427 protein-coding genes, 17 tRNA genes, 1 pseudogene and 1 riboswitch (2 of these 446 cut by a window edge) are annotated in these 450921 nt (G+C 66.8%); of the genes and pseudogenes, 196 read left to right on the top strand and 249 right to left on the bottom strand.

All coding sequences use genetic code 11. The features are described from left to right. From ggt to rsmD, 5 genes are all read right to left on the bottom strand, one after another. Nucleotides 1-195: the 5' portion of a gamma-glutamyltransferase gene (gene ggt, locus QP609_RS08140; RefSeq protein WP_289213926.1), read on the bottom strand. 1536 nt of this gene lie to the left of the window's left edge; only the first 195 of its 1731 coding nucleotides appear in the window; the start codon lies at nucleotides 193-195; its stop codon lies off the left edge, out of view. Then, nucleotides 192-473 (bottom strand): YfhL family 4Fe-4S dicluster ferredoxin, encoded by a 282-nt coding sequence (locus QP609_RS08135; RefSeq protein ID WP_004153175.1) that lies wholly within the window; start codon nucleotides 471-473, stop codon nucleotides 192-194. Before QP609_RS08135 ends, ggt begins: the two co-directional genes overlap by 4 nt. Before the next feature lie 133 nt (nucleotides 474-606). Then, nucleotides 607-1098 carry a hypothetical protein gene (locus QP609_RS08130; protein ID WP_005409092.1) on the bottom strand — a complete coding sequence of 164 codons (492 nt, stop codon included), beginning with the start codon at nucleotides 1096-1098 and terminating at the stop codon, nucleotides 607-609. A gap of 60 nt (nucleotides 1099-1158) precedes the next feature. Then, nucleotides 1159-1668, bottom strand: a complete 510-nt coding sequence (gene coaD / locus QP609_RS08125) for a pantetheine-phosphate adenylyltransferase (RefSeq protein WP_014036814.1) — start codon at nucleotides 1666-1668, stop codon at nucleotides 1159-1161. A gap of 26 nt (nucleotides 1669-1694) precedes the next feature. Further along, nucleotides 1695-2273 (bottom strand): 16S rRNA (guanine(966)-N(2))-methyltransferase RsmD, encoded by a 579-nt coding sequence (gene rsmD / locus QP609_RS08120; protein WP_014646773.1) that lies wholly within the window; start codon nucleotides 2271-2273, stop codon nucleotides 1695-1697. Between the two features lie 719 nt (nucleotides 2274-2992). Here rsmD and htpG point away from each other — a divergent pair. Beyond that, complete coding sequence (gene htpG / locus QP609_RS08115) at nucleotides 2993-4885, top strand: molecular chaperone HtpG (RefSeq protein ID WP_014646772.1); 1893 nt, start codon at nucleotides 2993-2995, stop codon at nucleotides 4883-4885. A 216-nt stretch (nucleotides 4886-5101) separates the two neighbouring features. Here htpG and QP609_RS08110 read toward each other — a convergent pair whose 3' ends face one another. Next, entirely contained in the window at nucleotides 5102-5401 is a 300-nt protein-coding gene (locus tag QP609_RS08110; RefSeq protein WP_014646771.1) for a hypothetical protein, read from the bottom strand. Nucleotides 5402-5530: 129 nt separating this feature from the next. Here QP609_RS08110 and ftsY point away from each other — a divergent pair, with 129 nt between their 5' ends. The 3 genes from ftsY (at nucleotide 5531) to QP609_RS08095 (ending at nucleotide 8344) form a co-directional block, all read left to right on the top strand. Continuing rightward, nucleotides 5531-6862 (top strand): signal recognition particle-docking protein FtsY, encoded by a 1332-nt coding sequence (gene ftsY / locus QP609_RS08105; protein ID WP_046429948.1) that lies wholly within the window; start codon nucleotides 5531-5533, stop codon nucleotides 6860-6862. 82 nt (nucleotides 6863-6944) lie between these two features. Then, nucleotides 6945-8069, top strand: coding sequence for an A/G-specific adenine glycosylase (mutY, locus tag QP609_RS08100; RefSeq protein ID WP_046429947.1), 1125 nt, complete (start codon nucleotides 6945-6947; stop codon nucleotides 8067-8069). Between the two features lie 5 nt (nucleotides 8070-8074). Continuing rightward, a complete protein-coding gene (locus tag QP609_RS08095; RefSeq protein WP_004153160.1) occupies nucleotides 8075-8344 on the top strand; it encodes an oxidative damage protection protein in 270 nt (89 codons plus the stop codon). 74 nt (nucleotides 8345-8418) lie between these two features. Here the strand turns inward: QP609_RS08095 and QP609_RS08090 are convergent, their stop codons facing one another. From QP609_RS08090 to QP609_RS08045, 10 genes are all read right to left on the bottom strand, one after another. Beyond that, the gene (locus tag QP609_RS08090) at nucleotides 8419-8868 is read right to left on the bottom strand and encodes a DUF6491 family protein (RefSeq protein WP_032958624.1); all 450 of its coding nucleotides are present in this window, start codon (nucleotides 8866-8868) and stop codon (nucleotides 8419-8421) included. A gap of 107 nt (nucleotides 8869-8975) precedes the next feature. Beyond that, nucleotides 8976-9689: a lipoprotein-releasing ABC transporter ATP-binding protein LolD gene (lolD, locus tag QP609_RS08085; RefSeq protein WP_014036806.1), complete on the bottom strand. Its 714-nt coding sequence runs from the start codon at nucleotides 9687-9689 to the stop codon at nucleotides 8976-8978. Beyond that, nucleotides 9682-10923, bottom strand: a complete 1242-nt coding sequence (locus QP609_RS08080) for a lipoprotein-releasing ABC transporter permease subunit (RefSeq protein ID WP_032958619.1) — start codon at nucleotides 10921-10923, stop codon at nucleotides 9682-9684. Before QP609_RS08080 ends, lolD begins: the two co-directional genes overlap by 8 nt. A 23-nt stretch (nucleotides 10924-10946) precedes the next feature. Beyond that, entirely contained in the window at nucleotides 10947-11396 is a 450-nt protein-coding gene (locus QP609_RS08075; RefSeq protein WP_041863309.1) for a hypothetical protein, read from the bottom strand. After that, nucleotides 11347-11595, bottom strand: coding sequence for a succinate dehydrogenase assembly factor 2 (locus QP609_RS08070; RefSeq protein WP_049442321.1), 249 nt, complete (start codon nucleotides 11593-11595; stop codon nucleotides 11347-11349). Before QP609_RS08070 ends, QP609_RS08075 begins: the two co-directional genes overlap by 50 nt. Before the next feature lie 75 nt (nucleotides 11596-11670). After that, nucleotides 11671-12456, bottom strand: a complete 786-nt coding sequence (locus QP609_RS08065; protein ID WP_005409079.1) for a succinate dehydrogenase iron-sulfur subunit — start codon at nucleotides 12454-12456, stop codon at nucleotides 11671-11673. Nucleotides 12457-12522: 66 nt separating this feature from the next. Then, nucleotides 12523-14313, bottom strand: coding sequence for a succinate dehydrogenase flavoprotein subunit (sdhA, locus tag QP609_RS08060; RefSeq protein WP_014646765.1), 1791 nt, complete (start codon nucleotides 14311-14313; stop codon nucleotides 12523-12525). Nucleotides 14314-14344: 31 nt separating this feature from the next. Next, entirely contained in the window at nucleotides 14345-14731 is a 387-nt protein-coding gene (gene sdhD, locus QP609_RS08055) for a succinate dehydrogenase, hydrophobic membrane anchor protein (protein WP_005409077.1), read from the bottom strand. Then, on the bottom strand, nucleotides 14728-15120 hold the full coding sequence (gene sdhC / locus QP609_RS08050; RefSeq protein ID WP_024958620.1) for a succinate dehydrogenase, cytochrome b556 subunit: 393 nt from the start codon (nucleotides 15118-15120) through the stop codon (nucleotides 14728-14730). Before sdhC ends, sdhD begins: the two co-directional genes overlap by 4 nt. A gap of 56 nt (nucleotides 15121-15176) precedes the next feature. Then, nucleotides 15177-15347, bottom strand: a complete 171-nt coding sequence (locus tag QP609_RS08045; RefSeq protein WP_005409075.1) for a DUF1674 domain-containing protein — start codon at nucleotides 15345-15347, stop codon at nucleotides 15177-15179. A 39-nt stretch (nucleotides 15348-15386) separates the two neighbouring features. On the opposite strand from QP609_RS08045, the gene QP609_RS08040 reads away from it, so the two are divergent. Then, nucleotides 15387-16262 carry a folate-binding protein YgfZ gene (locus tag QP609_RS08040; RefSeq protein WP_197621836.1) on the top strand — a complete coding sequence of 292 codons (876 nt, stop codon included), beginning with the start codon at nucleotides 15387-15389 and terminating at the stop codon, nucleotides 16260-16262. Nucleotides 16263-16365: 103 nt separating this feature from the next. Here the strand turns inward: QP609_RS08040 and ugpC are convergent, their stop codons facing one another. After that, nucleotides 16366-17448 (bottom strand): sn-glycerol-3-phosphate ABC transporter ATP-binding protein UgpC, encoded by a 1083-nt coding sequence (gene ugpC / locus QP609_RS08035; RefSeq protein WP_289213925.1) that lies wholly within the window; start codon nucleotides 17446-17448, stop codon nucleotides 16366-16368. A gap of 352 nt (nucleotides 17449-17800) precedes the next feature. Here ugpC and zwf point away from each other — a divergent pair, with 352 nt between their 5' ends. From zwf to QP609_RS08010, 5 genes are all read left to right on the top strand, one after another. Continuing rightward, nucleotides 17801-19237, top strand: a complete 1437-nt coding sequence (gene zwf, locus QP609_RS08030; protein ID WP_014646761.1) for a glucose-6-phosphate dehydrogenase — start codon at nucleotides 17801-17803, stop codon at nucleotides 19235-19237. Then, entirely contained in the window at nucleotides 19234-20241 is a 1008-nt protein-coding gene (gene glk / locus QP609_RS08025; RefSeq protein ID WP_014646760.1) for a glucokinase, read from the top strand. The genes zwf and glk overlap by 4 nt, the downstream gene beginning before the upstream one ends. Next, nucleotides 20238-20963 (top strand): 6-phosphogluconolactonase, encoded by a 726-nt coding sequence (gene pgl, locus QP609_RS08020; RefSeq protein ID WP_014646759.1) that lies wholly within the window; start codon nucleotides 20238-20240, stop codon nucleotides 20961-20963. The genes glk and pgl overlap by 4 nt, the downstream gene beginning before the upstream one ends. A 58-nt stretch (nucleotides 20964-21021) precedes the next feature. Next, nucleotides 21022-22938: a phosphogluconate dehydratase gene (gene edd, locus QP609_RS08015; RefSeq protein WP_032958604.1), complete on the top strand. Its 1917-nt coding sequence runs from the start codon at nucleotides 21022-21024 to the stop codon at nucleotides 22936-22938. Between the two features lie 116 nt (nucleotides 22939-23054). Then, nucleotides 23055-23714 (top strand): bifunctional 4-hydroxy-2-oxoglutarate aldolase/2-dehydro-3-deoxy-phosphogluconate aldolase, encoded by a 660-nt coding sequence (locus QP609_RS08010; RefSeq protein WP_014646757.1) that lies wholly within the window; start codon nucleotides 23055-23057, stop codon nucleotides 23712-23714. Nucleotides 23715-23873: 159 nt separating this feature from the next. Here QP609_RS08010 and QP609_RS08005 read toward each other — a convergent pair whose 3' ends face one another. The 3 genes from QP609_RS08005 to ispG form a co-directional block, all read right to left on the bottom strand. Further along, complete coding sequence (locus tag QP609_RS08005; RefSeq protein WP_005416124.1) at nucleotides 23874-24521, bottom strand: response regulator; 648 nt, start codon at nucleotides 24519-24521, stop codon at nucleotides 23874-23876. A 201-nt stretch (nucleotides 24522-24722) separates the two neighbouring features. Beyond that, nucleotides 24723-25472 (bottom strand): phosphatase PAP2 family protein, encoded by a 750-nt coding sequence (locus QP609_RS08000; RefSeq protein WP_032958602.1) that lies wholly within the window; start codon nucleotides 25470-25472, stop codon nucleotides 24723-24725. Continuing rightward, nucleotides 25453-26718 (bottom strand): flavodoxin-dependent (E)-4-hydroxy-3-methylbut-2-enyl-diphosphate synthase, encoded by a 1266-nt coding sequence (gene ispG, locus QP609_RS07995; protein ID WP_197621771.1) that lies wholly within the window; start codon nucleotides 26716-26718, stop codon nucleotides 25453-25455. Before ispG ends, QP609_RS08000 begins: the two co-directional genes overlap by 20 nt. A 114-nt stretch (nucleotides 26719-26832) precedes the next feature. Between ispG and QP609_RS07990 the strand changes: the two genes are divergently transcribed. Further along, nucleotides 26833-28059: an ATP-binding protein gene (locus QP609_RS07990; RefSeq protein WP_032960817.1), complete on the top strand. Its 1227-nt coding sequence runs from the start codon at nucleotides 26833-26835 to the stop codon at nucleotides 28057-28059. Then, the gene (locus QP609_RS07985) at nucleotides 28056-28625 is read left to right on the top strand and encodes a response regulator transcription factor (RefSeq protein ID WP_012510702.1); all 570 of its coding nucleotides are present in this window, start codon (nucleotides 28056-28058) and stop codon (nucleotides 28623-28625) included. The genes QP609_RS07990 and QP609_RS07985 overlap by 4 nt, the downstream gene beginning before the upstream one ends. 124 nt (nucleotides 28626-28749) lie before the next feature. Here QP609_RS07985 and pgi read toward each other — a convergent pair whose 3' ends face one another. The 6 genes from pgi to pcnB form a co-directional block, all read right to left on the bottom strand. Continuing rightward, nucleotides 28750-30264 (bottom strand): glucose-6-phosphate isomerase, encoded by a 1515-nt coding sequence (gene pgi, locus QP609_RS07980; protein ID WP_049442316.1) that lies wholly within the window; start codon nucleotides 30262-30264, stop codon nucleotides 28750-28752. Beyond that, nucleotides 30261-30641: an aspartate 1-decarboxylase gene (panD, locus tag QP609_RS07975; RefSeq protein WP_014646751.1), complete on the bottom strand. Its 381-nt coding sequence runs from the start codon at nucleotides 30639-30641 to the stop codon at nucleotides 30261-30263. Before panD ends, pgi begins: the two co-directional genes overlap by 4 nt. 161 nt (nucleotides 30642-30802) lie before the next feature. After that, nucleotides 30803-31642: a pantoate--beta-alanine ligase gene (panC, locus tag QP609_RS07970; protein WP_014646750.1), complete on the bottom strand. Its 840-nt coding sequence runs from the start codon at nucleotides 31640-31642 to the stop codon at nucleotides 30803-30805. Next, nucleotides 31639-32454 (bottom strand): 3-methyl-2-oxobutanoate hydroxymethyltransferase, encoded by an 816-nt coding sequence (gene panB / locus QP609_RS07965; protein ID WP_014646749.1) that lies wholly within the window; start codon nucleotides 32452-32454, stop codon nucleotides 31639-31641. Before panB ends, panC begins: the two co-directional genes overlap by 4 nt. Nucleotides 32455-32488: 34 nt before the next feature. Continuing rightward, nucleotides 32489-32974 (bottom strand): 2-amino-4-hydroxy-6-hydroxymethyldihydropteridine diphosphokinase, encoded by a 486-nt coding sequence (folK, locus tag QP609_RS07960; RefSeq protein WP_032960824.1) that lies wholly within the window; start codon nucleotides 32972-32974, stop codon nucleotides 32489-32491. A gap of 3 nt (nucleotides 32975-32977) precedes the next feature. Next, entirely contained in the window at nucleotides 32978-34357 is a 1380-nt protein-coding gene (gene pcnB, locus QP609_RS07955; protein WP_032960826.1) for a polynucleotide adenylyltransferase PcnB, read from the bottom strand. 52 nt (nucleotides 34358-34409) lie between these two features. On the opposite strand from pcnB, the gene QP609_RS07950 reads away from it, so the two are divergent. Then, nucleotides 34410-34484 (top strand) — tRNA-Glu (locus tag QP609_RS07950). Nucleotides 34485-34912: 428 nt separating this feature from the next. Here the strand turns inward: QP609_RS07950 and QP609_RS07945 are convergent. Beyond that, a complete protein-coding gene (locus QP609_RS07945) occupies nucleotides 34913-36337 on the bottom strand; it encodes a sugar porter family MFS transporter (protein WP_164110099.1) in 1425 nt (474 codons plus the stop codon). Nucleotides 36338-36517: 180 nt separating this feature from the next. Between QP609_RS07945 and fdxA the strand changes: the two genes are divergently transcribed. Beyond that, entirely contained in the window at nucleotides 36518-36841 is a 324-nt protein-coding gene (fdxA, locus tag QP609_RS07940; RefSeq protein WP_005409054.1) for a ferredoxin FdxA, read from the top strand. 255 nt (nucleotides 36842-37096) lie between these two features. On the opposite strand, the gene QP609_RS07935 is transcribed toward fdxA, so the two are convergent. Next, entirely contained in the window at nucleotides 37097-37612 is a 516-nt protein-coding gene (locus QP609_RS07935) for a hypothetical protein (protein ID WP_032960832.1), read from the bottom strand. Between the two features lie 32 nt (nucleotides 37613-37644). After that, nucleotides 37645-38538 carry a 4-hydroxy-tetrahydrodipicolinate synthase gene (gene dapA / locus QP609_RS07930; protein ID WP_046429935.1) on the bottom strand — a complete coding sequence of 298 codons (894 nt, stop codon included), beginning with the start codon at nucleotides 38536-38538 and terminating at the stop codon, nucleotides 37645-37647. Nucleotides 38539-38701: 163 nt separating this feature from the next. Between dapA and QP609_RS07925 the strand changes: the two genes are divergently transcribed. The 10 genes from QP609_RS07925 to QP609_RS07880 all read left to right on the top strand — a co-directional run bounded on the left by QP609_RS07925 (nucleotide 38702) and on the right by QP609_RS07880 (nucleotide 44666). Beyond that, the gene (locus QP609_RS07925; protein WP_005409051.1) at nucleotides 38702-39262 is read left to right on the top strand and encodes a glycine cleavage system protein R; all 561 of its coding nucleotides are present in this window, start codon (nucleotides 38702-38704) and stop codon (nucleotides 39260-39262) included. 91 nt (nucleotides 39263-39353) lie between these two features. Next, nucleotides 39354-39833 (top strand): peroxiredoxin, encoded by a 480-nt coding sequence (locus tag QP609_RS07920; protein ID WP_014646743.1) that lies wholly within the window; start codon nucleotides 39354-39356, stop codon nucleotides 39831-39833. 84 nt (nucleotides 39834-39917) lie between these two features. Continuing rightward, entirely contained in the window at nucleotides 39918-41318 is a 1401-nt protein-coding gene (locus tag QP609_RS07915; protein WP_014646742.1) for a PhoH family protein, read from the top strand. Continuing rightward, on the top strand, nucleotides 41315-41821 hold the full coding sequence (locus tag QP609_RS07910; protein WP_014646741.1) for a hypothetical protein: 507 nt from the start codon (nucleotides 41315-41317) through the stop codon (nucleotides 41819-41821). The genes QP609_RS07915 and QP609_RS07910 overlap by 4 nt, the downstream gene beginning before the upstream one ends. Before the next feature lie 12 nt (nucleotides 41822-41833). Next, the gene (locus tag QP609_RS07905; protein ID WP_014646740.1) at nucleotides 41834-42502 is read left to right on the top strand and encodes a YoaK family protein; all 669 of its coding nucleotides are present in this window, start codon (nucleotides 41834-41836) and stop codon (nucleotides 42500-42502) included. 120 nt (nucleotides 42503-42622) lie between these two features. After that, complete coding sequence (gene thiD, locus QP609_RS07900) at nucleotides 42623-43432, top strand: bifunctional hydroxymethylpyrimidine kinase/phosphomethylpyrimidine kinase (RefSeq protein ID WP_046429932.1); 810 nt, start codon at nucleotides 42623-42625, stop codon at nucleotides 43430-43432. After that, entirely contained in the window at nucleotides 43429-44355 is a 927-nt protein-coding gene (locus QP609_RS07895; RefSeq protein ID WP_142234573.1) for an alpha/beta fold hydrolase, read from the top strand. The genes thiD and QP609_RS07895 overlap by 4 nt, the downstream gene beginning before the upstream one ends. Next, nucleotides 44346-44422 (top strand) — tRNA-Arg (locus tag QP609_RS07890). The genes QP609_RS07895 and QP609_RS07890 overlap by 10 nt, the downstream gene beginning before the upstream one ends. A 58-nt stretch (nucleotides 44423-44480) precedes the next feature. Beyond that, nucleotides 44481-44557: transfer RNA gene (locus QP609_RS07885), tRNA-Arg, on the top strand. Nucleotides 44558-44589: 32 nt separating this feature from the next. Further along, nucleotides 44590-44666: transfer RNA gene (locus QP609_RS07880), tRNA-Arg, on the top strand. Between the two features lie 865 nt (nucleotides 44667-45531). On the opposite strand, the gene QP609_RS07875 is transcribed toward QP609_RS07880, so the two are convergent. Beyond that, nucleotides 45532-46452 carry a LysR family transcriptional regulator gene (locus tag QP609_RS07875; RefSeq protein ID WP_046429929.1) on the bottom strand — a complete coding sequence of 307 codons (921 nt, stop codon included), beginning with the start codon at nucleotides 46450-46452 and terminating at the stop codon, nucleotides 45532-45534. A 140-nt stretch (nucleotides 46453-46592) separates the two neighbouring features. On the opposite strand from QP609_RS07875, the gene QP609_RS07870 reads away from it, so the two are divergent. Further along, a complete protein-coding gene (locus tag QP609_RS07870; protein ID WP_014646736.1) occupies nucleotides 46593-47294 on the top strand; it encodes a pirin family protein in 702 nt (233 codons plus the stop codon). Nucleotides 47295-47409: 115 nt separating this feature from the next. On the opposite strand, the pseudogene QP609_RS07865 reads toward QP609_RS07870, so the two are convergent. Both QP609_RS07865 and QP609_RS07860 read right to left on the bottom strand, forming a co-directional pair. Then, nucleotides 47410-47655: pseudogene (locus QP609_RS07865) on the bottom strand (TonB-dependent receptor); the annotation flags it as partial. A gap of 21 nt (nucleotides 47656-47676) precedes the next feature. Beyond that, complete coding sequence (locus QP609_RS07860; protein ID WP_014646735.1) at nucleotides 47677-48372, bottom strand: alpha/beta hydrolase; 696 nt, start codon at nucleotides 48370-48372, stop codon at nucleotides 47677-47679. 184 nt (nucleotides 48373-48556) lie between these two features. Here QP609_RS07860 and QP609_RS07855 point away from each other — a divergent pair, with 184 nt between their 5' ends. Beyond that, nucleotides 48557-49696 (top strand): MFS transporter, encoded by a 1140-nt coding sequence (locus QP609_RS07855; RefSeq protein WP_289213924.1) that lies wholly within the window; start codon nucleotides 48557-48559, stop codon nucleotides 49694-49696. 81 nt (nucleotides 49697-49777) lie between these two features. On the opposite strand, the gene QP609_RS07850 is transcribed toward QP609_RS07855, so the two are convergent. Continuing rightward, nucleotides 49778-50896 carry an alpha/beta fold hydrolase gene (locus tag QP609_RS07850; RefSeq protein ID WP_014646733.1) on the bottom strand — a complete coding sequence of 373 codons (1119 nt, stop codon included), beginning with the start codon at nucleotides 50894-50896 and terminating at the stop codon, nucleotides 49778-49780. A 184-nt stretch (nucleotides 50897-51080) separates the two neighbouring features. On the opposite strand from QP609_RS07850, the gene QP609_RS07845 reads away from it, so the two are divergent. From QP609_RS07845 to QP609_RS07830, 4 genes are all read left to right on the top strand, one after another. Beyond that, nucleotides 51081-52427 (top strand): cytochrome c, encoded by a 1347-nt coding sequence (locus QP609_RS07845; RefSeq protein ID WP_197621507.1) that lies wholly within the window; start codon nucleotides 51081-51083, stop codon nucleotides 52425-52427. Next, entirely contained in the window at nucleotides 52424-53350 is a 927-nt protein-coding gene (locus tag QP609_RS07840; protein ID WP_197621508.1) for a c-type cytochrome, read from the top strand. Before QP609_RS07845 ends, QP609_RS07840 begins: the two co-directional genes overlap by 4 nt. Before the next feature lie 115 nt (nucleotides 53351-53465). After that, nucleotides 53466-55844, top strand: a complete 2379-nt coding sequence (locus tag QP609_RS07835; RefSeq protein ID WP_197621509.1) for a TonB-dependent receptor — start codon at nucleotides 53466-53468, stop codon at nucleotides 55842-55844. Nucleotides 55845-55852: 8 nt separating this feature from the next. Next, on the top strand, nucleotides 55853-57961 hold the full coding sequence (locus QP609_RS07830) for a phospholipase C, phosphocholine-specific (RefSeq protein WP_197621510.1): 2109 nt from the start codon (nucleotides 55853-55855) through the stop codon (nucleotides 57959-57961). A 108-nt stretch (nucleotides 57962-58069) separates the two neighbouring features. On the opposite strand, the gene QP609_RS07825 is transcribed toward QP609_RS07830, so the two are convergent. The 4 genes from QP609_RS07825 to QP609_RS07810 all read right to left on the bottom strand — a co-directional run bounded on the left by QP609_RS07825 (nucleotide 58070) and on the right by QP609_RS07810 (nucleotide 64297). Further along, nucleotides 58070-59665 (bottom strand): alkaline phosphatase D family protein, encoded by a 1596-nt coding sequence (locus QP609_RS07825; protein WP_197621511.1) that lies wholly within the window; start codon nucleotides 59663-59665, stop codon nucleotides 58070-58072. Between the two features lie 10 nt (nucleotides 59666-59675). After that, nucleotides 59676-62609 (bottom strand): TonB-dependent receptor, encoded by a 2934-nt coding sequence (locus tag QP609_RS07820; RefSeq protein WP_180834887.1) that lies wholly within the window; start codon nucleotides 62607-62609, stop codon nucleotides 59676-59678. Nucleotides 62610-62750: 141 nt separating this feature from the next. After that, on the bottom strand, nucleotides 62751-63785 hold the full coding sequence (locus QP609_RS07815; protein WP_197621512.1) for a FecR domain-containing protein: 1035 nt from the start codon (nucleotides 63783-63785) through the stop codon (nucleotides 62751-62753). Continuing rightward, nucleotides 63782-64297, bottom strand: a complete 516-nt coding sequence (locus QP609_RS07810) for a sigma-70 family RNA polymerase sigma factor (protein WP_041863300.1) — start codon at nucleotides 64295-64297, stop codon at nucleotides 63782-63784. The genes QP609_RS07815 and QP609_RS07810 overlap by 4 nt, the downstream gene beginning before the upstream one ends. Before the next feature lie 320 nt (nucleotides 64298-64617). On the opposite strand from QP609_RS07810, the gene aceE reads away from it, so the two are divergent. Beyond that, nucleotides 64618-67293: a pyruvate dehydrogenase (acetyl-transferring), homodimeric type gene (aceE, locus tag QP609_RS07805; protein WP_289213923.1), complete on the top strand. Its 2676-nt coding sequence runs from the start codon at nucleotides 64618-64620 to the stop codon at nucleotides 67291-67293. Between the two features lie 51 nt (nucleotides 67294-67344). Here aceE and QP609_RS07800 read toward each other — a convergent pair whose 3' ends face one another. Continuing rightward, the gene (locus QP609_RS07800; RefSeq protein WP_014646723.1) at nucleotides 67345-67827 is read right to left on the bottom strand and encodes a hypothetical protein; all 483 of its coding nucleotides are present in this window, start codon (nucleotides 67825-67827) and stop codon (nucleotides 67345-67347) included. Nucleotides 67828-68048: 221 nt separating this feature from the next. On the opposite strand from QP609_RS07800, the gene QP609_RS07795 reads away from it, so the two are divergent. Then, a complete protein-coding gene (locus QP609_RS07795) occupies nucleotides 68049-70379 on the top strand; it encodes a TonB-dependent receptor (RefSeq protein WP_197621513.1) in 2331 nt (776 codons plus the stop codon). 59 nt (nucleotides 70380-70438) lie between these two features. On the opposite strand, the gene QP609_RS07790 is transcribed toward QP609_RS07795, so the two are convergent. The 15 genes from QP609_RS07790 to rlmE form a co-directional block, all read right to left on the bottom strand. Beyond that, a tRNA-Ser gene (locus QP609_RS07790) sits at nucleotides 70439-70531 on the bottom strand. 78 nt (nucleotides 70532-70609) lie between these two features. Further along, nucleotides 70610-70813 (bottom strand): carbon storage regulator CsrA, encoded by a 204-nt coding sequence (csrA, locus tag QP609_RS07785; RefSeq protein WP_004152909.1) that lies wholly within the window; start codon nucleotides 70811-70813, stop codon nucleotides 70610-70612. Nucleotides 70814-70960: 147 nt separating this feature from the next. Next, nucleotides 70961-73609 carry an alanine--tRNA ligase gene (alaS, locus tag QP609_RS07780; RefSeq protein ID WP_289213922.1) on the bottom strand — a complete coding sequence of 883 codons (2649 nt, stop codon included), beginning with the start codon at nucleotides 73607-73609 and terminating at the stop codon, nucleotides 70961-70963. A 109-nt stretch (nucleotides 73610-73718) separates the two neighbouring features. Then, a complete protein-coding gene (recX, locus tag QP609_RS07775; protein ID WP_046429917.1) occupies nucleotides 73719-74210 on the bottom strand; it encodes a recombination regulator RecX in 492 nt (163 codons plus the stop codon). Between the two features lie 110 nt (nucleotides 74211-74320). Beyond that, entirely contained in the window at nucleotides 74321-75358 is a 1038-nt protein-coding gene (recA, locus tag QP609_RS07770) for a recombinase RecA (RefSeq protein ID WP_005412937.1), read from the bottom strand. Between the two features lie 204 nt (nucleotides 75359-75562). Continuing rightward, nucleotides 75563-76198 (bottom strand): transcriptional repressor LexA, encoded by a 636-nt coding sequence (gene lexA, locus QP609_RS07765; protein WP_032962190.1) that lies wholly within the window; start codon nucleotides 76196-76198, stop codon nucleotides 75563-75565. Between the two features lie 210 nt (nucleotides 76199-76408). Then, nucleotides 76409-78091: a 2-polyprenylphenol 6-hydroxylase gene (gene ubiB, locus QP609_RS07760; RefSeq protein WP_032962195.1), complete on the bottom strand. Its 1683-nt coding sequence runs from the start codon at nucleotides 78089-78091 to the stop codon at nucleotides 76409-76411. A 34-nt stretch (nucleotides 78092-78125) separates the two neighbouring features. Further along, nucleotides 78126-78620: a nicotinamide-nucleotide amidohydrolase family protein gene (locus QP609_RS07755; RefSeq protein ID WP_005409020.1), complete on the bottom strand. Its 495-nt coding sequence runs from the start codon at nucleotides 78618-78620 to the stop codon at nucleotides 78126-78128. Between the two features lie 119 nt (nucleotides 78621-78739). Beyond that, nucleotides 78740-80050 carry a ribosome rescue GTPase HflX gene (gene hflX / locus QP609_RS07750; protein WP_032962191.1) on the bottom strand — a complete coding sequence of 437 codons (1311 nt, stop codon included), beginning with the start codon at nucleotides 80048-80050 and terminating at the stop codon, nucleotides 78740-78742. A 14-nt stretch (nucleotides 80051-80064) separates the two neighbouring features. After that, complete coding sequence (gene hfq / locus QP609_RS07745; RefSeq protein ID WP_004152891.1) at nucleotides 80065-80340, bottom strand: RNA chaperone Hfq; 276 nt, start codon at nucleotides 80338-80340, stop codon at nucleotides 80065-80067. Between the two features lie 96 nt (nucleotides 80341-80436). Next, entirely contained in the window at nucleotides 80437-81390 is a 954-nt protein-coding gene (gene miaA / locus QP609_RS07740) for a tRNA (adenosine(37)-N6)-dimethylallyltransferase MiaA (RefSeq protein ID WP_014646715.1), read from the bottom strand. After that, nucleotides 81390-82286 (bottom strand): dihydropteroate synthase, encoded by an 897-nt coding sequence (folP, locus tag QP609_RS07735; RefSeq protein WP_197621514.1) that lies wholly within the window; start codon nucleotides 82284-82286, stop codon nucleotides 81390-81392. Before folP ends, miaA begins: the two co-directional genes overlap by 1 nt. Nucleotides 82287-82760: 474 nt before the next feature. Beyond that, complete coding sequence (locus QP609_RS07730; protein WP_014646713.1) at nucleotides 82761-82946, bottom strand: hypothetical protein; 186 nt, start codon at nucleotides 82944-82946, stop codon at nucleotides 82761-82763. Nucleotides 82947-83045: 99 nt separating this feature from the next. Then, the gene (gene ftsH, locus QP609_RS07725) at nucleotides 83046-84980 is read right to left on the bottom strand and encodes an ATP-dependent zinc metalloprotease FtsH (RefSeq protein ID WP_005409015.1); all 1935 of its coding nucleotides are present in this window, start codon (nucleotides 84978-84980) and stop codon (nucleotides 83046-83048) included. 69 nt (nucleotides 84981-85049) lie between these two features. Further along, on the bottom strand, nucleotides 85050-85682 hold the full coding sequence (rlmE, locus tag QP609_RS07720) for a 23S rRNA (uridine(2552)-2'-O)-methyltransferase RlmE (RefSeq protein ID WP_005409014.1): 633 nt from the start codon (nucleotides 85680-85682) through the stop codon (nucleotides 85050-85052). Between the two features lie 65 nt (nucleotides 85683-85747). On the opposite strand from rlmE, the gene yhbY reads away from it, so the two are divergent. Next, nucleotides 85748-86053, top strand: a complete 306-nt coding sequence (yhbY, locus tag QP609_RS07715; RefSeq protein WP_014646711.1) for a ribosome assembly RNA-binding protein YhbY — start codon at nucleotides 85748-85750, stop codon at nucleotides 86051-86053. Nucleotides 86054-86066: 13 nt separating this feature from the next. Beyond that, the gene (locus QP609_RS07710) at nucleotides 86067-86441 is read left to right on the top strand and encodes an Mth938-like domain-containing protein (RefSeq protein ID WP_014646710.1); all 375 of its coding nucleotides are present in this window, start codon (nucleotides 86067-86069) and stop codon (nucleotides 86439-86441) included. Between the two features lie 27 nt (nucleotides 86442-86468). Here the strand turns inward: QP609_RS07710 and QP609_RS07705 are convergent, their stop codons facing one another. From QP609_RS07705 to surE, 5 genes are all read right to left on the bottom strand, one after another. Beyond that, on the bottom strand, nucleotides 86469-86957 hold the full coding sequence (locus QP609_RS07705; protein WP_142234560.1) for a hypothetical protein: 489 nt from the start codon (nucleotides 86955-86957) through the stop codon (nucleotides 86469-86471). A gap of 337 nt (nucleotides 86958-87294) precedes the next feature. Next, nucleotides 87295-88080, bottom strand: a complete 786-nt coding sequence (locus tag QP609_RS07700; protein ID WP_164167103.1) for a peptidoglycan DD-metalloendopeptidase family protein — start codon at nucleotides 88078-88080, stop codon at nucleotides 87295-87297. Then, the gene (locus QP609_RS07695) at nucleotides 88077-88691 is read right to left on the bottom strand and encodes a YqaA family protein (RefSeq protein ID WP_014646707.1); all 615 of its coding nucleotides are present in this window, start codon (nucleotides 88689-88691) and stop codon (nucleotides 88077-88079) included. Before QP609_RS07695 ends, QP609_RS07700 begins: the two co-directional genes overlap by 4 nt. A gap of 18 nt (nucleotides 88692-88709) precedes the next feature. After that, a complete protein-coding gene (locus QP609_RS07690) occupies nucleotides 88710-89387 on the bottom strand; it encodes a protein-L-isoaspartate(D-aspartate) O-methyltransferase (protein WP_014646706.1) in 678 nt (225 codons plus the stop codon). Beyond that, nucleotides 89384-90163, bottom strand: a complete 780-nt coding sequence (gene surE, locus QP609_RS07685) for a 5'/3'-nucleotidase SurE (protein WP_032959183.1) — start codon at nucleotides 90161-90163, stop codon at nucleotides 89384-89386. Before surE ends, QP609_RS07690 begins: the two co-directional genes overlap by 4 nt. A gap of 209 nt (nucleotides 90164-90372) precedes the next feature. Here surE and QP609_RS07680 point away from each other — a divergent pair, with 209 nt between their 5' ends. Further along, the gene (locus tag QP609_RS07680) at nucleotides 90373-90912 is read left to right on the top strand and encodes a Smr/MutS family protein (RefSeq protein ID WP_032959185.1); all 540 of its coding nucleotides are present in this window, start codon (nucleotides 90373-90375) and stop codon (nucleotides 90910-90912) included. 69 nt (nucleotides 90913-90981) lie between these two features. Here the strand turns inward: QP609_RS07680 and truD are convergent, their stop codons facing one another. From truD to QP609_RS07630, 10 genes are all read right to left on the bottom strand, one after another. After that, nucleotides 90982-92013, bottom strand: a complete 1032-nt coding sequence (gene truD / locus QP609_RS07675) for a tRNA pseudouridine(13) synthase TruD (protein ID WP_197621691.1) — start codon at nucleotides 92011-92013, stop codon at nucleotides 90982-90984. After that, nucleotides 92010-92507: a 2-C-methyl-D-erythritol 2,4-cyclodiphosphate synthase gene (ispF, locus tag QP609_RS07670; protein ID WP_014646702.1), complete on the bottom strand. Its 498-nt coding sequence runs from the start codon at nucleotides 92505-92507 to the stop codon at nucleotides 92010-92012. The genes truD and ispF overlap by 4 nt, the downstream gene beginning before the upstream one ends. 34 nt (nucleotides 92508-92541) lie before the next feature. Then, nucleotides 92542-93240, bottom strand: a complete 699-nt coding sequence (ispD, locus tag QP609_RS07665; RefSeq protein WP_049405812.1) for a 2-C-methyl-D-erythritol 4-phosphate cytidylyltransferase — start codon at nucleotides 93238-93240, stop codon at nucleotides 92542-92544. Beyond that, nucleotides 93237-93590 (bottom strand): cell division protein FtsB, encoded by a 354-nt coding sequence (gene ftsB / locus QP609_RS07660; protein ID WP_005412924.1) that lies wholly within the window; start codon nucleotides 93588-93590, stop codon nucleotides 93237-93239. Before ftsB ends, ispD begins: the two co-directional genes overlap by 4 nt. A gap of 4 nt (nucleotides 93591-93594) precedes the next feature. Next, nucleotides 93595-94887 (bottom strand): phosphopyruvate hydratase, encoded by a 1293-nt coding sequence (gene eno / locus QP609_RS07655; protein ID WP_014646700.1) that lies wholly within the window; start codon nucleotides 94885-94887, stop codon nucleotides 93595-93597. 96 nt (nucleotides 94888-94983) lie between these two features. Next, nucleotides 94984-95313: a hypothetical protein gene (locus tag QP609_RS07650; RefSeq protein ID WP_197621692.1), complete on the bottom strand. Its 330-nt coding sequence runs from the start codon at nucleotides 95311-95313 to the stop codon at nucleotides 94984-94986. Then, on the bottom strand, nucleotides 95313-95660 hold the full coding sequence (locus tag QP609_RS07645; protein ID WP_032959194.1) for a hypothetical protein: 348 nt from the start codon (nucleotides 95658-95660) through the stop codon (nucleotides 95313-95315). The genes QP609_RS07650 and QP609_RS07645 overlap by 1 nt, the downstream gene beginning before the upstream one ends. Then, nucleotides 95657-96487 carry a 3-deoxy-8-phosphooctulonate synthase gene (gene kdsA / locus QP609_RS07640; protein ID WP_005408999.1) on the bottom strand — a complete coding sequence of 277 codons (831 nt, stop codon included), beginning with the start codon at nucleotides 96485-96487 and terminating at the stop codon, nucleotides 95657-95659. The genes QP609_RS07645 and kdsA overlap by 4 nt, the downstream gene beginning before the upstream one ends. 89 nt (nucleotides 96488-96576) lie before the next feature. After that, nucleotides 96577-98241, bottom strand: a complete 1665-nt coding sequence (locus tag QP609_RS07635; RefSeq protein ID WP_014646697.1) for a CTP synthase — start codon at nucleotides 98239-98241, stop codon at nucleotides 96577-96579. A 400-nt stretch (nucleotides 98242-98641) separates the two neighbouring features. Beyond that, nucleotides 98642-98875, bottom strand: coding sequence for a hypothetical protein (locus QP609_RS07630; RefSeq protein WP_014646695.1), 234 nt, complete (start codon nucleotides 98873-98875; stop codon nucleotides 98642-98644). 171 nt (nucleotides 98876-99046) lie between these two features. On the opposite strand from QP609_RS07630, the gene parE reads away from it, so the two are divergent. The 3 genes from parE to QP609_RS07615 all read left to right on the top strand — a co-directional run bounded on the left by parE (nucleotide 99047) and on the right by QP609_RS07615 (nucleotide 103314). Further along, complete coding sequence (gene parE, locus QP609_RS07625; RefSeq protein ID WP_032959196.1) at nucleotides 99047-100936, top strand: DNA topoisomerase IV subunit B; 1890 nt, start codon at nucleotides 99047-99049, stop codon at nucleotides 100934-100936. Between the two features lie 192 nt (nucleotides 100937-101128). Then, entirely contained in the window at nucleotides 101129-101707 is a 579-nt protein-coding gene (locus QP609_RS07620) for a GNAT family protein (protein ID WP_046429987.1), read from the top strand. A gap of 110 nt (nucleotides 101708-101817) precedes the next feature. Then, nucleotides 101818-103314, top strand: a complete 1497-nt coding sequence (locus tag QP609_RS07615; RefSeq protein ID WP_046429900.1) for a S10 family peptidase — start codon at nucleotides 101818-101820, stop codon at nucleotides 103312-103314. 264 nt (nucleotides 103315-103578) lie between these two features. On the opposite strand, the gene QP609_RS07610 is transcribed toward QP609_RS07615, so the two are convergent. Next, complete coding sequence (locus QP609_RS07610; protein ID WP_014646691.1) at nucleotides 103579-104700, bottom strand: inorganic phosphate transporter; 1122 nt, start codon at nucleotides 104698-104700, stop codon at nucleotides 103579-103581. Between the two features lie 13 nt (nucleotides 104701-104713). Beyond that, the gene (locus tag QP609_RS07605) at nucleotides 104714-105340 is read right to left on the bottom strand and encodes a DUF47 family protein (RefSeq protein WP_004152833.1); all 627 of its coding nucleotides are present in this window, start codon (nucleotides 105338-105340) and stop codon (nucleotides 104714-104716) included. 292 nt (nucleotides 105341-105632) lie between these two features. Between QP609_RS07605 and QP609_RS07600 the strand changes: the two genes are divergently transcribed. Together QP609_RS07600 and QP609_RS07595 are read left to right on the top strand one after the other, a co-directional pair. Further along, nucleotides 105633-106937, top strand: coding sequence for a hemolysin family protein (locus QP609_RS07600; RefSeq protein ID WP_041863295.1), 1305 nt, complete (start codon nucleotides 105633-105635; stop codon nucleotides 106935-106937). Further along, a complete protein-coding gene (locus QP609_RS07595) occupies nucleotides 106921-107580 on the top strand; it encodes an exopolysaccharide biosynthesis protein (protein ID WP_014646689.1) in 660 nt (219 codons plus the stop codon). Before QP609_RS07600 ends, QP609_RS07595 begins: the two co-directional genes overlap by 17 nt. A gap of 92 nt (nucleotides 107581-107672) precedes the next feature. On the opposite strand, the gene QP609_RS07590 is transcribed toward QP609_RS07595, so the two are convergent. The 4 genes from QP609_RS07590 to QP609_RS07575 form a co-directional block, all read right to left on the bottom strand. After that, nucleotides 107673-108170: a pyridoxamine 5'-phosphate oxidase family protein gene (locus QP609_RS07590; RefSeq protein ID WP_014646688.1), complete on the bottom strand. Its 498-nt coding sequence runs from the start codon at nucleotides 108168-108170 to the stop codon at nucleotides 107673-107675. A 67-nt stretch (nucleotides 108171-108237) separates the two neighbouring features. Further along, nucleotides 108238-109233 carry an LLM class flavin-dependent oxidoreductase gene (locus QP609_RS07585; RefSeq protein ID WP_014646687.1) on the bottom strand — a complete coding sequence of 332 codons (996 nt, stop codon included), beginning with the start codon at nucleotides 109231-109233 and terminating at the stop codon, nucleotides 108238-108240. A gap of 190 nt (nucleotides 109234-109423) precedes the next feature. Next, entirely contained in the window at nucleotides 109424-110191 is a 768-nt protein-coding gene (locus QP609_RS07580) for a sulfurtransferase (protein ID WP_164077625.1), read from the bottom strand. Between the two features lie 314 nt (nucleotides 110192-110505). Beyond that, nucleotides 110506-110871, bottom strand: coding sequence for a DUF6164 family protein (locus QP609_RS07575; protein WP_197621231.1), 366 nt, complete (start codon nucleotides 110869-110871; stop codon nucleotides 110506-110508). Nucleotides 110872-110941: 70 nt separating this feature from the next. Between QP609_RS07575 and QP609_RS07570 the strand changes: the two genes are divergently transcribed. Both QP609_RS07570 and QP609_RS07565 read left to right on the top strand, forming a co-directional pair. Further along, nucleotides 110942-111376 carry an FKBP-type peptidyl-prolyl cis-trans isomerase gene (locus QP609_RS07570; protein ID WP_014646684.1) on the top strand — a complete coding sequence of 145 codons (435 nt, stop codon included), beginning with the start codon at nucleotides 110942-110944 and terminating at the stop codon, nucleotides 111374-111376. Next, complete coding sequence (locus tag QP609_RS07565) at nucleotides 111363-112610, top strand: TIGR03862 family flavoprotein (RefSeq protein WP_197621232.1); 1248 nt, start codon at nucleotides 111363-111365, stop codon at nucleotides 112608-112610. Before QP609_RS07570 ends, QP609_RS07565 begins: the two co-directional genes overlap by 14 nt. Before the next feature lie 91 nt (nucleotides 112611-112701). On the opposite strand, the gene QP609_RS07560 is transcribed toward QP609_RS07565, so the two are convergent. The 4 genes from QP609_RS07560 to QP609_RS07545 all read right to left on the bottom strand — a co-directional run bounded on the left by QP609_RS07560 (nucleotide 112702) and on the right by QP609_RS07545 (nucleotide 116802). Next, nucleotides 112702-113163, bottom strand: a complete 462-nt coding sequence (locus tag QP609_RS07560; protein WP_032959291.1) for a GNAT family N-acetyltransferase — start codon at nucleotides 113161-113163, stop codon at nucleotides 112702-112704. A 105-nt stretch (nucleotides 113164-113268) separates the two neighbouring features. Further along, nucleotides 113269-114891, bottom strand: a complete 1623-nt coding sequence (locus QP609_RS07555; RefSeq protein WP_134808709.1) for an FMN-binding glutamate synthase family protein — start codon at nucleotides 114889-114891, stop codon at nucleotides 113269-113271. 55 nt (nucleotides 114892-114946) lie between these two features. Further along, nucleotides 114947-116233: a nucleotide sugar dehydrogenase gene (locus tag QP609_RS07550; protein WP_197621233.1), complete on the bottom strand. Its 1287-nt coding sequence runs from the start codon at nucleotides 116231-116233 to the stop codon at nucleotides 114947-114949. Between the two features lie 134 nt (nucleotides 116234-116367). After that, on the bottom strand, nucleotides 116368-116802 hold the full coding sequence (locus QP609_RS07545) for a BLUF domain-containing protein (protein WP_014646679.1): 435 nt from the start codon (nucleotides 116800-116802) through the stop codon (nucleotides 116368-116370). A 132-nt stretch (nucleotides 116803-116934) separates the two neighbouring features. Between QP609_RS07545 and QP609_RS07540 the strand changes: the two genes are divergently transcribed. After that, a tRNA-Leu gene (locus QP609_RS07540) sits at nucleotides 116935-117021 on the top strand. Nucleotides 117022-117042: 21 nt separating this feature from the next. Here the strand turns inward: QP609_RS07540 and hemN are convergent. Next, the gene (gene hemN / locus QP609_RS07535; RefSeq protein WP_041864131.1) at nucleotides 117043-118452 is read right to left on the bottom strand and encodes an oxygen-independent coproporphyrinogen III oxidase; all 1410 of its coding nucleotides are present in this window, start codon (nucleotides 118450-118452) and stop codon (nucleotides 117043-117045) included. Between the two features lie 44 nt (nucleotides 118453-118496). Continuing rightward, nucleotides 118497-118937, bottom strand: a complete 441-nt coding sequence (locus tag QP609_RS07530) for a group III truncated hemoglobin (RefSeq protein ID WP_041863293.1) — start codon at nucleotides 118935-118937, stop codon at nucleotides 118497-118499. A 179-nt stretch (nucleotides 118938-119116) separates the two neighbouring features. On the opposite strand from QP609_RS07530, the gene QP609_RS07525 reads away from it, so the two are divergent. Both QP609_RS07525 and QP609_RS07520 read left to right on the top strand, forming a co-directional pair. Then, nucleotides 119117-119404 (top strand): hypothetical protein, encoded by a 288-nt coding sequence (locus QP609_RS07525; protein WP_032959293.1) that lies wholly within the window; start codon nucleotides 119117-119119, stop codon nucleotides 119402-119404. After that, complete coding sequence (locus QP609_RS07520; protein WP_197621234.1) at nucleotides 119401-120456, top strand: 4Fe-4S dicluster domain-containing protein; 1056 nt, start codon at nucleotides 119401-119403, stop codon at nucleotides 120454-120456. The genes QP609_RS07525 and QP609_RS07520 overlap by 4 nt, the downstream gene beginning before the upstream one ends. A gap of 9 nt (nucleotides 120457-120465) precedes the next feature. On the opposite strand, the gene QP609_RS07515 is transcribed toward QP609_RS07520, so the two are convergent. After that, nucleotides 120466-120702 carry a hypothetical protein gene (locus QP609_RS07515; RefSeq protein WP_005416001.1) on the bottom strand — a complete coding sequence of 79 codons (237 nt, stop codon included), beginning with the start codon at nucleotides 120700-120702 and terminating at the stop codon, nucleotides 120466-120468. Nucleotides 120703-121061: 359 nt separating this feature from the next. After that, nucleotides 121062-121265: a hypothetical protein gene (locus tag QP609_RS07510; protein WP_014646673.1), complete on the bottom strand. Its 204-nt coding sequence runs from the start codon at nucleotides 121263-121265 to the stop codon at nucleotides 121062-121064. A gap of 111 nt (nucleotides 121266-121376) precedes the next feature. Here QP609_RS07510 and QP609_RS07505 point away from each other — a divergent pair, with 111 nt between their 5' ends. Continuing rightward, complete coding sequence (locus tag QP609_RS07505; RefSeq protein ID WP_005415999.1) at nucleotides 121377-121778, top strand: helix-turn-helix transcriptional regulator; 402 nt, start codon at nucleotides 121377-121379, stop codon at nucleotides 121776-121778. Between the two features lie 22 nt (nucleotides 121779-121800). Next, nucleotides 121801-121864: riboswitch (Fluoride riboswitch) on the top strand. An 81-nt stretch (nucleotides 121865-121945) separates the two neighbouring features. After that, nucleotides 121946-122338: a fluoride efflux transporter CrcB gene (gene crcB, locus QP609_RS07500; protein ID WP_014646672.1), complete on the top strand. Its 393-nt coding sequence runs from the start codon at nucleotides 121946-121948 to the stop codon at nucleotides 122336-122338. Between the two features lie 3 nt (nucleotides 122339-122341). Here the strand turns inward: crcB and QP609_RS07495 are convergent, their stop codons facing one another. Continuing rightward, nucleotides 122342-123175, bottom strand: a complete 834-nt coding sequence (locus QP609_RS07495) for an AraC family transcriptional regulator (protein WP_014646671.1) — start codon at nucleotides 123173-123175, stop codon at nucleotides 122342-122344. A gap of 141 nt (nucleotides 123176-123316) precedes the next feature. Beyond that, nucleotides 123317-123835 (bottom strand): ATP-binding protein, encoded by a 519-nt coding sequence (locus QP609_RS07490; RefSeq protein WP_197621235.1) that lies wholly within the window; start codon nucleotides 123833-123835, stop codon nucleotides 123317-123319. A gap of 259 nt (nucleotides 123836-124094) precedes the next feature. Here QP609_RS07490 and QP609_RS07485 point away from each other — a divergent pair, with 259 nt between their 5' ends. After that, a complete protein-coding gene (locus QP609_RS07485) occupies nucleotides 124095-125168 on the top strand; it encodes a hypothetical protein (protein ID WP_197621236.1) in 1074 nt (357 codons plus the stop codon). A 174-nt stretch (nucleotides 125169-125342) separates the two neighbouring features. On the opposite strand, the gene QP609_RS07480 is transcribed toward QP609_RS07485, so the two are convergent. The 4 genes from QP609_RS07480 to QP609_RS07465 form a co-directional block, all read right to left on the bottom strand. After that, nucleotides 125343-125612, bottom strand: a complete 270-nt coding sequence (locus QP609_RS07480) for a hypothetical protein (RefSeq protein WP_032959304.1) — start codon at nucleotides 125610-125612, stop codon at nucleotides 125343-125345. Nucleotides 125613-125829: 217 nt separating this feature from the next. After that, complete coding sequence (locus QP609_RS07475) at nucleotides 125830-126744, bottom strand: ADP-ribosylglycohydrolase family protein (RefSeq protein WP_197621243.1); 915 nt, start codon at nucleotides 126742-126744, stop codon at nucleotides 125830-125832. A 332-nt stretch (nucleotides 126745-127076) separates the two neighbouring features. Further along, nucleotides 127077-128855, bottom strand: a complete 1779-nt coding sequence (locus QP609_RS07470) for an AAA family ATPase (protein WP_289213921.1) — start codon at nucleotides 128853-128855, stop codon at nucleotides 127077-127079. Nucleotides 128856-129056: 201 nt separating this feature from the next. Beyond that, nucleotides 129057-129554, bottom strand: a complete 498-nt coding sequence (locus QP609_RS07465) for a hypothetical protein (RefSeq protein ID WP_289213920.1) — start codon at nucleotides 129552-129554, stop codon at nucleotides 129057-129059. Nucleotides 129555-129664: 110 nt separating this feature from the next. Here QP609_RS07465 and QP609_RS07460 point away from each other — a divergent pair, with 110 nt between their 5' ends. After that, nucleotides 129665-130330 carry an SOS response-associated peptidase gene (locus tag QP609_RS07460; protein ID WP_289213919.1) on the top strand — a complete coding sequence of 222 codons (666 nt, stop codon included), beginning with the start codon at nucleotides 129665-129667 and terminating at the stop codon, nucleotides 130328-130330. Between the two features lie 3 nt (nucleotides 130331-130333). Here the strand turns inward: QP609_RS07460 and QP609_RS07455 are convergent, their stop codons facing one another. From QP609_RS07455 to QP609_RS07345, 23 genes are all read right to left on the bottom strand, one after another. Beyond that, nucleotides 130334-131125 (bottom strand): DNA adenine methylase, encoded by a 792-nt coding sequence (locus QP609_RS07455; RefSeq protein WP_289213918.1) that lies wholly within the window; start codon nucleotides 131123-131125, stop codon nucleotides 130334-130336. Between the two features lie 370 nt (nucleotides 131126-131495). After that, nucleotides 131496-132521, bottom strand: coding sequence for a hypothetical protein (locus QP609_RS07450; protein ID WP_289213917.1), 1026 nt, complete (start codon nucleotides 132519-132521; stop codon nucleotides 131496-131498). Between the two features lie 783 nt (nucleotides 132522-133304). Further along, a complete protein-coding gene (locus tag QP609_RS07445) occupies nucleotides 133305-133691 on the bottom strand; it encodes a hypothetical protein (protein ID WP_289213916.1) in 387 nt (128 codons plus the stop codon). 3 nt (nucleotides 133692-133694) lie between these two features. Further along, entirely contained in the window at nucleotides 133695-134693 is a 999-nt protein-coding gene (locus tag QP609_RS07440) for a hypothetical protein (RefSeq protein WP_289213915.1), read from the bottom strand. Next, complete coding sequence (locus QP609_RS07435) at nucleotides 134690-138295, bottom strand: hypothetical protein (protein WP_289213914.1); 3606 nt, start codon at nucleotides 138293-138295, stop codon at nucleotides 134690-134692. Before QP609_RS07435 ends, QP609_RS07440 begins: the two co-directional genes overlap by 4 nt. Nucleotides 138296-138298: 3 nt before the next feature. Next, nucleotides 138299-138715, bottom strand: coding sequence for a hypothetical protein (locus QP609_RS07430; protein ID WP_289213913.1), 417 nt, complete (start codon nucleotides 138713-138715; stop codon nucleotides 138299-138301). Beyond that, entirely contained in the window at nucleotides 138715-142461 is a 3747-nt protein-coding gene (locus QP609_RS07425) for a Laminin subunit alpha-2 (protein WP_289213912.1), read from the bottom strand. Before QP609_RS07425 ends, QP609_RS07430 begins: the two co-directional genes overlap by 1 nt. Continuing rightward, nucleotides 142454-143122 carry a hypothetical protein gene (locus tag QP609_RS07420; protein ID WP_289213911.1) on the bottom strand — a complete coding sequence of 223 codons (669 nt, stop codon included), beginning with the start codon at nucleotides 143120-143122 and terminating at the stop codon, nucleotides 142454-142456. Before QP609_RS07420 ends, QP609_RS07425 begins: the two co-directional genes overlap by 8 nt. A 52-nt stretch (nucleotides 143123-143174) precedes the next feature. Next, nucleotides 143175-143975 carry a hypothetical protein gene (locus QP609_RS07415; protein WP_289213910.1) on the bottom strand — a complete coding sequence of 267 codons (801 nt, stop codon included), beginning with the start codon at nucleotides 143973-143975 and terminating at the stop codon, nucleotides 143175-143177. 13 nt (nucleotides 143976-143988) lie between these two features. After that, nucleotides 143989-144471: a hypothetical protein gene (locus QP609_RS07410; RefSeq protein ID WP_289213909.1), complete on the bottom strand. Its 483-nt coding sequence runs from the start codon at nucleotides 144469-144471 to the stop codon at nucleotides 143989-143991. Continuing rightward, the gene (locus QP609_RS07405; RefSeq protein ID WP_289213908.1) at nucleotides 144464-144799 is read right to left on the bottom strand and encodes a hypothetical protein; all 336 of its coding nucleotides are present in this window, start codon (nucleotides 144797-144799) and stop codon (nucleotides 144464-144466) included. The genes QP609_RS07410 and QP609_RS07405 overlap by 8 nt, the downstream gene beginning before the upstream one ends. Then, a complete protein-coding gene (locus tag QP609_RS07400; RefSeq protein WP_289213907.1) occupies nucleotides 144796-145287 on the bottom strand; it encodes an endopeptidase in 492 nt (163 codons plus the stop codon). Before QP609_RS07400 ends, QP609_RS07405 begins: the two co-directional genes overlap by 4 nt. Then, nucleotides 145284-145565: a hypothetical protein gene (locus QP609_RS07395; RefSeq protein WP_289213906.1), complete on the bottom strand. Its 282-nt coding sequence runs from the start codon at nucleotides 145563-145565 to the stop codon at nucleotides 145284-145286. The genes QP609_RS07400 and QP609_RS07395 overlap by 4 nt, the downstream gene beginning before the upstream one ends. Before the next feature lie 58 nt (nucleotides 145566-145623). Further along, nucleotides 145624-146055 (bottom strand): structural protein P5, encoded by a 432-nt coding sequence (locus tag QP609_RS07390; protein ID WP_289213905.1) that lies wholly within the window; start codon nucleotides 146053-146055, stop codon nucleotides 145624-145626. A gap of 78 nt (nucleotides 146056-146133) precedes the next feature. Beyond that, on the bottom strand, nucleotides 146134-146493 hold the full coding sequence (locus tag QP609_RS07385; RefSeq protein WP_289213904.1) for a capsid cement protein: 360 nt from the start codon (nucleotides 146491-146493) through the stop codon (nucleotides 146134-146136). Between the two features lie 82 nt (nucleotides 146494-146575). Next, complete coding sequence (locus QP609_RS07380; RefSeq protein WP_343238897.1) at nucleotides 146576-148837, bottom strand: ClpP-like prohead protease/major capsid protein fusion protein; 2262 nt, start codon at nucleotides 148835-148837, stop codon at nucleotides 146576-146578. A 41-nt stretch (nucleotides 148838-148878) separates the two neighbouring features. Beyond that, complete coding sequence (locus QP609_RS07375; protein ID WP_289213902.1) at nucleotides 148879-150405, bottom strand: phage portal protein; 1527 nt, start codon at nucleotides 150403-150405, stop codon at nucleotides 148879-148881. 351 nt (nucleotides 150406-150756) lie between these two features. Continuing rightward, complete coding sequence (locus tag QP609_RS07370; RefSeq protein ID WP_289213901.1) at nucleotides 150757-151086, bottom strand: hypothetical protein; 330 nt, start codon at nucleotides 151084-151086, stop codon at nucleotides 150757-150759. After that, entirely contained in the window at nucleotides 151083-153173 is a 2091-nt protein-coding gene (locus QP609_RS07365; RefSeq protein ID WP_289213900.1) for a terminase gpA endonuclease subunit, read from the bottom strand. The genes QP609_RS07370 and QP609_RS07365 overlap by 4 nt, the downstream gene beginning before the upstream one ends. Then, on the bottom strand, nucleotides 153170-153703 hold the full coding sequence (locus tag QP609_RS07360) for a terminase small subunit (protein WP_289213899.1): 534 nt from the start codon (nucleotides 153701-153703) through the stop codon (nucleotides 153170-153172). The genes QP609_RS07365 and QP609_RS07360 overlap by 4 nt, the downstream gene beginning before the upstream one ends. Nucleotides 153704-154104: 401 nt before the next feature. Continuing rightward, entirely contained in the window at nucleotides 154105-155481 is a 1377-nt protein-coding gene (locus QP609_RS07355) for a VapE domain-containing protein (protein ID WP_262092902.1), read from the bottom strand. A 195-nt stretch (nucleotides 155482-155676) separates the two neighbouring features. Further along, a complete protein-coding gene (locus QP609_RS07350; protein ID WP_289213898.1) occupies nucleotides 155677-156738 on the bottom strand; it encodes a CHC2 zinc finger domain-containing protein in 1062 nt (353 codons plus the stop codon). A gap of 425 nt (nucleotides 156739-157163) precedes the next feature. Then, nucleotides 157164-157643 carry a hypothetical protein gene (locus QP609_RS07345; protein WP_289213897.1) on the bottom strand — a complete coding sequence of 160 codons (480 nt, stop codon included), beginning with the start codon at nucleotides 157641-157643 and terminating at the stop codon, nucleotides 157164-157166. Nucleotides 157644-157762: 119 nt separating this feature from the next. On the opposite strand from QP609_RS07345, the gene QP609_RS07340 reads away from it, so the two are divergent. From QP609_RS07340 to QP609_RS07330, 3 genes are all read left to right on the top strand, one after another. Next, the gene (locus tag QP609_RS07340) at nucleotides 157763-157993 is read left to right on the top strand and encodes a hypothetical protein (protein WP_289213896.1); all 231 of its coding nucleotides are present in this window, start codon (nucleotides 157763-157765) and stop codon (nucleotides 157991-157993) included. A gap of 225 nt (nucleotides 157994-158218) precedes the next feature. Next, nucleotides 158219-158773 (top strand): hypothetical protein, encoded by a 555-nt coding sequence (locus QP609_RS07335; protein WP_289213895.1) that lies wholly within the window; start codon nucleotides 158219-158221, stop codon nucleotides 158771-158773. Beyond that, nucleotides 158745-159059, top strand: a complete 315-nt coding sequence (locus QP609_RS07330) for a hypothetical protein (protein WP_239504091.1) — start codon at nucleotides 158745-158747, stop codon at nucleotides 159057-159059. The genes QP609_RS07335 and QP609_RS07330 overlap by 29 nt, the downstream gene beginning before the upstream one ends. A 39-nt stretch (nucleotides 159060-159098) precedes the next feature. On the opposite strand, the gene QP609_RS07325 is transcribed toward QP609_RS07330, so the two are convergent. Next, a complete protein-coding gene (locus tag QP609_RS07325) occupies nucleotides 159099-159623 on the bottom strand; it encodes a DUF4124 domain-containing protein (RefSeq protein ID WP_289214012.1) in 525 nt (174 codons plus the stop codon). A 261-nt stretch (nucleotides 159624-159884) separates the two neighbouring features. Between QP609_RS07325 and QP609_RS07320 the strand changes: the two genes are divergently transcribed. The 9 genes from QP609_RS07320 (at nucleotide 159885) to QP609_RS07280 (ending at nucleotide 163250) form a co-directional block, all read left to right on the top strand. After that, on the top strand, nucleotides 159885-160109 hold the full coding sequence (locus tag QP609_RS07320; protein ID WP_014646649.1) for a hypothetical protein: 225 nt from the start codon (nucleotides 159885-159887) through the stop codon (nucleotides 160107-160109). After that, nucleotides 160106-160354, top strand: coding sequence for a hypothetical protein (locus QP609_RS07315; RefSeq protein ID WP_134808701.1), 249 nt, complete (start codon nucleotides 160106-160108; stop codon nucleotides 160352-160354). Before QP609_RS07320 ends, QP609_RS07315 begins: the two co-directional genes overlap by 4 nt. Next, entirely contained in the window at nucleotides 160351-160500 is a 150-nt protein-coding gene (locus QP609_RS07310) for a hypothetical protein (RefSeq protein WP_289213894.1), read from the top strand. The genes QP609_RS07315 and QP609_RS07310 overlap by 4 nt, the downstream gene beginning before the upstream one ends. A 338-nt stretch (nucleotides 160501-160838) precedes the next feature. Continuing rightward, nucleotides 160839-161111 carry a hypothetical protein gene (locus QP609_RS07305; protein WP_289213893.1) on the top strand — a complete coding sequence of 91 codons (273 nt, stop codon included), beginning with the start codon at nucleotides 160839-160841 and terminating at the stop codon, nucleotides 161109-161111. Continuing rightward, nucleotides 161108-161434, top strand: coding sequence for a hypothetical protein (locus QP609_RS07300; RefSeq protein ID WP_289213892.1), 327 nt, complete (start codon nucleotides 161108-161110; stop codon nucleotides 161432-161434). Before QP609_RS07305 ends, QP609_RS07300 begins: the two co-directional genes overlap by 4 nt. After that, on the top strand, nucleotides 161431-161670 hold the full coding sequence (locus tag QP609_RS07295) for a hypothetical protein (RefSeq protein WP_289213891.1): 240 nt from the start codon (nucleotides 161431-161433) through the stop codon (nucleotides 161668-161670). Before QP609_RS07300 ends, QP609_RS07295 begins: the two co-directional genes overlap by 4 nt. Next, nucleotides 161667-162155 carry a hypothetical protein gene (locus tag QP609_RS07290; protein WP_289213890.1) on the top strand — a complete coding sequence of 163 codons (489 nt, stop codon included), beginning with the start codon at nucleotides 161667-161669 and terminating at the stop codon, nucleotides 162153-162155. The genes QP609_RS07295 and QP609_RS07290 overlap by 4 nt, the downstream gene beginning before the upstream one ends. Before the next feature lie 7 nt (nucleotides 162156-162162). Next, on the top strand, nucleotides 162163-162555 hold the full coding sequence (locus tag QP609_RS07285) for a hypothetical protein (RefSeq protein WP_289213889.1): 393 nt from the start codon (nucleotides 162163-162165) through the stop codon (nucleotides 162553-162555). After that, the gene (locus QP609_RS07280) at nucleotides 162552-163250 is read left to right on the top strand and encodes a hypothetical protein (protein WP_289213888.1); all 699 of its coding nucleotides are present in this window, start codon (nucleotides 162552-162554) and stop codon (nucleotides 163248-163250) included. The genes QP609_RS07285 and QP609_RS07280 overlap by 4 nt, the downstream gene beginning before the upstream one ends. A gap of 136 nt (nucleotides 163251-163386) precedes the next feature. Here the strand turns inward: QP609_RS07280 and QP609_RS07275 are convergent, their stop codons facing one another. Continuing rightward, nucleotides 163387-164079 carry a hypothetical protein gene (locus QP609_RS07275; protein WP_289213887.1) on the bottom strand — a complete coding sequence of 231 codons (693 nt, stop codon included), beginning with the start codon at nucleotides 164077-164079 and terminating at the stop codon, nucleotides 163387-163389. Between the two features lie 80 nt (nucleotides 164080-164159). Between QP609_RS07275 and QP609_RS07270 the strand changes: the two genes are divergently transcribed. The 3 genes from QP609_RS07270 to QP609_RS07260 all read left to right on the top strand — a co-directional run bounded on the left by QP609_RS07270 (nucleotide 164160) and on the right by QP609_RS07260 (nucleotide 166754). Next, complete coding sequence (locus QP609_RS07270; RefSeq protein ID WP_289213886.1) at nucleotides 164160-165521, top strand: DNA cytosine methyltransferase; 1362 nt, start codon at nucleotides 164160-164162, stop codon at nucleotides 165519-165521. 209 nt (nucleotides 165522-165730) lie between these two features. Then, nucleotides 165731-166417: a hypothetical protein gene (locus QP609_RS07265; protein WP_289213885.1), complete on the top strand. Its 687-nt coding sequence runs from the start codon at nucleotides 165731-165733 to the stop codon at nucleotides 166415-166417. A gap of 55 nt (nucleotides 166418-166472) precedes the next feature. Then, entirely contained in the window at nucleotides 166473-166754 is a 282-nt protein-coding gene (locus QP609_RS07260; protein WP_155761159.1) for a hypothetical protein, read from the top strand. Here QP609_RS07260 and QP609_RS07255 read toward each other — a convergent pair. From QP609_RS07255 to QP609_RS07240, 4 genes are all read right to left on the bottom strand, one after another. Continuing rightward, entirely contained in the window at nucleotides 166742-167857 is a 1116-nt protein-coding gene (locus tag QP609_RS07255; protein WP_289213884.1) for a site-specific integrase, read from the bottom strand. The two genes, QP609_RS07260 and QP609_RS07255, sit on opposite strands and share 13 nt — an antisense overlap. A gap of 161 nt (nucleotides 167858-168018) precedes the next feature. Then, nucleotides 168019-168092: transfer RNA gene (locus QP609_RS07250), tRNA-Cys, on the bottom strand. Between the two features lie 66 nt (nucleotides 168093-168158). Further along, nucleotides 168159-168234, bottom strand: a tRNA-Gly gene (locus QP609_RS07245). Nucleotides 168235-168376: 142 nt separating this feature from the next. After that, a tRNA-Gly gene (locus QP609_RS07240) sits at nucleotides 168377-168452 on the bottom strand. 130 nt (nucleotides 168453-168582) lie between these two features. On the opposite strand from QP609_RS07240, the gene QP609_RS07235 reads away from it, so the two are divergent. Next, nucleotides 168583-168984, top strand: a complete 402-nt coding sequence (locus QP609_RS07235) for a hypothetical protein (RefSeq protein WP_046429875.1) — start codon at nucleotides 168583-168585, stop codon at nucleotides 168982-168984. Then, on the top strand, nucleotides 168977-169426 hold the full coding sequence (locus QP609_RS07230) for a hypothetical protein (RefSeq protein WP_014646638.1): 450 nt from the start codon (nucleotides 168977-168979) through the stop codon (nucleotides 169424-169426). Before QP609_RS07235 ends, QP609_RS07230 begins: the two co-directional genes overlap by 8 nt. Before the next feature lie 2 nt (nucleotides 169427-169428). Here QP609_RS07230 and QP609_RS07225 read toward each other — a convergent pair whose 3' ends face one another. The 19 genes from QP609_RS07225 to QP609_RS07135 form a co-directional block, all read right to left on the bottom strand. Continuing rightward, complete coding sequence (locus QP609_RS07225; protein WP_075075705.1) at nucleotides 169429-170343, bottom strand: HlyD family efflux transporter periplasmic adaptor subunit; 915 nt, start codon at nucleotides 170341-170343, stop codon at nucleotides 169429-169431. Then, nucleotides 170340-171068, bottom strand: coding sequence for an ABC transporter ATP-binding protein (locus QP609_RS07220; protein WP_032959314.1), 729 nt, complete (start codon nucleotides 171066-171068; stop codon nucleotides 170340-170342). Before QP609_RS07220 ends, QP609_RS07225 begins: the two co-directional genes overlap by 4 nt. 10 nt (nucleotides 171069-171078) lie before the next feature. Beyond that, on the bottom strand, nucleotides 171079-172218 hold the full coding sequence (locus tag QP609_RS07215) for an ABC transporter permease (protein ID WP_032959316.1): 1140 nt from the start codon (nucleotides 172216-172218) through the stop codon (nucleotides 171079-171081). After that, nucleotides 172215-173678 carry an efflux transporter outer membrane subunit gene (locus QP609_RS07210; protein WP_032959318.1) on the bottom strand — a complete coding sequence of 488 codons (1464 nt, stop codon included), beginning with the start codon at nucleotides 173676-173678 and terminating at the stop codon, nucleotides 172215-172217. The genes QP609_RS07215 and QP609_RS07210 overlap by 4 nt, the downstream gene beginning before the upstream one ends. 368 nt (nucleotides 173679-174046) lie before the next feature. After that, nucleotides 174047-174122, bottom strand: a tRNA-Gly gene (locus tag QP609_RS07205). A gap of 114 nt (nucleotides 174123-174236) precedes the next feature. Continuing rightward, nucleotides 174237-175343 carry an NAD(P)/FAD-dependent oxidoreductase gene (locus QP609_RS07200; RefSeq protein ID WP_197621237.1) on the bottom strand — a complete coding sequence of 369 codons (1107 nt, stop codon included), beginning with the start codon at nucleotides 175341-175343 and terminating at the stop codon, nucleotides 174237-174239. Nucleotides 175344-175482: 139 nt separating this feature from the next. Next, nucleotides 175483-175558 (bottom strand) — tRNA-Gly (locus QP609_RS07195). Nucleotides 175559-175807: 249 nt separating this feature from the next. After that, nucleotides 175808-176434, bottom strand: a complete 627-nt coding sequence (gene pgsA / locus QP609_RS07190; protein WP_012510614.1) for a CDP-diacylglycerol--glycerol-3-phosphate 3-phosphatidyltransferase — start codon at nucleotides 176432-176434, stop codon at nucleotides 175808-175810. 18 nt (nucleotides 176435-176452) lie between these two features. Beyond that, nucleotides 176453-178297, bottom strand: a complete 1845-nt coding sequence (uvrC, locus tag QP609_RS07185) for an excinuclease ABC subunit UvrC (protein ID WP_197621238.1) — start codon at nucleotides 178295-178297, stop codon at nucleotides 176453-176455. Further along, nucleotides 178294-179706 carry a hypothetical protein gene (locus QP609_RS07180; protein ID WP_197621239.1) on the bottom strand — a complete coding sequence of 471 codons (1413 nt, stop codon included), beginning with the start codon at nucleotides 179704-179706 and terminating at the stop codon, nucleotides 178294-178296. Before QP609_RS07180 ends, uvrC begins: the two co-directional genes overlap by 4 nt. Further along, nucleotides 179703-180191: a low molecular weight protein-tyrosine-phosphatase gene (locus QP609_RS07175; protein ID WP_014646609.1), complete on the bottom strand. Its 489-nt coding sequence runs from the start codon at nucleotides 180189-180191 to the stop codon at nucleotides 179703-179705. The genes QP609_RS07180 and QP609_RS07175 overlap by 4 nt, the downstream gene beginning before the upstream one ends. Continuing rightward, nucleotides 180188-180961 (bottom strand): 3-deoxy-manno-octulosonate cytidylyltransferase, encoded by a 774-nt coding sequence (kdsB, locus tag QP609_RS07170; RefSeq protein WP_111205958.1) that lies wholly within the window; start codon nucleotides 180959-180961, stop codon nucleotides 180188-180190. The genes QP609_RS07175 and kdsB overlap by 4 nt, the downstream gene beginning before the upstream one ends. A gap of 75 nt (nucleotides 180962-181036) precedes the next feature. Next, nucleotides 181037-182056, bottom strand: a complete 1020-nt coding sequence (gene lpxK, locus QP609_RS07165; protein ID WP_032960871.1) for a tetraacyldisaccharide 4'-kinase — start codon at nucleotides 182054-182056, stop codon at nucleotides 181037-181039. Continuing rightward, complete coding sequence (gene msbA / locus QP609_RS07160; RefSeq protein WP_014646606.1) at nucleotides 182056-183804, bottom strand: lipid A export permease/ATP-binding protein MsbA; 1749 nt, start codon at nucleotides 183802-183804, stop codon at nucleotides 182056-182058. Before msbA ends, lpxK begins: the two co-directional genes overlap by 1 nt. After that, on the bottom strand, nucleotides 183801-184223 hold the full coding sequence (locus QP609_RS07155; protein ID WP_197621240.1) for a biopolymer transporter ExbD: 423 nt from the start codon (nucleotides 184221-184223) through the stop codon (nucleotides 183801-183803). The genes msbA and QP609_RS07155 overlap by 4 nt, the downstream gene beginning before the upstream one ends. 3 nt (nucleotides 184224-184226) lie before the next feature. Continuing rightward, nucleotides 184227-184889 carry a MotA/TolQ/ExbB proton channel family protein gene (locus tag QP609_RS07150; protein ID WP_014646605.1) on the bottom strand — a complete coding sequence of 221 codons (663 nt, stop codon included), beginning with the start codon at nucleotides 184887-184889 and terminating at the stop codon, nucleotides 184227-184229. Between the two features lie 3 nt (nucleotides 184890-184892). Then, a complete protein-coding gene (locus tag QP609_RS07145; RefSeq protein ID WP_197621241.1) occupies nucleotides 184893-187292 on the bottom strand; it encodes a DNA internalization-related competence protein ComEC/Rec2 in 2400 nt (799 codons plus the stop codon). A gap of 59 nt (nucleotides 187293-187351) precedes the next feature. Next, on the bottom strand, nucleotides 187352-188695 hold the full coding sequence (locus QP609_RS07140) for a HAMP domain-containing sensor histidine kinase (protein WP_142234488.1): 1344 nt from the start codon (nucleotides 188693-188695) through the stop codon (nucleotides 187352-187354). Nucleotide 188696: 1 nt separating this feature from the next. Beyond that, nucleotides 188697-189368, bottom strand: coding sequence for a response regulator transcription factor (locus QP609_RS07135; RefSeq protein ID WP_005415973.1), 672 nt, complete (start codon nucleotides 189366-189368; stop codon nucleotides 188697-188699). 145 nt (nucleotides 189369-189513) lie between these two features. Here QP609_RS07135 and QP609_RS07130 point away from each other — a divergent pair, with 145 nt between their 5' ends. Both QP609_RS07130 and QP609_RS07125 read left to right on the top strand, forming a co-directional pair. Further along, nucleotides 189514-190281: a MipA/OmpV family protein gene (locus QP609_RS07130; RefSeq protein WP_197621242.1), complete on the top strand. Its 768-nt coding sequence runs from the start codon at nucleotides 189514-189516 to the stop codon at nucleotides 190279-190281. A 29-nt stretch (nucleotides 190282-190310) separates the two neighbouring features. Beyond that, complete coding sequence (locus QP609_RS07125; RefSeq protein ID WP_014646601.1) at nucleotides 190311-190595, top strand: hypothetical protein; 285 nt, start codon at nucleotides 190311-190313, stop codon at nucleotides 190593-190595. An 87-nt stretch (nucleotides 190596-190682) separates the two neighbouring features. Here the strand turns inward: QP609_RS07125 and QP609_RS07120 are convergent, their stop codons facing one another. Next, nucleotides 190683-190823, bottom strand: a complete 141-nt coding sequence (locus tag QP609_RS07120; protein ID WP_162838510.1) for a hypothetical protein — start codon at nucleotides 190821-190823, stop codon at nucleotides 190683-190685. A 182-nt stretch (nucleotides 190824-191005) separates the two neighbouring features. Between QP609_RS07120 and QP609_RS07115 the strand changes: the two genes are divergently transcribed. Further along, the gene (locus QP609_RS07115; protein WP_032960880.1) at nucleotides 191006-191308 is read left to right on the top strand and encodes a hypothetical protein; all 303 of its coding nucleotides are present in this window, start codon (nucleotides 191006-191008) and stop codon (nucleotides 191306-191308) included. Between the two features lie 132 nt (nucleotides 191309-191440). Here the strand turns inward: QP609_RS07115 and QP609_RS07110 are convergent. From QP609_RS07110 to uvrB, 3 genes are all read right to left on the bottom strand, one after another. Next, nucleotides 191441-191515: transfer RNA gene (locus QP609_RS07110), tRNA-Val, on the bottom strand. A 98-nt stretch (nucleotides 191516-191613) separates the two neighbouring features. Continuing rightward, nucleotides 191614-191688, bottom strand: a tRNA-Val gene (locus QP609_RS07105). Between the two features lie 106 nt (nucleotides 191689-191794). Next, nucleotides 191795-193819: an excinuclease ABC subunit UvrB gene (gene uvrB / locus QP609_RS07100; RefSeq protein WP_014646599.1), complete on the bottom strand. Its 2025-nt coding sequence runs from the start codon at nucleotides 193817-193819 to the stop codon at nucleotides 191795-191797. Between the two features lie 128 nt (nucleotides 193820-193947). Between uvrB and QP609_RS07095 the strand changes: the two genes are divergently transcribed. After that, nucleotides 193948-194493, top strand: a complete 546-nt coding sequence (locus QP609_RS07095; protein ID WP_051007154.1) for a GspH/FimT family pseudopilin — start codon at nucleotides 193948-193950, stop codon at nucleotides 194491-194493. A gap of 52 nt (nucleotides 194494-194545) precedes the next feature. Here the strand turns inward: QP609_RS07095 and QP609_RS07090 are convergent. The 11 genes from QP609_RS07090 to grxD all read right to left on the bottom strand — a co-directional run bounded on the left by QP609_RS07090 (nucleotide 194546) and on the right by grxD (nucleotide 207933). Further along, a tRNA-Asn gene (locus tag QP609_RS07090) sits at nucleotides 194546-194622 on the bottom strand. Between the two features lie 47 nt (nucleotides 194623-194669). Then, nucleotides 194670-195077 (bottom strand): type IV pilin protein, encoded by a 408-nt coding sequence (locus tag QP609_RS07085; protein WP_014646597.1) that lies wholly within the window; start codon nucleotides 195075-195077, stop codon nucleotides 194670-194672. Between the two features lie 23 nt (nucleotides 195078-195100). After that, a complete protein-coding gene (locus QP609_RS07080; RefSeq protein WP_049407951.1) occupies nucleotides 195101-198868 on the bottom strand; it encodes a PilC/PilY family type IV pilus protein in 3768 nt (1255 codons plus the stop codon). 13 nt (nucleotides 198869-198881) lie between these two features. Next, nucleotides 198882-199403, bottom strand: a complete 522-nt coding sequence (locus QP609_RS07075) for a PilX N-terminal domain-containing pilus assembly protein (protein ID WP_046429812.1) — start codon at nucleotides 199401-199403, stop codon at nucleotides 198882-198884. A 5-nt stretch (nucleotides 199404-199408) separates the two neighbouring features. Further along, complete coding sequence (locus QP609_RS07070) at nucleotides 199409-200566, bottom strand: PilW family protein (RefSeq protein ID WP_046429811.1); 1158 nt, start codon at nucleotides 200564-200566, stop codon at nucleotides 199409-199411. Between the two features lie 8 nt (nucleotides 200567-200574). Then, nucleotides 200575-201072 (bottom strand): type IV pilus modification protein PilV, encoded by a 498-nt coding sequence (pilV, locus tag QP609_RS07065; RefSeq protein WP_046429810.1) that lies wholly within the window; start codon nucleotides 201070-201072, stop codon nucleotides 200575-200577. After that, complete coding sequence (locus tag QP609_RS07060; RefSeq protein ID WP_041863227.1) at nucleotides 201069-201584, bottom strand: Tfp pilus assembly protein FimT/FimU; 516 nt, start codon at nucleotides 201582-201584, stop codon at nucleotides 201069-201071. Before QP609_RS07060 ends, pilV begins: the two co-directional genes overlap by 4 nt. Before the next feature lie 161 nt (nucleotides 201585-201745). Beyond that, the gene (ppnN, locus tag QP609_RS07055) at nucleotides 201746-203134 is read right to left on the bottom strand and encodes a nucleotide 5'-monophosphate nucleosidase PpnN (RefSeq protein ID WP_075075696.1); all 1389 of its coding nucleotides are present in this window, start codon (nucleotides 203132-203134) and stop codon (nucleotides 201746-201748) included. A gap of 253 nt (nucleotides 203135-203387) precedes the next feature. Continuing rightward, entirely contained in the window at nucleotides 203388-206606 is a 3219-nt protein-coding gene (locus QP609_RS07050; RefSeq protein ID WP_230548474.1) for a TonB-dependent receptor, read from the bottom strand. A 233-nt stretch (nucleotides 206607-206839) separates the two neighbouring features. Further along, a complete protein-coding gene (locus QP609_RS07045; protein WP_197621848.1) occupies nucleotides 206840-207616 on the bottom strand; it encodes an SDR family NAD(P)-dependent oxidoreductase in 777 nt (258 codons plus the stop codon). Next, a complete protein-coding gene (grxD, locus tag QP609_RS07040) occupies nucleotides 207613-207933 on the bottom strand; it encodes a Grx4 family monothiol glutaredoxin (RefSeq protein ID WP_005415957.1) in 321 nt (106 codons plus the stop codon). The genes QP609_RS07045 and grxD overlap by 4 nt, the downstream gene beginning before the upstream one ends. A 120-nt stretch (nucleotides 207934-208053) precedes the next feature. Here grxD and QP609_RS07035 point away from each other — a divergent pair, with 120 nt between their 5' ends. Further along, nucleotides 208054-208632 carry a superoxide dismutase gene (locus QP609_RS07035; RefSeq protein ID WP_014646588.1) on the top strand — a complete coding sequence of 193 codons (579 nt, stop codon included), beginning with the start codon at nucleotides 208054-208056 and terminating at the stop codon, nucleotides 208630-208632. A 75-nt stretch (nucleotides 208633-208707) separates the two neighbouring features. Here QP609_RS07035 and QP609_RS07030 read toward each other — a convergent pair whose 3' ends face one another. From QP609_RS07030 to purE, 3 genes are all read right to left on the bottom strand, one after another. Continuing rightward, nucleotides 208708-209049: a carboxymuconolactone decarboxylase family protein gene (locus QP609_RS07030; protein ID WP_004152082.1), complete on the bottom strand. Its 342-nt coding sequence runs from the start codon at nucleotides 209047-209049 to the stop codon at nucleotides 208708-208710. 112 nt (nucleotides 209050-209161) lie between these two features. Next, a complete protein-coding gene (locus QP609_RS07025) occupies nucleotides 209162-210310 on the bottom strand; it encodes a 5-(carboxyamino)imidazole ribonucleotide synthase (RefSeq protein ID WP_169410614.1) in 1149 nt (382 codons plus the stop codon). Then, entirely contained in the window at nucleotides 210307-210810 is a 504-nt protein-coding gene (gene purE / locus QP609_RS07020) for a 5-(carboxyamino)imidazole ribonucleotide mutase (RefSeq protein ID WP_005412808.1), read from the bottom strand. The genes QP609_RS07025 and purE overlap by 4 nt, the downstream gene beginning before the upstream one ends. Nucleotides 210811-210868: 58 nt before the next feature. On the opposite strand from purE, the gene QP609_RS07015 reads away from it, so the two are divergent. From QP609_RS07015 to QP609_RS07000, 4 genes are all read left to right on the top strand, one after another. Next, the gene (locus tag QP609_RS07015; protein ID WP_014036599.1) at nucleotides 210869-211138 is read left to right on the top strand and encodes a Trm112 family protein; all 270 of its coding nucleotides are present in this window, start codon (nucleotides 210869-210871) and stop codon (nucleotides 211136-211138) included. After that, nucleotides 211135-211986 (top strand): carboxylating nicotinate-nucleotide diphosphorylase, encoded by an 852-nt coding sequence (gene nadC, locus QP609_RS07010; protein WP_014646586.1) that lies wholly within the window; start codon nucleotides 211135-211137, stop codon nucleotides 211984-211986. The genes QP609_RS07015 and nadC overlap by 4 nt, the downstream gene beginning before the upstream one ends. Before the next feature lie 180 nt (nucleotides 211987-212166). After that, nucleotides 212167-213180, top strand: coding sequence for a DUF2272 domain-containing protein (locus QP609_RS07005; RefSeq protein WP_053494947.1), 1014 nt, complete (start codon nucleotides 212167-212169; stop codon nucleotides 213178-213180). 67 nt (nucleotides 213181-213247) lie between these two features. Continuing rightward, on the top strand, nucleotides 213248-213598 hold the full coding sequence (locus QP609_RS07000; protein WP_053494948.1) for a DUF3301 domain-containing protein: 351 nt from the start codon (nucleotides 213248-213250) through the stop codon (nucleotides 213596-213598). Nucleotides 213599-213702: 104 nt separating this feature from the next. Here QP609_RS07000 and QP609_RS06995 read toward each other — a convergent pair whose 3' ends face one another. The 7 genes from QP609_RS06995 to QP609_RS06965 form a co-directional block, all read right to left on the bottom strand. Beyond that, the gene (locus tag QP609_RS06995; protein WP_014646584.1) at nucleotides 213703-214155 is read right to left on the bottom strand and encodes a ClpXP protease specificity-enhancing factor; all 453 of its coding nucleotides are present in this window, start codon (nucleotides 214153-214155) and stop codon (nucleotides 213703-213705) included. An 84-nt stretch (nucleotides 214156-214239) separates the two neighbouring features. Further along, the gene (locus tag QP609_RS06990; protein ID WP_005408842.1) at nucleotides 214240-214875 is read right to left on the bottom strand and encodes a glutathione S-transferase N-terminal domain-containing protein; all 636 of its coding nucleotides are present in this window, start codon (nucleotides 214873-214875) and stop codon (nucleotides 214240-214242) included. Between the two features lie 134 nt (nucleotides 214876-215009). Further along, the gene (locus QP609_RS06985; protein WP_032960911.1) at nucleotides 215010-215759 is read right to left on the bottom strand and encodes a cytochrome c1; all 750 of its coding nucleotides are present in this window, start codon (nucleotides 215757-215759) and stop codon (nucleotides 215010-215012) included. Next, nucleotides 215752-217011, bottom strand: coding sequence for a cytochrome bc complex cytochrome b subunit (locus tag QP609_RS06980; RefSeq protein WP_014646581.1), 1260 nt, complete (start codon nucleotides 217009-217011; stop codon nucleotides 215752-215754). The genes QP609_RS06985 and QP609_RS06980 overlap by 8 nt, the downstream gene beginning before the upstream one ends. Further along, nucleotides 217011-217631 carry a ubiquinol-cytochrome c reductase iron-sulfur subunit gene (petA, locus tag QP609_RS06975; protein ID WP_004151998.1) on the bottom strand — a complete coding sequence of 207 codons (621 nt, stop codon included), beginning with the start codon at nucleotides 217629-217631 and terminating at the stop codon, nucleotides 217011-217013. The genes QP609_RS06980 and petA overlap by 1 nt, the downstream gene beginning before the upstream one ends. A 199-nt stretch (nucleotides 217632-217830) precedes the next feature. Further along, entirely contained in the window at nucleotides 217831-218736 is a 906-nt protein-coding gene (locus QP609_RS06970) for a lytic transglycosylase domain-containing protein (protein WP_046429799.1), read from the bottom strand. A gap of 46 nt (nucleotides 218737-218782) precedes the next feature. Further along, nucleotides 218783-219751 carry a WYL domain-containing protein gene (locus QP609_RS06965; protein WP_014646579.1) on the bottom strand — a complete coding sequence of 323 codons (969 nt, stop codon included), beginning with the start codon at nucleotides 219749-219751 and terminating at the stop codon, nucleotides 218783-218785. 80 nt (nucleotides 219752-219831) lie between these two features. Here QP609_RS06965 and QP609_RS06960 point away from each other — a divergent pair, with 80 nt between their 5' ends. Both QP609_RS06960 and miaB read left to right on the top strand, forming a co-directional pair. After that, nucleotides 219832-220449, top strand: coding sequence for a glutathione S-transferase (locus QP609_RS06960; RefSeq protein WP_014646578.1), 618 nt, complete (start codon nucleotides 219832-219834; stop codon nucleotides 220447-220449). A gap of 187 nt (nucleotides 220450-220636) precedes the next feature. Continuing rightward, entirely contained in the window at nucleotides 220637-222055 is a 1419-nt protein-coding gene (gene miaB, locus QP609_RS06955) for a tRNA (N6-isopentenyl adenosine(37)-C2)-methylthiotransferase MiaB (RefSeq protein WP_111205947.1), read from the top strand. Nucleotides 222056-222143: 88 nt separating this feature from the next. On the opposite strand, the gene QP609_RS06950 is transcribed toward miaB, so the two are convergent. The 3 genes from QP609_RS06950 to QP609_RS06940 are packed head-to-tail and all read right to left on the bottom strand — an operon-like array spanning nucleotide 222144 to nucleotide 225153. Further along, nucleotides 222144-223256, bottom strand: a complete 1113-nt coding sequence (locus tag QP609_RS06950; RefSeq protein WP_032960915.1) for an ABC transporter permease — start codon at nucleotides 223254-223256, stop codon at nucleotides 222144-222146. Further along, the gene (locus QP609_RS06945; protein WP_197621815.1) at nucleotides 223253-224176 is read right to left on the bottom strand and encodes an ABC transporter ATP-binding protein; all 924 of its coding nucleotides are present in this window, start codon (nucleotides 224174-224176) and stop codon (nucleotides 223253-223255) included. Before QP609_RS06945 ends, QP609_RS06950 begins: the two co-directional genes overlap by 4 nt. Before the next feature lie 20 nt (nucleotides 224177-224196). Next, on the bottom strand, nucleotides 224197-225153 hold the full coding sequence (locus tag QP609_RS06940) for an HlyD family efflux transporter periplasmic adaptor subunit (RefSeq protein WP_197621816.1): 957 nt from the start codon (nucleotides 225151-225153) through the stop codon (nucleotides 224197-224199). Nucleotides 225154-225677: 524 nt separating this feature from the next. On the opposite strand from QP609_RS06940, the gene QP609_RS06935 reads away from it, so the two are divergent. From QP609_RS06935 to QP609_RS06905, 7 genes are all read left to right on the top strand, one after another. After that, the gene (locus QP609_RS06935) at nucleotides 225678-226664 is read left to right on the top strand and encodes a PhoH family protein (RefSeq protein ID WP_197621817.1); all 987 of its coding nucleotides are present in this window, start codon (nucleotides 225678-225680) and stop codon (nucleotides 226662-226664) included. Then, on the top strand, nucleotides 226661-227146 hold the full coding sequence (gene ybeY / locus QP609_RS06930; protein WP_197621818.1) for an rRNA maturation RNase YbeY: 486 nt from the start codon (nucleotides 226661-226663) through the stop codon (nucleotides 227144-227146). The genes QP609_RS06935 and ybeY overlap by 4 nt, the downstream gene beginning before the upstream one ends. Then, nucleotides 227143-227799 carry a hypothetical protein gene (locus QP609_RS06925; RefSeq protein WP_289213883.1) on the top strand — a complete coding sequence of 219 codons (657 nt, stop codon included), beginning with the start codon at nucleotides 227143-227145 and terminating at the stop codon, nucleotides 227797-227799. The genes ybeY and QP609_RS06925 overlap by 4 nt, the downstream gene beginning before the upstream one ends. A 77-nt stretch (nucleotides 227800-227876) precedes the next feature. Continuing rightward, nucleotides 227877-228443: a hypothetical protein gene (locus QP609_RS06920; RefSeq protein ID WP_197621819.1), complete on the top strand. Its 567-nt coding sequence runs from the start codon at nucleotides 227877-227879 to the stop codon at nucleotides 228441-228443. 64 nt (nucleotides 228444-228507) lie between these two features. Further along, nucleotides 228508-229389, top strand: coding sequence for a transporter associated domain-containing protein (locus QP609_RS06915; protein ID WP_014036584.1), 882 nt, complete (start codon nucleotides 228508-228510; stop codon nucleotides 229387-229389). Continuing rightward, nucleotides 229386-230645, top strand: a complete 1260-nt coding sequence (locus tag QP609_RS06910; RefSeq protein WP_197621820.1) for a DUF4105 domain-containing protein — start codon at nucleotides 229386-229388, stop codon at nucleotides 230643-230645. Before QP609_RS06915 ends, QP609_RS06910 begins: the two co-directional genes overlap by 4 nt. A 6-nt stretch (nucleotides 230646-230651) precedes the next feature. Continuing rightward, nucleotides 230652-231674, top strand: coding sequence for a magnesium and cobalt transport protein CorA (locus tag QP609_RS06905; RefSeq protein ID WP_014646569.1), 1023 nt, complete (start codon nucleotides 230652-230654; stop codon nucleotides 231672-231674). A 166-nt stretch (nucleotides 231675-231840) separates the two neighbouring features. Here the strand turns inward: QP609_RS06905 and QP609_RS06900 are convergent, their stop codons facing one another. The 7 genes from QP609_RS06900 to QP609_RS06870 all read right to left on the bottom strand — a co-directional run bounded on the left by QP609_RS06900 (nucleotide 231841) and on the right by QP609_RS06870 (nucleotide 239741). Next, nucleotides 231841-233205 carry an NAD-dependent succinate-semialdehyde dehydrogenase gene (locus QP609_RS06900; protein ID WP_197621572.1) on the bottom strand — a complete coding sequence of 455 codons (1365 nt, stop codon included), beginning with the start codon at nucleotides 233203-233205 and terminating at the stop codon, nucleotides 231841-231843. 83 nt (nucleotides 233206-233288) lie between these two features. After that, entirely contained in the window at nucleotides 233289-234131 is an 843-nt protein-coding gene (locus tag QP609_RS06895; RefSeq protein ID WP_005415928.1) for an ABC transporter permease subunit, read from the bottom strand. Further along, nucleotides 234128-235060, bottom strand: a complete 933-nt coding sequence (locus QP609_RS06890) for an ABC transporter permease subunit (RefSeq protein WP_014646567.1) — start codon at nucleotides 235058-235060, stop codon at nucleotides 234128-234130. Before QP609_RS06890 ends, QP609_RS06895 begins: the two co-directional genes overlap by 4 nt. Continuing rightward, nucleotides 235057-236193, bottom strand: coding sequence for a polyamine ABC transporter ATP-binding protein (gene potA / locus QP609_RS06885; RefSeq protein ID WP_014646566.1), 1137 nt, complete (start codon nucleotides 236191-236193; stop codon nucleotides 235057-235059). The genes QP609_RS06890 and potA overlap by 4 nt, the downstream gene beginning before the upstream one ends. Before the next feature lie 189 nt (nucleotides 236194-236382). Next, nucleotides 236383-237492, bottom strand: a complete 1110-nt coding sequence (locus tag QP609_RS06880; RefSeq protein ID WP_014646565.1) for a polyamine ABC transporter substrate-binding protein — start codon at nucleotides 237490-237492, stop codon at nucleotides 236383-236385. Between the two features lie 93 nt (nucleotides 237493-237585). Next, nucleotides 237586-238983, bottom strand: coding sequence for a glutamine synthetase family protein (locus tag QP609_RS06875; protein WP_046429791.1), 1398 nt, complete (start codon nucleotides 238981-238983; stop codon nucleotides 237586-237588). Continuing rightward, nucleotides 238980-239741 carry a gamma-glutamyl-gamma-aminobutyrate hydrolase family protein gene (locus QP609_RS06870; RefSeq protein ID WP_014646563.1) on the bottom strand — a complete coding sequence of 254 codons (762 nt, stop codon included), beginning with the start codon at nucleotides 239739-239741 and terminating at the stop codon, nucleotides 238980-238982. Before QP609_RS06870 ends, QP609_RS06875 begins: the two co-directional genes overlap by 4 nt. A 161-nt stretch (nucleotides 239742-239902) precedes the next feature. Between QP609_RS06870 and QP609_RS06865 the strand changes: the two genes are divergently transcribed. Beyond that, nucleotides 239903-241180, top strand: a complete 1278-nt coding sequence (locus tag QP609_RS06865) for an FAD-dependent oxidoreductase (RefSeq protein WP_197621571.1) — start codon at nucleotides 239903-239905, stop codon at nucleotides 241178-241180. A 225-nt stretch (nucleotides 241181-241405) separates the two neighbouring features. Further along, nucleotides 241406-242998 (top strand): MASE1 domain-containing protein, encoded by a 1593-nt coding sequence (locus QP609_RS06860; RefSeq protein ID WP_049405548.1) that lies wholly within the window; start codon nucleotides 241406-241408, stop codon nucleotides 242996-242998. 158 nt (nucleotides 242999-243156) lie between these two features. Here QP609_RS06860 and QP609_RS06855 read toward each other — a convergent pair whose 3' ends face one another. Further along, nucleotides 243157-243615 carry a hypothetical protein gene (locus QP609_RS06855; RefSeq protein ID WP_289213882.1) on the bottom strand — a complete coding sequence of 153 codons (459 nt, stop codon included), beginning with the start codon at nucleotides 243613-243615 and terminating at the stop codon, nucleotides 243157-243159. A gap of 88 nt (nucleotides 243616-243703) precedes the next feature. Between QP609_RS06855 and QP609_RS06850 the strand changes: the two genes are divergently transcribed. The 4 genes from QP609_RS06850 (at nucleotide 243704) to QP609_RS06835 (ending at nucleotide 247654) form a co-directional block, all read left to right on the top strand. Further along, entirely contained in the window at nucleotides 243704-243970 is a 267-nt protein-coding gene (locus tag QP609_RS06850) for a hypothetical protein (RefSeq protein ID WP_154582523.1), read from the top strand. Between the two features lie 134 nt (nucleotides 243971-244104). After that, the gene (locus QP609_RS06845) at nucleotides 244105-245667 is read left to right on the top strand and encodes an MASE1 domain-containing protein (protein WP_197621569.1); all 1563 of its coding nucleotides are present in this window, start codon (nucleotides 244105-244107) and stop codon (nucleotides 245665-245667) included. Between the two features lie 96 nt (nucleotides 245668-245763). Continuing rightward, nucleotides 245764-247107 carry a diguanylate cyclase gene (locus QP609_RS06840; protein ID WP_032961611.1) on the top strand — a complete coding sequence of 448 codons (1344 nt, stop codon included), beginning with the start codon at nucleotides 245764-245766 and terminating at the stop codon, nucleotides 247105-247107. A gap of 85 nt (nucleotides 247108-247192) precedes the next feature. Beyond that, complete coding sequence (locus QP609_RS06835) at nucleotides 247193-247654, top strand: bacteriohemerythrin (RefSeq protein WP_004151683.1); 462 nt, start codon at nucleotides 247193-247195, stop codon at nucleotides 247652-247654. Here the strand turns inward: QP609_RS06835 and QP609_RS06830 are convergent. Together QP609_RS06830 and QP609_RS06825 are read right to left on the bottom strand one after the other, a co-directional pair. Next, nucleotides 247635-248936 (bottom strand): MFS transporter, encoded by a 1302-nt coding sequence (locus QP609_RS06830; RefSeq protein ID WP_049469519.1) that lies wholly within the window; start codon nucleotides 248934-248936, stop codon nucleotides 247635-247637. The genes QP609_RS06835 and QP609_RS06830 overlap by 20 nt on opposite strands. A gap of 200 nt (nucleotides 248937-249136) precedes the next feature. Further along, nucleotides 249137-250633 carry an aldehyde dehydrogenase gene (locus QP609_RS06825; protein WP_197621568.1) on the bottom strand — a complete coding sequence of 499 codons (1497 nt, stop codon included), beginning with the start codon at nucleotides 250631-250633 and terminating at the stop codon, nucleotides 249137-249139. A gap of 103 nt (nucleotides 250634-250736) precedes the next feature. On the opposite strand from QP609_RS06825, the gene QP609_RS06820 reads away from it, so the two are divergent. The 6 genes from QP609_RS06820 (at nucleotide 250737) to QP609_RS06795 (ending at nucleotide 256961) form a co-directional block, all read left to right on the top strand. Next, a complete protein-coding gene (locus QP609_RS06820) occupies nucleotides 250737-252089 on the top strand; it encodes an aspartate aminotransferase family protein (RefSeq protein WP_197621567.1) in 1353 nt (450 codons plus the stop codon). Between the two features lie 62 nt (nucleotides 252090-252151). Then, entirely contained in the window at nucleotides 252152-253030 is an 879-nt protein-coding gene (locus QP609_RS06815; protein ID WP_014646555.1) for a hypothetical protein, read from the top strand. Nucleotides 253031-253154: 124 nt separating this feature from the next. After that, the gene (locus QP609_RS06810) at nucleotides 253155-254441 is read left to right on the top strand and encodes a DUF445 family protein (RefSeq protein ID WP_197621566.1); all 1287 of its coding nucleotides are present in this window, start codon (nucleotides 253155-253157) and stop codon (nucleotides 254439-254441) included. 245 nt (nucleotides 254442-254686) lie between these two features. Further along, nucleotides 254687-255001, top strand: coding sequence for a DUF3649 domain-containing protein (locus tag QP609_RS06805; protein WP_046429774.1), 315 nt, complete (start codon nucleotides 254687-254689; stop codon nucleotides 254999-255001). Further along, entirely contained in the window at nucleotides 254998-256635 is a 1638-nt protein-coding gene (locus QP609_RS06800) for a PepSY-associated TM helix domain-containing protein (RefSeq protein WP_053495477.1), read from the top strand. Before QP609_RS06805 ends, QP609_RS06800 begins: the two co-directional genes overlap by 4 nt. Next, nucleotides 256632-256961 (top strand): DUF3325 domain-containing protein, encoded by a 330-nt coding sequence (locus QP609_RS06795; RefSeq protein WP_049442214.1) that lies wholly within the window; start codon nucleotides 256632-256634, stop codon nucleotides 256959-256961. The genes QP609_RS06800 and QP609_RS06795 overlap by 4 nt, the downstream gene beginning before the upstream one ends. A gap of 120 nt (nucleotides 256962-257081) precedes the next feature. On the opposite strand, the gene rlmKL is transcribed toward QP609_RS06795, so the two are convergent. Together rlmKL and QP609_RS06785 are read right to left on the bottom strand one after the other, a co-directional pair. Beyond that, complete coding sequence (gene rlmKL, locus QP609_RS06790; protein ID WP_169412228.1) at nucleotides 257082-259220, bottom strand: bifunctional 23S rRNA (guanine(2069)-N(7))-methyltransferase RlmK/23S rRNA (guanine(2445)-N(2))-methyltransferase RlmL; 2139 nt, start codon at nucleotides 259218-259220, stop codon at nucleotides 257082-257084. 145 nt (nucleotides 259221-259365) lie between these two features. After that, nucleotides 259366-259893, bottom strand: a complete 528-nt coding sequence (locus QP609_RS06785; RefSeq protein ID WP_032961606.1) for an alpha/beta hydrolase — start codon at nucleotides 259891-259893, stop codon at nucleotides 259366-259368. A gap of 72 nt (nucleotides 259894-259965) precedes the next feature. Here QP609_RS06785 and QP609_RS06780 point away from each other — a divergent pair, with 72 nt between their 5' ends. Then, entirely contained in the window at nucleotides 259966-260532 is a 567-nt protein-coding gene (locus tag QP609_RS06780) for an N-acetylmuramoyl-L-alanine amidase (RefSeq protein ID WP_126411887.1), read from the top strand. A gap of 280 nt (nucleotides 260533-260812) precedes the next feature. Here the strand turns inward: QP609_RS06780 and QP609_RS06775 are convergent, their stop codons facing one another. From QP609_RS06775 to QP609_RS06765, 3 genes are all read right to left on the bottom strand, one after another. After that, nucleotides 260813-261715 (bottom strand): sulfurtransferase, encoded by a 903-nt coding sequence (locus QP609_RS06775; protein ID WP_046429767.1) that lies wholly within the window; start codon nucleotides 261713-261715, stop codon nucleotides 260813-260815. After that, nucleotides 261712-262515: a CoA pyrophosphatase gene (locus QP609_RS06770; RefSeq protein ID WP_053495261.1), complete on the bottom strand. Its 804-nt coding sequence runs from the start codon at nucleotides 262513-262515 to the stop codon at nucleotides 261712-261714. The genes QP609_RS06775 and QP609_RS06770 overlap by 4 nt, the downstream gene beginning before the upstream one ends. A 166-nt stretch (nucleotides 262516-262681) precedes the next feature. After that, nucleotides 262682-263383, bottom strand: a complete 702-nt coding sequence (locus tag QP609_RS06765; RefSeq protein WP_014646545.1) for an FKBP-type peptidyl-prolyl cis-trans isomerase N-terminal domain-containing protein — start codon at nucleotides 263381-263383, stop codon at nucleotides 262682-262684. Nucleotides 263384-263550: 167 nt separating this feature from the next. On the opposite strand from QP609_RS06765, the gene QP609_RS06760 reads away from it, so the two are divergent. Genes QP609_RS06760 through nth form a run of 3 tightly spaced genes read left to right on the top strand, consistent with a single transcriptional unit; the run spans nucleotide 263551 to nucleotide 265383 of the window. Continuing rightward, nucleotides 263551-264333 carry an enoyl-CoA hydratase-related protein gene (locus QP609_RS06760; RefSeq protein WP_049407492.1) on the top strand — a complete coding sequence of 261 codons (783 nt, stop codon included), beginning with the start codon at nucleotides 263551-263553 and terminating at the stop codon, nucleotides 264331-264333. A 4-nt stretch (nucleotides 264334-264337) separates the two neighbouring features. Beyond that, the gene (locus tag QP609_RS06755) at nucleotides 264338-264691 is read left to right on the top strand and encodes a hypothetical protein (protein WP_049442206.1); all 354 of its coding nucleotides are present in this window, start codon (nucleotides 264338-264340) and stop codon (nucleotides 264689-264691) included. Beyond that, a complete protein-coding gene (gene nth / locus QP609_RS06750) occupies nucleotides 264691-265383 on the top strand; it encodes an endonuclease III (protein ID WP_197621428.1) in 693 nt (230 codons plus the stop codon). The genes QP609_RS06755 and nth overlap by 1 nt, the downstream gene beginning before the upstream one ends. 81 nt (nucleotides 265384-265464) lie before the next feature. On the opposite strand, the gene QP609_RS06745 is transcribed toward nth, so the two are convergent. After that, nucleotides 265465-266697 (bottom strand): porin, encoded by a 1233-nt coding sequence (locus QP609_RS06745; RefSeq protein ID WP_014646541.1) that lies wholly within the window; start codon nucleotides 266695-266697, stop codon nucleotides 265465-265467. Nucleotides 266698-267251: 554 nt separating this feature from the next. Here QP609_RS06745 and pstS (QP609_RS06740) point away from each other — a divergent pair. The 11 genes from pstS (QP609_RS06740) (at nucleotide 267252) to rnt (ending at nucleotide 276847) form a co-directional block, all read left to right on the top strand. Continuing rightward, nucleotides 267252-268268 carry a phosphate ABC transporter substrate-binding protein PstS gene (pstS, locus tag QP609_RS06740; protein ID WP_014646540.1) on the top strand — a complete coding sequence of 339 codons (1017 nt, stop codon included), beginning with the start codon at nucleotides 267252-267254 and terminating at the stop codon, nucleotides 268266-268268. A 416-nt stretch (nucleotides 268269-268684) separates the two neighbouring features. Continuing rightward, on the top strand, nucleotides 268685-269773 hold the full coding sequence (pstS, locus tag QP609_RS06735; RefSeq protein WP_014646539.1) for a phosphate ABC transporter substrate-binding protein PstS: 1089 nt from the start codon (nucleotides 268685-268687) through the stop codon (nucleotides 269771-269773). A gap of 79 nt (nucleotides 269774-269852) precedes the next feature. Continuing rightward, a complete protein-coding gene (gene pstC, locus QP609_RS06730; protein WP_005412771.1) occupies nucleotides 269853-270821 on the top strand; it encodes a phosphate ABC transporter permease subunit PstC in 969 nt (322 codons plus the stop codon). Next, nucleotides 270821-271684 (top strand): phosphate ABC transporter permease PstA, encoded by an 864-nt coding sequence (pstA, locus tag QP609_RS06725; protein ID WP_014646538.1) that lies wholly within the window; start codon nucleotides 270821-270823, stop codon nucleotides 271682-271684. The genes pstC and pstA overlap by 1 nt, the downstream gene beginning before the upstream one ends. A gap of 19 nt (nucleotides 271685-271703) precedes the next feature. Beyond that, nucleotides 271704-272534, top strand: coding sequence for a phosphate ABC transporter ATP-binding protein PstB (pstB, locus tag QP609_RS06720; RefSeq protein ID WP_005408788.1), 831 nt, complete (start codon nucleotides 271704-271706; stop codon nucleotides 272532-272534). A 76-nt stretch (nucleotides 272535-272610) separates the two neighbouring features. Beyond that, nucleotides 272611-273318 (top strand): phosphate signaling complex protein PhoU, encoded by a 708-nt coding sequence (gene phoU / locus QP609_RS06715; protein WP_005408787.1) that lies wholly within the window; start codon nucleotides 272611-272613, stop codon nucleotides 273316-273318. Between the two features lie 237 nt (nucleotides 273319-273555). Beyond that, nucleotides 273556-273909 (top strand): hypothetical protein, encoded by a 354-nt coding sequence (locus QP609_RS06710; protein WP_014646537.1) that lies wholly within the window; start codon nucleotides 273556-273558, stop codon nucleotides 273907-273909. After that, nucleotides 273896-274771, top strand: a complete 876-nt coding sequence (locus QP609_RS06705) for a DUF692 domain-containing protein (protein ID WP_041863215.1) — start codon at nucleotides 273896-273898, stop codon at nucleotides 274769-274771. Before QP609_RS06710 ends, QP609_RS06705 begins: the two co-directional genes overlap by 14 nt. Next, complete coding sequence (locus QP609_RS06700; RefSeq protein WP_049407976.1) at nucleotides 274764-275519, top strand: putative DNA-binding domain-containing protein; 756 nt, start codon at nucleotides 274764-274766, stop codon at nucleotides 275517-275519. Before QP609_RS06705 ends, QP609_RS06700 begins: the two co-directional genes overlap by 8 nt. A 24-nt stretch (nucleotides 275520-275543) precedes the next feature. Next, complete coding sequence (locus QP609_RS06695) at nucleotides 275544-276065, top strand: DoxX family protein (protein WP_014646534.1); 522 nt, start codon at nucleotides 275544-275546, stop codon at nucleotides 276063-276065. Between the two features lie 131 nt (nucleotides 276066-276196). Continuing rightward, a complete protein-coding gene (gene rnt / locus QP609_RS06690; protein WP_049407974.1) occupies nucleotides 276197-276847 on the top strand; it encodes a ribonuclease T in 651 nt (216 codons plus the stop codon). Nucleotides 276848-277008: 161 nt separating this feature from the next. Here the strand turns inward: rnt and QP609_RS06685 are convergent, their stop codons facing one another. From QP609_RS06685 to QP609_RS06675, 3 genes are all read right to left on the bottom strand, one after another. Continuing rightward, nucleotides 277009-280035, bottom strand: coding sequence for a ligand-binding sensor domain-containing diguanylate cyclase (locus tag QP609_RS06685; protein WP_197621427.1), 3027 nt, complete (start codon nucleotides 280033-280035; stop codon nucleotides 277009-277011). 176 nt (nucleotides 280036-280211) lie between these two features. Next, nucleotides 280212-281621, bottom strand: coding sequence for an ATP-binding protein (locus QP609_RS06680; protein WP_032956880.1), 1410 nt, complete (start codon nucleotides 281619-281621; stop codon nucleotides 280212-280214). A 6-nt stretch (nucleotides 281622-281627) separates the two neighbouring features. Continuing rightward, a complete protein-coding gene (locus tag QP609_RS06675) occupies nucleotides 281628-282356 on the bottom strand; it encodes a response regulator (protein ID WP_041863210.1) in 729 nt (242 codons plus the stop codon). A 204-nt stretch (nucleotides 282357-282560) separates the two neighbouring features. Between QP609_RS06675 and QP609_RS06670 the strand changes: the two genes are divergently transcribed. From QP609_RS06670 to QP609_RS06660, 3 genes are read left to right on the top strand one after another with little or no spacing between them, the layout of a single operon-like run. Next, a complete protein-coding gene (locus QP609_RS06670) occupies nucleotides 282561-283802 on the top strand; it encodes an efflux RND transporter periplasmic adaptor subunit (protein ID WP_014646531.1) in 1242 nt (413 codons plus the stop codon). Next, nucleotides 283799-285757 (top strand): MacB family efflux pump subunit, encoded by a 1959-nt coding sequence (locus QP609_RS06665; RefSeq protein WP_014646530.1) that lies wholly within the window; start codon nucleotides 283799-283801, stop codon nucleotides 285755-285757. The genes QP609_RS06670 and QP609_RS06665 overlap by 4 nt, the downstream gene beginning before the upstream one ends. Beyond that, nucleotides 285754-287193, top strand: coding sequence for a TolC family protein (locus QP609_RS06660; protein ID WP_046429746.1), 1440 nt, complete (start codon nucleotides 285754-285756; stop codon nucleotides 287191-287193). Before QP609_RS06665 ends, QP609_RS06660 begins: the two co-directional genes overlap by 4 nt. Before the next feature lie 77 nt (nucleotides 287194-287270). Here the strand turns inward: QP609_RS06660 and rlmB are convergent, their stop codons facing one another. The 3 genes from rlmB to rnr form a co-directional block, all read right to left on the bottom strand. After that, nucleotides 287271-288014: a 23S rRNA (guanosine(2251)-2'-O)-methyltransferase RlmB gene (gene rlmB / locus QP609_RS06655; RefSeq protein WP_005408775.1), complete on the bottom strand. Its 744-nt coding sequence runs from the start codon at nucleotides 288012-288014 to the stop codon at nucleotides 287271-287273. Between the two features lie 161 nt (nucleotides 288015-288175). Beyond that, nucleotides 288176-288658, bottom strand: coding sequence for a GFA family protein (locus tag QP609_RS06650; RefSeq protein WP_014646528.1), 483 nt, complete (start codon nucleotides 288656-288658; stop codon nucleotides 288176-288178). 84 nt (nucleotides 288659-288742) lie between these two features. Then, nucleotides 288743-291208: a ribonuclease R gene (gene rnr, locus QP609_RS06645; protein ID WP_197621426.1), complete on the bottom strand. Its 2466-nt coding sequence runs from the start codon at nucleotides 291206-291208 to the stop codon at nucleotides 288743-288745. A 128-nt stretch (nucleotides 291209-291336) separates the two neighbouring features. On the opposite strand from rnr, the gene QP609_RS06640 reads away from it, so the two are divergent. Beyond that, nucleotides 291337-291421: transfer RNA gene (locus QP609_RS06640), tRNA-Leu, on the top strand. 207 nt (nucleotides 291422-291628) lie between these two features. After that, nucleotides 291629-291713 (top strand) — tRNA-Leu (locus QP609_RS06635). Between the two features lie 56 nt (nucleotides 291714-291769). On the opposite strand, the gene QP609_RS06630 is transcribed toward QP609_RS06635, so the two are convergent. Further along, complete coding sequence (locus tag QP609_RS06630) at nucleotides 291770-292516, bottom strand: sulfite exporter TauE/SafE family protein (RefSeq protein ID WP_014646526.1); 747 nt, start codon at nucleotides 292514-292516, stop codon at nucleotides 291770-291772. Between the two features lie 98 nt (nucleotides 292517-292614). Between QP609_RS06630 and QP609_RS06625 the strand changes: the two genes are divergently transcribed. After that, nucleotides 292615-293514 carry a LysR family transcriptional regulator gene (locus QP609_RS06625; RefSeq protein WP_164076973.1) on the top strand — a complete coding sequence of 300 codons (900 nt, stop codon included), beginning with the start codon at nucleotides 292615-292617 and terminating at the stop codon, nucleotides 293512-293514. A gap of 50 nt (nucleotides 293515-293564) precedes the next feature. Next, a tRNA-Leu gene (locus QP609_RS06620) sits at nucleotides 293565-293649 on the top strand. Nucleotides 293650-293802: 153 nt separating this feature from the next. On the opposite strand, the gene emrB is transcribed toward QP609_RS06620, so the two are convergent. The 4 genes from emrB to emrR are packed head-to-tail and all read right to left on the bottom strand — an operon-like array spanning nucleotide 293803 to nucleotide 298523. Beyond that, nucleotides 293803-295389, bottom strand: coding sequence for a multidrug efflux MFS transporter permease subunit EmrB (emrB, locus tag QP609_RS06615; RefSeq protein ID WP_005408769.1), 1587 nt, complete (start codon nucleotides 295387-295389; stop codon nucleotides 293803-293805). A 7-nt stretch (nucleotides 295390-295396) separates the two neighbouring features. Further along, complete coding sequence (gene emrA, locus QP609_RS06610) at nucleotides 295397-296578, bottom strand: multidrug efflux MFS transporter periplasmic adaptor subunit EmrA (RefSeq protein ID WP_197621425.1); 1182 nt, start codon at nucleotides 296576-296578, stop codon at nucleotides 295397-295399. Nucleotides 296579-296589: 11 nt separating this feature from the next. Then, nucleotides 296590-298083, bottom strand: a complete 1494-nt coding sequence (gene emrC / locus QP609_RS06605) for a multidrug efflux transporter outer membrane subunit EmrC (protein ID WP_014646522.1) — start codon at nucleotides 298081-298083, stop codon at nucleotides 296590-296592. After that, on the bottom strand, nucleotides 298080-298523 hold the full coding sequence (gene emrR / locus QP609_RS06600) for a multidrug efflux system transcriptional regulator EmrR (protein WP_014646521.1): 444 nt from the start codon (nucleotides 298521-298523) through the stop codon (nucleotides 298080-298082). Before emrR ends, emrC begins: the two co-directional genes overlap by 4 nt. A 172-nt stretch (nucleotides 298524-298695) precedes the next feature. On the opposite strand from emrR, the gene QP609_RS06595 reads away from it, so the two are divergent. Beyond that, complete coding sequence (locus QP609_RS06595) at nucleotides 298696-299577, top strand: helix-turn-helix transcriptional regulator (RefSeq protein ID WP_046429737.1); 882 nt, start codon at nucleotides 298696-298698, stop codon at nucleotides 299575-299577. Between the two features lie 60 nt (nucleotides 299578-299637). Further along, a complete protein-coding gene (gene parC, locus QP609_RS06590; protein ID WP_014646519.1) occupies nucleotides 299638-301881 on the top strand; it encodes a DNA topoisomerase IV subunit A in 2244 nt (747 codons plus the stop codon). A 355-nt stretch (nucleotides 301882-302236) separates the two neighbouring features. Here parC and bfr read toward each other — a convergent pair whose 3' ends face one another. Next, a complete protein-coding gene (bfr, locus tag QP609_RS06585) occupies nucleotides 302237-302725 on the bottom strand; it encodes a bacterioferritin (protein WP_005408763.1) in 489 nt (162 codons plus the stop codon). A gap of 123 nt (nucleotides 302726-302848) precedes the next feature. Here bfr and QP609_RS06580 point away from each other — a divergent pair, with 123 nt between their 5' ends. Next, a complete protein-coding gene (locus tag QP609_RS06580; protein WP_289213881.1) occupies nucleotides 302849-305176 on the top strand; it encodes a penicillin acylase family protein in 2328 nt (775 codons plus the stop codon). Nucleotides 305177-305258: 82 nt separating this feature from the next. Here the strand turns inward: QP609_RS06580 and QP609_RS06575 are convergent, their stop codons facing one another. Continuing rightward, a complete protein-coding gene (locus QP609_RS06575; RefSeq protein WP_014646517.1) occupies nucleotides 305259-306647 on the bottom strand; it encodes a cation:proton antiporter in 1389 nt (462 codons plus the stop codon). 101 nt (nucleotides 306648-306748) lie between these two features. Next, a complete protein-coding gene (gene asnB / locus QP609_RS06570) occupies nucleotides 306749-308440 on the bottom strand; it encodes an asparagine synthase B (protein WP_014646516.1) in 1692 nt (563 codons plus the stop codon). Nucleotides 308441-308777: 337 nt separating this feature from the next. Between asnB and QP609_RS06565 the strand changes: the two genes are divergently transcribed. Continuing rightward, nucleotides 308778-309656 (top strand): tetratricopeptide repeat protein, encoded by an 879-nt coding sequence (locus QP609_RS06565; protein ID WP_197621458.1) that lies wholly within the window; start codon nucleotides 308778-308780, stop codon nucleotides 309654-309656. 120 nt (nucleotides 309657-309776) lie between these two features. Here QP609_RS06565 and dapE read toward each other — a convergent pair whose 3' ends face one another. The 6 genes from dapE to map (QP609_RS06535) are packed head-to-tail and all read right to left on the bottom strand — an operon-like array spanning nucleotide 309777 to nucleotide 316724. Next, entirely contained in the window at nucleotides 309777-310904 is a 1128-nt protein-coding gene (gene dapE, locus QP609_RS06560) for a succinyl-diaminopimelate desuccinylase (protein WP_046429730.1), read from the bottom strand. Next, entirely contained in the window at nucleotides 310901-311272 is a 372-nt protein-coding gene (locus tag QP609_RS06555) for an arsenate reductase (protein WP_014646513.1), read from the bottom strand. Before QP609_RS06555 ends, dapE begins: the two co-directional genes overlap by 4 nt. Nucleotides 311273-311303: 31 nt before the next feature. Next, nucleotides 311304-312170, bottom strand: coding sequence for a hypothetical protein (locus QP609_RS06550; protein ID WP_197621457.1), 867 nt, complete (start codon nucleotides 312168-312170; stop codon nucleotides 311304-311306). Between the two features lie 2 nt (nucleotides 312171-312172). Then, nucleotides 312173-313252: a 2,3,4,5-tetrahydropyridine-2,6-dicarboxylate N-succinyltransferase gene (dapD, locus tag QP609_RS06545; protein WP_014646511.1), complete on the bottom strand. Its 1080-nt coding sequence runs from the start codon at nucleotides 313250-313252 to the stop codon at nucleotides 312173-312175. After that, entirely contained in the window at nucleotides 313252-315879 is a 2628-nt protein-coding gene (locus tag QP609_RS06540) for a [protein-PII] uridylyltransferase (protein ID WP_014646510.1), read from the bottom strand. The genes dapD and QP609_RS06540 overlap by 1 nt, the downstream gene beginning before the upstream one ends. 2 nt (nucleotides 315880-315881) lie before the next feature. After that, nucleotides 315882-316724, bottom strand: a complete 843-nt coding sequence (map, locus tag QP609_RS06535; protein WP_014646509.1) for a type I methionyl aminopeptidase — start codon at nucleotides 316722-316724, stop codon at nucleotides 315882-315884. A gap of 173 nt (nucleotides 316725-316897) precedes the next feature. Here map (QP609_RS06535) and QP609_RS06530 point away from each other — a divergent pair, with 173 nt between their 5' ends. From QP609_RS06530 to QP609_RS06415, 24 genes are all read left to right on the top strand, one after another. Next, a complete protein-coding gene (locus QP609_RS06530) occupies nucleotides 316898-317428 on the top strand; it encodes a spore coat U domain-containing protein (RefSeq protein WP_032956855.1) in 531 nt (176 codons plus the stop codon). After that, a complete protein-coding gene (locus tag QP609_RS06525) occupies nucleotides 317428-318177 on the top strand; it encodes a molecular chaperone (RefSeq protein WP_049403820.1) in 750 nt (249 codons plus the stop codon). Before QP609_RS06530 ends, QP609_RS06525 begins: the two co-directional genes overlap by 1 nt. 7 nt (nucleotides 318178-318184) lie before the next feature. Beyond that, nucleotides 318185-320554, top strand: coding sequence for a fimbria/pilus outer membrane usher protein (locus QP609_RS06520; protein WP_197621456.1), 2370 nt, complete (start codon nucleotides 318185-318187; stop codon nucleotides 320552-320554). After that, nucleotides 320551-321588 (top strand): spore coat U domain-containing protein, encoded by a 1038-nt coding sequence (locus QP609_RS06515; protein ID WP_014646505.1) that lies wholly within the window; start codon nucleotides 320551-320553, stop codon nucleotides 321586-321588. Before QP609_RS06520 ends, QP609_RS06515 begins: the two co-directional genes overlap by 4 nt. 152 nt (nucleotides 321589-321740) lie before the next feature. Beyond that, nucleotides 321741-321956 (top strand): hypothetical protein, encoded by a 216-nt coding sequence (locus QP609_RS06510; protein ID WP_041863203.1) that lies wholly within the window; start codon nucleotides 321741-321743, stop codon nucleotides 321954-321956. Beyond that, a complete protein-coding gene (locus QP609_RS06505; RefSeq protein WP_014646503.1) occupies nucleotides 321956-322654 on the top strand; it encodes a pilus assembly protein in 699 nt (232 codons plus the stop codon). The genes QP609_RS06510 and QP609_RS06505 overlap by 1 nt, the downstream gene beginning before the upstream one ends. 221 nt (nucleotides 322655-322875) lie before the next feature. Further along, entirely contained in the window at nucleotides 322876-323682 is an 807-nt protein-coding gene (gene rpsB, locus QP609_RS06500; protein WP_005408748.1) for a 30S ribosomal protein S2, read from the top strand. Between the two features lie 125 nt (nucleotides 323683-323807). Beyond that, a complete protein-coding gene (gene tsf, locus QP609_RS06495) occupies nucleotides 323808-324683 on the top strand; it encodes a translation elongation factor Ts (protein WP_032956847.1) in 876 nt (291 codons plus the stop codon). A 258-nt stretch (nucleotides 324684-324941) separates the two neighbouring features. Continuing rightward, a complete protein-coding gene (locus QP609_RS06490; RefSeq protein WP_032956845.1) occupies nucleotides 324942-326480 on the top strand; it encodes a GGDEF domain-containing protein in 1539 nt (512 codons plus the stop codon). Nucleotides 326481-326601: 121 nt separating this feature from the next. Next, entirely contained in the window at nucleotides 326602-327330 is a 729-nt protein-coding gene (gene pyrH / locus QP609_RS06485) for a UMP kinase (protein ID WP_014646500.1), read from the top strand. Nucleotides 327331-327426: 96 nt separating this feature from the next. Then, a complete protein-coding gene (gene frr / locus QP609_RS06480) occupies nucleotides 327427-327981 on the top strand; it encodes a ribosome recycling factor (RefSeq protein ID WP_014646499.1) in 555 nt (184 codons plus the stop codon). 5 nt (nucleotides 327982-327986) lie between these two features. Further along, nucleotides 327987-328754, top strand: coding sequence for a polyprenyl diphosphate synthase (uppS, locus tag QP609_RS06475; protein ID WP_032956844.1), 768 nt, complete (start codon nucleotides 327987-327989; stop codon nucleotides 328752-328754). Then, the gene (locus tag QP609_RS06470) at nucleotides 328751-329587 is read left to right on the top strand and encodes a phosphatidate cytidylyltransferase (RefSeq protein ID WP_014646497.1); all 837 of its coding nucleotides are present in this window, start codon (nucleotides 328751-328753) and stop codon (nucleotides 329585-329587) included. The genes uppS and QP609_RS06470 overlap by 4 nt, the downstream gene beginning before the upstream one ends. Nucleotides 329588-329589: 2 nt before the next feature. Beyond that, the gene (locus QP609_RS06465; protein ID WP_014646496.1) at nucleotides 329590-330780 is read left to right on the top strand and encodes a 1-deoxy-D-xylulose-5-phosphate reductoisomerase; all 1191 of its coding nucleotides are present in this window, start codon (nucleotides 329590-329592) and stop codon (nucleotides 330778-330780) included. 55 nt (nucleotides 330781-330835) lie between these two features. Beyond that, complete coding sequence (rseP, locus tag QP609_RS06460) at nucleotides 330836-332194, top strand: RIP metalloprotease RseP (protein ID WP_014646495.1); 1359 nt, start codon at nucleotides 330836-330838, stop codon at nucleotides 332192-332194. Nucleotides 332195-332268: 74 nt separating this feature from the next. Then, on the top strand, nucleotides 332269-334632 hold the full coding sequence (gene bamA / locus QP609_RS06455) for an outer membrane protein assembly factor BamA (protein ID WP_014646494.1): 2364 nt from the start codon (nucleotides 332269-332271) through the stop codon (nucleotides 334630-334632). A gap of 382 nt (nucleotides 334633-335014) precedes the next feature. After that, a complete protein-coding gene (gene lpxD / locus QP609_RS06450; protein WP_014646493.1) occupies nucleotides 335015-336037 on the top strand; it encodes a UDP-3-O-(3-hydroxymyristoyl)glucosamine N-acyltransferase in 1023 nt (340 codons plus the stop codon). Continuing rightward, a complete protein-coding gene (gene fabZ, locus QP609_RS06445) occupies nucleotides 336034-336492 on the top strand; it encodes a 3-hydroxyacyl-ACP dehydratase FabZ (RefSeq protein WP_005415845.1) in 459 nt (152 codons plus the stop codon). The genes lpxD and fabZ overlap by 4 nt, the downstream gene beginning before the upstream one ends. Before the next feature lie 16 nt (nucleotides 336493-336508). Next, nucleotides 336509-337300 (top strand): acyl-ACP--UDP-N-acetylglucosamine O-acyltransferase, encoded by a 792-nt coding sequence (lpxA, locus tag QP609_RS06440; protein WP_014646492.1) that lies wholly within the window; start codon nucleotides 336509-336511, stop codon nucleotides 337298-337300. A gap of 53 nt (nucleotides 337301-337353) precedes the next feature. Beyond that, entirely contained in the window at nucleotides 337354-338556 is a 1203-nt protein-coding gene (lpxB, locus tag QP609_RS06435) for a lipid-A-disaccharide synthase (RefSeq protein WP_134967132.1), read from the top strand. Continuing rightward, nucleotides 338553-339212, top strand: a complete 660-nt coding sequence (locus QP609_RS06430) for a ribonuclease HII (RefSeq protein WP_014646490.1) — start codon at nucleotides 338553-338555, stop codon at nucleotides 339210-339212. The genes lpxB and QP609_RS06430 overlap by 4 nt, the downstream gene beginning before the upstream one ends. Nucleotides 339213-339449: 237 nt before the next feature. Next, nucleotides 339450-343040: a DNA polymerase III subunit alpha gene (gene dnaE / locus QP609_RS06425; protein ID WP_100449673.1), complete on the top strand. Its 3591-nt coding sequence runs from the start codon at nucleotides 339450-339452 to the stop codon at nucleotides 343038-343040. A 64-nt stretch (nucleotides 343041-343104) separates the two neighbouring features. Continuing rightward, nucleotides 343105-343974, top strand: coding sequence for a hypothetical protein (locus QP609_RS06420; RefSeq protein WP_014646488.1), 870 nt, complete (start codon nucleotides 343105-343107; stop codon nucleotides 343972-343974). 113 nt (nucleotides 343975-344087) lie between these two features. Then, a complete protein-coding gene (locus QP609_RS06415) occupies nucleotides 344088-345047 on the top strand; it encodes an acetyl-CoA carboxylase carboxyltransferase subunit alpha (protein ID WP_014646487.1) in 960 nt (319 codons plus the stop codon). A 139-nt stretch (nucleotides 345048-345186) separates the two neighbouring features. Here QP609_RS06415 and QP609_RS06410 read toward each other — a convergent pair whose 3' ends face one another. After that, nucleotides 345187-345642, bottom strand: coding sequence for a CopD family protein (locus tag QP609_RS06410; protein WP_014646486.1), 456 nt, complete (start codon nucleotides 345640-345642; stop codon nucleotides 345187-345189). Between the two features lie 149 nt (nucleotides 345643-345791). Here QP609_RS06410 and QP609_RS06405 point away from each other — a divergent pair, with 149 nt between their 5' ends. Beyond that, nucleotides 345792-346382 (top strand): class I SAM-dependent methyltransferase, encoded by a 591-nt coding sequence (locus QP609_RS06405; RefSeq protein WP_197621004.1) that lies wholly within the window; start codon nucleotides 345792-345794, stop codon nucleotides 346380-346382. A 93-nt stretch (nucleotides 346383-346475) separates the two neighbouring features. Continuing rightward, nucleotides 346476-347783, top strand: a complete 1308-nt coding sequence (phaZ, locus tag QP609_RS06400; protein ID WP_014646484.1) for a polyhydroxyalkanoate depolymerase — start codon at nucleotides 346476-346478, stop codon at nucleotides 347781-347783. Nucleotides 347784-347982: 199 nt separating this feature from the next. Here the strand turns inward: phaZ and QP609_RS06395 are convergent, their stop codons facing one another. Together QP609_RS06395 and QP609_RS06390 are read right to left on the bottom strand one after the other, a co-directional pair. Beyond that, nucleotides 347983-348972 (bottom strand): sensor domain-containing protein, encoded by a 990-nt coding sequence (locus tag QP609_RS06395; protein WP_014646483.1) that lies wholly within the window; start codon nucleotides 348970-348972, stop codon nucleotides 347983-347985. After that, nucleotides 348969-349334 carry a PadR family transcriptional regulator gene (locus tag QP609_RS06390; RefSeq protein WP_059033797.1) on the bottom strand — a complete coding sequence of 122 codons (366 nt, stop codon included), beginning with the start codon at nucleotides 349332-349334 and terminating at the stop codon, nucleotides 348969-348971. The genes QP609_RS06395 and QP609_RS06390 overlap by 4 nt, the downstream gene beginning before the upstream one ends. A gap of 136 nt (nucleotides 349335-349470) precedes the next feature. On the opposite strand from QP609_RS06390, the gene QP609_RS06385 reads away from it, so the two are divergent. Beyond that, nucleotides 349471-350373 (top strand): peptidylprolyl isomerase, encoded by a 903-nt coding sequence (locus QP609_RS06385; protein ID WP_075075656.1) that lies wholly within the window; start codon nucleotides 349471-349473, stop codon nucleotides 350371-350373. A 588-nt stretch (nucleotides 350374-350961) separates the two neighbouring features. On the opposite strand, the gene QP609_RS06380 is transcribed toward QP609_RS06385, so the two are convergent. Continuing rightward, nucleotides 350962-351834, bottom strand: a complete 873-nt coding sequence (locus QP609_RS06380) for a DMT family transporter (RefSeq protein WP_197621005.1) — start codon at nucleotides 351832-351834, stop codon at nucleotides 350962-350964. A 115-nt stretch (nucleotides 351835-351949) separates the two neighbouring features. On the opposite strand from QP609_RS06380, the gene QP609_RS06375 reads away from it, so the two are divergent. Both QP609_RS06375 and QP609_RS06370 read left to right on the top strand, forming a co-directional pair. Continuing rightward, nucleotides 351950-352894 (top strand): LysR substrate-binding domain-containing protein, encoded by a 945-nt coding sequence (locus QP609_RS06375; protein ID WP_014646480.1) that lies wholly within the window; start codon nucleotides 351950-351952, stop codon nucleotides 352892-352894. A gap of 68 nt (nucleotides 352895-352962) precedes the next feature. Continuing rightward, a complete protein-coding gene (locus QP609_RS06370) occupies nucleotides 352963-353256 on the top strand; it encodes a hypothetical protein (RefSeq protein ID WP_005408721.1) in 294 nt (97 codons plus the stop codon). 31 nt (nucleotides 353257-353287) lie between these two features. Here the strand turns inward: QP609_RS06370 and QP609_RS06365 are convergent, their stop codons facing one another. Continuing rightward, a complete protein-coding gene (locus QP609_RS06365) occupies nucleotides 353288-354103 on the bottom strand; it encodes a DUF4349 domain-containing protein (protein ID WP_032956827.1) in 816 nt (271 codons plus the stop codon). Then, entirely contained in the window at nucleotides 354100-354456 is a 357-nt protein-coding gene (locus tag QP609_RS06360) for a GFA family protein (RefSeq protein WP_014646478.1), read from the bottom strand. Before QP609_RS06360 ends, QP609_RS06365 begins: the two co-directional genes overlap by 4 nt. Before the next feature lie 112 nt (nucleotides 354457-354568). On the opposite strand from QP609_RS06360, the gene QP609_RS06355 reads away from it, so the two are divergent. Next, nucleotides 354569-356377, top strand: coding sequence for a DUF885 domain-containing protein (locus QP609_RS06355; RefSeq protein WP_197621006.1), 1809 nt, complete (start codon nucleotides 354569-354571; stop codon nucleotides 356375-356377). A gap of 89 nt (nucleotides 356378-356466) precedes the next feature. Here QP609_RS06355 and QP609_RS06350 read toward each other — a convergent pair whose 3' ends face one another. Further along, nucleotides 356467-356703, bottom strand: coding sequence for a hypothetical protein (locus QP609_RS06350; RefSeq protein ID WP_046429698.1), 237 nt, complete (start codon nucleotides 356701-356703; stop codon nucleotides 356467-356469). Between the two features lie 211 nt (nucleotides 356704-356914). On the opposite strand from QP609_RS06350, the gene QP609_RS06345 reads away from it, so the two are divergent. Continuing rightward, a complete protein-coding gene (locus QP609_RS06345; RefSeq protein ID WP_046429697.1) occupies nucleotides 356915-357913 on the top strand; it encodes a polysaccharide lyase in 999 nt (332 codons plus the stop codon). A 9-nt stretch (nucleotides 357914-357922) separates the two neighbouring features. Here the strand turns inward: QP609_RS06345 and agp are convergent, their stop codons facing one another. From agp to QP609_RS06330, 3 genes are all read right to left on the bottom strand, one after another. Beyond that, entirely contained in the window at nucleotides 357923-359146 is a 1224-nt protein-coding gene (gene agp / locus QP609_RS06340) for a bifunctional glucose-1-phosphatase/inositol phosphatase (RefSeq protein WP_197621007.1), read from the bottom strand. 120 nt (nucleotides 359147-359266) lie between these two features. Further along, nucleotides 359267-361099 carry a multidrug efflux ABC transporter SmrA gene (gene smrA / locus QP609_RS06335; protein ID WP_164076965.1) on the bottom strand — a complete coding sequence of 611 codons (1833 nt, stop codon included), beginning with the start codon at nucleotides 361097-361099 and terminating at the stop codon, nucleotides 359267-359269. A gap of 156 nt (nucleotides 361100-361255) precedes the next feature. Further along, complete coding sequence (locus QP609_RS06330; RefSeq protein WP_197621008.1) at nucleotides 361256-362818, bottom strand: serine hydrolase; 1563 nt, start codon at nucleotides 362816-362818, stop codon at nucleotides 361256-361258. Nucleotides 362819-362928: 110 nt separating this feature from the next. On the opposite strand from QP609_RS06330, the gene QP609_RS06325 reads away from it, so the two are divergent. Beyond that, a complete protein-coding gene (locus tag QP609_RS06325) occupies nucleotides 362929-363372 on the top strand; it encodes a VOC family protein (RefSeq protein ID WP_014646472.1) in 444 nt (147 codons plus the stop codon). Further along, entirely contained in the window at nucleotides 363369-364244 is an 876-nt protein-coding gene (locus tag QP609_RS06320) for a DUF72 domain-containing protein (protein WP_032956808.1), read from the top strand. The genes QP609_RS06325 and QP609_RS06320 overlap by 4 nt, the downstream gene beginning before the upstream one ends. Here the strand turns inward: QP609_RS06320 and QP609_RS06315 are convergent. Further along, entirely contained in the window at nucleotides 364165-364779 is a 615-nt protein-coding gene (locus QP609_RS06315; RefSeq protein ID WP_289213880.1) for a Pr6Pr family membrane protein, read from the bottom strand. The two genes, QP609_RS06320 and QP609_RS06315, sit on opposite strands and share 80 nt — an antisense overlap. A 79-nt stretch (nucleotides 364780-364858) precedes the next feature. On the opposite strand from QP609_RS06315, the gene QP609_RS06310 reads away from it, so the two are divergent. Next, complete coding sequence (locus QP609_RS06310; protein ID WP_014646470.1) at nucleotides 364859-365806, top strand: DMT family transporter; 948 nt, start codon at nucleotides 364859-364861, stop codon at nucleotides 365804-365806. A gap of 30 nt (nucleotides 365807-365836) precedes the next feature. On the opposite strand, the gene QP609_RS06305 is transcribed toward QP609_RS06310, so the two are convergent. From QP609_RS06305 to QP609_RS06280, 6 genes are all read right to left on the bottom strand, one after another. After that, entirely contained in the window at nucleotides 365837-366997 is a 1161-nt protein-coding gene (locus QP609_RS06305; RefSeq protein ID WP_126411866.1) for an AAA family ATPase, read from the bottom strand. A gap of 142 nt (nucleotides 366998-367139) precedes the next feature. Beyond that, nucleotides 367140-368210: a sensor domain-containing diguanylate cyclase gene (locus QP609_RS06300; RefSeq protein WP_197621010.1), complete on the bottom strand. Its 1071-nt coding sequence runs from the start codon at nucleotides 368208-368210 to the stop codon at nucleotides 367140-367142. Nucleotides 368211-368327: 117 nt separating this feature from the next. Beyond that, complete coding sequence (locus tag QP609_RS06295; RefSeq protein WP_014646467.1) at nucleotides 368328-369050, bottom strand: pseudouridine synthase; 723 nt, start codon at nucleotides 369048-369050, stop codon at nucleotides 368328-368330. A gap of 34 nt (nucleotides 369051-369084) precedes the next feature. Then, a complete protein-coding gene (locus tag QP609_RS06290) occupies nucleotides 369085-370749 on the bottom strand; it encodes a diguanylate cyclase (protein WP_032956800.1) in 1665 nt (554 codons plus the stop codon). A 109-nt stretch (nucleotides 370750-370858) separates the two neighbouring features. Next, entirely contained in the window at nucleotides 370859-373282 is a 2424-nt protein-coding gene (locus QP609_RS06285) for an EAL domain-containing protein (protein ID WP_053495335.1), read from the bottom strand. A gap of 218 nt (nucleotides 373283-373500) precedes the next feature. After that, nucleotides 373501-375438 (bottom strand): DEAD/DEAH box helicase, encoded by a 1938-nt coding sequence (locus QP609_RS06280; protein WP_197621011.1) that lies wholly within the window; start codon nucleotides 375436-375438, stop codon nucleotides 373501-373503. A gap of 266 nt (nucleotides 375439-375704) precedes the next feature. Between QP609_RS06280 and QP609_RS06275 the strand changes: the two genes are divergently transcribed. After that, nucleotides 375705-375926 (top strand): RNA-binding S4 domain-containing protein, encoded by a 222-nt coding sequence (locus QP609_RS06275; protein WP_014036469.1) that lies wholly within the window; start codon nucleotides 375705-375707, stop codon nucleotides 375924-375926. 11 nt (nucleotides 375927-375937) lie between these two features. On the opposite strand, the gene ubiM is transcribed toward QP609_RS06275, so the two are convergent. From ubiM to QP609_RS06255, 4 genes are all read right to left on the bottom strand, one after another. Beyond that, nucleotides 375938-377116, bottom strand: a complete 1179-nt coding sequence (ubiM, locus tag QP609_RS06270) for a 5-demethoxyubiquinol-8 5-hydroxylase UbiM (RefSeq protein WP_197621012.1) — start codon at nucleotides 377114-377116, stop codon at nucleotides 375938-375940. A gap of 79 nt (nucleotides 377117-377195) precedes the next feature. Next, on the bottom strand, nucleotides 377196-377585 hold the full coding sequence (locus QP609_RS06265; protein ID WP_046429692.1) for an MAPEG family protein: 390 nt from the start codon (nucleotides 377583-377585) through the stop codon (nucleotides 377196-377198). Between the two features lie 11 nt (nucleotides 377586-377596). Continuing rightward, nucleotides 377597-378142, bottom strand: a complete 546-nt coding sequence (locus tag QP609_RS06260; protein ID WP_046429681.1) for a DUF4019 domain-containing protein — start codon at nucleotides 378140-378142, stop codon at nucleotides 377597-377599. 58 nt (nucleotides 378143-378200) lie between these two features. After that, nucleotides 378201-379364, bottom strand: a complete 1164-nt coding sequence (locus QP609_RS06255) for a hypothetical protein (RefSeq protein ID WP_041863185.1) — start codon at nucleotides 379362-379364, stop codon at nucleotides 378201-378203. Nucleotides 379365-379834: 470 nt separating this feature from the next. Here QP609_RS06255 and QP609_RS06250 point away from each other — a divergent pair, with 470 nt between their 5' ends. The 3 genes from QP609_RS06250 (at nucleotide 379835) to QP609_RS06240 (ending at nucleotide 383156) form a co-directional block, all read left to right on the top strand. Further along, the gene (locus tag QP609_RS06250) at nucleotides 379835-381313 is read left to right on the top strand and encodes a DNA-3-methyladenine glycosylase 2 (protein ID WP_197621013.1); all 1479 of its coding nucleotides are present in this window, start codon (nucleotides 379835-379837) and stop codon (nucleotides 381311-381313) included. Then, nucleotides 381310-381801, top strand: a complete 492-nt coding sequence (locus tag QP609_RS06245) for a methylated-DNA--[protein]-cysteine S-methyltransferase (protein WP_014646457.1) — start codon at nucleotides 381310-381312, stop codon at nucleotides 381799-381801. The genes QP609_RS06250 and QP609_RS06245 overlap by 4 nt, the downstream gene beginning before the upstream one ends. A gap of 104 nt (nucleotides 381802-381905) precedes the next feature. After that, nucleotides 381906-383156: an ectonucleotide pyrophosphatase/phosphodiesterase gene (locus tag QP609_RS06240; protein WP_197621014.1), complete on the top strand. Its 1251-nt coding sequence runs from the start codon at nucleotides 381906-381908 to the stop codon at nucleotides 383154-383156. Nucleotides 383157-383286: 130 nt separating this feature from the next. Here QP609_RS06240 and QP609_RS06235 read toward each other — a convergent pair whose 3' ends face one another. Both QP609_RS06235 and QP609_RS06230 read right to left on the bottom strand, forming a co-directional pair. After that, a complete protein-coding gene (locus QP609_RS06235; protein ID WP_004150462.1) occupies nucleotides 383287-383466 on the bottom strand; it encodes a 30S ribosomal protein THX in 180 nt (59 codons plus the stop codon). A 110-nt stretch (nucleotides 383467-383576) separates the two neighbouring features. Next, complete coding sequence (locus tag QP609_RS06230) at nucleotides 383577-383990, bottom strand: MerC domain-containing protein (RefSeq protein ID WP_008264835.1); 414 nt, start codon at nucleotides 383988-383990, stop codon at nucleotides 383577-383579. 136 nt (nucleotides 383991-384126) lie between these two features. On the opposite strand from QP609_RS06230, the gene QP609_RS06225 reads away from it, so the two are divergent. The 4 genes from QP609_RS06225 to QP609_RS06210 all read left to right on the top strand — a co-directional run bounded on the left by QP609_RS06225 (nucleotide 384127) and on the right by QP609_RS06210 (nucleotide 389939). After that, nucleotides 384127-386337 carry a TonB-dependent receptor gene (locus QP609_RS06225; protein ID WP_142234442.1) on the top strand — a complete coding sequence of 737 codons (2211 nt, stop codon included), beginning with the start codon at nucleotides 384127-384129 and terminating at the stop codon, nucleotides 386335-386337. 199 nt (nucleotides 386338-386536) lie between these two features. Beyond that, a complete protein-coding gene (locus QP609_RS06220; protein WP_014646454.1) occupies nucleotides 386537-387103 on the top strand; it encodes a TetR/AcrR family transcriptional regulator in 567 nt (188 codons plus the stop codon). Further along, nucleotides 387103-388776, top strand: a complete 1674-nt coding sequence (locus QP609_RS06215) for an MFS transporter (RefSeq protein ID WP_032956775.1) — start codon at nucleotides 387103-387105, stop codon at nucleotides 388774-388776. Before QP609_RS06220 ends, QP609_RS06215 begins: the two co-directional genes overlap by 1 nt. A gap of 8 nt (nucleotides 388777-388784) precedes the next feature. Further along, entirely contained in the window at nucleotides 388785-389939 is a 1155-nt protein-coding gene (locus tag QP609_RS06210; RefSeq protein WP_049420618.1) for an HlyD family secretion protein, read from the top strand. A 111-nt stretch (nucleotides 389940-390050) separates the two neighbouring features. Here the strand turns inward: QP609_RS06210 and QP609_RS06205 are convergent, their stop codons facing one another. From QP609_RS06205 to creB, 7 genes are all read right to left on the bottom strand, one after another. Further along, nucleotides 390051-390542 (bottom strand): Fur family transcriptional regulator, encoded by a 492-nt coding sequence (locus QP609_RS06205; protein ID WP_004150412.1) that lies wholly within the window; start codon nucleotides 390540-390542, stop codon nucleotides 390051-390053. Nucleotides 390543-390576: 34 nt separating this feature from the next. Next, nucleotides 390577-391980, bottom strand: a complete 1404-nt coding sequence (gene gltX / locus QP609_RS06200; RefSeq protein WP_197621015.1) for a glutamate--tRNA ligase — start codon at nucleotides 391978-391980, stop codon at nucleotides 390577-390579. Between the two features lie 154 nt (nucleotides 391981-392134). Beyond that, entirely contained in the window at nucleotides 392135-393727 is a 1593-nt protein-coding gene (locus tag QP609_RS06195) for a M20/M25/M40 family metallo-hydrolase (RefSeq protein WP_197621016.1), read from the bottom strand. A 155-nt stretch (nucleotides 393728-393882) separates the two neighbouring features. Next, complete coding sequence (locus tag QP609_RS06190; RefSeq protein ID WP_197621017.1) at nucleotides 393883-394293, bottom strand: hypothetical protein; 411 nt, start codon at nucleotides 394291-394293, stop codon at nucleotides 393883-393885. 10 nt (nucleotides 394294-394303) lie between these two features. Further along, on the bottom strand, nucleotides 394304-395623 hold the full coding sequence (gene creD / locus QP609_RS06185; protein ID WP_197621018.1) for a cell envelope integrity protein CreD: 1320 nt from the start codon (nucleotides 395621-395623) through the stop codon (nucleotides 394304-394306). 81 nt (nucleotides 395624-395704) lie between these two features. After that, nucleotides 395705-397165: a two-component system sensor histidine kinase CreC gene (gene creC / locus QP609_RS06180; protein WP_032961976.1), complete on the bottom strand. Its 1461-nt coding sequence runs from the start codon at nucleotides 397163-397165 to the stop codon at nucleotides 395705-395707. A gap of 3 nt (nucleotides 397166-397168) precedes the next feature. After that, nucleotides 397169-397894: a two-component system response regulator CreB gene (gene creB / locus QP609_RS06175; protein ID WP_080376403.1), complete on the bottom strand. Its 726-nt coding sequence runs from the start codon at nucleotides 397892-397894 to the stop codon at nucleotides 397169-397171. Nucleotides 397895-397929: 35 nt separating this feature from the next. Between creB and rlmJ the strand changes: the two genes are divergently transcribed. From rlmJ to QP609_RS06155, 4 genes are all read left to right on the top strand, one after another. Beyond that, nucleotides 397930-398787 carry a 23S rRNA (adenine(2030)-N(6))-methyltransferase RlmJ gene (gene rlmJ / locus QP609_RS06170; RefSeq protein ID WP_014646445.1) on the top strand — a complete coding sequence of 286 codons (858 nt, stop codon included), beginning with the start codon at nucleotides 397930-397932 and terminating at the stop codon, nucleotides 398785-398787. 95 nt (nucleotides 398788-398882) lie between these two features. Continuing rightward, nucleotides 398883-399428, top strand: a complete 546-nt coding sequence (locus QP609_RS06165; RefSeq protein ID WP_014646444.1) for a GNAT family N-acetyltransferase — start codon at nucleotides 398883-398885, stop codon at nucleotides 399426-399428. 149 nt (nucleotides 399429-399577) lie between these two features. After that, nucleotides 399578-403042, top strand: a complete 3465-nt coding sequence (gene mfd, locus QP609_RS06160; protein ID WP_197621019.1) for a transcription-repair coupling factor — start codon at nucleotides 399578-399580, stop codon at nucleotides 403040-403042. A gap of 45 nt (nucleotides 403043-403087) precedes the next feature. Further along, the gene (locus tag QP609_RS06155; RefSeq protein ID WP_197621020.1) at nucleotides 403088-403705 is read left to right on the top strand and encodes an HD domain-containing phosphohydrolase; all 618 of its coding nucleotides are present in this window, start codon (nucleotides 403088-403090) and stop codon (nucleotides 403703-403705) included. Nucleotides 403706-403894: 189 nt separating this feature from the next. Here the strand turns inward: QP609_RS06155 and QP609_RS06150 are convergent, their stop codons facing one another. Beyond that, a complete protein-coding gene (locus QP609_RS06150) occupies nucleotides 403895-405988 on the bottom strand; it encodes a M13 family metallopeptidase (protein WP_142234437.1) in 2094 nt (697 codons plus the stop codon). A 137-nt stretch (nucleotides 405989-406125) separates the two neighbouring features. On the opposite strand from QP609_RS06150, the gene QP609_RS06145 reads away from it, so the two are divergent. Beyond that, on the top strand, nucleotides 406126-406587 hold the full coding sequence (locus QP609_RS06145; protein ID WP_289213879.1) for a hypothetical protein: 462 nt from the start codon (nucleotides 406126-406128) through the stop codon (nucleotides 406585-406587). A gap of 110 nt (nucleotides 406588-406697) precedes the next feature. Here QP609_RS06145 and gpmA read toward each other — a convergent pair whose 3' ends face one another. Further along, the gene (gene gpmA, locus QP609_RS06140; RefSeq protein WP_014036448.1) at nucleotides 406698-407447 is read right to left on the bottom strand and encodes a 2,3-diphosphoglycerate-dependent phosphoglycerate mutase; all 750 of its coding nucleotides are present in this window, start codon (nucleotides 407445-407447) and stop codon (nucleotides 406698-406700) included. A 93-nt stretch (nucleotides 407448-407540) separates the two neighbouring features. Here gpmA and nfi point away from each other — a divergent pair, with 93 nt between their 5' ends. Beyond that, nucleotides 407541-408215, top strand: coding sequence for a deoxyribonuclease V (gene nfi, locus QP609_RS06135; protein ID WP_197621022.1), 675 nt, complete (start codon nucleotides 407541-407543; stop codon nucleotides 408213-408215). A gap of 38 nt (nucleotides 408216-408253) precedes the next feature. Here nfi and QP609_RS06130 read toward each other — a convergent pair whose 3' ends face one another. Together QP609_RS06130 and QP609_RS06125 are read right to left on the bottom strand one after the other, a co-directional pair. Next, on the bottom strand, nucleotides 408254-409234 hold the full coding sequence (locus QP609_RS06130) for a cation diffusion facilitator family transporter (RefSeq protein WP_032958024.1): 981 nt from the start codon (nucleotides 409232-409234) through the stop codon (nucleotides 408254-408256). A 183-nt stretch (nucleotides 409235-409417) separates the two neighbouring features. Beyond that, nucleotides 409418-411667: a TonB-dependent siderophore receptor gene (locus tag QP609_RS06125; RefSeq protein WP_197621023.1), complete on the bottom strand. Its 2250-nt coding sequence runs from the start codon at nucleotides 411665-411667 to the stop codon at nucleotides 409418-409420. Nucleotides 411668-411954: 287 nt separating this feature from the next. Between QP609_RS06125 and QP609_RS06120 the strand changes: the two genes are divergently transcribed. After that, nucleotides 411955-413370 (top strand): GGDEF domain-containing protein, encoded by a 1416-nt coding sequence (locus QP609_RS06120; RefSeq protein ID WP_032958025.1) that lies wholly within the window; start codon nucleotides 411955-411957, stop codon nucleotides 413368-413370. A 95-nt stretch (nucleotides 413371-413465) separates the two neighbouring features. Here QP609_RS06120 and QP609_RS06115 read toward each other — a convergent pair whose 3' ends face one another. After that, nucleotides 413466-414743 carry an MFS transporter gene (locus QP609_RS06115; protein WP_180835057.1) on the bottom strand — a complete coding sequence of 426 codons (1278 nt, stop codon included), beginning with the start codon at nucleotides 414741-414743 and terminating at the stop codon, nucleotides 413466-413468. A gap of 14 nt (nucleotides 414744-414757) precedes the next feature. On the opposite strand from QP609_RS06115, the gene QP609_RS06110 reads away from it, so the two are divergent. The 15 genes from QP609_RS06110 (at nucleotide 414758) to map (QP609_RS06040) (ending at nucleotide 427394) form a co-directional block, all read left to right on the top strand. Beyond that, a complete protein-coding gene (locus QP609_RS06110) occupies nucleotides 414758-415207 on the top strand; it encodes a helix-turn-helix domain-containing protein (RefSeq protein WP_126411857.1) in 450 nt (149 codons plus the stop codon). Nucleotides 415208-415280: 73 nt separating this feature from the next. Beyond that, on the top strand, nucleotides 415281-416408 hold the full coding sequence (locus QP609_RS06105) for a metallophosphoesterase (RefSeq protein ID WP_111205779.1): 1128 nt from the start codon (nucleotides 415281-415283) through the stop codon (nucleotides 416406-416408). A 133-nt stretch (nucleotides 416409-416541) separates the two neighbouring features. Further along, nucleotides 416542-417225, top strand: a complete 684-nt coding sequence (locus QP609_RS06100; protein ID WP_014646433.1) for a response regulator — start codon at nucleotides 416542-416544, stop codon at nucleotides 417223-417225. Then, complete coding sequence (locus QP609_RS06095) at nucleotides 417222-418601, top strand: sensor histidine kinase (RefSeq protein ID WP_049419408.1); 1380 nt, start codon at nucleotides 417222-417224, stop codon at nucleotides 418599-418601. The genes QP609_RS06100 and QP609_RS06095 overlap by 4 nt, the downstream gene beginning before the upstream one ends. A gap of 80 nt (nucleotides 418602-418681) precedes the next feature. Next, nucleotides 418682-419518 (top strand): alpha/beta fold hydrolase, encoded by an 837-nt coding sequence (locus tag QP609_RS06090; protein WP_032958029.1) that lies wholly within the window; start codon nucleotides 418682-418684, stop codon nucleotides 419516-419518. A gap of 1 nt (nucleotide 419519) precedes the next feature. Then, complete coding sequence (locus tag QP609_RS06085) at nucleotides 419520-419879, top strand: EamA family transporter (protein WP_014646430.1); 360 nt, start codon at nucleotides 419520-419522, stop codon at nucleotides 419877-419879. Further along, nucleotides 419876-420274: a DMT family transporter gene (locus QP609_RS06080; RefSeq protein WP_049441504.1), complete on the top strand. Its 399-nt coding sequence runs from the start codon at nucleotides 419876-419878 to the stop codon at nucleotides 420272-420274. Before QP609_RS06085 ends, QP609_RS06080 begins: the two co-directional genes overlap by 4 nt. Before the next feature lie 10 nt (nucleotides 420275-420284). Then, a complete protein-coding gene (locus QP609_RS06075) occupies nucleotides 420285-421493 on the top strand; it encodes a DegT/DnrJ/EryC1/StrS family aminotransferase (protein ID WP_014646428.1) in 1209 nt (402 codons plus the stop codon). A 168-nt stretch (nucleotides 421494-421661) separates the two neighbouring features. After that, on the top strand, nucleotides 421662-422378 hold the full coding sequence (locus QP609_RS06070; protein ID WP_014646427.1) for an MtnX-like HAD-IB family phosphatase: 717 nt from the start codon (nucleotides 421662-421664) through the stop codon (nucleotides 422376-422378). A gap of 64 nt (nucleotides 422379-422442) precedes the next feature. Next, nucleotides 422443-423843: an aminotransferase class III-fold pyridoxal phosphate-dependent enzyme gene (locus tag QP609_RS06065; protein WP_014646426.1), complete on the top strand. Its 1401-nt coding sequence runs from the start codon at nucleotides 422443-422445 to the stop codon at nucleotides 423841-423843. 28 nt (nucleotides 423844-423871) lie between these two features. Continuing rightward, the gene (locus tag QP609_RS06060) at nucleotides 423872-424936 is read left to right on the top strand and encodes a GNAT family N-acetyltransferase (RefSeq protein WP_197621024.1); all 1065 of its coding nucleotides are present in this window, start codon (nucleotides 423872-423874) and stop codon (nucleotides 424934-424936) included. A gap of 3 nt (nucleotides 424937-424939) precedes the next feature. Continuing rightward, nucleotides 424940-425824 (top strand): arginase family protein, encoded by an 885-nt coding sequence (locus tag QP609_RS06055; RefSeq protein ID WP_049459917.1) that lies wholly within the window; start codon nucleotides 424940-424942, stop codon nucleotides 425822-425824. Between the two features lie 139 nt (nucleotides 425825-425963). Continuing rightward, nucleotides 425964-426323, top strand: a complete 360-nt coding sequence (locus QP609_RS06050; RefSeq protein ID WP_014646423.1) for a VOC family protein — start codon at nucleotides 425964-425966, stop codon at nucleotides 426321-426323. A gap of 68 nt (nucleotides 426324-426391) precedes the next feature. Beyond that, the gene (locus tag QP609_RS06045) at nucleotides 426392-426604 is read left to right on the top strand and encodes a ParD-like family protein (protein WP_014646422.1); all 213 of its coding nucleotides are present in this window, start codon (nucleotides 426392-426394) and stop codon (nucleotides 426602-426604) included. Between the two features lie 7 nt (nucleotides 426605-426611). Further along, a complete protein-coding gene (gene map, locus QP609_RS06040; protein WP_014646421.1) occupies nucleotides 426612-427394 on the top strand; it encodes a type I methionyl aminopeptidase in 783 nt (260 codons plus the stop codon). Here the strand turns inward: map (QP609_RS06040) and QP609_RS06035 are convergent. Next, nucleotides 427391-428005 (bottom strand): LysE/ArgO family amino acid transporter, encoded by a 615-nt coding sequence (locus tag QP609_RS06035; RefSeq protein ID WP_014646420.1) that lies wholly within the window; start codon nucleotides 428003-428005, stop codon nucleotides 427391-427393. The genes map (QP609_RS06040) and QP609_RS06035 overlap by 4 nt on opposite strands. Before the next feature lie 106 nt (nucleotides 428006-428111). Here QP609_RS06035 and QP609_RS06030 point away from each other — a divergent pair, with 106 nt between their 5' ends. From QP609_RS06030 to QP609_RS06010, 5 genes are all read left to right on the top strand, one after another. Continuing rightward, complete coding sequence (locus tag QP609_RS06030) at nucleotides 428112-429005, top strand: LysR family transcriptional regulator ArgP (protein WP_197621602.1); 894 nt, start codon at nucleotides 428112-428114, stop codon at nucleotides 429003-429005. 78 nt (nucleotides 429006-429083) lie between these two features. After that, nucleotides 429084-430484 (top strand): TolC family protein, encoded by a 1401-nt coding sequence (locus QP609_RS06025; protein WP_197621603.1) that lies wholly within the window; start codon nucleotides 429084-429086, stop codon nucleotides 430482-430484. Then, the gene (locus QP609_RS06020) at nucleotides 430477-431490 is read left to right on the top strand and encodes an efflux RND transporter periplasmic adaptor subunit (RefSeq protein ID WP_049419414.1); all 1014 of its coding nucleotides are present in this window, start codon (nucleotides 430477-430479) and stop codon (nucleotides 431488-431490) included. Before QP609_RS06025 ends, QP609_RS06020 begins: the two co-directional genes overlap by 8 nt. After that, nucleotides 431475-432662 carry an ABC transporter permease gene (locus QP609_RS06015; protein ID WP_142234431.1) on the top strand — a complete coding sequence of 396 codons (1188 nt, stop codon included), beginning with the start codon at nucleotides 431475-431477 and terminating at the stop codon, nucleotides 432660-432662. Before QP609_RS06020 ends, QP609_RS06015 begins: the two co-directional genes overlap by 16 nt. Further along, nucleotides 432659-433786 carry an ABC transporter permease gene (locus tag QP609_RS06010; RefSeq protein WP_014646415.1) on the top strand — a complete coding sequence of 376 codons (1128 nt, stop codon included), beginning with the start codon at nucleotides 432659-432661 and terminating at the stop codon, nucleotides 433784-433786. The genes QP609_RS06015 and QP609_RS06010 overlap by 4 nt, the downstream gene beginning before the upstream one ends. A gap of 129 nt (nucleotides 433787-433915) precedes the next feature. Here QP609_RS06010 and QP609_RS06005 read toward each other — a convergent pair whose 3' ends face one another. Together QP609_RS06005 and QP609_RS06000 are read right to left on the bottom strand one after the other, a co-directional pair. Next, nucleotides 433916-434284 carry a glycine zipper 2TM domain-containing protein gene (locus QP609_RS06005; protein WP_014646414.1) on the bottom strand — a complete coding sequence of 123 codons (369 nt, stop codon included), beginning with the start codon at nucleotides 434282-434284 and terminating at the stop codon, nucleotides 433916-433918. A 166-nt stretch (nucleotides 434285-434450) separates the two neighbouring features. Beyond that, complete coding sequence (locus tag QP609_RS06000; RefSeq protein ID WP_197621604.1) at nucleotides 434451-436673, bottom strand: methyl-accepting chemotaxis protein; 2223 nt, start codon at nucleotides 436671-436673, stop codon at nucleotides 434451-434453. Nucleotides 436674-437841: 1168 nt separating this feature from the next. Here QP609_RS06000 and QP609_RS05995 point away from each other — a divergent pair. From QP609_RS05995 to QP609_RS05980, 4 genes are all read left to right on the top strand, one after another. Further along, complete coding sequence (locus QP609_RS05995) at nucleotides 437842-438234, top strand: barstar family protein (RefSeq protein WP_164077463.1); 393 nt, start codon at nucleotides 437842-437844, stop codon at nucleotides 438232-438234. Nucleotides 438235-438369: 135 nt separating this feature from the next. Next, entirely contained in the window at nucleotides 438370-440961 is a 2592-nt protein-coding gene (gene mutS / locus QP609_RS05990) for a DNA mismatch repair protein MutS (RefSeq protein ID WP_197621605.1), read from the top strand. A 321-nt stretch (nucleotides 440962-441282) separates the two neighbouring features. Further along, nucleotides 441283-442794, top strand: a complete 1512-nt coding sequence (locus QP609_RS05985) for a catalase (RefSeq protein WP_185741883.1) — start codon at nucleotides 441283-441285, stop codon at nucleotides 442792-442794. Between the two features lie 108 nt (nucleotides 442795-442902). Then, a complete protein-coding gene (locus tag QP609_RS05980) occupies nucleotides 442903-443505 on the top strand; it encodes a DUF937 domain-containing protein (RefSeq protein WP_111205789.1) in 603 nt (200 codons plus the stop codon). A gap of 38 nt (nucleotides 443506-443543) precedes the next feature. Here the strand turns inward: QP609_RS05980 and QP609_RS05975 are convergent, their stop codons facing one another. Then, on the bottom strand, nucleotides 443544-443951 hold the full coding sequence (locus tag QP609_RS05975) for an RNA-binding S4 domain-containing protein (RefSeq protein WP_069117404.1): 408 nt from the start codon (nucleotides 443949-443951) through the stop codon (nucleotides 443544-443546). A gap of 9 nt (nucleotides 443952-443960) precedes the next feature. Next, a complete protein-coding gene (locus tag QP609_RS05970; protein ID WP_014646407.1) occupies nucleotides 443961-444200 on the bottom strand; it encodes a hypothetical protein in 240 nt (79 codons plus the stop codon). A gap of 62 nt (nucleotides 444201-444262) precedes the next feature. On the opposite strand from QP609_RS05970, the gene QP609_RS05965 reads away from it, so the two are divergent. Then, a complete protein-coding gene (locus QP609_RS05965; protein WP_289213878.1) occupies nucleotides 444263-445723 on the top strand; it encodes an MATE family efflux transporter in 1461 nt (486 codons plus the stop codon). Between the two features lie 69 nt (nucleotides 445724-445792). Here the strand turns inward: QP609_RS05965 and QP609_RS05960 are convergent, their stop codons facing one another. The 9 genes from QP609_RS05960 to QP609_RS05920 all read right to left on the bottom strand — a co-directional run. Continuing rightward, nucleotides 445793-446200, bottom strand: a complete 408-nt coding sequence (locus QP609_RS05960) for a DUF1801 domain-containing protein (RefSeq protein WP_197621606.1) — start codon at nucleotides 446198-446200, stop codon at nucleotides 445793-445795. A gap of 38 nt (nucleotides 446201-446238) precedes the next feature. Beyond that, entirely contained in the window at nucleotides 446239-446673 is a 435-nt protein-coding gene (locus tag QP609_RS05955; RefSeq protein WP_032956352.1) for a DUF1801 domain-containing protein, read from the bottom strand. Nucleotides 446674-446752: 79 nt separating this feature from the next. Beyond that, nucleotides 446753-447133 carry a DUF6404 family protein gene (locus QP609_RS05950; protein WP_032956354.1) on the bottom strand — a complete coding sequence of 127 codons (381 nt, stop codon included), beginning with the start codon at nucleotides 447131-447133 and terminating at the stop codon, nucleotides 446753-446755. Nucleotides 447134-447215: 82 nt separating this feature from the next. After that, a complete protein-coding gene (gene rplS / locus QP609_RS05945; RefSeq protein ID WP_005415736.1) occupies nucleotides 447216-447617 on the bottom strand; it encodes a 50S ribosomal protein L19 in 402 nt (133 codons plus the stop codon). Between the two features lie 154 nt (nucleotides 447618-447771). Next, nucleotides 447772-448530 (bottom strand): tRNA (guanosine(37)-N1)-methyltransferase TrmD, encoded by a 759-nt coding sequence (gene trmD / locus QP609_RS05940; protein WP_046429552.1) that lies wholly within the window; start codon nucleotides 448528-448530, stop codon nucleotides 447772-447774. Between the two features lie 8 nt (nucleotides 448531-448538). Next, nucleotides 448539-449051, bottom strand: coding sequence for a ribosome maturation factor RimM (rimM, locus tag QP609_RS05935; protein WP_010483256.1), 513 nt, complete (start codon nucleotides 449049-449051; stop codon nucleotides 448539-448541). Nucleotides 449052-449095: 44 nt separating this feature from the next. Continuing rightward, a complete protein-coding gene (gene rpsP, locus QP609_RS05930; RefSeq protein ID WP_005415733.1) occupies nucleotides 449096-449356 on the bottom strand; it encodes a 30S ribosomal protein S16 in 261 nt (86 codons plus the stop codon). A 111-nt stretch (nucleotides 449357-449467) separates the two neighbouring features. Continuing rightward, nucleotides 449468-450280: an aminotransferase class IV family protein gene (locus tag QP609_RS05925; RefSeq protein ID WP_134808640.1), complete on the bottom strand. Its 813-nt coding sequence runs from the start codon at nucleotides 450278-450280 to the stop codon at nucleotides 449468-449470. After that, nucleotides 450277-450921 carry the 3' portion of a nitronate monooxygenase gene (locus QP609_RS05920; protein ID WP_169410908.1) on the bottom strand. It continues 432 nt past the right edge of the window, so only the last 645 of its 1077 coding nucleotides appear in the window; its start codon lies beyond the right edge, outside the window — the gene reads right to left on this strand; the stop codon is at nucleotides 450277-450279. Before QP609_RS05920 ends, QP609_RS05925 begins: the two co-directional genes overlap by 4 nt.

Raw genomic sequence — 450921 nt, 5'->3', positions numbered from 1 at the left:
CGACACCGCCACTGCAGCGTCGAAGGCGTTGCCGCCCTGCGCCAGGATATCGATGCCGGCCTGGGTGGCCAGTGCGTGGCCGCTGGCAATGGCCGCGCCATCAGGGTGATCGGCACGGGCCGGGCTGTCGGCCCAGGCCATGGGGCTCAGCAGCAGGCCGAGCAGCAACAGGGGGCGGACGATCAGCGTCTTCATTCGGATGGGGGCTCCGCGTAGAGTTCGGGGTGATCGTGCTGCAGCTGGCGCAGCTTGGCCAGCAGCTGGTCTTCCGTTTCCACGATCTCCGGGTCCGGGTCGATGCACTCGACCGGGCAGACGACCACGCACTGTGGCTCGTCGAAATGACCCACGCATTCGGTGCAGCGCGCAGGGTCGATCACGTAGATGGTTTCACCCATCGCAATGGCCTGGTTGGGGCAGGCCGGCTCGCACACGTCGCAGTTGACGCAGAGCTCGTTGATTTTCAGCGACACGGCGATACTCCTCGCCCGCGCCCTGGGACAAAGGACCGGCCAGCGCGGGCGCGCGGGCCGGTCAGGTCATCAGCGGCGCCCCTTGCAGGATGCCGCCCGGGCCATGCCGGAGCATGGCCGCCATGGCTCGGTATTACTTGGCTTCGACGAAAATGTACTCGGCACCGGTCGGCTGGATCGCAGCCTGCACGCGGGCGTTGTCGGCCGACTGGCCGATGAAGACGACGCGCACGCCCTTCATCGAATCCGGCGACACGTCCTTGAACACGGCCTGGATCATGTCCGCCATCTTGCCCGAGGCCGACGAACCGAAGGCCAGCATGTTGCCCGGCTGCACGCCACGGGCCACGGCCTGGGTCGCGCTTTCGGTCTGGCGCTCGTACTTGGCCTGGAAGTCCGGGTCCGATTCCGGCGAGAGGTAGTACAGGAACGGGCTGTTGGTGATGTTGCCCATGTTCTGGATCGCCACTTCCTGCAGGTACTTCTTCCAGCCTGCATCGTCGTCCTTGGCCGGGGCGACCAGGGCCTGCTTGGCCTCGTCGACCGGAGCGGCCTCTTCCTTCTTGCAGGCGGTGAAGGCCAGGGCCAACGAAGCGATCAGCATCGCGCGCATGGTGGTGTTCATGGGTTTCCTCCCGGAATGGTGCGTGGTGGTGTACGTAATGGGGTGCGGGTACAGCGGGGCTTACGACTGTGCCGACTTCGCTTCGCGGACCTTGCGCAGGGCTTCGAGCACCGCGGCCGGCACGAAACCGGACACGTCGCCGCCCAGGCGCGCGATCTCGCGGACCAGCGAGGACGAAATGAAGCTGTGCTGCTCGGCCGGGGTCAGGAACAGGGTCTCGACCTCGGGGATCAGGTGGCGGTTCATGCTGGCCATCTGGAATTCGTACTCGAAGTCGGACACCGCGCGCAGGCCGCGCAGCAGCACCCCGCCCTGCACCGAACGTACGAAATGGGCCAGCAGGGTATCGAAGCCGATGACCTCGACGTTGCCGTGGTGGGCCAGCGCGCCACGCGCCAGCTGCACGCGCTGCTCCAGCGGCAGCGCCGGGCCCTTGGACGGGCTCTGCGCCACGCCGACCACGACCTTTTCGAACAGCGGCGCGGCCCGGCTCACAAGGTCGATATGACCGTTGGTGATGGGGTCGAACGTGCCGGGGTAGACGGCAATGCGGCGATTGGCCACGGTCATGGGCGGATGCAGATGTTCAGATGAGGTCAAAGTGTAGCAGTGGCACGGCGGTACAGGGCAAAGCGCACCTCGCGGGTGCCACCCTCGCGGTGCAGCAGCCAGTCCGGCGGCAGCACCGGCACGTGGCCGGCCGGCGATTCCAGGTACAGCCAGGCGTCGGCGGCCAGGTGCCGCGGCAGCTGGGCCAGCACGTCCTGCCACAGGCCATCGGCAAACGGCGGGTCGATGAAGACCAGATCGGCCTGCTGCGCCTGCGCCCCTTGCAGCCAGCGCAGGGCATCGGCCTGCACGACGGTGATCTGGTCGCTGGCCTGCAGCCTGGCGACGGCGGCGGTCAGGTTGCGTCCCAGCTGCGCATCGCGCTCGACCAGGGTGGCGTGGGCAGCGCCACGCGAGACCGCCTCCAGGCCCAGCGCGCCACTGCCGGCGAACAGGTCCAGCACGCGGGCCCCGCCGAGCTTGGGCATCAGCCAGTTGAACAGGGTCTCGCGCACGCGGTCGCTGCTGGGGCGAAGGCCCGGCAGGGTCGGCACCGGCAGCCGGGTATTGCGCCAGCGCCCGCCGATGATGCGGACCTGGCCGTCATTGCCACCGCGGCCGCTCATCGGCGCCCCCGGCGGGAGGAATTCGAGAAATTCAGCATGAGCGGGATTGTAGTTCGGCCGGGCGGCGCCCGGCACCCGCAGAAGCCGAAGCAACAGCAACAGCGGGCATCCCCGTGGGATGGCGGGGTGGGTCCGGTTGAGGGGGACGCTGCAAGTACGTCCATGTAAGCTCGGTCGCCGCATCCATGCGGCTCACGCCCCCTCAACCGGACCCACCCCGCCTTCGACAGTTTCCTGCGATCTGTCGGAACGGCTCTTGGGGTCAGATCCGTTTTCCTGCGGAAAACGGATCTGACCCCAGATTTATTTCGATATCTGACAGATGTGTCGACCAAGGTCGACACCTACCAACAGGCGCGGGAAATCTGTCAGAGGCGGCGCGGTGTGGGGTGGCAGGACCGTTGGCGCCATGGATGGCGCCATCGAGCCCCCATGGGTGAGGGCGCTTTGCTTGCGAAGCACTGCTTCGCAAGCGCCCGAACGCACAGCCGCCAGCGGCTGGGCCGGCCCCCGGAGGGGGTTTACGGCGTGTCCTGCCAACCCACACCGCCCCGCCATCCCACGGATAGCCCGCTGTTGCTGTTGCTGTTGCTGTTGCTTCGGCCTCTGCAGGTGCCGGGCGCCGCCCGGCCGACCAACCCCTTGATTTCGGGACAATCAGCCATACCCCTTGGCGAGGCCGCACGCGCTGGCGCGGCATTGCACATGGAGCCCTATCGATGACCGAGACCACCCAGACCGAAACCCTTGGCTTCCAGACCGAAGTCAAGCAGCTGCTGCAGCTGATGATCCACTCGCTGTACTCCAACAAGGAGATCTTCCTGCGCGAGCTGGTCTCCAACGCCGCCGACGCCGCCGACAAGCTGCGCTTCGAGGCCCTGACCCAGCCGGCCCTGCTGGAAGGCGACAGCGAACTGCGCGTGCGCGTCAGCTTCGACCCCACCGCCCACACCATCACCATCGAAGACAACGGCATCGGCATGAGTCGCGCCGAGGCGATTGCCCATCTCGGCACGATCGCCAAGTCCGGCACCGGCGATTTCCTGCGCCAGCTGTCCGGCGACCAGAAGAAGGATTCGCAGCTGATCGGCCAGTTCGGCGTCGGCTTCTACAGCGCCTTCATCGTTGCCGACGAGGTCGAAGTGACCTCGCGCCGCGCCGGCCTGGCCGCAGGTGAAGGCGTGCGCTGGACCTCGCGCGGCGAAGGCGATTTCAACGTCGCCACCGTCGACAAGGCCGAGCGCGGCACCCGCATCGTCCTGCATCTGAAGGATGGCGAGCACGACTTCGCCGACGGCTGGCGCCTGCGCAGCATCCTCAAGAAGTATTCGGACCACATCGGCCTGCCGATCCAGATGCCGAAGGAAGGTGGCGAAGAAGGCGCCACCGTCGAGTGGGAGACCGTCAACCGCGCCAGCGCGCTGTGGACCCGTCCGCGCACCGAGATCGGCGACGCCGAGTACACCGAGTTCTACAAGCACGTGGCGCACGACCACAGCGATCCGCTGGCGTGGAGCCACAACAAGGTCGAAGGCAAGCTGGAGTACACCTCGCTGCTTTACGTGCCCGGCCGCGCGCCGTTCGACCTGTACCACCGCGATGCGCCCAAGGGCCTGAAGCTCTATGTGCAGCGCGTGTTCGTGATGGACCAGGCCGAGCAGTTCCTGCCGCTGTACCTGCGCTTCATCAAGGGCGTGGTCGACTCCAACGACCTGTCGCTGAACGTCTCGCGCGAGATCCTGCAGTCCGGCCCGGTCATCGATTCGATGAAGGCGGCGCTGACCAAACGCTCGCTGGACATGCTGGACAAGCTGGCCGCCGACAAGCCGGAGCAATACGCCACGTTCTGGAAGGAATTCGGCCAAGTGCTGAAGGAAGGCCCGGCCGAGGACTACAACAACCGCGAGAAGGTGGCCGGGCTGCTGCGCTTCGCCTCCACCCGCGGCGACAGCGATGCGCAGACGGTGTCGCTGGCCGATTACCTCGGCCGCATGACCGAAGGCCAGGACAAGATCTACTACCTGACCGGCGAGAGCTACAGCCAGGTGCGCAACAGCCCCCACCTGGAAGTGTTCCGCAAGAAGGGCGTGGAAGTGCTGCTGCTGACCGACCGCATCGACGAGTGGCTGATGGGCTACCTGACCGATTTCGACGGCAAGGGCTTCGTCGACATCGCTCGTGGCGATCTCGACCTGGGCGCGCTGGAAACCGAAGCGGACAAGCAGGAACAGGAAGCCGCGGCGAAGGACAAGCAGGGCCTGGTCGAGCGCCTGAAGACCGTGCTGGGCGATGACGTGGCCGAAGTGCGCGTGTCACACCGCCTGACCGATTCGCCGGCGGTACTGGCCATCGGCGAACAGGACCTGGGCCTGCAGATGCGCCAGATCCTGGAAGCCAGCGGGCAGAAGGTGCCGGACAGCAAGCCGGTGCTGGAAATCAACCCGGGCCACCCACTGATTGCCAAGCTGGATGCCGAAGCCGATGGCGCGCGTTTCGACGACCTCGGCCGGGTGCTGTTCGACCAGGCCGCGCTGGCCGCCGGTGACAGCCTGAAGGACCCGGGTGCCTACGTGGCGAGGCTGAACAAGCTGCTGCTGGAGCTGTCGGCCTGATCGACAGGGTGGTCGCCGGGCATGGCCCGGCTTACCCGGCGGTGCTCTGGTAGAGGCCGACCTTGGTTGGCGCCCCAAAAGCGTGCCAACCAAGGTTGGCACCTACCGGGGCGGATCGAGCGTGCCAGCCAAGGTTGGCACCTACCGGCGCGGGTGGAGAGTGCCAACCAAGGTTGGCACCCACCAGGGGCGGCGGTTGGCGCCTGCCGAAGGGGTTCAGGCGTCGCGATCCAGCAGCGAACCCAGCATCTGGTCCTGGCGGCGGATCACCGCGGCATTGGCGGCGAAGGCCACCACCTCGGCTTTCGCGGCCAGCAGGTCACCCAGCGGCGCGCCGGCATCGGCGCCGACGGGAATCACCGCGGCCTGCACCCCACCCTGCCCGGCAGCACTGCGCTGCAGCTGCAGGCGCTGGGCATCCGGGGTCGCCAGGTTGGCCACGTTGTGCGCAGCCACCTGCACGCCCTGCTGGGACGCACGCATCCCGCCGAGGGCAATTCCCATCACGTTGTCCATGGCGGTCTCCGGGCCGCACGACGCAGCCCTCCGGACCGGTTAACGGCCGGCGGGCCGCGACCTTGAGTCCACATCGGCCCGACAGGCCCGAGTGGTAGCATATCCCCCTGATTTCAGCGCCTTTTGCCAATGCTCAGTTTTTTCCGCCGCAAGAAGCCCCAGGATGCCCCCGCAGCGGAGGCACCCAAGACCCAGCACTACTCGGCTGAAGAGCTGGCGGCGGCGTTCCCGTCGGCCGCGCCGGTCGAGGACAAAGAGCCAGCACCGGTAGCCGTACCGGCCGCGCCTGCGCCGGCCGAGCCGCCGCCGGCAGCCGTCGTTCCGGTCGCTTTCGAGCCCACCCCGGTGGTTCCGGCTCCGGTGGTTCCGGCTCCGGTCGTTCCCGCTCCGAGCGCTCCGCAATCGGCCGCCCGGATCGACGTCGCCCCGGTGGCGGCCCCGGCCATCGAACCGGCACCCGCACCACTGCCTCAGCCCACCCCGGCACCGGTCACCGACGACCTGCCTGCCGCCGCCTCGATCGATGCCGTTCCGGCGCCTGCCGGCAAGCCCGGCTGGCGCGAACGCCTGCGCAACAGCGTCATCGCGCGCAGCTTCGGTGGACTGTTCTCGCGCAACCCCAAGCTCGACGACGATCTGCTGGACGAACTGGAAACCGCACTGATCACCGCCGACGTCGGCGTGGGCGCCACCACCGATCTGGTCGAGGGCCTGCGCAAGCGCATGAAGTCGCGCGAGTTCGCCGACGCCAATGCGCTGCTGGCCGCGTTGCGCGCCGAGCTGATCGCGATCCTGCAGCCGGTGGCCAAGCCGCTGGTGATCGATCGCAACGCCAAGCCCTTCGTGGTGCTCACCGTCGGCGTCAACGGCGTCGGCAAGACCACCACCATCGGCAAGCTGGCCAAGCGCTTCAAGGACGACGGCCACAGCCTGATGCTGGCTGCCGGCGATACCTTCCGCGCCGCCGCCGTGGCCCAGTTGCAGGCCTGGGGCGAGCGCAACGGCGTAGCCGTGGTCGCGCAGGGGCAGAACGCCGATGCCGCTTCGGTGGCATTCGACGCGCTGCAGGCCGGCAAGGCCCGCGGCACCTCGGTGCTGATCGCCGATACCGCCGGCCGCCTGCACACCCAGTCCGGCCTGATGAACGAGCTGGGCAAGATCCGCCGCGTGCTCGGCAAGATCGACCCCACCGCCCCGCACGAAGTGCTGATGGTGATCGACGGCACCACCGGCCAGAACGCGCTGTCGCAGTTGCGCCAGTTCAATGCCGCAGTGAACGTGACCGGCCTGGTGGTGACCAAGCTGGACGGCACTGCCAAGGGCGGCGTGGTGTTCGCGCTGGCCCGCGAGTTCGGCATCCCGATCCGCTTTGCCGGTATCGGCGAGCGCCCGGAAGACCTGCGCGTGTTCGATCCGGAAGCGTTCGTCGACGCCCTGCTGCCCGAAGCGCTGGGCGCCTGATACACCGCGCAGCCACGCATGGCGTGGCTCTACCGCAGCCTGGTAGAGCCACCCCACGGGTGGCTGCCTCTCTGGAACTCCAATGCCCCGCCAGCCGCACGCCAGCGCCGAAACTGCAGAACGGGACGGTTTCGTCGCCCGCCTGCTGCACTGGTTCGACGACCATGGTCGCCACGACCTGCCCTGGCAGCACCCACGCAGCCCCTATCGGGTCTGGCTGTCGGAAATCATGCTGCAGCAGACCCAGGTAGCCACGGTCATCCCGTACTTCCAGCGGTTCCTGCAGCATTTCCCGACGCTGCCCGACCTCGCCGCCGCCAGCAATGACGCGGTGATGGCGCAGTGGGCCGGGCTCGGCTACTACGCCCGCGCACGCAACCTGCATGCCGCCGCGAAGCGCTGCGTGGAACTGCACGACGGCGACCTGCCGCGCGATTTCGATGCCTTGCATGCCCTGCCCGGCATCGGCCGCAGCACCGCAGGTGCGATCCTCAGCCAGGCCTGGAACGATCCGTTCGCGATCCTCGATGGCAACGTCAAGCGCGTGCTCAGCCGTTACCACGGCATCGACGGCTTTCCCGGCCTGCCGGCCATCGAGAAACAGTTGTGGTCGATTGCCGAGGCGCACGTGGCGCAGGTGCCGGCCGGGCGAATGGCTGATTACACCCAGGCGCAGATGGACCTGGGTGCGACGGTGTGCAGCCGCGCCAAGCCAGCCTGCGTGATCTGCCCGCTGCAGGACGCGTGCGCGGCGCGCCGCGAAGGCCGTACCGCCGAACTGCCCACGCCCAAGCCCAGCAAGACCCTGCCCGAGCGCGAAGCCGTGGCCCTGCTGCTGCGCGATGCCCAGCAGCGCGTGCTGCTGCAGAAGCGGCCGGACACCGGCATCTGGGCGCAGCTGTGGACGCTGCCGCAGGCCGATGCCGGCAGCGTACTGCAGGACTGGTTCGACGCGCACGTCGAAGGTTCGCTGGAAGACGCCGAGGAACTGCCGGTGTTGCAGCACACCTTCAGCCACTACAAGCTGCACCTGCAGGTACTGTCGCGGCAGGTGCACGGCCTGCGCGTGGAAGAACCCACGCTGCGCTGGGTCGCCAACGACGAGCTGCCCGCGCTGGGCCTGCCAGCGCCGATCCGCAAGCTGCTCGACGGCGCCACGACCAAGGCGCCGAAACGAAATTCCAAGAAACCCCGCAACCACGAGTGAGTGCCATGTCCCGAACCGTCTTCTGCCAGTACGAACAACGCGATGCCGAGGGCCTGGACTTCGTGCCCTACCCCGGCGAACTGGGCCAGCGCATCTTCAACAACATCGGCAAGCAGGCCTGGGCCGCGTGGCTCGCGCACCAGACCATGCTGATCAACGAAAACCGCCTGTCGCCGCGCACCCCGGAGCATCGCGCATTCCTTGAGGGCGAACTGGTCAAGTTCCTGTTCGAGAAGGACGCGGAAAAGCCTGCCGGCTTCACCCCGGAAGCCTGACCCAAAGGTAGTGCCGGCCGCTGGCCGGCATCGCGCAGATGCCAGGTTGCCGGCCAGCGGCCGGCACTACCGCGCTATTTCGTATTTTCCTCGCGCTCCTGCACCTGCGCCTGGCGCAGCTCCTGCTCGGAGGCACGCAGTGCCTTCACGTCCAGCTTGCGGATGCTGTTGATGAAGCACGGCATGCGCGGGCCACCGGTCGGGTCGCGCACCAGCACCTTGTCGAAACGCGATGACACGCGGCCCATGCTGCTGGTCAACCCGATGGCGGTGGCGTACGACAGGTCCGGGCACGGACCACTCAGTTCCAGCAGGTAAGCCTCGCTCGGCCGGGTCCACACCGCCAGCGCGCTGTCACCCAGTTCGGTCCAGCCATTGAGGCTGCCGAAGAACTGCATGTCGTTCTGCGGCGCGCCGGCGTGGGCGCGGTACAGATCCAGTTTCTCGGTACTGCTGAGCCGGCCGGTGGTCGCGCAGGCGGCCAGCGCCAGGCAGAGTCCGGCGATCAGGATCGGGGTCTTCATGGCGATCTCCTCGGGGAACCTGCTGCGATCATGCGCCGGCCGATGTGCGACCGGCGCGAGGGCAGGTAAACCCGTTCAGGCGCCGGGAGGCGGCCGTTGCCGGCCGCTCAGACGTCGGCGTGGGCCAGTGCGTGCAGGCGCCCTTCGCGCAGCTCCAGCACCCGGTCCAGGCGCCGCGCCAGGCTGCGGTCGTGGGTAACCAGCACCAGGCTGGTATGACGCGCGCGGTTGAGTTCCAGCATCAGCTCGAACACGGTGCCCGCGGTGCGGTCATCCAGGTTGCCGGTCGGCTCGTCACCGAGCACGCAGGCCGGATGATTGACCAGCGCACGTGCCACCGCGGCACGTTGGCGTTCGCCGCCGGACAGCTCGCCCGGCTTGTGGTCCAGGCGATGTCCGAGGCCGACCGCTTCCAGCAGCGTGGTGGCCCGGCTGCTCGCTTCGGCCACGGCAGTGCCGGCCAGCAGCACCGGCATCATCACGTTTTCCAGCGCGGTGAATTCCGGCAACAGGTGGTGGAACTGGTAGACGAAGCCCAGCGCCTGGTTGCGCAGCAGGCCACGCGCGGTGTCCGACAGCGCGGACATGCGCTGGCCGGTCACGTAGACCTCGCCTGCGGTCGGAATATCCAACCCGCCCAGCAGGTGCAGCAGCGTGCTCTTGCCGGCACCGGAGGCACCGATGATCGCCACGGTTTCGCCGGCGGTCACGGTCAGGTCCAGTCCATCGAACACCGGGGTCTGCATGCGCCCTTCGGCGTAGGTCTTGCCCAGTGCTTCGGCGCGGATCACCTCATCGCCGCGGTTGAAGACCTTATTCATAACGCAGGGCCTCCGCCGGCTGGGTGCGTGCCGCCCGCCAGGCGGGATACAGGGTGGCCAGGAAGCTCATCAGCAGCGCGACCACGGTGATCGCCACCACGTCGCCTGTCTGCATGTCGGTCGGCAGGCCGGTGATGTAGTACACATCCTCCGGCAGCAGCTTGACGTTGAACACGCTTTCGATGGCGCCCAGGATGCGTTCCAGGTTGAGGGTCAGGGTGATGCCGCCGATCAGGCCGGCCAGCGTGCCGAAGATGCCGATCAGCGAACCCTGCACCATGAACACCTGCATCACCCCGCCCGGGGTCAGGCCGAGGGTGCGCAGGATGGCGATGTCGGCCTGCTTGTCGGTCACCAGCATCACCTGCGAGGACACCAGGTTGAACGCACCCATGGCGATGATCAGCGACAGCAGGATGCCCATCACCACCTTCTCCATGCGCAGCGAGTGGTAGAGGTTGGCGTTCTGCTGGGTCCAGTCACTCACGCGGTAGGCACCACCCAGGCTCTGCGCGAGGTCCACGCCCACTTCCAGCGAGCGGTCCATGTCGTGCAGCTTCAGCCGCACGCCGGTGGCGCCGTCGCTGCGCAGCACGCGCTCCAGGTCCTGCATGTTGGCGAAGCCGACGCCCCGGTCGACCTCGTTGTAGCCGGCCTCGAAGATGCCGCTGACGGTGAAGCGTTTCATCCGCGGCACGGCACCGGCAGGCGTGCCCTGCACTTCGGCGAAGGTCACCAGCACCTGGTCACCGACGTCGACGCCGAGCCAGATCGCCAGTTCCTTGCCCAGCAGCAGGTTGAAGCTGCCCGGCGTCAGGCTGGCATAGCTGCCCTTGGTGACCTTCTTGTCGATCACCGATACCTTCGGCTCCAGCGCCGGATCGATGCCCTGGATGATCGCACCCTGCACGCGTGGGCCGCTGATCATCGACTGGATCTCGATGTAAGGCGCGGCACCGGCCACGCGCGGATCCTTGCGGGCTACGTCGACCACGCGCATCCAGTCCGGCATCGGCTCGCCGTCGCGGCTGATGGTGGTGTGCGCGGTCATCTGCAGCAGGCGGCTGCGGATTTCCTTCTGGAATCCGCTCATCACCGCCAACGTGGTGATCAGCACCGTAACGCCGAGCGCGATGCCCAGGATCGATGCCATCGAGATGAAGGAGATGAAGCCGTTGCGGCGCTTGGCGCGCAGGTAGCGCAGGCCAATGGCCACGGGAATGGGTTTGAACATGCAGGCACGCCGGTCAATTCAGCTTATGGTGCCATCGTCCGGGGCTGACGGGAAACGGCGCGTGCGGCCACGGCCAGTCGCAGTTCACGTCGCTGCCCGGAATCGAGCACATCCGGCCAGAACAGCAGGCGCTGGCGGCGCCGATCCTCACGCCACAGCAACAACAGCCATGGGCCACGCACCACCAGCCGTGGCGTATCAACGTCCTGCCCGGCCACCTGCAGTGGCTCGGGAAGCGGCGGCAGAAGCACCTGCACGCGCGGCCTGCGCTGGCGCCAGGCCAGTTCGGCCAGGCCCGTGCACCAGGCCAGCACCACTGCGGGCATCAGCAGCCGTGAAGGCAGATCCGATGCGCGCAGCAGCCACGGCGCAGCCAGCAGCACCGCCAACTGGGCGGCGGCCTGCAGCCGCGAGGGGCGCCACTCAAGGCTTGAGGGCGAGGATCTTCTGCATGAAGGGGATCGCGTGCGCATGCGGGCAGGCCTCGTAGCCCATGAACCAGCGCCACAACTTATCGTCCTCGCAGTCGAGCAGGAACAGGAAAACCTCGCGCTCTTCGGTCGGCGCAGTGCTCCACTCGTGGTCCAGGTAGCGGCCGAACAGCTGGTCCAGCTCACGCATGCCGCGGCGGCAGCGCCAGCGCAGCTTCTTCAGCAGAACGTCTTCTTCCATCGTGTTTCTCCAGATACAGCAAAGCCACGCATGGCGTGGCTCTACTGGGGTCATGCAACTACCCTGCGCCGTGTATCAGGCGCGGCGTTCCATCATCAGCTTCTTGATCTCGGCGATCGCCAGTGCCGGGTTCAGGCCCTTCGGGCAGGTCCGGGCACAGTTCATGATGGTGTGGCAGCGGTACAGCTTGAACGGATCTTCCAGATCGTCCAGGCGCGCACCGGTGTCCTCATCGCGCGAGTCGATGATCCAGCGGTAGGCCTGCAGCAGGATCGCCGGGCCCAGGTAACGCTCGCCGTTCCACCAGTAGCTCGGGCAGCTGGTCGAGCAGCAGGCGCACAGGATGCACTCGTACAGGCCGTCCAGCTTCTTGCGGTCTTCCGGCGACTGCAGGCGCTCGCGGTCCGGCGGTGCCGGGGTCTGGGTGCGGATCCACGGCTTGATCGACGCGTACTGCGCGTAGAAGTGGGTCAGGTCCGGAACCAGGTCCTTGACCACGTTCATGTGCGGCAGCGGGTAGATCGGCACTTCCTTCTTGCCGCAGTCCGAGATGGCTCGGGTGCAGGCCAGGGTGTTGGTGCCGTCGATGTTCATGGCGCACGAACCACAGATACCTTCGCGGCACGAGCGGCGGAAGGTCAGGGTCGGGTCGATCTCGTTCTTGATCTTGATCAGGGCGTCCAGGACCATCGGGCCACAGGCGTCCAGATCGACTTCATAGGTATCGGTGCGCGGGTTGCTGTCGTCGTCCGGACTCCAGCGGTAGATCTTGAAGGTGCGCACGTTCTTGCCGCCGTTCTTGACGGGGAAGTGCTTGCCCTTCGTGATCTTGGAATTCTTGGGGAGTGAAAACTCGGCCATGGCTGCTCTCGTTGGCTCAGGCGGCCCGCGCCCGTGGGCGCGGATTGCATGGTAGGCGGGGTCGGATCAGTACACGCGCGGCTTCGGCGGCACCACGGACACGTCGTCGGTCAACGTGTACATGTGCACCGGACGGTAGTCGAAGCTGCACTTGCCCTTCTCGTCGACGCTGACCAGGGTGTGCTTCTGCCAGTTGACGTCGTCGCGGTCCGGGAAGTCCTCGTGCGCATGCGCGCCGCGGCTTTCCTTGCGCTGTTCGGCCGAGTTGATCGTCGCCACCGCATTGAGCAGCAGGTTGTTCAGCTCGTAGGTCTCGATCAGGTCCGAGTTCCACACCAGCGAACGGTCGGAGACCTTCACGTCCTGGAACGAGTCGAAGATCTTGTCCATCTTCTCGCAGCCTTCCTTCAGCGTCTGGCTGGTGCGGAAGACCGCCGCGTCGGCCTGCATGGTGCGCTGCATGCGATCGCGGATGACCGAGGTCGGGGTATCGCCGTTGGCGTGGCGCAGCTTGTCCAGCAGGCCCAGCGCCTTGTCGCAGGCATCGGCCGGAAGCGGCTTGTGCGCAGCGCCCGGCTTGATGGTCTCGGCACAGCGGTTGGCCACGGCACGGCCGAACACCACCAGGTCCAGCAGCGAGTTCGAGCCCAGGCGGTTGGCGCCGTGCACGGACACGCAGGCCGCTTCGCCGATGGCGTACAGGCCCGGCACTACCGCGTTGTCGTTGTCGCCGACCTTCTGCACCACTTCGCCGTGGTAATTGGTCGGGATGCCGCCCATGTTGTAGTGCACGGTCGGGATGACCGGAATCGGCTGCTTGTGTACGTCGACGCCGGCGAAGATGCGGGCGCTCTCGGCGATGCCCGGCAGCTTCTCGTCGATCACGCCCGGGCCGAGGTGGGTCAGGTCGAGCAGGATGTGGTCCTTGTGCTCGCCGACGCCGCGGCCTTCGCGGATCTCGATGGTCATCGAACGGCTGACCACGTCGCGCGAGGCCAGGTCCTTGTAGTGCGGCGCGTAACGCTCCATGAAGCGCTCGCCACTGCTGTTGCGCAGGATGCCACCTTCACCGCGGACACCCTCGGTGATCAGGCAGCCGGCGCCGTAGATGCCGGTCGGGTGGAACTGCACGAACTCCATGTCCTGCATGGCGATGCCGGCACGCATGGCCAGGCCGCCACCGTCGCCGGTGCAGGTGTGCGCCGAGGTGGCGCTGAAGTAGGCACGGCCGTAGCCGCCGGTGGCCAGTACCACGCCCTGGGCGCGGAACAGGTGCAGGGTGCCGTCGGACATGTCCAGGGCCAGCACGCCGCGGCAGGCGCCTTCCTCGTCGAAGATCAGGTCGAGCGCGAAGTACTCGATCATGAAGCGCGCGTCGTGCTTCAGCGACTGCTGGTACAGCGTGTGCAGCATCGCGTGGCCGGTACGGTCGGCCGCCGCGCAGGTACGCTGCGCCGCCGGGCCTTCGCCATACTTGGTGGTCATGCCACCGAACGGACGCTGGTAGATCTTGCCTTCGGCGGTGCGCGAGAACGGCACGCCGTAATGTTCGAGCTCGATGATGGCCGGGATGGCCTCACGGCACATGTACTCGATGGCGTCCTGGTCGCCCAGCCAGTCCGACCCCTTGATGGTGTCGAAGAAGTGGTAGCGCCAGTCGTCCTCGCCCATGTTGCCGAGCGCGGCCGAGATACCGCCCTGGGCGGCAACGGTGTGAGAACGGGTCGGGAAGACCTTGGTCAGGCACACGGTCTGCAGGCCCTTGGCGGCCAGGCCGAACGTGGCGCGCAGGCCGGCACCGCCGGCGCCGACCACGACCATGTCGTACTTGTGTTCGGTGATCTTGTAAGCGGACATCTAATCTGGATTCCTGTGTAGGTGCCTGGGCTCAGGCAACGCCGAGGGCGATGCGGCCCACCGCAAACACACTGACGATCATGCCGAGCACGGCGACGAACTTCACCGCGGTCTGCAGCACCAGGGCCAGCAGCGATTCGTGGATGTAGTCTTCCAGCACGACCTGCATGCCGAGCTGCGCGTGCCAGAACATCGCGATCAGCAGGCCGATCAGCGGCACCGCGTTCCACGGCTTGGCCACGGCGGCGGCGGCGGTGGCGTAGTCCGAGCCCAGCAGGCCCAGCACGAAGACCAGGAACCAGATGCCCAGCACCACCAGTGCGGCGGCGGTCAGGCGCTGGTGCACGAAGTGCTCGGTGCCGGTCTTGGCCGAGCCAAGGCCGCGCACGTTCTTCAACGGGGTACGGAACTTGCTCACGCGGCACCTCCGAACATCACATAGGCCCACACCAGCAGGGTGATCACCAGGCTGCCGATGACCGACAGCCAGCTGCTGCGGATGAAGGCGGGGATGCTGAAGCCGATGGCGAAGTCCTGCACGACGTGGCGGATGCCATTGCACAGGTGATAGGCGAACGACCATGTCCACGCGAACAGGAACACGCGGCCATACCAGGCCCCGGCATGGCCGGTGAAGCAGTTCCAGGACTCGGGCCCCATCATCAGGGCCAGCAGGCCGGCGGCGATGATGAGGGCACCAACAGACAGAAAGACGCCAGTGGCTCGATGCAGGATCGAGGTGGCCATCTGAATCTGCCAGCGATACACCTGAAGGTGCGGGGAAAGTGGGCGTTGTCTGGTCGCCATTCGCTGGGCTCGTTGTCTCGGCTGGGCGGCACACGGCCGCGTTGGCTCAATGCTGATCAGAAATCGATGCAGCGTCCGTTTTTCTCCCAATCGCCATACCGCACCGGATCAAGTCCGCCGCGGCCGCCGAATTCTTCCGCTTTTTCCTGTTCCACGGGCACGGGTGCCGCGGGGACCAGCGGGGCTTCAGATTCGTCGTCGGGAGTGGGGGTTGTTTGGCCTATCATGTTCGGTCTCGCAACGCACAAATTTTAGACCTCGTTCACGTGCCTGACAACCTGCCCCCTGCTTTCGTCGGATATCCGCGCCTGCCCGGCCACCAGCTGCTGAGCCTGCAGGGCCCGGATGCGGCTGTCTTTGCCCACGCCCAGTTCAGCAGCGATGTCACCGCCCTGCCCCTGCAGCACTGGCAGTGGAGTGCCTGGCTGAGCGCCAAGGGCCGTACCCTGGCGGTGTTCCAGCTGCTTCGGCTGGCCGACGACCACGTGATGCTGGTGCTGGCTGACGGCGATGCCGATGCGATTGCGTCGCAACTGCAGCGCTTCGTCTTCCGCCGCAAGGTGAAGGTGCAGGTGCGCAGCGATCTGGCGGCGGCTGGCGCGCTCACCGCGCCCGAGGCCGCCAGCGGCGCGGCGATTGCGCAGACCGCAGGCGACGGCTGGGAGCTGGACCTGGGCAGCGATGCCCTGCCGCGCACCCTGCGCGTTGGCAGCGCCGACGCGTTCGCTGCCGGCAATGAAGCCGATGAGGCCGCTTTCGCCCTGGCCTGGCGCCAGGCCGACCTGCGCTACGGCCTGCCGCGGCTGGAAGAAGGCCAGCGCGAAGTGTGGACCCCCCAACAGCTGGGCCTGGACCGCCTGAACGGCTACAGCGTGAAGAAGGGCTGCTATCCCGGCCAGGAAATCGTCGCCCGCACCCACTTCCTCGGCAAGGCCAAGCGTGCGGTGCAGTTGCTGCATACCGCAGCACCGGCACAGGCCGGCGATGGCGTGCAGCAGGATGGCGCGGGGCTGGGCACGATTGCCAGCGTGGCCGGCGACCTGGCACTGGCGGTACTGCCACTGGAGGCCAGCGACGCTGACCTGCAGGTGGGCGATGCCATTGCGCAGCGCGTGCCGTTGCTGGATGGCCTGGCCCGCTGAAGCAGGCGGGGACCTGCACGGGTGGGTGCAGGAATGGTAGTGCCGGCCGCTGGCCGGCAACCATGCAGGGTTGAGGTTGCCGGCCAGCGGCCGGCCCTACCCGTTACAGGCGCTCGCCGGTTTCCGCGCTGAAGAAATGCAGGCCCTGCGGGTGGATCGCCACGCGGATCTGCTCGCCCACCTCGGGCAGCGCCTGCGGCGCCACGCGCATGGTCAGCGCGTGCTGGCCACTGCTCAGGTTGACGAAGATCTCGTTACCGACCGGTTCGATGCCTTCAATGCGTGCGACGAACGCATGCGCATCGTCGGCGGCCGCCGGCTGCAGGTGCTCCGGACGCACGCCCACCGCGATCGGCTTCTGCAGCCAGGCCGAATCGATGGTGGCCTGGCCCAGCGGTGCACGCCACTCACCATCGACCACGGTCACGCCACCGGCATCGCCCTGCAGCGTACCGCGCAGCACGTTCATCGCCGGGCTGCCGAGGAAGCCGGCCACGAACAGGTTGGCCGGGCGATCGTACAGCGCCATCGGCGTATCGATCTGCTGGATGACGCCATCCTTCAGCACCACGATGCGCTGGCCCAGGGTCATCGCTTCGACCTGGTCGTGCGTCACGTAGATCATGGTGGTGCCCAGCTTGCGGTGCAGCTGCGCGATCTCGGTACGCACGCTGTGGCGCAGCTTGGCATCCAGGTTGGACAGCGGTTCGTCGAGCAGGAACACCGCCGGCTCGCGCACCAGCGCACGGCCCAGCGCGACACGCTGGCGCTGGCCACCGGACATCGCCTTGGGCAGCTTGTCCATCATCTCGGTCAGGCCCAGCGTCTGCGCCGCCTCGGCGATGCGCTTGTCGATGGTCGCCTTGTCGTGACCGCGCAGCTTCAGGCCAAAGGCCAGGTTCTCGGCCACGGTCATGTGCGGGTACAGCGCATAACTCTGGAACACCATCGCGATGTCGCGATCCTTCGGCGCCACGTCGTTGACCACGCGATCACCGATGGTCAGCGTGCCGCCGCTGATCTCCTCCAGGCCAGCCACCATCCGCAGCAGGGTCGACTTGCCACAGCCGGACGGGCCGACCAGCACCATCAGCTCGCCATCGGCGACCTCGAAGCTGGCGTCCTTCACCGCGACCTGGCCGTTGTCATAGACCTTGCGCACACCCTGCAACTGCACTTTTGCCATATCACCTATCCGGTCCGCCCGAAGCCGGGCTGTCTTTTGGGACTGCCTCGGCCCTCCCGATGGCAGTGATGATTGCGCGCTTGCCGCATGACGGCGAGCACTGCAATCGAATACAGTTGCCCATTCTGCCATGTAAACGTTTTCACGTGGCACTATCCGATGATCGGTGCGCACCGATCTGCGTCGGCGGTTGAACGAAGGTTCCGCCGAGGCAGTGGTTTCGAATGGAACGGTCTTCCGGCACCCCGGAGAACGCCCCTGACGAACCTCGGACAGGCAGTTGCGCGGATGTCCCCCGAACCCAGCCATGAAGCGATTGACAACGATGTCACCCGGATCTGAAACTCGAGCGATGCACGACACCCTCTTCCTGTTCGGTGCCACAGGTGATCTGGCCCAGCGCTACCTGTTCCCTTCGCTGCTTCGCCTGCTTGGCGACGGCCTGCTGCCGGAGGACTTCCGCATCCGTGCGCTGGCCCTGTCCGGGCATGACACCGAAGCCTTCCATGACATCCTGCGGCCGCGCCTGCAGCAGGCCATGCCGATGGCCACGCAGGACGACATCAGCGCCCTGCTGCGTCGCATCGACTACCGCTCTGTGGACCTGCGCGACGTCGACTCGGTTGCCGCCGCGGTCGCCGACCTCGTGCACCGCAAGTGCGTCAGCTACCTCGCCATCCCGCCGGGCCTGTACATCTCCACCTGCGAAGGCCTGGCCAAGGGCGGCGCCCTCGCCGCGCCGGCACGCCTGATGCTGGAAAAGCCGATCGGCAGCGACAGCGAGAGCGCCGAGGAAATCATCAGCACCATCGGCCAGTGGATCGACGAGGACCGCGTGTTCCGCCTCGACCACTACCTGGGCAAGGCCGCGGTGCAGAACCTGATCGCACTGCGCTTCGGCAACACGCTGCTGGAAGCGGTGTGGAACCGCAACTACATCGAATCGGTGCACATCCTGGTGGCCGAAAGCGAAGGCGTGGATGGCCGCGATGCCTATTACGCCCGCTCCGGCGCGCTGCGCGACATGGTGCAGAGCCACATCCTGCAGCTGCTGTGCATGGTGGCGATGGAACCGCCGGCATCGCTGGAAGCCGATCGCATCCGCGACGAGAAGGTCAAGGTGCTGCGCGCCCTGCGCCCGCTCGATGCCAGGCACGCCGCGCGTGACAGCATCCGTGGCCGCTACACCGCCGGCACCATCAATGGCCAGCCGGCACAGGCCTACCAGCCGCCGGAAGGCAGCGACGTGGAAACCTTCGCCGGTGTCACCGCGCATATCGACAACTGGCGCTGGAGCGGCGTGCCGTTCCACCTGGTCACCGGCAAGCGCCTGCCCGAGCGCACCACCCGCGTGGTGGTAACGCTGAAGCCGGTCACCCACTGGCTGTTCGAGCGCCCGCAGCGCGCGCAGGCCGCACCGAACCGCCTGGTGTTCCAGCTGCAGCCGCAGGAAAACATCGAACTGGGCCTGATGAGCAGCCTGGCAGGCCCGGAATGGGGCGCGCTGGAGCTGCATCCGCTGGAGCTGGAACTGTCGGTGCCGACCGGCCTGCACCGCCGTATCGCTTACGAACGCTTGTTCCTGGATGCCTTCAACGGCAACCACACGCTGTTCGTGCGCGATGACGAAGTGCGTGCGGCCTGGGCCTGGATCGACAGCGTCGCCGACGCCTGGAAGGACGCCAAGCTGCCGCTGGAGCCCTACCCCGCCGGCCAATGGGGCCCGGGCAATGCGGGCGGGTTCCTGCCGCAGGACCTGGACGCGCCCGACAGCGGAGCGTCGGCATGAGTGCCAGCTCGCAGCCAGTGCTGGTCGCCGACATCGGTGGCACCAACGCGCGCTTCGCCCTGGCCGACACCTCGCTGGACGCACCGCTGCAGAAGGACAGCATCCGCGAGTACGCGGTGGCGGAGTTCCCGTCGCTGGGTGATGCCGCGCGCCACCATCTGGAACAGATCGGCGCCACGGCAAGCCGCGGCGTGTTCGCCGTGGCCGGTCGCGTGGATGGTGACGAAGCACGCATCACCAACCATCCGTGGGTAATCTCGCGCAGCCGCACCGCTGCCATGCTCGGGTTCGACGAACTGCACCTGATCAACGACTTCGCCGCACAGGCGATGGCGATTTCGCTGCTGCAGCCCGATGACGTGGTCCAGGTCGGCGGGGCTGCCTGGGTACCGGGCAAGCCCGGCCAGCCACGCAACTACGCGGTGATCGGGCCCGGTACCGGGCTCGGCGTCGGCGGCCTGATCATGCGCCACGGCCGTTGCTATCCGCTGGAAACCGAAGGCGGCCATGTCAGCTTCCCGCCGGGAACCCCGGAAGAGATCCGCATCCTGGAGATCCTGTCCGAGCAGTTCGGCCGCGTCTCCAACGAGCGCCTGATCTGCGGCCCCGGCCTGGTCAACATCCATCGCGCCGTGTGCGAGATGGCCGGCATCGATCCGGGCCAGCTGCAGCCGGTGGACGTGACCGCCCGCGCCCTGCACGGCGATCCGCAGGCGATGCGCACCGTGGATGTGTTCTGCGCCGTGTTCGGCGCCATTGCTGGCGATCTGGTGCTGACCCAGGGCGCCTGGGACGGTGTGTTCCTGACCGGCGGGCTGACCCCGAAGATGCTCGATTCGCTGCAGCACTCCGGTTTCCGCCAGCGCTTCGAGCACAAGGGCCGGTTCTCTTCCATCATGGCGCGCGTGCCCTCGTTGGCGGTGATGCATCCCCACGCCGGACTGCTGGGCGCCGCCGCCTATGCCGCCGACGCCGAACGTGACGCACCTGGAGTTGCCGCATGAGCCCCACCACCTTCCACGACGACCGCATCGAGTTCATCAACCATGGCGATGCCGATGGCTGGATCGAAGCCGTTGCCGCCGAGATGGCGCACACCCTCAACCACGACATCAACGAAGTGGGCCGCGCCCGCATCCTGCTGTCTGGCGGCACTACACCGGCGCCGGTCTACCAGGCGCTGGCCGAGTTGGACGTGCACTGGGACCGGGTGGAAGTGAGCCTGGCCGACGAGCGCTGGCTGTCGCCGCAGGATCGCGACAGCAATGCCTGGCTGGTGCGCGAGCACCTGCTGAAACGCGCCGAGGGTGCGCATTTCGATCCACTGGTGCGGATCGGCAAGCCCCTGCCCGAATGCGTGTACACCGCCAACCTGCAGGCACAGCACAGCCAGCCGCCGAGCCTGGTGGCACTGGGCATGGGCAACGACGGCCACACCGCCTCGCTGTTCCCGGGCTCGAAGGACCTCGCCCGCGCACTGGAAAGCACCCTGCCCTATGCCGCGCTGGATGCCACCGGCTGCCCGGGTGCGAACCAGTGGCCGCTGCGCATCACGCTGACCCCGCATGGGCTGCGCCAGTGCCGACAGCGCCTGCTGCTGCTGCGCGGCAAGCAGAAGCTGCAGGTGCTGCGCCAAGCGTTGGACAGCAACGACGCCCAGCAGTATCCGATCCTCAACGCGATCAACCTGGAAGGCGCGCGCCTGCGCGTCCACTGGGCTGATTGATGTCGGCGGCGGTGCCCTGCCGCCGCTTGCCTCTCGCCACCTTGAACGCCGGTAGCCAATGAGCCTCCATCCGCAATTGCAAGCCATCACTGAGCGTGTCATCCGCCGCAGCGCCGCCTCGCGTGCCGCCTACCTGGCCGCGATCGACGCCTCCCTTCGCGAAGGCCCGTTCCGCAGCCGCCTGAGCTGCGGCAACCTCGCCCATGGATTCGCCGCCTGTGGCGGTACCGACAAGAGCCGCCTGCGCGGCGGCGTGACGCCGAACCTGGGCATCATCACCGCCTACAACGACATGCTCTCGGCGCACCAGCCGTTCGAGACCTATCCCGAGCAGATCCGCGAGATCGCCCGCGAGCTGGGTGCCACCGCACAGGTGGCCGGCGGCGTGCCGGCGATGTGCGACGGCGTCACCCAGGGCCGCGGCGGCATGGAACTGTCGCTGTTCTCGCGCGATGTGATCGCCCAGGCCACTGCGATCGGCCTCAGCCATGACATGTTCGATACCACCGTCTACCTCGGCGTGTGCGACAAGATCGTGCCGGGCCTGCTGATCGGCGCGCTGGCCTTCGGCCACCTGCCGGCGGTGTTCGTGCCGGCCGGCCCGATGACCCCGGGCATCCCGAACAAGCAGAAGGCGGAAGTGCGCGAGCGCTATGCCGCCGGCGAAGCCACCCGCGAAGAGCTGCTGGAAGCCGAGTCCGCCTCGTACCACGGCGCCGGCACCTGCACCTTCTACGGCACCGCCAATTCCAATCAGGTGCTGCTGGAAGCGATGGGCGTGCAGCTGCCGGGCGCATCGTTCGTCAATCCGGGCACGCCGCTGCGCGATGCGCTGACCCGCGAAGCGACCGAACGTGCACTGGACATCACCGCGCTCGGTGACGACTTCCGTCCGCTGGGCCGGATCATCGATGAGCGCGCGATCATCAACGCGGTCATCGCGCTGATGGCCACCGGCGGTTCGACCAACCACACCATCCACTGGATCGCAGTGGCGCGTGCCGCCGGCATCGTGCTGACCTGGGACGACTTCGACGAACTGTCGCAGCTGATTCCGCTGCTGGCCCGCGTCTATCCGAACGGCGAGGCCGACGTGAACCGCTTCGCGGCCGCTGGCGGACCGGCCTTCGTGTTCGGCGAGCTGATCAGAGCGGGCCTGATGCACGGTGACCTGGTCAGCGTGGCGCGCGGAGGCATGGCCGACTACGCGCGCGAGCCGCAACTGCGCGACGGCCAGCTGGTCTACCTGCCGGGCCTGCAACACAGCGCCGATGACGAGGTGGTGCGTGGCGTCGACAACCCGTTCGAGCACCAGGGCGGCCTGCGCCTGCTGCGCGGCAACCTGGGCAAGTCGCTGATCAAGCTGTCGGCGGTGAAGCCGCAGTACCGCACGATCGAAGCACCGGCCGTGGTTGTCGATGCGCCGCAGGTGCTGAACAAGCTGCATGCCGGCGGCCTGCTGCCCGAGCACTTCGTGGCGGTGGTGCGTTACCAGGGCCCGCGTGCCAACGGCATGCCGGAACTGCATTCGCTGGCGCCGCTGCTGGGGCTGCTGCAGAACCAGGGCCGGCGCGTGGCACTGGTCACCGACGGCCGCCTGTCCGGTGCCTCGGGCAAGATTCCGGCGGCGATCCATGTGACGCCGGAAGCGGCACGCGGTGGTCCGCTGGCCAAGGTCCGCGAAGGCGACATGATCCGCCTCGATGGTGAGGCCGGCACGCTGGAAGTGCTGGTGGACGCGGCCGAGTGGGCCGCGCGTCCGCTGGCCCCGAACACGGCGCCTGCCGCGCATGACCTGGGCCGCAACCTGTTCGCGATCAACCGACGCGTGGTGGGGCCGGCCGATCAGGGTGCGATTTCGATTTCGTGCGGGCCGGCGGCGGCCGATGGCGGGCCGTGGGAATACGACGCGGAGTACGAGCTGGGGCACGATGCCGCAGCGGCGGCGGCGCCGCATGAGGCAAAAGACGCCTGAAGCGAAAAGCCGCGGCAGGCTTCCCGGCCTGGGCAGTAGAGCGCCCTGGACAATTCCCGGCGCGTCATTTGCGCTGCGGCCACTGAATCAAGAAGAGCAAAGGCAAGGGCAAAAGCATGGGTATCGAACAACATCAGGTGAAGGCGGCGGAGCTGTTGCGTGCGGCGGGCATCCTGCCGGTGGTGACGATTCATACGCTGGACCAGGCGCGTGCGGTCAGTGCGGCGTTGCTGGAAGGTGGCCTGCCGGCGATCGAGTTGACGCTGCGTACGCCAGTGGCGATGGAAGCATTGGCGATGCTCAAGCGCGAGCTGCCGGACGTGGTGGTGGGCGCCGGCACGGTGCTGACCGTGGAGCAGATGCAGCAGTCGATCGATGCGGGCGCGGACTTCCTGGTGACCCCGGGTACGCCACCGGCGCTGGCCGATGCGCTGGCGGCGGCACCGCTGCCGGTAGTGCCGGGTGCGGCCACGCCGACCGAACTGCTGTCGCTGTATGCGCGCGGCTTCCGCGTGTGCAAGCTGTTCCCTGCCACCGCCGTGGGGGGGCTGGCGATGATCAAGGGTCTGGCCGGCCCGGTTGCCGACCTCAAGCTGTGCCCGACCGGCGGCATCACCGAAAACACCGCCGCCGAGTACCTCGAGCAGAAGAACGTGGTCTGCATCGGCGGTTCGTGGATGGTGCCGGGCAGCTGGATCGCCGACGGTCAGTGGGACAAGGTGCGCGCCAGCGCCGCCGACGCCGCGAAGATCATCAAGCGCGTACGCGGCCACTGAGCCCGACACAGCTGTAGAGCCGAGCCCATGCTCGGCTCCGCGCCCGCAGGCCGGAAAGCAGCCGAGCATAGGCTCGGCTCTACATTTCCTCTATCGGCAGTGACGGCGCACGGAACCTGTCGGTGGCCCTGCGGAGGGCTCAGCCGTTGGCCGAATCCCTTACAGCGGCCGTGCCGGATCCACCAGCCCGTACTGGCTGGCCATGCGCGCCAGCGCGATGTTGTCGTGGATCCCCATCTTCTCGAACAGCCGCGCCTTGTGCGTGTTCACCGTCTTCGCACTCAGGCTCAGGCGCCGCGCGATGTCTTCCTGGCGCAGGCCCTGGGTCAGCAGCAACGCCACTTCCAGCTCGCGCGGCGACAGGCTGTCGAATGGAGAGCCGTTGCCTTCAACGGTCGACAAGGCCAGGTTCTGCGCGATGCTGGTGCCCAGGTAGCGACGGCCCATGGCCACATCGCGCACCGCACGCAGCAGCTCCTGTGCATCGCAGCCCTTGCCGATATAGCCCGCAGCCCCGGCTTCCAGCAAGCGCTTCGGCAGCGGACCGTCTTCCAGCACCGACACGATCACCACGCGGGTGTTGCGATGGCTGCGGACGATGCGCTCGGTCACCTCCATGCCACTCACGCCGGGCAGGTGCAGGTCGCACAGCACCACGTCCGGCAGCAGCTGGCGGACGTCGCGCAGCGCATCTTCGCCGGTCTCGGCTTCGCCCACCACCTCGATGTCGGTCTCCCCCGACAGGATCATCTTCATCCCGGTGCGGACCAGTGCGTGGTCATCCACCAGGTAGACTCGAATCGTCATTCACGTACCTCTTCGAATGCGGCCATTGCAGGTCAAGCTAGGCAGGGCGCCGATACCCCTGCAAGCGCGTTCGAGATGCGACCCGGGCATTCTGCCTTGCGCATCACAGTACCGCGCGTTGTGCTTGCCCCCTGTCTTGCAGAACCTGCTGCAACGAAACAACTGATCTATTACGTAGACGCCCCGGAGGGGCCATCCACGTCAATCCCCCTGTGATGATGCTTCGCTGGCCGTCGCTGGCGGCGAATCCTGACGTCGCCAAGGATGCCGGCGACTGAACATGACCAGATAGCACCCTACCACCCAAACCAGCGCGGCACACCATCCGGCCAGGATATCGGAGGGGTAATGCACGCCCAGATAGACCCGGGAGACGCTGACCAGCAGGCTGAACGCGGGCGCCAGCAGCAGCACCGGCCAGCGCCAGCGGGTGTTCCAGGCCAGCAGCACCAGGGTCACGGCCAGGGTCATCGAGCCCATCGCGTGGCCGCTGGGAAAGCTGAACGTCGATTCCGGCGCGATCGATTCCCACAGGCTGGGGCGCTGGCGCTGGAAGAAATGCTTGCTGCCCATGTTCAGCAGCGCCGAGCCGACGAAGCTGACCGCCACGAACGTGGCCTCACGCCAACGCCGGTAGCCCAGCAGCACGCCGATGATCAGCACGTCGGCGGGAATCAGGAACCATTCGTAGCCCAGCCTGGAAATGAGCACGAAGAAGCGGTCCAGCAGCGGTGAGTGCAGGCCATGCATCTGCCACAGCAGCGGCGCATCGAAATGGAACGATTCAAACTCGTGCACTTCGTCGGCCAGCGCGACGAAACCCGCCAACGGCAGCAGCACGCCACCGAACAGCAGCACCAGGCGCCAGGCATTGTGCGCCATCCAGTGGCGGAAACCGGAGGCGGACTCCGGCGCAGCGAGGATCGCAGGCTTATCCGGCGCTTCGGACATATTTGTGTTCGACGTAATCGTCGATCAGGGCGACGAACTCCTGGGCGATGTTCTCGCCACGCAGGGTCACCTTCTTCTCGCCATCGACGAACACGGGCGCGGCCGGGGTTTCGCCGGTGCCCGGCAGGGAAATACCGATGTTGGCGTGCCGCGACTCACCCGGCCCATTGACGATGCAGCCCATCACCGCCAGGGTCATGTTCTCCGCACCCGGATGGTGGATCTTCCACAGCGGCATCTTCTCGCGCACGTGGTTCTGCACCACCTTGGCCAGTTCCTGGAAGAACTCGGAGGTGGTGCGGCCGCAGCCCGGACAAGCCGTGACCAGCGGCGTGAAGGCACGCTGGCCGGTGGTCTGCAGCAGTTCCTGGGCGACGATCACTTCCTGCGTGCGCGACTGGCCCGGTTCCGGGGTCAGCGAGATGCGGATGGTGTCACCGATGCCTTCCTGCAGCAGCACGCCCAACGCCGCCGACGAGGCGACGATGCCCTTGCTGCCGATACCGGCCTCGGTCAGGCCCAGGTGCAGGGCAAAATCGGAGCGCTGGGCCAGGTCGCGGTACACCGCGATCAGCTCCTGCACGCCACTGACCTTGGCCGACAGCACGATGCGATCGCGCGGCAGGCCGAACTCCACCGCCTGCTCGGCCGAATCCAGCGCCGAACGGATCAGCGCCTCGCGCAGCACGCGACCGGCATCCCAGGGCTGCTCGCGCAGGTTGTTCTCGTCCATCAACTTCGCCGCCAGGGCCTGGTCCAGCGAGCCCCAGTTGGCACCGATGCGCACCGGCTTGTTGTAGCGGATCGCGAACTCGATCAACTGGGCGAACTGCAGATCCTTCTTCTTGCCGAAGCCGACGTTGCCCGGATTGATGCGGTACTTGGCCAGCGCTTCGGCACATGCCGGCTCGGCGGTCAGCAGCTGGTGGCCGTTGTAGTGGAAATCACCGATCAGCGGCACGTCGATGCCCATCATCGCCAGCTTGTCGACGATGCGCGGGATCGCCGCAGCGGCTTCCACGGTATTGACGGTCAAACGCACCATTTCCGAACCGGCCCGCCACAGCTCGGCCACCTGCTTCACGCTGGAGGCCACGTCGGACGTGTCGGTGTTGGTCATCGACTGCACCACGACCGGCTTGCCTCCGCCTACGGTGACCCCGCCGATCTGCACGGCATGGGTCTGGCGGCGGGGCCAGGAGGTGGCATCGGAGGGAGGAGTCGGGCGGGTGACGGCGTCGTGCATGGGCGCATTCTACCGCCCGCCCCCGCATTCCGGGTGACTCGCATTCAGCCGGTGTCACGGCTGCGGCCGATTGTCGCAGGCACAGCCGCCCGTGAACGCATACGATGAGCGTGAATGACCGGTCCCGACGCCCCGTTTCTCCGTACCCTGTGCAGCCTGCGCTGGCTTGCCGTAGGCGGCCAGGCCGCCACCATCCTGGTTGCCACCTGGGTGCTGGGCCTGCCGTTGCCGCAGCTGCCGCTATGGGCCGGTGTGGCGGTGCTGGCCCTGTTCAACATCTATACCCAGTTGCGTCCGGACGCGGCTGACACCGCACCGCTGACCGCGTTCGGCCACATCCTGGTGGACGTGATCATCCTGACCTGGATGGTCGGCTGGAGCGGCGGCATGGCCAACCCGTTCAGCTCGCTGTTCCTGATCCTGATCGCGCTGGCCGCATTCGCCCTGCCCCTGCGCTGGGCACTGGCGGTCGCACTGGCCTGCCTGCTCGGCTACGCCGCCAGCGGCATCTTCGGCCAGCCATTGCCGGACGGTTACTTCCGCGCGCAGGACCTGAATCGCTGGGGCGTGGTCGCCAACTTCCTGATTTCCGCCGCGGTGGTACTGGCCTTCTCCACCCGGCTGGCGCTGGCCCTGCGGGAGCGCGAGCTGGAACTGTCGGCACTGCGCGAGCGCTTCGCCCGCAACGAGGGCATCGTCGCGCTGGCCACCCATGCCGCCTCGGTGGCGCATGAACTGAACACGCCGCTGGCGACCATGACCCTGCTCGCCGACGATGTGGCCGAGCGCAGCGAAGAGCCGGAAGTGCGCGAGGACATGGAAACCCTGCGCGAGCTGCTGGTGCAGTGCCGGGAGCGCGTGCTGGCGCTGGCTGCTCCGGCCTCGGCCGACGCACCGGGCCGCAGCCATTCCAGCGCACAGCAGGTGCTTGAGCAATGGCGCCTGGTGCGGCCGACCATCGACCTGCACCGCAACGATGATGCGCCGCTGCGGCTGCCGCTGGACCCGGGCGTAGGCCATCTGCTGATGGTCCTGCTCAACAACGCCGCCGATGCCGGCGAGAAAGCCGGCCGGCCACGCGTGGACCTGGACCTGCGCATCGAAGGCGACGACCTGATCGGCGAAGTCCGCGACTACGGCCATGGCTTCGACGCCCGTGCCGCCGTGCTGCCGGGCAAGCTGTTCGGCAGCAGCAAGAGCGAGGGCATGGGCGTCGGCCTGGCCCTGTCCCATGCCACCATCGAACGCCTCGACGGCGAGATGTGGATGCGCCCGGCCCAGGGGGCCGGCAGCCGCGTCGGCTTCCGCCTGCCGCTGGCCCCACGCGAGGACACCCCATGAGCCTTCACCATTCCACCCTGGGCCTGCTGGTCGACGACGACGAGCTGTACCTGCGTACCCTGCAACGCAGCCTGGCCCGCAAGGGGCTTGAAACGCAGACCGCACAGGATGCCGCCAGTGCGCTGGCGCTGGCCCGGCAGCATCCACCGGCCTTCGCGCTGATCGACCTGAAGCTGGGCAGCGATTCCGGCCTGGCACTGATCCAGCCGCTGCGCGCGCTGCGCGCGGACATGCGGATCCTGCTGGTGACCGGCTACGCCAGCATCGCCACCGCGGTGGAGGCGATCAAGCTGGGTGCGGATGATTACCTGCCGAAGCCGGCCACGGTGCCGATGATCCTGCGCGCCCTCGGCGAGGAAGACGACGGCCCGGCCGACGATGGCGAAATGGAAGTGCCCGATGCGATGACGCCGATCAGCCGCCTGCAGTGGGAACACATCCAGCAGGCGATGCACGAGACCGGCGGCAACGTGTCAGCGGCCGCGCGCCTGCTCGGCATGCACCGGCGCTCGCTGCAGCGCAAACTGGCCAAGCGGCCAAGCCCGGAGCGCGACCCGAGCCGGTGACGCGGTAGTGCCGGCCGCTGGCCGGCAACCCATCTTCTGCGGTAGTGCCGGCCGCTGGCCGGCAACCTCATGAACGATTGAAGCATCACCTGGTTGCCGGACAGCGGCCGGCACTACCAGAGCATCAGCGCTTCAGCTGCGCCAGGATCTCGCGGGTCATCGGATCGGCAACCGCTACATCCTCGCCCTGCAGCGCCGGCAGCAGGCCACTGGCCAGTTGCTTGCCGAGCTCGACACCGAACTGGTCGAACGCGTTGATGTTCCAGATCACCGACTGCACGTACACGGCGTGTTCGTACATGGCGATCAGCGCACCCAGTGCCTGCGGCGTGAGCGCGTCGAGCAGGATCAGCGTGCTCGGCCGCCCGCCCGGGTAATCACGGTGCGGATCGTCGCTGCTCTGGCCATTGGCCAGCGCCTCGGTCTGTGCCAACAGGTTGGCCAGCAGGGCCTGGTGATTGATCGTGTAGGGATCATCGTTGTGCACACAGCCGATGAAGTCGGCCGGAACGACGCTGGTGCCCTGGTGCAGCGCCTGGAAGAAGCTGTGCTGCACATCGGTGCCTGCCCCACCCCACCACACCGGCACGGTGTCGGTGGTGACCGGCGCACCATCACGCTGCACGCGCTTGCCCAGGCTTTCCATCACCAGCTGCTGCAGGTAGGCCGGCAGCAGCGCCAGACGCTGGTCGTAGGTCATTACCGCATGCGTGGCATGGCCCAGCAGGTTGCGGTTCCAGATGTCGGTCAGGCCATGCAGCACCGGCAGGTTGCGCTCCAGCGGTGCATCCAGCGCATGCGCATCCATCTGTGCGGCGCCTTCCAGCAGCTGCTCAAAGCGCTCGAAGCCGATCGCCAACGCGATCGGGAAACCGACCGCCGACCACAGCGAATAGCGGCCACCCACCCAGTCCCACATCGGCAGTACGCGATCGGCGGCGATCGCGAAGGCCTTGGCGGCGCGATCCGGATTGGCGCTGACTGCATACAGGCGCTCGCTGCCGCCCAGCCAGTCGTGCAGGATCTGGCCGTTGAGCAGCGTTTCCTGCGTACCGAAGGTCTTGGAGATGAGGATGCCGGCGGTCTTGGCCGGATCCAGCGTGGCCAGCGTGCGCTGCATGGCGGCGCCGTCCACGTTCGAGACGAAATGCACGCGCAGGCGCGCACCGCTGACCGGACGCAGCGCGTCGGCGACCAGGCGCGGGCCAAGGTCGGAACCACCGATGCCGACGCTGACCACATCGGTCACGCCACTGTCTTCCAGCGCGCGCACCAGCACGCCCATGCGCTGGCGGATCGCGCGCGCGGTGGCATAGGCCTCGGCCGCCACCGGCGCATCGACCACATCGCCGCGCAGCGCGGTATGCAGCGCGGCGCGCCCTTCGGTCAGGTTGACCTGTTCGCCGCGGAACAGGCGCGTGATGGCACCACCGACATCACGCTCGGCAGCCAGCGCCAACAGCGCCTGCAACGCCGCGGCATCGTATTTCTGCCGGGCGAAATTGACGTACAACGGACCGACCCGCAGCGCCAGCTCCTGTACACGGCCGGGTTCGGCGGCGAGCAGGCTGGGAATGCTTGCGCCCTTCAGGCGCTGGGCGTGGGAATGCAGCGAGTCGAATCCGTTGTTCGTTGTCATGCGGCCTGGGTCGGGATCGTGTCGTTGGTGTGGGTGATCTGGTTGTTGCCATCAACGTACACCAGCTTCGGCCTGAAGCTGTCAGCTTCCTGCTCGGTCATGCTGGCGAACGCGGCGATGATGATGATGTCACCGACCTGCACGTGGCGCGCGGCGCCACCGTTGAGCGAGACAACGCCGCTGCCGGCTTCGGCGCGGATGGCATAGGTCGAGAAACGCGCACCATTGGTCACGTCCCAGATGTGCACCTGCTCGAACTCGCGGATGCCGGTGGCAGCCAGCAGGTTGTCATCGATGGCGATCGAGCCTTCGTAGTTCAGCTCGGAATGGGTGACGGTGGCGCGATGGATCTTGGTCTTGAGCAGGGACAGGTGCATGGGGGCGCTGCAACGGCAAAGGAAAGAGCGGATTCTAGCACCCGCGCAGCGCGGGGCATCACGGCCGGCAACCTGTTCAGGTAGGCGGTGAAACCGGGGTCAGAACCCTTTTCCCCTGGAAAAGGGATCTGACCCCATGCATCGCGCGGCGCCGCCGGAACTCAGAACTCCAGGTTGTCGATCAACCGGGTGGTTCCCAGGCGCGCGGCAATCAGCGCCACGCGGCCACCGCCGTCGAAGGTCGGCTCGGCCAGCTCCGGGGTGCGCAGCACCGCGTAGTCGACCTGGAACCCGGCTGCCTGCAATGCGGCCGTGGCGTCGGCTTCGATGCGATCACGTGCCTGCCCCGCCACGTAGCCCTCGCGCATGCCCAGCAGGGTGCGGTGGATGGTGGTCGCGACCGGGCGCTGTTCGTCGCTCAGGTACTGGTTGCGCGAACTCTTGGCCAGGCCATCCTCGTCGCGCACGATCTCAGCACCGACGATCTGGATCGGGAACGACAGCTCGGCCACCATCTGCCTGATCACGGCAAGCTGCTGGTAGTCCTTGCGGCCGAACACGGCCACGTCCGGCTGCACCTGCAGGAACAGGCGCGCCACCACCGTGCAGACGCCATCGAAGTGCCCCGGGCGGCTGGCGCCTTCCAGCACTTCACTGACACCCGGCGCGTGCATGCGCGTGGTCCTGTCCACGCCCAGCGGATACATCGTCTCCACGCTGGGCAGCCACACGGCATCGCAGCCGACCTGCTCCAGCCCGGCCACGTCGGCCTCGGGCGTGCGCGGGTAGCGACTGAAATCCTCGTTGGGGCCGAACTGGGTCGGATTGACGAAGATGCTCGCCACCACCTTGTCGGCGTACTGGCGGGCCAGCGTCACCAGCGAATGGTGCCCCCCATGCAGGTTGCCCATGGTCGGCACCAGCGCCACGCGCAGGCCCTCACGCTTCCACTGGGCGATCTGCTCGCGCAACGCGCCGAGCTCGTTGAAGGTCTGGATCATTGGGCGTAGGCGTGCTGTTCGTCGGGGAAGCTGCCGTCGCGCACCGCGTCGGCAAAGGCGCGGGTGGCACCGGCCACCGAGCCACCTTCGGCAAGGAAATCCTTGACGAACTTGGGACGGCGATGGCCACTGTCCAGGCCGAGGAAATCGTGCAGCACCAGCACCTGGCCATCGCACTGCGGGCCCGCGCCAATGCCGATGGTCGGCACATCCACCGCAGCGGTCACTTCGGCAGCGACCGGGGTCGGCACGCATTCAAGCACCATGATGCTGGCGCCTGCCGCGGCCACGGCCCTGGCGTCCTCCACCAGCTGGCGCGCAGCATCGCCGCGGCCCTGGATCTTGAAGCCGCCCAGTCGCAGCACCGACTGCGGGGTCAGGCCGAGGTGCGCGCAGACCGGAATCTCGCGCTCGACCAGGTAGCGGATGATGTCGACCTTGAAGCCGGCACCTTCGATCTTGACCATCTCGGCACCGGCCTGCAGCAGCTGCAGCGAGGCATCCAGCGCGCGTTCCGGGGTGGCATCGGCGCCGAACGGCAGGTCGGCCACCAGCAGCGCACGCTGCAGCACGCGGGCCACGGCCCGGGTGTGGTAGACCATGTCGGCCACGGTCACCGGCAGGGTCGAATCATGACCCTGCACGACCATGCCCAGCGAATCGCCGATCAGGATCAGATCGACGCCGTTGGCATCGAAGGTGCGGGCGAAGCCGGCGTCGTAGGCGGTCAACATGACCAGCTTCTGGCCATTGCGCTTGGCCTCGGCCAGGGCGGGAACGGTCCAGGGCTTGCTGTCTGCGTGGGTGCTCATGTGCTGATAACCGGGGGAGATAACCCGGGCATTATCACCCTATCGGCGCGATCCCGCAGGCATCGACCCGCATCACTGCATCCTGCACGCGTCCATGGCCAGGAATTGTAAGTTCCGGCGCGATTTCGGCCAGCGGCACCAGCACGAAGGCACGCTCGTGCAGGTACGGATGCGGCACCTTCAGCCCAGGCTGGTCGAGCGCCTGCGCGCCATACAGCAGCAGGTCCAGGTCCAGCGCGCGCGGGCCCCAGTGCACTGCCGGATCACGCGTGCGACCGAAGCGCTGCTCCAGCGCCAGCATGGCCTGCAGCAGCTCATCGGCCGGCAAGGTGGTTTCGACCGAGGCCACCGCATTGACGAACGGCGGCTGGTCTTCATTGCCCCAAGCCGGCGTTGCGTAAAGCCGCGAGGCCTGGCGCAGCCGGGTCCCGGGCAGGCCGTCCAGCGCGGCAATCGCCGCGCCGACGGTGGCGGCCGCGTCGCCGAGGTTGGCGCCGAGGCCGATCCAGGCGAGGGTCATCGCTTACTCGCCCGCTGCACCGGCCGCGGCACCCGGACGACGGCGGCGACGGCGGCGCTTGCGCGGCGCTCCGCTCTCGTCATCGCCATCTTCGCTGTGCATCGCATCCAGCGACGACTCCAGCTCACGACCGGACTGCGCCTGCGCTTCGCGCCAGAACTCGACATCGGCGGCGTGCTCGGACGACGCCACCTGGCGCAGGCTGAGGAAATCGAACGCGGCACGGAAGCGCGGATGGGTCAGGGTGCGGAACACGCGCTTGCGCTGGCGCGAGCTGAAGCGCGACTGCAGCAGCCAGATTTCCTGCATCGGCAGCGAGAAGCGGCGCGGCAGCGCGATGGTGCTCAACTGCTGCACGGTGACGCGGTCGGCGGCGCGGCGCTGCGCCTCTTCCGGTGCCACGCCCTGCTTGAGCAGGGTCGCCTGTGCACGGCAGAACGCCGGCCACAGCAGCAGCGCGAACAGGAACGCCGGCGAGACCGGTTCGTCGTTGGCCACCCGCGCATCGGTATTGGCCAGGCCCTCGACCAGCATGCGGCGCAGCGCGCCGGTGCGGTTGGCTTTCAGCGCCTTGGCGCTTTCCGGGAACAGCACGTCGAGCAGGCCGTAACGCTCAAGGCCTTCGAAGCTGGCCACGCCGTGTCCGGACAGGAACAGCTTGAGCACTTCCTCGAACAGGCGCGCTGGCGCGGCTTCGTTGAGCAGGCCGGCCAGGTGCGGGATCGGCGCGGCAGTACCCTCTTCGATCTGGAAGCCGAGCTTGGCCGCCAGGCGCACCGCTCGCAGCATGCGTACCGGGTCTTCCTGGTAGCGCTGCACCGGGTCGCCGATCAGCTTCATCAGGCGCGCCTGCACGTCCTCGAAACCACCGGTGTAGTCGCGCACCGAGAAGTCCTCGATGGCGTAGTACAGGGCGTTGCAGGTGAAGTCGCGGCGGATGGCGTCGTCTTCGATGGTGCCGTACACGTTGTCGCGCACGAGCATGCCGTTTTCCATCTCGCGGTCGCCGCTGCCGTCATCGCTGTTGGCACGGAAGGTGGCGACTTCGATGATTTCGCGACCGAACACTACGTGGGCGAGGCGGAACCGGCGGCCGATCAGGCGGCAGTTGCGGAACAGCTGCTTGACCTGCTCGGGCGTGGCGTCGGTGGCCACGTCGAAATCCTTGGGTTGGCCATTGACCAGCAGATCGCGCACCGCGCCGCCGACAAGGTAGGCGCCGAAGCCGGCATCGCGCAGGCGGTAAAGCACGCGCAGGGCGTTCGGGCTGATGTCCTTGCGGGAGATCGTGTGCTGGTCGCGCGGGATGACGCGCAGGCTGAACGGTGATGTAGCAGAGGAAATGATGTTGGCGCTTCCGGTTGAAGTTTCGGGATTGCCCAATGGCATCGAGGTGCATATACTAGCGCTCCTGCCTCGGCAGCGACACAGTTACGCTCCCTTCGTCTAGTGGTTAGGACGTGGCCCTCTCAAGGCTAAAACAGGGGTTCGAGTCCCCTAGGGAGCGCCAGTCGCCGCAGCAGGAACCGAAAAAGCCCGCCTTGTGCGGGCTTTTCTGTTTTCCGGGATTGCAGTGATTGCGGTCGGGTTGGTCGCTTTGGCGCCTCCCTGCAATCGGCTCGAGCCGGTGGGGTCACCCAGGGCAGGACACGCCGTGAACCCATCCATGGGGGCTCGATGGCGCCATCCTTGGCGCCAACGGGTCCTGCCCTGGGTGACCCCCACCGACTCTGGACGGTTTCCCGCCAGCTGCGGCAACAACCGACCAGCGCTTCGCCGCATCCGCACGCACCATGAAACTGTCAGGAGGGGGCAGGCCGCCCTCTCCAGGACCGTGAGCACCATGGATGGGCTCTTGCGCGTCCTGGAGAGGGCGGCCTGCCCCCTCACACTCTGGACAAGCAGGCGCCAACGGAACGCAACCGAAGCCAGTCGCCGTCAGCCTTCCATCTGCTCCAGCTCCTTGCCCTTGGTCTCGCGTACGTAGCGGACCACGAAGACGATCGAGAGGATCGCCGCGACCGCGTAGATGCCATAGGCGCCGGCAAGGCCGATGCCGGCCAGCAGCATCGGGAAGGTCACGGTGATCGCGAAGTTCGAGGTCCATTGCGCCGCACCCGCCACCGCCAGCGCCGGGCCGCGGATCTGGTTGGGGAACATCTCGCCCAGCATCACCCACATCACCGGGCCCCAGGACATGTTGAAGAACACCACGTAGACGTTGGCGGCGACCAGCGCCAGCCGCCCCATGCCATCGGACAGCTGCAGGCGCCCGCCGGCCAGGCTGCCGCTGGCAAACGCCACCACCATCAGCACCAGCGCCACCGACATGCCGACCGAGCCGACCCACAGCAGCGGCTGGCGCCCGATGCGGTCGATCAGCAGCACGGTGAGCAGGCAGGCGCCGATGCTCAGCGCGCCGGACAGCACATTGATCAGCAGTGCGTCGCTTTCAGAGAAGCCCACCGCCTGCCACAGCACCGCGCCGTAGTAGAACACCACGTTGATGCCGACCAGCTGCTGGAACATGGCCAGGCCGATGCCCACCCAGAGGATCGGGCGCAGCCTGCCGGTAGCCCTGCTGCGCAGGTCGCCGAAGCGCGGCTTGTGCTGGTCCTGTGCCAGGCTGGCTTCGATCTCGGCCTGCTTGGCCCGGGCAGCGGCCTCGCCGTACAGTCGCGACAACACCGCCCTCGCCTGCCCCTGGCGGCCCTTCAGCACCAGGAAGCGCGGGCTTTCCGGAATCACCAGCAGCAACAGCAGGAACAGCGCGGAGGGCAGCGCCTGCATCCAGAACATCCATCGCCAGGCTTCGTGGCCCAGCCACAGCGGCTCGGTCGAGGCGCCGGCGGCGCGGGCCAGCAGGTAATTGCTGAGGAAGGCCGCGAACAAACCGCAGATGATGGCCATCTGCTGCACCGTGGCCAGCCGGCCGCGATAGCGCGCCGAGGCGACTTCGGCGATGTAGGCCGGTGACATCACGCTGGCCGCCCCCACCGCAAAGCCGCCCAGCACGCGGGCCGCGATGAACAGCCAGGACGCGTGGGCCGCCCCGGCGCCCAGCGCCGAGACCAGGAACATCAGCGCGGACACGATCAGGACACCACGGCGCCCCAGGCGGTCGCCCAACCAACCGGCCAGGAATGCACCGACCGCGCAGCCCAGCAGCATCGAGGCAACTTCGAAACCCAGCGCCGCCTCGCTGGAGTTGAAGGCCTGGCGCAGGCCATCGACCGTGCCGTTGATGACACCACTGTCGAAGCCGAACAGGAAGCCACCAAGCGTGGCCACGCAACTGATCAGGACGATGAACGCCGTGTTTTCACCACCGTGGGAGGCGGTGCGGGACGGGGCCTGGGACATGGACGATCCTGCTGGGAAGGGAGCCCGGCCACCAGGACCGGTTGTCGCGCAGCCTCGCACACGCCCTGCCGTGCCGCCAATGGCCGCGCCTGCCAGACGCCCGTTTTCCGTCCCATCCCGACACCGGGGGCCAACCTGTTCTAGAATTGGCGGGTTCAGGAATCGATCCACCCCCAGCCCATGCCCTTTGTCGTCACCGAAAACTGCATCAAGTGCAAACACACCGATTGCGTGGAAGTGTGCCCCGTGGATTGCTTCCACGAAGGCCCGAACTTCCTGGTGATCGACCCGGATGAGTGCATCGACTGCACCCTCTGCGAGCCGGAGTGCCCGGTCAACGCGATTTTCCCCGAGGACGACGTCCCCGCCGGCCAGGAAGGCTTCGTTGCCCTCAATGCCGAGCTGGCGAAGGAATGGCCGGTGCTGACCGTGCGCAAGGACCCGCCCGCCGACGCCGGCGAATGGGACGGCAAGCCGGACAAGCTGAAGCTGCTGGAGCGCTGAGAAGCGCCCGCGGCGGCAACGGAAAAGGGCGCCCATGGCGCCCTTTTCTGTTCTCGGTAGGTGCCAACCTTGGTTGGCACAAAAGCGCCGACCAAGGTCGGCCTCTACCAAGGCACGTCTTCCGGTAGGTGCCGACCTTGGTTGGCACAAAAGCGCCGACCAAGGTCGGCCTCTACCAAGGCACGTCTTCCGGTAGGTGCCAACCTTGGTTGGCACGGAAGCGCCGACCAAGGTCGGCCTCCACCAGGGCGACCCTTACTGAGCCAGCTTCGCCTTCAGCGCGGCGATCAGCTTCACCGGCGCTTCGGCGGTGGCCGGCAGGCCACGCGGGTCGACCGCGGAGATGTAGGCACCTGCATCAACCGCCACCACGCGGACCAGGAAGTTGCTGCCTTCGTAGGCCACGTCGTACGAGCCCAGCAGCTGCGCGCGGCTGGCGATGGTCACGCCTTCGACGCCTTCCAGCGCGGTACCGACCTTGGCGAAGGCTTCATCCTTGCCACCGGCAATGGTGAAACCGGTGTTGCCCACCGCCGGGGCTGCGGCGACCGGCGCCGCCGGCTTGGTGGCCGAGGCCAGTGTCGGCACCTTGTTGTCGGTGGTGGCGTTGGGCAGGTTCAGGTCCGGCGGTACTTCCAGCGGGCGCATTTCCGGGGCCAGGGCGTAGTCGCCCTTGACGCCACGCTTGAAGCAGCCGGTGGTGCCGGCCGCAACAGCTACAGCAAGCAGGGCGTAGGACAGCACGCGGACAGTGGAAACGGATTGACGCATGTGAATCTCCTGGGTCAGACCAAGACGGAAGGTCAGTGGCTGGAAAGGGCTTCGAGGGCGGCGATGTCGCCGGCAAGGTGGTCGGCCGCGGGATGATGTGCTGCCGACAGCGGCAGCAGCGGCAGGCGCAGGTCATGGCCGATGCCGATGCGGCGCAGCAGCGCCTTGACCGGGATCGGGTTGGGTTCGACGCCACAGAAATCATGGAAGGGATGCAGGCGCGCGTCCCACGACTCGGTGGCTTCTTGGTCGTGCGCGGCAGCCAGCTCGCACATCCGGCGATACGCGCCCGGAAGCACGTTGGAACCGACCGAGATCAGGCCATCGATGCCGGCCCGGATCGAACGCGCGGCGGTGCCGTCGTCGCCACTGAGCACCGCGAACGTCGGGCTGCGCAGCGCCAGCAGCGCCTGCACCCGGCCGGTGTCACCCACCGCTTCCTTGATGCCGACGATATTGGGGTGGCTGGCCAGTTCGGCCACGGTCTCCGGCTGCATGTCGCAGCCGGTACGGCCGGGCACGTTGTACAGCACGACCGGCAGCCCGCCCTGGTCGGCCACCGCGCGATAGTGCGCGATCAGGCCAGCCTGCGTCGGCCGCACGTACGGCGGGGTGACCACCAGTGCGTGGCTGGCGCCAAGGGCGGCGGCACGGCGGGTCTGTTCGATGGTCTTGGCGGTGCCCGACAGGCCGGTGCCGGCCATGACCGGGATGCGGCCGCCGATGCGTTCGACGGCGCTGGCCAGCAGCTGGTCGTACTCGGCATCGGTCAGGGTCGCCGCTTCGCCGGTCGAGCCAGCCACGACAACGCCATGGACGCCACCCTCCAGTTGCAGGTGCAGCAGGCGCTGCCAACCATCGGGATCGAGGGCGCCGTCGGCCCGGAACGGGGTCGCCAGCGCGGTGATGAGGCCGGAAAGGGACAAGGACGTGCTGCTCTTGGCTGGGAAGGGAAACGCCCGCCACGAAAGGCTGGGGGCGGCCTGAATGTTACTTGCGGCGCGAAAGCACGGGCAAGTATGCTGGACACCGGTGGATCCCCGCCTCTGGCGGGCATTCAGACTCACGCATGCATTACCCGGAATCGCCTTGACCGACACCACCCCGCGCCCCGCGCCGAGCGAAAACCACCTCCTGATCAACGCCTATACGACGCATCCGGAGTCCCCCCTGCTGTCCGTCACCCGCCGCATCGCCGACAGCGGCTGCAACCTGGTGGACGCACGCCTGGCCACGGTCGGCCGCGATGTCTCGGTCACCGCCCTGGCCACCGGCTCCTGGGACTCGGTGGCCAAGCTCGAGGCGATGCTGACCCGGCTGGAGCGCGAGGAGGGCCTGAAGCTGGTCTGGTACCGCACCGCCGCCAAGCAGGCGCAGTCCAACCTGCTGCCATACATCGTCGAAGTGATCGCCGCCGACAAGCCGGGCATCCTGTTCCAGCTGGCCGACTTCTTCGACCGCCAGGGCATCACCATCGAGAACCTGCAGAGCACGCGCTACCGCGCCATGCAGACCGGTGCGGAAATGTTCAGTGCACAGGTCACCATCGGCGTGCCGGCCAACATGCACATCGCCGCGCTGCGCGACGATTTCCTTGAGTTCTGCGACCACCTGAACCTGGACGCGATCATGGACCCGATGAAGTTCTGAATGAATTCCTGATTTTTCGCGCGCCTCTCACGGGCGCGTGGCGTTTCATGCAATTGTCTTGGAAAGAACCCAGGCTCGACAGAAGGACCTCATGAACAACGGCGATACCCTGGACAGCACCACCCTCTCCCTGCCGCTGGCGCTGTCCGGTGGCGACCAGGCCACCCTCGGCGACTATGCCGGCCAGTGGCTGGTGCTGTACTTCTACCCCAAGGACAGCACTCCCGGCTGCACCACCGAAGGTATCGACTTCAACGCGCTGCTGCCGAAGTTCAAGAAGGCCGGCGCGGTCGTGCTGGGCGTCTCGCGCGATTCGGTGAAGTCGCACGACAATTTCTGTGCCAGGCAGGGCTTCGGCTTCCCCCTGGTCAGCGATGGCGACGAAGCGCTGTGCAGCGCCTTCGACGTGATCAAGATGAAGAACATGTACGGCAAGCAGGTACGTGGCATCGAACGCAGCACCTTCCTGATTTCCCCCGACAGCCGCATCGTGCAGTCCTGGCGCAAGGTCAAGGTCGCCGGCCATGCCGATGCCGTTCTCGCCGAACTGAAGGCCTCCCAGTCCAAGTGAGTCCCACTGCCTACTGTGTCTGCCATCACCCTGCCAGGCAGCAGGCCGTGGTGGTTTTTCCCTGTCCGTAACCAGGAATCGACGATGACCCGAGGCAAGCGCATCTACGTGCTGGATACCAACGTGCTGATGCACGATCCGACCGCGCTGTTCAAATTCGAGGAGCACGACGTTTACCTGCCCATGCAGGTGATCGAGGAGCTGGACAACGGCAAGAAGGGCACCTCCGAAGCGAGCCGCAACGCCCGCCAGGTGAGCCGCTTCCTCAACGAGCTGGTGCAGGCCTCCGGCCTGGACAACCTGGCCGACGGCATTCCGCTGCAGCGCCCGAATGGGCTGCAGCTGCGCGGCAAGCAGAGCGCCGGCAAGCTGCGCTTCCAGACCAGCCATTTCGACGCTGGCAAGAGCTTCGGCAAGGTGATCCCGGACAACGCCATCCTCGGCGCGATCCTGGCCCTGAAGGAAGAAACCCCCGACCTGCCGGTGGTGTTCGTCTCCAAGGACATCAACCTGCGGATCAAGGCCGCCATCGCCGGCATCGTGTCCGAGGACTACGAGAACGACCGCGCGCTGGACGATTTCAGCCTGCTCTACACCGGCGCTACCGAGCTGCCGGAAGACTTCTGGAAGCGCCACGGCGACGACCTGCGCAGCTGGAGCGACAAGGGCCGTACCCATTACGAAATCCAGGCGCAGGACGGCGAGGAGTGGTACCCGAACCAGTACGTCTACCTGCCCGGCGAAGATGAAGTCGAGCTGCGCGTCAGCCGCGTGGTCGGTGACGGCAAGGTGGTGCTGTCGCTGGTCGATGATTTCCGCCACGGCAGCCACGCCGTGTGGGGCATCAGCGCACGCAACCGCGAGCAGAACTTCGCCCTCAACGCACTGATGGATCCGGAGATCGACTTCGTCACGCTGCTGGGTACCGCCGGCACCGGCAAGACCCTGCTGGCGCTGGCCGCCGGCCTGGCGCAGACGATGGACCAGCAGCGCTACCGCGAGATCATCATGACCCGCGCCACGGTCAGCGTCGGCGAAGACATCGGTTTCCTGCCCGGCACCGAAGAAGAGAAGATGACGCCGTGGATGGGCGCGCTGACCGACAACCTGGAAGTGCTCACGCACAACCAGGAAGGCGGCACGTGGGGGCGCCAGGCGACCAACGACCTGCTGGCCAGCCGCATCAAGATCCGCTCGATGAACTTCATGCGCGGCCGCACGTTCCTGTCGCGCTACCTGATCCTGGACGAGGCGCAGAACCTCACCCCGAAGCAGATGAAGACGCTGATCACCCGCGCCGGCCCCGGCACCAAGATCGTCTGCCTGGGCAACGTCGAGCAGATCGACACCCCGTACCTGACCGAGACCACCTCGGGCCTGACCTACGCGGTGGATCGCTTCAAGAACTGGCCGCATAGTGCACACATCACCCTGCGCCGTGGCGAGCGTTCGCGCCTGGCCGATTACGCTTCGGAGGTGTTGTGAACCGCCGCACCCGCCTGCTGCTGCCCACGGCTGCAATCACCCTCGCAGCCGTGCTGGGCGCCTGCACCACTACGCGCGGCCCGGCCAGTGTGCCCACCGCCGAGCGCACCGGCCAGTCCTGGGTGGTCACCCGCCCGATCATCGCCGCGCAGGTGCTCGACACCTGCTCGCGGCCCAGCCCCGGCCGCGAGGCCGGGCGGGTCAGCGGCTACTGGGCACCCAGCCGGCAGCAGATCGACCAGCTGGAAGCGAATCTGTCTTCGCTGGAGGCCCAGGTGCCGAAGGTGCTCGACTTTGACCGGCAGTACGTCGGCATCGAAAGCGCAGGCCGACGCCTGATCTACATCAATGCCTTCCACCTGCCCGACGACAGCGGCATCAATCCGGCCCGCGAAGCGATCCGCGTCTGCGATGGCGGCGCGCAGTTCTGGGGCGCGGTGTTCGACCCGGCCAGCAACACCTTCAGCGAGCTGCAGTTCAACGGCGGCTTCGGCGGGCCCTGAGGGGCCCCGCCGATGGGAATACGCCTGCCCACCTGGGTCTGGATCGGCGCGGTCGCGCTCTCGTGCGTGGCCGGCATGGTCAACGTGGTCGGCTTCCTCGGTTTCGAGCACCAGGCGGTCAGCCACATGACCGGCAGTACCAGCCAGCTCGGCATGGCACTGGCCCAGGGTGACTGGCGCGCGGTCGGCCACCTGTGGGGACTGCTGATCGCGTTCTCGCTGGGCGCAATGCTCAGCGGCCTGCTGATCCAGGACAGCACCCTGCAGCTGGGCCGACGCTACGGCGTGGCGCTGGCGCTGGAGTCAGCACTGTTGCTGGTAGCCATTCCGCTGTTCGAACGGCACCAGATATGGGGTGCACTGGCCGCTGCCATGGCCTGCGGCCTGCAGAATGCGATGGCCACCACCTTCAGCGGCGCGGTGGTGCGCACCACCCACCTCAGCGGCATGTTCACCGACCTCGGCATCGGCTTGGGCCACCTGCTGCGCGGGTTGCCACTGCAGGTACGGCGACTGACCCTCAGCGGCCTGATCATCAGCGGCTTCCTCGCCGGCGGCATGATCGGCGCCTGGCTGTTCGTGCGCTGGCAGTACGACGCCCTGCTCGCCCCGGCCCTGCTCACCGGCCTGACCGGGCTGGGCTATGTGCTGTACCAGCAGTGGGCGCGCTGGCGACATTGAGGGCCGCGCTCCGGGGGTCAGATCCCTTTTCCTGCGGAAAAGGGATCTGACCCCATCTACCGGCCCCCATCTCCCGCATCAACGCTACCTCCTTTACCGTGACCACGGCACAATCGCTGGATGAGCCCGACCACTCCCGTTTCCGCCCTCACCATCGCCGGCTCCGACTCCGGTGGTGGCGCCGGCATCCAGGCCGACCTGAAGGCCTTCGCCGCACACCGCGTGCATGGCCTTTCCGCGATTGCTGCACTGACCGCGCAGAACACCCGCGGCGTCATCGCCGTGCATGTGCCGCCGATCGATTTCCTGCGCGCGCAACTGGACGCCTGCTTCGACGACTTCGACATCCACGCGGTGAAGCTCGGCATGCTGGCCAACGCCGAGGTGATCAATGCCGTCGCCGATGCATTGGAGCGCCATCGCCCGCCACACGTGGTGCTGGACCCGGTGATGGTCGCCACCAGCGGCGCGCGCCTGCTGGAAGACAGCGCCCTGCAGGCGATGCGCGAGCGGCTGATCCCGCTGGCCACGCTGATCACCCCGAACACGCCGGAAGCAGAGCTGCTGGTCGGACGGAAGATCGGCAACGGCGATGACGCGGAGCGCGCCGCTTCCGCCCTGCTCGACCTGGGCGCCGGTGCGGTGCTGCTCAAAGGTGGCCATCTGCAGGAAGGCAACCGCGTGATCGACCGCTACTTCGACGGCGTCAGCAGCGAAGAATTCATCCATGCCCGCCTGCCGCTGGACGCACATGGCACCGGCTGCACGCTGGCCTCGGCCATCGCCGCGCAACTGTGCAACGGCTTGAGCCTGGCCAATGCCTGCGAAGCCGGTATCGACTACGTTGCACGCGGCCTGCAGCAGGGCTATGCCCCCGGCCGCAGCGAGGTGCTGGTGCTCGATCACTTCGGCGCGGCACCCCACGCATGAGCCTCACACCGGACGTCCTCGCCGTGCAGTGCGCTGATGGCCATCGCTACGAAGTGATTGCCTGCGTGCCTGCACAGCCCATCGCGCGCCTGCTGTGGCTGCCGGCACTGGGCGTGGCCGCGCGCCACTACCTGCCGCTGGCGCAGGCGCTGGCGGCGAAGGGCGTGGCGGTGTACCTGCACGAGTGGCGCGGCAATGGCAGCAGCTCACTGCGGCCGTCGCGCACGCAGGACTGGGGCTATCGCGAGGTACTCGAACAGGATCTGCCCACCAGCCAGGCGGTCCTTGTCGCGGCGGATGACGAGGCCGGCGCGCTGCCCTGGATCATCGGTGGCCACAGCCTCGGCGGTCAGCTGGCCTGCGTGCATGCCGGCCGCAATCCGCAGCACTTCAACCGCTTGTGGTTGGCGGCCAGCGGCTCACCGTTCTGGCGCGGCTTCCCGCCACCGCGCGGCTGGCTGCTGCCACTGGTCTACCGCTTCCTGCCGTGGATCGCACAGCGCCAGGGCGTGCTGCATGGCCGGCGCCTCGGCTTCGGCGGCACCGAAGCGCGCGGACTGATCGCCGACTGGGCGCGCGTCGGCCTGAACAACCACTATGCCGCGGCCGGCATGGACGAAGACCTCGACGCACAGATGGCGCGCGTGCATGGCAGCGCGCAGGCGGTGTTGATGGAACACGACTGGTTGGCACCGACCGGATCGATGCAGACATTGCTGGCCAAGCTGCCGAATGTGGACGCGCAGCTGCGCGTGCTGTCGGCGCAGGAACTGGGCACGCGTGCGGATCATTTCGCCTGGTTGAAGGCCCCTGACGCTGTGGCAGACCGCTTTTTCATTCAGTTGGATGAAAATTTTCACAAAACTGTTGACGGTACGCGCCGACATCCGCATAATTCCGCTCCTGTCGCAGGGCGCCCGTAGCTCAGTTGGATAGAGTACCTGGCTACGAACCAGGCGGTCGGGAGTTCGAATCTCTCCGGGCGCACCACTCGACAGGTTTTCAGCATCCGCCGCTGGAAATGCAGTAAAATTTGATTGTGTACCGCGCGCCCGTAGCTCAGTTGGATAGAGTACCTGGCTACGAACCAGGCGGTCGGGAGTTCGAATCTCTCCGGGCGCACCATACACAGTCAGCACAACAAGTTTATGTAATTGGCGCCCGTAGCTCAGTTGGATAGAGTACCTGGCTACGAACCAGGCGGTCGGGAGTTCGAATCTCTCCGGGCGCACCATTACACCGAAACAGCAGGCCTCGGCCTGCTGTTTTTTTTATGCGTGTTTTTCGGCAGGGCTGCGCCCTGCACCCCTGGTAGTGCCGGCCGCTGGCCGGCAACCTCAACGGCAACAGCAGAAGCTGGCATTCCGTGGGTTGGCGGGGCGGTGTCGGATTGCGGGGACGCCGCAAGTACGTCCATGTAGCAACTGTGTTGATGGAGGGGCTTGGCCCCTCCATCAACACAGTTGCTACATGGCGATCGTCGAGATCCAGGCTTACACGGCGGCCCACGCCGGCTCTCGACACCTACGCTGCCAGATTCCGATCAGATAAGGCTTGGCAGCCGCTTGCTCGTGTGCGCTTTCCTGCGCACACGGCAAGACCGGGGTTGGGCGTCCTGCCCAACCCGCCCGAGGCATGCCTCGGGCCCATGCGGCTGACACCCCGCACTCCGACACCGCCCCACCTTCGACAGGTTCACGCGGCTGTTGGTAGGTGTCGACCTTGGTCGACGCATCTGTCAGATATCGAGTGAATTCATCCACGCATGACGTGGATCTACCGTGTCGACCAAGGTCGACACCTACCAGAGCAGTACGCCGTTCCGACAGATCGCGGAAAACTGTCGAAGGCGGGGTGGGTCCGGTTGCGGGAGTGTCCGCGGCATGGATGCCGCGGCCAAGCCCCCATGGGTGAGGGCGCTTTGCTTGCGAAGCACTGCTTCGCAAGCGCCCGAACGCACAGCCGCCAGCGGCTGGGCCGGCCTGGGGGTTTTCGGCGTCTCCCGCAGCCGGACCCAACCCGCCACCTCACGGAATGCACGCTGTTGCTGTTGCTGTTGCTTTGGCCTCGGCGGGTGCAGGGCGCAGCCCTGCCAAACCCTACCCCTTGGCCATTGCCTGCCACCACTGCGACAGCAGCTCCGGCCTGCGCAGGCGCTCGCGCCACCACCGCAGTGCCGCGCCGTCCTCGCCGGTGCGCCAGGCCAGCCAGAACGTTTCCTCCGGCTTGTGTTCCTCCACCTCGCGGATCACCAGCTGGCCACGCGCCACTGCAGCGCGCGCGCACGGCTCGGGCAGGAAGCCGAAGCCCACACCTTCGCATTGCAGCTTCAGTTTGCTGGCCATGTCAGGCACGGTCAGCATCTCCTGCCCCATCAACAGGCCCACCGTGCGCGGCAGCAACCGCCGCGCCGAATCAGAAACGGCGATCGCGCAGTGCTCGACCAGCTGCTCGCGACCGAGCACGCCCGGCACCTTGGCCAACGGATGATCCGGTGCGACCGCGAACACGAACTCCACCGTGCCCAGCGGCTCGACCACGTAACCACCGCCACTGGGCCCCTCGCCCGGCGCCCCGACCAGCAGGTCGGCGCGCCGGTCCAGCAGGGCCTCCCAGGTGCCGGACAGGGCCTCGCCGATCAGCCGCAGCCGGGTCGGCGCCTCGGCCTCACGAAACGCGGCGATGTCCGGGCCCAGCAGCCAGGTCGGGAACACCGAGTCCACCGCCAGGGTCAGTTCGGTCTCCCAGCCCGACGCCACCCGGCGCACCCGCAGCTCCAGCTCGCGGGCCGCACGCAGGAGATGCCGACCCTCGTCCAGCAGGGCGCGTCCGGCCTCGGTCGGTTCGGCACGCGGGCCGACCCGGTCGAACAGCTGCACGCCCAGATCCTCCTCCAGCTTGGCCACAGTGTAGGAAATGGTCGAGGGCACCTTGTGCAGGGCCTTGCCGGCGCCGGCAAAAGAGCCGCGGCGGTCGATGGCATCCAGGATCTGCAGGGCATCGAGGCTGAGCTTGAGCATTCGAATTTTTCGATGATGGCCGTCAAAACTATCCGTTTTTCAAACCCCGGGCGCAAGCAGATACTTCTCTCCAACGGGGAAACACGGCAACTACCGCCTCACCCCGCCCCATCGAAACCATCGAACAAGGAGATTCCATCATGCTGCAGATCCGCAAGAGCGCTACCCGTGGCCTGGCCGAGCATGGCTGGCTGTCCTCGCGCCATACCTTCTCCTTCGCCAACTACTACGACCCCCGCTACGTCAGCTTCGGCCCGCTGCGGGTGATCAACGAAGACAAGGTGATCGGCGGCCAGGGCTTCGGCACCCATAGCCACAGCAACATGGAGATCGTTTCCTATGTGCTGGGCGGCGCGCTGGAGCACAAGGACTCGATGGGCACCGGCTCGGTGCTGCGCTACGGCGACGTGCAGCGCATGAGTGCCGGCAGTGGTGTCAGCCACAGCGAATTCAACCACTCGGCCGACGAGACCGTGCACTTCCTGCAGATCTGGATCTTCCCGGACCGCGAGAACATCACGCCGTCCTACGAGGAGACCCACTTCGCCCCGGAGACCAAGCGCGGCCAGCTGCGCCTGATCGCTTCGCCGGACGGCGCCGACGGTTCGCTGCGCATCCACCAGGATGCCCGCATCTTCGCCACCATCCTCGATGGCGGCCAGAAGCTGCACCACGCGCTCGGCAATGGCCGTGGTGCCTATGTGCAGGTTGCCCGAGGCCAGCTGCAGGTCAATGGCATCACCCTGGAAGCCGGTGATGCACTGCAGGTCAGCGACGAAGCGCAGCTGACCCTGGAAAACGGCAACGACGCCGAAGTACTGGTGTTCGACCTGCCGCTGTAACCACAACGCCCGCGATGCCGCAAAGCATCGCGGGCGCATTTCCGTAGAGCCGAGCCCACGCTCGGCTGCGGTGTGACAGCCAGCCGAGCGCGGGCTCGGCTCTACAGGACCCGCGTCAGAACCTGTACGTCATCGCCAGCCGCACATTGCGCGGCTCACCCCAGGTGTAGGTGCTGTACCAGCTGAAGATCGTGTAGTAGCGCTTGTCCAGCAGGTTGTTGACGTTGAGCGTGGCCGACAGGCGATCACTGAATTCATAACGCGCCATCGCATCCAGCAACCAATACGGTTGGGTGCGATGTACCACCTTGGCCTGCGTGGCCGGGTTGGTGATCTCGCCGAAGGTGGAATCCTGTCGTGCGGTGCGACGCGCCGCGCAGGCTCAGCCGCCGATGGCGGCGCAGGCCTCCAGGATCAGCGCGGTCACTTCCTTCGGCTGCGAGGCCAGCGAGGCATGGCTGGCATCCAGCTCCAGCAATCGCTTGGGCTGGATGCGCGTGGCCATGGCCTTCTGGTTGTCCGGCGCGATCATGCGGTCCTGGCGGGACAGCTGGTACCAGCTCGGCTTGTGCTTCCAGGCCGGATCGCTGACCGCATCACCGAAGGTGCTCGCCAACGGCGCCTTCTGGGTCACCGCCATCACCCGGCCCTCGTCGGCGCTCAGGTCCTGGCAGAAGCTCTCATGGAACCTGTCCGCACGCAGCCACAGGTAGCCATCGCTGTCCGGTGCCAGGTTCGGCGCTGCCTCCGGCAGGTGCTGCTGGGTGATGCCACCGGGGCTCTCGCCGGCATCAGGCGCGAAGGCAGCGATGTAGACCAGGCCCTTCACGTTGGGCTCGCTACCGGCCTGGCTGATCACCGCGCCGCCGTAGGAGTGGCCGACCAACAGCACCGGCCCGTCGATCTGCCGGATCATTTTCCGGGTGCGTCCTGCGTCGTCGGCCAGCGAGGTAAGCGGCAGTTCCACCGCCTGCACGCGGTCGTGGCCGTTGCGATGCAGTTCCAGGATCACCTTGGCCCAATGTGCGGCCCCGCCCCAGAATCCATGGACAAGGAGGATGGTCGGTGTCGTGCTCATGTACAGGTCTCCGGCAGCGGCCGGCGGGATGCCGACTGTGCAGCCACTGTCCGTGCGTGGCGTTAATCGCTGGTGACGCAATCGGGTCACTGCAATCGTATGCGTCGTTTGATGTCATGCATGGCACTTGCCGACCTGGCCTGATAACGATTTCATGGAGCTCTCCCCGAGCTTCGCATCACGCATGACGCCTTCATCCCCACGTGCCCAGCAGCACGCCACCCGTGCCGCCTTCTTCATTCCCGGATTCGCCGCCGCCGCGTGGGCACCGATGGTCCCCTACGCCAAGGCCAAGGCCGGGCTGTCCGACGCCAGCCTCGGTGCCGTGCTGCTGTGCCTCGGGCTCGGCTCGCTGCTGGCGATGCCACTGGCCGGTGCGCTGACCGGACGGCTGGGATGCCGGCGCCTGCTGGTGGCCAGTTGCGCAGCGTTGCTGCTGGCACTGCCATTGCTGGCACTGGCGCCCTCGCCGCTTGCGCTGGGCGCCGCCCTGTTCTTGTTCGGCGCCGGTGTGGGCGCGATGGACTGCACGGTGAACATGCAGGCCGTGGCGGTCGAGCGCGACGCCGGGCGCGCGATGATGTCCGGCTTCCACGCCTTCTACAGCATCGGTGGATTCGTCGGCGCCGGCTGCATGACCGGGTTGCTGATCCTCGGCACGCCGCTGTGGCTGGCCGCGCTGCTTTCGGTGGCCGCGCTGCTGCTGGTTGCCGTGCTGTCGGCACCGCACTGGCGTCCGCAACGGATCCTGCACGAAGGCCCGCTATTGGCGCTGCCGCACGGCGTGGTCCTGTTCATCGGCGTGCTGGCCTTCGTGGTGTTCCTTGCCGAGGGCTCAATGCTGGACTGGAGTGCGGTGTTCCTGGCGGAAGTGCGGCAGGTACCGCGCGACCAGGCCGGGGCCGGCTTTGCGTTGTTCACCCTGGCGATGACCGCGATGCGCCTGTTCGGCGACGGCATCGTCGAGCGCCTCGGCCGGACCCGCACGCTGGTCATCGGCGGCATCACCGCTGCGGCGGGCTTTACCCTGGCCACGCTGGTGCCCTCGTTCCCGGTGGCGTTGGCCGGCTACGTACTGGTCGGGCTGGGCTGCGCCAACATCGTGCCGGCGCTGTTCTCGATGGCGGGCCAGCAGCGGGTGATGCCGGAGAGCATCGCCATCACCGCGGTGACCACACTGGGTTACGCCGGCATCCTCGCCGGTCCGGCAGCGATCGGCGCACTGGCGCATGCCACCAGCCTCGGTTTCGCCTTCCTGTGCGTGGCCGCGCTGCTGCTCGGCGTCGCGGCGTCTGCCCGCGCACTGGCACGACGCGTGGCCTGACAGAAAAAGGGGACGGAGGGGATTAAGTCGTTTCCCGCACACCTGGCCTGGAAACGACTTAATCCCCTCCGTCCCCTTTTCTCAGCTGCGCGCCAGCCACTCAGCCTGGGCCGGCAGCTGCGGTGCCGGGCACGCGCTCTGCGGATGGTGCTCGTCGCGCGCCATCCAGTCATCGACCACGCCCGCCAGCAGGTCCAGCCGCAGCGGCAGGGTGATGTGGTCCTCGCCGCGCATTTCGATGTAGTGCGCGCGCGGATTGGCCTGGGCCAGTTCGCGGCCCTGGCTGACCGGAATGTGCTGGTCGCCCTGCCCGTGCAGCAACAGCACGCAGGCGCGGGTATCGGCCAACGCACGCGCGACGTCCACGCGGTCCAGATCGACGTCGATGCGGCGGCTGGCGGCGGCGATCACCTGGTTGATGTCCTGGCCGCCGTAGCGCCAGCGCGCGTACGACGCCACCGCCTGCGCCTTCAGGCCTTCCGGCTGGAGCCCCATCAGGTGCGGGATCATGGTGCGGATCGCCACGCCGGCATTGGCGAACGATTCCATCGCCACCACGCCTTCGACCTGGTCACCCAGCTTGTCGGCGGTGAACACCGCCGTGGCCGCACCATAGGACACACCGAACAGGTACAGCGGCCCGGTCACTTCGCCGCGCGCGCGCAGCTCGCCGATCACATCGACCACGTCATCCGACTCATAGGTGCCATAGCCGGACGGGCCGGTGCCGGACTGGCCATGGTTGCGCAGGTCGAGCGTGACCACGCGGTAGCCGGATTCGGCCAGCTGCAGCGACCATGGCAGCATCGAATCACCGTTCATCATCCACCCATGCAGCAGCACCACGGTGCCGCGCGGCGCCTGCGCGCGGAACGGCTGCGGCACGGCCAAGCTCAGGCCGGTATCCAGCGGCAGGCCGTTCTCGTGGCGCTGCGGCAGGTAGCGGTAACGCGCGCCGTAGTCGCCCGGATCGAATACGCGCCAGAAGATCGGCACGCCATCGCGGCCCGCCGCGAAGCCATGGCGGTTGGGCAGTTCGGCGATGGCCGCGGCGATGCGCGGACGATCGAGCAGGGTCGACACGCCACCCGGCGCGATCAGCTGATCGGCGAGTGAGGTGGACGAGGCGTTGATCGAGGATGAGCATGCAGCCAGCCACAGGCCGGCGCACGCCAGCAACAACAGCAGCAGGCGCTTCATATCACGTCATAGGGATGAATCAGACAGATTGGGACGGTAACGCCCAATAGACCGGCCATCTATCGCGCACGGATGACGGCTTGATGACAACGCAGGAACGATTCAGTTTGGTGTAAAAGCTGTATCCGTTCAGTCATTGATCCGGATCAATGAACGCGCGCCCGGGAGTGCCCACAGTGCCGCCATGCGCATCTCGTTCAAGCTCGCCATTGCCCTGGCCGCCACGGTGGCCGCCGCCTACGGCATCGCCCGCAGCACGCCCTACTGGTTCGCACCGCGACAGACCGCGCACGTCGACATCCACGATCCGGCGCTGATCGCGCAGGGGCGCTACCTGTCACGTGCCGCCGACTGCGCGGCCTGCCACACCGCGCCGGGCGGCAAGCCGTTCGCCGGTGGCCTGGGCATGCAGACGCCGATGGGCACGATCTATTCGACCAACATCACCCCCGATCCGGACTCCGGCATTGGTGCCTACGACTACGCCGATTTCGAACGCGCGGTCCGCCGCGGCATCCGCCACGACGGCCAGCCGCTGTATCCGGCGATGCCGTATGCCTCGTACGTGATCGCCAGCGATGCCGAGATCAAGGCGCTGTATGCCTATTTCATGGGCTCGGTGCAGCCGGTGAAGCAAAGCAACGCCGACAGCACGATTCCATGGCCGGCCAACATGCGCTGGCCTTTGGCATGGTGGCAGCTGCTGTTCGCGCGCCCGCGCAGCTTCAACCCGGATCCGTCGCTGGATGTGGGCCAGCAGCGTGGCGCTGAGCTGGTTGAGGGCCTGGCCCACTGCGGCGCCTGTCATACACCACGTGGGCTGGCGTTCCAGGAGAAGGCGATGGCCGACGATGGCAGCCGCCAGTTCCTGTCCGGCTCGGTGCTGGAAGGCTGGTATGCGAAGAACCTGCGCAATGAATCGACCGGCCTGGCCAGCTGGAGCGAGGGCGAGATCGTCGACTTCCTGCGCACCGGGCGCACCGATCGATCGGCAGCCTTCGGTGGCATGGCCGACGTGGTCGAGCACAGCACGCAGTACCTGTCCGACGCTGACCTGTTGGCCATGGCGCGCTACCTGAAGCAGCTGCCGGCGCGTGAGGGACGCAGTGCGCAGTGGTCGCCTGGTACCGACACCACCACCGCCGCGCTGCGTAGTGGCGACTATCGCGTGGCCGGTTCGCTGGCCTATGCCGAGCACTGCCAGGCCTGCCACCGTGCCGACGGGCGCGGCATGCCACGCGTCTATCCTGCCCTGGCAGGCAACTCGATCGTGTTCGCCGACGATCCCAGTTCGCTGGTGCAGGTGACCCTGATCGGGGGTCGCACCCCGCACACCCCGCACGACCGCATGGCCTTCACCATGCCCGGCTTCGAGCAGCTGCCGAACGCGCAGCTGGCACAGATCCTGACCTTCATCCGCAGCAGCTGGGGCAACCAGGCCAGCGCGGTGAGCGAGGTCGAGGTGGCACGCATGCGCCGGGTGGTGCGTGACAAGCCGGTGCACTTCGTTCCGCAGGAGGCCGCACGATGAAGCGTTCGCGCAAACGTTCCCGCCTGCTGCTCGGTAGTGCGATCACCGTGGTGCTGCTGGCCGGTGCGGGCACCCTCGCCTATCGTCACCTGCACCCGGGCCTGGATGCCGCCGTAGCCAGTACGATCGATATCCTCGATGCACAGGGCAAGGTGGTCGCCCACTACCACGCGCCCAGTGCCGAGGAGATCGCCGGACTGGGCAATGCCGAATCGGTGATGCTCGGCCGGCGCATCCTCAACGAGACCGCGCGCCTGCTTCCGGACAACGTCGGCAACGATCTGAACTGCAATTCGTGCCACATGGCCGAGGGCAAGCGATCGTTCGGCAACCACTACTTCAATACCGGCGGCGGTGCCTATCCGCGCTACATGCCGCGCCCGGGCAAGGTGATCGGGCTGACCGAGCGCATCAATGGCTGCCTGCAGCGCTCGATGAACGGCAAGCCGCTGCCGAAGGACGCACCGCAGATGCGCGCGATGCTCGACTACATGGCGTGGCTGAGCAGCCCGGTGCCAGAGGGTGCAAAAGTGGCCGCGCCCAGTGAGGGCCCCATCGACAGCACGCTGACTCCGGACCCGGTCCGCGGCCAGGCGCTGTATGCCGTGCAGTGCGCCGCCTGCCATGGCGACAACGGCGAAGGCCGACGCGATGCCAGCGGTGACATCGCCTTCCCGCCGCTGTGGGGCGACCACAGCTTCAACATCGGTGCCGGCATGGCGCGCCTGTACAAGGCGGCCGGTTTCATCAAGCACAACATGCCACCGGCAGTGACCCGCGCACCGCCGCTGGGGCAGCAGGTGATGCCGGACCAGGATGCGGTGGACATCGCCGGCTATTTCATCAACCAGCCGCGGCCGGACTTCGCCAACAAGGGCAAGGACTGGCCGCGTGACCCGAAACCCAAGGACGCACGGTACTGAAGCAGGCGGCGGGTGCCGGCCGTCGCAGAACACGATTCCTGCATCGCCACGTCATGCCGATGTCATTGGCGCTGCCGACACTCCGGGGCTTCCCTGCTCTGAAGGTCCGGTCTCGATGCGAACGTCTGCGCGCTTTCCCCGTGTCTCGCTGCTTGCCCTGCTGATCGCTCCCGCACTGGACGCCCTGGCCGAAGCACCGCAGGGCGATGCCGCTGAAGCGCGCAGCAGTGAGGCCCGCACCCTCGACCAGGTGCAGGTGATCGGCCAGGCCACCAGCTATGCCAAGACTTCCGTGCGTGCGGAAACGCTGAACCGGCAGACCGTGATGAGCAGCGTCAACGACGCGCTCAACGAAGTGCCCGGCGTGGTGGTCAGCGAGGCCGATGCCACCGGCTCGTCGGTGTGGGGCACGCAGATCAGCATGCGTGGCTTCGTCACCAACCGTGATACCCAGCAGATCGGCACCACCATCGACGGCCTGCCCAATGGTGGCTCGGGTTACGGCGGCGGCTCGCTGGCCAACCGCTACATCGACACCCTCGACCTGGAAACGGTGGAAGTCAGCCAGGGCACTGCCGATATCTCCTCGCGCTCGAACGAGGCCCTGGGCGGCACGCTCAACTTCCTCACCAGCGATCCGCTGCAGGACAGCCGCCTGCGCTTCGTGGTCGGCACCGGTGACAACGAGGCACGCAAGTACTACGTGCGCTACGACACCGGCCTGCTCGGCGGCCACACCCGCGCCTGGGTCAGTGCCTCGTCGGCGCGCGTGCATGACTGGATCGATGGCAGCGGCAAGACCAGCAATGACCACATCGCCGGCAAGTTCATCACCGAACTGGATCGCTGGACCCTGACCGGCTACCTGTCCTACAACGATGCGGACGAGCCGGAGTACACCAGCGTCTCACCGAAGGGCTTCGCGACCAATCCGGATCGCGACAACCTGGTCGGTACCCTCACCGGCATTCCCTACCTGGACCAGAACTACCGTTCCGGCTCGCGTGCGCTGCGCGAGAACACCTTCGGCTACCTGCGCGCGGCCTTCGACGGTGGCAACGGCTTCAAGGCCTCGGTGGCCGCCTACGGGCACCGCATGCAAGGCCGCGGCGACTGGCTGCCACCGTATCTGGCGCAGGTCAGCGATGACGGAGCCGGTCGCCCGGAGTCGGAATACCTCGGTGGCAAGACCGTGTACGGCGGCAGCAACCGTGGCCAGATTTTCTTCGTCAATCCCGATGGCAGTGCCGCGCAGCGCCTGGCCAGCTGCAGCCCGCGCCTGGGCTTCACCGCCGAGTACGATCCGAACTGCTACGCCGGCAACGTGCTGGGCGCGCAGTCGTATCGCCACACCCACTACGACAACGACCGCATGGGCGTGACCGCCGACGTCGAATGGCGCCAGACTTTCGGCGCAGTCGACAACACGATCCGCGGCGGCCTGTGGGTGGAGAAGCTGGACCGTTCGGCACGCCGCGACTGGCATCGCCTGCTCAACGTCGGCCAGGACATCGCCTTCGACCACCAGCCGTACTGGGTACAGTTCGAGGACAAGTACAAGGTCGACGAACAGATGTACTACGTCGAGGACGTGGCGCGGTTCGGGCCGTTCAGCGCACGTCTGGGCGTGAAGCAGTTCTTCGTCGACCAGTCGCGCCGCCGCGTGATCGGTGCCAGCGAGCACGTCACATCCGATTCCAGGTCCGACCCGCTTCTGTCCACCGGCTTGACCTGGGCGCCGGGCGTGGAAGGCATGGAGCTGTTCGCCGGCTTCTCGCAGAACTTCGCCGCGATTCCTTCCGGCGTGCTCGGCGAGACCGACCCGCAGCGCTTCCGCAACGTCGAGCCGGAGACCGCTGACAACATTGAAGTGGGCATGCGCATCAGCCGCTGGCCCCTGACCGCCTCGGTCACGCTGTACAACATCAAATTCGACAACCGCATCGTCTACCTGCCGGCCGGCTTCGTCAGCGGCATCGACTACCTGGGCGAGACCGACGGCGTCTACGAGAACTTCGGCGGCGTGGAAAGCAACGGCCTGGAAGCGGCGTTCGGCTATGGCTGGGACAACGGCTGGCGCCTCAACGCCGCCTATACCTACAACCGCTCCAAGTACCTGGGCAGTGGCGATGCCGCGCGTGATACCCAGCTGGGCATCGTCGACGGCGCCAAGGTGATCGGCCAACCCGAACAGACCCTCGTACTCTCGGCGGACTGGCAGGGCGAGAACTGGAACTTCGGCCTGTCCGGCCGTTACCTGGGCACCCGCTACCTCGACGCCGCCAACGTCAACAAGCTGCCCTCGGCCACCGTGTTCAACGCGAACATCGGCTTCGACCTGCAGGGCCTGTCGCCGCGCCTGAAGGGCATGGGTGCCAACCTGGTGGTGAGCAACCTCACCGACAAGCGGTATCTTGCGGGGGTGGACGGCCGCGACAACGCCTTCATCGGCGCTCCGCGCACCGTCGGCATCTCCTTCCGTGTGGACCTGTGAGTGAGCCCGTGACCGATATCGGCCGACGCCGGTTGTTGCAGGCCGGCGTTGCCGCCGGCCTTTCCCCGCTGCTGCCCAGCATCGCCCGGGCCGCCGCGATCGCCCCCGCCGCGCAAACCCGCAGCCTGGAAGACCTGCAGCACATCGTGGTGTTCATGCAGGAGAACCGTTCGTTCGACCACTACTTCGGCACGCTGCCGGGCGTGCGGGGTTTCGGCGATCGCTTCGTCGCTCCGGCGCAGGCACTGCAGGCCGGCGCCCGCGCGCGCAGCCTGTGGCTGCAGCCCGATGCCAGCGGCAAGCGCGCGATCGCGCCGTTCCCGCTGGATACCGCCGCGCACTTCGGCTACATGCGCGTGGAAGGCACGCCGCACACCTGGCCGGATGCACAGCGGGCCTGGGACCACGGACGCATGGGGCAATGGCCGAAAGCCAAGCAGAACCACTCGATGGGCTACTTCCAGCGCAGCGACCTGCCCTTCCAGTTCGCCCTGGCCGAGGCCTTCACCATCTGTGACGCCTACCACTGCGCGATGCAGGCCGGAACCAACCCGAACCGGGTGTTCCTGTGGACCGGCCACAACGATGCTGCCGCCCGCGCCGGCGGCCCGGTGATCGCCAACTCGCACGACAACTTCCCCGAGCACGGCGGGCATCCTGCGTCGTACCGCTGGGCCAGCTATGTCGAACGCCTGCAGAAGGCGGGGGTATCCTGGCAGATCTACCAGGACATGGCCGACAACTTCACCGACAACCCGCTGGCCGGCTTCGAGGCGTTCCGCCAGGCCTACCGCGCTGCGCCGGGGCATGACCCGCAGCTACGCGCACGCGGGGTCAGCACGCGTGGCCTGGCGCAGCTGCGCCAGGACGTCATCGACGGACGCCTGCCGCAGGTCAGCTTCATCATCGCCGACGCGGCCGGCAGCGAGCATCCCGGCCCCTCCAGCCCGGCCCAGGGCGCGGCCTATACCGCACGCGTGCTGGATGCACTGACCGCCGATCCGCAGGTGTGGAGCCGCACCGCCCTGCTGCTGATGTTCGACGAGAACGACGGTTTCTTCGACCACATGCCACCACCGGCACCGCCTTCGCCGGTGGACGGTGGCTGGGCGGGTGCGTCCTCGGTCAGCACTGAAGGCGAGTACCACCGCCATCCGGCACCGGGAGATGAGAAGTACGACTTCGCTGAACTGCGCGGCCGCCCGTATGGACTGGGCCCGCGCGTGCCGCTGTACGTGATCTCGCCCTGGAGCCGCGGTGGCTGGGTCGATTCGCAGGTGTACGACCACACCTCGGTCATTCGACTGATCGAACGCCGCTTTGGTGTGCCCGCGCCGGACATCTCGCCGTGGCGCCGCGCGGTCTGCGGCGACCTCAGCACTGCGTTCGACTTTGCCCAGCGCGATACCCGCCCGTTCGTCCGCGGCCTGCCCGACGTGAGCGCGGTGGCCGCACGCGCCGCTGCTTTGCCGGGGCGCACCGTGCCCGCGCTGCCAGAGGGGCTGAAGCCAGCGAAACAGGAAAGCGGTGTACGCCCGGCGCGCGCCCTTCCCTATCGACCGCAGGCATCGATTGCTGCGGTCGACGTCGCGGGCGTTGACCTGGCGTTGTCCTGCGAGGGCGCAGCGGCAGTGCTGCATGTCTACGATCGGCTGCGGCTGGAGGCGGTGCCGCGCCGTTACACGCTGCTGCCGGGCATGCCGCTGCGCGAGCGTTGGCCGCTGGACGCCCAGGGCCGCTATGACCTGTGGCTGCTCGGTCCGAACGGCTTCCACCGCCACTTCCAGGGTGCGGCCAAGGCTCCTGCCGTGCAGGCTTCAATTGATCGCGCGGATGGCCAGCTGCGGCTGCACCTGCGCAATCTGGGTGACAGTGCACAGCAGGTGCGCGTGCATGGCGGCGCCTATGCAGGACACATGCCCGAACAGACATTGGCGCTGCCCGCACATGCGCAGACTTCATTGGCGTGGGATGCAACGCCTACCGCCGGCTGGTATGACCTGCGCATCAGCGCGGGTGGGAGTGTGCTGCGTTTGGCCGGCCGCGCCGAGGATGGTCGCCCCGGCACCAGTGACCCGGCGATGGGCACCGAACCGCTGCGGTTCGAGCACGATTGAAGAATCCCTAAAGAGCCGAGCCCATGCTCGGCTGCTTTCGCCCCGGTCGCATTGCCCCGAAAGAAGCAGCCGAGCGTGGGCTCGGCTCTACAGCGCAGACCGCTAGATTCAGGCCTCCTGCAGCCCCGGCCGGCCGTGCTCCACCGCGTAGCGCTTCCAGCTCTGCACGGTACCGTTCGGTCGCATCACCGTATCCAGCGTCTTCATGTCGCCGATCCACGCATCGCGGGTGACATCGCACAGCACATAGCCACGCTTGTCGGTGGTCGCCTTCAGATTGGGGCTGTGCGCAAGCTGGTTGCGGGCGTAAGCGTCCACGCCCTGGCCATCGGCCCCCGAAGTGATCGAAGTGGCAAGGAACTCGCTGGAGACCACGCCCGAGTCACGGTGGTCCTGCACCAGGTCGCTGGCGTAATGCCGGTGCGCGTCGCCACAGGCGGTCACCACGTTGCCGAAGCCGACCTTCTGGATGTGGTCGAGCAGGCGCCGACGGCTGTCCAGGTAACCCGACCATTGGTCATCGGACGACTGCACCACGCCGTCCTTCTCGCGCATGTAGTTGCCCAGCGCTACCTGGTGGGCGATGGTGTGCCAACGCGGTGCGGCATCGGCCAGGCCATCGAACAGCCAGCGCTCCTGCTTCGCACCGACGATGCTGCGCTCCGGCGATTCCACGTCCTCACGCAGCGCCATGTTCACCTGCTTGCTGCGGTACTGACGTGTGTCGAGCAGGTGCAGGTCCATCAGCGTTCCGTAGCGTGCGCGCCGGTACAGCTGCATGTGGCCATCGCGCGGGAATGCCGAACGGCGCAGCGGCATGTTCTCGTAGTAGGCCTGGAACGCCTGTGCGCGCCGCAGCAGGAACACTTCGCTGGGCGTATCGTCCTGGTCTTCGGCGCCGGCCCAGTTGTTGTCCACTTCATGGTCATCGAAAGTGACGAACCACGGTGCCGACGCATGCGCGGCCTGCAGGTCGGCATCGCTCTTGTACTGGGCATAGCGGCGGCGGTAATCATCCAGCGTGTAGGTCTGCGGGCCGACGTGGTTGCGCAGGTTGGTGAACGGCTGGCCGTTCATCTTCCGCAGGCCAGGCTGGCTTTCACCTTCGTAGATGTAATCACCATAGTGGAAGACGAAATCCAGCGGTTCCTCGGCGATGCGCCGCCACGCGGTGTAGTGGCCTTCTTCGTAGTGCTGGCAGCCGGCCACCACAAAGCGCACGCGATCCACCGCTGCCGCGGCTGCCGGCAGCGTGCGGGTACAACCGACTGCACTGGCGTGGCCACCCACGGTAAAGCGGTACCAGTAGGGCCGTCCGGGCGCCAATCCTTCCAGTTCCACGTGCACCGCGTGGCCGAGTTCGGGATGCGCGAGCGCCGAACCCTGGCGTACCACCTTGCGCATGCCTTCGTCCGCTGCCAGAAGCCATTCGACCACCATCGGCCGGGTCGGCATGCCACCGCCGAACACCAGCGGCTCCGTCGCCAGCCGCGTCCACAGCACCATGCCGTCGGCCGTGGGATCACCCGAGGCCACGCCCAGGGTGAAGGGCGTGCTGGCAAAGCGCGGCTTGGCCAGCAGGTTGCGCGGGTTCAGCGTGGTGGCATCGGCCTGCGCGGCCAGCGCGCGTGCCGTGCCCATCCAGGCGCCGGCAGCGGACAGGCCGGCCAGGGCCAGGAATCGCCTGCGATTGATCGTCTCCACGGCTGTGCCCTCAGTTGTAGATGATGTGGAAGTAGAAGAAGCGGCCGTAGTCGTCGATCTCGGTACGGAAGCGCCCGTTCGGGCCGGTGCTGTAGGTCGGCTGGGTATTGAACAGGTTCTTGGCTTCGTACTTCAGCGTCACGTGCCTGCTGACCTTGTGGCTGAAGGCCATGTTGAAGGTCATGTACGGGTCGTAGTACGAATCCAGCCACTGGGTGTCGCCGAAGTCGACCAGCATCCGGCTGCGGTAGGTTCCGGACAGGCGCAGTTGCGAGTTCTTCCACGGCATGCGCCAGATCACCGAACCATTGAGCGACCAGTCCGGCTGGTACAGCAGCCGGTCCAGGCGTCGCTCGGTGCCATCGGTGATGCGGTAGTTGGTCCTGCCTTCCAGCCGCGTGGCGTTGAAGTACATGTCGAAGCGCTGGCGGCCCCATTGCAGGTTGCGGTTGGCCACCGCGAACTCGACGCCGCGCAGCCTGGACTCATCGGTGTTCATCGGTTGGGTCACCCGGTAACGGGTATCGCCCACGTTCTCGAAGGTGGTCAGGGTGTAGATGTCGTCCTTGATTACCTTGTCGAACAACGCCACCGAGACCAGGCCGTTGTTGCCGTTGAAGTACAGGTCCCATGCAAGGTCGATGTTGGTGGAACGGCGCGGCTGCAGGTTCGCATTGCCCTGCTTGATGGTGCAGAAGCCCCTGCCCTCCTCGTCATCGCCACAGCTGGTGCTGGTGGCCTGGGCAATGTTGCTCGGCGTCGGCCGGCCCAGCGTGCGGCTGGCGGAGAAGCGCAGGCGCTGGTCCTCGCTCAGCTTGAACGTCGCATTCAACGAGGGCAACAGGTTGTTGTAGCCACCGCTCGTGTTGCGGAAGGCGGAGGTATAGGTAGTGCCGCCATCATTACTGAACGGGCTGTAGGCATCGAAGCGGGTGTGGTCATAGCGCAGGCCACCGATCAGCAGCAGCCGGTCCCAGGCGTAGTGCGCGGACACATACGCATTGGTGATGTCCTCCACGTACCTGTAGTCACTGGTGAAGTTGGCATTCGGATACGCCGCATTGTTGTTGCCCAGTTTCGGTAGCAGTTCCTCGTTCCACTTGCGGTTGTCGATCAGCGGGAAGCCCGGCACGCTGCCCAGCAGCGTCGATCCCGGATACAGGTAATCGTTGAGCGTGGCGCTGCTCTTGAAGTAGTCGAAGTCGATGTCCTGCCAGATCTTCAGGTGGCGGTATTCGGCGCCGGTGGCCAGGCCGAAGCCACGCGCATCGGCGTCGATGTTGTAGCTGAAGTCGGCGCGCAGGTTGTCGATGCTCTCCTTGGCATCGCGCGGGGAGACATAGGCCTGCGCCGGATTGAGCTTGAACGCCGAGCTGGTCAACAGGCTGGAATCGGACACCGCTACCGCGTTGGGGAAACCGTGGCTGTCGTTCTCGTAGTCGACGAACAGGCTGCTTGGGTAGGCGCGCACACCCCAGTAGACCTGGTTGTTGTGGAAAGTCTCTTCGGTATGGCCGCCACGCAGGCTCAGCCGCGAACGGTCGCCGATGTCCCAGTTGAAGCTGGCGATGGCGCCACGGTTGCTGCGGTCCCAGCGGTCGTGGCGGTTCTTGATGTAGATGCTGTTGATCTGGGTGGTGCCGCTGTCCTCGGTCTGGTTGCGGATCGGAAACTTGGCGTTGCCGTACAGATCGGTCTTGTTCATCGTCGAGTTCTCGTAGAACCGGTACGAGTACAGCAGCAGCGATGCGTAGAACGGATCGTCCGACGGCTTCCATTCCAGCTTGGCCGAGCCGCCGAAGTTGGTGATGAAGTTGGTGTAGGTGCCGGTGCTGAAATTGCCGGGCGCACGCAGCCCGTTCCAACCCTTGGCCTCATCCGGCCCGGTGGTGCCGTCGGTGAGGTACTTGCCGGCGTCGTTGTAGTAGTAGTTCGACTCCACCCAGCGCTTGACGCTGTTGCGCGAACGCTGCTCATAGCGTGCCACCGCAACGATGCCGAACTCCTGCCCGGCGCCGAACTGGTTGGAGAACACCATCTTGGCGCTCTTGCCGAAGTGGCCCAGGGTTTCGTGGTTGCCGCCAGCGCTGCGCTCGACGTTGGTCTCGGCCGTGGAATAGATACCTGCCACGTCGGCAAACACGTACTTGCCGGACCGGTCGAAGGCACTGCGGCTGATGATGTCGATCACGCCGCCGATCGCATCCGGTGCCTGCTCCGCACTGAAGCTCTTGTAGATGTCGGTACGGGTGCCGATGTCGCTGGGAATCAGCTGCAGGTTGTTCATGCGTTCGCCGGAGCCACTGCCACCCACGCTGGCAATCGCGATGCCATCGATGGTGGTGTAGTTGAGATTGGCCTGTACGCCGCGCACCGTCACGTAACGTGGCTCGCCGGCATCCTCCACCGCACTCAGGCCTGGAGCGGCCATCAGGCTCTCGGCCAGGGTCTCGTCGCCGTAGCTGTCCATTTCGTCGTAGACCACCGAATCCTTGATCACCGGTGAGGTCTTCTTCTGGTCGATCACCTCGTGCGCGGCAATCACCTTCACCGTGTCCAGGGTCGGCGCCACCACCGCCTCGGCCTCGCGCGGCTTCGGTGCTCCGGGGTTCGGCGCGTTGCGTACCGGTGCCGGATCGATGGCGATGACATTGCCATCCACCACGGTGTAGCCCAGACCGGTACCGGCCAGCAGTGCATCCAGCGCCTGCCTGACGGTGGCACCGCGCGGCACCGCACCGGCCATGCGGGCATCGCCATCGGCCGAGTACAGGAACTGCACCCCGGAACTGCGTGACAACTGCTCCAGTGCACGCGCCAACGGCTGTGCCGCGATCGGCGTGGACACACGCGCCTCCAGGCCATCGGCGGCGGCGGCGAAGGCCAATGGCATGCTGCCGGGAGACAGGGCGAGGATGATCGACAGGTAGAGCGTGTTGCGCATCACGGGTCCTTGGAAGAGAGAAGGCAGCAGGCGCCGCTGCGCGGATCGGCAGCGGCTTCTCCCAAGTAAGAGCCCGCATCCACCAAAGTGGAGAACGCGGATTCGATGAATTTTTTCTGACAGTCCACGGCCACCTCGGCCTCAGCGGCTGCCAACCCGCACTGTGTCGCCCTCGCGGCTCACCACGAAGCGCGGGTCACGTTCGAGGAAGGCCTGCAGCGCACCGATGCGATGCGCATCGAGGCTGCCGGACAACCGTGCCGATGCCGCGCCCTCGTCCAGCACGCGCACCTGCACCTGGTTGTGCCGGTTGAAGGCAGCAGCCACTTCGTCCAAGCGTTCGTCAAGGAAGGACACTTTGCGCTGCTGCCAGTCCAGCAGCATCGACAGTGGCATGTCCAAGGACTCCACCGCATGGCTGCGCGCGTCGACCTGCACCACCCGGCCCTGCCCCAACTGGGCCAGGCGGCGGGCACCCGCGCCTTGGCTCCAGACCTCGACCTCGCCGGAAACCACACCGATGCGCGTGCTCTGCAGGCGTCGCGACACGTCGAAGACTGTGCCGATGTCCCGGATCTCCAAGCCGTTCACCTGCACCTCGAATGGGCGGCGGTCGCGTGCGATGTCGAACGTCGCCTCGCCCTGCAGCAGTTCCGCCTTGCGACTGAACCAGCCCATGCGTACCCGCAGGCGGCTGTCCGCGTTGAGCCGCACCTGTGTCCGGTCAGGCAGCACCAGGTCACGCAGTTCACCGTGGTCGGCGCTGTACAGCTGTTCGGTGGGCATCAGCTGCGGAACCAGGCCCACGCCGAGCAGGGCGATGCAGGCTGCGGCAGCCATCACCCACCCGCGCGTGCGGCGGCGCAGCGGCGCGGCGTGCGGCGCGGCGTGCGGCGCGGCGGGGGCACTATCGAACAGAGGCACCACTTTGGCGGCCGCCTGCCGTGGCGGCGCCGGCGCCTCTTCCGGCAACGGCGATTGCAGTGCCTCGCCGACCTGCCGGTGCAGCGCGAGGGCGTGCATATAGGCGCGCACGTGCTCGGGCGAGCGCTTCATCCAGTCCAGGAACGCAATCCGCTCGGCCTCGTCCAGCACTCCCTCGCGATTGCGCAGGAACCAGTCCATTGCCTCGCAGGCGACCGTGTCGTCGGCCATGGGCGATGCGTTCCGGTTCATGCGTGCTCCCTGGCGCCCAGCGCCTTCCTGCAGGCCTCCAGACCCTTGCCGATGTGCTTGCGCACCATGTGCACCGACACCTGCAACTGCTGGCTGACTGCCGGGCAGTCCAGCCCGTCGCGGTAATGCAGCTCCATCACCCGTCGCGTGGTCGCCGGCAGACGTGCGATGGTGCTGCGGATATCGTTCCAGCGCTGCGCGCGCTCGAACTCGCCCTCGATGTCTTCTTCGCTTTTCAGCACTTCGGCCAGCTGATCCACGTCTTCCAGCGGCGGCAGCGACAAACGCGCGCGCGCGTGCTCGCGTGCCAGGTTGGCCGCGACCGTGAACAGGTAGGCCTCCGGGTTCTCGATCGCTGCGGCATTCTCGCCGGTGGCCCGCAGCAGCCGCAGGTACACCTCCTGCGCCAGGTCCTCGGCGTCTTCGCTGGCAGAACCGCGACGCAGGAAGAAGCCACGCAGCAGCCGTCGGCGCAGCGCGTAGCTCTTCTCCCAGATCCTCACGCTGTTCACGGCCGGCCAACACCCCGAGGCTGGAAAGCCCCGCAGGGTGACGACCATCGATGACAGTGGCGTTGCAGCAGGCGGCCATGCCAGGCACTCTCCGCCCGGCACATTCGCCCATGATATGGCGCACCGTGCCAACCCTTGCTTGCCAGAGACCCAAGCCGGGCCCGCCTATCGAAGCCGCGGGGCCAGGCCTACGCTTGCCTCCCCGGTGGCCGCCACGGTCGCCCTTCGCGTCACGGCCCCGCCATTGCGACCCCGCTCCAGTGCTGTGCGCCCTGCCGGTGTTGTCGCCCAGGCAGAGTCGGCGCCCTCTGGAGACAGTCATGAACCAAGCCCTGACCCCCTTCGATACCGACCCGCTGGAAACGCGGGAGTGGCGTGAATCGCTGGAGGCGGTGATGCAGGCCGGTGGCCGGCCACGCGCGCATTACCTGATCGACCAGCTCAGCGAGCTGGATGCGCAGCGGCACGGCGATCTGCATGCGCGCGCGTGGACCGCCTACGTCAACACCATCCCGCCGGAGCGCCAGCCGGCCTACCCGGGCGACCTGGCCATCGAGCGCCGCCTGAACGCGATGATCCGCTGGAATGCGATGGTGATGGTGCTGCGCGCCGGCAAGCACTCCAACGTCGGCGGCCACATCGCCACCTACCAGTCGGCGGCGGTGCTGTACGACGTGGGCTTCGACCACTTCTTCCGTGGCCGTACCGACACCTTCGACGGCGACATGATCTACATCCAGGGCCATTCCGCGCCGGGCATCTATGGCCGTGCGTACGTGGAAGGGCGCATCGATCCGGCACGGATGGACAACTTCCGCCGCGAAGCCGGTCGTGACGGCCTGTCTTCGTATCCACACCCGCGCCTGATGCCGGAGTTCTGGCAGTTCCCCACCGTGTCGATGGGGTTGGGCCCGCTGACCGCCGCCTACCAGGCGCGCTACATGCGTTACCTCGAGTACCGCGGCCTGAAGCAGCATCAGGACCGCAAGGTCTGGGCCTTCCTCGGCGACGGCGAGATGGACCAGCCCGAATCGCTGGCGGCGATTTCGCTGGCCGGCCGCGAGCGGCTGGACAACATCGTGTTCGTGGTCAACTGCAACCTGCAGCGCCTAGACGGTCCGGTGCGCGGCAACGCCAAGGTCATCCAGGAACTGGAAGGCACGTTCCGCGCGGCCGGCTGGAACGTGATCAAGCTGATCTGGGGCAGTGGCTGGGACGACCTGCTGGCCCGCGACCACAGCGGCCTGCTGCGCCAGCGCATGATGGAATGCGTGGATGGCGACTACCAGACCTTCAAGTCGCAGAGCGGTGCTTACGTGCGCGAGCATTTCTTCGGCCGTTACCCCGAGCTGCTGGAGCTGGTCGCGCACATGAGCGATGACGACATCTGGGCGCTGGCACGTGGTGGCCACGATCCGCAGAAGGTGTACGCCGCCTACCAGCAGGCGGTGAACACCCGCGGCCGGCCGACGGTGATCCTGGCCAAGACGGTCAAGGGTTTCGGCATGGGCGAAGCCGGCGAAGGCCAGAACATCAACCACCAGCTGAAGAAGATGAGCGCCGATGCAGTACGCGCCTTCCGCGACCGCTTCAACCTGCCGGTCAGCGACGAGCAGCTGGAGGATATGCCCTATCTGCGCCCGGAACCGGGCAGCGCCGAGGCCGCCTACTTCGCCGAACGCCGCCGCATCCAGGGTGGGCAGCTGCCGGCGCGCCTGGCCAAGGTGGATCCGCTGCCGCTGCCGCCGCTGTCGATCTTCAACACCCAGCTGCAGGGCAGTGGCGATCGCGGCCAGTCCACCACCATGGGCTTCGTGCGCATCCTCACCAGCCTGCTGAAGGACCCGGATCTGGGCAAGCTGGTGATTCCGATCGTGCCCGATGAATCGCGCACCTTCGGCATGGAAGGCCTGTTCCGCCAGATCGGCATCCACTCCTACCTGGGCCAGCTGTACACCCCGCAGGATGCCGGCCAGCTGAGCTATTACAAGGAAGCCAAGGACGGTCAGATCCTGCAGGAAGGCATCAACGAATCCGGTGCGATCTGTTCATGGATCGCCGCCGGCACCGCCTACAGCAACCACGGCCTGGCCACGATTCCGTTCTACATCTTCTATTCGATGTTCGGCCTGCAGCGCGTCGGTGACCTGGCCTGGGCCGCTGCCGACGCGCGTACCCGCGGCTTCCTGCTCGGTGCCACGTCGGGCCGCACCACGCTGATGGGCGAAGGCCTGCAGCACGATGACGGCCACAGCCACGTGCTGTCGTCGGTGATTCCGAGCTGCGTGTCCTACGACCCGACCTACAACTACGAACTGGCGGTGATCATCCACGACGGCCTGCGCCGCATGTATGTCGACCAGGAAGACATCTACTACTACATCACCGTACTCAACGAGAACTACCCGCAGCCGGCACTGCCCGAAGGCACCGAAGCCGGCATCCTGAAGGGCCTGTACCTGCTGCATCCGGCAGCCGCCGACAACGCCTTGCAGCCACGCGTGCAGCTGATGGGCAGCGGCTCGATCCTGCGCGAAGTGGAAGCCGCGGCAGACCTGCTGCAGCAGGACTTCGGCATCGCCAGCGATGTGTGGAGCGCGACCAGCCTGACCGAACTGCGCCGCGACGGGCTGTCCGCCGAGCGCTGGAACCTGCTGCATCCGGCCGAAAAACCGCGCGTGCCCTACGTGCAGCAGTGCCTGCAGGGTCATGAAGGCCCGGTGGTGGTGGCCACCGACTACATGAAGATCGTCGGCGACCAGATCCGTCCCTTCATCAACGACCGCCGCTTCACCGCATTGGGGACCGATGGCTTCGGCCGTTCCGACACGCGTGAATCGCTGCGCACGTTCTTCGAAGTGGATCGCCACTTCATCGTACTGGCGGCCCTGAAGTCGCTGGCCGACGAAGGCCGCATCGAACGCTCGCGGATGCAGGACGCGATCGACAAGTACGGCATCGACACCGGCAAGCGCGATCCGGCCGCCGCCGTGTAACGCCGTTGCATTCACCACGCCTGCCCTGCGGGCGTGGTGAATGCAGCATCGCTACGGCATGCGCTTGAACAGGTTGGTCTGCAGGATCGGCGTACCGTCATGACCGTAGAACGCCTTGGTCTCGGTCATCGTCGCCTGGTCATCCGCCACGGTGTAGATGCGGGTGGAGGCCGGCGTGCCATGGTCCACCAGCTGCATCACCAGCGTGTTCGGTGCAGGCAGTTTCAGGTTGGCCTTGTCCGCGCCATAGGTGCCGGACAGGGCGCCGGGCGTGCCATCCAGGGCCAGCGTGCCGTCGGATTTCATGGTCTTGCCGTCGTGCAGGACGATGTCCACGTGCGAGCTCCAGCGGCCACCACCGGCGTCCTTGAACTCGAGCACCACGTGCTTCGGGCGCTGCGCTTCGGGTAGCGCAGACGTGGCGATATCCAGCGACCAGCGCCCCAGCAGGGGGGAAGGCGAAGTCTCCACAGCCAGCGCCGGAACGGCGGGGAGTGAAAGCGCAGACAACAACACAGCGGACAACAGCTTCATACGTTGCTCCGTTCCAGTGAAGAAGATTCTGCGTGACGCGTTGTGGGGCGCAGCGCCTCGGATCGTGCACAGCATCGGCGCCCGGCGCAAGGCGGGGCGCTGAACACGCGGCAACCTCATTCGCGCCCCCGCGATTTCGGTCTGGCGGCAAGGTCTCATCCGTCCTTGCCGATACAAAGAGTTACGTTATAACATTTCACTTCGCCTTCACGAGTCCTGCCATGCGTCGCCACCTGCTTGCTGCTGCCATTCTGTTCGCCGTCCACACCGCCCAGGCCGCGGACGAACCCACCCTCCCCACCCTCCAGGTCCAGGCCTCCCAGCCCTCGCGCATCGACAGCCGGGTCACCGTCGACAATCCGCAGGCGCAGAACCGCACCCTCGGCGGCCTGCTCGAACGCGTCTCCGGCGTGCAGAACAGTGCTTTCGGGCCGAACGCAGGCGCCCCGGTCATCCGCAGCCTCAGCGGCAACCGCGTGCAGATCCTGCAGGACGGCCAGTCCATCCTCGGCATGAACGCGATCAGCGGCGACATCAACATTCCGTTCGATCCACTGTTCGTGCGCAGCGTCACCGTCAACAAGTCCTCGGACACGGTGCGCTATGGCGGCAATGCGATCGGCGGCAGCGTCGAGATCGATTCGGGCCTGATCTCGCGCAGCATGGAAGACAAGGACCAGTCGATGGAACTGGTCCTGCGCAAGGGCTTCAATGCCGCCGATGCGCAGGGCTTCCGCATGAACTTCAACAACCAGCGCAACCTCTCGACCAACCTGCAGGTCTCGCGCCAGCGCATCTCGCACTACGACATCCCCGGCAACAGCAAGGCCCGTGTCTGCAACACCCGACTGTTCCCGCCGACCGGCGGCGTCAACTCGGCGCTGGCCGACAGCTGCCAGAAGGAAGCACGCGTACAGCAGATCTACAACAAGGCCTCGCAGCCTTACATCGACCAGTTCATGACCGAGAATCCTGACTGGGCCGATGGTGAATTCTCGTTCTACACCAACAACCCGACCTCGGTCTGGCAGCGCCGCACCTATATCAACCCGGTCAATCCTGCCTATGTCGCCGGCACGCCGTCATACGTGCAGAAGCAGATCAACAATGATGTGACGCCCGACTACCATCATCGGCTGGGCAACAGCCATGCGCGCAACTCGCAGGTGGCCTTCGGCTCGACCCTGTTCTTTGACCGCGGCTACGTCGGTGTCAGCATCGATGCCAAGGACAGCGAGTATGGCGTGCCGGGCTTCTCGATGCAGAACCTGTCGTTCGGTTCCAACCATGCCGATGGCCTGCCGGTGGGCGTGGTGATCAAGCAGCAGCGCTACGCGCTGGAAGCCCTGCTGCGTGATCCGCTGCCGTGGTTCGAGCGCGCGGAACTCCGCGTGTCCAGGCTGGACAACACTTCAGGCGAGCGGCTGGGTACCACCAGAGCAAACGACTACGATTTCGAGAGCACCCAGGCCGAGTTGCTGCTCAGCCATCAACGCGTCGGCCCGCTCAGCGGCCTGGTCGGTTTCAGCCACCAGTCGCGTGATGTCACCGGCAGCGGCTCGCAGCGCTACCTGCCGGACGTGGACACCCGCAGCAATGCGGTATTCCTGAAGGAAACGGTGGACGTCGGCTGGGTTACCTTCGATGCTGGCGTACGCCACGAACGGGTCGACCACGCACTACAGCCCAGCCGCTTCAAGACCGCGCGCAATGCCGCCAACACGAAACTGCAGGACCGCGACTACCGGCTCAACAGCTACAGCCTCGGCTCGTACGTCGAGCTCGGCCCCTTGTTCGCGGCCAAGGTCCGTTACTCATCCTCACAGCGCGCCCCGGAGATCAACGAGCTGTATGCCAGCAACGCGCACTATTCGGTGATGACACAGGAAGAAGGCAACCAGAACCTGGAACCGGAGCGCGCGAAGAACCTGGAACTGACCGGCCTGTTCCACCTCGGCGGTTTCGAGCTGTCCGCCACCGCGTACCGGATGCGGTACGAGAACTACCTCTATCTCGGCTATTCCGGCCTGCAGACCGCCAACCGCCTGCCGCTGAAGTACTGGAAGCAGACCGACACCACGGTGAAGGGCTTCGAGATCGACGCGTCGCAGGCATTGGACCTGGGCCGCTATGGCACGTTGAACGTCTCCGCCTTCGCCGACCTGGTGAAGAACAAGGCCGACCACCCGGATTCGCTGCGCGCCCACAACGACGGCGAGTATCTGCCGAACATGCCGACCAACCGCTACGGCGCCAACCTGCAGTGGCAGCGCGAAGGCTGGAAGGCACAACTGTCCAGCACCTACTACGACGCGCAGAAGTACCTGGGTCGCAATGTCAGTGAGGAAATTCCGCTCGACGCATTCAACCTGGTCGACCTGCAGGTCAGCCGCGAACTTCCAGTGCGCAACAGCTACATCGCAGGCGTGGAAGTGTTCGTCAATGGCAGCAACCTGCTCAATGAAGAAGCGCGGCCGCACAACTCGCCGCTGAAGTACATCGCGCCCCTGCCGGGGCGGGGCTTCCAGGTCGGCGTGACGATACGGCTCTGAAGGCCGGCCATAAAGAAAAACGCCTGCAGATCGAGGATCTGCAGGCGCTTCTTTGTATCTGGCGGAGTGAGAGGGATTCGAACCCTCGATAGAGCTTTTGACCCTATACTCCCTTAGCAGGGGAGCCCCTTCGGCCACTCGGGCATCACTCCGGGGTATTCTCCGCGTCTGGTGCGTTGCACCTCAGCGGGGCGTGAATCATAACGTTAATCGAGTGCGAAGGTAAAGCGTTATTCGGCAGAATTTTCGCTACCGGTGCCACCGGCTTCATCACCACGCTGGATGCGCTGGTAGATCTCTTCGCGATGCACAGCGACGTCCTTCGGCGCAGTGATGCCGATACGCACCTGGTTACCCTTGACGCCAAGCACGGTGACGCTCACCGAGTCACCGATCATCAGGGTTTCGCCGACGCGGCGAGTCAGGATCAACATTTTTGTAAGTCTCCATGGAACCGTGTGGAAGGGTATCCCCCACCGGCTTGACGCTCCGTCAAGAAGCGCTACCACGACAAAGGGAAAAGATTCGCAATGGTACCGTCAGCCGTCCCGCTCCTACAAGGAGGGGGACGGCAGGGTTCATCACAGGCGGGGGCTGACCCATTCGACGACTGCAGCCAGCGCAGTGGCAAGGGCGGGCCCGTCCTCGCCACCACCCTGGGCGAGGTCCGGGCGTCCGCCGCCCTTGCCCCCGATCTGACCGGCGATATGGGACAACAGTTCCCCGGCCTTGACTTTGCCCATTGCGCTGCCGTTCACACCCGCGACCAGGGCGGCCTTGCCGTCCTGGGCACCGGCCAGCACGATCACCGCGTCGCCCAGCTGCTGCTTCAGGCGGTCCATGGCGTCACGCAGGGCCTTGGCGTCGAAGCCCTCCAGGCGGGCAGCCAGCACCTTCACGCCGGCGACCTCGACGGCCTGGCCGGACAGGTCGGCCGTGGCACCCGCGGCGACCTTGGCCTTCACGGCCTCCAGTTCGCGTTCCAGCTGCTTCTGGCGCTGGCCGAGGGCACGGATCTTCTCGACCACGTCGGCAGCGCTGCCACCGAGCAGTTCAGCGGCCTCGGCCAGGCGGGCCTCTTCGGCGTCCACGTAGTCCAGGGCACCCTGGCCGGTAACCGCCTCGATGCGGCGCACCCCAGCGGAAACACCGCCCTCGGAGGTGATCTTGAACAGACCGATGTCGCCGGTACGGTTGACGTGGGTGCCACCGCACAGCTCGGTGGAGTAGTCACCCATCTTCAGCACGCGCACGTGCTCACCGTACTTCTCGCCGAACAGGGCCATCGCGCCGAAGTCCAGCGCTTCCTGCATGGCCATGGTGTGCACTTCAGCGGCGTTGTTGGCACGCACCTGCTGATTGACCTTGCGCTCGATCACCGCCAGCTCTTCCGCGCTGATCGGCTGGAAGTGCGAGAAGTCGAAACGCAGGCGGTCCGGCGCGACCAGCGAGCCCTTCTGCTGCACGTGGGTGCCCAGCACTTCGCGCAGCGCGGCGTGCAGCAGGTGGGTGGCCGAGTGGTTGAGGATGGTGGCGCCACGGCGCTCGCCATCGACCTGGCCGGACAGCACATCGCCGACCTTCAGGCCGCCTTCGGACAAGGTGCCGACGTGGCCATGGAACTGGCCGGCGAACTTCTGGGTGTCCTCCACCGCCAGGCGCACGCCGTTGCCGGCCAGCACGCCGGTGTCACCGACCTGGCCGCCGGATTCGGCATAGAACGGGGTCTGGTTGGTGATGACGATGACCGAATCACCGGCATCGGCCGACTGCACCGGACGACCGTCCTTGAGCAGGGCCAGCACGCTCAGGCCGTCGGCCTGCAGGCGGTCATAGCCCAGGAACAGGGTCGGGCTCAGCGTTGCCACCAGCTCGGCCGGCAGGGTCACGCCGCCGCCGAACTTGCCGGCCGCCCGTGCGGTTTCGCGCTGCTGTTCCATCGCGGCATCGAAGCCGGCGATGTCGACGGTCAGGTCGCGCTCGCGCGCGATGTCCTGGGTCAGGTCGAGCGGGAAGCCATAAGTGTCGTACAGGCGGAACGCGTCAACGCCCGGGATCACGCCATTGCTGGCCTTGCCGGCCACGTCCTCGAAGATCTTCATGCCGGCGTCGAGGGTTTCGGCGAAACGCTCTTCTTCGGCCTGCAGCGCACGGGTGACGGTGTCCACCGCCGCCGGCAGCTCTGGATAGGCCTCGCCCATCTGCTCGACCAGGGTCGGCACCAGCTTGCTGAAGAACGGCTGGCGCACGCCCAGCATCCAGCCGTGGCGCAGGGCGCGGCGGATGATACGGCGCAGCACGTAACCGCGGCCTTCGTTGGACGGCAGCACGCCATCGACGATCAGGAACGAACAGGCACGGATGTGGTCGGCAATCACGCGCAGCGACTTGTTCTCCAGGTCGGCGGTGCCGGTCAGCTCGGAAGCCTTGCGGATCAGCGCCTGGAACAGGTCGATCTCATAGTTGGTGTGCACGTGCTGCAGGATCGCCGCCAGGCGCTCCAGGCCCATGCCGGTATCCACGCACGGCGCTGGCAGCGGCACCAGGGTGCCGTCGGGCTGGCGGTCGAACTGCATGAACACCAGGTTCCAGATCTCGATGAAACGGTCGCCGTCTTCGTCCGGGGAACCCGGGGGACCACCGGCAATATGATCACCGTGGTCGTAGAAGATCTCGGTGCACGGGCCGCACGGGCCGGTGTCGGCCATCTGCCAGAAGTTGTCCGAAGCGAACGGCGCGCCCTTGTTGTCGCCGATGCGTACGATGTGCTCTTCCGGAACGCCGACCATGTCGCGCCACAGTTCGTAGGCTTCGTCGTCGGTCTGGTACACGGTGACCAGCAGGCGTTCGGCCGGCAGCTTCCAGACCTGGGTCAGCAGCTCCCAGGCCCAGGCGATCGCGTCCTTCTTGAAGTAGTCGCCGAACGACCAGTTGCCCAGCATTTCGAAGAAGGTGTGGTGGCGCGCGGTGTAGCCGACCTGGTCGAGGTCGTTGTGCTTGCCGCCCGCGCGCAGGCAGCGCTGCACGTCGGCCGCGCGCACGTAGCTGCGCTTTTCCGCGCCAAGGAACACGTCCTTGAACTGCACCATGCCGGAGTTGGTGAACAGCAGGGTCGGATCATTGCCCGGCACCAGCGGCGCCGACGGCACGATGGTGTGGCCTTTACCCTTGAAGAACTCAAGGAAGTCGCTGCGGATCTGGGATGTCGTGAATTTGGCGGATGCGTTCATTGGGGGCTGGCAGTCTGCGGGCCGGCGGACCCGGACCACCGGCCGCGTTGGCCAGGGTCGCGAGGGACCGCCGAAAACCTAAAGGGTATCAGGCCCGGCGCCGCCAGTCTCAGTCATCCGGGTCGTAGCGGGTCGCGCGGCGGATGCTGTCGCCGTCGAAGCCCCGCCGGGCCAGCAGATCGGCAGCCTTGCGCCGCTGCGTCAGGTCCTGCGGGCCGGCCTCGCCAAAGCGTCGGCGGACCAGATCACGGGCGTTTTCCTGCCAGTCGCCTTCGTAGCTGTCCATCGCTGCGGCAATCGCGGCACTGTCCAGGCCATGGGTCCCCAGCTCGGCGCGGACATGGATCGGCCCATAACCGGTGTTGGCGCGCATCCTCACCAGGTTCTCGGCAAAACGGGTGTCGTCCTGCCAGCCGGCCTCGGTCAACTTGGCGACAGCGGCCTGCGCGGCTTCGTCTTCGATGCCACGGGAGGTCAGCTTGCGGGTGAGTTCCTTGCGCGAGTGCTCGCGGCGGACCAGCAGGCCCAACGCCCGTTGCACGGGGGTCTGCTCACGCGGCCGGCGCTTGCGGCCGGTCGGAATGTCTTCGGCGTCGGACATGGGTACTCCAAGGGTGGCGCCATCCGTGGCGCCCAGCCCATCCCTGGGCGATTCGAACCTGCGGGACAGGGCGACGTCACTGACGGCGCCACCCTGCCCCACAGCAAGCCTTATTCGTCTTCGCCTTCGTCGTCGCCTTCCTCGCGGGCCGCTTCGGCCGGCTGGAATTTCTCGCGCAGCTCGGCCTCGAGCTTGGCGGCGACAGTCGGGTTGTCGCGCAGGTAGCCGCGGGCGTTGTCCTTGCCCTGGCCAATGCGTTCTTCACCGTAGCTGTACCAGGCGCCAGCCTTCTCCACCAGCTTGGCATCCACACCCATGTCGATCAGCTCGCCTTCACGGCTGATGCCTTCGCCATACAGGATTTCGGTGATGACCTGCTTGAACGGAGGTGCCAGCTTGTTCTTGACGACCTTGATCTTGGTCTGGTTACCGATGATCTCGTCACCCTTCTTGATCGCGCCGATACGGCGGATGTCCAGGCGGACCGAGGCGTAGAACTTGAGCGCGTTGCCACCGGTGGTGGTTTCCGGGCTCTGGCCCGGCATCATCACGCCGATCTTCATGCGCAGCTGGTTGATGAAGATCACCAGGGTGTTGGAGCGCTTGATGTTGCCGGTCAGCTTGCGCAGCGCCTGGCTCATCAGGCGGGCCTGCAGGCCTGGCAGCTGGTCGCCCATCTCGCCTTCGATTTCGGCCTTCGGGGTCAGCGCGGCAACCGAGTCGATCACCAGGATGTCCACCGAACCCGAACGGACCAGCATGTCGGCGATTTCCAGCGCCTGCTCACCGGTGTCCGGCTGCGACAGCAGCAGGTCGTCCACGTTCACGCCCAGCTTGGCGGCGTAGATCGGGTCCAGCGCGTGCTCGGCGTCGATGAAGGCCGCGGTGCCGCCCATCTTCTGGCATTCGGCGATGGCCTGCAGGGTCAAGGTGGTCTTGCCCGAGGATTCCGGCCCGTAGATCTCAACGACACGGCCCTTTGGCAGACCACCAATGCCCAGCGCGATGTCGAGCATCAGCGAACCGGTCGGGATGGCTTCGACGGGCTCGACCACGCGGTCGCCCATGCGCATCACCGAGCCCTTGCCGAACTGCTTTTCGATCTGGCCCAGAGCTGCAGCGAGGGCGCGCTTCTTGTTCTCGTCCATCGGATTGGTCCTTGCAGAGGTCGTGTCGTTGGAGGTGCTGTCTTTGGGGGTCTTCTTTGCCATGGGCTCACTTTAAGTCGGACGTATCGCACAGGCTGAGATTCTGCCCGGCGCTCTGAAAAGAATTATCGGACATCCGTACCAACCTCAGTGGAACCAGAGAATCACCACAAAAGACCGCGGGGTAATGCGCTACGGAACGGGTCAACGGTTGGGCCGCAACAGGCCGCAATAGAGGCCCTCGATCGCGAAGTCCTGATCCGGCAGCACCTCGATCGGCTTGTAGTCGGGATTGCGCGGCAGCAGGCGGATGCGATCCTTGGCGATCTTCAGCAGCTTGACCGTGATCTCGTCATCGATGCGGGCCACCACGATCTGCCCGGAATGGGCGTCGCGGGTGCGGTGCACGCCGATCAGGTCACCGTCGAAGATGCCCTCATCGATCATCGAGTCGCCCTGCACCTTCAGCAGGTAGTCCGGCGCCGGCGAGAAGAACACCCGGTCCAGCACCACGAAATCGTCCGAGCCGATGTCGGCGCCGATCGGCAGGCCGGCTGCAACCCGGCCCAGCACCGGCAGCCGCAGCACGCTGTCGGCCAGGCCCGGCTCGGCCAGCTTCTCGACCGGCGGTGCCTGCACCAGGCGGATGCCGCGGGCCTGACCCGGGATGCGACGGATCGCGCCGGCCTGCTCCAGGGCTTCCAGGTGGTACTGGGCCGCGCGCACGCCCTTGAAGCCGAATGCGCGTGCGATTTCAGTCTGCGACGGCGGTGCGCCTTCGCTCTCGATACGCTCGGCGATCAACTGCAGGATCGCCTGCTGGGTGTCGGTCAGGTCCATGGTTAGTAGTATTACTACTAATATGCGCGACTGCAAGTGCCGGGGCGATCGGGGTGGTGCGGGCTTGTTGGGCCGAGGCATGCTTGGCAGTCGCGCGAATGACGGGGCCGACCCAGGCAAGAGCAGCCGAGCATGGCTCGGCTCTACAGGAATCGCTGCGCGATTCTGCGGTTCCTGTGGAACCGCAACAGGCGCACTTCGTGCACCTGCCTACGTGTGCTTGCCGCTTCTCCATATCGAAACCAGGATCCATACGCCGCAGAAGCCGGCGCCGATGAATCCGCACACGCCCAGCGCCAGCAACCAGCGGCTGGAAACCCCGCCGACGCTGTGCATCACGATCGACGAGCCGATGATCAGCGCGGCCGTGATCACGCCCACCACCAGTCGGTTCGCGGCCCGGTTCACCTGCTCGCCAAAGCCCTGCAGCGCGGTGGTCTCCACCTTCAGCTGGAGGCGCCCACGGCGCGCTGCCTGGACCAGCTTGCGCAGGTCGCGCGGCAACTCGCCGGCGAAGTCGACCAGGCCCAACAGGCTGCGCCGGCCGCGCTTGAGCAGCGCCCTGGGCGCATAACGCTGCAGCACCACACGCTCCAGGAACGGGCGGGCGGCGCTGGCCATGTCGAAATCCGGATCCAGCTGCCGGCCCATGCCTTCCAGGGTCAGGAAGGCCTTGATCATCAGTGCCAGGTCGGCCGGCAGGGTCAGGCTGTAGCTGCGCAGCAGCTGGGTGATGTCGCCCAGCATCAGGCCGATGCGCAGATCCTTCAGCGGCACGCCACGGTACTGGTCGACGAACTGGCTGATGTCGTGCTGCAGCCGGTTCTCGTCCACTTCCACGCCGCCGGCCCAGTCCAGCAGCACGTCGGCCACGCCCTGCGGGTCCTGCTCGACCAGGCCGTGCAGCAGTTGCGCGACCTGGAAGCGGCGCACTTCGGACAGCGCACCGACCATGCCGAAATCGATCACGCCGATGCGGCCGTCACGCAGGTAGATGATGTTGCCGGGGTGTGGATCGGCGTGGAAGCTGCCGTCCTCCAGCACCATCTTCAGCACGATGCCGGCACCACGCCGCGCCAGCTCGCGCCGGTCCAGGCCCGCCGCATCGACGCCGGCCAGATCGCGGCCGGGAATGCCGTCGACGAAGTCCTGCACGTTCAGGCTCTCGCAGGTCCACTGCCAGTGCACCTTCGGAATCAGTATGTCGTCGCGGCCGCTGAAGTTGCGCGCGATGCGTTCGGCATTGCGGCATTCGGCGGCAAAATCCAGCTCACGGCGCAGCGATACGGTGAACTGCTGCACGACCTCGGCCGGGCGATAGCGACGCAGGTCCGGCAACCGGGCCTCGACGATCTCGGCCAGCCGCGCCAGCAGCCGCAGGTCGGCCTCGACCACGTCGCGGATGCCGGGACGCCGCACCTTCAGCACCACCTCACGACCATCATGCAGCCGCGCGCGATGGGCCTGCGCCAGCGAGGCGGCGGCCATCGGGGTTTCGTCAAGGAAGGCGAATACCTCCGCCGGCGACGCGCCCAGGTCGGCTTCGAGCTGCCCGCGGATCTCGGCGTACGGCAGGGCCGGCACCGCGTTCTGCAGTTCGGACAGCTCGGCAATCCACTCCGGCGGCAACAGGTCGACGCGCGTTGCCAGCACCTGGCCAAGCTTGACGAAGGTCGGGCCAAGATCCTGCATCGCACTGCGCACGCGCACCGGTGCGGTCATCCGCAGCAGCTCCTGCCGGTCCTCGTTCCAGTGCAACAGGCGCCCTGCCCGCTCCAGCGTGCTGGCCAGGCCGATGCGCCGAACCACGTCGCCGAAGCCGTAGCGGATCAGGACAACGGCGATTTCCTGCAGTCGGCCCAGGTCACGGACCGTGCCCAGCGTTTCCCACATCATGCGTGCTCCGGACGGTTACCGGAGCAGCATGTCACAGCTGGGCGTCGATACCGCGCAATGCCGCCGCCACGGTTTGCCGGCGGATGGCTTCGCGGTCGCCATCGAACTGGAACAGCTCGGCGCGGGCGTAGCCACCGCGGCGCTTCCAGCCGATCCAGACACTGCCGACTGGCTTGTCCGGACTGCCACCGCCGGGGCCGGCGATACCGGTCACCGCCACGGCGATGCCGGCACCGGAATTGACCAGCGCACCGGACACCATCTCCAGAACGGTTTCGCGACTGACCGCGCCGAACTGTTCCAGCGTCTGCGCACGCACGCCCAGCAGGCGCTGCTTGGCTTCATAGCTGTAGACCACCATGCCGCAGTCGAAGAACGCCGAAGAACCGGCGATGTCGGTCATGCACTTGGCGATCCAGCCGCCACTGCAGCTTTCGGCCGTGACCAGCTGCAGCGAGGCCTGTTGCAGGCGCTGCCCGAGCGCGGCGGACTGGGCATTGAGATCGGCGTCGGTGGGGATGGACATCGGCATGACGGTGGGGTGAAGAACCCCGTTGTACCGCAGATGACAGCCGGATGTCGCGCCCCTCCGGCACGATTGCGTTGCCGGCCAGCGGCCGGCACCACCAGCCATGGGCCGCTAGCTCACCACTCTGGCAGTTTCTCCGGCAGCAGCGCCCGGATCGGCGCGCCATCGGCACCGGCGGCCAGCTTCTCGGCTTCGGCAATCGGCAGGTCCACCTGCAGCAGCCAGCCCTCTTCATCGGCCTGTTCGCTGCGGATCACTTCCAGCTGGTGCAGGCGCGCACGCAGGCGGCCAGCATCCGGCGGCAGGCGCAATTCACCGGTCACGTGCTGCAGGCCAAGGCGCTTGCCCAGCACTGCCTGCAGCAGCTCAAGGCCCTGCCCGTCACGCGCGGAAATCCAGACACGTTCACGACGCGACTCGTCGGGCACGCCATCCTGGCCATCGTGGCGGACGTCGGCACCGTCGATGCGGTCGATCTTGTTGAACACCAGCAGCTGCGGCAGGTCACCGGCACCGACCGCGGTCAGCACCTCGTCCACCTGGGCGATGCGCTCCTCGCGGTGCGGATCGGCGGCGTCGACCACATGCAGCAGGAAATCGGCCTCGCGTGCCTCGGACAGCGTCGAGCGGAACGCGGCGACCAGATCATGCGGCAGGTCGCGGACGAAACCGACGGTGTCGGCCAGCACCACGCTGCCGCCCGGGACCGCGATGCGGCGCACGGTCGGGTCCAGCGTGGCGAACAGCTGGTCGGCGGCATAGGCCTCGGCGCCGGTCATGGCGTTGAACAGGGTCGATTTGCCGGCGTTGGTGTAGCCCACCAGGGCCACGCGCGGCAGCTCGCTGCGCACACGCGCCCGGCGCATCTGGGTGCGCTGCACTTCAACCTTCTCCAGGCGCTTCTGCAGCTGCTCGACCCGCTTCTGCAACAGGCGGCGGTCGGTTTCCAGCTGGGTTTCACCCGGGCCACGCAGGCCGATCGAACCGCCGCGCTGGCGCTCCAGGTGGGTCCAGCCGCGAACCAATCGCGTAGCCAAGTGACGCAGCTGCGCCAGCTCGACCTGCAGCTTGCCCTCGTGGCTGTGTGCACGCTGGGCAAAGATGTCCAGGATCAGACCGGTGCGGTCGATCACCCGGCGCTCGAGGAAGCGTTCCAGGTTGCGCTCCTGACCCGGGCTCAGCGCATGGTTGACCAGGATCAGGTCGGCGCCACTGGCATCGGCCGCGGCCTTGATCTCGTCCAGCTTGCCGCTGCCGATCAGGGTTGACGGATTCGGACGGTCCAGGCGCGCGGTGATCGTCGCGGCGATGCTGGCCCCAGCCGAGCGGGCCAGATCACCGAACTCTTCCAGCACATCGTCTTCCAGCTTGCCGAAATGGGGCTGGATCAACAGGGCGTGTTCGCCCTTTTTCGAGCGGTCAAACATTCACCGCTCCGGTATTACTCGTCTGCTTCATCACCTGCCTGACCACCTTCACCCGACTGCACGTAACCACCGCCCGGACCGACCTTCACGTTGCGTGCCGGAACCACCGTGGAAATGGCGTGCTTGTAGACCATCTGACTGACCGTGTTGCGCAGCAGGACCACGAACTGGTCGAACGACTCGATCGTGCCCTGCAGCTTGATGCCGTTCACCAGGTACACCGAAACCGGCACGCGCTCGCGCCGCAGTGCGTTCAAGAAAGGATCCTGCAGCGATTGCCCCTTGGACATTGCACACTCCTGATTATTGTTCTTATTGGGTTGCCGACGGTTGCCACGGCCCCCGAGCCGCCCGCCGGCCGATGATGTTACACGGCTGGCGGGGGTTCAGCGTGCGACGAAGGCCGACACCGCGCCGGCAAGGCGCTCCTGGTCGATATGGGGGTCGAACCAGCGCGCATCAAGCTCGCCGCGCAGCCACGTCAGCTGGCGCTTGGCCAGCTGGCGGGTGGCGAAGATCGCCTTGTCACGGAAACGGGCGGCATCACCCTCCCCGTCCAGGTACTCCCAGGCCTGGCGATAGCCGACCGCACGCACCGCCGGCAGGTCCAACGGGGCCTCCACGGCGGCCATTTCCGGCATCGCGCGCAGTGCCCGCACTTCGTCCAGGAAGCCCTGCGCCAGCATGGTGTCGAAGCGCGCCTCGATGCGCTGGTGCAGTACCGCGCGGTCACGCGGGGCCAGGATCAGCTTGAGGGTGCGCACCGGCAGCGGCGCCACGCCCGGACGGCGCTGCCATTCAGTGATGGGCGTGCCGGTCAGGCGATAGACCTCCAGTGCCCGCTGGATGCGTTGCGGGTCGGTGGCATGGATGCGTGCGGCGGCGGCCGGATCGACCTCGGCCAGCTCTGCGTGCAATGCCGCCCAGCCCCGCTCGGCCGCCTCGGTGCTGAGTGCTTCGCGCATCACCGGGTCGGCCTCCGGCATCGGCGACAGGCCCTGCAGCAGGGCCCGGAAGTACAGCCCCGTGCCACCTGCCAGGATCGGCGTTTTGCCGCGTGCCACGATGTCGGCCACGACCCGGCCGGCATCGGCGGCGAACTCGGCCGCCGAATAGGTCTGCCAGGGATCGCGCAGGTCCAGCAGATGGTGCGGCGCCTGTGCACGCTCGGCCGCATCAGGCTTGGCCGAGCCGATGTCCAGGTGGCGGTATACCAGCGCCGAATCGACGCTGACGATTTCGCCGTCCAGTTGCTGTGCCAAAGCGATTGCGGTGGCGGTCTTGCCACTGGCGGTCGGCCCCATCACGGCGATCGCCAGCGGCCGCCGATCGACGCCCATCAGTCTTCGTCCGGCCAGCGGATCGTCGGCGCAGCGTCGGCACGCGGCGTCGGCACGGCCTCCACTGCCTGCCAGATCTTCAGCGCATCGACGGTGGCCGCCACGTCATGCACGCGCACGATGCGCGCGCCACGTTGGACCGCGATCAGGTGCGCGGCCACCGAAGCCGCCACGCGTTCGGAGGGCGTGTCGCGGCCAGTGAGTTCTCCCAGGCTGCGCTTGCGTGACAGGCCGGCCAGCACCGGCACCCCCAGTTCCAGGAAGCGCTCCGAACGCGCCAGCAGGGTCATGTTGTGGGCGGTGCTCTTGCCGAAGCCAAAACCAAGGTCGATCAGCAGGTTCTTCTTCGCAATGCCCGCCATCTCGGCAGCGAACAGGCGCTGCACCAGGAAACCATGCACCTCGGCGACCACGTCGTCGTAGTGCGGATCGGCCTGCATGTGGCCCGGCTCGCCCTGCATGTGCATCAGCACCACCGGCACGCCGGTTTCAGCGGCGGCGTCCAGCGCCCCCTCCTGACGCAGGCCGAAGATGTCGTTGATCATGCCGGCGCCAGCGGCCACCGCCGCGCGCATCACCTCCGGTTTAAAGGTGTCGATGCTGATCGGCACCCGGGTGCGTGCGGCCAGCTGCTCGATCACCGGAATCACCCGGCGCAGCTCCTCCTCGACCGAGACCGGCGCAGCGCCCGGCCGGGTCGATTCGCCGCCGATGTCCAGCAGGTCCGCGCCCTCCTCGACCAGCTTGAGGCCATGTGCGACCGCGGCCTCGGTGGTGTCGTGCGCACCGCCATCGGAGAAGGAGTCCGGGGTGACGTTGACGATGCCCATGACCCGGGCACGGTCGAGGCGCAGGATGCGGCCGGCGCAATCGAGCTGGGGCGAGGTATCGAACATGGGCAATCCTGCAGGGACGACGGCGGGTAGTTTAGTTCGGCAGGGCGGCGCCCTGCACCCGCAGAGGCCCGGGCTACAGCAACAGCTGAAGCAACAGCCGAAGCAACAGCAGGTGTACTGAGGGATGGCGTGGGGTCAGATCCGTTTTCCTACGGAAAACGGATCTGACCCCGAATTGATTCGATATCTGACAGAGATTCATCCACGCATGGCGTGGATCTACCGTGTCGACCAAGGTCGACACCTACCAACAGCGGCCGGAATCTGTCAGAGGTGGGGCGGTGTCGGAGGGCGGGGTGTCAGCCGTATGGATGCGGCTGCCAAGCCCCCATGGATGGGTTCACGGCGTCCCCGCACTCCGACACTGCCCCGCCACCCCACGGAATGTTGCTGTTGCTGTTGCTGTTGCTGCTGAGGTTGCCGGCCAGCGGCCGGCACTACCGCGGGTGCAGGGCGAAGCCCTGCGGACACCCCTCAACGGCGGCGGCGCTTGCGGTCCACGTACAGGGTTCTGGCGATGCTCAGCACGATGCCGACACCGATACCCACCACGCAGCCCAGCAGCAGGTTGTCGGCGCCCAGCCCTACGCCCACGCCGACCACGGTGGCGATGATCATTTCGGCGGTGTGGGAAATCGGTTCGGGCTTCGGGGCGGACATGCAGGCTCCAGCATCAGTTCGGTTCGGAAGGGGCCGAAGGCCCGGAAACGACAAGGCCGGGTTTCCCCGGCCTCGTCTGGTGTTACGTGCAGCGGGCCGTCAATGCGATTCGGCCGGGCCTGCGATCGGCGGCAGCGGGCGGGCGTCGCCGCCCTTGTCGTTGCCACCGTCCTTGTTCGACTTGCTCCAGCCCGCCGGCGGCGGCGGATCGCGGCCTTCCATGATGGCGTCGATCTGCGGTGCGTCGATGGTCTCGTACTGCAGCAGCAGCTGCGACATCGCATGCAGCTTGTCGATGTTCTCGGTCAACAGCTGGGTGGTGCGGGCATAGGCCTTGTCGAGGATGTTGCGCACTTCCTCGTCGATCCGGCGCGCCGTGTCGTTGGACACGCTCTTGTGCTGGGTGACCGAACGCCCCAGGAACACCTCGTCGTCCTCTTCGCCATAGGCGATCGGGCCGAGCTGCTCCGACAGGCCCCACTTGGTGACCATGTTGCGGGCCATCTTGGTTGCGCGCTCGATGTCGTTGGAGGCGCCGGTGGTGACCTTGTCCTCGCCGAAGATGAGCTCTTCGGCGACACGGCCGCCGTACAGGGAGCACAGCTGCGACTGGATCGCCACGCGGTTCATCGAGTACTTGTCGCCTTCCGGCAGGTACATCGTCACGCCCAGCGCACGGCCGCGCGGAATGATGGTGACCTTGTAGACCGGATCGTGCTCGGGCACCAGGCGGCCGACGATGGCGTGACCCGCTTCGTGGTACGCGGTCAGGGTCTTCTCGTCCTCGCTCATGGCCATCGAGCGGCGCTCGGCACCCATCAGGATCTTGTCGCGGGCACGGTCGAAGTGGTCCATGCGGACTTCCTTCTCGTTGCCGCGCGCGGCGAACAGGGCCGCCTCGTTGCAGAGGTTGGCCAGGTCGGCGCCGGAGAAGCCCGGGGTACCACGTGCGATCACCATCGGCTCGACATCGTCGGCCAGCGGCAGCTTGCGCATGTGGACCTTCAGGATGTGCTCGCGGCCCTTCACGTCCGGCAGGCCGACCACCACCTGGCGGTCGAAACGGCCCGGACGCAGCAGCGCCGGATCCAGCACGTCCGGACGGTTGGTCGCGGCGATCACGATCACGCCTTCGCCGCCTTCAAAACCGTCCATCTCGACCAGCAGCTGGTTCAGGGTCTGCTCGCGCTCGTCATGACCGCCGCCCAGGCCGGCGCCACGGTGGCGACCGACGGCGTCGATTTCGTCGATGAAGATGATGCACGGGGCGTGCTTCTTGGCCTGCTCGAACATGTCACGCACGCGGCTGGCGCCCACGCCGACGAACATTTCCACGAAGTCCGAACCGGAGATCGAGAAGAACGGCACCTTGGCTTCGCCGGCAATGGCCTTGGCCAGCAGCGTCTTGCCGGTACCCGGCGGGCCCACCATCAGCACGCCGCGCGGAATCTTGCCGCCCAGCTTGGTGAACTTGGACGGGTCGCGCAGGAAGTCGACCAGCTCGCCCACTTCTTCCTTGGCCTCGTCGCAGCCGGCGACGTCGGCGAAGGTGACCTTGATCTGGTCCTCGCCCTGCAGCTTGGCGCGCGACTTGCCGAAGGACATCGCGCCCTTGGCACCGCCGCCACCGCCCTGCATCTGGCGCATGATGAACAACCAGAAGCCGATGATCAGGATGACCGGCAGGAAATTCATCAGGATCGCGCCCAGGGAGATGCCGCTGGACGGCTCCTCCTGCACGATCTCCACGTTCTTGGTGCGCAGCACGTTGATCAGGTCACGATCGAACGGCGCGGTGATGGTGGACGACTGCCCACCGCGGGTGGTGTAGGTCAGCTGGCTGGTGCCGCCGCGCATGTCGCCGCCGAAGGCGACCTTCTGCACGTTGCCGCTGTCCACCTGGTCCAGGAACTGCGAGTACGACGCGCCCTGCGCGCCGGCCCCGGAGGACTTCGGCGAGAAGCTCTGGAAGACCACCATCAGCACGACGGCGACGACCACCCATAGCAGGAGGTTCTTGGTCAAGTCGTTCATCCTCATTGGCTCCGGTGTTCCTCTCAGTGCTGGCGTTGCGTTGGGGTCGAACTTGCGTACGTTGCGAGCTTACTTCATGTGGGCGCGTTTTCCCTGACCCAAGGCATACACCTCGGGAGAGCGCTTGCGCGACGCCTCAGGCTTGCGGATGGAGACCTTGTCGTACCGGCGGCGCATGTCGCGCACGTAGTCGTCAAAGCCCTCACCCTGGAACAGCTTGATCAGGAACGCCCCACCGGTCTTCAGGTGGTTGTCGGCAAAATCCAGGGCCAGCTCCGCCAGGTGCATCATCCGCGGCTGGTCGACCGCGCCTACACCACTCTTATTGGGGGCCATGTCCGACAGCACAAGGTCTACCGGCTGATCCCCGAGCATGGCTTCAAACTGCGATAGGACGGCTTCTTCCCTGAAGTCACCATGAAGGAACTCCACGCCGGCCAGCGGCGGCATGTCCAGGATGTCCAGCGCCAGCACACGACCGGTGTCGCCGATCTGTCTCCGAACCTGCTGAGACCAGCCGCCGGGGGCCGCGCCAAGGTCGACCACCACCATGTGCGGCTTCAGCAGGCGGTCACGTTCGAGCAGCTCCTCGAGCTTGTAGGCGGCGCGCGAGCGCATGCCCTCGGCCTGCGCCTTCTTCACGAAGGGGTCGGAGAAGTGTTCCTTGAGCCAGCGCTGGCTGCTTTTGCTGCGGGTAGCCATTGAAAATAGGGGCTGATGGGGTCCTCATGATACCCTGATCGTCCCATTCAACCGTGTTTTCCTGCATGTCCATCGCCCTGACCGCCTCCCAGACCCGTTTCCTGCGCGGCCAAGCCCACGACCTGAAGGCCCTGCTGCAGACCGGCGGCAAGGGTGTGACCCCAGCCTTCATCGCTGAGCTGAACGAAGTGCTGGAGCGCCACGAACTGGTCAAGGTGAAGGTCGCCGCAGAGGATCGCGACGCCCGTGACGCGATGATCGGCGAGATCGTCGAAGCCACCGAAAGCGCGCTGGTGCAGCGCATCGGCCACGTCGCGGTGCTGTACCGCCCGAGCAAGGAACAGCGCCAGATCGTGCTGCCGCGCGGCTGATCGTCCTACCGTCATGCAGCTGAACCACGAACCGCCGGATTACGCCTACAGCCTGCGTGCCGCAGATGGCCGCTCGGCCAAGGTGAATGACCAGGTGCTGGGCGGCAGTTTCTTCCTCACCCCGGACCAACTGGTCACGCACTGGCCGGTGGCAAGTGCCGCCGCGCTGCAGTTGGCGGACCTGGAGCCGATCCTGGCGCTGAATCCGGCGCTGATCGTGCTCGGCACGGGAGACCGTCAGGTATTCCCGCCCGCGGTGGTGATGGCCGCCTGTCTGTCGCGTGGCATCGGCCTGGAGGTGATGAACAATCCGGCCGCCGCGCGCACCTTCAACATTCTGGCCGGCGAAGGCCGCAAGGTCGCGGCCGCCTTCATCCTGGAAGGCTGAGTTCGAGCCGCCGGGTGCGCCCGGGCACTAGCTGCCCGAAGGTGTGCAGCGGAACGCGGAGAACGCCTGCAGCCGACCGATCAGGTTGCCACCCTGCCCCCAGCGGATATCCATGACCTTCCAGTCCGGGCCCTGCCGCTGCAGCAGGACCCGGTCGGTCCAGCGATAGTCGCCCACGGCCATGTCGACATGGACCCAGGTGGCGTCACCGCTCGATCCGGGCGCTCCCACCTTTATCGTCTCCGGCCGGTCCGGCGCCAACAGATACGGGCTCTGGTCGAGCATGTGCGGCTTCTCATCGGGCGCGGCCAGTGCGGTGCAGGCCTGTTCATATGCACGCTGCGCATCGATGGCTGAGCGGAGGCCATCACCCAGCAGCGGAGCAATCGCCGTTTCGTTCGACTGCGGCGCCTGGATGGCGTCGTAGAGGCGGGTGACCACGTCACGTGGATCGCTGGCGGCGGTCGCCAACGGCGCGACGATGAGCAGCGCGAAAAGGGCTGTTGGGCGAGACATGCGGCACCGGATCGGGAGGCTGGTTCCGTTGAAGCATGCCGCTTCCCTGGCTTGTCGGGAAGCTTGAGATGTGCCACTCAAGGTCGCAAACGGCCACCCACGGCGGCCAGCGTACAGTGAGTCGAGCACGGCTCGACGCTACAGGTCGGGAACGCCGAGCATTGCCCGGCGCCACCCGTCCCACTACCTCAACGCGCCGGCAGGTATTGCTGCGGGTCGACCGGCTTGCCGTTGTAGCGGGTGAGCCGGCGGTGTTTGCGGCCCATGGGCCGCACCGTCGGCGAACGCCCGGCGCGCTGCGCCGGGCCGGGGATCCGCCCGGATTATGAATCGACGATCAGCGCGCCGGCAGGTATTGCTGCGGGTCGACCGGCTTGCCGTTGTAGCGGATCTCGAAGTGGACCATGTCGCGGTTCGCACCGGTGCGGCCCATCTCGGCGATCTGCTCACCGGCCTTCACGCTCTGCCCTTCATTCACCAGGCGCTTGCGGTTGTGGCCATAGGCCGACAGCCACTGGTCGCTGTGCTTGATGATGATCAGCTCGCCGTAGCCGACCAGGCCGGCGCCGGAGTACACCACCACACCGTTGGCGGTGGCCTTGACCGGCTGGCCGCTGGTACCGGCGATGTCCACGCCCTGCTTGGTCGCATCGCCGGCAACGTAGCGGCCGACGATCGCGCCGTCGGCCGGCCAGCGCCAGGCGATGTTGCTCTTCACCGGACCAACCGGCGCCGGAGTTGGCGCCGTGCTGCCGGCGCTGCTGCCGCCCGGGCGCGGCGCGGTGACCACCGTGGTCGGCGCGCGGCCGCCGCTGGCACCGGCCGGATACAGCCGGATCACCTGCCCCGGATGGATGGTCGAGGGGTTGTCCAGGCTGTTCCAGGCAATCAGGTCGGCCGGGGTGATGTCATGGATGCGGGCCAGCGCATAGATGGTGTCGCCCTTGCGCACTACCACGGTCTGCCCGGGCTTGGGCACCGAGGTCTTCGGCGTGGTCACACCACCACCGGTGCTGCCACCACCAGGACGAACCACAGTGGCGGTGCCGCAGGCGGCCAGGGTGGAAACCAGCAACGCCAGCGCGCCGATGCGCACTCCCTTGCTCAGACGATCAGGACTCATGCGAACTTCGACCTCCATACAAGCCAGGCGATCAGCACCACCACCAACGCGGTGGCGATCCAGCCCAGCGGTTCAATCCAGCGACGCAGTGCCGCTTCAGCACGCGCACCACCGATACGGATGACCGCAGCCAGCACGAACACGCGCTTGCCGCGACCGATCAGCATGCTCAACAGGTACTGCGGCATCGGTACGCCGACGATACCCGATGCCCACGTGAAGACCTTCATCGGGATGGGCATGAAGCCGCCCAGCACCAGGAAGGTGAACACCGCCCACGGCGATTCGGCCATCTTCGCTTGCACGGTGGTGATGCCCTGCTCGATCGCCGGCAGCATGCCCAGCACTTCAAACAGCGGCTTGATCGCCTCGAAAGCGTAGTGACCCAGCGCGTAGCCGACCAGCGCACCGACCATCGAGCCGGCCAGGCTGAGGGTGGCAAACCACCAGCCGCGCTTGGGCTGGGCCACGCACATCGGCGCCAGCATCACCTCCGGCATCACCGGGAAGATGATCGCCTCGAAGAAGCTCAACACCGTCAGGTAGGTCGGCGCGCGTTCGTGCGCCGCCCACTTCATCGCCCGCTCGTACAGCGGCCCGAAAATCTTCATGCAACCCTGCTCCGTGGATTAGTCGAGCATGCCAGACAGCAGCGGCACGAACGTGACCGGCGCCAGCACGTGTTGTTCGATGCTGCCGTCGGCCTTGCGGTCCAGCTGTACCAGCGACTGCGCCCCAGGGCCACCGACCGGCGCCACCAGGCGGCCGCCTTCGGCCAGCTGCTCGATCAGGGCGTCGACCAGTGCCGGCGCCGCCGCAGTGACCACGATGGCATCGAACGGGCCGTGCTCGGCCCAGCCGACGCGGCCGTCGTCGTGCTTGGTGCGGATGTTCATGCCCAGCGCACGGAAGCGCTTGCGGGCCTGGCGCAGCAGATCACCAATGCGCTCCACGGTGTAGACCTCCAGGCCCAACGCGCCAAGGATGGCGGCCTGGTAACCGGAACCGGTGCCGACTTCCAGCACCCGCTTCGGCGAGACCTGCAGCACTGCCTCGGTCATCCGCGCAACCACCCAGGGCTGCGAGATGGTCTGGCCATGGCCGATCGGCAGCGCGGTGTCTTCATAGGCACGCGAGGCCAGGGCTTCATCGATGAACAGATGGCGCGGCACCACCCGGATCGCGTTCAAGGTCGGCTCGTCGACGATGCCGGCTTCGCGCAGGCGGTCGACCAGGCGGTCACGCACGCGCTGCGAGGTCATGCCGATACCGACGGCTTCCGGCTGCAATCGCAGGCGTGGGCTCATGCCGGCTGGTCCAGCGCGGCGCTGAGGCCGCCGACCCAGCTGGCGACCTTCTCCAGCGCCTGGTAGCGGGTGAGGTCGACCTGGATCGGGGTGATCGAGATGTGGCCGGTGCGCACCGCGTGGAAATCGGTACCGGGACCGGAATCCTGCTCACGGCCGGCAGGGCCGATCCAGTACACCTCGTTGCCGCGCGGATCCTTCTGCGCGATGCAGCCTTCGGCACGATGGCGGTTGCCGAGGCGGGTGACCTCGAAGCCCTTGACCTCGCTCCACGGCAGGTCCGGCACGTTGACGTTGAGGATGGTGTCGGCCGGCAGCGGATCGGCCTTGAGCCGGGCGACAATCTCCACCGCAGCACGCGCGGCGGTCTCGAAGTGCTTCGGATCGTGGTTGCGGCTGACCAGCGAGACCGCCACCGCCGGCAGGCCGAGGAAGCGACCTTCCATCGCCGCCGAGACGGTGCCGGAATAGATCACGTCGTCGCCGAGATTGGCGGCGTTGTTGATGCCGGACACGACAATGTCAGGCTCGAATTCAAGCAGGCCGGTCAGCGCCAGGTGCACGCAGTCGGTGGGTGTACCGGCCACCGAAACGGTGTAATGGTCGATGCGCTTGAGCCGGATCGGCAGGTCCAGGGTCAGCGAGTTGCTGGCGCCGGAGCGATCGCGGTCGGGCGCAACCACCGTGACTTCGTGACCGGCCTCGCGCAGGACCGCGGCAAGCATCCGGATGCCTGCGGCGTCGACACCATCGTCATTGCTGACCAGGATTCGCATCTTCGATTTAACCGCTTGATTTTCCAAGAATTCGATTCCATCACCGTGCAGTGTGGGCGGGACCGTCGCGCTCCCCTGCGGAAGCGGTCGACCCTGCAAGGGCATCGTCTATTGTGCCGCATGCGGGCCGCCGGTCCTACCCTGTCAGCGGTCACGGCCGACATCGAACCGTCATAGGCAGACCTGCGCCGGCGGTTTACCCTGTGCGCATGTCGCACCCTGATGATGAAGATCCGGCCGCATTGTTCCGTGCGGCCATCGGCGAAGTGAAGCCGCTGCGCAAGGATGCCGAGCCGGCACCTGCCGCGCCCCGGCCGAAACCGCGTGCGCGCATGGCCGAACGTGACGAGGCCGAAGCGGCCGGCGAGTTCGCCCGGCTGCTGCGCGACAGTGCGCCACTGGAAGCCGGCGACGTGGCCAGCTATCGCCGCGACAACCTGCCACCACGCCTGTTCCAGCGCCTCAAGCGCGGCCAGTACTCGGTGCAGGACGAACTGGATCTGCACGGCGCCACCGCCGCACAGGCCGAAGCCCTGCTGCGCCAGTTCCTGCTGGAAGCGCATGCACACGAGTACGGCTGCGTGCGCATCATCCACGGCAAGGGACTGCAGTCCGATGGCGGTGCACCGGTGCTGAAGAACCTGGTCGATCGCCTGCTGCGGCTGCGCAACGACGTGCTGGCATTCCATTCGGCACCGACCGGACAAGGCGGCACCGGCGCGGTACTGGTGCTGCTGGCGCGGCGTTGAAAAGGGGACGGAGGGAATTAAGTCGTTTGTGCCACAAACGACTTAATTCCCTCCGTCCCCTTTTTTCTGTCAGGCCTGCGAGGCGCCTTCGACGGGGCCGAGTTCGTGCAGCACGGCGGTGGCGTAGCAGCCTGGCGGCAACGCGAACGACAGTTCCAGCACGTCGTCGGCCAGCCACTGGTGCTGCAGCAGCGCCGGACGCAGGCGCAACGCGCGGCGCTCCTGCTTCAGGCGCGCATCTTCCAGGCCGGTCCGCAGTGCCTTCGACTCGTCGTCGTCCAGCGCGGCCAGCTCCAGCTCACGCGCAGCGTCGGTGCTGCGCAGCTCGCCTTCGCCCCACAACGGCGCGCTGGGATGGATGTCGAAACGCGCCAGCCGCTCGGCCAGCACATCCGTGTACGGCTCGGGGCCGAACACGCTGCGACTGCCATCGAGCATCCAGACTTCGCCATCGAGCGGCTGGTCCCAGCTGCCCTGCTCCACGCGCGCGGCCAGCACGCGGTTGAACAGCGCCGAACGGGCTGCAGAGAGCAGCAGCGAACGCTGGTCCTTGCGCATGCGGCGCCCACCGAACATCGCCAGTGCAGCCGGCACGTTGCCACCGTCGCGGCCGAAACGCTGTTCACCAAACCAGTTCGGCAGGCCGCGCGCGGCAATCTGCTGCAGGCGCTCGCTGATCGCGGCGGGATCGCCCTGCACCTCGCGCAGCACCAGCTTGAAGCGGTTGCCGGCCAGTGCGCCGCGCTGCAGCTTGCGGTTGTGCCAGGTTGCCTCGATGACTTCGATTTCGTCACTGGCCAACTCGGCCAGGTCCGGCGCAATGCGCTTGGGCAGGTGCACGCTGAAACGCTGGGTGGTGACCGCGTGGCGGTCTTTCATCCCGGCGTAGCTCACCGCCATTTCCGGCAGGCCCGCCCATTTTGCCAGCACCTTGGCCACATGCACGGTGTTGGCGCCGCGCTTGCGGATGTGCAGCAGCAGATGCTCGCCTTCACCGCTCGCCTCGAACGCCGGCAGTTCATCCACCTGGAAATCGTCCGGCGTGGTGCGGATGCGCGCCGTCAACAACGGCGCACCAAACGCCAACGGCAGCGGGATCATGCCGCCACCAGCAACACGACCGCCTGCGCGGCGATGCCTTCACCACGGCCGGTGAAGCCCAGCTTCTCCGAGGTGGTGGCCTTGACGCTGACCGCGTCCAGCGGCAGCTGCAGCAACCCACCGATGCGCTCACGCATCGCAAGCGCATGCGGGCCGACCTTCGGCCGCTCGCAGATCACGGTGATGTCGGTGTTGCCGACGCGCCAGCCGCGCTCCCGCAGCAGGCTGTCGCAGTGGCGCACGAACTCGCTGCTGTCGGCCCCCTTCCAGCGGTCGTCACTGGGCGGGAAATGCTGGCCGATGTCGCCCAGCGCCAGTGCGCCGAGCATGGCATCGCACAGGGCGTGCAGGATCACGTCGCCGTCGCTGTGTGCAAGCACACCGCAGCTGTGCGGCACGTTCACTCCGCCAAGCATGATGTGGTCGCCTTCACCGAAGGCATGGACGTCGTAGCCCTGGCCGATGCGGACGGGCGGGAACGGTGCGGTGCTCATGGATGCAACCCTTGCTGCAGGGCCGCGCGGACGGTCAGCCGGCGCGGCGGGAAAGTACGAATTCGAACCGGTCCAGATCGGCCGGGGTGGTGACCTTGAAGTTGTCCTCGCTGCCCTCGACCAGCAGCGGGCGCTGGCCCTGGCGCTCCATGGCCATGGCCTCATCGGTGACTTCAACACCGGCGGCGGCGGCTTCGGACAGCGCGCGGCTGAGCTGGTGGCGGCGGAACAGTTGTGGTGTCAGTGCGCGCCACAGCCGCTCGCGCGGCTCGGTGCCATCGATGCCGCCGTCGTCGCCCGCACGCTTGAGGGTGTCGCGTACCGGTGCGGCCAGGATCGCCCCGACCGGATCGGCACGACCGACTTCAAGCAGGCGGCCGAGATCGACCAGGGACAGGTTCGGCCGCGCGGCATCGTGGACCAGCACGAATTCATCAGCGCGCACCGTCTCCGGCAGCGCCTGCAGGCCAGCCAGCACCGAAGCGGCACGGGTCGCGCCACCGATGCAGGTCAGCACCGGCTTGCCCGCCCACTCGTTCCAGCCCGGCCAGTCGGCATCGTCCGGGCCGATCACCACCATCGCCCCGGCCACGGCCGGGTGCGCCAGCAGGGCGTCCAGGGTATGGGCAAGCAGGATCTGCCCCCCTGCCTGCAGGTACTGCTTGGGCAACGGCGCGCCAAAGCGGGTGCCACGGCCAGCAGCCGGAACCACGACCCAGATCGCCGCACTCATGGCACGTCCGCCGGGTGGTCGCCAACCTGCGCACTGACACCTGCCGCAGGCTGCGCCGGGTGCACCGGCGCATCCTCGACCACGCGATAGAACTTCTCGCCGGGCTTGATCATGCCCAGCTCGCTGCGCGCGCGTTCCTCGATGGCGGACTGGCCTTCCTTGAGGTCCTTCACTTCCGCAGCGAGCGCATCATTGCGCTGCTGCAGGCCCTCATTGTCCCGCTCCTGGTTGGCGACCTGGGCTTCGAGCATCATCACTTCACCCGAATTGCCCGGACCAAACCAGAAGCGGTACTGCAGCCAGCCCAGCAACAGGGCCAGCACCAGCAGCATCCAGCGCCAGTCGCGCATCGGCTCAGCGCTTCAGCGAAACGAACGCGTCACGACCGGCGTAACGCGCGCCGGCGCCAAGGGCTTCCTCGATGCGCAGCAGCTGGTTGTACTTGGCCACGCGATCGCTGCGGCACAGCGAACCGGTCTTGATCTGGGTGGCGGTGGTGGCCACTGCGATGTCGGCGATGGTGGTGTCTTCGGTTTCGCCCGAACGGTGCGAGACCACGGCGGCGTAGCCGGCACGATCGGCCATGGCGATCGCTTCCAGGGTTTCGCTGAGGGTGCCGATCTGGTTGACCTTGATCAGGATCGCATTGGCAGTGCCCGAGTCGATGCCTTCCTGGAAGATCTTCGGGTTGGTCACGAACAGGTCGTCGCCAACCAGCTGCACCTTCTTGCCGATGCGGTCGGTCAGCAGCTTCCAGCCGGCCCAGTCGTTCTCGGCCAGGCCATCTTCAATCGTGATGATCGGGTACTGCGCGGCCCAGTCGGCGAGGAAGTCGACGAACTGCTCGGAGGTCAGGCGCTTGTTCTCGCCGACCAGGTTGTACTTGCCGTTCTCGAAGAACTCGCTGGAGGCCACGTCCAGGCCCAGCAGCACGTCTTCACCGGCGGTGTAGCCCGCCTTGCCGATCGCTTCGAGAATGGTGTCCAGCGCTTCGACGTTGCTGCGGAAGTCCGGCGCGAAGCCACCTTCGTCGCCGACCGCGGTGCTCAGGCCGTGGCCCTTCAGCACCGACTTCAGCGAATGGAAGATTTCGGTACCGGCACGCAGCGCTTCGGAGAACGAGGTGAAGCCGACCGGCAGCACCATGAACTCCTGGAAGTCGACGTTGTTGTCGGCATGCGCGCCGCCATTGATGATGTTCATCATCGGCACCGGCAGCGCCGGGGTCACGCCGGTCCTGGCGGCCAAGTACTGCCACAGTGCCTGCTTGTTCGATGCAGCGGCGGCATGCGCGGCGGCCATCGAAACACCCAGCAGCGCGTTGGCACCCAGGCGGCCCTTGTTCTCGGTGCCGTCCAGATCGATCAGGCGACGGTCGAGGCCGGCCTGGTCGGTAGCCTCAAAGCCCTTCAGCGCGGCGGCAATCGTGGTGTTGACGTTGTCGACGGCCTTGCGCACGCCCTTGCCCAGATAACGGGTCTTGTCACCGTCACGCAGCTCGACCGCTTCCTTGGTGCCGGTCGAGGCGCCGGAGGGAACCGCGGCACGACCGAACGAACCGTCCTCCAGGATGACTTCGGCTTCCAGCGTGGGGTTGCCACGGCTGTCAAGGATTTCACGGGCGTGGATGCTGCGGATCGTACTCATGGTCGGGCCGGTTACCTGTCTGGAGAGGGGGCGACAAAACGAATGCCGCGTGATTATCCCCGGCTGCCCGCCACTTGCCAAATGGCCTGGGCGGCATCAGCCCCAGCTGGACCCGATCACGATCAGGGCCAGCGACACCAGCATCACCAGCAACGCGCCGGCCACCGCCGCCGCGACGGGTCTACGACGGCGTCGCCAGGCGAGCACTATCGCCACCAAGCTGCCGACGAAAGACACACCCAGCGTGACCAGCGCGGCCACGATCCAGTACTGCAGGGCCTGGATGCCATGGTTTCCGTCACCCGGCGAGCCGAAGCTGGCCGCAAAGGCCATTACTCCCAGCAGCAGGGACGCCCAGGCGAGCACGGACAGCCCCAGCGCGACCAGGCCCCAGGGCCAGCCGCGCGCCGACGTGCTCGTATTCATCAAAGCAATCCGTAGAACAGGGCGCCGAGCCACAGCGAAAGCAGGATGATCGCAAAGCCAGCCGCCACCTTGCCGCGATTCAGCCGCCAGGCCAGCACCGCGGCCGCGAGGCAGCCCGCGGCACCGAGCAGCTCCGCGACCAGCAGCGCAATGAAATACGCACGCAGATCAAGCGCGCTGCTGCCATCACCCGGGGGGCGCACCGACGCCGCACCGATCAGCACCAGGCCAAACATGCCCACGGTGAACAGCACGGCCAGGCCCAGTGCGATCAGGCCCCAGGGCCACTGTTTCCAGTGCCGGCGATGACGCTGGGCTTCCAGCGCCACCCTCGGGTCACGACTCACGCGAAGCGCGAGAAGCCGTGCTTCTTGGTCACCGCGTCGAGCTCCATCAGGGTCTCGAGCAGCGCTTCCATCTGGTCCAGCGGCCACGCGTTGGGGCCATCGGACAGGGCCTTGGACGGATCCGGATGGGTCTCGGCGAACAGGCCGGAGATGCCCACCGCGACTGCAGCACGGGCCAGCACCGGCACGTGCTCACGCTGGCCACCGGAACTGGTGCCCTGCCCGCCCGGCAACTGCACCGAGTGGGTGGCATCGAACACCACCGGGCAACCGGTATCACGCATCACCGCCAGCGAGCGCATGTCGCTGACCAGGTTGTTGTAGCCGAAGCTGGCACCGCGCTCGCAGACCATGATCTGCTCGTTGCCGGTGGCCTTGGCCTTCTCCACGACCGGCTTCATGTCCCAGGGCGCCAGGAACTGGCCCTTCTTGATGTTGACCGGCTTGCCGGCCGAGCACACCTTGCGGATGAAGTCGGTCTGGCGGACCAGGAACGCCGGGGTCTGCAGCACATCCACCACCGAGGCCACTTCGTCCATCGGGGTGTACTCATGGACGTCGGTCAGCACCGGCACGCCGATCTGCTTCCTGACCTCGGCCAGGACCTTCAGGCCCTCTTCCATGCCCGGGCCGCGGAACGCGGTGCCCGAGGTGCGGTTGGCCTTGTCGAAGCTGGACTTGAAGATGAAGTTGACGCCGAGCTTGTCGGTGACTTCCTTCAGCTTGCCGGCGGTATCGAGCTGCAGCTGCATCGACTCGATCACGCAGGGGCCGGCGATCAGGAACAGGGGCTGGTCCAGCCCGACCTCGAATCCACACAGTTTCATGGCGTTTCCTTGTTGTCCGCAGCACCGGCCGGGCCGGTGCGCTGGGGGTTGAAGCATGCAGGATGGGGGCCGAAGCCCCCATTCACAAGTCAGGCGCGCGCTTCGGAAAGCAGCTTGCCGCCGGCCTTGCGCTCGCGCGCGGCACGGATGAAACCGATGAACAGCGGGTGGCCGTCACGCGGCGTGGACAGGAATTCCGGGTGTGCCTGGCAGGCCAGGAACCACGGATGCGCGTCGCGCGGCAGTTCGACCACTTCCACCAGGGTGTCGTCCATCGACTTGCCGGCGATCACCAGGCCGGCATCTTCCAGCTGGGTGCGGTAACGGTTGTTGAACTCGTAGCGGTGGCGGTGGCGCTCGGCGACGACGTCCTTGCCGTACAGCTCACGGGCCAGCGTGCCCGGCTTCAGGCGCTGTTCCTGCAGGCCCAGGCGCATGGTGCCGCCGAGGTCGCTCTTGTCGTCACGCTTCTCGACATCGCCGGTGGCGGTGCGCCATTCGGTGATCAGGCCGATCACCGGGTTCGGCGACTGGCGGTCGTTCTCGGTGCTGTTGGCGCCTTCCAGGCCGACCACGTTGCGCGCGTAATCGACGACGGCCGCCTGCATGCCGTAGCAGATGCCGAAGTACGGCACGTGCTGCTCGCGGGCGAACTTCGAGGTCAGCACCTTGCCTTCGAAACCACGGTCACCGAAGCCACCCGGCACCAGGATGCCGTCGACATCGGCCAGTGCGGCCATGTCGGTGCCTTCCAGATCCTGTGCTTCCAGCCACTTCAGGTTGACCTTGGTGCGCTGGCGCAGGCCGCCGTGCTTCAGTGCTTCGCCGACCGACTTGTAGGCATCCTGGTGATCCACGTACTTGCCGACCACGGCGATGGTCACTTCATCCAGCGGATGCAGGGTCGCATCGACTGCGTCCTCCCACATCGACAGATCGACCGGACCGGCCTTGTCGGCCAGCTTCAGCTGGTTGACCACGATCTCGTCCAGGCCCTGCGCGTGCAGGCCCGACGGAATGCGATACAGCACGTCCACGTCCGGCACGCTGATCACTGCGCGCTCGGAGACGTTGGTGAACTGGGCGATCTTGCGGCGCTCCGAATCCGGCACGGCCTGCTCGGAACGGCACAGCAGCACGTCCGGCTGGATGCCGATCGAACGCAGCTCCTTCACCGAATGCTGGGTCGGCTTGGTCTTCAGCTCACCGGCGGCGCCGATGTACGGCACCAGGGTGAGGTGCATGAACAGCGCCTTCTCCGGGCCACGCTCGGTGCGCACCTGGCGGATCGCTTCCAGGAACGGCAGCGACTCGATGTCGCCGACGGTGCCACCGATCTCGACCAGCGCCACGTCGTAGCCTTCGGTGGCTTCGTCGATGCAGCGGCGGATCTCGTCGGTGATGTGCGGAATGACCTGCACGGTCGCGCCCAGGTAGTCGCCGCGGCGCTCCTTGCGGATCACGTTCTCGTAGATGCGGCCGGTGGTGACCGAGTTCTTGCGGCTCAGGCGGGTGCGCACGAAGCGCTCGTAGTGGCCCAGGTCGAGGTCGGTCTCGGCGCCGTCGTCGGTGACATACACCTCACCGTGCTGGAACGGGCTCATGGTGCCCGGGTCGACGTTGATGTACGGGTCGAGCTTCATCATCGTGACCTTCAGGCCACGGGCTTCGAGAATGGCGGCCAGCGACGCGGCGGCAATGCCTTTGCCGAGCGAGGACACCACGCCGCCGGTTACGAAAATCAAGGGAGTCATGGCTGCAAGCATCCTGTCTGGAAATGGAAAACGGCAACACCACGCGCACCCGGAGGGCGGGCATGGTGCTCGGAGGGGGTTTTCCGGTTCGCTGGGACAGCGAGGGAGGTGCGGATCCGTGCGGCGGCAGGCGCCGGACGGGGACCATCGTGCGAGGTCGGGGCGGCCGTGCCGGCCAAATCGACCGTCACCTGCGACCCGCCATGCTGGAAGCCACGCTTGGCCGCTCCAGCCCATTCGCAAAGGGTGGACACGCACTTACTCCCGGAAAGCCATAGTTTACAGATTGATGGCCGCCAACCCAAGGGGCAGACGCCACGTTCCTAAAAAGAAACGCCCCGCTGAGCGGGGCGTTCCGTTGCGCACCCCTTGTCGCAAGGGCGCTTGGCAGGTTGCGGGATCAGCGCTTCTTGCGCGCTTCTTCCTCTTCTTCCTTCTGCGGGGCCGGCTGGCCCTGCGCCTTCATTTCGGCATTGGCCTGGGCACGACGCTTGGCCTTGGCATCGGCCTCGGCCTGCGCCTTGTCGGCCTGGTCACCCTGCTGCGGGGCCGGCTGGCCCGCGTTCTGCGCCACCACCAGCGGCACTGCAACGGCGGCAGCGGCCAGGATTGCAACGGTCAGCAACTTCTTCATGAGGTCCTCCTCGCGGTATGGCTTGGATGTTTCGACCCGATGGGGCCGCCGGCGTTCAGATTCCAGCGGCTGCCATTTTACCCCCTCCCCGGCGCCGAGGCTGAACCGCAGGCGTGCAAAATCGCCGTCCAGACCGCACACTTGCGCGTCGCTCCGCGCTTTAGAAGATAGATGAACGCCCGCTATAACGCCGCCGATATTGAAGTCCTGTCCGGCCTTGACCCGGTCAAGCGCCGTCCCGGCATGTATACCGACACCGCGCGCCCGAACCACCTGGCGCAGGAAGTGATCGACAACTCGGTGGACGAGGCCCTCGCCGGCCATGCCCGCTCGATCGAGATCACCCTGTACAAGGACGGCAGCGTGGAGGTCAGCGATGACGGCCGCGGCATGCCGGTGGACATCCATCCGGAAGAGAAGATCCCGGGCGTCGAACTGATCCTCACCCGCCTGCATGCAGGCGGCAAGTTCAGCAACAACAACTACACCTTCTCCGGCGGCCTGCATGGCGTCGGCGTCAGCGTGGTCAACGCGCTGTCGACCCTGGTGGAGGTGCACATCAAGCGCGAAGGTGCCGAACACCGCATCACCTTCCGCAATGGCGACCGCGCCACGCCGCTGGAGGTGGTCGGCACCGTCGGCAAGAAGAACACTGGTACCCGCGTGCGCTTCTGGCCGGACCCGAAGTACTTCGACACGCCCAAGTTCGCGGTGCGCGCGCTGAAGCACCTGCTGCGCGCCAAGGCCGTGCTGTGCCCGGGCCTGACCGTCAAGCTGACCGACGAAGCCACCGGTGAAGTCGATACCTGGTACTACGAAGACGGCCTGCGCGACTACCTGAAGCTGGAACTGGGCGAGCGCGAATCGCTGCCGGCCGACCTGTTCGTCGGCAACCTCAAGAAGGACACCGAGGTGGTGGACTGGGCCGTGGCCTGGCTGCCGGAAGGTGAGCTGGTCCAGGAAAGCTATGTCAACCTGATTCCGACCGCCCAGCATGGCACCCACGTCAACGGCCTGCGTACCGGCCTGACCGAGGCGCTGCGCGAGTTCTGCGACTTCCGCAACCTGCTGCCACGCGGCGTCAAGCTGGCCCCGGAAGACGTGTGGGACCGGGTGTCGTTCGTGCTGTCGCTGAAGATGACCGACCCGCAGTTCAGCGGCCAGACCAAGGAACGGCTGTCCTCGCGCCAGGCCGCCGGCTTTGTAGAGGGCGCCGCGCACGATGCGTTCAGCCTGTTGCTGAACCAGAACGTGGAGCTGGGCGAGAAGATCGCGCAGATCGCCATCGAGCGCGCCAGTGCGCGCCTGAAGACCGAGAAGCTGGTCGTCCGCAAGAAGGTCACGCAGGGCCCGGCCCTGCCCGGCAAGCTGGCCGACTGCATCAGCCAGGACCTGTCGCGCACCGAGCTGTTCCTGGTGGAAGGTGACTCGGCAGGCGGCAGCGCCAAGCAGGCGCGCGACAAGGATTTCCAGGCGATCCTGCCGCTGCGCGGCAAGATCCTCAACACCTGGGAAGTGTCGTCCAACAGCGTGCTGGCCTCCGAAGAAGTGCACAACCTGGCCGTGGCCATCGGCTGCGACCCCGGCAAGGACGACATCACCGGCCTGCGCTACGGCAAGGTGGTGATCCTGGCCGACGCGGACTCCGACGGCCTGCATATCGCCACCCTGCTGACCGCGCTGTTCCTCAGGCATTTCCCGGCGCTGGTCGATGCCGGCCACGTGTTCGTGGCAATGCCGCCGCTGTTCCGCATCGACGTGGGCAAGCAGGTGTTCTACGCCCTGGATGAGGAAGAGAAGCGTTCGATGCTGGACAAGATCGAGCGCGAGAAGATCAAGGGCGCAGTCAACGTCACCCGCTTCAAGGGCCTGGGCGAGATGAACCCGAACCAGCTGCGCGAGTCGACCATCCATCCGGATACGCGCCGCCTGGTGCAGCTGACCGTGGACGATGGCGAGCAGACCCGTTCGCTGATGGACATGCTGCTGGCCAAGAAGCGCGCGTCCGACCGCAAGGGCTGGCTGGAGTCGAAGGGCGACCTGGCTTCGCTGGAAGTCTGATCCGGAGCGGGGTCGGATCCCTTTCCGCAGGAAAGGGCTCTGACCCGGTTGCCCGGTAGTGCCGGCCGCTGGCCGGCAACCTCGACTGCCGGCCAGCGGCCGGCACTACCGGTTCATGCGCCCTCGGCATTACGCCCCCATCGGCAAACCCGGCAGCGCCATAATGCGCGTCCACCCGTGTGGACCATCGTATTGGCCAGCCACTCGCTGCTGTTCCCCGGCCTGCCGCTGCACAGTGCACGGCTGGTCCTGAGCCCGATCCGTCGTGACGATGCCGCCGCGCTGTTCACGCTGCAGTCCAACCCGGATGTCATGCGATGGTGGAACCATCCAGCCTGGACGCGACTGGCCGAAGCGCGCGAGCAGATCGACGATGACCTCGCCGCCCATGCCATCGGCACCCAGCTGAAGCTGGCCGTGCGCGAATCGCTGGAAGGTCCGCTGCTGGGCATCTGCGTGGTATTCGCGGTGGACCGCGATGCGGCGCGCGCCGAGATCGGCTACCTGCTGGCACCCGATCGCCAGGGCCAGGGCTATATGCACGAGGCCCTGCAACAGGTACTGGCCTACCTGTTCCGCACCCTGCACCTGCATCGGGTGGAAGCCGAGATCGACCCGCGCAATGCGCCGTCCGCGCACGTGCTGGATCGCCTGGGCTTCCACCGCGAGGGGGTGCTGCGCCAGCGCTGGCGCATCCAGGGGCAGCTGGCCGACTCGGCCGTCTACGGCCTGCTGGCCGATGACGACGCCGCAGCCACCCTCCCCGCTTGACCCAATCTGGCCAGTAGCGGGCTCAACGCACGGCCATGCCTTTGGACACATACGGCATGGCCCGCCACCGGCCTAGCATCGGAACCCCCTTCCGCTGCCGAACCGGTGCCATGAAGTCCCTGCTGCACACTGCCGCGCTCTGCGTCGGCCTGCTCATCGCCCCTGCCAGCGTGCTGGCCGCGTCCGACGCCGAGGGCAAGCCCGACCCGAAAGACGACAAGACCGAAGCGCCTGCGCTGCCCGCCGACGCCTCGGCCCGCCAGAGCATGCGCCTGGCCGGCCGCACCCTGGACTACACCGCCACCGTCGGCACCCTGCCGGTACGCGATGCCAAGGGCAAGGTGATCGCCGATGTGGTGTTCACCGCCTACACGATGCCGGGCAAGGACCGGCCGGTGACCTTCGCGCTCAATGGCGGCCCCGGTGCGTCGTCGGTGTACCTCAACATGGGCGCGATCGGGCCCAAGGTGGTGACCTTCGGCTCCGAGGGTGACAGCGCATCGGCGCCGGCCACCCTGCACGACAACCCGGGCACCTGGCTGGACTTCACCGATCTGGTGTTCATCGATCCGGTCGGTACCGGCTTCAGCCGCGCGCGGATCGGCGACGATGAAGCCAAGAAAGCGCTCTACAACCCCAGTGCCGACGTCGAATACCTGTCGCGCTCGATCTACGACTGGCTGCTGCGCAACCAGCGCATGGCCTCGCGCAAGTACCTGACCGGCGAGAGCTACGGTGGCTACCGCGGCCCGCGCATCACCCACTTCCTGCAGACCCGGCTGGGCGTGGCAATGAACGGACTGGTGCTGGTCTCGCCCTACCTGAGCCCGACCCTGGAAGACAACGCCGATGTCTCGCCGATGGCGTGGATGCAGACGCTGCCGTCGATCGCCGCGGCGCACCTGGAGCGCCAGGGCAAGCTGACCGATGCGGCGATGCGCGAGGTGGTGGAGTACACCCGTGGCGATTACGCCACCGCGTTGATGAAGGGCCGCAGCGATCCGCAGGCTACGGAAGCCATGCTGCGCCGGGTCACCGCGCTGACCGGACTGGACCCGCAGTTCGTGCGCCGCGCTGGCGGGCGCCTGGAGACCCAGGCCTACCTGCGTGAAGTGTTCCGCGACAAGGGCACGCTGGGCAGCCGCTACGACTCCAACGTGACCGCGTTCGATCCGTTCCCGAATGATCCGGAGCAGCGCGCCAACGATCCACTGCTGGACAGCATCATCGCGCCGACCACCACGGCGATGGTCGACTTCGTGACGCGCGTGGTCGGCTGGAAAGTAGATGCGCGCTACCAGGCGCTGAACTACGACGTGAACCGGCTGTGGGACCGCAATGGCGAACTGCGCCAGGGTGCGGTGACCCAGCTGCGCCAGGCGGTGGCGATCGACCCGCATCTGCAGGTGCTGATCGTGCATGGCTGGAACGACCTGTCGTGCCCGTTCATGGGCTCGATCCTGACCGTGGACCAGATGCCGACGATGGGCAGCAATCCGGACCGGGTGCAGGTGCGCAGTTATCCGGGCGGGCACATGTTCTACAGCCGGGCGGACAGCCAGGCGGCGTTCCGCAAGGATGTACAGGCGTTGTTCCAGCGTAATTGAAGGGGTTTGGCCGGGCCTGCGGCCCGGCACCCGCTGACAGCCACGGCAACGGCAACTGCAAAAGCTGGCTTCCTGAGGGCTGTTGGTGGGTGCCGACCGTTGGTCGGCACGGGGCGGATCCCGTTGCTTGGCAACGGGCCCTGACCCTGATTCTGCTCTGGTAGGTGTCGACCTTGGTCGACACGGTGGGTGCGGAAAAATTCTTGCCCATGAAAAAGCCCGCCTGATATGGCGGGCTTTTCGTTTACAACCCTGGCGTGGCGATCAGGTCCAGCCGAACAGCTCGAACAGCTTCAGGATCAGGTACGCGCAGCCGCCTGCCGCCGGGATGGTCAGGATCCAGGCCCAGACGATGCGCTCGATCACGCCGAACTTCAGCGAGCGCGGGTTCTTGGCGAAGCCGACGCCCATGATCGCGGTGGAGATGCTGTGCGTGGTCGAGACCGGCATGCCGAAGTGGGCCGCCAGGGTCAGGATGGTGGCCGAGCTGGTCTCCGCGGCGAAGCCGTGGATCGGGTGCAGCTTGACCATCTTGTGGCCCAGGGTCTTGATGATCTTCCAGCCGCCCGAAGCGGTACCGGCCGCCATCACCACCGCGCAGGTCAGCACGATCCACATCGCGATGCCGTCACCGGCATGCGCGTCCGGGTGCATGAAGGCCAGCCAGGACGGCAGGTCGTTCAATGCGCCGGTGGCTTCGGCACCGATCAGAGTCATGGCGATGATGCCCATGGTCTTCTGCGCGTCGTTGTGGCCGTGGGCGAAGCCCATGTAGGCCGCCGAGGCGATCTGCGCCTTGCCGAAGAAGGCGTTGACGATGCGCGGACGGGCCAGGCGGCCGATGGCACCACCGATCTTGGCCAGGCCGGCGATCAGCGCCCACAGCAGCACCATCACCACGATGCCGAGCAGGAAGCCGGCGATCGGCGAGGTGATCATCGGCACGAACACCTTCCACAGCAGGCCCTTGTTCTGCGCCCAGCTGCCCAGGCGCTCGGACCAGATCAGCGCGTCCCAGTTGTTGTGGGCGGCAGCCAGGCCGGCGCCGCAGAGGCCACCGATCAGGGCGTGCGAGGACGAGGACGGCAGGCCCTTCCACCAGGTGATCAGGTTCCAGATGATGCCGCCCAGCAGGGCGCACAGGATCACCTGCGGGGTGACCTCGACCACGTTGGTGTTGAGCAGGCCCGAGGCGATGGTCAGCGCCACCGCGGTACCGGTCAGTGCACCGATGAGGTTCATGAAGGCGGCCAGCATCACCGCCCAGCCGGGCGAGAGCACCTTGGTCGCCACCACGGTGGCAATGGAGTTGGCAGTGTCGTGGAAGCCGTTGATGAACTCGAAGACGAGCGCGGCCAGGATCACCACCAGGACAAGGGTCAACATGCGGCGGCGTCCGTCAGCTGTTCTTCAACACGATCTGGTACGCCACCACGCCAGCCTCGCGGCAGCGGTCGATGGCCTTTTCCAGGATCTCGAAGAATTCCTTCAGCAGGAACATCTGCAGGTTGTCCAGGCGGCCCGAATAGATGTCGCGGTACAGCTCGAGCATCAGGCGGTCGGCCTCGTTCTCCAGCGAGCGCAGCTTCTCGTTGAGCGCGGTCATCCGGTCCAGGTTCATGTGGCGCAGGTCGGCCACCATCTCCACCACCACGCCGGCGGCCTGTTCGAGCATCGCCGCGCGCGGCGCGAAGTCGATGTGCTCCAGGTGCGTCGTGGCCAGCGAATAGCGGTCGGCGAACTTCTCGATCTGCTTGGGAATCTTGTACAGCGCCGAGCCCAGCGCTTCGATGTCTTCGCGCTCGATCGGGGTCATGAAGCTGTCCACCAGCGCCTGGCTGATCTTGTCCGAGGCCGCGCGTTCGCGCAGGCGGGCCAGCTTGAAGGCGTCCAGTGCGGGCTGGCGGTCGGCCTCGCGCAGCATGGAATGCAGCGCCTTGGCGGCGTCGGAAGCCGCGACGGCAGCCTCATCGAGCAGGGTGTAGAACTGTTTGCCGGAACCGAAAATGGTCTGCAGAGAGAACATTGAGAAACCTGTCAGCCGTCGCGGGAAGGACGGCACCAGATGGAATTATGACGGCTAGATGACCATCACGGGTATCCCCGCCCCCTTTCGAGGCCTTGGAACCCCCAACCTGAACAGGCGGTTGCCACCCTGCCATGCCCCTTTGCTAAGATGCCAGCGCGCCTTCGGGCGCACCTTATGGACGACGACCCTTATCCCCCTGCGCCGCGCCGGCTCCCGTTCCTGAGCGCCTGCCGCCATCGCCAGCACCCGCCCTCCCTGCCACCAACCGGGGACGACGCCCGTGTTTGAAATGATCCTGATTGTCTTCGCGCTTGTTCTGCTGAACGGCTTCTTCGCCATGTCCGAGATGTCGGTCATGACCTCGCGCAAGAGCCGCCTGAAGCAGATGGCTGCCACCTCCAAGCGCGCGGCCAAGGCGCTGGAGCTGTCCGAGAAGCCGGAGAGCTTCCTGTCCACCGTGCAGATCGGCATCACCGTGATCGGCGTGCTGACCGGCTACCTCGGCGGTGAGGCGCTGGGCGAGGCCTTCGCCGGCTGGATCCAGGGGCTGATGCCGGGGTTTGCGTACGCGGGCAACATCGGTACCGCGCTGGCCGTCAGCCTGATCACCTTCATCACGCTGATCTTCGGCGAACTGGTGCCCAAGCGCCTGGCGCTGACCCGCTCGGAGGCCATTGCCGGCCTGGTCGCGATGCCGATGAGCTGGCTGGCCAAGCTGGCCCTGCCCTTCGTCTGGCTGCTGTCCAGGACCACCCAGCTGGTGCTGCGCCTGTTCGGCCTGGGCAAGGATGAAGTCGCCTCGGTGACTGAAGAGGAGATCCGCATGCTGGTGGCCGAGAGCCACGAAGCCGGTGTAATCGACGCCCACGAGCGTGACATGATGAACCGCGTCATGCGCCTGGGCGACCGCACCGCCGACAGCCTGATGACCCCGCGCAACCGCATTGCCTGGCTGGACACCCAGGCCGGGCTGGAGCGCAACCTGGAAATCATGGCCGAGCACGAGTTCTCGCGGTACCCGGTGTACCGCGACAACGACATGGACGTGGTCGGCGTACTTGAATTGAAATCGCTGGCCACGCGCATGGCGCGCGGCGACAACGCGCTGTTCCAGACCCTGCGCGAACCGCTTTACGTGTCCGAATCGACCCACGCGATGAAGCTGCTGGAGATCTTCCGCGAGGAACAGCAGTCGATGGCGCTGGTGGTGGACGAGTACGGCGAGATCCAGGGCCTGGTGACCATCAGCGACCTGATGGGCGCCGTGGTCGGCCGCCTGCAGGCGGTGGAGAATGCCGATGAAGACGCGCTGGTGGTGACCCGCGAGGACGGTTCGCTGCTGGTGGATGGCTCGCTGCCGATCGAAGACCTGCGCGAGCTGATCGGCAGCAACGAGCTGCCCGATGCCGAGGACGGCGATTACTACACCCTGGCCGGCATGTGCATCCACTACTTCGGCCGCATCCCGCACGCAGGCGAGTACTTCGACTGGGCCGGCTGGCGCTTCGAAGTGGTCGACCTGGACGGTGCGCGGGTGGACAAGCTGCTGCTGCGCACGCTGTCCGACGAGCAGGCCGATGAGCTCACCGCCTGAGGCCGGCCAGGGTCCAGGCGCCGAGCGCCCGGCCTACCGCAACGAGGGCATTCGCACCCTGCTGGAGATGTTCGCTTCCGGCGACCCCGCCGAGCACATGCCGCTCGGCCAGATCCTGAGCAACCTGCAGCAGAGCGCGTTCGGCGTGTTCCTGTTCGTGGCGATCCTGCCCTCGTTCATCCCGATCCCGGGCATGGGTGGCGCGGTCAGCGGCCCGCTGGTGATCCTGATCGGCCTGCAGATGCTTTTCTGCCTGCGCCGGCCGTGGCTGCCCGGCTTCATTGCCCGCCGCGGACCCAAGCGCGGCACCATGCACCGTTTCCTGGACCGCATCGACCGCCCACTGCGGCGCCTGGACAGGATGCTGAGGCCACGCCTGCCGCAGCTGTTGACGCCCCTCCCCGCCCACGCCTTCAGCGGCCTGCTGCTGGTGCTGCTGGGCCTGCTGCTCTCGTTGCCGATTCCCTTCACCAATTTCCTGTTCGGCTTCCAGCTGCTGCTGTTCTCGCTGGCGCTGCTGGAACGCGATGGCGCGCTGATGCTGTTCAACTGGATCGCCGCGTTGGCGGCGATCGCCTTCTTCGGCTTCAGTTCGGGACAGCTGGTGGGTTACACGGTGGACCTGTTCCAGCGCTGGTTCTGAGCCGGAATCCGGTAGAGCCGACCGCTGGCCGGCTGCCACGTTTCCAGGTCTGCCGGCCAGCGCCCGGCACTACCAATACCGGACATCGATCCTCACCGAAGATCGATGAAGCCATTGTCGGCCAACTGCGCCGGCTCGTCCTGCACCGCCGACAGCACGAAATTCAACGCCTTGCCCAGCAGCGTACCCGGACCATCCCAATACTCGGCCGAGTCGGCCCGCACGTGGATCAGGCGCAGGTTCGGGTCGTCCTTGCCGCCCGGGAAAAACAGTTTCATCGCCGGCGACCACAGTTCCTCGATCTTCGCGCGGTCGTCAACGATGCGCGCGCGCCCTGCCACCGATACGTAGGTGTTCTTCGACGGCGAGGCATAGGCCACGTTGACGTGCGGATCAAGCGCGATCTCGGCAACCTTCGGGCTGTCGGCGGTGATGACGAACCACAGGTCACCGTCGAAGGTGACCTGCTGGGTGGCCAGCGGCCGGCTGTAGAGTCGTCCGTCGACGCCGGTGGTGGTGAACATCGCCACCTCCACGTCCTTGATCAGTTCGGCCAGCTGGGCGATGTGTTCGGCGCGGGTATCCGCCATGGGAGGCTCCAACGGGAAGAGCCCCCATCAGACCCGTCGCGGCTGCAACGGGCCGTGACGCCATTGTTCAGCCCGCGTGGCGGGCATGCCAGGCCTGCATCGCCAGTTCGAACGAACGCAGGCGCGCACGGTGGTCATGCAGGTTGGCGGTGAGCATCAGCTCGTCCGGCGAGTGCCGCTCAACGAACGCGGCGATGCCATCGGCCACCTGCTGCGGATCGCCGAGCACGGTGCAGGCCAGGGCCCGCTCCACGCCGAGCTTTTCGTGCGGCTCCCAGAAGGCTTCGATGTCGTCGATCGGCGCCGGAATCTTGCCCGGCCGGCCGCGGCGCAGGTTGACGAAACTCTGCTGCTGGCTGGTGAACAGGCGGCGCGATTCGGCCTCGCTGTCACTGGCGACGACATTCAGGGCCAGCATCGCGTGCGGCTGCTTCAACGTGGCCGAGGGGCGGAACTCGCGGCGGTACACCGCCAGCGCCTCGTCCATGGCATCGGGCGCAAAGTGCGAGGCAAACGCATAGGGCAGGCCCATCGCGGCGGCCATGCGCGCGCCGAACAGGCTGGACCCCAGGATCCAGGTCGGCACCCGCAGGCCACCGCCCGGAACCGCCTGCACCGCCTGCCCGGGCTGTACCGGCTCGAAGTAGTGCAGCAGTTCGCGCACGTCCTGCGGGAACTGGTCGGCGCTGTCGAAGTAGCGGCGCAGTGCACGCGCGGTGGGCTGATCGGTGCCCGGCGCACGGCCGAGGCCGAGATCGATGCGGTCCGGATACAGCGAAGCCAGCGTGCCGAACTGCTCGGCCACCTGCAGCGGCGCATGGTTGGGCAGCATGATGCCGCCGGCACCGACGCGGATGCGCCGGGTGCCGCCCGCGACATGGCCGATCAGCACGGCCGTGGCCGCGCTGGCGATGCCGGGCATGTTGTGGTGTTCGGCCAGCCAGTAACGGCGGTAGCCCAGCGCATCGGCGTGCTGGGCCAGTTCCAGCATGTTGGCGAAGGCGGCGGTGGTGTCACTGCCCTCGCAGACCGGGGCCAGGTCAAGGATCGACAACGGGATCATCAGCGGTTTTCCGTCTCAGGATCCCCCCTGCATGGGGTCGGCCAGGCGCAGCGGCCAGTGACGGTGGCGGGATGCTGATTCCCGCGGAGCCGGTTCAGGGCCTGCCGGACCGTGTAGAGCCGAGCCCATGCTCGGCTGCTGTTGATCAACAAAAGGCAGCCGAGCATGGGCTCGGCTCTACAGAAGCGTGTCAGAACGCGCTGGGGCGCGGCTCCGGCAGCGGCTGGTCGACCATCGGCTTCAGTTCGGCATCCAGCGCCACGCGCTCGTCGAACACGAAACAGCGGCCTTCATAACCTTCGCCGCCCACCTCCTCGAAGTAGCCGAGGATGCCGCCATCGAGCTGCAGCACGTTGTCCATGCCATCGTTGGCCATCCACAGTGCGGCCTTCTCGCAGCGGATGCCGCCGGTGCAGAAACTGACCACGGTGCTGTCCTTCAGCGCCTCGCGATGCGGCGCCAGCGCCTCGGGCAGGTCGGTGAACTTGTGGATGGGCAGCACCAGCGCATCCTTGAAGGTGCCGTACTCCACTTCCTGCAGGTTGCGGGTATCGAGCATCACCACCGGCTTGCCGGCGTCATCGTGGCCCTGCCGCAGCCAGCGCTGCACGGTGGCCGGATCGACCGCCGGTGCACGCGGATAGTCCAGCGGCTGGCCGTCATCGCGGCGGAAGCTGATGATCTCGTCCTTCACCTTGGCCTTCAGCCGCGCGAACGGCTGGTGCTCGCTCAGGCTGGTCTTGACCCGCATCCCGGCAAAACGCGCATCGGCATGCAGCGCGGCGTAGAAATCCTCGACCGCCTCCGGCTCACCGGCCAGGAACAGGTTCAGTCCCTCGCCCGCCACCAGGATCGTGCCCCGCAACCCGGCCGCCTGGGCACGCGACAGCAGCTGGTCGCACAGGGCCTGGGGGGCGTCGATGACGGCGAAATGGTAGGCAGCGGTGTTGGCGATCATCCTGCCATTTTAGCGCCTCCAGCCCGCACAGACAGATTCAGGGGTCAGAGCCCTCTGCGCAGCAGAGGGATCCGACCCCAAGCCCGGCAGACACCCGGAATCTGTCAGAGGCGGGGCGGTGTGGGCAGGCGGGACCGTTGGCGCCATGGATGGCGCCATCGAGCCCCCAAGGATGGGTTTACGGCGTGTCCCGCCTGCCCACACCGCCCTGCCCGCCACGGATTGCCTGCCGTTGCTGTTGCTGTTGCTGTTGCTGTTGCCGGCCAGCGGCCGGCACTACCGCGGGTGCCGGGTGCAACCCGGCCAGAAGCCCCTTACCCCCGCAACAGCACGAACGGCAGCAGCACCAGCGCCGCCGCAGCGGCCATGCCCAGCAGCACCAGCACCACGAACACCGGCCGCCGCCGGAACAGGCTGCCAAAGGTCTCCGCCGTGCCATCCCGCAACGCCTGCTCACGCTCGGCCCGCACGCGCGCACCGCGCGCCGCCTGGTACCCGGCCATCAGCGCCTTCGCGCGCGGATGATCGGCGTCCTCGCGCAGCCACAGGCCACCGTTGGAAATACCCCAGGGGCTGGGTTCGGTGCGGTACCAGGCGATGCCGTGCTGGTCGAGCAGCGTGCAGACATCGGCATATTCGTCGTCGCCGACATTGCGCAGATTGAGCAGGAGTTTTGCCATGCCGCCATGATACCCGGCGCCGATGCGCTACCCTTGCCGCCCTCGCCCTGCGCCCTTCTGGAGACACCCGATGCGCCGCCTGCTGCTTCCCCTGCTGCTGTCCCTCGCCGCCGCTGGCTGCTCGAGCGAGCCCTCCGGTCCGCCGCCGGGCGGCACCCTGACCACCTTCGAGCGCATCGATACCGTCGCTGGCACCGGCACCGAAGCCGTTCCCGGCAGCAAGGTCACCGTGCACTACACCGGCTGGATCTACGACAACCGCACCGAAACCAAGCACGGCAAGACCTTCGACAGCTCCTTCAAGCACGGCCAGCCGTTCACCTTCGCGCTCGGCGCCGGCCAGGTCATCCGCGGCTGGGATGAGGGCGTGGCCGGCATGAAGGTCGGCGGCAAGCGCACGCTGATGATCCCGCCGGATTACGGCTACGGCGACCGCCGGGTCGGCCCGATTCCGGCCGGTTCGTCGCTGGTGTTCGATGTCGAGCTGCTCGATGTCAAGCCGTAATACCGCATTGCCCCATCGGGTCGCCGTCATCGGCGGTGGCCCGGCCGGCCTGTTCGCCGCCGAGCGCCTGCGCGCCGCGGGGCTGGACGTGGACCTGTACGAGGCCAAGGGCTCACCCGGCCGCAAGTTCCTGATCGCCGGCAAGGGCGGTCTCAACCTCACCCATTCCGATCCGCGGCCGCTGTTCGACAGCCGCTACCGCGAGCAGTCCACGACCGTGGGCCGCTGGCTGGATGGCTTTGATGCGCAGGCATTGCGCGACTGGGCTGCCGGCCTTGGCGTGGAGACCTATGTGGGCAGCTCCGGCCGCGTGTTTCCGGTCGACCGCAAGGCTGCGCCGCTGCTGCGCGGCTGGGTGCGCCGACTGAAGGAACAGGGCGTGCGCCTGCATGCCAACCACCGCTGGATCGGCTGGGGCAACGACGGCGCGCTGCGCTTCGCCACCGAAGCCGGCGAGATCGATGTCCACGCCGATGCCAGCGTGTTGGCGATGGGTGGCGGCAGCTGGCCGCAGCTGGGCAGTGATGGCGCCTGGGCCGCCCCCTTGCAGGCACGAGGCGTGGACATTGCGCCGCTGCAATCGGCCAACTGCGGCTTCGACATCGACTGGACGCCGTTCTTCGCCCAGCGCAATGCAGGCGCACCGTTGAAGCCGGTGGTCGCGCACTGGCTCGACCTGGCCGGACAACCGCAGTCGCTGCAGGGCGAATGCGTAGCCAGCGAGTACGGCATCGAAGGCAGCCTGATCTACGCGCTGGCCGCAGACCTGCGCGAGACCATCAACCGTGATGGCCATGCCATGCTGTGGCTGGACCTGGTGCCGGGACGCGATGAAGCACGCCTGCTGGCCGATCTTTCGCGGCCGCGCAAGGGTCGCAGTTTTGGTGAGCATCTGCGCCGCCAGGCCGGCCTGGATGCGGTGAAGGCCACCCTGGTGTTCGAGATCCTTGGCAAGGATGCGGGCCACGACCTGCCTGCCGTGGCTACCACGCTCAAGCGCCTGCCGTTGCGCCTTCTGCGTCCACGGCCGATGGCCGAGGTGATCAGCACTGCCGGCGGCGTGCGCCTGGATGCGCTGGATGATGGCCTGATGCTGCGGGCAGTACCCGGCGTGTTCTGTGCCGGCGAGATGCTGGACTGGGAGGCCCCCACGGGGGGCTACCTGCTGACGGCGTGCTATGCCAGTGGCCTGCGCGCCGCCGAGGGCGTGATCGGGTGGCTGGCTGGGCGGTGACGCCCGCATTGTGGAGTCGAGCCATGCTCGACTGCCTTTGATTCAGGCGATGAAGCAGTCGAGCATGGTTCGGCTCAACAATCCCCGGCGCTCACCATGGTCTGCGCATGCTCACCGAAGCCAGCGCCACGCCGCTGGGATGCGGGTAGGCTTCCTCCCGCACGGCAATGAATCCCTGCCGCTGGTAGAACGGCACCGCATTGAGCGAGGCTGACAGCACCACCTCGCGCTCACGATCGGCCATCGCCAGCAGACGCTGCATCAGCGCCTGGCCGATGCCCGTGCCGCCACGATCCGGATCGACGAACAGCGCATCGACTTCATTGGCGTCGGTATCAAACACGCCGAACCCGAGCAGGACACCCTGCCCGTCCTCGGCCACCACGCAGCCTCCCTGCCCCAGCAGCCGTGCGTACTGCGACGGCGGCGGCGAAGCAGACCACGGATCGATCACCTCCGCCGGGTAATGGCTGCTGCACGTCTCGCGAACGCAACGCGTGCGCAGTGCCCACAGCATGGCGACATCGTCGATGGTGCCGGTCCTGAACCGCATGACATCTCCCTGTAGGGCCGAGCCCATGCTCGGCTCGGCTGTTCTTCGTTCCAACATCGCGATGAGAGAAGCAGCCGAGCATGGGCTCGGCTCTACAGCAACACATTATCGCGACTTGCTGGCGCGCAGCGCCTGGATCTTCGGCGGCGGCTGGAACGAATCGCTGCGTGCATCGGCCCAGAATGCATGGAACACCGCATGATCCGGCACCTTGTGCAGCAGCTCGCCCGGTTCCAGGTAGCGATACAGCGACGCCAGCGAGCGGATCTCGACAGGCGAAACACGACGCAGGATGTGCTCCGGCCCCAGTTCGGCCGGATCGTTCAGGCCGGCCGCACACAACAGCTCCTTCAGGGCGTGCAGCGTGTGCTCGTGGTAGCTGTACACGCGGGTGGCCTTGTCCGGTGCATCCAGGTGCTTCCAGCGCGCCGGGTCCTGGGTGGCGATGCCGGTCGGGCACTTGTCGGTATGGCAGCTCAACGACTGGATGCAGCCCAGCGCGAACATGAAGCCACGGCCGGCATTGCACCAGTCGGCACCCAGCGCGATGGTGCGCGCGATGTCGAAGGCGCTGGTGATCTTGCCCGCCGCGCCGATGCGGATCCGCTCGCGAAGGTCCAGGCCGACCAGCGTGTTGTGCACCAGCAACAGTGCTTCGTGCATCGGCACGCCGACATGGTCGACGAACTCCGCCGGTGCTGCGCCAGTACCGCCTTCGGCACCGTCGACCACGATGAAGTCCGGCAGCAGGCCGGTTTCCTGCATCGCCTTGGCAATGCCGAACCACTCCCACGGGTGGCCGATGGCCAGCTTGAAACCGACCGGCTTGCCGCCGGACAGTTCGCGCAGACGGGCGACGAACTGCAGCAGTTCGACCGGCGTCGAGAACGCCGAGTGACGCGACGGCGATACGCAGTCCACGCCCATCGGCACGCCACGGGTGACCGAGATCTCGGCGGTCACCTTTGGCGCCGGCAGCACGCCGCCATGACCGGGCTTGGCGCCCTGCGACAGCTTGATCTCGATCATCCTGACCTGATCATGGGTGGCGTTGGCGACGAAGCGCTCTTCACTGAAACCGCCCTTTTCGTCACGGCAACCGAAGTAGCCCGAGCCGATCTCCCACACCAGATCGCCGCCCATCTCGCGGTGGTATGGCGAAATCGAACCTTCACCGGTGTCGTGGTAGAAGCCACCACGCCGTGCGCCTTCGTTCAGTGCGCGGATCGCGTTGGCCGACAGCGAGCCGAAGCTCATCGCCGAAATATTGAACACGCTCGCCGAATACGGCTTTGTGCAATTGGCGCCGATCAGTACGCGGAAATCGTGCTTGGCGATGGCGGTCGGCGCCAGCGAGTGGTTGATCCACTCGTAATCCACCGCGTAGGTGCTGCGCAGGGTGCCGAACGGCACCGTGTCCATCTCGTTCTTGGCCCGCTGGTAGATCAGTGCACGCTGCTGGCGCGAGAACGGCACGTCCTCCAGGTCGCTCTGCACGAAGTACTGGCGGATTTCCGGACCGATCGATTCCAGGCCGTAGCGGAAGTGTGCCATCACCGGATAGTTGCGGCGCAGCGTGCTGCGCTTCTGCAGCAGGTCCCAGGTCCCCAGAGCCACCATCGCGGCGGTCAGGCCGACGCCCCAGTACCAGGCCGGCCAGATCGTGGCCAACCACAGGCAGATGGGGAACATCAGGATGGCGAGCAGGTAGACGATATACCGGTGCATGGCGTTCCTTGGTTGCAACTGCCTGCGAGTCTACCGTGCTGCCCGCCGCCCGGGTTTACAGGCGATCGTCAACCACGTTGCGTGGCCAGGCCGATTTGACGTCGTAGACCAGGCCGCCCGGCGCCAGCAGCGACCGGATACCCGCCTCGTCCATCGCCTTGAAGCGGGCATGGGCAACCGCCAGCACCACCGCGTCATAGACCCCTGCCACGGGTTCGGCCAGCCACTGCACGCCCTCATCGGCCAATGCCGCCGGGCCGACCCAGGGATCACTGACCTCGACCTGAGCGCCGGCATCACGCAGGCGCTGCGCCAGCTCCAGCGCGCGGCTGTTGCGCAGGTCCGGGCAATCCTCCTTGAAGGTCACACCGAGCACCAGGATGCGCGACTGCACTGGTTCGCGGCCGCGTTCGGCCAGCATCGCCAGCACCCGCGACGCCACATGCTCACCGACGCGGTTGTTGACCTGCCGCGCGGTGTGGATCAGGTCCGGGTGGTAGCCCACGCTCTCGGACTTGTGCAGCAGGTAATACGGGTCCACGCCGATGCAATGGCCGCCGACCAGGCCCGGCCGGAATGGCAGGAAGTTCCACTTGCTGCCGGCGGCATCGAGCACATCCTGGGTATCGATGCCCAGCCTGTCGAAGATCAGCGCCAACTCATTGACCAGCGCGATGTTCACATCGCGCTGGATGTTCTCGACCACCTTGGCCGCCTCGGCCACGCGCATCGATGGCGCGGGGAACGTGCCGGCGGCAATGATGCGCTGGTACAGGCCATCGATCACCGCAGCCACTTCCGCTGTCGACCCCGAGGTGATCTTGCGGATGTCGGCCAGGCGCCGCTGGCGGTCACCGGGACTGACCCGCTCCGGGCTGTAACCGCAGTAGAAGTCTTCGTTGAAGCGCAGGCCCGAGCCTTCTTCCAGCAGCGGCACGCAGACTTCTTCAGTGGTGCCGGGGTACACCGTGGATTCGTAGATCACCAGGTCACCCGCGCGCAGATGGCTGGCGATCAGCCGCGTCGCCGAACGCAACGGCTCCAGATCGGGCTGCTCATAGGCATCGATCGGCGTCGGCACGGTGACGATGTAGACGTTGCATGCATCAAGCAAGGCCGGATCGCTGCCGTACTGCAGCTGCCGAGCACTGGCCAGCTCGTCGGCCTCCACCTCCAGCGTATGGTCCTGGCCATCGCGCAGCTCGGCGATGCGATCGGCATCGATGTCGAAGCCCAGCGTCGGCCAGTGCCGACCGAAGGCCACCGCCAACGGCAGGCCGACGTAGCCCAGGCCGATCACCGCAAAATGCGGGGTCTCCGCTGCCGCAAGGGACGCGCTCACTGGCATGTCCCGCGCAACGGCATGCATGCCGCCATGGATTCGGCCGACCTGCTCATTCGCTGCACCACTCCGTGTAATTCCACGCCAGAAAGGCGACAGCGTAACGGCCCGGGCGCCTGCCCGCCAAGATGGGATCAGGAGCCCAGTGCGACCGCGGCCGGTTCCAGTTCGCCATCGGCGCCGGTCCAGGCCTGCCGCAGGCGCTCGAAGCCACCGCTGCCAAGCAGGAAGCCCGGCCACGCCGATTCAACGATCTGTGCCAGCAGCTCCGCATCAATGCGCCGGGTTCCCATCGACCAGCGCGGAAACGCCCGCTGCGCCACCGGCGCGCGGCACAGCACCTTCAGCTGGCCATGGCTGCGCGCATTGACGATGCGCTGGTACACCGAATCGATACCGTCCTCCGGGCCTTCCAGGTACTGCAGGAAACGGCTGCCATCGAACATCAGCACACCGGTGACACCGGCTACACGGTTGAATGCCGTGGCATCGGCCAGCAGGCGGTCAAGATCGGTTGTCTGCAGATCGGCGCGGGCCTCACTGGCATAGGCAATCGCGTGCAGCGACATCGTGCGGCTCCCCCCCCTGGGAACGATGGTTGGGACTATGACATGAATGGGAGCGACAGTTAAACACGCTGCCGCCCCACGGCAATCCGGCTGCGATTCTGCAGCTGGGCTACAATCGGCGCCGCGCTGCAGGCCCGGATGGCGAAACTGGTAGACGCATCGGACTTAAAATCCGCCGGGGGCAACCCCATGCCGGTTCGATTCCGGCTCCGGGCACCAACCGCGCTGCGCGAGTACACCTTAGATTGCACGCGAGTAACGCGGCTGTTCATGCGCCGCGCGCAGGTAGGGGTCGAAACACATCGCCAGCAGCCGCAGCAGCGGCCGACCCGGCTCGCTGGCGCGCACTACACCGTCGCGGTATTCGGCCAGGCCGTCTTCCTGCAACCGCTGCACCGAACGCAGGTCCTCGGCGAAGTACTGCTCGAAATCGACGCCATGGCGCTGGCCCAGCACGGCACCGTCCACCTCGCCCTGGCACATCAGCTGCTGGATGAGTTCAGCGCGCAGCTGGTCGTCGGCGCTCAGTGCCACGCCGCGCCAGACCGGCAGCTGGCCCTGGTCCACCGCGTCCTCCCACGACGGCAGGTCACGCGGATTCTGGCTGTAGGTGGCACCGATATGACTGATCGCACTCACGCCCAGGCCGAGCAGGTCGGTATCGGCGTGGGTGGTATAGCCCATGAAGTTGCGATGCAGCTGGCCGGCACGCTGCGCGCGCGACAGGTCCTCTTCCGGCAGCGCGAAGTGATCCATGCCGATGTACTGGTAACCCGCAGCAGAAAGCTTCTCCACCGCCAGGCCCAGCAGCGCCAGCTTGTCTTCCGGTGAAGGCAACCGGCGCTCGTCGATCTGCTTCTGCGCGCGGAACAGGTGTGGCAGGTGTGCGTAGCCATACACCGCCAGGCGATCCGGTCGCAATGCCAGCACTCGTTCCAGGGTGCGGCCGAATCCCTGCAGGCTCTGTCCAGGCAGCCCATAGATCAGGTCGACGTTGACAGAGCGCATGCCGCTGTCGCGGCAGGCATGCAGGATGTCCAGCGTCTGCTGCACGCCCTGTATGCGGTTGATCGATTCCTGCACATGCGGATCGAAATCCTGCACGCCCAGGCTGGCCCGGTTGAAGCCCAGCCGCGCCAGCATGGCGACATCGCGGGTATCGATGAAGCGCGGATCGAGTTCGATCGAGAAATCGCGCTGCGGCGAATCGCTGAAATCGAAGCGCCGGCGCAGCCCCTCCACCAGCGTGGTCATCGCCTCGGCCTCGAGGAAGTTCGGCGTACCACCGCCCAGATGCAGCTGGATGACCTCACGGCCGTCCTCGAACTGCGGCGCCAGCAGGTCGGCCTCGGCCAGCACGCGCGCGACGTAGCTGTGGCCCCGACCGCGGTCGCGGGTGATCACCCGGTTGCAGCCGCAGTAGAAGCAGGGGCTGGAGCAGAACGGCACATGCACGTACAGCGACAGCGCGCGCGCCAGCTGGTTGCTGTCGGCGATCGCCTGGCGCAGCGCCGGCGCGTCGAAGCCATCGTGGAAGTGCGGCGCGGTCGGATACGAGGTGTAGCGCGGCCCCGGCCGGTCATGCCGGCGCAGCAGGTCGGGGTCGAAGGTCCAGGCCAGGCCACCGGCGGCGGGAGAGAACGTGTCCATGCCGCCAGCATCGCGCCGGACGGCCATGACCGCCTTGACCCAGATCAATCGCGGGTGGGGATTCCCAGCACCGGCAGGCCCACCTGCGGCCAGCGCAGCATCTGGTAGCGCTTCCAGAAGGTGTCACCGATGCGCGCGGCGACGTCGTTGGCCAGCTCCTGCATCGGCGGGTTGCCGCACTCGGCGGTGGTGATCCGGAACAGCACCAGCCAGCGATCGAACAAGTCCTTGTCCAGCTCGATGGCCATGTGCTTGGACATCGGCGAGCCCTTGAAGCGGCGCGTGCCGCGCAGCATCGCCGACCAGAAATCGACCAGCTGCGCCAGATGTTCCGGCCAGTCGTGGACATGCGCCTGGAACACCGGCCCCAACCGCTCTTCCTCGCGCACGCGCGCATAGAAGTCGTGGACCAGGCGGGTCACTTCCTGCTCGGTGCACAGCCCGGGCGAGGCGACGGGCAGGACAGGTGGCGGTATTGCGTTCATCGGGGTACCCAAAGCGTGCCGGCAGTGTGCCGCAGCCGGCCGGCACCGCCGTTGATCCAGATCAATGTCGGCGCAGTCCGCTGCACCTAGGCTGCCACGATTGCAGGAAGCATGCCCTGCGGATGCTGCGCCGGCCTCGGCGGAGTATACGCGCCGCCCTCATTCCGATCCGGGACAGCATGAACAGACCCTCTCCCAGCCGCCGCCAGCAGCTGATCCAGCACTGGGGCGCCATCCTCTGGCCCAGCTTCATCGCTGCCGGCCTGGCCAGCGTGGTGTTCTTCGCCTTCGTCGACCCGCTGCGGTTGCAGGCGATCAGCTTCCCGGGCACGGCGATCAGCCGTGAACTGGGCTATACGGCAGGATTCTTCATGTTCTGGTCGGTGACCGCACTTTCCAGCGCAGTCACCTGGTACCTGCAGCGGCCCCTGCCGAGCGATGACGACGACGAGCTGCCGCTGGGATGAGTACGCCCTGTACCGGAACCGGAACCCCACGCCCCTGGCGTTGGCGCGGCGCGCTCAGCGCGCTCTTGCTGGTCCTGTTCTATGCCCTGCCATGGCTGCGCTGGAATGGACACCAGGCCCTGCTGCTGGACATCAACGCACGGCGCTTCGACCTGTTCGGCTGGACGTTGTGGCCCGGCGATGTCGGCGTGCTGATCGGGTTGCTGGCGGTGCTGGCGGTGGGCCTTGCGCTGCTCACCCACCTCGCCGGCCGCATCTGGTGCGGTCATGCCTGCCCGCAGACGCTGTGGCGCCGTGCCTTCGACTGGATCGCGCACGGCATGGCCAAGGTCTTGCCAGTGCCAGCCGTGCGCCCGGCCACCCAGGTCGCCTGGGGGTTGCTGTCGCTGTGGACTGGCATCACCTTCGTCGGCCTGTTCAGCCCGATCGCCGGACTGCTGGCCGCCGCTCCGCATGCCGGCTGGAGCGGCTGGGAAACACTCTGGGTGCTGTTCTATGCCGCCGCCACCTGGGGCAATGCCGGCTTCCTGCGCGAGCAGGTGTGCCGTTCGCTGTGCCCGTTCGCGCGCATGCAACCACTGCTGATCGATCCACATACACCACGCATGCTGTACGACGCGCGCCGCGGCGAACCGCGCGGCATGCGCCCTCCGGGCATGGGGGGCGTGCTCGGACGCGGACGGGGCCTGCTCGACCCGACCACCGCACAGGACTACGTGTTCCGCGCCGCACATCCGCTGCTGGCCGGACCGATGCCCACCTTCAGCGCCGATCGCCTGGGCGACTGCACCGACTGCGCCGCGTGTGTCAGCGCCTGCCCGATGCAGCTGGACATCCGCCAGGGACCGCAGGCCGATTGCCTGGCCTGCGGCGCCTGCCTGGACGCCTGCTCGCGGCAGCAGCACCAGGCCGGTTTCGGCCCGGGGCTGGTGCGCTACTGCAGTCCGCAGGCCATGGCCGGGCAACCGCGGCAATGGTGGCGACCGCGGACCCTGGCACTGCTGTCAATGCTGCTGGCGCTGTTGGCCTGTGGCGCCTGGCGCCTGCTTTGAATCAACGGGTCAACGCGGCCCGTTGGCGTGCGGCGGCACCAGCTGCGCACGTCGGACGATGCCGAGCTGTTCGATGATCAGCGCCATTTCATTGGTGACTTCGGTACGCTCGGTCCCCTGCGGGACCAGGCGGTCCAGCACCTGCTGGTAGGTATCCCAGAACGCCGGACCGCATCCGTGTTTGTGATAACTGGCTTCCAGTTCGCGGCGTACCCGTTCAGCCAAGCCATGCATGCCGTATTCCATACGACCTCCGTTGGACTTGTTCTGCATCGTTGACGGTCTACCGACTCACTTGCGAGCTACTGAAAGACTCCCGGGCTTCACGCCCGGTTGATGCCAATTAGTCATAGATTTCACGACAGGTCAATTACATGCAGCGACTTTCGTGATCGAAATTATTAATCGTTCACGAAACCACATACGGGATGACAGGCTTCCCGGATGGGCCGGAGCCGACAACCTACCCGATTCATCCAGCCTCTGCCCTGGTAGGCCTCATCGATAGCCCGACCCTGTTCCATCAAAGTTTCCTATGTTGCTAAGCATACTTAGCAAATGGCACTTAGAGTGCTATATGCGACAAAAGGCGGCGCAGTTGAGGCTTATTCGCCCTGCGTGGCTTCAGTTGCCGGGAACAGGTTGGGATAGCGCTGATGCAGGATGTATTGGCGTAACGCAGGAATCGGGAAATCCTTGGGCCATTGCGACACTGCAGATCGGCTTATGCCAAAGAAGCGCGCCAGTTCGGCATCGGTGCGGAAACCCAGCCGGGTGCGCACCTGCCCCTTGCTCCAGAATTCGGTCACGGTCGGTCCTTCTGTTAACCAGACTTATTCTTGGAACAAGGGATCTTTGCGATCCACGCGTTAAGCTGGCTTGCATAGATGAATACTCTCGGCCAACGACTCGCCATTGCCATGAAGAAAGCCGGGCACCCTCGCCCGGCCGATCTGGCCCGCGCCGCCGATTCGACGACGGCAACCATCAGCAACTGGCTCAACGACCACGTCAGCCCCGCCCATGTGAAGGCCGAACAGCTGTTCCGCATCGCCGATGCGGCCAAGCTGGACGCGCGTGAACTGCTGTATGGCGTGAGCGGGCTTGGCGTCGGTGAGCGGGGCAATACCTATATCCCCAGCCAGGCCCACCTGGATGTCTGGCAGGACGCCTACGAACTGGTCAGCCATCTGGTGGAAGAGAAGGGCCTGGAGATCGACCACCGCCGCCACGCGGCCCTGGACCTGCTGGCCTTCGAACTGCTGATGGACGGCTTCAGCCGCAGCAAGGTCATCCGGGTGCTGACGACCTCGATGACGTGAATGCACTACCGCTGGTAGCATGGTCGCCGATGGGGATGGGGCTCCCCCGATAACCGCCTGAAAGGGCTGATGGCTCCTGCCAGGACGAACCGGCGTTCGTCGATGGCGGGCCGTGCCTGCCCTCGGCGTTCGCCATCGAATCAGCGAACCCGTACCCGAGGCACGTGATGCACGCATTGAACAACTACTTGCTGGTCTTCATCGGCGGCGGGCTCGGCGCCTGCCTTCGCCATGCCTGCAACCTGATCGGTACGCGGGTGGCAGTCGGCAGCCCGTGGCCATGGTCGACCTTCCTGATCAACATCAGCGGCGCGCTGCTGATGGGCGTGCTGGTCGAAGCCTTCGCCCTGCGCAATGGCGCCTCGCCGCAGCTGCGCCTGCTGCTGGCCACCGGCGTTCTCGGCGGCTACACCACGTTCTCCACCTATGCGCTGGAAATCGGCGTGCTGCTGCAGCGCGGCCAGCACGGCCTGGCAGCGTTGTACGCCGGCGGTTCGGTGGCACTGGGCCTGGTCGGCCTGTTCGGTGGCATGAAACTGGCCCGGCTGGTGCTGGGCTGAAGCTCAGGCCGCGCCGGCGCGGGCCTGCCCACGCCACTCGCGCGGCGACTGCCCGGTGTGCGCCTTGAATGCGCGCGACAGCGCGGCTTCGCTGCCGTACCCCACATCGTCGGCAATCCGCTTGAGCGGTCTGCCCTGGCGCAGTGCCTGCTGCGCCAGGCCCACCCGCCAGCCCTGCAGGTATTGACCGGGCGTGGTGCCCATCGCCTCACGGAAACTGGCAGCAAACACGCTGCGTGACATGCCGGCGACCTCGGCCAGGTCTTCCAGGGTCCAGGACTGTGCGGGCGCTTCATGCATCGCCACCAGCGCCAGCCGCAGCCGCGGGTGACCCAGCCCGGCAAACAGGCCACCACGCATTTCGCCACCTTCCATCAGCTGGCGCAGCACCTGGATCATCACCACCTCGAACAGCCGGTTGACCATCGCCGCACGCCCGCAGCGCTGCTCGAAGGCTTCCTCGAACAGCAGTTCCAGCGCTGCGTTGCCGCCGTACAGATCGGCCAGCGGCAGGCAGATGAAATCGGGCAATGCGGCGCTGATCGGGTTGAGCCGTCCACCCTCGAAATGCAGGTTGGCGCAGGCCATGTCGGCGCCGTGCTGCGGATCGGTACTGAACCGATGCGGCATCGGCCGCGGGTACAGCAGCAGGCTCGGCACCTCGACCTGCACGGTCTGCTGGCCGTGGCTGACCTGCAGCGGGCCACGTCGCACCAGGTGCAACTGCCCGGCTTCATCCTCGCCCTCCAGCGTGTTGATGCCGCACAGCGCGCCGGCATGGAACACCGAGGCGGTGACCGAAAAACGTTCCAGCAGAATGGCGAGACGGTCGACCATGACGGGACTCCGGGTCAAGCGAGACTAACGCAATGTGACAGATCGTATCGGAATCGGCGGTTGAGGGGGCGGCACTGGCTGAGTGATCCGGCTCGAATTCATGCAGCTGCGCAAGCATGACGACGGCCGCCTGGTGCTGCGCTACGCCGGGCCTGCCTCGGTATAGCGCATCACCACGAAGCGCTCTTCCGCGGCCGGTGCAACGAAGTGGCGGGTGATCCGTTCGAACTCCTCGTCGCTGGCCCGGAACGGATGTTCGCCGAGAGCATTGCGCGCGCGCAGCCGCGCCTTGCAGACCTCATCGGCAATGTCGAGGAAATGCAGTTGATGTGCAGCGCCAACCGGCGAGAACACTTCACGTGCCCACGCGCGGCTGGCTGGCGTATTGAATGGAAAATCGAGCACCACCGAAACACCGGCCTGCAGCAATGTGCGCAGATGATCGGCCAGCACATTGCGCAACGTGGCTGCACGCTGCAGATAGTCGGCAATGGAATGGATTTCGCCCGGATACAGCGCCGCCAGCCACGTGTCTTCGCTGATCAATACGTGGCGCGGCTTCAACGCCAGCTGCTGCGACAGGGTGGATTTGCCGGCACCGATCTTGCCGCACACCAGGTGCAGCGTCGGCGCAGCGTCGTTCGATGAAAGGTCGTGCATCTGCATTCTCCTTGGTGGATTCATTACCCGGGAGAGCGCTGCATGCAACCCGCCTTCCCGGGCAGGTTGCTTGGCCGTGATGACCGCGCGCTACCCCGCCTTCCCGTGGGGAATGCGGATAATCGACGCGATGCTGTGCAGGCCATGCCGCCGGCGTAAAGCGCGGCACCGCCAACCGGCAATGCCCTGCGGCAGTGCAGCGCGCGCAAGGTGGTGCAGGGATCTATGCTCGGCGCCATTCCCGCATGGAATGACCCCGATGCGACCCTTGCTTCGATGCGCACTTGCCCTCTGCCTGCTGCCCTGGATGACATCGCTGGCTGCACCGCCGCCAGCAGCGCGCACGCTCAGCGGCGAGCGGCAGGGCGCACCGTGGCGGCTGGATGTGCCTGCCGACTGGAACGGCGACCTGGTAATGCTGGCCCATGGCTATGAACCGGTCGGCGTGCCGCGCACCGCCCCCATGGCGGCCAATGACAGCACCGCACCACTGCTGGCAGCAGGTTACGCCGTCGCGCAGAGCGCCTATGCCAGCCAGGGCTGGGCGGTGGCCGATGCGATCACCGACATGGAACGCCTGCGCCAGCAGGCAGTGGGTGAACTCAAGCATGTCCGCCACACCTGGATGCTGGGATTCTCGATGGGCGGTGCCGTGACCATCGGAAGCCTCGAACGCTTCCCGCAGCACTACACCGGCGGTGTATCGCTGTGCGGTGCCAATCTCGGTGGCGAACAGATCGCGACCGATCTGCTGACCACGCTGGTCGCATTCGATTACTTCTTCCGCAAGGCCGATGGGCTGCCGGCCGCCGGCCTGGTATCGCGCGAAGCCGCCGCGCTGCCACAGGGCGAGTTGTACCAGGGCATCGCCAATGCCCTGCAACGTGATCCGTCGCACGCCGCAGTGCTGGCGCGGCGGCTGCAGGTCTCCCCTGATGCACTGGCCGGCACCATCAGCCTGCACGCGCTGGTGCTGCACGAACTGGCCACGCGCAGCGGCGGCATGCCGGTCGGCAACCTGGGGGTGGTGTACAGCGGATTCGGTGACGACGCCGCGTTCAATGCCGGCGTTCAGCGCATCGATCCCGTGCCTGCGGCACAGGCGCATGTCCGCGACACGCTGGCAATGACCGGCGCACTGAAGCGACCGCTGGTGATCCAGTTCAACCACAACGACCCGACCATCGTGCCGCACATGCAGACGGTGTATCCGCAATTGGCCGTACGGGCTGGCGCACGCCCGCTGCCACGCGTGTTGCCGCCGGTGGGCGAAGGACACTGTGGTTTTTCTGGGGCACAGGTGGTCGACGCCTTGAAAGCAGTGCAACGCTGAGTCCATCGCGTGCCCAACGCATCACCACCGTGCCGGAAGGGGCTGCTCGGGTGGCGTGTCTTGTTCAGCCGCCAAGGCCTCGGCCTGACCAGCATGGTGCTGCACGATGCACGCCGCCCGATCGGCATGCAGGGCCAGGCGCTGACCGTGCGAGCGCAACCATGACGGGCCCAGTCAGCCGCCCAGCGTGCCCATCGTGAAGGTGTAGCCCGAGCTCATCAGGAATTCGCGCATGCGCATTTCCGCGCGCCGCGGTGAGGCCAGGCTGGCCGGCGCATACAGCGCATACACCAGGCCCGATCCCTCGATATGCTCGCGGCGGACCTCGCAGCGGGCGGTTTCCGAGGCAATCACCCATCCGTCCTTCAGCCGCTCCGGCCCGATGGATTGCCCGTTCTTCAAGCGAAAGGTCAGCCAACGCACATCTGCCATGACTTTGCTCATTTCCGTTTCGCTCCGTGGCTGAAGCGACGCGTGATGTCCTTGCTCGCCATTGCGGCTCCCTGAGACGTGGAACCCGACCATAGCGCCTTTCCATGTCGTGGGTGGCTGAGACTGGCGGCCGCGGCATGCGAGCTGCCGCACGGGTTCCCTCGCGGCGTCGGAAATGGCGACGGCAGGGAGCGTCCTGCCGGCGCAGTTCACGGGCAGGGAACCCGACTCACGCAGCGCGGTCGCTGCCCTGGTTCAAGGCGTGCAGCGCATCGGCCAGCGCCTGGATTTCGGCACGCAGGGCCAGCCGCTGCAACCACCGCCCGGGGATTCCGCGCGCACCATGGAATGCGCCCGCCAGCTGCCCCGCGATGGCGGCCGTGGTGTCGGCGTCCTCGCCAAGATTGGCCGCCTCGAGTACGACGGCTTCAAAGGTGTCGTGGCGATCAAAGCACCAGAGTGCAGCTTCGACACTGTCGACAACATAGCCATTGCCACGGATCTGCTCACGCGCGGCACCGCGGTAGCCGCCCGCCGCGATCTGCTGCAGCCGCGCGCTCTCGACGGGGACATTGCTGAGATCCAGCACCGCGTCACGGGTGCCACCTGCCAACGCCCGCTCCAGCGCGACCGCCAGCAAGCGGCACGCCTCCAGGCACTCCTGCGCAGCGTGCGTCGTTCGCGAACTCAGCTCGGCCATTGCCTGCAGGTCGGGGGTCCCGGCGTAGCGCAATGCCACCGGCGCCAAACGCATGATCGAGCCATTGCCAGCGCTGCGTGGGTCGTCACTACCCGCCAGCGGATGGCCATCCTGCAGGAACCGGTCGATCGCAGCCCGCGTTGCCATACCGATATCGAAGCACTCGCCGGTCGCACTCCAGTACCCATGCCGGTACCAGTTGGCGTAGCGGTTCATCTGATCGTGCACATCGAAGGTGTCACAACGCACCAGGCTCTCGGCCAGGCACATCGCCATGGAGGTATCGTCGGTCCATTGCCCCGGCTGCAGCTGGAACGGCCCACCACCCACCATGTCGGTGATCGGGGTGAAGCTGCCACGAGGCTTGAACTCCAGCGTGGTACCGACGGCATCGCCGCACGCGAGGCCGAGCAAGGCGCCGCGGAAGTTATCAATCTGGTTCATCAGACCAGTGTAGCGCCACCGGATCCGCCATGACTGGCCGCCAGGCCGCGCAACGATCGCGCCAGCGGGAAAGCGATCGTAGCCAACAAAAAAGCCCTGACCGGAGTCAGGGCTTTTCAATTGGAGGCCTCAAGCGGAATCGAACCGCTGTAAACGGATTTGCAATCCGGCATTATTCATTGCTTTTCAACGCCATACGGAACGATGACACCCGCTCCGCCACCCAGCGATCCGAAGCTGGTCAACTTCCCATTTTGATATTCGGCTCCCTGGAGACGTCTTGCAGCGGACGCCTTCGGCTCGTCAGTACAGTGCCCACTCACACGCAACACTTACTTGGCGTACGAGAACGCCTCCTTCAGCTGCTTCATCAGGCGCTCCAGGGACGGAGGGACGTATCCAAGCACAGCCATCGTATCGGCAGCCGCCCGGGCAAAGGCCATTTTCCGCTCTGGAATTATCGAATTGGCGACAATCCTTCGGTGGTCCTCAGAAGCCACCCGGCTCTCGATCAACTGCGCCAGATTCATATCTCCGCCGAGCTTCTGGAAGTTGAGCTTGAGTAACTCATCAGTTCGGGGTTCAAGCCATCCTTTCTTCTCGGCCTCGCGCCATTCGTAAACGTCACACAATTCATCAAGAGCCCAAGAAATTCCCATGCCGCTTTGTTTAATTGCCCTGACATGGTCGTCACCGTTATCTCTCCCCACGAAGATGCACCGCACCTTCCCCGCCCGACCAAGCGCTTCGCAGACCATTCGAATTCGCTCGGCTGCCGCCCGTCCTGCATCGTCATCATCCAGCAGGGCAACGGTTTTGCCGGTTACATCTGCCAGGGCCGCGCGTGCAATGCACCTGTCCGCCACCCAATTCGCACCGCCCCCCCTGCCTTCTACGACCTCTATCTTGGCATCGAGCTGAATATCCAGAACTTGTAGCGCGCCGAGCAGGATTACCTGATCCGAGGAGCCCTCAATGAAAAGTGCATTACCCTTATAGAGCAAGCCTTCATTGCGAAGTTGCGTCAGCGCCTCCAGGACCTTCTCCCGCTCCACTTCCGCGCGATCCAAGTACGGCTCCACGAACGGCATCAGCCCCAGGGTCCCGTCAACCGCCTCAGGCAGCGGCTCGTCGCGAAATTGAGTTCGCCCATCGATGCGAGCAGCAAACTGGATGGATCCGGAATCGCTATCCTTTGCGACCTTATAGAACGCCGGAGAGTGGGTGCTTACTATAATTTGTACATCCTTAGCGTACTCACCAAATTCACGAGCAACCTCCACCTGCTTTGCAAGCTCAAGATTATTCTCAGGCTCCTCGAAACCCCAGATGGTCTCAGGCGCGGGCTTACCCTTAGCAGAATTCTTCTTTCGCTGTTCCGCCAAAAATTTCAGAATAAGTGGGACATGCCTCCCTTGAACGCCATCGCCTCTGTTGTGAAGCGCAGTCAGAACCCCGACGTCTGACGAGCTGAACTCCAGCGCCTCAAACAGGTCACCAAGATCTTCGGGCAGGGAGAACTCTGTTTTCAGATCAAGCAGGCGCAGCGAGTCCTGTTCAATCTTCGCAACTTCTGCGCGAAGCCCCTCGAGGAACATTCCCGACGCTTCCTTCAGCTTTTCAGCCACAGTTGCTGCCAGTGCAGCATGAAGGCGCCTTTTGAGAATATTGAAGAAGGGCCTGCCGCGAACAGCTGGAACGTACTCGAAAGCGAGGCTTCGCGCCCAATAGTTGACTCTGGAATTCGGGGAGAAAGGCTGCCCATCTTTGCGCCTAATCTCATCCGGGAATGGAGCCTGTTGACCTGCTCGATAGACCTTTCGCCAAGTTATCGCATCGGAATCGCGATAGTGCGCTGGAGGCTGAAGCTCTAGTTCAATAACAATTTCTCGCGCCTTCTTCTTACCAACTCGCGCCTTCTGAGAGAAGTCCCTCTCGAACACCAACGGCTCGTCAATATCTGTTTCCTGATTAAAGAACAGATTGAGAGCACGGAGAACATTGCTCTTACCCGCATCGTTAAGGCCAACTAGAGCGGTGTAAACCGTAAAATCGACATGCAAGTCGACGAGCGACCTGAAATTAGTCACCCGCACGCTAGAAATAAACATCTGTCCCTGATCCCCTGGCTCACGTCATGCAAGCGGGGTTTTATCACACTACGATCAGGTTTGGCTCAGTGAGTGGCGACAGGCTGAGGAGGCTAGCGGACTGTGCATTACAGTTGGTAGGTTAGAGAGCGTCCAATTCAAGGAGACATGGCACCAAGGCCCTACTCCTGCAACGCGCAGCAGGCTTGCATTCGGGAACCTCTACGAACCGCGCAAATCCCGGAGCCCCGCCCTCACCCACGCCTTTCGGGCGTCCCTCGCGCGGGGCTTCGTCTCTGTCGGTGGTTTGCGCGGCTCCAGCGCCGCCTTGATCCGCTCAACCTCCTTCGTTCCTGCCTCGGCCAGACGCCGGGCCTGTTGCTGCTGCTCGCGGGTTGGCGGCAGGCCGGGCAGCGGCGGCTCGGGCTGGATCGGGGTGCTGTCGGTCAGCCGGGCAACCGCCTGGCGTAGGGGCAGATCGGGATAGAGCCTGGCCGCACACCAGCGCTCGGCGTACCGCTTCGCCTGCCGGACGTTTGCCGCGCGCACCTCCTTCACCTGCCACATCTTCTGGCCTTCCATCCATAGCCTGACCCCGGGACCACCGTCGGGCGTGACGCTGGCCGTCTCGCGGCCGTTGTACCAAAGCGCCCAGCGCTCACCCGTCTGGACCCAGCCAGAGGGGATCGGGGCGGTGCGGAAGCCGTGGGAAGAGCGCATGGCCGAAAGGATACGGTCGCCGGTCGCAAAGGCTGCGACAAAGGATCGTTCACCGGCTGAACCATTCGGGATCACGCCCCGGCCACGTCCGACAGGGCTACCCTCCGGCCATGTGCGGCCGATTCGTCCAGCTCCCCGTGATCGACTTCGGCCAGCCGGGGCTGGCTGACCTTGCCCACGGCCTGGCCGAGATCCAGCCCAGCTACAACCTCGCCCCGACGCAGCGCGCCTCGGTGATTCTGGACCGGGGCGAGGGCCGGCAGGTAACCCGGCTGGCATGGGGCCTGCTTCCCTTCTGGGCCAAGGCCAAGGGCCTGCAGGGCTCGACCATCAACGCTCGGATCGAGACGGTGGCCACCAAGCCGGCCTTCCGCTCGGCCTTCAAAAAGCGCCGCTGCGTCATCCCCATGGCCGGCTACTACGAGTGGTCGGTCAGCCCCGAGGACGGGAAGAAGGACCCCTGGTTCATCCACGCCACCGGGCCGCTGCTGGCCGCTGGACTTTGGGAGGACACCAGCCCGCTGCTGCCCGACGGCAATCTGGGCACCTTCACCATCATTACCGGCGACAGCAGCGGCGTCTCGGCCGACATCCACGACCGCATGCCGGTGTGGCTGCTCGCAAGCCAGATCGATGAGTGGATGGTGGCCAGCCCCGACAATGCCATGGCGATGCTGCTGGCAAGCTCGCCTCCATCCATGGAGGCGTACAGGGTCACTCGCGCCGTCAACACGCCACGCAACAATCGTGAAGACCTGCTCCACCCGGTTGCGTGATGCCTAGAGCAAGCTGGCCTGGCTGTCGTCCCAGCTCTTAATGATCAGCTCCCCGAACTTCTTCCCTCTCCCCTGCCCGCCACCAATGGTGTAGTCCAACTGGAGCGGCACCAGGTCGAAGCCGGCGAAGACCTCGCGGATCTCAGGATGGTCATTGATCGAGACCACGAACCGGCCAGTCGAGGTGCGCATCAGCTCGGCCATCGCCTCGTACTCAGCAAACGGGAACTCAACGCCATAGCCCTCGGTTTCCCAGTATGGCGGATCAAGGTAGAACAGTGTCCCCGGGCGATCGTAGCGCCGCACGCATTCCTGCCACGGCAGGCACTCGATGACAGTGTTCGCCAGGCGGAGGTGTACCGCGCTCAGCTCCTCCTCGATGCGCAGAAGGTTCAATCGCGGCCCACCAGCCGTCACCACACCAAACGACTGCCCGTGGACCTTGCCCCCAAAGGCGAGTTTCTGCAGGTAGTAGAAGCGCGCTGCGCGCTGAATGTCGGTGAGTGTCTCAGGCCGTTCCATCTGCGCCCATTCGAACATCTGGCGCGACACCAGGGACCAGCGGAACATGCGCACGAACTCGTCCAGGTGATGGCGCACGCAGCGGTACAGGGACACCAGCTCGCCGTTGATGTCATTGAGCACTTCCATCTGGGCCGGGTATGGCCGCATCAGCAGCGACGCGGCGCCTCCGGCAAACGCCTCGACGTAGCAGTCGTGGATCGGAAAGTGAGGATAGAGCTGTTTCAGCAGCCGGCGCTTGCCGCCAGGCCAGGAAATGATTGGCTTTGCCATGGTTTCTCAGTATTTGCGATAGGTGAAGCCGACAATCCCGCCGCTCTCGCGAGGGCGATGGGGCCACGGCCAATGCCAGGTGCTGAGATCACCTGTGTTGCGGCGCTGCCCGGATGCTTGCCGGCATCCGGGCGGCGCCCTGTCTTGCTAGATGGTCACTTCGATGAGCGGCATGTTGGGCGCGGCCTCAATCAGGCGCCCACCTCGGACCCACACGTTGTATGGAATGGCCAACTGGAGCTGACCAAAGGCCCGCATCTGAACACCGTCGTAAGTGGTCAACGTGCTGGTGCCGTCACTGTTGTGAGCGGTGACTGTCGCGAGCAAGCGAGGGCTACTGCTTACCAGCTCGCCAAATTGATCCCAGAGGTCAGTCCGCATCGGTGTAGTGCCTCTCCAGAGTGGCGGTCTGTTCAATCACAACGGCCCGCTGATCGATCACGACCTCAATGCGCAGCGATTCGCACTGCCCGTGCCAGGTGCCTTCAGCCCCGACCACTTCCACTACATCTAAGGGCATGATTGCGCCAACCTCGCCCGACTTCAGCGGCTTCGGAAACAGTGGCACTGTCAGGTCCACCGCAGCCTGCTCCCCTCGATCACATAGAACATTCCGCCCTCGCTCCGCCCCGGCAGCCGCCACGCTGATGAGCGGGCTGCTTACTTGCTGAGCAAAGAGCTGCCCGGCCTCGCCAGCCTTTCTCACCTTGCAGGTCACGCCCTTGCCGGCCAGCTCGCCAGTCACGATAACGGCGTCGTACAGCGGCGCGCTCCGCATCTGGAGGCTCTCCGTCAGCACGATGTCCTCCTGCAACACATGGTCCGGCTGGGTGTCGCGCCAGAGCCAAGGGCTGACCGGATAGCTCGCGCGAACGTGCAGCGCAAGGTCCTTCGGATCGGACTGAACAACGGCGCCACTCGCCTCGGCCAGCGCACTGATGGCATCCAACGGCGCGCTACCGTCATAGAACCAAGCGCCAGGGGGAACGGTCCAGTCGACCGTCTCGTAGTGGCTGGTAAAGCCGGTATCCACCAGTTCCTCTGCAACAAGTTGCGCCATGCTCCTTGCCTCGTTGGCGACCTTTACCCGAGCAGGCGCATACGGTGCGGCCAGGAGGGCGGTGCGTGAGCGCCCACTGCACCGGACGCCGCCGTCTGCGAACTCTCGTTGCTTCTGGAAGCTCTCCACGATGCCGGTCCATGTGTAGCCGTTGAGAACGACTTCGAACTGACGGGGCCCGGCCGCCGTTGGCTTCAACAGCGACAGCTGCCCCGGATCGGCCAGCTCGAATTCAAAGGTCCACCCCCAAGCACTACGGCTTGAGCTGAGCGAGATCCGGGTCAGCTCGATGGGGGTTCGATCTGGAAGGCGGACAAAGGAGACTGTGTTGATCACGACATAGGTCCTACGTTGCGGGCGCACCGCGTAGCAAGCGACGACACCAAGATTCAAAGGAGCAACCCCGAACCCACCCACCACCGGGCAGCCCAGATTCAGTCCTACTCTTGCACCCGGGGGGCGCTGTGGTTCGGGGTCCGGATCTGGCGGAATTACTGGAGGGCGAACGATCCAAGGAACCTTTGCCGCGCTTCCCCAAGGCAGTCGACTGCCACGTCGCCTCTCCTGTGGCTGCTGCCATGTCGCCTGCCAACGTTCCCGGATAGTTGGTCTGTGCACCCATCCCGCAGCCGCACTCCGCCCGACCATGGCCTGCTGCCGCCATGGAAGATCCGCATAGCGGCTGGTCAGGCCGCCTACTCCCCATGGACTGTCCAACTGCATACCGCATCGGTCCAATGGCCGCCAGGACGCCGACAGTGAATGCCTGACGAGGGGCTGCCAACCGCGCCATGCCAGGGTGTCCGACTGCCGCAGGAGCGCAGACAGGCCCCAACCCACGGCCAGCGGCGCGGAAGTGCGGGGCTCCGCCCGCTCCCAGCTAGGCGATACACTCAGACGCGCTACCTCGGACTGGCCCCAGCTCACGACAGTCAAGGCGCGGTCAGATCGAGCCGGGGCCCAGGCAAAAGCGATGCTCGCTCGCAGATCCCGCGCCGGCGGCTCAGGTGGCTCTTCCGACCACCAATCGACCCCCAGATTGAGGCCAACCCACCGGCCGCCGGCTTCCCACAGCGGCCCGAGGTTGAGTCCGGCCCGGTTACCAGGTGCGCTCATCCATCAGCCTTCGGTCGCCGGCGCGATCCAGTCCTGAATCGCAGCGTTCTGCGCACCGTTGTCGTCAAAGCCGATAACCGTGTAACGATAGGCAGCACTCAACCGATCCACTCGCCACGTTCCGTCCGCCTTGCTGAGCACGGATGCAACACAGATGCCTGACCCTCGCTCAAGCACCAGCACGCGCCCACGCGCAGGCTGATTGAGGATACGAAATCTGCCGTCTGGCTCCTGCGGATCACTTGTCTTTGGCGCCTCACCGGCGAGGTGTGCGCGCCCGGCCCAGTATTGGCTCGTAGACCACTTCGCTTCGATCCGGTTGGAGCCACCGCGATACTTGAACGTGGCTGCGCCCCAGCGGAAGCCAAATTTTGTCGCTGCGATCGCCATCGGCTACTCCCAGGCGTTCGTCATGTCGATCAGAATCTGCCCCGTGTAGGAGTCCTGGAAACCGGACATGGTCTCGCCGCTTACGTGCTTTGCCATCAACACGGTACCGAAAGGAAGTCCCTCAACATCGGTAATCTGCCCTTGGTCCGGAAACGGGCGACGATGAATCGGTGCGTAGATTCCCGGCAAGCGGCCCCGAGGCTGGTAGGCGCCCTCAAGCACATCGATCGAACCATACAGCAGACCTCCGTTGCCCGGGTAAGGATATGCGGGGAAGGCAGACAAGCTGCCTACCAGACCGCCGCTGTTCTGGCCGGGCGCGCTGAGCAGTACACGCACCGAACCGGGCGTGCCGGTAAACGATCGACCGACGAATGCCGACGTGACCGGATCGCTGCTCGGAGAATTTGACCAGCCGCTCTGAGCCTTGAACGCGTAACCAATGGTGCTGGTCGCCTCTGAATCGCTGCCCTTATAGGACACGCAGAAGTTGTGGCGGTCACCTGGACGCATCGAGATCATGTCGCCTGCGTAGTGTCCATACGTCCCTTGAGTACCCTGTGATGCGAAGAGGCCGGCCGTATCGATGAACAAGTAGAAGAACCGCTCGTTCCCCACAGCGACCCAATGCCGCGCCTCGGCGCTTGAGTTGTTTGATTTGTCCCAACGGGAGCCGATGGACTTCATGGTGTCGGACGGAACAGGATCGGTCCCGGTGTTGATGTCGCTCATGCTCGAATACCCGCGAAGCAGAGACGACCGGGCGGCCGTGTCATCTACACGAAGGTAGTAGCCGGACCCCGTAATCGCCGAGCCCCTGTACGCCCTCAGTCCGGAGCCCGAGAAAGCCTTGGTCCAGCCCATACCTGCCTTCCGGCTTTCGCCTAGGCCATAGCCGTCAACAAGGATTGCGTCCAGAACAGTGAGCAGCGCTCCAGCAGTGCCGGACAGAAGTGGTGCACCTGGATCGGTGCTTCGATAGACCGTTGGGGTGAGGCTCATGCTTGAACTCCTGCGACATTGCCGATGACTTGAAAGCGAGTTGAATCCGTAACGCTCTCCGGTGTGCCCGGCAGCGTGGTGCGAACCATCCAGACTGGTGCCAGGCCACCCACCGTGTTGAATCGCACTACGTTGTTGGTGGACCAGCCTGAGCCCCAACCGGCCCGAGGAATGGTGAAGTACGGCCTGCCGGTGCGAGGATTCACGGGCGCGCAGTCAGCGCTGATGCTCCCGGTCACGATGGTGCCGACCGTCTCACCGATCACCTCGAAGGCTGTGGCGTTGGTGAACCGAATAGCCCACCGCTCGGTGATCGCATCGCTGTTGGCGACCACCAGCGGAAAATCGGTGTCGTTGAATGTGCCTGGTGCCGCGCTTCCGATGAGCACGTCGCTCCAGACACCCGTCCAGGCCGCTTGATCGAAGAGGTTTACCACCCGCGCCTGCAGGTCCAGCGACCCGTTTGCCTCGCCCAGGCGGAGGGCCGAGCTGATCATCGCCTCCCCAGCCGGGTAGTCATGCGACAGGCCAGTGTTGATCTCGATCTCACCCGTAATCTGAGGCTGAACTACCAGCCGGCGGTCTTCAACGCGCTCACTGATCACAACCGGCAGCTGATACGCGGAAAGGTTCAACGGGTCGCTGAAGACCAGCCTCCCTGCGCTCACATCGATCGAGTACCATGCGCTATCGATTGGCACCCCCTTCGAATCACGCACTTCCACGGCTGCGATTCTGGTACGGCCGAACGCCACCACTTGACCGGCCTGCGGTGCCGCGATTGTGTGTTTTGCCGTGTGGTGGATGAGCACAGTCTGCCCAGCCTTGAATGCCGGAACGCGCCCGTCGCTCGGAAGGCGGACGGAAGAAAGGCCGATTACAACCTCGGACAGCGGAATGGACCGATAGACCACAGCGCCCATGTAGATGGAACCGGGCAGCACCAGCGCCGGACGCCACACCTGGTCACCTTCCACCAAGCTCGGGTCAAACCACGGCTGTCCCTCATTGCCAGCCACCGGCACCAACTGGCCGAACTGAACTTTGGCGACACCGCTCTCCCAATCGACCTTGCCCCGCATCTGAGGGCTGGAGATGTCGCCGTTGATGTCGGCCGTGGCAGTGATCAGCTCGCCGTCCAGTCGATTTGCCCTCAGCGTGAACATGCCCGGACGCAACGGGGACCCCGGCGCACGGAAAAATGTGAACGCGACACCAGGGTCGGCGATTCGGGTCAGCAACGAGAGGACCTGAACGGTGTTGTTTCCGCCGGGCACCCACTGCGTCATATTGACCACACCGGACGTGTAGTCGACTGTGCCAGCGTAGATGCCAGCGCCCGTGCCCGGGTCGATGCTGTGATACAGGCCGCCGCTGCGATCGACATAGGTCCTGCCACGGAACGTGAACCGAACGCTTCCGGGAACGACGCTGTCGCTGACGGTTGGAGTGAGCTGCAGTTGCATCGCCGGCAGCGGCAGGGTCTCTTGAGCTTCCGGCGCCGAATCACCGGCGAGTAGCCAGCTCACGGACACAATGGTTCCGGCGGAGAACTGAGCAAGCACATCGATACGCCCATACCCCACCACCTTGAGGCGACCCGAACGAATCTCGTACTGCGGGTAGGACACCTGGCGCACCATGAACTTGCCAGCCTGCAGCGTGACCGCGCCGGTGCTGTAGTTGACCGTCCCAAGCACAGTGCTGGTAACAGTGTCACCTACTGAAACAGCAACGAGGTTGCCATTCCCATCATCCTTGGCGATCACACGCATCGGTTGCGGTGCCGAGCCAATGTCGTCTCGGTCGCGCAGAACGCTGATCACCCAGTCCAACAGGACAGACCCGGCCCGGACAGGTCCTTGGGGAAGCGTGAACGACACGATGCCCGAACCGTCCGGAACGGGCTGCGGGGCTGCGTTCAGTGGGTGCCCCGCGTCGTACGTGACCGCCAGCTGGCTGTCGGCGTCCGGCAGCGAGACAGGCCTGAGAGAGACTTCACCGGTTGCATAGGAAATCGAGCCACGAACCTGCCCTGAAATCAGCAGCCCGCCGGCGCCGTTATCCGTCACCAGCACATCAGCACCGGCAATTCGGAGCATCATGCGAACACTTCCAGGTACCGCCGCACCTTCACCCAATACGAACTGCAACGAGGGAGCCTGAATCGCCACATCCCCGGTGCGCGACTCAGCGATTACGGGCGTGCCCCACGCGCCGATGATGCTGCTCTTCAGATCTGGCAGCGCGCCGGCAGTGAGGACGATGGAACCGGTCATGTAATTGACCGTCCCACTTCCTTGACCAGGCTTGCCGACGAGCTGACCCTTGCCGTTGTCGGAGAGGCGAATCCACCGGCCCAGGGCTCGGTAGTCCACGGTGACGGTGCCCGGTGCCGGCAGCGGGGTCGCCTGCAGAAGCCACACCATGCCCTGATTGTTCTGGGTAACCGCGATCTCGTCAGTGAATCCCTGCATCGGGATCGACCCGGCCGGAGTCGCGGTGATGCTCATGCTCAGCCCGCCGGTCCCCGTAGCGTGAGTGATGGCCACCACGCCCGCCTGGTAATCAACCGTACCTCCCCAGGGTGTCGCAGCGGCGGAAGCCAAGCCGCCGCTCCCATCGTCAGTCAGCTCCACGCTTCCCGCCATCACCTTCACACTGCCCACGGCGATACCGGTGCCCAGGTAACGGGTCACAGGCACGCCAGCCTGAAAACTGGCGCTGAACTGCTGGCCGAGGCTGCCCGCAGGGCCTGAGGGCACGTGGCTCATCGTCCCCATACCAGCCAGGACATCGCTCACCGGGGTCTCGGCCGTGGAGGTAGGGACGATCGGCACGTATGGCGTATCGATCTGGACTGAAAGGTCCCCCGGCTTGCCTGGCGCGGCCAGGCGCTTGACGCTGTGATAGCTCGTTGCATCAACAACGTTCGTCTCATACACCCGCGTGGCGGGCTTCGTCGCGGTGTACCGCACAACTTCCTGACCATAGAAGTTACGCAGGAGCGCATTGACCAGCTCAATGACCAGCACATCCCGCTCGAATGCACCCTGGTCGTCGGTAAACGTGCGGGTGGTGCGCGAAAGAACGGACTTGACGCGCACATACTGCTCGCCCTCGTCGTGGCCCGAACTGGCGAGCGTGAGCAACGAGAGGTTGTCATTGATGTCGGGGCTCGGAGCGTCCGCAGTCGTATAGACGAGCATCGTCATCTGACCGATAAAGTGATTGCCCATCAGAATGAAGCGAGACTCGGTACCACGAGTGATGTAGCTCTCCACCCGATTCTTAGCATCGGCACGCACATCGGCGTAGGATCCCGTCGCGAACATACTCACTGTTACGCGCGGGTCAGCTGGCGGATCGATCAGTACACCGATCGCATCCTTCAGCACGTCAGTGTTGGCGGTATCGACATGCACGAACATCTTGCGCAGCGTTGCTCGACCAGTCGTGCGCTCCTCGTCACCAATGTCAGGGAAGAGGTTGTTCATTGTCCCGTCGACAATCTCAGCCTGGACCATACGGCCGCCGCCGTCGGGGTTGTCCGTCAGGCGTTGCGACTGACGCAGCTTGATGTCGGTTGCAGAAATGGTCATTGGTTACACCGTCATGAGGCGAAGAGTGATGGAGAACAGATCGGCATCCAGGGCCGGCACAGCAAACCGGGTGGGCTCAACCTCAATCGCTGGGCCATCGGTTCGGCGCCAGCGCACCTGAAACGCTCGGTCGCCGCCGTTGTGCGCGGGCATGATGAGGTCGATGGGCGCTGCGCGCGCCTCGCTCTCGCTCTCCTGCAGGGCCCGAAGAGTGGGCAGTGACACCACGCCGACGTAGGCAGTCCCGTCGCGGGTAGTTTTCAATGTGATGGGGCGGCCGGCCTGTCGCGCTGACTCCTGGACGATCAGGGCGCCAGTCAGGCTAGTACGCGCCTGTTGGCCGACGCGCCAGGCCGTGAACTCGTCGGACCATTGGAGATCGGCAGGAAGGTCGATAGTCCCCAGAATGATGCGCGTCATCAGCGCCTCCCCCGCACAGACACGGATCGGCTTTGCTGAACCTTGCGGAGCACCAGTGGCGCAACCATGTTCGCGATGCGCTCGGCCTGTTGCTGCTCGGCTGCAGTCGCGCCAGCAACGATCTCCTTGCTAGGCGCCTTCCAGTCAATGACCAGAACCTGCTCCTTCGCCTCACCCGCCTTGATCCGGGAGGCGTCGGCCTTCGCCTGTGCGTCCGCCTCAGCGACAGCAGCTTTCCGACGCTCCTCAGCCGCCTGTTTCGCGGCCCTTTCCTTTTCCACCCGCTTCGCCTCGATTTGGTTTTCAAGCTGGACCACGCTTTCAAGCTCGCTCGCGCCCACCAGGTCGAAGCGTTCGGCCAACTCCTTGCGCTTGCCCGCGAGCTCGTCCATGCCTTCGAGCAGCTGCTTCTGCTCCTCGGTGTACTTGGCAAGCTCCTGCCGCTGCGCATACAGCGAGTTCCAGATGTTGGCGAATTGCTGAAGGCTGTTCGGGCCACTCATCTGGCTGAGCATGTCCCTCGTCTTCTGAGAGATCTCACCCATGCTCAGGGAGAAGCCCTTAGCTGCAGTTGATGCGCTCGCCAAGCTACCGCCGGCTGCAGAAGCCCCCTCAGCCACCCGCTCGACCCCGGTCGCGGCCTCATCCGATGCACGCTTAACGTCGCGCATGGCGTCGGTGGCCCTCTGAGCACCCTGCTCAACACGCCCCATCGCAGTTGCACCCTTTGCCCCAAGCTGCTCCATCGAATCGCCGGTGTCGTAGATAGCTCCCTGAACGTCCAACTGGGACTGCACCTGGCTGCGGCGCCATGCATCGCTGTCAGCTACAGCAGCCTTTGCCGTGTCGGCATACGCCCTGAACGCACGGCGGACATCCTCGACAGATGCTTTGCCGCTCTCCGCGCCCTTACGGATGGTCTCGAAGGCTTCCCAAGCAGAGTCACGGGCTGCATCCAGAGACTGCTGCGACTGGATACCAAGCCGTTTGAACTCATCGGCAAGCGGGTTGAGGCCGGCCTGGATCTCGCGAATCCGTGCGCTCAAAGCGGCCGCCGACCTCGCTGCCGAGTCAAAGCCGACGCGCCCTTGCTCGCCCGCAGCCTGTAGCAGGCTGCCCAAGGTACGTGCCTCGTCCAGTGTTGCCACATTTCCCAAGGCAGCTTTGAACGCAGCCTCAATCTGCGTGCCGGTTGCAATGGCGTTCTCTGTGACGGCACCGAACGCAGCGATGGCATCCCGACCTGCCTGGGTGAAGCTGACCCCCAGCTGGCCCGAGGCCACGCCCAGCTTGGTCATCGCGGCAAGCAGAGTGGTCTGCAGCACAGCCGCAGCGTTCACTGCCCCCTGTGGCAGCGAGCCAAATGCCGCCTGCGCAGCACCCTGGAACCGGGCGAGCTCTTCACCCGACAGCTGCTGCAGCGTCGCGAGAAGGCCATCACGCACGTTCTGCTGGGCCGCAGCACCTTGGGTGGCGATGAAGCCCAGCGCTTCGCCTACCGAGGCAAGGCTGGCCGTATCGGCAAAGTTGAGCCCGGAGAACATCTTACGGATGGACTCAGCCGCCAGCTTTGCGTTGCCATCAATGCCTTCCAGCTGCGCCACAACCTGCTGAGCAGCGCCACCAATGCCGTTGGACAGAGCATCAGCGGCGGTCTTCACACCTGCTTGCAGCGATGCGAAGCCCGTGGAGACGTCCAGCAACCTCTGTGTGACCTGGCCCAGCTGCTGCAGCTGCTCTGCCGTCGCAACACCGGCCTTCTGCTGCATCAGCAGGAACCCCTCCTGCGCGGTGAGGTACTGCTCCAGACCAGACAGCCGCTGCTCGTAGGCTTGCCGCTCGGCCTCGCCCAGCTTCGCAACCTCTTCGGCCGATTTGATGACCACGTCACGGTATGCGACGAAGGACACCGCCTGCTGACGCAGCTGCAGCGCGGAGTCGCGCACCTGGCTGATGTAAGCCCGCTGCGCTTCACCGGCACGCTTCAGCGCCGGGTCGTGCTGCTTCCAGATGTCCTGAGCCACGGTCTTGAGGACATCCAGACCGCCCATGGCAGCTTCCAGCCCCAGTACAGCGACGGTAATGGGCACGATCTTTGGCAGACCACGCAACAGCGCGCCAAACCGACCGATGCCACGGCTTCCGCTGGCAACCGCTGCGTTGTTGGCGATCTGAGCGTTCGTAGTCGCAATCAGGGAGGCACGCCAGGCGTTCAGCTGGATCAGCGCGCCGACGATCTTGAATTGAGCGTACGCGGCGGCCATCAGGCCGATCACGCGCGCATGGTCCACAACCCACTGGGTCGTGCCCTTCACCGCCTCGGCCATGGTGATGATGGCCTGGGCGGTCTGCTTGGCCCAGCGCGACAGGCTGCCATCGGCCGCAAGGCGATCCAGCGTGGTCAGAAGCGTGTTCAGCTGGTCCTTGAAGTAGGTCAGCACACCCTGGTCGGCAACTTCCTGCTTCCAGTCCTTGAACCGATCAGTGGCGGTCTTCCACAGGCCGGCGATCGTGCCCACCTTCGCGGCTGCGGCCGCGCCGCCGTAGGATTCGGCCAGAAGATCAAGGATGATGGACTGCGCCTTTGCCACCTGGCCGGTGGCTTCCAAGCTCTTGATCAGCGACTTCTGGCTGTCATCCAGTGTGAAGCCCTGCTTGCTCAGGCTTTCCATAGCCTTGGACGGAGTCTGCAGGGCCTTGCCCACGACCTCTGCCGATGACTCCAGCGAAATTTTCAGCCGCTCAGCCTGGTCGATGGTGATCTGCATCGCCGCCGGGAACTGCTCGCCCACAATGTTGGTGTAGGACAACAGGCGCACCTGGGCGGCGCTGATCTCTCCGTCGTCGAACAGCCCACCCTGAAGCTCCTTCCGCATAGCGGCCAGGCCCTGCGCGGTAAACTCACTGGTGCGCCCCGTGGCGTGCAAGGCCGCTTCCAGCTGCCCCAGCTCCTGCTCGGCGTCGCTCCCTTCCTTCACGATGGCCTTGATGCCATCGACCACTCGGTTCAGACCGACAAATGCGATCGCGCCAGCTGCTACCGCCTTGAGCCTGCCAAACCAGCTAACAGTGCTCTCGGTGGCCGATGCCAGGTCACCGCTGCCGGCTGCGGCGTCATCAGCGCGCTCCCGGTAATCGGCCAACGCCTTTGCCGCCGCCTTGCTGGTGTTGGCCTGCCTGCGGAAGGCAGCGTCGCCCTCCTCGATCTGCTGTTTGCGCCGACGCCCCGCCTCGGCCTCAGCCGCTGCGGCTCGGGCCTGCTCACTGAGTGCTGCGGCACTACGGGTGGCCTCGACCCGCAGACGCTGCTGGTGGTCGGCCAAGTTGGCGGTATTGACGCCCAGCGAGGACAGCTCGCTATCGGCCTTGGCGACAGCATCCCACTGCTCATGGAGCGCCTTCTGCAGGCGCTCGCCCTCCTTGCGCAACTCACGCTGGGTAGCCAGCACCTCGCGGGATGGCTTCTCCATCTCGCCGATGCCGAGGCTGAGGGCCAGCGCGGCTTTCTGGTTGGCGTCAAACTGCTGCTCCAGCTCGGCAAGGTTAGCCAGCATCCCGTCGTACGCATCCGCCTTCGCAGCTGCTGCGTTCAGGCCGGTCAGCGAGTCCAAAAGCTTGGAAGCTTTCCCAGCCGTCTCGACCGATACGTCACCCAGATCGCCAAACGCCGCGCGCAGTTCTTCCACACCCTCGCGGCCCCGGGTTTCGATGACAACGCGGATTGCTTCTTCCAGCCGATCAGCCATTGGTGTTTCCGTTGACGCGCCACTGACGGCGCAGCTCAGTCAGATAGGTGGTGTGGAAACGGTCGATCAGGCGACGCCGCGCCGCCAGGGCCCGACTATTGCCATCAGCACCGGAGAGCATCTCGAACGGGCTGGGTCCACGCAGGATGCGTACCGGGCCACGGCCGTGGCGCTTCTGCCGCGCCCGATCCCAGCTGCGCACCCGGATGGCCCTGCGACCCTTGATCGTGGCTATGAAGGCACCGTCGTAGGTCTTCGATTCGCCCAGGCCAATGCTGGCTGTCGCTCCTTTGGACTTACGGCCGGCCCAACGGCCACCGAAATCGATCAGCGAAATCTGCCGCGTACTTGCCCAGATGGAGAGGAAATCATCCTTGCCGCGCTTGCCGGTGCTGTAACCTCGCTCCCCTGTCTCCACTCGGTACTTACCGCGAAGAGCCGAGGCCCGGATGTTGTAGGAGGCGCGCACCTCCTGCGCGGTGGCCGGCCCGGCCCGGCGCTGCAGCCCAACAAAAGCACGCTGCACTGACAGGTCGTACCGGTTCAACACGTCGCCAGCCAGGTCGGTGAGGCCGTGGAAGCCCTTTGCCCGCCGACCGCTGACGTAGTACTTGAGCAGGTTGTTGTTGCGATTGGGCGCCACTGAACGTTCCTGATTCATGCTTGGAGGGCGCCGTTCGGGCGCCCTCCCTTTGCCGAACGCAACAGCTCGTTCAGCCCGCCGACTGCGCTGCGATCTTGAACGTATAGAGATCGGCCTCGCCGGCCTGGAAGATCACCGGGCCGGTCAGGGTCACCTGGATCGGCTCATCGCTGAACCAGTCCACGTCGCCGTCCACGGTCAGGTCGACGTTCGGGATTGTCAGCAAGCCCTCGTCGCCGCTGATGCGGTCCTGCATGTCGCCCAGGATCTGGAACGACTTGCTCGGCGTGGTGCCACCGCTAATGGCGGTTTCCAGATAGGCGTCGTACTTGTAGTTCGCCACCACGGTATCGCCGGCCTGCAGCTGGCCGCCGGACTTCGGAATCAGCAGGCCATGCGCGGAGTCGAGGGTGTAATCCGTGCCCTTGACCAAGTCGACGGCGCCCTTCTTGAAAGTCGGTTCGGTATCGGACAGAAGGAAGTTGTGCGGCAGCTTCACCGGCGTGTCCACGCTAGCCACAGTCACGGATACGTCCGTCGCGGTGCCGGCTGCGACCTGAGTGGCCACCAGCGTGCCGTACAGCATGCGCGCCAGGATGGCCGTCGGCACTTCCAGCGCGGTGATCGAGACGCTGGTGACGCCGGGGTTGGAATCCTTGTGGATGATCTGCTGATAGCGTGCGTCGCGGCGCTTGCTCTTGATCTCCACCGAGTCGCCAGCTTCGTAGCTGAACGTCAGCGACGACTGTTCCAGCGGCTGGTTGCCGAACTTGTCAGCCGGCTCCGGGATGACGGGAATGCGGGCGCCGTTCGCGCCGTGCTCCCAGAAACGCAGATCGCCTGCGAACTTGCGGACTTTGGGCTGTGCCATGGTGGTGCTTCTCCTACAGGTTGGGGACGGGCTCAAAGGTCTCGGTCAGACCAGCCCGCGCGGTGATCTGAGCGACTACGGCGGTATGCCCGGCATCGTCCTCCAGGGTCGCCAGCTGGGTTTCCAACAACTCGAAACTGGTCACCCCCAGCGGCAGCGCCTTCTCTTTGAACGTCAGGGCCCGGATCAGGTCGTGGCGCGCGCGGTGAACGAGCAACCTGGGATTCGCCTCATCGCTGCCACGCGGAACTTCGAACTCGATGGTGATGGCCGCGTCGGAGTTGGACTGGGCCACACCGCCACCACTGCGCGAAAGCTGGCGAACCGAGATGATCGTTGCTGGCTCGATGCTGTCCTCGCCGATCTCGGTTTCATCGATGATCACGGCGCCTGCACCGATGTCGGTGCGGAAGCCACTGCTGCGCGAGATCAGGCGGACGCGAGCAGCCAGGAACTCCACCAGCTGCCACGACAGCGGCTCTGCCAGGTCAGCCACGTGTCACCAGCCAGCGGCTCTGCGAGCCGTCATCGCTGATCTTCTTACTGTTGACGAAGACCTCAGTACCGAACGCGCTCGAAACCAGCTCGAAGTGATCGCCCTGGTCAGGCGCTACGTCCGAACGCAGGTACGCGATCTCCACACGGCCTGACCTGAACTGGCGCAGTTCACCGATGGTCTCAACGTCGCGCTCCACATAGGCACGCACGCCCTCGGTGGTCTGACCATCCTTGGCCGTGTACCGACCTTGCGACGCCATGCCCGCCAGCGCGAAGGCGCCGTGCAAGGTGCCATCCAGATCGCGGAGGAAGTCGACCTCGCTCACCGCGCACCTCCCGAACACAGCATCGCGTAAGCCTGCAGCGCCCTCACCTGGGCGTCGCACTGGGCGGCGGCGCCAATAGCTCGGCCCGCACTTTCGATTCGGTCGTCGGCTCGACCATCAGGCTGGCTGCCGGCAGCGGCGGCTGCGGACAGCTCTGCGGTGGCGAGGGACGCTTGCCAACGCTGGTGCAGGCGCTGGTTGCCAGCGCGAAGATCAGCGATAAGGCGATCAGAGGCTTTGTGTGCATCGTCCTTTTCCTTTTCATATGTGGCGGCCAAAGCGTTCGCAGCGGTTGCGCTGCCACGTTCGACCGCCAGCGTGGCGGCCGTTGCATTCGCCTCGGCGCGGGCCGCATCGCGTTCGCGCTCCATCACGTCACGGGCGGCAGCTGCCTGGTTGGTCGCGCGGTGCGCGATAGAAACCGACCCTCGCTGCCAGACGATCACGCCCAGCAGCAGAAGAATGGCGAGGATGAGGGCACGGATCATGCGGACACCGCCGGGTCTTCAGGCGGAATGACTGCACCGAGCCCACGCAGCGTGGATTCAAGCTGCCGGACTCGCATCCGCAATGCGCTGGCCTCCTCCTGTGCCTTGAGCCGCATCATCATCTCTTGCTGCAGCCGCTCATCCTGGACCGAGACCCTTTGTTCCAGCGACCCGATGCGCTCGGAAAGACCCTTGATGAGATCCACGTTCGCATCAGTCTCGGTGCGTTCCTTCTTGCGCGACAGAAATGCAGCCCAGGTCTCCCGCAGAATCCACACGGCTACGACGCTGCCAGCAGCCCACCAGGGGCCGTGGCGGTGACACCGCCGCCGACCATCAGCTGAGCGCCTCGGCGACACCAGCACTGACCACATCGGCACTCCAGTACATGCCACCGTTCTCGTGCTTTGCGATGGCCGTCGCGAGACGCCCCAGCGTCACCGGGTTATCCAACCGGATGACTTCGGAAGGCGCGACGCCCACCGCCGCCGCAACTATCCGGACGTAGGCGCCCGTATCGTTCTCCACCGGCGGTGCCCAGCGTCCGATGATCTCCTTCACTGTACGCAGGCCATGCTTCCGCTGGTATGTGAGCAGCGTCTTTGCCAAGGCTCGGAACCCGGCCTGTGGGGTCAGGAACACGCAGAAACGCTGCTCGCGCGCGGTGGCTGCGGCGGACCGATCCTCGCCCTGCCACGGCGTGCTGGTGCGGTCGATGTTGCCAGGATTGTTGTTGCGTACGCCGCGCGGCGTGGTGGTGGTGCCCATGCGATTCCCCGTTGTCGCTGTGGAAGAGCCGGCACCGCTCACGCCACCCAGGCGTATGTGAGCGGTGCCGGCCAAGACTTACGCCGACTTCACCGAGCCGGAGCCCGGGGTCAGCTTTGCCAGTACGGTTGCGGCGCCAGCGCCGGCGGCAGCGATAGCCACAGCGCAGTTCTCCAGGTCGCCAGCGCCGGCGCCGCCAACGATCAGCTGCCCGGCCTGGGCATCCCAAGTCAGGCCGGCGCCTGCAGCGATGTTGGCGCTGACGAGCTTCGGCAGTTCAAACACGCCCTCGATCTGTGCGCTGCCTTTGGCGCCAGCGGGGATGTCCACCAATGCGACAGCCAACAGTTGGCCGACGATGGATGCCTGACCGCTGACCAGGTCGGATGCCGCGACGATATCGATCACCGCACCCGGAAACTTGTAGTTCTTCGCCATGATGATGGTCCTCAGTTGGCGTGTTGCATGAATGAAGTGAGAGATCTCGGCTGCGGCAGTAGCGCCGCAGCCGAGTCGGCGGTTACTCGCCCGGGTTGAAGGCAGCGCCGCGCCAGCCCACTGCGCCCACGCCGTACTTGTGGACGACCTTCCAGCTGAGGCCGTCAGTGCGGAAGTTGGTCTCCTGCTCCAGGACCGGCGTCTGCACACCATTGAGGAAGGCGACTTCAATCACCGGCTCCACGTTCGGATCGGCGAAGCCGTACCAGCCCTTGCCGGTACCCAGGCGCGGAGAGGTAATGATGTCGCTGAAGGTGGCGCGCGAGGTGTTGTTGACCTGGAACCGGCCGGTCACATCCGGGTTGTACTCGCTGTTGTTCACCAGGGTCGCGCGGCCGTGCATGGCGACCGTGCCCAGGAAGCGCGACAGCGAGATGTCCAGATAGTCGTTGCCACCCGGGTCCATCTGCAGCGCCATCAGCTGGCGCATCGCGTCGAAGGCGTCTACCGAGACAGCGGCACCAGCCGTGATGTTCCCGTGCTCGGCGTGGAACAGGGTGTGCCCGTCCTTCATGATCGGGCCCAGACCGCCGTTCTGCTTCAGAACATCGTAGACGTCCTTTTCGATCGTGCGGCCTGCGGCCTGGCCCAGCGCCGTGGTGATACGCACGAAGGCGCCCAGGTCATCGTTCACCAGCACTTCCGGGGTGATCTGCAGGATGCGCCCCTTGCGGGCACCCTTGATGGTCTCGGCTTCGCCGTCGCCCAGCACGCCGTTCTCGTACTCACCCGCTTCATTGACCGGCTTCAGATCGGAGAACGAGGAAAGGTGGTAGCGGCTGTGCGGACGGTAGTCGGACAGCGTGCCGGTTGCGCAGAATCGGGTCCATGTGAACTGCTGCAGGTTGTAGGCCCCGACCAGAACCCGGTGCAGCACGTTCTCCAGCAGAACTGGGAAGTCGCTGGTGGTCTGCACAGCCAGAACACTGCGCGCAATCTGCTCACGATCCATGCCACGCGTATGCACACCGGCCTGGATCAGCGAGCGCTCGGCGAGCGCCAGCAAGGTGGTGTGCGCGTAGGGATTGCCATTGCGTGCGGATTCGGCGTCTGCGCCCGTCAACACGCCGGCACGAGCCAAAAGCGCGTTTACCTGGGCGCGACGCTGATTGTCCTCCTCCGGCACCACGTCCGTGATGCTGAAGCCGCCGGCCAACGGCTGTCCGCTAGCCGCCAGCTTCGCCAGCAGCTTGCCGCGCGCCACGTCTTCGGTAATCGCAGCGTCGGCCAGGCACTCCGCCTCCAGCGCCTGAATGCCGCTGACCTCACGGAATCCGGCGAAGACGGTACGAATGGCTGCGTTTCGGGCCGAGATTGCCGCCATCACCTGCTCGACCGTCGCGGCCGGCGCTGAGGTCGCAGCCGCGACAGGAGCGGCTGCGACCGGCGGTACCGGAGTGGCGGGTACGGGCGAAGCCGGGGCGGCGGGGGCCGGTGCAGCCGGAGCGGTGCCCGCCTGCGCCATGATCAGTTGGCACTGCTGTTTCATGCTGGTTTCCTCAAGGTGGGCCACAACGGCCCGCTGGTGAACCTCGCGGAGCGAGGCGAAGGCTGAAGCGGTGGTGGTTGCCTGGATGTGCTTTCGCAGCAAGGCGTGCACGGCCCCCTCGGTGCCGGAGATCGCACTCACATAGGACAGCAGCGCAGCTGCGGCGACGGAGTCCGCAGGCTCGGGCTGCACGTCGGGAATGACTTCGCTGACCAAGCCCAGCGCCAGCGCTTCGGACGCGGTCAGCCAGTGGTCCTTGCGATCGGTCAGCATCGTCTCGATGTCGGCCGGATTCTTGGCACGGCCCGAGTACGTCACCAGCATCTGGCGCCCGTACACGTCGATCTGATCGGCCCGCTCGCGCAGGTCGCCGGCAAAGCCCCAGCCACCGCCCTGAGGGCCATGCAACATCAGCATGGTGTTCTCGTGCATGCGACGGGTGCTTCCGGCCATGAGAATCAGGCTGGCGATGCTGGCGGCAACGCCATCCACGGTCATGTTGATCGTAGCCGGGTGCTGCTTCAGCGCGTTGTAGATGGCCAACCCGTCGGTTACGACGCCGCCGTCCGAGTTGATCCGCACGTTGATCACGCTCGCGGTGGTGCCGGCCAGCTGCTCGACCACGCTGGCGGCAGTGACGCCCTCACCCCAGAAGTAGTCGCCGATCGGGCCGTAGATCAGCAGCTCGGCCTCACCGCCGCTGGTAGTGCTCAGTGCGAGGACCGATTTTCCCTTGGCCTCCGGCTGCAGCGCCTCGATATCGCTTGCGTCGAATGCAAAGGTCGCGGCCAACACAGCGCCAAGCGCCGATGCCGTGCCGTTGCGGGTGAGGTGGTTCATTGCACATCCTCAGAAGGGGTTGAAATGGAACCGGCATCGGCGCCGGCCTGGGCCACACCTGCGTCACTCACCTGGCCCGGGTCGCTGTCCAGGGTGATTCCCAGGTCACGCGCCCACTGACGTTCGTTGCGGATCTCTTCCAGCGTGTCGTACATGCGCCCGCCGCGTTCGCTGATGACCGAGGTGAGCGAGCGGATGCCGGCGCGAATCATCATGCGAAGGCCGGTCGCCTCATGGACCGGATTGATCCACGGCATCACCGGCGGCATGTACATCGCATCGGTCACCGTGGTCATCGAAACGCCGCGCGGAACGACCAGCTCGCCGGACGCGATCGCTGCCTGGATGAAGCGCTCGTAGATCGGCCGGACAATCTGTGAGATCACCTCATAGGCCAGAACGCCGTATGCACCGTACTGCTCAACCAGTTCTTGCCGCTGCGCGGAATAGGTTCCGTTGTAATTCTTCGACAGCGATGAGAACGACACTCGCATACCGCCGGCCACAGCACGCAGCTGCCCGTTACGGTAGGTCTCCAGGTTGGGGTTGGGGCGATTGGTGTCGACCGTCCCAACGCTCTCGCCCTTCACCAGGTCATCGAACACCATGCCGGGCTGGAACCGCATACTGCGCCGCTCCGGAACTGTCTCGTTCTCGCCATAGCTCTGCGGATCACCCTTGATGATGAACGCCGCCATGCTCGCCGCGATTTTGGCGGCCACACGCTCGGATTCCTCGTAGTCCTTGAGGTCATCCAGACGAGTCAGAACAGACGCCAGCAGGCTGACACCGCGCACCTGCCCGATCCGATCAATCATCTTCGCGTGGTGAACGAAGTCTGCGCTCACGCGCTTCACTTCGGGCATGACAGCGTTCGGGTCGCCGGGATGCTGTTTGTAGAGGTGATACGCGATGGGGCGGTTCCATGCGTTCCGCTCCACGCCCTGCATGATATTCCGACCTGGATCGTTCAGATCCATAGGCAGAAGGTCGGGCTCGATCATCTCGATGCTGTAGGGCACAACAGTGCCATGGTCGAGGTACGGCACCGGCCCGATCAGGTCCTGATACAAGCACTCCCCGTCTCGGAACAGGGTCCGGGTCATCAGCCGCTGTGCCGCACCGAAGTCATGGCACCAGGTGACTTCCGGGCGTTTCCAGAAGTCCCGCAGCAGCGGGGTGATCTGATCGACCAGGGACTCCACGATGTTCCCGTTCTCGTCGCGCGGCTGCGGCTCGATGCCGATCCCATCCCGGCCGATCACGTTCTGGACCATCTGATTGAAGCCGTTCACCACAATGTCGTGGTTCCGGTCCAGGTGCCTCGCCTGCGTGCGGATTCGCGTCGCGCCACTGGCGACCGCCGTGTTACCGGAGCCAAACTCACGAGCAGCCTCCCGCAGGCGGCTGGGCGTGGCCCCGTCGTAAGCGCTGCTGTAGGCAGCGATTCGCGCGCGCGCCATGGCACGCTTTGCGCCCCAGCCGGGGGCCACAGCGGCGATGGCGCGGTCGAGGCGGTTCACTCGCCCCCCCGGAAATCGGCAAGAGCCACGGACATGCGGCTACCGCCTCGCGCCTGCGCGTTCACTTTGGCTTCCCACTCGCGCCGGCCTGCGCGAATCTCCGCCAGGTCGGCACGATTCAGCTGCCGCTCCCCCATGCGGAAGGACTGACCCTTCAGTACCGCAGCCTCAGCGGCCAGGTACGTCTGCAGCATGATTTGAGCGGGTGTCGGCATGGAGATAGTTTGGAGACGAGGTCGTCTCAACCGTTACCAGCCGTGTGAGACGATCAAGAATCCGCCCCCGCAAAATCAGTCACTTACAAGGCGGCCGTCTCAATCTTTGTCAGACGGTGAGACGGACCTTGAATTCTCAGCTCGCTTTCGATGGTTTGGGTAATCCGCCAGGGAACAAGCGATAGAGAGCGGCTCTCGATATCCCATGCCTGCGGCAGACCAATCGCCAGCTCTGACCCTCAGTTAGTTCGGCGCGGATCACCTCCACGCGTGCACATGGCTTGCCCTGCACAGCCGCCTTGGGAATGTGCAGACGCTCACCGCCATACTCGGTTTGCAGAACGGTCAGTACCGCCGTCGCATAGGGCATCGCGTGCTCCTCGTTCAAGCCGGTTTGCTCGACGATGCCTCGAATCACCAGGCGACGCAGCTGCTCGGCAGCATCGATGTCGCGCGAGTTGCTCATAGGCGGCTACTCCAACCGCTCGACCCAAAGCCATCGCGTGACGTTTCACGGGAATCGCGCGCGACCCGCACAGGGGGCGGCGGTGGCCTCTTCACGACCTGGGTCAGCGGCGGCGCAGGCAATGCAACGTCCGACGCCGGCAATGCAGCGGCCGGCGGGAGGCTGAATAGATCGTTTTCCGGTTGCACCTGCTCCTCCAACTGATCCCACCATTTCGCCTTCTTGGGTCCCCACAGGTCGAGCCGTTCCTCCAGCCATATTTCGTAGGTCAGGCAGTCCTTGACCTCGATTCGCTTGCGCGTTGCGGTCCACCTCGACTCCGACCCACCCTTCATCCGTCGCGTAGCGCGGATCTCGCCCGCCAGCTGTTTGAACCATTCGGGCGAGAGCTGATCTGACAGATGCACGTAGCCCGGCCCCGGGACGGCAACGTCAAGCCGCGACTGGAACCGATCCTTCGCGAGGTTCGTGCCCACGTGCCAGAGCACCGGCCCGTGCTTCTCGATACGCCCATTGAAGCGGTAGCCGACGCGGCTGTTGCCGTTCTCGATGGACCGCTCCTGGCCGCTCGCGCCCTTCACCGCGTGCACGCGCAACGACTTCAACTTGTGCGCGAAGGCGTACACAGCGTCGGCATGGTGACCGCCCGAGTCGATGGCGGTGGCATAGATCCGTTGCGCCCTGCCGCAGGCATGTGTGTATTCCTGCTCACGCAAGAACGCCTCAGCCTCGGTCCAGACCTCCATCTGTGCAGGGTTGCCGAAGAACACGCGGTGGTCGATAGTCCACATTTGACCCCCTCGCCCGACGCCCCATACGCCAGCCTCAAGCCGGTTGTCCTGGGTATCCATGCCACACAGGAGCAGCAAGCAGTCGCGGGGCATCGTCTTGAGCGGGAACGGCTCAGCCCTGTTCGCCAATTCGTCAGCATCCGTGCGTTCGACCTCTCCCTCCCAGGTCTCACCCAGAGTGGTGTTGGTCCATGCCTTCAGTTTGCTGTCGTCGCCTTCCTGGTGCTTGGTGTACGCCTCCAGGAACTCTCGGACAATCTGCTGCCACGCAACTGCTGGGCTGTAAGCGGTCCAGATGTGGAGCGCCACATGACGGGGAGCCTGGACCATGTGGCCTTCCGGCGTGGTGAAGCGGCCATCGGCGCGGAGCCAGACATCACCGCGCGAGTTCACCCATTCGCCTTGCTCAGCCGCCACCAGATACTCGCCCTGCGTCATTGGGTACGTACAGTGCGGGCAGAGGTGGTAGACGTGGACAACGCCGCCAGATGCGTCTCGCTCGAATTTAAGGCCGTGCGATTCGTCCTTGCCACCCCACGTCAGTGCGTGGAAGGCGTCGCATTGTGGACAGCGTACCTGGTAGGTGAATCGCTCATCCGCCTGCGAGTAGCGTGTATCCACCAGGCTGAAGCCCTTGAGCTTCGGGGTACTGCCAGCCACGAGCTTGGGGAAGGTGGCGCCTTCCAGGCGCTTGGCGGCCAGTGAGTCCGGTGCGCCCTCCTTCTCAATGTCGTTGTCGAAGGCGTCCAGCTCGTCCAGCAGGGCAACGTCCACAGAGATTCGACGGTAGTTCTTCGCGGCCTTGCCGCCGCGCACGCGCAGGAGCGAACCGATGAACTTCTTCTGCTGGAGGGTGTTGTCCTTGTGCCGGGCCAGGTAGGCCGGGAACACTGCCCGCATGCACTCGACGTCACGCAGCATGGGCTCCAGCTCCGACTTGACGAAGTCGTCAGAGTCGTCGTCAGTCGGCTGCCAGATGCATTGGTTCCGGCGCCGGTGCTCTGCGTTGTAGCCAAGGAAGGCCAGGAGGATCTTGGTATAACCCACACGCGCCGACTTCTTTACCGAGACCTCGGCCACGTCGTCGTTGCTGATCACCGCCATTAGGCCGCGCTGGAACGGCCATGGCGTCCACTTCTGCTCAACATAGCTTGACTCAGCCGACAGGTAGAAGTGCTCCCGAGCCCACACCTCCAGCGTGATGGGCTCCTGCACCGCCCATGAGGCTAGTCCGCGCTGCAGATGCCGTTCTACGGCCTGCAGCTGGCTGGCTTCAATTCCTCGCAACAAGCTCACTGGTGATCGTCCTCAGTAGCGACGGGCATAGCCGCAACGGCATCCGAATCTTCATCGTCATCTGCATCCACGTCAGCCAGACGCATAGATGCCGCGAGATTCCTGGCCTTGGCGACAATCTGCGTGACCACATCGAGGTCGGCAGCTGTGAGCTGCGGCAATCGACGGCGCAACGTGCCCGGGATGGTTTCAAGAATGCGCCCCGCCCGCGCGCCGACCTTCGACAGAACCTGTTCCATGAGGTGCGCTGGCGCCAGCTCGCCCCGGGTAACAGCGTTCTGCATTGCCAAGCGGTCAGCCTGCTCACGCGCCAGCCTGGCGCGTTCGGCGGTCAGGTCTTTCCCAGCCTCTCCGCCACGGCCTGCAGCGACCTCGCGGAGATGGTCGCAGTAGGCGAGCAGCCATTCGTCGCCAGCTGCACCGTCAGCCAGCACGCCGCGACGCACCAGGTCGCTGACTGCCTGCTGGGAAATGCCCACCAGATCGCCGAAAGCACCCTGCCTCATCGGACTGCTCAGATCAGAAACCACTACAACCCCCTTGGAAATGCGTCATGACTAGCGAAAAACTGCGCGACCGAATACCCGTGGAATCTGAGGCCGGGGAGGACCCATCGCCCTGCCCTCTCCCCCCTACCCCTCCCGGCCGACCAACCGCACGATGATTCGCGTGGAACATGCCAGCCGTCCGCACCGTCCAAACCATCAAGGCAAGGTCTGGACGCCCGGAACCCACGCCGTTACAACGCTGTCCACACTGTCCATACCGTCCACACCTATTTTTTTGAATTGAGTAATGGAGAACTGAGGCGTTGTGTTGGTACATGTACGCGCGCGAGAAATGGTGTGGACGGTCAGGACAGCGCTGTCGCAGTAGGCGGCAGGTCTGGTCAGTGGTTCGGACGGGTGTGGACGAAGCTGGAGAGGTCTGGTCAGAAGTCAGGTCCACTGGGGGCCTCCTGCCTTGACCTCTGTACGGTTGCCAGCCAGTCATCGATTGCGAGACCAGGCCTGAACCACCGTGGCTCCCGGCCGCCGTCGTCGGGCCAGCGCCTGCGCTGTTGCTCCCAGCCCAGCGTCTTCATGATCGAGGCGACCCGCATCTGCTCGGGCTTGCCGTGCTTGCCAGGGTCCAGTCCGATGGCGTAAGTCAGGAGGTTGTCGGTGGTCGCCCAGTCGATCTGCGGCGCCATCGCCAGTCGTGTCGGGTACTTGCTCGGCTCCATCCGAAGGTCGAGCCACTGCTCGACTCGCCCCTCCCAGCTGTCGCCCACATACCTGCTGGCCTGCTCCTCCTTCGCGTCTGCCGGCAGCTCCCACCACTCGAACCCGGCGTTGAACATGGTCACAGCCTCCGCCCACAGCTGGTCGCGCAACGTTGCGATCGCGGCGATCTGCACGTCGCCGTCGGTTCGCACGGGGAGGAAGCGCCGCCCACCGGTCGGGTCGCGTAGGTACTGATGCTCGTTCGTGGTGCCGGCGAACACGCATTCGCGTCGGTAGGATCGGGGCACGCGCTCGTAGGGCGCACGGAACTTGTCCACGCGTCTGGTGATGGCGGTCTTTACGCTTGTCACATCGGCCTTCGAGAAGGAGTCCATCTCGCCGATCTCGACGCCCCATGCCCCTTGGATGACCTGGTAGAAGTCCTTACCGCTTGGGGATTCGCTGGTCTCGACAAACCATTCGCTGCCGAAGATCGCGCGCAGGGCGCTTGACTTCCGCTTGCCCTGCTCACCTTCCAGCACCAGCATGAAATCCACCTGTGCGCCCACGCTGGGCTGCTTGGCGTCTACCCACAAGATGCGAGCCACGGCACTTACCATGAAGCACTGCGCTGCGCGCAGGCTGTAGGCATTGTCCGCCGCACCAAACAGCTCGACGAGCATGCGCTCGACGCGCGGGACGCCATCCCATTGCAGGGCACCGAGGTAGTCCTTGATTGGATGACGGCGGTGCCGGCGCGCAACCGCGATGACAGCCTTCAACACCAGGTCATCACTGCACTTCATCCAGTAGCGATCCGGGTGCTGCAACCACGCCGCCAGCTCGTAGGCATCCGAGTCGATGAACTCGTCCCTGCTGCCACCTGTCCATGGTGGATCTCGGTGCAGCTTCACCTGGTTGCTGGAGTCGTTGAGCCACCACAGCCCCTTCAACCGATCGTCGTTCTCCATGATCAGAATCAGGTTGTGCAGCGTGCCTTCGACATTCCCATCGCGATTTCTGGTTAGGTGCTCCTTCCAGGCATTGGGGTCTACCCCGCCACCGCCTGGCGGTGGCGCACCGCCACCGTCGATCACTGTCATCCTGCGCCTTGTCCCAACGCTCATTGCCGCATTGCCTTCTCGTAGCCCCGCGCCAGGCGCAGGTATTCTCTTGCCCGCTCCAAGCGCAAGCGCCGAGAGTGCTCATATGGGTTGTCCAGAGCTGCCTGGGCCGCGATTCGGTATGCCCTGGCGAGCTTCGCATTGGAGTGCAGCACTCGCTCCTCCAGCCTCCTGTCATGCGCCATTGGCAGCCACCACGTCGACGTCAACCACGCGGTTTGCGGCCCAAGCCGCAAGCTGTCGAGGCGTCCAGCCGTCGCGCTCCAACGCGTCTGCGATGTCCCAACCATCGGGCTGGCCGGTCACATCCACAAAGCGGATCGATCTCGCTCCTGCACGCTTGAGCAGCTGGGCGACCCCCGGCTTGAACTGATTGGCGTCGTTCCTCCACCCCAGCATTGCCTGCCGCCCAGGAAGGTCCGCATCGGGCCAAAGCACGCAGTCCCGCCCCGCCAGTGGCGACCAGTCCGCTTTCGTGACGGCCTTGCCTCCCCCCGACCAGCTGATTGCCGCGTAGCCAGGGAATGCGCGCGCCCCCACGTCCCGACACTTCTCTCCCTCTGGGATCAACACCGGCGCGTCGGGTTTCGCAGCCAGGGCATCCAGCCCATACAGCGGCCGCGCCCCTGGAAAGCTCTCAAGGCACCATTGCTTCTGTCCGGCTGGTCCGACGCACCAGGTCACTTGGGGCGTCCACTTCTTCAGCTTCCGGCTGTCGTGGTCGATGAATTCACAACGCAGCACGTACCCGAGGATCTTTCCTTCCGCGTTGCGGTAGGGAAACACTCTGGCCGGCTTCATCCTGCGGAGCTTGTCGCGCTTGGGATTCCAAATGGGCACCGTCCAACCGCTGTCAGTCAGCAATGCGGGCGCATCATCAGGCACGGGTACGATAGGCACCCACTTCACCCGCAACGACTCTTGGCTCGGGAGCTTCTCGCGCTCTGCCGCGACGCCCAATTTACCGCCACTGAGCTGCGCACATGCCTCAAGGAATCCGATCTGCAGGTGATGCACCAGGAAGCCGATCACGTCGTCATGCGCGCCGCAGCCGAAGCAGTGGTAGAAGCCTTTGACTTCGTTGACAGTGAAGCTAGGCGAGGACTCATCGTGAAATGGACATAGCCCGCTGTACTCCCCACGACCGGCTGGCCTGAGCTTGACGTAACGGCCGATGACTTCGGCGATGTTTGCCGACTCGCGTATTGCATCGGTGTCTACGGAACCGTTCGCCATCAGCGGCGCCTCGCGGCTTGTGATTCGCGACGCTCAATCATCCACCACTGCACCCGCAGGTACTCGGCAATTCGCTGCCGACAGCCAACGCCACCCGTGCAGATCCCTGGCGCCTGGCACGTCTCAGGTACCTGGTCGATCTGGACGCGCCATTCTGTCCGTGGCTGACGTGCAATCAGCAGGGCCTGGTGCAGACATCGATTCACACCCAACGGATACCTCCTTCATCGAGCTGGCGCTGGGCGCTATCTCTACGCTCGGTTTCTTGGCGAATTCGCTCGCGCTCGGCCAATGCTTCATCACCTACTAGCCCCGGCACTGCGTCGGTCAACGCAAGTGCCGCAAGCTCCATGGCTCGCCGCGCGGATGCGCTGGCTATGCCACGCCTTCGATACTGAGATCGACCGGCGTGGTACGTACCCACGTCAGTCCTCCGTCCCCTGCTGCCCAGCCGCGCGGCACGCATTCCGCTCCAAGCGATAGCAGAGCTTGCGCACCTCGCGCGACAGGTCTTGGATTCGATCAGCCTCGGCAACGCTCAGACGTTGGTCTGCTATCGCGTCGATGCCTGCACCAGCCAATGCCCCCGTTAACTTGTGCAGCTCCAGCAGCTTCGCTTGGATTGCGGCCAGCTCATCGGGCCAACCACCCTGCGGTGGCGGCGGCACGTAATCGACCATCAGGTCGTATTGGCCCGCAAGGGAGCAGACCCAGTCAGTTGCAATCTCCTGCGTACCGACGAATAGCTGCAGGTAGTCCGTCAGGATCTCAGCCATCTCCATCGAAACGGACTCGCCATCGACGCCCCTGAGCTTCTTCCGCAGCGTTTCCGCCGAGATCGACTTGCCACGGCGTTTGCTAATGTGCGCGGCCGCGTCCTGTAAACCCCCAGGAGCGCGGGTCACTGCGTTGTGCAGCGCGTCCCGCCAGTAGAGGTCAGAGCGAAGGCAGGTCATACGGCCCCCTGAATTGCGCCATCGATCATCGTGGCAAAGCTGATTGCGGCGGGCGCAAGATTGACCGCATGGCAGAGATCATCAGCTTCCCGCAGCGCATGCACTTCACCGCTGTCCGCACCTATGACGCCGCAGCAGGCGTCGGCGGAGTCGTCGCGGTGCTGTTTGCTCCCGCAAACCTGGCTCATATCACCCGAGGTGCTCATGCGGTTTCAGCCGGCCAAATGTCGGGACGGATTGCCGCGAGCGCCAACGGCTCGCAACCCAGCTCGACGCCGATCTCGACCGATGCGAGCTGAATCTTTCGCGCCAAGAGCGGGCTGGGCCTCTTGTTCCTCCATCCGGTCGCGCACTGCCACAGGTATCCCTCAGAACTGCCGGTCAAGGCAGCGAGGCGCCGCTTACGTTCGGGGTCCGAAATGAAGGTGAGTAGGTCCATAGGGCAAGTATTTAGCCCGGAGCTAAACACAGTTGTCAAGCGCCCAGCGCAACTTCGCTGTTTAGCTACTAGCTACGCTTGGCGTATGGATGCCATCACCGCCAGACACCTCAACCTCCAGGCCCTGGTCGCCACGCTAAAACCCCAATTGGGGACGCAGAAAGCGATCGCCATCCACCTGGACATGGCGCCTTCCTATCTGAACCAGCTATTGAACGGCAAGAAGATGGGCGATGACGTCGCGCGCAAGATTGAACGCGCGGCCGGGCTAACCCATGGCTGGCTGGACCAGCCGAGGTCCGACGACGACGCTGGTGCTGGGGCCGCTGCTGGTTCTCAGGATCTGCGAATCGACCCTGAGATCATCGCCTCCGCGATTAGGCTTGTGAGGCTAACCTTCGCCAACCTCGGAATTGATGACTTCAGCAATGAAGAAGACGGTACTCCGCTGGCTTATGCCTACGAGTACCTCTATCAGCGAGGTGAGGCAACGGTAACGCCCGACAACCTGATCGACTTCAGCAAGGCGCTTGCGCAAAGGCTCAGGGAGAAGGATGGAGAAGCAGAAGAAGGAGCCCCCAGCCGCGGGGACACTCGAAGCATTGGCCCAGGTGATCGCTCAGCGCGTCGCAAGGCGTGATGGGCAAAGGCCCAAGCTGCGTCTGGTCGAGAACCCTAGGCCATCTACCATCGATGGCGTGACGCGAGACAGCATCCTCCGGCGTATCCGCTGGCTCCGCGATCACTACAACCTGGGTTGCTTGATCGATCAGGCAACGTTCAACACGCCAGGCATCGACTGCCTTGAAAACGACGCGCTGGTGCGTCTGCACCGAGAAATGGAAGCCGCGAGGGAATGCTGCATGGACGGAGTTCCGTTGGATGAGGCTGGCTTCATCCGGGACATTTCCATCCAGGACGCGTGACCCTGAACCAGGGCAAGTGGGCGCGCAAAGCGCCCACACTTACGGCGTGCTGGCACCCGAATATTTTTCCCGCGTTGCTCGCTCTCGCTCAGCCCGAGCGTCACCGCACCGCTTCCTTGCCTCGGCCATTTGGCTGTCCGCAGAAATCCTGTCAGCTGTCTGGGCCTGCTGCAAGCTAGCAATCTGAGACCGTACCCCAGACGCATAAGTGGCTCCGGCAAGGTTGTTCCTTGCCGTGGCCAGTTCACGGTTCAGCGCGGCGATCTGACGCGACACATCCTGCCCCCGGGCGTTGACCGGGCCGTAGATCCTGCTCTGCTCCGAGGACAAACAGTTGCGTTCGGCGATGCCTGCATCAGCAAGCTCTGTCGTTTGGTACACCGCCGCGCGATTTGCAGCCTCGCCCGAACTCTCCGTGGCAGCGCGGTTCGACCGCAGCTTCATTGGGGCCGCATCTGCGGAACATGGCGCCTGCGAGTAGACCGTCTCGCCACTCCTCCCTTTGCACTTGAACACCTCGGCCGAAGCCCATGGCGCGCATGCAAGCGCAACCCCTAGCACCATCAACCTGCTCCACATGTCGGCCTCCATGGCCCCTGTACGCCTAGGAATTATCAGGCGAGCCCGGCGTATTTTCAGCCCCACGCAATAATTTAGCTGTCAGCTATTGCAATCCAAATTTAGCTGTGGGATAAATTTCCCCGCCGGCCATCAGCCGGCGGGCGACCGGCGGGTCGCCACCCTGCCCGGCCCCTCCCCTCGCCGGCAATAGCCGCCCCCTCGGCACCTGACCCGCCGGCGCCCTCCTTCGAACAGGAGCGCGCCATGTCCCATCGCTACGCCGACCCAAGCCCCTGCCTGCTGCCGCTGTTGGCCGTGAAGGCCCTGCGGGCCGTGGCAGCACGCGATCACAGCACCGCCCGAACCCTCTGGGTCCGCAGCAAGGGCGAACACAACCGCAACCAGCTGCGCCGCTCCCGGCGCATGGGCGTCGCCAGCCTCCGGCTGGAAGCCTGCTCGCGCGACATGTCTGCGGAGGTGCGGGCATGAGCGCGCTTGCAGCGAAGAATCATCACCTGTGGTGCTTCAACTGTGACGAGAACAGCCCGGGTGCTGAGAGCGTTGACGACTGCGAGGATCTCGCCGGGCGCGAGGGCTGGGTGCTTGGAATCGACATCGACGGCGGCGGCGGAGCGCAGTACGCATGCGCCGACTGCGCCGAACTCCTAGATGAAGCGCTTCCTGTCAAAAGCCTGCGGGCAATGCGGCAAGAGATTGGCGGAGGCGCAGCATGAGCCGCCGTCTCCGACTCGCCTGGGCAGCCGTCGCGCTGTTGGCCGCAGTTGTCGTGCCGCTGCGCATCGCCGAGATCCACCAGGCGCACACAGACCGCGATGCGTCCAAGGCGCGCTGGGCGCTCAGCACTTCGGTGAGGGGCTGACCATGCGACAGACCGCTCGCCCGCTTCCAGACTCAGTGCCCCTGTGCGCACCCGGCCATCGACCGCAAATCGTCGTGACTGAAGGCGCTCCGACCGGACACCGCCTGGGCGCACCTTGCCCACCGCTGCTGCACATCGAATGCCACCGGTGTGGCCTCGCCACGCGTCCGGTACCGATGGAAAAGGCCGCGCTAGCCGAGCTGCGCTGGACCGATCCGAGCCTCGCGCACCTTCGCATCCCGATCTCCCTGCTCGCCCGTCATCGGGGCGAGGTCCTGGCCGAGATCGCCGCCGCCTCCCCTTCTACGCCCATCGCTGCCTGACCAGGAGAACTGCCCATGGCCGCTCCACTGAAGCCGAAGGAAAAAGCCGCGTTGCTCGCAGCGCATGGTGCTTCCGACCTCACCCTCCACCGCACCGCCAACGGATTCGCGCCCCGCAACCGCCCCGAGAAGCTGTTCACACGCCGCGTCATGAACTGGCTGGATGAGCGCGTGCTGATCAGGTACGACGACCCGCAGCTGCCACGCAAGGCGACCTTGACCGCCATCGGCATCGCCGCCGCCGAGGCCGAGCTCGCCAAGGCCCGTGACGTGGCGCTGTCTGCATGAGCGCGCAGCCAACACTGCCTGTCGAGCAGCAGTTCGCCACAGGCCACCAGGGCGAGTCGCTCGTGCTGATGGTGTGCCAAGGCTGGCTATGGGCCGGCCTCTACACCGCCGCGCCGCGCGAGTCGCTCCTGAAGGTCGCCGCCAGCGCCAGCCGGAGCGTGGGGGTATCGCAGCACTCGCTCACGCTCGGCGGCGTCTCGTTCTCGCTCAACCGACTCGCTGCACAGGCCGCGCACCGCTGGCTCGACCGCCAAGGCGTGCGCGTTCGTTCGATCCCCCCCAACAACCGCGCTACGCGCCGCACGCGAGGAATCGCCGCATGAACCGTTCTGTTGTCATCTACGGGCCGCAACGCTGCGGCAAGACCTCCAACGCACAGGAACTGCGCACGCACTTTGGCCTGCGTAAGGTACTGGACGATTGGGACGGCCACACCGCATATCCCCTGGAGGACACGCTCGTCCTAACCAACAATCCCGATGCCGTTGCTCACCACTCATCGCGTGTCCTGCACCACGGCTGGGCAATGCGCGAGCTGCTCGCGGAGGGCCGCGCATGAGCGCCCGCCCGCAACAGATCGGCCGGGCCGCCGAAGTGCGCAAGGTCCTGTCCATGTTCCCGCAAGGCGCAACGGTCGAACAGATCAAGACCGCTGGCCGCATCAACAGCACGCACCAGGCTATCGGCTACACGTTGAAGGGGTTGGCACGCAGCGGCCAGGCCATCTGCCACCGCTCGGGCGTGCGCGGGATCTGGCGCCTATCCAGCCACACGCAACATGCGATCGCACCACTGCGTGCGGCACCCGCGCGGGAGCGACCAACCTGCGTGGTAGGTCCTCTCACCGGCGTCAGTGACGCAGCAACCACGATCCGACACCGGGAACTCGACCGGCAGCAGCTCGCCGAGGACCTGGAGGCTTTCCTCGCGGCGGGCGGGCACATCGAGGTGCTCGGGCACACCCCACTTCGCCCGCTGATGAGCCGGCACACCGCCAACCACGGCAGCTATGCAGAGCGCATGGCAGCCCATGAGATGGACTGAGGCACGCATGAGCAGCGAATCCCACGCCGCAACCGCCACCGAACCCGGCAGGCACGGCAGTACCTATTCCGATGGCCCCGTCTGGCACGCCTTCGGCCTCAGCCGCGCCGCCTATCACGTGGTGCCGCGACGCACCCTGCAGTCGATGCCGGTCGAGTGGCAGGCGCGCTTTGTCGCGCTGATCGAGGAAGCACGCGAAGTGCTTCCTGATGAGGCTTTCCCTGAGTACCAGGTGATTCGCATCGAAGGCGGCAAGTTCGCATCGGACCCCAATCGCCGCTATCGCCACGCCGCGCCCTTCCCCCTTCGCACCGCTGGCGCCGAGCAAGCGTCCCAGGTAGTGCCGCTCGCTGGCGCGTTCGTCAACACCGACACCCAATTCAAGCAGGCCCGCCGATGACCGAGAAACTTGCCACTCTCCCCACGAACTGCCCCGTTCTGCGCGACGCATTCGAAACGATCAGCGCGCTCGCTGTCGAGGCTGTGTGGCTGCCCAACCAGGCAAAGGCCATCACCCTCGGCCAGGCCCAGACCGCGCTGCGGGATCTGCACCACCGCCTGCCTCGCTTGCAGGATCTGCGCGTATTCGAAACCGCCGTCACCGCCTATCGCGCCACCCTGCGCAGCAGCATGCAGGATGGCGACACGCCGCTCTGCGATACGACCCGCGCCCGGCTGGCGCAGGCCGACGAACTGCTGGAGCTGGTCAGGAATCAGAGCCGCACTGTCATCGATCCTGCGGACCCGTGGCGCGGCCTGTACCACCCGAGTCGCCTCTCCGCGCGCAACGCCGACGGCGAGATCCCGTGCCATCCGGATGTGCCAATGTGGGCTGACGGTCGCGAGGTGTCGTTGCGGCCGTTGTTCCTCGCGCAGGGTTTCGACCTGGTCGTGATTGAGGGCGAATTCTCCGAAGAAGGCATCGGATCTGGAGTCCTCAGCGCGGCGCAGGAACTGCACGACTGGAATCCGACGGCACCCGGCGAGGACTGGCGTCTCGTGTGGCTGGGCGAGACCGAGGACGGCCTCGCAGCCTGGTTCGTGCGACCGCTGGCAGTCGCGGCATTGGCACTGAAGCAGGCCGCACATGGCTAACCGGTCCGGCGCGCTTCGCTCCGTCTCTCAGGTTCAAGAATGGCGACAGCGCTTCAACAAACGCAACTCCACGTCGCGTAAAGAAACGTCAGCAAACCCATTGATTGGATCCGTTCATTTGACCAGAACTCAGCTGCTAGATCAGGCGCGTTGCTGCCTCGTATTCGTCGCTGACCTTAATAGCCCATGTTGCTACGCGGGCCGGGTAGTTGGCATCCACATTCGAACTAGCGTTCGCCGCTTCCGCAAAAGCAGCGTTCAGTCGCGCAGTCACCAATACACCCGTAACGGTTTTCGACAGAACAGGGCCAACTTCGTTCAACAGCTGGAGCGCGAAGCGTCCTTCTCTCTTTACGTTGTCGATCGCCGTTGCCAACGAAATCGCGCCATTCTGAACAACACGCTGGCCAGCTTCATTAAAGGTCTCAGGGTTATCTACCGCAAAGAGCAGGGCATCAAGCGCTTTCGAGAAGTTGGACAGAAGCGCCAACAAGCTATCTCGCTCCTTCAATCGCTCCGCTTCTCGCTGTTCATCAGCGCGCTTCCACTCATCGCGCATGAGCTCAACGGTTCGTATGTGCTGCTCGTGCGACAGCTCAACGGTTCGTTTGTGCTGCTCGTGCGACAGCTCGAGCGTGGCGTCATGCTGCTGCTTCGCAAGTTTGTCCTGAGTCTCCAACTGGTTTTTCGCCACCATCAGAGCCTCCTTGGATTGCTTGCGCCCCAGCCAGATTGCAACAATTATCGTTCCCACTGCGACCACGGCCTGGGCAACAATCGCGAAAGTCTGATAAGTAATCCACTGGAGCGTTTGAGCGTCGGTAGACATGTTCGGCCTCGATTCATCGGTTACGCGCCGCCAGTTTTGCGGTACGTCCGGCGTCCTGCCGGCATGTCGGATTATGCCCGATGAAGTACCTCTCGCTCTTCTCGGGCTTGGAAGCCGCCCACCTTGCGCTCGATGCCAGGGGCTGGGAATGCGTAGCCGTTTTCGAGATAGACCCCGCGGCGTGCGCGGTGCTGCGGCATCGCCTGCCTAACGTGCCGAACCTTGGAAGCGTCACAGAAATCACCGACGAGCAGATCGCCGCGCTTGGCCCTATCGATGCAGTGATTGGCGGCAGCCCGTGCCAGGACCTGTCCATCGCGGGGCGCCGTGCGGGCCTCGGTGGCGCCCGCTCTTCCCTGTTCCACCACCAACTGAGGATTTTCCATGCAGCTCGACATTTTTGCGGGGCCCGCTGGCTCTGGTGGGAGAACGTTCCCGGAGCCTTCAGCAGCAACGACGGCCGAGATTTTGCTGTGGTGGTTGGTGAAATGGCAGGATGCGACCTCACTGTCCCCCGCGATGGCTGGGCCAGCGAAGGCATGGCAGTCGGTCAGCACGGGCTCGTCGAATGGAGCGTGCTGGATGCGCAGTGGTTCGGACTGGCGCAGCGGCGCCGCCGCGTGTTCGCTGTCCTCGATACTGGAAACTGGACCGATCGACCGCCGGTACTTCTTGAGCCCGACAGCCTGCGCGGGGATTCTGCGCCGCGCCGAGGCCAGGGGGAAGGAATTACCAGCACCCTTACGGCTGGCACTGGAAGCAGTAGCGGCCCAGGGATGCGAGCAGAGTGCGACGGCGGAAACGGCCTGATCCAGCACACTCTCGGATACGGCGGCGGCCGCATCAGCGGGGAGATTGAGGTGGCGGCATGCCTCACCGCGAAAGGCATGCGCATCGACTTCGAAGTGGAGACGTTCCTTGTCCAGCCGGTGGCGCACACGCTGCGTGCCGGCGGATTCGACGGCAGCGATGACGGCACCGGCCGCGGCACCCCGCTGATCGCCTTCGACTGCAAGGCGGCAGGTGATACCGAAATGTCGATCGGAGACGTCCCCGGCACCCTGCGCGCCGCGCACGGCGGCGGCCATGCAGCCGTGGCTTACGCTATCCAAGCCGGCGCGACCAGAGTCAACCCGGCCAGCGGCCCGGACGGTGTCGGCGTGCAAGCTGATCACGCATACACGATCGAGGCGCGCGCCGAGGTGCAAGCCGTTGGATACATGCCCAACCAGGTCCGCCGCCTCACCCCGCGCGAGTGCGAGCGTCTGCAGGGCGTCCCTGACGACTGGACGCTGACGCCGAACGCCAAGGGGAAGCCCATGGCAGATGGCCCCCGCTACAAGATGCTGGGCAACAGCTTCGCGGTCACTGTCATCCAGTGGATTGGCGCGCAGATATTCGCTGCTCACCATGCCTCAACAGCCTCCGCCGAGGCCCTCTAATGAACTTGAACGTCGCTCGCCAGAGAATGCCGAGGAGTACGAGCTTTTCCTTGCGCAGCAGATTGCCCAGGATCGGAACAGCCAGTGTCCCGCACACCAATAGTCAAGAGACACTGTCACTCGTACGGCGTGTAGTCCTCAGCTGGCATTCCTACAAAATCACGGAACCGGTTCGCGTACTCGATGCTAAGCCCCTTGAAGAAGATCAAATGATCCTTGAGGAGTTGGAAGTCTCCTGGCCTGCCTACGTAGCGAACCCTTCGCTCCGGAGCGCTGTCAGGGTGGAGCTCTATAGTTCTTGCAGCCATAAGCCGGACCATGTCATTCAATGTACGGCTGTTGCCGATCAGAGTTGCCAGATCAGCACCCAAGCTGTCAGGAAGATTATGGATGCGGCCTTCCACTCTCTCGCTCCCCGGAAGCATAGGGAACGAGCACTCTCGGAGAAGAGTATCGAGCGCGCGCGTGCTCAAGACCTTTACTGGCTCGCTTGGGACTACAGCGGAATCGATCAAAGGAAGCAAAGAACTAAGCCGCGCGGGCAATGCTGTGACCTCGTGCAGCAGCAGCCGACCGATAATGCGGGCATCCTCTTTTCGAAGCCTGACAGAATCAGCGTGCTGAAACCGCGCAATTTGGGCAGCGCGCTGCGAAGTCCTCCAAGCGAGCACCGCAACGACCACAGTTACCAAGCCGACCGCTCCACTGACGACAGCCGGCCAGTCGATGACGCACGTGCTACTCAGTACCTGACACTCCAAGATGCCATCGCTCCAAGACACGTAATCTTCCTTGCCCGTTACGCGGGCATCAACCTGAGTATGGCGATCTTCTCACGCGCCTGCCAAATACAGGAAGCATGCTTGATTGCATCCGAGGCCCGCGATGCGGCGTAGCCAACTATCACCGGAAGAGCACGACGACACCTTGGGCCTGGAAGGAGCCGCAAGGATGCTGCGGCTTGGCCTAGAGGCGATGAAAGACTTGGTGGACAAGGGGGAGGTGCCCGCTGTGCGCTTGAACCAGAAGCACACGGTCATGCTCCGAGAGGACCTGATCGACTTTCTGCGCTCGGAAGGGCGCAGGCAAGCTGCCGAGCGCAAGAAGTCGGCCATCGGGAACCGGCCTGCAGCCAACACGCCCGAATCACTGCCGACTAGACGTGCAAGCAAGTCCCGCCGCACGAAGCTTCCGGACCTCCGCGCCTATGAGCAGGCCGATCACCAGAGCTGATCAGCCAAATCGGAAGCACGCAGGTTGGCATACCTTTTCAGCTGACGCGGATCGCGATGCCCAGTGATGCTCGCGATCTTGATGTCCGTCAGTGTGGTTTTTTCGTACAGTCGGCTCGTCGCTTCGTGACGTAGATCGTGAAAGCCCAGATCCGCGCATCCGGCCGCGACGAAGATGCGCTCGAACTGGCGCGACAACTTGCTCGATACTCGCCGTAGGGCCAGCGGGCTACGCTCGCCCGCCCAGAACGGGAATAACCGGCCATCGTAGTCACTCTCATACGCCGCAAGCTTCGCCAGCAGTACCGAGGTCATGGGCACCTGACGCTTGCTCCCGTTCTTTGTCTTGTCCAAGAAGATCGTGCGCCGCGCCACATCGAGCTGGCTGCGCTCTAGCGTGTAGATTTCCCGCATGCGCATGGCCGTTTCCAGCGCCATGTCGAACATCAGAATCAACGCCTCCCGCTGCGGCAGATCGAGCGGCCGCTGCCGCCCCGGAGGCTTTGCGCCGGCTAGGATCTCGCGGATGCGTTCTTCCTCACCAGGTTCCAGACGGCGATCGCGCTCCTGGTCAGTTTTCGCTTCACCGTCGATGCGCTTCACAGCTACCTTGTCGTCGGCCGTGTACGTCGAATAGCCACGTGGCAGAAGCCGCAATGGATTCATTGGCAGCGCGCCATGCGCAGCCAGCCAGTCCAGGGCGCGCGACAGGGCACCCACGTAGTGCCGGATGGTCGAAGGCGCGAGGTTCTGCTCACGCTTCATTGCCGTGACCCACTCGGTCGCCCACGTAAAAGTCAGCTGCGGCAAGGTGATGCCGATTGGCAGGCGCGAGAGCAGAACGGGCAGCAGCTGCTCGTCATCGACCGAGATGTGCTGCGCGCTCCGATATTCGCTGACCTGGCTGCGTAGGTCCTTCGCCGCCGCCTTGGTGTTGGTCAGCTCCTCCGGCACCACCCCACGGTCGAGCAGCGCCTCGAGGCGGCGCACGTACTCGTCGCCCTCCGCCTCCGAGGCGAAGCTCAGATAGACAGGCTGCGGCAGCAGCCCCGCCCGCTTGATCGTGTACTGCCAGGAGTCGCCCCGGCGTCGCTTGGTTGCCATCCCTGCTCAAACTCACGTAAACGCACTCGGCACATGTTAACGCGAGTTTGCCACCCGGAAACGGGTGGCAGACCGATGATTTCAGAGCCGAATCAGGGGATTTTGGCTAGGACTGCCAAACGTCAGGCAAAGAAAAAGCCCTGATAAATCAGGGCTTTATTTGGAGGCCTCAAGCGGAATCGAACCGCTGTAAACGGATTTGCAATCCGGTGCATAGCCACTCTGCCATGAGGCCAACGTACTGCGCGCCAGGAACGGAACCCTGACAAGACAAAACCCCATGATGGGGCCTGTCGGAACATGGAGCGGGAAACGAGACTCGAACTCGCGACCTCAACCTTGGCAAGGTTGCGCTCTACCAACTGAGCTATTCCCGCGTAAGCCGACATGCTACCGGAAATCCGGAAAACACACCAGCGATTTCACCTTTCTGACTGCGCGCAAAGCCTTGCGGCTCAACGTGCCCCGCCTTGCCGTGGCGGGAGAAAAACAAGGCCCCTGCCGGGGCCCTGTAGAATCTGGAGCGGGAAACGAGACTCGAACTCGCGACCTCAACCTTGGCAAGGTTGCGCTCTACCAACTGAGCTATTCCCGCAGATTCCGTTCGACCTGCGTCGAAGGAGCGCTATTGTGTCCAAATTCCTTCACGCCGTCAACAGTCTTCACATCATGCGGTCACGGGCGTCCGCAGTGGGGTACGCTGCCCCGCCCAGCCCCATGCGCCCATGTTCCTCCGCGGCAAACCCTTGTTGATCGCCCTGCTGCTGCATCTGCTGGTGGCGCTGCTGTACTGGGCACTGATTCCGCTGGGAATGAACTGGTATCGCGACCATTTCGGCTTCACCGCCCATCGCGACATCGGCCTGGGCATCGCCCAGTTCCATCTGTTCTGGATGTTCATTGGCGCCCAACTGCTGATCGCAGTGTTGCGGCCATTGTTCGCCAAGCTGCTGGTGCTGGCGGCGCCGCTGGCGTTCGCCAGCTGGACGCTGATGCACGACCATCCGCTGCGCCTGGTGTACTTCACCGTTGGACCTGGCCTGCTGGCACTGGCCGCAATCGCCGCAAGCCTGCGCTATTCGTCGCGGGCAACCTCCCGCTACACCACGGACACCACCGATGCCTAGACGTTACATCCGCCTGTTCTGGCTGCTGGTCGCGCTGACCTGGCTGGCGCTGATCGCCGCACTGGTCAATGCCGGCTTCACTCCGGACTACTGGCTGCTGCACCACCTGGAAGGCGCCGAACTGCCCTACCCGACCAGCACCGTCATCGTCTTCGCGTTGCTGGGCACGGTCGAACTGGTGGTAGCCGCCTTGATCGTGCGGCCGTGGAGACTGAAACGCCTGTGGCTGCGCCTGCTGATCGCCTTCGCCCTTCTGCTGCTGTGGTCGGTGCCGTGGATGCTGTCGGCGATGCATCAGCCGCCGGTACAAGGCATGCATCTGCTGTGGCTGCTGCTGTTGGACGTGGGCCTGCTGCTGGCGCTGTGCATGGTATCGGCGGTGAGCGCGTGGCGGGCGTTCAGGCGTCGAGGGCGCGCGGATGCGCCCCCGTTGCAGCACTAGGCCTACTTCCGGAACTCCACCCGCACATGCTGGCCGAAGCGCGCCTTGGCCTCGCCATCGAACTCCAGCACGCACTCCACCACCTTGGCCACGCCACGCCCCGCGTCTTCAGGCAGGCGAGCCTGCGCGAACACCGGGCTGATGCGTACCACGCGTGCGGGCGGCAGCGTGCTGGCGTTCTCGGCACCATCGCTGTCTGGCACCACGGTGGCCCTCATGCCCACCTGCACGGCATCGGCGTAGGCCGCGCTGAGTTCGGCACGTACCTGCAGCGGGCGCGCCGGCAGCAGTGATATCGCCGGCTTGCCGGCCTGCACGAAGGCGCCGAGGCCCGGCACCTGGCTGACCACGGTGCCGGCTTCCGGCGCGCTCAGCGACATCTGCTGCAGTTTCAGCCTGGCGTGTTCCAGCTTGTGCTGGGCCATGTCGACCTGCGCACCGGCCACGTCGACATCGGCGCGTACGCCAGCCAGCTGCTGCTTGGCCGCATCGGCCTGCTGGTTGGACGACACGCCTTCGCTCGCACCCGTGGACAGGCGGGTGGCATTGCGCTCCAGTTCGCGCAGCTGCGCCTGGCTGCCCTTCAGGCGGTCATTGGCCAGTGCGAGATCAGCGGTGGCCATCGCCACTTCCTGCTGCAGCAGCGCACCGTCCAGCGACAGCAGAAGCTGCCCCTTCTTCACCGTGGCGCCCTCCTTCACCAGCGCGGCGGTGATCGAACCATCCACCGGCGGCGCCAGCGCGATCAGGCCACCCTCGACATCGATGATGCCGCGCGCCACCGCAACCTTGCCGGCGGTGGCAGTGCTGGCTTTACCTGCAGGTGCCTGGGCGGGCGCGTCCCTGGAACAGGCGCAAAGCAGCAGTGCCGCGGACAGTACCAGGCTGAGGGGAAGCAGGTGCGACGTCTTGGTCATGGGGCGGACTCTACGGTTTCGTTCTGGCGGCGGTCATCACGGACCATGCCGTCTTCCATGGCGATCACCCGATCGGCATGCCGGATCAGGCGCGGATCGTGGCTCACGCACAGCACGGTGGCGCCATGCGCACGTGCGTAGCGATGCAGGATGTCGATCACGCGCTGGCCGTTCTCGGCGTCCAGCGCGCTGGTGGGTTCGTCGGCGAAGATCAGTGTCGGCGACTTGGCGAAGGCACGGGCGACGGCCACACGCTGCTTCTCACCGCCGGACAACTGCGCCGGGCGCATGTGGCTGCGGTGGCTGAGGCCCACTTCTTCCAGCGCCTTGCGCGCCAGCGGCTCGCTTTCGCGATTGCGCATGCCGCGGTAGCCCAGCGGCAGCTGCACCTGCTCCAGCGCAGTCAGTGCCGGGAACAGGTTGAAGCCCTGGAACACGAAGCCGACATGGTGCAGGCGGAAGCGCTCCACCTCGCCGCGGGTCATGTGGCCCACGTCCTGGCCCAGCGCGTGCACGCGACCGCCATCCGGCGCGGACAGGCCGGACAGCAGCGACAGCAGCGTGCTCTTGCCGCACCCCGAAGGGCCCGAGACCAGGGTCAACTCGCCCGGATAGATGTCCAGCGACAGGCCGCGCAGCACCGGCACCTGTACATCGCCGGACATGAAGCCTTTTTCCAGTGCGTCGGCCTGCAACGTGGGAGCGACGGCATGTTTGGAGGTCATCGGCCGGTCCTCAACGCAGCAGCAACGATGGATCGGAGCGGACCACACTGCGTACCGCCATGATGCTCGACAGCATGGCCATCACCGCGACCAGCGCCACGCAGCCGATGATGACCATCGGCGTCAGCTGCACCGGCACGCGCTGGGACTGTGCGATCAACAGCACGACGGTACTGAACGCCGCCGCCAGCAACATGCCCACGCCACCGATCAGCAATGCCTGCTCGAATACCACCCGTGCCAGCGCGTAGCGACCTGCGCCGAGCGCGTTGAGCGTGGCGTACTCGCGCACCGAACCAGCCACCACCGAGGCGAACGACTGGTTGGTGATCACCGCGCCGACGAAGCAGACGATGACCGCCATGAACAGCACCGCGATGCCGGCGCCGGTGTCGAACAACCAGTACTGCTGCGAACGGCTGGCGAACGCCGGCGCGGTCCAGAACTCGACCGGCGTGGCCTGGCCCATCGACGCAGCGAGGCGGTCGCGCACGCGGTCGGCCAAGTCCGGCGAGCGCAGGCCCGCCACGAAATAGGTGCTGCCCTCGTGCGGATCGGTACCGGCGATGGCACGCGCGGTATCCAGCGAGGCCAGCACGTTGACGCCACCGAGGCCACGCAGGCCCGGTTGCGCGGCGACCACACGCACCGCCTTGCCATTGATCCATGCACGGTTGCTCTGCAGGTCCACGCCGAGCGTATCCAGGTCGGCGCTGTCGACGATCACCGCCCCCGGCTCGCGCAGCTGCGCGCGCAGGTCGGCAGGCAGGATGCGCGCGAACATCATTGCGTCATCGCCGGTGGAGATGCCGGACAGGTACACCGACACGTTGCCGGTACCCTGCGCACCCGAGCGCCATTCGCCATCGACCCACTCGTAGGGTTCGACGCGGGTGACATCCGGGTCCATGCGCAGGTGGCTTTCGACGTCGGCGCTGATCGCATGGCCGTAGTTGACGCTCTGGGTGCCGGGGAAGCCGGCCCAGATGTCGGCCGAGGACGCTTTCACGTAGATCGCAGCGGTACCGAAGATGCCCAGCACCAGTGCCGCCTGCACGATCAACAGCACACCGGCGAAGCACATCGCCAGCACCACCGGCAGGAACCGGCGCCACTCATAAGCCAGGGTCTTGCGGGCCAGCGCGATCATTGCGATTCGCCCTCACCCTCGACAGGCAACGGAGCACCACCGAGGGCGCGGTAGAGCGACGCAAAGGCCAGCACGCGCGCACCCTGTGCACCGATCAGGTCGGCCTGCGCGGCGAGTGCCGCACGCTGTCCGTCAAGCCCATCGAATTCGCTGGACAGCCCCAACTGCACCTGCCGCGCCTGCCGCTTGACCTGTTGCCCGGCGGCATCATCGGCCGCGCGCAGCGACTGGATGCTGCTGTCCTGGCGCGCCAGGCTGCCGAGCGCGCCTTCCACTTCGCTCACGCCTTCCAGCACCGCCTTGCGGTAACCCAGCAAGGCGGCATCCAGCTGCTTTTCATCGGCATGGAAGCGTGCGCGGCGCTGGCCCCAGTCCCACAGCGGAATATCGATGTACGGGCCGATGGACGGGCTCGAATCGGAATTGGAGCGGGCGTTCTGGGTGAGGTTGTAGGCGTACAGGATGGAGCCACCGAGGCTGACACGCGGATACATCGCGGCGCGTGCCGAACCCTTGCTGGCAGCAGCCTGCATCACCTCCGATTCGGCCAGCAGGATCTGCGGCCGATGGCGCAGCAGATCGGCCGGGACCTGCTGCAGCGAGAACGCACCCAGCGTCGGCGGCGTGCGATAGGCACGCCAGGCCGGGTCCGGGCCATCGCGTCCCAGCAGCAAAGCCAACGCACGGGCAGCGTTGTCCGCGTTTTCCCGTGCCTGTGCCGTGGCCGCGCGGGTGGCGGCCTGACGTGCACGCAGGCGATCAAGTTCGCCGGGCTCATCAAGGCGCAGGCGCTGGCGTACCAGGGCCAACTGTTCGCCGCGATCGTCCACCGCCTGCTGGCGGGCCAACAGGTCCTGCTGGGCCTGCGCCACGGTCAGATCCAGATAGCTGCGCACCACGTCGGCGATCACCGCGACCTGCGCGGCACCACGCAGCGCCTCGGCGTTGCCGGCCGACGCCTGCGCGCTCAACTGCGCGCTCTCGGCGGCGCCGAACAGGCCCAGGTCCCAGATCGCTTCGATACCCGCGTGGAAGTAGGTGTCGACCGCAGCGGCATCCTGCACCTGCTTGGCGCTGGCCGTGATTTCCGGCAGGAAGCGCGAATCGGACGTGCCGGCGACAATCCGCACGGCCTGCAGGCGCAGCGTGGCCTGCTGCAGGTCGAGGTTGCCGGCGATGGCCTGATCGACCAGTCCATCCAGCGCTGGGTCGGACAACACTTTCCACCACTGTTTGGCGTCCACCGCCACGCCTTGGCCCTGCGGCACCTGGGTCCAGGTGCTGGGCGTGCGATCAGGCAGATCCGGAACCGGCACCGACATGCAGCCCGCCAATGCGAGACTTGCGAGCAGCGCGCCGGGTCGCAGCACTGCCTGCAGGGAGAGTCCGCGCCCCGTCCTGGGCACTGCCACTGAAGTGATACGCCTGACCACCAGCCCGCCAACGTGTAGAAGGAGCATGAAGGCTACCGTGCGATTGTGGAGCGAACATGGAGAAATGGTCCGAAAAAGGTCACAGCACGCGTGCGGTTCAGGCAACGCCGGCGCAGGCCTTTCGCCAGCCTTTCAGTGCCTGCAGCAGGCGGAACACTGGTGCGGATTCCAGGTCATTGCGTCTGTTGCAGCCCCTCGTGCCAGGTGCTTCCGATCGTCCCCACGATCGCTGCGCCCCCCCGTCATGCCGATTGCGACACCAATGTCGGAATCGCCCCCAGCTGCAGACTTACCACGCCCACCATGAAAATGTCGTGGCCCGCCTGTAGCGACCCGCCTGGCCAACGTCATGACAAACGAAAAACGCCCCCTTGCGGGAGCGTTTTTCTTGAATCTGGAGCGGGAAACGAGACTCGAACTCGCGACCTCAACCTTGGCAAGGTTGCGCTCTACCAACTGAGCTATTCCCGCAGATTCCGTTCGACCTGCGTCGAAGGAGCGCTATTGTGTCGATATTGCTGCACGGCGTCAACAGGAATTTTCACCGGCATTGCGGGAGGCGTTCAGGCCCTCAGGACCGACACCTCAGGTTCGCAGGCCACGGCGGTGGAAGTAGACCTGCTCGGCGATGCGCCGCGTGGCCCCCGTGTGCAGCAGTGCGTTGAGCGGCCAGTCGGCCTGCAGATGGTCCATCGCCCAGCGCAGCAGGCGCTTGCCGTGGAATGCCGGCGCCACCTGCCGCGCCACCCGTTCCGCTTCCGGCCCTTGCCCACGCAGATGGCGGGAAATCGCCTCGCCGACCGCCCAGCCGTGCCGCCACGAGGAGTGGATGCCGCCGGCGGACAGCGGCGAGACGATGCCTGCCGCGTCGCCGGTCAGGATCACGCGTTGGCCGGTGAAGGGCCCATCCGGCCGGCCGCACGGGACCAAGCCGGCGCGGGTGGCCGAGGGACGCGCCGAAGGCGGAATGCCGACCACATCGCGCACATGCTCAAGGAAACCATCGATATCTGGCGGCCGCACCCGGTCCGGATCATGGCGCACTGCCAACCCGACCTGCAGCCCGGTCGGATTCTGCGCGACCCAGCCGATGTAGCCCGGTGCGTGGCGCTTGCTGACGAAGCAATGCAGTGCATCGCCCTGCGACACCTGCAGGCCGGCGAACTCACGCTCGACGCCGTAGAGGTTGTCACGCACCTGGCCAAGCCCGGTGCGTTGTGCCACGCGTGAGCGTGCGCCGTCAGCGCCAACCAGATAGGCGCATCGCCCTGCCCCATCCACCTGCCAGCTGTCACCACTGCGATGGGCGTCGGTGAAGGACTGCTGCAGGCGCAGGTCGACGCCGTTCGCATGCAGCTCGCTGGCCAGCCAGCGCATCAGGTTCGGCGTATCGGTGGTGAGGAAGTAATAGCCCGGTGCGGCCAGCAACACGCTGCGAAGGTTCGGCGCATACAGGCGCACGTTTGCGACCCGGTCCACCAGATGTTCGGGCATGCGCCCCAGCCAGGTCTCCTCCATCGCTTCTTTCACCACGATACCGGTGGTGTGCAGGCGCTCGCCGGGGTCGACCTTGCGTTCCAGCACGCAGACGCGCAGACCGTACTGCGCGGCGGCCAAGGCGCAGGCGGCACCGGCGAAACTGGCGCCGACGATGACCACATCGTGGTCGTAAGCAGAGGATTGATGAGGCATCGCGGCATCGCCGGGCTGGAACGGAGATACAGCTTCGCGAGCACGCGTGGTGAGGCGATGGGGTGGCGGTGAAGCAGGGATGAAGTGCCCTGCACACAAACGAAAAAACGCTCGCTTCCGGGAGCGTTCTTCTTGAATCTGGAGCGGGAAACGAGACTCGAACTCGCGACCTCAACCTTGGCAAGGTTGCGCTCTACCAACTGAGCTATTCCCGCTTGGGAGGCGAAATTCTACCTGTTCCAAGGATGGCGTCAAGCGGTTTTTCCGGGGCCTGCGAGGCGCCTTGCACCGCGTATCCATGCATGGCGTGGATCTACCACGGCATCCCCGCAAACTGATGGATCCGCACCATCCGTGGACGCAGCATTTCCAGTAGGTCCACGCCATGCGGGGATAGGCGCATCGATGGGGTCAGAGCCCTTTCCTTCGGAAAGGGATCCGACCCCGGGGCTCAGACCCCGGGCTCAGTTGCCCAGCTTCTTCTGCCGCGCACGCTCGCGCGCAGCGCGCTCATCGTCGCGCAGGCTCGGCCAGGCGGCGTGCAGGTACTGCAGGCCCGACCACAGGGTCAGCACGGCGGCAATGGCCAGGGTCCAGTCGCCGATATGGAACACCGGCCAGCCCATCCAGATGTCTTCCACCGGCACGTTCGGGGCCACCGAATACAGCAGGCACAACAGCGCGACCATCTGCGCGGTGGTCTTGACCTTGCCGATCATCGCCACGCGCACCTTCGCGCGCTGGCCCAGCTCGGCCATCCATTCGCGCAGCGCCGACACCGCGATCTCGCGGCCGACGATGACCGCCGCCCAGAACGCCATCCACGGCGTCGGATGACCCTGCACGATCAGGAACAGCGCCACCGCCACCATCAGCTTGTCCGCGACCGGGTCGAGGAAGGCGCCAAAGGCCGACTCCAGCTGGTAACGGCGTGCGATCCAGCCATCGAGCCAGTCGGTGATCGCGGCCAGGCCGAAGATCGCCGCCGAAGCGAAGTTGGTCCAGGTGTAGGGCAGGTAGAACACCAGCACCAGCACCGGGATCATCACGATCCGCAACAACGTCAGCCAGGTGGGCAGGGTCAACTTCATGCTTGCGTGCTTCTCTCTCTACTCGGCCGCATCAGGCGTGGCCAACCCGTGCAGGTTAGCGTAGATACGTGCCGCGAGGGCGTCATTGATGCCTTCCACCTTGGCGATCTCGGCTTCGCCAGCGGCTTTCAGGCCCACCAGGCCGCCGAAATGCTTGAGCAGGCTGGCGCGGCGGCGCGGCCCGATGCCGGGGATATCCTCCAGCTTGCTGGTCATCCGCGCCTTCTGGCGGCGCCCCCTGTGGCCGGTGATGGCGAAGCGATGCGCCTCGTCGCGCACCTGCTGGATGAACTGCAGCGCCGGGCTGGCCGCGCCCGGGCGCAGCTCGCGGCCATCGGGCATCACCAGCGCTTCGTGGCCGGCACGGCGCTCCACGCCCTTGGCCACGCCCACCAGCAGCACGCCTTCCACGCCCAGATCGGCCAGTGCGGCCTGGGCCTGCGACAGCTGGCCGGCGCCACCGTCGATCAGCAGCACGTCCGGCAGCGCGCCCTGCTCTTCCACTGCGCGGCGGAAACGGCGGTCGATGGCCTGGCGCATGGCGGCGTAGTCGTCGCCCGGCTCGATGCCGCTGATGTTGAAGCGGCGGTACTGCGCGCGCACCGGGCCGGCGGCGTCGAACACCACGCACGAGGCTACGGTGGCCTCGCCCAGGGTGTGGCTGATATCAAAGCACTCGACACGCTTGACCGGCTCGGCCAGGCCCAGCATCTCGCGCAGCGCATCGCTGCGCGCGTGCTGCGCATTGCGGCTGTTGAGTTCGGTGGCCAGGGTCAGCTGCGCGTTGCGGCTGGCCAGTTCCACATAGCCGGCGCGCTCGCCGCGCACGTTCCACTTCAGCTGCACCTTGCGCTCGGCCGAGGCCGACAGCGCGGCGACAAGGAGGTCGGCGTCGGGAATCTCGCGGTCCAGCAGGATCTCGCGCGGCGGCTCGAATTCGATGTAGTACTGCGAGACGAAGGCGGCAAGCACCTCTTCCGGGCTTTCCTCGCCATTGGTGCGCGGGAAGAACGGGCGGGTGCCGAGGTTGCGACCATCACGGAAGGCCAGCAGCAGCACGCAGGCCTGCGAGCCCTGCATGGCCACGGCCAGCACATCGAGGTCCGCGGCGCGGCCATCCACGTACTGGCGGGTCTGCATGCTGCGCAGCGAGGAGATCAGGTCGCGCAGGCGCGCGGCCTGCTCGAACTCCAGCGCCTCGCTGGCGGCCTGCATCTGCTCGCCCAGTTCGCGGGTCAGCTCGTCACTCTTGCCTTCCAGGAACAGGGCGGCGCGGCGCACCGACTCGGCGTACTCCGGCGCCGGGACCAGCTCCACGCACGGCGCGCTGCAACGCCCGATCTGGTATTGCAGGCACGGTCGCGAACGGTTGCGGAACACGCTGTCCTCGCAGCTGCGCAGCTTGAACAGCTTGTGCATCAGGTTCAGCGTCTCGCGCACGGCGGTGACGCCGGGATACGGCCCGAAGTAGTGCCCAGGAATGGCACGCGGACCACGATGCAGCGCGATGCGTGGCCAGTCCTCGCGGGTCAGCAGCACATGCGGATAGGTCTTGTCATCGCGCAGTGAGACGTTGTAGCGCGGCGACAGCGACTTGATCAACTGGTTTTCCAGCAGCAACGCCTCGGCTTCCGAGCGCGTCACGGTCACGTCCATGCGCGTGATCTGCGAGATCATCGACATGATCCTCGCGTTCTTCGGGCTGCCGTTGAAATAGCTGCCGACACGGTTGCGCAGCGCGCGCGCCTTGCCCACGTACAGCAGGGTGTCGTCGGCGGCGTACATGCGGTACACGCCAGGGGCGGTGCTGAGCTGGGCCGCGAAGGCCTTGCCGTCGAAGGCCGGGGCGGGAACGTCGGTCATTCGCTGATCGGGACTTCGCTGAGCACGCCGCTGTCGGGGTCGAATCGCAGCACGGCATGGGCGTCAGTCTCGGCGATCCACACCGCACCGGCGCCCACCGCCAATCCGGCCGGGCCATGCAGGCGGCGCGGCAGCGGCTGGGTGGTCAGTTCACCGCCGCCCAGGCGCAGCGTGCGCAGGCGACCGTTGCCGGTATCGGCAATCCACAGCAGCGGAGCGTCCGCGCTCAATGCGATCGCCTGCGGATACTGCAGGCTGGCCTGCGCACGCGGGCCGTCTTCGCTGCCGAAGCGCCAGGGCCCCTGCCCGACCAGCGTCTGCACCAGGTCGCCGCGCAGTTGCAGTGCACGGATCGAGGATCCCAAGGCGTCGGCGACGTACAACACCTGCTGCACAACGGCCAGCGCAGTCGGTTGGGCAAAGGCAGCCAGGTGGCCGCTGCCGTCACGCTCGTCGATGGAACCACTGCCGGCGCGCCATTGCAGGCTGCGCTGGCCCAGGTGGTAGCTCCAGATGCGGTTGTCGCCGGCCATCGCGATGTGCAGCTGGTTGTCGGCGATGGCCAGGCCGACAGGATGGTCCAGCGAGACCTGCCGCGCCTGCGCCACCGGACCTTCCATCGGCGCACCGGGACGTCCGTTGCCACACAGCGTGTCGACGATGCCGGTCAGCAGGTTGATGCGGCGCACCGCATGGTTGCCGGTGTCGGCGACGTACAGCAAATCGCGCTCCAGCACCAGCGCCTGCGGGCGGTGGAACGCCGCTTCGGCCAGGTTGCCGTCCATGAAATCGGCGGTACCGAGGCCGAACTGGCGCAGGATGCGGCCGCCATGGCTGCATTCGAGAATGCGGTGGTGGCCACTGTCGGCGATGTACAGGCGTTCGGTGCTGACCGCCAGGCCCAGCGGGAACCGCAGCGCCTGGCGTGGTTCCGGATGCAGTTCGCTGCCGCCGCGCGGCGGCGCCGAAGGCGCGCCCTGGCACAGCGTGTTCAGGGCGCGCTCCAGTTCACCGGGTGCTCCCTGCCCGACCAGCCGCTGCTGCTCGCGACCCTGCGCGTCCAGCAGCACCACGGTCGGCCAGGCGGTAACGCCGAAGCGGCGCCAGCCATCCCAATCGGCATCGAGCAGTACGGGCATGGCCAGACCCTGGCGGCGCAGCAGCTTCAGTGCGGCACTGGCGTCGCGCTCGAAATCGAAGCGCGGCACCTGCAGCACCAGCGGCTGCAGCTTGCCGGGGTGGCGCGACAGCCATTGGCCGAACTCGGCCAGGCGTTGCGCACTCCAGGCGGAGGCCGCATTGACGAACAGCAGCGCGACCGGCCGGCCGCGCAGCTCGGTCAGGGTGCAAGGGGTGGCATTGAGCCAGGTGGCGAACTCGGGCAGGTCCGGGACGGGCTGGACGTTCATGACCCGATTATGCCGGAGTCGGCGTCATGCAACAGTCGTGCCACCGCACGTTTTGCAGCATCGTCGACCAGCGACCAGACCTGTTCGAAATGATCGCTGCCGCCGGTGTAGGGGTCGGGGATGGCTACCCGCCCCTGAACGCCCGACCAGGGCAGGTACAACGCCAGCCGTTCACGCTGGGCCGCCGACGCCAGGCGCCCTGCATCACGCAGGTTGGCCTCGTCGGCACACAGGATCCAGTCGAAACGGTCGAAATCCACGGCCTGCAGCTGGCGTGCGCGCAGGCCGCCGATGTCCACGCCGTGCCCGGCCGCGCAGGCGATCGCGCGGCGGTCCGGCGGCTCGCCCACGTGCCAGTCGCCGGTGCCAGCCGAATCAACCTGCACCCGCCCGGCCAGCGGCGAGGCATCCAGGCGTGCGCGCAGCGCGCCTTCGGCCATCGGCGAACGGCAGATGTTGCCGAGGCAGACGACCAGCAGCCTCATCGCGGCGCCATCGCCTGCAGCAGCCCCTCGGCGCGCTCCAGGTCCTCGGGCGTGTCGATGCCCGGCGGGAACGGCTCGGGCGAGATCGCCACGCTGATCGGATAGCCCGCTTCCAGCACGCGCAGCTGCTCCAGCGATTCGACCTGCTCCAGCTGGCCCGGCGGCATCGCCGCGAACTGCTGCAGGAAGCCGGCGCGATAGCCGTAGATGCCGATGTGGCGCAACCAGTGGTGGCCGTCCGGCAGCGTGTCGCGGCTGCGTGCGAAGCCGTCGCGGTGCCAGGCGATCGGCGCGCGGCTGAAGTACATCGCCTCGTTGCGCACGTTGCGCACCAGCTTCACCACGTTCGGGTCGAACAGGGTGTGCGCGTCCTCGACGGTCGTGGCGAGAGTCGACATCGTCGCAGTGCCTGCGACCAGCGCATCGGCCACCGCACGGATACCGGCCGCCGGTGCGAACGGTTCGTCGCCCTGCAGGTTGACCACCACCGTGTCATCGGCCCAGCCGGCAATGCGTGCGCATTCGGCCAGGCGATCAGTGCCGGAGGCGTGCGCGGTCGCGGTCATCGCCACCTTCACTTCGGCCAGCCCGGACAGCGCATCGGCAATGCGCTGATCGTCGGTCGCTACCCAGACTTCACGGGCACCGGCCTGCAGCGCGCGGCGCGCCACATGCAGCACCAGCGGCTCGCCGCCCAGCGGGCGCAACGGCTTGCCCGGCAGCCGCGAGGCGGCATAGCGGGCCGGAATGGCGACGACGAATTCAGTCATGCAGGCGGTACTCGGCAGGCTCGTTACAACGGGAATGCGGGCAGCAGCGCGTGAATGCAAGCGCCGCCGCGCCACTCAGTTCGGCCGCAGCTTGTCCAGGCGATCGGTCAGCGCCACCCAGAACGCCGCGGGCAACTCGGCGCGCAACGGAACCGCGTAGTGCCAGTCGTTGCCGAACGCACGGCATTTCACCGCGTCCTTCTCGGTCATCAATACCGGCAGCTGGCTGCCGAAGGACAGGTCCTGCGGCTGGTAGGCCTGGTGGTCGGCGAACGCATGCGGCACCACGCCGATCCCGCGCGCGCGCAACATGTCGAAGAAGCGCTGGGGATGGGCAATGCCGGCCACCGCATGCACGCGCTGGCCCTTGAAGTACGCCAGCGGGCGAGCGCGGCCACCGGCCAGCGGCTGTGCACTGTCGATGTGCAGCGCCATCGGCCACTGGCCGAAGCCACAGGCCTGCGCTGCGGTTTCCTCATCGGCCTGGCCGAGGTTGACCACCCGGAAATCGCATTCGCTGGCGCGGCTGACCGGCTCGCGCAACGGCCCGGCCGGAATCATCCGGCCATTGCCGTAGCGACGCTGCGCATCGACCACTTCGATCTCGATGTCGCGCGCCAGGCGGTAGTGCTGCAGGCCATCGTCGCAGACGATCACATCGCAGCCGGCCTCGATCAGCGCCTTGCCGGCGGCGACACGGTCGCGGTCCACGCGCACCGGCACACCGGTCTTCCAGGCGATCAGCACCGGCTCGTCACCGCCCTTGGCAGTTGGCGTATCGGCCTGCACCCACAGCGGCTTGTCGGCGTCTTCGCGACCATAACCACGGCTGGCCACGCCCGGCTTCCAGCCGGCCGCGCGCAGGCGCTCGACCAGGGCAATGGTCAGCGGCGTCTTGCCGGTACCACCGGCGGTGATGTTGCCGACCACGATGACCGGCACCGGCAGCGAGTGGCGCTTGCGCCAGCCACGCCGATAGGCGCGCCGACGCAGCGCGGTGACACCTGCGTACAGCGGCGCCAGCAGGCGCATCGTCCACGGAACGGGGCTGCCGTCGTACCAGTACGCCGGGGTCTGGGTACCCTTGCCGGCCATCAGTCCTGCCTTTCGCGGAACTGCATGCTGTGCAGATGCTGGTAAAGGCCGCCCAGTTCGAGCAGCTCCTTGTGGGTGCCACGTTCAACGATGCGGCCATGGTCCATCACCAGCACCTGGTCGGCATGCTCGATGGTCGACAGGCGGTGCGCGATGACCAGCGTGGTGCGTTCCGGCATCAGGCGCTGCAGCGCATCCTGCACCAGGCGCTCGGATTCGTTGTCCAGCGCCGCAGTGGCTTCGTCGAGGATCAGGATCGGCGCGTCGCGCAGGATCGCGCGGGCAATCGCCAGGCGCTGGCGCTGGCCACCGGACAGCAGCGCGCCATTCTCGCCGACCGGGGTCTGCAGCTGCTGCGGCATGCGTGCGATGAACTCCCAGGCATTGGCCGCTTCGGCCGCCGCACGGATCTGCTCATCGGTCGCCTCCATGCCGTAGGCGATGTTGGCCGCGATGGTGTCATCGAACAGCATCACCTTCTGCCCGACGATCGCCACCTGCCGGCGCAGGTCGGCCAGCGGATAGTCATCCAGGGCCACGCCATCGAGGGTGATGACGCCGCCACTGGGCTCGTAGAAGCGCGGAACCAGCCGGATCAGGCTGGTCTTGCCGCTGCCGGAACGGCCGACGATGGCCGTCACCGTGCCCGGCCTGGCAACGAAACTGATGTCGTCCAGGGCAATGCCGCTGTCTTCGCGGTAGCGCAGCATGACGTGGTCGAACGCCAGTTCGCCGCGCACGCGCTGCACGCGGTGCTGGCCCTCATCACGCTCCACCGGCATGTCGAGGATGCCGAACAGGCGCTCGGCGGCGGAGACGCCGCGCGAAATCGAGGTCTGTACGCTGGTCAGTCGGCGCAGCGAGGGAATGATGGCCATCATCGAGGTCATCAGGCCCATGAACTGGCCGGCATTGAGGCGGCCGGCCAGGGCTTCGCGGGTCGACACCCAGACAATCACCGCCAGCGCCAGTGCGGCCAGGAACTGCACCACGCTGGACGCGGCGGCGCGGGTGACCTCGACCTTCATGTTCAGCGCCAGCATGCGGTTGGCCAGGCGCGAGTAGCGCGAGATCTCATGCTGCTGGGTGCCGTGCACCTTCACTTCCTGCTGCGCGGCCAGCGACTGCTCGGCAGTCTGCGCCATCGTGCCCATGCCGTCCTGGATGCCGCGGCTGATGCGACGGTAGCGCTTGCCCACGTAGGACACGATGCCGCCGATCAGCGGCACCACCAGCAGCATCGCCAGGGTCACCTTGACGCTCATCTGCAGCATCACCGCCAGCATCGCGATGATGGTGAGGGTATCGGCGACCACGGTCTTCAGCGCGTCGGCACTGGCCTGGGTGACCTGTTCCGTATCGAAGTTGAGGCGGCTGACCATTACCGGCGTCGCTTCGGTATCGAAGTGCGACGACGGCAGGTGCAGGTACTTCTGCAGCACCTGCTCACGCAGGTCGCGGACCACGCTGCGGCCGGTCTTGGCCAGCGTGTAGTCGCTGACCCAGGTGGCCAGGCTGCGCATCAGGAACAGGCCGAGGATGGTCAGCGGCAGCACCACGGCCGCGCGCGGCTGCGGATCGACGAAACCTTCGTTGACCAGCGGCTCCATCAGCTTGGTGAAGTGGTAGCCGGCGAGGGCTTCGACCACCATGGCGATGACCGCGCCGACCATGAACACCCAGTAGGTGCGGGTGTAGCCCAGCAGACGTTTGTAGATCGGCCACACCGGCGCGTGATGGGAACTCATGGACGCACCTCTGGCGCAGTTGCAATGGCGATACGACGGAAACCGAGCTGACCGAGCGCGTCCTGCGCAGTCACCACGGCCTGGTAGGGAGTACGCGCGTCGGCGCGCAGCAGCACGGGCTGGCTGCGATCACTGCCGGCGACGGCGACGATGGTCTGCTTGACGGACTCGACATCGCTGCGCAGCACTTCCTGGTCATTGATGAAATAACGGCCTTCGGCGTTGATCAGCACGCTGAGCGAACGCGGCGGTTCTTTGTTGGGCTGCTGGCTGGCGGTGGGCAGCTGCACCTGCAACGTCGAGCGCGCATCGAAGGTGGTGGTGACCACGAAGAAGATGATCAGCACCAGGATGACGTCGATCAGCGGGACCAGATCGATATGCGGCTCATCCTGGGATCGGTCATTGCCGATACGCATCGATCAGGCCTTCGCCGCAGCGGCGTTGGCCGGGCGCGCCGACGGGGACGGGTTCATCACCCCCGGGCGGCCGTCGAGCGTATCCAGCAGGGCGCTGGCCTCCTGTTCCATCTCCACCACGTAGCCGTGGATGCGGCCCTTGAAGTAGCGATGGAACATCAGTGCCGGGATGGCCACGATCATGCCGGTGGCGGTGCACACCAGGGCCTTGCCGATGCCACCGGCCAGCTGGTTCACATCACCCACGCCATGGTCGAGGATGCCCAGGAACATCTGGATCATGCCGATCACGGTGCCCAGCAGGCCCAGCAGCGGGCCAGCCGAAGCGATGGTGCCCAGCGCGTTGAGGAACCGCTCCATGCGGTGCACCAGGTGACGGCCGGTATCCTCGATGCGCTCGCGGATCTGGTCGCGCGGGCGGTTGCGGGCTTCCAGCGCGGCCGCCAGCAGCGCGCCCAACGGCGAGTTGGCACGCAGGGTCTGCAGGTGCGCCGGGTCAAGCTTGCCGCGCGCGGCCCAGTTGCGCACTTCCTGGCCGAGGCCGGGCGGCAGCACCTCCGTTCGCCGCAGGGACCAGAAACGCTCCAGGATGATCGCCAAAGCCAGTACGCCCAACAGCAGCAGCGGCACCATCGGCCAGCCACCGGCCTTGACCAGTTCCCACACGTTTCAACCCTCCGGCCCAACGGCCGCTTGTTCGATCGGCGATAGGATAGCAGCCGACCGCGCCCGCCCAGCGGCATCCCACCACCGGGATGCATGGATGCGCTGTTCACGCAGCTGCAGCCCTTGTGCGCCAAGCCATACGCGGATCGCCCCGGACTCCGCAGTGGACACCACCTCGGCGCCCTGCCCCTGCCAGCGCCGGACCACGTCCTGGCGCGGGTGGCCGAAACGGTTCTGGTGGCCGGCCGAGACCAATGCCAGCCGGGCTGACACCGCCGCCACCCAGGGCGCGCTGGAGCTGCCGCCACTGCCATGGTGCGGCACCAGCACCACATCCGCCTTCAGCGCCGCCGCAGACGCCCGCAACAGCGCCTGTTCGGCCGGACGGCCGATGTCCCCCGGCAACAGGACCACGCCATGGGCACCGGCCACGCGCAGCACGCAGCTGTCTTCGTTTTCGGCCCGCTGGCTGCCGGCATCCGGGTGCAGCACCTGGAAATCGACGCCATCCCAGTGCCAGCGCAGGCCGCGCTGGCAACGGCCGGCCCCGGCGATCGTACTTCCCGGCGGCGCCAGCAATGGCAGCCCCGGCAGCTGAAGACGCAGGCTCGGCAGGTTGCCGGCATGATCGAGATCGTCGTGGCTGAGCAGCGCCCGCTCGGGCGGCGCCTGGCCCAGGGCCCGCAGTGACGGAACCAGGATCCGCTCGCTGCCCTCGCCCCCGTTCGGCGGCCCCACGTCGTACCAGAGGGCATGCCGCGCAGTACGCAGCAACACCGCCGTGCCCTGGCCGACGTCATGCACCAGCAGCTCCAGCTCTCCCTCGGCCGGGCGCTCACGCGCCGGCCACAGCAGCGGCAGGCACAGCAGCAGGCCAGCCAGCCAGCCCCCGGCCCCCCGTGGCAGCAGCCACCAGAACACCCCCAGCAGCGCCGCCGGCACCGCCCAGGCCGGCGCCTCGGCCAGCCACCACATCGCCTGCGGGTGCGCCGCCAGTGGCTGCAGGGCCTGCCAGCTGATCTCGAACAGCCACGCCGCCGCGCGCCACGCCCAGCGCCCAGCGCCGTCGTGCAGCGCCTGCAGGGCGGTGCCCAGCAGCGACAGGGGCACCACCAGCAATGTCCACCACGGGATGACCGGCAGGTTCACCAGCGGCCCCAGCCAGGCGGTGCCACCGAACAAGGCGATGCCCAGCGGCAACAGGCCGACGCTGGCCACCCCTTGTGCGGCCAGGAACCCGCGCAGGTTGGCGGCCACCCCGCGCGGACGTCCCTGCGGCAAGCACCACACCAGCCACAGTACGCCGCCGAAGCTGAGCCAGAAGCCCGCTGACAGCACCGACAGGGGCGCCGGCAGCAGCAGCGCCAGCGCCGCCAGCGCAAGCCCCTGCACGAGACCGAGCGGGCGCCGCCCGCTGCGCGCCAGGGCCACCAGCCCGATCATCAGTGCCGTGCGCACGGTCGGCAACTCACCACCGGCCAGCACCGCATAGCCCGCTGCGGACAGCGCCGCGGCGCAGGCCGCCGCCTGTGGACGTGGCCAATGCCGGGCCAGCAGGGGGTACAGCCACCACAGCCCTCGGCACAGCAACGCCCCCAGCCCCGCCACCACCCCGACATGAAATCCGGAAATGGCCACCAGATGGGTCAGCCCCAGCGCCCGCAGCTGATCCCAATCGGTGTCGGACAGGCCACGCGTGTCGCCCAGGGCGAGCGCCTGCACGAAACGGGCGGCCGGATGGGCCACTTGCAGCGCGATGGCGGCGCTGGTGCGCTCACGCCATGCAGGCAGGCCATGTCCGGCCTGCAGCTCACGCGCGCTGGCCGGCGCCCTCACCGTTCCAGTGCCGGCTACGCCACGCAGCAGCGCATGACGCTCACTGTCAAAACCCCCGGGATTGATCCGCGAGCGAGGGGCCCGCACACGCAGCGCCAGCTGCCACTGCGCACCGGCCAGGACCTGCCTGCGCCGCCCCTCGGCAGCGGCGCTGGACCTGCCTTGCCAGCCGTCGTTCCAGGTGACCTGCAGGCGCTTGCCGCGCAGCGATGGCAGTTCGCGGCTCTCGCTGACCTGCAGCAGGAAGCGGGTGTGCGCGGCCCGATGATCCGGCAGATCGATGACCCGGCCACTGACCACTACATCCCGAGCCGGTTGGCCCGGTGGCAGCTGGTCCTGCATTGCCCAGTGCGCGTGCATCGACGTCCATCCGGCACCGAGCAGCATGACCGCCGGCAGGCGCCCCCGCCATCGCAGGCCCCACCCGGCCATGCCAAGCACGATCATCACCGTGCAGACCCACAGCGGCGGCAGCTGCGACAGCTGCACGCAGCCCAACGCCCCCAGTGTGAGCGCCCCAGCGGTGCCACTGCCCAGCAAGGGAGACGGGGAGCGCTCGATGGCCATGAGGCCAGCCTGCCGCTGCCGGCGGCAGGTTGCCTATCGGGACTTGCCCCGCAAACGCGTCAGCGCCGCGCGCTGCCGCGATGGAAATTGACCCGGAAGCTTGCGCCGCCGCCCGCGGCCTCACCGACACTGACCGAGCCGCCATGGTGCTGCACGATCTCCTTCACCAGGTGCAGGCCAAGGCCACTGCCGCTGCCCGCCGCGCGCAGGCGATGGAACGGCTCGAAGATCGCCTCGCGGTCGCCTACTGGAATGCCCGCGCCCTGGTCGCTGACTTCCAGCAACCCGCGCGTGTCCAACCGCACACAGATGGTGCCACGGCCACCACCATGCACGATCGCGTTGTGTACCAGATTGGCAATCACCCGCCCCAGCGCCAGGCTGTCACCGTGGATCCACACCGGCGCTTCCGGCGCGTCCACTTCGAATCCATAGCCGGCGCCCACCACCAACGGCGCCAGGTCCGCGGCTGCCTCACGCACCAGCAGGGCCAGGTCCAGCCGCTGCAATGCGCCGACATTGCGGTCAAGCCGCTGCAGATCAAGCAGGTGCTCGGCAACATTGCCCAGCCGCGCCACGTCGGTCAGCAACTGCGATTTCAGCTCGCCCTGCGGCAGCTGCGACAGGCGCGCCTGCACCACGGCGATCGGCACGCGCAGCTCGTGCGCTGCGTCGGCAAGGAACTTGTCGCGCGCGGCGTAGCCCTGCTGCACCTTGTCGATGGCATCGTTGAACGCTTCCACCAGCGGCGCCACTTCCGTGGAGACCAGCCGCGCATCCAGCCGCGCACCGGGCTGGCCGATGTCCAGCTCCTTGGCCTGCTGCGCGGAACGGCGCACACCGCGCATGGCACGGTGGATCACGGTCGGCATCACCAGCAGGGTGACCACGATCAGTGGCAGGAAGAACCACAGGCCGATCAGGCGCAGCACCATCAGCGCACCGTCCAGCAGCCCGCCCTTGGGTGCTCCACCGACCATCACGGTGATGCGGCGCCCATCCTCGTTGCGGATCATCACCCGCGCCACGTCCAGGTAGGGCGGTACCAGCGAACCCAGCTCGGTGGCACCCACGGTCGGCAGCCGCGCGAGCATCGGCGCGTGGATCGCGGGGATGATGCCGCGCTCCAGCCACATGCCCTTGTCGTCCACCGCGGCGAACCAGAGATTTCCCCCGGCGTTGGCATCGAGCTTGTCCCAGCGCGCCTGGTCCAGCACCAGGCGGCCGTCTTCGCTGTGCACCGCCTTGGCCACCGCCTCGGCAACGAACATGTCCATGCCCCAGGAGTCCTTGTCACCCCAGGTCAGGATCAGCGCGACCACCGCGAACAGTACGGTGAAGGCCTGCGCCAGGAACAGGCGCCAGGCCAGGCCAAGGGTGATCGAACGGATCGGACGGGCCATCTCAGGCCTCCGCCAGCAGGTAGCCGACGCCCCGTATCACGTGGATCTCGACGCCGGCACCGGCCTGCTGAAGTGCCTTGCGCAGCTTGGAGATGTGCGCGTCGAGCGCATTGGACTGGATCTCATCGTCGAAACCGTACACCGCAGCCTCCAACGCACTGCGGGTGACCGTGCGCCCCTGCCGCATCGCCAATGCCTGCAGCACCAGTACCTGCCGACGTGGCAGCGCCAGAGGCTGGCCCTCCACCTGCGCCTGCAGCGATTCGAAATCGAACTCGAGCCGCCCCAGCCGCAGGCTCGGTGTCACCATCGCCGAAGGCCTGCGCGATACCGCGCGGATGCGCGCCATCAGTTCCTCGATCGCCACCGGCTTGACCAGATAGTCGTCGGCACCGACGTCCAGGCCTTCGACCTTGTCCGACAGCGTGCCCTTGGCGGTCAGCATGATCACCGCCAGGTTCGGCCGCAGCGCACGCGCCGTCGCGACGAATCCGGCGCCATCGCCATCGGGCAGCTGGCGATCGAGCAGCAGCAGCTGGTGCACCGGTTCGCGCAACGCGAGCGCGGCCTCGGCCAGGCTGCCGACCACGTCGGCGACCACGCCCTGCCGCTCCAGGCCCGATTGCAGGGCGCGGGACAGATCAGGATCGTCTTCGACCAGGAGGATGCGCATCAGGAACTCGTCTGCCGGAAACGCTGCCGATCATAGTGCCTGGCGCCAGGGTTTTGCGCCCATGCGTGCCGATCACGCGGGCGCAATGTTCTGACAATGTTGCCCCCTCACCATGCGCAGCCATCCTCCGCAACGTGGCTGATCGATGCCGTCGCTGTCCCCGACCCTGCTGCGCCCGCTGCTGTTCACCGCTGCCCTCGGCGTGCCGTTGCTCGCCCACGCTGCCGAGCAGAACCCGGGCGTACAGGCCGGCATCAGCGCTGGCGCGACCTCCGGTGCGTACGCGCACTACGACGTCAAACCGCTGGTGGTACCGGCCATTGCCTGGCAGGGCGAGCGCTTCTTCGCCAGCCCCGGCTCGCTGGGCATGTACCTCTACAAGGGCCAGGGACTGCGCCTGTCGGCGGCGGTCACGCCCTACACGCTGCGCTTCAAGACCGACGACGTGAACGATGCTCAGCTGCGCCGCCTGCACAGCCGGCAGATGTCGGCCATGGCCGGCATCAACGGCGAGTACAGCGCCGACTGGGGCATGGTCGAGGCCAGCGTGATGCGCGAAGTGACCGGCCATGGCGGCGGTTTCGAGTCGCGCCTGCATTACAGCTACCCGATCCAGGCGGGTCGCTTCACCTGGGTGCCGCGGGCGGGCGTGGTGCACTCCAGTGCACGGCTGCTCGACTACTACTACGGCATCAGCGATGAAGAAGCCCTGCGCTCGGGCCTTGCCGCCTACCGCCCCGGCAGCACCACGTCGCCGAGCCTGCAGATCACGGTCAGCACGCCACTGGGCACCAAATGGCGCGCCACCGGCGTGGTGGCCAACCAGTGGTTCGGTGATGCAGTGAAGGACAGCCCGATGGCACGACGTGGCACGCAGACGTCGGCCTTCGTTTCCCTGATGCGCTCGTTCTGAGCGAGCGCCCCCTACGGACAAGGACCCCCATGGCCTCCGTCTCCTCCGCCACCGAAGCCCACGCGATCCTGCGCGCGCCCGACCTGGACAGCGCCGAGCGCGTCTATCTGGGACTGATGCCCGACCTCGAACATGTGAATGCACTGGCACGCCGTGCAGTGGGCCTGTCACGCGTTGCCGACGCGGCACGCGGCTATGCGTTGTCGATGACCCTGGTTGGACTGCGCCTGCAGGAACTGGAGATGGGCGAGCCGACGGCCAGGGAACACCGCCAGGCAACCCTGCGCAGCCTGCGCCAGGCCTTCAGCGCCTGACGGCACATGCACGGACACTGCCGCCGCACCCTTGCCGCGGCACCCGTATTCACTGCATCAGCAGCCAAGCCCACGCGGTAGCGTCGCTCAGCGCAGCGTGGTCCACGCCAGCAGCGCGCACAGGATCGCCACCCAGATCACTGCCTTGAACGTGCCTTCCAGCATGTTGCCGCCGAACAGGCGTTCCAGGAACGGATTGGGCCTGGACACCGGGACGTGATCGCTCATGCGGCAGCTCGCTGAAGTGACGGCGCGGTTGCGCGGTAGCGCCGAGTCTACGCCTGCGCGCCCCGGATTCATCGCCGCCTGCCCGCCTTTGGCGGCGCAATCCCCGTCTTCGTCGCAGGCCGGCTGCGGTGCCCGGCCGGCCATGCCAGCCTGCACGCACTTTCCCGCTGGAGCACCGTGCCATGCCGATGCTTGCCCTGGTCCTGCTGTTCTCCAGCCTGTTCGGCGACGGCAGCGGGCCCACCGAGGATGCCCTGCGCAGCCAGATCCTGCGCACCGAAGGACCGCAGGACACGCATGAAGCGCTGCCCCTGCAGCTCTATCACCTGCGCCAGGACCGCGTGCTGCGCCTGGGCAGCCAGCAACTGGCAGGCGACCAAGGCGGCAGCCCGCATGCTGCGCTGGCCCGGGCAGGTGTAGCGCAGCTGTGGGAACGCGTCGATGGCCACTGGCGGATCCAGCGTTCGATCACCATCACCCACTGATTTCACGCCACTGAACCTGCAGGAATGTGGCTTCGCGGGAACGCCGGGGTCCTGCCCCTGGAAAGAAAAAAAGCCGGCCCCAGGGCCGGCTTTCATCGTTTCCACCGCTTCACCGGCAACGCCGGGAACAGGTGGTGGGCGGTACAGGGTTCGAACCTGTGACCCCTACCATGTCAAGGTAGTGCTCTACCGCTGAGCTAACCGCCCATCTTGTTTTTGCCGCCCGAAGGCTGGCCTTGTTACGTAAAAACCCGGCGCCAGGGCCGGGCTTTGCAGTTCACGAGAGCCCTTTTGCGAGGACTTCGTGGTGGGCGGTACAGGGTTCGAACCTGTGACCCCTACCATGTCAAGGTAGTGCTCTACCGCTGAGCTAACCGCCCGTTTTGCTTCTGCATTTCCGCGATTGCGTCGGTGCAGGCCGCGTATATTACGGATGCCGGCAGGGAAGCGCAACACTTTTGTGAAGATGATGCTGCACTGCCGCGTTCAGCCCAGGCTGGCTTCCTTCAGCTGGCGGATCTGGTCACGCACGCGCGCGGCATCCTCGAATTCCAGATCCTTGGCGTGCTGGTACATCTGCTGTTCCAGCGCCTTGAGACGGACAGCCAGCTGCGCCGGCGACAGCGAACGATAGTCGGTCGCCTCTTCGGCCACGCCCGCCCGGCCCTTGCCCTTGCCCTTCTTGGCTTCCTTCTCCGCGGCATCCGAACGCGCGCCCTCGAGGACGTCGACGATCGGGCGCGCCACCGAACGCGGCACGATGCCATGTTCTTCGTTGTACTCGACCTGCTTGGCGCGGCGGCGGTCGGTTTCATCGATCGCCGCCTGCATCGAACGGGTGATCCGGTCGGCATACAGGATCGCCTTGCCGCGCACGTTGCGGGCGGCGCGGCCGATGGTCTGGATCAGCGAGCCGGTGGAGCGCAGGAAACCCTCCTTGTCGGCATCGAGGATCGCCACCAGCGATACCTCGGGCATGTCCAGGCCTTCGCGCAGCAGGTTGATGCCGACCAGCACGTCGAACTTGCCCAGGCGCAGGTCGCGGATGATCTCCACACGCTCGACAGTGTCCACGTCCGAGTGCAGGTAACGCACGCGGATGCCATGCTCGGTGAGGTATTCAGTGAGGTTTTCAGCCATGCGCTTGGTCAGCGTGGTGACCAGCACGCGGTCGCCCGCCTTGATGCGCGCGTTGGCCTCGCTCATCAGGTCGTCGACCTGGGTACCCACCGGCCGGATCTCCACCACCGGGTCGATCAGGCCGGTCGGGCGCACCACCAGTTCGGTGATCTCGTCTCCGGCCTCGCGGTATTCATACGGACCCGGCGTGGCCGACACGTAGATGCTGCGCGGGCAACGCTCCTCCCATTCCTCGAAACGCAGCGGACGATTGTCCAGCGCGGACGGCAGGCGGAAGCCGAACTCGACCAGGGTTTCCTTGCGCGAGCGATCGCCCTTGAACATGGCGCCGATCTGCGGAATGGTCACATGCGATTCGTCGATGACCAGCAGCGCATCGGCCGGCAGGTAGTCGAACAGGGTCGGCGGCGGCTCGCCGGCGGCCTTGCCGGTCAGGTGCCGGGAGTAGTTCTCGATGCCGTTGCAGTAACCGACCTCGGCCATCATCTCCAGGTCGAACTGGGTGCGCTGCGCCAAACGCTGCGCCTCCACCAGCTTGTTCTGCGCGTACAGCTGCTCCAGCCGCTCCTTCAGCTCCACCTTGATCGTCTCGATCGCCGCCAGCACGCGTTCGCGCGTGGTCGCATAGTGGGTCTTCGGATACACGGTGAAGCGCTGCATGTTGCGCAGCGTCTCGCCGGTCAGCGGATCGAACAGGGTGATCTTCTCGACCTCGCCATCGAACAGCTCGAGGCGCAGCGCTTCACTGTCCGACTCGGCCGGGAACACGTCGATCACTTCGCCGCGCACGCGGAAGGTGCCGCGCTGCAGTTCGTACTCATTGCGCGTGTACTGCAGCTGGGTCAGGTGGTTGATCAGGTCGCGCTGGTCGATGCGCTCGCCCTTGGACAGGATCAGGCGCAGCGACAGGTAGTCTTCCGGCGCGCCCAGGCCATAGATCGCCGACACCGTCGCCACCACGATCGCGTCCGGGCGCGACAGCAGGGTCTTGGTCGCGGCCAGCCGCATCTGCTCGATATGTTCATTGATCGAACTGTCCTTCTCGATGAAGGTGTCCGACGACGGCACGTAGGCTTCCGGCTGGTAGTAGTCGTAATAGCTGACGAAATACTCCACCGCGTTGTGCGGGAAGAACGCCTTGAATTCGCCATACAGCTGCGCCGCCAGCGTCTTGTTCGGCGCCATGATCAGCGTCGGCTTCTGAATGTTCTGGATGACGTTGGCGATGGTGTAGGTCTTGCCCGAGCCGGTCACGCCCAGCAGGGTCTGCTTGGCGATGCCGGCCTCGAAGTTGCTGGTCAGCTTCGCGATGGCATCGGGCTGGTCGCCCGCCGGCGAATACGGCGAGACAAGTTCAAAACTGTCGCTCATGGTGTTGCCAGTTCCCGGGAAGGATGAGTATACGGGGCGAGGGGTGACGGCTGGCTGAGGGGTGGCCGGGCAGCCCGCCACGGGGATTCCCGATGGCGGCCGCGCAGCCGGGCGCGGAGGCTGGATGCATGCACCCGACCCATGCCCCCTGCCCCCTCGGCCCCCGCTCTGCGCGGGGCGTGCACCTGACCGAACTGCTGGTGGTCATCGCCGTGCTGGCGGTGCTGCTGGCGGCGTCCTGGCCGGCGCTGCAGCCTTTGCTGCTGCGGCAACGCGCCGATGCACTACAACTGACCCTGCACGCCAGCCTGGCCGGCGCGCGCAGCGAGGCATTGCGCAGACGCGAGCTGATCGGCCTCTGCGCCAGTATCGACGGCCTGCACTGCAGCGACGACTGGAGCGCCGGCTGGATCATCTACCGCAGTGGCGACCAGCGCGGGGAGCCAACGTCGCCGGAGGCGATCCTGAACCATCACACCGGGCGCTCGGACATATCGATCCTTGCCCAGGCCAGCAGCGGGCGGCCCCAGCTGTTCTTCCAGGCAGACGGACGCAGCCCAGGGGCCAACCTGACCCTGCGCATCTGCGCGGGCAACCGGCTGCACGGTGCGTTGATCGTCAACAATGGCGGCCGCGTGCGAAGTGAACGCGTGGACCGCGATACGCCCTGCTGACTGCCTGCGCAGAAAAGCAAAAGCCGCGATTTCTCGCGGCTTTTGCAGTGTCTGGCGCCCGAAGTTGGACTCGAACCAACGACCCCCTGATTAACAGTCAAGTGCTCTAACCGGCTGAGCTATTCGGGCGGGGAGGCGCATTGTACTGGTCGATTACAGGAAGATCAACACCTGTTTCACCAGCAACTGGCAACGCCACCGTCGGCCGTCTTGCGGTTGGCCTGGTCCACGCTCATCGTGCCGCAGCTGTCCTTGGCCTGCGTGCCCTGCGGGGTGGCGGTGATGGTGAAGCTGGTGCCATCCCCCTTGTAGTCCAGGTTGTAGCGCACGGTACCGCCATCACGGGGCGACACCTTGGTCGGCAGCGCGTAGCCGGTGTAGGAGTTGTTGCTGGTGTGGTAGCGCTCGGCGCGCTGTGCGTACTCAGCCAGGTCCGCCTTCACCACGGCACGATGCGATCGGCGCACGTATTCCTGATAGGACGGAATGGCGATCGCCGCCAGGATGCCGATGACGATCACCACGATCATCAATTCGATCAGCGTAAAGCCAGCCGCGCGGCGAGGCATGTGAGTGTGCAACATGAGCGTGGATCCTCGCACTGGGGTTACTGGAGCTGGCGCCAGGACTGGCGACCGCAAGGGTAAGGCAGATACAGCGACTGGCTGCCCGCCGCGCCGACGGCCATCCAGCAGGAGCTGCCTCCGGGCGGCGCCTTGTTGTCCGTCGGACGCGGCAGCACCGACAGCGAAACGTCACGGACCGGCGCAGTTCCTCCGGTCTTCAACGCGATGGCGGCGGTCGCTGCCCCGGGCCGGCTGCCGGTCGGCGAGCCATAGCGCACGTTCTCCAACATCGGCAAGCCGCTGATCGACGACAGCCCGAACAGCCAGTTCGAACCGCTGGTCGAACAGCCCACCGACTGCATGTTGGGCACGTAGGTCGGCATGAAGACGATGCCACTGACCAGGATCGGGTTGCCCACCGCACGCTCGCCATTGCCGGCAGGCAGCTGGATCATCCAGCCCCGGGCATTTGCCGGGGCCGTCCCCGCCGTGATCTTGCGTTCATCAACGCCTGCAGTGGCGGCCGCGGCCGTGTACGGGACCAGGTTGGCAGCGGTCACCGTCGAGGTCACTGTCTTCCCCGACAGATCGTTCACGGCGTACAGCGCCTGCTGCGCCTTGTCATCCTTGTCGCTGGTGAAGGAGAAGCTGCCGGTGCCGAAATAGAGCATCACGCCGCCCGAAGGACCGGTGGCAGCAGTCATGCCACCGGTGATCGGCTGGCGGTAGGTCTTGGTGGAGGAATCCTGGGCAACCTGGCTGGTGAACATCGGCACGGTCAGCGTGGTGTTCGCACTGCTGGTCAGGTCGAACTTCCACACGGCGCCACGCTGATCGGCGGCATAGACGGTGTCGGCCAGTCCATCACGGCCGCGCGCATCCTGGTTGGTACCGGTCCAGCGATCGACAACCACAACATTGCCCAGTCCGTTGCTCCCGGAGATGCCGGCACCTGACGTACCCTCGACGGCTTCGATCATCCGGATGTCGCCACTGGCCATGTCGACCACGAACAGCACCGCCTTGCCATTGGCGCTGCCGTACCCATTGCCGAAGATCGCCTTCCAGGCGACGCCGGTGCCGCTCTTCACCGGCACGATCACCGGCTTGCCCAGCACGAATCCGATGTTGTTGCGCACCTCGTCCCTCAGCGACGCGTTGATGTCGCTGATTTCCCACAGCACGTTGCCGGTGCCGAAGCTGCCCGGCGTGGTGACGTCCAGCGCGAACACCGAACGGCCACCTGCACCCGTGGTGCCTACCAGGCTGGTCTGCCACGCGGTGCCGTTGTAGGTATCGGCCACGGCAATCGGGCCGTCGACGTAATAGCGGTGGCGGAAGGTCTGGTCGGCCGTATCGGACTTGTAGGGGAACAGCAGGTTGGCCATGTGCCCCAGCGCGGTGGCCGGGATGTAGGCAAAGCTCTCCGTGCCGCCGGTGCCGTCCTGCTTGGCATCGGCCTTCATGCCGCCATCGAAGGCGTGCAGCATGCCGTCATTGGCACCAACATAGACCATGTACCGCTGGGACTTGGCCTTGGTCGCCAGGTAGTCGGTGTAGCTCTTGGCGTAGGTGCCGCCGAGCTGGCGGTACCCGTAGTCGTCCAGCGGCGAGCTGACCACCGGCGCCGAATTGACGATGTCACCCAGCGGCGTGGTCCGGTCACGGTACTTGCCGCCGTTGCGGACCTCGGTGGAGCTGTCGGCACTGAGATAGTTGATGGCACTGGCCAGATCGGCCTTGATCGTCGTCAGCTTGTCGGTGGAGCAGACCAGCATCGACGCGTACTTGCCGTCGGGTTTGCTGCACAGATCCTGCAGGCTGATACGGGCACTGTTGAAGTCCACCGGCGAACCCAGCTTGTTGGCCACGATCCGGCGGCCGGACGACGTCAGGCGGCTGGAGGCTTCCCACACCTCGGTGAGCTCCGCGACCTGGTCGGCGTTGACCTTGACGCTGGCCGCAGTCAGCTTGCTCGACCAGTCGGTGCCGCTGTTGGTGATGTCATAGCGTGGGGTGACCGCCAGTGAGCCGGTGCCGATGCGCGCACCACTGATACCGATCGTGCCTGAAGGCGACGCACCACCACTGATCGAGGACAGCACCCGACGCATGGCCTCGGTGACGTCCGCCGGCGTCTGCGCGTTGATGAATTCGCCACGGCTGTTGACGGCCGCATGCCACAGCTCATCGATGACGGTACCGTCATCGACGTCCAGCGGATTGCCATTGCCGGCCCAGTTCGGCGCCGTCTTGTACGGATCGGCGGTTGCGGCCTGGTTGACGCCGTAGATCTTGCCCTGCGCGCCCAGGGTCACGCCGTAGAAGTTCATGTGCAGGTCGGTCTGGCAGTCCAGGCGCTTCCAGTCCGGGCTGCTCTTGTCCAGGGAGCTGCACTTGTCACTGACCGGCACCTGCCCCGCCGGGAAGCTGGTCCCGGTGCGCAGGGGGGTCCGGGCGCCTGCATAAGCCGCCGCGGCGATGTCGGCGATGGTATTGCTGTAGCCGTCGGAGAACGGAATGGACGGCAGGTGGGTCGAGTTCACCGAGTCGGCGTCACCGAAGGACGCGCTCGGTGCATTGCCGGAGTTGGTGTAGCCATCGGTGAACAGCATGCCGCCATTACGCTGGCAGGCCAGCTGCACGGGGGCATCGGCGTCGGTACGACGGAACTGGTCGACCAGATACTCCACCGCGCGACGGTTGGGCGTGCCGCCGTTGGCCGTCAGCGCATAAATCTGCTTGTAGAGGTCAGCTCGGTTGGTGACCATGTCATACATGGTCGCGTTGCTGAGCTTGTTGATGGTGAAGTAGCCCACCCGCATCGTATCCACGCTCACCAGGGCGGCGGTCGACGAACCGACGATGGCCAGCACGCGGTTGCGGTGATACTGGAACCAGTTGGCGAAATTCTGGATCGCGGCGTTGTAGGCGGCCGGACTCGAGTAATTGCCCGGCTTGATCTGGTAGCGACGCAGGTTGCAGCCCGGACCACAGGCACCGGTAATCACCGGGCGACTGGCGTCGTCGGTCTTGTATCCGTCCGGTGCAGGCGCTGCAGCCGGCAGGTAGAAGGTCGCCGGAAAATAACTGATGGAGTATGTGGTATTGCCGGTGTTGCTGATCGCGGCGGTCTTCCATCCACCATCCCACCAGCTGTCGACATAGTATTCATTGCCGGTACCGGAAAGGTCGGGAATCCGCATACCGTTGACGAACTGGAACTTTTCCGACGTGTCGGCCCGATTGACGGTCATGTTGTACACGGCGTTGTAGCCGCGCTGGCCGGACCGGGGATCGGCGCGGGTCTGGGTGATGGAGGCATCTGCCCACAGCGTGCCATCGGCATTGGTCCACGGCCGATAGGTCACTGCCGGGTTGAAGTAACTGGCGTTGTAGACATGCGAACGCGCGAAGCCGTAGATATCCAGCGGCGGAATGGCGCGGCCTGGCGAGTATTCCTTGTTGAACTCCGCGTGCGGATACAGGTAGAGGTAACAGTCCACCGAGTTGCTGGCGCACGCCGAGCCCACGCTGAAGAAGCTTCCATCGTTGTTGAAGAAGCTGTTGGTGTTGCTGTTCCAGCGCATGCGGCCGTCACCACCGGGGAACATGCGCTCGAAGTTCATCGAACCCGAATCGTCCACCGCCATGATGAACGCCGGTGTCGCGCGCGTTTGCACGTTCATCGGCTCCTGTGCCAGCACGCCCTGCGCCTGTGCGGCAAACAAGGTATGCGCCAGATAGCCGCCAGCGGCCAAGACGGCAAGGCCAACGCCTGCAAGGATCCTGCGGTTGCGAGTGTTCATGGGCTCCCCACCCTCACAGCTTGAATACGGTATCGATCGCCGCACGCGACGTCGCATCACTGGTGGTATCACCGGCATAGGTCGTGATCTGGTAGACCGGCGTCGGCTTCTCCACCGACTTGCCCATGTCCAGCGCACCCTCCCCCTGGATGCAGCCCTGGATCTCACGGACATAGATGGCCGGCTTGCTGCCCAGCTTGGTTTTCGCGACCCAGGCCGAGGGGTCGAAGCCGTCATCGCACTGCTGGTTGATGTCGGAGGAGGCCACGGCCGGATTGGCGCCGGCATCCTTGCGGTTGGCGATGTTCTCCACGGCGTTCTCGGCGCTGCGTGCCGCGCCTTCCGCGTTCTGGAGCGCCATGTTGGTCGCCCGGTAGCCGGCCGCCATGCGTTCCTGCATGCCGGCCACCTGCATGCCGATCACGCCCAGCAGGGCCAGCAGCACCAGCATGATCAGCGCGACATAGAGAACGGCACCCTGCTGTCGTGCCTGGGCAACGAAGGGACGGCGTCGGGAGGAAGGATGAGTGCGCATGGTCGTCAGTTCCCGAACAAGCGGTTGCGCAGCGCAACGGACGCTTCATAGGCGCCACGATGGCGCTGGTCGTAAGGATCGGCCGGGGCAAAGCCCACCCCGAGGATGGCCGGATACGTGGCCGCACTGCCCGGCGCTTCGGCCGACGCACGCTGCGGACTGCGCGCCAGCAGGCCGACCTGCACCATGCCGACGCGGCGCCACTGCCCTGCGGCGGTGGCATCGGTACCGGTACTGACCGCACTGGCCACGCGCTGGTCGACGATGCGACCGGTCGGCGGCGTGGGCAGGGCGATATCCGGGGTGGCATCCAGTCCGTACAGGAACTGCATGTTCTCGATGCCTTCCACCAGCTCCTCGCCATCGGCGTAGCCGCCGGCGCCATTCGCGCGTGCCCGGTAAAGCGCCGGCTCGCCATTGGGATTGGTCGCGATGTAGTACGCCATGCCATCGGCGCGATACAGCATGGTCATCGCGTTGTTGATCGAATAGTTGCTCAGGTCGACCTTGTCCACCTTCAAGGTCGAACCGCTGATGGTGGCGGGGAAGACGTCGGCACGGGTGCAGTCGGCTATGCCGAAGACCGTCGGCGTACCTGCGGCGTTGGCCTTCAGTCGGGCCATGCCATCACTGGAGACGGTCAGCGTGGTCGCACCCGCGGCCACGGAGATGCCGGTCACCACGGCCCCTTCCGGACTCATCAGGCGCAGCACAAGGATGTCGCTGCCAGGCAACGGCGCCGGCTTGAGGTTGGTGATGCTCTTCGGTACCGACTGCGCCGCGCTCCACGCACGGCCCAGCGTCAGCGTGGCGCCCGGCGCCGTACCTGCTGCCTCATACCCCTGCACCGGAACCGAGAAATCCTGCGGGTCGCCACTGCCCGAGCTGATGCCCAGGTGATAGCCGATATCGCCGGTGTTCTTGACCACGTGGGCCTGGTCGTTGACGCAGCCGAAGTGGCCGGCCATGCGCAGGTCACGCTGCAGGAAATCCAGCGCGAAGCGCGCGTTCTCCTGGGTACGGGCCGCGCCTTCGGACAGCCGCGACGCCGCACGCGAGGCGATGAAGATCTGGGTGACGCCCAGCATCAGGACCAGGCCGATGACCATGGCGATCATCAGTTCGATCAGCGACAGGCCTCGGGCTCGCGAAATTGGACTCATGGGCGCGTTCACAGGAAGGTCGTCAGGCCGAAGGTGGTAAGGCTGTCGGGATCCTTCGGATCCCAGCGCTGGTCACCCCAGCTGATGGCCACGGTGACCTGGCCGGTGCTCTGCACGAAGGTCACCTGCGCGCTGGCCTTCTCGCCCAGCGTGCGCGCGACCTCGCACTGCCAGCGCGCCACGTTCGTCTTCGGCGTCACGGCAGCGCCGGTCGGCCAGGCGCAGACGCCGCTGGGCTTCACCGAGCCGGCCGAGAACGAGGCAGAGGAATAGGCGCCACCGGCCAGCGTGTCGGTACGCTGGGCGCGCATCAGCTCAATCAGGTCGTTGGCCAGGTTGGTGGCCTGGGTGCGGTAATTCGCGCTCTGCACGAAGCGGACATTGGTGGTCTGCAGCAGAGCGAAGCCCAGCAGCCCGAACGCCAGGATCAGCACCGCCACCATCACTTCGATCAGGCTGAAGCCACCCTGCGACGAGCGCGGGCGGGCCAGGTTGCGGCGGCTCATGAGCAGGCTCCCTTGGTCACCCGGACCTGGCCGGATTGGTTGATCGTCAACGTGCTTTTCGATTCACCGGCCTTGCACGCATCCGGCGACAGCACCAGGGTCTGATCAGCGACCGCCCTGCGCCGGCCGCGCCCGTCGAAGGCGATGACCGCGCCCGGCGGGCCGACTACGCTCAGCTGCGGGTTGCCCTGCGAAAAGCGCAGCGCGACGTCATTACTGCCCATCTGACCGTCGCCATCAAGGTCCGACCAGGCCAGTACGCCCTTGGACCAGTCGCCATCACAGGCCTTGCCATCGGCACTGCCACAGACACCGCCACCGTTGCTGTTGCGGATGCCTTCACTGCGGGCCAGGTTGGCCAGCGCGATCAGTTCATTGTTGGCGGTCGCCAGCCGGTTCGAGCGGATCATCCCGCGGAAGCTCGGATAGGCGATCGACGCCAGGATCACGAAGACGGCCAGCGTGACCATCAGTTCAACCAGCGTGAAACCGTTTTGCCGGCGCAAAGACATTGGACGCTCCCCAGCGTGTTGGTGGCCACGATGGGCCATCGTCCCGCCACCGGCAAGCGGCGGCAGGATGAACGGTCAATCCGGGGCGACGGGCGTCAAAGGCTTGACGACCCGCCCTCCCCTGCCCGTGCCGGCGCGATCCCCATCGCGCCGGCCCCGGTTCAGGCCAGCACCTGGTAGCAGGGCTGGTATTCGCCGGAGATCTTCATCCGGCGCTGCTCGACGAAGGCGCGCAGCAGCGCATCCAGCGCCTGCATCATGTCCGGGTCCCCGTGGATCTGGAACGGCCCGAACTGCTCGATGCGGCGCATGCCGTCCTCCTTCACGTTGCCGGCGACGATGCCCGAGAACGCCCGGCGCAGATCGGCCGCCAGCGCGTGCGGCGCACGCCCGTGGTGCAGGTCCAGCGCGGCCATCGCCTCGTGGGTCGGCACGAACGGCTGCTGGTACTCCCACGGGATCTCGATCGACCAGTTGAAGAAGAACGAGTCCTTCTGCGCCAGGCGGTGCTCGCGCACGCGCTTGATGCCGTTGGCCATCTTCTTGGCCACCGCGACCGGGTCACCGATGATGATCTCGTAGCGCTCGGCAGCCTCATCACCCAGGGTCAGGCGGATGAAGCGGTCGATCTGCTCGAAGTACGGCGCCGCCACGGTCGGGCCGGTAAGGATCAGCGGGAACGGCAGGTCCCTGTTCTCCTCGCGCAGCAGGATGCCGAGCAGGTACAGGATCTCTTCGGCAGTGCCGACGCCGCCGGCGAACACGATGATGCCGTGGCCGATGCGGACGAAGGCCTCAAGGCGCTTCTCGATGTCCGGCATGATCACCAGGTGGTTGACGATCGGGTTCGGCGACTCGGCCGCGATGATGCCCGGCTCGGTGAGGCCGATGTAGCGCGTGACGGTGCGGCGCTGCTTGGCATGGGCGATGGTCGCACCCTTCATCGGGCCCTTCATCGCGCCCGGACCGCAGCCGGTGCAGATGTCCAGGCCGCGCAGGCCCAGCTCGTAACCCACCTGCTTGGTGTACAGGTACTCGTCGCGCGAGATCGAATGGCCGCCCCAGCACACCACCAGGTTCGGATCGCCCGGGTTGAGGATGCGCGCATTGCGCAGCAGGCCGAACACCGCGTTGGTGATGCCCTCGGACGACTCCAGCTCGGCCGCGTAGGCCGGGCCCATCTCGATGGCCATGTAGGCCAGGTCGCGCACGACGGCGAACAGCAGTTCGGCGACACCGCGGATGATCTCGCCGTCGACGAAGGCCATCGCCGGTGCGTTGACCAGGTCGATGCGCACGCCGCGATCCTGCTGCGCCACCTGGATGTCGAAATCAGGGTAGAGGTCGCGCGCCGCGCGCGGATCGTCCGAAGCGCTGCCGCTGGTCAGCACAGCCAGCGCGCAGCGGCGCAGCAGCTCATGCATGCCGCCGGCGGAGGCATCGCGCAGGCGTGCGACCTCGGCGCGCGACAGCACATCCAGCCCACCGCGCGGGTAGATCCGCGCATCCTGCACCGGCAGTGCACGGGCTGATTTTTCGTTCGTGGTCATATCCAATTTTTCGCTTCCTTCAAGGTTTCCGACTGTACTGCCGCCCCCTTAAAAAGCAAAACGGCCGGGAAGCCCGACCGTTGGATGTGTGCTGCCCGCGTTCGCCTGTCCGGGACCGCATCGGCGGCATTGGCACCGCGCACATTTCCAGATGCTACGCCGTTGCCCAGCACCCCGCAAGGACTTTCGCCTGAACGGGAAACGGCCGGGTTTCCCCGGCCGTTTCCGTTTACAGCAGCGCTACGTCAGTGCATCAGAACTGGTAGCGGAAGCCCAGCTGCATCGACCACTGCGAGACACCGACGTCGAAGCCGTCAGCATCGGAGTTGGCGACGCTCGGCAGGTCCGCGCCACGGTAGTTGTAGACGTACTTGCCGTTGTACAGGCCCTGCAGGCTGGCAACACGAGCGTTGGCGTAGAAGCCGTAGTCGTAGATGTTGCCCCACTTCTTGTTGAGCATGTTGCCGACGTTCTGGATGTCCAGCCAGATCTCCGACTTGTGGCCCTTCATGAAGCCCGGCAGCTGCTGGCTGATACGGATGTCGAAGGTGTTGATCCAGCCGGTACGGAACTGGTTGGCCGGAGCCACCTGGCCTTCGTACTTGGCCAGCTGCGGGTTGGCCGCCAGCCAGTCGAAGAACGACTTCTCCATCGCCGCATCGGCGGTGAACTTGCCGTTGTTGGACAGGGTACCGAACAGGACCTCGCCGCGACGCGGCACGTAGAACAGGTCGTTGCCCGAACGGCCGTCGCCGTTGGCGTCGTTCACATAGATGTAGCTGTACGGGCGGCCGCTGCGGCCTTCGTACACCAGACCCACCTTGGTCTCGTAGTCGCCGAAGAACTTGTGCTTCCAGTTCAGCGAGCCCGACAGGCGGTCTCGGATCTGGTAGCGCGAGGTGTTCAGCATTTCCTCGTTGGCATTGAAGGCATACTGGTAGCCCCAGCCCGAGCTGGCGGTGGAGCTGGTCAGGCTACCCACTTCCTTGGCATCGGTGTAGGTGTAGCCCAGGTTCCAGGACCAGTCGCTGCTCGCGCTCCACGGCTTGCTCAGCGAGACGGTGAACTGCGAGGTGCGGCCCTGATCGGTGTTGTCGATCAGGTAGACGTTGTTGAAGCCCTGTGCGGCGTAACCATTACGCGCATCGTTGGTGCCCCACGCCCTGCCGTCAGCCGAAGGCACGTAGTAGTTCACGCGACCATCGGCACCGACCTGACGGCCCTTGCCCAGGTTCAGGTGCTGGTAGTACAGGCCATCCTTGACCTTGGTGACCAGCAGCTCGGCCGAGGCGACCATGCCGTACCAAGGCAGCTCGTGATCGAAGGCCAGGTTGGCCTTGTACAGCGACGGCAGCTTGAAGTCGCGGCCGACGAAGTTGACGTTCTGCAGCGCGCTGCCCGGAGTGGTCGGGACCGGCTGGTTGTCCTTGTCCGGATTGAACTTCTGGCCGTTGTAGCGGCTGATGTTGTACGAGTCGTAGTTGAAGCCGGTGGTGGAGTAGCTGTTGCTGATCCACACCTGCGGTGCATCACCCTGGAACAGGCCGATGCCGCCGCGCAGCTGTGTCGGGCGCTCGGTGTCGAAGGTGTAGTTGAAGCCGAAGCGCGGCTGGATCAGGAACTTGCTCGGGAACACCGCACTATTGTCATAACCGAAGACAGTCTGCGCCTTCTGGTTGTACGCCGGCGCCGGGCTCACCTTCGGTCGGTCGCCACGCAGACCCATGGTCAGGGTCAGGTTGCTGTTGACGTACCAGGTGTCCTGCACGAACAGGGCCAGGTTGCTGTACTTGTAGTCAGCCGCGATCGAGTTCGCGCTCTTTTCCTTGTTCAGCTGGTAGGTCTGCCACTGCCCCTTGGCGAAATTGTCCAGGCCATAGAAGGTGTAAGCACCCCACGAGCCAGCGCCATAGTAGTTGTAGACATCGTTGGTGTCGTACGAACCACCGAACTTCAGGTCGTGGTCACCCAAGGTCAGCGTACCGGCGGCGTAGTAGTTCCACGCCTTGGTTTCCAGCACGTTGTTCTGCGAGTTGGTCTCGGTACCCAGGAACAGCGAGTCGCCTTCCGGCGTGGTCACATCGCCACCGCGCGGGAAGTAGATGCGGATGCTCGGGGCATTGGTCGGCACCTCGCGGACGGCCGAGTACTCGCGGTACGAAGCCTTCAACTCGGTCGAGAAGGTGTCGGTCCAGTCGCTGAAGACCTGGGCGACGTAGCTCTCGTTGGTCTTGACGTGCTGGTACCAGTAAGAGCTCAGCGAAGCCTGCGAGGTCGAGCCCATGCCGTTGATGCGCAGCTTGCTCTGCTCGAGCTTGCTGTAACGGATGTTGGCGCGGTGGTTCTCGTTGATGTTCCAGTCGAGCTTCAGCGCGTACTCTTCCAGATCCGTGTTGCCGTTGCTTTCGATACCGCCGGCATCGAAGCCATAACCCTTGGCGATTTCCTGGGCACGGGTCACGTCAGCCATGCTGTAGTCGGCATTGGCCTTGCCCAGCGCGGTGCTGGACAGGTCGGCGCCCGGCGCGGACTGCTTGAACTTCTCGTAGTTGGCGAAGAAGAACAGCTTGTCCTTGACGATCGGGCCGCCCAGGGTCATGCCGTAGGTCTTTTCGTCGTTGAAGCCGTTGAACTTCTTGCCTTCCGGGTTCTTGCCGAACCAGTCACCGTCACGGTAGGTGCCGTACACCGAACCGTGGAATTCATTGGTACCGGACTTGGTCACCGCATTGACGGTGGCACCGGCAGCGCCAGCGATGCTGACGTCGTAGTTGGACAGGTTGATGTCCAGCGCTTCGATGGCCTCCATCGCGACCGGCTGGCGGCGGGTCGGCATGTTGTTGCCTTCCAGGCCGAAGGTGTCGCTGGCCGAGACGCCGTCGATGTTGATCGAGTTGTAGCGCGGGTTCTGGCCACCGGCCGAGATCGAGCCCGAGGCGCGGTCGATGAAGGTCACGCGCGGATCCAGGCGCATCAGATCCTGGATGTTGCCGCCGATGGACGGCGCAATCTCGATCTGCTCCTGGCTGATGTTGGTGCCCGAGCCCATCTTGGTGGCGCTGAACACTTCCGAGCCGCCGCCGACGGCGGTGACCTGCACGGTGTCCAGGTTGGTGGCCTTGGCCACGTCACCGGTCAGGATGGCATTGATGGTGCCGGTCTGGTTCACGCCCAGGTAGACACCATCTTCGGTCTTGGTGCCTTCACCCGGCTTGGTGATGGTGATGGTATAGGGACCACCCACGCGCAGGCCGCGCGCGTTGTAGCGACCCGCCGCGTCGGTGGTAGCGCGCGAAACCGTGCCCGACTCGGTGTGGGTGATGGTGACTTCAGCACCGGCGACGGGCTGGCCGCCGCTGGTCACGACCTGGCCGCCGACACCGGCAGTGGTGGTCTGGGCGAAGGCGGGAGCGGCAGCAAGTGCAGCCACGAGACCAAGGGTAAGCTTGGACATCCGGAGTGGGTGGGTCATTTTTCGGTAGCCTCGATGCGAGTTGGCGATGGCGGAAAAAAAAGCGCATCCAAACAGCCCTGCGGGTGGCTGGTCGGAGAGTTATCTGGGGTTCCCTACCGCTCGGCTGAAGGCAGCCCTAACGGTTAACACTAGATTAACACGCTACGCCATCAATGTGACGGTTGTGCGACAAACGGCACCGGTTCGCAACGCAATCGTGACGGGTTCTTCACTCCGCCTTTCCACGGGACTCACTTTTCCCGGGGCATCCCACTGGCATCAAGAATCTGTCCGCGCCAAGCGCTCCCGGCCCCGGACAACAGGGTCACCGCCGCTGCCGCTGCGGCTTCCGTGCCTTGCGCAGCCGGGTCCTGATCGACGGAATAGGCGCGGGCGCGCAGGGCCGTGCGCAGGGGCCCCGGGTACAGGCCACTGACCCGGACCGGGCTGCGGCCCAGCTCATCGTGCAGGCTCGCGATCAGGCCACGCAGGCCGTGCTGGGCCACGCCATACCCGCCCCAGTAGGCCTGCCCCACCCGTTCGGGGGCATCGACCGCGAACACCAGGGCAGCATCCTCGCGCTGCCGCAGCAGCGGCAGGCAGGCCTGGGCCAGCCAGGCCGGGGCGGTCAGGGTGACATGGACCGCACGGGCGAAACTGGCCGGGTCGGCCAGCTCGAACGGGGTCAGGCCGGGGAAATGCGCGGCGCAGACCAGCAGGCCATCCAGCCGCCCCAGCTCGCGCTGCAGGGCCTGGGCCAGTTCGGCATAGTCATCGGGTCCGGCACCCTCCAGGTCCAGCGGGTACAGCAGGGGTTCCGGGCCGACCGCCTGGACCTGGGCATAGACCCGGTCCAGCCGGCGCGGCTTGCGCCCCAGCAGGACCACCGTAGCCCCGGCCGCCGCAGCGGCAATCGCCGCCGCACTGCCCAGCCCGCCGCCGGCACCGGCAACCAGCACCACGCGGTCCTGCAACGGGCGGCCATCGAGCGCCCCGTCAGTCGGTGACGTCGACGGCCAGGCACTCATCCCTGGGTCGCCTCTTCGACGATGCGCTTGAGCTCGCCGGATTCAAACAGTTCCATGACGATGTCGCAGCCGCCGATCAACTCGCCGTTGATGAACAGCTGCGGGAAGGTCGGCAGGTTGGAGAAGCGCGGCAGGTTGGCGCGGATCTCCGGTTCTTCGAGCACATTGACGGTGCGCAGGGTGACGGCGCCGGCAGCCATCAACGCCTGCACGGCGCGGCTGGAAAAGCCGCACATCGGGTACTGCGGGGTGCCCTTCATGAACAGCACGAGCGGGTAACGATCGACCTCGGCCTGGATTTGCTGCATTACCGCCACAACCACACTCCTTGCTTCGCCGGACAACCCGACCGTGATGGTCGGCTAGACTGCCCACGGTAGCCGCCATTGTAAGCGGATGGAACAGGCTGCCGCCGTCCCCTGGCCACGAACCTGCACATGCCTGTCGAATTGCCTGCCCTGCCCTACCTCTCCGGCTCCCTGCAGCCCCACCTGTCCGCGCAGACCGTGGAACTGCATCACGGCCGCCACCACCGCGCCTATGTCGACGCGGTCAACGCCGGCACCCTCGGCACCGAGTGGGAGGAGGCGTCGCTGGAAGAGATCGTGCGCCATGCCCAGGGCACGCTGTTCGATGCGGCCGCCCAGGCCTGGAACCACGGCTTCTACTGGCAGTGCCTGCGCCCGCGCGGCGGCGGCGAACCACAGGGCCGGCTGGGCGAGCTGGTCAAGCGCCAGTTCGGTGACGCGCAGCGCCTGCGCGAGGAATTCAACCGCACTGCACTGGGCCTGTTCGGCTCGGGCTGGGTGTGGCTGGTGCAGCACCCGGGGGGCCAGCTGGGCATCCAGGCCACCCGCAACGCCGGCACGCCCCTGACCGGCGACAGCACCCCGCTGCTGTGCTGCGACGTGTGGGAGCACGCGTACTACACCGACTACCAGAATGACCGCGCGCGTTACCTGGACGCGTTCTGGCAGATGGTCAACTGGGAATTCGCCGAGAGCCAGCTGCGCTGACCCCCTGTAGAGCCGAGCCCATGCTCGGCTGGCCGGACAGCAGCCGAGCATGGGCTCGGCTCTACAGATGAAGCTTCACGCGCTCTCGTGCGCGGCCACCGCATCCATCACCCGCGCCGAGTACACCAGCGCGGCCCCGGCGTTGAGCGAGACCGCCACGCCCAGCGCCTCGGCGATTTCCTCGCGGCTGGCGCCATGCTTCAGCGCCGCGTCCACGTGCACGGTGATGCAGCCGTCACAGCGGGTGGTCACCGCCACCGCCAGCGCGATCAGCTCCCGGGTCTTGGCATCCAGGTGGTTGGTCTGGGCACCGGCATTGGCCAGGGTGGCGTAGCCCTTGACCGTATCCGGCGAGAGCTTGCCGATCTCGCCGATGCGGCCCTTCAGTTCCTTGCGGTAGGCATTCCAGTCGAGCATGGTCGTGACTCCTGTGAAAGGAGCTCCACGCTACCACCGGGAGTGTTGCGCCGATGGCTGCACCGGCGCGCCACACCGTTGCACTGCCGGCCAGCGGCCGGCACTACCGGACTCAGCGGTTGCGCAGCGCGTGCACCGCCGGTGCCACCTGGGCCTGGCGGTCCAGTTCCAGGCCCACCTGGTCCAACGCGTCGGCCAGTGCTGCGGCATCGTCATCGCGCAACGTGGCATGGCCGACCTTGCGGCCTTCGCGCGACTCCTTGCCATAGTCATGCCAGTGGCCACTGGCCTGGGCCAGCACCGGCAACGGGTCGGGCATCCGGCCCAGCCAGTTCAGCATGCAGGCATGGCCGAGCATGCGGGTGCTGCCCAGCGGCAGGCCCAGCACGGCGCGCAGGTGGTTCTCGAACTGCGAGGTCTCGCTGCCTTCGATGGTCCAGTGCCCGGAGTTGTGCACGCGTGGCGCCATCTCGTTGGCCAGCAGCTCGCCATCGCGGCAGAACAGTTCCAGCGCGAACACGCCGACGTACTGCAGGTGTTCGGCGACACAGCGTGCATAGCCGATGGCTGCCTGCTGCTCGGCGGCGGACAGCACGGCCGGGGCCACGCTGGCCGACAGCACACCGTCGACATGCCAGTTGCCGGTGATCGGCCAGGCTTCGAAACTGCCATCGCGGCCACGCACGGCCACCACGCTGACCTCGCGCTGGAAGGCCACGAAGCCCTCCAGGATCAGTCCGGTGCGCTCGACCTGTGCACCCAGCGCATCCCAGGCGGCATCAATGTCGGCTTCGCTGCGCAGGCGGAACTGGCCCTTGCCGTCGTAGCCCAGGCGGCGGGTCTTGAGGATGCACGGCAGGCCGAATTCGACGGCTTTCGCCGCCAGCTCGTCGCGGCTGCGGATATCAGCGAAGGCCGGCAGCGGGATGCCCAGCTGCTGGAACAGGGTCTTCTCGCTCAACCGGTCCTGGGCCACCGCCAGCGCGGCCGGCGGCGGGTAGACCGGCACGCGGTCGGCCAGGAACTGTGCACTGTCGGCGGGCACATTCTCGAAATCGAAGGTGACCACATCGACCTTGGCAGCGAAGTCCGCCAGCGCCTGGCGGTCGTCGAAGGCACCGACGGTGAGCGGCGCCAGCGGGCCGCTGCAGGCGTCGGCCGCCGGGTCATACAGTTCGAAGCGCAGCCCCAGCGGCGCACCGGCCAGGACCATCATGCGGGCGAGCTGGCCGCCGCCCAGGATGCCGACGGTCAGGCTCATTGGCGCGGATCGTCGTGGGCCATCACGTCTTCGGTCTGGCGTGCACGGAAGGCGTCGAGCGCCTGGCCGATCGCCGGCTGGTCGCTGGCCAGCATCGCGGCGGCGAACAGCGCCGCGTTGGACGCGCCGGCATTGCCGATGGCGAAGGTGGCGACCGGGATACCGGCCGGCATCTGCACGATCGACAGCAGCGAATCCATGCCGTTGAGGGCCTTGGACTGCACCGGCACGCCCAGCACCGGCACGGCGGTCTTGGCGGCGATCATGCCCGGCAGGTGGGCGGCCCCGCCGGCACCGGCGATGATCGCGCGCAGGCCACGCGGGCCCGCCTGCTCGGCGTAACTGAACAACACATCCGGCGTCCGATGCGCGGACACCACCTTCACTTCGAACGGAACACCCAGGGCTTCAAGCTTCTGGGCGGCGTGCTGCATGGTCTCCCAGTCGGAACGGGAACCCATGACGATGCCGACAAGCGGCGCGATCGGGTTGGGGGTCATTGGCCGTCACCTGCCTTAAAGACGTATTCTAGCCATCTTCCACGCAAGACGAAGAACCATGGATCGCAAGCTGCTCGACCTGCTGGTGTCGCCTGACACCCGCCAGCCCCTGTCCCTGCTGGATGGCAAGGGCCTGGAAGCCCTCAACAAGGCCATTTCCGCCGGCGCGGTGAACAAGGCCGATGGCAACCCGCTGGCGCAGCCGCTGCGCGAAGCGCTGGTCACCCGCGACCGCAAACAGGTCTTCCGCGTCGACGACGGCATCCCGGTGCTGCTGGCCGAGGAAGCCATCCCGACCGCCCAGATCGCCGATTTCCCGACCGCATGAGCACGCTGCCGACGCCGGATGCGGCCGTTGTCGCCGCCGATGTCGCGCGTGCACTGGCCGAGGACCTGGGCAGCGGTGATGTCACCGCCGCCCTGCTGCCCGACCAGGCCGACAGCGCCTACCTGCTGTGCAAGCAGGACGGGGTGATCGCCGGCCGCCCCTGGTTCGACGCCACCCACCGCGCGCTCGACCCGGACGTACGCATCGAATGGCAGGTTTCCGACGGCGACGCGGTCACCGCAGGCACCGTGCTGGCCCTGCTGCATGGGCGCAGCCGCAGCCTGGTCAGCGCCGAACGCACCTCGCTCAACTTCCTGCAGACGCTGTCCGGTACGGCAACCACCACCGCCCGCTACGTGGCGGCGGTGGCCGGTACCGGCACGCGCATCCTTGACACCCGCAAGACCCTGCCCGGCCTGCGCCTGGCGCAGAAGTACGCGGTGCGCTGCGGCGGTGGCGAGAATCATCGTTTCGGCCTGTACGACACGGTGATGCTGAAGGAAAACCACATCCGCGCCGCCGGTTCACTGGCCGACGCCGTGGCGGGCGCACGCCGGCAGTGGCCTGCGCTGCCGCTGGTGGTCGAGGTCGAGGATCTGGCGCAGCTGCGCCAGGCGCTCGACGCTGGTTGCGAACGCATCCTGCTGGACGACTTCAGCCCCGACCTGCGCCGCGAGGCGGTACGCATCACGGCCGGCCGCATTCCGCTGGAAGTGTCCGGCAGCGTCGGCCTGGGTGGCCTGCGCTCGATCGCCGAGGATGGCGTCGACTGCATCTCCATCGGCGGCCTGACCAAGCACGTGCAGGCCATCGATCTGTCGTTGAAGCTCGGCCCACCGCCGGGCTGAGGCCTGCAGGACTTGTAGAGCCGAGCCTACGCTCGGCTGCTTGTCGATTTGCGGCACGCCCTGCGCGCGCTTCGCGCGATGAGCCGAGCATGGGCTCGGCTCTACACGACCCGGGACGCCTTCACGGCTCGGCTACGGCCGCCTCTGCGACGCTGCCGGCATCCCCCACAGGAGCCGCGCATGCGCCGGATGCTCTTGCCTGCCTGTCTGCTGCTGGCCGCGGCACCCCTATCCGCAGCGGCGGCCGAAGCCTGCGATGTGCCACCGCGTTTCGGCCTGAGCCCATTGGCGGTGGCCATCCGCAATACTGCCTGCAATGAACACCGGCTCTGGTTCCGGCCTTTCATCGATCGCGATGGCCGCGCGGCGAGCCTGAGTGTCACCGAGGCCGAGAACGAACATCTGGCCGACAACGGGCTGATTGCCTGGCAGCGCGTGGCCGGCTACTGGCGCAACAGCGGCACGCTCAACGCGATGGGCAGCATCGCCGGCGCCAGCAGCTGTCTGGCACCACTGGGCACACGCTACACCGACAGCGACTGCCGCACCTTCCTGATCGACAACCCGTGGTCGGCCGCGTTCATTTCCTGGGTGATGGTGCAGTCCGGCGTCCCCGGCTTCAACGCGTCGCCACGCCACATCGACTACATCCGTGCCGCGTACCAGGGCGGACCCTCGGGCGTGCCGTACCGGCTGGTCGATCCCGCGACCGCAAAGCCCGCACCGGGCGACCTGCTGTGCTTCCTGCGCGATCGCAGCACCACGCTCAGCTACAGTGGGCTGGTGCAGGCACTGGACAACGGTTCGGTGGGCCACTGGAAATCACATTGCGAAGTAGTGGTGGCCGCCAACCTGGGGGGCGACCAGACCCTGTACCTGGTGGGCGGCAACGTGATGAACACGGTGGCGATGCGACTGCTGCCGCTGGACCGCACCGGGTTGATCAAGCTGCCGCCGGCGCGCGAACGCAACAGCACCGGCATCGAGCCCAGCTGCACGCCGGGCCGCGAGGACGAATGCAGCTTCAACCGCCAGGACTGGGCAGCGCTGCTGCAGCTGACGGCGACCGCGCCATTGGTGATGCCTTCGCCCCCCGCCGCGCCGATGCAGACGGTGCCGGCGACGGTGCCGGCGACGGCGCCGTCTACCGCGCCCGCATCACCGGCGTCCAGCGAGCCGCAGCCACGGCGGTGAGTGCAGCGCTTGATCCAGCGCGCGTTCGCCGCCATCTTTGCGGGATCGACCTCTGACGGCTGACGCCATGCCCACCCTGCTGTTGTTGCTGATTGCCGGCGGAATCATCTATTTCTTCTGGAATGCGGCGCGTTCGGCCGCCGAGCGCGCGGTCGAGCTGGGCCGCAATGCCTGCCGCGCCGCCAACGTGCAGTGGCTGGACCAAGCGGTGCACGCCACCGGGTTGCGCCTGTCGCGCGGCGAGGATGGCCGGCTTGGCTTCGAGCGCACCTTCAAGTTCGAGTATTCCTACGATGGCATCGATCGCCACGTGGGCCGCATGGTGCTGCGCGGCGACCAGCTGATCTCGTTCACCGGCCCCGGTGCCGCGCGGATCAGCCAGATCCGGCCGGACGTGGAAGATGCCGAGGATGTGTAAGAACTGAAGGTGTGCCGACCAACGGTCGGCACCCACACAATTCCGGCACCCACCGGTAAAACCTGCAAAGGAAGACGCCGCCCATCGGGGCGGCGTCGGAATGGTTACTTGACCACGCGCAGGTTCGGGCGGCCCTTGGGCGGCGGACTGGCCGGTGGCGTATCGTCCGGCGGCGTGCCGTCCTCGTGCAGCAGTTCGTCACTGGTCGGCGCGGTCTCGCTGCCCGGAATGTCATCCGGCAGCGCCATGCCCTGCCCGGTCTCGCGGGCATAGACCGCCAGCACGGCGCTGATCGGTACCTGCACCGGGTAGCTGGTGCCGGAGAAGCGGGCCGAGAAGCTCACCATTTCGTTGTCGATCATCAGCCGCACGACGGCGCGTTCGGCGATGTTGAGCACGACCCGGCCATCCTTGACCGCCGAAGGCGGCACCTGCACGCCGGGGACGCCGGCGTCGACCAGGATGTGCGGGGTCAGCTGGTTGTCGTTGATCCATTCCACCAGCGCCCGCAGCAGGTACGGGCGGTGGCTGGTCATGTGGAAGAAGTCTTCGGTCATGCGTGAAGTGTACGCGCCCGGCGCCCCGCCGGGGCGGATCGCCTGCACGCCGGTCGGCGTGCAGACGGGTTACGCAAGGTCGGATCAGACCGGCAGATCGCGCAGCTTCTTTTCCTGGTCGGTCAGGCTGCGGACGAAACCCGGGTGACGGAAGATGCGGTTGCCATAGTCCTCGATCGCCTTGCCGTCCTTCGGCAGCGGCACGTCCAGCGACTGCAGGCGCCAGATGATCGGTGCCATTGCGCAGTCGGCCAGGCTCATTTCCGGATTGAGGAAGAACTTGCTGGCCTTGAACAGCGGCAGCGACGCGGTCAGCAGTTCCTTCAGGCGCTTGCGGCCGGCCTCGGCCTGGGTCTTGTTGCCCAGCTGGATGGCCTGCACCTGCGGTACCCAGTCGTGCTCGATGCGCAGCATGGCCAGGCGGATACGCGCACGCGAGAGCGGATCGACCGGCATCAGCGGAGGATGCGGGTAGCGTTCGTCCAGGTATTCGCTGACCACCGACGCGGCGTACAGCACCAGCTCGCGCTCGACCAGGGTCGGCACCGAGTGGTACGGATTGAGATCGATCAGGTCTTCAGGCGGGTTCTGCGGATCGACCGGGACAAAGTCGAAGGTGACCCCCTTGGCCGCCAGCACCAGGCGTACCCGGTGGCACAGTACGTCGTCGTTCGAGGAAAACAGCGTCAGTGTATTGCGCATGCGTACGCTCGCCGCCATCAAAGGCTCTCCCACGACAGGAGACCGCCTGCCGCATCGGCGCCGCCGGCACCGTGCCAGCGGTCGACTCCACCCCGAGTGTGCAACCGACCATCACAAAAGCCAATAGGCCCGGGCGATGGCCGGCGGCAGAATCAGTGGACGTCCTTCCAGTATTCCTTCTTCAGCAGGTACAGCAGGAAAGTCAGCAGGGCCAGGAACAGGATCACCCATACGCCCAGCTGCTGGCGCTTGAGCGCGGCCGGTTCACCGGCGTATTCGAGGAAGTTGGTGATGTCCCGAACGGCCTGATCGTACTGGCCGGCATCGACCGACCCGGGCGTTTCGATTTTCAGGCCGGTCACCGGCGGGTCCATGCCGGGCGCTTCCGCCTTGCCGTGCACCGCATGCTGCAGGCCCTGCATCTCCCACAGCGGGTTGGGCATGGAGGCATTGGCGAACAGCGCGTTGTTCCAGCCCAGCGGGCGGCTGCTGTCCAGATAGAACGACTTGAGATAGGTGTAGACCCAGTCACTGCCCCGCACGCGCGAGATCAGGCTGAGATCGGGCGGCATCTTGCCGAACCACTTCTCCGCGTTCTCCTTGGGCATCGCCACCGGGATCGGGTCGCCGATCGCCGAGCCGGTGAAGTTGAGGTTGTTCATCACCTCTTCCTCGGTCAGGCCGAGGTCCTGCGCCATCCGCGAATAGCGCAGGTACTTCAATGCGTGGCAGCCGGAGCAGTAGTTCATGTACAGCTGCGCGCCGCGCTGCAGCGAGGCGCGGTCACCGAGGTCGTTGCCGGCCTGCAGCAGCGGGGTGCCGCCTTCGGCGGCGGAGGCCAGGAAACTGCCCAGCATCAGGGTGGCCGCCAGGGCCAGCCGGACCATCCAGCGCTCAGTCATGCGTGGTCACCCTCTCCGGTACCGGCTTGGTCCTGTCCAACCTTGTCCATAGCGGCATGGTGATGAAGAACGCGAAGTACAGGAAGGTCAACACCCGCCCGATGTAGGTCTCGTGCACATCGGTGCCCGGGCCGGAACCAATCACGCCCAGCCACACGAAGCACACCGCCAGCACGCCCAGCATCACCTTCGAGATCCAGCCGCGGTAGCGCACCGATTTCACCTTCGCCTTGTCCAGCCACGGCACCAGGAACAGGATCGCGATGGCCGAGAACATCACCAGCACGCCGCCCAGCTTGTTCGGCACCACGCGCAACATCGCGTAGTACGGCGTGTAGTACCAGACCGGCTTGATGTGTTCCGGGGTCACCAGGCGGTTGGCTTCGGTGAAGTTGTCGTGCTCCAGGAACAGGCCGCCGAAACCGGGGGCGAAGAAGATGATGAAGGCGGCGATGATCAGCAGGAAGCCGGCACCGACGCCATCCTTGAGCGTGTAGTACGGATGGAACGGAATGCCGTCGGCCGGGGCGTTCGGCGACCAGCGGTTGCCCTTGGGCCCCTTCTTGATCTCCACGCCATCGGGGTTGTTCGACCCCACCTCGTGCAGCGCGCCCAGGTGCAGCACCACCAGCAACAGCAGCACCAGCGGCAGTGCGATGACGTGCAGCGCGAAGAAGCGGTTGAGCGTGGCGTCACTGGGCAGGTAGTCGCCCATGATCCACTCGGTGAGGCCGTTGCCGATCACCGGTATCGCGCCGAACAGCGAAATGATCACCTTGGCGCCCCAGAACGACATCTGCCCCCACGGCAGCACGTAGCCCATGAAGGCTTCGGCCATCAGCACCAGGTAGATCAGCATGCCCAGGATCCACACCAGCTCGCGCGGCTTCTGGTAACTGCCGTACAGCAGGCCGCGGAACATGTGCAGGTAGACCACGATGAAGAACAGCGAGGCCCCGGTGGAGTGCATGTAGCGGATCAGCCAGCCCCACTCCACATCACGCATGATGTATTCGATGGAGCCGAACGCCTCGGCGGCGTTGGTCTTGTAGTGCATCGTCAGGAAGATGCCGGTGACGATCTGGTTGACCAGCACCAGCAGCGCCAGCGAACCGAAGTAGTACCAGATGTTGAAGTTCTTCGGCGCGTAGTACTCGGTGACATGCTTGCGGTAGACCGGCATCAGGCCCGGCGCGCGGGCATTGACCCAGTCGGCCACGCCGCTGGCGGTACGAGCGAGGATATTGGCCATCAGGCTGCCCCCTGCGGATCGACACCGATGATGATGGTGTTGTCGTCCTGGTAATGGTGCGCGGGCACCTTCAGGTTGATCGGCGCCGGCACGTCCTTGAAGACGCGGCCGGACATGTCGAAGCGCGACTTGTGGCAGGGGCAGAAGTAGCCGCCCTTCCACTGCGGGTCATAGGGTTCAGGCCGGATCTCGGCGACCATTTCCGGCGAACAGCCCAGGTGCGTGCACAGGCCGACCAGCACGGAAATGTCCGGCTTGATCGAGCGCAACTCGGGGTTCTGCTTCAGCACGTAGTCCGGCTGCTGGTCCTTCTCGCCGGACTCGGGGTCCTTGAGGCGGCCATCGAGCCCGTGCAGTGCATCGAGGATCGCCTTGGACCGCTTGACGATCCAGATCGGCTGGCCACGCCATTCCACGATCAGGCGTTGGCCTTCCTGCAGGGCGCTGATGTCGGCCACCACCGGTGCGCCGGCAAGCTTGGCACGGGCACTGGGGTTCCAGGATTTGATGAAAGGAACAGCGGTGAATCCGACGCCGACGGCGCCCACCACGGCTGTGGTGGCAGAAAGAAAACGCCGACGTCCGGTGTTGACTGGATCGTGTACCCCATCGTTGGCCATCCGGCACTCCGATATTGATTAGGTAGCTTTAAGGCTGCCAGCGGATCCGGTGGGGGCCAGAGCCGCATTGAATCATGGGCGAGTGTAGCGGAACCGTCGAGCGCCACACAACGCATTGCAACAACATTGATTACGGGGCTGCCAGCCAGTGGCCGGTCGGTACCGGCCATTGCCCAAGGTTGCCGGCCAGCGGCCGGCACTACTGGTGCGTCAATGCGGTGCGGTAACGCTCGGCCAGCTGCCCGACCCGGCGCACGTAGTACTGGGTCTCGCTGTAGGGCGGCACGCCACCGTGGCGGTCAACCGCGCCTTCGCCCGCGTTGTAGCCAGCCGCGGCCAGGGTCAGGTCGCCATTGAAACGCTTCAACAACCACGCAAGATACTGCACGCCACCGCGGATGTTCTGCCCGGCATCGTAGGAATCGCTGACTCCGAAACGGGCCGCGGTTGGCGGCATCAGCTGCATCAGGCCCTGCGCGCCGGCGCGGCTGAGCGCGGTCGGGTTGTAGGCCGACTCGGCGTGGATGATGGCGCGCACCACGGCTTCGTCGACGCCGAACTCGCGCGCGGCCGAGCTGATCTCGGTCTGGAACGCGGTGGTGTTCAACCGCACCGAACCGAAGTCCACGCGCGGGTTGACGCCACAGGCGTAGCAGCGCTCCATGAAACTGTAGCGGATGGTGCGCACCGGGCCGAGGTTGGCGACCTGGGTCGGGCGCGCACTGGTGTAGTGGCGCACGCCGTCCTTCATGAAGGAATAGACCTGGCCGCTGACCATGCGCCCGCTGCGCGAGGCGACCGGGGGCGCGGGTACGGCGGCTGGCGCAGCCGCCGGCGCCGCAGTGCTGGCCGCCACCGCCACCGGATTGCGCTCGATGCTGGCCACGGTGGTCGGCGCCGGCTTCGGCGCGGCCACCACCGGGCGCGGTGCCGGGCGGAGGTCGCGGCTGTAGCTGATGGCGCTGCAGCGGGCCCCGGCCAGACGCTTGCTGACATAGCTGGTGACCCCGTCGGCGCCCTGGCACTTGAACAGGGTGCCCGCGCTGGCCGGCGCAGCGGTCAGCGCAGCGATGATGATCGCCGTTGTCCCCAGTATCCCCTTCATGCCGGCGAGTGTCCCAGCTTCGCCGGGGCTTGCCAAGCGACGCGGCTCAGCCTGTGACGGGCGGCACAGCCAGCACCTGCCCCAATCCGGCCAGGCGCTGTGCCAGTTCATCGCGCAGGCCCGGCGGCGTGGTCCACACCGCCACCGGCACCCGGTCCAGGCTGAGGATCTGCGCCAGCATCATGCCGCGGCTCTCGGCGCCCATGCGCAGCAGGCAATGGTCGGGCCCATCGTCCTCCAGCACACCACACCAGGGCGGGATGCGGCCTTCCAGCTCGGCGCGGCTGCCGGCCAGGCGGACGATGGCCTGCAGGGCGAACGGGGCCTGGCTGACCGCCTGCCGCACCATCACATCCGGCGGTGCGGGCGTACGGCGGTGCATGCCCGGCTCGGCGCATTCGCGCACCGCGCCCATCCGGTCCACGCGCAGGGTGCGCCAGTCCTGCCGGCCCAGGTCCCAGGCCAGCAGGTACCAGCGCCGCCCGTAGTTGACCAGGTGCTGCGCCTCGACCTCGCGCTGGGTCACCGCTTCCTGGGCACTGCGGTATTCGAAGGCCAGCCGTGACGCCTGCCGGCAGTGCTGGGCCAGCTGCCCGAGCAGGCGTGCGTCGGTGGACGGAAGGTCGGACAGGGTGGCGGTGGCGGCATGCACCTCGCCGGCCTGCTGGCGGCGACGGGTCGGCACCAGCGGATCGAGCTTGGACAACAGGCCGCGCGCGGTGTCGTCGATGCCGGCGACGGTCGCAGAGGCCGCGCGCAGGGCGATGGCCAGGGTAGTCGCCTCCTCCTCGTCCAGCAGCATCGGCAGCACCGGCGCCCCTGCCCCCAGCTGGTAGCCGCCGCCAACCCCGGACGAGGCCCGGACCGGATAACCCAGCTCGCGCAGGCGCTCGACGTCACGGCGGATGCTGCGCCGGTCCACGCCCATGCGCTCGGCGAGCTCGGCCCCGGACCACTGGCGACGGGCCTGCAGCAGGGCGATCAGGCGCAGCAATCGATGGGCGGTATGGCGCATGAAGGATCGAGGACAGAAGTCGTCCGCAATAGTGCCCCAGGATGGCCTCCAGTTCACCACCCACCGCAAGGAGCAATGCCATGAATTCACGCCAGATCACCCTGTACCACGCCGCCCGTTCGCGCTCGAGCGGCGCCGTGGCCCTGCTCGAAGCACTGGGTGCCGACTACCGCATGCAGGTGCTGGACCTGAAGGCGGGCGCCAACCTGGCCCCGGCCTACCTGGCCATCAACCCGATGGGCAAGGTGCCGGCGATCGTCCACAACGGTGCGCTGGTGACCGAGCAGGTGGCGATCTATCTGTACCTGGCCGACCTGTATCCGGAGGCCGGCCTGGCACCGCCGATCGGCGACGCCCTGCGCGGGCCCTACCTGCGCTGGATGGCCTTCTATGGCGCCTGTTTCGAGCCGGCGATGATCGACAAGGCGATGCACCGCGAGCCGCCGCCGCGCCTGATGTCGCCGTACAACGACGCCGAGACCGTGCTGCAGGTGATCGAGGCCCAGCTGGCGCAGGGCCCCTACCTGCTCGGCGAGACGATGAGCGCCGCCGACGTGCTGTGGGGCAATGCGCTGGCCTGGACCACGGCCTTCGGCCTGGTGCAGCCCGCGCCGGCCACGGCCGATTACATCGCACGGATGAGCGCGATGACCGCCTTCGACCGTTCGCGGCAGATCGATGCGGAACTGGCGGCGTAAGCAGCGCCCCCTTGTAGAGCCGAGCCCACGCTCGGCTGCTCCTCCGCCTTGCAAAGGCAGCCGAGCACGGGCTCGGCTCTACAGTGATGGCCACGCTGGGCATGGGCTCGGTTGCACGGGCGCGGCGGCTGGCGCGGGATGCGGGTAGAATTACCCGCTTTCCCGCCACCCGAATGGATTAAGCGCCATGACCGGGACGCCAGACGTCTTTCCGCCCACCACACCGGGCGGTACCCCCCTCGTTGCCCTGCCCGCTGGTCCGCGCAAGCCCGACCAGGTGAAAGGCAAGCTGTACATCAAGACCCACGGTTGCCAGATGAACGAGTACGACTCGGCCAAGATGGCCGACGTGCTTGCCGCCAGCGATGGCCTGGAACTGACCGACAGCCCGGACGACGCCGACGTCATCCTGGTCAACACCTGCTCCATCCGCGAGAAGGCGCAGGAGAAGGTGTTCAGCCAGCTGGGCGTGTGGAAGGGGCTGAAGAACAAGGGCCGTGAAGTCATCATCGGCGTCGGCGGCTGCGTCGCCTCGCAGGAAGGCGAAGCGATCATCAAGCGTGCGCCGTTCGTCGACCTGGTGTTCGGCCCGCAGACCCTGCACCGGCTGCCGGAGCTGATCCGCGCACGCCGCGAACAGAAGCGCCCGCAGGTCGACATCAGCTTCCCCGAGATCGAGAAATTCGATCGCCTGCCCGAGCCGCGCGCCGAAGGACCCTCGGCATTCGTGTCGATCATGGAAGGCTGTTCCAAGTACTGTTCGTTCTGCGTGGTGCCCTACACCCGCGGCACCGAAGTCAGCCGCCCGTTCGAGGACGTGGTGGTGGAGGTGGCGCAGCTGGCCGCACAGGGCGTGCGCGAGATCAACCTGCTCGGGCAGAACGTCAACGCGTATCGCGGGCCCTATGGTGACGGTGAGTTCGCCGACCTCGGCCTGCTGATCCGCACCATCGCCGAGATCGATGGCGTCGGCCGCATCCGCTTCACCACCTCGCATCCGCTGGAGTTCAGCGATTCGCTGATCGATGCGTTCCGTGACGTGCCACAGCTGGCCAACTTCCTGCACCTCCCGGTACAGGCTGGCAGCGACCGCGTGCTGTCAGCGATGAAGCGCGGCTACACCGCGCTGGAGTTCAAGTCGAAGATCCGCAAGCTGCGTGCGGTGCGCCCGGACATCTCGATCAGCTCGGACTTCATCGTCGGCTTCCCCGGCGAGACCGATGCCGACTTCGAGAAGACCATGAAGCTGATCGAGGACATCGGCTTCGACCACAGCTTCTCCTTCATCTATTCGCGGCGCCCGGGCACGCCAGCCGCGGACCTGGAGGACACGATCAGCGATGCCGAAAAGCATGCGCGCCTGTCGCGCCTGCAGGAGCGCATCAATGCGCATGCCGCCGGCATTTCCGAGAAGATGGTCGGCACCGTGCAGACCGTGCTGGTGGAAGGGCCCTCGCGCAAGAACCCGAACGAGCTGACCGGCAAGACCGAGAACATGCGTTCGGTGAACTTCCCGGCGCCGGCGCGCCTGATCGGCCAGTTCGTGGATGTGGTGATCACCGAAGCGCTGACCAATTCGCTGCGCGCGCGGGTGGTGACGGAATGAATCTTCGGGTCGGAGCCCCAAAGGGGCTCCGACCCGCCGGCCCGATAAATTGGGGTCGGAGCCCCTGCGGGGATCCGACCCCCTGCCTTCAATCCAGGCGCTTGCGGAAGCGCAGGATCGCCAGGGTCATCATCACCACGATGAAGGCCAGCAGCGCCAGCGCGTCGTGCCACAGCTCCCACAATGAGGCGCCGCGCAGCATGATGCCGCGCACCAGGCGCAGGAAGTGGGTCAGCGGCAGCACCTCGGCCAGCCACTGCACCGGCCGCGGCATGCCGGCGAACGGGAACATGAAGCCCGACAGCAGGATCGACGGCAGGAACAGGAACAGGGTCATCTGCATCGCCTGGAACTGCGAGCGCGCACGCGTGGAGATCAGCAGGCCCAGCGCCAGGTTGGCCAGCACCAGCAGCACCGCGGCCAGATAGATGTCCAGCAGGCTGCCGCGAATGGGTACCTGGAACAGCCAGGTGCCCAGCACCAGCACCAGCGTGGTCTGCAGCAGGCCGATGGCCGCATAGGGCAGCACCTTGCCGACCATCAGCTCGCTGCGCGACACCGGCGTGGCGATCAGCAGTTCCATGTTGCCGCGCTCGCGTTCGCGCACCACCGCTACCGCCGTGAACATCACCAGGGTCATGGTCAGGATCACCCCGATCAGGCCCGGTACGATGTTCACCGCCGAGCGCCGCTGCGGGTTGTAGAAGCTGGTCACGCTGACCGGACCACTGGCGATGCTGCCTTCGCGCAGGGGACGGGTGTTGCTGGTCGGGCGCGTGTCCAGCGGCACCTGCGCCAGCTGGATCGCCGCGCTCTGCACCACGGTGTCACTGCCATCGACCAGCACCTGCACCGCCTCGCGTCCATCGAAGCGGCGACGCTCGAAGTCGGCCGGCACCACGATGCCGACACTGATCTCGCCACGGCGCAGCGCCTGCATCAGCTGGGCAGGCGTGTAGGCTTCGCTGCGCGGCGTGATCACGCCGGTGGCCACCATGTCCTGCACCAGCGCGCGCGAAGCGGCGCTGTTGGCCTGATCGGCGACACCCGCATCGAGATGACGCAGGTTGAGGTTGATCGCATAGCCGAACAGCAACAGCTGCATCACCGGAATGCCAACGATCATCGCCAGCGTGATGCGGTCGCGGCGCAGCTGCCGCAGCTCCTTGAGCATGATCGCCCACAGCCGGCGCAGGTTCATGCCGCCGGCTCCCGGCCGCGGCCACGGGTGGCGGCCACGAACACATCTTCCAGGTTTGGCGCCACCGTCTGGATGCGGGCCTGCGGGTCAGCGTTGGCAAGTGCACGGGCCAGCACTGCGACGTCCGCTGCGCCCTCATTGCACAGCACGCGCAGCTGGGTGCCGATCTGCGCCACGCTCAGCACACCGGGCAGCTCAGACAGTGCGCGGCTGGCCTGCCGCGGCTGCGACGACGTGACCTGCAACGTGCGGCCGTCCAGCCGTGCGCACAGCTCAGCCGGCGTGCCATCGGCGACCAGCGCACCACGGTCCAGGATTGCCAGCCGGTGGCAGCGCTCGGCCTCGTCCATGTAGTGGGTCGACACCAGCACGGTGGTACCGGCGTCGGCAAGTTCAAACAGGGCTTCCCAGAAATCACGGCGCGATTCCGGATCGACCGCGCTGGTCGGCTCGTCCAGGAACAGCAGCTCGGGCGCGTGCACGACGGCGCCGGCCAGGGCGAGGCGCTGCTTCTGGCCACCGCTGAGGGTTCCGGCCAGCTGCGGCTGCCGGTCCAGCAGACGGTACTGCTGCAACAGTTCGTCGACCCGCTGCCGGGCCTGCGCGCGTGGCAGATCCTGGATGGCGGCGAGGAATTCCAGGTTCTCGCGCACCGACAGGTCCTCATACAACGAGAAGCGCTGGGTCATGTAGCCGATGCGCCGGCGCAGTGCTTCGGCCTGCTCGGGAACCTGCAGCCCCAGCACCTGGATCTGCCCAGCGCTCGGTTCCAGCAGGCCGCACAGCATGCGGATGGTGGTCGACTTTCCGGATCCATTCGGCCCCAGGAAGCCGTACACCTGCCCGCGCGGCACGGTCAGGTCGACATTGTCCACGGCCAGAAGATCGCCGAAGCGGCGGGTCAAGCCCTGCGCATGCACCGCGATGTCGTCGCCGGTGTTCAGAAGCGCACCTGCACCGGCAGTCCGGCCGGAAGCTTCTGCATGTCGGTGGCCGTGTCCACTTCGATCTCGGCCAGATAGCTCAGGCGCTCGACGTCATCACCGGTCAGTGCGTAGTACGGGGTGAACGAGGGCTCGCTGCGGATTGAGCGCACGTGCCCCTTCAGCACGGTGCTGCCGCCTTCCAGCTGTACCTGCGCGGCCTGCCCGACCTTGACCTGCAGGCGCAGCGGCTGCGGCAGGTAGACGCGTGCATAGGGGCGCTCGCCAACCAGCATCACCGCCAGTGGCGCCCCGATCGGTGCCTGGTCACCCTGCCGGTAGGGCAAGGCATCGACCACGCCATCGCGCGGTGCGCGCAGCTGCAGCTTCTGCAGGTTGACGCCCTGCACCACCTGCTGCGCCTGCGCGGCATCGGCGGCCGCCTGGCCCTGGGCGATGTCCTGCGCGCGGCTGCCGTGCACCAGTTCCAGCCAGGCCTGCTCGGCGGCCCGCACGCTGGCCTCGGCACTGCCGGCAGCCGCCCGTGCACGGTCCAGCTCGGAGGCGGCGATCAGGCGCTGGCGTGCCAGCGGTTGCACCCGACGGTAGTAGGCCGCGGCTTCAGCAGACTGCGCGCGCAACGCGGCCAGCTGCGCCTGGGCCTGCGCGATCTGTTCCTGGCGCGGGCCGATCTTCAGCTCTTCCAACTGGGCCTGCGCGCGCACCGTGTCGGCCTGCGCCGCGGCGAACTGCGCGTCGCCGCGGGCGGGGTCGAGCTGCATCAGCACTGCTCCGGCCTTGACCTGCTGCCCCTCGCGCACCTCCACCGTGGCGATCACTTCGGCCGCCGGCGCCGGCACCGTGATCCGGTCCCACTCCAGCGTGCCGAGCGCTGCAGGCGGCGCCTGCCCACACCCGGCCAGCAGGCCGATACCCACCAATCCGATTCCACGCATCCCATTGCCGATGCCCATGCCATCCCCTCCTGCGACGGCGCCACGGTGCCATCCGCCCCGTGCACCCTCAATGATTCCGATCAGCCCTGACGGTTTTTTCACCACGCGTTGGCGAGCCTTTGGCTGCAAGGCTCCTCGCCACCTATCCACAGGTTGATTCGGCATCATTCCACAACCGGTGTGGAAAACCGGCAACACGGGATCCCGTTGCTCGCCTGGCAGCGGAACCTGCGCTGCGATCACGAAGAACGCCGGCGTGCCCGGGAAGTTCTCGGCCACGCGCTGCGACGTGCCCTCCCTCCCGGTCCGCCCGTCCTGCGGGTGCCGGCACGCCCGGGTCCGTGACGATTTTTTCACCACCCCCTCATGACGCTTGTGGCACAAGCACTGTAGAGGTCTATCCACAGGTTTCCGCAGCCCCCGTCCACACCGGGTGTGGAAAAGCATGTATCGACCCCGTGCTGGCCGCGCGCCCGCTGCGCGCGCTACCCTTGTCCTCCCTGAATACACTGCGGTGGAAGGCTTCCGCCCCACCCAAGGCAATGAAAAGCATAAAACATCGAGACTTCACCCTGTCGCCGGAAGACACCGAGCGGCTGGCCAACCTGTGCGGCCCCTTCGATGGGCACCTGCGCCAGATCGAGCTGAAGCTCGGCGTGGAGATCGCCAACCGCGGTTTCGTGTTCCGCATCAGCGGGCCCAACGAAGCCATCGTCGAGGCGCAGAAGCTGGTTGAAGCGCTGTACGCCGAAGCCGGCGAAACCACCTTCGACAACCACGCCATCCACCTGCGCCTGGCGCAGGCCAACGTCGAGCAGATCGCCGAACGCTCCTACGAAGCGCAGGAGGTGGCGATCAAGGTCAAGCGCGGCACGGTGCGCGGCCGCGGTGCCAACCAGGGCCGCTACCTGCACCAGATCGCCACGCATGACATCAACTTCGGCATCGGCCCGGCCGGCACCGGCAAGACCTTCCTTGCCGTGGCCAGCGCGGTCGAAGCGCTGAACGAATCACGGGTGCAGCGCCTGATCCTGGTGCGCCCGGCGGTGGAGGCCGGCGAGAAGCTGGGCTTCCTGCCCGGTGACCTGAGCCAGAAGGTCGACCCCTACCTGCGACCGCTGTACGACGCCCTCTACGAGATGATGGGCGTGGAGAAGGTGGTCAAGCTGCTGGAAAAGAACGTCATCGAAATCGCGCCGCTGGCCTACATGCGTGGCCGCACGCTCAACGATGCCTTCGTGATCCTGGACGAAGCACAGAACACCACCATCGAGCAGATGAAGATGTTCCTGACCCGCCTCGGCTACGGTTCCACCGCCGTGGTCACCGGCGACCTGACCCAGACCGATCTCCCCAAGCACGTGAAGTCCGGCCTGCGCGATGCCATCGACGTGCTGCGCGAGGTCGAGGGCGTCAGCTTCACCTTCTTCGAGTCGCGCGACGTGGTCCGCCACCCGCTGGTGGCGCGCATCGTCAGCGCCTACGATCGCCGTGACCTGCATCAGATCCAACCTGGAGCAACTCCATGACCCGTGGTCCCGTGCGACTGGACGTCGCCGTCAGTTATGCCCTGCCGCGCACCGGCCTGCCGGCGGCGGTCAGCTTCCGCAAGTGGGTGGCTGCTGCGCTGAAAGGCCGCATCCGCGAAGCCGACCTGGCCATCCGCGTGGTCGATGCCAAGGAAGGGCAGTCACTGAACCGCCATTATCGCGGCAAGGATTACGCGACCAACGTGCTCAGCTTCCCGGCCGAAGTGCCCGAAGGGCTGCCCAAGGGCGTGAAGTTTCCGCTGCTGGGCGACCTGGTGATCTGCGCACCGGTGGTGGCCCGCGAGGCCGATGAACAGGGCAAGGCGCTCAACGCCCACTACGCACACCTGACCGTGCACGGCGTGCTGCACCTGCTCGGCTGGGACCACGAGGACGACAAGGAAGCCGACGCCATGGAACAGCTGGAGCGCGAGATCCTGGCCGAGCTCGGCATCGGCGACCCCTACGCCGGCGAGCGTTGAGGCCCACGCACACCGGGATCTTCACGGAGGACGCGCCCATCGCGCTGCTGCCCGCACTCATCGCCGCTCTTCTGCAGGTGACCACTGCCCCGGGCATCGACCCCGGCCGGGAACGACCGTCGCCGTTCCCGGCCAGCGACAGCGCCGCCGACATTGCCGCCAAGGTCGCCGAGGTGCAGGCGTTCTTTGACGTCAGCCAACAGACGGCGCGCCAGGCGGTCGCCGAGGCGCAGCAGCACGCATTGATGGAACGTTTGAAAGCGCGCCACGCGGCACGCCTCGCCGGAATCTGGGTGGACAACGCGGCAGGTTGGAACGTCGTCGTTCGACTGACTGGCCCAGCACCCGCGGCCGATGAGACACATCCAGGGGCGGATGGCCCGCAACGCGTGCGCTACATCACCGGCGCCGCGATGACCGAAGCGGAGATGCAGCGCCGCCTGCACGCACAGCGGGACTGGCTGCTGGCCCAGCTGCCCGACCTGTTCGGCTATAGCCTGGATGTCACGACCGGGGAACTGGAGGTTGAGCTGCGGGATACCCCGGCCAACCGCGCGACGGCGGCGGCCGTGCGCGATCACCTGCAGGTGCAACTGGGCTACCCGGTCAGGCTGCGCTGGTACCCAGCGACCACGCGCAGGCATCCGCCCTGATTGCCTTGGGGCGCTCGCGATGGCTGGCCGGGACCGGTACGATCACCGGCCTGCCTCCCGTTGCGGATCCCGTGCCCGTGCTGCGTATTACCCTGCCCCTGCTGCTCGCCGTGTCCGCCCCGGCCGCTGCCCTGGACCTGCCGGCCCTGATTGAATGCCGCCAGGGCGTGGCCGAGCAGGCCGCGTTGGCGCCCCTGCTGGCTGATCCACTGAAAGCCGTCGCCCACGGCCTGCAGCCGCTGCCGCAGGGCAACCAGTTCATGAGCGAGTACCGGCTGGCCCAGCCGATCAGCGTGTTCGGCGCCCGCACCGAACGGGTCGCCGTGGCCGGGTCCAGCGTCATGGCGATCCTCGACCAGGCCGATCCGCGGCCGCTGGCCAGGCAGCTGGGGCTGGAAACCGGCTACGACCAGGACGGCAAGTTCATGGCCGGCCGCGAGCTGGTCAGCCGCGACGTGACCGATCCGAAGACCGGCGAGGCCCGGATCGAGTCGATCATCCTCAGCGTCTCCACCGTGGCCTCCCATCCCGGCAAAACCCTGGCCGGCTGCACCTACAGCCTGGACCTGCCCGAGGAAGAAGCCCCCGCCCGGCCTGAACTGGCCCCGCCGCCGATCACCGGACCGGGCAGCGACGGTCACTGACAGGCCGCCACATCCTGCTAGACTTGGGCCAACGCCCGGCTTGCCGGGTGCCCTTTTTCCAGAGATGTCAGAAGACGACAGTAGTAGCTCCGCACAGGAGCCCAGTGAAAAGAAGCGCGGCTGGCTTGAACGCCTGACCTCCGCCTTCTCCGGCGAACCCCATACCCGCGACGAGCTGGTCGCTGTCCTGCACACCGCGCAGGAAGAGGGCCTGATCGCCGCCGATACCCTGAAGATGATGGAAGGCGCCATTTCGGTGGCCGAGCTGACCGTGGGCGACGTGATGATCTCGCGCTCGCAGATGGTTTCGCTGCCGGTCGAAGCGCCCTTCCTGGAACTGATGAAGCAGGTGGTCGAATCCGGCCATTCGCGCTTCCCGGTGCACGGCGAGAACAAGGACGACATCCTTGGCATCCTGCTGGCCAAGGACCTGCTGCGCGGCGTGGTCGCCGACAACGGCCCGGCCAACGTGCGCGAGCTGCTGCGCCCGGCAGTGCTGATCCCGGAGGCGAAGAAGCTCAACGTGCTGCTGAAGGAATTCCGCCTGTCACGCAACCACATGGCCATCGTGGTCGACGAGTACGGCGGTGTCGCCGGCCTGGTCACCATCGAGGACGTGCTGGAACAGATCGTCGGCGAGATCGACGACGAGCATGACGAGGCCGAGGATCCGTCGGCGCAGATCGCCATCCAGTCCGACGGCCAGTACGTGGTCGACGCGCTGACCCCGATCGGCGACTTCAACGAGCGCTTCGGCGCTACCTTCTCCGACGAGGACTACGACACCATCGGTGGCCTGGTCACCGAGGCCGTGGGCCACCTGCCGGAAGTCGGTGACGAGCTGGCGCTGGACCGCTTCATGTTCCGCGTGGCCCGCGCCGATGCGCGCCGGGTCCAGGCCTTCCACGTGACCGTGCTGCCGCCGGACGCGCAGGACGACGCTTGAAGCGCGGCTCCCTCCTGGCACTGCGCCTGAGGCTGTGGCTGGCACTGTGCGTGCTGGCCACGGCCCTGCCGCTGGCCGCCTTCGCGCAGCCGGCGGCACCCGAACCTGCTGCACCCGCCACCAGCGCCGAGGCTCCCGCCCCGCGCATCGGGGTGGTGACCATGCAGCCGGGCACCGTGTTCTTCGAGCGCTTCGGCCATGACGCCATCGTCGTGATCGATCCGCTCAGTGGCGAAGCGACCTCGTACAACTTCGGCTACTTCGATCCGTCCGAGGACGATTTCATCAGCCGCTTCGTGCGCGGCGACATGATGTACTACCTGGTGGCGCTGCCGCTGCAGCAGGACCTGTCGTACTACGACGAGACCGGCCGCGGCGCCAGCGTGCAGTGGCTGGACCTGCGCCCCGACCAGGCACGCGCCCTGGCCGCTGACCTGGCCGAGCGCGCCAAGCCGGAAAACGCGCGCTACCACTACGACTACTACACCGCCAACTGCGCCACGATGGTGCGCGACACGGTGGACAAGGCGCTGGATGGCGGCCTGCAGTCGCAGCTGTCGGGGCGTTCGCGCGGCAACACCTATCGCAGCGAGTCGGTGCGCCTGGCCTCGCCGGCACCGTGGATGTGGCTGGGCTTCGATATCGGCCTCGGGCCGTTCGCCGACCAGCCGCTGTCGCGCTGGCAGGAAGCCTTCGTGCCGATGCGCCTGGCCGACGCGCTGCGCCAGGCGCGCAACAGCGACGGCCGGCCGCTGGTGCAGTCCGAACAGGAACTGCTGCCGCACCGCATCGACCCGGAGCCGAAGGAGTTCGCGCGCCGCTGGTGGCCGTGGCTGCTGTGTGGCCTGGTGATCGCCGCCGGCATACTGGCGCTGCGCAGCCGCCCGCGCCTGCTGGCCGGGCTGGCCCTGCCGTTCTGGCTGCTGTGTGCCATCGCCGGCAGCCTGCTGGTGTTCCTGTGGGGCTTCAGCACCCACTACGCCGCCTGGGCCAACCGCAACCTGCTGCTGCTTTCGCCACTGGCCGTGCTGCTGCTGCCAGGCGCGATCGCGCTGCTGCGCCGGCGCGCGCCGGGCCGCATGTTCAGGGTCGTGCTGTGGCTGCTGGCGGTGCAGGCCGTGGCGGCGCTGGTGCTGCACTGGCTGAGCCTGCAGGCGCAGTACAACGTGCAGTGGATCGTGCTTCTGCTGCCCGTCCACGTCGCGCTGGCGTGGGTACTGGGGCGCCGTCCTCACTTGTCCGAAACACGGCACTGACGCACGATGGCGGGCATGTCATTGCCCGCCTCCGCTTCCGCCCCTGCCTCGGCCAACCCCGCCTGCGTCATCAACTGCGTCCACTACGATGACGACGGCAAACGCCACGACATCAGCCTGGATGCCATCAGCGATGTCATTGCCAGTGGCAACGGCTTCGTCTGGGTCGGCCTGTACGACCCCAACGACGATGTGCTGCTGAAACTGCAGGAAGAGTTCTGCCTGCACGACCTGGCCATCGAGGACGCGCGCAATGCGCACCAGCGGCCCAAGGTCGAGACCTACGGCAATTCGCTGTTCGTGGTGGTGACCACCGCGCAGATGGTGGACGAACGCATCCAGTACGGCGAAACACACGCCTTCCTCGGCCCGCGTTTCCTGGTGACGGTGCGCCACGGCGCCTCGCTGTCCTACGCCCCGGTGCGTGCACGGGTCGAGCGTGAACCGCAGCTGCTGAAGATGGGCCCGTCGTACTGCCTGTACGCGGTGACCGACTTCGTGGTCGACAACTACCTGCCGATCGTGCACCGCTTCCGCGACACCCTGGACCTGCTGGAAAAGGACATCTTTGCCGACAGCTACAAGCGCAGCACGGTGGTACGGCTTTACGAGCTCAAGCGCGAACTGAACAAGATGCGGATGGCGGTGGCACCGCTGCAGGATGTGCTGGCGCAGCTGCGCCGCTACCAGGGTGACCTGATTCCCGATGAAGTGAAGCTCTACGTGCGCGACGTGCATGACCACGCGGTACGCATCAGCGATGTGATCGACACCCTGCGCGAGATGCTGGGCACCGCACTGAGCGTGAACCTGTCGCTGGTGACGCTGGCGCAGGGCGAGACGGTCAAGCGCCTGGGTGCATGGGCCGCACTGCTGGCAGCGCCGACGCTGATCACCAGCTGGTACGGCATGAACTTCAGCCACATGCCCGAGCTGAGCCAGCCGTGGTCGTATCCGCTGATGATTGTCGGCGTGGGCGGTGTGTGCGTGGGCCTGTACCGGTTGTTCAAGCGCGCGAAGTGGTTGTAGCGCGAATCGACCAACGGTCGATACCCACCATGCACGGGGGCGTCGATACCCAGCAATACGGTAGGCCGCGACCGTTGGTCGTGGCATATGCCCCGCTTCTGGTAGTGCCGGCCGCTGGCCGGCAACCAGGGCAATGCCGGCCAGCGGCCGGCACTACCCTTCGGCATCAAGCCACGTAGACGGTCTTGATGTTCATGAACTCGTGGATGCCGTGGTCGGCCAGCTCCCGGCCGAATCCGGACTGCTTGCTGCCACCGAACGGCAGCCGAGCGTCGCTCCTGACGATGGCGTTGACGAACGCGGCGCCGCATTCCATGCGCTGCGCGAAGGCTTCGCCGCGCACCGGGTCGCGCGTCCACACGCTGCCGCCCAGGCCGAAGCGGGTGTCGTTGGCCACGCGCAGCGCCTCGGCCTCATCCTTGACCCGGATCACCGCAGCCACCGGCCCGAACAGCTCCTCGTCGTAGGCAGGCATGCCTGGGCCGACCTGATCGAGCACGGTCGCCGGATAGCCCGCATGGGTGCCGGCAATGGGCTCGCCGCCGACCAGAACGCGCGCGCCCTTGGCGACGCTGGCCTGCACCTGCTTGTGCAGTTCGTCGCGCAGATCGGCACGGGCCATCGGCGCCAGCGTGGTGCCACGCTCACTGGGATCGCCATACTGGCGCTGGCCCGCGGCTTCAACGAAGCGTCGGGTGAAGTCATCGGCCACCGCGTCGACCACGATGAAGCGCTTGGCCGCAATGCAGGTCTGCCCGCTGTTGTCGAAACGCGACTTCACCGCCGCCGCCACGGCCTTGTCGAGGTCGGCATCGTCGAGTACCACGAAGGCGTCGCTGCCACCCAGCTCCATCACCGACTTCTTCAGCTGGCTGCCGGCATTGGAGGCGATCGAGCGCCCTGCCCGTTCGCTGCCGGTCAGCGTCACCGCCTTCACCCGTGCGTCGCGCAGCACCTCGGCAGCCTGGTCGTTGTCGATGTGCAGCACGTCGAACACGCCATCAGGCAGGCCTCCGTCACGACACACCGCCAGGATCAGGTCGGCGCACTGCGGCACGTTGCTGGCGTGCTTGAGCAGGGCCACGTTGCCAGCCATGAACGCCGGGGCCAGGAAACGGAACACCTGCCAGACCGGGAAATTCCATGGCATCACCGCGAACACGCAGCCGATCGGCTCGTAGCGCACATAGCTGCGCTGGGCTTCGGTGTCGATCAGCTGCGGCTTGAGATAGTCGGCCGCGTGGTCGGCGTAGTACTCGCAGGCGGCAGCGCACTTGTCGACCTCGGCCAGCGCCTCGGCCTTGAGCTTGCCCATCTCATGGGTCATCGCCTGCTGCAGGTCGTCGCGACGCGTGCGCAGCTGCGCGGCGATCTGGCGAAGGACGGCACCGCGATCCTGCAGCGAGCGATCGGCCCAGCCGGGGAAGGCATCGGCGGCAGCCTGCAGGCGCTGCTCGATGTCAGCAGCGCCCATCAGTTCATGGCGGTAGGTCACCTGGCCGGTGGCCGGGTCGATGATCTCGACGGTCATGGGGGATCTCCATCTGGAAGACCCCCATTGTGCGCCGCTGTCCGTGAGCCGGGTGTTGCCGGCGCTGTCGACAGGCCGGGTACTCAGCCGTTGTCCTGCCGCGCCAGCTGCAGGTCGCGCTGGCGCCGCTTCTCGGCGCGGGCATTGATGTACCAGCCGATCACCGCAGCGATCGACACCGCCGACACCAGCAGCGTGGCCAACGCGTTGATCTTCGGACTGATGCCCATGCGCACCGAAGCGAACACCTTCATCGGCAGCGTGGTCGAGCCCGGCGTGGCCACGAAGCTGGCCACCACCACGTCATCCAGCGACAGGGTGAAGGCCAGCAGCCAACCCGCCACCAGCGCCGGCGCGATGATGGGCAGGGTGATGCGGGTGAACACGGTCAACCGGCTGGCGCCCAGGTCCATCGCCGCTTCTTCCAGCGACAGGTCCATTTCCTGCAGGCGCGAGGACACCACCACGGTGACGAAGCAGAGGGTGAAGGTCACGTGCGCGATCCAGATGGTGGCCAGGCCACGCGCCGGGAAGCCGGGAATCGCGCCCATCGATGCCAGCAGCGCCATCAGCGAGAAGCCCAGGATCACGTCCGGCATCACCAGCGGCGCGGTCACCAGCGCGCCGAACAGTGGCTTGCCACGGAATCGCTTGAAGCGGGTCATCACCATCGCCGCCAGCGTACCCAGCACGGTGGCGGTACAGGCGGTCCAGAACGCCACCACCAGGCTGGTCCACATCGCGTCCATCAGCGCGCGGTCGGCGAACAGGTCGCTGTAGGCGCGGGTGGAGAACCCGGCCCAGACCATCGCCAGCCGCGAGCTGTTGAACGAGTAGAACATCAACAACAGGATCGGCAGGTACAGGAAGGCGAAGCCGAGCAGCAGCACGCCCAGCCCCAGGCCCTTGGCGGTACGCGGGCTCATGCCTGCTTCCCTTCCAGCAGGCGCTGCTGGGAACGGTTGAACAGCAGGATCGGCACCAGCAGCAACAGGATCATCGCCACCGCCATCGCCGAAGCGCCCGGCCAGTTGCGGTTGTTGAAGAACTCGTTCCACAGCTGGCGGCCGACCATCAGCGTCTCCGAACCACCGAGCATTTCCGGGATCACGAACTCACCCACCGCCGGGATCATCACCAGCATGCAGCCGGCGATGATGCCGGCCTTCGACAGCGGCAACGTGATGCGCAGGAACGCCTGCCACGGCTTGGCGCCGAGGTCGTAGGCCGCTTCCAGCAGGCGGTGGTCATGCTTGACCAGGTTGGCGTACAGCGGCAGCACCATGAACGGCAGGTAGCAGTAGACGATGCCGATATAGGCGGCGGTCGGCGTATCGATCAGCTGCAGTTTCGGCAGCCCCATCGACGTCATCAGCGTCTGCAGGCCAGTGAACTGCAGGAACTGGTCAAGCAGGCCATTGCGGTCCAGGATTGCCTTCCACGCATACACGCGGATCAGGAACGAGGTCCACGACGGCAGCACCACCAGCATCATCGCCACATTGCGTGCGGCCGGCGACAGGCGCGCGATGGCATAGGCCATCGGATAGCCGATCAGCAGGGTGAAGAAGGTGGAGATCGCCGCGATCTTGATCGAGCTCAGGAACGCCTGCGCATAGATCGAATCGCGGAACAGCGCCAGGTAGTTCTCCAGGTTCAGCTTCAGCGAGAAGCCGCCGTCGGCGTACTGCAGCAGCCAGGTATACGGCGGCGAGCCGACCCGGCTGAGCGAGAAGCTGATCATCAGCACGATCAGGAACGGCACTGCGAAGAACAGCAGCAGCCACAGGTACGGAATGCCGATCACCGTGGCACGCAGCCCCGGCAGCCAGCGCTTCAGGCCGGCGACGCTCATGAGGTCAGCACCACGCCGTCGTTGTCGCGCCAGTGCACCCACACGCTGTCACCCCAGGTCAGGCCGTCGCTGGCCCAGCGCTGCGAGTTGGCGAAGTTGGCCAGCACCTTGGCGCCGCTGGGCAGCCGCACGTGGTAGACCGAATGGCTGCCGAAATAGGCGATGTCCTCGATCACGCCCTGCGCTTTGTTGGTGTGCCCTTCCGGCTCGTCCTTGCCGATCATCACCTTCTCCGGGCGCAGCGCGAATGCGACCGGCTGCCCTTCGTAACAGGTGATGCCATGGGCGATGTAGATCGGTGCCGGGAACAGCGGCGAGCGCACGGTCACGTACTCGGGCAGGTCCTCGTCGATCACCCCGTCAAACAGGTTGACCGAACCGATGAACTCGGCGACGAAGCGGTTGGCCGGCTGCTCGTAGACCTCGTCCGGCTTGCCGACCTGCTGGATCCAGCCGGCATCCATCACCGCGATGCGGGTAGCCATGGTCATCGCTTCTTCCTGGTCGTGGGTGACCATCACGCAGGTCACGCCCGACGACTCGATGATGCTGACCAGTTCCAGCTGCATCTGCGAGCGCAGCTTCTTGTCCAGCGCGCCCATCGGCTCGTCCAGCAGCAGCAGCTTCGGCCCCTTGGCCAGCGACCGCGCCAGCGCCACGCGCTGCTGCTGGCCACCGGACAGCTGGTGCGGCTTGCGCTTGCCCAGGTGGCCCATCTGCACCAGGTCGAGCATCTCGCCGACGCGCTTGCTGATCGCGTCCTTGCCCAGGCCATCCTGCTTCAGGCCGAAGGCAATGTTCTGTTCGACCGTCATGTGCGGGAACAGCGCATAGGACTGGAACATCATGTTGACCGGCCGCTGGTACGGCGGCAGCGCGTCCAGGCGCTGGCCATCGACGGTGATGCTGCCCTTGGTGGGCGTCTCGAAGCCGCCCAGGCAGCGCAGCAGGGTCGACTTGCCGCTGCCGGAGCCTCCGAGCAGGGCAAAGATCTCGCCCTTGCGCACGTCCAGATTGACGTCGTCGACGGCGACGAAACCGTCGAATTCCTTGCGCAAATCACGAATGGAGAGATAGCCGGGCGCACCGGTCGTGTCGACGACGGCGGCTACCGGCTGGGCTTCAACGGGCATGGGGGCTCCGGGAGCGGGCGGTGGACAGCGGCCGCCATTCTAACGGCCGGGGGCTGCAGGGGATATGACGGCAACGGGTGGCACCCACCGGGCCGGGGGGATCTGCAGATCTGGTGGGGGCCGACCGTTGGTCGGCCCTGCCGGAAAAGCATGCCGACCAACGGTCGGCACCCACCTGCCAGCCAGCCCTTAGCGCCCGGTCTTCACCTCGGTCCACAGCCGGGTGTAGAGCTTGTCGGTCTCCGGCGTGTTGATCGAGTAGGTGAACATCTTCTCGGCCACGTCGGCCGGCGGGTAGATGGTCGGGTCGGTACGGATCGCCTCGTCCACCAGCGGGGTCGCGGTCGGCACCGGGTTGGCGTAGTGGATGAAGTTGGTGTTGGCCGCGGCAACCTTCGGCTGCAGCAGGTAGTTGATGAAGGCGTACGCGGCTTCCGGATGCTTGGCGTCCTTCGGGATCGCCAGCATGTCGAACCACTGCGGTGCGCCTTCCTTCGGGATCGAATAGGCCACGTGCACGCCATTGCTGGCTTCCTCGGCGCGGTCGCGGGCCTGGATGATGTCACCCGACCAGCCGACCACCAGGCAGGTACCGCCGTTGGCCAGCGAACCCACGTACTGCGAGGAGTGGAAGTTCTGCACGTACGGGCGGATCGACTTCAGCAGGTCGGCGGCCTTCTGCAGCTCGGCCGGGTCGCCGCTGTGCGGGTCCAGGCCCAGGTAATGCAGTGCGATCGGGATCATGTCCGCCGGCGTGTCCAGGATGGTCACGCCGCAGTCCTTCATCTTGCTGATGTTCTCCGGCTTGAACACCAGGTCCCAGCTGTTGGCGATGTCGGCGCTGCCGCCGAAGCGCTGCTTCAGCATGTCCACGTTGTAGCCGATGCCGGTGGTGCCGATCATGTACGGCACGCCGTACTGGTTGCCCGGGTCCTGGGTGGCGATGCGCTTCATCACCGCCGGATCGAGGTTGGCCAGGTTCGGGATCTTGCTCTTGTCCAGCGGCAGGAACACACCGGCCTGGATCTGGCGACCGAAGAAGTTCAGGGTCGGCACCACCACGTCATAGCCGCTGTTGCCGGCCAGCAGTTTGGTCTCGACCATCTCGTCACTGTCGAACACATCGTAGGTCACCTTGATCCCGCTCTCCTTCTCGAAGGTCGGAATGGTGTCCTCGGCGATGTAATCGCTGTAGTTGTAGACGTTCAGGACCTGGCTGTCCTGCGCGCCGCCATTGCCACCGCCACAGGCGGCGAGCATGGCGGAGGCCAGGCCGAGCGTGAGGATACGCAGCTTCATCGGGTGCTCCAGAATGCGGGAAGGGGGGGGCCGGCGGGGCCGGCGACGGGTGCCAGCCTACCCCCCGGCGGCGGATTTTTCTATTCCGGATGCTCAGACGTTCAGCAGCAGGAACTCGCGCTCCCACGAGCTGATGACGCGGAAAAAGGTCTCGTATTCCTTGCGCTTGACCGAGATGTAGGCCCGGCAGAAGCGCTCACCCAGCAGGGCCTGCAGCTCGCTGCACCGCTCCAGCCCGTCCAGCGCCTCGCCCAGCGAGCGCGGCAGGTCGTAGCCCAGTTCCTTGGCGCTGCCGGTCACCGGCGCATCCGGTGCCAGCCGCTCGCGGATGCCCAGCAGGCCGCAGGCCAGGGTCGCGGCCATCGCCAGGTAGGGATTGGCATCGGACCCGGCGAAACGGCTTTCCACGCGCATGTTCTCCGGCGTATCCAGCGGCACGCGCAGGCCGCAGGTGCGGTTGTCGAAACCCCAGTGGACGTTGCTCGGCGAGACTTCGCCGAACACCAGCCGGCGGTAGGAGTTCACGTTCGGCGCGAAGAACGCCATCGCCTGCGGTGCGTACTTCTGCAGGCCGCCCAGGTAGTGGCCGAACACCGGGCTGAACTCGCCCTCGGCATCGGTCTCGCCAGCGAACACGTTGCTGCCATCGCTCACCCGCACCAGGCTCTGGTGGATGTGCATGGCACTGCCCGGCTCGTTTTCCATCGGCTTGGCCAGGAACGTGGCATACACCCCGTGGCGCATCGCCGCTTCGCGCATGGTGCGCTTGAACAGGAACACCTGGTCGGCCAGGTCCATCGCATCGGCATGGGTGAAGTTGACCTCCAGCTGCGCCGCGCCGGACTCGTGGATCAGCGTGTCCACGTCCAGCTTCATCGCATCGGCGTAGTCGTACATCAGGTCGAGGATCGGGTCGAACTCGTTGACCGCATCGATCGAGTACGACTGCCGCGCGGTCTCCGGGCGCCCGGAGCGGCCGGCCGGTGGCAGCAGCGGGAAGTCCGGGTCGGTGTTCTTCTGCACCAGGAAGAACTCCAGTTCCGGCGCCACCACCGGGCGCAGGCCCAGCTCGGCGTAGGCTGCCAGCACGCGGCGCAGCACGTTGCGCGGCGCCAGTTCGTGCGGCTCACCGCTCTTGGTGTAGCAATCGTGGATGACCTGCGCGGTGGCGTCGGCCGCCCACGGCACCATGCGCACCGTGTCCGGGTCGGGGCGCAGCATCATGTCCGAGTCCGACGGCGAGGTCAGCTCGTAATAATCGTCAGGGAACTCGCCGGTGACGGTGGTGGCGAAGATGCCCTCAGGCAGGCGCGTGCCGTAGTCGTGCGAGAACTTGTCGGCGGGAATGATCTTGCCGCGCGCGTTGCCGGTGATGTCCGGCACCAGGCATTCCACCTCGGTGATGCGCCGCTCCTTCAGCCAGCGCAGCAGCGTGCTTTCCTGCGGTGCGGGGGGCGTGGCCGTCTTGCGCGGGCGCGTTCGGGAACTCATCGGGAATCCAGTCGGTTCTGTTGGTGCTGCCGGCAAGCCTGGCCGAACGCACGGAAAATAGCGTGATAGAACGGCGCCTGCATGACACGCCACTCCGGGTGCCACTGTACGCCGAGCACGAAACGATGGTGCAGGCTGCGTGCCGCTTCGACCAGCCCATCGTCGGCCACGGCCTCGACCTGCAGCCCCTGCGCCAGGCGGGCGACACCCTGCCCGTGTACCGAATTGACCTGCGCGCGGCCACTGCCGTGCCACTGCGCCAGCCAGCCATCGGCGGCCAGCGTGACCGCGTGCGCCGGCCCATACTGCACCTCCACCGGCGCCTGCGGTTCTTCGCGATGGTCGGCCAGGCCAGGCACCGCGTGCACCTGCGGATGCAGGCTGCCGCCCAGCGCGACGTTCAACTCCTGGAAGCCGCGGCAGATCGCCAGCACCGGCAGGTCCAGCGCCAGTGCCTCGTGCAGCAACGCAAAGGCATTGGCATCGCGGGCCGGGTCATGTGGATTGCCTGGCCAGCTGCGACCACCTTCATAGTGCTGCGGTTCGATATTGCTGACCGCGCCGGTCAGCAGCAGGCCATCCAGCCCCTGCAGCCAGTCGCCGGCCGGCAGCGGTGGCTGCAGGCTCGGCAACACTACCGGAGTCACCTCGGCCGCCTCGGCCAGCGCGCGCACGTACTTCTCGCCGGCCACCGCGAAACGGTGATGGCCGAGCACGGTGCTGTCGGTGGGCAGGCCCACCCAGGGCAGGCGGCGCATGGGAAAACTCCTTGGCGTGCCGACACGTTACCCGTCGCCCGGCGAAGGCGGCAAGTCGGTGCCGTCACACCACAGCCGTCACGCATCGGCGAAACTACCGGGGTGAACGCCGATCGACCTGCCCCGCTCCGCCCTCCCGCCCTGCACCCGCGAGGCCTGCAGTGAGCGCCGCGTTCCCGCCCAGCTGGTACGCCGCCAGCCTGCCCGAACCGCCCGCACTGCCCCCGCTGCAGGGTAATGTGCAGGCCGACGTTGCGGTGCTGGGCGCCGGCTATACCGGCCTGACCGCAGCCCTGGAACTGGCGGCACGTGGCCGGCGCGTGGTAGTGCTGGAAGCGCAGCGGATCGGCTGGGGCGCGTCCGGCCGCAACGGCGGGCAGGCGCTGGTCGGCTATGGCTGCGAGGTGGACGAACTGGAGCGTCAGCTCGGTCGTGATGATGCGCGCCACCTGTTCGACTGGTCGCGCGACGCGGTGCAGGCGATGCGCGCCCGCATCAATCGCCACGGCATTGACTGCCATTGGGTGGAAGGCCACGCCAGCGTCGCCATCCGCGAACGCCATGAACGGGAGCTGCGCGTCCACTGCGAGCACCTGCAACGCCACTACGACTACCCCATGCAATGGTGGGACCGTGACGCCCTGCGCGCGCAGCTGGACAGCCCGCGCTATCGTGCCGCGATGTTCGATCCGCTCAGCGCGCACCTGCACCCGCTGGCCTATGCGCGCGGTCTGGCCGATGCGGCGCGCGCGGCCGGCGTGGTGATCCACGAGCATTCGGCGGTAACCCGCGTGCAGCGCGGACCGCAGCCGACCCTGCACACCGCCCACGGCAGCGTACGCGCCGCGCATCTGGTGGTGGCCGGAAATGCCTGGCTGCAGGGCCTGCTGCCCGAGCTGGAACGGCGGATCATGCCGGTCGGCACCTATATCGGCGCCAGCGCACAGCTGGGGGCCGAGCGCGCCCGCGCCCTGATCGGCAACGACATGGCCGTGGCCGACACCGCCTGGGCATTGGACTATTTCCGCCTCAGCCACGACCACCGCCTGCTGTTCGGGGGGCGCGCCAGCTACTCGGCGCTGCCCCCACCCGGCCTGCGTGGGGTGATGCAACGGCGCATGCACCAGGTGTTCCCGCAGCTGGCCGACGTGGCACTGGACCAGGTATGGGGCGGCTACGTCGACATCACCCGCAACCGCGCCCCGCATTGGGGCCGGCTGGACGGCGACCTGTACTTCGCGCAGGGCTTCTCCGGCCATGGGGTGGCCGCCGCCGGGCTGGCCGGCGAGGTGATCGCCGCCGCCATTGCCGGCCAGAGCGAGCGCCTGGACGTGTTCCAGCGCCTTCGGCATGCGCCCTTCCCCGGCGGCCGGCTGCTGCGCACGCCGCTGCTGGTGGCGGCGATGTCCTGGTACAAGCTGCGGGATGCGTTGTGGTGAAGATTCTGCATCTCCACCTGTATTGAACGTTCTGACAAACGTACCGCAGCGCTGATCGTGCTGCACACGTCACAGATTTTCACGCGACATCTGTGATGGATGGCTGGACAATTTCCTAAATGCGCAGCTATGCAATTGCATAATCGTTCGCAGACCGATACCGTCCTGAGAAACCGGGCCCCGCGGCGAATGGATGCTGACAGGGGATACGTAGGAGAGGGGGACGTGCGATTGGACTGGTGGAAAGAAGGATTGTTGCTGAAGGTGCGCATTCGTCCGGCTGGCCTGATGATTGCCTTGCTTTATGCAGTTGCCTATTGGGCAACCCGACAGCTGTCGCTGGATCAGTTCTATTTGCCAGCCGGCATCCGGGTGGCAGCCGTGCTGTTGTGCCCGCCGCGCCTGTGGCCCTACCTGCTGCTGGGCGAATATGCATACTTTGCACAGTCCCGCGTGCCGATGATCGAGAAGTACGGCCTGACATGGGTCATTGTTGCCTCCGCATTCCTCATGCCAGCGGTGATGCTGATTGTGAAGCTGCAACGGCGACTGATGGCGGAGTCGCAGACGATCGGCCTCTTGTTGATTGCCGCCGCTTCCAGCGTCGTTATTACTCTGCTCAACCTCAGCTTTTCCCATCTGCTCTGGCCAACACCTCCTTCCACACCCTTCCTGACCAATGCCGCGCGCTTCAGCGTGGGTGATTTCATCGGCATTCTGACGGTGGCCCCCATCGCCATGCTGTGGGCGCGGCAGGACGTGGGGCAGGAGTGGAACGCTCGACGAAAGACCCCGATGCTGGCAGCACTTTCATCGATGCTGCTGATCGGGATAGCAGCGACTCAACTGCCCGCAGACTGGATTGCATTGAAGGCAACGTTCCTGCTGCTGTTGGCACTCCCCGCGGCCGCGCTTACCTGCCTGTATGGCTGGAAGGGGGCTGCCCTTGCAGTGCCGGTGCTCAACATGGTCATCGGCCTGACCACGCCCAACACCCATCCCACCGCATTCGATCCAGCGGCCTTCATCACCCAGCAGATCATGGCGATCAGCGGCATCGTATTGCTGCTGCTCGGATCACGCATCACCCACTTCTACCACCGTTACAGGCTGCGCGAGATGGGGGAAAGGGACGCCATCCATCTGGCGAGGAGCTCGCAATTGGCCAGCGAGATGGAGCTGCGTGAACGTGCCCTGCACCTTCGCAAGCTCGGCGACGGCATTGATACGTCGCTGGTTGAGCTGGCCGAATGGCTCAAGGCCCAGGGACATCACGCAGTGGCCAACAGCCTTCTGCATACCTCGAATGTACATTCGCGGCTCTTTCGCGAACAGACAAGCATGGTCTATCCCTCGGGCCTGGAGCATCTTGGGCTTTACGTGGCCCTGCAGGCGGGTGGCATCCGTGAGTCGTGGAAGCTGACGGAGCGCGTTCTCCGCCCGGATCTGAAAGGCGACCCCTGCAACCTGAGCGTGGAACTGCAATTGGCCGCTTACCGGACACTGATTGACGCGGTCTCCATTCTTCTCAAGCATGAAGGTGGTCAGATTCGCATTCGTGCAAGGTGCGGCAGAATGGGCTCCAGGCGCGGAATCCTCATGGTCGTGTCACTGCTGGAACAGCGCAGACGCCTTTCCAAGCAGACAACGATGGCAGCGTTCGAGCGACTGACCGGGCGAACCCTCCCCTATGACGGGACCGTTGACTGCTATCGCAACCGGGTCAGGATTCTGTTCCTCGACCGCGAAACCAGACTGGAGGCAGTAGCCAGTACTCCATCGCGGTACGGCTGCCCCGCACCCTCTGCGCTGCAGTAGTGCATTTCACAGTCAAGCGACCGGATCGAACCAACACAACAGAATCGCATAACGTCCCGCTCGTCCCCCTGGCCCAGGGCGTCATGGGCACCCGGCGAACACCGGGTGCCCATGCAGTCTGATACTGAAGCTGGCCGATATCCCGGCAACTGTCAGTATCAGGGTGCCTCTACTGCCCACAACACATCAGCTCCGCTTGCATATCTGACCAGCGTGAATGCGGGGGCCCGATAGACAACCGTTCTGGTGGCCTTGGCGGGAACAGGCAGGCGCTGCTCCGGCAACGACACCTTCGCAGACGGGTCACCTGCCGGCAGCACCCAGAACGTGCCGGCAGCATTGCCGATCACGATGTGCACGTGCCCTGCGAGATCGTTTACCTGGAAATAATCCATGCCATCGCGCTCGAACCCATAGACCAACCAGCCGGCATCCACGCTGAGGTCTTGTGCCTGCGGAATCGACTGGCCGAGTCCTTGGCCGGCCAACTTGATTCCATGGTCGTCACTCGGGGCAAAAGCAAAAACGGATACCGGCACCAACATCAATGCACCAGCAAATGCATGAATTCGGAAACTTCTCACACTGACCTCCAGGTTGGATGCAATACGGATCAAGAAGGATGCTACCGCCAATCGCATCAGCATATACCGGGCGGACTCCGCAGTGCCTGTCGGACATAATCCACTGGATCGATGCAAACCCATGCCACGCCGAATCTGCCTCCGAAATCGCCAATACCCGCGGCGAAACCCGCTCACGGTGCGGGTCAGCGGCATCTGCGACAAGGACCTGGACAGGCGCGTGCAACAGCAGGATGTCGTCGATTGTGTGACGGCGAACACAGCGGACAGCATCAACCGCCGAATGTGGCGGGTGCAACGGCTGAAACGCGATCGACACATGGGCGCACTGATTGTGGATGATTCACCGTCCTCTGGTGGCTATGCCGCCGCACTGCCGGGCATGTAGGGCCTCGAAGCATGGGAAGCCGCCGATTGCAGCGCAAAGGGAGGCCAGACACCTCGATTGCACCCATCTCCAACTGTCGATAGTGTCTGCGGAAGTGGTCAGTCATCATTGGCCGGGAGACGAGAGGCGCGGGCTTGGACCGATTCAAAGAAGCAATTGAACTGAGCTTCCGGATCCGACCCGTCGGAATCGCACTCGCGGCCGTCTACGCCCTGGGCTGCCTTGCCTCGCGTCAGCTCTCGCTGGATCAGTTCTTCCTGCCCGCGGGCATCCGGGCAGCGGCACTACTGATCGTCCCGACCCGCCTGTGGCCCTACCTGCTGCTTGGCGAGTACGCGTACTTCGCAACCTTGCGCATTCCCATGATCGACAGCTACGGCCTGGCCTGGGTCATCCTGGCCTCGACGCTGCTGATGCCGGTGGCGATGCTGGTGGTCTACCTGCATCGCGTTAGAATGCCATCGGAGTCCGCCACCGGCCTCTGGTTGCTGTCGTTGACCTTCTGCATGGCGTTGTTCGTCCCGGCTCTCAATATGGGCATTTCATTTGCTCTGTGGTCGAACCCACCGCCGAGCAACCTGCTTAGCGCAGTTGATCGCACGATCTTTGGCCACTTCGCCGCCATCATCACCCTCGTGCCGTTGGCATTCCTCTGGTCGCGACGACACGCGGCCCCCAATTGGACGCGCCGCTTTGCTGCGCCTACGGTCACGGCCTTCCTGGTGATGCTGGTCCTGGGCCTGTGCATGCAGCTTACGGCCATCAGCGCCCACACCACACGCACCCACCTGGTACTGCTGTCCTCCCTCCCAGCGATCGCCCTGACCTTCATGCATGGGTGGCGTGGCGCTGCCATCGCGATTCCGCTGTTGAACCTTCCACTCCATTTCGCCACACCCAGCACCGGCCTACCGTCCTCGTTCGACCTGGGCACCTTCGCCACCCAGCAGAACATGGCCGTGATGAGTGTCGCACTGCTCGCCCTGGGGTCCAGCATCAGCTATCACCATGAGCGTGCACGGTGCCGTGGACTGGCAGAGGAAACCACGTTGCGCCTGGCACGTAGTTCGCACCAGACCCGTGAGCGTGAGCTTCGCGAGCGCGCCTCCCATCTCAAGCAACTCGGCGAAGGCATGGACAGCTCGCTCGGCGAGATGGTCAGCTGGCTGAAGGCGCAGGGGCATCATGCGGTGGCCAACAGCCTGCAGCACGCCTCATCCGTGCACTCGCGGCTGTTCCGTGAACAGGCCAGTCTGGTCTACCCCACGGGGCTGGAGCAGGTTGGGCTGTATATCGCGCTGCGGGTTGGCGGCGCATGCGAAAGCTGGGACAACTCCCATCGCGTGATTCCGCCCCGGCTGGAGGGCAACCCCTGCCTGCTGACTGTCGACCTGCAGCTCGCCATCTATCGCTCGCTGATCGAGGCGGTGTCGCTGCTGCTGGAACTGGAGTCGGGACAGGTCAGCGTGCGCGCCCGGAGCGGCCAGGCGGGCGACCGGCGCGGCATCGTGGTGGTCGTTGGCCTGCTTGACCGCGGTCGCACGCTGTCGAACCGGACCGTTCAGCAGGCCATCGAGCGTCTGGCCGGCCGGATAATGGCCTACGGCGGCACGGTGCATTGCCGTGGCAACCGGCTCCGGCTCGTCCTGCACGAATCGCTTGCGGGTACAGCGGCGGCATTCGCATCGCCTGCCTGATCGGTGAACGACGCGCAGGGCACGCTGCTCCGGCTAAAGTTGCACCCGAAACCGCCGCTATCCGTGCCGAGTCCCTCCCTCGTGAGCCACCGCATCATGCCCGTCCTGCCGCAGGCCGCCGTCGATGGCGACCTGGCCGATCCGCTGCCGCAGCGGATCCTGCTGGTCGAAAACTCCCGTGCGTTCACCGGCATGCTGCGCGAGGCCATCGAGCAGCGCCTGGAACTGCCGGTGGTGATCGCTTCCACCCTGGCCGAGGCCGATCGCCTGCTGAGCGAGGATGGGGGCTGGTTCCTGGTACTGACCGGGCTGGTGCTGGCCGACGGCGACCGCGACGCGGTGGTCGAGTTCTTCCTCAGGCGCGGCCTGCCCACCGTGGTGGTCAGCAGCGTCTACGACGAGGACCTGCGCAAGCGCGTACTGCAGCAGCAGATCATCGACTACGTGCTGAAGAACACGCCGGGCAGCATCGACTATCTGGTGTGGCTGGTGCAGCGCCTGGAGCGCAACCGGCGCATTGCGGCGCTGGTGGTGGACGATTCGCCTTCGGCCCGCGGCTATGCCGCCGCCCTGCTGCGCATGTATGGCCATGAGGTGCACGAAGCAGCCGATGGCAATGAGGGGCTGGCTGCGATCGAAGCGCATCCTGCGATCCGCCTCGCCGTGGTCGACCAGGAAATGCCGGGCATGCAAGGCGTGGAGTTCACCCGCCGCCTGCGCACCCTGCGCTCGCGCGACAAGGTGGCAGTGATCGGCATTTCCGGCAATACCGATGCCTCGCTGATTCCGCGCTTCCTGAAGAACGGCGCCAACGACTTCCTGCGCAAGCCGTTCTCGCGCGAGGAATTCTTCTGCCGGGTCTCGCAGAACGTGGATCAGCTGGAGCTGATCGGCACCCTGCAGGACCTGGCCACCCGCGACTTCCTCACCGGCCTGCCGAACCGCCGCTGCTTCCTGGAACAGAGCCAGCGCCAGCTGCCGCAGCTGCAGCTGCATGGCCAGTGCGTGGCGGTGGCAATGATCGACATCGACCACTTCAAGCACATCAACGACACTTACGGTCACGAAGCCGGCGATGACGCGCTGCGTGCGGTGGCCGGAGCGGTGGCCGCGCATGCCCGCAGCCACGACCTGACCGCCCGCTTCGGCGGCGAGGAGTTCTGCCTGCTGGTGCCGGACATGGAGCAGGACGAGGCCCTGCTGTACTTCGAGGAACTGCGCCAGCGCATCGCCGCGCTGGAAGTGGACATCGGCACCGCCAGCCTGCGCATGACGGTGAGCATCGGCCTGTGCTGCCTGCGCCCGCAGCGCGATGCACTGCACCGGCTGATCTCCGAAGCCGACCGCCAGCTGTACCTGGCCAAGGCCGGCGGCCGCAACCGGGTCAGCTGCACCACGGTGGCCAGCCCGCTGCGCCCGCGCGAGCCCGCGCTGACCTGACCGGGCAGCCTTGATCCAGATCAACGCCGCGCCGCCGCGGCAGCTCTACAGTCAGCCCCGACATACGCATGAAGGGGAGCCGGGGATGGCACTACTGGTCTGGCAGGACGATCTGAACATCGGCATCGATGTGATCGACCAACAACACCGCCGCATCATCGAGATGCTCAACCACCTGCACGTGGCCCAGGCCAGCATGCAGCGTGCGGCAGTGGGCGAAGTGATCGACGAAGTGGTGGACTACACCATGTCGCACTTCGCGTTCGAGGAAGAACTGATGGAGGAAGCGGGCTATCCGTTCTGTGCCGCGCACAAGCGCGTGCACGAGGTCTTCATCAAGCGGGTATCGGAGTACCGCATGCGCTTCCAGGCCGGCGAGGACATCAGCGACGAGCTGCGCACCATGCTCTCGCGCTGGCTGTTCAACCACATCCGTGGCGACGACCAGGCGTATGCCGAACAGGTCAAGGCACACCTGAACCAGTTCGCCCGCGAACACCAGGGCGGTGGCTGGCTGGGGCGCACGCTCAAGCGCTTCTTTGGCTGAGCCGCAGCGCGCGCCGGTGCAGGGCCACCAGCGCGCACAGCGTGGCCACCGCGGTGAGGCACAGGTAGTAGCCGACCGCGACCAGGCCGAAACGCTCGGCCAGCCAGGTGGCCAGGTAGGGCGCCGGCGCCGCGCCGAGGATGCCGGCCAGGTTGAATGACAGCGACGCGCCGGTGTAACGCACTTCCACCGGGTAGATCTCGGCCAGGAAGGTGCCGCAGGGGCCGTAGGTCAGCCCCATCAGGAACAGGCCCAGGCACAGGAAAGCGGTGACCAGCCACGGGCTGTGCGGCTGGAACAACGGCGCGAACAGTACGCCGAAGCCGATGATCAGCACGCTGGCGACGATCATGGTGCGACGCGTGCCCCAGCGGTCGCCATAGCGTGCCGACAATGGGATGCCCAGTGCGAAGAACACCATGCCGGCCATCTGCATCAGCAGGAACTGCTCGCGGCTGTAGCCCAGCACCGCAGTGCCGTGGCCAAGGCTGAACACCGTCATCAGGTAGAACAGCACGAAGGTGGCGAACGCCCCCAGCGTGCCCAGCAGCATCGGCACCGGATGGTCACGCAGCACGGTCCACATCGGCAGCCGCACTGGCGCCTTGCGCTCCAGTGCCTGCTTGAAGTCGGGCGTCTCATGGATGTTCAGGCGCACCCACAGGCCCAGGCCGACCAGCAGCGCGCTGGCCACGAACGGGATACGCCAGCCCCACTGCAGGAAATCATCCTGGCTCAGGCAGCGGCCAAGCACCAGGAAAATGCCCGCCGACAACAGGAAGCCGATCGGCGCGCCCAGCTGCGGGAACATGCCGTACCAGGCACGCTTGCCCGGCGGCGCGTTCTCGGTGGCCAGCAGCACCGCCCCACCCCACTCGCCGCCGAGCCCCAGGCCCTGGCCGAAGCGGCACAGCGCCAGCAGCGCCGGCGCCCACAGGCCGATCTGTGCGTGCGTCGGCAGCAGGCCGATCAGCACCGTGGACAGGCCCATGGTCAGCAACGCCGCGACCAGCGTCGCCTTGCGGCCGATGCGGTCACCGAAATGGCCGAACACCGCAGAGCCGACCGGGCGCGCGATGAACGCCACGGCGAAGGTCGCCAGTGACTGCAGCAGGGCCGCCTGCTCGCTGCTGTCCGGGAAGAACAGGTGCGGGAACACCAGCACGGCCGCCGTGGCGTAGATGTAGAAATCGAAGAACTCGATGGTGGTGCCGATCAGGCTGGCCAGCAGGACACGACTGGGAGAATTCACGGGCGGTGCGGCAGCGGTGATCGTCGACATCGGCAACACGGGTAACGGCGGATCGCCCGATTCTGCCACGGGCCGGTGGCCGCACGGGACGATGGTTTCAGCCGACACCGATGCCAACGAGGGTGGCAGGCGCCATTGTTCTGCAGGTTCTCGCCCCTGCTCGACCACATTCCACGAAATGCAGCCGAGCATCGGCTCGGCTCTACATGTGGGCGCAAGCCCCGACGCCGTTACAGCTGGATCCAGGTGGCCTTGATCTCGCTGTACTTGTCGAACGCATGCAGCGATTTGTCGCGCCCATTGCCGGACTGCTTGTAGCCACCGAACGGGGCGGTCATGTCACCGCCATCCCAGCCGTTCACCCAGACGCTGCCGGCGCGCAGCTGGCGTGCGACGCGGTGGGCGCGGCCCAGATCGCGCGTCCACAGGCCGGCGGCGAGGCCGTAGCGGCTGTCATTGGCCAGGCGCACCGCTTCGGCTTCGTCGTCAAAGCCGAGCACCGCCAGCACCGGCCCGAATACTTCCTCGCGCGCCAATGCCTGGTCGGGGCTCACCTGATCGAACACCGTGGGCTGCACATAACAACCGCCCGCCTCGACATCGGCGCGATGACCGCCCAGCAGCAGGCGGGCGCCCTCGCTTTCGGCACGCACGATATCCCCCATCACCTTGTCCAGATGCGCGGCATCCACCAGCGCGCCCATCGGTGCGTCGGCGTCAAGCGGGTGGCGCGGCTGCATGTGCTGGCCGTAGGCAACCACCTGGTGCACGAAATCCTCGCGGATCGAGCGCTGCACCAGCAGCCGTGACCCGGCAGTACAGACCTCGCCCTGGTTGAAGAAGATGCCCCGTGCCACCGCCTTCGCAGCGGCATCCAGATCGGGGGCATCGGCAAACACCACGTGCGGGCTCTTGCCACCACACTCCAGCCAGACCCGCTTGAGGTTGGACCGCCCTGAATACTGCAGCAGCCGCGCGCCGGTGGCCGTGGAGCCGGTGAACGCCAGCACGTCCACATCCATGTGCAGGGCCAACGGCTCACCGACGCGCGCACCGTGGCCCGGCAGCACGTTCAGCACGCCCTCCGGCAGGCCCGCTTCGGCGGCCAGCGCCGCCAGCCGCAACGCACTCAGGGGCGAGCGCTCGGAAGGCTTGAGCACCACCGAGTTGCCCATGGCCAATGCAGGCGCGATCTTCCAGCACGCCATCAGCAACGGGAAATTCCACGGCACGATCGCCGCCACCACGCCGGCGGGCTCGCGCGTGACCAGGCCCAGCTCATGCGGGCCGGTGGGCGCGACCTCACCGTACAGCTTGTCCACCGCTTCGGCCGTCCAGCGCAGGCAGCGCACCGCGCCGGGCAGGTCGATACGACGCGCATCACGCACCGGCTTGCCCATGTCCAGGGTTTCCAGCACGGCCAGCTCGTCCGCGTGTTTTTCCACCAACGCCGCCAACGCCAGCAGCACGCGCTTGCGATGGGCCGGGCTGGCCTGCGACCAGTGGCCGGCCTCGCAGGCACGCCGCGCCGCCAGCACCGCACGCTCCACGTCCTGCGCATCGCAGTCGGCAACCGCTCCCAGTACGCGGCCATCGATCGGGCTGATGCAGTCGAAGCGGGCGCCGCTGGCGGCGTCGGTGTAGCAGCCATCGATGAAGGCCTGTCCGGGCATCGAAAGCTGCTGCGACAGCACCTGCCAGTGGCTGCGGTCGGGAAAGTCGGCCATGTCGGGCTCCTCGGAACAGTCGCCCCGGTTATACCGGCGTGGCCGCGACTCCACCGTGACGTGGCTGCGCTACATTCACCCCATCGGACCCGACGGAGCCGGCATGAAGCATCCCGCGAGCGACCTGCACGACCTGGCTACCCAGCGCCCGGAATCACTGGAGGCGTACTGGATGCCGTTCACCGCCAACCGCCAGTACAAGGCCGCCCCGCGTGTGCTGGTACGTGCCGAGGGCATGCACTACGAGGATGTCGACGGCCGCCAGATCCTCGACGGCACCGCCGGCCTGTGGTGCTGCAATGCCGGCCATGCCCGCCCGCGCATCGTCGAGGCCATCGTCGAGCAGGCGCGCACGCTGGACTACTCACCCGCCTTCCAGATGGGCTCGCCGCCGGCGTTCGCACTGGCGCAGCGGTTGGCCGCGCTGGCGCCGGGGCCGCTCAACCATGTGTTCTTCACCAGCTCCGGCTCCGAGGCGGTGGATACCGCGATGAAGATCGTGCTGGCTTACCACCGCCAGCGTGGCGAAGGCCAGCGCACCCGTTTCATCAGCCGCGAGAAGGCCTACCACGGCGTCGGCTTCGGCGGCATGGCGCTGGGCGGGCTGCCCAACAACCGCAAGCCGTTCGGCCTGCAGCTGGGCGGCGTCGACTACCTGCGCCACACCCTGGACCTGCCGCGCAATGCGTTCAGCAGGGGCCTGCCACGCCAGGGCGCGGAGCTGGCCGATGACCTGGAACGGCTGATCGCGCTGCATGATGCCTCGACGATTGCCGCCGTATTCGTTGAACCCATTGCCGGCTCAGCCGGGGTGATCCTGCCCGCACCGGGTTACCTGCAGCGCCTGCGCGAACTGTGCGACCAGCACGGCATCCTGCTGGTGTTCGACGAGGTCATCACCGGTTTCGGCCGGGTTGGGATGCCCTTCGCCGCGCAGCGCTTCGGGGTCACCCCGGACCTGCTGACCTTCGCCAAGGCGGTCAGCAACGGCGCGGTACCGCTGGGTGGCGTGCTGGCCAGCGACGCCGTGCATGCAACCCTGATGCAGGCACCGCCACAGGCCATCGAGCTTTTCCATGGCTATACCTGTTCGGGGCACCCGCTGGCCTGCGCCGCGGCGCTGGCGACGCTGGAGGTCTATGCCGAGGAGCGTCTGTTCGAGCGCGCCATCGAGCTGGGCGAGTACTGGCAGGAACGACTGCATGCGCTGCAGGGCCTGCCCAACGTGATCGACATCCGCAACTTCGGCCTGGTCGGCGCGGTTGAGCTGGCGCCTCGCCGCGATGCGCCGGGCAGCCGGGGCTACGAGGTCTACCGGCGCTGCTTCCACGACGGCCGACTGCTGGTGCGCTGCACCGGCGACATCATCGCGCTGTCGCCGCCGCTGATCGTGGACAAGGCGCAGATCGACCAGATCACCGGCACCCTGGGCGAGATGATCCGGGCCACCGCCTGAGCCGGGCCGATGGTGGCGAGCGGGTACAATGGGCGGTTCCGCTCCTGCTCGCTGCCGTGCCCATGGATATCGTCGTCAAAGAAGAACTCAAGGCCTACATCGACCCGCTGACCGCGGACGAACATGACGCGCTGGAGCGCAGCATCCTGGCCGAAGGCTGCCGCGATGCGCTGGTGCTGTGGGGGAATGTACTGGTCGATGGCCATAACCGTTTCGGCATCTGCCAGAAGCATGGCCTGCCCTTCAATACCGTGCAGAACACCCGCTTCCAGAGCATGGAAGACGTGCACCTGTGGATGATCGAACAGCATCTGGGCCGCCGCAGCGTGTCCGACTTCCAGCGCGGCGTGCTGGCGCTGCGCAAGCGCGACATCCTGGCCGCCCGCAAGCAGGTCGAGCAGGCGCAGCTGCAGCGCGAGAGCGATGGCACCGCCGACGTCGCCGATGAGACCGGTGAAGACAGTCCGCCGTGGGAACCGGCACCGAAGATCAGCCGCGCCGAGCTGGCCCGCGAAGCCAAGCTGAGCACCAGCCAGGTCGGCATGATCGAGCGCATCCACGCCCAGGCCGCCGCCGAGGTGGTGGAAGCGGTCAAGGCCGGCGTGATCTCGATCAGCGCCGCCGCCGCCGTGGCCGACCTGCCGGAAGAAGAGCAGCGCGCCGCCGCCGCCGGTGGCAAGGACGAGCTGAAGCAGGCCGCCAAGCGCGTGCGCGAGTCCAAGCGCAAGCCGCGCGCACCGAAGCCGGAAGCGGCCGAGATGGACTTCGAGGAACCGGACGAGGAGCAGATCGCCAGCCGCGACGCCGAGGTGCTGTCGGCGCTGGAACAACTGGGCGAGGATGCCCCGGCACTGCGCCGCCGCGTCGTCGCGCTGACCCGCGAGAACGACACCCTGCGCGCGCAGCTGGCTGCGTTGCGCAAGCAACTGGAAGCGCTGTAAGCGCTCTCGACGCGCTTCTGTGGAGCCGAGCCCATGCTCGGCTGCTCTTTGCCACGCGCAAGGCAGCCGAGCATGGGCTCGGCTCTACAGACAGGCGTCACCGGGCTGCGGTTAGACTTCCGGCATGACGCCTGCCCACGATCCGCGCCGCGCTCAGCTGCGACGCCTGAAAGCCCTCGCACTGGGCCTGCTGCTGTTGATGCTGGCCGGATTCGCGGTCAGCCACTGGCAGGGCGAACGCGGCATCTGGGCCTGGGTCTCGGCGTTCTGCGAGGCCGCAGCCGTGGGCGCACTGGCCGACTGGTTCGCCGTCGTCGCGCTGTTCCGGCGCCCGATGGGCCTGCCGATTCCGCACACTGCGATCATCCCGCGCAGCAAGGAACGCATCGGCGACAGCCTCGCCCTGTTCGTGCGTGACCAGTTCCTGGAACCGCAGGTGCTGCTGGCCAAGCTGCAGGTGTTCGATCCGGCCAGCCGCCTCGGCAGTTGGCTGGCCGACCCGGCGCGCTCGCGGATGCTGGCCGACATGGCACGCGGCTGGGCCCTGCAGGCACTGGACTTCTTCGACGAGACAGCGGTGCGCCGGCAGCTGCATGCGTTCGTGGTGCAGCAGCTGCGGCAGTGGAATGCCGCCGCCACCGCCGGTGAGCTGCTGGCCCTGCTGACCGCCGACGGGCGCCACCAGCGCGTGCTGGACGAGGGCCTGCAGCGGCTCGGCCGCTGGCTGGAACAGCCAGAAGTGAAGGAACGCGCCTCGCAGCTGATCGTGCGCTACATCCAGCGCGAATGGCCGACGCTGTCGAGCACGGTGAACTGGGTGAAGCCGATCGATGAGATCGGCGACAGCATGGCCGAGCGCCTGGCGCGGGCGGTGCTGGAAGAACTGCAGCAGGTATTGGCCGAGCCGCAGCATCCGCTGCGCCAGGACTACGAGACCTGGCTGCAGAACTACGTGCAGCGCCTGCGCGAGGACCCGGCCCTGGCCGAGCGCATCGAACAGCTCAAGCGGGAAATGATCGACCACCCCGCCCTGCAGGACTACGTGCAAGGGCTGTGGGCGCGCATCCACGCCAGCCTGCGCGACGACCTGCAGCGCGAGGACTCGGCGCTGGTCGGACACCTGCAGCGCAGCCTCGCCTCGCTGGGCGCCAGCCTCCAGGCCGACCCGGCCCTGCGCGAGGCCTTCAACCAGCACCTGCTGGAAGGTGCGCAACGCCTGACCGGCCGCCTGCGCGAGGGTGTGACCACGCATATCGCGCAGACCGTGAAGGGCTGGGACGAGCGGCATCTGGTCGAACAGCTGGAACTGAGCGTGGGCCGCGACCTGCAGTTCATCCGCTTCAACGGCACGCTGGTGGGAGGGCTGATCGGCCTGTTGCTGCATGCGGCGACAGTGGTGTTCAGGTTCTAGGCCTCGGTGCGCCCCCGGATCATCATGCTTGATTCATAAAATGCGAATGCCTATCATTTACTGATCGGTTGTACGCTTAGCCAAGCGGGCGCGGAAGACGCGCCCATCGCCCGTGTACATCCCCGACCTCTGGATTGCCCGCCTGCGCGGGCAGTGCTTCGTCGATGGGACACGCTGGGCGACATGCGCAGGGCGCAAGGGGGCCGCGGACGCGTTCCATCCCCTCCCCTACCTGCAGGAACGCCGTGGACCGCTCGCCCGCAACCGCCAGCCCCCGCACCTTCTTCTCCAATCCACGCTGGGGCGTGCTGTCACGCTCGCTGGCCGCGATCTTCGGCGGCTACGCGCTGGCTTCGGCCACCAGCGTGTTCTGCGCGGTGGCGCTGCCCGGTGCGCGCGGCCAGGCCGTGCTGACCGGCATGCTGCTGGCCATCCTGGTCGCCGCGTGCGCAGCGCTGTGGGCGTTCGCGACCCGCAGCGCGCTGCGCGCCTGGGTGGGCATCCTCGCGCCCGCGCTGCTGATGGCCGCCATTGCGCGCCTGCTGGGGGCCTGGGCATGAAGAACGGCTTCCGCCAGTCGATGGCCTGGCTGCACACCTGGACCGGTCTGCTGGTCGGCTGGTTGCTGCTGCTGATCTTCATGGCCGGCACGGCCAGCTACTACCGCGAGGAAATCAGCCGCTGGATGCGACCGGAACTTCCGTCCAGCCAGGTCAGCATCGATGTCGCCGCGCAGCGCGCCGTGGATTACCTGCAGGCCAATGCGGCGCAGGCCGGGAACTGGTTCGTCACCCTGCCGCAGCCGCGCAACCCGGCCATGCAGATGTTCTGGCGGTTGCCACCGGAGCTGGCCGATCCCAGTCGCGGCCGTCGCGGTGGCTTCGGCGAAGCCACGCTGGACCCGAATACCGGCCAGGCACTGAAGGCACGCGAAACGCGGGGCGGTGATTTCTTCTACCGCCTGCATTTCGACCTGCACTACATCCCGGTGCTGTGGGCGCGCTACCTGGTCGGCTTCTGCGCGATGTTCATGCTGGTGGCGATCATCACCGGCGTCATCACCCACAAGAAAATCTTCAAGGACTTCTTCACGTTCCGCAAGGACAAGGGCCTGCGTTCCTGGCTCGATTTCCACAACGTCAGCGCGGTGATGGCCCTGCCCTACCACGCGATGATCACCTACACCGGCATCGTCACCCTGATGGTCATGTACCTGCCGTGGGGGGTGAAAGTCGCCTACCCGCAGGACGAAGACAAGTTCTTCAGCGAAGCCTTCGGCGGCATGCCGGAGGTGACCGCGCCGGCCGAAGGACGCGCCACGCCGCTGCCGATCGCGCAGCTGCTGGACAGCGCACGTGCGCACTGGCACGGCGTGGAAGTGGCCGGCTTCACCGTGTCCAACCCGGGGGCGGCCAATGCGGTGATCGACATCCGCCAACGCGACGGCAAGCGCCTGTCCACCGATACTCCCGCCGTTCGCTACAACATGGTCAACGGCACGTTGCTGGAAGAAACGCCTCCATCCGGCGGCGCTACCGCCACCCGTGGCGTGCTGTACGGCCTGCACCTGGCACGCTTCGCCGATTGGGGCCTGCGTGCACTGTTCTTCCTGTCCGGCCTGGTCGGCTGCCTGATGGTGGCCAGCGGCGTGGTGCTGTGGGCGGTGAAGGAACGGCCCAGGCATGCCAAGAGTGGGCGCACCGGCTTCGGCCTGCGCCTGGTCGATGCGCTGAACATCGGCACCGTGGCCGGCCTGCCGATCGCTTTCGCGGCCTACTTCTGGGGCAACCGCCTGCTGCCGCTGGACATCGCCGGGCGCGCGAGTGCGGAGGCCAACGTGTTCTTCTACGCCTGGGGCGGCGCGCTGCTGGCCGCCTTCATCTGGCCGAAGCGGATGATGTGGGCGTGGCAGCTGTACCTGGGTGCGGCTGCGTTCGCGCTGGTACCGGTGGTCAACGCGCTGACCACGCACGCGCATCTTGGCATCACACTGCGCAGCGGTGACTGGGTACTGGCTGGCGTCGATCTGTCGATGATCGCGTTCGGTGCGATGCTGGCGCTGTGCGGCTGGCGCATGCAGCGCTGGACGCCACCGCTGAGCGCGGCCGAGAAGAAGAAGCGCGCCGCCGCCGCAGCAGCACCCAGGGCCCCGGTGGACGCTGCGGAAACCGCCGAAGCGGAGGCCAGCGCATGATGCTGCTGCCACTGGCCCTGTCGTTCTCCGCGTTCACCGCGTTGTCGCTGGCGATGGAAAAGCACCAGCACGACCTGCACGGCAGCGCCGCAGCCACGCCCGCACGGCGCACCCAGTGGCGCGTGCTGGGCTGGGCCCTGCTGACGGTGGCGTTCGCGCTGTGCGTGATCGACCACGGCTGGGCGATGGGCCCGGTGCTGTGGCTGGGCACGATGACACTGGGCGGTCTGGCGCTGTCGTTCGGGCTGTACCCGTACCGGCCGAAGTGGATCGCGGCGTTGGCGATCGTGCTGCCGGTGCTGGGGCTGGTGGTGGCGGTGCTGTAGCCGGGCCACCGGGGTCGGATCCCTTTCGCGAAGCGCAAGGGCTCTGACCCCTGGTGCGTAGATCCGGATGGGGTCAGAGCCCCTGCGCTTCGCGCAGGGGATCCGACCCCGGGCGTCGCGTTACCCCAACCGCTTCAATTCCCACGCGCGGTGGATGCGCGCGTTGCGCTCGAAGTCCGGGCCGATGGTGCGCGCGGTGATCTCGCGGCACTGGGCGAATTCGGCGATGGCGTTCTCTTCCAGCTTGAAGCGGCGGAAATTGTTGGAGAAGTACAGCACGCCGCCCGGCGCCAGCCGCGCCACGGCTGCACGCAGCAGCTTGATCTGCTCGCGCTGCACGTCGAAGTCATCGGCGCGCGCGGAGTTGGAGAAGGTCGGCGGGTCACAGAAGATCACGTCGTACTGGCCACGATCGCCCTCCAGCCACGCCATCGCGTCGGCCTGCACCAGCAGGTGCTGGTTGCCGCCCTGCCCGTTCAACGCCAGGTTGTCGTAGCACCACTGCAGGTAGGTCGCCGACAGATCGACGCTGGTGGTGCTGGCGGCACCGGCCACCGCCGCCTGCACGCTGGCCACGCCGGTGTAGCAGAACAGGTTGAGGAAGCGCTTGCCACGTACCTGCTCGGCCATCATCCGGCGCAGCGGGCGGTGGTCGAGGAACAGGCCGGTGTCCAGGTAGTCGAACAGATTCACCTGCAGCAGTGCATTGTTCTCGCGCACCACGATGAATTCGTCACGCTGCTCGAAGCGGCCGTACTTGCTGCCGCCCTTGCCGCGCTCGCGCGACTTCATCGAGACCTGCTCGGGCGGCACGCCGAACACTTCGCGCGCAGCGGCCAGCAGCTCGTTGCGGCGGCGGCGCACGTCGTTCTCGGGAATGGCAGCCGGTGCGGCGTATTCCTGCACGTGCAGGAAGGTACGGCGCTTGCCGCCGTCTTCCTCGTAGACGTCGATGGCGGCCGCGTACTCCGGCAGGTCGGCGTCATAGGCGCGGAAGCAGGTGATGTCTTCGCGGGCACGCCAGCTCTTGAACTTCTTCAGGTTCTTGCGCAGGCGGTTGGCCACCATCTGCGCGCCTACGCTCAGCTCGCGCGGCTGTGCCGGATCACGGCCCGGCACGGCGATCGGGTCGCAGACGATCAGCGCACACTCCAGCGCACCATTGAACATCTGGTACTTCTTGCCCGCGCGCAGGCCGGTGGCGAAGGCCAGTTCGTCGTTGCCGCACAGCAGGCTGGCGCGCCACTGCGGCACCGCCTTCTGCAGGGCGTTGCCCAGCGCGCGGTACAGCGCCGGATCGGCGGCCAGGCGTTCGTCGTACGGCGGGTTGCAGACCACCGCACCGATCTCCTGTTCCGGCGCGGCCAGGTCGGCCACGTCGGCGCGCGTGAAGCGGATCGCGTGGGCGACGCCCGCGACCTCGGCGTTCTCGCGTGCCGCCTGGATCGCGGTCGGATCGATGTCGCTGCCGTGGATGACCGGCTTCAGCGCGGCCAGGCCGGCCGCTTCGCGCTCACGTGCTTCGCTCTGGATGGACTTCCAGGCGGCCTTGTCGAAGCCCAGCCAGCGGCTCGGCGGCAGGCTGCCATGACGCATCAGGCCGGGAGCGACGTCGGCGGCCATCAGCGCACCTTCGATCAGCAGGGTACCGCTGCCGCACATCGGATCCAGCAGGCCACCACCGGCAGCGTGCAGGCGCGGCCATTGCGCGCGCAGCAGCAGCGCGGCGGCCAGGTTTTCCTTCAGCGGTGCCTCGTGGGCAGCACCACGCCAGCCACGGCGATGCAGCGGGCCGCCGCCGAGATCGATCGACAACGAGGCACGGCCCTTGCGCAGCGACAGGTTGACGCGCACGTCGGGCAGATCGGTGTTGACCGAGGGGCGTTCCAGGCCTTCATCGCGCATGCGGTCGACGATGGCGTCCTTGATCCGCTGCGCGGCGAAGCGGGCGTGGGTGATCTTGTCGCCGGACACGTGCGCGTCCACCGCCAGGGTCATCTCCGGCGTGATGTGCTCGTGCCACGGCAGCGCACGCACGCCGTCATACAGGGCCTGCTCATCCGGGCACTCGAACTCGTCGATGGGCCACAGCACGCGGCTGGCCAGGCGCGACCACATCACGATCCGCAGCGCCTGCGCCAGTTCGCCCTCGGCGTTGACGCCGGCAATGGTGGCAGTGGCCTTGCCAAGGCCCAGGGCCGACAGTTCATCGGCAAGCAGGTATTCCAGGCCCTTGGCGCAGGAGACGAAGAATTTCACGGGATCGGTTCGCAGGTGGTCGGGCGCGGCACAGGGGCCGGGCCGGTCGGAAAGGAGGGCCGTAGGCACGGCCGGCAGGCCCGCGCCGGGGGCGGCGGGGCTGCCATTGTAGTCAATGCGGGCGGGCGCGCCGTGCGCCCGGGCTTCACAGTTGCCGCAGCAAGCGTTCGAAGGCCTGCGCGGAAGCCTCCACGTGGCGCTCGAGGCGGTGGCCGTCGTCGACCAGCAGCAGCTGCGCCGAGCGCGCCTGCGCCCACGCGATCACTCCCGCTGCTGGCACCACGTCGTCATGCCAGGCCTGGACCACGGTGGTCGGCACGGCGGCGGCGTCCAGCGCCGGCATCGGGCCCATCGTGGTCGGCGGCACCATCAGGAACAGGCCGGCCACCGGTACCTGCAACGAGGCGATGGCGGAAATGTAGGCGCCCAGGCTGGAGCCGGCCAGCACCACCGGCCCCTGCCGGGCCGCGATGGCGGCGCGCTCGACCAGGCGGCGCAGGCGGGTCGGCACGTCGCCTACCCGGCTGACCTCGCTCATCGCGTCCAGGTCGGTGTAGTCCGGGCGCTCATGGGTCCAGCCCAGGCGCTGCGCCACGTCGGCCAGCGCGGTGACCTTGGTCGCTTCCGGGCCGCTCTCGAAGCCATGCGACAGGATGCAGTGGCCGCGGCTCATGCACGTGCTCCGTGCGAGCGGGCCAACGAGGAAAGAGAAGGCAGGTTCATGCCGCAATGCTAGCATCGCCGGATGCCCAACCCGCTCCTGCCCGGCCTGCAGCTGCAGCCCCTGCCCTACGAAGACCGTCTGCCGCTGCGCGACCCGGCCACGCTGGAGATGGTGGTGATCCACTGCACCGAACTGCCCGATCTGGCGATGGCCCGCGAGTACGGCGAGCGTGTGCTGTACGACAGCGGTGCCGGCAACAGCGGGCACTTCTACATCGACCGCGATGGCAGCGTGGTGCAGTACGTGGCACCGGAACGCGTGGCCCACCACGTGCGCGGCATGAACGCGCATACGCTGGGCATCGAGCTGGTCAATACCGGGCGCTATCCGGACTGGTTCGACAGCCGCCACCAGGCGATGGACGAGGCGTACACCGAGGCACAGCTGCAGGCGCTGGAACAGCTGCTGCTGGCGCTGGTGGCGCACTACCCGTCGCTGCGACGGATTGCCGGGCATGACCAGCTGGACCTGGAACGGGTGCCGGCCAGCGACGATTCGACGTTGACGGTGGCGCGCAAGCGCGATCCGGGGCCGCTGTTCCCGTGGGCGCGGGTGCTGGCGAAGGTGCCGTTGCAGCCGGTTGGGTAAGCGGCAGGGCTGCGCCCTGCACCCGCAGAGGCAACGGCAACGTCAACGTCAACGTCAACGTCAACGTCAACGTCAAACGCTGGCATTCCGTGGGATGGCGGGGTGGGTCCGGTTGCGGACACCCCCGCAACCGGACCCACCCCGCCATCGACAGTTCTCCGCGATCCTTCGAATCGACACGGGGTCGGATCCCGTTGCTACGCAACGGGCTCTGACCCGATTTTCGGTTGATGGGGTCAGAACCGTTCTCCGTTGGAAAACGGATCCGACCCCGCGCGGCTCAGGCGCCGGTCGCGACCGGGCGGCTGCTGTCGCTGACCCACCCGCTCCAGGAGTCGGCGTAGATGCGCGCGCCGGACAGGCCCGCCGTTTCCATCGCCAGCAGCAGATGGCAGGCGGTCACGCCGGAGCCGCACATCAGCACCACCTGCTGCGGATCGCGGTTGCCGATCACGCCCTGCAGTTCGGCGCGCAGCGCCTGTGGGTCGCGCAGGTGGCCATCGAGTACGTTCAAGGCGAACGGGCGGTTGACCGCGCCCGGCACGTGGCCGGCGACCGGGTCCAGCGGCTCGACGTCACCGCGGAAGCGCTCACCCGCGCGCGCGTCGACCAACCAGCCCGGCGCGTGCTTCAGCCGTGCGCTGATTTCATCGGCGTTGGCGATCTGGGTGGTGTCGAAACGGCCCGGGTAGGCAGGTAACGCCGTCACTTCAGTCGGCCCGCTCGCCAGCGCGTGACCGGCGGCCTGCCAGGCGGCAATACCGCCGTCGAGCACGGCCACCCGGGTGTGCCCGATCAGCCGCAGCAGCCACCACAGGCGCGAGGCGGCCATGCTGCCGTCGCTGCCGTCGTAGACCACCACCTGGGTTTCGGGACCGATGCCCCACGTACCGAGCTTCGCGGCGAACGCATCGCTGTCCGGCAGCGGGTGCCGGCCATGGCCGCTTCGGGTCAGATCCGACAGATCACGGTTGAGATCGGCATGCACCGCAGTCGGTATGTGCCCCGCCAGATACTGGCCGCCCGCAGCCTGCGGATCGGCCAGCGAAGCACGCGCATCGACCACGCGCACGGCGGTGCTGGCGGTGGCACGCGCGTCGACGACGCGCACGCCTGCGCCGAGCGCAGCGGCAAGGGTGGTGACATCGACCAGGGTGGTCCACGGCGGATCGATCGGCTTCATTGCACTTGCTCCAGGCGACGACGCAGGTTGTAGAGAATGGCGGCGGTCGCGCCCCAGATGCGCTGGCCCGGCCAGCCATACTCCAGGACGTGGCGGACCCGGCCGCGATGAGTGATTTCGACCTGGCGCAGGCTGTCGGGCGCCATCAGATAATCCAGCGGCACCTCGAACACTTCGGCCACTTCGCTGGGCTGCGGCACCGGCACGAAATCCGGGTCGACCACCGCCACCACCGGCGTGACCCGGTAGCCGGTGATGGTGACGAAGGGATCGAGATACCCCAGCGCCTGCACCTGGCCGGGCGCCAATGCGATTTCTTCCTGGCTCTCGCGCAGCGCGGCCGCCAATGCGTCGCGGTCATCGGGTTCGGTGCGGCCGCCGGGAAATCCGACCTGGCCCCCGTGCGTGCGCAGGGTTTCGGTGCGGCGGGTCAGGATCACCTGTGCGCCGTTGGCGCGCGGGACGATGCCGGCCAGCACCGCAGCCTCCACCGGAGGCCCGGGCGGCAGCAGGTCGATCAGCTCACTGCGGTTCCAGCCGTCGCCGGCCGGCGGTTGGGCCAAGGGGTGCAGCGCGCGCATCAGTCGCTCGTGGTCGGCCAGCGAGCCACGCAGCGATTGCTGCAGTTGTTCGCGCAGGGGCTGCACGCGGTGCAGGATGCGGCTGCGTTCCTCGTTGCTCATCGACGACCACCGCGCGATCTCATCGATATGCCGCGCGCAGCCGGTGCATTGCCGGTGCGGATCCAGCGTGCACACTCCGATGCAGGGACTTGCGACAACACGCGCCGTTTCTTCCATTGTTTGCACCCGGCAACAGTAGCGCGATCGGGCTGAATTTGCGCGGGTGGCCCGGCCCAACGGTAGAGTCGACGCTCGCGCGCAGCGCGGGCGTTTCACCGCCAGGGGCTGCACAAACAGAAACGCGCCGGTGGGATCACCGGCGCGTTTCGTTTGCTGTTTCGATTTACTTGACGCTGACCAGCTTGATCTCGAACTGCACAGCCACGTTCGGCGGGAACGGGGTGCGCGGGTCGGCACCGTAGGCCTGGTCCGGCGGCAGGGTGACTTCCCACTTCGAGCCGGCCGGCATCTGCAGCAGGGTCTCGCGCATGGCCTTCATTTCAACTTCGCTGACCTTGATCGACGGGATCTGCTGGGCAGGGCGGGCTTCGGTCGGGCGCTGGCCGTACGGGAACGGACCGGCCACTTCCAGCTGCACGGTGCTGGCCTGGGTCGGCTTGGCGCCCTTGCCGGCTTCGATCACGCGGTACTGGACGCCGCTCGGCAGGGACTGCACGCCGGCCTTGGCCTTGTTCGCCGCGATGAACTGATCGCTCTTGGTCTTGTTTTCGGCAGCCGCCTTTTCGTACTCGGCCTTGGCAGCCTGGGCACGGCCCTGCTCGCGCTTCTGGAACGCTTCAACGGCCGGCTTCAGCTGCTCGGCGGTGATCGCCGGCTGCTTCTTGGCGTAGGCATCCTGCAGGCCCTTCACCACCGAGTTGATGTCCAGCTGCTCACCGCGACCGGTCAGCTCCGCCAGGTTGTTGCCGTAGTCGTAACCGAAGTAATAACTCAGCTTGCCCTTCTCGGACGCGATGTCCTGGGCGAAGGCATTGCCCGTCAGGGCCAGGGCCGCGACGGCGACCGCGATAGAACGCAACTTCATCAAACAGTTCTCCAGGGGTGGTAACTCAGGGACGTTCTTCGCCGCCCTGAGGCGACGGGTTAGGATAACGGGCGCAACGTGTAACCGCTACTCACGATGCAGGCTATGACCCGTCTGCGTTTGCAGAGTTCAATATCACTTTTTTTTAACGTTCCAGGAGTTTCCCCGTGGCCGATGCCCTGATCGCTGTTGCCGACGAAGGCGCCATCCGCACCGTGACCGTCCAGCGCCCGGACAAGCTCAATGCCCTGAACGCCGCGACCCTGCAGGCGCTGGCCGATGCCTTCAGGGACGCCGCTGCCGATCCGGAGGTGCGCGTGGTGGTGTTGACCGGGGCGGGCCCGAAGGCCTTCGTGGCCGGTGCCGACATCGCGGAAATGAACACCCTCAGCGCCGTTCAGGGACGTGATTTCTCGCTGCTGGGCCAGGCCCTGATGCGCCAGATCGAACGCATGCCCAAGCCGGTCATCGCGCGCGTGAACGGATTCGCGCTGGGCGGCGGGCTTGAGCTGGCGATGGCGTGCCACCTGCGCATCGCCGCCGATACCGCCAAGGTCGGCCAACCGGAAATCAATCTCGGCCTGATTCCCGGCTTCGGCGGCAGCCAGCGCCTGCTGCGCCTGTGTGGCCGCGCCGCCACCCTGGAGCTGTGCCTGCTGGGGGCGCCGATCAACGCCGCGCGTGCGCTGGAACTGGGCATCGTCAACGAAGTCGTGCCGGCCGACGCGCTGGACAACCGTGTACAGGACGTCGCCCGCCAGCTGGCACGCTCAGCGCCGCTGGCCCTGCGTGGCCTGCTCGACGCGGTGCACGTGGGCGGCGAGTGCAGCCTGGAGGCCGGGCTGGAATACGAAAGTGCGCAGTTCGGCCTGCTGTTCGCCACCGAGGACATGCGTGAAGGCACCAGTGCCTTCCTGCAGCGCCGCCCGCCGGCCTTCCAGAACCGCTGACGCCATGGCATCCCGACCCAACCCCGCGCAGTTGTTCGCCCGGGTCCAGGCAGACGATCTCGATGGCGCCCTGCAGGCGGGGCTGATGGACTACGTCGCCCGAGCCGGCGACGAACAGCTGCTGCCTGGCCACCCGGACCTTCCGCAGCGGCTGCAGCAGGCCCAGCAGCAACTGCGTACGGCCTGGGCCGCACGCGAACGCTATCGCGCCCGCGCGGTGCGCCTGGCCCGCCGCGAAGCCGAGCGCGATGCACGTCGCACCCCGCCCCCGGCGCCGGACGTGAAGCCCCCCCTGCCCGCCGCGGCGGCCGCGATTCTCGCCCGGGCCAAGGCCCGCGTCACCGGCAAGGAGCCGTAATGGCCACCGCGAAGAAGACTGCCCGCGCACCGGCGCGGCGCGGCGGCCGCATGCCGCGCGCCGACGTGGTGGAAATGTTCACCCGCCTGCGCGAGCTCAATCCGCACCCGAAGACCGAGCTTGAGTACAGCTCGCCGTTCGAACTGCTGGTGGCCGTGGCGCTGTCCGCCCAGGCCACCGACGTCGGCGTCAACAAGGCCACCCGCCGCCTGTTCCCGGTCGCCAACACGCCGGCGAAGATCCTCGCGCTCGGTGAGGATGGCCTGAAGCCGTACATCGCCACCATCGGGCTGTTCAACGCCAAGGCGAAGAATGTGATCGCCACCTGCGCGATCCTGCTGCAGAAGTACGGCGGCGAAGTGCCGCGCGACCGCGAAGCGCTGGAAGCGCTGCCCGGTGTGGGCCGCAAGACCGCCAACGTGGTGCTCAACACCGCCTTCGGCGAGTCGGTGATGGCGGTGGATACGCATATCTTCCGCGTCTCCAACCGTACCGGCCTGGCCCCCGGCAAGAACGTGCGCGAAGTGGAGGACACGCTGGTGAAGGTGATTCCGGCCGAGTTCCTGCTCGACGCGCACCATTGGCTGATCCTGCATGGCCGCTACGTGTGCAAGGCGCGCAAGCCGGATTGCCCGGGCTGCGTGATCGCCGACCTGTGCCGGTTCAAGGAAAAGACCACAGCCGAGACGTGACGCGGATCGTGTTGTGACGAAACGAAGACGGCGGGCACCAGGCCCGCCGTCCGCGTGTATGGACAAGGGTGCTTCAGGAGATCAGAACGACAGGTCGCCCCAGACGCCGAATTCCTTGGTCTTGTCGTTCTTCTTGTCGCTGGCGTTGGCCAGGTGCGTGTACTTGTACACGGTCGACAGCTTGAGGTTCTTCATGACCGGGAACTCGACGCCGACGTTCCAGTACTTGTCGCTCAGGGTCGGGTCCAGGGTCTTGCTGACGTCGGTGTCATCGTAACGACCGAACACGTTGATGCCGCCGTCGGTCACGCGCACGCTGCCCCACACCGACCAGCCACTGGTCTTGTCGGTGGCAACGGTCAGCACGTTGTTGAGGTTCTTGGCCTGGAAGTACTCGCCGCCGACGCGGAAGTTGCTGTCGGCGTAGGCCACCATCGCGTTGGCGCGGGTGTAGGTGTTCTCGGCGCTCTGGATGTCGGTTTCCTTGCCCAGCTTGCCGCTGTAGCCGCCGACGGCGACCACGAAGTTCTCGTTCGGGGTGTAGGCCACGCGGCCTTCCACGTCCATGCCCTTGCTGCGGGTCGGGTTCTTGTAGCCGGCGCCGGACACGACCGAGACGGCGTAGTTGAAGTTGTTGCCCAGGTTGCCGAAGCCATGCAGGCCCCAGTCGGACGAGTTGCCGTACTTCAGGCGGTCGGTCAGGGTGTTCTCGACATAGCGCATGCCGTAGAACTTCTCGACGTACGGGATCCACGGCATGTCGGCGGCACCGACGCGCAGGTTGAAGGCCGGGTCGAAGCTGCCCTGCACGTAGGCCTTCTTGACGAACAGTTCGGTGTTGCCGATGGCCGAGCTGTACTGGAAGTCGGTGGTCAGGTTGGCCGACCAGATGTCGTTGAACTTGTGGTCGACGGTCAGGTAGAAGCGCTTGACGTCCAGGCCGGTGCCGCTGGCGGCGGTGTCCTTGCCGTTGCTGGTCTTGTCGATGTTGGTCAGGTCGAAGAACATGCGACCGCCAATCTTGTTGTCATTGACCAGCTTGGCCAGCTTGTCGACGCTGGTCTGGGTCTTCTGCGCACCTTCCAGGGCCTGCGCCTGGGTGATGTTCACTTCGGACTGCGCGTCGGACTGCGCCTGCAGCGCCTGCGAATCGTTCTGCAACTGCTGGACCTGGGCCTGCAGCGCAGCGATCTGTGCCTGCAGCTGCTGCAACTGTGCCTGGGACACGCCCGAGCTGGCGGGGGCTGCGAAGGCGTCGGCGGAAACCAGACCGAGGCTTGCAACGACCGCGGCGGCGAGCAAATGGGAACGCATTTTGGATTTCTCCAGAGGGTTGGAATGGCTTGGGCAGAACGCCACGCCGGCAGGCCGGTCAAGCGTTTTGCGAACGTTCCGTTAAAACCATGACAGCCGAATGACAGATTGAGCACCAACCACAGATTTCTTCGTGCGGTCATGCGTACGACTCATTTGCGCGCACATGCTTATCGATCCCTTGCGCCCCATGGCGTGGTGTATCGGCACCGACACGCGGGCAAGCCGCCGGGTCACCCTGGTCCGCACCGCCCGGCTTCGCGCGGATGACGCGGAATCCCTGCGCAACGCCAGGCGCAGACCGCGCGAAGGGAGGCAGCCGTCACCTCATCGGCCACCTATGCAAGGTGACCGCAGCCGGCGCCGGCGCACCTCCCTTGTGCCCGCACGACCGCCTCAGCCGCTGCGCGAAACCTTCACGGCCCGCGCTGCGCAAGCGTCAGCCAGCGCTGTAACGGATGCGTCATACAACGGTCCCCGCGCTGTCATCGAACCGTTATGGAATGTGCGCCGGGCGGGTAACCCCGCATTCCAATCAACCCAGGAGCCACCCCGTGATCCACGCCTTCAAGTCGCGCGTTGCCGTTGCCGTCTTCGCAGCGTCGTCCGTGTTCGCCGCCAACGCCGCTGAAATCACCGGCGCGGGCGCCTCGTTCATCTACCCGGTGATGTCGAAGTGGTCGGCCGACTACAACGCTGCCACCAGCAACAAGGTCAACTACCAGTCGATCGGTTCCGGCGGCGGCATTGCGCAGATCAAGGCCAAGACCGTTGATTTCGGCTCTTCCGATGCACCGCTGAAGCCGGAAGAACTGGCCGCCTCGGGCCTGGCCCAGTTCCCGTCGGTGATCGGCGGCGTGGTGCCGGTGGTCAACGTGGCCGGCATCGCCCCGGGCGCACTCAAGCTGGACGGCACCGTGCTGGCCAACATCTTCCTGGGCAAGATCAAGACCTGGAACGACCCGGCCATCGCCGCGCTGAACCCGGGCGTGACCCTGCCGAGCGCCAAGATCACCGTCGTGCACCGCTCGGATGGTTCGGGCACCACCTTCAACTTCGTCAACTACCTGTCCAAGGTCAGCCCGGAGTGGAAGAGCTCGGTCGGTGAAGGCACCTCGGTCCAGTGGCCGGCCGGCATCGGCGGCAAGGGCAACGAAGGCGTTGCTGCCTACGTGAAGCAGATCAAGGGCGGCATCGGCTACGTCGAACTGTCCTACGCACTGCAGAACAAGCTGTCGTACACGGCGATGAAGAACGCTGCCGGCAGGTTCGTCCAGCCGAGCGATGCATCGTTCGCCGCCGCTGCCGCCAGCGCCGACTGGGCCAGCGCCAAGGACTTCTACCTGGTGATGACCAACGCCCCGGGCGCCGAGTCCTGGCCGATCACCGCCACCAACTTCATCCTGGTGCACAAGAAGCCGAAGAACGCTGCCAACGGCAAGGCCACCCAGGAGTTCTTCCGCTGGGTCTACAAGAGCGGCGACGCCCAGGCCCGCCAGCTGGACTACGTGCCGCTGCCGGACAGCCTGGTCCGCCAGATCGAGACCTACTGGTCGCAGAACCTGAAGTAAGCACGTTCCCCCGCAGGAACGGGGCCGGCGGGTCCTCTCTCCCCCGCCGGCCCCAACCGGGCGCGAGATCCTCGAGATCTCGCGCTCTTCTTGTTTTCGGGGATGCATGCATCTGCCTCTGCAGCGCCGAGCCCACGCTCGGCTGGGTGCTGGAGCGTGCGGACCGACGGTCCGCACCTACCGAGGGCAGGGAGCCGTCGAACATGGCTTGACTCCACAAGGGCCAACCGGCCGCCATACCGGTGCGCAGATCCGGGGTCTCCGGGGCTCTGCCGGATGGGGGCCAACCCGGTGAAACCCTTGTCAGAACGTGATCCAGGACACCTCTGTCATGGTCGTAATACGGCTGTAACAAAAACATCATTTCATAGCCGCATCCGCCGACCACGTCGGCTCTTCCCCGCTATGGAGTGACCATGAAACTGCACTCGGCCGGCCTTGCCGCCCTTTCCCTGGCCATCGCCCTGGGCCTGTCGGCCTGCGGTGGCGACAAGCAGGCCGCGCAGCAGCCGGCGGCCGACGGTGCCGCTGCCCCGGCCGCTGCCGGTGCCAAGGTGACCGCCGAAGTGTCCGGCGCGGGCGCGTCCTTCATCTTCCCGCTGGTCTCCAAGTGGTCGGCCGACTACAACGCCACCACCGGGGCCAAGATCAACTACCAGTCGATCGGCTCCGGCGGCGGCATCGCCCAGATCAAGGCCGGCACCGTCGACTTCGGCTCCTCCGACAAGCCGCTGAGCAGCGAAGAGCTGGCACAGGCCGGCCTGGCCCAGTTCCCGTCGGCCATCGGCGGCGTGGTGCCGGTGGTCAACATCGAAGGCCTGGAAGCCGGCAAGCTGCGCCTGAGCGGCGCCCTGCTGGCCGACATCTTCCTGGGCAAGGTCAAGACTTGGAACGATCCGGCCATCGTCGCCGCCAACCCGGGCGTGAAGCTGCCGGACGGCAAGATCACCCTGGTCCACCGTTCGGACGGTTCGGGCACCACCTTCAACTTCTCCAACTACCTGTCCAAGGTCAGCCCGGAGTGGAAGAGCAAGGTCGGCGAAGGCACCTCGGTGCAGTGGCCGGACGGCGTCGGTGGCAAGGGCAATGAAGGCGTCGCTTCGTACGTGAAGCAGATCAAGGGCTCCATCGGCTACGTCGAGCTGGCCTACGCGCTGCAGAACGGCATGCCGTACACCGCCATGCAGAACGCCGCCGGCAACTGGGTCGAGCCCAGCGCGGAAACCTTCGCCGCGGCGGCCGCCAGCGCCGACTGGGCCAGCGCCAAGGACTTCAACCTGGTCATCACCAACGCCCCGGGCGAGCAGGCGTGGCCGATCACCGCCACCAACTTCATGCTGATGCAGAAGCAGCCGAAGGACGCCAAGCGCAACCAGGACACCCTGGCCTTCTTCAAGTGGGCCTTCGAGAACGGCCAGGCCCAGGCCAACGAGCTGCACTACGTGCCGCTGCCGGCCGAACTGGTCAAGCAGATCGAGGCCTACTGGGCGACCGACCTGAAGTGACGGACTCGACGGTGCCCGCCCCGCGCGGGCACCGCTTCCACGCCGTGCCGCCCCGCCCCTTCCTGGCCCTGCCGTCCCCATGAATGCCATCGCCCAGCCTGTAGCCGCCCCGTCCACGCGTGATGCGCGTGATGCCCGCAACGACAAACTGTTCCGATGGGTGCTGGTCGGCACCGTCATCTTCGTCCTGATCGCCCTGGCCTGCGCCGCGCTGTCGATGCTGTGGGGCGGCCGCCATGCCCTGCAGATGCAGGGCCTGAGCTTCTTCTTCTCCGCCGACTGGAATCCGGTCGAAAACAAATTCGGCGCGCTCGCCCCGATCTACGGCACCCTGGTCACCGCCGTCATCGCGATGGTCATCGCCGTGCCGGTCAGCTTCGGCATCGCCTTCTTCCTCACCGAAGTCGCGCCACGCTGGCTGCGTGGCCCGGTCGGCACAGCCATCGAACTGCTGGCCGGCATTCCCTCGATCATCTACGGCATGTGGGGCCTGTTCGTGCTGGTGCCGGTGATGACCGAGTACGTCACGCCGTTCCTCAACGAGACCCTGGGCGAATGGCCGATCATCGGCCCGATGTTCCAGGGCCCGCCGCTGGGCATCGGCATGCTCACCGCCGGTTTCGTGCTGGCGATCATGGTCATTCCGTTCATCTCCTCGGTGATGCGCGAAGTGTTCCTGACCGTGCCGACCCGCCTGAAGGAATCGGCCTATGCGCTGGGCTCCACCAAGTGGGAAGTGAGCTGGGACATCGTGCTGCCCTACACCCGCTCGGCGGTGATCGGCGGCATCTTCCTCGGCCTCGGCCGCGCCCTCGGCGAGACGATGGCGGTGGCCTTCGTGATCGGCAACAGCGTGCGCCTGTCGCCGTCGCTGCTGGAACCGGGCACCACCATTGCTGCGCTGATCGCCAACGATTTCGGTGAAGCCACTGAAACCTACCGTTCGGCCCTGCTGCTGCTCGGCTTCGTCCTCTTCATCGTCACCTTCGTGGTGCTCGCCATCGCCCGCCTGATGCTGATGCGCCTGTCCCGCAAGGAGGGCAACTGATGTCCAGCACCGCTGACTCCCTGTACCTGCGCCGCCGCATCGGCAATGTCGTTGCGATCACCGCCTCCTGCGCCACCGCGCTGTTCGGTTTGTTCTTCCTGGGCTGGATCCTGTTCACCCTGGCCTCCAAGGGCCTGGCCGGCATCAACCTGGATCTGTTCACCAAGATGACGCCGCCGCCGATGCAGGAAGGCGGCCTCGCCAACGCGTTCTTCGGCAGCGCCGTGATGTGTGCGCTGGCGATCGGCATCGGCACCCCGCTGGGCGTATTGGCGGGCACCTGGCTGGCCGAGTACGGCAACGCCCGCAAGGCCGGCACCGTGGTCCGCTTCGTCAACGACATCCTGCTGTCGGCCCCGTCCATCGTGCTCGGCCTGTTCGTCTACACCCTGTACGTGATGCAGACCGGCGGCAACTTCTCGGCGTTCGCCGGTGCGCTGTCGCTGGCCTTCATCGTGCTGCCGGTGGTGGTACGCACCACCGACGAGATGCTGCGCCTGGTGCCCTCGCAGATGCGCGAAGCGGCCCTGTCGCTGGGCATCCCGCAGTGGAAGGTGATTGTGCAGGTGCTGTACCGCAGTGCCTCGGCCGGCATCATCACCGGCATCCTGCTGGCACTGGCCCGCATCTCCGGCGAGACCGCACCGTTGCTGTTCACCGCCTTCGGCAACCAGTACTGGAACAACAACATCTTCCAGCCGATGGCCTCGGTGCCGGTGGTGATGAACCAGTTCGCCGGCAGCCCGTATGAATCCTGGCAGGTGCTGGCCTGGGCCGGTGCCCTGGTGCTGACTGTCTTCGTGTTGCTGGTCAGCCTTGCCGCCCGCGGCATCCTGCTGCGCAACCGTATCTCCCATGACTGACCTTTCCGTGGATAACGCCATGAACGACCTTTCCAACGCCGTGCCGATGCAGCGCATCGCCGTGCCGTCCTCGCACGAGAGCCTGCACACGCCGTCGCCGGTGAAGCTGGCTGCGCGTGGACTGGACTTCTACTACGACAAGTTCCACGCCCTGAAGGGCATCAACTTGGAAATCCCGGAAAAGCGCGTGACCGCGCTGATCGGTCCTTCCGGTTGCGGCAAGTCGACCCTGCTGCGCATCTTCAACCGCATCTACGCGCTGTACCCGAAGCTGGAAGCGCGCGGTGAAGTGCTGCTGGACGGCGAGAACATCCTGTCGCCGAAGTACCCGATGAACCGCCTGCGCAGCAAGGTCGGCATGGTGTTCCAGAAGCCGGTGCCGTTCCCGATGACCATCTTCGAGAACGTGGCCTACGGCATCCGCCACCACGAGAAGCTGAGCAAGGCCGACATGGCCGACCGCGTCGAGCAGGCGCTGCGCCAGGGCGCGCTGTGGGACGAAGTGAAGGACAAGCTGGGGCAGAGCGCACTGGGCCTGTCCGGCGGCCAGCAGCAGCGCCTGTGCATCGCCCGTGCCGTGGCCCTGCGCCCGTCGGTGCTGCTGCTGGACGAGCCGACCTCGGCGCTGGATCCGATCTCGACCAGCCGCATCGAGCAGCTGGTGGAAGAACTCAAGCACGAGTACACCATCGTGATCGTCACCCACAACATGCAGCAGGCCGCTCGCGTGTCCGACTACACCGCCTTCATGTACCTGGGCGACCTGATCGAGCACGACCGCACCGAAGTGATCTTCTCGCAGCCGTCGCAGCGGCAGACCGAGGACTACATCACCGGCCGCTTCGGCTGAAACGTCAGTCGAGCACGGCTCGACCCTGCAGACACCATCAGTCGAGCGTGGCTCGACTCTACAGAGTGGAACAACCATGAACCTTCCCAACGACCACATCGTCAAGAGCTACGACGAAGAGCAGCAGCGCCTGGTGGCCGAGATCGTGCGCATGGGCGAGATGGCCGTCGCCCAGCTCGAAGCGTCGATGGACGTGATCGAGAAGCGCGACGAGAACGCTGCCCATCGCATCATCGCCAACGACGAGGCGATCGATGCGCTGGAACAGCAGATCAGCCACGACGTGATGCGCCTGGCGCTGCGTGGCCCGATGGCGCGCGACCTGCGCGAGATCCTTGCCGGCCTGCGCATTCCGGCCGACATCGAGCGCATCGGTGACTACGCTGCCAATGTCGCCAAGCGCTCGATCGCGCTGGGCAAGGTGCCGCCGCTGCCGCAGATCCAGGGCCTGCGTGCACTGGGCCGCCTGGCCGCGCAGCAGGTCCGGCGTGCCATTGCCGCCTACCGCGACAACGATGCTGATGCCGCGCTGGAACTGCGTGAGGACGACGCCCGCCTGGACGCGCAGTACACCGCGCTGTTCCGCGAGCTGCTGACCTACATGATGGAAGACCCGCGCAACATCACCCCGTGCACGCACCTGCTGTTCATGGCCAAGAACCTGGAGCGCGTGGGCGACCACGCCACCAACATCGCCGAGAACGTATGGTTCCTGGTGCATGGCGAGCAGCCGCTGCCACCGCGTGAAAAGCGCGACGAGACCTCCAGCACCGGCCAGCCCTGACGCTGCACTGCAACACCGGAGTCGACTCCAAGGTGGCCGCTGTCCTGGTGACAGCGGCCTTCTTTTTTGGGGTGTTTCATCCGCATTGTGGGCGCCACGCGTGCCCGGTGCGGACCTGCCGGATGCTTCTGTAACAGATCTCACGAAAATTTGAGTTCTTGGCGAGGATTCGTTGAGTAGGATCGCTGCACCATCGATTCACCCCGGGCACCTGCCCACCACCCAGGAGTAAGACCGATGAGCAGTTCCAACAAGACCCTGTCCCTGCTGACCGCTACCGCCCTGGCCGCCGGCCTGGGCATGACCGCCAGCGCCTCGGCGCTGAGCATGAGCGACCTCGCCCAGGGCTACCTGGTGGCCGGCCAGGCAGCCAAGGCCAGCACCGATGCCAAGGCCGCCGATACCAAGATGGCAGCCGACGCGACCAAGCACGCCGAAGGCAAGTGTGGTGCCGACGGCAAGACCGGCGAAGGCAAGTGCGGTGCCGACAAGGGCAAGGCTGCCGGCGCAGCGGGCGCCAAGGCCAAGACCGGCGACACGAAGTCGGCTGAAGGCAAGTGCGGCGAAGGCAAGTGCGGTGGCAAGCACTGACGTCCGCGCCAGCCTCGTCCACCCGCAGTCGCCGCTTCGCGCGGCGGCTGCAGGGTTGGGCCTGCGCCGGGCGCTGCTGCAGGATCTGCGTGACGCTCCGGCAGGCGACTTCGACTTCCTGGAATGCGCGCCGGAGAACTGGATCCATGTCGGCGGCCCGGCCGGTGATGCCCTGGCCGAACTGGCACACCGCCATCCGCTGAGCTGCCACGGCCTGTCGCTGTCGCTGGGCGGCAGTGCCGCCCTGGACACCCAGCTGCTGGAGCAGGTCGGCCGGTTCCTCGAAAAGCACCGCGTGCCGCTGTACAGCGAGCACCTGAGCTACTGCAGCGACGACGGCCACCTGTACGACCTGCTGCCGATCCCCTTCACCGACGAAGCCGTGCGCCATACCGCGCAGCGCATCCGCCGCGTGCAGGACCTGCTCGGCCGGCGCATCGCGGTGGAGAACGTGTCCTACTACCTGGCGCCGGAACCGGCGATGGACGAGCTGGCGTTCACCAATGCGGTGCTCGCCGAAGCCGACTGCGACCTGCTGCTGGACGTCAACAACGTCTACGTCAACGCCTGCAACCACGGCTACGATGCCGATGCCTTCATCGCCGGCCTGCCCGCGCAGCGCATCGTCTGCCTGCACGTGGCCGGGCACCTGGACGAGGCACCCGACCTGAAGATCGATACCCATGGCAGCGCGGTGATTGATCCGGTCTGGGAGTTGCTGGCGCGTACCTATGCTCGCATCGGCCCACGCCCCACCCTGCTCGAACGCGATTTCAATTTCCCGCCCTATGCGGAACTGCAGGGCGAACTGCAGACCATCCGCCGCCTGCAGGCCGCACACGCCGGGGCTGCACATGGCTGACGCTATCGACACCCTGCGCGCGCAGCAGCACGCGTTCACCGCGCACCTGCGCGATCCACAGGCGGTGCCGGCACCGGCCGGCCTGGATGCACGCCGGTTGGCGGTGTACCAGCACCTGCTGTTCAACAACCTGCTCGGGCTCCTGAGCAACGGTTTCCCGGTCTGCGTCCGCCTGCTCGGCGAACCGGCATGGAGCGCGCTGGTGCGCCACTACTTCGCCACCCATCGCTGCCAGACCCCCCTGTTCACCGAGCTGGCCGCCGAGTTCGTGCAGTGGCTGCAGGCACAGCCGCAGCTGCCGCACCCGGCGCTGGCCGAACTGGCCCACTACGAGTGGGTGGAAACCGCGCTGTACCAGTTGCAGGCCGAGCCACTTCCTGCGCCTGGCGATGTCGATCCGCTGCGGGTGCCGCTGCAGCGTTCGCCGCTGGCGTGGCCGCTGCTGTACCAGTGGCCGGTGCACCGTCTCGGTGCAGAGGATGCGCCGACCCAGCCCCTCCCAGAACCCACCGGCCTGCTGGTCCGCCGCGAAGCCGACGGTGAAGTGCGATTCGCCGCGCTCAGCCCCTTGGCGGTGCACCTGCTGTCCAGCATCGGTGAACAGCCTGGGCTGGAAGGCCGTACGTACCTGCAACGCCTCGCCACCACGCATGGGCTGGCCGAAGACGCGCTGGCCGGCCCCGGTGCCGCGCTGCTGCGGCAGTTCCTGCAGGCCGGCGTGATCGGCCCGCTCACCACCCCGCCCTGACACCCCATTTGCGGAGATCCCCTGATGAACCTTCCGACCCTGGCCGCCGCGCGTGGCCAGCTGGACCGTCTCGCCCCCTGGTTGGCCCCGCTCGGCCTGCGCCTGCTGCTGGCCTGGGAATTCTTCGAATCCGGCCGCGAGAAGCTGCGCGGCCAGAACTGGTTCGCCGACCTGCAGGACGCCTTTCCATTCCCGTTCGACCAGTTGCCGGCCACCCTGAACTGGCAACTGGCGACCTGGTTCGAACTGCTCGGGGCGGCCTGCCTGCTGTTCGGTTTCGGCACCCGTTTCGCCGCCGCGAGCCTGCTGGTGCTGACCGTGGTGGCCACCTATGCGGTGCATTGGCCGATGGAGTGGAACTCGCTGGCCGACCTGGCCATGGGCTATGCGATCAGCGACCAGGGCTTCGGCAACTTCAAGCTGCCGGTGCTGTTCATGGCCATGCTGCTGCCGCTGATCTTCACCGGCGCCGGCAAGCTGAGCGTGGACGCCTGGTTGGCGCGGTGGTCTCCCTCGGCCACACCTGCGCGGCCAGCGGTTCGGTAGATGCCGACCTTGGTCGGCGCGTCATGTGCCAACCAAGGTTGGCACCTACCGGGTTCTGCGTTCGTGCCACTACGGTGGCTGGCATGGGCTGCGTGGCCGGGCGCTCAGGGCCGCTCTGATAGAATTCACGCATGAATGACCCCATCCCCGCACCTGCCGCCGTTCCCGATTCCGCAGTTCCCCAGGCGCAGCGCGCGATGTCACAACGCTTCCGCGGCTTCCTGCCGGTGGTGGTGGATGTGGAAACCGGCGGCTTCGACAGCCAGCGCAACGCGCTGCTGGAAATCGCTGCGGTGCCGATCGAGATGGACGAGAACGGCCTGCTCTACCCCGGCCAGACCGCCAGTGCCCACGTGGTCCCGGCCGAGGGCCTGGAGATCGACCCGAAGTCGCTGGAAGTGACCGGCATCATCCTCGACCATCCGTTCCGGCTGGCCAAGGAAGAAAAAGCGGCGTTGGACCACATCTTCACTCCGGTGCGTGCGGCGATGAAGAAGTACGGCTGCCAGCGCGCGATCCTGGTTGGCCACAACGCCCATTTCGACCTCGGCTTCGTCAACGCGGCCGTGGCGCGGACCGGCCACAAGCGCAACCCGTTCCATCCGTTCAGCGTGTTCGACACGGTCACCCTGGCCGGTATCGCCTACGGGCAGACCGTGCTGGCGCGTGCGGCCACTGCCGCCGGGCTGGGTTGGGATGCAAATGAAGCGCACAGCGCGGTATATGACACCGAGCAGACCGCGCGGCTGTTCTGCACCATCGCCAACGCCTGGCCGCGGTAAGACAGCGCTTTCTGTAGAGCCGGGCCATGCTCGGCTGCACCTTTTTCCCCGCTGCCGCGCGGTAGTCGAGCACGGCTCGACTCTACAGGCCGACGTCGTTCCATCGATGCATGGTGGCGAATCACCGCCGCACAGTAGATCCACGCCATGCGTGGATGCGATCAACCAATGCTCGTGCGATCACGGCCGTCGCTCTTGGCGCGGTACAGCGCGCGGTCTGCGCGCTGGTACAGCAGCGCCGGGGTGCGGTCGTCGGCATCCAGCTCCACCAGCCCCGCACTGAAGGTCACGCGCAGGCCTTCCACACCGGCCCAGTCGGGGTGGTCATGGAACAGGCCGCGCAGGCGCGCGCACAGCTGCGCGGCTTCCTCCAGGCGGGTGTCGTTGAGCAGCAGCGCGAACTCTTCGCCGCCGGTTCGCGCCGGCAGGTCGGAGTCGCGGCTGGCGGCTGCGATCAGCGTCGCCACCTGCACCAGCACGGCATCGCCGATGCTGTGGCTGTGGCGGTCGTTGACGTCCTTGAAATGGTCGATGTCCAGCACCACCAGGCACAGTGGATGACCACTGCGCTGCGAACGGGCGAAGTCACGCGCCAGCGTCTCGTCGAAGCCGCGGCGGTTGGCCAGCCCGGTCAGCGCATCCTCGCGGGCCTGGCGCTCGAAGGCTTCGGCCTGGCGCGCCAGGCGCTCGGCCAGCTCGGTCTTTTCCTGGTTCAGCGCCTGCAGGTGCACGGTCTTGGCCTGCAGGTCGAAGGTCGCGTCGTCCACCCGCCGCGCCAGGCGCAGGTTGCTGGCCTTCAGCTGCTGCAGCAGCAGGCGGTACAGTGCCACCAGGCCGGCCAGCAGCAACAGCCCGCCCAGCGCCTGCACGCTGCGCCGCTGCCACCAGAACGGCTCGACGCTGAAGCTCCACACCGCCTCCTGTTGGCCCCAGCTGCCGCCCGGATGCGCCGCAGCCACATGCAGGGTGTAGTCGCCCGGCGGCAGGCCAACGAACTCGACGCTGCGCTGCGGGCCACGCTCGACCCAGCCGGCATCGAGGCCGTCCAGCCGCGTGCGGTAGCGGATCCGGTCGGACATCAGGTAGCTCAGGCCGACATAGCTCACCGCCAACCGGCGGCCACCGGGAATGTAATTGCGATCCGGTCCCTCCCAGTGCACCGGCGCACCATCCACCTGCACGCTCTCGATCGCCGCCGGCGGCGATGGCCGCTCGCGGAAACGCTGCAGGCGTTGCGGGTCGACCGTGCTCAGGCCACCGGCGGTGACCACCCAGAACGTGCCATCCTGGCGCAGGATCGCCGATGGACTGGAGCTGCCATTGGCCTGTGCATTGGCCATGCCGTCGATCTCGTTGTAGCGCTCCAGCACCACCCGCGGCGTGCGGCCATCGGCCACCGCATTGAGGGTGGCCATGTCGGTGCGCAGCACACCACGGTTGCTGCTGATCCAGACATTGCCGAGGCGGTCCGGCACCAGCTGGAACACCGCGTCCACCGGCATGCCCTGCTCCAGGCCGACCCGCGCCAGCGCACCGTTGCGCCAGCGGTACAGGCCACGATCACTGCTGATCCACATCGCATCGCCCAGCTGGTGGAAACCGAACACGCTGCGGCCGCCCCCCAGCGGGGCCAGGTCGATCGACTGCACGTGGTCGCCACGCAGCACGCGGATGCCTTCGATGGTGCCGATCCACAGGTTGCCCTGGCGGTCATGCTCGAGCGCGGTGATCAGGCCGCCGGGCATGCCCGGCACGTTCGAGACCTGCACCCGGTCGCCGTCGATGCGCACCACGCCCTTCTGCGTGCCGGCCCAGACCACGCCCTGCGGGTCAACGGTGATCGCACGGATGTTGCCGCCCGGCATGCCGTCAGCCGCCGCATAGTTGTGGCGCAGGCCCCCATCGCGACCCAGCCGGTAAACGCCGTCGCCGAAGGTTCCCACCCACAGGTCACCGTCCGGCCCCTGTGCCAGGCTCAGTACCGAGGGCGCCTTGCCGCCGCGGTTGTGCAGCGGCACCGCGCGGAAACGACCGTCGCGGGTCTGGAGGTCAAGGCCGCTGGCGCTGCCGACCCACAGCTGGCGGTCGCGATCCTCGAACACCGTGCGCACGTAGTCGCCACTGAGCCCATCGCGCTCGGTGAAGCTGCTGAACAGTGTTTCGCGCAGGCGGTACAGGCCCCCATTGGCTCCCACCCAGATGCTGCCTTCGGCATCCTCGCGCAGGCTGACCACGCGTCCGCCCGGCAGGTTCAGGCCGGCCGGCAGCCGCTCCAGGCCATGGGCGGAAATGCGCAGCAGGCCCTGGTTCTCGGTACCCAGCCACAGATCGCCATGCCGGTCCTGCAGCATCGAGGTCATGTGCAGCTGGCCCGGCAGGCGGTGCACCAGCACCAGCTGGTCGTCCTCCACCCGGTACAGGCGCTCGCCGGCGACGATCCACAGCGCGCCATCCGGTGCCCGGTACGGCCACGACAGGCCGCTGCCGGCGCCCAGCCCCCACGCGGCGGGCGCGCGCTTGAGCACGCCGTCGTTGTCGCGCAGCACCAGCCCGTCGAGCGTGCCGACCCATACCCGGTCCTGTGCATCGACCACCAGCTTGGTGAAGCTCATCGCCATCGGCAGGTCCGCCGCCGGTGCCTGGTAGACGATGCCGGCATCCGGCGTCAGGTAGCCGATGCCCTTGCCTTCGTACAGCAGCCAGAGCCGGCCCTGGCTGTCCATCTGCATGGACTGGATCAGCACCTGCGGTGTACCGGCCTGGTGCTCCCAGACCCGCCATTGGCCGTCGCTGCCGCGGTGGCTGACGTTGCCGCGCGAATCGCTGATCCACAGCCCGCCCTGGCGGTCGACGAACAGTGCGCCGATGCCGTTGTCGCGCAGGCCCGGGCGCGTACTGCGGTCGAACACGGTGAAGTCCAGGCCGTTGTAGCGCACCAGCCCTTCCCAGGTGGCGAACCACAGGTGGCCCTCCGGCGTCTGTGCGATGTCGCGCAGCGAGTTGTGCGGCAGGCCGTTGCGCGAGGTCCATACATCGATGGCGTAGTCGCGCAGCGGGGGCGCGCCCTCCTGTGCCGCCAGCGGCAGCGCGAGGGCCAGCAGCAACCACAGCAGGCCCTGCCGCAGTGCCCGCCTGAATCCTGATGCGCGGCGCTCCACCCAGCGCCCCTCGTCCCCCTGCCCGCCCATCACCGCAGCAGCGGCGGCCAGGTGCGGCTGCAGGGCGCGGCAGCGTGCGGGAACAGCCGGGCAGCGCGCACTGGCATGCCGGCGGGAACGGGCTGGCTCATCGAGGGGAGACTGGGGAGATGGGCAGATGATAGGCCAAACCCCGGCCCCGGCGTCACCGTCCGCGGCCCGCCGGCTCAGCCGGCGCGGCCGGGCGCCACCACCTGGGCACTGGCCGGCCACTGCACCACCGCCTCCAGGCCACCTTCGGCCCGGTTGCGCAGCCACAGCCGCGCGCCGTCCTTCTCGGCCAGGGCGCGGGCGATGGTCAGGCCCAGGCCGGCCCCGCCGGTCTGGCGCGAACGCGAGGTTTCCACCCGCACGAACGGATCGAACACCGCCTCCAGCTGCTCTTCGGCCAGGCCGGGGCCGTCATCGGCCACCACTACGGTGATCGCACCGCCGCTGCGCTCGACCCGTACCCGCGCCCGTTGCGCGTACATCACCGCGTTGTCCACCAGGTTGGAGAACAGGCGGTGCATGGCCAGCGGACGCAGCATCAGCACCGAACCACTGCCCCCCTCGAAGACCACGTCGGCGCCGCCTTCGGCGGTGTCCTCGACGATGCTCTCCAGCAGTGAATCCAGGTCGAGTGCGGCGCGCTGCTCGGCACTCTCGGCACTGCGGGCCAGTTCCAGGCCCTCGCGCACCAGCGCCTGCATCGCCGCCAGGTCACCGATCAGGCGCTCGCGCAGGGCTTCGTCGCTGACATTCTCCAGGCGCAGGCGCAACCGGGTCAGCGGCGTCTGCAGGTCATGGGTGATCGCCGCCAGCATCTGCGTGCGTTCGGCCAGGTGCCGCTGCAGGCGGTGCTGCATGGCGTTGAAGGCTTCGGCGGCGCGCTGCACTTCACGCGGCCCGCGCAATGGCAACGGGTCGCGCTGCAGATCGTCGCCGAGATCCTCGGCAGCGGCGGCCAGTTCCTGCAGTGGCGCACTGGCCATGCGCGCAACGATATAGGCCAGCACGGCAATCGCCAGCACCAGCAGGGTCAGGAACCACGGGTCCACGGCGAGGATGCCGTTGTGCGCCACCGCCGGCGAGTCCAGCGCCAGTTTCAGCAGCGTGCCGTCGTTGAGGGTCACGTCCACCGCGCGGCACTTGGGCGGGATGAACGCCGGGTCGCGTTCGCGCGGCGGCCGCCGGTGACCCGGCGGTGGCGGCGGCAGCAGGTCCTGCAGCTTGGGAATGCAGGAGCGGAACGAAGCGAAGTGCACATGCGCGCGCGACACCGGTCCGGGGCGGTCTTCCAGCACTTCCATCAGCGCCGTGTCGGCACGCCCGAGGCGGGCTCCGGGCTGCAGCGCGCGCACGCTCGGCCCGCCGATCGCCAGCAGGCGCTCGCGCAGCTCCGGATTGCCGTCCAGCAGGTTGACGTAGCCCTGCAGGCGGTCGGCGATGCGGTTCAGGTTCTGCCGCTCGAACTCCTGCTGGCGCTTGGAAGTGGCCAGCATGGTCGCGCCGATCGCAGCCACCGCCATGCCCAGCAGCAGGATCACGAACAACCGCCCGACCATCGAGGACAGGAAATGGCGCAGGCGCTTCATCGCGGCTTATTCCAGGTTGACCGCGGAGGCCAGCACGTAGCCCTCGTTGCGCACGGTCTTGATCAGTCCGTCCGGGCCACCGTCGTCGCCCAGCTTGTTGCGCAGGCGGCTGACCTGCAGGTCGATCGCGCGGTCCTGTGCCTCGTAGTTGCGGCCACTGCTGAGCGCGACCAGCTGCTCGCGCGACAGCACCTTGTTGGCGTGCGCGATGAACACCCGCAGCAGGCGGAACTCGGCGCCGGACAGCACCACCACGCGGTCATCCGGATCGACCAGGTGGCGATGCTCCAGGTCGAACACCCAGCGCGAGAAGCGCGCACGGCGCACCGCCAGCGGCTCCAGGTTGGCCGGCAGCGCCTCGGTCCGGCGCAGCACGTTGCGGATGCGTGCCAGCAGCTCGCGCGGTTCGAACGGCTTGGCCAGGTAGTCATCGGCGCCCATTTCCAGGCCCAGCACGCGATCGATCGGCTCGGCGCGTGCGGTCAGCATGATCACCGGCGTGTTCGAACGCGCACGCAGGTCACGGCACAGGGTCAGGCCATCCTCGCGCGGCAGGTTGAGGTCGAGCACGATCAGGTCCACGTGCTCGCGGTCCAGCAGCTGGCGCATGGCGGTGCCATCGGCCGCCGTGCTCACCAGGTAACCGGCGCGGCCGAGCTGCTCGGCCAGCAGCGTGCGGATGTCGTTGTCGTCGTCGACGATCAGCAGTCGATGCATCGGGTTTTCAGTCTCCATGTCGCGATCATCCCGTGTCGGCAGCTGAACCGCATCCGGGGCAATGCGTACCAGTGTATCCACCCACGGGCGGGATACCTGTGGTTACGCGTATTCACCGACAGTGTTACATACAGACATACCCCGAGGATTGAGCCGTCCATCGCCCGGTCTTCACAATGCCCGCCAACGCCGCACGCGCGGCCCCGAGAGTGAAGCCACGACGTGACGTTCCGCCTGCTGCCCGCGACCCGCCGGAGTCGCCTGATACTGATCGCCCTGCTTGCCCTGATCGTCGCCGCGACCGCCTGGTGGCTGCTGCGCAAGCCCGCCGCGCCGGCGGTGGCCACCTCGCCGGTCAGCCGCGGTGACATCGAGCAGACGGTGGACGCCACCGGCGTGATCGATGCCTACAAGCTGGTCAGCGTCGGTGCGCAGGCCTCGGGCCAGATCAAGTCGCTGAAGGTGCAGCTGGGCGACACCGTGAAGGAAGGCGACCTGATTGCCGAGATCGACGCCACCACCCAGCAGAACCAGGTGCTCAACGCGCAGGCCTCGCTGGACCAGGTCACCGCCCAGCGCGCCGTCCAGCAGGCCACCCTGCGCCAGGCCGAACTGGAATTCGCGCGCCAGCAGCAGATGCTGGCCGCCGAGGCCACCTCGCGCCAGGAATACGATGCCGCCGAGGCGCAGCTGAAGACCGCCCGTGCCCAGCTGCAGTCCTACGAGGCGCAGATCAAGGGCCGCGAAACCGAGCTGGGCACCGCCCGCGCCAACCTGGCCTACACCCGCATTACCGCGCCGATGGACGGCACCGTGGTGGCGGTGGTGGCCGAGGAAGGCCGCACGGTGAACGCCAACCAGACCGCGCCGACCATCGTCATGCTGGCGCGGCTGGACGTGGTCACCGTCAATGCGGAGATCTCCGAGGCCGACGTGGTCAAGATCAAGGCCGGCATGCCGGTGTACTTCACCACGCTCGGCGACCCGGACCGCAAGTACCACGCCACGCTGCGCCAGATCAATCCGGCGCCAGCCTCGATCGCCAACGAGAATTCATCCAGCTCCAGCAGCTCCTCCAGTTCCAGTTCCAGCAGCGCGGTCTACTACAACGCGCTGTTCGACGTGGAGAACCCGGATGGCACGCTGCGCATCGACATGACCGCGCAGGTCTCGGTGCTGCTCAAGCAGGCCAAGGGCGTGCTGATGGTGCCGGCAGTGGCGCTGGGGCCGAAGCGCCGTGGCGACGAGCGCATGGTGCGGGTGCTGGACGACAAGGGCCAGCCGCAGCCGCGCAAGGTCACGGTGGGCATCAACAATGGCGCCTCGGCCGAGATCCTGTCCGGGCTGAAGGAAGGCGAGCGCGTGGTGGTTGGCGAAGCGGGTGCGGCCGGTGCCAGCGCCGGCGGCGGCAACCGCGGCGGCATGCAGATGCGGGTTGGCGGCCCGGGCATGGGGCGCCGATGAGCACGACGGCGCCGCTGCTGCGCCTGCGCGACCTGCGACGTGAATTCCCGGCCGGCGATGATGTGATCGCCGTGCTGCGCGACGTCAATCTCGACATCCACGCCGGTGAGATGGTGGCCATCGTCGGCCAGTCCGGCTCGGGCAAGTCGACGCTGATGAACATCCTCGGCTGCCTCGATCGTCCCACCCGTGGCAGCTACCAGGTGGCCAGCCGCGAAACCGGGAAGATGCAACCGGACGAACTGGCCGAACTGCGCCGCGAGCATTTCGGTTTCATCTTCCAGCGCTACCACCTGCTCGGCGACCTGGATGCGCGCGGCAACGTGGAAGTGCCGGCGGTGTACGCCGGCAGCCCCGGCCCGGTGCGCAACGCGCGTGCCGAGCAACTGCTGCAGCGGCTGGGCCTGAGCGACCGCATGCATCACAAGCCGGGCCAGCTGTCCGGTGGCCAGCAGCAGCGCGTGTCGATCGCACGCGCCCTGATGAACGGCGGCGAGGTGATCCTGGCCGACGAACCGACCGGCGCGCTGGACACGAAATCCGGCGAGGAAGTGATGGCGATCCTCGGCGAACTGCATGCCGAAGGCCACACCATCATCATCGTCACCCACGACATGAGCGTGGCCGAGCACGCGCAGCGCATCATCGAAATCCGCGATGGCGAGATCATCGCCGACCGCGCCAACCCGAATGCGCCGACCTACCGTGCGCAGCGCGAGGCCAGTACCGGCGTCGCCCGCGGCAACAGCTGGCGGGCCGCGCGCGACCGCTTCACCGAAGCGTTCCGCATGGCGCTGCTGGCGATGAACGCACATCGGCTGCGAACCTTCCTGACCATGCTCGGCATCATCATCGGCATCGCCTCGGTGGTCTCGGTGGTGGCGCTGGGCAATGGCTCCCAGCAGCAGATCCTGCAGAACATCAGCGCGCTCGGCACCAATACCATCGACGTCTATCCCGGCCGCGGTTTCGGCGACATGCGCTCGGCGCGCGTACAGACGCTCAAGGCCAGCGATGCCGATGCACTGGCAAGGCAGAGCTACGTAGACAGCGCCACCCCCAGCGTATCGACTTCGGTCACCGCGCGTTACCGCAACCAGTCGTCCACCGCCCAGGTCAGCGGCGTTGGCGAGCAGTTCTTCCGGGTCAAGGGCGTGACCCTGCTCAGCGGCAGCTTCTTCGATGCCGATGCGGTCAAGGGCCTGGGCCAGGTGGCGGTGATCGACGAGAACACCCAGTCCCAGTTCTTTCCCGATGTCGACCCGGTCGGCCAGGTGATCCTGCTCGGCAACGTGCCGGCGCGCGTGGTCGGCGTGGCCAAGCGGCAGAGTTTCGGCTTCGGCGGCAGCACCAGCCTCAGCGTGTGGGTGCCGTACACCACGGTGATGTCGCGCATGCTCGGCCAGAGCCACGTGTCCAGCATCACCGTGCGCGTGGACGATGACACGCCGATGGACGCCGCGCAGGAAGCGATCACCCGCCTGCTGACCCTGCGCCATGGCACCGAGGATTTCTTCCTCAGCAACAGCGCCGAGATCCGCGAGACCATCGAGCAGACCACGCGCACGATGACCCTGCTGATCGGTGCCATCGCCGCCATCGCGTTGCTGGTCGGTGGCATCGGCGTGATGAACATCATGCTGGTATCGGTGACCGAGCGCACCCGCGAGATCGGGGTGCGCATGGCCGTCGGTGCACGGCAGAGTGATATCCGCCAGCAGTTCCTGATCGAAGCGGTGCTGGTCTGCCTGCTCGGCGGCGTGCTCGGTATCGGCCTGGCCCTGCTGCTGGGCTCGATGATCGGCCGCTTCGCCAGCGACTTCCAGGTGCTGTTCTCCACCGCCTCGATCGTCGCCGCGTTTGCCTGCTCGACCCTGATCGGCGTTGCGTTCGGCTTCCTGCCAGCGCGCAACGCCGCGCAGCTCGACCCGGTGGAGGCCCTGGCCCGCGAATGAAGATGATGACCCGACTGCCCTTCCCCGCTCCCCGGCACCTGCTGCTGGCCGGTGCCGTTCTACTCGCCCTGTCCGGCTGCGCGTCGGTCGGCCGCTACCCGGTGCACGACCCGGCCGTGGCGGCGCAGTATGGACGTGGCGATGCCACCCTCAACGCGCCAGCCGATGACCCGCGCAGCAGCCTGGATACACCGGGCCGCGACATCCGCCAGGACACCTGGTGGACCGGCTTCGGCGATGAACGCCTGGACCGCCTGGTGGCGCAGGCGCTGGCCGCCAACAGCGATCTGGCCGCCGCCGGCCTGGCCGTGCAGCGTTCGCGCCTGCAGGCCGGCCTGGCCAGCAACGCACTGTGGCCGCAGCCCTCGTCATCCGGCGTGAGCGGCAGCGCCAGCCGCGCCACCGACCAGTCTGATGATTGGCGCCGCAGCTATTCCACCGGCGTCTCGCTGGGTTGGGAAGTGGACCTGTGGGGCCGCCTGCGCACCCAGCGCGACATCGCCCGCTGGGAAGCCGAGGCCAGCGAGGAAGACCGGCAGAACACCGCGCTGCTGGTGATCAGCGACACCATCACCCAGTACTGGAACCTGGCCTACCTCAACCAGTCGATCGCCACCGGCCAGGCCAACCTGGAGCGCCTGGAACGCACCCGCGAACTGGTGCAGGCCCGCTTCGACGCCGGTGCGGTATCGCGCCTGGAAGTGCGCCAGGCACTGCAGAACCTGCAGTCGCAGCGGTCCTCGCAGAGCGCGCTGGAACAGCAGCGGGTGGAGGTGCGCAACGCGCTGACCGTGCTGCTGGACGGCACGCCCTGGCCCCAGCAGGACGAACCACAGGACCTGCTGGGCGCACGCAGCCCAGCCATCAGCGAAGGCCTGCCGACCGATCTGCTCGGCCGCCGCCCCGATCTGCGCGCGGCCGAACTTCGCCTGCGCAACAGCCTGAAGACCATCAAGGTCACCGCCACCCAGTACTACCCTGCGCTGAGCCTGACCGGCAGCCTCGGTTCAAGCGCGACCTCGCTGGGCGATGTACTGCGCAACCCGGTGGCCACGCTGGGCGCCGGCCTGTCGCTGCCGTTCCTCAACCTGCAGCGTGCGCAGCTGGATACCGATATCGCCGGCACCGCCTACCAGATCGCCGCCAGCAACTTCCGCAAGACGCTGTATACCGCGCTCTCGGAAGTGGACAACGCACTGTCGGCGCGCGAGCAGCTGGCGCGCCAGGTGGCGGCCTCGCAGGCTTCATACGACGAAGCGGTGGAAGTGGAACGCGCGCAGGAAGTGCGTTACCGCGTGGGTGCCACCGATCTGCGCACCTGGCTGGAAGCGCAGCAGACCCGGCGTGATGCCGAACTGTCGCTGGCACGTGCGCGCCAGGGCCAGCTCAACAACGACGTGACGCTGTTCAAGGCGTTGGGCGGCAGCGCGGGGTGAGGCGGGACATGAAACGGGGTCAGATCCCTTTTCCCATTGGAAAAGGGATCTGACCCCGATCACATCGCGCTGGCCGATCAACCGCGCTGGCGCACGGCCTCGAACAGGCTGACGCCGGCGGCGACGGAGACGTTCAGGCTCTCGATCTCGCCCGGCATCGGGATCTTGACCAGGCCATCGCAGTTCTCGCGGGTCAGGCGGCGCAGGCCATCGGCTTCGCCGCCCAGCACCAGCGCGATGTTGCCCTTCAGGTCCAGCTGGTACAGCGAGGCCGTGGCTTCACCGGCCAGGCCGTAGATCCACACGCCCTGCTTCTGCAGGTCCTTCAGGCAGCGCGAGAGGTTGGTCACCGCCACCACCGGGATCAGGTCGGCGGCACCGGCCGAAGTCTTGCGCACAGTGGCATTGACCGTGGCCGACTTGTCCTTCGGGATGATCACCGCGGTCGCCCCGGCGGCAGCGGCCGAGCGCAGGCAGGCGCCGAGGTTGTGCGGGTCCTGCACCTCGTCGAGCACCAGCAGCAGGGCCTTGCCCTCGGCCGCGGTGACCAGCCCTTCCAGCTCGTTCTCGCTGTAGGTACGGGCGGCGGCGTAGCGCGCGGCCACGCCCTGGTGGCGCACCGAACCGCCAACACCGTCCAGCGCCTGGCTGTTCACCTTGCGCACATCGATGCCCTTGCGGCGGGCGTTCTCTTCGATCTCGGTCAGGCGCGGGTTCTTCGCACCGGCCTCGACCAGCACTTCGCGGACGTTCTCGGCGTCGTTCTCGATGGAGGAGGCGACGGCGTTGACGCCGACAATCCACTGGCTGTTCTTGCTCATGCGGGCGGGGACCGGAAAGGGGGTGGCTATGGTAGAGCATCGGCAGGCCGGGCGCTGCGACCGGCCGCCCCTCTGTAGCGCCGAGCCCATGCTCGGCTGGCGGGGGGCCGATGAAGCCTGAACCCGGAGCAGCCGAGCGTGGGCTCGGCGCTAGAGGGGCGTTACCGACTGCGCGGCGGCCAGTGCGGGGTGTCGTGGTCGGGGTGCTGGTGGGAAACGATGGTGGCCAGGAACTCCAGCGCGGCGACGTCGTCCTCGGTGCGCCGCGCCGGCAGGCCGGACAGGCTGTCGACGAACGGCAGCTTGCGCTCCACCCCGTACTGGATCGTCGGTGGCAGGCGTTCCGGCTCATCGAAGGCGCCGGCAGCCACGGCCACGCCATCCGGGGCTTCATAGGTCAGGGGTGTACCGCAGTCGGCGCAGAAACCACGCCGCACCACGTTGGACGACTGGAAATAGCGCGGCTGGCCGCGGGTCCAGCTGAACTGCACGCCGCGCACGGATACCAGCGGCGCGTAATAGGCACCGAACGCCTTCTGGCACATCCGGCAATGGCAGATCGAGCTGTCGGTGAGCTCGCCACGCGCCTGGAAGCGGACCGCGCCGCACTGGCAGCCGCCACTGTATTCGGGTTGGCCTTGCATGCTGGGGTTCCTCCGGAACGTCGTGCCAACCAAGGTTGGCACCTACCAGTTGCGGTAGGTGCCGACCGTTGGTCGGCACACCTTTCAATACTTCTTCTTGGTGCGCTTGGCCGGCTTGCCCCGCTCGGGCGGCGGCGGCAGGCCATCGCCATCGCCCTCGTCCTCGCCCTTGTGCTCGACCAGGCGGAAGTCGATCTTGCGCTCTTCCATGCTGGCCTTCAGCACCAGGATCCGCACGCGGTCACCCAGCCGGTAGCTGCTGCCGCGGCGTTCGCCGGTCAGCGTCTTGCGGGTGGCGTCGAACTTGTAATAGTCCTGCGGCAGCTGGGTCACATGCACCAGGCCCTGCACCTTGGACTCGTCCAGTTCCACGAACAGGCCGAAGCTCGTCACGCCGCTGATCACGCCGTCGAACTGGCCGCCCACGTGCTTTTCCATCCACGCCGCGCGGTAACGCTCGTCGACCTCGCGCTCGGCTTCGTCGGCACGGCGCTCGCGCTCGGAACACTGCAGCGCCAGGGCCGCCATTTCGCGCGCGTTGTAGGTGAACTTGTCCAGCGGCTTGCCGGACAACGCATGCTTGATCGCACGGTGCACCAGCAGGTCGGGGTAACGGCGGATCGGCGAGGTGAAGTGCGCGTACGCCTCCAGCGCCAGGCCGAAGTGGCCGTGATTCTCCGGGCTGTAGATCGCCAGGCTCTGGCTGCGCAGCAACACCGATTCCAGCAGCGTGGCATCGGGGCGGTCGCGGATCTTCTTCAGCAGCTTGGTGTAATCGCCCGGGCGCACCTTCGACCACGGCGGCAGGCTCAGCTTGAACTCCTTGAGGAATTCCAGCAGGTCGGCGTACTTGGTTTCCGGCGGCTTCTCGTGGATGCGGTACGGCGCCGGCACATGGCGCGACAGCAGGTACCTGGCGGCCTCGACGTTGGCCGCGATCATGCACTCCTCGATCAGCTTGTGCGCGTCGTTGCGCACCAGCATGCCGGCCTGGGTCACTTCACCACGGTTGTCCAGCACGAAGCGCACTTCACTGCTTTCGAATTCGATGGCACCGCGCTTGGCGCGTGCCTTGGACAGCACCTTGTACAGCTGGTGCAGGCGCTGCACCTGCGGCAGCAGGTCGCCCATCCAGGCCTTGGTATCGGCATCGTCCTCGCCCACCGCCTTCCACACCTGGGTGTAGGTCAGGCGCGCATGCGAGTTCATCACCGCCTCGTAGAAGCGCGAATGCGTGACCAGGCCATCGCGGTCGATCTGCATGTCGCAGACAAAGCACATGCGGTCGACCTTCGGCATCAGCGAGCAGATGCCGTTGGACAGTGTCTCCGGCAGCATCGGCACCACGAAGCCCGGGAAGTACACCGACGTCGCACGCTTCTGCGCCTCTTCATCCAGCGGCGTACCAGGGCGAACGTAATTCGAGACGTCGGCAATCGCCACCACCAGGCGGAAACCCTCGGCATTCGGCTCGCAGTACACCGCGTCGTCGAAGTCCTTGGCATCCTCGCCATCGATGGTGACCAGCGGCGTGCTGCGCAGGTCGACACGGTCGCCAATCATCGCCGGCTCGACCACCAGCGGCACCGAGGCCGCTTCGTCCAGCACCTCCTGCGGGAACTCGAACGGCAGCTCGTGGCCATGGATGGCGGTCTCCACCACCAGCGACGCGGTCAGCTTGTCGCCGAGCACCGCGATGATGCGGCCGATCGGCGGGCGGCGGCTGTCCGGCGCCTGGGTCAGTTCACAGACCACCAGCTGGCCGTCGCGCGCACCACCGGTCTGGTCCGGCGGCACCTGCACGTTGCGCTGCACGCGCTTGTCGTCGGGCACCACGTAGTTGATGCCCATCTCGATGCTGAAGCGGCCGATCAGGCGGGTCATGCCGCGCTCCAGCACGCGGGCGATGCTGCCTTCGCGACGGCCACGGTGATCGATGCCGGTCACGCGGGCCAGCACCTTGTCGCCGTGCATGACCTTGCGCATTTCATAAGGCGGCAGGAACAGGTCGTCGCCGCCCTCGACCGGGCGCAGGAAGCCGAACCCTTCCGGGTTGGCGATCACCACACCGGTGACCAGGTTCAGGGTCTGGATCGGGGCGAAACCGCCGCGACGGTTCTGCACCAGCTGGCCGTCGCGGACCATCGCACCGAGCCGGCGCGACAGCGCTTCGGCCCGGTCCGGAGCGGTCAGGCCCAGGCGCGCGCCCAGTTCCTCGGCGGTCTGCGGCCCTTCGCAGCGCTCCAGCAGGGCCAGGATGGCCTCGCGGCTGGCGATGGGCTGTTCGTACTTCTCCGCTTCGCGGGCGGCATAGGGATCGTCGATCACCTTGCCGGCCGGCGGCAGCTTGCGGCCCGGGGCCGGGCCCGGTGCATCGGTACTGCGGACCTTGCGGCCGCGTGGCGGTGCACCGCCTTCATTCAATTCGGGGAACCAGCCCGGCAGCGGCTTGCCCGGCTTGGTGGTGCGGGCTGCACCCGCCTTGGCGCCCTTGTTCGGGGCCTGGCTGCGGGACTTGCTCCCGCCCTTGCTTGGTTTTTTGGTAGTCATCGCCCTACATGGTAGCCGCTGGCGGCGTGCAGAACGGGTCAGCGGTCGCCTTCAAGCGATCGCGTCAAAAACATTCAGGAAGTCGTTGACAGCCTGCGGATTCATCTTCACAATTGCGCCTCTGGAACGCCCAGGTGGCGGAATTGGTAGACGCACTAGTTTCAGGTACTAGCGGGTAAAACCGTGGAGGTTCGAGTCCTCTCCTGGGCACCAACGAAAAAACTCCTCGCTTCGGCGGGGATTTTTTTTGCCTGTGATCCGGCAGCCGGGGTCGGATTCCTTTCCAGAGGAAAGGGCTCTGGCCCCAAGCGAGTGAGATGGGGGGCAGAGCCCGTTTCGCATGCGCAACGGCAACCGACCCGGGATCAGCAAAAAGTGTTGACACCCCCGTCACGGCACCCCATAATCTCGCTCCTCGACGCCCAGGTGGCGGAATTGGTAGACGCACTAGTTTCAGGTACTAGCGGGTAAAACCGTGGAGGTTCGAGTCCTCTCCTGGGCACCACGTCGAGAATGAGAAAAACCCGCGAAAGCGGGTTTTTTCATGCCCCGGATCCGGCATCAGAACAACGGCCGCAGCACCAGTTCCAGCCCGAGCAGCAGCAGGAACCCCAGGAAGCAGGCGCGGAACACGCGCGCGCTGATGCGCTGCCGGATCACCTGGCCCAGCCACATGCCCAGCAGCGCCGGCAGCACCGCCAGCGCACTCAGCCCCAGCTGCTGGATGCCGAACGCACCGTGCAGCACCAGACCGGTGGTCAGCGAAATCGTCGACACGGTGAACGCCAGCCCGAGCGCCTGCACCAGCTCCTCGCGCTGCAATCCCAGCGACTGCAGGTACGGCACCGCCGGCATCACGAACACACCCGTCGCCCCCGTCACCACGCCGGACAGCGCACCCACCAGCGGCCCCAGCCAGCGCTCGCGCCGCTGCGGCACGCGGAACACCGGCGCGAGCAACGCATAGGCGGCATAGACCACCAATGCCACGCCCAGCGCAACGCGCGACCAGGTGCGATCGACCCGCACCAGCAGTGCGGCCGAACCCAGCGTCACCACCACCACGGCAAGCATCATCGGCCACAAACGCCGCACGATGTGGCCCAGCGACGGCCCGGACAGCAGTTGCCACGCATTGGTGACGAAGGTTGGAATGAACAGCATCGACGCCGCCGCCACCGGTGACAGGGTGCTGCCCAGCAGGCCCATCGCCACCGTCGGCAACCCCATCCCTGTCACGCCCTTGACCACGCCGGCCAGCACGAACACCACCACCAGCAGCAAATAGAAGTATGTCGATTCATGCATGGCTTCATTGGACCGGGCCCTCGCCAGGCGCACAATGCGGTCTTCCCGGCCCAGCCTTCGGCTGACCCGAAGGCGCCGGATCAGCAATGAGGCACGACATGCGGATGGACATCGCCGACCTGCGCCTGTTCCTGGCAATCGCCGAAGCCGGCAGCATCACCGCCGGCGCGGCACAGGCAAACCTGGCATTGGGTTCAGCCAGCGAGCGCCTGCGCACGATCGAAGCCGATGCCGGCACCGCGCTGTTGCACCGGCACCCACGCGGCGTCAGCCTGACCGAGGCCGGCGCCGCCCTCGCCCACCACGCACGCCTGATCCTGCAGCAGCAGGCACAGCTGCGTGGCGAACTACAGGCGTTCGCGCAGGGTGCGCGCGGCACCCTGCACCTGTATGCCAACACCGCCGCGCTGACCAACTACCTGCCCTCGCGGCTCGCGCCGTGGCTGGCCGAACGCCCACGCCTGCATGTCGAACTGCTGGAGCGCACCAGCCCCGAAGTCGTACGCGCGATCAGTGCCGGCCAGGCCGAAGCCGGCATCATCAGCGATGCGGTCGACGCTGCCGGCCTGCAGCAGCATGTGGTCGCCGAAGATCCCCTGGTGATGCTGCTGCCGGCCGACCACCGCTTCGCGACCCGGCGCAGCCTGGCTTTTGCCGAGGCTGCCGGAGAGACCTTCGTTGCCCTGGCCGACGGCAATGCACTGCAGACCTACATCGAGGCCCAGGCGCGCGACATCGGGCGCCGCCTGGATGTACGCATCCGCATGAAGACCTTCGAAGGCGTGTGCATCATGGTCGGCCACGGCATCGGCGTCGGCATCGCGCCGCGGACCATCGCGCGCCAGCATCGGCGCAGCACGCACACCGTCGCCGTACCGCTCGCCGATGCGTGGGCGCAACGACGCCTGTGCGCGTGCTTTGCCGAGTGGACACGACTGTCATCGGCGATGCGCAGCCTGCTGCATCACCTGGGCGTGCAGCCCCAGAAAAAAGTGTGAAATGTTGTTGACACATCTTCTGTGGCTCCCCATAATTCATCTCCTGAGTCGCCCAGGTGGCGGAATTGGTAGACGCACTAGTTTCAGGTACTAGCGGGTAAAACCGTGGAGGTTCGAGTCCTCTCCTGGGCACCACGACTCAAGATGATCAAACCCGCGAAAGCGGGTTTTTTCGTTTCCGGGGTCTGGGAATTCACGCCCCGAGATCCATCCATGCGTGGCGTGGATCCACCAAAAGAAAAACCCCGCCTTGCGGCGGGGTTTCTGCGTTTCAACAGCAATGAACGGTCAGTGCCCGCCGCCGGCGGCAGCACCTGCACCCGCGCCGAACGGCGGCTTGGCCAGCCACAGGAACGTGATGATCGCCAGGAAGATCCAGCCCAGCAGGAAGAAGATGTCGTTGAAGCCCATCTGCGATGCCTGGTGGTTGATCATGTTGTTCAGTACCGCTGCACCGTGTTGCAGGTCGCCCTGCCCCATCGCCGTCACCTGGTCCTGCATGCCGGGCTGATAGGCCGAGATGTGCTCGGTCAGGTCGGCATGGTGCACCTGGGTACGCCGCGCCCACAGCCACGTCGTCAGTGACGCCGCGAAGCTGCCACCCAGCGTACGCAGGAACGTGGCCAGGCCGGAGCCCGCCGCGATCTCGCGCCCATCCAGGTCCGACAGCAGGATCTGCAGCACCGGCATGAAGAACAGCGCGACGCCGATGCCCATGATCAGCTGCACGCCGGCCACGTGCATGTAGTCCACCTGCAGGTTGAAGTTCGAACGCAGGAAGCTGGTCATCGACAGCACGATGAAGGCCACCGTGGCCAGCATGCGCATGTCGAAGCGCGATGCGTACTTGCCGACGAATGGCGTCATGATCACCGGCAGGATGCCGATCGGCGCGGTCGCCAGGCCTGCCCAGATCGCGGTGTAGCCCATGTCACGCTGCAGCCACTGCGGGATCAGCAGCGCCACGCTGAAGAACGCCGCGTAGGCCACCACCATCGCCAGCGTGCCGGCGCGGAAGTTGCGGTGCCGGAACAGCTTCAGGTCGACGATCGGATCCTTGTCGGTCAGCTCCCAGATCAGGAACACCGTCAGCGTCACCACCGCCACGCAGGCCAGCACCACGATCTTCATCGACGAGAACCAGTCCTCGTCGTTGCCCAGGTCGAGCACCAGCTGCAGGGCACCGACACCGATCACCAGGGTGACCAGGCCGACGTAGTCCATCTTCGGCTTCTCGATCTGCTCCGGGCGTCCCTTCAGCTGGTTGCCCACCACCAGCGCGGCGAAGATGCCCAGTGGCACGTTGATCAGGAAGATCCACTCCCAGCTGTAGTTGTCGGTGATCCAACCACCGAGGATCGGACCGCAGATGGGCGCCACCACCGTGATCATCGCCAGCAGCGCCAATGCCTGTCCGCGTTTCTCGCGCGGATAGATCGAGACCAGCAGCGACTGCGTGATCGGGTACATCGGGCCGGCCACGAAACCCTGCAGCGCACGCGACAGCACCAGCATGCCCATGCTCTGCGCCAGGCCGCACAGCAGCGAGGTGATGACGAAGGCCAGCGTGGCCCAGACGAACAGCTTGCGCTCGCCGAAGCGACGGCTGAGCCAGCCGGTCAGCGGCAGCGCGATGGCCGTGCTGACCGCGAACGAAGTGATGACCCAGGTCGCCTGCTGCGAGCTGGCGCCGAGATTACCGGCGATGGTCGGCAGTGAAACGTTGGCGATGGTGGTGTCGAGCACCTGCATGAACGACGCCATCGCCAGGCCCACGGTGCACAGGGCGACGCTGGGTGGCAGGAACCCGGAGGCCGCACCCGGCGCCGCCGGTGCACCCGGAGCGCCGGGTGCGGCTGGAGCTTGTGCGGACATGGCGACCTCAGCCCACCTTTGCCTGTTGCTGCGGCAGGTTGCCCTGGATGATCGTGTGGATCACCTCATCGGCATCATGCAGCTGCTTGGCATATACGTCGGTGTCGAACACGGTGCCCTTGGCCGGGGTGCTCGGCAGTACTTCACCCTTCTGGTCGCGCAGGCTCACTTCGGCCTTCATCGACAGGCCGATGCGCAGCGGGTGTTCGGCCAGCTGCTTGGCATCGATGGCGATGCGCACCGGCACGCGCTGCACGATCTTGATCCAGTTGCCGCTGGCGTTCTGCGCCGGCAACAGCGAGAACGCCGAGCCGGTACCCAGGCCCAGGCTCTGGATGCGGCCCTTGTACTTCACGTCACCGGCATACAGGTCCGACTTCAGCTCCACTTCCTGGCCCAGGCGCATATGGCGCAGCTGGGTTTCCTTGAAGTTGGCCTCGATCCACATCTGCTCGGTCGGCACCACGGCCATCAGGGCATTGCCCGGCTGCACGCGCTGGCCCACCTGCACCGAACGACGGGCGACGTAGCCGGTGACCGGCGCGACGATGCCGGCGCGGGCGTTGTTGAGGAACGCCTGGCGCAGCTGCGCGGCGGCGGCCTGCACGTCCGGCTGGGTGGCGATCACGGTGTCGTCGACCAGCGCGCGGTTGCGCTCGACGGTCTCGCGCGAACCGGCCACGGCCGCTTCGGCCGCCGCCAGCTCGTCGCGGGCGTGGGCCAGTTCTTCGTTGGAAATGGCGCCAGTGGCGGCCAGATCCTTGCGGCGGGCGAAGTCCTCGCGTACGCGCTTCAGGGTCACCTGGCGGGCGTTCAGGTCCGCCTGCGCGCCTTCCACGCTGCGGTACAGGCCACGGGTCTGGCGCACGGTCTTGGCCAGGTTGGCCTCGGCCTGCTGCAGCGCCACCGAGGTGTCGGACGGGTCCAGCTGCACCAGCAGCTGGCCGCGCTCCACGCGCATGCCGTCATCGGCGTTGATGGCGACCACGGTACCGGCCACCAGCGGGGTGATCTGCACCAGGTTGCCCTGCACGTAGGCATCGTCGGTCTCTTCGAACCAACGGCCGAACATGAAGTACCACAGCGCCAGTGCGGCAAGCAGCAGCACGACGATCACGAACAGGCCGCGCAGCAGGTTGCCGCGGCGGTTGGGGGCGGCCGGGGCCGCAGTGTCTTGGGTCTGGCTCATGGCGGAAGTCTTCAGGAATGCGAGGAATCGGAATGGGAGGCGATCGGTGCGCGGTCGGTGTCGGCGGGCTGCAAACCACCGCCCAGCGCCTTGCTCAGGCGCACCGAGGTCTGCACCTGCTGCGACTGCAGGCCGGCCAGCTGCTGCTGCGACTGCAGCAGGGTGGACTGCGCGGTCAGCACGTCCAGGTAGCTGCCGATGCCGGCGCGGTAGCGCTGCTGGGCCAGGTCGAAGGCCGAGCGTGCGGTGTCCACTGCCTGCTGCTGCGCGTGCGCCTGCTGCGCCAGCGAGCGCACCGCGTTGACCTGGTCGGCGACGTCGCGCAGTGCATCGAGCACGGCCTGGTTGTAGTTGGCCACCGCCAGGTCGTACTGCGCGTCGGTGTTGGCCAGGTTGGCGCGCAGCTTGCCGCCTTCGAAGATCGGCAGGCTCAACGCCGGGCCGATGTAGGCGAAGGTCGAGCTGCTCTTCAGCAGGTCACCCACGTTCGGGGCGACCACGCCGGCCAGCGCGGTCAGGTTGAAGCTCGGGTAGAACTTGGTCTTGGCGACCTTGATCTGCTTGTCGGCCGCTTCCACGCGCCAGCGCGCAGCCACGATGTCGGGGCGACGGCCGAGCAGTTCGCTGGGCAGTACGCCCGGCAGCTGCAGTGCCATCGGGTTCAACGGCTGCGGGCGCTGGATCGACAGGCCACGGTCCGGCCCCTTGCCGACCAGTGCAGCCAGCGCGGTGCGGGCGGCGTCGATGCGCTGCTGCGCGGCCAGCACCTGCTGCTGCGCGGCCGGCACGCGGGCCTCGGCCTGGCGCACCTGCAGATCGCTGTCGATGCCGGCGCTGCGGCGCTGGCGGGTCAGCTGCAGCGATTTCTGCGAGCGGGTCAGTTCTTCCTCGGCCACGTCGTTGAGCTGCCACGCGTAGGCCAGGTCGGCATAGGCCTGGGCAATGCCGGTGGACAGGTTCAGGCGTGCGGCCTGGGCTTCAACGGTGGCGGCATGCGCGCCATCCACGGCGGCTTCCCAGGCAGCGCGCTTGCCGCCCCACAGGTCCACGCCGTAGCTGAAATCGAAGGCGACCTGGCTGCTGCCGCCATAGCGGCCGCCCATCTCGCTGCCGACCATCGACTCGGGCAGGCGCAGGCCGGTGTAGCCGCCGGACACCGACAGGCTGGGCAGCTCGTCGGCGCGCGCGGTACCGACCTGGGCCTGGGCCTGGCGCAGGCGCGCGTCGGCGGCATCCAGGCTCGGATGACCGGCCAGGCCTTCGGCGACCAGTGCGTCCAGCTGCGCATCGCCCAGTGCCTTCCACCAGTCCTGCGCCGGGAAGCCGGCGGCGCTCAGGTCGGTGTCAGCCAGGGTGCGTTCGCTGTGCAGGCTGTCCACGTCAAGCACGTGGCCCTGCGGGTTGAGGCCACGACTGCTGGCGCAGGCGGCCAGGGCCAGCGCCAGCGCTGACACCAGCAGCGCGCGCCCGGACCGGCGGAGAGTGGAATGCGGGATCGGGTTCATGGGGTCGTCAGTGAATCGCGGATTCGGGTAAGGAGGGACAGCAGCAGCGTGCGCTCGTCGGCGGAAAGATCACGCAGCGCGTAATCCATCACCGCGTCGCCGCGCAGCTTCAGCCGCGCCCACAACGCACGGCCTTCGTCGGTCAGCACGATCTGCAGTGCCCGCCGGTCCTGCGCATGCGCCTCGCGGCGGACGCAGCCCAGCGCCTCCAGCTTGTCCAGCAGGCGGGTGACCGCGCTGGGCACCTGGTCGATGGCCTGCGCCAGTTCGTTGGCGGTGCAGGGCGCCATGTGGGAAAGCACCTTCAACCCGATGTAATGGGTGAAGCCGATTCCCAGATCTTCTTCCGCCATGGACGCGTCGAGTTGGCGCACCAGGCCGTCGCGCACCTGGCGCAGCAGCAGGCCGAAGCTGGGGGGAGTGGTTGCAGGACAGATCATGGGGGAGCATTCTCTTCCAAAAAAAATATTTCTCAATGGAAATATTCGATCTGGCATCGAATGCTGTGTTGCAGCAGCGGGCTCGATCAGTGAAGGCGCCTACCTTAATGATCTGGTCAGGTGGCCCGGTAGTACAATCCAGCCAATGGATGTCACATTTCAGCCAGCGGACATGATGAACAAGGCAGAAATTCAGGTTCCCAAACGCCTACTCAGAGATGAGGCACTGGACTGGTTCGAGCGCAACGACGGCCCGCCGGTCATCGCCTTCCGCTTCGACAGCCAGCAGGGCCTGGCCCGCGAGGTCGACTGGCACCACCACCAGCGTGCCCAGTTGATCTGCGTCGAACGCGGCCTGCTGACCACCCGCACCTCGCATGGCACGTGGTCGCTGGCGCCGGGCTCGGCCGGCTGGATGCCGCCGCTGGAACCGCACACCGTCACCCTCGACGGCCCGTTGCGCGGCTGGGGCATGGCACTGGCTGCACCGGCCTGCGCCACCCTGCCCGCCGACCCCTGCGTGCTTGGCCTGTCCAAGCTGGCGCAGGCGCTGGCCGACCGCATCTGCGAATGGCCGCTCGGCCATGACACCACGCCCGAGCGCCAGCACATCATCGACGTGCTGCTGGACGAGATCCGCACCGCGCCGCGCCAGCGCATGCACCTGCCGATGCCGCACGACCGGCGCCTGCTGAAGATCGCCTCGCAGTTGCTGGCCGACCCCTCCGACGAACGCAGCCTGGCCGAATGGGCGCATTGGGCCGGTCTGTCACCGCGCAGCCTGACCCGTCACTTCCGCGACGAGACCACGCTCAGCTTCGCCCAGTGGCGGCAGCAGGCGCGCCTGTCAGAGGCCCTGCGCCAGCTGACCGACGGCCGCAGCGTGGCCGACATCGCCCACGCGCTGGGCTTCAGCAGCGCCAGCGCGTTCGTTACCGTGTTCCGCCGCCACTTCGGGCTGCCGCCCGGTCGCTACCTGGCACGGGCCGGGCACGGCCTGGAAACCGGGCTGGACCCTGCGCGCGGCTTGGCATCCCCCGCCGCATCCGGATAATCACAGGATTGCGAGCGGCGACCGCCGTCGCCGCCTCCCGACAACAGGTAACAACGCCGCATGACCGAACTTGCCCGCCCCGTGTTCCACGGATTCGAACAACTGCCGCTGCGCGAGTACGCCGAACGCGCCTACCTCGACTACTCGATGTATGTGGTCCTGGACCGCGCCCTGCCGTTCATCGGCGACGGCCTGAAGCCGGTGCAGCGCCGCATCATCTATTCGATGAGCGAGCTGGGCCTGAATGCCGCGTCCAAACCGAAGAAGTCCGCGCGCACTGTCGGTGACGTCATCGGTAAGTACCACCCGCACGGCGACAGCGCGTGCTACGAGGCCCTGGTGCTGATGGCACAGCCGTTCTCGTACCGCTATCCGCTGATCGAGGGCCAGGGCAACTTCGGCTCCAGCGACGACCCGAAGTCGTTCGCGGCGATGCGTTACACCGAATCCAAGCTGACCCCGATCGCCGAAGTGCTGCTGGGCGAACTGGGCCAGGGCACCACCGACTGGGCACCGAACTTCGACGGCACCCTGCAGGAGCCGACCTGGATGCCGGCACGGCTGCCGCACCTGCTGCTCAACGGCACCACCGGCATCGCCGTGGGCATGGCCACCGACGTGCCGCCGCACAATCTCAACGAGATCGTCAGCGCACTGCTGCACCTGCTGGACAACCCCGATGCCAGCGTGCGCGACCTGTGCGAGCACGTGCAGGGCCCGGACTATCCGTCCAGCGCCGAGATCATCACCTCGGCCAACGACCTGCGGAACATCTACGAGACCGGCAACGGCAGCGTGCGTGCACGTGCGACCTTCACCAAGGAGGCCAGCAACATCGTGGTGACGGCGCTGCCGTTCCAGGTGTCGCCGTCGAAGGTGATCGAGCAGATCGCCGCGCAGATGCGCGCCAAGAAGCTGCCGTGGCTGGAAGACATCCGCGACGAATCCGACCACGCCAACCCGGTGCGCGTGGTGCTGGTGCCACGTTCCAACCGCGTCGACGCCGACCAGCTGATGGGCCACCTGTTCGCGACCACGGACCTGGAGCGCAGCTACCGCGTCAACCTCAACGTGATCGGGCTGGACGGCCGTCCGCAGGTGAAGAACCTGAAGATGCTGCTCAGCGAATGGCTGACCTTCCGCAGCAACACCGTCACCCGCCGCCTGCAGCACCGCCTGCAGAAGGTCGAGCGCCGCCTGCACCTTCTGGAAGGCCTGCTGGTCGCCTTCCTCAACCTGGACGAGGTGATCCACATCATCCGTACCGAGGACGAACCGAAGGCGGCGCTGATCGCGCGCTTCGGCCTGTCCGAGGAACAGGCCGAGTACATCCTGGAAACCAAGCTGAAGCAGCTGGCCCGCCTGGAAGAGATGAAGATCCGCGGCGAGCAGGACGAGCTGGCCAAGGAGCGCGAGAAGATCCTCGGCATCCTCGACAGCAAGGCCAAGCTGAAGAAGCTGATCCGCGACGAACTGACCGCCGACGCCAGGAAGTTCGGCGACGCACGCCGCTCGCCGCTGGTGCAGCGCCAGGCCGCGCAGGCCATCGACGAGACCGAGCTGGTGCCGAGCGAGCCGATGACCGTGGTGCTGTCGGAGAAGGGCTGGATCCGAGCGGCCAAGGGCCACGACGTCGATGCTTCCGCCCTGTCCTACCGCGACGGCGACGCCCTGCAGGGCGCAGTGCGTGCGCGCAGCACCCAGCAGGTCGCGTTCCTCGACAGCGAAGGCCGCGCCTACTCGACGCCGGTGCATACCCTGCCCTCCGCGCGTGGCAATGGCGAACCGCTGACCGGCCGCTTCTCGCCGGCTCCCGGTACCAGCTTCGTGACCCTGGCCAGTGCCGAGCCAGATGCCCGCTTCGTGCTGGCCTCCAGTCATGGCTATGGCTTCGTCACCCGCTTCGAGAACCTGATCGGCCGCAACAAGGCCGGCAAGGCGATGCTGAACCTGTCGTCCGGCTCGTCGGTACTGACCCCGTCGGTGGTCGCCAACGTGGCCACCGACCGCATCGTGGCGGTGACCAGCTCCGGCAACCTGCTGGCGATCGCCGCCAACGACCTGCCGGAACTGGACAAGGGCAAGGGCAACAAGATCATCGAGATCCCGAAGGCCAAGCTCGCCACCGAACGCGTGGTCGCCATCGTGGCGATCAGCCCGGGGCAGACCCTGCAGGTGCGCAGCGGCCAGCGCACCATGGGCCTGAAGTTCAACGAGCTCGACGCCTACCTCGGCGCCCGTGCCACCCGCGGCCACCTGCTGCCGCGCGGCTGGCAGAAGGTGGAAGGGCTGTCGGTGGAATAAGAGGTACGGGGTCGGATCCCTTTCCATGGGAAAGGGCTCTGACCCCAGGCACGAAAAAGCCGGGGCATTCCCCGGCTTTTTCGTTGTCGGCTGGCGGGCGGTGGAGCGGCTGGCGGGCGAAGGCTGGCTGGCGGTGCTCCGGTGCTGGCGGGCGACAGAACGCTGTGCTGCTGGTAGAGCCGACCGCTGGTCGGCTGCTTTTGGCTCCAGGTAGAGCCGACCGCTGGTCGGCTGCTTTTGGCTCCTGGTAGAGCCGACCGCTGGTCGGCTGCTTTCTGCAGAGCAGCCGACCAGCGGTCGGCTCTACCGGAAGGCAGCCGAGCATTGGCTCGGCTCTACAAAAAACGATGCCCGCTCAGTGCGCCGGGGCGCCGTTGCCGTCGATCTTGCTCAGCTGGTACAGCTCCAGGCCGATGCGCTTGATCAGGCCCAGCTGCTGCTCCAGCCACCAGGCGTGGTCTTCCTCGGTGTCCTTCAGCTGCGCCAGCAGGATGTCGCGGCTCACGTAATCGCCCTTCTCCTCGCACAGCTTCATGCCGGCGGCGAGATTGTTCCGAACGGCGTATTCAGTATCGAGATCCTTCTGCAGCATCTCCTCCACGGTCTTGCCCGGCTCGGTGGCATGCGGGCGCATGTCCGGGTCGCCACCCAGGAACAGGATCCGGCGCAGCAGCGCATCGGCATGCTGGGTTTCCTCTTCCATCTCGTGGTTCAGGCGTTCGTACAGCGCGAACAGGCCCTGGTCCTCGTAGCGGCGGGAATGGATGAAGTACTGGTCGCGCGCAGCAAGCTCGCCGCGCAGCAGTTCCTTCAGGCAGGCGATGACGTCCGGGTTGCCTTTCATGGGGGGCTCCTGTGAATCGATGCGGCATAGGGTGCCGCATTTCAAAATACGGTGATCTAATCGGAATCAGTCGCAGTTGCGCCTGCGGCTACAATCGGCCCACGAGTTCGGAAAGGACGTGCGATGCGACGTACATGGCGTTGGGTGCTGGGCGTGTTGATCGCCATTGTGCTGGTCACCGCACTGGTGCTGTGGCTGCTGCTGCGCGGCAGCCTGGCCGACCTGGACGGCGAGCATGCGCTGCCGGGGCTGGCCCAGCCGGTCACCATCGAGCGCGATGGGCTGGGCGTGGTCACCATCACTGCCGGCAGCCAGGCCGACGCGATGCGTGCGCTCGGCCGCGTACACGCGCAGGAACGTTATTTCGAGATGGACCTGATGCGCCGCAGTGCCGCTGGCGAGCTGTCGGCGCTGTTCGGGCCGAAGGCCATCGACGCCGACAAGCGCATGCGCGTGCATCGGCTGCGTGCACGCACCGAGGCGAATCTGCAGGCCGCACTGGGCGACAACGGCACGGCCGTGCGCGCCTACGTGGATGGCGTCAACGAAGGCCTGGCCGATCTCTCCGTGCGCCCGTGGGCCTACCTGCTGCTGCGGCAATCACCACAACCGTGGCAGGCCAGCGACAGCGTGCTGACCGGGCTGGCCATGTATGCCGACCTGCAGGACCCCGGCAACCAGACCGAGCTTGCGCTCAGCCGCATCCGCGCAGTGGTGCCGCCGGCGCTGTACGCACTGATCGCCCACGACGGCACCGAATGGGATGGGCCGCTGTTTGGCGAACCCACCGGCAACGCCGCCCTGCCCGATGCCAGCCAGCTGGACCTGCGCACATTGAAGGGAAAAACGGGCACTGAGCAGGAAGAGGGCGACGTCATCGGCAGCAACAACTTCGCGGTGGCCGGCGCGCTTACCGCCGACGGCCGCGCCATCGTTGCCGACGACATGCACCTGGGCCTGCGTGCACCCGGCCTGTGGTTCCGCGTGCGCCTGCGCTACCCCGACCCGCAGGCCGCCGGCGGCCAGGTCGATGTCACCGGCTTCTCCCTGCCGGGCCTGCCGGCGGTGATCGTCGGCAGCAACGGGCACGTCGCCTGGGGCTTCACCAACAGCTACATCGACACGGCGGACTATCGCACGGAACCGGCCAGCGCCGCCGTGACCGTGCACGAAGAGCGCATCGCCGTGGCCGGCCAGGCCGACGTGCTGTTCGCGGTGCGCGAAACCGACTGGGGGCCGATCCTGCATACCCATGCCGATGGCAGTGGCGACGCCCTGCGCTGGGTCGCACACCTGCCCGGTGCCGTACGCCTGGATTTCGCTGACCTGGCCCGCGCCGGTGACCTCGACGGTGCACTGCACTTCGCCGACCGTGCCGGCATCCCCGCACAGAACCTGGTGGTCGGTGATCGCAGCGGGCGCATTGCCTGGCGCCTGATCGGCGCTCGCCCGGACCGCGGCCCCGGCTGTGCACCGGCCGGCTTCAATGCCGCCAGCAACCAGGGCTGCGCGCCGTGGCCGATCCGCAGCGATGCCTCGCCGGCATTGATCGATCCCCCCAACCATCGCCTGTGGACCGCCAATGGACGCGTCCTCGACGGCGAGGCACTCGCCAGCGTCGGCAACGGCGGCTATGACCTGGGTGCGCGGGCGCGGCAGATCCGCGACCTGCTGGCAATCCAGGAGCGCTTCGACGAGCACGACCTTCTGGCGATCCAGCTCGACGACCGCGCGGTGTTCCTGCAGCGCTGGTGGGCTCTGCTGCACGACGTCATCGAACGCAGTGACGACCCTGCGCTGAAGCGTTTGAAGGAGGCCAGCCATCAATGGGGCGGGCGCGCCTCGGCCAGTTCGGTCAGCTACCGGGTGGTGCGTGAATTCCGCACGCAGGTCATGGCCACGCTGTCCGATGCACTGCTGGCCCCGGCCAACGCGCAGCTGGGCGATGCCTACCTGGACCCACGCCTGGCACAGCTGGAAGGCGTGGCCTGGCCGATGCTGGAACAGCGCCCGGCCAACCTGCTGCCACCGGCCTTCGACAGCTGGGATGCGCTGCTGATCGACGCCGCCCGCCGTACCGAGGGTGAGCTGGCCAAGCAGGGGCCGCTGGCCAAGCGCAGCTGGGGTGAACGCAATACCGCGGCGATCTGCCACCCCATCGCACGGGCGCTGCCGGACATCGCCAAGCGCTGGCTGTGCATGCCCGCCGACCGCCTGCCCGGCGACCGGGACATGCCGCGCGTGCAGACGCCGAACTTCGGCGCCTCCGAGCGCATGGTGGTCTCGCCCGGCCACGAGGCCGACGGCATCGTGCACATGCCCGGCGGCCAGAGCGGCCATCCGCTGTCACCCTACTGGGGTGCCGGCCACGAGGACTGGGTGCATGGGCGCCCGACACCGTTCCTGCCGGGCAAGACGCAGCACGTGATGACACTGGTGCCAGCGCGGTAGTGCCGGCCGCTGGCCGGCATCCATGCAGGTGTGTCCAGCATCATCAGGTTGCCGGCCAGCGGCCGGCACTACCGTTCAACGTTCAGGCCCTGCGCCGTTCGATCAGGTTCAGCAGCGGCCCGGTCATCGCCGTGGTCACCAGCGCCATGATCACCAGCACCGCGAACAGGCGGTCACCGAGCAGGCCCAGCTCATACCCCAGGTTGAGCACGATCAGCTCCATCAGGCCGCGGGTGTTCATCAGCGCGCCCAGCCGCCACGCTTCGCGCGTGGGCATGCCGGCACTGCGCGCGGCACTGAAGGTGCCCAGCAGCTTGCCCGTCGTGGCCACCGCGATCACCACCACGCACAGCACGATGTCGCTGGCCTGCAGCGCATCGGCGCGCATGCGCAGCCCGGTCATGGCGAAGAACAACGGCAGCAGCAGCGTGACCGCGAACGGCTCGACACGGGCCATCAGCAGGTCACGCAGCTGCGCGTTCGACGATACCGCGACACCCGCAGCGAACGCGCCGAACAGCGCGTGGATGCCCAGCATCTCGGTGACCAGCGCACTGCCCAGCGACAGCAGCAGGATGCCGAGCAGCCAGCGCCCCTCACGGCCCGGCGCAATCTGCCGGCGCGCGAACCACGGCTTCACCAGCCCCAGCATCAGCGCCACGAACGCGACCACGCACACCAGGTTGAGGCTGGCCGGCAACCAGCCGCTGGCCTGGGCGGCAGCCACGATCAGCGCCAGCAGGCACCACGCGGTGGCATCGCCCAAGGCAGCGCAGGCGATCGCGGTCTGCCCCAGCGGCGTCTGTGTGATCCCGCGGTCGGCCAGGATGCGCAGCAGCACGGGGAAGGCCGTGATGCTCATCGAGATGCCTACGAAAAGTGCGAATGCGGTGAAGCCCACACCCTGTGGGCCGTGCTGCGGATACAGCCAGATCGCCAAGGCGACGCCGAGCACGAACGGCACTGCAATGCCGGCATGGCTGACGGTAAAGGCGAAACGCCGGCGGCCACGCAGCGCCGCCAGGTCCAGTTCGGCACCGGCCACCAGCAGGAACATCAGCACGCCCAGCTGGCTGAGCATGCCCAGCGGGCCCAGCGAACTGGCCGGGAACAGCGCACCATGCAGCTGCGGCAGCAGGCTGCCAAGCACCAGCGGCCCCATCATCAGGCCAGCGGCCATTTCGCCGATCACCGCCGGCTGTCCCATGCGCTTGAGCAGCGCCCCCGCGCCCTTGGCCACCAGCAGCAGTACCAGCAGCTGCAGCAGGAACAGGCCCAGCGGAGACGCCAGATGCTGCACCCAGCCGCCTTCGGCGGCGACGGAGGCACGGGCAACCGCCTCGGGCGCCGCCGGCCCGGCATACCGCGCCAGCAGCACGCCAGCCAGCAACGGAACCCCGGCCCAGGCCAGGTAGCGCCATCCCCATTTCGTGGGCGGCGCGTTGCCGCCTGCCTGTACGTCCATGAACATTCCCCAATGTGCAGGGGGCGATCATACAAAAAGGGGACGGAGGGGATTAAGGCGTTAATGGCACAAACGACTTAATCCCCTCCGTCCCCTTTTGGGGGTGCTTAGGCCAGTGCCTGCTCGTGCACGCCGGCGATCGCGCGACCCGACGGATCCGCCGCCGCGGCGAAGCTGGCGTCCCAGGCGATGGCCGCGGGCGACGAACAGGCGATCGACTTGCCTCCCGGCACGGTCTCGGCCGCTGCCCGGCTCGGGAAGAACTGCTCGAACAGGTGGCGGTAGTAGTACGCCTCCTTGGTCTGCGGCGGGTTGTGCGGGAAGCGCTTGTCGGCGGCCGCCAGTACACGGTCGCTCACCTGCGCCTCGGCATGTGCCTTCAGCCCATCGATCCAGCCATAGCCCACGCCATCGCTGAACTGTTCCTTCTGCCGCCACAGGATGCTGTCCGGCAGGTAGCCGTCGAACGCCTCGCGCAACACGGCCTTCTCGATACGGCGGCCGCCAAAACCGGCACCGACCATCTTGTGTGCGGCATCGAAGCGCATTGCCACATCGAGGAACTCACGGTCCAGGAACGGCACGCGCGGCTCCACGCCCCAGGCCATCATCGACTTGTTGGCGCGCAGGCAGTCGTAGTTGTGCAGGGCGTCGAGCTTGCGTACCAGCTCGTCGTGGAATTCACGCGCATCCGGTGCCTTGTGGAAGTACAGGTAGCCCCCGAAGATCTCGTCGCTGCCCTCGCCGGAGAGCACCATTTTCACGCCCATCGCCTTGATCCGCCGCGCCAGCAGGAACATCGGCGTCGATGCGCGGATGGTGGTGACGTCGTAGGTCTCGATGTGGCGGATCACCTCCGGCAGCGCATCGAGGCCTTCCTCGAACGTGTACTCGAAACCGTGATGCACGGTGCCCAGCGCTTCGGCGGCGATCGCTGCGGCGGCCAGATCGGGCGAGCCCTTCAAGCCGATCGCGAACGAGTGCAGGCGCGGCCACCAGGCTTCGGTCTGTCCCCCATCCTCGATGCGACGACGTGCATAGCGCGCGGCCACCGCCGCCACCAGCGACGAGTCCAGGCCACCGGACAGCAGCACGCCATAAGGCACATCGCTCATCAGCTGGCGCTCCACCGCATGCTCGAACGCCTGGCGCAGTTCAGCCAGATCGGCCTGGCGGCCCTGCACGTCGGCGTAGTCGCGCCACGGTTGCTGGTAGTAGCGCACCAGCTCACCGCTGGCACTGTCGAAATAGTGGCCCGGCGGGAACTGCGCGACATCGGCACAGGTATCGACCAGCGCCTTCATTTCCGAGGCGACGCGCAAGCGCCCCTGGGCATCGTGGCCCCAGTACAGCGGCACCACGCCCACCGGGTCGCGCGCCACCAGCACGCGTCCACTGTCACGGTCCCACAGCGCGAAGGCGAAGATGCCGTTGAGCTGTTCCAGCCACTGCGCCGGCGCGCCGCCCTGGCGGTAGAGCGCGTTGATCACCTCGCAGTCCGAGCCGGTCTGGAAGTCGTAGGTGGTGGTCAGCGCCGCCTTCAACGCCTGGTGGTTGTAGATCTCGCCGTTCACCGCCAGCGCCAGCTGGCCATCGGCCGACAGCAGCGGCTGCGAACCACCGGCCGGATCGACGATGGCCAGCCGTTCATGGACCAGCAGCGCACCTTCGTCGAGGTACACGCCGCTCCAGTCCGGGCCACGGTGGCGCTGGCGTTGCGACAGTTCCAGCGCGTGCCGGCGCAGGGCGGGAAGATCGTCACCGGCCTGCAGGCCGAAGATTCCGAAGATCGAACACATGGGGGAGCTCCTGTTGGGGATTTCACGGGTGGGAGGGTGTTCGACCGGCCATCCAGGCCCGGGCAGGCTGCGCCCGGGCACAAAAAAACCCGCATCGACCGATGCGGGTTTTCTGGTGTCCGGGCGTGTGTTGCTGTCTATCTACCCAGGGCGCAGTCCCGCATCGGCCGCGCACGATTATTCGCGCGCAGATTATTGCGGTTGTTGTTATTGACGGCGGTGGCCAGGCGGATCGACATGGCATTGACCCTACCCCGCTTTCCGGCATGGTGCAACCGTTGCGTTGGCAACCACTCCCCGGCGCGCATAATGGCCGGCCGTGAAACGTGTAATGGAAATGCAACACCGCACTGGACGCAACGCGGCGCTGGCCGCCCTGTTCTGCCTGGGCCTGACCGCCTGCCAGACCCTGGCCCCACCCTCGCCCCTGCCGCCGGCCCAGCTGCAGGGCCTGGAGCAACACGGCACCGACGGCAGCTTCGAGGGTGCCTTCGATACCGCGGAAACCTTCGAACGCTTCAACGATCCGCGCGCCATCGCCTACTACGAGCGCGCCGCCGCGGTCACACCCTGGACCTTCCACAACACCAAGGCGGAAGAAGCACTGGGCAGGATCTGGATCTCCGGCACGCTGCGGCATGCCGACAGCCCCCACATCAATCCGGCGCCGGTGCTGCGTGCGTCCTGGCGACGCGGAGAACGCGCCTATCTGGCGGCGGCCTACCACGGCAATCCCTATGCGTTCTACGCACTCGCCAAGGCCTATCGTCAGCGAGGCGACGCGCAACAGGCGCTGCGCTGGGGCCTGCGCGGAATGATCTACGAGCGCTACCGGAGTTCATCGTCACGGCTACCGGATGCGGTGGCCGCACAGGATGGCACCGTGCATCCACTGGTTGCGCAGATCCAGCGCCGCGCCGAGCGTGGCGATGCCGAAGCGCAGGTAGACCTGGGCGCACTGCTGGAAAAGGGCATGGGACTGCCGCGCGATCCCGCACGTGCGCTGCAGCTGTACCAGCGTGCCGGCGAGAAGGGCAATGTGTTTGGCCAGTACTTCGCCGGACTGCTGCTGGGCCGCGGTGCACCGGGCGTGGAGAAGGACACCGACGCAGCCGCACGCTGGTTCGCCCGGGCCGAGGCGCAGCGCTTCTACATGGCGGCGCCGAGCTACTGGGAAAAAGCGATCAAGCCGCCATTCTTCATTTTTTCTGAGTAGAGCCGAGCCATGCTCGGCTGGGCATTCCCTGCAGAAGCAGCCGAGCATGGCTCGGCCCTACAGGAAAGCAATGCCGGCGAAAGGCGTGCCGACCAACGGTCGGCACCCAGCGCCGCAGGTTCACGCCAGCAGCCGCTCCACCAGCCGCTGGTACAGCCCCGGCAATGCCTCCAGATCGGCCACGCGCACGTTCTCGTCCACCTGGTGGATGCTGGCGTTGACCGGCCCCACTTCGATGCACTGCGCGCCCAAGGGCGCGATGAAGCGGGCATCGGAGGTGCCGCCGCCGGTGCTTTCTTCCGGTGCACGGCCGATGTGCTCGGCCAGCACCGCACGCGCGGTGGCGCGCAGCGTGCCCTCCGGGGTGTAGAACGGCTCGCCGCTGCGGTGCCACTTCAGCGTGTACTGCAGGCCATGCCGTTCCAGCAGCGCGGTGATCTCCGCTTCCAGCTTCGATGCATCCCAGTGCGGGTTGTAGCGGATGTTGAAATCCACCTCGAGCTCGCCGGGAATCACGTTGTTGGCACCGGTACCGGCATGGATGTTGGAGACCTGCAGGCTGGTCGGCGGGAAACTCTCGTAGCCGTCATCCCAGCGCCGCGCACTCAGCTCGGCCAGGGCCGGCGCCGCCTGGTGGATCGGGTTGCGTGCCTTCTCCGGATACGCCACGTGGCCCTGCACGCCCTGCACGCGCAGCTTGGCCGACAGGCTGCCGCGACGCCCCACGCGCAGCAGGTCACCCAGCGTCGCAGTCGAGGACGGCTCGCCGGTGATGCACCAGTCGATGCGCTGGCCGCGTTCGGCGAACAGGCGTGCGACGTGGCGCACGCCATCGATGGCGTCGCCTTCCTCGTCGCTGGTCAGCAGCACCGCCAGCGTGCCGGGGTGATCAGGATGCGCGGCAACGAACTGCTCGGCGGCCACCACGAACGCCGCCACGCTGCCCTTCATGTCGGCGGTGCCACGGCCGTACAGCACGCCGTCACGGATCTGCGGCATGAACGGGTCGCTGGCCCAGGCCTCACGCGGGCCCGTCGGCACCACGTCGGTATGGCCCAGCAGCACCAGTACCGGCGCGCCCTGGCCGTGGGTCGCCCACAGGTTGTCGACCTCACCCAGCCGCAGGTGATCGCACTGGAACCCGGCCTGCTTCAGGCGTGCCGCCAGCAGCGCCTGGCAACCGGCATCATCGGGCGTCACCGAGGGCCGCGCGATCAGCTCGCAGGTCAGGTCGAGCACCGCGCTCATGCGTCACCCACGCCGAAGCGGGCCTTGAAGCCGTTGTCACTGAAGCCCTGGCTGACCGTGCCATCGGCCGTGACCACCAGCGGGCGCTTGATCAGCTGCGGGTACTCGCGCAGCAGCAGCTTCCATTCGGCCTCGGAATCGGCGGCCTTGCGGTTGTCCGGCAGCTGCCGCCAGGTGGTGGAGGACCTGTTGACCATCGCGGCCAGGCCACCCAGCTGCGCGGCCCACGCCAGCAGCATTTCCGGGCTGGGTTTGTTGTCGCGGTAGTCGACGAAGGTGTACGGCACGCCGAAGCGGTCCAGCCACCTGGTCGCCTTCTTGCAGGTATCGCAGTTCTTCAAACCGTAGACAGTGGTGCTCATGGCCATCTGTGATGCTGGAAAACAGAGGGCCAGAATCTCACAACAGGCGCTCGGACACGACCCGGAAAGGTACCCTTGGCAGCTGGAAGGCCAGCCCCTCGTGCAGCGCCACGCCCATCGCCTGCAGGCGCGGGCACTGCTGTTCGCCTTCCAGCTGCAGCGGTTGCAGCTGCGCGATGTCCACCGGCAGGGCAATGCGGGTGCTGGCCCAGCGCTGGTCGCAGGTGCGGGCGATGGCCTCGTCCTGGCAGGTCAGCAAGCGCAGCAGGGCCTGGTGGCCGCCGAAGGCCGCCGCCCACCCGTCATCGTCCCAGCCCGCAGCGCCCTGCCACTGCAGGTGCAGCGCCGGCGCACTGCCCTGCCCGCCCTCGATCAGGGTGTACCCACCGCCATCGGCGCGCACCACGTGCGCGAAGCGCACCGACAGATGCGGCTGCATGGCATCGCTGAAAGCGCGCGCGCCGGCGACGAAGGCCAGCTGGTCCATCACGTTGCGATCAAACAGCACCACCGGCGTCCCGTCCCGATCGTCGTCACGACGCAGGTACCAGCGCCAGTTGCTCTGCCGGGGAGACGGCATCAGCGAGCGCAGCGGCCCGGCCAGCGCGGGCCCGAAGTGGCCGTGCCGGTAGCTGAGGATGGTGTAGGGCGTGCGTCCGGCATGGACCACGTAGTGATGGCCTGGTGGTGGCATCGGCGCTTGGCGTACGTCGACCCACCAGCTCACGTAGACCACGTCGCGCACATCGCTTACCAGCGCCGGCATCGGCCAGCGCCGCGACAGCGCGCGGCGCAGCCGGGCCCAGCGTGGAGCGTGCAGCAGGCGCGGCAGCATCCGCCCGAACAGGGTGTCGGACGGATGCTGGTAGATCGCGGACTGCGCCAGATCCTCCGGCGCCGTCATCTTCAGTCAGCCAGGCCGCGCAGCAGGTCGTTGACGCTGGTCTTGCTGCGGGTCTTGGCATCAACCTGCTTGACGATCACCGCGCAATACAGCGAATGGGTACCGTCCTTGCTCGGCAGCGAGCCGGACACCACCACGCTGTACGGCGGAATGTAGCCGTAGGTGACCTCGCCGGTGGCACGGTTGTAGATGCGGGTGCTCTGGCTGAGGAACACGCCCATGCCGATCACGCTGTGGTGGCCGACCACCACGCCTTCCACCACTTCCGAACGCGCACCGATGAAGCAGTGGTCCTCGATGATGGTCGGGCTGGCCTGCAGCGGCTCCAGCACGCCACCGATGCCGGCGCCGCCGGACAGATGGCAGTGCTGGCCGATCTGCGCGCAGGAACCGACGGTGGCCCAGGTGTCGACCATGGTGCCTTCGCCGACATGGGCGCCGATGTTGGTGAAGCTCGGCATCAGCACCACGTCCTTGCCGAAGTAGGTACCGCGGCGGGCGATCGCGCCCGGCACCACGCGCACGCCACCACGGCGGAACTTCGCTTCGTCATAGCCGGCGAAGCGCGATTCGACCTTGTCCCAGAACGGCGCCGGGCGTGCATCGACCACCGCCATGTCGTTGACGCGGAAATACAGCAGCACGGCTTTCTTCAGCCACTCATTGACCTTCCAGCCGCCCTGGCCGTCCGGCTCGGCGACGCGGAACTCACCGCTCTCCAGGCCGTCGATCACGCGGTTGACCAGCGGCTTGGTCGACCCTTCCAGCTCGTGCAGGGTCAAGGTGGCGCGGCGCTCGAAGGCGCTCTCGATGCCGAACTTGAGTTCTTCCACGCCTGGTGCCGACGGCTTGCGCAGCGACTTGCGGGCGATGGTTTCGGCGCGGACGGCTTCGGCGCTCCTGGCCGGGGCCGGCTTCTTCACAGCACGCTTCACTGCAGCCGTTTTCTTCGCCGGGGCCTTCACCGCAGCGGCCTTCTTCGGCGCAGGGGTCTTCTTCGCGGCCGGTGCGGCAGCAGCGGGTTTCCGGGCCGCTGCGCTCTTGGGGGTCGCGGCGGTCTTCTTGGCGGGCTTGGTGGCCATCAGGCGGGGTCTCCGGCGTTTCGATCAGGGTCCAGGCAGGCCAGCATCGCGTCATGCAGCTGCTGCCGGGCAGGTTCAGTCAGGGGGAGGTCGTGTTCGTCACTGATCACGAAGGTGTCTTCGGCGCGTTCGCCGAACGTGGCAATGCGCGCATCATGCACGCGCAGGCCCTGGTTGCGCAGCACGAACGCCACATCGGCCAGCAGGCCGGGACGGTCGGGTGCGACCAGGGCAAATCGGGTTGCGCCCGGTTCATCGCGGAACTCGATGCGCGGGGCGAAGCGGAAGTGCCGCAGCTGCCGCGGTACCACCCGGCGCGACGGCCGCAGGCGCGACAGGTCACCGCTGAGTGCCTCGCGCAGTGCCGCTTCCAGGTTGGCACTGCTGCCATCGGCAAAGGTGTCGGCCGGGTTCACTTCGAAGGTATCGAAGATGGTGTCGGCCGGACCGTCCAGCACGCGCGCGCGATGGATGCCGTAGCCCTTGCGGTCCAGGGTCATCACGATCGCGGCAAACAGGCCATCACGGTCGGGCGAGTGCACGAACACTTCCAGCGCCGGGTCGTCGACGCTGATCCGGCGCACCTTCACCAGCGCCTGGCCCTGCTTCACCGGCACCAGTGCGGCGGCCTGCCAGGCCAGCTGCTCGGGGCGCAGGCGGATGAAGCCCTCATCCGGCATCACCGCGAACTGGCGGTCGATGGTGGCATCGTCGTAACCCTGCTCGCGCACCAGTGCGCGCACACTGTCACGTGCCTCGGCCACGCGCTCGGCGGCCGGTACCGGGTGCTCCAGCCCCTCGCGCAGCGCGCGCCGGGTGGCAAAGTACAGATCGGCCAGCAGGCGGTCCTTCCAGGCATTCCACAGTTTCGGGCTGGTGCCGGCGATGTCGGCACAGGTCAGCAGGTACAGGTAATCCAGGCGGTCGCGGCTGCCGACCAGGGTGGCGAAGCGATGGATCACCACCGGATCGGCGATGTCCTGCTTCTGCGCGGTCACCGACATGCGCAGGTGCTGTTCGACCAGCCATGCCACCAGCTCGGTATCGGTGCCACTGAGCGCATGCGCCTGGCAGAACGCGCGCGCGTCCACCGCGCCCAGCTCCGAGTGGTCGCCGCCGCGGCCCTTGGCGATGTCATGGAACAGGCCGGCCAGCAGCAGCAGTTCCGGCTTGCGCAGGCGCGGCCACACTTCGTGCGCGATCGAGAAGCGCTCGTCGGCGCGGCTGCTGGCGAACTGGCCGATGTTGCGCAGGACCATCAGCGTGTGCTGGTCGACCGTATAGACATGGAACAGGTCGAACTGCATGCGCCCGCTGACCTGGGCAAACGCGGGAATCCACTGGCCAAGCACGCCCAGCCGCGCCATGCGCGAAAGCGTATCGACCGGACGCTGGCCGCGCAGCAGGGCCAGGAACTGCTCGCGTGCATCGGCATCGGCCTGGTCATAGGCCGGCAGCAGCGGCAGCGACTCGGCCAGTGCACGCGCAGTGAGCGAATGCAGGCCGCGTACCTGCGGGTTGTTGGCCCAGCTGGAAAACAGGGCGAACACCTGGCCGATGTCGCCGCGTGGCCAGTCGGCCTCGTTGGCGGCCAGGTAACCACGGCGCAGGGAAAAACCCACGGTCAGCGGCTCCGGCTGGGCCTCGCCGTCGAACTGTTCCTCGAAGCGCTGCAGCAGCCGGTCGCTGATCCGGCGCACCACCAGCGCGGCGCGGTAGAAGCCCTGCATCATCTTCTCGACGCCGAGGTTCTCGGCATCGTCTTCGAAGCCCAGCCGCGCGGCCAGGGTCTTCTGGTAATCGAAACGCAGGCGCTCTTCCGGACGGCGCGCGACCAGGTGCAGGCCGAAGCGCAACCGCGCCAGCACTGCACGTTCGCGCTTCAACGCCGCGGCTTCGTCGGCGCCCAGGTGGCCGAGCCCGACCAGGGCCTCCAGGTCGCGCACGCCGAAGGCACGCAACGCCATCCAGCCCAGCGTATTGAGATCACGCAGGCCGCCGGGGCCATCCTTCAGGTCCGGCTCCAGGTTGTCGGCGGTATCGCCGAAGCGCTGGTGGCGGTTGCGCAGCTCTTCCAGCTTGGCCAGGAAGAAGGCGCGTGCCGGCCACAGTTCGCGGTCGTCGATCGCCTCGCGCAGCGCGCGGCGCGCAGCATCATCGGCCAGGATCGGGCGCGCCTCGATCAACGCGGTCAGCACGGTCTGGTCAGCCGCCGCCTCCCGGCACTGCAATGCAGAACGCACCGCATGGCTGACAGCCAATCCGCAGTCCCACAGCAGCGCGAACAGGCGCGCCAATGCCGCCTCGTGCGCCAGTTGTGCCGGCGGATCGCCGAACACCAGCAGGTCGATGTCCGAACGCGGGAACAGTTCACCGCGGCCATAGCCGCCGACCGCGAACAGCGACAGGCCGCTGTCGGCCGGCAGGCAGCGCTGCCAGGCCAGGCGGATCAGATGGTCGGCAGCGCGCGCGCGCAACGCCAGCAGGCGCTCGATGTTGTCGCCCTGGTCGAAGCGGCGGTACAGGCGCGCGTCGGCCTGCTGCAGCGCCTGGCGCGCGGCAGCAGCCCAATCCGGGTCGTTGAGCGACGCGGCCGGCGTGTCCAGCAGCGAACTCGCCGGCAGCATCTTCAGGAAACCTGCGACTCGCCTGGCGACAGGGTCAGCACGTCCACGCCGGTCTCGGTGACCGCGATCATGTGCTCCCACTGCGCCGACAGCTTTCGGTCCTTGGTCACCACGGTCCAGCCATCCGGCAGCACCTTGTTGTAGCGGGTGCCCTCGTTGATCATCGGCTCGATGGTGAAGGTCATGCCGGGCTGCAGCACCAGGCCCTGGCCCGGGCGGCCGTAATGCACCACCTGCGGCTCGTCGTGGTAGACCTTGCCGATGCCGTGGCCGCAGTACTCGCGCACCACGCTGAAACGCTCGCCTTCGGCGTAGCTCTGGATGGCATGGCCGATGTCGCCCAGGGTGGCGCCCGGACGCACCGCACGGATGCCGCGCCACATCGCTTCGTAAGTGGTTTCCACCAGGCGGCGGGCCATCACCGACGGGGTGCCGACGAAGTACATGCGGCTGGTGTCGCCGTGCCAGCCGTCCTTGATGACGGTGACGTCGATATTGATGATGTCGCCATCCTTGAGCACCTTCCCTTCACTGGGGATGCCGTGGCAGATGACATTGTTGACCGAGGTGCACACGGTCTTCGGGAAGCCGCGGTAGCCGACGTTGGCCGGAATGGCACCCTGCACGTTCACGATGTGGTCGTGGCAGATGCGGTCCAGTTCCTCGGTGGTGACACCGGGCTTGACGTGGGGGGTGACGATGTCGAGCACTTCGCTGGCCAGGCGGCCGGCGATGCGCATCATCTCGATTTCCTGCGGGGTTTTCAGATTCACGCTCATGGCACCCATTATCGCCGATCCGGCCGCAATCTGAACGAACGCCGCCCAACTGGCGATCCGGGCCATGCACGATTCCGGCAAGGAAAGTGAAAGCGTGATGGCCTCCACTCTTGCGCCTGCCTATTTATCACGGATTACAGACACTTACGCCTCCTAAGCTGGACCCACTGTCGTCAAAGCGGCGCCGAACGTGCCGTCTTCGCCTTGTTCAACGGACCTTCGGGTCAGGGAGGTTGTCCATGCGATCCCCAGTTCGATCCCCGCTGACATGGGTCATGGCCGGGCTGCTGCTTTCCAGCCCGGCGCTGGCCGCCGACACCACCACCTTCAACGTCACCCTGGTGGTCACCAAGGCCTGCACCATCACGGCGGCGGCCGCCACCAACGTCGACTTCGGCACGGCGGCCTCGACCACCGCCACGCCCACCCTGGGCCAGGGTACGGTGACCGCGCAGTGCTCGGCACTGACGCCCTACACGATTGCGCTGAACGCGGGCGCCAACGCCGGCACCGCCAACGACGTCACCACCCGGCGCATGAAGAACACCAATGCCGCGGTGACCGCCAACAACTATGTCGGCTACCAGCTCTACCAGGATGCCGCACATACCCTGGTCTGGGGCGCCACAACCGGCACCAATACCCAGGCCGGCATCGGCACTGGCCTGGCCGTGCCCTACATCGTCTATGGCCAGATCCTGAACCTGAGCACCAACAACCCGGCCACCGGTAACTACCTGGATACGGTTACCGCCACGATCACCTATTGATGGAGCACGCCCGCATGGCCGGACCCCGCCCGTGGCGCGCCACCGGCGTGGCGCTGCTCGCCCTGTACCTGCTGGCCCCCGCCGGTGCCGGCGCCACCAGCCTGCAGGTCGCCCCGACCAGCCTGCAGCTGGAAGCCCGCCAGCGTGCCGGTGAGCTGTGGCTGACCAACAGCGGCACCTCACCGGTGACGCTGCAGGTGCGCGTGTTCCGCTGGGTGCAGCAGGACGGCCAGGAACAGCTGCTGCCCACCGATGAAGTGATGGCCACGCCGCCGATGCAGGAACTGGCCGCCGGCCAGCAGCAGCTGGTGCGGGTGATGCGTCCGGACAGCGAGCCACCGCCTGCACAGCGGCACTACCGGCTGATCGTGGACGAGGTACCCGACCTGGCCACCCGTGCCGAGGGCATGCAGTTCGTGCTGCGCTATTCGATCCCGGTGTTCGTGCAGCCTTCGGCCGGCCGCCTGGCCCCACGGCTGCAGGCGCACCTGGTGAAACTGGCGGACGGCCGCAATGGCGTGGAAGTCGCCAATACGGGCGACAGCTACGCACAGATCGCCGATCTTGCGCTGGGCAGCGCCGCGCGCCCGCGCATTGTCCATCCCGGGCTGCTGGGCTACGTGCTGCCGGGCCAGGTGATGCGCTGGCCGATCGAACGCACGGCGATCGACCGCGACAACGACCAGATCACGGCCAAGCTCAATGGCGAGTCGGAACAGACGCCACTGTCGCCCCCACCGGCTCGCTGAGGCGTTGATGGGCGCGCTGTTGGCGGCCCTGGCTCCCGCGGCGACCGAGGCCGCCGATGTGTCCGGCGTGGCGGCCGTTGATGTATCCGGCGTGTCGGCCGATGCCATCCTGCCTCCCCCGACCCCGCTGACCGCCAGCCAGGCGCTGTACCTGGATGTGTCGCTCAACAGCACCCCGCGCGGCCTGCTGCCATTCACCGAGAACCGCGGCCGGCTGCAGGCCAGCCCCGAAGTGCTGCGCCAGCTTGGCTTCAACGCCAGCGGCGATGCGCCGGTCTACCTGGACCAGATCAGCGGTGCGGTGGTGCGCTATGACGCGCACATGCAGACCCTGGCACTGGATGTACCACTGGACCAGCTGACCCTGCCGACCACGGTGCTCAGCCGGCCGCAGGCGCGTGCGCCGACCGGCAGTGCCTCGCCCGGCGTGCTGCTCAACTACGACGTCTACGGCAGCCGGGTGGACACACTGGGCAATCTCAGCCTGAGCGCGGAGCTGCGCGTGTTTGGTATCGGCAACGGCACCTTCGAAAACACCGCCATCAGCCGTCGCTACCAGCAACCCGGCGATCGCCGTTGGCGCGGCGAAAGCGTGCGGCTGGACACCCGCTGGAGCCTGGATTTCCCCGACAGCGCAACGACGCTGGAGGTCGGTGACTTCTACAGCGGCTTCGTCGACTGGACCCGCCCGGTGCGCCTGGGCGGGCTGCAGATCGGCCGCAACTACGGGCTGCAGCCCTACCGCGTACTGACGCCCACGCCGAGCTTCCTCGGCCAGGCCGTGGTGCCCTCCACGGTCGAGCTCTACGTGGACGGCCTGCGCCAGTACAGCGGGCAGGTACCGGTCGGCCCGTTCCAGCTGGCGGCACAGCCCGGGATCAGCGGCACCGGCAATGCGCAGGTGGTGGTAACCGATGCCTTCGGCCGCATGCAGACGCTGGATTTCAGTTTCTATGGCACCCAGCAGCTGCTGGCCAAGGGCCTTTCGGACTGGTCGGCCGGCGTCGGCCACCTGCGCGAGGACTTCGGCCAGCGCTCCTTCGCCTACGACGATCGCACCGTGGCCAGTGCCAGCTGGCGCGGAGGCATCAGCGATACCTTCACTGGCGAGGCGCATGCCGAAGGCGGCGGCGGCCTGGCCCAGGCCGGTGTCGGTGGCTGGTGGCTGCTCGGCGCCGCTGGCGTGTTCAATGCCGCCTATGCGCACAGCGGCTACCACGGCCTGCAGGGTGGGCAATGGGCGCTGGGCTACAGCTGGAACAACCGTCGCTTCAACGTCAATCTGCGCAGCGTACGCAGCCACGGCGACTACCGCGACCTCGGCGCGCTGCAGGGCAACCTGCCGCCGAGCATCAGCGAGCAGGCCACGCTCGGCCTGGACCTGCTGCGGCTGGGCACGCTCAGCGCCAGCTATCTGCGCCTGCGCTACCCGGATGGAGACGACAACCGCTATGCCAGCCTGTTCTGGTCACGTACCTGGAGCCAGCGCTGGTCGGCCTATCTTTCGGTAAACCAGAACCTGGACCGCAGCGACGACCGCAGCATCTACCTGTCGGTGACTGCCAGCCTGGGCAACAACCGCCAGGCCAGCCTTTCGAGCCAGCGCAACGGCGACAGCCAGAGCTGGGTGGCGGACGTGACCCAGCCAGTGCCGGGCGATGGCAGCGCCGGCGGCGTCGGCTGGCGCGCGCAGCTGCGCCACGGCGAGGACGGCAACGGCGGCCTGGCCGAGGTCGGCATCCTCAACGATGTCGGTCGCTACTCGTTCGGCGCCTCGCGCCAGGGTGGACTCAACTATGCCTACGCCAGCGCCAGCGGCAGCCTGGTGTGGATGGGCGGGCACGCCTTCGCCACGCGCGAGGTGTCCGATGCGTTCGCGGTGATCAGCACCAATGGGGTGGGCGGCGTCCCGGTGCGGCTGGAGAACCGCCTGATCGGCGTCACCGATGATCGCGGCCTGCTGCTGGTCAGTCCGTTGCTGTCCTGGCAGCGCAACCGGGTCTCGATCGACACCCTGGACCTGCCCGAAGACATGCGCGCCGACCGCATCGAGGACTGGGTGACCCCGCGCCAGCGCGCCGGCACCCGCGTGACCTTCCAGCTGCGCTCGCGGCCGTCACTGAGCCTGACCCTGCTGGCAATGGACGGCCAGCCTCTGGAGGTCGGCAGCGAGGTGCGGTTGCCCGATGGCCGCCAGGCCACGGTCGGCTACGACGGCCTGCTCTATCTGGAAGACGTTGCCGCCGGCAGCGTGCTGTACGTCACCACCAGCCGCGGCCCCTGCCGCGTGAAAGTGCCGGACCTGCCCAAGGTGGTGGCGTCCGGCGCACGGCCGAAGCCGGCGCCGCAGCAGTGCATCCCGGAGGTGGCGCCATGAGGGTGCTGCTGCTCGTCCTGCTGCTCTGGGCCGGCCTGCTGGCAGCGGCGCCCGCCGGTGCCACCGCGGTCTGCACGGCGGTCGCCAATCCGACCCTGCCGTTCGGCAACATCAACAGCAATGCACCCGGCCCGAGTACGGCCAACCTCAACATCACGGTGACCTGCACCACCGCCGCGCTGAGCCTGCTGGCCACCACCGGCGTGCGCGTCTGCGTGGGCATCGGCGCAGGCAGTGGCGGCGGCAGCAGTTCCACCTTCCGCACGATGGCCACCTCCAGCAGTGACACCCTGAATTTCCAGCTGTACAACAACGCCAGCTTCGGCCAGGTCACCGGACTGGTGCCGCGCGGCACGCCACCTGCGCAGGAACTGACCATGACCTACAACGTGCCGCTGGTGACGGGCGGCAGCGGTGCGCAGTCCATACAGCTGTTCGGGCAGATCCCGGCCAACCAGATCCTGGCCTCCGGCGCGTACAGCAGCACCTTCAGCGGGGCCAACGTGGTCCTGACCTGGGCCTGGAACGAAGTCCTGCTCGGTACCGCCACCGTGCCCGCCACCTGCAATGGCGGCGCCACCGGCACCAACAGCGCCAGTGCAGCCTTCAGCTTCACCGCCACCGCCAACGTGCTGCCGCAATGTGGCAGCTACGTCACCACCACCATGGACTTCGGCAACGTCACCGGCGGCATTCCGGCCAACATCGACCGGACCGCCACCCTCACCCTGACCTGCCTGAAGAACACTGCCTTCCAGGTCGGCCTCAACAACGGCCAGAACAATCCCACCGCCACCACCACCCGGCGCATGGCCACCACCCTCGGCGGAAGCACCTATTACCTCGCCTACGAGCTCTACCGGGACTCGGCGCGGAGCCTGCGCTGGGGCAATACCCTGACCGTCGACACGGCCAGCGGCACCGGTACCGGCAGCGCGCAGCAATTGACCATCCATGGCCGGGTGCCACCGGTCAGCGGCCAGCCGCCGGCCGGCACCTACAACGACCTGGTGACGGTGACGATCACCTACTGACCGGCGTGCCGACCAACGGTCGGCACCCACCGGACGAAGGCCGTGCCGAGCGCCGGCTCGGCGCTACAGTTCCGGCACATCCCGCCGATACCGCGCAGCAAGTCTTTCATCATGGTGGATGGCAGGTGGTTCGCACATTCCTGATCGGGGCGATGCTGGTCGCCAGCCTGCCGGCATGGGCCGAACCCAGCAGCCCCCTGCAGATCCGGCTGACCGTGGTTGAGTCCTGCAGCGACGATGGCGGCGGCATCCGCTGCCCGGCACCGCACCAGCGCAGTGACGCACCCCAGGCGCCGCGCCAGGTCCGCGAGCTCGCACCACCGGCGACGGACGAGAACGCAACACCCTCCGTGACCCTCATCTACTGATGCGCGCGTTGCTGATCCTGCTGGCACTGCTGCTGGCACTGCCTGCCGCAGCGCTGGAGCTGTTGCCGACCACCCTGCAGCTGCCGGCCCAGGGCGGCAGCGCCGAACTGTGGTTGCACAACCCCGGGCCCGGCCGCTGGCAGGGCCAGGTGCAGGTGCTGGCGTGGGATCAGCAGCTGGACGCCGAACGACTGCACCCCAGCGACCAGATCCGGGTCAGCCCGGCGCGGCTGGACCTGGCCCCCGGCAGCACCCAGCGCGTCTGGCTGTTGCCGGGCGATCCGGCAGCGGCGGCCGCTGAACAGGCCTATCGGGTCGTACTGGCACCGACGTTGCCGGGGTTGCCGCGCTATTCGCTGCCGCTGTTCCGCGGCCCAGCGGGGCCAGCACTGCAGGCCCGGCTGCTGGGCCGCGTCGAGGCCCACGGGTCTCTGGCCGTACTGCGACTCAGCAATGCCGGTACCCTGCACGGCCGCCTGCACGATCTGCGCTTCATCACGGCGGACGGCCAGGCAACGCTGCTGACGGCTGGCCTGGCCGGCTACATTCTGGCGGGCCATGAACGCCGCTGGCCCCTGCCTGCCCGCGCCGATGGCTATGCAGGCGGCCGCTTCCAGGCACGCCTGCAGGACGGCCGCGAGGTCGATCTGGCCGCAACTGACCCTGCAATTGCAGCAAGCGCCCCCAGCGGGCTATAATCGACCGGATTCCTGCACGCCAGCGTGCGCGCGAACCCGTCCACACCGGACGTCACCGGTGAATCCACACCTGCTGCCCCCATCCGTGCCGGGGTGCTCCGCAAGGAGTTCGGCCACGGAGGCAACAGGGAAGCCCAACCCCGGAACCGATCGCGCTTCCACGCGTCCCGCATACCTATCCCCGCGGGCGGAATCGCTGGTTCCATATCAGGAGTATTGCAATGCCCCAGGTCACCATGCGTCAGATGCTGGAAGCCGGCGTCCACTTCGGCCACCAGACCCGCTACTGGAACCCGAAGATGGCTCCGTACATCTTCGGCGCCCGCGGCAAGATCCACATCATCAACCTGGAAAAGACCGTCCCGCTGTTCAACGATGCGATGAACTTCATCTCGTCGGTTGCCCAGAAGCGCGGCACCGTCCTGTTCCTGGGCACCAAGCGCAGCGCCCGCGAAACCATCAAGGAAGAAGCCGAGCGTTGCGGCATGCCGTTCATGAACCAGCGTTGGCTGGGCGGCACCCTGACCAACTTCCGTACCGTCAAGCAGTCGGTTGCCCGCCTGAAGGAACTGGAAGCCGGTGAAACCGACGGCACCTTCGAGAAGCTGGTCAAGCACGAAGTGCTGGGCCTGCGTCGCGAGCGCGACAAGCTGGAAGCCTCGCTGGGCGGCATCAAGGACATGAACCGCCTGCCGGACGCCATCTTCGTGATCGACATCGGCCACGAAGACATCGCGATCAAGGAAGCCAAGAAGCTGGGCATCCCGGTCATCGCCGTGGTCGACACCAACTACAACCCGGAACTGGTTGATTACGCCATCCCGGGCAACGACGACGCCATCCGCGCTGTGCAGCTGTACGCCCGCGCCGCTGCCGACGCCGTGCTGGAAGGCAAGGCGGCTGCCCCGCACGCCGCTTCGGTGCGCGAGGAAGAATTCGCTGAAGCCGCTGCTGAAGGCGAAGAGAAGCCGGCCCGCCGCGCTCCGGCCAAGAAGGCTGCCAAGAAGGGCGACGACGCCCAGGCCTGATCCAGGCCCCGGGTGGACGCCCGGCGTCCACCCTCCCTGCACGCAGCCATCGGCGCGTGACAGGACCGTGTCACACGGGCCGGCCACCATGCCGGCCCAACCCCTTTCTTTCGTGAGGTAATCCCGTGGAAATCACTGCTTCCCTGGTCAAGGAACTGCGCGAGCGCACCGGCGCCGGCATGATGGAATGCAAGAAGGCGCTTACCGAAGCCAACGGCGACATCAACGCCGCTGCTGAAGCCATGCGCAAGTCCGGCGCCGCCAAGGCCGACAAGAAGGCTGACCGCGTGGCCGCCGAAGGCCGCCTGGGCCTGGCCCAGGACGGCGGCAAGGCCGTGCTGGTCGAAGTCAACTCGGAAACCGACTTCGTCGCCAACGATGACAACTTCAAGTCCTTCGTCAACGCCGTCGCCGCTGCTGCCCTGGCATCGGGCGCCAACGACGTCGAAGCCGTGAAGGCCGCCACGCTGGCCGACGGCCGTACCGTCGAGGAAGCCCGCGCCACCGCCGTGCAGACCCTGGGTGAGAACATCCAGATCCGCCGCATGGTCAAGGTCGACACCACCGGCAACATCGGCGCCTACGTCCACACCAACGGCAAGGTCGGCGTGCTGGTCGACCTGATCGGCGGCGACGTCGAGCTGGCCCGTGGCCTGGCCATGCACGTGGCCGCGCTGAAGCCGCCGCACAACAAGGCTGCGGACGTCCCGGCCGAGTTCGTCGAGAAGGAAAAGGAAATCGAGCTGGCCAAGATGACCGATAAGGACAAGGCCAAGCCTGCCGACATCCTGGAAAAGATCATCAGCGGCAAGATCAACAAGATCGTCAGCGACGTGACCCTGTACGGCCAGACCTACGTGCTGGGCGACACCACCGTCGAGCAGGTGGTCAAGGCCGCCGGCGCCGACGTGGCAGGCTTCAAGCTGCTGATCGTCGGCGAAGGCATCGAGAAGGTGGTGGAAGACTACGCCGCCGAAGTTGCCAAGGCGATGCAGGTCTGATTCCAGCCTTCCGGCTGTGAAGCGACCAGAAGGAGCCGCGGGAAACCGCGGCTCTTTTTTTATGCATGGGCCCAGGGATCAACCCATGGCCCACCGGTGGGTGCGCACCGTTGGTGCGCACAACCGGCACCTTTGCGTTGCGCGCGAATCAAGCCGATACTCGGCGCAGGGAATCCACAGTCATTTAGCAGGAACGAAAATCGCGGACTGTGATGCATTCCTAGGTATTCTTGTCCTAATGGAATTGAACGACCCGACATGCCTCCCGAGCTGACAGCTGCCCTGGCGCTCTGCCGCAACCTGCCTTCGCCACCCGGTATTGCCCTGCGCATCATCGAACTGGCCCAGGACCCGGAAGCGGACATCGCCACCGCTGCCGACATCATCGCCATCGACATGGCGCTGAGCGCTCGCATGCTGCGCATCGCCAATTCGCCGCTGTACGCCAGCCGCCGCCGGATCGAGAACCTCGGCCAGGCGCTGACCATGCTGGGCCTGAACGCCACGATCAGCCTCGCCCTCGGCTTCACTGTCACCCAGGGCCTGACCGGCGGCACCGGCGCCGACCACGACCTGCGCCAGCGCGCCTGGAAGCGCAGCATCCTCAGCGCCCTGGCTGCCAGCCAGCTGGGCCAGGCGCGCGGCCTGCGCCGGCTGGAAGAACTGATGCTGGCCGGCCTGCTGCAGGACCTGGGCGTACTGTGCCTGGCCCAGGCCGAGTCGGAGCGCTACCTGCCGCTGCTGCGCGAGGCACGCGACAACACCGACCTGGTCGCCCGCGAACGCGAGGAACTGGGCTGCAGCCATGCCGAGGTCGGCGCGTGGGTGGCCGAGCAATGGGGCCTGCCCCGCTACCTGGTGGAGAGCATCAGCCACAGCGAGGACGAGGACGTCGCCGAATCGCCGTTCCAGGCCTGCGTGCAGCTGTCCGGCGCGGTGGCCGACATCTGGCTGGACAGCGACGCCGACGCCGCGCGTGAGCGCGCCCTGCAGCAGGTGCACGACCGCCTGGAGCTGGACAGCGCGCGCTTCGACCAGGTCCTCGCCCGCATCAGTGAAGCCCTGCCCGACATCGCCAGCCTGTTTGATGCCGGCCTCAATTCACCGGCGCGGGTGCGCGAGCTGATCGATCACGCGCAGGAGCTGGCCACGCTGCGCAACCTGCGCGAACTGCAGGACGCCGACCAGGCACGACGCCGCGCCGACGAGTTCGAGGCGCGCGCCAAGCGCCTCGCCGACCAGGCCCATCGTGACGCGTTGACCGGCGTGCTCAACCGCCGCCAGCTGGAAGCGGTGCTGGAGCAGGAATTCCTGCGCGCCGGCCGCCAGGGCTGGCCGTTGTCGGTGGCCTTCATCGACCTGGACGACTTCAAGAAGATCAACGACGCCCACGGCCACCTGACCGGCGACGAGGTACTGCGCGCCTTCGCCGGCAAGCTGCAGGGCCAGCTGCGCAACAGTGACACCGTCGCCCGCTTCGGCGGCGAGGAATTCGTCGCGCTGCTGCCAAACACCAGCGAAAGCGTGGCCCTGGACGTGATCCGCCGGGTGCTGGCCAATATCGTCGCCACGCCGATGGCCGAGCTGGAGGGCGGGCCGCTGTTCGTCACCTTCTCCGCCGGCGTGGCCACCCAGGGTGGCTACGAGCGCTTCGCCGACGTGCAGGACCTGCTGCGCGCAGCCGACGACGTGCTGTACCGCTCCAAGAACCTGGGCCGCAACCGGGTGATCGCCCGCTCGCCAGGTGCCCTCGGCCACGACGAGCTGTCGGCGACCGCTGGCGCCGAGCTGGGCTGAACGGGAAGCCCCGTTTGACCGGGGCGAACGACCGGATTCTGCGCCGCAGTGCACAAAACACTTTGGCACGACGCCGCATGCGCGTAGAATCGCCCGCGATTTCCACGCACCCGAGGTCCTCATGTCCAAGCTCGCCTATCGCCGCATCCTTCTGAAACTGTCCGGGGAGGCGCTGATGGGAGACGAGGACTACGGCATCGACCCGAAGGTCATCAATCGCCTGGCCCGCGAGGTCATCGAAGCCCAGCAGGCCGGTGCCGAAGTGGCGCTGGTGATCGGCGGCGGCAACATCTTCCGCGGCGCCGGCCTGGCCGCCGGCGGCATGGACCGGGTCACCGGCGACCAGATGGGCATGCTGGCCACGGTCATCAACGCCCTGGCCATGCAGGATGCCCTCGAGAAGCTGGGCGCCAAGGCCCGCGTGATGAGCGCGATCAAGATCAACGACGTGTGCGAGGACTACATCCGCCGCCGCGCCATCCGCCACCTGGAAAAGGGCCGCCTGGTGATCTTCGCCGCCGGCGTCGGCAGCCCGTTCTTCACCACCGATTCCGGCGCCGCCCTGCGCGCGATCGAGATCGGCGCCGACCTGCTGCTGAAGGCCACCAAGGTCGATGGCGTGTACGACAAGGACCCGAACAAGCACAGCGATGCGGTCCGCTTCGACAGCCTGAGCTACGACGAAGTGATCCGCCGCGGCCTGGAAGTGATGGACACGGCGGCCTTCGCATTGGCCCGCGACAGCGACCTGCCGATGCGCGTGTTCGACATGGGCCAGCCGGGCGAGCTGCTGAAGATCCTCAACGGCGCGAACATCGGCACCCTGGTCCAGGGCCGCGACCCGGCCTGAGCCTGAGCGCAAAGCGGCGATCGGGCCGATTCAGGCCCGGCAGCGTCCCGTATTCGCCTATAATCGCCCGATTCCAGATACATCCAGGACCGGGCGATGCTCAACGACATCAAGAACAACGCGCAGACGCGCATGGCCAAGAGCATCGACGCTCTGAAGCACACCCTCACCTCCATCCGGACCGGGCGTGCCACGCCTGCCCTGCTGGACCGCGTGACGGTCAGTGCCTATGGCAACGCCAGCACCCCGCTGAACCAGGTTGCCTCGATCTCCAACGCCGACGCGCACTCGCTGCTGGTCACGCCGTTCGACAAGGGCATGATCAAGGAGATCGAAAAGGGGCTCTACAACGCCGAGTTCACCCCGAACACCCTCGGCACCGCGATCCGCATCAACATGCCGCCGCCGACCGAAGAGCGCCGCAAGGAGCTGGCCAAGCAGGTGCAGAAGGAAGGTGAAGGCGCCAAGATCGCGATCCGCAACATCCGTCAGGACGCGAACAAGGAAATCGCCAAGCTGGTCAAGGACAAGGCGATCAGCGAAGACGAGAAGAAGCGCGGCGAAGACGACATCCAGAAGCTGACCGACGCCAACATCAAGGACGTCGACAAGGTCGTCGCCGACAAGGAAAAAGAACTGCTGTCGGTCTGAAGTCGATGCCTTCAGCCCCGCCTCCGTTACCGGCCGCCCTGCCCCGCCACATTGCCATCATCATGGATGGCAATGGGCGCTGGGCACAGCAGCGCCGTCGCCCCCGCGTGATCGGCCACCGTGCCGGCGCGCGCGCGGTCAACCGCACCATCGAGCGCTGCCTTGAACTGGGCATTCCGGCGCTGACCCTGTTCGCCTTCTCCAGCGAGAACTGGGGCCGGCCGCAGGAGGAAGTGGATGCGTTGATGAAGCTGTTCCTCGGCGCGCTCGACCGCGAGGTGGACGAGCTGCACCGGCGCGGCGTGCGCGTACGCTTCATCGGCGAACGCGAGCGCTTCGGTGCCGGGCTGGTCAGCCGCATGCAGCTGGCCGAACAGCGCACCGCCGACAACACCACCCTGACCCTGTCGATCGCGGCCAGCTATGGCGGCCGCCAGGACATCGCCCGCGCCGCGCGCGCCCTGGCCGTCGAAGTGGCGGCCGGTCGCCTGTTGCCCGAGCAGATCGACGAATCGCTGCTGGGCAGCCAGGTCGCCCTTGCCGACCTGCCGCCGCCGGACCTGTTCATCCGCACCGGCGGCGACACCCGCATCAGCAACTTCCTGCTGTGGCAGCTGGCCTACACCGAGCTGTGGTTCACCGAGGCCCTGTGGCCGGACTTCGATGCCGGGCAGCTGCAGCAGGCGCTGGACGCCTATGCCGGCCGCGAGCGTCGTTTCGGCCTGACCAGCGCCCAGATTGCCGCACTGGCCACCGAGACTTCCAGCCCATGACCAAGACCCGAGTCCTCGCCGCGCTGATCATGGCGCCGGTTGCCATTGCGGCGATCCTGCTGCTGCCCACGCAATGGCTGGCCGCCGCCGCCGCTGCGGTGCTGCTGATCGGCCTGTGGGAATGGCTGAAGCTGGCCGGTATCGAAGACACTCTGGCACGCACCGTACTTCTGGTGCTGAACCTGCTGCTGATGGTGCTGCTGGTCTGGGCCGATGGCAGTACGCTGGTGCTGTTCCAGATAACCACGCTGGCCGGCGTTGCCTGGTGGCTGGCCGCGCTGGTCTGGCTGCGCTTCTTCAATTTCGGTGCACAGCCGTCGGCGCCCTCGCGCATCCTGAAGATGCTGGCCGGCACGCTTGCCATCGTGCCCGCCTGGGCCGCGCTGGTGCTGATCCATGCCGGTGGCGATCCGCCGGGCAAGCAAGGCCACCTGTGGCTGCTGGCTGCGCTGGCACTGGTGTGGGCGGCCGACTCGGGCGCCTACTTCGCCGGCCGCCATTTCGGCAAGCACAAGCTGGCCCCGCGGATCAGCCCCAACAAGACCTGGGAAGGCCTGTTCGGCGGCCTGCTGGCCGGTGTCGCCGTGGCCGTCGGCCTGGGCTGGCTGGCCGGGATCGATACCGCACACCTGCCGGGCCTGCTGATCACCGCGGTCGTGGCCGTGTTCGCCTCGGTGCTGGGTGACCTGTTCGAGAGCCTCATCAAGCGCCACGCGGGCGCCAAGGATTCGGGCCACCTGATCCCGGGCCATGGCGGCGTGCTCGACCGGGTCGACGGCGTCCTCGCCGCCGTCCCGGTGTTCGCGCTGGGCAAGGAAATCTTCGGGTTCTGACCATGAATGCTGCTGCAGACCTGCGCCGGGTCGCCGTATTCGGCGCCACCGGCTCGATCGGTGCCTCCACGCTGGACGTGATCGCCCGCCACCCGCAGCGCTACCAGGCGACCGTGCTCGCCGCCGGACGCCAGGTGCAGGGGCTGCTGGCGTTGTGCCGCCAGCACAAACCCGCGCACGCCGTGATCGCCGACGAATCGCTGTTCGCCGAACTGCGTGACGGCCTGCGCGACGCCGGACTGGCCACCGAAGCCCATGCCGGCCATGCCGCGCTGGACCAGCTGGCCGCCAGCGACGCCTGCGATACCGTGGTCGCGGCCATCGTCGGCGCTGCCGGCCTGTCCTCGACCCTGGCCGCGGCCGCCGCCGGCAAGCGCATCCTGCTGGCCAACAAGGAATCGCTGGTGCTGGCCGGCGAACTGCTGACCCGTACCGCCGAACGTGCCGGCGCCGAAATCATCCCGATCGACAGCGAACACAGCGCCATCTTCCAGTGCCTGCGCTCGCGCGACGCCAGCGTCGACGGCGCCGGCGTGCGCCGGATCCTGCTGACCGCCTCCGGCGGCCCGTTCCGTGGCCGCAGCTGCGCCGAACTGGCCCAGGTCACCCCGGCCCAGGCCGTTGCCCACCCGAAGTGGTCGATGGGACCGAAGATCTCGGTCGATTCGGCGACGTTGATGAACAAGGGCCTGGAAGTCATCGAGGCCCACCACCTGTTCGGCGTGCCCGGTGAGCGCATCGAAGTGCTGGTGCACCCGCAGAGCCTGGTCCATTCGCTGGTCGAGTTCGTCGACGGCTCGACCTTGGCGCAGATGGGCCTGCCGGACATGCGCACCACCCTCGCCGTTGGCCTGGGCTGGCCACAGCGCATCGAATCGGGCGTGGCCGGGCTGGACCTGCTGGCCCAGGGCCGGCTGGATTTCGAGGCCCCGGACACCGACGCCTTCCCCTGCCTGGCCCTGGCCTGGCAGGCCATGCAGGCCGGCGGCACCGCACCGGCGGTGCTGAATGCTGCCAACGAGGAGGCGGTTTCAGCGTTTCTTCAGGGCCGGATCGGTTTCCTGACGATCCCGGCGCTGGTTGCTAACGCTCTTTCAACACTGCCGACGCAAGCAGCCGATACACTGGAGGTCCTGTTGTCCGCCGACCAGCGGGCACGCCAGCTCACCCTGAACGCCATCGACGCCGCCTGAACGACCGCCTCGCCCAGCATGACGCCGCCGCCCCTGCCCGCCACTGTGAGCCTGCATGACTGACTTCATCGGATCGGTCTGGTGGATGATTGTCAGCCTCGGGCTGCTGGTCACGTTCCACGAGTTCGGGCATTACTGGGTCGGGCGCCTGTGCGGGGTCAAGATCCTGCGTTTCTCGGTCGGCTTCGGCCGGCCGCTGTGGTCGCGCCGCGACCGGCATGGTACCGAGTTCGCCATCGCCGCCATTCCGCTGGGTGGCTACGTGAAGTTCCTCGACGAACGCGAGGTCGAAGTCCACCCGCACGAGCGCGGCCAGGCCTTCAACCACAAGACCGTCTGGCAGCGCATCGCGATCGTTGCCGCCGGCCCGATCGCCAACCTGCTGCTGTGCATCCTCCTGCTGTGGGCGATGTTCGTGATCGGCAAGCAGGATTACTCGCCCACCGTCGGCCGCGTCAGCGGCATCGCCGCCAGTGCCGGCCTGGCCAGCGGCGACCGCGTGCTGCGCGTGGACGACCGCCAGGTGGTCACCCTCGGCGAGGCCAGCATGGCACTGACCGCGGCCGCGATGGACCGCCGCGACGTGAAGCTGGAAGTGCTGGATACGGCCGACCAGGTGCGCACGCGCACCCTGCCGCTGTCGCAGCTGCCGGCGGGTTTCGATGAGCGGCGGGTGCCGATCCTGGCTGGCATGTACTGGCAGTCGTGGCTGCAGCCCGCGCTGGTCGAGTCGCTCACCGCGGACTCCGTGGTGGCCGGGCAACTGCAGCCGGGCGACCTGATCGTGGCCATTGACGGCCAGCGCATCGACGGCGCCGACCAGGTGATCGGCGAGATCCAGGCGCTGGGCCGTGCCGGTGGCCCGGGCATGATCGAGGTCCTGCGTGGCGGCGAGCGCCTGGCGCTGGAAGTGACGCCGCGCAAGGGCCAGGATGCCAAGGGCGGCCCCACGTGGCAGATCGGCGTTCAGTTCCCGACCAAGTTCAGCCCCCCCTACGACACACTCCTGCGCTACGGCCCCCTGGACTCGGTCACCGTCGCGGTACGCGAAACCGGGCGCCTGGCGGCCGACTCGCTGGGCATGATGGGCCGCATCGTCACCGGCAAGGCCTCGCTTCAGAACGTCTCCGGGCCGGTCACCATCGCCCGCGTGGCCAATGTCTCGGCCAAGCGCGGCCTCGACTGGTTCCTGCAGTTCCTTGCCCTGCTGTCCCTCAGCCTGTGCATCATCAACCTGCTGCCGATCCCGATCTTGGACGGCGGCCACCTGCTGTATTACCTTATCGAGTTGGTCAAGGGCAGCCCGCTGAGCGAGCGTGCCATCGCCGCCGGCCAATACATCGGCCTGGCGTTGCTGGCCGGGCTGATGGGGTTGGCGTTCTACAACGACATCCTCGGCCTGGTCCCGCGATGAACTTTTCCATGTTGTTGCCGTCTACAGCGTCGGCATCCCGCACCAATGAAATCGACCTTCCTACCGGACGTGACATGACGCGACTCCCCAATCGCCGCCTGCTGGCCCTCGCCCTCGCCGCCGTCACCGGCGCTCCCGCCCTGGCCCAGGCAGCCGAGCCCTTCACTGTCAGCGACATCCGCGTCGATGGCCTGCAGCGCATCAGCTCGGGCACGGTATTCACCTACCTGCCGGTGGAACGTGGCGAGACGGTCACCGACAACAAGGTCGGCGAGACGATCCGCGCCCTGTACAAGACCGGCTTCTTCGAAGACGTGCAGCTGGACCGCCAGGGCACGATCCTGGTGGTGACCGTCAAGGAACGTCCGGCGATCAACAAGCTGACCGTGACCGGCAACAAGGACATCAAGTCCGACCAGCTGCTCAAGGGCCTGTCCGACATCGGCCTGACCGAGGGCGGCACCTTCGATCGCCTGAGCCTGGACCGCGTGACCCAGGAACTGCGCCGCCAGTACAACGACCGTGGCAAATACAACGTCGACATCACCCCGACGGTGAGCCCGCTGGACCGCAACCGCGTGGACATCGCCATCGCCATCAAGGAAGGCAAGGCGGCCAAGATCCGCCACGTCAACCTGGTCGGCACCGAAAAGTTCGAGAGCAAGGACATCCTGGAGACCTGGGAGTCCAAGGAGCACAACTGGGCGTCGTGGTACCGCCGTGACGACCAGTACTCCAAGGAAAAGCTGTCCGGTGACCTGGAAAAGCTCAACTCCTGGTATCTGGACCGCGGATACGTCGATTTCAGCATCGATTCCACCCAGGTCTCGATCAGCCCCGACAAGCGCGACATGTTCCTGACCGCGGGCGTGACCGAGGGTGCGCAGTACAAGATCTCCGAGATCAAGGTCAGCGGCGACACCATCCTCCCGCAGGAGGACGTCGAGCGCATGGTGATCCAGAAGTCCGGCGACACGTTCTCGCGTGCCCTGCTGGAATTCAGCTCGGACACCATCACCAATTCGCTGTCCAACATCGGCTACGCGTTCGCCAAGGTGAACCCGATCCCGACCACCAACCGCGCCGAGCAGACCGTCGCCATCAACATGCAGGTCGTGCCCGGCCCGCGCGTGTCGGTGCGCCGCATCCTGTTCCGTGGCAATACCCGCACCTCCGATGAGGTGATGCGCCGCGAAATGCGCCAGTTCGAGAACAGCTGGTACTCGCAGGCCGCGATCGACCGCTCCAAGATCCGCCTGCAGCGCCTGGGCTACTTCGAATCGGTGGAAGTGGAGACCCCGGCCGTCAGCGGCAGCAACGACCAGGTCGACGTCGTCTACAACGTCAAGGAAACCACCTCGGGCAGCTTCGTGTTCGGCCTGGGCTACTCGCAGTCCTACGGCATGACCACCTCGGTGCAGCTGTCGCAGAACAACTTCCTTGGCGGCGGCAACCGCGTGTCGGTCGAAGCCTCGCGCAGCAGCTACCTGCAGCGCTACGGCTTCAGCTACACCAACCCGTACTTCACCGATGACGGCGTGTCGCTGGGCTATAACCTGTCCTGGCGCGAACTGGACTACTCCGACTTCAATACCGCGCAGTACAACAGCACCAATGGTTCGGCGCAGGTGGTGTTCGGCGTGCCGCTGACCGAGACCGATACCGTCTCGCTGATGTTCGGCATCGACAGCAACCAGATCACCACCTACCAGGGCTCGACCCCGCAGTCGATCATCGACTACATCAACGCGGTCGGTAAGCGCACCTTCCACGCCTGGCGCACCGAGCTGGGCTGGGCGCGCGACTCGCGCAACGACTACTTCATGCCGACCCGCGGCACCTACCAGCGCGTCGGCCTGGAAACCACGCTGCCGGGTTCGACCATCGAGTACTACAAGCTGAACTACCAGATCAGCAAGTACTGGCCGATCATGCCGTCGCTGGTGATCAACACCCGCGCGGAAATCGGCTACGGCGATGCCTACGGCAACGACTACACCCGTACGCTGACCAATCCGGATGGCACCACCCGCACCGTCACCGCCAGCGGCCTGCCGTTCTTCGAGAACTTCTACGCCGGTGGCACCAACTCGGTACGCGGCTTCGAGGACAACACCCTCGGCCCGCGCGAAGTCACCACCGGTTATCCGGAAGGCCAGCCGCTGGGTGGTTCGCTGAAGACCGTCGGTTCGGTCGAAGCCTACTTCCCGCGCCTGTTCGACAGCCCGTCGGCACGCGTGTCGGCCTTCGTCGACTTCGGCAACGTCTACAACGGCACCCAGAACTTCAAGGCCAACGAGCTGCGCGTGTCCACCGGCGTGGCCCTGCTGTGGCGCGCCCCGGTCGGCCCGATCTCGATCAGCTACGCCTTCCCGCTGAAGAAGGAAGACGATGACAAGATCGAGCGTCTGCAATTCACGTTCGGTGGCCAGTTCTGAGGAACGTTGTTCCTCAGAACTGATCCACCTCCGGTGAATTGCCCGCGCATTTCACCTATCCCCCGCGCCGCTGGCGCGCCCCCCTTAACAAAGGGGGGCTCTCCACCAGACGGGGTGCGAAGCGCCGGGCATTGCCCGGCGTTTTCGTTTTGCAGATGACACTGCACGGCACGGGCTTTTGGCCGCGCTCGCGGGAAATTGTCCAGAGGCGGCGGGTGGCCCTGGACAGGACCGTTGGCGCCATGGATGGCGCCATCGAGCACCATGGAGGGGGTTTTGCGTGTCCTGGCCAGGGCCACCCGCCGCCTCCCGCCCGTACCAGGCAGGCGCCAAGCCCTGCCCCCCGCATGACCGAAATGGCGTCACACGTTAAACTCCCGCCGTGAATACTCCCACCTACACCGCCCAGCAACTCGCCGAGCAGTTCGGCCTGCAGGTCCATGGCGACCCCGCCACCGCCATCCATGGCGTGGCCACCCTCGCCCATGCCGGCCCTGGCCAGCTGACCTTCCTTGCCAACCCGCGCTACCGCGCCCAGCTGGCCGACAGCCAGGCCTCGCTGGTGGTCCTGCGTGCCGACGACGCCGAGGCCGCCCCGGGCACTGCGCTCGTCGCCAAGGACCCGTACACCGCGTTCGCCAAGATCGCCGCGCTGTTCGACATCGCGCCGACCCGCCCACCGGGCATCCACCCCAGCGCCGTCATCGACCCCAGCGCCCAGGTGGCCGCCAGCGCCCATATCGGCCCGTTCGTTTCGGTCGGTGCGCGCAGCGTGGTCGGCGAGAACTGCATCATCGGCACCGGCAGCGTGATCGGCGAGGACTGCAGCCTGGATGCCGGCTGTGAACTGATCGCCCGCGTGACCCTGGTCACCCGGGTCACGCTGGGCAAGCGCGTGCGCGTGCATCCCGGTGCCGTGCTCGGCGCCGACGGTTTCGGCCTGGCGATGGACGCTGGCAAGTGGATCAAGGTGCCGCAGCTCGGCGGCGTCCGCATCGGCGACGATTGCGAGATCGGCGCCAATACCTGCGTCGACCGCGGCGCGCTGGAAGACACCGTGCTGGACGAGGATGTGCGCCTGGACAACCTGGTGCAGATCGCCCACAACGTGCAGATCGGCGCGCATTCGGCCATCGCCGGCTGCACCGGCATCGCCGGCAGCGCCAAGATCGGCCGCTACTGCCTGCTTGGCGGCCACGTTGGCGTGGTCGGCCACCTCGAAATCTGTGACAAGGTCGTGATCACCGGCAAGTCGGTGGTCCGCAACTCCATCCATGAGCCAGGCGAGTACTCGTCCGGCACCCCGTTGACCGACAACCGCACGTGGCGCAAGAACGCCGCGCGCTTCAAGCAGCTGGACGCATTGGCTCGCCGCGTCCTGGCTGCTGGCAAGGAGAAAGAATGAACGATTCGCTGCAGCTTCCGATCGATGTCTGCCAGATCCAGGAACTGCTTCCGCACCGCTACCCGTTCCTGCTGGTGGACCGGGTGCTTGAACTCGACGTCGAGGCCAAGCGCATCCTGGCGCAGAAGAACGTCAGCATCAACGAGCCGTTCTTCCAGGGCCACTTCCCGGGCCGCCCGATCATGCCCGGCGTGCTGATCATCGAAGCGCTGGCGCAGGCCGGCGGCGTCATGACCCAGCTCACGCTCGGCCGCGATGCGCAGTCCAAGCTGTTCTACATGGTCAAGGTGGAAAACGCCCGCTTCAACAAGCAGGTCGTGCCCGGCGACGTGCTGATGCTGGACGTGCAGATGAAGCGCCTGATCCGCAACATGGGCTGGTACTACGGCGAAGCCAAGGTCAACGGCGAAGTCGTCGCGTCGGCCGAGGTCATGTGCGCCGGCGCCAAGGGCTGATCCACTGGAGGCAGCAATGACTGACAACGCACCGCGGATCCACCCCACCGCCGTCATCGATCCGGCCGCGCGCCTGGCCGACGATGTGCAGGTGGGCGCCTTCACCCTGATCGGCCCCGATGTTGAAATCGGCGCCGGCACGGTGGTGGGCCCCCATTGCAGCATCCACGGCCCGACCCGGATCGGCCGCGACAACCGCTTCGTCGGCCACGCCGCGATCGGTGGCGAGCCGCAGGACAAGAAGTTCGCCGGTGAGCGCACCGAACTGGTGATCGGCGACCGCAACGTGTTCCGCGAGTTCGTCACGCTCAACCGTGGCACCGGCGGCGGCGGCGGCATCACCACCATCGGCAACGACAACTGGATGCTGGCCTACACGCACGTGGCGCACGACTGCCATGTCGGCAATTTCTGCGTGTTCTCCAACAACACCACCCTGGCCGGCCACGTGACCGTGGGCGACTACGTGATCATCAGCGGCTTCGCCGGTGCCCACCAGTTCTGCCGCATCGGTGCGCATGCCTTCCTCGGCATGGGCGCGCTGACCAATGGCGATGTACCGCCGTTCACCATGGTCGGTACCGATTCGCTGGGCCGCCCGCGCGGCATCAACAGCGAAGGCCTGAAGCGCCGCGGCTTCGACGCCGACCGCATCTCGGCCATCAAGCGGGCCTACCGCACGCTGTACGTGGCCGGCCTGCCGCTGGCCGAAGCCAAGCAGCAGCTGACCGAACAGGCGCGTGACAGCAATGACGTGAAGGCCATGCTGGACTTCATCGAGCACGCCGAGAGGCCCTTGCTGCGATGAGCAGCACGACCGGCCAGGCGGCGGCCGGCGCCGCGGTGATTCCGTTGGCCTCGATGGCCGGCAGCGTTCCCGCACAGCGGGTGCTCAGCGAGCGCCCGTTGCGGATCGCGCTGGTTGCCGGCGAAGCGTCCGGCGACCTGCTCGGTGCGGGCCTGGTGCGTGAACTGAAGGCGCGCTTCCCGAATGCCGAGTTCGCCGGCATTGGCGGCGATGCCATGCGCAGCGCCGGCTGCCAGACCTGGCACGATGCCAGCGAGCTGGCGGTGATGGGCCTGACCGAAGTGCTGCGCCACCTGCCGCGGCTGCTCAAGCTGCGCTCGGCGTTCCGCCAGCGCGCCCTAGAATGGCAGCCGGACGTGTTCATCGGCATCGACGCACCCGACTTCAACCTGGGCATCGAGCGCTGGCTGAAGCAACGCGGCGTGCGCACCGTGCATTACGTCAGTCCCTCGGTCTGGGCCTGGCGCGAGAAGCGCGCCGAGAAGATCGGCAGCAGCGCGGATCTGGTGCTGTGCCTGTTCCCGATGGAACCGCCGATCTATGCCAGGCACGGCATCGACGCACGCTTCGTCGGCCACCCGATGGCCGATGACATTCCGCTGCAGGGCAACCGCGAGGAAGCCCGTGCCGCGCTCGGGCTGCCGACCTCGGCCAAGGTGCTGGCGGTGTTGCCGGGCAGCCGCCTGGGCGAGATCTCGCGCCTGGGCGAACCCTTCTTCGAAGCCGCCTGGCAGGTCTCTGAACGCATTCCGGGCCTGCATGTGGTGGTGCCTGCCGCCAACCCGGCCTGCCGGCAGCTGATCGAAGAACAGCTGTCGCGCTCGGCGTTGCCGGTGGCCTACTCGCACGTGCTGGATGGCCAGGCGCGCAACGCGATGATCGCCGCCGACGTGGTGGTGCTGGCCTCCGGCACCGCGACCCTGGAAGCCATGCTGGTGAAGCGGCCGATGGTCGTCGGTTACCGCGTCAACGAACTGACCTATCGCCTGGTCAAGGCGCTGGGCCTGATCAAGGTCGACCGCTTCGCCCTGCCCAACATCCTGGCCGGCCAGGACCTGGCGCCGGAGCTGATGCAGCACGACTGCACGCCGGACAGGCTGGCCGCGGCCATCCAGCAATGGTTCGACCACCCGCAGCGGGTGATCGACCTGCAGGACACGTACGTGCGACTGCACGAGCGCCTGCGCCGCAATGCTTCGGCGCGTGCCGCCGATGCCGTCGGCGAACTGCTGATGCGCGACCAGGCGCAGGCATGAGCCGCCGTCACGCCGCAGCGGCCAGCCTGGCCCTGTTCGACGGCGCGACGGTGGTCGAGCCGGAACGCCTGGTCGCTGGCGTCGACGAGGCCGGACGTGGCCCGCTGGCCGGGCCGGTGGCGGTGGCGGCGGTGGTATTCGATCCGTCACGGCCACGCATCAACGGCCTGGACGATTCCAAGCAGTTGACGGCGGCCCGCCGCGAACAGCTGCATGACCGCATCATCGAGCGTGCCCTGGCCTGGCACGTGGTGCTGGTGGACGTGGACACCATCGACCGCCTGAACATCTACCAGGCCACCCTGCAGGGCATGCGTGACGTCGTTGCAGCGGTTGCCCATGTGGCCGGCTTCGCCCGCATCGATGGCAACGTGGTGCCCAAGGGCCTGGTGCTGCCGGCGCAGGCGCTGGTCGGCGGCGATGGCATCGACCGCGCGATCATGGCCGCCTCGATCCTGGCCAAGGTCTCGCGCGACCGTTACATGCAGGACGTGCATACCCGCCACCCGCAGTACGGCTTCGAACAGCACAAGGGCTATGGCACCCCGGCCCACCTGGCCGCCCTGCGCGAGCACGGCCCCTGCATGGAACACCGGCGCAGCTTCGCCCCGGTGCGTGAGTGCCTGGGCCTGACGCAGGCGGCGGCCATCGCCTGAGCCTGCTGGAGTTGTAGAGCCGAGCCCATGCTCGGCTGCTGTGGACAGCCGAGCATGGGCTCGGCTCTACAGAAGGCGGCCTCCCGCACGCCTGAATCCGGCGCCACGCCGTGCCCCTGTCAAGCCTTGTGGCAACCCCCTGCCCTCGCTACCCTGACCGGGCATTCCAGCGCTTCCCGACCCCGGCGACGATCTTCCGTCAGCACCCGGGGCCCGCGCGCTCCAACCTGGTCCGGCATGTCCAACTCCCGCTTCGTACATCTCCACGTCCACACCGAGTTCTCGCTGGCGGACTCCACCATCCGTGTGCCGGCCAAACCGGACCAGGCGGACCCGAAGAAGGCCAAGCAGGCCAACCTGCTGTCGCGCTCGGTCGAACTCGGCCTGCCCGCGCTGGCGGTGACCGACCTCAACAACCTGTTCGCCCTGGTCAAGTTCTACAAGGCCGCCGAAGGCGTGGGCATCAAGCCGATCGCCGGTGCCGACGTGCTGATCGCCGAGGAAGGCCAGGACCCCTGGCGGATGACCCTGCTGTGCCGCGACCGCGAGGGTTACCTGAGCCTGTCGCGGCTGCTGACCCGCGCCTGGATGGAAGGCCATCGCCCCGAGGGCGGCGTGGCCGTGCACCCGGACTGGCTGAAGGCCGGCAACGCCAACCTGTTCGCATTGGCCGGGCGGCAGAGCCTGGCCGGGCGCCTGGCGCTGGACGGCAAGCATGAACTGGCCGAGCAGCAGCTGGCCGACTGGCAGCGCGTGTTCGGCGATGGCCTGCACCTGGAGCTGACCCGCACCGGCCGCGAGGGCGAGGAAGCCTTCAACCAGTTCGCGCTGATGGCCGCCGGCCAGCGTGGCCTGCCGGTGGTGGCCAGCAACGACGTGCGCTTCCTGTCGCCGTCGGACTTCAGCGCGCACGAAGCGCGCGTGTGCATTTCCACCGGCCGCGTGCTGGACGACCCCAAGCGCCCGCGCGAATACAGCGACCAGCAGTACCTGAAGTCGGCCGAGGAGATGTGCGCGCTGTTCGCCGACATCCCCGATGCGATCGACAACACGCTGGCGCTGGCCGAGCGCTGCAACATCGAGATGCGGCTGGGCACCTACTTCCTGCCCAACTACCCGGTGCCGGACGACGAGACGCTGGACACCTGGATCCAGAAGATGTCGCGCGATGGGCTGGAAGAGCGCCTGGAGAAGAATCCGCTGGCGCCGGGCAAGACCCGCGAAGAGTATTTCGAGCGCCTGGAATTCGAGCTCAACACCATCATCAAGATGGGCTTCCCGGGCTACTTCCTGATCGTGGCCGACTTCATCCAGTGGGGCAAGAACCAGGGTATTCCGATCGGCCCCGGCCGTGGTTCGGGTGCCGGTTCGCTGGTGGCGTGGGCGCTGAAGATCACCGATCTGGACCCGCTGCCGTACAACCTGCTGTTCGAGCGCTTCCTGAACCCGGAACGCGTGTCGATGCCCGACTTCGACATCGACTTCTGCATGGACCGCCGCGACGAGGTGATCGACTACGTCGCCCGCAAGTACGGGCGCGAGCGCGTCAGCCAGATCATCACCTACGGCACCATGGCCGCCAAGGCGGTGGTGCGCGACTCCGGCCGCGTGCTCGGCTTCCCGTACGGCCTGGTCGACGGCGTCTCCAAGCTGATCCCGAACATCCTCGGCATCCACCTGAAAGATGCGCTGGGCAAGGGCAAGGAAGGCCCGAGCTCTGAGATGGCGTCGGCCGAACTGATCCAGCGCTACGAGACCGAGGACGATGTCCGCGACCTGATCGACCTGGCGCTGCAGCTGGAAGACCTGACCCGCAACGCCGGCAAGCACGCCGGTGGCGTGGTGATCGGGCCCGAGCCGCTGAGCGAGTTCTGCCCGCTGTACGCCGAACACGACGAGAACGGCCTCGGCAAGAACCCGGTCACCCAGTTCGACAAGAACGACGTGGAAGAAGTGGGCCTGGTGAAGTTCGACTTCCTGGGCCTGCGCACGCTGACCATCATCGACTGGGCGGTGAAGGCGATCAACAAGCGCCATGAGCGCGCCGGCATCCCGCCGGTGGACATCGCCGCGATCCCCCTGGACGACACGCCCACCTACAGGGACATCTTCGCCAACGGCAACACCGGCGCGGTGTTCCAGTTCGAATCCTCGGGCATGCGCCGCCTGCTGAAGGACGCGCGCCCCGACCGTTTCGAAGACCTGATCGCGCTGGTGTCGCTGTACCGCCCCGGCCCGATGGACCTGATTCCCTCCTTCAACGCGCGCAAGCACGGCCAGGAAGAGATCATCTATCCCGATCCGCGCACCGAAGCCATCCTGAAGGACACCTACGGCATCATGGTGTACCAGGAGCAGGTCATGCAGATGGCGCAGATCGTCGGCGGCTACTCGCTGGGCGGCGCCGACCTGCTGCGCCGCGCGATGGGCAAGAAGGTACCGGCCGAAATGGCCAAGCACCGCGAGATCTTCCGCGAAGGTGCAGCCAAGGGCGGCGTCGATGGCCCCAAGGCCGACGAAATCTTCGACCTGATGGAGAAGTTCGCCGGCTACGGCTTCAACAAGTCGCACGCCGCTGCCTACGCGCTGGTCAGTTACCAGACCGCCTGGCTGAAACGCCATTACCCGGCTGAGTTCATGGCGGCCACGCTGTCGTCCGATCTGGACAACACCGACAAAGTGGTCGGCTTCCTCGACGAGGTGCGCAACCTCGGCCTGACCGTGCTGCCGCCCAAGGTGAACCAGTCGGCCTTCATGTTCGAAGCGGTGACGCCGGACACCATCCAGTACGGCCTCGGGGCGATCAAGGGCGTCGGCCAGGGTGCCTGCGAGGCGGTGGTCGAGGAGCGGCTGAAGGGCGGCCCGTTCAAGGACCTGCTCGACTTCTGCACGCGCGTTGGTTCGGCCAAGCTCAACAGGCGCACGCTGGAAGCGATGATCAACTGTGGTGCGTTGGACGAGCTCGGCCGCAACCGTGCCTCGCTGATGCTGCAGCTGCCGGAGGTGATCAAGGCTACCGACCAGATGGCCCGCGAGCGGGCTTCGGGACAGAACTCGCTGTTCGGTGGCCCGGACCCGAGCGCGACCACGATCCAGCTGGACCTGCCCGAAGCCGAGGAGTGGCCGCTGCTGCAGCGCCTGAACGGCGAGCGCGACACGCTGGGCTTCTATCTCAGTGGCCACCCGTTCGATCCCTGGCGCGACGATGTGCGCGATCTGGTCGGCAATGACCTGGGTTCGGTGGAGAAGATCTGGAGCGCCAACAGCGGTGGTGGCGGCGGCGGCGAAAAGCGCTGGCGCCCGGAGGTGCAGACGGTGCTGGCCGGCCAGGTGGTCGGCGTGCGCCGCAAGGGCGAGAGCCAGATCTTCATCCAGCTTGAGGACGGACGTGGCCGCGTCGAGTGCAGCGCGTTCTCCGACGCGATGGCCGAGTTCGGCCACCTGATGACCAAGGACCGCATCCTGGTGGTCAAGGGCGGCCTGCGCGAGGACGAGTTCAATGGCGGCTTCGCGCTGCGCATCCGCCAGTGCTGGGACTTCGATGAGGTCTGCGCCAACTACGCCACGCGGCTGTCGCTGCGCCTGGACCTGCGCCAGCAGCGCCCGGTCTGGGAGCGCATCGATGCGCTGCTCGACCGCCATCGCCCGGGACGGACGCCACTGCGCCTGGACCTGCTGCTGAAGGGGCCGCACGGCGGCGTCGCCGGCATGCTCGATGTGTCCGGGCAGAGCGCGGTACGCATCGATTCCAAGCTGATGGAGGCGCTGCGCGCCGACCCGGCCGTGCGCACGCTGAAGGTGCGCTACAGCCCGCCATGGGCCAGCTGAGGCTGGCTCCCTCGCTGTCCTGTCTCCCCTGTTTCCCCGTTCCAAGTATCAAGGACGATTGCCGATGAAGACCCTGCTGTTCCCGTTCGCTGCCGCACTGGCCCTGGCCGCCTGCTCCCCGTCGAAGATCGAGTTCCAGATCGACAACCCGACCGACACGCCGCTGGCGTTGAGCATCGACGGCCAGGACCTGCCGGTGGCCGCACAGGGCTCGCGCCCGGTCTCGCTCGCTGTCGGCGAGCATCGCCTGCATACCGACAAGCTCGGTGATGTGCGCTTCATCGTCTACGTCGACGGTCGTGGCGGGCTGATCAATCCGACCCTCAGCGAGTACGTGATCGCCCGCGAGATCTACGTCACCGACGAGAGCAAGGTGAAGAACTTCGGCGTCGGCAACAGCGGTATCCAGCTCGGCGGCGTCGACTTCGAAGGCCCGTTCGAGAAGCGCCACGACCTGTTCATCGACAAGACCTGGACCTACGGCGTGCGCGAACCCTTCCCCAAGGAAAAGGTGGTGGCCCACGTTGATTCCAGCGGCGGCCAGATCGTGGCCAAGGTGTTCACCGCTCCCGACTTCATCGCTTACGTGGAAGAAGGCATGGGCGAGCCCGGCGCGTTCAAGCGCGAACAGCCAGGTGGCTACGTGGCCCCGGCCTACAGCCTGGAACCGGCCCCGGCCAGCCTGCCGGCGCTGGTGCCGGCCTTCGAGGCCCACGCCGCGCCCCTGCGCGAGGTCTACGCGCGCTGGCTGAAGGCCACCACCGCCGATGAACAGAAGGCCCTGCGCAAGCAGGATTTCGCCGCGCAGATGGCCTTCACCTCGGCCACTGCCACCCTGGGCAGCGGCCTTGGCCGGGAAGCCAACGAGGCCTACAACGACTTCGTCTCCCAGCGCAGCCAGTTGATGGGCCGCAGCGCCCTGGTGGTGCCCTGAGCTGACTGGCGCCCCCTGCCCGGCTGCGCTACCGTCGCCTTCCAGACGAAGGCGTACGGGTGGTTTGCACGCATTCGGCTAGAATTCCCCCCTTCTTTACACGACGGCTTCCGATGAATCCGAACTACCTCGACTTCGAGCAACCCATCGCCGACCTGGAAGCCAAGATCCAGGAGCTGCGCAACGCCAGTGCCGGGCCGGCGGTCAATGTCGAGGCGGAAGTGCACGCGCTGCAGGACAAGCTGCGCATGCGCACCGCGCAGATCTTCCGCAACCTGACCTCGTGGCAGGTGCTGCAGCTGGCCCGCCACCCGTCGCGCCCGTACACCGCCGACTACCTCCGCGTCATGTTCGATGAGTTCCAGGAGCTGGCCGGTGACCGCGCCTTCGCCGACGACAAGGCGATCATGGGCGGCCTGGCCCGCATCAATGGCCGCGCGGTAATGGTGATCGGCCACCAGAAGGGCCGCGACACCAAGGAAAAGATCAAGCGCAACTTCGGCATGCCCAAGCCGGAGGGTTACCGCAAGGCACTGCGCCTGATGAAGATGGCCGAGCGCTTCGGCCTGCCGGTGCTGACCCTGATCGACACCGCCGGCGCCTGGCCGGGCATCGACGCCGAGTCGCGCGGCCAGTCCGAAGCGATCGCGCGCAACCTGATCGAGATGGCCGAGCTGAAGGTGCCGATCATCTGCACCGTGATCGGTGAAGGCGGCTCCGGCGGTGCGTTGGCACTGGGTGTGGGCGACCGCACCGTGATGCTGGAATACGCGGTGTACTCGACCATCACCCCGGAAGGCTGCGCCTCGATCCTGTGGAAGGACGCGGGCAAGGCCAAGGAAGCGGCCGAACAGCTGGGCCTGACCGCGCCGCGCCTGAAGAGCCTGGGCCTGGTCGACAAGGTCGTGCGCGAGCCGACCGGTGGCGCCCACCGCAACCCGACGCAGATGGCCAAGCGCCTGAAGGCCGTGCTGCTGAACGAACTGGACGCGCTGGACAAGCTGTCCACCGAACAGCTGCTGGAACAGCGCTACACGCGCCTGCGCAGTTACGGCACGTACGAAGCAGCCTAAGCCCGGTAGTGCCGGCCGCTGGCCGGCAACACGAGGTGATTGCAGAAATGAAAGAGCCGGGCATTTGCCCGGCTCCTTCGTTTGCGCCCTGACAGCATCCACGCATGGCGTGGATCTACCGGACGCAGGTGACCCCGCCTCAGAACGGCTTGGCCAGCACCAGCCACACGATCGGAATGAACGCCAGCAGCGGGATCTCGTTGATCCAGCGCAGCGCGCGCGACGACGGCAGCGCCCGGCCCTTGGCCACGCCCTTGAGCAGGCGGCCGGTCCAGCCGAAGTACACCAGCAGCACCACCACCAGCCCCAGCTTGGCGTGCAGCCAGCCGGCAGCTCCCGGCGCCACCATGGTCGGGAAATCGGGGATGACCTTGTAGCCCAGCCACAGCACCAGGCCGAGCAGGAACGCCAGGCCGAACATCGAGTGGCCGAAGCGGTACAGGCGCAGGCCCATCAGCTGCAGGCGCTCGGTCACCGCCGGCTGGCCCGCGGTCTCGGCCAGGTTCACCAGGATGCGCGGCAGGTAGAACACCGTGGCCATCCACGCCACCACGAACACGATGTGGAAGGTCTTGACCCAGTAGTAGCTCTGCATGCGCTCGCTCCGGCGGCTGGCGTAGGTTGGCGGCCATTCTCGCATGCCGTGGCGAAGCCGCCGCAGGCACGCGCGCCGCGACACATCGACGCATGGCGCGCCGCAACACCGTACGATAGGCGCCGTTTTCCCCGATCGCGCACTGCCCCATGGACAAGACCTACGACGCCGCCTATTTCCAACGCTGGTACCGCCGTACCGATATCGGCGGCAGCGCCCGCCTGGGGCGCAAGGTGGCGTTGGCCGTGGCCAGCGCCGAGTACTACCTGGAGCGACCGATCCGCAGCGTGCTGGATATCGGCTGCGGTGAAGGCGCCTGGCGCGCGCCGCTGCTGAAGCTGCGTCCGAAGGTCGAATATCTCGGCTTCGACAGCAGCGAGTACGCTGTGCGCCGCTACGGCAGGACCCGCAACCTGCACCTGGCCCGCTTCGGCGACTTCGCCTGGCTGCGGCCCTGCGCCCCGGTTGACCTGCTGGTGTGTTCGGACGTGATGCACTACGTGCCCGACCGCGAGCTGCGTGCAGGACTGGCCGGCGTGGCCGAGCTGACCGGCGGCGTGGCCTTCCTGGAGACCTTCGCCGCCGAGGACGCGTTCGAAGGCGACCACGACGGCTTCCAGGCCCGACCGGCGCGCTGGTACCGCCGCACGCTGGCCGGCCAGGGCCTGCAGCCGGTAGGGTCGCACTGCTGGCTCGGCCCCGCCCTGGCGGGCGATGCGGCCGCGCTGGAACGGATGTGAATCCGGATTCATTATTTTCAGCCGACTTAACCTGCGGGACACCTGGATGGGATATGCTGCGCGGCAACATATGACCATACATATTCGGTCGTCATGCTCTATCAACTGCACGAACTGACCCGCAACCTGCTCGCCCCCTGGGTGCACCAGGCCCAGGCCAACGCCAGGTTCTTCGCCAACCAGGGCCACTGGTGGTCGCAGATGCCCGGCGCTGATCGCCTGGCGGCGGTCAATGAACTCTTCCACCGCATCGGCAAGGATTACGAGAAGCCCGAGTGGGGCATCAACGAAATCGACGTCGATGGCGAGCGCGTGCCGATCGTCGTGCACGAGGAAGTGAGCAAGCCGTTCTGCAAGCTGCTGCGCTTCAAGCGCCACAGCAATGAAGCCGACCAGCTGCACACCATGCTCAACCAGCCGTTCGTGCTGGTGGTGGCGCCGCTGTCCGGCCACCACGCCACGCTGCTGCGCGACACCGTGCGCACGCTGCTGCGCGACCACCGCGTGTACGTCACCGACTGGGTCGACGCGCGCATGGTGCCGGCCAGCGAAGGCGAGTTCGGGTTGGATGACTACATCGCCTACATCCAGGAGTTCATCCGCCACCTCGGCGTCGAACGCCTGCACGTGGTGAGCGTGTGCCAGCCGACCGTACCGGTGCTGGCCGCGGTTTCACTGATGGCCAGCCGTGGTGAACCGACGCCGCGCACGCTGGTGATGATGGGTGGCCCGATCGATGCGCGCTGCAGCCCGACCGCAGTGAACAACCTGGCCACGCAGAACCCGCTGTCGTGGTTCGAGAACAACGTCATCCACACCGTGCCGGCCAGCTATCCGGGTGCCGGCCGCCGCGTGTACCCGGGCTTCCTGCAGCACGCCGGCTTCCTGTCGATGAACCCGAGCCGCCACTTCAGCTCGCACTGGGATTTCTACACCGACCTGGTCAAGGGCGACCTGGAAGACGCCGACGCGCACCGTCGTTTCTACGACGAGTACAACGCGGTGCTGGACATGCCGGCCAGGTACTACCTCGATACCATCCGCGTGGTGTTCCAGGACTTCCTGCTGCCGCGTGGCGAGTGGGTGGTCAACGGCGAGAAGGTCGATCCGTCGGCAATCCGCGATACCGCGCTGCTGAGCATCGAAGGCGAGCTGGACGACATCGCCGGCCTTGGTCAGACCGAAGCCGCGCAGGCGCTGTGCACCGGCATCACTGCGGACCGCCGTGAGCATTTCATCGTCGAAGGTGCCGGCCACTACGGCATCTTCAGCGGCCGTCGCTGGCGCGAGGTGGTGTACCCGAAGGTGCGCGACTTCTTCGCCGCGCATGCCGAAGCCCCTGCGGCGAAGGCCGCGAAGAAGAAGAGCAACGTCACCCCGTTGCGGCGCAAGGCGGGGTAACTCGCCTCTGGCGTGTGCCGACCTTGGTCGGTACGCCTTGGTAGATGCCAACCTTGGTTGGCGCTCTACCGTGAATCCCTGCAGCTGATGGATCGTGCCAACCAAGGTTGGCACCTGCCAAAGCAAAGCCCACCAAACGTCCCGGCGCTGATGGCTTGTGCCAACCAAGGTTGGCACCTGCCGAAGCATGCGCGCCCGCTTACAACCGCACCAGCAGGTTCTTGGCAATCAGCCCATGCAGCTTGCCGATGCCGCGTGCCAGGTGCATCGTCAGCACCAGCAGCAGTGCGCCCGCCGCAGCAACCGCGATCGCCACCAGCGGCGAGGCCGCCATCGGCAGCACATTCACGTCGTTGATGTACACGCCGGGGATGTCACCACTGAAGATCGCCGCGACCGGCGCCCAGATCAGGCTCAGCGACAGCGACAGCAGCGTCACCGCGATGGTGAAGTAGATCACGCCCAGCGGCAGCATCAGCACGAAGTACAGCAGCGTCAGCCAGGTACGGCCATCGGTGAACATGTCGCCGATGCGCTGCAGCCAGGTGCGGCTGCGGTCGGTGTAACGCGGGCGGCGCGGCATGCGCTCGCCCAGCAGCGCTTCCACCAGCCGTCCTTCCAGCAGCGCCAGCCCGCGCACCGAGCCGAAGAACAGCACGGTCAGCGGAATGCCGATGATCAGGATCAGCAGGCCCAGCGACAATGACAGGCCGGTCACCACCCAGGTGAAGAAGAAGATGCCGGTGGCCAGCGACAGCAGCATGTAGAACAGCGCACCGTAGGTGTGCGGATCGGTCACCACGCCGAAGAAGCGCGCCAGCAGCGAACGCTGCACCGGCGCCTGCGGCGGTGAGGCCGGCTCGACGCCACTGGCTTCCGCCGCTGCACGCAGCACCGGCGCGGTATCCGCACGCGGCGTACGCAGCGCGCGGTTCACCGTCACTTCGGTCTCGCGGTAGATGTCGGCCACTTCATCCGGCGCGCCATAGCTGCCGGCAACGTCGGCGATCACCTCGGCCTCGCTGCGGCCGGGCTGCGCCGCCAGCTCCGAGCGCAGGTATTCCTCGGCGTCGTACAGCGCGTCCTGCACCATCGCCGGATCGGCACCTTCCAGCGCCGCGCGCAGCTGCGCCAGGTACTGCGGGATGGTCGTGGGCAGGGCGCGGCCTGCCAGGCTCGGGTCGTTCATTGCGGTACCCCCTCCAACACGGAATCGACGGAATCGCGGGTGGCCTGCCAGGCGTGGCGCCACTGCGCCAGCACCTCGCGGCCACGTTCATTGATGCGGTAGTAGCGCCGCGGCGGCCCGCTGCTGGACGGCTCCACATGGCTTTCCAGCAGGCCGGCGCCCTCCAGGTTGCGCAGCACCGGGTACAGCGCGCTCTGCTTGCCGCTCAGCACGCCCTCGCCCACCCGCTCCAGCTCCTTGGCAATGAGGTAGCCGTACAGCGGCTCCCCGGCCCGGGCCAGCACCGCCAGCAGGGCCAGCGACACCGTTCCGGCGCTGAGTTCCTTCTGGAACTTCTTCAGGTGGACATCGTCCTCGGACATGACCGGCCCTCCACTACGTTGAAGTCCACAGTAGTGCGAAGTTCGGTATAGCGAATGTGTCGTTAGTCACTCTCCCGGTTGGCGCCGCTGCGCGGCTCGCGCAGAATCGAAGCCTCGTTCATGTTCCGGGGTTCCCATGCCGCACCGCCGTTGCCTTGCCCTGACCGCCCTCGCCCTGGCCTGCCTGCTGCCCGCCCTGGCCAGCGCGGCCACGCCCTACCGCAGCCCTCAGCAGATCCTCGACGCCTCGGCGGCCAGCGACTGGCGCACCCCGGACCCGGCCAACCTGCTGTACATGGACCTGCCGGCCGGTCGGGTCATCATCGAGCTGGCACCGCAGTTCGCCCCGCGCCATGTCGCCAACATCCAGACCTTCGCCCACGAGCATTTCTGGGACGGCACCAGCATCTACCGCTCGCAGGACAACTTCGTGGTGCAGTTCGGCGATGCCGACGCCGATGACGCAGCCAAGGCCAAGCCGTTCGGCAGCGCCGCGCGCAAGTTGCCGGCCGAGTTCGAGCGCGCCAGCGCCGGCCTGAAGGTCACCGTGCTGCCGGACCGCGATGGCTGGGCCGCGCAGACCGGTTTTGTCGACGGCTTCCCGGTCGGCCAGGACCCGCAGGCCGGCAAGGCCTGGCTGGCACATTGCTACGGCATGCTGGGCGCGGGCCGCAGCAACGAGGAAGACAGCAGCATCGGTGCCGAACTGTACGTGGTGACCGGACAGTCGCCGCGCCAGCTGGACCGCAACATCACCCTGGTCGGTCGCGTGCTGAAGGGCATGGAGCTGCTCAGCGCGACGCCGCGCGGGCCGGCGCCGATGGGCTTCTACACCGACCCGACACTGCGCACGCCGATCGTGTCGATCCGCCGCGCCAGCGACGTGCCGGCAGCCGAGCGCACGCCGATCCAGGTACTGCGTACCGACTCGAAGACCTTCGCCGATACGGTGGAGGCGCGGCGCAACCGCGTGGATGATTTCTACAAGCGCCCGGCCGGGCATATCGATCTGTGCAATATTCCGGTGCCGGTTCGCTGATGGTTTCCTGCGCGTGACGCGTGCTGAAGGTGCTTCACTGTTCATGGGCGTTACTTTTCTTTGTACGCAAAGAAAAGTAACCAAAAGAAACGCGCCGCCAGGTCGCGAGCCGCCGTGTTTCGCACGTCGGTCCCCTGCGCTTCTCGGTGAATCAGGGGACGGTGTGCACAAGGCAGCCGACTAGCAGTCGGCTCTACAGGACATCGGCACCTCTTCGCCCCTGATTCCCCTGCGATGCTCGGGTCGCTCAAGGCGGACCCAGTTCAAAGGCCACAGCTGCATCCAGAAGATCCACGCAATGCGTGGATGCTTTTGCTGTTGATCTTGACCTTCCAGTCCGCCTTGAGCGAGCCGAGCACCGCAGGTCTGGCGAGGGCGAAGAGGCGCGGGTGTCTGAGCGCAGCGAGTTCCCGCGCCGTCCCTCGACGGGCCGAGGAGCGCAGGGCACCGGTGCGCAGCACCGGCTCGCGGCCTGGCGGCGTGTTTCTTTGGTTACTTTCTTTGCACGAGCAAAGAAAGTGACACCTCTCCGCAGGCGTGGAAAAGAGCTGCCGGGCAGCGCCCGGCACTACCAGTGCGTCGGCGCGCTCAGCCCTTCTGACTCACCGCCACGCTGCCCAGAATCAACACACCCGCAATCAACATCTGCACCGTCACCGCCTCCCCCAGGAACAACCACGCAAACGCCGCGCCGAACAGCGGAATCAGGTAGGTCACCGTCGACGCCCGCGACGGGCCGATACGACCGATCAGGCGGTAGAACATCAGGAACGCCATCCCGGTGCAGGCCACGCCCAAGGCAATCGCCGCGCCCCACGCCTTCAGCGGAATCGCCGCCTGCGGCCAGTGGGTCACCGCCATCGGCAACATCCACAGCGAGGCACACGACAGCGTTGCAGCAGCGGCCGCCGCCGAGGGCAGGCCGGTCATGTGCCGCTTCACCAGGTTCACGCCCAGGCCGTACAGCAGCGAGGCCGCCGCACCAGCCAGCACTGCAGTGCCGATGCTCAGGCCCGAGACTTTGGCCGTGGCCAGTACCACCACGCCGGCGAAGCCGACCAGCAACGCGCCCGCGCGGCGCATGCCGATCTTCTCGCCGAAGAACAGGAAGGCGATCAGCGCGGCAAACAGCACGGTCATCGCATTGCAGATGGCGCCGATCGCCGCAGGGGCTCGCTCGGCCGCGTAGGCGAACAGCACGAACGGCAGCGCCGAGTTGATCAGCCCGATCGGTGCCAGCCACAGCCAGCGGCGCGGTGGGAACTGCGCGCGGGCACGCCACAGGAACGGCAGCAGCACCAGCGCGCCCAGCACCAGCCGCACCTCGACCAGCGCGAACGGGCCGAACGACGGCACCGCCACCCGCATGAACAGGAACGAGCAGCCCCAGATGGCGCCCAGCAGGGTCAACTCCAGCGGTGTGCGCCAGTCGCGCTCGGCTGCCTGTGGGACCGCATTCATGCCTCGCCTCCGTCCATCGTCAATTCCTCGCCAAGGCAGACAGGATCGGGCGCAGACGCCTGCCGCACAAGCGCGTAGTATCGCTGCCAGCCACAAATATGGTTTGAGGCTCGACATGCAGCTACGCCCTTCCCTGCTCCCCGCACTGGCCGTGTTCGCGGTCGCCGCGCGCCACCAGAACTTCGCCCAGGCCGCGCAGGAGCTGCACCTGACCGCCAGCGCGGTCAGCCACCATGTGCGCCGGCTGGAAGAAGTGCTGGAAGTACGCCTGTTCCTGCGCCACGCCCGCGGCGTGCGCCTGACCGCCGAGGGCCGGCAACTGGCCGACGCCGCCAGCGCCGCCTTCACCGATGTCGCGGCCGTCGCCCATCACCTGCAGCCGGATGCCGACAGCGTGCCGTTGCGGATCACCACGCTGCGCTCGCTCTCCTACTGCTGGCTGCTGCCACGGCTGCCGCGCTTCACCCAGGCCCATCCGCACATCCGCATCGAGCTGCACACCGGCAGCGGCCTGGATCGCTACGACGACAATGGGCCGGAAGTCGGCATCCGCTACGGTCTGGGCCAGTGGCCGGGCCTGCGTGCGCAGCACCTGATGGACGACTACCTGTTCCCGGTGGCCTCGCCGGCGCTGGCCGGGGTCGAAGCACTGGTCGATCCGGCGCGCATCGCCGACCTGCCGCTGCTGACCGACCTGTCGCCGCAGGGCTGGCGCGACTGGTTCCGTCATGCCGGCGTGCGCCCGCCCTCGCCGCTGCCGCCGATGCACACCTTCGCCGACAGCACCGATGCGATGCGTGCAGCGGTGTACGGCATGGGCGCGGTGCTGGCACGTACCCACATCGCGCAGCCCTACCTGCAGCGCTACGAGGTGGTACGCCTGCCCGGCCCGGCGCTGAAGGCGCGCTATGCGTATCACGTGGTGCATGCCGAAGGACAACCGCCGAGCCCGGCCGCACGCCTGTTCATCGACTGGTTGCTGGAGCAGGCGCAGGACGAACGCACGCCGATTCCCGCATTGCCGGACAGCCTGCTCGGACGCCCGGCCACACGCGCCTGACTGCGCCCTCACCCGTTCTTTGCCCGGCGCTGGCTAGGCTGCAGGCAACTCCACAACGTACCTACGCCATGGCCATGCTGCGACTGCGCATCACCGGAACCGAAGACGACGCCCGCGCCATCAGCGACCTGCTGCTCGGCCTGGAGGGCATCGAACATGTCGAGGAAACCGACGACCTGATGCCGCACATGGACGACGACGATTCCAGTTCGGCGGGGCTGTCCGATGACATCGGCCCGGGCATCCACGAGCTGGAAGTGGAAGTCGGCAATGAAAGCACCGCGCAGAAGGTGCGCGACGCGGTGCAGGAACTGGCGCTGGAGCTGGATGTGTTCGTCGAGTACGAGACCGACGAGGGCTGACGCCGGCTCCCTGCCGGCATCAGCCGTCTCCTCAGCGGGTGGGCGGCAGCGTGCGACGGCGGCGACGCCACCACGCCCGCACACCCCAGGCCACGACCAAGGCCAGCACACCCACCGGCAGCAACGCGGCGACGGCGCGGATCAGGAACGCAATGCTGCCGCTGAGGATGCTGCCCGACTCGCTCAGCGCCTCGCCGATCTCGCTGCGGCTGCGCTGGCCCGAGGTGGTGTCGAAGTGGATCGTCACCAGCTGGGTATCGATGCGCCGACGCTGCTGTGCGGCATCCTTGTTGGCCTGCTCGACGCCTGCTTCGATCTCCGACAGCCGCGTGGTGATCGCCATCAGGTCCTCGATCTTCAGGTCCTTGCGGTCCTGGTAGGACAACAGCCGCGCGTGTTCCTTCTCCAGCCGGGACTTGGTCAGCGCGGTGTCCGCTACTTCCTGCGCGAGGTCCTCCGCGCGCGTGTTGCGCGACTGCAGCGTGCCGCCCTCACCGGCCATCGCGATCAGCGGCTCGGTGCCCTTCGGCGCGATGCGCACCTTCACTTCACCGCTGGGCTGCTCGCCGCCGCGCTGGTCGACCTGCAACACTGCACAGTCGCCGAACTTCGCGCTCTGGCAGGCCTGGGCGATCTGCTGGATGCGCGGTGCGATCTGCGCCGCCTCCAGCTGCACCTGCACGTCATGTTCGTAGGCCAGGAATGCGCCTTCCGGCGAAGCAACAGCGGCATCGGCCGCGGTCGCGCCCGCCTCTGCAGCGCGCTCACCGTTCTTGGCGCAGGCTGCCAGTGCCAACAGCAGCACCGGCACTGCCAGCGTGCGCGTCCACGCGCACAGCGGCCTCACAGCGCGGCTCCGTTGTAGGAGGTCACCGAAAGACCGGCCAGATCGACCTGCGGCACGCAGCGAACGTTCACCGCCACCATCGGTGTGCCAGTACGCGGATCGATCGCTTCGCTGTAGGGGGCGATACCGCATTGGCGGCAGTGGTGGTGGTCGATATGCGCCTTGTTGAAGTGGTAGGTGGCCACGTCAGCCGGATCGGTGGCCAGCTGGAACGCCTCGCGCGGGGCGAACCACAGCAGGCTGCCGCGACGGCGGCACATCGAGCAGTTGCAGTCGATGACGTCGCTGATCGGCGCCTCGGCCTGTACGGTGAATGCGATCCTGCCGCAATGGCAGCTTCCCTGGTATTCCATGTCCTGCGCTCCTTTGGAGGGTCCTTGAAACCGCCCATGGTAATCCTATGGCACGGGGACAAAGCAGCGACGGGGCCCTATGCTCAGGGTTTGACCCCGTACAGGAATGCCGATGCGCCCGCATCTTCTTGCCCTCGCCCTGGTCGCTGCGCTGGCCGGTTGCCAGCCTGCCGACGCCCCGACCAACGCTTCCACCCCGGCCACCAGCCAGCAGGCCGGTGACGCGGCGGTCGATGCCGCCTTCGCCGATCTGTCCAAGCGCGCCCTGGACACCTGGATGCAGCGGTCGCCGGTCAGCGCCACCCAGATCGGTGACCACCGCTACGACGGCGAACTGGACGACCTGAGCGCCGCCGGCCAGCAGAAGACCGTGGCCGCCTACAAGGCGCTGCTGGGCGAGCTGGACAAGATCGAGGTGGCCAAGCTGGGCCGCGAGAACCAGGTGGACGCGGCGATCCTGCGCAACCAGCTGCAGTCGGAAATCTGGAACGCCGAAGTGCTCCAGTCCGGCAAGTGGGACCCGCAGCTGTACAACGGCATCGCCGGCAGCGCGATCTATGGCCTGATGGCCCGGGAGTTCGCACCGCTGCCGGAACGCCTGAAGTCGGCGACCGCGCGCATGGAAAAGCTGCCGGCGATCTTCGCCCAGGCACGCGAGAACCTGGATCCGGCCCGCGTTCCGAAGATCCATGCCGAGACGGTGGCCAAGCAGAACAAGGGCATCCTCAGCATCGTCGATACCTTCATCACCCCGCACATCGGCGAACTGCCGCAGGCCGACCAGCAGCGCCTGCAGGCCGCCATCGACGGCCTGAAGAAGGCCGTGGACGAGCAGCAGACCTGGCTGGACAAGACCCTGGTGCCGAACGCCAAGGGCGACTTCCGCATTGGTGCGGAAAAGTACGACCAGAAGCTGAAGTTCGCGCTGAGCTCCTCGCTGTCGCGCCAGGAGATCGGTGAGCGTGCACGCGCCGAACTCAAGCGCGTGCGCGAGGACATGTACGGCATCGCGCAGACCGTACTGAAGGACAAGCCGGGTGCCCCGGAGATGCCGGCCCAGCCGACCGACGAGCAGCAGCAGAAGGCGATCGAGGCCGCACTGGAACTGGCCTACGCCGACAAGCCGGCGCGCGACAAGGTGGTCGATGATGCCAAGGCCGCGCTGGAGCAGTCCACCGCGTTCGTGCGCGAGCACGACCTGGTGACCCTGCCCGACGCGCCGGTGGACATCATCCTGATGCCGGAATTCCAGCGTGGCGTGGCCGTGGCCTACTGCGACTCTCCGGGCCCGCTGGACAAGAACCTGAAGACCTTCTACGCCGTGTCGCCGATTCCGGACGACTGGAACGAGAAGCAGGTCGACTCGTTCCTGCGTGAATACAACTCGCTCATGATCCACCTGCTGAGCATCCACGAAGGCACCCCGGGCCATTACCTGGAAGGCTGGCACTCGGCCAAGTTCCCCTCCACCCTGCGTGCGGTGCTGCGTTCGGGCCTGTTCGCCGAAGGCTGGGCGGTCTATACCGAGCGCATGATGCAGGAGCAGGGCTACCTCGACAACGACCCGCTGTTCCACCTGGTGCAGCTGAAGTTCTACCTGCGCACGATCTCCAACGCGATCCTCGACCAGGGCGTGCACGTGGACAACTGGGATCGCGAGAAGGCGATGCACCTGATGACCCACGACGCGTTCCAGCAGGAAAGCGAAGCGGCCGGCAAGTGGGTGCGCGCGCAGCTGACCTCGGCGCAGCTGCCGACCTACTTCGTGGGTGCGCAGGAACACTTCGACACCCGCAAGGCGGTGCAGGAAAAGCTGGGCGACAAGTTCAACCTGAAGGCGTACCACGACCAGGTACTGTCCTACGGCGCACCGCCGGTGCGTTTCGCACGCCAGCTGATGCTGGACCAGCCGATCGAGTGATCGGCTGCGGGGCTGAATGCCCCGCGGCTCTGGCAGCACCTCACGGCCCGGGCTTCCCGGGCCGTTCTCGTTTGAAGCGCCCGACGGCCTCACATCCGGTGTATGTACAGCTTCCCGGCATTGCTGCGGATATCAAGAAAGTACTTCACCTTGCAGCCCCGGCATGCCGCCGGATGCACTTCATCAAACCCACGTTGGTTCTCCAGCGCGACGGCCAGTATGGGATGCCCGCAGTCGAAACAGCAGAATGCAATGTTGTTGCCATGGGGATCGGCGTCGATCTGGTCGCCATAGTGATCCATTACCAGAAAGTCCGTGATTTTCATGGTCGATCTCCAGAGTAGGTGAATCACCCGCAGACTACATCGCAACCCCGCAGCCCAGAAGGGCACGCGTCGCCTACAGGGCAACGCATCCTTCCCGCCACGTTGGAGCCGCTCCGGTCCTGAACCGTTGCACATCGGGCGTGCGTGACCTCACACCTGGCGAACAACTCCGGGCGCATCTTTCGCCAGGTTCCCCCTTCCGCCGGCGTCCATGTCTCTCCCCCTCTTGCGTCTTGCGCTGCTGCCCGCGCTGTTGGCCAGCACTCCTGCCTACGCTGCCTGCCCGCCGCCACCGGCGGGACAGCCCGACATCCGTGCCCTGGGCTACTACACCGACAAGGCTGGTTCGGTGATCGACCCGGCACTTCGCCAGCAGAACAAGGACGCCACTGCGCCGCTGGACCGCTATGCCGCCGACGTGGCGCGCATGAGCGACGACTACCTGCGCGACGGTGACCCGGCAGCCGCACAGTGCACGCTGAACTGGCTGGGTGCGTGGGCCGACGACGGCGCCATGCTCGGGCAGATGATCCGGGTCAACAACAACCAGTCGTTCTACATGCGGCAGTGGATGCTCGATGCGGTAGCGATGGCCTACCTGAAGGTGCACGACCAGGCAGATGCCCGGCAGCGCGCGCGCATCGATCCGTGGTTGCAGAGGCTGGCCCGGGCCAACCTGGCGTACTGGAACAATCCGAAACGGCGCCGCAACAACCACTACTACTGGGGCGGTCTGGGCGTGCTGGCCACCGGGCTGGCCACCGACGACGATGCCCTGTGGCAAGCCGGCCACGCCGCCTTCCAGAAGGGCGTCGATGACATCCAGGACGATGGCAGCCTGCCGCTGGAGATGGCGCGCGGGCAACGCGCCCTGCACTACCACGACTACGCATTGGCGCCGCTGGTGATGATGGCCGAGCTGGCACGGCTGCGCGGCCAGGACTGGTACGCCAGCAGGGATCACGCCATTGACCGTCTTGCCCGCCGCGTCATCGAAGGCAGCAAGGACCCTGCATGGTTCAACGAACACACCGGCGTTGCACAGCTGCCCCTGCAGGCCAGCGGCTGGGTCGAGTTCTACCGCTTGCGCTCACCCGATGGCGGCCTGTTCGATGCCGCGCATGCACGCGGACCGTTCCGTTCCCCACGGCTGGGCGGCGACCTTACGTTGATGGCTGCGCAGGGCATCGTGCGCACGCCGCTGCGATAGCCCCTTGTTTCAGCGACGGGCCCGCTGTAGCAGCTGCTGGAACTGCGCACGGCTGCAGCCCTGCCGGTCACAGCCCGGCAAGGGCAGTGCGACGCGTCCCGGCGGCTGCGCCTCGGTCAGCGGCACGGCATCGCGCAGCTGCGCGGTGGTCGGATAGACGTAGGCCAGGCGGAACCGCTCGCCACCGCTCTGGCGGTCACGCCAACGCTCGAACTGCAGCAGGCCGCCGATCGGCGTCTTCTCGTACTGGCCTGGCAGGCTGTAGTCGCTGATTCCCAACGCCGCCAGCACCGAACCGATATTGGAATCATGGCCGACCAGCAGGATCACCTTCGGCGACGCCGGATCACCGAACGACGCATCCACGCGCGCCAGCAGCGGAGCGGCCACGTCACGCGCCACCGCGGGTGTTCCGAACAGGATGTCCTGGTAGCGGTTGCGGATCTGCGCCAGCGCCATCCATTGGCCTTCCGTGTTCAAGCGGCCCCAACCTTCGCGCGGAACGCCACTTCCCTGGTAATGCTCCATCAGCAGGGCATCGACCAGACCGCTGGCCAGTGCCAGTGAACCCGAAGCGCGTGGCTCCTTGCCCGGCTCCGCATTGAAGGTCGTGTCGCCCAGCACCAGATGACAGTCGCTGCGCCCCGTACAGGCCGCCGACTGCGGGTAACGGGTGATTTCCTCCACCACGGACAGTGCGGGTGCCAGATCCGATGCTGTCAGCGCCTGCTGCATTGCCGCCAGCGCGCGCTTGCGGAATGCCGCGTCATCGTTGTGGATCACCGGGTCGAACAGCGGATCCATCGTCCCCAGCGCCATGCGCTGTTCGACCGCAACATGGCAGCCCGGAAACGCACCGGCAATGAAGAACTGCGCGGTGGCCTGGGTACGCTGCAGGCTGTTGGCATGGGCGTGGAAGTCAGCCGGCTGCGGGCAACCCGACGCCGACAACAATTGCGCCTGGCGCAGCCACTGGCCGATGTAGCGCCCCATGTAGACTTCCAGCACGCCGCCCTTGGTGGTCAGCTCGCCGGGGCCTACGTCCCAGCGTGGCCAGCGCTCCGGCGTGGCATGGGCAAGGGCGCCCGACGCCACCACCGGCGCGCGCAGGTTGTGGCGGCTGAGCAGGACGACCTGCTCGAGCTGGTCGCCTTGCACCGGTGTCGTCGCCGCGGCTGCGGCCGTGGTGGCCAGAATGAGTGCCAGCAACAAGGAGCGTACGGGTCGGATCATGCAGGTCTCCGGAAACACGTTGGGGTCAGAGCCCTTTCCTGCGGAAAGGGATCCGACCCCAAGGCATACGTGGCCAGGGTCGGATCCTGCTCGCAGAGAAGGCTCCGACCCCGAAAGCAATCATTGATCGGCGGCCACAAAACCACCGGTCTGTCGCGCCCACAAGCGCGCGTACAGGCCACCGGCGGCGATCAGTTCGGCGTGGCTGCCGGTCTCGACGATGCGGCCCTGGTCCATCACCACCAGCCGGTCCATGCGTGCGATGGTCGACAGCCGGTGCGCGATCGCGATCACCGTCTTGCCGCCCATCAGCTCATCCAGGCTGTCCTGGATCGCCGCTTCCACTTCCGAGTCCAGCGCCGAGGTCGCTTCGTCCAGCACCAGGATCGGGGCATCCTTCAGCAGCACGCGGGCAATGGCGATGCGCTGGCGCTGGCCACCTGACAGCTTCACGCCACGCTCGCCGACATGTGCGTCGTAACCACGACGCCCCTGCCCATCCACCAGCGTGTCGATGAAGGCTTCGGCACGCGCCTTGGCCACCGCAGCGCGCAACTGCTCATCGGTCGCGTCCGGACGGCCGTACAGCAGGTTGTCGCGGATCGAGCGATGCAGCAGTGAGGTGTCCTGGGTGACCACGCCGATCTGCTGGCGCAGGCTTTCCTGAGTGACGTAGGCAATGTCCTGGTCGTCGATCAGGATGCGGCCGCTTTCCAGGTCGTACAGGCGCAGCAGCACGTTGACCAGGGTCGACTTGCCGGCACCGGAAGGACCCACCAGGCCGATCTTCTCGCCCGGCTTCACCACCAGGTCCAGGCCTGCGATCACGCCGCCCTTCTTGCCATAGTGGAAGTGGATGTCCTGGAAGTGCACGCCACCGCGGGTCACCTGCAACGGCACCGCGTCCTCGCGGTCCTGCACGGTCAGCGGCTGGGCGATGGTGGTGATGCCGTCCTGCACCGTACCGATGTCCTCGAAGATGCCATTGATGGTCCACATGATCCAGCCGGACATGTTGTGGATGCGGATCACCAGGCCGGTCGCCAGCGTGATCGCACCGACGGTGATGTGGCCGCCATTCCACAACCACAGCGCGAGCCCGCAGGTACCGGCAATCAGGAAACCGTTGACGATGGCGATGGTCAGGTCCATGCCGGTGGTCACCCGGGTCTGCGCGCGGTGCTTGACCGCCAGTTCCTGGATCGATTCGGCCACATAGGCCTGCTCGCGCCCGCCATGGGCGAACAGCTTCAACGTGGGAATGTTGGTGTAGCCATCGACGATGCGGCCCATCGCCTTGGAACGCGCTTCGGACGCAATCCAGGCCCGTTCCTTCGCGCGCGGCACGAAGTAGACCATGATCACCGCATAGGCCAGCAGCCACAGGACCAGCGGCACCATCAGCCGCCAGTCCGCCTGCGCGAACAGGTACAGCGCGGTGCCGGTGTAGACCACGATGTACCAGAGCGAGTCGACCATCTGCACCGCCGACTCGCGCAGCGAGGTACCGGTCTGCATCACCCGGTTGGCGACGCTGCCGGCGAAGTCATTCTGGAAGAAGCTCAGGCTCTGCCGCACCACGTAGTTGTGCATCAGCCAGCGCGAGCGGTTGCTCAGGCCGGGCACGATCGCCTGGTTGACCAGCAGGTTGTGCAGGCCGACCAGGATCGGCCGCGCGATGACCGTGATGAACAGCATCCAGCCCAGTTCATTGGCATGGTGCTTGAAGAAATCGGCCCCCGGTTGCTCGGCGACCATGTCGACGATGCGGCCCAGGTAATCGAACATCGCCACTTCCACCAGCGCCAGCAGCAGGCCGGCGATCAGGGTCGCCAGCAGCACCGGCCACACCGGGCGCAGGTAGTGCAGGTAGAACGGCAGCACCTTGCGCGGTGGCATGCGCCCATCCACGGGCGGGAACACCGGGATCAGGGATTCAAACCAACGGAACATCGCACTCCCTCGCCTCTTGCAAGCGGCGAAGTATCCCACGCCGGATGTGTACGCCAGCCGATGATCGCCGCCGCTCCGGTAGTGCCGGCCACTGGCCGGCAACCTTGCGGCATTTCGGAAGATCATGAGGTTGCCGGCCAGCGGCCGGCACTACCTTCATTCGTTGACCGGGGTGAACAGCAGGTCCTGGAAATCGAAGCTGAAATCGGTCAGGTCGGAGATCGACTGCATGCGCACCTCGCGCACCTTGCCGTCCGGGTCCAGGCTGAAGTTCACGAACGCATCGGCGTTGAGCGAGCGGTCATCCCAGCGCACGATGAAGGTGTCGTGCTGCCAGTGCTCCAGGCGGCCGTTCAGCTGCGCGGTCTTCATGAAGCGCAGGCGCAGGCCCTTGCCTGCGGCACTGACCTCCATGTCGCCATACCAGCGGTCGCGGAACGTGCCGGTGTAGCCGGCCAGCGGCAGCGACGGCCTGCTGCCCTTGTCGCGCGCGCTCTGATGCTTGGCCCAGGCCTCGTCGGCCTTGTCCTGGCCCTTGGCCACGGCCTTGGCATAGGCGTCCACCCAGTCGTGCTTGTCGCCGCCCATATAGGCATCAAGCACGCTCAGGGTGATCGCGTTGAACGCCGCGCCCACTTCCTGGTTGGTCAGCACCACCACGCCCAGCTTCTCGCCCGGCACCAGGGTCAAGCGCGAGACCATGCCCGGCCAGCCACCGGTGTGCCAGACCAGTTTCCGGCCGCGATAGTCACTCAGGCTCCAGCCTTCGCCATAGCCGGCAAAGTTGGCCCGTGCCGGTGCCAGCTCCGGCACGCTCGGCGCCGGGATCGACTGCGGGGTGATCATCCGCCACATCTGCTGCTGGCTCTTTTCGCTGAACAGCGCAGTGCCGTCGGCCAGCTTGCCTTCGGCCAGCTGCACCTGCATCCAGCGCGCCATGTCGTGCGCACTGGAATAAATGCCACCGGCGCCGGCATTGTTCGACCAGGTCAGCGGTGCGACGGTGCGCAGGTCCTTGAAATCGTACTTGGCGTGGCCGACCGCCGCCGTGTCACCCGGCTTCAGGTGGTCGGCGTTGTAGCGCGTGCCGGCCATGCCCACCTTGTCGAAGATGCGGGTCTGCAGGAACTGCTGGTAGCTCACGCCCGAGACGTGCTCGATCACCTGCTGGGCGACCGCGTACAGGATGTTGTCGTAGGCATAGCTTTCGCGGAATCCCCCCTTCAGCGGCACCTTGCCCAGCCGTTCCACCACTTCGGCGTTGCTGTAGGACGTGGTTGGCCAGAACAGCAGGTCACCGGCGCCCAGGCTCAGGCCGCTGCGATGCGACAGCAGGTCGCGGATCGTCATCTGCCCGGTCACGAACGGGTCGGACATGCGGAACGACGGCAGGTGGTCGATCACCTTGTCGTCCATCTTCAACTTGCCCTCTTCCGCCAGCAGGTTCAGCGAGGTGGCCGTGAACGCCTTGGTGTTGGACGCAATGGCAAACAGCGTATCGGCCTGCACCGGTTCCGGCTTGCCCTGCTCGCGCACGCCCCAGCCGCGCTCCAGCACCACCTCGCCATCCTTGACCACCGCTACGGCAATGCCGGGCACGTCGAACTGCGCGCGCACGCGCTCGACGGTCGCATCCAGGTCCTGCAGCGGCGGCGGGGTCGCCGCGCTCGCCATGGTCGTGCACGCCAGCAGCACGGCTCCTCCGATCCAGGGTTTCATCCAGCACGATCTCCGAACAGGGGTGGCGGCCATGTGCAGGCCGTCACCGGGGTTTCGCGGGATGGTAACGTCCGGCGGCGCATCCTGCCCTGTGCCATAGGAGGGGTGTCATGGGCGAGAACGGCCAACCCAGCAGCGGCTCCACGATCATTCCGTGCCTGCGCTATCGCGACGCGCAGGCCGCCATCGACTGGCTGCAGCGCGCCTTCGGCTTCCATGCCCAGGCCGTCTACGCCGATGGCGATACGGTCTTCCATGCGCAGCTCACCTTCGGCAGCGGCATGATCATGCTGGGCTCGGCCAGCAACCAGAGTGCGTGGAGCAAACACGCTGCCCTGCCTGACGAGGTCGGCGGACGCCAGACCCAGAGCGCCTGCGTGATCGTCACCGATGCCGATGCGCACTACGCGCGGGCCAAGGCCGCCGGTGCCCGCATCGTCATCGACATCGCCGACCAGGACTATGGCGGACGCGGCTACGCCTGCGCCGACCCGGAAGGCTACCTGTGGTGGTTCGGCAGCTACGACCCGTGGCGCACGGACCACGGCCAGTGACCACGGCCGGCCGGCAGGCAGAGATCCGCTGCGGCATCGGCGGCTGGGTGTTTCCCGAATGGCGCGGCGGTGTGTTCTATCCAGCAGGCCTGCCGCAGCGGGAAGAACTGGCCCACGCCAGCCGCGCCCTGCGCTGCATCGAGATCAACGGCACGTTCTACCGCACGCCAACTGCGGCCCAGTGCGCGCAATGGGCTGCGCAGACACCCGACGGTTTCCGCTTCTCGATGAAGGCGCCGCGCTACCTGGTGCAGCGACGCGACCTGTCCAGCACCGTGGAAGCGGCCACACCGTTCCTGCAGGCGGCACTGGCGCTCGGTGACCGGCTCGGCCCATTGCTGTGGCAGTTCGATCCGCGCCACCCGGCCGACGCCGATGCACTGGAGGCGCTGATGGCACAGCTGCCTAAGCAGCTGGACGGGGTGCCGCTGCAGCATGCGCTGGAGGTCCGCAACGCCGAGGCACATGGCCCGGCACTGGTCGACGCCGCCCGCCGCCATGGCGTGGCGCTGGTGATCGAGGACAGCGACGAGGCGCCATTGCACGGTGATGTCAGTGCCGGCTTCGTCTATGCGCGGATCAAGCGCAGCCAGGCCCGCTTGAACGAGGGCCTGCCGGCGCCCGTGCAGCAACGCTGGGCCGAACGCGCACGCCGCTGGTCACGCGGTGAACCAGTGGATGACCTGCCCTGCCTGGCCGGGCCCGCCGCGGAGGCCCCGCGCGAGGTCTACCTGCTGTGCATCGGCGCAGGCAAAGCGCGCAACCCGGCGGCAGCGATGGCCCTGCAGCGCCTCATCGACAGCGCCAGCGGTCCAGCCCCCACAGCAGGGTCCACCCCACCACGAACACGCTCGCAACGCGCAGCACGTTGAGCAGGAACGCCGCCAGCCCCAGGCGTTGCAGTTCGAGGAACGGATACGGCGCCTGTCCTGTCACTTCGGCCACCAGCATCGCCCAGCCCAGGTACACCAGCGGTACCAGCAGCACCCCGCCCAGTGCGCGCCAGCGCAGCGCGCCATGCGGCAGCAGCCACCACCACCCCAGCAGGTACAGCGCCGGCACAGCGTAGTGCAGGCCGGCATCGACCCACCATTGCAGCCCGGTGGGTTGCCAGAGCCCCTGCAACGCCAGCACGTAGATGCACGCGGTCACCCCGATGCACAACGCGATCGCCGCGGCGACAGTCACGTTCAGCACACCCGCACGGATCAGCCGGACGCATCCCAGGCACACCGCCAGGTTGCTGAGAATCGTGAAGTAACCAACGAAGCGCAGCGTCGCCATGCCGACCCCGGCAGCCGCCCCGGGGCCATGCAGCAGCAACAGGTATTGCAGCAGCAACGAGGTGGCCGCCATCAGTGCAGTCAGCGCTGCCCATGCACGCTGGGCGGAACGGTTGGCAGCCATTGCGGGGTTCCCCTGGCGAGTTTCCGCGAGCATGCCACAGGCATCGCCGGCGGCCGTGCGATTGCCGCACAATAGGCGGATGAGCACACCCGACACCCGCAAAGCGTTGTGGCAGATTCACTTCTGTGTCCTGCTGTGGGGCGTCACCGCCATCCTCGGCAAGCTGATCACCCTGCCCGCACTGCCGCTGGTGTGGTGGCGCATGCTGCTGGTGACGGCGATGCTGGCGCTGCTGCCGCGGGTCTGGCGTGGACTGCGTACGCTGCCAGTGCGGCTGGTGGCCGGTTATGCCGGCATCGGCGCCCTGGTCGCCCTGCACTGGCTGACGTTCTACGGTGCGGTAAAGCTGGCCAATGCGTCGGTGGCCGCCACCTGCATCGCGCTGGCGCCGGTGTTCACCTCGATCATCGAACCGTGGGTGGCCAAGCGGCCATTCCAGCTGCGTGAACTGGCGTTCGGCCTGGCGGTGCTGCCGGGTGTCGCGCTGGTGGTCGGTGGCGTGCCCGACGGCATGCGCCTGGGTGTGCTGATCGGCGCGATCTCGGCGCTGCTGGTGGCAGTGTTCGGCTCGCTCAACAAGCGCATGGTCAGCCACGCCGATCCGCTCACGGTCACCGCGCTGGAGCTGGGTGCGGGCACCCTCACCCTGACCCTGCTGGCGCCGCTGATGCCCTACCTGCTGCCTGCGCTGGCCAGCCCGTTGTGGGTGGTCCCGGACCTGCACGACGGCATCCTGCTGCTGGTGCTGGCCGGGTTCTGCACGCTGCTGCCGTTTGCCCTGGCCCTGGTCGCACTGCGCCACCTGAGCGCCTACACGGTGCAGCTGGTGACCAACCTGGAGCCGGTCTATGCGGTGGTGCTGGCGGTGGTGCTGCTGCGCGAGCAGCACGAAGTCACCCCGTGGTTCTACCTCGGCGTGGCGATCATCGTAGGCGCCGTGTTCCTGCATCCGCTGCTGAACCGCCGCAAGCCGGTGCAGCATCCGGAGATTCTTGGCACGGCCGAGGCGCGCAACATCGCCGATTGAGTGCATCCACGCATGACGTGGATGCCCGTATCAACGCTGCGGCCAGTGCCATGCAGGTGCATCCAGCAGGCCCTGCCCGCTCAACAGCGTGCGGCCCTGTTCCTTGTACAGATGCAGCGAATGGCACCCTGGCGCCTGTTCCAGCGCCGCGATCAGCCGGCTGGCGTGCGACACCACCCATACCTGGCTGCGCGCACTGGCTGCGATGATCAGCCGCGCCAGCGCCGGCAGCAGGTCCGGATGCAGGCTGGTCTCCGGCTCGTTGAGCACCAGCAGCGGCGGTGGACGCGGCGTGTGCAGCGCAGCGGCCAGCAGCAGGAAGCGCAGCGTGCCGTCGGACAGTTCGGCCATCGACAAGGGCCGCAGCAGCCCAGGCTGGTGGAAACGCAGCGCCAAGCGTCCATCCAGCTCCTCGAAGCCGACCGTGGCGCCTGGGAACGCATCGTCGACGCTGCGTGCCAACGCCACCGGGTCACCGATCTCGAGGATGGTGACCCAGGCCGCCGCCAGATCCCGGCCGTCGTGATGCAGCACCGGCGTGCGCGTGGCCATCGCCGGTTGCCGCGCCGGGGCATCGGCATCACTGCGGAAATGATCGTAGAAGCGCCAACGCCGGATGTACTCGCGCAGGGCGATGGTGTCCGGCAGGCGCTGCGGATCGCCGACCTGGGTGAACAGGCTGTCGAACAGCGACAGCCGGTCATCCACGAGATCCCAGCCGCGCGCATGGCGTTGCCGCACCATCGCCCCGCGACGGTCGACCAGCAGGTTGGCGCTGCGCAGGAACGGGCCGGCCCAGATCGCCTCGGCCTTGATCTGCGGGTCCAGTGCGAAGGCCGATCGACTGGGCGGCGGGTAGCCCAGATCGATGGCGTAGCCGAATTCGTCAGTGGCGAAGCCCAGCTTCAATCCCACCGATTCCTGGCGTGGGCCGCCCTGCAGGGGGATTTCGCCGGCAGCAACCCGACGGTCCATCTTTTCCGGACCCGCCCACAGCGCCGAGCCCAGCCCGCCTTCGCGGGCCAGCACCGCCGCGACGCCGCCCTGCGCGGTCTCTGCCAGCAGGCGCAGGGCACGGTACAGGCTGGACTTGCCACTGCCGTTGTCACCGGTCACCACATTCAACTGCTGCAACGGCAGTACGAGCCCGTGCAGCGAACGATAGTGGGCGATGGCCAGGGTCTGCAGCATGGTCGGCGTCCGGGGAACCAGGGGATCATGCTGCCCGGTTCTGATCGCAGGAGCTGCGACGCGATGTGAATCGGTGACAGCATCCACGCGTCGCGTTGATCTACTGGAGCGGCATCCGTTTACCGCGCGGGTGGCAGATGCTTCAGCCGGCCACTTCCACCCGGTTGCGGCCATTGCCCTTGGCCCGGTACAGCGCCTTGTCGGCACGTGCCAGCGTGTCATCCACGCTTTCACCGGGCTGGTGCTGGGCCACTCCAATACTGATCGTGACCGGGAATCCCAGCGGCAGATCAGCCACGGCCAGGCGCAGGAACTCGCACTGCAGTTCGGCGGTGCGCAGGTCGGTAGCCGGCATCACCGCCACGAATTCCTCGCCGCCATAGCGCGCGGCCATGCCGCGACCGGCGAAATGCGAACGCAGCAGCACGCCCAGTTCGGCCAGCACGCGGTCACCGGTGGCGTGACCCTGGAAATCATTGATGTGCTTGAAATGGTCGATGTCCAGCAGCGCGACGCAGGCCGCCCCGGGCTGGTCTCCGTTCACCGCCACCGCCTCTTCCAGCGCTGCCGCCATCGCACGGCGGTTCGGCAGGCCGGTCAACGCGTCGGTGCGGCTCTGTTCGGCCAGGTCGGCATTCTGCGCGAGCAGTACGTCCTGGTACTCAGACAGCAGTCGCTCGTAGTCATCGCGCTCCAGCATGTGTTTCTGGATGTCGAGCGCGAAGCGGCGCAGTTCCATCACCAGCATCACCTGCCGCGACAGCGCCGCCAGCGCTTCAGCCTTGTCGCTGGCCAGGTGCTGTGGCTGCGCATCGAATACGCACAGCGTGCCCAGCGGCAGGCCATCGGAGCTGATCAGCGGCGCGCCCGCATAGAAGCGGACGTGCGGATCGCCCACCACCACCGGATTGTCGTGGAAGCGGATGTCCTGCAGCGCGTCCTCGACCACCATGACCTGCTGCGGTTGCAGGATCGCGTGGCCGCACATCGATTCGCTGCGCAGGTTTTCTGCCGCATCGATGCCCTGGATCGACTTGAACCATTGCCGCTCGACGTCGATCAGGGTCACCGCCGCCATCGAGGTGCCGCAGACCGCCTTGGCGATCACCACCAGGTCGTCGAAGGATTTTTCACGCTCCGAATCGAGGATACGGTAGCGGTACAGCGCCTCAAGCCGAAGGGCTTCATTGGCAGGCTTGTCGGGCTTGATCATGCAGCGTCACGTTCCGGCAGGTCACCGCGAAGTCTAGCTGATGTAGAGCCGAGCCCATGCTCGGCTGCACCCGGACAAAAGAGCAGCCGAGCATGGGCTCGGCTCTACAGAAGCCGTTTACCAGTCCAGCTGCCTCGGCAGCAGGCCCTGCAGCTCCTGCTCGGTCAGGTTGCGCCACTGGCCCGGCTTCAGCGCACCGATCTTGATGTTGTCGATGCGCACGCGACGCAACTGGGTCACCCGATAGCCGAACTCGGCCGCCATCAGGCGGATCTGTCGGTTCAGGCCCTGCTGCAGGGTGATGCGGAAACCGAACTTGGCGATGCGCGAGGTCTTGCACGGCAGCGTCATCTGGTCGTGGATGCGAACGCCACGGGCCATGCCACGCAGGAACTCGTCGGTGACCGGCTTGTTCACCGCCACCAGGTACTCCTTCTGGTGGCCGTTCTCGGCGCGCAGGATCTGGTTGACGATGTCGCCGTTGCTGGTCATCAGGATCAGGCCTTCGGACTCCTTGTCCAGGCGGCCGATCGGGAAGATGCGCTGTTCATGGCCGACGAAGTCGACGATGTTGCCCTTGACCGAGGTCTCGGTCGTGCAGGTGACGCCGACCGGCTTGTTCAGCGCGATGTAGACATGGCGGCGGGCACCGGGCTTGCGGGCCACGCGCGCGCGCAGCGGCTGGCCGTCGACCAGCACCTGGTCTTCCTCGCCCACCACCGCGCCGGTGCCGGCCGGATGGCCGTTGACGGTGACCCGGCGGGCGGCGATCAGGCGATCGGCCTCGCGGCGGGAGCAGAAGCCGGTGTCGGCGATATGTTTGTTGAGTCGGGTGGTCATCGCCCTATTATCCGGCATCCCCGCCCGCTGCGCTTCATGCCGGGGGCGGCGGATCGAGTTCTTCGCCGTCGAATACCCGGTTGCGGCCGGCACGCTTGGCCACGTACATGGCGTGGTCGGCCCGGCGCAGCAGCGCGGCGAGATCGTCCTCGCCCGGCCGCCACTGCGCCAGGCCGATGCTGGCGGTGACCTCCAGACCGGGCACCTGCAGCGCCCGGGCCGCCTCGGTGAGGTGCTGGCGCAGGCGATCCAGGCGCGCCGATGCCGCCTCGCGCGGCATGCCCGGCATCAGCAGCAGGAACTCTTCGCCGCCCATCCGCACCACCTGGTCCTGGCTGCGGACCGCGGCACGCAATGCACGTGCCACCGCCACCAGTACCTGGTCACCCACGGCGTGGCCATGGCGGTCATTGATGTCCTTGAACAGGTCGATATCGAGGAAACCGATCACCAGCGGGCCGCGCTCGCGATCAACCCGTTCCAGATGCCGTGCCAGCTGCTGCAGCCCGGCACGGCGGTTGGGCAGACCGGTCAGGCCATCGGTCTCGGCCAGCTGGCGAAGTTCATCGCGCTGCTGGCGCAGGCGGCCCAGCCGCTGGTTCAGCGCATAGGCAGCCATCATCAGCAGCCAGGTCACCGACAGTTGCAGTGCCTCCACGCGGTACTCCAGCAACCACGCAGCGCGGCAGGCGTCGGCCAGGATCAACACCAGCATCGGTGCCAGCGCCGCCAACCCCGCCTGCGCCCAGCGGTCGCCGCGCAGCCATGCCCACACCCCGGCCATCAATGCCAGGCCGCAGCCCAGCAGGTAGGACACCTGCAGGACCTGCGCCACCCAGGCCAGGCTGTCCCGCTGCAGCCAGGGCACCCACGCGGCCAGCGCCAGCAATCCCCACAGCGCCAGCAGCTGCATCGGGCGCGATCGCGGCAGCAGGCGGTCGCCGCCGTTCAGTCGCCACAACGCGGGCAGCACCAGCGCCTGGGATGCAGCGGTCAACGACAGCAGCCACCACGCGCTGCGCTCACCTACCGGCAGCCATGGCTCGGGGTAGCCGCTCAGCCCGCCGAGAATGGCCTGCCACAGCACCAGCACGGTGGTACCGGCGATGTAGACCAGGAAACTGCGGTCGCGGGTGGTAAGGAAGGCCATCAGGGCCGACAACGCCAGTGCGATTGCCACGGCAATGCAGGCCGCGCGCACCAGCAGGCGGGCGGTATCGTTCTGCTGCACGGGACTGGGCGCGCCCAGCCGCAGGGTCGGTACCCAGCGCGCCTTCAGCGGCGTCTGCCATGACACCAGGAACGGTTCATGGCTGCCCGCCGGCGGCACCGCGACCAGGCCGATGCCTGCGCGGAACCGGGAATCACGGGTACGGGCATCGTGCATGTTGCCGCAGATTTCGCGATCCCCATGCTGCACGCGGACTTCGCCCGCGAACACATTGAACACGTCCAGTGCCTGCGGCTGGCCCGACCAGCCGCCCGCTGGCGCGGACACCTGCACCTGTTGCCGTGGCCCCGCCAGCATCTCCGGCGTGCATGCGCGATGCGGGGTGGGTTCATCGGTCGCCGCACCGACCAGCAGGTAGTCACGCCCGGCTTCGGCTACGGCCGCCGACAGCGGCCACGGCATTGCCAACCACACCAGCAGCACGACCAGCACCGCTCCCGTTCCGTACTGCCCCTGCCTGCCGCCCACGCCACGTCCTGTTCCTGCTTACGCCCGCGCCCACTGCGCGTCGCCCCTGCCGGGCATTATCGCAGCCGCGGCTGCAGCCCACGTGTAGACCAAAGTCGCCGACGGGCGTTCAGCCAGCGGCGGGCGGACCTTTCACCGCCACCAGGCGCACCGGCCGCAGGTCGGCCAGGGTCATCCGCTCCAGCGGTTGCGGCCGCTCGACCGCATAACCCTGCAGGCCCTGCACCCCAAGCCGGGTCAGCGCGGCGGCGACGTCGGCAGTCTCCACCCATTCGGCCACCACCTCCATCTGCAGCTCGCGCCCCAGTTCACTGATCGCGCGCACGGTGGCATGGCTGACCGGATCGGTATCCATGTCGCGCACGAAGGCCCCGTCGATTTTCAGGATGTCGGCCGGCAGCTGGCGCAGGTAGCCGAACGAGGACAGCCCGGAACCGAAATCGTCCAACGCCATCCGGCAGCCACGCGCCTTCACTGCATCGATGAAGGCACGCGCCTGGCTGAGGTTGCTGATCGCAGCGGTCTCGGTGATCTCGAAGCACAGCTTGGAGGCCAGCGCGCGGTTGCGCTCCAGCAGGTCGCAGACGAAGGCGAGGAAGCCGGGCTCGGCGATCGACTGCGCCGAAACGTTGACGTTGCACAGGCCCAGCTGCCGCACGTGTGCCGGGCACACCTGCAGGTGCCGGAACAGCAGGCCAAGCACGTGCCGGTCCAGCGCCACGGCCATGCCATAGCGCTCCACCGCCGGCATGAACTGGCCCGGCAGGTGCAGGCTGCCATCGCTGCCACGCATGCGCACCAGTACCTCGTAGTGCAGGTAGGAGGGATCGCCGACGCGGGCGATGCGCTGCGCATACAACACCATGCGGTTTTCGGCCATGGCCAGGCTGACGCCCTGCAGCCGCTCGGCTTCCTGGCGCCGTTCCTCCAGCGCCATGCGGTTCTCGTTGAAGCAGTGCACGCGGTTGCGGCCGGCCTGCTTGGCCGCATAGCACGCGCTGTCGGCGGCGCTCATCAGCCAGTTCACATCCGGCGCATCGGCGCTGACCTCGACCACGCCGATGCTGCAGCTCAGCTGCGGGCTGCCTTCGCTGACCGGGAACGTCGCCTGCCCCAGGTTGCGGATTACCCGCTGCAGCACGCGCTTGGCCTCGTCCTGCCCGGCATGGGCCAGGAACACGGCGAACTCGTCCGCGCCCAGCCGGCCCACCCAGTCGCCATCGCGCACCGCCGCCACCAGGTAGTCGGCGAAGCTGCGCAGCATCTGGTCGCCGGCGGCGTGACCGAAGCTGTCGTTGACCAGCTTGAAATGGTCCAGGTTGATGTAGCACAGCGCGTGCGTGCCACCTTCGCTGCGCACCTGCAGCAGCGCGCGTTCCAGCAGCCGTTCGATCTCGCGGCGATTGATCAGGCCGGTCAGCGGGTCGTGGCTGGCGTGGTGCTCGATCTCGCGCGCCAGTGCATGGTTCTGGCTGACGTCTTCGATGATGGCGAACACCGACAGGCCACCGCCGGTGCTGCGCACGCCGGTGCCGCTCCAGCGGCCCCAGACAAGGCTGCCATCGCGACGGCGGAAGCGCAGTTCGCTCGGGCGCAGCTGGCGGTCCCAATCGATGCGGCCCACCCCATCGATCACCAGCTCGCCGTCCATCAGCAGGTCGCCCAGCGACAGCTGCAGCAGCATGTCACGACGATGGTCGAGGATATCGGCCATCGCCTGGTTGGCCTCGATCACCTTGCCTTCGGCATCGAGCTTGAGCATGCCGACGTTGGCCTGGTAGAACGCCGCGCGGAAACGGCTCTCGTGTTCGGTCAGGTCCTTGCCGACGCGGCGCGCCAGGGCGACCGCCATCAGGCTGATCGCCAGCACCGACAGGCCCGCCACCATCAACGTGGCCAGCCTCACCAGCGTCGCCATCCGCAGCAGCGCCTGCGAGAACGCCTGGCTCTGCACCTTCATCCGCTGGTCCAGGTCACGCAGCTGCTGCAGGTAGCGGTCGCGTGCGGCAACGGGCACCAGGTTGCCGTCGTGCCGCAGCTGCAGTTCATCGATCAGTCGCTGCAGCGCCATCAGGTCGCCATCGGTCTGCCGCCACAACGCGCTCGCTTCGCGGAATGCACCGATGTCGCGCGCGTAGCGGAACGAGAACACCAGGCGAGGGATGTCAGCACGCGCATTGCCGCCCTGCAGGAAGCCCTGCCTGGCCTTCTCCTCGTCCGGTTCGGCCTGTTCCAGCGCCAGTCGCGCCTGCAGATCGCCCAACGGCACCTGCAGGGCCTGGCGTGCGTCGTCCAGGTCCTCGGCATCGCCACGCGCCAGGTAGCGACTGAGTGCGGCGGTGGCATCCTGCTGGCCACGCGACCAGTAGCCCTGGCCGGCGATCCAGGCAGTAGAGGCCGCCTGCAGTTCCTGGATCAGGGCGGACAGTGCGACCAGTCCGATCGCCATGCCGGTCAACAACGCAAATCGCAGTCCCAGCCCCCGGGTCATCGGCACCCGCCGGCTGTGCTGGTCCGTGCCACTCCTACCCATCCCGGATCCCCCTGAATGTGCTGCGGTGACAACCTCCTTAGGAACCGGCTCAGCCTAGGACCGGCAATGTGTGGGCCATGCGAAAAAGGGGACGGAGGAGATTAAGTCGTTCTTGGCACAGGCGCATGACCAGCCAGATACGACTTAATCCCCTCCGTCCCCTTTTTCTGTCCGCCAGCCCGGGGGCTGGCGGTGGTGTGGACGGCTGCGGGTGCGGCTTAGAAGCTGCGCGGGCCGCGCGGCTTGAAGCCGTCACGACGCGGCGGGCGACTGTCGCGGTCACCGCCGCGGTCGCCACCATGGCCGCCCGGGCCGGCACGACGCGGGCCACCCGGACCGCCCGGGCCACGCTTGTCGAAGCGCGGCTTGAACGGGCGCGGGGCCGGGTTGGTGTCTTCACCCGGAGCCAGCGCACGCATCTGCAGCTGCTGGCCGGACACCCAGACCTTCTGCAGGTGCGACAGCACGTCCGGCGGCATCTGTGCCGGCAGGTCCAGCAGCGAGAAGTCGTCGTGGATGTCGATGCGGCCGATGAAGCGGCTTTCCAGGCCGGCTTCGTTGGCAATGGCGCCGACGATGTTGGCCGGCTTCACGCCATGCTGGTGACCGACCGAAATACGGTAGGTCTCCATGCCCTGCTCCGGTGCACCACGCGGCGGAACCTCACGGCGCGGACGCTGTTCAAAACCACCTTCGGCGTCGTCACGGCGCGGGCCACGCTCGAAGCGCGGACCCCGTTCGTTGCGGTCGAAGCGATCACCACGTTCCGGGCGGTCACCACGGTCGAAGCGCTCGCGCGGTGCGCGCTCTTCGCGCGGGGCACGCACCGGCGGCTGCAGCAGGAACGGGGTATCGCCCTGCAGCAGCTTGGCCAGCGCGGCAGCGATCTCGATGGCCGGCACGTTCTGCTCGTTCTCGAAGCGCTCCAGCAGCTGGCGGTAGAAGTCCAGGCCACCGGCGCCGAGGGTTTCGCTGATGCGCGAGGTGAACTTGTTGATGCGGGTGTCGTTGACCGCTTCCACGCTCGGCAGCTGCATCTCTTCGATCGGCTGGCGGGTGGCGCGCTCGATCTGGCGCAGCATGCCCTTCTCGCGCGGGGTGGCGAACAGGATCGCCTCGCCGCTGCGGCCGGCACGACCGGTACGGCCGATGCGGTGCACGTAGCTTTCGGTGTCGTACGGGATGTCGTAGTTCAGCACGTGGCTGATGCGCTCCACGTCCAGGCCGCGCGCGGCCACGTCGGTGGCGACCAGGATGTCCAGCTTGCCTTCCTTCAGCATGGCGATGGTCCGCTCACGCTGGGCCTGCTGCATGTCACCGTTGATGGCGGCAGCGGCCAGGCCACGCGCCTGCAGCTTGCTGGCCAGTTCTTCGGTGCCGGCCTTGGTCCGCGCGAAGATGATCATCGCGTCGAACGGCTCGACTTCCAGGATGCGGGTCAGCGCGTCCAGCTTGTGCATGCCGCTCACCCACCAGTAACGCTGGCGGATGTTGGCCGACGTAGTGGTCTTGGCCGCGATGGTCACTTCCACCGGGTCCTGCAGGTAGGTCTGCGCGATGCGGCGGATCTGCGGCGGCATGGTGGCCGAGAACAGGGCCACCTGGCGCTGCTCCGGCAGCTTCTTCAGCACCGCTTCGACGTCGTCGATGAAGCCCATGCGCAGCATTTCATCGGCTTCGTCCAGCACCAGCGTCTTCAGCTCGGACAGGTCCAGGGTGCTGCGGTCCAGGTGATCGATTACGCGGCCGGGGGTACCGACCACGATATGCACGCCGCGGCGCAGGGCCGACAGCTGCTGGCCGTAGGGCTGGCCGCCGTACACCGGCAGCACGCGGAAGCCGGGGATCTTCGACGAATAGGACTGGAACGCCTCGGCAACCTGGATGGCCAGCTCGCGGGTCGGCGCCAGGATCAGGGCCTGGGGCTTGATCTGCTGCAGGTCGATGTTGGACAGTACCGGCAGTGCAAAGGCAGCGGTCTTGCCGGTACCGGTCTGGGCCTGGCCCAGCACGTCGCGGCCTTCCAGCATCGCCGGGATGGTGGCGGCCTGGATCGGCGACGGGGTTTCGTAGCCGATGGCGGTGACGGCCTGCATCACGGGCTCGGACAGGCCGAGCTGCGCAAACTGCAGCGGCGCTTGGGAATCTTGGGACATGGGGAACTCCGAAGGCACTGCCGTCTTCCTGGCAGTGCGATAAAAAAGGTGATGGTCCGCGCTTTGGGCGCCCTTCTTATCGCGTGCCCTGGCGCTGCTCGGTCGGAGGAGATTTCACTCGCTCAGAGCGGAATGATACCGCATTGATGCTGAACGAGGCATACAGCTTTCCTCACAGATGCCGTCGGGCCCGTGCTGGCGCACAATACGCGCCCTCTTCCCGGCCCGGCCGCTGGCCTGCGCCCTCTTCCCAGGAACCCCGCTCCATGCAGATTCTCGAATTCGACCTCGACGGTGACTACGTCGAACTCAAGCAGCTGCTCAAGCTGGCCGATCTGGTCACCAGTGGCGGCGAGGCCAAGATGGTCATCAGCGAGGGCCAGGTACGGGTCGACGGCGAAGTGGAACTGCGCAAGGCCTGCAAGATCCGCGCAGGCCAGGTGGTCGAATTCGCCGACAGCCAGATCCGGGTGCTGGCTGCAGGCTGATCTGAAGCTGTTCAGGCCACGCGCTGGGTCAGGTGCGAGGCAATCAGCTGCCTGAACGGTGCCACGCCCTGCGCCAGGCGCAGGCCGGCCGCACGCAGCAGGCGCGCCGGGCGACGGTCGTCGGTGTACAGGCTGGCGATCGCATTGGTGGCCTCGTACAGCGGCCGCGACGCCAGCCGATGACCACGCTGGTAGCTGGCCAGCATGCCGGCGGCGGCAATGTCGGCACCACGGCGCTGCTGCGCGACGATGCCCTGCGCCAACCGCTGTGCGCTGGTCAGGCCCAGGTTGAAGCCATGCGCGGTGACCGGATGCATGCCCACCGCGGCATCACCGATCAGCGCAGAACGCTCGCCGACGAAGCGATCCGCGTACACACCCACCAGCGGATACGCCTGCGGCGTGGCCACCGGCTGCATCCGGCCCAGGCGGTGTTCGAAGCAGGCACTGATGGCCTCACCGAAGGCTACCTCGTCCATCGCCAGCAGCGCCTCGATCTGCCGCGGCGGCAGCGTGATCACCGCCGATGCCTGGCCCTCGTTGAGCGGCAGCAGCGCCATCGTGCGGCCGTAGCCGAACCACTCCCAGGCGGTGTGGTGATGGTCGCGCTCGACCTGCATGCGGCACACCAGCATCGACTTGCCGAAGTCGCGCATCTGCGCACCGATGCCGAGCATGCGGCGGGTGGCGGAGAAGCGGCTGTCAGCGGCCACCAGCAGCCGCGCATGCAGTTGGCTGCCGTCATCGAGTTTGACCACGTGGCCCTGCGCATCGGCCTGCACGCCCAGCACCTTGCGCCCGTCGAACAGCTCCAGGCCGTCCTGGCCCAGCACGGCATCCCACGCGGCGCGACGGATCAGATGGTTGGGTACCAGCCATCCCAGCGGCTGGCCGTCGACCTGGCTGCTGGCGAAGGTCAGCGCGAACGGCGAGCCGCCGTTCATCACCCTGGCATCGCGCAGATCAGCAATTTCAGCGTGCGGCAGGCGCTGCCACAGCCCCAGCTGCTCCATGCTCTGCCGCGAGGCATGGGTCAACGCGATCTCACGGCCATCAAAGGCGGCCTCGGCCAGCGCCTGGCGCGGCTGCACTTCGACCAGCCCGACCTGCAGCCCGCTGCCGGCCAGCGCGCGCGCGAAGCACAGACCTGCCGGTCCGGCGCCGACCACCACCACGTCCATCCTGCGCATGCGCGCCTCCTGCCGTTGATCCAGTCCGCGCCAGCATAGCGCCGCGCGCCTGAGCGGCCTTGATCTGGATCAGGCCGACTTACAGAAGTGCGAACACGAGCGCCAGGATCGATAGCAGCGACACCAGCCACACCAGGCTGCGCACGTAGGGCACGCCTGCGGCGTACAGGGGCAGATAGACCACACGCGCCCAGAAGTAGGCCTGCGCCGCCAGTGCAGTGGTGTCGTTGCCGCGACCGGCCACGACCACTGCGATGGCGGCGGCGGCGAAGAACGGAAACGTCTCCAGGAAATTGGCCTGCGCACGCTGCAGGCGACCGGCCAGCGGGCTGAGCGGCTTTGCATCGCCATCGCGTGCCGAAGCATTCCACTTCATCCCGCGCTCGCGGGTGACCACCGTGGAGGTGGCGAAGATGTACACGAAGCCCAGCAGTACCGACCAGGCCAGCATCGTCAGTTCAGTTGCCATCATTCACCTCCTCAGGGTGCCGACGCGCGCAGGCTGTAACCGGCCAGGCGCCACACCTGGTCCTCGTCGAAACGGAACGAGACCAGCTCGCGCACCGGCTGTGCGCTGTTGGCGAAACGGGTCGGGAAGCTGACGTTGATGTACAGCCCTTCCGGCACTGCTGCACCGGCGCTGTACTTGACGCGGGTGATGGTCGGCTGGCCACGCCCGGCCAGCGCACCCAGGCGCGTACGCTCGGCGGCCAACTGGCTGACGAAAGCGGCCTTCGGCACCGCACGACGCGCGACGGCCGAAGCGCCATCCCACAATTCGCCGGCGCGGTTGGCGTCGACCAGCTGCGCTGCCTTCACTGCGGCGGCGCCCATTTCCGCGTCCTGTTTCTGCACCTGCGCCTGTTGAGCAGCGGTCAACGCAGGGGAACCGGCGGTAGCGGGCTTCGCAGCTGCCGGCGAGGCTGGTGCCGGGCGTGCCGGGGCCGGCGCAGGCGTGGCCGGCGCAGGGGCCTGCGCCAACACGGTCAGGGGCAGCAGGGACAGCAGCAGGAGCACGCGCTTCATGGACACCGCCGGTTTTCTGGAGAGAACCGCAGTCTACGCCAGCGCGGTGACTACGCCGTCAGCGTGCCGGAGCGTTGCCCTCCACCGCTGCCGCATCAGCTTGCGCGGCGGGCGCGGCGGTGTTCGCTGGCGGCTGCTCGGCCACCGGCGGCGGCTCCGACGGTGCCGGTGGCAGCGTCGCCACATCGATCTCCGACAGCGGGCTTTCGTCCGGGCATACCGCATCCGGGAAACCGAAGCGCTGCTTCAGGGCCTGGCCGCAGCTGTTGATCGATTCCATGTCGGCGCCGTCGCGCTTGCACTGCTGGTCGAAGGCGATCAGGAACGCGTCCTTGCGCTGCACGAAGTCATCGCCGCAGGCGCGCATCTGCTTGATCCGTTCCAGATCGTCCTGCACCGCGTTGGTGCCATCCAGGCCGTACTGGCGCAGCTCATCCGGCGTCAGCAGGCGCAGGCTGCGATTGGGCACGGTCATCATCAGATCGGCCACGCCCACCGCCACGCCATTGCGCTGCAGGTAATCCTTCACGTTGTCGTAGACTTCGTGCAGCTCGCGGTTGAGCTCGGCGCGCGAGGTGGCCTTGGAGCTGATCCGCATCATGCGGTGGATGCCGACCTTGCCCGACAGCAGGCGGTTGTCACCGGCAGCCAGCACGAACACGCAGGCGCTGTGGCAGATGGAGCCTTCGCGCACCCAGATGGTCCAGCCCGATTCACCGATGCTGTCACCGGCCACGATCGCCGACTCCACCTGGCCACCACTGGAGTCCAGGTCGAGGATGCGCTTGTGGATCTTCAGTTCGTCAGCGACCACCGCCAACCGCCACATCATTTCGGCGAAGCCCGGATTGATCTTGCCGGCGTAACGTACGCGCATCAGCCCACGCTCGGCACACGGCGCCAGGGCCTGGGTGATCTGCTCGCGCTGCAGCCCTTCCAGTTCGGCACCGTCGCCGGCATCGCCCGCATATTCCGTGCTGCAACTGACCCACGCACGCCCATTTTCCAGCTGCGCCTGCGGCCACGGCCGACCCGCCTGGCTGCGCGGTGGTGCCGGTGCCGGTGGCGCGTCGGCGGCATTGATCGAAACCATGTTCTCGCCATCACTGGCCGGCGCCCGCGCTGCCTTGTCGGCAGCGGTCACGTTGCCCGGATTCTCCAGCTGACTGCAGCCCGCCAGGGCCAGGCACAACAGGGGCAACCAGCGGAATTTGGCGGACATCGGGCAACCGGGATTCATGGGACCAAGAGCCACAGTCTACCCGTCCAGGCCGCGCATTCAGCGCGTGGCACTGAACCCCTTCTGACCCTTGGGAAAGCGTGTCGACCAAGGTCGGCACCTACCAACAGCCTCAGGAACCTGTCGAAGGCGTGGTGGGTCCGGTGGCAGGGGTGCGAGCGGCATGGATGCCGCGACCAAGTCCCCAGGGGTGAGGGCGCTTTGCTTGCGAAGCACTGCTTCGCAAGCGCCCGAACGCACAGCCGCCAGCGGCTGGGCCGGTCTGGGGGTTCACGGCGTCCCCTGCCACCGGACCCACCACGCCATCCCACAGGAATCCCGCTTCTGCTGTTGCTGTTGCCGGCCAGCGGCCGGCACTACCGCGGGTCCGGGCGCAGCCCGGCGTGACCCCCTTCAGCATCCATGTCCGAATGTGGCGAGTATCCCCGCCCGCACCCGCCTAGACTGCCGCCATGGACACCGCCCTCGCCCTCGACACCGCCGCCTGCGACCGCGCCCGCCTGGCCCGCGACGCACGTTTCGACGGCGTGTTCTTCACCGCCGTGCGCAGCACCGGCATCTATTGCCGCCCGGTCTGCCCCGCACCGCCCCCGAAGCCGCGCAACATCACCTACTACCCGACCGCCGCTGCTGCCGCCGCCGCCGGCTATCGCCCGTGCCTGCGCTGCCGCCCGGAGCTGGCACCACAGGCCCAGCAGGCACTGGCCGGGCAGACCGTACAGCGCGCCCTGGCCCTGATCCACGGCGGCTTCCTGCAGGAGCAGCCGGTGGCCGATCTTGCTACGAAGCTCGGCCTCAGCGCGCGCCAGCTGCAGCGCCTGTTCGTCGAACGCCTGGGCGCGACGCCCGGGCAGATCCACGCCACCCATCGCCTGCTGCTGGCCAAGCAACTGCTGACCGAGACCACGCTGGCGGTGACCGACGTCGCACTGGCCGCCGGATACAACAGCCTGCGCCGCTTCAATACCGCATTCCTGCAGGGCTGCGGCATGGCCCCCACCGCACTGCGCCGCCAGCATCAACCGCTGGCCGCCGACGATGGCGGCCTGGTGTTGCGCCTGGGCTACCGTCCGCCGCTGGACTTCCCGCGCATGCTGGCGTTCCTGCGCAAGCGCAGCCTGCCCGGCATCGAACTGATTGGCGAGGACAGCTACCAGCGCGTGCTGGGCACGCCGGAGCGCCCCACCCTGCTGCGCGTCACTGCCGACCCGAAGCGCCCGGAGCTGCGCCTGCAGCTGGGTGCGGTGGATCCGCGCCTGATCCCGGACATCGTGCGCCGCGTGCGTCGCGTGTTTGATCTGGATGCCGACCTGCAGCAGGTGCACGCCGCATTGGGTGAGGAACCCTTGCTGGCGCGCGGCATCGCCGAGCGCCCGGGGCTGCGCGTGCCCGGCGGCTGGGATGGCTTCGAAGTGGGCGTGCGCGCCGTGCTCGGCCAGCAGGTTACTGTTGCCGCCGCCACCACCTTCGCGCGGCGGCTGGTCGATGCCTATGGCGCGCACCTGCCGGGCATGTCGTCCGACTTTGATCGCCAGTTCGCGGCACCCGAGGTATTGGCCGAGGCGCCTCTGGAATCAATCGGCCTGCCGCGCAGCCGCGCCGCGACCGTGCGTGCACTGGCCACCGCCTGCGCCAGCGGCCAGCTCGACTTCGGGCCCGGCCAGGCGCTGGAAGAGTTTGTTGCCCGCTGCGTGGCACTGCCCGGCATCGGCCCATGGACCGCGCAGTACATCGCTTTGCGTGGCCTCGGCCAGCCCGATGCCTTCCCGGCCGGCGATCTTGTACTGCAGCAGGTCCTCGGCCACGCGCAGGGCCAGCGCCTGAGCGAACGCGCAACCGAAGCGCGCTCGCAACCGTGGCGTCCCTGGCGCGCCTACGCCGTGCTGCACCTGTGGCACCTGTCCGGCACATTCGTTGGAGAACCGACATGACACTGTTGTTCGATCGTTTCGACAGCCCGATCGGCGTGTTGACCATCGCCGGCGACGAGCGTGGCCTGTCACACGTGCTGTTCCCGGAGAACCGCCACCCCGCGCGCGGGCGTGATGACTGGCTTTACGCACCGGATGCCTTGCCGGAAGCACGCGAGCAGCTGCTGCAGTTCCTGCACGGCGAGCGCAACAGCTTCGACCTTGTGCTGGCGCCGCGTGGTACGCCGTTCCAGCTGCGCGTGTGGCAGGCGCTGGCGCTGATTCCGTTCGGCCAGACCTGGAGCTACCTGCAACTGGCGCAACACCTGGGACAGCCCAGCGCGACCCGCGCGGTGGGCGCGGCCAACGGGCGCAACCCGTTGCCGATCATCCTGCCCTGCCACCGCGTGATCGGCAGCAACGGCGCGCTGACCGGCTTCGGTGGCGGCCTGGAAACCAAGGCGGCGCTGCTGCGGCTGGAACAACGCCAGGCCCCGCTGTTCGCCTGAACATCGGGGTCAGATCCCTTTTCCCGTGGAAAAGGGATCTGACCCCGGGCGATCCTGGCGCGCCGTGTCTTGGGCCGGTAATTGCACCGGCTTATCATGCACGGATGACTTCCGTACGCCTGACCTGTTCGCTGGCGCTGCTGCTGCCATTGGCTGCCTGCACCACTGCGCCTGCCCCTACCGCCTCCGTTCCCACGTCCGTCGCATCGGCCGCACCGCCGAAGCTGCTGCTGATCTCCATCGACGGCCTGCGCGCCGATGCGCTGGACCGCGGGCTGACCCCGAACCTGCAGCGGATGATCGACGGCGGCGTGCGCGCCCGCTGGATGACACCGTCCTATCCTTCCCTGACGTTTCCCAACCACTACACCATCGTCACCGGCCTGCGCCCGGACCACCATGGCATCGTCAACAACAGCATGGACGATGAAGCGCTGGGCCGTTTCGAGCTGAGCAACCGCGAGGCCGTCACCACCAGTGCCTGGTGGGGCGGTGAACCGATCTGGGTCGGCGCCGAGAACGCCGGCGTGCGCACCGCCACGACGTCGTGGCCGGGCAGTGAATCGGAAATCCGTGGTGTGCGCCCCAGCCAGTGGCGGATCTACGACGGCAAGGAATCGCTGGAGCAGCGTGCCGGTATCGTGCTCGACTGGCTGGCACAGACCGACGCCGATGCCCCGCGACTGACCACGCTGTACATGGAGCACGTGGACAAGGCCGGGCACAACTACGGCCCCGGGTCGAAGCAGTACGCCGACGCCATCGCACGCGCCGACCTGATCGTCGGGCAGGTGCTCGACGGCCTGCAGCAGCGCGGCCTGGCCGCCACCACCAATGTGATCGTGGTGTCCGACCACGGCATGGCCAGCGTCGCCGACGGCCACGTGATCGCCACCGAATCGATGGCCGACCCGTCCATCGCGCGCAACGTCAGCCAGGGCCAGTCGGTGGGCTTCGCGCCAGTGGCCGGTCGTGAGGCTGAGGCCGAACGCGCCCTGCTCGGCCGCCATGCGCACTACGAGTGCTGGAAGAAGGAGAACCTGCCGGCGCGCTGGCACTACGGCACGCATCCGCGGGTTCCGGCCATCGTCTGTGCGATGGATGAAGGCTGGGATGCGCTGCACCGCGAGAAGATCGCCAAGCGCGCGAAGCAGGACCGTGGCTCGCACGGCTACGACAACGCCCTGCCCTCCATGCGCGCAGTGTTCGTGGCCAGCGGCCCCTCGTTCCGCCAGGGCCTGGTGATCGACGGCTTCGACAATGTCGACGTCTACCCGCTGCTGGCCCACCTGCTGCAGGTGCCGGCCGCGCCGAACGATGGCAATCCGGAAACGCTGAAGCAGACCCTGCGCTGAATTCCCTGTAGAGCGAGCCCATGCTCGGCTGCATTACGCCAGCCGCACATGGGCTCGGCCCTGCAGGAACGTGCATAAAAAAACGCGGCGCCAGGCGCCGCGTTTTCCTTGGACCGGTCGGTCGGCCTGATCAGGCCTTGGCGACGGCCTTCTTCGCCACGGCCTTCTTCGCCGGAGCCTTGGCCACGGTCTTCTTGGCAACCGGGGCGGCGGCGCCTACGGCGACCTTGCTCGCGGTGTGCGAACGGGCGTTGCCGTAGCTGGCGTTGTAGCGCTTGCCCTTGGCGGTCTTGCGGTCACCCTTACCCATGTCTTCAACTCCTCAAGTGTGAAATCTGGTTACCCCGTACTGACACGGGTTCGGCGGGGCCGCCTTGCTGGGCGCCCCCGCGCACGATCGGAAATCCTATCACGGCGTGCCTAGTGCGCGCAGCTTGCGTCGTGCACGTGGCCGTGGTTGAGGCGCAGGTTGACCAGGTGGGCAACGCCCACCAGCAGGCCGCCGATGGTCATCACCACCGCATGCGGCACCGCATTGTGGTGCAGCGGGTCGTACAGCACGCCGGCCCACAGCGCGACCAGGCCGGGGATCAGGAAGCCGAGCGCACGCAGCGCACCGTGGCGGCGATAGCCCCAGACCAGGCTGAACAGCCCGAGCAGGGTCACGAACACCACCAGCGCCTGTTCCACGCCATCGCTCAGCCAGAACGACAGGCCCAGCGACGGCGCCGCCGCCAGCAGCACGGGGATCACCGCGCAATGCACTGCGCACAGCATCGAACCAGTGGCACCGAAACGGTCGAGCAGGTGGCGCAGGCGTGAGGACAGGGACATGACTTCCAGCAGGGTCGGCGAATCGTTATGGAATAATATAACATCCCTCTCCGAACCGCACGGTTTTCCCTCCCCCTGTCCCCTCGACGGGATTCGTGCGCCCTGCGATTGATACATTGTAACAAAGGACCTGCCCATGCCCGCCCACACCCCTCGGCTCAAGCCGCATTCCCTGGCCCTGGCCCTCGCCGCCCTGTTGCCGTCCGTCGCCTTTGCAGCCGGCCAGGACACCTCCCACCGTGACCGCCACCTGACCGAACTCTCCTCGGTACAGGTCACCGCGTCGCCGCTGCAGGGCGATGCCGAATCCCTGGCGCGCCCGGTGGACGTGCTGGCCGGTGAGCGCCTGGACGAGCAGAAGGCCGGCACCCTGGGCGATACCGTGGCCAAGCTGCCGGGCGTACAGAGCACCTTCTTCGGCCCCGGCGTCGGCCGCCCGATCATCCGCGGCCAGGAAGGCCCGCGCGTTGCCGTGCTGTCCAACGGCATGGGCAACATGGACGCCTCCACGGTCAGCGCCGACCATGCCACCAGCATCGAGCCGTTCCTGGCCGACCAGATCGAAGTGCTGAAGGGTCCGGCCACGCTGCTGTTCGGCAGCGGCGCCATCGGTGGTGCGGTCAATGTGGTGGATGGCCGCATCGCGCGCGAACTGCCGGAGCGCCCGCTCAGCGGCCGCGCCGAGCTGCGCGGCAACTCGGTGAACAATGAGCGCAGCGGCATGTTCCGCCTCGATGGTGTCAGCGGCAATGTCGTGCTGCACGTGGATGGCCTGGTGCGCAATGGCGACGACTACCGCATTCCCGGCTACGCGGTGATCGACAGCCTTGAAGACCACCATGACCACGATCACGACCATGATCACGATGCAGCCGAGGGCGAAGAACCGCGCCGCGGCCGCCTGGACAACAGTTCGATCCGCACCCGCGCCGGCGGCGTCGGCGCAACGTGGCTGGGCGACGGTGGTTACTTCGGTGTGTCGGCCAGCACCTATCGCACCAACTACGGCATTCCCAACGGCGCGCACGTGCATGCCGATGGTGATGACCATGGCCATGACCACGGTCACGACCACGGCGATGAAGAGGAAGGCGGCGACGAGCATGACGTGCGCATCGACATGGTGCAGAACCGCTTCGAGACCAAGGCCGGCATCTACAACCCGGTCTCGTTCCTGAAGAACATCAACGCACGCGTGGCTTACACCGACTACGAGCACGTGGAGCTGGAGGCCGGCACGCCGTCGACGCGCTTCACCAACCGTGGTATCGAAGCGCGCCTGGAAGCCGTGCAGCAGCAGATCGGCGGCTGGGACGGCGCGTTCGGCCTGCAGTTCGGCAACAGCGATTTCGGCGCCAAGGGCGAAGAGGCGTTCGTACCGGATACCGGCACCAGGAACATCGGCCTGTTCGTGCTGCAGGAAAAGCAGTTCGGCCCGTTCAAGCTGGAACTGGGTGGCCGCCACGACCAGGTCAAGCTGGACCCGACCGGTGACTACCGTCGCCGCACGTTCGGTGCCACCAACCTGTCTGCCGCCGGTATCTGGAAGCTCAACGATTCCGTTGACCTGCGCATCGGCGTGGACAGCTCAGAGCGTGCACCCACCAACGAAGAGCTGTACGCCGCCGGCGCGCACATCGCCACCCGCTCGATGGAGATCGGCGACGCCAACCTGAAAACCGAGCGCGGCCAGCGCGTCGAACTGGGCATCCATACCCACAGCGATCGCCTGGACTTCTCCGCGTCGGTCTACCAGACCAAGTTCAAGGACTTCATCTACCTGGCCGACACCGGCGTTACCGAGGGGCTGCCGGTGCGCGCCTGGACCCAGCAGGACGCGGTGTTCCGCGGCGCCGAGGCCGAAGCGCTGGTGCACCTGTTCGAGGGTGGCGCCGGTGACTGGGACCTGCGCCTGTTCGGTGACTATGTGAAGGCCAAGCTGGATGGCAGCGGCAGCCGCAACCTCGACATCGCCGTGCCGCACGGCGACCACAACCACAATTACAACGTGGAGCTGGCCAACACCGGCTACCTGCCGCGTATCGCCCCGGCCCGCGTGGGTGCCGACCTGCGCTGGTCGAAGGACGGCTGGCGCGCCTCGGTCGGCGCGGTGCGTTACAGCCGCCAGAAGGACGTTGCCCAGAACGAAGCCCCGAGCGACGGCTACACGCTGGTCGACGCGCACCTGGCCTACCGCTGGGATCGCAACGCGGGCAACAGCTACGAGGTGTTCCTGGATGGCAGCAACCTGACCAACCGCGAAGTGCGCCCGCATACCTCGCTGCTGCGCGACTACTCGCCGCTGCCAGGCCGTGGAGTCGCATTCGGGATCCGCGCGTTCTTCTGATCGCGCACGGCGGGGTCGGATCCCTTTCCGAAGGAAAGGGCTCTGGCACCACCGCATTGAACGGGGGCCTTCGGGCCCCCGTTTTCATTCCGTCCCACGCCATCACGCATCCGTCACAAAGGTGTGCGTACGACAACAACCGGACAATCCCGTCACTCAAAGTCTCGCCAATCGGACACTTTTGTCCGAAAATGATTCCATGACCGCTCAACGTGCCGATGCTGCTGCCCGCCGTGCCCTCATCCTCGACGCCGCCGATCATGTCTTCGGCCAACATGGCGTCACCGCCCCGCTGGATCTGGTGGTCGAACGCGCCCAGGTGGGCCGCGCCACCCTGTACCGCAACTTCCCCGACCGCACCGCGCTGATCCAGGCGCTGCTGCAGCGCACGGTCGACCGCATCCGGCGCCAGGTCGAACAGCTCGGTGACCGCGATGACGCCCTGTTCGAGGTGTTCGAGGGCATGGCCCAGCGCATCATCGATTCGCCGGCACTGGCCGATTACTGGCGTGCGGTTGATTCGGACGTGCCGTCCATGCGCGCCGCGCGCGAGACCGTGCGCGACCTGCTGGAGGAACCGATCGCGCGCGCCAAGGCCGCCGGGCTGTGCCGTGACGACCTGGAAAAGACGGATATTTCACTGATCTCGGGCATGCTGGGTGCGGCCCTGCGCGGCAAGACCCGCGACGAGCGCGCCCAGTTGGCCGGGCGTGCCCTGCAGCTGCTGCGTGGGGGTCTCCAGGGAGCTGCCAGCGAGGCCCGTTGATGGTCCAGCCGTATCTGAAGCCGGTTCCGGATTGGGAGGAGCATGAGAAGCCGACCATGCCCGGCTCGGCGTCGATGCCCTGGCACCCGCCGTACCGGCGCGCGGCCTATGCGCTGGTATCGTTGCTGGTGGCGATCACCGGCGGCCTCGGCAATGCGCTGGTCACCGCCAACCTGCCGTTCCTGCAGGGCCAGCTGGCGCTCACTCCGACCCAGGGCAGCTGGCTGGTGGCCGCGTATGCGATGGTGAATGTCACCGCCAACCTGCTGGCCTTCAAGTTCCGCCAGCAGTACGGCATCCGCCTGTTCGCCGAGATCGGCCTGGGCCTGTATGCGGCGCTGGCGGTGCTGCACCTGTTCGTCGGCAGCTTCGAGACCACGATGCTGACCCGAGCCGCCAGCGGCTTCGCGGGTGCGGCCTGTTCGACGCTGGGCACGCTGTACATGCTGCAGGCGCTGCCGCGCCGATTCACCGGCAATCTGCTGGTGGTCGGTGTCGGCCTGTCGCAGCTGGCGGTGCCGATCGCCTGGATCGTTTCACCAGGCCTGGTCGATACCGGCCAATGGCACCAGCTGTACTCCTTCGAAGCCGGCCTGGCCCTGTGCGCGTTCGCGGCAGTGGTGGTGCTGAAGCTGCCGCCGGGCATCCAGGTAAAGGCGTTCGAGCCATTGGACTTCCTCACTTTCGCCCTGCTCGCGCCGGCGGTCGCGCTGCTGGTGATCGTACTGGCGCAGGGCTACACGCGCTGGTGGCTCAACACCCCATGGCTGGGCTGGGCGCTGGTCGCCTCGATCGTGCTGTCCACCACCGCCTTCATCATCGAACACTACCGGCGCAATCCGCTGCTGCAGATCCGCTGGCTGTCGAAGCTGCCGGTGCTGCACTTCATCGTCGGCGCGTTCCTGATCCGCTTCCTGACCACCGAGCAGTCCTACGGCGTGGTCAACCTGATGCGCACGCTGGGCATGGGGCCTGACCAGATGCGGCCGTTGTTCGTAGTGATCCTGGCCGGGGTGATCGTCGGCATCGCCGGCGCCTCGCTCACCTTCGGACCGAAGCGGCTGATCGCGCAGCTGCTGATGGCGATCCTGCTGCTGGGCGCCGCCGCGTTCTTCGACCAGCACCGCACCAGCCTGGACCGGCCGCACGACTTCTACGCCAGCCAGTTCCTGGCCTCGGTCGGTGCCGGCATGTTCATGGGCCCGCTGATCATGCTCGGCATCTCCGCCGCGTTGAAACAGGGCGTCGACCACATGATCACCTTCCTGGTGACGCTGTCGATCACGCAGACCCTGGGTGGCCTGGCAGGTTCGGCGGTGCTGGGGACCTTCCAGCTGCATCGCGAGCAGCTGTATTCCAGCGCGCTGACCAGCCAGCTCGATCCGGCCGATCCGGTGGTCGCGCAACGGCTGCGCATCCAGCAGCAGCTGTACGCTGCGCAGATCACCGACCCGGTGCTGCGCAGTGCGCAGGGCAGCGCGCAGCTGGCGCAGACCACGCGCCGCGAAGCCAACGTGCGTGGCTTCAATGACGTGTTCACGCTGAGCGGCTGGCTGGCGATCGGCTTCCTGTGCTGGTTGCTGCTGCTGTCGCTGCGCACCGCCGTGCTCAAGCAATGGCGCAAGCGCCACCCCGCCCTTTCCACCGCGTCCACGCCGGCCGCGTCCCGTTGAGTCCTCCCATGCCTCCCGTCCCGCCCCGCCCCGACGACACCGACAACGTCACCCCACCGCCGCCGACCGACGCGGCGCCCGCGGCCACGCCGGTAGAACCCGCGGTCGCGCCGAAGTACCTCAAGCCCAGCGCCCGCAGCGTGGTGGTGATGGTGGTAGTGGCCTTGCTGGGCATTGCGCTGATCCTGCGCGCCTGGCACCTGTGGCCGTTCACCAGCAGCGTGATGGTGACCGACAACGCCTATGTACGCGGCCAGATCACGGTGATGGCGCCGCAGGTCAACGGCTATGTGACCGAAGTGCTGGTGAAGGATTTCCAGCATGTGAAGCAGGGCGAGCCGCTGCTGCGCATCGATGACCGCATCTATGCGCAGCGCGTGGCCCAGGCGCAGGCGACGCTGGACAGCGCGCGCGCGGCGCTGGCCAACTCGGACCAGTCACAGGCGCAGAACCGCGCACAGATTGCCTCCGCCCGCGCCACGCTGTCGGCCGGCCAGGCCGAACTGCAGCGTTCGCGCAATGAATTGAAACGCTACGAGGAACTGGCGGCGCAGCAGCTGGTGTCCATCAACGACCGCGACAAGTTCCGCACCACCCAGGCGTCGGCACAGGCCAGCGTGCAACAGTCGCAGGCGCAGATCCGCATCGCCGAGGAAACGCTGGTGTCGACCCAGGTCGCGCGCAAGAGCCTGGAAGCGCAGGTGGAAAGCGCGCAGGCGCAGCTGGAACTGGCCCGCATCGACCTGGCCAACACGGTGATCCACGCACCACGCGACGGCCAGATCAGCGAAGCCAGCGTACGCGTGGGCCAGTACGTCGCTGCCGGTTCGCAGCTGCTGTTCCTGGTACCTGACACGCTGTGGGTGGTGGCCAACTACAAGGAAGGCCAGACCTGGGGCATGGCGATCGGCCAACCGGCGACGTTCTCGGTGGACGCGTTCCAGGGCCAGGTGCTGCGGGGCCGCGTGCAGGAGATCGCCCCAGCGACCGGGTCGGAATTCAGCGTGCTGCGCCCGGACAATGCCAGCGGCAACTTCACCAAGGTGGTGCAGCGGCTGCCGGTGCGGATATCGATCAACAGGGATCAGAAGCTGGCAAAGCAGCTGCGGCCCGGCATGTCGGTGATCGTGCGGGTGGATACCCGGTCCAAGCCGATGGACTAGGACGCAGGCCCTGCCGCACCGATATGAAACGGGGTCAGATCCCTTTGCCACTGGCAAAGGGATCTGACCCCGTTTCCAAAATGCCGGCCAGCGGCCGGCACTACCGTTGCGTTAGCCGGCGCAGCGCGCGCAGAGGCCATGCACTTCCAGCGTCTGTGCCTGCGGCTGGAAGCCCAGCTCCTTGGCGCGCTTCTCCAGCTGGGTGACGATCTCGCGGTCTTCCAGCTCCACCGCGCTGTGGCAGCTGTTGCAGATCAGGAACGGCACCGAATGCGCGGCACTGCTGGGGTGATGGCAGGCCACGAAGGCATTGACCGATTCCAGCTTGTGCACGAAGCCATTGGCCATCAGGAAGTCCAGCGCGCGGTACACGGTGGGCGGGGCATCGGCGCCCACGCCCTTGCCGTTGCGCACCCATTCCAGCAGCTCGTAGGCCTTGACCGGCTTGCCGGCCTCGGCGATCAGCTTCAGCACGTTGGCGCGGATCGGGGTCAGGCGCAGCCCGCGTTCGCGCGAGACACGCTCGACCACCGCCACGAAATCCGATGCGTCGTGGACGTGGTGGTGCGGGGCGGTACAGGCAGTGGCGGTCTTGGCGGGCATGCGTGTTCTCCGGTTCGGGCCTGGCAAGGATGCCTCAGGCCGTTGCTACCTTGGTGATGGCCACATCAATGCGTTTCAAGGCCTGCTCGCGGCCGGCCAGGAAAACGGTATGGGAGATGTCAGGACTGACCTGGGTGCCGGTGATGGCCACGCGCAGCGGCTGGGCGACCTTGCCCATGCCGATCTCCAGCGCTGCGGCCGCGTCGTGCAGGGCGACGCCCACCGACTCGGCGGTCCACTCCGGCAACGCTGCCAGCAGCTCGCGGGCCTTGCCCAGCGCCACCTCGGCACCGGCCTTGAGGTGCTTGGCCACCGCCGCTTCGTCGTACCCGGTCAGCGGCTGGTACCAGACCACGGCCTTCTCGGCCATTTCCTTCAGGGTCTGCACGCGTTCACGCAGGGCGATCACCACATCCTCCGGGGCCGGGCCGGCGGCCACGTCCAGGCCCAGCTTCTGCAGCTGGTAGACCAGGTGCGGCACGATGGCGGCCACGTCCTCGGTCTTCAGGAAGTGCTGGTTGACCCAACCCAGCTTGGCCATGTCCAGGCGCGAGGCCTTGGAATTGCAGTCCCTCACGTCGAACAGGTCGATCAGTTCCTGGCGGCTGAACAGCTCCTGGTCACCGTGCGACCAGCCCAGGCGAGCCAGGTAGCTCAGCAGCGCGTCGGGCAGGTAGCCGGCGTCCTTGTACTGCATCACGTCGGCCGCACCGGTGCGCTTGGACAGCTTGGCGCCCTGCTCGTCCAGGATCATCGGCATGTGGCCGAACTTCGGCACCGGCGCACCAATGCCCTCGTACAGGTTGATCTGGCGCGGGGTGTTGTTGATGTGGTCGTCGCCGCGGATGACCTCGGTGATGCCCATGTCCCAGTCGTCCACCACCACCGCGAAGTTGTAGGTGGGGTAGCCGTCCGGGCGGAAGATGACCATGTCATCCAGCTCGCTGTTGGCGATCTCGATGCGGCCCTTGATCAGGTCGTCGAACACCACCGTACCTTCCAGCGGGTTCTTGAAGCGGATGACGCGGTTCGGGTCGTCCTTGTACGGCAGGCCCAGTTCGCGTGCAGCGCCGTTGTAACGCGGCTTTTCCTGCCTGGCCATGGCGGCCTCGCGCATCGCGTCCAGCTCTTCGCGGGTTTCGTAGGCGTAGTAGGCCTTGCCGTCGGCGATCAGCTGCTCTGCCACTTCCCGGTAGCGGGCGACGCGGTCGGTCTGATAGATCGGGCCTTCGTCGTAGTCCAGGCCCAGCCACTCCATCGCCTCCAGGATGGCGTCGATCGCGCCCTGGGTGCTGCGTTCACGGTCGGTGTCCTCGATGCGCAGCACGAACTCGCCGCCACGGTGGCGGGCCTCCAGCCAGCAGTACAGCGCGGTGCGGGCACCACCGATGTGCAGGTAGCCGGTGGGACTGGGGGCGAAGCGGGTGCGGCAGGTCATGGACGGCTCGAGGAACGGGAATCCCCCGATTTTACCAGCCCACCGCCCCCGACGGAAAAAGGGGACGGAGGGGATTAAGTCGCGATTGCCCAGCCCGTGGGTACTGCAACCGGGAAACGGAGGGGAGATGCGACTTAATCCCCTCCGTCCCCTTTTACGGTTCCGCCTTGCGCGGGAACGGCTGCTCGCGCATCGCGGCGTTGTAGGCGAACGAGGCGACGATGGCTGCGGCCTGCTTCAGGTCTTCCGGTTCGGCGTGGTCCCAGGTGTCCAGGTGGCTGTGGTGGACATTGGTGAAGTAGTCCAGCCGGTCCTGGATGAACTGGAAGCCCGGCAGGCCGATGCGGTCGAAGCTGATGTGGTCGGTGCTGCCGGTGTTGCGGGTCGCCACGGTGGTGGCGCCGACGTCATGGAACGGCGCCAGCCAGGCTTCGAAGATCGGCATCGCCGCCAGGTTTTCCTGGGCGTAGATGCCCCGGAAGCGGCCGGAGCCGTTGTCCATGTTGAAGTAGACCTGGAACTTGCTGTAATCGCGGGTCTTCTGCAGTGCACCGGTCGGCTCGCGCAGCGACGCCGGCAGCGCCTTCTGCGCCGGGTCGGTGGGCTCCGGGAACCGGCCGAAATGCTTGGCCACATAGGCCTGCGAGCCGATCAGGCCCTGCTCCTCGCCGCTCCACAGCGCCACGCGGATGGTGCGCTTGGGCCTGGCGCCGGTGGCCTTGAGGATGCGCATGGCCTCCATCATCACTGCCACGCCGGCGGCGTTGTCGGCCGCGCCGGTGCCGCTGTGCCAGGAATCCAGGTGCGCGCCGATCATCACCACTTCATCAGGCCTGCTGCTGCCGCGGATCTCGGCCAGCGTGTTGTAGCCGGGCTGGTCGGCGTCATCGGTGAAGCGCGCGGCCACATCCACGCGCAGGCGCACGGTCTGCCTGGCCTTCAGCGCGCGCACCAGCGGGTTGAAGTGCTCGCTGATCATCGCCAGCTCGGGGATGCCGACCGGCTCGCCGGCCTTGCGCGAACCACCACCGGCAACGCGGATGATGCCGTTGTCCCAGCTGCTGATGCTGATCGAGGCCAGCGCCCCTTCTTCGACGAAGAACGCATTGACCCTGGTCGCCAGCTGCTGGCGTTCCTGGTACTCCTTGACCCGCTTGGCGCGCTCGGCGGTGGCGTCCTGGTCCTTCGGCAGGGTGAACGCCTGCAGGCCTTCCAGCGAGGTCGCGTCATGCCGATGGGAATCCGGCTCGGTGCCGCGCTTGTACTCGCGCGCCTCGCCCAGCAGCAGGATCTTGCCGCGCAGCTTGCCGCGATACTTCTCGATGTCTTCGGGCTTCTTGATCTCGACCTGGACCAGCTCGCCTTCAACCGGCCCCTTGGTGCCCGGCGTCCAGGCCTTGGGCAGTGCATGCAGCGGCTGCACACGGTCGCCCAGCATTTCCACGCTGGCCGAGGTGAACTCCCAGCCACGGCCAAAGTCATCGAACGCTTCGTCGTGGACGTTGTCCAGCTTCCATTCGTTGAACTTGCCGCGGGTCCACGCGTTGGCGCGGCCCATCGCCGGGGAGTTGGTCAGCCGCGGGCCGATGCGTTCGGTGAGATAGCTGAAGGTGTCCATCACCTGCGAACGGTGGAAGGCCTCCTGGCGGATGCGGCTGACCATGTCCAGGTCCACCGTCTCGCGCTGCTGCGCCGCTGCATTGCCACCCATCGCCAGCGCTACGGCCAGCACGCCCCACTTCAACACATCGCACCCCTGCCTTCCGGCCTGCTCATCAACCCATCGAGTCTAGCCAGCAGCGGCGCCGCGATACCGTCCCATCGGTCATGGGCGGCGCGGAAGCGTGCGAACCAGGGTTCGCCCCCACAGAAGAGTGGTTGGGTCGCATCTGCCAAACCACCTCACCCACTCCACCCCAGCCACAGCTGCGCCCGCTCCGGCAGCAGCAGCAACCAGTGCCGCCGGTCGATGCTGCTGCAGCCATACACCGCCGCATGCGCGGGCCAGTCATCGGGCAGGCCACCGATGCCGATTTCCGCAAGTGCTTCCGCCCCGGCCTTCCATGGCCGGTAGCGCGGCACCTTCCCCGCCAGCGCACCGCGTCCCTGCCGCGCGCCCTGCAACCAAGCCAGGCCCTTGCCCTGCAATCCCTCGCAGGTCACCGCGGCCAGCTGGAAGCGGACCAGACCGGGGGCGATCCGTGCCCCCGGCAGGGCCGCCAGCACGCCATGTACCTGCAGCAGTGCATCCACTTCCAGCAGGGCCGGAATGCCCTGCCGCGCCCGTTGCCGCAATCCCTGGCGCCAGCTCATGGCGTGCTCCTTACTTCAGGTCCGCGCCAAGCGCGTACCAGTCGACCCGGCGGGTCACCCACATCGCCAGCGCCAGGATCACGAACAGCAGCAGCGATCCCATCAGCAGTGCGTTGTTCTCCGACACCAGCAGGCCATACAGCGCGCCGTACAGCACGGTCAGCAGCGCAGCGAAGCCAAGGCCGCGCTTCCAGTGGCACAGCACGTTGGCCAGGTACACCGCCTGCAGGCCGATGCAGGCCACGGCCGAGACCAGGTAGGCCTTCCAGAACGCGATGTGCTCGGACAGGCTGATCAGCAGCAGGAAGAAGATCGCCAGCGCCAGGCCGACCATCAGGTACTGCAGCGGATGGATGCGCAGCGACTTGATCAGTTCGAACAGGATGAAGCCGACGAAGGTCAGCACCACGAACAGCACGCCGTACTTCGAGGCACGGTCGGCCTGGGTGTAGGTATCGACCGGATCGACCAGCGACACCGTCACGGCCTGCGAATCGATCGAGCCCTCGCTGCGCAGCTGGCGCTGTGCATCGGAGGCCAGCGAGGACACCGCCCAGCGTGCTTCGAAGCCCTGTGCATCGACACGGCGTTCGTTCGGCAGGAAGGCGCCGCTGAACGACGGATGCGGCCAGCTCGACCGCAGCGCGATCCGGGTGTCATCGCCCACCGGCACCACCGACAGCATGCGGCTGCCATCCAGGCGCAGCTCCAGTTCAACGGTGCTGGCGGCCAGCGCGCCGCCCTGATCCGCGGCGAAACCGCTCACCGGCGCATGCAGGCCACGTCCGATTTCGCTGGCCACGCCTACGCCGGGCAGCAACCGCAGCTGCTTGCCGTCCACCCGCAGGTTCGGCGTGCCCACCAGGCCGCGCACATCGGAAACCCCCAGCGCCACATAGGGCTGGCCATAGGTGCGGCCGTTCTTCACCGGATAGTCGTCTTCGGCGAAAGTCGCCTTCAACTGGCCATTCCAGCTGTACACCGGCACCTTGAACAGGCCGACCTCGCGCTGGCTCGGCAGCATCTCGCCGCCCACCTCCAGCGACGCCGGCATCTGCAGCCAGTGGCCCTCGGTCACCTGGATCTCGGTCTTCTTGACGCCCAGCGGGTCAACCAGTTCAACCTGCTTGCGTTCCACCCACGGCACCACCCGTACCGGGCCCACCAGCTGCTGCGTGCCGGCACGGCTGTCGGCCACCCGGGCAAAGGCCTCGTCGCGGTACTGGCTGCGCTCGGTGATGACCCCGCGGATCATCATCAGCGGCACCAGCAACAACAGGATCAGCCCGCCGACAATGGCGAACCTCAGCAGCATCTTCAGGGATTTCATGGTCCATCCTCGTTGGAGAGGGCTGCAGGATGGACCGCTGCGGTGAGCAGGGTTTGTGGCGAAGTTGAAGCGAGTGTGAAGTCAGCGGCGCGGACGCTGGCCCGGCACTGACAACGGCAGCCACAGGCTGGCCACGGTGCCACCGCCGTCGCGCGCGTCGAGGCTGGCGCGACCATCGTGCAGGCGCGCGACCTCCTGCACGAACGGCAGGCCCAGGCCGGAACTGCGCCGGCCGCTGCCCGGGCGGGCAAGCGAATAGAAGCGTTCGAACACCCGTTCGCGCGCGTAGTCGGGAATGCCGGTACCGCGATCCGCCACCTGCAGGCGCACGCCCTGCCCGTCCACCTCGGCCTGCAGTGCGATGTCCGCGCCGGGCGGTGAGAAGGCAATGGCGTTGTCGATCAGGTTGTGCAACGCCTGCCGCAGCAGATAGGCATCGCCCTGCACGCGCAGGTCGGGCGCGCTGCCGATGCTGACCTGCACGCCGGCCGCCTGCGCACGCACCTGCGCCGCCGCTGCCGCATCGGCCAGCAACGTTGGCAGCGCGATCGGATCGCGGGTCTGCAGCCAGCCGTGCTGTTCCACTTCGGCCAGCGCCAGCAGCTTGTCGATGGTCTCGGTCAGCCGCTCCTGCTGGTCGACGATGCTGCGCGCGAAATGCACGCGGTCGGCCTCGGGCAGCGGCTCCTGCAGCAGCTCGGCGGCACCGCGGATCGCCGCCAGCGGGCTCTTCATTTCATGCGTCAGTGACTGCACGTACTGTTCGACATAGGCCTTGCCCTCCAGCTTGCGGCGCATGGTTTCCAGCGCCTGGCCCAGGTCGCCGATCTCGTCGCGGCGGCGCCGTGGCGGTGGCACCGGTTCGCCGGCGCTGACCGCGCGTGCATAGCGGCTGAGCTGGCCGAGGCCGGTGGTGAGCCACATCGTCACAAGCACGCCGACCAGCGCCGACAGCCCGATCAACCAGGCGCCGCGCTCGATGATGGCGCGCTGGCTGGCGGCGATGAACGGATCGATGCTGCGGTTGGGCTGGGCCAGGCTGAGCACGCCGATCAGGGTGCGCCCATCGGCCGGGTCGTATACCGGCGCCGCCACGTGCATCACCGTATCGCCTTCTTCGCCTGGTATTTCCGGGCTGGAGCGGGCGCCGTACTCGCCACGCAGGGTGCGGTAGACATCGTTCCAGCGCGAATTGTCACGCCCGAGGTCGCGGCCCAGCGAGTCGTAGATGACGATGCCCCTGGCATCGGTGATGGTCACCCGGTAATCCAGCGATCGCTTGGGAAAACGCCAGACCATCGCCTTCAGGTCGCGCTGCCGCGCCTTGGCCAGGTTGCGGGTGAAGCTGCCGCTGCGGATGGTGCCGTCCTTGACGTCGGCGGCGGCCATCTCGGCCAGCACGTTGGCCGCATCGACCAGGGTCGATTCCATCGCCTGGCGCACACCGGGCTTCACCTCGTTGACGAATACGCGCATCACGAAGAACGCGGCGATGCCGGTGATCAGGAAGAAGCCGAGGAACAGCTTCAGTACCAGGCGCATCGGCTAGACCTCCAGCGCGTAGCCGAGGCCACGGTGGGTGCGGATCGGGTCGTCGCTGGCACCAGCCGCACGCAGCTTGGCGCGCAACGTCTTTACATGGGTGTCGACGGTGCGGTCGGCACTGTCGGCGCTGCTGTCCCAGCCCCGGTCCATCAGCTGCGCGCGGCTGAGGATGGCACCGGGGCGCTGCAGCAGCGCTTCCAGCAACGCGTACTCGTAGCGGGTCAGGTCCAGCGCATGGCCGCGGAAGCGGATACGCCGGCCTTCGCGGTCGATCGCGAACGCCCCGTGTTCCTGCCAGCCCGCATCTGCGCCGGGGGCTGCCACGACCGGTGCCACGCGACGCAGGCGCGCGCGCACCCGCGCCACCAGCTCGCGCGGCGAGAACGGCTTGGTCATGTAATCGTCGGCGCCCAGTTCCAGGCCGAGCACGCGGTCCACTTCATCGTTGCGGGCGGTCAGGAAGATCACCGGCAGCTGCGCCGCCGGCCCGGGCTGCGCGCGCAGCCGCCGGCAGACCTCGAAACCGCCCAGGTCCGGCAGGCCCACGTCCAGCACCACCACGTCGATATCGCCGGCCTGCAGCCGTTGCAGGGCCTCGCCGCCCAGCAGGCAGTGGCTGGCGGCATAGCCTTCGCTGCGCAGCGCATAGAGCACGGTTTCGGCGATGGCGGCTTCGTCCTCGACCACCAGGACATGGGCAACGGGAGCTGTCATGGCGCGCAGCATAGCCGCTGCGGCCGCCGCCCCGTACACTGCCGCCCATGAACTATCGCCACGCCTTCCACGCCGGCAACCACGCCGATGTGCTCAAGCACATCGTGCAGCTGGCCCTGATCGACAGCTTCAAGCGCAAGGACAGCCCGTTCTTCGTGCTCGACACCCACGGCGGTGCCGGCCGCTACCTGCTGGCCAGCGAAGAGAGCCGCAAGACCCTGGAGGCCGAATCCGGGATCATGCGGCTGATGGCCCAGCCCAGGCTGCCGGAGGTGGTCGAGCGCTACCTGAAGGCGGTGCAGGCCGACAACCCGGTGGGCGCGCTGACCAACTACCCGGGCTCGCCGCTGCTGAGCGCACAGGCGATGCGCGCGCAGGACCGCATGGCGGTCTGCGAGCTGCAGGAAGCCGAAACGGCCACGCTGAAGGCCCTGTTCGCCCATGACAGCCGCGTCGATGTGCGCGCTGGCGATGGCTATGCCCTGCTGCGCTCGCTGCTGCCGCCGAAGTTCAACGGCAGCAAGATCGGCCGTGGCCTGGTGCTGATCGACCCGCCGTACGAGGCCCAGGACGCCGAGTACCAGGCCGTTCTGGCCGCCCTGGCCGAGACCCTGGCGCGCTGGCCACAGGCGACCTGCGCGGTGTGGTTCCCGATCAAGCAGCGCCGCACCATCCTGCACTTCCTGCGCAAGGCCACCGCCCTGCCGGTGAAATCGGCGATGACGATCGAGTTCCTGGTGCGCCCGGACGACTCGCCGCTGCGCCTCAACGGCAGCGGCATGCTGCTGCTCAACCCGCCGTGGCAGTTCGACCGGGTGGTCGGCCCGGCCCTGCCGGCGCTGCGCCAGCACCTGGGCGAACCGGGGGCCAGCACCCGCCTGGATTGGCTCAAAGCCCCCGAATGACGGCCTTCACGAGGCTGTACCGCCGTGAGCCTTTCGTTCACGGAATGCAGCCCCGGTGATGCCACAATCGATGGACCACCAAGGAATCACCCGGTATGGCCACTCGCAACCGCATGCCGCCCTGGCATGAGATCTTCAAGGCTCCCAGCGGCCACGAGCTGCTGATCCGCCCCATCCGCCCGGAAGATGGCGCACCGCTGCAAGCGGCGTTCAGCCTGTTCGGGCCGGAAGAAATCCGTGATCGTTTCCTGCAGGCGGTGACCGAGCTTTCGCCGGAAACCACCCAGCGCCTGACCCACCCGAATCCCAAGACCGAGATCACCCTGGTCGCAGCCGAATCCCTGCCCGCTGGCGAAGCGGTGGTCGGCGCGGTCGCCCGGGCCTCGATCATCCCCGGCACCCGTGAAGCCGAGTACGCGATCCTGATCAGCCGCTTCCTCATTGGCCAGGGCCTGGGCCGGCAGCTGATGCGCAAGCTGGTGAAGTGGGGCCGCGGCAAGTACCTGGACCGCCTGTACGGCGACGTCGCCGCCGAGAACGAGCCGATGAAACAGCTGGCCGCCTCGCTGGGCTTCAAGCCGGTCCCGCACCCGGCCGGTGCCGAAGGCCTGGTGCGGATGGTGCTGGAGCTGGACAACTGACAGATGCGCCGGGCCCCGCCCGGCGACGCCTGCCGGTAGTGCCGGCCGCTGGCCTGAACTGCGTTACCCCAACGGCACATGAGGCTGCCGGCAATCGGCCGGCACGACCCACCGGGCTTCGATCGGGCTTCTGCTAAAATCCGGGGTCCATGTCGCGTACCTCATACCCCGCCCCGCCGCTGCCGCGCGCCGGCCAGCTCCGCGCCTGGTGGCGCGCCCCCGCCTCGCCGACCGCCCTGGCCTGGTACCTTGCCCAGGCCGCGCGTGCGCACGACGCCCCGCTGCTGGTGATCGCCCGTGACAACCACGGTGCCAACCAGCTCGAAGCCGACCTGCACACCCTGCTCGGCGGCGATCCGGCCCTGCCGGTGGTCGCCTTCCCGGACTGGGAAACCCTGCCCTACGACCGCTTCAGTCCGCATCCGGACATCATTTCGCAGCGCCTGGCCGCCCTGCACCGCCTGCCCGCGCTGAAGCGTGGCCTGGTAATCGTGCCGGTGCAGACCCTGCTGCAGCAGCTGGCCCCGCGCAGCTACGTGATCGGTGGCAGCTTCGACCTGAAGGTCGGCCAGCGCCTGGACCTGGAAGCCGAGAAGCGCCGCCTGGAAAGCGCCGGCTACCGCAACGTGCCGCAGGTGATGGACCCGGGCGACTTCGCTGTGCGCGGCGGCCTGCTCGACGTGTACCCGATGGGTGCCGACGAGCCGCTGCGGGTGGAACTGCTGGACGAGGACATCGACTCGATCCGTGCCTTTGACCCGGAAAGCCAGCGTTCGCTGGACAAGGTCGAGGCGGTGCACATGCTGCCCGGCCGCGAAGTGCCGATGGATGAAGCCAGCATCGCCCGCGTGCTGGCCACGCTGCGCGAGCGGTTCGATGTCGATACCCGGCGCAGTTCGCTGTACCAGGACCTGAAGTCCGGACTGGCGCCGGCCGGCGTCGAGTACTACCTGCCGCTGTTCTTCGAACGCACCGCAACCCTGTTCGACTACCTGCCCAGCGGCAGCCTGCCGGTGGTCTGTGCCGGTGCGTATGAAGCGTCCGTCGCGTTCTGGGCGCAGACTGCGGACCGCTATGAGCAGCGCCGCCATGATGTGGAGCGCCCGCTGCTGCCGCCGTCGGCGTTGTACCTGTCGCCGGAGCTGCTGCGCGAGCGCCTGAACGATGCCCCGCGCATCGAGGTGTGGTCGGCTGACCATGCGCGCATCGCCGACGCGCACGCGCTGGGAGACCAGCCGCTGCCACCGCTGCCGGTGGCCGCGCGCGAAGCCCCCGCTGGCGATGCGCTGAAATCCTTCCTCGGCCATTATCCGGGCCGGGTACTGATCGCCGCCGATTCACCCGGCCGCCGCGAGGCGCTGCTGGAAGTGCTGCAGGCCGCCGAGCTGAAGCCGCCGGTGGTGGCCGACCTGCCCAGCTTCCTCGCCGACGACGCGCGCTTCGCGATCGCGGTGGCACCGCTGGAGGATGGCTTCGCGCTGGACGATCCGCGCATCGCGGTGCTGACCGAGCGCCAGCTGTTCCCCGAGCGCGCCGGCAGCACCCGGCGCACGCGCCGTGCCGGCCGCGAGCCGGAAGCGATCATCCGCGACCTCGGTGAACTGACCGAGGGCGCGCCGATCGTGCACGAGGATCATGGCGTCGGCCGCTATCGTGGCCTGATCGCGATGGACGTCGGCGGCATGCCCGGCGAGTTCCTCGAAATCGAATATGCCAAGGGCGACCGCCTGTATGTGCCGGTCGCCCAGCTGCACCTGATCAGCCGCTATTCCGGTGCGTCGGCGGAAACCGCGCCGCTGCATTCGCTCGGTGGCGAGCAGTGGAGCAAGGCCAAGCGCAAGGCCGCCGAGAAAGTACGCGACGTCGCCGCCGAACTGCTGGAGATCCAGGCCCGCCGCCAGGCGCGTGCCGGCCTGGCACTGCAGGTCGACCGCGCGATGTACGAGCCGTTCGCGGCCGGTTTCCCGTTCGAGGAGACCCCGGACCAGCTGGCCGCGATCGACGCCACCCTGCGCGACCTGGCCAGCAGCCAGCCGATGGACCGCGTGGTCTGCGGCGACGTCGGCTTCGGCAAGACCGAGGTGGCGGTGCGTGCGGCCTTTGCGGCCGCCAGTGCCGGCAAGCAGGTGGCTGTGCTGGTGCCGACCACGCTGCTGGCCGAACAGCATTACCGCAACTTCCGCGACCGCTTCGCCGATTACCCGCTGAAGGTCGAGGTGCTGTCGCGCTTCAAGACCACCAAGGAAATCAAGGCCGAGCTGGAAAAGGTCGCCGCCGGCACCATCGACGTGATCGTCGGTACCCATCGCCTGCTGCAGCCGGACGTGAAGTTCAAGGACCTGGGCATGGTCATCGTCGACGAGGAGCAGCGTTTCGGCGTACGCCAGAAGGAAGCGCTGAAGGCGCTGCGCGCCAACGTGCACCTGCTGACCCTGACCGCCACACCGATTCCGCGCACGCTCAACATGGCCATGGCCGGCCTGCGCGACCTGTCGATCATCGCCACGCCGCCGCCGAACCGGCTGGCGGTGCAGACCTTCATCACCCAGTGGGACAACGCGCTGCTGCGCGAAGCCTTCCAGCGCGAGCTGGCGCGTGGTGGCCAGCTGTATTTCCTGCACAACGACGTGGAAAGCATCGGCCGCATGCAGCGCGAGCTGTCCGAGCTGGTGCCGGAGGCGCGCATCGGCATCGCCCATGGGCAGATGCCCGAGCGCGAGCTGGAAAAGGTGATGCTGGATTTCCAGAAGCAGCGCTTCAACGTGCTGCTGTCGACCACGATCATCGAGTCGGGCATCGACATCCCCAACGCCAATACCATCATCATCAACCGTGCCGACCGTTTCGGCCTGGCCCAGCTGCACCAGCTGCGTGGCCGCGTCGGACGTTCGCACCACCGCGCCTACGCGTACCTGATCACGCCCGACCGCCGCGCGATCACCCCCGACGCTGAGAAGCGCCTGGAAGCGATCGCCTCGATGGACGAGCTGGGCGCCGGCTTCACCCTGGCCACGCACGATCTGGAAATCCGCGGTGCCGGCGAACTGCTCGGCGAGGACCAGAGCGGGCAGATGGCCGAGGTCGGCTTCAGCCTGTACACCGAGCTGCTGGAGCGCGCGGTGCGCAGCATCAAGCAGGGCAAGCTGCCCGACCTTGATGCCGGCGAGGAAGTGCGTGGTGCCGAGGTCGAACTGCATGTGCCGGCACTGATCCCGGAAGACTACCTGCCGGACGTGCATACCCGCCTGACCCTGTACAAGCGTATTTCCAGCGCGCGCGACAGCAATGCGCTGCGCGAACTGCAGGTGGAGATGATCGATCGCTTCGGCCTGCTGCCGGATGCGGCCAAGCACCTGTTCGCCATCGCCGAGCTGAAGCTGAAGGCCAACACGCTGGGCATCCGCAAGCTGGACCTGGGCGAAAATGGTGGCCGCATCGTGTTCGAATCCAAGCCGAACATCGACCCGATGGCGGTGATCCAGCTGATCCAGAAGCAACCGAACCTGTACGCCATGGAAGGGCCCGACAAGCTGCGCATCAAGCACCCGCTGCCGTTGCCGGAAGACCGCTTCAACGCGGCCCGCGCCCTTCTGGCCACCCTCGCCCCGGGTTGATCGCCCCCCGAACACCCCGCACCGGTCCCCACCCGGTGCGGGCGGATGACCATGTTTCCTGACGCCGTACCCGCCCCCGACCTGCTGCACGCGCAGGCCTGCCTGATCGATGCCCTCTCGATGTCGCTGCAGATGCGCGACGCCTACACCCGCCATCACTGCGACCGCGTCGGCCTGTTCGCGCAGCGGCTGGCCGCGCACTGCGATCTCGACGACGAGGCCTGTGCGCAGGTCGGCCTGGCCGCGCGCTTCCACGACATCGGCAAGATCGGCATTCCCGACGACGTACTGCTGGCACCGCGCCGGCATACCGATGAGGAGCGCGCGATCATGCGCGAGCATCCGGTGCGCGGCGAGCACATCTTCCTGGCCACCGGCCGCAGCGACGCCGCGCCCGTGGCGCGGCTGATCCGCGCCCATCACGAAGCCTTCGATGGCAGCGGCTATCCCGATGGGCTGCGCGGCGAATCCATCCCGCTGGGCGCGCGCATCGTCACCATCGCCGATGCCTACGATGCGATGACCAGCGTGCGCCCGTACCGCGACGCGATGGAGCACGAAACCGCGTTGCGGATCATCGATTCGCAGTCTGGAGGGCTGGTGGATCCCTACGTGCTGCAGCGCTTCCAACGCATGCTGGCGCGGGAGCCGGAGCTGGCCTGAGATCTTCCGGAAGGTGAAACGACCCGTCGGTAGAGTCGACTGTCAGTCGACTGCTCTTCGTCCAGATCGCGAAAATCCCGCGCTGCGCGCGACAGTCGACTCTACCAGTCGGCGCTGCGCTACCGGCCTGGAAGACAAAAGGCCCGGCATTCGCCGGGCCTTTCGCATCACGCAGTCACGGGTGATCGATTACCAGATCACCACGCGCTTGTCGTCGGCACGCACCATCGCGTCGCCGGCCTTGCACTGGAATGCAGCGGCATAGGACGGCATGTTCGACGGTGCGCCGTTGGCACGGAAGTTGGCCGGGGCGTGCGGATCGGTGTTCAGGCGGACGCGCAGCTCACCATCGGTGAAGTTGCGGCGCCATACGGTGGCCCAGTTCATGAAGAAGCGCTGGTCCTGGCTGTGGCCATCCACTTCGACATTCGCCTTCGGGTCTTCCTTCAGCGCCATCTGCAACGCGTCGTAGGCCACGGTCAGGCCGCCGAGGTCGCCGATGTTCTCGCCCAGGGTCAGCTTGCCCTTCACGAACACGCCCGGCACCGATTCATAGCCGTCGAACTGCGCGACCAGCTGGTCGGTACGCGCGGTGAAGGCCTTGCGGTCGGCGTCGGTCCACCAGTTGTCGAAGTTGCCGTTGGCGGCGAACTGGCTGCCCGAGTCGTCGTAGCCGTGCATCATCTCGTGGCCGATCACCGCACCGATGCCGCCGTAGTTCAGCGCCGGATCGGCCTTGGCGTCGAAGAACGGTGCCTGCAGGATCGCCGCCGGGAACACGATCTCGTTCTTGGTGGCGTTGTAGTACGCGTTGACGGTCTGCGGGGTCATGCCCCACTCGGTCTTGTCCACCGGCTTGCCGATCTTGTCCAGCATGTAGCGGTAGTTGAACGCACGCGCCGCCTGCATGTTGCCCAGGTAGCTGTCGCCGTTGGTCTGCAGGCCCGCCCAGTCACGCCACTTGTCGGGGTAACCGATCTTCGGGGTGAAGCTGGCCCACTTCTCCAGGGCCTTCTTCCTGGTTTCTTCGCCCATCCACGGCAGCTGCTCCAGGCGCGCCTTCAGCGCCTGCGACAGGTTTTCCACCAGGTGCTGCATGGCGACCTTCGACTCGGCCGGGAACACGGCGTCGACGTACAGCTGGCCCAGGGCTTCGCCCATGCCACCGTTGACCGACTCCAGCACGCGCTTCCAGCGCGGCTGCATTTCCTTCTGGCCACGCAGGGTGGTGCCGTAGAAATCGAAGTTGGCCTTCTCGAACTGGCTGCTCAGGTACGGCGAGGCATCGTCGATGGTGTGGAAGCGCAGGTAGGCCTGCCAGGTGCTGGCCGGCACATCGGCCAGCATCTTGTCCATTTCACCGAAGAAGCCCGGCTGGGCCAGCGAGAACTTCTGCGCGGCCGGCACCTTGAGGGTCTCGAACAGCGCGGTCCAGCTGAAGTTCGGGGTCAGCTTGTCGGCCTCAGCCGCGCTGAGCGGGTTGTAGCGCTTGGCCGGGTCACGCATTTCGATGCGCGACATCGAGGCCTTGGCCAGGCGGGTTTCGAAGGCCATCACGGCCTTCGCCTGCTCGGCGGCCTGCGCCGCGTCCACGCCGGACAGGGTCAACACCTGTGCGATATAGGCCACGTAGGCGTCGCGGATCTTGGCCTGCGCATCGTCGAAGTAGTAGCCCTTCTCCGGCAGGCCCAGGCCACCCTGGCCGACGTAGGCGATGACGTTGGCCGAATCCTTGTAGTCGGCATTGGCGAACAGCGAGAACAGCACGCCCTTGCCCTCGGCCTGGCTGTCGCGCAGGTACCGGGTGATGGCGGCGGTGTCGTTCAGCGCGGTGATCTTGTCCAGCTGCGGCTGCAGCGGCGCCAGGCCGGCAGCTTCGATCTTCGCTTCATCGTTGCCGGTCTTCCAGATGTCACCGATCTTCGCTTCCACCGAGCCCGCCTTGGCCTGGCTGGCGGCGGCCTGCTGCACCAGCGCGTGCTGCACTTCCAGCGAGCGCTCGCGCAGGATCTCGAAGCTGCCCCAGGTGGTCTGGTCGCCCGGCACCGGGTTGGCCTTCAGCCACTTGCTGTTGACGAAACCATTGAGGTCGGTACAGGCCGGAATGGCCGGATCGAGGTCGGCGCTGTTGAGCGAGATCAGCGGCGTCTTGATCTGCGACAGGTCGAAGGCCGGCTTGGCGTCGGCACTGGCCGCCGGGGCGGTTTCGTTCTTGCCACAGGCCGCCAGTGAGGCAGCGATGGCGATGGTCAGGCCCAGCGGGACCAGGTTGCGGACGTTCATGAGGCTCTCCTGCGGGTAATTTCACAGGGTAGCCGCGGGAGCGACGCTGGGGACCGGCCAAAGGTCACGAGCGCATGGCGCGGCTCCGTCTGCATGCCGCTATGCTCTGGCTTCCGCGATCACTGGACTTCATGACCATGGACGAAGCTGCGCTGCTGCAGGCCATCGACGCTTGTGAGTGTCTGTTCCTGGCGGGCATCGGCGAGCCGGAAGCGAATCGTCTGCGCCTGGTCGTCGAGGAAGGCCTGGTGGTCGGAAAGCCCTCCCGTGTGGAGCTCGCTCATGGACGTTCAATCGATGATGCGCGTGCGATAGAGGTGATGCCCCACTCGCAGCGTTTTGAGCTGATCTGGGACCACTACATCAGCTACGCCGTGCACAACGAGTCCTACCAGCGCTGGGACGACGCCGAAACCTGGAGCGGCAACCTGTTCCGCCGCTACAGCCGTTCGAAGTTCCTCGATTATCTGGACCATGCCACCTTTGCCGATGGCAGTTACCCGGGCCCATTCACGCACTATCAGGTGATATGCCAGGAACACGTCATCGACATTGCCGCGTTGCGGCCGCCGAAGGTGCGCCGCATGGATCCCTCGTAGCTGGCTGATGCAGCCCCCATGGGTTGGCTCTACCGGGTTGCGACAGCGCCGGCCGAGCGTGGGCTCGGCTCGACAAAAGCGAAGGCCGGCTTGCGCCGGCCTTGTGCTTCTTACTTCGCCTTGCCCTGGTTGGCCACGGCTTCGGCGGCCTTGCGCGCTGCTTCCGGGTCGCCCAGGTAGCGGAACGACTGCACGGTCAGGTCGTCGTTCAGTTCGAACAGCAGCGGGATGCCGGTCGGGATGTTCAGCTCGAGGATCTCCTCGCGCGAGACATTGTTGAGGTACTTGTACAGCGCGCGCAGCGAGTTGCCGTGGGCAGTGACCAGCACGGTCTTGCCGTCCTTCAGCTGCGGCGCGATGGCGTCGTGCCAGTACGGCAGAACGCGGTCCAGGGTGGTGGCCAGCGATTCGGTGCCCGGCAGCGCGTTGCGGTCCAGACCGGCGTAGCGGCGGTCATGGATCGGGTGGCCCGGATCTTCCAGGTCCATCGGCGGCGGCGGGATGTCGTACGAACGGCGCCAGACCTTGACCTGCTCTTCGCCGTGCTTGGCCGCGGTCTCGGCCTTGTCCAGCCCCTGCAGGCCGCCGTAGTGCCGCTCGTTGAGGCGCCAGGACTTGTTCACCGGCAGCCAGTCCTGCTCCAGCTCGGCCAGCGCACCCTGCAGGGTGTGGATGGCACGCTTGAGCACGGAGGTGTGGGCGACGTCGAACTGCAGGCCTTCCTCGCGCATCAGGCGACCGGCGGCGGCCGCTTCCCGGCGCCCCTGCTCGGTCAGGTCGACATCGACCCAGCCGGTGAAGCGGTTGTCCAGGTTCCACTGGCTCTGGCCATGGCGCAACAGTACGAGTTTACGGGTCACTGCAGGGTCTCCAACGCGAGGAAAGGCAGGCCGCCATTGTAGCCCGGCCGCCGCTCACCGGGCCGTGGCGCCGCCCGTGCGATGCTGTGACCGATGAATACGGTGATCGATCCCGGATGTTGGGAAGGCAGCGTCTCCGCGGCACGCGCGCAGCAGCTCCAGCTGGCCGGCCGCGTGGAGCGCCAGGACCGCCTGCCACGCGACGTCCGTTGGCTGGCCGGGCTGGATGTTGGCTTTGAAGACGGCGGCGCCATCACCCGCGCCGCGGCGGTACTGCTGGACGTGGAGACGCTGAAGCCCGTGGCGCAGGAGATCGCGCGCATCCCCACGGTGATGCCCTACATCCCCGGCCTGCTCAGCTTCCGCGAGCTGCCGGCACTGCTGGCCGCGCTGGCGCTGCTGCCGCGCACGCCGGACCTGGTGTTCGTCGATGGCCATGGCATCAGCCATCCGCGCCGGCTGGGCGTGGCCGCGCATCTGGGCGTGGTCACCGACCTGCCCAGCATCGGCGTGGCCAAGTCGAAGCTGGTGGGCCGGTTCGTCGAATCGGGCGCCGAGGCCGGTGCACATGCGCCGCTGCAGGATGGCGACGAACAACTGGGCTGGGTGCTGCGCAGCAAGGTGCGCTGCAAGCCGCTGTTCGTGGCCGGCGGCCATCGGGTCAGTGCCGATACCGCGCTGGACTGGGTGCAGCGCACGCTGCGCGGTTACCGGCTGCCGGAACCGACCCGGCTGGCGGATCGGCTGGCCTCGCGACGCGACGAATGACCGCACCGGGCATTCCCCGGTGCGGCTTTCATTTTCATTCAATGATGCACGTGGCCGCGATGGCCCTGCGCGTCCTCACCGTGGTCGTGGCCTTCATGGCCCTGCTGCGCGCCGCCCTTGGCCGACGCCGGTCCAGCGCAGGCTTCACCACAGTGGTCCGCTTCGATCTGCAGCGTCACGTGCTCGATGCCGAAGTCATCGTGCAGGCGCCCGCCCAGCTCACGGCGCAGCGCATCGGCGTCGGTGCCGTCGCGCATCACGATGTGCGCGGTCAGCGCCGGCGTGCTGGAGGCCAGCGCCCACACATGCAGGTCATGCACGTCCAGCACCGCAGCATGACCGGACAGGCTGTCGCGCACCTTGGCCACGTCCATGCCCTTGGGCACGCCTTCCAGCAGCACGTTGATCGCCTCGCGCATCAGCACGTAGGTGCGCGGCAGTACCCACAGGCCGATCAGCACCGCCAGGATCGGGTCGATCGGCTTCCAGCCGGTCCACTTGATCAACAACGCACCGGCGATCACCGCCACCGAGCCAAGCATGTCCGCCCACACTTCCAGGTAGGCGCCCTTCACGTTCAGGCTCTCGCCGCTGCCGGCCTGCAGCAGGCGCATCGAGATCAGGTTGATGACCAGGCCTGCGGCGGCGATCACCAGCATGCCCGAAGATGCGATCTCCTGCGGTTCGCGGAAACGACCGATCGCCTCCCACAGGATGTAGGCGGCGACCACGAACAGCATGGCGCCGTTGATCATCGCGCCCAGCGCTTCCAGGCGTGCATAGCCGTAGGTGCGGCGCGCGTCCGGCGGGCGTCGGCTCAACCGCACCGCGACCAGCGCAATCATCAGTGCCAGTGCATCGGTGGCCATGTGTGCCGCGTCGGACAGCAGCGCCAGGCTGTTGGTCCAGAACGCGCCCACCACCTCGATGACGAGGAAGGTGGAGGTCAGGCCGAGCGCCCACCACAAGGGTTTCTCGTGGCGGATCTGGGATGGCAGGTGATCGTGGTCGTGGCCCATGGCAACAGCTCCTTTGCGATGCGGTGCAGGCTACGCCGTGCTGGCGGGGGAGACTATTACGGTGTTTATAACATTGCAGGCGCGCGGCGCCGGTGTCGCCGGGCAAGGCCCGGCGCTACCGGAGCGTGGCCGGCAGCGCCAGGCCTGGCCTGGCGACCGCAGCGGACCGGCGTCCGCGTGCGGTCAGAACCCGAAGCGCAGGCTGGCCCAGTAGGCGCGGCCCGGTTCGTTGTATGTCGCCGCACCGGCATCGCTGCTGTTGGCCTCGCGGAACAGGCGCTTGTCGGCCAGGTTGTTCACGCCGAAGCCGAAGCTGACCGTCTCGGTCACCTTGTAGCGCGCGCTCACGCCCCAGATGTTGTAGGCACCGCGGTCCTGCAGCGCGATCGAGGGATCGCAGCTGCCGGTGCAGCGCGGATCATTGTTGATGTTGGCGGTGGCCGGTTCCTGCTTGCCGTAGAACGTGCCGGTCAGCAGCACCGACAGCTTGTCGGTGGCCTGCCAGTCCAGCATCGTGTTGACGGTGTACTTCGGGATCACCGACAGCGGCTGGCCGGTGCTCTTGTTCTCGTTTTCCACCATGTAGGTGAAGTTGTTGCTCCACTTCAGGCGGTTGCCCTGCTCGCCCAGCAGCGGGATCACCAGGTTGCCTTCAAGCCCCTGCACGATCGCCTTGGGCGCGTTCTCCCAGCGGAAGATGCGGCCCTTGGTGTCGGCGGTCAGGCCAATCTGGGTGTAGCCGGCCTGGATCTTGTCCTTGTAGTCGTTGTGGAAGTAGGTCAACGAGGCCTGCCAGCCGCTCTGCGGTGCCCACTCGATGCCCAGTTCCTTGTTCAGGCTGGTTTCCGCCTTCAGGTCCGCGTTGCCGCGCATGTAGCAACCGGCACCCAGGCTCGGCAGTGCATTCGGGCAGCCGTTGCCACGGGTGTAGTACAGATAGTCCGGATTGGACTGGTACAGGTTCGGCGCCTTGAACGCGCGGGCGATGCCGCCCTTCACCACCCAGTCGCTGTTGATGCGGAACTGCGCATTGAGGCTGGGGCTGGTGTTGTTGCCGAACTGGCTGTGGTGGTCGAAGCGCAGGCCCGGGGTGACGATCCAGCGCTCACCCAGGTAGATGTTGTCTTCGACGAACACTGCGGTGGTCTGCGCGTCGGCCTTGCCCCGCGCGCGATCGGCCGACAGCCCCGGGATGCCGCCGCCGCTGCTGCTGGACTGGCTCATCGAGTACGGGTCGGTCAGGCGGCTGTCCAGGTATTCAAAGCCCAGCGTCCAGATGTTCTCGGCGCTGCCCAGCGAGGTCGGGAAGCTCACTTCGCCATCCAGCTGGTAGTTGCGCAGGCGCGAGGTCGACCAGTCGGTGCCATTGAAGCTGCCTTCCGGGCCACCGGCCAGGCCTTCATTGATGCGCGAGTTGTTGACCGCTTCCACCGCGGCGGTCACCCGCGAGGTCACGTCGCCCCAGCGGCCGCGATGGGTGATCGCGCCCGTGTTGCGGTACATGCGGTTGGTTTCCGCTTCGCCGTCGGCCAGCGCCGCCAGGTCAACGCCGGTCGAGGTACCGGTAGTGCTGACCGCGCGGTCACCGGCGTAGATGTTGCCCTGGCGGCTGGTGCCGGCTTCGAACTCCACCACCTGGTCGGTGGTGATGTCCCAGCGCAGCAACGCGTTGACGTCGCGGTTCTTGACACCCTCGCGGCCAGCCGGTGGCACCGCGTTCGGGTTGGTGGCGTACTGGCGGTTGAGGTCCAGTGAGTCGGCGTCGGTCTTGTTGAGGTTGCCGTACAGGCGGAACGACAGGGTGTCGGTCATCGGCCCGCTCAGCTGCAGGCCGACGCGCTCGCTGCCGCCTTCGGCGCTGTGCTCGGGCACCAGGCCATACAGGTCGACCGCTCCGGTCAGGTCGCCGGTCGGGCGCTTGGTGATGATGTTGACCACGCCGCCGGACGCACCGGAGCCATAGCGTGCCGCCGCAGGGCCGCGCAGCACTTCGATGCGCTCGATCATTTCCGCCGGCACCCAGTTGGTATCACCGCGGGTATTGCGCTCACCGCTACGGCCCATGCGCACGGCGTCACGCGCACCGATGCGCTTGCCGTCGACCAGGATCAGGGTGTTTTCCGGCCCCATGCCACGCAGGTCGATCTGGCGGTTGTTGCCGTACTGGCCCGAGGCGCTGTTGCCGGTGAGGTTGACGCCCGGCATGGTGCGCAGCAGCTCGGCGATGTCGTTGGCCGGCGGGCGCTTGGCGATGTCCTCGGCGGTGATGGTCGAGGTACCCAGTGCCTGGCGGGCAATCTGCGAGGCGGTGACATGCACCGTGTCGATATCGGTGGCATCGGTTTCGGCCTGGGCGGTCAGGGCGCTTCCCGCCAGCAGGGCGGCAACGGCGAGCGCCAGCGGGCGCGGCGAAAGGACAACGGCAGGGGACATGGTCTGGACCTTCTGGCAGGGCAACGGGGCCTCTGGCAAAGGGCTTGAGGCAACGACGAGGGGGAGGCGGAGCGTCGCTGCAGTCGCCTGCGGGCCGATCCGTGCGCGCATTCTCCCATCAATGCGAGTGATTCTCAAATGCGTTCACTCATTGCCGCCGCGGCGCCGACGTGCTTTGCGCGCCGTGCAACCCTGCATCGCGCATAAAACTGACCGGCCAACCCGCCATCAACCGTGCGCCACCGCGGCCGATACCCGTGGTTTGCCGTACGCAGTCAGAGATCGACGTGGAACCACCCCAACTGGACGATGCCAGCCAACCGCTGGCCGAGGCCTGGCAGCACTGCCTGCAACAGGCCGGCCCTGCCGCCACCGCGCTGCTGCACGCCGCCGCCGCCGATGCCCCGCCGGCGCTGGCCCAACGCTTCTACGAGGTACTGCTGCAGGACGGGCGTGCACGCCGCTTCCTGTCCCACGATCAGGTCAAGCAGCGCCTGCAGCCGGCCATGCAGCGCTGGCTGGTGCAGTTGCTGACCACCAATGCCGACGGTATTGCCGGCGCCGTTGCCTCGCAGCGGGTGATCGGCGATGTGCATGCCCGGGTCGGTATTCCGGTCGACCTGGTCACCCGCGGCGCGCGCGTGCTCAAGCACGAACTGTTCGTGCGCCTGCACGACGACGCGCCCGACAGTGCCACTGCGTTCGCCGCCATCGACTGCCTCAGCGCGATCATGGACATCGCCATGGAAGGCATGACCCTGGCCTATACCCATGCACGCGAGCGCTCGACCCGCGCCGATGCTGCGTACCGGCTGTTCTCGCTGGTGCAGAACGTCGGCACCGAACGCGAACGCCAGCGCGCACTGCTGCTGGACTGGGAGAACGCCCTGCTCTACGCGCTCGCTGGCCACGTACAGGCCAGCGACAGCGCCAGCCTGGCCACTTCCGAGTTCGGCCTGTGGTTCACCCACAAGGGCATCCCCAGCTTCGGCGAGAGCAGCGAGACCCGGCAGGTCGGCCAGCTGATGGCCCGCATCGACAGCAACCTGCAGCGGGCGAGCAACGATGCCCCGGCACAACGACTGGCGGTGCTGCCGGCCATCCGCGAGGACCTGGCCGCCATCCGCACCCTGATGACGCTGCTGTTCGAGCGCATCGGCGAGCTGGATGCCGGCAGCGATGCGCTGACCAACCTGCTCAACCGCCGCTTCCTGCCTACCGTGCTGCGCCGGGAGATCGAGCTGGCCACGCGCAACCGCACGCCGTTCTCGCTGCTGCTGCTCGACCTGGATCACTTCAAGGCGATCAACGACGGCCACGGCCACGACGCCGGGGACCGCGCGCTGCAGCACGTCGCCGGCCTGCTCGGCCAGCTGACCCGCGGCAGTGACTACCTGTTCCGCTATGGCGGCGAGGAGTTCGTGGTGGTGCTGGTCGCGGCCAGCGAATCACAGGCCGCGGTGATCGCCGAAAGCCTGCGGCGGCAGATCGCGCAGTCACCGGTGGCATTGGCCAACGGCCAGGTACTGGCACTGACCGCCAGCATCGGCGTAGCCGGCCATGACGGCCACCCGGACTACGAGCGGCTGATGGCACGGGCCGATGCGGCGATGTACGAGGCCAAGCGCAGCGGCCGCAACCGCGTGGTAGTGGCCAGCGCGGACCTTGAGGAAGCACCGGGACGGCGTGCACTGCAGCGATGACGACAGGACAGGTAGAGTCGACCGCTGGTCGACTATCGCACGCAGCGCGGGATTTTTCGCACGCGGGGCGAAGAGCAGTCGACTGACAGTCGACTCTACCGACAGTCGACTCTACCGGTTCGCCCGCCAGCCGATGCATTGGACGCCACCACCCGCCATGCTGCCCACCACAGCAGCGCCAGTGCCGCGATGCCTGCACCCAGCAGGCACACCGCAGGCCAGCCATGCCGGGCCTGCATCCAGGGCCCGGCAGCCGCACCGGCACCACTGCCCACTGCATAGAACAGCATGTACAACGCCACCAGGCGTCCATGCTGTTCTGCCGGTGCACGCAGCAGCAGCGCCTGGTTCGATACGTGCAGTGCCTGCCCACCGAGGTCGAGCACGATCACGCCCAGCAGCAGCAACGACAGCGACTGCGGCAGGCCCAGCAGCGGCCACCACGCGGCCAGCATCAGCAGCAACGCGCCAAGACTGACCCGACCGGCGAAACCGCGGTCCATCCAGTGCCCGACCCGCGCCGCCATCAAGGCGCCCACTACGCCGGCCAGGCCCAGTGCGCCGATGGCCGCGGTGGACCACTGCAACGGCGGCGCCGACAGCGGCAGCGGCACCGCCGCCCAGAACACGTTGAGGCCAGCAAACAGCAGCAATGCCAGCGGCCCACGCTCGCGCAGCGCGCGGTCCCGGCGCAGCATGCCCAGCATCGAACCCAGCAGTTCGCGCCAGCGCGGTGGTACCGCCGGCACCGGCACCGCCGGCAGACGCCGCCACAGCAGCACGGCCAGGGCCGCCATCAGCGCTGCCGACAGCAGATAGACCGCCCGCCAGCCGACGGTGGCCGCGACCGCGCCCGATACAACGCGCGCCAGCAACAGGCCGATGAACACGCCGCCCTGCACCACGCCCACCAGGCGCCCGCGCTGCTCGGGCGGCGCAAGCGTGGCGGTATAGGCGATCAAGCCCTGTGTCAGCGCGGTGCCCAACAGCCCGGCCAGCAGCATGCCCGACAACAGCCAACCGGCCGTGCGTGCCGCTGCCAGCCACAGCAGGGCCAGCACCAGCGCCATCAACTGCATCCGCAGCAGGCGTCGCCGGTCACCGCGATCGGCGAGCGGCAGCAGGCCCAGCAATGCCAGCACACTGCCGGCCTGGGTTGCCGCCAACACTGCGCCCGCCACGGCACGGTCCAATGCGAAGGCCTGTGCCAGCCGATCCAGCAGCGGTTGCGCGTAATAGACGTTGGCAACGCTGGCGCCGGCCGCGACCGCGAGCAGGGTCAGCAATGGGCGGGACATCGATGCGCTCATGATGTAGTTGCAATTTGAAACTTGATGCAGGCTATCGTCATTGGTTTTAAACTGCAACCACATTCGGAGGCCACAGCATGCACGCCAACAGTCCCTGCCCCGTTGCCCGCAGCGCCGACCTGCTCGGTGATCGCTGGGCACTGCTGGTGATCCGCGATGCCTTCGACGGCGTCACGCGCTTTGGCGACTTCCAGCGCAGCCTCGGCGCGGCGCGCAACATCCTCAGCGATCGCCTGCGCAGGCTGGTCGAGGCCGGCATCCTGCAACTGCAACCGGCCTCCGATGGCTCGGCCTACCAGGAATACGTGCTCACCCGCGCCGGCCAGGAACTGTTCCCGCTGCTGGTCGCGCTGCGCCAGTGGGGAGAACGCCATCGCTTCAGCGCCGGTGAAGCCCATTCGCAGTTGATCGAATCCAGCACGCGGCGACCACTGCCCTACATGCAGCCACACGGGCGCGACGGTCAGCCGCTGCAGGCCGCCGCCACCCGCGTGCGCAAGCTCAAGGACGACCGGCGCGGCGCCTGATCCGCCCATTCGCGCACACCACGATCCGGCCGCGCCGGTTAGCATCGGAGGTTTCCGCCGCCGGACGCCGCCGATGCCGCGCTATCGCCCTTTCCTGCTGACCGCCCTGCTGTTGCCGCTGCTGGCCTGCGCCACAGCAACCACGCAGGCCCGCGAGGTTGCCGCGCCCGCCGACCACGTGCAGGCCGATGGCCCCTATGTATTCCGCCAGGGCGACCAGCTGCAGGCCAAGTGGATCTGCGACGACAAGGTCGAGTCGCGCTCGCTGGCCATCAACACGACGGGCACCGATATCGCGCCGCGCTGTGGCTACGAACACACCGTGCACGTGGCCGCGCCGAATGCGGCCTCGGTCTCCGTGCTGCCGGCCGCGCCGCGCATCGTCGCGCTGTCGGACATCCATGGCCAGTACGGGCTGCTGGTGCGCCTGCTGCGCGCCCACCAGGTCATCGACGCCCAGGATCGCTGGGCCCTGGGCAAGGACACGCTGGTCATCGCTGGCGATGTATTCGACCGCGGCCCGCAGGTGACCGAGGCGTTCTGGCTGCTGTACGGCCTGCAGCAGCAGGCCGCCGCCGCCGGTGGCGCAGTGCACTTCGTGCTCGGCAACCACGAAACCATGGTGCTGTACGACGACCTGCGCTACGTCAACCCGAAGTACCTGCGCAGCGCCCAGCTGCTGGGCCGCAGCTACCCGCAACTGTATGGCGCCGACTCGGTGATCGGGCAGTGGCTGCGCACCCGCCCGGTGCTGCTGAAGATCGGCGATACCCTGTTCCTGCATGGCGGCATCTCGCCCGAGGCGTTGCAGCTGGCGCTGGACCCGGTACGCACCAATGCGGCCTACCAGGCCTCTCTGGGCCTGCCCAAGGCCGAAGTGAAGGCCGACCCGGCCACCGCACCGCTGTATGACGGCAAGACCAGCCCGATCTGGTACCGCGGCTATTTCGATGGCCGCCTCGACACCGCGGCGGTACAGGCCGTGCTCGACCGCCTGCAGCTCACGCGCATCGTGGTTGGCCACACCTCGATGCCGCACGTCAGCAGCTTCCATGGCGACCGCGTGATCGCCATCGACAGCAGCATCAAGAACGGCGAGAACGGCGAACTGCTGTTCATCGAGGATGGCAGGCTCAGCCGCGGCCTGCTGGACGGCTCACGGGTGCCGCTGGTACTGGGTGAGCCGGGCCTGCAGGACTGAATGGCGGGACAGCGCGACGGCGCCGGGAGGTGCCGGCGCGCTCCACCTTCACCCCGTTTGCGGCTACCCTCGGCAGCCGAGAGGCCCACCCTGTCCATCCGCTGGGCCCGACCGTTACAGGAGCCTCCCGCGCATGCGCGTTCTGATTGCTGAAGACGACCCGGACATCGCCTCCGGCCTGTGCGCCTCGCTGCGCCGGCAGGGGCATGTGGTCGACCACGTCGACAACGGCGCGCACGCCGACGCCGCGCTGGGTTCGACCCAATACGCGCTGCTGGTGCTCGACCTGGGCCTGCCGCAGCTGGATGGCCGCGACGTGCTGCAGCGCCTGCGCCAGCGCGGCGATGGCCTGGCGGTACTGGTGGTGACCGCCCGCGACGGCCTGGCCGAACGCGTGCGCGTGCTCGACCTCGGTGCCGACGACTACCTGGTCAAGCCATTCGCACTGGACGAATTCGAAGCCCGCGTGCGCGCACAGCTGCGCCGCGTGACCAGCAATGGCAACCCGGACCTGCGCATCGGCCGCCTGCGCATCGATCTGGCCGGGCATCGGGTGTGGATCGACGACCAGTCGCTGGAACTGACCGCACGCGAGTTCGGCCTGCTGTCGGCACTGGCGGTACGCGCCGAGCGCATCGTCTCGCGCGCACAGCTGGTGGAGGCGCTGTGCGACTGGGGCCAGGACCTGACCGACAACGGCCTGGACATCGCCCTGCACCGCCTGCGCCGCAAGCTGCAGCCCGGCGGCATGGGCATCCGCACCGTGCGCGGACTGGGCTACATGCTGGAAGACGCGCAGGACGACAGCGCCCCGTGATCAGTGGCCCCCCCAGCCTGCGCCGGCGCCTGCTCGCCTTCCTGGCGTTGCCGATGCTGGGCCTGCTTACCTTCAATACGATCCTGGCCTATTACGTTGCGTTGGATTATTCCAACCGCATCCACGACCGTAACCTGATCGACGACACGCACTCGTTCGCGCAGATGCTGAGCACCATGCCGGTGACCAGCGACCTGTCTCCGCAGGCGCGCTTCCTGATCGAGTACGACCCCGACGGCCATCGCTATTTCAACGTCGACAGCAGCCGCAAGGGCACCCTCAGCGGCAATGCGGATTTCAGCCCGTATGCCCCTTCTCAGGACTGCACCGGCGTGCATCCGGCCCTGTACGACGGCAACCTCAATGGCCAGCAGGTGCGCATGGCCACCGTCTGCACGCAGGCGATGAACGATCCGCAGGACGAGCTGGCAGTGACCGTGGCCGAAAGCATGGCCGACCGCCGCCAGCGTGCGCGCGAGATCCTGATGATCATCATCCCGCTGATGACCATGCTGGCGCTGGGCACCGCAGCGCTGGTCTGGTTCGGCGTGACCTACGGCCTGCGCATCCTCACGCCGCTGAGGACCCGCCTGGCGCAGCGCCGTGGCGAACTGGCACCGATCTCCGACGCCGACGTGCCGGAGGAGATCCAGCCACTGATCAGCACCATCGACGATCTGTTCGCGCGCCAGGCGGAAATGATCACGCTGCAGAACCGCTTCATCGCCGATGCCGCGCACCAGCTGCGTTCGCCGCTGGCCGGCATGGCCCTGCATGTGGACCAGGCGCTGGCCCATGGTGACCCGGACACGGTGCGCGAGGCATTGCAGCACATCCGCCGGCTCAACCAGCGCACCGCCCGGGTCAGCACCCAGCTGCTCGCACTGAGCCGGGCGCAGACCGTGCCCGATACCGTGGAGGCACTGGACCTGTGCGAGCTGGTGCCGCAGTGGGTCGGCATGCGCGTGCCCGAAGCGATCCGCGATGGCATCGATCTGGGCTACCGCGGCAGCCCCCACCCGCTGCGCGTGCTCGGCAACGGTGCCCAGCTGCAGGAAGCACTGGACAACCTGATCGACAACGCGCTGCGCTATGCCGGCCGCGATGCGACCGTCACGGTCGGTGTGCATGCGCTGGATGACAATGACGTCGAACTGTACGTGGAGGACAACGGCCCCGGCGTGCCCGAGGACGTGATGCCACGGCTGGGCGAGCGCTTCTTCCGTGCGCCTGGCACCGCAGCCAGCGGCACCGGCCTGGGCCTGGCCATCGCGCACGAAGCGGTGGAGCATTCCGGCGGCCGCCTGACCTTCCTCAACCGCGCCGGGGGGGGCCTGAAGGTCGCCATCACACTGCCGCTGCTGAAGGCCCCCTGACCCGTACCGGGGCGCTGAAAGGCTGGCGAAAATCGCGCTTGCGATCCTGACCATCCCCACTGCCGTCCCGGAGCCGCCAGGTGACCGAATCGCACGACTTCTTCCTCCCCGGTGGCCCGCAGGGCGTGCTGCTGGTCCACGGCCTGACCGGCACCCCGGCGGAAATGCGCATGCTGGGCAAGGGCCTGAACAACGCCGGCTTCACCGTACACGGCGTGCAGTTGCCCGGCCATTGCGGCACCGTGGATGACCTGCTGGCGACCACCTGGGAACAGTGGTACCAGGGCGTGGAAGATGCAGCGGCGAGCCTGCGTGGCAAGGTCGACCAGTTGTTCGTCGGCGGCCTGTCGATGGGCGCGGTACTGGCGCTGGCGCTGGCTGCACGCCGCCCCGAATGGGTGTCCGGCGTCGGCGTGTATGGCGCCACCTTCCGCTACGACGGCTGGAACATTCCCGCCGTGGCCCGCCTGTCGTTCCTGCTGCCGTGGTTCAAGCGCTTCAACATCGGCCGCGACCGCATGTTCATGGAAGAACCGCCCTATGGCCTGCGTGACGAGCGCCTGCGTGCGCAGGTCAGTGCCGCCATGCTGTCCGGCGACAGCGCCGCGGCCGGCCTGCCGGGCAACCCCTGGCACGCGCTGGCCGAGATGCGCGCCCTGAGCAACTGGACCCGCCGCCACCTGCACCAGGTCACCGCACCGTGCCTGGTGATGCACGCCCGCGAAGACGACGTGGCCAGCATGGGCAACGCCGAACTGGTGATATCGAGGGTCAGCGGCCCGAAGGAACTGGTGGTGCTGGAAGACAGCTACCACATGATCACGATCGACCGCGAACGCCGCGAGGTGATCCGCCGCAGCGCGCGTTTCTTCACCGAAATCGGTGAACGCAGCGGCGTGCTCAAGGCGGTGGCCTGAGATGGGGGCACTCGCCACGCTGCTGTGGCTGGCCAATGTGGTGCTCGATACCGGTGGCCAGCTCGCCTTCAAGGCCGCCGCCAGCGACCCGCAGGATGGCGAAGGACTGCAACGCTGGAAACACATGCTCAGCCGCCCCTGGCTGTGGATCGGCATCGCCTGCTACGTGCTTGAGTTCGTTGCCTGGATCGCGTTCCTGTCGCTGGTGCCGTTGTCCAAGGGCGTGCTGCTGGGCTCGATCAACATCGTCGCGCTGATGATCGCCGGCCGCATCCTGTTCCGCGAAAAGCTCACGCCATTGCGGGTGACCGGCATGCTGCTGGTCACGGCGGGCGTGGCGGTGGTGGGGGCCGGCTCGTGAGGCGCCTGTATGTGATCGGCTTTCCCCTGCTGATGGCCTTCGACACGCTGGCCCAGCTGTGCTTCAAGTACGCCGGTGACGCCGCGCTGCCGGTCGAGGCCAACACCGCGTGGCTGCTGCGCGTGCTGTCGCAGCCGTGGGTATACGGCGCGGTCCTCGGCTACGTCGGCGCGTTCTTCACCTGGATGAGCCTGCTGCGCCATGCGCCGATCGGCCCGGCGTTCGCGGCCTCGCACCTGGAGGTGATCAGTGTGCTGCTGCTGTCGGCCTGGCTGCTGAAAGAGCCGCTGACCCTGCATCACCTTGTCGGTGCGGTACTGATCGTGGCTGGCATCGTCTGCCTCGGCCGCGCCGAAGCGGATGATCCGCACAGCCCCGCCGACAGCACTTCGTGAGCGGGCTGCGATGAGCCTGTTCGCGCGCGAACTGCCGCCGACCGCTGGCCTGCCGATGCAGGCCAGCGACTTCCTTCCCGGCGGCGGCGACCTGCGCGACATCCTGGCCACCCAGCTCGGCACACCGCCGCTGCAGCTGACCTGTTCCGGCACCCACGCGCTGCTGATCGCACTGCGCACCCTGCGCAAGCGCGCGCCCAAGCGCGATACCGTGATCCTGCCGGCCTATACCTGTCCGCTGGTGCCGATCGCGGTACACAGCCTCGGCCTGCGCGTGCAGCTGTGCGATACCCGGCGTGGCCATTTCGACTTTGATCCGGCACAGCTCTCGCGCCTGGCCGACGCGCGGACGCTGGCGATCCTGCCCACCCACCTCGGCGGGCGCATCGCCGATGTCGAACGGGCCTGCGAGGTCGCACGCGGCGCCGGCGCCTGGGTGATCGAAGATGCCGCACAGGCGCTGGGTGCACGGGTCGGCAACAGCAGCGTGGGCCTGCGTGGCGACATCGGATTCTTCAGCCTGGCCGCCGGCAAGGGGCTGAGCCTGCATGAAGGCGGCCTGCTGGTCAGCCGCGATGACGAGCTGCGCGCCGCGCTGGCCGAACATGCCGCCGAACAGGTACGTTTCAGCCTGCGCTGGGAGCTGCTTCGCAGCGTGCAGCTGCTGGGTCTTGCCGCCTGTTACCGCCCCTCGCTGCTGTCGCTGGTGTACGGCAATCCGCTGCGCAGCGCCCTGCAACGCGGCGATCTGGAAGACGCGGTCGGAGACATTTTCCCGCTGGACATCCCGCAGCACCGGGTCAGCCAGTGGCGGCAGAACGTGGGCGCCCACGCTGCACGGCGGCTGCCTGCGTTCCTGCAGGCCGGGCGCCTGCGCGCACTGCAGCTGCGTGTGCAGCTGGCACAGCTGCCGGCGGTGGAGGTGGTCGATGGCCTGGCCGGCACCGGCGGCACCTGGCCGATGCTGATGCTGCTGCTGCCCAGCCAGCGCGCGCGCGATGCCGCACTGGACGAACTGTGGCCGCGCGGCCTCGGTGCCAGCCGCATGTTCATCCATGCCCTACCCGACTACGCCTACCTGCGTGGCATCGTGCCGCAGGACGACATGCCGAACGCGCGCGACTTCGCCGCACGCATGCTGACCCTCGGCAACAGCGCCTGGCAGACCCGGGAAGAGACCGCGCAGATCCTGCGGGCGCTGGCCGCTGCGCAGCCCTGAAAGCGCGGTTTTCACGGCATCACGCCCATTCAGCACGCTCGATTCCTGAACACTTTCCCCACCCGGCGGTGCAGGCTTTCAACAGGAAAGGAACGAGAAAGGCTGCCTGCCTACATTGAGCCTGCCCCGGCATCGTGCCGGACGTTTCTTTCATCGACGGACCTGCCCATGCACTGGAGCATCCTGTGTGACTTCGATGGCACCATCAGCCTCGAAGATGTCATCGACTCGCTGCTGGAGAAGTACGGCCAGCCGGGCTGGCAGCAACTGGAAGACCAGTGGAAGGCGGGAAAGATCGGCTCGCGTGAATGCATGCAGGGCCAGGTGCGGCTGTTGAAGCTGGACCCGGCCACGCTCGACGCGCACCTGGACCAGGTGCAGATCGATCCGGGCTTCGCCGCCTTTGTCAGCCGCGCCGAACAGCTGGGCGTGCCGCTGCGCATCGTCAGCGACGGGCTGGACTATGCGATCCACCGCATCCTCGCCAACCACGGCCTGTCGCGACTGCCGGTGGTGGCCAACCACCTGCGCTGGTGCGAAGACCATTGGGAACTGGAGTCGCCCTACCAGGCCGAAGGATGCCGCAGTGGTACCTGCAAGTGCACCTGCGCCGCGCAGGCGCGTGCCGACGAAGCACCACGCGTGCTGATGATCGGCGATGGCAGCTCGGATTTCTGCGTCTCCGAAGATGCCGACTTCGTGTTCGCCAAGCGCCGCCTGATCACCCATTGCACGAAGGCCGGCATCGAGCATGCCGCCATCGATACCTTCCACGATGCAATCGCACTGTTGCCGCGCTTGCTCGATGGCAGCCTGCTGCAGCCACGTCGCCTCGACGCCAGCCCGCAGCCCGCCGCACTGCCCCTGCTGCTGGCCACCGCCTGAGCACTCCCTTCCAGGCGCGCTCCCCCGTCACCTCTTTCGAACGTCCTTCACGGAACCGAACTGCATGAACATTTTTGACAAGAACGCCGACGCGGCTGCCTCCGACGCGCAGCTGCTGGCCGACGAAGCCCGCTACAGCTCCTTCGGCGACACCGTCCACTACGTCGACCCGCCGAAGATCTTCCAGCGCGGCGAAGGAAGCTACATGTTCGATGGTGCGGGCGTGCCCTACCTCGACCTGCAGATGTGGTACTCGGCCTGCAACTTCGGCTACAGCAACAAGCGCCTGAACGACGCGCTGAAGGACCAGATCGACACCCTGCCGCAGGTCGCCAGCCAGTACCTGCACCCGACCCGCGTGCAGCTGGCCAAGACCATTGCCGTGGACATGCACCAGAAGTTCGGCCTGGACGGCCGCGTGCACTTCAACGTCGGCGGCGCGCAGGCCATTGAAGATTCGCTGAAGATCGTACGCAACGCGCGCGGCGGCAAGAGCCTGATGTTCGCCTTCGAAGGCGGCTACCACGGCCGCACCCTGGGTGCCTCGTCGATCACCTCCAGCTACCGCTACCGCCGCCGCTACGGCCACTTCGGCGAGCGCGCGATGTTCATCCCGTTCCCGTACCCGTTCCGTCGCCCGAAGGGCATGACCCCGGACGAGTATTCCGACCACTGCGTTTGGCAGTTCGAGCGCCTGTTCGAAAGCGAGTACAACGGCGTGTGGGATCCCAAGGTCGGCCAGGCCGAGTACGCCGCGTTCTACGTCGAGCCGATCCAGGGCACCGGCGGCTACGTCATCCCGCCGCGCAACTTCTTCACTGGCCTCAAGCGCGTGCTGGACAAGTACGGCATCCTGATGGTCGTCGATGAAATCCAGATGGGTTTCTGGCGCACCGGCAAGCTGTGGTCGATCGAGCACTTCGGCGTTACCCCGGACGTGCTGGTGTTCGGCAAGGCGCTGACCAACGGCCTGAACCCGCTGTCGGGCCTGTGGGCGCGCGAAGAACTGATCAACCCGACCGTGTTCCCGCCGGGCTCCACCCACTCCACCTTCAACTCCAATCCGCTGGGCACCCGCCTCGGCCTGGAAGTGCTGAAGCTGGGCAAGGAAATGGATTACGAGCGCACCGTGCCGGAGAAGGGCGCGTACTTCCTGGACGGCCTGCGTGGCCTGCAGAAGCGTCACCCGGAGATCGGCGACGTCGACGGCCTGGGCCTGGCCCTGCGCGCCGAGATCTGCCAGACCGACGGCTACACCCCCAACAAGGAACTGCTGGACCGCATGGTCGACATCGGCCTGGCCGGTGACCTCCTGCACGACGGCAAGCGCATGGGCCTCGTGCTCGACGTGGGTGGCTGGTACAAGAACGTGATCACCTTCGCGCCGTCGCTGGACATCAGCTACGAAGAGATCGACCTGGCGATCACCCTGCTCGACCAGGCGCTGACCAAGGCCAAGGGCTGAGGTCGATGCGCTGCCGGTTCCCGTGCCGATGGAGATGACGTCACGCGCATCCAGCACCGCGCTGGAACCGGCCGCGCTGCTGGAGGGCTTCCTGGCCCACCCGCCGCTTGGATTCGAGGCAGGCCTGCTTCCCAGCGGCCTGCCGACCTTCCGTGCGCCGCTCGACCTGACCACCACGATGGACGACGACCTGCGCGGCAAGCTGCTTGGCTTGCCGCTGTCGCGCCTGTGGCGGCCCTGGATCACCTGGAAGACCCGCTTCGTCGGTGCCACCAGCACCGAGTACACCCCGTTGCCCGCGCACGTCGCACCAGAGGCATTGGCCGAGGACGTGACGCGTCACGCGATCGGCGATTCCCGGCTGCTGGTGGTCAAGGACCTGGCAATCGATTCGCCGCTGCTGGACGACGCGGCCAATGCACACAGCAGCGCCTTCCTGCAGGCGCTGCTGGCACGCGGCTTCGTCGAACTGGAAGGCATGCCGCTGGCCTGGGTGGCGATCGATTTCGATTCGATCAATGGCTATCTCGGACGCCTGTCGTCCTCGCGCCGCAAGAACATCCGGCGCAAGCTGCGCTCGCGCGATGGCCTGCAGATCGACTGCATCGCCACCGGCGATCCGGCCCTCGCCGACCCGCGACTGCAGGCCGAACTGTACGCGCTGTACCTGGGCGTGTTCGCGCAGAGCGCGGTGCATTTCGACCAGCTCGACCTGCCCTACTTCCAACACCTGCTGGCCGACAGCCAGGGCCAGGGACGGATGTTCCTGTACCGCCACCAGGGCCAGTTGATCGGCTGGAACCTGTGCTACATCCACGCCGGAAAGCTGGTGGACAAGTACATCGGCCTGGCCTACCCGCAATCACGCGAGCACAACCTGTACGCGGTCAGCTGGATGCACAACCTCGAGTACGCGCTGCAGCACGGCCTGAGCCACTACGTGGCCGGCTGGACCGACTCGCGGATCAAGGCCGAGCTGGGCGCCCGCTTCACCTCCACCCGGCACGCGATCCACGCCCGCTCCCCGCTGCTGCGCGCTGCCCTGCGCAAGCTGGCACCGTACCTGCAGGGCGAACCTGATGGAGGCGGTTGAACGATGTCGTCACGTTTTCCGCTGATCCTGGACCTGGACGGTGGCGTACTGCCGCTGCCACAGGCGCAGACCCTGGCGCTGCCGCAATGGCACGATCCGCTGCGCTTCGCCTGCAGCACTTCAACCCTGGACCGTTTCGCCGCTGAAGTGCTGGCACCGCTGCCGGCCCAGCTCGGCACGGTGATGCTCGGCAGTGGCGACTTCCACCACCTCAGCCTGCCGCTGCTGCGTCGCATGCGCGCGCACCAGCCGTTCCAGCTGGTGGTGCTGGACAACCATCCGGACAACATGCGTTTCCCGTTCGGCATGCACTGCGGGTCGTGGGTGAACGCGGCCAGCAAGCTGCCGCAGATCTCGCACATCCATGTGCTCGGCATCACCTCCAGTGACATCGGCCTGGGCCACGCCTGGGAGAACCATTGGCGCCCGCTGATGGGCGGGCGCCTGACTTACTGGTGCATGGATGTGGACGTGGGCTGGGGCCACCGCCTCGGCAGCGGCCGTGCATTCCGACGGTTCGAGCACCCGGAGGCACTGGTTGCCGCGTTCGCCGCCGAGCAGGCCAAGTCGCCGCAACCGACCTACCTGTCGATCGACAAGGATGTGTTCGCCGAGGACGTCGCCCGCAGCAACTGGGACCAGGGCCGCTTCCAGCTGGAACACGCACTGGTGGTGATCGAAGCGCTGCGCGCCGGCGGCCTGGTCGGCAGCGACATCACCGGCGAAGTATCGCTGGCCAACTACAAGAGCCGCTTCAAGCGCTGGCTGTCGTCGCTGGACGGCCAACCTGACGTCAGCGCCGAGGATCTGCCGGTGTGGCAGGCACGGCACCAGCAGGTGAATCGCGAACTGCTGGCGGCGATGGCCGCCGTGCCGACCGCCTGCTGACCGCGCCGGTCGTGCCGGCCGCTGGCCGACGTGGCTTCGGTAGTGCCGGCCGCTGGCCGGCAACCTCATCGTTCCCAGGCTCGCCGGGATGCCGGCCAGCGGCCGGCACTACACTGGACTCCCGCCCCGGAGCCTCGCGATGCCCCAGACCGTCATCCCGCAACTGCGCATGCGCCATGCCGACACCACCCTGCCGTTCTACGTGCAGGGGCTGGGTTTCGTGGTCGACTGGGAACACCGCTTCGAACCCGGCTTCCCGCTGTTCGCCCAGCTCACCCGCGACGGCCAGACGATCTTCCTCACCGAACACAGCGGCGACTGCGAGGTCGGCGGCGCGGTGTACTTCATCGTTGAAGACGTCGACGCCCTGCACCGCGCCTTCAGTGCCGCCAACGTACCGATCGAGCAGCCACCGCACGACACCGGATGGGGCAGCCGCGAGATGCTCCTGCGTGACCCGGACGGCAACCGACTGCGCTTTGCCACCCACGTGGACTGAACGATGCGGGCTTGAGGCGGATATACGGAACATATATGCTTCGTATATCCATTCCGCCAGGACCGCCCATGGGCATCGTCAACATCGATGACACCCTGCACGACCAGCTGCGCCGTGCCTGCACCGTCTCCAGCCGTTCGATCAACGCCCAGGCCACCTTCTGGATCCGGGTCGGCATGCTGTGCGAGATGAACCCCACGCTGAGCTTCCAGGACATCGTCGCCAGCGAACTGCGGGCAGCCGGGGTGCAGCCGCAGGCGCTGGCGCCCGGGCGGGCCTGACATGACGATGATCAAGCAGCCGCACGAAATCGCGTTGCTGGCCGAATCCGGGCGCCTGCTGGCGCAGGTATTCGCCGCGCTCGACCAGCTGCCGCTGCAGGGACGCAGCACGATGGAGATCAACGACTTCGTCGAGCGCATGATCGTCGATGAGCTGCAGGCGCGGCCGGCCAGCAAGGGCCAGTACGGCTTCCCGTATGTGCTCAACACCTCGATCGACAACGTGGTCTGCCACGGCGTTCCCAGCACCACCGACGTGCTGCGCAACGGCCAGATCGTCAACCTCGACATCACCCTGGAGAAGAACGGCTACATCGCCGACTCCAGCACCACCTACCTGGTCGGTGAGGTCGACTACGCCGCGCGCAGGCTGGTGCAGGCCACCTACCAGGCGATGTGGAAAGGCATCGCTGCGGTGCGCCCGGGAGCGCGCCTGGGCGATATCGGCCACGCCATCGCCCGCCACGCGCGCAGCCACGGCTACAGCGTGGTGAAGGAATACTGCGGCCATGGCATCGGCCAGCAGATGCACGAGGAACCGCAGATCCTGCATTACGGCCATCCCAACACCGGCATGGTGCTGGAAGAAGGCATGGTGTTCACCATCGAGCCGATGCTCAACCAGGGCAAGCCGGCCATCCGTCAGCAGCCGGACCAATGGCCGGTCTACACCCGCGACGGCAAGCTGTCGGCGCAGTTCGAGCACACCGTGGCGGTCACCCGCAGCGGCGTGCGCGTGCTGACCCTGCGCCCCGGCGAAACCCCGCAGTGCGCGGTGGACGCGGCCTAGAGCGGGCGCAACAGCAGCAGCGTGGCGAGGCAGGACATGAAGACCGCCACGGCGGCATCCAGCACCCGCCAGGCGCCCGGCCTGCGGAACACCGGCTGCAACAGGCGCGCGCCATAGCCCAGCGTGCAGAACCAGGCCACGCTGGCGGCGCAGGCACCGGCGGCGAACGCCCAGCGCAGGTCACCGGGGTAGCGCGTGGACAGACTGCCCAGCAGCACCACCGTATCCAGATAGACGTGCGGGTTGAGCAGCGTGAACGCCAGGCAGGTCAGCAGTACCTGCCGTCCGCTGCCGCCCTGCGCCTCGGCGGCGGCCAGGGCACTGCCACCGCGCCACGCGCGCAGCCCCGCCCGCAGGCCATACCAGAACAGGAAGGCCGCACCACCGAAGCGCAGCACCTGCAGCAGCAGCGGCCACTGCAGCACCAGCGCGCCCATGCCGCCAACGCCAGCAAGGATCAGCGCGATATCCGCGCCGGCGCAGGCCAGCACTACCGTCCCCACATTGCGCTGCTGCAGGCCCTGGCGCAGCACGAAGGCATTCTGCGCGCCGATGGCGATGATCAGGCCGGCACCTGCGAACAGGCCGGCGGCGGTAGCGGCAATCCACATCGGGACAGGCCAGGCAGCGAGGGGACGCGCAGGGTGCCGCCAACCGCCTTGATTAGACAAACTGATTTTTCTTTATCCTGTGCAGGAAAACTGAAGAGGCACCGGCATGGACCTGGTACACCCGCAACTGGCCGCGTTTGCCGCGGTGCTGGAGGAAGGCAGCTTCGAGGCTGCGGCACGCCGCCTGTCGATCAGCCCGTCAGCACTGTCGCAGCGGATCAAGGCCCTGGAGGACAGGCTCGGGCAGGTACTGGTGGTGCGCCAGGCACCCTGCCGGCCGACTGCCGCGGGTGAAGCGCTGCTGCGCCGGGTGCGACCGATGCAGGCGCTGGAGGCCGAGGCATTGGCCGAGCTGCTACCCGAGCGTGGCAGCGACGCTGCGCACACGCCGATCCCCCTGGCGGTCAACGATGACTCGCTTGATACCTGGTTCGTGCCGGCCATCGCCGACCTGCACCAGCGCTACGGCTATCTGTTCGACCTGCGCATGGACGACCAGGACCACACCCTGCAGCTGCTGCGCGATGGCAGCGTGCTCGGCGCGGTCACCGCCGAAAGCCAACCGGTGAAGGGATGCAACGTGCACCCGCTCGGCGCGATGCGCTACCACGCCATCGCCTCGCCCGGCTTCGCCCGCCAGTACTTCCGCGATGGCATGCAGGCCGCAACCCTGGCGCACGCACCGATGCTGGTGTTCAACCGCAAAGATGAACTGCAGTGGCGCTTCGTGCGGCGCCTGACCCGCGCGCGGCTGCAGCCGCCGCTACACTACCTGCCCTCCTCCACCGGTTTCGTCGAAGCCGCCGCGTGCGGACTCGGCTGGGGCATGGCTCCGGAAACCCTGGTCGCGCCCGCCGTGCGCGCCGGCCGCGTGGTGGTACTGGAACCCCGCCGCTGGCTCGATGTGCCGCTGTACTGGCAGCATGCCGCCGTGCGCTCAAGCACGCTGCAGCACATCACCCAGGCGCTGCGCACTGCGGCCAGAGGCACCCTTCGTTGAGGACAAACCGATGATCGCAGACCCGGGCTTCACGCTGCACGCACTACCGTTTGCGCACTTCTTCACTACTGGGACGGCATGGGCGTGATCGGCCGACGTACAAGGATGCACCGCGCGAAGGCCGCGCTGGCGCTGGCAGCCTGCCTGCCATTCGCTGCCGACGCGCAGCCCACCAGCAACGCACCGGCATTGGACTGGGAACAGGCACGGCAACGCCTGGAGCAGGTCTCCGATGCGTTGGCCGCTGCCGACGCCGCCGTGCGCAACAAGCAGGACCTGCAGGACGCGAGCCGCCTGCTGCGCCTGCCGGAGATCACCGGCGAAGTGCGCCGGCTGCAGTTCCAGAAGACGCTCACCCTGCCCCTGGGTTCGCTGGCTCCGGTGGCCGAGGCCTTTGGCATCGACTCGCCGCTGTCGTTCACCGAACGCGACTGGCGTACCCGCCCGGTGGTGACTGCAGTACTGCCGCTGTACACCGGCGGCGTGATTCCGGCCGCGCAACGTGCGGCCAGTGCCGCCCACGAACAGGCCAGCGCCGAGCGCGAAGCACAACGCCAATCGCTGACCGTGCAGCTGGCCCAGGCCTATTTCGGCCAGCGCCTGGCCGAGCAGGCGGTGGACGTGCGCCGCGATGTGCGCGATGGCCTCAACCGCCACCTGTCCGACGCAGAGAAGCTGGAACGCGAGGGCTTCGCCACCCGCGCGCAGCGCCTGCAGGCCACCGTGGCCCGCGACAAGGCCGAGCGCGAATACCAGAAGACAGTGAACGACCTGGCCACGCTGAAGGCCGCACTGGCCACGCTGCTGCGCAGTGGCGGCGAGGTGCAGCCGGTGTCGCCGCTGTTCGTGCAGCGCGTGCCACTGGAACCGGTGGCCAGCTTCGAACGCACCGCGCAGGCGCGGCAGCCGCAGATCGCGCGCCTGCGGGCGATGGTGGCGCAGGCCGAACAGGGCGTGCGCGTGCAGCAGGCCAAGCTGAAACCACAGATCTTCGCCTTCGGCCAGTACGACTTCCGTCGCCGCGACGAGATGCTGACCGATCCGGACTGGGCGTTTGGCATCGGCCTGAAGTACACCTTCCTGTCGCCGAACTCGCGGCCGGGGCAGATCAGCGCCGCGCGTGCGCAGCAGGACCAGGCCGAAGCGGGCCTGCGCGAGGCCGAGAACCAGGTCGCGCTGGGTGTGCGCAAGGCCTGGAACGAGCTGGAAACCGCACGCCAGCAGTACGTGCTGCTCGACAGCAGCATCGCCCAGGCACAGGAAAACCTGCGCCTGCAGGAGCTGGCGTTCCGCGAAGGCCAGGCGACTTCGCTGGATGTGATCGACGCGCGGCTCGGCCTGGGTGGCGCCCGCGTCGAGCGCGCACAGGCCGCCTACCAATACGATATTGCGCTGGCACAGTTGCTGGAGATCAGTGGACAGATGGACCGTTTCGAAGAGTTCCGGCGGCGGGCGGACGAGGTGATCGACCATGAGTGATGTGCTGCACGACGATGCGACGACGCCCCCGGGCAAGCGCCGGTTGGGACCGATCCTGGTAGTGGTGCTGCTGGTCGTGGTGGTGCTCGGCCTGTGGCTGGCCTGGCGCAGCCCGGCCGACCAGATCCAGGGCATGGCCGATGCGGACACGATCAACGTGGCCGCCAAGATCACCGCGCGCGTGGCCGAACTGAAGGTGCGCGAGGGCGACCGCGTGCAGGCCGGGCAGGTGCTGTTCCTGCTCGACAGCCCCGAAGTGGCCGCCAAGGAACAGCAGGCGCACGGCGCTTTGGCCGCCGCACAGGCAGTGGCCGACAAGGCCGACGAAGGCGCACGCAGCGAAGACATCCGCGCCGCCGAAGCGAACTGGAAGCGGGCCGAAGCCGGTGCGACGCTGGCTGAAGCCACTTACCAGCGCGTGCAGAACCTGTTCAACGAAGGGGTGATGACCCGGCAGAAGCGTGATGAAGCGCATGCCCAGGCCACCAGCTCGCGTGAGCTGGCCCGTGCCGCGCGCGCGCAGTACGACATGGCCCTGGCCGGCGCGCGCGAGCAGGACAAGCGTGCCGCGCAGGGCCAGGTGCAACAGGCACAGGGCGCGGTGGCCGAAGTCAACGCCGCGCGTGTCGAAGTGGAAGGGCGCGCGCCGGTGGCCGGCGAGATCAACAAGCGCATGGCCGACCCGGGCGAGCTGGTGCCGGCCGGCTACCCGGTGTTCACCCTGGTCGACATCGACCGCATGTGGGTCGCCATGAACCTGCGCGAATCGCAGATGCAGGGCCTGAAGGTCGGCAGCAAGCTGCAGGGCAGCGTGCCGGCGCTCGGCCTGGACGGCGAATTCGAGGTCTACTTCATCAATCCGGCCGGCGACTATGCAACCTGGCGTACCACCCGCCAGTCGTCCGGCTACGACGTCCGCAGCTTCGAGGTGCGGGTGCGCCCGGTACGCCGCATCGAGGGCTTCCGCCCCGGCATGAGCGTGCTGTTCGCATGGCCCCAGCACTGAGCCCCGGCCGCGGCGGCTTCGCCGCCAGCTGGCGGCGCGAGCTGCAGTCGCTGCGCGGCAACCGCGCCGACCTGCTTCTGGTCACCGTGCTGCCGCTGCTGATGCTGGTGGTGATGGCGTGGATGTTCACGCCTTCGGTGATGCGCGACATCCCGATCGCGGTGGTCGACCTCGACCACAGCAGTGACAGCCGCCTGCTGCTGCGCATGCTCGATGCCAGCCCCGGCGTGCGCGTCGCCAGCCAGCCGATGGACCTGGAAGACGCACGTTCGCAGCTGCGTCGGCTGGATGTGTTCGCCATCGTACTGGTGCCGCGCGATGTCACCCGGCAGGCGTTGCGTGGACGCCAGGGCACGGTGTTCGCCTATTACAACGCCACCTACATGACCACCGGCCAGTCCGCGTCGCGCGATATCGGCGACGCGGTCTCGGCCTGGAACGCGCGCCTGCTGCGCGAGCGCATCGGCCTGCAGGTCGGCCCGGGCAAGCTGCGCGCGGCACCCATCGCGGTGCAGTCGGACATTCTGTACAACCCGGCACGCAGCTACGAGCTGTTCCTGCTGCCGTTGATCTTCCCGGCGGTATTGTCGCTGGTACTGGCACTTGCAGTGGCCGGCAGCCTTGGCCGCGAGATCCGCGACGGCACCCTGCCCGCCTCGTTGGGCCGCACGCCATGGCCGGCGATTGCCGGCAAGGTCGCGCCATACATCCTGCTGTTCTCGCTGTATGGCGCGCTCGGCATCGGTTACCTGGCCTGGCTGCGCGGTGACGGCGTGGCCGGCAGCGTGCTCCTGCTGCTGCTCGCACAGCCACTGTTCTACCTTGCCACGGCCGCCTACGCGTTGTTCTTCGTCGGCGTCACCCGCGACATGGGTACCGCGCTGTCCGCAGTCGGCCTCAGCATCGGCACCGCGTTGGCCTTCTCCAGCGCCACCTTCCCGGTGCTGGACGGCCCTCTGTTCACCCGCATCTGGCATCAACTGCTGCCACTCAGCGCCTACATCAAGCTGCAGACCCAGCAGCAGTTCATCGGTTCGCCGCTGCAGGTTTCGGTGTGGCCGCTGGCCACGCTGTTGTTGATGGCGGTGGTGGCAGGAGGCGTCGGCGGCCTGCGCCTGATCGCCTTCGCGCGCACACCTGCCGCCGCACAACCCGCAGGGGCCGACGCATGAGCGCACTCTGGCGCAGCCTGCGGCAGACCCTGATGGCAGTGCTCTGCGACCGCTACGCGATCGTGGTGATGGTCGGGGCGGTGATCCTGTACTCGTTCTTCTATCCAGCCGCCTACCGGCACCAGGTGGCCGGCAACCTGCCGGTGCTGGTGGTGGACGAAGACCACAGCGCGACCAGCCGCGAGCTGCTGCGCAAGCTCGACGCACTGCGCGTTGCGCGCGTGGTCGGTCAACCCGCGGACGTCGACAGCGCACGCCGGCAGCTGGAAGCCGGCCATGCCGAAGGGATCGTCGTGATCCCGGCCAATCTGGAGCGCGACATCCTGCGCGGCCACCCGGCCAAGCTGGTACTGCTTGGCAACGGTGCCTACCTGGGCCGCGCCAGCTGGGTGCTGGGCAGCGTGGCTGACGCGCTGGGTGCGTTCGGGCGTGATGCCGTGGTCGGCCAGGCCGCCTTCATGGGCGCACCGCAGGCACCACCGGTCACGCTTGTGCAGCGCCCCCTGTACAACACGCAGGAAGGCTATGGCAGCGCCATCGTTCCCGGCGTGGCCGAGCTGATCGTGCACCAGACGCTGCTGATGGGCATCGGCGTCCTGCTCGGCGGCCGCCGCCTCGCGCTCGGCCGGCGCCTGCGCTTCGACCTGCCGACCCTGGCCGGCATGGCACTGGGCTTCGGCCTGATCGGCCTGTTCGGTCTGTTCTGGTATGCCGGGTTCACTGCCTGGGTGCAGGACTATCCACGCGGAGGCAACCCGCTGGGCCAGCTGCTGGGTGGCACGCTGTTCATCGCGGCGACGGTGGCCTTCGGCCTGTTCGTCGGCAGCTTCTTCCGCACCCGCGAACGCGCCTTCCAGTACATCATCGCCACCTCGATCCCGCTGTTCTTCCTCGCCAACCTGTCGTGGCCCTCGGTGATGACGCCACAACCGCTGGTCTGGCTGGCGCAGCTGCTGCCGACCACCTCCGGCATCAACCTGATGGTGCGCCTGAACCAGATGGACGCCAGCCTGGCCGAAGTCAGCCACGAACTGATCACCCTCACCGTCCTGCTGCTGCTCTACGGCAGCCTCGCCACCTGGCGCCTCCTCGCAAAAAAGGGGACGGAGGGGATTAAGTCGTAAGCGGCCGGTTTGGGGGATTGCGACTTAATCCCCTCCGTCCCCTTTTCCTGCAATGAAGAACGCCGGCGCGAGGCCGGCGTTCGAGTACTGCGATGTGGAAGGGGAAAAACGGGGGCCGTCGGCGATCGATCAGCGATAGACGCGTTCGCAGCGGCGCTCGACCACGCGGTCGCCGTTCTTCTGCTGGCTGTTGCCCTGGATCTGGCGACCCGCCGCACCACCGGCAACAGCACCGGCCACGGTAGCGAGCTTCTTGCCATTGCCGCCGCCCACCTGGTTGCCCAGCAGGCCGCCGATCACCGCGCCAGTGGCCGTACCGGCGATGCGGTTCGGATCGCGCGAGTTGCGCTGCACTTCCACGTTCTTGCAGACCACGCGGCTGCCATCGTTGAATCGGCGTCCTTCATCACGCGGACCATAGGTCTGCGCGCCGGCCACCGACGAAGCCGCCAGCAGGGTGCCCAGCACAAGCAATCGGGTCGAGGTCTTCATGGCCATCTCCTAGGTTCCGGTATGGCGCAAGTGTCCTCCCGCGGCTGGCAACCGGAAGTGAAATGCGCGTGTCCGCGGCCTCATCGGCCATCGCGCGTTCAGGAAGAAAATCCGCGCCCATCACGATCAGCCAGCGTGATGGGCGCCGTCTCCCTGCCGGCATTGCCCTCTGCTAGAACTCTTCCCACCCCCCGGCATTGGCCGCCAGTGTCGGCTCGATGCGCGGCGACAGCGTTGCCGCCCTGCGCACCGGGGTGACCTTCGCGGCCACCGCAGCCAGGGCCGGACGCACGGCTGCAGCCGCCGTTGCCGCGCCGGTGCGGAACACCGAAACCGCCTCGGCCAGCAGGTTCGCCTGCTCCTCCATGGAACGCGCCGCAGCACTGGCCTCTTCCACCAGTGCCGCATTCTGCTGCGTGGTCTCGTCCATCTGCACCACCGCCTGGTTCACCTGTTCGATGCCCGAACTCTGCTCCTGCGAGGCAGCAGAGATATCGGCCATGATGTCGGTCACGCGCTGCACGGAAGCAACGATCTCGCCCATCGTGGTGCCTGCCTGTCGGACCAGCGCCGATCCATCGGCGACCTTGCCAACCGAATCCTCGATCAGGCCCTTGATCTCCTTGGCCGCACCGGCCGAGCGCTGTGCCAGCGTGCGCACCTCACTGGCCACCACCGCAAAGCCCCTGCCCTGCTCGCCGGCACGGGCGGCTTCCACCGCCGCGTTCAACGCCAGGATGTTGGTCTGGAAGGCAATGCCATCGATGACCGAGATGATCTCGGCGATCTTCTTCGACGAGGCCTCGATGGCCGACATCGTGGTGACCACCTGGCCGACCACCTCGCCGCCCTGCGAGGCGACACCGTGCGCACCGATGGCGAGCTGGTTGGCCTGGCGGGCGTGCTCGGCGTTCTGCTTCACGGTGGAGGTCAGTTCCTCCATCGACGCCGCCGTCTCTTCCAGGTTCGCCGCCTGCTGCTCGGTGCGCCGCGACAGATCGGTGTTGCCCGAGGCGATTTCGCCTGCCGCCAGATTGATGCTGGACGCGCTGGCCTGGATGCGCCCGACGATCTGCTTGAGCTGATCGACGGTGGCATTGCAGTCATCGCGCATGCGGGCGAACACGCCGTGGAAGTCGCCCTGCATGCGTACGGTGAGGTCACCGCGCGAGATCGCCTGCAGCAGGCTCGACACCTGCACCAGGTTCTGGTCGGTGGTCTGCATCAAGCGATTGAGCCCGGCCACCATGTCGCGGAAATCGTAGGCGAAGCGATCTTCATCGCCGCGCAGGCTGAAGTCGCCCGCCGCAGCGGCCGTCGCCAGCCGGCGGATCTCGCTGTTGATCGCCGACAGGCTGGTCTTGGTCTCGTCCATTGCCTGGGTGATCGCCGCCTTCTCGCCCGGCAGCGGATCCATGTCCACCGACAGGTCGCCACGGGCGTAATGCTTCATCACTTCGATCAGCCGGTTCTGTACCTGCACGTGTGAGCCGACCAGCGCGTTGGTCTCGTGCACCATGCGCCCGTAGTCACCAGGGAAGGCACTCTCGTCCATGCGATAGCTGAGGCTGCCCGCATCGTGCTGGCGGGCCAGCTCGCCCTGCGCCGCCATCACCGACTGCAACTGCGCCTGCATGCGCTGCATCGACCTGAGCAGCTGCGTGACCTCATCGTTGCCGGAGGCGTCAATGCTGCTGTCCAGCCGCCCATTGGCGATGCCGTCGGCCAGCTTCACCGCGCCTTCCAGCGGGCGGGTCAGGCTGCGGGTGATGGCCCACGCGGCCAGCGAGCCCAGTACCAGGCTCAACACGCCGAACACGATCGACAGCGTGCCGGTCCAGGATTCGGTTGAACGGTATTCCTCGCGGCTGCGCTCGGTCAGTGTCTCCTGATGCCGCAGCAGGGTCGAGATCGCTTCGTTCCACGCGGTTGCCAGCCCCTGCTCGGCAAGCAGTTCCTTGGCCGCGCCGTCGAAATCCCCGGCCTTCATGCGCTCGTGAAGATGCCGGGTGGAGGCGTCGGTGGCCTTGCGTGCCGCGTCGATTTTCGCCACCAGGGTATCGCCGGTCGCGTCGCGTGGAATCCTGATGTACCTGGCCCAGATACCGTCGTAGGTCTGCGACAGCTCCTGCGCCTTCTGATAATCCTTGTCAAAATCCTCGCCGCGCTTGATCACCATCAGCCGTCGGTGCATCAACAGCGCGTTGTTGGTATCCAGCATGTCGTTCAACAGCCGCATCTTCACCATGTTGACGTCCACCACTTTCTCGAACTGGGCGGACTTCAGGTGATTTCCGTACAGCGCCAGGCCAACGATGGCCACGATGAACAGCAGCAGCAATCCAAACCCGGCACCCAGCCGGGATCCCACTCGGAGGTTGCGTAAGGCGAGCATCTCAATTCCCTTGATCATGGCCGTACGATCGATGGCGGCGCAGCGCGGGGAAACTTTATGGGTCGATATTATTGTATCGATCCAAATCTCTGGAACTATGCAGACAGGTGTGAAGGACACACTTAATGGAGGTGGTTATTCCTGCCGGGCATATCAATGCACGAGCACATCAATCGCAGTCATCACGCAGCGCTCGCGAGTCGTGACCGCGGAAACCGTCACTTGATGCACGGAGGGGGAGGATGAAGCCCATCGATCCCGGCCCCCTTCTGTCCAGAGGAACAACGCGCTGCTTCGCGACTACCGTCAGGGCTGCAATCTGGCATCTGCCATCGCAGGGCCCCGACCCTTGAGTATTTCAACCCTGATGAAGGGGCCCAGACCCCATTACAATCGACTGCCACTGATCTCCCACTTATTGACCTTCAAGTCAATAAAACCGCAGTCATTGAGATTCTCGTCGCTCTGGAAGTAGGAGACGGGAAGGTCACCCCATGCTGCACGGACCCACGCGCTGCGCTGAGGCAATACGATCGAGGAGTGCATGGAAACTGCGTACTTTCTACTCATGCCTGTCCACGGAAATTGACTCCCAGGACGGGGCGACGGAAATTTCCTCAAGATACCGCTCAAGGTCTCTGAACGGAGAGACCCCTATAGCAGCGAAGGAGAACCACACGGCATCGCACTCGTCGCAGACAAATATCTGAACGCCGCGCTCCTTTACTTGAGCTTTCAACACCTCACCCTGCTCACAACGGGGACAGATCAAACTCCCCCCACCTCACCGGAGACGCAGATACAACGTTACTGACCATCCCAGAAACAATTTTCCAGACCTTTATTGCCAATGATACAGGAGGAGAATCTATTTCCATCACCCAGCCAGTCATCACTGACAGTGGAAGTTGAACGCGCCCGAGGGGGTCCTGCTGCCGATGGCACCAATCAATGAAGAAGAAGACTTCGGGCGAACTCTCTACCAGCTGATGGCCCTGCTATTGGCGATGGGTCACGTCGTTTTCTTCCCTGCAAACCGGCGCGCGCCACGACGGGAGTGCCGAGCACTTGACTCAGCAAAGAAGTTTGCCAAACCCCAGCATGGGTCCCCAAAGCATCCGGCGCTCAGCCATGTCCAACGCACAGGGAACAACGCTACAGTCGACATATGACGCTCATCCTGCAGATCGAAGGCTGTGCCATTCACGACATCCCCAGCCTGTACGCGGAGATCAACCGCGTGTTCATGGCCGGCGAGGACTGGCAGCTCGGGCCAAGCCTGGACGCCCTGGATGATCTGCTGCATGGCGTCCATGGCGTGTTGGCCGGCCATGAGCGGGCCACGGTGATCTGGAGTGATATCGAGCACAGCCGCGCCGCACTGGGACGAACTACCACATGCCAGTGGCTGCAGTCCAAGCTGGAAGCCCCGGGCACCTTCAACACGCGGACCATTGCGCGCCAGCTGGACGCCCTGCAACAGGGCGAGGGCCCAACCTACTTCGAGATCGTGATGGATATCTTCGCCAGCCACCGGCAGATCACCCTGGTCCCGGCCTGACCTCGTTGCTGTGCGGTACCCGCCTGCCACCGGTGGCGGCAGCCCTGTGCCCCAGCAGTTACCATGGACGGCCCTGTACCCGCTCCGTTGCCGCTGCCCTCCGGCGCGAACGGACGCCCCGGATTCACGAGCCCCATGTCCAAAGAAAAGTCCGCCGAACACACCCCGCTGATGAAGCAGTTCTTCGCAGCCAAGTCCGAGTATCCGGACCTGCTGCTGTTCTTCCGCATGGGCGACTTCTACGAGCTGTTCTACGACGATGCGCGCAAGGCCGCGCGCCTGCTCGACATCACCCTGACCCAGCGTGGCAGCTCCGGCGGCGCGCCGATTCCGATGGCCGGCGTGCCGGTACATGCCTATGAAGGCTACCTGGCGCGGTTGGTGGCGCTGGGCGAGTCGGTGGCGATCTGCGAGCAGATCGGCGACCCGGCGCTGGCCAAGGGCCTGGTCGAACGCAAGGTGGTGCGCATCGTCACCCCCGGCACCGTGACCGACGAAGCGCTGCTGGACGAACGCCGCGACACCCTGCTGATGGCGCTGTCGCGCACGAAGCAGGGCTACGGCCTGGCCTGGGCCGACCTGGCCGGTGGCCGCTTTCTGGTCAATGAAGTCGAGACCGACGACGCGCTGGAAGCCGAACTGGCCCGACTGGAACCGGCCGAGCTGCTGGTGCCCGACGAGGAGAACTGGCCCGACTTCCTGCGCCACCGTACCGGCGTGCGCCGCCGTGCGCCGTGGCTGTTCGACGCGGACAGCGGCCGCCGCCAGCTGCTGAACTTCTTCAAGCTGCACGATCTGAGCGGCTTCGGTATCGATGACAAGCCACGTGCCACCGCCGCCGCCGGCGCCCTGCTCGGTTATGTCGAGGAAACCCAGAAGCAGCGCCTGCCGCACCTGACCTCGATCGCGATGGAAACCGCCGGCGAGGCGATCGCGATGAACGCCGCCACCCGCCGCCACCTGGAACTGGATACGCGCGTCGACGGCGATACCCGCAATACCCTGCTGGGCGTGCTCGACAGCACGGTGACGCCAATGGGCGGGCGCCTGCTGCGCCGGTGGCTGCACCGCCCGCTGCGCCTGCGCGAGGTGCTGGTGCAGCGCCACCATGCGGTGGAAACCCTGATCGATCGCGGCAGCGATGCCGACATCCGCGAACAGTTCCGCCGCCTCGGCGACCTGGAACGCATCCTGACCCGCGTCGCACTGCGTTCGGCGCGCCCGCGTGATTTCTCCACCCTGCGCGATGGCCTGGGCCTGCTGCCGGCGGTGCGCGAAGTGCTGGCGCCGCTGGATTCACCGCGCCTGCAGGCACTGCATGCCGCCTTGGGCGAGCACGACGCGTGCGCACAGCTGCTGGCCAGCGCCATCGCCGAAATGCCGCCACTGAAGCTGAGCGACGGCGGCGTGCTGGCCGATGGCTTCGATGAAGAGCTGGACGAGCTGCGCCGCCTGTCCACCCATGCCGACCAGTTCCTGGTTGACCTGGAACTGCGCGAGCGCGAGAGCAGCGGCATTCCCACCCTGAAGGTGGGCTACAACCGCGTGCACGGCTACTACATCGAAATCAGCAAGGGCCAGTCCGATCGCGCGCCGGTGCACTACACCCGCCGCCAGACGCTGACCAATGCCGAGCGTTACATCACCGAAGAACTGAAGGCATTCGAGGACAAGGTGCTGTCCGCGCGCGACCGTTCGCTGTCGCGCGAGAAGTACCTGTACGAGCAGCTGCTGGACACCCTCGGCGAACAGCTGGAACCGTTGAAGCAGTGCGCCGCTGCGCTGAGCGAACTGGACGTGCTGGCCGCCTTCGCCGAACGCGCGCAGGCGCTGGACTGGTCGCGGCCGGAACTTGAAACGGCACCGTGCCTGAAGATCGAGCGTGGCCGCCATCCGGTGGTCGAGGCGGTGCGCGAGCAGCCGTTCGAACCCAACGATCTGGATCTGCATCCGGACCGCCGCATGCTGGTCATCACCGGTCCGAACATGGGTGGTAAATCGACCTACATGCGGCAGAACGCGCTGATCGTGCTGCTGGCCCACATCGGCAGCTTCGTGCCGGCCAGCCGGGCGCTGATCGGCCCGATCGACCGCATCCTGACCCGCATCGGCGCCGGTGACGACCTCGCCCGCGGGCAGTCGACCTTCATGGTCGAGATGGCCGAGACCAGCTACATCCTGCACCACGCCACCGCGCATTCGCTGGTGCTGATGGACGAGATCGGCCGTGGCACGTCCACCTACGACGGCCTGGCGCTGGCCGACGCGGTGGCCCGCCACCTGGCCTACCAGAACCGCTGCTACACGCTGTTCGCCACCCACTACTTCGAGCTGACCGCGCTGGCCGACGAGCAGCACGAGGGCGGCCGCAGCGGCATCGCCAACGTGCACCTGGATGCCGTCGAGCACGGTGAAGCGCTGGTGTTCATGCACGCGGTGAAGGACGGCCCGGCCAACCGCAGCTTCGGCCTGCAGGTGGCCGCACTGGCCGGCCTGCCGCGCGCCACCGTGGCGCAGGCGCGCCGTCGACTGGCCGAGCTGGAACAGCGCGGCGGTGAGAGCCATGCCGCCGAGCTGGCGCCGCAGGCATTGGATGCACCGCAGCAGTTCGGCCTGTTCGCGGCGCCGTCGAACAAGGCACAGGAAGCACTGGCCGCCATCGATCCGGACGAACTGACGCCGAAGCAGGCGCTGGAAGCGCTGTACCGACTGAAAGCACTGCTGTAACCGCAGCGCGCACCCATGGCTTCCCGCCGCCATGCGGGAGGCCTATCAAAAGATCCGGCAAATCTTATTCTTCGTTTCAATTGACAGAAACTATCAAACTGAACGGATCATTCGATTATTCATTTCATCTGGCCCTAGCTAAAGTCGAGTGAAGATGTTCCATCCCGTCTTCACCCGCAGGAGCCAGCCATGAGCCAGTCCGATAACAACAGCCCGAAATGTCCGTATCACACCGCGCCGTCGCCTGCGGAAGGCGCCCAGCAGCAGCGCGAGCTGAGCACTACCCCGAAGCAGAAGCACGGCGATGAACCGGTCACGCCGATGACCACGGCCTTCGGCGCACCGGTGGTGGACAACCAGAACAGCAAGACCGCCGGCCCGCGTGGCCCGCTGCTGATGGAAGACGTGTGGCTGCTGGAAAAGCTGGCCAACCTCAACCGCGAGATCATTCCCGAGCGCCGCATGCACGCCAAGGGCTCGGGCGCATTCGGCACCTTCACCGTCACTCACGACATCAGCAAGTACACCCGCGCCAAGCTGTTCGAGAAGGTCGGCAAGCAGACCGAGATGTTCGCCCGCTTCACCACGGTGGCCGGCGAGCGTGGCGCCGCCGACGCCGAGCGTGACATCCGCGGCTTCGCCCTGAAGTTCTACACCGAAGAAGGCAATTGGGACCTGGTCGGCAACAACACGCCGGTGTTCTTCCTGCGCGACCCGCGCAAGTTCGCCGACCTCAACAAGGCCGTCAAGCGCGACCCGCATACCAACCTGCGCAGCGCACGCAACAACTGGGATTTCTGGACGCTGCTGCCCGAAGCCCTGCTGCAGGTGACCGTGGTGATGAGCGACCGCGGCATTCCGCGCAGCTTCCGCCACATGCACGGTTTCGGCTCGCACACCTACAGCTTCACCAACGCCGACAGCGAGCGCTTCTGGGTGAAGTTCCACTTCGTCAGCCAGCAGGGCATCGAATCGCTGACCGACGCGCAGGCGCAGATCCTGGTCGGCCATGACCGCGAAAGCCACGGCCGCGACCTGTTCGCCGCGATCGAGAAGGGCGACTTCCCGAAGTGGAAACTGTTCATCCAGGTCATGCCGGAACTGGAGGCGGAAACCTACCGCATCCATCCGTTCGACCTGACCAAGGTGTGGCCGAAGAGCGACTACCCGCTGATCGAAGTGGGCCAGTTCGAACTGAACCGCAATCCGGTCAACTGGTACCAGGACGTGGAGCAGTCAGCGTTCGCGCCGAGCAACCTGGTGCCGGGTATCGGCCCGTCGCCGGACAAGATGCTGCAGGCGCGCCTGTTCGCCTACTCCGATGCGCAGCGCTACCGCCTGGGCGTGAACCACCACCAGATTCCGGTGAACGCGGCGCGCTGCCCGGTGCACAGCAACCACCGCGACGGTGCGATGCGCGTGGACGGCAACTACGGCGGCCTGCCGCACTACGAGCCCAACAGCTACGGCCAGTGGCAGGAACAGCCGCAGTACCGCGAACCGCCGATGAAGATCCGGGGCGACGCCGACTTCTGGAACTTCCGTGAGGACGACGCCGACTACTTCAGCCAGCCCGGTGCGCTGTTCCGCAGCTACAACCAGGCACAGAAGGAGCGACTGTTCGCCAACACCGCCCGTGCCCTGGGCGATGCGCCGGACTTCATCAAGCAGCGCCACATCGACAACTGCAGCAAGGCCGACCCGGCCTATGGCGCTGGTGTTGCCGCGGCGCTGAAGGCGCTGGCCAGCCAGCCAACGGATCCGTTCAAGCCGGCCCAGCCGGAAGCGGACTTCCCCACCGCGACCCCGGGTGCCGAAGACATCGAGCTCTGATCGCCCCGCCCCGTGAACGCCACGCCGCCTCCCCGTGAGGCGGCGTCGCCGTTTTAACGGTCTGCGTCGTACCTTCTGCACGCCCAACCCCAATCAAGGATTCCGCAGATGAGCCTGACCGACGAACTTCTCGCCAAGTTGCAGGGCGCCCCGCTGCAGCAGGTATCGCAGCAGCTCGGCATCAGCGATACCCAGGCCTCCGGTGCGATCAGTGCCGCGCTGCCGGTGCTGATGGGCGCGCTGGGCAACAACGCCTCGCAGCCGCAGGGCGCACAGGCGCTGCTCGGTGCACTGCAGAACAACCACAGCGGCCTGGACCTGAGCAGCGTGCTCGGCTCGGTACTGGGCGGCGGTGGCGGTGGCGCCGCCAGCGACGGTGCCGGCATCCTCGGCCACATCTTCGGCGGCAGCCAGCAGAAGGTGGAAACCGGCCTGGCCCAGGCCACCCAGCTCGACAGCGGCCGTACCAGCCAGCTGCTGCAGATCCTCGCACCGATCGTGATGGCCTTCCTCGCCCAGCGCCTCGGTGGTGGCCAGGCCGATGCCGGCTCGCTCAGCCAGGCCCTCGGCCAGGAGAAGCAGCAGGTGCAGCAACAGGGCGGCCTTGCCGGCGGCCTGCTTGGCAGCGTGCTGGACCAGGACGGTGACGGCCAGCTCGGCGTGGGCGATCTGCTGAAGATCGGCGGCAGCCTGCTGGGCGGCAAGCGCTGAGCCAAGGCGGCGCCGGACCCGGTCTGGCGCCCTGCAACTTACAACGCGTCGATATCGCCGAGCGCGCGGATCAACCGCCGTGCGCGTTTGTCCGGCTTGTGCTCCGGCGGCTGGAAACCATCGCGTGCGGCGATGCGCAGCGCCCGCTGCTCGGCGCGGCGGGCCCTGGAGGCCTCACTCTCGGCATACAGCTGCTGCGCCGCCGGCGCCGGCCCGCGCTGATCGCTCAGCCCCAGCACCTGGATCTCGAAATGCTCCTCGCCGCGTTCCACCTGCAGCTGCTCGCCGACGCGCACCGCGCGTGAGGATTTCGGGCGCTGCCCAGCCACGCTGACCTTGCCGGTCTCGATGGCCTGCTTGGCCAGGCTGCGGGTCTTGAAGAAACGGGCCGCCCACAGCCAGATGTCCAGGCGGACACTGGGCGGCAGCGGGGAAAGCTCGGTCATCGGCAGGGACTACTCCGTTCGCTTGTTCAGGGGACGCGGGTTGTCGGGGTCGGTGCGGCAGCCGCTGCCCCCGATCAGGGTGGGTACGCCGGCAGAAAGATCCTGGCGCTGGCTGCCGACCAGGCACTCGGGCCGGTCGGTGGGCCGCACCTGGGTATCGCCCAGCCGGTCACCTGTCGAACATGCGGCCAGTACGACGCTGATCAAGGCCAGCGCCAGGCTCCACTTCACCTGCAGTCGTTGATGCATTGCCACATCCCGCAAACCGGCTTGGTGCTAGTGTGCGCCTCCCGGGATTCGATCACCACTCCATGGCCAAAGCGCCGCTTGACCTGACCTCCGGCCCGATCGGCCGCAATCTCCTGCTGTTTTCCCTGCCGATCCTGGCAGGCAACATCGCGCAGTCGCTGAACGGTTCGGTGAATGCGGTCTGGGTCGGGCGCTTCCTCGGTGAGGCGGCACTGACCGCCACCGCGAACGCCAACAACATCATGTTCTTCCTTATCGGCTCGGTGTTCGGCTTCGGCATGGCTTCGACCATCCTGATCGGACAGGCGATCGGCGCGCGCGACATCGCGCAGGCGCGGCGCGTGGTCGGCACCAGTGCCACCTTCTTCATCGGCCTGTCGGTGATCATCGCCATCGCCGGCTGGTTCATGGCCCATCCGCTGCTGGCAGCGATGGGCACGCCGGCCGCCTCGCTGCCATTGGCCGAGGCCTACCTGCAGATCATCTTCCTGGCGATGCCGACGCTGTACGCGTTCGCCTTCCTCACCGCCGCCCTGCGCGGTGCCGGTGATTCGCGCACGCCGTTCCGCTTCCTGATGGTATCGGTGGCACTGGACATCGTGCTGAACCCGGTACTGATCTTCGGGATGGGGCCCTTCCCCGCGCTGGGCATCGCCGGCTCGGCCTGGGCCACGCTGGTCGCGCAGACGTTGTCGCTGGCCGGCCTGCTGCTGTACATGCGGCACAAGCGCCACACCCTGTGGCTGGGCCGCGCCGACCTGCGCTTGTTCAAGCTCGACATGACCATCCTCAAGGCGCTGGTGGTCAAGGGCGTGCCGATGGGCCTGCAGATGGTGCTGATTTCGCTGTCGGTGATCCTGCTGATGACCATGGTCAACCCGTACGGCACCGACACCGGCGCGGGCTACGGTGCTGCCCTGCAGCTGTGGAACTACCTGCAGATGCCGGCGATGGCGATCGGTGCGGCGTGTTCTTCGATGGCCGCACAGAACGTCGGTGCGCAGCGCTGGGACCGCGTGCGCGGTACCGCACGCCAGGGCGTGCTGTTCAACTTCCTGCTGACCGGCGCGCTGATCCTGCCGTTGGTTGTGTTCGATCGCCAGCTGCTGGCGCTGTTCCTGCCGCCGGCCAGCCAGGCGCTGGACATCGCCCGCCACCTCAACCATGTGGTGATCGGCTCGTTCCTGTTCTTCGGCGTCAGCTTCGTGATCTCCGGCGTGGTGCGCTCCACCGGCGCGGTGATTCCGCCACTGCTGATCCTGGCCGGCTCGCTGTGGGGCGTGCGCGTGCCGTTCGCCGAACTGCTGCAGCCGTACTGGGGCGCCGATGCAATCTGGTGGAGCTTCCCGGTCAGCTCGCTGGTGTCGATGCTGCTGTCGCTGGCGTATTACCGCTGGGGCGGCTGGCGCAAGGCGAAGATGATGGGCAAGCCCTCGCATGCCGAAGAACTGGCGACGCCGTCGGAGATTCCGGCCTGTCCGCCGTCGCCGGTGGCCGACCCGGATGCCGCACCGCCACGGTAGTGCCGGCCGCTGGCCGGCAACCTCACACCTCTCCAGCAGCATCGCGCAACAGCCGGCCAGCGGCCGGCTCTACCGTTTCTTCTTCGCCGCATTGAACGCCGCCGCTGCGCGCAGCAGCGCCTTGAACGCAGCGGCATCCGGCATCGCACCTTCATGGATGTCGATCGCACGCCGCGTGTTGCCCTCCAGGCTGGCGTTGAACAGGCCCTTCGGGTCCGCCAGCGCCGCACCGTTGGCGAAGGTCAGTTTCACTACCTGCTTGTAGGTTTCGCCGGTGCACAGGATGCCGTTGTGCTCCCACACCGGTGTACCGCGCCACTTCCAGGCTTCCTGCACGTCCGGCAGCGCTTCATGGATCAATGCACGCACGCGTGCCAGTGTTTCACCGCGCCAGTCTGCCAGCTCGGCGATGCGTGCATCGATCAGTTCGGCCGCCGGTGTTCCGGCATCGGCCGGGTTGGGGGCATGCGTAGCCATCAGGAGCTCTCGTCGGGAAAGGAATGAGAAAGTCGGGGTTACATGCGCTCGCCGGGCAACGCGGCGGCCTGGCGCACCCAGTCGAGGAACTGTGCCTCATCCAGCGCGCCATCCTGTGCGATATGCAGGTAGCGCGTATCGGCACTCCTGGACGGCTCGGGCGGCATCGGCTTCAGCACCGCGCCACGAAAGAACGCCACCTTGATGTAGCGGGTGAAGCAATGGAAGCTGAGAAACCAGCCTTCGCCCGGCGCCACCGCATACATCGGCGAGTTCCACTTCACCGCCTTGTGCACGCCGGGTACGGCCCGTTCGATCAACGCATCCAGCTGTGCGCCGACCGGGCGTTTCCAGTCCGGCATGGCGGCGATGTATGCCTGCACCGGAGCATCGCCCTCGCCCTTGGCGATCCGGGGGTTGCCGCCGGACAACAGCGTGGGCGCGGTGGAAGGTGCGGTTCGCTTGGCAGGCATCGCACGGCACGTCCATCGGGATGAAACCGCAGCCTAGCGCGGCCCGTAGCCAGCGGTCACGGCGCAGTGCGCCATCGGCTCAGTCCGCCTGCCGCGCCCGGAACTGGCGCCAATCCGGCAGCTTGCGGTGGCGGCGCAGCGAGCGCATCAGCGCCGCCATCACAAGGCCGAACAGCGCGCCGGCCACCAGACCGGCCACCAGCAACAGCACCAGCGGACGTTCGCTGCCCTGCCACAGCATCAGCCACATCAGCGCGGTCCAGAACAGCCCGAACAGCAGGCCCTGCACCAACGCGTTGGTGCCAAAGCCGGCCAGGATCGGTGGCGGCAGTGCGATGCCCAGGCGCCACAACAGGCGATGCAGCAACGGCGCCGATTGCACGCGTGCCAGCCCCTTGCCGTCGAGGAAGCGCAACGCCGACTGGATCACGGCCGGATAGCGAAGGTTGATGTCGTTCATCACCTGATCGTGGCCGATGCGATGCCGGAAACGCAAACGGCCACCCGAAGGTGGCCGTCGCGGCAACAACCGAAGTTGTTTATCAGGCCTTGTCGGCCAGACGGGCAGCCTTGGCGGCAGCAGCGGCAGCCAGGTCTTCCTTGATGCGGGCAGCCTTGCCTTCCAGGCCACGCAGGTAGTACAGCTTGCCGGCGCGGACCTTACCACGACGCTTCACTTCGACCGAGTCGATGATGGCGCTGTGGGTCTGGAAAACGCGCTCGACGCCGTAGCCGTGCGAGATCTTGCGGACGGTGAACGAGGAGTTCAGGCCGGCGTTCTTGGTGGCGATGACGACGCCTTCGTAGGCCTGCACGCGCTCGCGGCTGCCTTCCTTCACCTTCACGTTGACGACAACGGTGTCGCCCTGGCTGAACTTCGGCAGTTCACGGGTGATCTGGGCGGATTCGAATTCCGCGACGATGGACTTGTTCAGCTTGCTCATGGGTTACACCGATTCTTGTTCGGGTGGGCGTGTCGTATCGACAACGTAGGCTCATGCAGTCACCGGACTGTGCTGCACGTTTGTTTTGGGTACTGCGCGCGCCGACCAGGGTCGACGGGAATTGGCCATGATAGCCGATAAAGCCGACCCTGCGCTAGGGGCTGGCCTTCTGGTTCCGGGCCTGACGGCCCTGCTCCAGCAGTTTGCGGTCGGCCTTGCCCAGTGCCTGTTCATCCAGCAGGTCCGGGCGCCGCTCGGCGGTCCGGAGCAGCGACTGCTGGCGGCGCCAGGCGGCGATGGCCGCGTGGTTGCCCGAGCGCAGCACGTCCGGCACGTCACCCAGCGGGTGCTGGGCCGGCTGGCTGTAATGCGGGCAGTCGAGCAGGCCGAGGTCGCCCTCGAAGCTGTCCTGCGCCGCCGATTCGGCGTCGTTCAGGGCACCGTCCTGCAGGCGGGCCACGGCGTCGATGATCACCGCCGCGCCCAGTTCACCCCCGGACAGCACGTAGTCGCCGAGGGAGATCTCCTCGTCGACATTGGCCTCCAGGAAACGCTCGTCGATGCCCTCGTAGCGGCCGCAGAGCAGGACCACGCGCGGCAGCGCCGCCAGTTCCCGCACCTTGGCCTGGGTCAGCGGCGCCCCCTGCGGGCTGAGGTAGATCACGCGCGCCGGGGTCGGATCAGCCTCACGGATCGCCTGCAGGCAGGCCTGCAACGGCTCGATCAGCATCACCATGCCCGGGCCACCACCGAACGGACGGTCGTCCACGCGGCGGTAGTTGCCTTCGGCGTAATCACGGGGGTTCCAGCCGTGCAGGCTGAACAGCCCCTTCTCCTGCGCGCGCCCGACCACGCCCAGTCCGGCGGACTGGGCGAGGAACTCGGGGAACAGGGTGATGACGTCGAAACGCATGCTCACGCTCAGAACTCGGGATCCCAGTCGACCACGACCAGGTTGGCCTCGAAGTCGACCGACTTGACGAAGTCCGGCTGCACGAACGGAATCATCCGCTCGCGGTCACCGCGGACCACCACCACGTCGTTGGCTCCGGTGCTGAACAGGTGCGAGACCTGGCCCAGGGCAACGCCCTCGGTGGTCTTCACGTCCAGGCCTTCCAGGTCCACCCAGTAGTACTCATCGGGCTTCGGTGGCGGCAATGCACTGCGGGCCACGTAGATCTCGGTGCCGTGCATCGCTTCGACGGTATCGCGGTCCTCGACGCCGGGGAAACGGGCGACCAGGTGCTTGCCGCTGTCGCGGCCACGCACACCTTCAATCGTGGTTTCCACGCCGGACGGGCTGCGCACGATCCACGGCTGGTAACGGAAAATGGCGGAACGTGGCTCGGTCCAGGACTCGAGCTTGATTTCGCCGCGCACACCAAAAGCGCCGACAACCCTGCCCAGCAGGATGCGGCGCTCGATATCTTTCATCTGCTTCAACCAAGAGGGCCACGCCGAAGCGTGGCCCGTCAGGATCAGGCCGCAGCGGCCTGGGACTTGGTCGCTTCCTTGATCAGGTTGCGGACCTTGTCGGTCGGCTGGGCGCCGTTCTTGACCCAATGGTCAACGCGGGCCAGGTCCAGCTCGATGCGCTTCTCGGCGCCCTGGGCAACCGGGTTGTAGAAGCCAACGCGCTCGATGTTGCGGCCGTCGCGCGCGCTGCGCACGTCGGTGACGATGATGTGGTAGAACGGACGCTTCTTGGCGCCGCCGCGGGTCAGTCGAATCTTGACCATGGTGTTTTTCCTATTGCCCAGTCGCCAGGATGGCGAGGTAAGCGGGCGATTATAGCGGCAGAGCCCGGCCGAGCCAACCCCGGGGGAACTCGCCCGGGGTCCCGCCCGGGGTCAGAACCCTTTTGCGCCGCAAAAGGGATCTGACCCCAATCTGTCCCAAGGCACCGCCGCCAGCACTGCCCTGCCCCGTTCAGCCAAGGCCTGCGAGCCAGACAGCACGTGCCCATCGATGGCGTCCAGCGCCCATAGGCCGCTGGCGTTGCAGGCAAAAGCGGCCTTCACACTGTCCAGTTCAGCCAGCGCCAACGGCCGCGTCAACTGTGCGCCGGGCCAATGCTGCTTCAGCAACGTTTCGGCGGTCCCGCGCAGGGCCGGCGCCTGCGGCCAGAGCAGCCGTTCACCATCGTGCACGGCCAGGTTCCAGGTGCTCCCTTCACTCACGTCGCCATCGGCGGTTACGAACAGCACATCGTCGAATCCTTGCGCCATCGCCGCGCGCCGCTCGGCAAACAGGCCAAACGTGCCCACATGCTTGATCTGCGGCATTTCGCGCTGCCAGGCCACGCTGCGCACGCGCTTGGGCGCGGCCAGGGCCACCGGCGCTGAAACTGCCACCAGCACGTCCACCGGCACGGCCGCCAGCGGATTGCGGAAATCGAAGCGGCGCGAGTACACCGTCACCCGCAGCGAGGCATCGGCCAGGCCGGCCTGCCGCAGCGCCTGCGCCATCCACGCCTGCACCTGCACCGTGTCCAGTTCGCTGCCGAACAGTTCGCGCGTGGCCTGCGACAGCCGCGCCAGATGCAGGTCCAGCCCCTGCACTGCACCACCACGCACCTGCAGCGAGGTGAAGTGGCCGTAGTTCACCAGCGCCGGCAGCAGGTCCGCCACCTGCGCCGGCTGGCCATTGCAGGTGACCCTCATCGCAGCAGCGCCTGCGCCTGTTCCCACATGCCGCGCAGCACGTCGGCGGCCGGCTGTGCAGGCGCCATCCACGCCGACTGCCCGGCCCAGGCCTGCATCGCCGCCAGGCGATTTTCCTGCGCCGCCTGCCTGCGCATCGGGGCTGTCAGGCCGCGCTGCACCGGGTACGGGCGCGGCGCAGGGGCGCCTTCGGCAGCAGCGGCGCGCACATACGCGGTCGCCAGGCCACGGCCAAGGCGGCCGCTGAACGCGCGCGTCGGCCAGGTATCTTCCGGTTCGCTGGCGGCCAGCCCATCGGCCCACGCCGACGCGATCGCCGCCTCGGGCGTGCGCAGGAAGGCGGTGCCGATCTGGACGGCGCTGGCCCCCAGGGTGAGTGCGGCAGCAATGCCACGGCCATCGGCGATGCCACCGGCAGCGATCACCGGAATCTGCAGGTGATCGGCCAGGCGCGGCAACAGCGCGAACAGCCCGACCAGCTGGCGTTCGGCCATTGCCGGATCAAACGCACCGCGATGGCCACCGGCCTCCATGCCCTGCGCCACCACGGCGTCGGCACCGGCGTCCTGTGCGGCACGCGCTTCGGACAAGGTGGTCGCGCAGGCGATCCAGGCAATGCCGGCGTCCTTCAGCTGCTGCAC

The organism is Stenotrophomonas sp. 8(2023) (assembly GCF_030345295.1).
Classification (GTDB): Bacteria; Pseudomonadota; Gammaproteobacteria; order Xanthomonadales; family Xanthomonadaceae; genus Stenotrophomonas; species Stenotrophomonas muris.
Note: the sequence above shows the minus strand (reverse complement) of the source record. Positions and strands in the feature narration are given on the sequence as shown.

Excerpts from the sequence above, each read along its gene's own strand:
- QP609_RS07320 (WP_014646649.1), top strand. The coding sequence starts at position 159,885 with ATGTCCCATCGCTACGCCGACCCAAGCCCCTGCCTGCTGCCGCTGTTG.
- QP609_RS07920 (WP_014646743.1), top strand. The coding sequence starts at position 39,354 with ATGAACAACGGCGATACCCTGGACAGCACCACCCTCTCCCTGCCGCTG.
- panC (WP_014646750.1), bottom strand. The coding sequence starts at position 31,642 with ATGATCCAGACCTTCAACGAGCTCGGCGCGTTGCGCGAGCAGATCGCC.
- rlmE (WP_005409014.1), bottom strand. The coding sequence starts at position 85,682 with ATGGCTACCCGCAGCAAAAGCAGCCAGCGCTGGCTCAAGGAACACTTC.
- QP609_RS06430 (WP_014646490.1), top strand. The coding sequence starts at position 338,553 with ATGAGCCGCCGTCACGCCGCAGCGGCCAGCCTGGCCCTGTTCGACGGC.
- QP609_RS06125 (WP_197621023.1), bottom strand. The coding sequence starts at position 411,667 with ATGTCCCCTGCCGTTGTCCTTTCGCCGCGCCCGCTGGCGCTCGCCGTT.
- QP609_RS06540 (WP_014646510.1), bottom strand. The coding sequence starts at position 315,879 with ATGCTGCCGGCGAGTTCGCTGCTGGACACGCCGGCCGCGTCGCTCAAC.
- QP609_RS06150 (WP_142234437.1), bottom strand. The coding sequence starts at position 405,988 with ATGAACGTCCGCAACCTGGTCCCGCTGGGCCTGACCATCGCCATCGCT.
- panD (WP_014646751.1), bottom strand. The coding sequence starts at position 30,641 with ATGCACCTGTCCCTGCTCAAGACCAAGATCCATCGCGCCACCGTCACC.
- QP609_RS07005 (WP_053494947.1), top strand. The coding sequence starts at position 212,167 with ATGCGCCGGATGCTCTTGCCTGCCTGTCTGCTGCTGGCCGCGGCACCC.
- QP609_RS07140 (WP_142234488.1), bottom strand. The coding sequence starts at position 188,695 with ATGGCCCGTCCGATCCGTTCGATCACCCTTGGCCTGGCCTGGCGCCTG.
- QP609_RS06850 (WP_154582523.1), top strand. The coding sequence starts at position 243,704 with ATGCCACGCCGAATCTGCCTCCGAAATCGCCAATACCCGCGGCGAAAC.
- QP609_RS06410 (WP_014646486.1), bottom strand. The coding sequence starts at position 345,642 with ATGCAGAGCTACTACTGGGTCAAGACCTTCCACATCGTGTTCGTGGTG.
- QP609_RS06110 (WP_126411857.1), top strand. The coding sequence starts at position 414,758 with ATGCACGCCAACAGTCCCTGCCCCGTTGCCCGCAGCGCCGACCTGCTC.
- agp (WP_197621007.1), bottom strand. The coding sequence starts at position 359,146 with ATGATCCGACCCGTACGCTCCTTGTTGCTGGCACTCATTCTGGCCACC.
- QP609_RS06650 (WP_014646528.1), bottom strand. The coding sequence starts at position 288,658 with ATGCAAGGCCAACCCGAATACAGTGGCGGCTGCCAGTGCGGCGCGGTC.
- ubiM (WP_197621012.1), bottom strand. The coding sequence starts at position 377,116 with ATGCGCAGGATGGACGTGGTGGTGGTCGGCGCCGGACCGGCAGGTCTG.
- QP609_RS07290 (WP_289213890.1), top strand. The coding sequence starts at position 161,667 with ATGAGCGCCCGCCCGCAACAGATCGGCCGGGCCGCCGAAGTGCGCAAG.
- QP609_RS06115 (WP_180835057.1), bottom strand. The coding sequence starts at position 414,743 with ATGTGGTTGCAGTTTAAAACCAATGACGATAGCCTGCATCAAGTTTCA.
- QP609_RS07420 (WP_289213911.1), bottom strand. The coding sequence starts at position 143,122 with ATGAATCAGGAACGTTCAGTGGCGCCCAATCGCAACAACAACCTGCTC.
- parC (WP_014646519.1), top strand. The coding sequence starts at position 299,638 with ATGACCGAACTTGCCCGCCCCGTGTTCCACGGATTCGAACAACTGCCG.
- QP609_RS07325 (WP_289214012.1), bottom strand. The coding sequence starts at position 159,623 with ATGGTGCTAGGGGTTGCGCTTGCATGCGCGCCATGGGCTTCGGCCGAG.
- QP609_RS07045 (WP_197621848.1), bottom strand. The coding sequence starts at position 207,616 with ATGAGTGCCTGGCCGTCGACGTCACCGACTGACGGGGCGCTCGATGGC.
- kdsA (WP_005408999.1), bottom strand. The coding sequence starts at position 96,487 with ATGAAACTGTGTGGATTCGAGGTCGGGCTGGACCAGCCCCTGTTCCTG.
- potA (WP_014646566.1), bottom strand. The coding sequence starts at position 236,193 with ATGCCCGTTGAAGCCCAGCCGGTAGCCGCCGTCGTCGACACGACCGGT.
- QP609_RS07610 (WP_014646691.1), bottom strand. The coding sequence starts at position 104,700 with ATGTTGACCCTTGTCCTGGTGGTGATCCTGGCCGCGCTCGTCTTCGAG.
- QP609_RS06470 (WP_014646497.1), top strand. The coding sequence starts at position 328,751 with ATGACCAAGACCCGAGTCCTCGCCGCGCTGATCATGGCGCCGGTTGCC.
- QP609_RS06775 (WP_046429767.1), bottom strand. The coding sequence starts at position 261,715 with ATGAAGCCGATCGATCCGCCGTGGACCACCCTGGTCGATGTCACCACC.
- asnB (WP_014646516.1), bottom strand. The coding sequence starts at position 308,440 with ATGTGTTCGATCTTCGGAATCTTCGGCCTGCAGGCCGGTGACGATCTT.
- QP609_RS06220 (WP_014646454.1), top strand. The coding sequence starts at position 386,537 with ATGACCGCTCAACGTGCCGATGCTGCTGCCCGCCGTGCCCTCATCCTC.
- QP609_RS06020 (WP_049419414.1), top strand. The coding sequence starts at position 430,477 with ATGAGTGATGTGCTGCACGACGATGCGACGACGCCCCCGGGCAAGCGC.
- QP609_RS05985 (WP_185741883.1), top strand. The coding sequence starts at position 441,283 with ATGACCACGGCCTTCGGCGCACCGGTGGTGGACAACCAGAACAGCAAG.
- QP609_RS06745 (WP_014646541.1), bottom strand. The coding sequence starts at position 266,697 with ATGCGTTCCCATTTGCTCGCCGCCGCGGTCGTTGCAAGCCTCGGTCTG.
- rlmJ (WP_014646445.1), top strand. The coding sequence starts at position 397,930 with ATGAACTATCGCCACGCCTTCCACGCCGGCAACCACGCCGATGTGCTC.
- rnr (WP_197621426.1), bottom strand. The coding sequence starts at position 291,208 with ATGACTACCAAAAAACCAAGCAAGGGCGGGAGCAAGTCCCGCAGCCAG.
- QP609_RS06235 (WP_004150462.1), bottom strand. The coding sequence starts at position 383,466 with ATGGGTAAGGGTGACCGCAAGACCGCCAAGGGCAAGCGCTACAACGCC.
- QP609_RS07850 (WP_014646733.1), bottom strand. The coding sequence starts at position 50,896 with ATGAAGCGCCTGCTGCTGTTGTTGCTGGCGTGCGCCGGCCTGTGGCTG.
- fabZ (WP_005415845.1), top strand. The coding sequence starts at position 336,034 with ATGAACGATTCGCTGCAGCTTCCGATCGATGTCTGCCAGATCCAGGAA.
- QP609_RS07445 (WP_289213916.1), bottom strand. The coding sequence starts at position 133,691 with ATGGCGATCGCAGCGACAAAATTTGGCTTCCGCTGGGGCGCAGCCACG.
- QP609_RS06330 (WP_197621008.1), bottom strand. The coding sequence starts at position 362,818 with ATGAAACCCTGGATCGGAGGAGCCGTGCTGCTGGCGTGCACGACCATG.
- QP609_RS06190 (WP_197621017.1), bottom strand. The coding sequence starts at position 394,293 with ATGAGCTGGCGCCAGGGATTGCGGCAACGGGCGCGGCAGGGCATTCCG.
- QP609_RS05970 (WP_014646407.1), bottom strand. The coding sequence starts at position 444,200 with ATGCATCAACGACTGCAGGTGAAGTGGAGCCTGGCGCTGGCCTTGATC.
- uvrB (WP_014646599.1), bottom strand. The coding sequence starts at position 193,819 with ATGAGCGACAGTTTTGAACTTGTCTCGCCGTATTCGCCGGCGGGCGAC.
- QP609_RS07430 (WP_289213913.1), bottom strand. The coding sequence starts at position 138,715 with ATGACGCGCATCATTCTGGGGACTATCGACCTTCCTGCCGATCTCCAA.
- QP609_RS06795 (WP_049442214.1), top strand. The coding sequence starts at position 256,632 with ATGATGCTGCTGCCACTGGCCCTGTCGTTCTCCGCGTTCACCGCGTTG.
- QP609_RS06875 (WP_046429791.1), bottom strand. The coding sequence starts at position 238,983 with ATGAGTTCCCGAACGCGCCCGCGCAAGACGGCCACGCCCCCCGCACCG.
- QP609_RS05965 (WP_289213878.1), top strand. The coding sequence starts at position 444,263 with ATGGCCAAAGCGCCGCTTGACCTGACCTCCGGCCCGATCGGCCGCAAT.
- QP609_RS06625 (WP_164076973.1), top strand. The coding sequence starts at position 292,615 with ATGCGGATGGACATCGCCGACCTGCGCCTGTTCCTGGCAATCGCCGAA.
- QP609_RS06420 (WP_014646488.1), top strand. The coding sequence starts at position 343,105 with ATGAAGACCCTGCTGTTCCCGTTCGCTGCCGCACTGGCCCTGGCCGCC.
- phaZ (WP_014646484.1), top strand. The coding sequence starts at position 346,476 with ATGCTCTATCAACTGCACGAACTGACCCGCAACCTGCTCGCCCCCTGG.
- QP609_RS06000 (WP_197621604.1), bottom strand. The coding sequence starts at position 436,673 with ATGCTCGCCTTACGCAACCTCCGAGTGGGATCCCGGCTGGGTGCCGGG.
- QP609_RS06215 (WP_032956775.1), top strand. The coding sequence starts at position 387,103 with ATGGTCCAGCCGTATCTGAAGCCGGTTCCGGATTGGGAGGAGCATGAG.
- QP609_RS06980 (WP_014646581.1), bottom strand. The coding sequence starts at position 217,011 with ATGGCCAATATCCTCGCTCGTACCGCCAGCGGCGTGGCCGACTGGGTC.
- QP609_RS06680 (WP_032956880.1), bottom strand. The coding sequence starts at position 281,621 with ATGAAGCGCCTGCGCCATTTCCTGTCCTCGATGGTCGGGCGGTTGTTC.
- QP609_RS07415 (WP_289213910.1), bottom strand. The coding sequence starts at position 143,975 with ATGGCACAGCCCAAAGTCCGCAAGTTCGCAGGCGATCTGCGTTTCTGG.
- QP609_RS06960 (WP_014646578.1), top strand. The coding sequence starts at position 219,832 with ATGAATTCACGCCAGATCACCCTGTACCACGCCGCCCGTTCGCGCTCG.
- dnaE (WP_100449673.1), top strand. The coding sequence starts at position 339,450 with ATGTCCAACTCCCGCTTCGTACATCTCCACGTCCACACCGAGTTCTCG.
- QP609_RS06965 (WP_014646579.1), bottom strand. The coding sequence starts at position 219,751 with ATGCGCCATACCGCCCATCGATTGCTGCGCCTGATCGCCCTGCTGCAG.
- QP609_RS06255 (WP_041863185.1), bottom strand. The coding sequence starts at position 379,364 with ATGTCCGCCAAATTCCGCTGGTTGCCCCTGTTGTGCCTGGCCCTGGCG.
- QP609_RS06555 (WP_014646513.1), bottom strand. The coding sequence starts at position 311,272 with ATGGCCATGAGCACCACTGTCTACGGTTTGAAGAACTGCGATACCTGC.
- QP609_RS08075 (WP_041863309.1), bottom strand. The coding sequence starts at position 11,396 with ATGCGCACGCGATCCCCTTCATGCAGAAGATCCTCGCCCTCAAGCCTT.
- rplS (WP_005415736.1), bottom strand. The coding sequence starts at position 447,617 with ATGAGCAAGCTGAACAAGTCCATCGTCGCGGAATTCGAATCCGCCCAG.
- QP609_RS06385 (WP_075075656.1), top strand. The coding sequence starts at position 349,471 with ATGCCGCACCGCCGTTGCCTTGCCCTGACCGCCCTCGCCCTGGCCTGC.
- QP609_RS07855 (WP_289213924.1), top strand. The coding sequence starts at position 48,557 with ATGACGCCTTCATCCCCACGTGCCCAGCAGCACGCCACCCGTGCCGCC.
- creB (WP_080376403.1), bottom strand. The coding sequence starts at position 397,894 with ATGCTGCGCGCCATGACAGCTCCCGTTGCCCATGTCCTGGTGGTCGAG.
- QP609_RS07350 (WP_289213898.1), bottom strand. The coding sequence starts at position 156,738 with ATGGCGAACGGTTCCGTAGACACCGATGCAATACGCGAGTCGGCAAAC.
- QP609_RS06815 (WP_014646555.1), top strand. The coding sequence starts at position 252,152 with ATGGATATCGTCGTCAAAGAAGAACTCAAGGCCTACATCGACCCGCTG.
- pstA (WP_014646538.1), top strand. The coding sequence starts at position 270,821 with ATGTCCAGCACCGCTGACTCCCTGTACCTGCGCCGCCGCATCGGCAAT.
- QP609_RS07230 (WP_014646638.1), top strand. The coding sequence starts at position 168,977 with ATGCCTAGACGTTACATCCGCCTGTTCTGGCTGCTGGTCGCGCTGACC.
- QP609_RS06895 (WP_005415928.1), bottom strand. The coding sequence starts at position 234,131 with ATGAGCCCGCGTACCGCCAAGGGCCTGGGGCTGGGCGTGCTGCTGCTC.
- QP609_RS07585 (WP_014646687.1), bottom strand. The coding sequence starts at position 109,233 with ATGATCCCGTTGTCGATCCTTGACCTGGCCCCGGTCTGCGAGGGCAGT.
- QP609_RS07270 (WP_289213886.1), top strand. The coding sequence starts at position 164,160 with ATGAAGTACCTCTCGCTCTTCTCGGGCTTGGAAGCCGCCCACCTTGCG.
- QP609_RS06530 (WP_032956855.1), top strand. The coding sequence starts at position 316,898 with ATGCGATCCCCAGTTCGATCCCCGCTGACATGGGTCATGGCCGGGCTG.
- QP609_RS07385 (WP_289213904.1), bottom strand. The coding sequence starts at position 146,493 with ATGGCGAAGAACTACAAGTTTCCGGGTGCGGTGATCGATATCGTCGCG.
- lexA (WP_032962190.1), bottom strand. The coding sequence starts at position 76,198 with ATGGACCTGACCGACACCCAGCAGGCGATCCTGCAGTTGATCGCCGAG.
- QP609_RS07485 (WP_197621236.1), top strand. The coding sequence starts at position 124,095 with ATGCGACCCTTGCTTCGATGCGCACTTGCCCTCTGCCTGCTGCCCTGG.
- ispD (WP_049405812.1), bottom strand. The coding sequence starts at position 93,240 with ATGAGTGCGGCGATCTGGGTCGTGGTTCCGGCTGCTGGCCGTGGCACC.
- QP609_RS07945 (WP_164110099.1), bottom strand. The coding sequence starts at position 36,337 with ATGTCCCAGGCCCCGTCCCGCACCGCCTCCCACGGTGGTGAAAACACG.
- recX (WP_046429917.1), bottom strand. The coding sequence starts at position 74,210 with ATGTCCGACGCCGAAGACATTCCGACCGGCCGCAAGCGCCGGCCGCGT.
- QP609_RS06800 (WP_053495477.1), top strand. The coding sequence starts at position 254,998 with ATGAAGAACGGCTTCCGCCAGTCGATGGCCTGGCTGCACACCTGGACC.
- QP609_RS06005 (WP_014646414.1), bottom strand. The coding sequence starts at position 434,284 with ATGGCCATGAAGACCTCGACCCGATTGCTTGTGCTGGGCACCCTGCTG.
- QP609_RS06490 (WP_032956845.1), top strand. The coding sequence starts at position 324,942 with ATGCCTCCCGAGCTGACAGCTGCCCTGGCGCTCTGCCGCAACCTGCCT.
- coaD (WP_014036814.1), bottom strand. The coding sequence starts at position 1,668 with ATGACCGTGGCCAATCGCCGCATTGCCGTCTACCCCGGCACGTTCGAC.
- QP609_RS06065 (WP_014646426.1), top strand. The coding sequence starts at position 422,443 with ATGAACATTTTTGACAAGAACGCCGACGCGGCTGCCTCCGACGCGCAG.
- QP609_RS06030 (WP_197621602.1), top strand. The coding sequence starts at position 428,112 with ATGGACCTGGTACACCCGCAACTGGCCGCGTTTGCCGCGGTGCTGGAG.
- map (WP_014646509.1), bottom strand. The coding sequence starts at position 316,724 with ATGGCCCGGATCGCCAGTTGGGCGGCGTTCGTTCAGATTGCGGCCGGA.
- QP609_RS07255 (WP_289213884.1), bottom strand. The coding sequence starts at position 167,857 with ATGGCAACCAAGCGACGCCGGGGCGACTCCTGGCAGTACACGATCAAG.
- QP609_RS07280 (WP_289213888.1), top strand. The coding sequence starts at position 162,552 with ATGACCGAGAAACTTGCCACTCTCCCCACGAACTGCCCCGTTCTGCGC.
- pgi (WP_049442316.1), bottom strand. The coding sequence starts at position 30,264 with ATGACAACGAACAACGGATTCGACTCGCTGCATTCCCACGCCCAGCGC.
- smrA (WP_164076965.1), bottom strand. The coding sequence starts at position 361,099 with ATGTTCCGTTGGTTTGAATCCCTGATCCCGGTGTTCCCGCCCGTGGAT.
- QP609_RS07820 (WP_180834887.1), bottom strand. The coding sequence starts at position 62,609 with ATGCGCAACACGCTCTACCTGTCGATCATCCTCGCCCTGTCTCCCGGC.
- QP609_RS07095 (WP_051007154.1), top strand. The coding sequence starts at position 193,948 with ATGCACCCGACCCATGCCCCCTGCCCCCTCGGCCCCCGCTCTGCGCGG.
- QP609_RS06070 (WP_014646427.1), top strand. The coding sequence starts at position 421,662 with ATGCACTGGAGCATCCTGTGTGACTTCGATGGCACCATCAGCCTCGAA.
- QP609_RS06830 (WP_049469519.1), bottom strand. The coding sequence starts at position 248,936 with ATGTCGACGATCACCGCTGCCGCACCGCCCGTGAATTCTCCCAGTCGT.
- rimM (WP_010483256.1), bottom strand. The coding sequence starts at position 449,051 with ATGAAAGATATCGAGCGCCGCATCCTGCTGGGCAGGGTTGTCGGCGCT.
- miaA (WP_014646715.1), bottom strand. The coding sequence starts at position 81,390 with ATGGGCGTCGATCGGCGGCCGCTGGCGATCGCCGTGATGGGGCCGACC.
- ftsB (WP_005412924.1), bottom strand. The coding sequence starts at position 93,590 with ATGCGCGACTGGCGCTGGATGCTGCTGGTGCTGGCCCTGTTGCTGGGC.
- QP609_RS06325 (WP_014646472.1), top strand. The coding sequence starts at position 362,929 with ATGGGCGAGAACGGCCAACCCAGCAGCGGCTCCACGATCATTCCGTGC.
- QP609_RS06295 (WP_014646467.1), bottom strand. The coding sequence starts at position 369,050 with ATGACCACCCGACTCAACAAACATATCGCCGACACCGGCTTCTGCTCC.
- QP609_RS07895 (WP_142234573.1), top strand. The coding sequence starts at position 43,429 with ATGAGCCTCACACCGGACGTCCTCGCCGTGCAGTGCGCTGATGGCCAT.
- QP609_RS06985 (WP_032960911.1), bottom strand. The coding sequence starts at position 215,759 with ATGACTGAGCGCTGGATGGTCCGGCTGGCCCTGGCGGCCACCCTGATG.
- QP609_RS06510 (WP_041863203.1), top strand. The coding sequence starts at position 321,741 with ATGCTGGTCGCCAGCCTGCCGGCATGGGCCGAACCCAGCAGCCCCCTG.
- QP609_RS06970 (WP_046429799.1), bottom strand. The coding sequence starts at position 218,736 with ATGAAGGGGATACTGGGGACAACGGCGATCATCATCGCTGCGCTGACC.
- QP609_RS06995 (WP_014646584.1), bottom strand. The coding sequence starts at position 214,155 with ATGACCGAAGACTTCTTCCACATGACCAGCCACCGCCCGTACCTGCTG.
- purE (WP_005412808.1), bottom strand. The coding sequence starts at position 210,810 with ATGACCCCCAACCCGATCGCGCCGCTTGTCGGCATCGTCATGGGTTCC.
- QP609_RS06520 (WP_197621456.1), top strand. The coding sequence starts at position 318,185 with ATGGGCGCGCTGTTGGCGGCCCTGGCTCCCGCGGCGACCGAGGCCGCC.
- nadC (WP_014646586.1), top strand. The coding sequence starts at position 211,135 with ATGAGCACGCTGCCGACGCCGGATGCGGCCGTTGTCGCCGCCGATGTC.
- QP609_RS07580 (WP_164077625.1), bottom strand. The coding sequence starts at position 110,191 with ATGATCGCCAACACCGCTGCCTACCATTTCGCCGTCATCGACGCCCCC.
- ispF (WP_014646702.1), bottom strand. The coding sequence starts at position 92,507 with ATGAGCACCGCACCGTTCCCGCCCGTCCGCATCGGCCAGGGCTACGAC.
- QP609_RS07335 (WP_289213895.1), top strand. The coding sequence starts at position 158,219 with ATGGATGCCATCACCGCCAGACACCTCAACCTCCAGGCCCTGGTCGCC.
- QP609_RS07435 (WP_289213914.1), bottom strand. The coding sequence starts at position 138,295 with ATGACCATTTCTGCAACCGACATCAAGCTGCGTCAGTCGCAACGCCTG.
- QP609_RS08130 (WP_005409092.1), bottom strand. The coding sequence starts at position 1,098 with ATGAACACCACCATGCGCGCGATGCTGATCGCTTCGTTGGCCCTGGCC.
- QP609_RS07210 (WP_032959318.1), bottom strand. The coding sequence starts at position 173,678 with ATGCTCCTTCTACACGTTGGCGGGCTGGTGGTCAGGCGTATCACTTCA.
- QP609_RS06840 (WP_032961611.1), top strand. The coding sequence starts at position 245,764 with ATGCCCGTCCTGCCGCAGGCCGCCGTCGATGGCGACCTGGCCGATCCG.
- QP609_RS07635 (WP_014646697.1), bottom strand. The coding sequence starts at position 98,241 with ATGACTCCCTTGATTTTCGTAACCGGCGGCGTGGTGTCCTCGCTCGGC.
- QP609_RS07355 (WP_262092902.1), bottom strand. The coding sequence starts at position 155,481 with ATGACAGTGATCGACGGTGGCGGTGCGCCACCGCCAGGCGGTGGCGGG.
- QP609_RS07075 (WP_046429812.1), bottom strand. The coding sequence starts at position 199,403 with ATGCGCACTCATCCTTCCTCCCGACGCCGTCCCTTCGTTGCCCAGGCA.
- QP609_RS06055 (WP_049459917.1), top strand. The coding sequence starts at position 424,940 with ATGTCGTCACGTTTTCCGCTGATCCTGGACCTGGACGGTGGCGTACTG.
- QP609_RS07460 (WP_289213919.1), top strand. The coding sequence starts at position 129,665 with ATGTGCGGCCGATTCGTCCAGCTCCCCGTGATCGACTTCGGCCAGCCG.
- QP609_RS06940 (WP_197621816.1), bottom strand. The coding sequence starts at position 225,153 with ATGGGCATCGGCAATGGGATGCGTGGAATCGGATTGGTGGGTATCGGC.
- QP609_RS07220 (WP_032959314.1), bottom strand. The coding sequence starts at position 171,068 with ATGACCTCCAAACATGCCGTCGCTCCCACGTTGCAGGCCGACGCACTG.
- QP609_RS05975 (WP_069117404.1), bottom strand. The coding sequence starts at position 443,951 with ATGACCGAGCTTTCCCCGCTGCCGCCCAGTGTCCGCCTGGACATCTGG.
- htpG (WP_014646772.1), top strand. The coding sequence starts at position 2,993 with ATGACCGAGACCACCCAGACCGAAACCCTTGGCTTCCAGACCGAAGTC.
- QP609_RS07730 (WP_014646713.1), bottom strand. The coding sequence starts at position 82,946 with ATGTCCGCCCCGAAGCCCGAACCGATTTCCCACACCGCCGAAATGATC.
- QP609_RS06505 (WP_014646503.1), top strand. The coding sequence starts at position 321,956 with ATGCGCGCGTTGCTGATCCTGCTGGCACTGCTGCTGGCACTGCCTGCC.
- QP609_RS07470 (WP_289213921.1), bottom strand. The coding sequence starts at position 128,855 with ATGTTTATTTCTAGCGTGCGGGTGACTAATTTCAGGTCGCTCGTCGAC.
- QP609_RS06770 (WP_053495261.1), bottom strand. The coding sequence starts at position 262,515 with ATGGAAGAAACGGCGCGTGTTGTCGCAAGTCCCTGCATCGGAGTGTGC.
- QP609_RS06225 (WP_142234442.1), top strand. The coding sequence starts at position 384,127 with ATGCCCGCCCACACCCCTCGGCTCAAGCCGCATTCCCTGGCCCTGGCC.
- pgsA (WP_012510614.1), bottom strand. The coding sequence starts at position 176,434 with ATGAAGTTGACCCTGCCCACCTGGCTGACGTTGTTGCGGATCGTGATG.
- hfq (WP_004152891.1), bottom strand. The coding sequence starts at position 80,340 with ATGTCCAAGGGGCAATCGCTGCAGGATCCTTTCTTGAACGCACTGCGG.
- QP609_RS07225 (WP_075075705.1), bottom strand. The coding sequence starts at position 170,343 with ATGACCAAGACGTCGCACCTGCTTCCCCTCAGCCTGGTACTGTCCGCG.
- uppS (WP_032956844.1), top strand. The coding sequence starts at position 327,987 with ATGCCTTCAGCCCCGCCTCCGTTACCGGCCGCCCTGCCCCGCCACATT.
- emrC (WP_014646522.1), bottom strand. The coding sequence starts at position 298,083 with ATGAACCCGATCCCGCATTCCACTCTCCGCCGGTCCGGGCGCGCGCTG.
- ppnN (WP_075075696.1), bottom strand. The coding sequence starts at position 203,134 with ATGACCACGAACGAAAAATCAGCCCGTGCACTGCCGGTGCAGGATGCG.
- yhbY (WP_014646711.1), top strand. The coding sequence starts at position 85,748 with ATGTCCATCGCCCTGACCGCCTCCCAGACCCGTTTCCTGCGCGGCCAA.
- QP609_RS07145 (WP_197621241.1), bottom strand. The coding sequence starts at position 187,292 with ATGGCCATCGAGCGCTCCCCGTCTCCCTTGCTGGGCAGTGGCACCGCT.
- QP609_RS07575 (WP_197621231.1), bottom strand. The coding sequence starts at position 110,871 with ATGGCAAAACTCCTGCTCAATCTGCGCAATGTCGGCGACGACGAATAT.
- QP609_RS06785 (WP_032961606.1), bottom strand. The coding sequence starts at position 259,893 with ATGAGCCGCGGCCACTGCATCCTGTCGCATGGCTTCGAGAGCGGCCCG.
- QP609_RS07130 (WP_197621242.1), top strand. The coding sequence starts at position 189,514 with ATGCCGTCGCTGTCCCCGACCCTGCTGCGCCCGCTGCTGTTCACCGCT.
- QP609_RS07520 (WP_197621234.1), top strand. The coding sequence starts at position 119,401 with ATGAGTACGCCCTGTACCGGAACCGGAACCCCACGCCCCTGGCGTTGG.
- QP609_RS08010 (WP_014646757.1), top strand. The coding sequence starts at position 23,055 with ATGGGTATCGAACAACATCAGGTGAAGGCGGCGGAGCTGTTGCGTGCG.
- QP609_RS07465 (WP_289213920.1), bottom strand. The coding sequence starts at position 129,554 with ATGCGCTCTTCCCACGGCTTCCGCACCGCCCCGATCCCCTCTGGCTGG.
- QP609_RS08095 (WP_004153160.1), top strand. The coding sequence starts at position 8,075 with ATGTCCCGAACCGTCTTCTGCCAGTACGAACAACGCGATGCCGAGGGC.
- QP609_RS07025 (WP_169410614.1), bottom strand. The coding sequence starts at position 210,310 with ATGAGCCTGACCGTCGGCATCCTGGGCGGCGGCCAGCTCGCCCGCATG.
- QP609_RS06395 (WP_014646483.1), bottom strand. The coding sequence starts at position 348,972 with ATGAACGACCCGAGCCTGGCAGGCCGCGCCCTGCCCACGACCATCCCG.
- QP609_RS06300 (WP_197621010.1), bottom strand. The coding sequence starts at position 368,210 with ATGATCAAGCCCGACAAGCCTGCCAATGAAGCCCTTCGGCTTGAGGCG.
- folP (WP_197621514.1), bottom strand. The coding sequence starts at position 82,286 with ATGTTCGATACCTCGCCCCAGCTCGATTGCGCCGGCCGCATCCTGCGC.
- QP609_RS07570 (WP_014646684.1), top strand. The coding sequence starts at position 110,942 with ATGCGCCGCCTGCTGCTTCCCCTGCTGCTGTCCCTCGCCGCCGCTGGC.
- QP609_RS07480 (WP_032959304.1), bottom strand. The coding sequence starts at position 125,612 with ATGAGCAAAGTCATGGCAGATGTGCGTTGGCTGACCTTTCGCTTGAAG.
- QP609_RS06390 (WP_059033797.1), bottom strand. The coding sequence starts at position 349,334 with ATGTCCGAGGACGATGTCCACCTGAAGAAGTTCCAGAAGGAACTCAGC.
- QP609_RS07935 (WP_032960832.1), bottom strand. The coding sequence starts at position 37,612 with ATGCGTCAATCCGTTTCCACTGTCCGCGTGCTGTCCTACGCCCTGCTT.
- QP609_RS07300 (WP_289213892.1), top strand. The coding sequence starts at position 161,108 with ATGAGCGCGCAGCCAACACTGCCTGTCGAGCAGCAGTTCGCCACAGGC.
- QP609_RS07710 (WP_014646710.1), top strand. The coding sequence starts at position 86,067 with ATGCAGCTGAACCACGAACCGCCGGATTACGCCTACAGCCTGCGTGCC.
- QP609_RS06025 (WP_197621603.1), top strand. The coding sequence starts at position 429,084 with ATGGGCGTGATCGGCCGACGTACAAGGATGCACCGCGCGAAGGCCGCG.
- QP609_RS07400 (WP_289213907.1), bottom strand. The coding sequence starts at position 145,287 with ATGATCCGTGCCCTCATCCTCGCCATTCTTCTGCTGCTGGGCGTGATC.
- QP609_RS07905 (WP_014646740.1), top strand. The coding sequence starts at position 41,834 with ATGGGAATACGCCTGCCCACCTGGGTCTGGATCGGCGCGGTCGCGCTC.
- miaB (WP_111205947.1), top strand. The coding sequence starts at position 220,637 with ATGACCGGGACGCCAGACGTCTTTCCGCCCACCACACCGGGCGGTACC.
- QP609_RS06100 (WP_014646433.1), top strand. The coding sequence starts at position 416,542 with ATGCGCGTTCTGATTGCTGAAGACGACCCGGACATCGCCTCCGGCCTG.
- aceE (WP_289213923.1), top strand. The coding sequence starts at position 64,618 with ATGAACCAAGCCCTGACCCCCTTCGATACCGACCCGCTGGAAACGCGG.
- QP609_RS07265 (WP_289213885.1), top strand. The coding sequence starts at position 165,731 with ATGATCCTTGAGGAGTTGGAAGTCTCCTGGCCTGCCTACGTAGCGAAC.
- QP609_RS05955 (WP_032956352.1), bottom strand. The coding sequence starts at position 446,673 with ATGCCTGCCAAGCGAACCGCACCTTCCACCGCGCCCACGCTGTTGTCC.
- QP609_RS07390 (WP_289213905.1), bottom strand. The coding sequence starts at position 146,055 with ATGGGCACCACCACCACGCCGCGCGGCGTACGCAACAACAATCCTGGC.
- QP609_RS07795 (WP_197621513.1), top strand. The coding sequence starts at position 68,049 with ATGCGTCGCCACCTGCTTGCTGCTGCCATTCTGTTCGCCGTCCACACC.
- rpsP (WP_005415733.1), bottom strand. The coding sequence starts at position 449,356 with ATGGTCAAGATTCGACTGACCCGCGGCGGCGCCAAGAAGCGTCCGTTC.
- QP609_RS07080 (WP_049407951.1), bottom strand. The coding sequence starts at position 198,868 with ATGAACACTCGCAACCGCAGGATCCTTGCAGGCGTTGGCCTTGCCGTC.
- QP609_RS08045 (WP_005409075.1), bottom strand. The coding sequence starts at position 15,347 with ATGATAGGCCAAACAACCCCCACTCCCGACGACGAATCTGAAGCCCCG.
- QP609_RS07115 (WP_032960880.1), top strand. The coding sequence starts at position 191,006 with ATGCCGATGCTTGCCCTGGTCCTGCTGTTCTCCAGCCTGTTCGGCGAC.
- QP609_RS07260 (WP_155761159.1), top strand. The coding sequence starts at position 166,473 with ATGCTGCGGCTTGGCCTAGAGGCGATGAAAGACTTGGTGGACAAGGGG.
- QP609_RS07235 (WP_046429875.1), top strand. The coding sequence starts at position 168,583 with ATGTTCCTCCGCGGCAAACCCTTGTTGATCGCCCTGCTGCTGCATCTG.
- QP609_RS06350 (WP_046429698.1), bottom strand. The coding sequence starts at position 356,703 with ATGAAAATCACGGACTTTCTGGTAATGGATCACTATGGCGACCAGATC.
- ftsY (WP_046429948.1), top strand. The coding sequence starts at position 5,531 with ATGCTCAGTTTTTTCCGCCGCAAGAAGCCCCAGGATGCCCCCGCAGCG.
- QP609_RS06240 (WP_197621014.1), top strand. The coding sequence starts at position 381,906 with ATGACTTCCGTACGCCTGACCTGTTCGCTGGCGCTGCTGCTGCCATTG.
- QP609_RS07590 (WP_014646688.1), bottom strand. The coding sequence starts at position 108,170 with ATGGCGGATACCCGCGCCGAACACATCGCCCAGCTGGCCGAACTGATC.
- QP609_RS06630 (WP_014646526.1), bottom strand. The coding sequence starts at position 292,516 with ATGCATGAATCGACATACTTCTATTTGCTGCTGGTGGTGGTGTTCGTG.
- QP609_RS06345 (WP_046429697.1), top strand. The coding sequence starts at position 356,915 with ATGTCTCTCCCCCTCTTGCGTCTTGCGCTGCTGCCCGCGCTGTTGGCC.
- QP609_RS06695 (WP_014646534.1), top strand. The coding sequence starts at position 275,544 with ATGAACCTTCCGACCCTGGCCGCCGCGCGTGGCCAGCTGGACCGTCTC.
- QP609_RS06950 (WP_032960915.1), bottom strand. The coding sequence starts at position 223,256 with ATGAACCTGCGCCGGCTGTGGGCGATCATGCTCAAGGAGCTGCGGCAG.
- sdhA (WP_014646765.1), bottom strand. The coding sequence starts at position 14,313 with ATGTCCGCTTACAAGATCACCGAACACAAGTACGACATGGTCGTGGTC.
- QP609_RS07315 (WP_134808701.1), top strand. The coding sequence starts at position 160,106 with ATGAGCGCGCTTGCAGCGAAGAATCATCACCTGTGGTGCTTCAACTGT.
- QP609_RS08000 (WP_032958602.1), bottom strand. The coding sequence starts at position 25,472 with ATGTCCGAAGCGCCGGATAAGCCTGCGATCCTCGCTGCGCCGGAGTCC.
- panB (WP_014646749.1), bottom strand. The coding sequence starts at position 32,454 with ATGAGCACCCACGCAGACAGCAAGCCCTGGACCGTTCCCGCCCTGGCC.
- QP609_RS08065 (WP_005409079.1), bottom strand. The coding sequence starts at position 12,456 with ATGGCCGAGTTTTCACTCCCCAAGAATTCCAAGATCACGAAGGGCAAG.
- QP609_RS06050 (WP_014646423.1), top strand. The coding sequence starts at position 425,964 with ATGCCCCAGACCGTCATCCCGCAACTGCGCATGCGCCATGCCGACACC.
- alaS (WP_289213922.1), bottom strand. The coding sequence starts at position 73,609 with ATGAACGCATCCGCCAAATTCACGACATCCCAGATCCGCAGCGACTTC.
- ispG (WP_197621771.1), bottom strand. The coding sequence starts at position 26,718 with ATGCACGACGCCGTCACCCGCCCGACTCCTCCCTCCGATGCCACCTCC.
- QP609_RS06935 (WP_197621817.1), top strand. The coding sequence starts at position 225,678 with ATGAAAAGCATAAAACATCGAGACTTCACCCTGTCGCCGGAAGACACC.
- lpxK (WP_032960871.1), bottom strand. The coding sequence starts at position 182,056 with ATGGCCGGCAAGGGTACCCAGACCCCGGCGTACTGGTACGACGGCAGC.
- QP609_RS08070 (WP_049442321.1), bottom strand. The coding sequence starts at position 11,595 with ATGGAAGAAGACGTTCTGCTGAAGAAGCTGCGCTGGCGCTGCCGCCGC.
- QP609_RS06820 (WP_197621567.1), top strand. The coding sequence starts at position 250,737 with ATGAAGCATCCCGCGAGCGACCTGCACGACCTGGCTACCCAGCGCCCG.
- rnt (WP_049407974.1), top strand. The coding sequence starts at position 276,197 with ATGAATGACCCCATCCCCGCACCTGCCGCCGTTCCCGATTCCGCAGTT.
- QP609_RS05995 (WP_164077463.1), top strand. The coding sequence starts at position 437,842 with ATGACGCTCATCCTGCAGATCGAAGGCTGTGCCATTCACGACATCCCC.
- glk (WP_014646760.1), top strand. The coding sequence starts at position 19,234 with ATGAGTGCCAGCTCGCAGCCAGTGCTGGTCGCCGACATCGGTGGCACC.
- QP609_RS06060 (WP_197621024.1), top strand. The coding sequence starts at position 423,872 with ATGGAGATGACGTCACGCGCATCCAGCACCGCGCTGGAACCGGCCGCG.
- lolD (WP_014036806.1), bottom strand. The coding sequence starts at position 9,689 with ATGAATAAGGTCTTCAACCGCGGCGATGAGGTGATCCGCGCCGAAGCA.
- emrB (WP_005408769.1), bottom strand. The coding sequence starts at position 295,389 with ATGTCCGCACAAGCTCCAGCCGCACCCGGCGCTCCGGGTGCACCGGCG.
- QP609_RS05925 (WP_134808640.1), bottom strand. The coding sequence starts at position 450,280 with ATGAGGGTCACCTGCAATGGCCAGCCGGCGCAGGTGGCGGACCTGCTG.
- creC (WP_032961976.1), bottom strand. The coding sequence starts at position 397,165 with ATGCGCCTGGTACTGAAGCTGTTCCTCGGCTTCTTCCTGATCACCGGC.
- rseP (WP_014646495.1), top strand. The coding sequence starts at position 330,836 with ATGACTGACTTCATCGGATCGGTCTGGTGGATGATTGTCAGCCTCGGG.
- QP609_RS07000 (WP_053494948.1), top strand. The coding sequence starts at position 213,248 with ATGCCCACCCTGCTGTTGTTGCTGATTGCCGGCGGAATCATCTATTTC.
- QP609_RS07135 (WP_005415973.1), bottom strand. The coding sequence starts at position 189,368 with ATGCGCATCCTCCTGGTCGAAGACGATCCTGATCTGTCCCGCGCCCTG.
- QP609_RS07505 (WP_005415999.1), top strand. The coding sequence starts at position 121,377 with ATGAAGAAAGCCGGGCACCCTCGCCCGGCCGATCTGGCCCGCGCCGCC.
- QP609_RS06305 (WP_126411866.1), bottom strand. The coding sequence starts at position 366,997 with ATGCTGCAGACCCTGGCCATCGCCCACTATCGTTCGCTGCACGGGCTC.
- trmD (WP_046429552.1), bottom strand. The coding sequence starts at position 448,530 with ATGCGTTTCGACGTCATCACCCTGTTCCCCGAGTTCCTCGCCCAGTCC.
- QP609_RS06870 (WP_014646563.1), bottom strand. The coding sequence starts at position 239,741 with ATGCGCCGCCTGCCCTGGGTGGGCCTGCCCACCGACAGCACCGTGCTC.
- rpsB (WP_005408748.1), top strand. The coding sequence starts at position 322,876 with ATGCCCCAGGTCACCATGCGTCAGATGCTGGAAGCCGGCGTCCACTTC.
- QP609_RS07875 (WP_046429929.1), bottom strand. The coding sequence starts at position 46,452 with ATGCTCAAGCTCAGCCTCGATGCCCTGCAGATCCTGGATGCCATCGAC.
- rsmD (WP_014646773.1), bottom strand. The coding sequence starts at position 2,273 with ATGAGCGGCCGCGGTGGCAATGACGGCCAGGTCCGCATCATCGGCGGG.
- QP609_RS05980 (WP_111205789.1), top strand. The coding sequence starts at position 442,903 with ATGAGCCTGACCGACGAACTTCTCGCCAAGTTGCAGGGCGCCCCGCTG.
- QP609_RS07175 (WP_014646609.1), bottom strand. The coding sequence starts at position 180,191 with ATGAGGCTGCTGGTCGTCTGCCTCGGCAACATCTGCCGTTCGCCGATG.
- creD (WP_197621018.1), bottom strand. The coding sequence starts at position 395,623 with ATGAAATCCCTGAAGATGCTGCTGAGGTTCGCCATTGTCGGCGGGCTG.
- QP609_RS06905 (WP_014646569.1), top strand. The coding sequence starts at position 230,652 with ATGGCGGGCATGTCATTGCCCGCCTCCGCTTCCGCCCCTGCCTCGGCC.
- QP609_RS07475 (WP_197621243.1), bottom strand. The coding sequence starts at position 126,744 with ATGAACCAGATTGATAACTTCCGCGGCGCCTTGCTCGGCCTCGCGTGC.
- QP609_RS07015 (WP_014036599.1), top strand. The coding sequence starts at position 210,869 with ATGGATCGCAAGCTGCTCGACCTGCTGGTGTCGCCTGACACCCGCCAG.
- QP609_RS07515 (WP_005416001.1), bottom strand. The coding sequence starts at position 120,702 with ATGGAATACGGCATGCATGGCTTGGCTGAACGGGTACGCCGCGAACTG.
- QP609_RS07985 (WP_012510702.1), top strand. The coding sequence starts at position 28,056 with ATGAGCCTTCACCATTCCACCCTGGGCCTGCTGGTCGACGACGACGAG.
- QP609_RS06130 (WP_032958024.1), bottom strand. The coding sequence starts at position 409,234 with ATGGGCCACGACCACGATCACCTGCCATCCCAGATCCGCCACGAGAAA.
- thiD (WP_046429932.1), top strand. The coding sequence starts at position 42,623 with ATGAGCCCGACCACTCCCGTTTCCGCCCTCACCATCGCCGGCTCCGAC.
- QP609_RS06825 (WP_197621568.1), bottom strand. The coding sequence starts at position 250,633 with ATGGCCGACTTTCCCGACCGCAGCCACTGGCAGGTGCTGTCGCAGCAG.
- QP609_RS06165 (WP_014646444.1), top strand. The coding sequence starts at position 398,883 with ATGGCCACTCGCAACCGCATGCCGCCCTGGCATGAGATCTTCAAGGCT.
- crcB (WP_014646672.1), top strand. The coding sequence starts at position 121,946 with ATGCACGCATTGAACAACTACTTGCTGGTCTTCATCGGCGGCGGGCTC.
- QP609_RS07600 (WP_041863295.1), top strand. The coding sequence starts at position 105,633 with ATGATCCTGATTGTCTTCGCGCTTGTTCTGCTGAACGGCTTCTTCGCC.
- QP609_RS06230 (WP_008264835.1), bottom strand. The coding sequence starts at position 383,990 with ATGTCCCTGTCCTCACGCCTGCGCCACCTGCTCGACCGTTTCGGTGCC.
- QP609_RS06780 (WP_126411887.1), top strand. The coding sequence starts at position 259,966 with ATGCCCAACCCGCTCCTGCCCGGCCTGCAGCTGCAGCCCCTGCCCTAC.
- QP609_RS06310 (WP_014646470.1), top strand. The coding sequence starts at position 364,859 with ATGAGCACACCCGACACCCGCAAAGCGTTGTGGCAGATTCACTTCTGT.
- pyrH (WP_014646500.1), top strand. The coding sequence starts at position 326,602 with ATGTCCAAGCTCGCCTATCGCCGCATCCTTCTGAAACTGTCCGGGGAG.
- QP609_RS07870 (WP_014646736.1), top strand. The coding sequence starts at position 46,593 with ATGCTGCAGATCCGCAAGAGCGCTACCCGTGGCCTGGCCGAGCATGGC.
- folK (WP_032960824.1), bottom strand. The coding sequence starts at position 32,974 with ATGACCCTCGCCTGGATCGGCCTCGGCGCCAACCTCGGCGACGCGGCC.
- QP609_RS06415 (WP_014646487.1), top strand. The coding sequence starts at position 344,088 with ATGAATCCGAACTACCTCGACTTCGAGCAACCCATCGCCGACCTGGAA.
- QP609_RS07605 (WP_004152833.1), bottom strand. The coding sequence starts at position 105,340 with ATGTTCTCTCTGCAGACCATTTTCGGTTCCGGCAAACAGTTCTACACC.
- QP609_RS06580 (WP_289213881.1), top strand. The coding sequence starts at position 302,849 with ATGCGACGTACATGGCGTTGGGTGCTGGGCGTGTTGATCGCCATTGTG.
- ybeY (WP_197621818.1), top strand. The coding sequence starts at position 226,661 with ATGACCCGTGGTCCCGTGCGACTGGACGTCGCCGTCAGTTATGCCCTG.
- QP609_RS07050 (WP_230548474.1), bottom strand. The coding sequence starts at position 206,606 with ATGACCCACCCACTCCGGATGTCCAAGCTTACCCTTGGTCTCGTGGCT.
- QP609_RS06550 (WP_197621457.1), bottom strand. The coding sequence starts at position 312,170 with ATGACGGCGCCGGAGGATCTGGCGCAGTCCGCGATCTACCAGCATCCG.
- QP609_RS07695 (WP_014646707.1), bottom strand. The coding sequence starts at position 88,691 with ATGAAGATTTTCGGGCCGCTGTACGAGCGGGCGATGAAGTGGGCGGCG.
- surE (WP_032959183.1), bottom strand. The coding sequence starts at position 90,163 with ATGCGAATCCTGGTCAGCAATGACGATGGTGTCGACGCCGCAGGCATC.
- edd (WP_032958604.1), top strand. The coding sequence starts at position 21,022 with ATGAGCCTCCATCCGCAATTGCAAGCCATCACTGAGCGTGTCATCCGC.
- QP609_RS06755 (WP_049442206.1), top strand. The coding sequence starts at position 264,338 with ATGGCATCCCGACCCAACCCCGCGCAGTTGTTCGCCCGGGTCCAGGCA.
- QP609_RS07295 (WP_289213891.1), top strand. The coding sequence starts at position 161,431 with ATGAACCGTTCTGTTGTCATCTACGGGCCGCAACGCTGCGGCAAGACC.
- QP609_RS07370 (WP_289213901.1), bottom strand. The coding sequence starts at position 151,086 with ATGAGCAACTCGCGCGACATCGATGCTGCCGAGCAGCTGCGTCGCCTG.
- QP609_RS07545 (WP_014646679.1), bottom strand. The coding sequence starts at position 116,802 with ATGTCGCTGCACGCGATTGCCTATGCCAGTGAGGCCCGCGCCGATCTG.
- QP609_RS06685 (WP_197621427.1), bottom strand. The coding sequence starts at position 280,035 with ATGGGCGGGCAGGGGGACGAGGGGCGCTGGGTGGAGCGCCGCGCATCA.
- ugpC (WP_289213925.1), bottom strand. The coding sequence starts at position 17,448 with ATGGCAAAAGTGCAGTTGCAGGGTGTGCGCAAGGTCTATGACAACGGC.
- truD (WP_197621691.1), bottom strand. The coding sequence starts at position 92,013 with ATGATCCCGCTGCCGTTGGCGTTTGGTGCGCCGTTGTTGACGGCGCGC.
- QP609_RS07755 (WP_005409020.1), bottom strand. The coding sequence starts at position 78,620 with ATGTCCATCCCCACCGACGCCGATCTCAATGCCCAGTCCGCCGCGCTC.
- QP609_RS06835 (WP_004151683.1), top strand. The coding sequence starts at position 247,193 with ATGGCACTACTGGTCTGGCAGGACGATCTGAACATCGGCATCGATGTG.
- petA (WP_004151998.1), bottom strand. The coding sequence starts at position 217,631 with ATGGCCAACGATGGGGTACACGATCCAGTCAACACCGGACGTCGGCGT.
- QP609_RS06265 (WP_046429692.1), bottom strand. The coding sequence starts at position 377,585 with ATGGCAACTGAACTGACGATGCTGGCCTGGTCGGTACTGCTGGGCTTC.
- QP609_RS07680 (WP_032959185.1), top strand. The coding sequence starts at position 90,373 with ATGTCGCACCCTGATGATGAAGATCCGGCCGCATTGTTCCGTGCGGCC.
- QP609_RS06275 (WP_014036469.1), top strand. The coding sequence starts at position 375,705 with ATGCAGATTCTCGAATTCGACCTCGACGGTGACTACGTCGAACTCAAG.
- QP609_RS06710 (WP_014646537.1), top strand. The coding sequence starts at position 273,556 with ATGAGCAGTTCCAACAAGACCCTGTCCCTGCTGACCGCTACCGCCCTG.
- map (WP_014646421.1), top strand. The coding sequence starts at position 426,612 with ATGATCAAGCAGCCGCACGAAATCGCGTTGCTGGCCGAATCCGGGCGC.
- QP609_RS06700 (WP_049407976.1), top strand. The coding sequence starts at position 274,764 with ATGGCTGACGCTATCGACACCCTGCGCGCGCAGCAGCACGCGTTCACC.
- QP609_RS07845 (WP_197621507.1), top strand. The coding sequence starts at position 51,081 with ATGCGCATCTCGTTCAAGCTCGCCATTGCCCTGGCCGCCACGGTGGCC.
- recA (WP_005412937.1), bottom strand. The coding sequence starts at position 75,358 with ATGGACGAGAACAAGAAGCGCGCCCTCGCTGCAGCTCTGGGCCAGATC.
- QP609_RS07285 (WP_289213889.1), top strand. The coding sequence starts at position 162,163 with ATGAGCAGCGAATCCCACGCCGCAACCGCCACCGAACCCGGCAGGCAC.
- sdhC (WP_024958620.1), bottom strand. The coding sequence starts at position 15,120 with ATGGCGACCAGACAACGCCCACTTTCCCCGCACCTTCAGGTGTATCGC.
- QP609_RS07275 (WP_289213887.1), bottom strand. The coding sequence starts at position 164,079 with ATGTCTACCGACGCTCAAACGCTCCAGTGGATTACTTATCAGACTTTC.
- phoU (WP_005408787.1), top strand. The coding sequence starts at position 272,611 with ATGAACCTTCCCAACGACCACATCGTCAAGAGCTACGACGAAGAGCAG.
- hflX (WP_032962191.1), bottom strand. The coding sequence starts at position 80,050 with ATGTTTGACCGCTCGAAAAAGGGCGAACACGCCCTGTTGATCCAGCCC.
- QP609_RS07455 (WP_289213918.1), bottom strand. The coding sequence starts at position 131,125 with ATGGCAAAGCCAATCATTTCCTGGCCTGGCGGCAAGCGCCGGCTGCTG.
- QP609_RS07990 (WP_032960817.1), top strand. The coding sequence starts at position 26,833 with ATGACCGGTCCCGACGCCCCGTTTCTCCGTACCCTGTGCAGCCTGCGC.
- QP609_RS06765 (WP_014646545.1), bottom strand. The coding sequence starts at position 263,383 with ATGAAGTTGCGTTCTATCGCGGTCGCCGTCGCGGCCCTGGCCCTGACG.
- QP609_RS08110 (WP_014646771.1), bottom strand. The coding sequence starts at position 5,401 with ATGGACAACGTGATGGGAATTGCCCTCGGCGGGATGCGTGCGTCCCAG.
- QP609_RS07630 (WP_014646695.1), bottom strand. The coding sequence starts at position 98,875 with ATGAAGAAGTTGCTGACCGTTGCAATCCTGGCCGCTGCCGCCGTTGCA.
- QP609_RS07120 (WP_162838510.1), bottom strand. The coding sequence starts at position 190,823 with ATGAGCGATCACGTCCCGGTGTCCAGGCCCAATCCGTTCCTGGAACGC.
- QP609_RS06380 (WP_197621005.1), bottom strand. The coding sequence starts at position 351,834 with ATGAATGCGGTCCCACAGGCAGCCGAGCGCGACTGGCGCACACCGCTG.
- QP609_RS06155 (WP_197621020.1), top strand. The coding sequence starts at position 403,088 with ATGACCATGTTTCCTGACGCCGTACCCGCCCCCGACCTGCTGCACGCG.
- QP609_RS06575 (WP_014646517.1), bottom strand. The coding sequence starts at position 306,647 with ATGTTCATGGACGTACAGGCAGGCGGCAACGCGCCGCCCACGAAATGG.
- QP609_RS07700 (WP_164167103.1), bottom strand. The coding sequence starts at position 88,080 with ATGAGTCCTGATCGTCTGAGCAAGGGAGTGCGCATCGGCGCGCTGGCG.
- emrR (WP_014646521.1), bottom strand. The coding sequence starts at position 298,523 with ATGATCTGTCCTGCAACCACTCCCCCCAGCTTCGGCCTGCTGCTGCGC.
- QP609_RS07215 (WP_032959316.1), bottom strand. The coding sequence starts at position 172,218 with ATGATCGCGCTGGCCCGCAAGACCCTGGCTTATGAGTGGCGCCGGTTC.
- QP609_RS07615 (WP_046429900.1), top strand. The coding sequence starts at position 101,818 with ATGAAGTCCCTGCTGCACACTGCCGCGCTCTGCGTCGGCCTGCTCATC.
- bfr (WP_005408763.1), bottom strand. The coding sequence starts at position 302,725 with ATGAAAGGCAACCCGGACGTCATCGCCTGCCTGAAGGAACTGCTGCGC.
- msbA (WP_014646606.1), bottom strand. The coding sequence starts at position 183,804 with ATGAGTTCCCATCACGCGCCGGTGTGGCCGATCTACAAACGTCTGCTG.
- dapD (WP_014646511.1), bottom strand. The coding sequence starts at position 313,252 with ATGGCCACCAAGCCCGCCAAGAAGACCGCCGCGACCCCCAAGAGCGCA.
- ftsH (WP_005409015.1), bottom strand. The coding sequence starts at position 84,980 with ATGAACGACTTGACCAAGAACCTCCTGCTATGGGTGGTCGTCGCCGTC.
- QP609_RS08090 (WP_032958624.1), bottom strand. The coding sequence starts at position 8,868 with ATGAAGACCCCGATCCTGATCGCCGGACTCTGCCTGGCGCTGGCCGCC.
- parE (WP_032959196.1), top strand. The coding sequence starts at position 99,047 with ATGAACGCCCGCTATAACGCCGCCGATATTGAAGTCCTGTCCGGCCTT.
- QP609_RS06370 (WP_005408721.1), top strand. The coding sequence starts at position 352,963 with ATGGCCATGCTGCGACTGCGCATCACCGGAACCGAAGACGACGCCCGC.
- QP609_RS06990 (WP_005408842.1), bottom strand. The coding sequence starts at position 214,875 with ATGGCGGCGAGCGTACGCATGCGCAATACACTGACGCTGTTTTCCTCG.
- pstB (WP_005408788.1), top strand. The coding sequence starts at position 271,704 with ATGAACGACCTTTCCAACGCCGTGCCGATGCAGCGCATCGCCGTGCCG.
- rlmB (WP_005408775.1), bottom strand. The coding sequence starts at position 288,014 with ATGAGCAAGAACAGCCAGTGGATTGTCGGCGTCAACGCCGTCGCCTCC.
- QP609_RS06595 (WP_046429737.1), top strand. The coding sequence starts at position 298,696 with ATGATGAACAAGGCAGAAATTCAGGTTCCCAAACGCCTACTCAGAGAT.
- QP609_RS06525 (WP_049403820.1), top strand. The coding sequence starts at position 317,428 with ATGGAGCACGCCCGCATGGCCGGACCCCGCCCGTGGCGCGCCACCGGC.
- QP609_RS06405 (WP_197621004.1), top strand. The coding sequence starts at position 345,792 with ATGGACAAGACCTACGACGCCGCCTATTTCCAACGCTGGTACCGCCGT.
- QP609_RS06075 (WP_014646428.1), top strand. The coding sequence starts at position 420,285 with ATGAGCCTGTTCGCGCGCGAACTGCCGCCGACCGCTGGCCTGCCGATG.
- QP609_RS07125 (WP_014646601.1), top strand. The coding sequence starts at position 190,311 with ATGGCCTCCGTCTCCTCCGCCACCGAAGCCCACGCGATCCTGCGCGCG.
- QP609_RS06015 (WP_142234431.1), top strand. The coding sequence starts at position 431,475 with ATGGCCCCAGCACTGAGCCCCGGCCGCGGCGGCTTCGCCGCCAGCTGG.
- hemN (WP_041864131.1), bottom strand. The coding sequence starts at position 118,452 with ATGGACACGTTCTCTCCCGCCGCCGGTGGCCTGGCCTGGACCTTCGAC.
- QP609_RS06515 (WP_014646505.1), top strand. The coding sequence starts at position 320,551 with ATGAGGGTGCTGCTGCTCGTCCTGCTGCTCTGGGCCGGCCTGCTGGCA.
- uvrC (WP_197621238.1), bottom strand. The coding sequence starts at position 178,297 with ATGACCGACGTTCCCGCCCCGGCCTTCGACGGCAAGGCCTTCGCGGCC.
- QP609_RS06045 (WP_014646422.1), top strand. The coding sequence starts at position 426,392 with ATGGGCATCGTCAACATCGATGACACCCTGCACGACCAGCTGCGCCGT.
- QP609_RS07180 (WP_197621239.1), bottom strand. The coding sequence starts at position 179,706 with ATGAACGTCCAGCCCGTCCCGGACCTGCCCGAGTTCGCCACCTGGCTC.
- mfd (WP_197621019.1), top strand. The coding sequence starts at position 399,578 with ATGTCGCGTACCTCATACCCCGCCCCGCCGCTGCCGCGCGCCGGCCAG.
- QP609_RS06035 (WP_014646420.1), bottom strand. The coding sequence starts at position 428,005 with ATGTGGATTGCCGCTACCGCCGCCGGCCTGTTCGCAGGTGCCGGCCTG.
- QP609_RS06285 (WP_053495335.1), bottom strand. The coding sequence starts at position 373,282 with ATGGGTAGGAGTGGCACGGACCAGCACAGCCGGCGGGTGCCGATGACC.
- QP609_RS07060 (WP_041863227.1), bottom strand. The coding sequence starts at position 201,584 with ATGTCTTTGCGCCGGCAAAACGGTTTCACGCTGGTTGAACTGATGGTC.
- lpxB (WP_134967132.1), top strand. The coding sequence starts at position 337,354 with ATGGCCGGCAGCGTTCCCGCACAGCGGGTGCTCAGCGAGCGCCCGTTG.
- eno (WP_014646700.1), bottom strand. The coding sequence starts at position 94,887 with ATGAGTACGATCCGCAGCATCCACGCCCGTGAAATCCTTGACAGCCGT.
- QP609_RS07085 (WP_014646597.1), bottom strand. The coding sequence starts at position 195,077 with ATGTTGCACACTCACATGCCTCGCCGCGCGGCTGGCTTTACGCTGATC.
- QP609_RS06210 (WP_049420618.1), top strand. The coding sequence starts at position 388,785 with ATGCCTCCCGTCCCGCCCCGCCCCGACGACACCGACAACGTCACCCCA.
- QP609_RS07200 (WP_197621237.1), bottom strand. The coding sequence starts at position 175,343 with ATGCCTCATCAATCCTCTGCTTACGACCACGATGTGGTCATCGTCGGC.
- pgl (WP_014646759.1), top strand. The coding sequence starts at position 20,238 with ATGAGCCCCACCACCTTCCACGACGACCGCATCGAGTTCATCAACCAT.
- QP609_RS07305 (WP_289213893.1), top strand. The coding sequence starts at position 160,839 with ATGGCCGCTCCACTGAAGCCGAAGGAAAAAGCCGCGTTGCTCGCAGCG.
- kdsB (WP_111205958.1), bottom strand. The coding sequence starts at position 180,961 with ATGACTGAATTCGTCGTCGCCATTCCGGCCCGCTATGCCGCCTCGCGG.
- QP609_RS06085 (WP_014646430.1), top strand. The coding sequence starts at position 419,520 with ATGGGGGCACTCGCCACGCTGCTGTGGCTGGCCAATGTGGTGCTCGAT.
- QP609_RS06915 (WP_014036584.1), top strand. The coding sequence starts at position 228,508 with ATGTCAGAAGACGACAGTAGTAGCTCCGCACAGGAGCCCAGTGAAAAG.
- QP609_RS07690 (WP_014646706.1), bottom strand. The coding sequence starts at position 89,387 with ATGAGCCCACGCCTGCGATTGCAGCCGGAAGCCGTCGGTATCGGCATG.
- QP609_RS06375 (WP_014646480.1), top strand. The coding sequence starts at position 351,950 with ATGCAGCTACGCCCTTCCCTGCTCCCCGCACTGGCCGTGTTCGCGGTC.
- lpxA (WP_014646492.1), top strand. The coding sequence starts at position 336,509 with ATGACTGACAACGCACCGCGGATCCACCCCACCGCCGTCATCGATCCG.
- QP609_RS07030 (WP_004152082.1), bottom strand. The coding sequence starts at position 209,049 with ATGCTCGACTGGAATGCCTACCGCAAGGAACTGAAGGGCCGCATCGGC.
- pstC (WP_005412771.1), top strand. The coding sequence starts at position 269,853 with ATGAATGCCATCGCCCAGCCTGTAGCCGCCCCGTCCACGCGTGATGCG.
- zwf (WP_014646761.1), top strand. The coding sequence starts at position 17,801 with ATGCACGACACCCTCTTCCTGTTCGGTGCCACAGGTGATCTGGCCCAG.
- QP609_RS06565 (WP_197621458.1), top strand. The coding sequence starts at position 308,778 with ATGCAACACCGCACTGGACGCAACGCGGCGCTGGCCGCCCTGTTCTGC.
- QP609_RS07525 (WP_032959293.1), top strand. The coding sequence starts at position 119,117 with ATGAACAGACCCTCTCCCAGCCGCCGCCAGCAGCTGATCCAGCACTGG.
- csrA (WP_004152909.1), bottom strand. The coding sequence starts at position 70,813 with ATGTTGATCCTGACTCGCCGCGTCGGCGAAACCCTGATGATCGGTGAC.
- QP609_RS06810 (WP_197621566.1), top strand. The coding sequence starts at position 253,155 with ATGACGCCTGCCCACGATCCGCGCCGCGCTCAGCTGCGACGCCTGAAA.
- QP609_RS06660 (WP_046429746.1), top strand. The coding sequence starts at position 285,754 with ATGAAGATGATGACCCGACTGCCCTTCCCCGCTCCCCGGCACCTGCTG.
- QP609_RS07840 (WP_197621508.1), top strand. The coding sequence starts at position 52,424 with ATGAAGCGTTCGCGCAAACGTTCCCGCCTGCTGCTCGGTAGTGCGATC.
- QP609_RS07565 (WP_197621232.1), top strand. The coding sequence starts at position 111,363 with ATGTCAAGCCGTAATACCGCATTGCCCCATCGGGTCGCCGTCATCGGC.
- QP609_RS07915 (WP_014646742.1), top strand. The coding sequence starts at position 39,918 with ATGACCCGAGGCAAGCGCATCTACGTGCTGGATACCAACGTGCTGATG.
- QP609_RS06205 (WP_004150412.1), bottom strand. The coding sequence starts at position 390,542 with ATGCCCGCCAAGACCGCCACTGCCTGTACCGCCCCGCACCACCACGTC.
- pstS (WP_014646539.1), top strand. The coding sequence starts at position 268,685 with ATGAAACTGCACTCGGCCGGCCTTGCCGCCCTTTCCCTGGCCATCGCC.
- QP609_RS07155 (WP_197621240.1), bottom strand. The coding sequence starts at position 184,223 with ATGCGTATCGGCAATGACCGATCCCAGGATGAGCCGCATATCGATCTG.
- mutS (WP_197621605.1), top strand. The coding sequence starts at position 438,370 with ATGTCCAAAGAAAAGTCCGCCGAACACACCCCGCTGATGAAGCAGTTC.
- QP609_RS07595 (WP_014646689.1), top strand. The coding sequence starts at position 106,921 with ATGAGCTCACCGCCTGAGGCCGGCCAGGGTCCAGGCGCCGAGCGCCCG.
- emrA (WP_197621425.1), bottom strand. The coding sequence starts at position 296,578 with ATGAGCCAGACCCAAGACACTGCGGCCCCGGCCGCCCCCAACCGCCGC.
- QP609_RS06315 (WP_289213880.1), bottom strand. The coding sequence starts at position 364,779 with ATGGCTGCCAACCGTTCCGCCCAGCGTGCATGGGCAGCGCTGACTGCA.
- QP609_RS06900 (WP_197621572.1), bottom strand. The coding sequence starts at position 233,205 with ATGACCGTCGAGATCATCGACCCGGCCACCGGCCAGGTGACCTACCGC.
- QP609_RS06105 (WP_111205779.1), top strand. The coding sequence starts at position 415,281 with ATGCCGCGCTATCGCCCTTTCCTGCTGACCGCCCTGCTGTTGCCGCTG.
- QP609_RS07490 (WP_197621235.1), bottom strand. The coding sequence starts at position 123,835 with ATGCACGACCTTTCATCGAACGACGCTGCGCCGACGCTGCACCTGGTG.
- QP609_RS07860 (WP_014646735.1), bottom strand. The coding sequence starts at position 48,372 with ATGAGCACGACACCGACCATCCTCCTTGTCCATGGATTCTGGGGCGGG.
- nth (WP_197621428.1), top strand. The coding sequence starts at position 264,691 with ATGGCCACCGCGAAGAAGACTGCCCGCGCACCGGCGCGGCGCGGCGGC.
- QP609_RS07035 (WP_014646588.1), top strand. The coding sequence starts at position 208,054 with ATGCCTGTCGAATTGCCTGCCCTGCCCTACCTCTCCGGCTCCCTGCAG.
- QP609_RS06880 (WP_014646565.1), bottom strand. The coding sequence starts at position 237,492 with ATGAAGCTGCGTATCCTCACGCTCGGCCTGGCCTCCGCCATGCTCGCC.
- QP609_RS07310 (WP_289213894.1), top strand. The coding sequence starts at position 160,351 with ATGAGCCGCCGTCTCCGACTCGCCTGGGCAGCCGTCGCGCTGTTGGCC.
- QP609_RS07560 (WP_032959291.1), bottom strand. The coding sequence starts at position 113,163 with ATGCGGTTCAGGACCGGCACCATCGACGATGTCGCCATGCTGTGGGCA.
- QP609_RS07530 (WP_041863293.1), bottom strand. The coding sequence starts at position 118,937 with ATGAACGCAATACCGCCACCTGTCCTGCCCGTCGCCTCGCCCGGGCTG.
- QP609_RS07340 (WP_289213896.1), top strand. The coding sequence starts at position 157,763 with ATGGCAGAGATCATCAGCTTCCCGCAGCGCATGCACTTCACCGCTGTC.
- QP609_RS07495 (WP_014646671.1), bottom strand. The coding sequence starts at position 123,175 with ATGGTCGACCGTCTCGCCATTCTGCTGGAACGTTTTTCGGTCACCGCC.
- frr (WP_014646499.1), top strand. The coding sequence starts at position 327,427 with ATGCTCAACGACATCAAGAACAACGCGCAGACGCGCATGGCCAAGAGC.
- dapE (WP_046429730.1), bottom strand. The coding sequence starts at position 310,904 with ATGAGCGCGGTGCTCGACCTGACCTGCGAGCTGATCGCGCGGCCCTCG.
- QP609_RS05960 (WP_197621606.1), bottom strand. The coding sequence starts at position 446,200 with ATGGCTACGCATGCCCCCAACCCGGCCGATGCCGGAACACCGGCGGCC.
- QP609_RS07800 (WP_014646723.1), bottom strand. The coding sequence starts at position 67,827 with ATGAAGCTGTTGTCCGCTGTGTTGTTGTCTGCGCTTTCACTCCCCGCC.
- QP609_RS06010 (WP_014646415.1), top strand. The coding sequence starts at position 432,659 with ATGAGCGCACTCTGGCGCAGCCTGCGGCAGACCCTGATGGCAGTGCTC.
- QP609_RS06280 (WP_197621011.1), bottom strand. The coding sequence starts at position 375,438 with ATGTCCCAAGATTCCCAAGCGCCGCTGCAGTTTGCGCAGCTCGGCCTG.
- fdxA (WP_005409054.1), top strand. The coding sequence starts at position 36,518 with ATGCCCTTTGTCGTCACCGAAAACTGCATCAAGTGCAAACACACCGAT.
- QP609_RS06675 (WP_041863210.1), bottom strand. The coding sequence starts at position 282,356 with ATGGAGACTGAAAACCCGATGCATCGACTGCTGATCGTCGACGACGAC.
- QP609_RS07070 (WP_046429811.1), bottom strand. The coding sequence starts at position 200,566 with ATGAGTCCAATTTCGCGAGCCCGAGGCCTGTCGCTGATCGAACTGATG.
- QP609_RS05950 (WP_032956354.1), bottom strand. The coding sequence starts at position 447,133 with ATGAACGACATCAACCTTCGCTATCCGGCCGTGATCCAGTCGGCGTTG.
- mutY (WP_046429947.1), top strand. The coding sequence starts at position 6,945 with ATGCCCCGCCAGCCGCACGCCAGCGCCGAAACTGCAGAACGGGACGGT.
- QP609_RS06260 (WP_046429681.1), bottom strand. The coding sequence starts at position 378,142 with ATGAAGCGCGTGCTCCTGCTGCTGTCCCTGCTGCCCCTGACCGTGTTG.
- ubiB (WP_032962195.1), bottom strand. The coding sequence starts at position 78,091 with ATGTGGGAAACGCTGGGCACGGTCCGTGACCTGGGCCGACTGCAGGAA.
- QP609_RS07440 (WP_289213915.1), bottom strand. The coding sequence starts at position 134,693 with ATGAGCCTCACCCCAACGGTCTATCGAAGCACCGATCCAGGTGCACCA.
- QP609_RS06145 (WP_289213879.1), top strand. The coding sequence starts at position 406,126 with ATGGACGAAGCTGCGCTGCTGCAGGCCATCGACGCTTGTGAGTGTCTG.
- gltX (WP_197621015.1), bottom strand. The coding sequence starts at position 391,980 with ATGACCTGCCGCACCCGCTTCGCCCCCAGTCCCACCGGCTACCTGCAC.
- QP609_RS06665 (WP_014646530.1), top strand. The coding sequence starts at position 283,799 with ATGAGCACGACGGCGCCGCTGCTGCGCCTGCGCGACCTGCGACGTGAA.
- QP609_RS06250 (WP_197621013.1), top strand. The coding sequence starts at position 379,835 with ATGGACACCGCCCTCGCCCTCGACACCGCCGCCTGCGACCGCGCCCGC.
- QP609_RS07835 (WP_197621509.1), top strand. The coding sequence starts at position 53,466 with ATGCGAACGTCTGCGCGCTTTCCCCGTGTCTCGCTGCTTGCCCTGCTG.
- QP609_RS06890 (WP_014646567.1), bottom strand. The coding sequence starts at position 235,060 with ATGAGCGTCGCCGGCCTGAAGCGCTGGCTGCCGGGGCTGCGTGCCACG.
- nfi (WP_197621022.1), top strand. The coding sequence starts at position 407,541 with ATGAATACGGTGATCGATCCCGGATGTTGGGAAGGCAGCGTCTCCGCG.
- bamA (WP_014646494.1), top strand. The coding sequence starts at position 332,269 with ATGACGCGACTCCCCAATCGCCGCCTGCTGGCCCTCGCCCTCGCCGCC.
- QP609_RS07650 (WP_197621692.1), bottom strand. The coding sequence starts at position 95,313 with ATGAATACGAGCACGTCGGCGCGCGGCTGGCCCTGGGGCCTGGTCGCG.
- QP609_RS07815 (WP_197621512.1), bottom strand. The coding sequence starts at position 63,785 with ATGAACCGGAACGCATCGCCCATGGCCGACGACACGGTCGCCTGCGAG.
- QP609_RS07555 (WP_134808709.1), bottom strand. The coding sequence starts at position 114,891 with ATGCACCGGTATATCGTCTACCTGCTCGCCATCCTGATGTTCCCCATC.
- QP609_RS08005 (WP_005416124.1), bottom strand. The coding sequence starts at position 24,521 with ATGACGATTCGAGTCTACCTGGTGGATGACCACGCACTGGTCCGCACC.
- QP609_RS06355 (WP_197621006.1), top strand. The coding sequence starts at position 354,569 with ATGCGCCCGCATCTTCTTGCCCTCGCCCTGGTCGCTGCGCTGGCCGGT.
- pilV (WP_046429810.1), bottom strand. The coding sequence starts at position 201,072 with ATGAGCCGCCGCAACCTGGCCCGCCCGCGCTCGTCGCAGGGTGGCTTC.
- QP609_RS08080 (WP_032958619.1), bottom strand. The coding sequence starts at position 10,923 with ATGTTCAAACCCATTCCCGTGGCCATTGGCCTGCGCTACCTGCGCGCC.
- QP609_RS07705 (WP_142234560.1), bottom strand. The coding sequence starts at position 86,957 with ATGTCTCGCCCAACAGCCCTTTTCGCGCTGCTCATCGTCGCGCCGTTG.
- QP609_RS06245 (WP_014646457.1), top strand. The coding sequence starts at position 381,310 with ATGACACTGTTGTTCGATCGTTTCGACAGCCCGATCGGCGTGTTGACC.
- QP609_RS06465 (WP_014646496.1), top strand. The coding sequence starts at position 329,590 with ATGAATGCTGCTGCAGACCTGCGCCGGGTCGCCGTATTCGGCGCCACC.
- QP609_RS07425 (WP_289213912.1), bottom strand. The coding sequence starts at position 142,461 with ATGGCTGATCGGCTGGAAGAAGCAATCCGCGTTGTCATCGAAACCCGG.
- QP609_RS06360 (WP_014646478.1), bottom strand. The coding sequence starts at position 354,456 with ATGGAATACCAGGGAAGCTGCCATTGCGGCAGGATCGCATTCACCGTA.